We start from the raw sequence: 461373 nt of genomic DNA on the forward strand, positions 1-461373 counted from the left end.
GCACGTAGCGTTGCTGCAGATCCCGTAGGCATGGTTGGGATGGGGGCAGATAGTGCCGCAGCTGCCGCAGTGGTACCTGTTCGTGTTCAAGTTCACCTCACTGCCGCCGCAGGTGGAGATGTTGGCGTCCACCGGAGCCCCCTCGCACCCATTGGCATCATTGCCGTCCAGGTTCCTCCACCCCTCCATGCATCCGCCCAGGACGCACGTAGCGTTGCTGCAGATCCCGTAGGCATGGTTGGGATGGGGGCAGATAGTGCCGCAGCTGCCGCAGTGGTACCTGTTCGTGTTCAAGTTCACCTCACTGCCGCCGCAGGTGGAGATGTTGGCGCCCGCGGAAGAGACAACCGATGCTGCCGCGGAACTCTGCGGGACCGATGGCGCGCTCTTCGGGCTTCCTCGGCACTGCCCGCCGTTGCAGCGGTCGTCGACGGTGTTCGCATCCCCGTCATCGCAAAGCAGGGTGTTGTTAGCATGCATGCAATTGTTCCTGCCCTCCACGCAAGAGTCATTGGTGCAATCGTTCCCGTCATCGCAGTCGCGGATGCTCCCCCCGACGCACCTGCCTGCCCGCAGTGCTTCACCCACGGTGCAGTAGGAGCCGTCATCGCACGGCTGCCCGTTCTCTGGCTCCCCGTTTTCTGCGGCAGCCTGGGAAGACACGGGAGCGGCGGATGTCGCCCCGTCCCCCGGCCGTGCAAGCTTGGACCAGATGCGGTAGAGGATCACCGCCGCTTCAGCGCGGTTCAAGCGGCCTTCCGGGGCAAAGTCCCCGTTGGGATTGCCCGTCATCAGGCCGTAGCTGCTCACCATTTGGATGTCTGCGAAGAACGGATGGTTGGGCGTCACGTCATCGAACACCACGGCATCCGAGGGTTGCTGCCCGTTGCCTTCCAGCGCCGCTCGGGTGGAACGCGCCACCAGCCCGGCGGTGAAGGCGCGCGAGGAGGGGGCGTCGGGATCGAAGCGGTTCTGGGTTACGGCGGCTGCGTCCACCCAACCGTTGATTTCAAAGGCGCACAGGGGAGCGCGCGCGAAGTGATCCGCAGCCACATCGGAGAAGTTCGCTTGGGAGCAGGATTCGTAGGAGAGCCACTGGCGCGCACCCAGGAGGCGCGCGAGGAGCGTGACCATTTGAGCGCGTGTCACGGGATCGCCGGGGCCGAAGCTGCCGTTGTCGTAGCCGCGGATGATCCCCAACCTGCTCATGCGGATGATGGCTTCCTGCGCCCACCCTGGCTGTTCGTCTTGGAAAGGATTCGTGAGCCGCTCCTCGATGACGATGAAGACGGTGGCGTAGTGGTCGGAAGCATCCGCCGTCACGGCGTACCTCCCCGCCTCCTCCGCACCGTTGAAAGTGAACGAGCACGTCTTCACGTTCGTGCAACCGGGGATTTCACGCATGGACTGCCATGTGGCATGCATGTAATACCAGGAGGCGCGGATGGGCAGGGTACTCGTGCCCACATCTCCCAGCGCCGTGAGGCGGACGGGATCTTCCAATCCGTACGTGCCCCCGCCTTCGGGGATGGGGATGCTGATGCTCTGCAGGCCTTCGATAACCTGCGCGATCTGGCTGGAATCGGAGCTGAGGCTGGCCACGCCGAGCGCAGCTACAGCCAAGACCGTTCCAAGGAGAACGAGGGTCGTTTGGCGATTTGCCATAAGGAAAACGGGGGGAATTTCCCATTACGATACCGCACCGCCCCGGAAATGCACTTGCGGCACGCCGCGTCCATGACCGCGTATGAGGTGGCGGGGACGACCGGAATGACCCTATGGCTTCCGTGACGCGCGCCGCGCAAGCGCCGCCGAGCCGCCGAACATGCCCGTCATGGCGCCGATGCCGAGGAGAAGCAGTACCGCAGATGTGCCTTGGTGGAGCGGCGAAAGGAAACGGGATGTATCCTCCAATGCCCCCGTGAAGGGGCCGGCGCCCGTCTGCGGCAACTGGACGGCAACGGGGAGGACGAGGGAAGCGATGGGCGCGTCCATGTACCCTTGCGCGCGCACCGAAGCGACAATGCTTGTGCCTGCGGGAACGGAGAGCACGGTGGCATCCAGCGTGATGAGCCGTGTCTGGTCGGGCTGGACGTCGAGCGTCCATTCCACCGCGCCCGCCCCGCGGACCATTCCCCATCCCATGTTAGTGACGCTGAGCTGCAGGGGGTCGTACGTGAAGCGGACGGTGACGGAATCAGCGGTCTGCTGGGAACGGTTATGGACGAGGATCCGCACGGGAACCGTTTCGCCGGGCTGCACCATGCCGAAGCCCGCTTGGATGCTCACGCGCACGCCATGCGCTTGCGGGCGTGCGGAAGACCGGGAAGAGGACGACCGCACGGAGGAGGAAAAAGAGGAGGAAGAGGTTGTGCGGATGTACTCCCGGCCGCCGCCGATCCCGCTGCGCTGGTCGTGGCGCTCATCATCCTGATCCCGGGAGAGACAGCCGGGATCCGCCATGTCCACCAACAGGTCGTGGTCATTGTCCATGCCGTCGTCGCACTGGGGAGGGATGGGAACGCAGCGGATCCGCGTGCGTACGGGGACGGTGGTATTGCTCAGCGGGAACGCATCGGTGTACAGGCTCTCCACGGTCGATTGGAGGACGTACTCGATATCCGCGCACGCGTTCTGGTGCGCGGTGCGGAGCACGACGGGGATGGAGCGCCGCACGTCGAGCCCGAGGGATCCGTACGTGCAGAACACCTCATTCTCGTCCGCATCGAAGCTGCACGCGGCATCCGATCCCTCCCTCTCGAAGTGCAACCCCATGGGGAGCGGCGTGCGGACGATGACGCCCTGGGCGACCGCCGGCCCCTCATTCACCACGAAGACGGTGTACGTGAACGACCGTCCGCGGTCGACAGTCGGAACGGTTTGCGCATCCACCACCAGATCCACCGCGTACTCCCGGTCCGCGGCGACGGCCGCGTAGGGGAAGAGCAGCGAGAAGAGGACGGCGCAGAGTGCGGTGGCCGTGGCAAGGGTGGAGCGGCGTGCGAACATGGGCGGGGGGTAAAGGGGAATAGGATGTCCCCCCCTGCCGCCGTTGTCAATTTCGCTCCCACCCCAGCCTGTCGAGGAGCCTGCGGATGAGGGAATTGCTGGGCGCCGCCGCGTGCACCGTTTCCTCTTCGCCATACTCCTCCATCACCTTCCGCACGATGCCGAGCACATCCCGGCGCCGCAAGGGGGCTTGGGGAGAGCTGGTGAGGCGGAAGGGGACCGAGGCCATCCACCCTTCGTCATTCGCAAAGGCCAGGACTGCCTCATCGGTCATCCGTGCCGCATCCCTGCGTACGTCGAAGGCTTCCAAGATAAGGCGGAGCAGCGCGACGCGGGAAATGGGGGCGTCCACGTCCAGGGCGGGATGGGAGAACACGGGGGAACCGCGTGCTTCCAGGGTGGCCACGTACGCTTGCGACCAGTGGTCGCGCGCGGAGAGCGTGGCGGGACGGTCTTGGGATCGGAGGGGAATGTCCGCCGCCTCCACCACGATTTTCGCCGCCTCGCTGTACCGCAGGGTCTGGCTCGGCTTGAAGAGGCGAAGGAAGAATCCCTCCGCGCTGCGGAATCCCGAGATCACCCCCCGCGCCGCAAGGTAGCGCACGTCGGAGGCGACGGGAGAGGAAGCGGAAATATCCAGGAATATCATGAAGCCCCCCTGGCGCACCACAAGGGGCAGGTTTCCCGTGAAGGTGGTGCGGACGGTGGCGGCGAAGGACCGCGCCGAAGAGCTGGTTTGCTGCAGCGTACCGGCAGCCTGTTGCACCATGCCTCCTCCGATATCGAGGAAGGACTGGAGCAGGGAGGAGACCGTCCCCCTGCGTCCGCCGCCGCCTCCACCGTTGCCCCCGCCTCCGCCGCCTCCTCCCGTCTCCCCGGAAGAACCGCCCTCGGTAACCCCGTTCTCCGTGCCGCCACCCGCCGCCCCATGTTTTTCGTCGCTGCTGCTTCCTCCGGCCGTCCCTTTGCCCCCCTCCCCTTCCCCGTCCGAAGAAAGGACCGTGATGGTCACATCCCAGGGGATGTAGTGCTTCTGCGTGTCCCTTGCCGTGACGGTCACGATGTAGGTGCCGGCATCCCCCGCCTTCGTCTGCCAGGAGAAGGAGCCTTGGTTGCCCGTGCTCGTGAAGGAGGAGCCCGGAGGAAGGTCGGAGCCGGTGAGGGTGGGCGTTTCTGTCTGCGATGTCGCCGTGACGGAGAAGGCGACGCGCTCCCCCTCCCGCGTTTCCACGCGCCGCGGGGCATGGACGATGGGGGGATCGGTGAGGGTGGGGTAGGATTTGACGGCATTCCACGCGCGATCGGCCGCATAGGCCACGCCATCCAAATAGGCAAAGAACTCCTGCTCGCTCATGCCGAGCGCCGCATACTTGTAACCTTGGTAGGACCACATGTCGATGGCCGCCTTCCCGTTCATGGGGCCCCCGAGGAAGGAGATGCCCAATTGGTTGTAGAAACTCGGGGAATTGGCGATCTTCCCGGTGCGGTCATCGCCGCTGTACCACCAGTTGAGGAAGGCCATGCCGGTGGTCTTGAGCATGGTCAACGCATGCCAGGTCTTGCCGGGTATGCCTCCGTACGAGAGCTGCGCATTCTCCGTGGCTCCGGTGTGGTAGGGGCTCAGCATGTCGTCCCAGAGGAGGACGGTGGCGGCGGGCGCAAGGGCATGGATGGTGTCGAAGATCTGGTTGAAGAACCGCGCCATGAGCTCGTAGTTCGCGAGGCCGAGCTTGCGGGAACGGGAGTCCCTGTTGAATCCGCGGACCTCGTCCATGCCGATGTAGACGAAGTCCGGCAGGACGTAGGTCAACGTCGGCTTGATCACCTTCTCGCGGTAGACCTCGATCACCTTGGGGTCCGCGAAGCTCATGTACTCGTACCTGTCCTCCTGCATGCGGGGGAGGAAATCGTACTCCAGGGAGAGCGTGGAACCCGCTGCGATCCTCCCTCCTTCTTTCCTGGTGATCGTCATCTTCTTTCCGTTGATAGGATCGGAAGGACTCAGCGCTCCGGTACGGACGACCTCATAATCCTGCCCTTCCGCATATTCCACGGACTTGTCTGCACTCCACACGTGCAAGCGGGTGGCATCGGTTTCGAGGACATTCACGACGCGGTGGCTGACGTTCTTGATCGAGAGGTCATCGAGCCACAGGTTGACGGGAATCGTGCCTTGCGCGCGTGAGTAGATGTACATCTTGGTGGCGTCCAAGGTGGCGAACATCGTCGCGTACTTCCGCCATTTGTTCCCGTTGCCTTCGAATATCAGGGATTTCACGAAACCCAGGTACTGGTTTTTATCGTTGTAGAACACGCACGTCACTTGCGTTTGCCCCACGCCATCTTTCCCTTCCTTCTTTGCCCACAGGGACAGTTCATAGATGCTCTGCGGCTCCAGCTTGTAGTACGGTCCGTTCGCGCCCTGCTGCGGGTAGGGTAACGAGTTGAGTATCGCGCTGGACTTCGTGGTCCCCGAGAGGTCTTTCTGGAGCGTCAGTTTCGCGGAGCCCGGAGCGGAATGGTAATCCTGCGTATCCACGGACCAGAACGTCTCGGCGTCGCTGTTGTTCATGGACCAGCCGTCGGGGACGCCATTGCCGTCCGCATCCGCTTCCATGCCGCCGTTGACCATTTCCAGATCCGTGTAGACGGGATTCACGGTGCCGTCCGCGCCCACGGTGGCGGGGACGTCCTTCATCCAAACGCCTTCGTTCAGGTTCCGATCAATGCTGTTCACATCGTAGGGCGATGCGTTCAGCACGGTGTACATGTGACGCTTGCGCAGGAAGTCCTCCCGGTCGAGGAGCTTCTGGACCGCCGCGGCCGTGGGATTCAGGGAGAGCCTGGGGAGGGAAGACATCCACAAGTTGTACTTGTAGCGGGTGAGGACCTCGAGCCATCGGATTGTCCCCGCTTCCGTCGTAGTAGTGATTGTTTCCCCCTGCCAGGAGTAGACGCCGCCTCCGTAGAAGGCGCGGACCTTCATGTCCGGCCAGTCGGTGATCTTCGTGTGCGGCAGGGTGAGTGTGGCGCCGCTGCCGCGCTCGGGGCTGAGACCGAGGAGCCAGCTGAGCGTCACCATGCCGTAGTAGGCGCCGGCGGTGCTCTTGGCGAGGATGAGGATCTCCGGGGGACGGCCTACGGAGACGGGCTTCACGAGGAGCACGTAGCCTTCGTTGTACTTGTCACTTTGGAGGGCTTGGTCGATGTTGATGCCCAGCGCGGACGCATGGAGCGCAACGTCCGCATTCTCCTTGGGGTTGCCGATGATGATCCGCGCGCCGGAGGGTTGGGAATCCACATCGACGGCGGGATACGCGGAGGCGGGGACGGCGCTCCCCTTCCCCCACAGTTCCTTGCGCAGCTCTTGGACCGTGAAGGCTTCAAAGGGGTCGTCCAAGTCCGCGGCGATCGTCCAATCCGTCGTCACGTCCACGGTGAGGCCGGAGAGTTTCTGCACCTGCTGCGGGCGCGGAGTGACGGCGGCGGCGATGACGGGGTCGTCCCCTTCCGCGTCCGAAGGAAGGACGGTGATCATCACGTCCCACGGGATGTAATGACCTTGCGCGTCCCTCGCGTCGATCGTGACGATACGTGTGCCCGCATCCCCCGCCTGCGTCTTCCAGCTGAAGGCTCCTTGGCCTCCGGTACTGGTGAAGGTGGCGCGGGGAGGGAGGCCGGATCCCGAGAGGGTGGGCGTGTCATTCTGGGATGTCGCCGTGATGGAGAAGGAGACGAGGTCCCCTTCCTTGGCGTTGATCTTGCGGGGAGCCTGCGTGATGACGGGAGGATCCGTGAGAGTGGGATGCGACTTCACGGCGTTCCAGGAGCGGTCGGCCGCGTGCTCCACGCCGTCGATGTTTTCGTAGAACTCCTGTTCGCTCATGCCGAGCGCCGCATACTTGTAGCCCTGGTAGGACCACAGGTCGATAGCCGGCTTGGAACTCGACGGCCCCCCCAGGAAAGCGAATCCGAGCTGATTGTAGAAACTCGGGGAATTGGCGATCTTTCCGGTCCGGTCATCGTCGCTGTACCACCAATCGAGGAAGGCCATGCCCGTGTTCTTGAGCGTCGTGAGGGCGTGCCAGGTCTTGCCGGGTTGTCCACCGTACTGCACTTGGGCATTCTGGGTGCCGCCGGTGTGGTGGGGACTCACCATGTCGTCCCAGAGGAGGACGATGGCGTCGGGTGCAAGGGCGTGGATGGTGTCGAAGACCCGGTTGAAGAACTGCGCCATGAGCTCGTAGTTCTCCAAGCCGAGTTTCTTCGACCGCGAATCCCTGTTGAACCCGCGAACCTCGTCCATGCCGATGTAGACGAAGTCGGGATGGACGTGAGCGAGGGTGGGGGCGATGAGCTGATCGCGGTAGACCTCGATCACCTTGGGGTCCGCGAAGCTCATGGTTTCCGACCGGTCCTCCTGCATCCGGGGGAGGAAATCGTATTCCAGGGAGAGCGTGGAGCCCTGGGCGATCCGCCCCCCTTCTTTGCGCGTGATCGTCATCGTCTTCCCCTGGAGGGGATCCGCATTATTGAGGCCTCCGATGCGGGTGACCTCGTAGTCCGCCCCTTCCACGTACTCCATGGCCTTGTCTGCGCTTCGCACGTGGAGGCGGGTGGAGTCATTCTCTATCACATTCACGAGGCGGTGGCTCACGTCCGTTATCACGATGTCATCGAGCCACAGGGTGAGGGGGCTCGTCCCCTGTGCCCGGGAGTAGATGTACATCCTCGAAGCGCCCTGGGTAGAGAACATGACCTTGTATTTTCTCCACGTATTACCGTTATCCGCGAAGGTGAGGGATTTGGAGAAGGTTGCTTCCGCGCTTCCCTCTTTGAAGAAGACGCACGTGAGTTGCGTGTGGCTTTGGTCCCCCGTCACATCCACCTTCGCCCACACCGAAAGTTCATAGGTCTTGCCCGGTTCGACTGCGTAGTACTTCCCTGCATCCAAGCCCAGTTCGGGATGGGGCAGCGATATGAGGTTGGAGCTGGACTTCGTCGTGCCGGAGAGGTCTTGTATCTGGGCCAACTTAATGGAGCTCCCGCCCGCGTGGGAATCCTTCGTATCGAGGGTCCAGGAGGACGCAGGATCATTATTCGACGGGTAGCTCAACCAGTTGTCGGGGACGCCGTTGCCGTCCGCATCCTCCTCGAATCCGGGGTTCTCGAGGGCGATGTCTTCGTAGAGGGTATGGATGCCGCCGTCCTCACGAACGGTGGCGGGAACATCCCTCATCCATATCCCTTCGTGGAGGGTTTCATCGAAGCTCCGGACAGAATAGGGCGTGGCCGTGAGCGCCGTGTACATGTGGCGCTTGCGCAGGAAGTCCTCCCGCTCGAGGAGCTTCTGGACCGCCGCGGCCGTGGGATTTTGGGAGAGCCGGGGGAGGGAATCCATCCACAGATTATATTTGTAGCGGGTGAGGATGGTGAGCCACCGCTCTCCGCCGGAGACGGTCGAGGTATTGATGGTCTCCCCCTTCCAGGAAAAGATCCCGCCGCCGTAGAAGGCGCGGATTTTCAAATCCGGCCAGTCGGTGATCTTCGTATGGGGCAGGGTGAGGGTAGAGCCGCTGCCCTTCTCGGGGCTCAAGTTGAGGAGCCAGGAGAGAGTCACCATGCCGTAGTAGGTGCCGGCCGTGCTCTTGGCGAGAATGAGGATTTCCTTGGGACGCGCGAGGAGCACGTAGCCTTCGTTGAACGCATCGCTCGTGAGCGCCGTATCGATGTTGATCCCTGCCGCGGCCGCCGCGGCTCCCACAGCCGCATTCTCCTTGGGGTTGCCGATGATGATCCGCGCGCCGGAGGGTTGGGAGCTCACATCGACGGCGGGATACGCGGAGGCGGGGACGGCACTCCCCTTCCCCCACAGTTCCTTGCGCAACTCTTGGACGGTGAAGGCTTCAAAGGGATCGTCCAAATCCGCGGCGATCGTCCAGTCCGTCGTCACGTCAACGGTGAGGCCGGAGAGTTTCTGCACCTGCTGCGGTCGCGGGATGACGGCGGCGGCGATGGTCTCTGCGCCTTCCCCTCCCTGTCCGTCACCCACCGTGAATCCGCTCACTGCGAGCGTGTCCGTTGCGAGACCTTCGTCATCCGTCACCGTGACGGTGCAGTCGCCGTGCGCCCCGGGGGCGAGTGCGGAGAACGTGACGGTGTTGTCGCCGCTCACCGCGCGCACGGTTGCGGACGTGCACGACCCGCCGTAGGTGATGCTGCCGTCAAACGCGGAATGGAACGTGTAGGAAGGGGTCGTGGAGGAGGTGGTGGGAGGGACGGGAACTTTTTCCGTGAGCCACCGGTCGCCGCGGAGCCGAAGGATGCTTGCGGCTAATTGGCGGCGGACCGTGGTGAACGCACGGAAATCACCCGGATCTTGGGCGGGGGAAACATCTTTGAATACTTCCTCGTAATATCCGTCCTGCCGTATGGCGCTGGTATGGGAAGAGGGATCCGTGGTGATACGTGCCCGCATGCCCTCCAGCAATGCGGAGGCGACAGAGGCGGCGGGATGTTCGGGATGCTCTTGAAGCAGGCGCTGGAGGGTGGCGATATACTTGGCGTCCTTGATGCCCTCCCGTATCCCTTCCGCAGCCAAGAGAGGGAGGAGCTCACCGCTCCACGTGGGGTAAGCGAGGATGAAATCGGGATACAAGGTGAACTCCCGCAGGGGATTCACGTCAAAATCGTTGAAGGGATCGGCGACGGAATCGCTCATCGCATACGAAGAGATGATGCTGGCATCGAAGCCGAACGCCCCGAACCCGTGAAGGAAACGGTTGTACACGGGATACCGGACATTGGAGAAATAGGTGGTGTAGTAGCCTTTCCCCCCCTGAATCTGGCTGCCGTATTCCGTGTAGCGCATAGCCAGTACCGGAACATCGAGGAGTGGAAAAAGGGAAGGGACCACACCTCCAGGAACCTGGTAGACACCCAGCAAGCTGCCGCTCAAGGCACGCCCAATGGGGGGATAGGACGTGACAGTCGTCTTGCCGCCATAGGCGCGGATGATGGTGTAGAGACGGTCCGAGATGATACGCAGTTGGGGATTGATCCCCGGCTCATCCGAAACGGAGAAGTGCCACTGCACGCCCCTCGCCTCCCCGAGCTCGATGACCTTGCGGATGTACGCACCGAAGGCGGCAACGAACTCCGGTCGGCTCAGTTCTTCCCACAGCGTCGGTGTGGACAAGTCCAAACCTCTGCCATAGAGCGCCTTATAGATGGAAGCCCAGTTGTACGGTTGGAAGACGGCGCGGTCCTTGAGGAACCCTTCCGCAACCATACGGTCGAGACGCTGTTCGAGTTTCGTGGTGTCGAAGCCTGTGACCGCCCCTTGCGCGTCCTTGAGGGGGGTGATCGACATGTCGTAGAAGAAAGGATCCAAGCCGTACTCACGATAGAAGCGGAACGCCTCGCCGGTGTTCCAGGAGATCGGCTTGAGGTATGGGTCATGGTAGACCGCATTGATGGCAGAGGACCGGTCGAGCGCCAGGGGAAGGACCGTGAACCGCAGCGGAAGTGTGCGCCCGTCGCTCACGCGCACCTCGCCGCGGTACGTACCGGGGGCGGCATCGGGCGGCACATGTACGTGCATCCAGAGGAGCGTCGTGGTGCCGGCGGGGAGCGTGAGGGAGGTGAAGGGCTCCAAGCGGTCCGGCATCAGGGCAGAGCCGCGGCGGGGGTACTCCCGCGCTTGCTTCACGTCATACGTCACCCTGCGCAAGGAAAGCGCCGACGACGGGATGGCGGTGCCGTCCTCCCGCCGGAGGTCCGTGATGGTGAAGGCGAGGTTGGCGACAGTCTCCTGCGCGTACAGGCCGAAACTGAGAGGTTCGATCTCCCCCGGCGCCGAAAAAGCGGAGAGTGCATCCACGACTTCATTTTTCGAAGGCTGTGTGTGCCGGTAGACCATGGCCATCTCATCCCGCTTGAAGACGACGTACGGCTCCGTAAACGTGTCTCCGGATCGATCCGGGGGGAGGGGGACTTCGTAGAACCCCAACCGCTCCCGCGATTCCTTGAGGAAGAACTCGTGCTCTTCCGGCGTGATGGCGCGCAGCGTGATGTAATCGAGAGGAAGTTGCAGGGACGCGTCCGCGGGAATGAGGTTCGGCATGCTGATGGAGAAAGAGAACATGCCGTCACGCGCGCGCAGAAGGGAGAACGGGGATGCGGAGAACACTGTCTGTTCCACCCGCCAAACCCCGTCCCCGTTCCGTCCCAACCCGAAGGGAACGGCTACCCACGCGTTCCCATTGGCGACGAGGGGGTCATCGGGGATAAAGTCCACGCGCTTGCCCACGGTGGCACGGTGATTGGTGGCGGATGTGGAGAGCGCCTCGTCGATGGTATCCCTGTAACGCACTTCCAGGAGGAGAGGCGTTTGGGGCAGGCCTTCGCCGTCCACATTGAAAGCGGGGAACCGGACTTCGAGGCGCTTTGTGGGGAGGAGGGACCGGAAGGAGGTGCTCCCCGTACTCGCTCCCGGACCCAGCACGTCAGCCGTGTAGGAAGTACTCTCGCTCATCACGGTATCCATGCCGAAGTCGATGCTCTTGGCGTCGGCGCCGTCGAGCGGCCCCGTGGGGAGGAACACCGCATTGGGACCGTCCGGCAGCCGGACGAGGGAGACGTCATCGAACCAGGTGACACCGCCGGTCCTGTAATTCGCAGTAAGGAGCACACGGACAAAGGAAGTGCCGCTGGAGGTGCGCAGCATCGCCGCGGCGGATGTCCACTCGGTGGGCGCGAAGAGGTAGAGGGGGAACGACGGCGTGCGGATCCGCTGCATGTTGGCGTCGTACTCCCACAGGTTGATCATGGTGTACTCGTTGCCCCGGAGCCCCTTCACCCACGCCCCGCCCTTGTACCATGTGCCGGGGGTGACGGGTATTTGTTCGGAAAGGCCATACTGGGTGCCCGAAGACGTGATCTTCCACGACGCTTCGCCTCCGTGTTTCTCCGTGGTATCGCACGTCCTGCCGCCGATGGTGCCGTACCGCTCCCACGAAGGAGGCATTGCATCACCGTCGGAAAGGACGGCGCACTCCCCTTCCATGCCGCCGTTCCGGAGAAGGTTCTCTCCGTTATCCCATAATTGCGCGCGTAATATTCCTTTCCACCCCATCCATCCGCGTTCCACGCCCGCCGCAACGGCCGCGAAAACCGCGATGTAAAGAAGGACGATGAGGAAGATTTTTGTCTGTTTCATTATCTATTTATTTTAACATATTTATACTTATTTTGCAATTATTCTCTTCGCTACTGCAAGCCAAAGTTACCGCTCTCCCGGCACCACCCGGCACTCCACCATTTTCCCCTGCCGCAGCACCGTGACGGTGACGGGATCCTCGGGCGGGAGGAAGGCCAGCTGCCGCTGCAGCGCATCCATGTTCGCCATCACCTGTTCGCGGATGGAGACGATCACGTCGCCGGGGCGCAACCCCGCCGCCGCCGCCGGACTCCCCTCCTCCACCGCCACCACTTCGATGCCGCCCTCCTGCTCCAGCGAGAGAAGGCGCGCAACGTACCGCGGCAGCGGGATGCTCCTGCCGTGGAGGCCCAGGTACGCGCGCACCACCCGGCCGTGGTGCATGATCTGCGCGAGCACCTGCTTGGCGGTGTCGACGGGAATGGCGAAGCACAACCCCTGCGCCGGCACGATGATGGCGGTGTTGATGCCGATCACGCGGCCGCGGCTGTCCGTGAGCGCCCCCCCGCTGCTGCCGGGATTGAGCGACGCGTCGGTCTGGATGATGTTGTCGAGCAGATACCCCGTGGACGTGCGCATGGTGCGCCCCAGCCCGCTCACGATGCCCGCCGTGACGGTGGATTCGAACCCCAGGGGACTGCCGATGGCGCAGACCAGCTGGCCGACGCGCAGCGTCGAGGATTCCCCCAGCGCCGCGAACGGGAGAGAGGATCCTTCCGCCTGCACCACCGCGAGGTCGTTCCAGGGGTCGGTGCCCACGATGCGCCCCGGGTACTCGCGTCCGTCCGTGAGGCGCACGCGCACCGCCTCCGCATTCTCCACCACGTGATGGTTCGTGAGCAGGAACCCGTCGGGCGCGAAGAACACCCCCGAGCCATTCCCCGATCCTCTCCTCCTCTCCACCTGCACGTTGACCACGGCGGGGCGCACGCTCTCGGCTACGCCCGTGACCACTTCCGAGTACGCGTCCAGCGCCTCGCGCTCGCGCTCCTCCGCCGCGGAAGCGGAAGAACGGTCCCCGAGGTGGATGCGGGTACGGATGAAGTGCGTACGAGGCGGCATGTCGGATGCAGCGTAGGGAGGATCGCGGACGGGGGCGAGGAAATGGGAGAGTTTTTTAATGCAGAATTTGAAATGCAGAATGAGAAATGATTGCAGAAAACACTAGCTCCGAGGAACACCTTCCATCATTTTGCATTTCTCATTTAGCATTTTGCATTGTCATAAAATCATCATCCCATCCCCGAACGAGAAGAACCGGTACTCCCCCTCCAGGGCATGCCGGTAGAGATCCAGGATCTTCGAGCGGCCCCCGAAGGGAGCCCCCTTGGGGCTTGCGAAGGCGGAAACGAGCATGAGGAGGCTGGATTTGGGGACATGGAAATTCGTGATCAGCCCGTCTACAAGCCGAAATTTGTACCCCTCTTTGATGAAGAGGTTCGTGTGGCCGGAAGGTTTGACGATGTGGCCGTTGGCATCGGAAGCGGATTCCAACGTGCGGACGACCGTGGTGCCTACGGCGATCACCGGCCGCTTCTCCCGCTTCGCCTGCTCGATCAATTGGACGGTGCCGGGATGGATGGCGTACTCCTCGCGGTGGAGTGACCCTTTTTTCCACTGCTCCTCGGTGAGGGGGGCGAACGTCCCCAAGTGGACGTGCAGCGTGACGAACGCGGTGTCGTGGCCGGACTTCTGCAGCTTGCCGAGCAGCCGCTCCGTAAAGTGGAGCGACGCCGTGGGCGCGGCGATGGATCCCGTGTTCCGCGCGAAGACGGACTGGTATTCCCGCCGCTGCTCCGCGGGGCTGAGCGGCGTCTCCTTGATGTAGGGGGGCAGCGGCATCTCCCCGATTTCCTCGCAGGCGTCGATCCAGCGTTCCGCGGGGAACGTTGGCAGGAGGAGCCACTCCCTGCCGTCCGACCCGTCCACGGTAAAGGTGTGCCCGGCGGGGAGCGAGAGCTGCTCGCCGATGCGCAGCTTCTTGTCCGCGAGCGCGCGGAGCAGTTCCCCCGTGCGCCCCAGGATGAGGAGGGAGACCATGCCGCCCGTAATCCTCCACAGCGTGAGCTTGGCGGGGATCACCTTGGTCTCGTTGAAGACCAGGAGGGAGCGCGGCGGCAGCACGCCCCCGATGTCCCGGAACACCGCATCGGCGGTCCCTCCCGTCCGCCGGTCGTAGACGAGGAGCCGCGCGCTGTCCCGCGGGTCGGCCGGAGCCTGCGCAATGCGTTCGCGCGGACAGTGGAAGTCGTACAGGCCCAGGATGTCCTGGAAGGAAGCCATGGGGTGGGGGCTATTGTGACATAGGGTGAGGAAAGTGGGAACAATGTTGGGTGCATTGGAAGATTCCGAAGATCCCGAGGAGTCCGAGGAGCGGTTGCATCTGCCTCCTCGGATCTTCTTCCGGACATTCCTCGGAATCCTCGGCATCCTCTTCCCTTGACCTCCCCGCGAACTGATCTCCGTTAACCGCCTCCTCCTGATACCATGGGACCCATGCCGAACGGACCTGCCGCCTCCGCGAAAAGCCGCATGCCCAAGGGGATGGACCTCCCGGAGAACGTGGTGGGCCGGTTCTCCCCCCTCACGGTCACCAAGGCGTTCTTCGCTTCCCTCGCCGTGGTCGGTGGCGTTCTTTTGGCCTATCTGTTGCGGAAAACACTATTGCTGTTGCTCATCGGCCTCTTCATCGCCGCCGTCATCGATCCCGGCGTGCAGCGCCTGGAGGGATGGGGGATCCCGCGGAGCATCGCCGTGCTCATCCACTACGTGCTCTTCTTCGGCCTGGCCGTGTTCCTGTTCCTCTCCCTCGTCCCCATCATCGCCGAACAATTGACGGAGCTGGCCTCGCTCTCCACGGCGGAAGTGAACCGGTTCCTCCTCCGGCCCGAGGTGGAGCTGCCCATCCTCCCCGAAGACTGGAACCGCGAGCTCTCGCTCCTCCTCCAGAGCACGCTGCAGCACCTCTCGGTGGAGAAGATCCCGGACATGCTCCGGGAATTCGCCTCGTCGCTCTCCACCTTCGCGCGGGGTTCGCTGCAGTTCGCCACCGGCCTCGCCACGTCCGTGCTGTGGTTCGTCATCGACACCCTCGTGGTGCTCCTCTTCGCCTTCTTCTTCGAGATGGAACGGGACCGCACGCTCCCCTGGCTCCTGCAGTTCCTCTCGCCGGCGCAGCGGACGTACACGGAACGCAAGTTGAACCACGTCTACGTCAAGCTCTCGCAGTGGGCCAAAGGCCAGCTGGCCCTCTGCCTCATCATCGGCACGCTGGTGTTCCTTGTGCTCACCGTCCTGCGGATGCCCTACGCCCTCACGCTCGCCATGCTTGCCGGCTTCACCGAGTTCATTCCCTACGTGGGGCCCTTCCTCGCCGCCATCCCGGGCGTGCTCATCGCCGTCAGCCAGGGGGACATCGTGTGGGCGCTCATCGTCGCGCTCTGCTACTACGCCGTGCAGTGGAGCGAGAACAACCTCATCGTCCCCATCATCATGCGGCACGCCGTGGACGTCTCCCCCGTGGCCACCATCTTCGCCATGTTGGTGGGCGTCAGCTTCCCCACCGTCATCCACCCCATCCTGGGCATCCTCCTCTCCATCCCCGCAGCGAGCATCGCGGGCATTTTCCTCGATGACTTGCGGAGACCGTCAAAAACGGTGGTATAATCCCTTTTCCTCCTTTCCCCTCCCTCGTATGGCTGCACGCACCACGCCCAAGGACGTCTTCCTGCACCTGCTCGCCATCGTCATGCTCTACGTGAGCGTCACGAGCATCCTCACGCTGCTCTTCCAGTACGTCAACGAGCTGTTCCCGGACGTGCTGACCGCGGAATTCAGCTACCGCGCGGGCGCCAACCTGGAATTGATCCGCACGGCGGCCGCCGCGCTCATCATCGTCTTCCCCGTGTACCTCCTCGTCTCGTGGCTGCTGCAACGCGACAGGAAACAGGACCCGGCAAAGGGGGACCTCCCCGTGCGCCGCTGGCTCCTGAACCTCACGCTCTTCCTCGCCGCCCTCATCATCATCGTGGATCTGGTGACGCTCATGTACCACTTCCTCAGCGGGGAACTGACCATGCGCTTCCTCCTCAAGGTGGTCGCCGTACTGCTCACGGCCGCGGCGGTGTTCGGGTACTACCTGTGGGAACTGCGGCAGACCGCCTCCAAGTCCCGCGTGCCGCAGTACAGCGCCATCGCCTCGGGCATCGTGGCCCTGCTGGCGGTGGTCGCCGGATTCTTCATCATCGGCTCGCCGTTCTACCAGCGGCAACTGCGTTTCGATAACCGCCGCATCAGCGACCTCGCCACCCTCCAGAACCAGGTGGTGGAATTTTGGATCAACAAGGACCGCCTCCCTTCCACCGTCGATGAACTCCGCAACGAGCTCCAGGGCTACATCCCCCCGCGGGATCCCGTGACGGATCAACCCTACGAGTACCGATCCGTCTCCTCCCTTTCCTTTGAGTTCTGCGCCGAGTTCGCCACGGAGCAGACGAAGGAAGACGCCAACCGGACCCCCTACGGTGGCCCGTACGGCGAACCCCAGGCGGAGCTGTGGGCCCACGGCAAGGGGCGCGCCTGCTTCACCCGCACCATCGACCCGGAGATGTATACGCAGCAGCGGTTGTACCAGAAGGGGGTCCCTGCGGAGACCGTACCGCTGTAAGGGGAAGGGATGGGAGAGATGGTATACTCCCTCCCGACAGACTCCATGAATCCTCTCCCCCTCCCACAGGCTTCCAAGCGCCGCCGCATGCGGAAGAAGCGCGGTCCCAAGGCCGCAGCCGTACGGCGCGGGACGCGCAGCGTGTTCATGCTCCTCGCCTGCTACGTGCTCACAAGCTACATCGTGCTGCCGTTCGCCTGGCGGGTGGTGGAGGGAAAAGCCTTCGCGGACGCGCCCACCCTCACCGAGAACAGAATAGGCATCCCGGGCGACCCCCTCAACGTGGCCCTCATCGGCGAGCGCGAGGAAGTGATCCGCGCCCTGCTCCTGGCGGGATGGCAGCCCGCGGATCCCCTGACCCTCAAGACCGTCCTCTCCACCGCGGCGAGCATCCTCCTCAACCGCCCCTACCCCACGGCCCCCGTGAGCAACCTGTACCTGTGGGACCGCAAGCAGGACCTGGCGTTCCAGAAGATGACGGGCAAGCGCCCCACGCAGCGCCACCACGTGCGCCTGTGGCTCGCGCCCCCCGACGGCGGGGACGGCCTGCTGGCTGTGACGCCGCGGAACGGCGGGCGCCCCCTGTGGATCGGGGCGGCCACGTTCGACCGCACGGTGGGCTTCAACCGCTTCACGGGACAGCTCACCCACCACATCGACCCCGCCATCGATGCCGAACGCGACACGCTCATGGGGGACCTACGCGCCGCCAAGCAGCTCGTCGAGCTCCTGCGCGTGCACGACATGAACACGAATACGGAAGGCCGCAACGCGCAGGGGGACCGCTATGTGACGGACGGGGACTTGGCTTTGGGAATCATCCACTCCGCAAACACGCCGCAGGAGTGATCGCAGGAAGTGTGCCCCTCTTTCACTCCTCTATCCCCCAACCCCTTTCTCCTTCGGAGAAAGGGGAGTACTTCCTGTGGCTGAGGAGCTTTGAAGCGAAGACAGAAAGTTCATCATGACAAGGAGTATGCCCCTCCTCCGAAGGAGGAGGGGTTAGGGGTGGAGGAAACAAACAAAAGAGGAGGGGTTAGGGGTGGAGGAAAAACAAGGAGGAGAAAACAGGAGTGGAGGAAACAAAAACAGTGAAGAGACCGGGGGCATGAGGTAGTACAACACAAATCCTCCCCGTTCCACGCCCCCATGGAACGTCTTTCATCCCCGGGCGAACACAGGAACCTCACCCTTGACAGTTTTTCTTCCAAAAGACCTCTCCTCCACCCCCCGCAGCGGTGCTTTGATGGTGTCGTTCTTCCCCTCTCTCCCATGCCAAGCAGAAACCGCCCGCATTCATCCCCCCAAAACGGCCAAATCCCGAAAAGGAACCGCCCGCAATCCCGACGGAAGCCCTCCCTCGAAACCCTGGAGAAGCGGTACCTCATGACCGGAGCGGAAGGGGAATTTACCGGGGAAGAGCTGGAACTGATGCAGGAGAACTACGCGGATTACATCGGGAACATCCTCCTGCGGGAAGACCAATGGGATGAGGAATCCCTGGCACGGCTCATAGACGGTTCGGTGGGAGACAACGAATTCATCGGGCTGGGTAACCTCATCTCGAGTATGGAAGACAAGCGGGATCTTCTGCGGAGCATGGACACCCGCAGCGACCTGCTGGAAGAGGACCTTGCGGGCATCGAGGCGGAGATCACGCAGGATACCGAAGAGCTGGAAAGGCAGGTGGCGACGATCAGCGCCTCAACCGCGCGCATCAGCGAGCTCGCCGCGCAAGTGGAGAACGACATCAGCGAGATAAACCGCCTCACGGATGCCATCGCGGCGCTCCGGGAAGAGGACAGGGTGGGTGACGAAAACATCGCCATGCTGGAGCAGAACCTCCCGTCCTACCAAGCGAAACTGGAGGAGGTGACCGAGGATCGCGTATTCCTTGAGTACAAGGTGGAAACCATGGGTGCGAGAGTGCAACAGTATGGGGAGCGCATACCCGTACTCGAAAAGCTGGTGGAACGGTATCCCCAGAGCCGCGTCTACCAGCGGATGCTGCTGACGACGCGCATTGCCTACCGGGATGCGTCCGATGCCCACGTGCGGTACAAAGACCAACTCGCCGTCCTCACGATCATCCAACACGACCTGCAAACGACGATTACGGACACAACCGACATGCTCACCACGCTCCACGCGCGTGACGCCGCCATCCCCGAGGAGATCGACGCCGCAGAGGAGGGGAGGAATGAGGCGGCCGCGAGGAAACAGGAAGCGGAAGAGGAACACGTTGAAGTCGCCGGCATCCTCGCCTTGGCGGAGGAGGCAAGTGATGCGCTGGAGGCGGATCTTTTACGCGCCGCCGCGATGCACGAGATGGATGAGGAGATGCTCACCGACATCGCGACGGATATCGTCCAAGGGGTCGATGACCTCATGGAGATGCGCAACGTCCTGCGGACAACCATGGAAGAATTGCTCGGCGCAGAGGAGGAGCCGCTGGCCAATACGGACACCGTCTCCCAGCAAGTGGCGCTCATGGAAGGCAGTTTGCAGGAAGACGGGAGCTGGCTCATGAACCTTCCCGAGATCGGTGGCACGGCATCCTTCGGCGCCTGGCCGAAAGTCGGTGGATTGACCATGAGCTCCCTCGAAGGAGCGCTCCTCCACCGCGCGCTGGTGGGTGCGGGAATAACGCAGGAGCAGATTGATGCTTCCCCTGCGTTGGGAACCCTCCTGGGGCTGGAGGAAGGCCACCAACAGGGAACGGTACACGTAAATGAATACATCATCCTTCCGCTACGGACGAAGACGGTAGCGCTCCCGACGCTTGGGACAGCCACAATACAAACACATTTATGGAAGCCTCCAGATCAGAGAAGTAATTCGTGGGCTTTCCTGCTGAATCAACAAGGGGTCGTTTCCGGAGGATTTGTTGACTTTAACAATAATTACGCAGTGAGCAATGCACAATCAGGCCCCATTTCACTCACACTCGCAGAACCACGGTACGTGCAATGGGTGGAAATCAAGCATTTGGGAGGGGACAACCATGGAACACTCGTCGTTACCCGCGCGGACGGTAGCACGTATCCCATTTACCTTTCGTCGGGTAACGCACAGATAGCCATTGATGAACCGATCCTCGGTCTTCGCATCAATCCCTTATATTCCAATTCCTTGTATGGTTTCGATGAGATCAACACGGATGCCCCGGTGGGCATTCCGGATATCCCCGCAGGCGAGAAGTGGCTTAATAGTAACGGGTTTGTGACGGCGCTGGATCTGCACAATGCGGGGAAGATGGTGAGCGAGGTGAAGTGCTACGTCAAAGCGGACCGTCCGAATGTGCCAGTGACGGCGTACGCCTACCGCGGCGATACGCTCATCGCCACGCAGGAAGTGGGCGCGGACGGCATGGTGCATATGACGGATGAAGGGGGCATCACGAGTGTGGTATTGGCGAAGAACGACCAGACGGCAAATTTGATCGTCTCCCCCGTGGCCACCACGGGGTGGAAGGACCTCCCCCAGCCCGAAGCCGATCCCCTCTCTACGGCTAATAACGGGAAGATTGCCCTCCATGGCGCCATGCCGTGGGGGGTAGTGCCTGCGAATTATTACGCGTTAATGCAAAAACTTGGCGTGAACTTCAACTGGGGTCTCCATATTACCGATGAGCGCACCGGATATCGGATATTCCCCGGCATCACGAATACCGCGGGATATACGCTCCATCAGGTGAATACGGGCGACGCAGTGGGCATCAGGGAGGTGTTGTACTTTACGGGGGACGGACACGGCGGGAGCGATCTCTATAAACTACCTCCATCGTATTGGAGCTATGTGGACGGAAAGTACGGTAAAGCCATCATCACGTATCCCGGCTGCCCCACCCACATCGTCTTCGGTGTGGGAGGTTTGGGCACCTTCTTGCTCGATGCCAATGCGCGAACGGGAGAACGATTGACCGACGTCATGCCGGTAGAGGAGATGAAGCTGGAGGTGACTGATCTGTACAGCCGACGGGAACCCGCCGATGAGGGATGGGTGGATGTACCGATGGAGGGCACCCCCGGCACCAATTTCCACGGCGGCGGTGGTGACGAGTTCAGCATGCTCTTCGGTGTCTACAACTTAGGTATTGGGGGAGGTTCCGTCACAGCGCGCGTCCACGTGGGGCAATCCGGGAGCGCGGATGACCCCGTGGTGAAGGAGTTCACGGGTGAAATCACGTCCTTAAGCAGGCAAGCGCTGTGGATCAATACGGCACTGAGGCAGAGCGGTGACTGGGTGACTCTTGAGATCTTGGATTCCGAGGGAGTGCAGCGAGGCATCGACTCGCGTAAAATCCATCCGCCGAGGGTGGGGGAGATGACGGAGACCGAGAGGCAGGCGGAGATGGGTTCGCGGCGCATCCAAACGCTCAACGCAAAAATAGTGGATGCAGTGCATAACTCGCCGACATTGGATAACTGGAGGGAGAGTGTTTCCTCTTCCGGCCAATCAATGCCGACCATGGAAACGCTGGAGCAGTCTTTGAAGCTGACCAATATCGCCCTACAGAAGGAACATGATGCGTTCTTGGAAAGAGGTGTTTCTGCGGAAGAACTTCATGCCCTGATACTCGCAAAATTGAAAGATATTGTGATCAACAGGGGATATCTGGCGCTTGCCGGACAGGATCTGGATACAGCACTCTCGTACGACGCCATCATCGCCAATGAGGGTAACCAACATGGTTCGGCGCCGGACATGATTGACATTGATGCATGGGACGATGAGAAGACTGAAGAAGTGATGAATGAAATGTTGCTGTGGTTCCATAACCCCAATCCGCACGAACCGCTCATCATGCACGGGAAGATTGTGGAAACAAACAGCCGCATGGGAAGGATCTTCGCGGGATTCTTCCAGAAAGCGATCGCCGCCGACAGCGATGAGGACCTCCGTATGATCTGCGCAAAGGTTTCCAAAGTGATCGGCATTGACCAGCGAAAACTCTTCATCATGGCTTCCTCTTCCGACGTCAATCAGTTCTTCGACCGCCTTTCCTTCCTATTCGAAGAGGTGATGGGTTTCAACTATGTGCTCGAAGAAACACTTCCCTCCGGCTACACACCGGATAGGCCGGTGCGTGTTTCAACGGAATACTCGTACTACCGTAATGGCAACATCCGCGTGTACTTCGATCTCCCCATGGGCATCGATGGAGTAGGAATAGGCTACAACTACGTCTACCTCATCAATCAGATCACGGGGGAACAGATCAATTGGAGACCGGGGCAGCAGTACTTCGGACAAGCTTTGAACCAGCTGTACGTAGACATTCCCGTGGAATGGATCGGGGAAGCGACGGGCGGACGGTGTATGCCGATCATGGTCAAGGTTGTGAGCTGGCAGGAGGGCGCGCAAGTGGGAACAGATCCCCACATTTTCGGAATATCAGAGCGGTCCATTGAGGTCCAATGGGATGGGAGTTTTAACAAAATTCCGGAGGGGGCAACCAATCTCTTATCAATCTTACCTTCAGGACAAGATTACTATGAAGGGCATGTTGGAGGGGACTATACAATGATCAACGATAGAGCCGCGGTGCAAGGTGATGAGATTTGGTTACCACAGATACCGGGTGCAACTATTCGCGTTGTCGATGCACAGCCTGTATCAGGTTATGGCACGATGGCAGTTAAATTCGAGATCAAGTTTACAGAACCTAAAACATTCAAAACGGAAATTCAGATGGATAAAGTAATTGACATTATTGAAAACCCAGAATTTCAATCAAATGATTATAGCAATTGCATACCCGCAATCGTTGACTTACAGCATAATCCAAAACTACTTGAGGAAGTCCGATCCATCATTGTGGAATATCGACAGCCCAATGCAGACAAACCGAATCTCGAAGAGGTTATTGCAAAGAAAATTGGAATTCAAAATCACATAACGACTGATACAATTCGTCTCTTTGCTGGTCACCTCAGACCAAGTAAAGATGTGGTATGGGACGACAATGCGCAAAATAGATTTGATCAGGGAAAAGATGAACTTCCCTGGATACAAGCCTGGCAACAAACGCCAGCCGGAGAGAACTACTTTGTAAGGGGAGCTATTAGGATAGGTTACCTTGAGATGGGCGACTTGGATTGGCGAGAAGATGTTAGAGGACGAGACTACGCAGGATATTCTTACGGACCTCATCTCCACGTGGGATCTATAGCGGCCATTGACGCGGTAATGGAAACGTGGGCGGGAAATGGTGTGGGAATATTAAATCCCTACAGAATAAAGTATATTAGACCAGAAGAACTATTCTTAACTCAATAGCTGCTATGACTGTCAGATATTTATCGGCATTTGTTCTCCTTGCACTGCTTTCCGGCTGCACAAGAACTGCTATTGAAAGCGATTGCTTTCACAAGATTGCTATTAAAGACTATAAATTGATTCCTGTTCTGTGCCCTGACAAACCTGATAAGCGAACATATCGCAATTCCCTTTTTTCAATAACATTTCCTTCCAATACATTTGCCTACATTGATGGTCAGGATGAAGATCAGGTTGCATTCCAAACGACTCTCGACGCTGGTCATGCGCAATCCAATGATTTTGTTATGAATATCAGTTTCACATCCAACTCGTCCTTGAAATGTTCGGATGCTTTACGTGATGCCGCTACAGAGAAGAGGGATTTCAATGGCATGCAAGCATTCTTTGGAAAGGTGCAGACACAGACCGATAGCTTCATCAGAAACAGCATGAGCCCTGATATTGAATACCCTCTTGTATGCATGCCAATTAACAATTCCACAAACATTGCGTATGCATTCTGTACAGAAAAGGAGGGCAAACAAGCCGTAATATGCCTCACTCAAGTAACGGATAACCCCCAACTCGCGGAGGAGATATTCAAGACGTTCCGGTGGACGGAGTAATTCCAAAATACCCGGAGCGGAACACGAAGCGGCAGAGTGCAGCGTCCATCGGTATCACCCACGCACCAGTCCCTCGCAGGTTTACCCTGAGGGCTATCGGTGGCTCGGGACGGTGCGGGGTTCCGCACGAAAGGAGCCGCGAAGCGTATCAGGAGATGCCCCAACCATCAGGCCGGGGAGCTTCACTTCAACTTCCGCAAGTACTTCGACGTGTCCTCCGGCGGCCGGAAGAACTTATCCTCCACGCCGGACTGCGGGAGCGGAGCGGCGCCCGCCACAATGCGAACATCCGCCGTGGCGATGAGCGGCGCGGAGAAGGCGGGGCTGTTCACTTCCGCGATGGTGGTGACCACGTCGCCCGGCAGCACCGTGCGCGAGAGCGTTGCGCGGTACGCGAACGTGCGGCTCTGGCCTGCGCCCAGCGAGGGGAGGGTCCAGGTGATGGCGTCCTCGGCGTGCGCGCCGCCGCCTGCATTGGTCACGAGGAGGGCGGCCGGGAGCAGCGCCTCCACCGTGAGGTTGGCCACGGGCGAAGCGGACGTGTTACGCACCGTGATGCTGTAACGCACGGCGCCCCCCGCCGGCCGTTCCGCCGCATCCGTCCGGTTGGTGACGGTCACGGTGCCCGCCACCGGGACAGGTGCGGCAACGCTTGAAGACGAGGAAACGGAAGAGAGGGATGACAGAGAGGAGGAGGATCCTTCCTCGCCGAGGAAGAAGGTGTAGCCGGAATTCGTAGAGGAAGAGGAAGCGGATGAGGAGAGGACACTCCCCGAGAAGGAGGAAACCCCGCCCGCGCCGATGCGTATCTCCGCCTGCGCGGTGGCGGGGTTCGCCAGGTTCCCGGCGCGCAAGCTGACCACCGTGCGCACCACATCCCCTTGTCTCAACAGTTCCGAGAGCTCACCGCGGTAGAGGAGGTTCATCATCTCCCCGGAGGCAAGCGCGGGGATGGACCAGCTGATGCGGTCATCCACCTGCCTGCCCCCCGCCGTATCCGTGATCCGGAGCTTTTGGCCGGGGATTGTGACGTTCACTTCCGCGTCTTGGAAATCGATGGGGGTGTTGTTGCGTACGGTGATGAGGAAGGAGATCTCTTCGCCGGGATTCGCCGCATCCTTGTTGGCGCTCATGGTGAGCATTCCCTGTTCCCGTTTACCTCCGGTTGCGCCCGTTCCCCCGAGGAGGGAACCCGTCTGCGTCCCGTCCCCCGTGGAAGGGGAACACGCGACGAGGACCAGCGGAAGGAAGATCACCGCGAAGGTGATGCGAAGGGAGGAGGAGAGGGAGGCCATAAGGGGGGTATTATGGGCATAATTCCCCTTGTTGTCAAATATTCTTTTCATTCTCGCTCCTCCCTTCCGGGGGTTCCGGAAGCGGAAAACCGGCGGCCAGCAGGAGGAGCATCATCCCCGATACCAGGTAGTAGTAATTCACGAAGGCCTGCGTCCCGAAGAGGAAGGTGGTGTACAGGGTGAAGACGGAAGCGGCGAGGAACGCCGTGACCCGCGGCAAGCCGCGGAGGAAGACGGCTGAGAGGACGGAGGCGAGCGCGCTCACGAGGAGCGTCCACCACTTGGGCGGAACGATACCCGCCGTTTGGGAGAGGAACCCGAACAGGGAGAACGTGTCTTGCCGGAAGGGCGCCTGCAGCTGCAGAAGCACCCCCTCCGAAAGCAGGCTGCGCCAGTCCCACAGGAGGAAGGGGAAGAGAGTGGCCACGGCGACGGCGCCGCTGAGAAGGAGTAGTTTCCACCGCCGCTCCGCGAAGAGCCAGGGGAGGGCGAGCATCACCAGGTACTGCTTGAGGCTGAATGCGTACCCGAACGCGGCGGCGCCCAGCGCGCCTTTGCCGCGGGAGAGCGCGTACGCGGTGAGCGCGAACGAGAGGAGGATGAGCGGCTCCGTCCATGCCCCGTCCAGCACGAAGATCGCCAGGGGGTGGGAGAGGGCGAGGAGAACGATGAGTTCGGCTGCATCACGGCTCCACAGCCGCCGTGCCAGCACCCACAGGAGGAAGGCGAACCCCAGCTCCGCCGCAATGTGCGCGTACCGCGCGTCCCCCGCCAGTTCCGTCGCAACCGCCTGGGGGTAGAGGTTGGCGGGCAGGTAGACGTACCCTTTGATGTCATAGCCGTACGACTTCTTCCCCCCGTACACGTCGGTCACGGGCGTCGCGTACGGGTTCCGCCCCTCCAGGAGGTGCTGCGCCGATTCCTGGATGACGACGTAGGTGTCTATGCGGGGCGCGGGCGAAGCGACCGGCAGCCAGAGGCGCAGGAGGACGGCCATGCCGAGCGCCGCGAAGAAGAGGCCGCGTCGCACCTTCCCCGGCATGGGCGGAAGGTACGCCAGGGGGATGAGGAGCGCGAGGAGCGGCATCCACCGCACGTACGTGGTGCCGAACGGGACGGCGAGCGGCCCGTGCGTGGAGAGGCGGAGGGAGGCGAGGATGAGGGAGGCCGTGAGCGCGAGCGCCAGGGGGAGGCGCAGGGGGAGGCGCGGGAAGTCTTTGCGCCGCAAGAGGAAGAGCGCCGCCGGGAGCAGCGCGAAGCTGAGGAGCAGGCAGAGAAAACCCGCCCCGTCGTACGACGCGCTCCCCCGCAGCATGCCGAACGAGAGGAGCGCATGGGAAACGAGGAGGGCGATCGGCGCGGCCATGCGCGTCATGATACGCCCACCTTCCGCTCATGCTCCAGCAGCCACTCCTTGCGCCCCACCCCCCACGCGTATCCGCCGAGGGAATCCCCTCCCACCACCCTATGGCACGGGATGAGGATGGAGAGCGGGTTCCTCCCCACCGCACCCCCCACAGCCCGCGCCGCGCCGCGGCGCCGCAGGAGGGACGCCATGTCCCCGTACGAGAGCGTGGCGCCGTACGGGACGGATCGCAGCGCGCGCCAGACATCCACGGAGAACGCCGTACCCGTGAACGCGAGCGGCAAGCCCTCGAATGCGCGCCTCTCCCCCGCGAAGTACTCCTCCACCTGGCGCACGCACCGCCGCAAGTGCGGGAGGCGCACGTCGCTCTTCCCCGCGCGCGGAACGAACCGCACTCCGGTGATCCCCTGCTCCGTCGCGGTGATGGCGAGGGGACCCAACGGCGTGCGGACGTAAGCGTGGGATGACATGGGGAGAGAATACAAGGACTCAAGGTTCCGGGAATACAAGAAAGGAAGAAGATTTCACTTCTTTCATGTGAAGCATGAATTGGGTGAGCATCCTCTTTCTGCTAGAATCTACCGAGCAATGAAAATCTCACCTCTCAAGCAGCGGGATGAATCCGATTGCGGACCAACAAGTATTCACATGGCTGTGCGTTACTTCGGACTTCCGTACTCATTCGAACAAATCGCGACAATCTCTCAATATATAAAAAAGGATGGTCTTTCCAATGAAGATCTTGTCGAAACATTCAAAAACCTTGGCTTGGACGTCCGTGCTCAAGCAAATGCAACATGGGAGGATCTTCAGCGATCCAATACTCCTGATACCGTGATAGTCGTTTCTTGGATGAAGTTCGGTTATATCGGACATTTCAGCGTCGTGGAGAACGTTGAGAAGGATTGCATTGAATTGGCCGATCCCCAAGAAGGAAAGATAATCACAATGGAAAAGATTCCCTTCATGCGTTTGTGGATGGACTACGATGACATGTGGTACCCGTCCAAGAACACCGATATCCAGTTGCGGTGGATGTGCGTTGTTTCAACAAAACGTAGAACAAAAGCCTGAAGCGGATACCCCCTCCCCCATCCCCCTTCAACTTCTCGAATACAATCCCGTGAGTTTCGTTTCCTCCACAATGTGCCCCTCCATCGCCCGGCGCAATTCATCGGGAGCGGCGCCCGCGGGGAGGCCCAACTCCGCATCCAGCGCGAAGAGCGTGAAGACGTAGCGGTGCGTTCCGGTGGGAGGGCACGGCGACACGTACCCCTTGCCGCCCGCGGTGTTCTTCCCTTCCCGCGCCCCGGGAGGGATTTCCCCCGTCGCCACATCCTGCTCGCGGGCGGGGATGTTCCACAGTGTCCAGTGGATGAAGCTGCTGCCGGGGGCATCGGGGTCATCCAGGATGAGGGCAAGGCTCTTGGCTTCGGCCGGAATGGAATGGAAGACAAGCGGTGGGCTGATTTCGTCCCCGTCGCACGTGTATGCGGAAGGGAAGCGCTCGTTATCCACGAACGCGGGACTCGTGAGTTCCATGAGGGAAAGGGAAAGGGAGGAGGACGAAGAGGAAGAACCGTTCCCGGGCGCCGGTCCCGACTGCGCACCGCAGGAAACCAGGAGGAGTGCGGTGATGATGGGGAGAGTGGCGCCGCGCATGATTGCTCATTGTAGCAGAAAGCGGGCGCGAAACAGCAAAAATGAGCCGGATGTACCCGACCCATTCTGACCGCTGACCGCCCTGCCCTCCGTAGTCCGCCGCGGCGGACGAAGGAGGGTGACAGCTGACCGCCCTGTCCACCGTAGCTCCGCCGAAGGCGGACGAAGGTGGATGTCCCCTACCCCTGTATCGTCACCGTCGCTTCCACCTGCGATCCCAGGGTCGCGTTGCCGCTGGCATTGGAGATACGGAAGTAGAACTGGATTTCCCCCGCGTCCCCCGCATGTTCCAGGAGCGGGATGGCGATGATCTTCTTCATCTCGCCCGGCGTGAAGGAAACGGTTCCGGAGACGCGCGTGTAGTCCGCATTGTTCCGCGCCGTGCTGTCCAGCGTCTCGTAGTTCACGCTGGCGGTGCCCGTGGGGGTGCCCGCGCGCAGGATGGTGACGTAGGCGTTGCCGTCGGTGTCATTCACGGTGTAGGACGGCTGCTCCAGCCGGATGATGCCCGAACCCGTGGCCACGCTCTCGTTGTCCATGATGGTGAGCGTGGCGCGCGAGGGCAAGCCCAGCACGGCGCCGGCGGTGGGGGTGCGGAGCTCCAGGTTCAAGGCTTTGTTCCCGTCCGCCGTCGCATTGTCCGTCACGCGCACCGAGAACGTCTTACTCGTCTCCCCCGCCGCAAAGGAGAGGGTGCCGCCGTTGGTTTCGTAGTGCGTGCCAGCCGAGGCGGAGGCGTTGACGGTGGCGAATTCCACGGTCGCAGCGGCGCTCACGGTGCCCGTGCGCGTCACAGTGATGGTGGCGGTCCCCGCGTTCTCCAACACCCCGTACCCCGCCGCCGAGAAGATGAAGGTGCCGCCCGCGGCATTGGAACCGCCCGCGGCGGAAGAGCTGCTACTGCTGCTGCTCCCGGTGGAGAGCCCCTTGGAGAGGGTGACGACCGCGCCGGAGGGATCCCCCAGCACGGCGCCGCCGGTGGGGTCGCTCAACGTGAAGTTGACAGTGCGGCTGCCGGTGGCCCCCGTGTTGCGGAGGAGGCGCGCGCTCACGTTCTTCGATCCCTCCCCGTCCTTAAAGGTGAGCACCCCTTTGGTGGGCACGTAGTCCGTGCTCGCCACGGCCGTGCCGCCGGAGAGCGTGTACGCCACCGTCACCTGCCCCTTGTCCCCCCCCGTGCGCAGGATGCTGAGGGAAAGGGTGGGGGCGACGTCCGGAATGCTGAAGGTGGGAGCAGCCAGCCGGAAGGCCCCGTTGACGGAGGTGGCCGCCGCCGAGCTGCGGGAGGAGGAGGAAGAGGACCGGCGGGAGGAGGAGCGGGAGGAGACGGAACTGCCGGCGGTTGCCTCACCGGAAGAGGAGGGCGCGGGCAGCACGCCGTTGATCTCGTCGCGCAGCCGCTTGAACAGCACCGCCACCTGCCCGCGCGTCACGTAGTCCTCGGGATGGAAGGTACCGTCCTCAAAGCCCTTGATGATCCCCTCGCCGTACATCTCACCCACGGCTTCATCGTAGAACGTACCGGAGCGCACGTCGGGAAAGACGGCGGAACCCGTGAGGGCCGCGCCGGCGCCCGTGGTGAGCGCAACGCCCGCCCCGATGCCGAGGAGGAACGTCACGAGGAAGTACTTGTTCACGGAGAAACGCGGTGCCATACGAAAAGAGGGGAAAACGAGGCAAGTATACGGGAAAGGTGATGCTTCAATGCAATTGCCCCGATCCTGCTTCCTGTTTTCGTATCGCATACGTCCATTCCCACTCAACGTTCCCCCCGCTGCTGATAGGACGCAAGCTGTAGAGCTTGTGCTTCCCCCAGCGATTGGCCCAAGGCCATCGTGGAATAGTAGAGGTTTGTGGCATTCTTCCGGAGTTCCAAGAGCAGGTTCGCCAAGTTGAACAGTCTCCGCATGAGTTCCGGATGCACCGTGCCCTGTTGCCGCCCATGCCACCATTCACTCGCGAGGGACATGAATTGCATCATGGCGCACAGCAACGCTTCCTCGATGAACAACAACGCCTGCATATTCATCCGCGGCGCCGTCTGTTGCTCCTCACGTAAATCTTTTGTCACAGAGCATGATTTTTGTGTAGGAAAAGCAAACAAATGAACCCCATAATACAAAATATTCCGCCAGAGGCGAGTATGGCAGCTTGTAGTGAATAAACATCAGTAATCCATCCGATGAATGGACCAACAATTACAAATAACAATCTACCTGCCAAACTTTTGACGGAAAGGACAGTTGCTCTCATGTTAGACGTAATAATTGTATTCACATAGTCATCCAAAATTGGTCCACTAAAACCTCTCACCATATAAAACAGAAAGAAAAAGGTGATCGCATAGGGAGTCGAGGAAATTCCCAATAGCAGATATCCTAAACAAGCAATAAGAATGAGCGAAATCAATGTAAGCCTTCTGCCAATCAATTCTTCGTATTTGTGGCTGTAAAAAGAAGAGAAACCAACGAAAGCATTAAGGGCAGCCCAGATGATTCCGAAAAAAACGAGTGGTACGCTCATTTGGTTCAAAAAAGGCTGGACAAGCCAAACCGCAGTTAGGGTTGCCGCGACTGTTGTACCTGAATAGCATACAAGCCACTTTACTTCAGCATGATCGTGGATTGTGTATTTCACGATTTTGAGAATTTCCTTTCTCAAATTGCGTTTATTTTGTACCCGCTCTCTCACAGGTTCTTTGAGAAGCAATGCAAAGGGTATCGAAAGAAAGAGCAATGCGGTTTCAATATAAAACGGCTTTCGTAAACCATAGGAAGCTACAACGCTACCAAGTACACTCGCAATGCTTTCTGAAAAGTGGGATATGGATTGCATTCGGCTCTCAGAGAACTTATATCTTTCTTCTTCATCCAATTCTGCCAAACTTTCATAGAGCAATGCTGAATCAGTACCCGAAAGAAAGCTAGATCCAAATCCAATTGTTAATTCCGCAGCTACAAAACTCCAAAAATTATGTGCAAAAGAATATATCAATAATCCGAGAAATGAGAGAATACAGCTAATGAGCACCGTGAGCTTTCTTCCCAACACATCAGCGAAATATCCGGTAGGTATCTCCATCACTATTATGGAAATTGAATATATTGATTGCAGAATAAAAATATCTCTTATTGAGAGACCACTTTGTTGATAGAACAAAACAATGGTCGGCATGATCAGCAAAAACCATCTCAAAGCTTGGATAATAAAAAGATTCCGGATATTTGCTCTGATGCTTACTATCATAGCGATAGAAGTATGCCAGATTTTTGAAAAGGGCACAGGATTAGCCTGTGCCCGGTGAACTTCAAAGCAATGTACTACCGTCCTTATACATATTTCGAACGAGCCTGTGGCCTATGAGCTCTTGGGCTTTTCGATAGATGTACTCAACGCAATCAGAAGTAACCCAGTTGGGGTGAAACCATTGCCCCTCTTCAAAGAAGTGCCAAGGGGCACCTTGATTCGGCGGTTCTCGATCATACTGCAAGAGATGGTGCATCTTATTCCCTTCCCGGGTGCCCAAAGTAAGTGGGGTATTGGGATGGTATGAATAGAGGCTCATGCTCACGCAACTTAGGATTCCGAACCTGTCCAATTCTGCAACATAATCCATTGTCGCGGAAATACTGTCGGGAGTCTCTCCAGGCAAACCGAATAGAAGTGACGTTCCAAGCTTGATTCCACTGGCCTTAAGATTTGTAATCCCTCGGCAAATGGTTTCTATTCGCTGTCCCTTGGCGACCATCTTTAGCACAGATTTATCCAATTGCTCGATGGCACAGTACTGATAGACAAAACCCGTGTCTGCAAGCTTTTCGACAAAAAATGGGTCTTGAAGTGCATCAAAACGGTTCAACGAACCGTACTGAAGTGGGAATATTTTCAATATATCAACTAGATTCCCGAATTCTTCGTGGTCACCAAGAGTGCTGTCATCAAAGAACACTCCTTTTATGCCAGCTTTCGCTAATTCATCCAACTCGGCTTCAATGTGGGCATTGTTGCGTGCCGAATAACCTCCTCTCTCTGAACAGAAAAGGCAAAAACTTTTACATCCTCTATGCAGCATCGTTGAAGTTGAAGGCAAAAGCGATACTGTACCGTCACTATTATTCTGCTGGAAACAGCTGAAACCATATAAATCTAAATCATTGCTGAACATCTTGCGCGGCATAATCGGCAATTTCGAAATATCCAACGGCAAAGACGATCCAGAGATAACATGCGTCTCTCTATCTCTTCTTACATGGATTGCAAAATCCCCCGGAACAAGGGCGAATGACTCGTGCGCTTCAGGTTTAAAAAGATAACGAATCAAATCACTTGTAGATCCAATATTCGATAATTCCCGCATAAGGTGAAGGAGAACAAGTTCGCCATCACCTCTAATCAGAATATCAAATGGACAGACAGTTTCGTTAAACGGATAAATCTGAGGCATGACTTGCATCACATGAGAACTTGTCACCTCATCGATGTGAGGTCCTCCGTAAACGATAAGCATCTCTGGATTGTTCTGCTTAGCAATCGATCCCATTTGAATTGCAGAAAAATGTGAATCATATGTGCTGGAAAGCAGAAGAACATCCGGTTTTTCGTCACACACAATTGTTTGGAATCTGTCCCAGACCCCCGGCATAACTCTCAGAGGATCAAAGATTTTGGGAACGTATTCAAATCCTCGTAGATTTCCCAAATCGATTTCCTCAATAAGTGAAGCAATTGCCCACCCTAACGAGGTTGGCGTAGTGCTAAAGAAGCGATCCTTCACATCTTGTGAAGGAGCAAAAGAGGCTAGAATTTTCATTTTACAGTCCTTGATTAAGAAATTTCTTGTCGTAGTGCACTAATGCTAAGCAATAAGCAATATTAGCCATAAGCCAGTAAACTTTTTGGAGCGGGGTCAAAGAAGCTTGAAGCGCAAGGTTAGACCAGCGGAAAAACATTTCCCCCGGCGATTCCGATAGGCCTAGATGTATGCAATTCTCACGGCCTAAATTTGCTCGCAAGAATGCAATCCCTTTGGCATGCTTGATTTTCCTTCTGAGCAGACTTAAGAAAGACGTCGGATATTGAGTATAGACAATGATCGATTCATCAAAGTAGATTTTAATACCTGCTAAGCGCAATCGACATCCCAAATCAATATCTTCCGCCATATTGCGTTCATCGGCGCTAAAAGGAATCTCAGGTAGCAAGTGCCGCCAAATAGCGAAATTTGGGAATGAAATATACTTCACTTCACCAAGTTCGTTTACCGATTTCATTCTCATTTGATCGATATAAGCATCAACTTGGCTACATCTATTTTCCTGGTTATTAGCCGCTAGATTGCCAGTCACTACTCCGAAAGTTGACACTCTTTCTTCCATGCGGACAATCCAATCCGAAGCAACAGAACAATCATCATCCGTAAACACGATGATACTATGCTTCGCAAGCTTGAGAGCCTCAAGACGTGCATTTGCAGATCCTATGTGAATCTTGCTTTCTTCAAGTCGAACACATGGATTTTGTCTGGCAAATATTTTGAGAAAGTCATTACTTTCCAAAGATCTATCGGCCATGATGATAAGCTCCCCAGGACCTTTATAATTTCGCAAAGCTAAGGCTATGCTACTTAGATTCCTTGGGACTTCATCAGTTTTGCGAACAGAAGGAACAATAACTGAAATGCCATTCATACTCTTTCCCTTTCACCTGGATTCAAGAAGATCCAATATGTCATTAACTCCTACTGAAAATGCAGCGAGTAAGTCTTTTCTTTGTAACTCACTATAAACAACGGTTGTCGGTAGATAGCCGACCAATTCCACTGCACGTAGCATGGCTAATAGTAATATTTCTTCTTGTTGGCCTGGAAAACAATCCAACAAATCGGTTACTGCAATCCACTGCGCTTCAATACCAGAAATTTGTTCGAGCAGAAGATTCGCAAATCCATAGACAGGGTTGAATCCCATTGCGAATTCCCAGTCAATCAGTCCAGATAATTTTCCTTTCTCGATGAGAATGTTTCCCGAACTTAAGTCGGGATACGTAAATTGCGGCTTGTTTCCTGACAAGATGGCTGGCAATTTAGCCATGTTATCCATGATCCTGATTCTTACTCCAAGGGGAAGTAAATCGGCCTTACTGATTACATCCATTTGCTTTGTCGCCATTTTTCCCGCGTATTCGTAAAGAGTGAAGCAATCACTTGGATCATGTAAGTAACCGATGTTCTCAACTGGCACCGCTGCAACGCGCCTTAAGAGATTCTGCAAATCAGCAATCAAATTACTCGCATTCATTGTCTCCAATTGTTGCGAACAATCAGCAACAGGACTACCAATAAGCCTGGAAAGAAAAAGAACAGGCCTTTCAAAATGCGTCGAATCCGCACCTAACAGTTGCGGAATTCCGTTGCCACAGTTAGCAACAGCATTCAGTACCATAACTTCTGTTGAAAGTTTGTCGACGAAGAAAGCAGGATAAAATCTTACAACAATTTCACTTGATCCGTCGCTTACTAACCAGTTGCTGTTGATACGGCTCCTTTTGAATTTTGAAAATTTTGCCGTTTCTCCAAATTTATTTCTCAAATACTCAAGTTCTTTTTGGTCAGAGGTAATCATGGTTATTCTCCTGATGCGATGATGTTAAAGAACGGAATATGTCGCTCTGAAAGCAATGTATAAATTACCGCAAAATTAGTATTATTCAAAATACATATTTGTCAAATATTGCTTAAATTTTTGCTACATTGCCGAATTCCCATTCCTTAGAGAATTCCCGCCACCTCCCGCAGCGTCCCCCAGGGATCGTGCGCGCTCTTGAGCACAAAGCTCTCCGCCCCCGCCTGCAGGAACTCTTCGCGCGTGCCGCGCGAGGAAGAAAAGCCGATGCAGCGCGCGTCACTCCCCTTCTCCTTCAGCTCCCGCGCCACCGCCATCCCCAGCACCCCGTTCCCCAGTTCCCCGTCCAGGAGCACCACCGCGGGCTGGAACCCCATGACCAACCCCACCAGCTCCTCCTGCGTTTCGTCCGTGTGGCGGAGGAACCGCGCGCTGCCGCCGGTGGCGGCCACGAGGGGCGGGATGAACGCGGCGAACACGTCGGTGGAATCGTCCACGAGCAAGATGTCCTTGCCCTCCAGGCTTTCCAACCCTTCGGGGACTTCTGGGACGCCCGTACTCGGAACGCTCAGGTTCACGGAGCCGTACGCATGGGAGATGAGCGTGGCAAGATCCATGCCGCTCGCATCGGAGGAATCGGTCATGGGGGGAGTATACCGTTCCTCGGTTCCTCTCCCGCCTTGACAGCGGTAGTAGAGTAGTGAGCTGCCATGGAAACACCTCCCGATGCACCCGACGGCACCATGAACACCGAACAGGATCCGCTGTCGCCGGTGCGGAAGTTCTGGCTCCAAGGCGCCGGCGACGATGAATGGTACAGAGTATGGTGGAACAACGGTGCGCCGGACATCCGTTCCACCGAATCCCTGCACCTCTCACCGGTCAAAGTGGAGGAATGCCGGCAGAAGTATCGGGGGACCGTTGCGCGGTTGCTCGATCGCGAGCCGGACTTCAATGAGCTGCGCATTCCGGGAGAAGCCCGCCGCATCGCGCAACGCATCCACTCCGCACGCGACGCCCTCTTGGCGTGGTCGCGGAAGCCCGAAACACCGCTGGATCTTTCCGCGCTCGCCCGGAGCATCAAAGCCGGCAGTGATATCCGCAGCTTGCAGAATGGAATGGCGCTGGTTTTTGAGCCTGCAGTTCCACAGGATGCTGAATCTGCCGCTGCAACCGCTCCCGAAACTCCCCCTGCAGCGACCCTTCCCCAGACGGAAAACGAAAGACAAGCCGCAATGCGGGAAGTGGGCGACCGCATGATTGAAGCACTGCAGGAATATGGCACAACCGTTGCGGACCTTCGACGTGCTTTCGCATCACGCCTTTGCCTGGTCCTCAAGTGCACGCACTTTGCGCCGGGTATGGCGCCTGACTTGAGAAAGTGTCCGGAGAAATTAGCGGCTTATCTGCAACAGGAGCATGAATTGTATTTGATCCAACAGACGGTAGCTGACTGCGTGGGCATCGACCGTATGCATGTGTTCTATGAGGGGCTGTCGAGTGAGAACGGCGCGTGGGAGCGCGCATGTGAACAGCTTCAGGCGCAACCGGACAACGCGCAACTGTGTGAACAATACCGCAACAATCCTTCCGCACCCTTCGGAGTGCCTGCGGACAATCATAGAAACATCATGGCCTTTCTGCAGCAAGGAATGGACCGGCAGGCGGAAATGTCTCTATACCTGCTCAAGGGCGATGAAAACTTCGCCATCTGGCGTGCCCGAGGGGGCGATGAGTTGCGGGGGAGGGTACACGGCCTTGCGGATAGCGTTCAGAATGCGGCATTTCCTCAAGAGCTCCGGGCCTTCCAACAATCCATGCGAAAGGTCATGCGCGAAGATCCGGCAAAGTATCAAGCGCTCTTCGATCAATTTTGCCGCGAGAAGCGTCTGCAGAACCTCCATCCCTTCGTAGCCGGGCAATTACACCGGCATATCCGACAGGATGAGGTTGGGGTTCTCCCTTTCGGGGCGGATCACGTGAGAGAAGGCTACCACCAACCGCATTCCTGTGATGCTTTCAGGGGCTTCCAGCTTGAGGATTACACGGAGAAAAACCCGGAACTGAAAGACCTTCGTCTCATCGTCATCGAACCGAACGGATATCGTGCATTGAATGAGCCCGCCCTCTTCAACCGCGCCAAGTTCTTTGCCGCATTGGGAAGGCAGCCTTCGGAAATGTGACATTGGTGGGAGAGGGGAGCCGGGGGGGTGAGGTTACAAAACAGATAACAACACAAATCTTCCCCGTTCCACGCCCCCATGGAACGTCTTTCATCCCCGGGCGAACACAGGAACCTCACCCTTGACAGTTTTTCTTCCAAAAGACCTCTCCCCCATCCCCCACGGCGGTGCTTTGATGGTGTCGTTCTTCCCCTCTCTGCCCATGCCAAGCAGGAACCGCCCGCAAGTCGACCAGGATCCTTCCCTCAAAGAGCACCAGCATCCGAAGAGAAGCCTCCCGCAAACCCGGCGGCAGCTTTCCCTGGAGACACTGGAGAAGCGGTATCTCATGACAGGGGCGGAAGGGGAATTTACCGAAGCGCAGCTGAATACCATCCACGACATCGAGTACGCGCTCACGGAAGAACAACTTCTCAACGAGCAAGCGCGCGACACGCTCGCCATCTCGTCCATTACGGAGCAGACGAGGCAAGACATGATCACCTTCTCCGATCTCTGGAAGACGGAAAACGCGGAACTCGTGCAGGATACCGCGCGGTTCGACACGCTCACGGCGGAGCAGCAAGCACTGGGAATGGAGTCCCAAGATAAATTCGCTATTTTCGTGGAGAAATCCGATAGAGTCGAGGAAGCGGAGCAACGCATCCAAGACCTGTCCTCACAAGCTACAGCGATCAGACAGGCACTGGAGGGGATGCAAGCCCAACAAACACCGCTGCTGGAGGAACGGAACCAAGTGCAAGAACGGGCTGCCTATGAACGGCAGCAATTGAATGCTTCTCAAACCACGGTGGATAATCTCCTCAACCGACAAGCAGACTGGCAACAGAAACTCCCTCTCCTCCGCAGCCGCTTGGATACGTACGAACAGGGCATCGAAGAACTGCGGCAACTCCTTCAGCGGAAGGACGGCTTGGAACAGGCAATGGAGGAAACCGATGCGGACATTGAAGGGAAGGTACAGGCGAGGGCGAATGTAGATCAGCTCATCGACCGGGAGACACGAGAGAACTGGCAGCCATTGTGTGACGAAGCTACAAAGCTGGTAGATACTTTTTACGGGCTCCAGGACCGTATCGCCGCGCTGGATAAAGAGCATGCAGACTTGGAACAACACTTGCCGGAAGCCGAGGCGGCCCTTGCGGAAGCCACGGCACAGTTGGAAACGCTGTTATCCCAGTGGAATAAAACGGAGGCTGAAATCCTTTCTGTCGAAAGGAATCTGGAACAGACGCAATCGAGGATTTCTCGGCTCGAAAACATGGCCTCAAGGTTCCCCCGTGTCAGGTCATCCGGGTCGCAGCTTGACCAGCTCCTCGAGAGACGTACGGAACTGCAACGCAAGCTCACGTCACTCAAAGAGCTTCTGGAGAAGCTCGCGGACCAAATACTGGTTGCACAGCAGGTAAAATTTGATGTTTCCCAGTCGCTCGATACCCTCCGTGCGCGTGCGGATGCCGTTTCTGTGGAAAAGCATACGGCTGAAGAGACATTGCATGAAACGCATGACGCGTACCAGCAAATATGTACGCAAATCAATGTGGTCGTTGAGCGGATCGAGAAACTTACTGATGAGTCAGTCGTCTTGTACGGCGCCATCAACGGCGCCCGGAACCTCCGCCAAGCACAACAGCAGGAAAACGACGGCATCATTGCGGAAATTTCCGCGCGTACGCAATCGCTCACCGACGAACGGGAGGCCTTGCGCCTGTTCTTCGCAGACCTGACCGGCGAAACACGGGACATCAACCCCGCACAGGACCTTCCCGCATTCAAAGAGGCGCTCCAAGTCTTCGAAGGAGAGTACGGCCAATTTGCGGACGCCTTTGCCGACTTGCCGAATTGGATAGCGGAATACACGGGGCGCGTTGAAGCGTTCCAACGTTCCTTGGAACAATTGAACGCGCGCCTCGAAGAGCTCACCAACCTCATCAACGCCAACGCCCAAGCAATCGAAAGGTTGACGCAGACGCTTGAGGAAGTGCAGACGACAATGGAACAACAGACGGATATCCGTGATGCCGCAAGCGCCATCGTAAACGCCATCCGCCAAGACATCCTGCATATCATAGACCGGAAAGCGGCGAACAGATCTGTCCTGGACACCCTTGCCGCAGACGTGGCGCAACACCGGCAGAGCGTGGAAGACATCCGTGCCTCCCTGCACGCGGCGGTGGAGAAGGCGATGGAGGAATCCGAAATCATCAATCCCGTGATGGATGTGGTGACGGGAAATCGACAAGTGACCGTACAATTCCAGTCTCCCCATGATGCGAGCAACCTGGACCTTGTTCCTCCCGACCTTACGAGGTCATACACGTACCTCACCGTGGAGCATCCCGGAGGGACCAGGACGGGAACCGCCACGCTCATTCTGCCCATCGGACTGCCGGCGCGACAGGTCTTACTGAGGCTGAAAGACCCTGAGGATAACGTGATCGCCACCATGACACTCATTTGGAACGGCCAGAGGTTCACGGATATGTATAAGGAGAGCGCGGGAAGCGTTGCGAAATTCGTGGACGAGAACCCCTTTCCTCCCATCGACCTCACCGACCCCGGTGTCCGGGAGAACTTCGCCTATCATGTCGCGAGCATCTCCCATCTCTACCCAACGCTCAGCGCTCGGGATGTGGCAAAGAACGCGCAGCCGTGGTTCTTTGGCGCAACGCCGGCTGAAGACGAAGAGGCGCTGCTGGCGTATGCCCATTCGATTGTGCTGCAGAATCCCGGCCTCAATGAAGGCCGCCTGGTCGATTCCTTACGCCAGACACGGCAGGATCTTATCACGCAATCGCAGCGTACCATCAATGCCGCATGCGAGATCATCCAGGATGTGGCTGATGACACCTACTATGGCGTGCTGGCCGGCGAACAAGGCGACTTTGTCACAATGAATGCGCGCTTCGCCCATGCCGAAAATTGGTGGAATGTGCATTCGGAACGGAGGAATTTGATTGTTCCCTTGGCATATGCTTCGGCGGGTGCCATCCGCGGAGCGGTAACCAACCACTTCTACGAGCTGTACGAAGAGCAGCTGTTCTGGGAAGTGCAAGATGAGCAGTGCAAGCAGCGTATCTTGAACTTATCCACTTGGGGCCTCATCGGCACCACCATCCTCCCGGACGGAACCATCATCCGCCCGAACGGTAAGGTGTACCACCCGGACGGAAAGGAGGGCTCCATGAACCCTGAAGACGTCCCCAAACAAATCCCTCGAAGCACAGCACAGTCGCGGCAGAACGTGCTGGAGTGGATGGTGCTCCACTGGAACGACTCCATGCTCGACGGCTTCCGCGATATCGAAGACCCCGCCGAGCGCCGCCTCGCCATGCTGGAAACGCTCTATGGCGACCACAATCTGTGGACGGATACAGGAATGCCCCCGCCAGAGGATGGGAAAGCGCGAATAGCGCCGAAAGATCTGGATGTGAAGAGGGAGGTGGGGGGAGGAAGCGACGATGGCACATTGGACCTTTCTACACTCGATGCCGCGATAACAATGACAGAAGTGATGGGTTGGTACCAAGAGACTTCAAGCGGTGCCCTGGAGAATGTGGAAGGATATGACGTGCGAAAAGACACTACCATTGGCCGCATTTTTCTGGGACTTGCGCAACAAATGCCGAACAAGACTATGAAAGAATTCCGCGCAATGTGCTCTAAAGCCGAGAAAATCACCGGCATCTCCGGGGAGAGGCTGGCAAATCCGGCCGTGAGTGGCGACTATAACCGCTTCATCACCAACCTCGTAAACGTGTTCAAGGATGCTGGCCATGAGGCAATCTTCAATGGCAATCCCAACTACACCCCCAATGACCTGATGCATGTGCGCACGGAGGATGTCTACTATACCAATGGCACCATCCGCGTATTTTTTGACCTACCGCAATCCATCAACGGGAAAGCTATCGGGCACTCCGCCATTTACCTCCTCCGTGGAGACACGGGGGAGAAACTCCACAATAATCCTCTCACGGGCGAGATCCGCAACCAGCTCTACACCGATATCCCCGCTTCATACATCGGACACCTCAATTTCCCCCAGGGATTCAAGATCAAACTCGTGAGCTGGCCCGAGGGAGCCACAGATGATTCTGAGAGAATTTACTGCACTTCATCGGAACCATTCTTCCTGGAGTGGGACGGCTTATCGGAGAATCCCGTGGGGGATTATTCAACGCTGCCAGAAGGACCTGCACATGAGAGGGAAAAAATATTCCTTTCTGAGTTAACATTTCCCGTTGCTCCAGGCGATTGGAGTTTTGGTATGGGTTCAACTGAACATGATGGTTTGGGGTTGTATGCAATCGACTTCAATGTCGCGGGAGATGCTGACAAAGATAGAACAGTAAGAGCTGCATGCCGAGGAACAGTAACGCAAGTCGACCTGGAACAAGGCAAAGTCGCCATACAATATGACAATCTTGATGGTACACACTATAAAATCACGACATACCACATGACGCACATTTTCGAGGACCTAACCGGTATAACGTACCTTGGTGCTCAAGAAGCTAGGGTACAAGGTGCCGATGAAAATGCTGAGGCAGTGAAAAGGGCAAATGCTCAAGCAGCAATTAACGCACTCATTACACAGGTTTTGCATGTATCAGCCGATGCGCGTTTAGGAAAGGTTGGCGATGAAGGGTATTCATTTGGATACCACCTTGACTTCCGGATACACTTAAGTGACGGCACTCCTGTGAATACGTACCGCTGGGCAGATGCGATGCAACCCGGATTCCCCGTAAAAGGTACGGTTGGTAATAAGGAACTCACTATGCACTGGAGTGATGGTGCTATGACATTAGTGAACGATGCCGAACAAATCGCCATGAAGAGGGTAAATATTCGCAATGACGAAAATGAAGTGACTGGTGCAGAAAACCTGGCTTATGCATGGGAATCGGGTAAACAAATCGGGCAGATGACAAGAGTGATGTGGGATGAAGGGACAGGAGCGTGGTATGAAGTCGATATGAATGGTACTCTGGTTTCTAATGATGACGGTAAGAAACACATTTGGCTTAAGAACGAGTCATCCAGTAACTATCATTTTATATGGCAATGAAGAAAGCTTCCTTTATCTGTGTTAGTTGCGCGCTACTTATAAACTGTAGCGGTATTGTGCCTGACGAAAACAATGGAGGGACTAACAATCTTGCAACTCAATCGTATTACTCTTTGAATACTACAAGAACATTCAATTATCGTTATACACGATCAGATGGAAGTATCTCATATACAAATTTCTCGGCGCCCAAGTTTCAATTCTATCCTCAAGATCTTATCGTTGAAATCTATGAACTTAATTCCGTCCCCTGCTCCTCCTCCATCACTGGCGCCTCTCAGACGAAAGTAATCAGCGATGCAAACGGTTATGCGGCCTGGGGCAGGATGGATGCGTGGGATGGTCGCGGGTTGGAAGGATGGGAATACCCCGTCAATTGGGAGCAAATCATCTGCAAACAAGAAGGGACACCCTTACCGACATCGGTCTATGCTTTCTGTGCAGAAAAGGATGAGCGCACGGTAGTCATTTGCATGAATCAGATGACCGACAACCCCCAACTCGCGGAGGAGATCTTTAATACGTTTAGGTGGAGGGAGTAGAGGCATTATGGGGGTTTCTTTTTGTTGTTTTACCTCACCCCCAACCCCTCTCCCGCCTCGCCATTCTTCCCCCCAGGTGACGGTTGAAATGAATGAACGGTGCGGGGAGAGGGGCGTACTCTTTTCCTTTTCAGGCCGTGCTGTGGGAAATATGCACCGAAAGGAATGAAGTATTGTCATGTTTGTTGTACATGTTTATCGTTTGTCCATGCATGAAGAACGGGAGCGGCTGGGAAGAAAAGCCTTTGCGCGTTCCTTGCGCAAGGACATGACCGATGCAGAGTTGTACCTGTGGGCGGCATTGCGGAACCGTCGATTCCGGCAATACAAGTTTCGCCGCCAGGTCCCCATTGGCGCGTATGTCGTGGATTTTCTTTGTATGGCGCATCATCTTGCATTGGAAGTGGACGGCCCCATCCATGAGAAGCGGGAGCGTAAGGAATATGACAGGAACCGCGATGCATGCTTATGGGAATTGGGCTGCCGCACGCTGCGGTTCAAGAACGAGGAAATCATGACCGATCTGCCGTCCGTCCTCTGCCGCATTGAACAGGCAATACTGCAGCCTGCCAAACAACAAACATTCCCCCTTCTCCGCAAACCTGACGCAGTCATATCAAAGCAAACACGCATGGCTCCGATGACGAGGACGGAGAAGGGGGCAAGGGGGATGAGGTAGAACAAACAGATAACAACCTACCCCCCCGTTCCACACCCCTGTAGAACGTCTTTTTGGGCTTCCATTAGCCAAGAATTTGACTACCCCCAAACAATCCCTTCCGGACCCCCTCCCCTCCCCCCTCTCATAGTGGTTTGATAGTACCGTCTTCTTTCCTCCCCCACCCCCATGACCCGCCTCGCCGCCGCCTGCCTTACCGGCCTCCTCCTCTTCACTTCCGCCTCCACGGCCTACGCCAGCCCGCGCAGGGGCGCCGTAGGGGGAACCTCCGCAGACCCCGGAAAGCTGGACCTGCGGTGGAAGAATAACGTGCAGTCCTCCCGGCCCTCCTCTCCCTCCTCCGTAGCGCCTCTCATCATAGGGCAGCACGCCCTCCGCAATGTCACGTTCTCCGCCCCCACGGGCGGCGGATGGGTGGTGGATACTGGAGAATGGAAGCCGACGAACGGCTGGGCAACAGAGCTCCGCAAATCCACGTGGTCCCCCGAACTCCTGGCGAACGTGTATTCCACGAGCATCTCCGTGGGTGTTGCCCCCATAACGTTGAACTACACCAAGGAGCAGCTGGATGGCTACTTCACACGACTGATGACGCAGAGCCCCACGGGGGATGGATACGGCGACTACTACGTACCCAACTACGCCTCGGCAGGAGACCCCACGGACACGGAATTGCTGGGCCTCCCGGCGCGGAAGTATCGGTTCACCGTTGGAAAGACGCAGCGAGGCGAGGCGATTTTCGCCACCAAGGATAAGATGATCTACTCCGTGATCATCATCGCCAAGCTGGAACAGTACGAAGAGGCTGAGTCCGTCTACCAAGAAATCACCCGCACATTGTCCTTCTTGCCGCAAACGCCGTCCTCCTCTTCCGTCCGTTCCTCCTCCTCTTCCGCCTCCCCCTCGCGCATCCAGCGGGCACGGCAGCAGCGCCAGAGCAAGCGGCAGGAGCGGCTGCAGAAGCGGCTGATGAGGGAGAAGAGGTAGGAGATATGCATCTTTTCTAGCTCACTAATTTTCTATCCAATAGATCCATGCAATCATTACTTGCGTACTCTGCCGGCCAAACAAGAATACGAAACGTCTTCCTGCGTCTCACCATAGTCTTGTTGGGGCTAATAATACTGTTGGGTCTATTGGTTTTTGAAGAAAAGGGCATGCGTCAATCGACCTATCCTTCCAATCCTATCTTTCTCCCAAAGTCGATTCTCTTACCACTATAACTGCGAGAATTTGCATTTTAGTGGAGAATATTATTATCTCGCCTAAGCAAAAACGCAGGTCTATAGTGGAACCATGTTGATGTCCCTCCTCGCGATGGTTTTTTATTCGCTTGAGATTGCTCTCACGGATTGGAAACTGTCATCCATTTCCCCGCGCTTACTCACTTTCCTCTATTCAACCGGCGTGGCGATCTTTGCGCTCCTCACACTGATACTGGCTCGGGAAACACACTCCATGCCGGATACAAAGCAATCTGTCTTTGTTTTCTTGATGATCTTCTCGTCATTTGTAGCGGCCAGCGCACACTTTCAAGCACTCACCACGGGCACCAGCGCCGTCACCCTATCACTGACCTATGCCTTCATGCCGGTGATGGCATCGATATTTATCGCCATCTTCAAATTCCAATTCCCAAGTTTGCAGCTGATTTTCGCCTGGATCCTATCCATTGCGGCACTCTACCTCGTGGGTACCGCAAAATGATCACGCTGAAATACCGCACTGCCCCCGTGCTTCCTGTAATTTATTCGTGAATTGATGACGGATATCAATGATGGGCTGGCTGTGGTCGAAATCGTGGTAATGCTTGTGTTCTTCTTCTTCCAACCATTCACGCGTATGCGATAGGATGCGCTTACACTGCTCTTTTTCTTTTTGATTCAATGGTGCGCTGTCCAGATGGCGCAAGCAATCATCCGATTCTTCCCACATCCTGCGGAACTCAAAATCAATGGGCTGGAAGACAAACGTGAGCACATCCCCCATCACCCGCCTCGCTTTCTGTGATACTTCGGTGATTTTGGAGGACATTGCCGGTTTGTCCGCAAGCTCTTGCCGTTGATGCAAGCGTTCTTTCATTTTGCAGGAGCGGACACTGCCCCCGTGGGAGCTACGAGGGGCAACTCGATATTGAACGTCGTCCCCTTCCCTTCCTCGCTCTCAAACCAGATCTTCCCTCCTTGCGCTTCCATGGCGCCCTTGGCAACGTAAAGGCCGAAGCCGTTCCCATCCTTGTTGTTCCTCACGTTGCTCGCACGGAACATCTTGCCGAAGATTTGTCCCTGCTCGGACTTGGGTATTCCGCAACCCGTGTCCTTCACCTTCACCTTCATCTTTCCTCCGTCAACCGTCACCGTAAAGCTTACGTTGCCCTTATCCGGCGTGTATTTTACGGCGTTCGTAAGGAGGTTCTCTACGGTCATGCGGGTATAGCGCCGGTCCAGCAGTACAGTCGGCAAGTGTGCAGGGATCTTCTTCTCAAACATCAGCTTCTTCTCCAGCGCCTTTGGTTCCACAACGTCCAGAATTTCTTTGAAGAAGTCGTTCAAATCAAGCGCCACGGGTTCCATGTGAACCTTACCCAATTGAATGCGCGACACATCAAGAATCATGCTCACAAGATCCGAAAGATTCGTTGTGATCTTCTGCATGGTTCCTATGGATTCCTGTTGCTCTTTAGCTAGCGAACCAATATCCCCATCATTGAGCATTTCCAAGTACCACTTGATGGATGTAACAGGAGCGGCAAGCTGATGGCTTACGATGCTCAAGAGTTCATCTTTTTGGCGGTCGAGCTCCAGCAATAACTTGACCTGTCTTAACCACATTCTCCGCAATACCAGTGTAAGGGTAGTTAAGATACATATTAGAAATAGAACAAACAATGCAAATGGCAGTAATGCTGTGTTAACTGCTTTCCGAAAAGCTGTAACATCAACATCAACACCAAGAATGAAATTCGATGGACGGCCATCTATATCTAAAATCGGAGCTGCACCAGCTAAAATGGTACCCCATTCATCCTCGTCCAATTCTGGCTCAACATAGGGCTCATTAAACGGTATTTGCCCGTAAGGAGGAGTACCACTGATATCATAGGCATCACCCGGTAAAGATAGATCTTCAATATTCAATTCACCATCACCATTTAGGTCATCTTCTATATTACTTGGATCTAATGAATCCGCATCTGCTACAAACTCTAGTATCAGCGGATCTTTAGTCCTACGAAATATGTATGCCCATTTAACATCTTTTACTCTCTTTTTGATTTCACGTAGTGCAAGCACTGCACTTCTGTGTTCTTTAGACCCAATGCTCTCATGTCCACCAATTCGAGACAGCTCTTCTGGAGTAAAGTGCGTGGCAGCAGAGGTAATAACTGATACTATTCTATCATCCAAGCTAACACGGAAAAGCTGTTGTACCTTTATATATAGTACAACTGATGTAATAACTGTAATGCCAATAGATACAAACAGCAGTATTGCTGCCGTAAAAAGAATACTTACATTGAATTGTTTTTGTCTCTTCATGGGAAAGTAAGACTATTATAGCATAATATATTGGTTAAACACAAATAGTTTTCATTCACTTTATGGCTTCTATAACCATCAAATCGCTCCCTGATACTGAGAAACGTTCATTGTGGTAGCCACCACTAATGATTGTCTTTGTAAAATGTGCCTTTTTAAATAATGTCATCACCTCAAGAGGATAGTAATACTGCATATGCATCTTTAGCACGATCTCTTTCCCATTCGGAGTGTATACACAAGCATATTCATCAGCCTCTTGAGATTGATGATTCACATGTAGATAAAAGAGCGCCTCAGTGTTATCTTTATATGTACGCACTGCTTTCTCAATGTGGCGTGAGCGAAAATCAGTCCAAAAAGGAGAAAATATATCTGTATAGAGTTTCCCTCCTGGTTTTAAAGCCTTATTCAACTTGAGAAGGATTCTTGGGAAATGATCTCTTTGAATAAACTGAAAAAAAGAATATGGGGCAAGAATCACATCAAAAGAATTCGATGGCAATTTTGCTTTTTCAATATCCTTAAACAAAATATTGTTTGCTTTTAGATTGGGCAATTTCTTAATCAAATTTTGCAACATCTCGTGTGATTTATCTATACCAAGTACATTAGGGTTGTTTTGAAGAATAGGAATTAGTATGCGCCCTGTTCCAACGCCAAGGTATAATACTCTTCCTTGAGATCCTTTTGATTTGTAATACTCAAGATCACCCGAATACCCCGGATAAAGTTGGTCATACAGATCAGCAAAAAGAAAAGCGTCTTTGGCTTTGTTTATTGTTGCTTTAATGGCCTTCTCTTCATCTACTGAATAAACATAACTGGATCCCCATTCTGGAAGGCATTTATCGTTCGATTTAGAGTTCTTGACCATATTGATGGGATGAATAACAACAAATCAAAATACAAAGATTGTATAGGACGATAGCAAATCCTTATGTACTGGTCGAGTATATCGCTATTTCCAGTGCTACCATTGCTTTATTAGCATTAGTTTGTTATTAATAGCCATATGAAGAAGAAAGAGCCATTTGGTTATCTAATGACCTTGGATCTATATAATTGCAAAGAAGGCGCCTGCAATGATATTTCATACTGCTATGCCTTCCTTGAAATACTGGTTGATAAACTTAAGATGATTAAACAATCACCACCATTTATTTTTCAAAGTGATGAGAAGTTGTATCCTACAAAAGCTGGACTTAGTGGTTGGGTTCCTATCATTGAAAGTGGCATCCAAATTCACACCTTAACTCATACAAACTTTATTTCTATTGATGTCTATTCTTGTAAACTTTTTTCAACTGAGAATATAAAGGAGTTTGTACAGAGCTACTTTCAATGTACAGAGGTTGAAATGCATTTTATAGAAAGGGGTGTGAATTATCATGAAAAAGAATAACTTGGTCATGCTTCTCAAGACTCCTCTAACCAGATACGCATTTTTTACCTGGCTTAATTATAGTACAAGAAAGTCATAGCATTTATTGTTTTAGTATATTTTTTGAGTTAACAACTGCTCCCACAATCGCTAACATTAGAAATGATCCAATAAACCACAACGATACTTTATACCTTTGTCCTGCTGCCTGATACACATCCGCAATATCCATGTCTGCCCCCAAGATCGCCACCGAACGCGATTCTTTATTTCGTATTGGCGCGCTTGCGGAAATATATGTTCCCCACTGGTCCGTAAACACATCATCAATCAACGGCCTTTCGAGTGGCTCGAAGGAACCTAAACCTGTTGAAATCGGAGCAGAATAATATGTTCCCGGCGCCACATTCAGTTCGTCTTCGTTCATTTCACCATCTTCATTGTAATCATTCCAGTAGGGAAGGTAATAATTAGAATCGGCATCTGCAAGGAACACCCACATACCTTGTTGCTCTGTCGGCCTAAAAATGTATACCCATTGAACACCTTCAGTGTCGTCTCGTATTTCATTCAACTTTGTAAACACTCTCTGATACGCTTCTGTTTTCAGGTCGCGTGGAAGGTGAAGTTGGGCTAAATCCGCAGGATCAAATTCGGATGCTGCCATTGCCACGATTGCCAGCAACTTCTGCCCCATCTCATCCTTGATAATATTCAGCGTGTAGTAGTACAGACCCAGCGTAATGAAGAAGGCAATTTCCGCGGTGAGTGCCAGGGAAACCAATACCTTTCTTATATTGAATACTTGCCATACCTCCTGAAACAGTGACTTATTGAAGGCCGCCAGGCGAATGAAAACGAAGAACAAAAACAAACCTAGAAAATAAAGTGTAAAACTGAAAGACTGCTGTGTTAAAGTGCCGATTGTTTCTGCCAATACATCAACACTAAAAATGGCTACAGCACGACCTGAAGCGCCGTAAATGGGTGAAGAGGCACTTAAAAAAGTCCCCCATTGATCTATCCATAACTCATCCCGGCTATAGGTACTTGCCATTTCTTCTTCTATATCTGGATCAAAAACTGAATATCTTTCGCCAGGTGTATTTAATTGATCCTGTTCATCAACAACACCATCCCCATTCAAATCTTTCTGCTCAAAGGGATTTAATGAATCTGCATCTGCTGCAAACTCCCAATACCCCTTTTCTACAGACGGTCGCATGATATATGCATATCTCACCCCTTCATTCTTTTCTCGTATTCTATTCAAAATCTCAATAACCTTCGCATATTCCGGTTTCTTGATGTCATCATTCGTCCGCAACGCATCCAAATCCTTTGCATCAAACTGCATGGCGCCCGTTGCGGCAATGGACATGGCTCTCTCGCGGATACGCTGGGTGTTGAGGTAGACGTTCTGTTGATAGAGGGCATACGTGATTCCCGCAGCCACAAGCGCAAAAAGAGCGAAGATCGCAATGCTCTTCCTGCTGAGGAAGAACTCACGGAGACCGGAGAGGGTACGAGTGGCGAGAGGGATTGCCGGAGCCTTTGGCGTAGCGGGGGTAGACGCGGTGATGGTAACGCCGCTCTCCTGCTCCTGCCACAGACGCTCGAAGAGCTGCCGTTCGGTTTCCGCCAGTTCGCGGTAGTGGAGGAAGCACGCGCGCCTCTCCGCATGGTTGATGCAGGCGAGCACATCCCCCACGATCACCTTCTCGAAGCTGATGGGGTAAGTGTCCTGGGGCACGAGCAGCGTCTTGCGGTACTCGAAGGCGTCGCGGGAGGCGAAGCGGCGACCGAGGGGCGTGTTGTGGACGATGTAGCGGGCGAAGATGCCGCGGCGGCGGCGCTCGCGGAAGTACTCCACGCGGAAATCGCGGAGAGGATCGTCCTCGGCGGAGCACACCACCGGAAAGTAGTGGAGCATCTCCTTGCCATGGTTGAGGAGCTTGTCGTACGCCTTGGTGATCCCCTCTTCGCCGTCGAAGAACTCCATCTCGGGGTGCGCCTTGTCCACGTTGAGGGACGTGATGAACGCCTCGAAGTTCTGGTGGCGGCGTTTGAGCATCTCGTGCTTGGCGCGCGTATCGTCCTCCACCCATTTGACGATGGAGCGCAGCGAGATGAGGCGATACACCAGCGTGTCGTTCATGCGCTCCTTGGTGACGATGTTCCGCCGCAGGAGCTTCTTCATGGCCTGGTCCAGCACCCCGGTGCTCTTGCCCGTCTTGGCTGCGATCTGCCGCAGCGTAAGCGCTTCCTCCTCCAAGAGCTTATTGAGGACCAAGAGCTCTGTGGCGGAGAACCCCGCTTCGCGGAGGTAGTTCTCGATGCTGGTGGGGAGGGAGTTCATGGGAGGGGTTGCGTCACTTCCATTTGCGGAGAGCGAGGGCAAGACTCAAGAGCACTACGAGCGTGCCGGCGAACCACAGGGGGAAGATGAACCTCTCGCGGTGGATGCGTAACGCCTCCGAATAATCCGCGTCGATTCCCAGTATCGCAACACCCTTCCCCGAACGGTCTGTAATGGGAGCGCTTGCGGAGAGAACATTCCCCCATTGGTCATTACCCACTTCCGTCCTATCCACCAGAGGCCGGCTCAAAGCCCGTTCTTGATCTGCGATTTCCGAATATTCCTGATAATTCCGCACTCCGGGGGCGCAACACATTTCATCGGGAGTTTGAATGCCGTTATTGTCGGCATCCGTCCAGCAAGGAATGTTAAAATTGGCATCCGCATCACCAACGAACTCCCACATGTACTCCCCCTCCGCCGGACGCATGATGTACGCCCACTTAACATCAACTTCCATATTGCTATCCCGTACATCATTCAGTTTCTTGAATACCCGCTGATATGCCTCCTTTTCCATGTCACGTGGAATGCGAATTTGGTTTAGGTCATTGGCATCAAATTGGTTCGCAGCTGTAGAAGCGATGGCTACCAGTTTTTGTCCGATCTCCTCCCTTATGAAATTAAGCGTGTAGTAGTACTGGCCCAACGTAATGAAGAACGCCACCTCCGCGCACAGCGCCAGGATCACCAGTACTTTGCGCATCTGGAACACCTGCCACACTTCTTGCAGTAAGGACTTATTGAACGCGGCGAGGCGGATGATGACGAAGAGAAGGAATAAACCGACGAAGAACAGGACATAGTTCAAAGACTGCCACGTGAGAAGGGAGATCTGTTCGACCTTGATGTCGACGCTGTAGCATGCATTAGTCTTCCCCGACGCATCTCGAATGGGAGCAGTAGTGGTAAAATAGACGCCATATTGGTCGTAGTGGATTTCCGGTGTTGAAAACGGAATAGTCATTCCTTCTTTAAAATATGGATCAAATTCCTCATAAAGGAGCCCCGGATATTGGAGTTCATCATTATCATCAATGACACCATCAGCATTCGCATCAATTTTCGCAAATGGATCGAGGGAATCCGCGTCAGCAACAAATTCCCAATATCCGACTTTATTCGGAGCCGGACGCATGATGTAGGAATACGCAATACCGGGATTCGAATCCCGTATCTCATTCAACTTCTTGATGACTTTGGCATACTCCGGCTTCTTGATGTCCTCGATGGTGCGGAGTTGGTCCAAGTCCTTGGCATCGAACTGCATCGCCCCCGTTGCGGTGATGGACATGGCGCGCTCGCGCAACCGCTGGAGGTTGAGGTTGTACGTGTGCCGATAGATGCCGAAGACGATGCCCGCGGAGACCAGTGCGAAGAGAGCCAGGAGCGCAAGGCTCTTCTTACTGAGGAAGAACGCGCGGAGACTGGAAAGGGTGCGGGTGGCGAGCGGAATCTCGGGGGCTTTGGGCGCAGCGGTTTGGGCGGCGGGAATGGCCACCGCGTTCTCCTGTTCCTGCCACAGCCGCTCGAAGAGGGCGCGTTCGGTTTGGGCGAGCTGGGGGTAGCAGAGGAAGCACACCCTCTTCTCCCCATGGTTGAAGCACGCCACAATGTCCCCGGCGATCACCTTCTCGAACGCGATGGGGTAGGTCTCCTCCGGCACAAGGATCGTCTTGCGGTACTCGAAGGCATCGCGGGAGGCGAAGCGGCGGCCGAGGGGCGTGTTGTGGACGATGTAGCGCGCGAAGATGCCGCGGCGGCGGCGCTCGCGGAAGAGTTCCACGCGGAAATCGCGGAGGGGATCGTCCTCTATGGCGCACACGACGGGATAGTAATGGAGGAGCTCCGTGCCGTGGTCGAGGAGCTTGCCGTAGGCCTTGCGCATCCCCTCCTCCCCCTCAAAGTACTGCATGGCGGGGCGGTCCTTATCCGCCTTGAGCGACGTGATGAACGCCTCGAAGTTCTGGTGGCGGCGCTTGAGCATCTCCTGTTTGGCGCGCGTGTCCTCCTCCACCCACTTGGCGATGGCCTGCACGGAGATGAGGCGGTACTTGATGGTCTCGTTGATATGCTCCTTGGTGATGATGTTCCGGCGGAGGAGCTTCTTCATGGCCTGGTCCAGCACCCCGGTGCTCTTGCCCGTTTTGGCCGCGATCTGCCGCAGCGTGAGCGCGTCTTCCTCAAAGAGCTTCTTGAGCACAATGAGTTCCGTGACCGAGAAACCGGCCTCCTGAAGATACGCCTCAATACTGCTGGGCAGGGTGTTCATAGGGAAACACTGCGAGGGCTGCGCGGCGTAAGGCAAAGGGGAAGACGCAAGCACTGCACAGGCAAACCTGTACTCTATCGAATCTTCGGCACTTGTAAAGATCATTTATTGTGGTGAGATAGTATATATGGTGTAAGAGCAATTCCCCCGCGGCATTTCCCCCGCCCGTATTTCGTTTGAGCCCTTGTAGAAGCCATAAAAGACGTTCCACGGGGGTGTGGAACGGTACGCCCCTACCCCCGGAAGTAGGCTGAAGAATCACCCTTTTGCCCTCTTCCTCGCATGATCGCTGTGGTGCAGGACAGGACTCAGGGCGTATAGGCTATAGAACGAGAAGCCGCTCCCGCCCTACCTTCCTTCCCATCCACCACGCGCTCCCCCATGCAAATGCCCATAGGAAAACGACATCCAGCGACAGTGCGACCCATTGTACTTTCGTGGGATTCTCCCAGGGGGAAGCGATCGAAACGGCCCCGGGGACCGGCGGATCTCTGCCGCTCTGATCCTGCAGTATGAACGCAAAGGGATATCCAAAACGGGCATCCCTCAACTCCGTCCCGCGGGAAGGCAGGCTGAGGGATGCACCGGCTAGGAGGAACGCGATGAGCAGCGGAAGAATGTATCGTTTCATGGCCACGGATAGCTTGTGAAGAAAGAATGCGGTACTCGGATCACTTCGTCCAGTATTTACTTCCCGGTACAGGAACCTGCCAGGCAGCAATAATTCTTTCAATCTGATCCCCAAAACTGCACCAGGTACTATAACAATAGGAAGGGGAGCGATGCCCCAATTGTGCCTGTAATTTTCCCCCATCGATAGTGACGTTACCGTTCGCCGTTCGAATATAGGTGTAGTACCATCTGTTCTTCTGGATAGCTTTTGCATCGGCAGACCCTATGGTATATGCCAGTTCATTGCGGTTATCTGCAAAACGAGTGTCGAGATATGCTCGTGGTAGATCTGAGGATGCATATTGAAACTTAGGGTAACTGCCAGAAGTCTCGGCAGAATCGAGGTATGTCTTTCCATCATAGTTGTTCAGAAAGAAATCGTGCTCATACGTCGAATTTGCGGGGAATCCAGTAACAGAATCCCAATACATAGATTGATTGGTAAAACGTGATGTTGAAGATGAAACACCAACATCAGACCAGCCATATTCTGGTACCCACGTTTCGAAGCTCACAGCCGCAAGAGCACGAGTTACAGCAAACAAATGCCGAACAACTTTCACTACTTGATCGACAGCGGACTGTGATGACTGCAATTGATATTCCTGAATATTGCTTTGCTGTTGGGAAGTAGCTTGTATATCACGAGCAGTCCCTTCAACTGTCATGCGAGTAATACGTATACTCTGTGGTGACACCATTGCGGCATCAATATCTCTTGCCCTTGCCTGAAGCGAATTCCTCATCTGTCTTGATAAAAGTGTGCCTTGAGCAATCTGACGCTGCGTGCTAGCCGCCATATCTCTTAGGAAAGCCTGATGTAGATCGGGAGCTTGTTGTGTTATCACAGGACTTGCAACATTTTCAACTCCGATAAAACCGATTGCTACCGCCTGTCCCAATGTAAATTCATGCTCCAAGAGGATAGGAGAAAGATGGAGAGCCTCGGCCTCCCTTATTGCTTCTTCCACGCTCAGAGGCGTTCGAAAAATGACGTGTGCTTGTCGTGTGCTTTCTTGTCCAAGAGTTGCGACGGGTAAACCCACCGCAACAAGCGAAGTACCAATAATGATGGTACAAACTATCAGCATACTTTTCTTTGACTTGATACAAGTCATCATGGGAGAAAGGGGAAATATGCTTCCATGAAAGCAATGCTAATGCTCAGGGTGAAGACCTCGCTTACTGTTTTCTTTCAGCTATGAAGATTTTTCCGCTACCATAAGGCACGTAATCCGTTCTACACACCCATGGAACACCCCTCAGCAACCCATTGATATCTCATGATTATAGTGTTGTTATGGTGCTGTTTCAACCCAACATGCTCAAGAGGCAACTTGCCAAGTTTTTTTACTCCCATTTTCTACCCACACGAATGGATGATCTGTTTATGACAATTACATAGAACGCATCTATCCCCATCTCAATCGGATCAACCTCCAAGCCCTCCTCCCCCCTCCCCCCCTCCTCCTCCTCACCCTCATCCTCCTCCTCTGGCTCGCAGTTATCGCCCTCTTGATCCGGGCTACCGTTCGGGCGGTGCAGAAACGAAAAATCGCGGAAGCGGTGGTCCTTTCTGCGGTCGTTCTCCTTGTGCTCGCAACGACCGGTGAATATGCACTCTTCTTCGCTTGGTCCCTCTGGTGCGAGACGGGGCTGACAACGTGCAGGCTGTAGCTAGAGTTGCATCGAATCCACGGTCACCATGGAGCTGTGCAAACTGAATCAACAGCAGCTCATCGTTTTGCTTCCTCCACTTCCGGTCCCCAACCGGGCGGCAATGGCTTGTTCTGCCAACCGGGGGAAGGTTCTTTCGTCCCGATCAAAGTAGGCGGAGAGCCGGTACATTCTCTCATTTCCATCCCTTCATGCGAGCAGCTGATCATACGAAAATTATCGAAACGACAACGTACGAAGTCGACATGCTCCATGTAGATATTCTCGAATGTGGTGTTCTTGAAGGTGCAATCTTCAAAAAGGGAGCATGTCATGCTTCCTCCGGATATGGTTGCATCAATGAACGACGTCTTCCTCCAAGGATAATCCAATATTTCCGTCTTCCTCAGGAAATACTCTCCTTGAATAGTGGCATTGCCTATGACGGTATCAATGGAATCCATGAGTAACATGCTCAGGCAGCAGAGAGAAGTGTACACCGTGGCACCGGATGGGACGACCCTTTCCATAGTGGATAATGGTGAGCATAAGTATAACCGCCAGGAACTTCGCAGACACATAAGCGATGTTACAGGCATGACTTTTCCTCCATTTGATTTCCAGGAAGAGTAACAAATCGATCTACTGTTGTGAGTAGTTGTAATTAGAGTTCCATCGAATCCACGGTCACCACCCAGGCGATCTTGGGCAGGAACTGGAGGGACTTCTCGTGATCCTGTTGCGAGGCTGCGGCACAGGCATCCGCTACAACCGTGACTATAAAATCGTTGTCGTGGGCATCCCGCGCGGTGGCTTCCACCGCCAGATCCGTCGCCACTCCCGCGATGAACACGTGGGTCACACTCTTCTCGCGCAGCAGATCGGCCAACGGCGTGCCGTGAAACGCGCTCACACGCTGCCTCTCCATCACAAGGTCATTCGTGCGGAAATCGATGGAGGGATGGAACGCCGTGGACCAATCACCGGCCTTCAGTATCCCGTACTCATGCGCTTTGCCGAAAAGCGGAGAGGACTTCGGTTGGTTCGCGTAGGAAGGATCAAACGCAAGCCGCACGAATATGACAGGCAACTCTTTCTTCCGGAAGATAGCGATGGCCGTATTGAGCTTGTCGAACGTGGCAGCCTTGTTGATGAAGTCGGCATACCCCTTGGCGGCAAGTTTCCCTCTCTCATCAACCACCTCGTTGATGAAATCGATGACGAGTAATGCCTTGGTTGTTGCGGGATCCTGCATAAGAATGGAAAGTCAGATACAAGTACTATCACGAGTGGACCCTATGAGGTTTTTTTACGGGAACGAGGAGCCTTTCTCCGATCCTTGCGCTTCTTCTCATACATCACCTTGCATGCCTCCTCGGCAAGAATGTGCAAGGAACTGTAGAGAGGAACGGAGGTATATTCTTGGGAAATGACAAGGGGCAACTCCGTACAGGCAAGAATCAATGCATCGATCTCTTCTTTTTCAATCGCATGAATAATCTCCCGTAATTCCTTCTCTCTGAGCGCGGTAAACGAACCTGCGATGATCGCTTTGATGATGACATCCAGACGTTGCTGGTCTCCCACGACGGGCACTACCACTTGTACACCATTCTCCTGGAGAGAGGTTGTATACAGCCCCTTCCGAAGAGTAGTTGAAGTTCCGAGAATCCCAACGCGATGGTGTTGTTGTTCCAGGACACGCCTCTTCACGGTCTCGATCATGGAAAGAACTGGTAGACCGGCGGCTTCCCTGCATTCATCAATGTAGAGATGCATGGTGTTGCATGCAATTACGAGGAAATCGGCATCTGCTTCCGCAAGGATGCGTGCTTCTTCCGTGAGCATGCGCACTGCCTTCTTCTCATTCTGCTTATCACTGATCAGATCGGGGATGGGAAGGTTGCTCAAAAGAACATGCGGATAATCACTGTTCCGTTTTGCACCATGGACCGACTCACTAAGGCCAATGAGTAATTGATAGAACCGTATACTTGCCTGCGGTCCCATGCCGCCAAGGACACCTATCGTTTGCATTGCACGGTGAAGAAGTGAGGCTCAATCCGACACAAGAGTAGTACGGTTCACAGACAAGTGACAAACGCATTTCGCTCCTCTGACTTACTAATATAGGGGCCGTTCCATGGGGTCGTGGAACGGGTTTTTCCGTATCAGTAAGCCTAGAATTTGATCTCACCTGTTTTTTCACTTCACCTACTCATTGTACGGGCAGAGGAGATTGATAGATTGAATACGGCACTTGCCCCTTGTTTCTTCCCCCCTGTGTATGACAGAAGCCCCACGACATACATTCAATGAGAAGATGAACGCATTGGCGCGGCATACGCTGGGTGTTTCGCTCCACACTCTCAGTGCGGATGTCCGTACACTTCTCAAAGATGTCCTGTCTCTCCAGAAAGGAAGCATTTACACATCTATGCAATGGCTTAATGCGAAGAACAATGTCTTCCAAGGACACTCTCCTATCGAGCTGATCCGCCAAGGACAATGCAAAGAAGTGCAAGCCATCTGGGCCGAATGCAAGAGGCGTTATGGCTATTGATTTCTTTCCCTTTCTCTCATGTCCACATCTGGTCAGTACAACGGAATTCACTACTTCGGGGATGCTGACTCCACTCCTTCCATCCCCGCCACCCCCATCAATGCGATGTTCCTCACTTCCGTACGTGATACGGGGACGTGCGACAGGAACGGATCCATGGTTGAAACGGGGGAAGGCCTTTGTTACATGGAAGGCACCATTGAACGAACGGTGAAAGAAACCAGGGCAGGGGGAACGTTGGACGGCATTCTCCGTATCGTTGCCGTTGTGACGGATGATCTGGAAAAGGATATGCGTGGCAGTGCGTATCCTGCACGTCCGCATCCGGGGAAACCGTGGATTCATGGCCATGATCTTCGGAATGCCGATGGAGCATTGATGGCTGATGCAGAGACTACCTTCTGGATCCCTTCGGATTTTCGGGCGCTCCCGAGATGGGACACGGACACTCGAACCGAACGTAAGTTGGCCTTCGAAAGCAAGGTCGCCAAATTGATGGAAGAAAAGCAGGCTGACATCCTCATATCCGACCACTACATGGCGCGCATCGCCTTTCTCATGAATGACACATTCCACAAATTTGGACGCATCCTCAACATTCACCCGGCCGTGACCGTTGAAGGGCATCCACATTGCTTCAGGGGAAAGACGCCGACGCAGGATGCCATCGACAGGGCACGATCGGGCAAGCTGACTCTCACCGGTGCAACGTTGCACTTGGTTGATGAGATCATTGATCACGGTCCACCCCTTGCATTCATTGCACAAACTCCTGTCTGCCCCTTCGATGAGCCTCAATATTTGCGCTACCGTAATTATCAACAAGGTAAATTACCGCTCTTCATCGCAGGTATGCGACACTACGCAGAGCGTATTTATCCCCATCTCAACCGCATCAATTTAAAAGCCCTTTCCCCCCTCGACCATGTACCCTCTCCCGATCCTCGATAGGAAAACAGTCGTAGCGCCGCTTTTCGGGGACGCGTTGCGCGGACCGCCGCACGTCTTCGACTTCAGTTCCGGTAACCCGCAGGTGATGCAATACGACCCTGCCCATTTCCCGGAGTTCCAACGCAAAGTGTACGAGGTCCTACGCGAGAGCGGGAAGACGTGGGGTATTGGACGGTACTTCGAAGAACGGCGCACCATGCTGCGGCACTTTCCGCAGATGATCCAGGAAGAGAGGATTTATCACGTCGGCGTAGACATCACGAGCCTCCCCGGCACATCGCTGTTCGCCCCGCTGGACGCCGAGGTCTTTTCAGTAGGAAAGGAGGAAGGGCTCGGCAACTACGGCGGCTTCGTCATCCTGCGCCATGGCAAGGATGAAGATGTATTCTATTCATTCTACGGCCACCTCCAATCGCACCACAGCGTGCGGGAGGGACAGCGCATCGTAGCGGGCGAGAAGTTCGCCGTCATCGGGGACGGGGAAGACAGCGGCGGCTGGTTCACCCACACGCATCTGCAGATCATCACCGAAGAGGCACGGCGGCAGGGACGCATGTTCCACGGGTACGTTGGCGCGGGCGACCTCCCCCTCCTCGAAAAACTCTTCCCCTCGCCCTATCCCCTCTTCCGGTACTGAACCCCCTCACTTCAACGCCGGAACGTGGAAGTCGTAGGTTTCCTTGCTGATGAGCCCCTGCTTGAGGAGCTTCTCCGCGGACTTGGCGAAGGTGACCATCCCGATGTTCTCCGAGGTCTGCATCACGGTCACAAGCTCCTGCGTGCGCGCGTCGCGGATGGTGTTGGAAACCGCCGGCGTGTTGATGAGCACTTCGCGCAGCGCAATGCGCCCGCCGCCCGTCTTGGGCAGAAGCTTCTGCGCCACCACCATCTTGAGGGAGAGCGAAAGCTGCGAGCGGATCTGGCTCTGCTGGTGCGGAGGGAAGGCGTCGATGATGCGGTCGATGGTCTGCATGGTATTGGGCGTGTGGAGCGTGCCGAAGATCAGGTGGCCCGTCTCCGCAAGGGTGAGGGCGGCCGTGATGGTCTCCGGGTCGCGCATCTCGCCCACCAGGATGATGTTGGGGTCCTGGCGCAGCACGCGCTTGAGCGCTTCGGGGAAGGTGCGGAAGTCCTGCTCGTACTCGCGCTGGCGCACGAGACACTTCCCCTTGGGGAAGAGGAATTCAATGGGGTCTTCCAGCGTGATGATGTGGTGGGATTCCGCGGCGTTGATGGTCTGGAGGATGGCCGCGAGCGAGGTGCTCTTCCCCATGCCCGTGGGGCCGGTGAAGAGGATGAGCCCGTCGTCGAAGCGGTAGATGTGCTGCGCGATCTCCAGGAGCTGGAGTTCCTCCAGCGTAGGGATGACGGAGGGGACGATGCGCGCCACCAGGGTGACGTTGCCGCGCTCGAAGCTGCAGTTCACGCGGAGGCGCGTGCCGCCCTTGAGCGCAAACGAGACGTCGATCTCCTTCTCTTCGGTAAAGCGCTTGTACTGCTTCTCGTTCAACACGGCCTGCACCACGCCCAGCGCCTGGTCGGCCGTCATCTCCTGCTTGGTCTGCGGAATCAGGTTCCCGTCGATGCGGAAGAGGAGCGGCGCCCCCACGGCCACGTGGATATCGGAAGCCTTGGCCGTAACCGCGGATTCGAAGAGCGTTATGACTGTTTGTTTATCCACGTTGACAGTATAGCAGAAAATGGGGTTTTGCTCAACGTCATGTACGGTACAACCAGCCTGGGTAGCTGAAATTCTGATCTTGTGTGACAAGGTGTACATCTGTACACTTTCCCCTATCCATCTCTTGCTCTCTAGCTTGTGGCACATCCATCGGATAACGGCGGTTGCATCGCGTACATTGACGGCGCCAATCTGCACATGGGAATCAAGAGCCTGAAGAAAGAAATCGACTACGGGAAATTCCGCCGGTGGCTCCGTTGGAAGTATCGCATTACTGTCGCCTATCTGTTCATCGGATACATACCCGAGTACGAGAAGTTGTACGATCATCTCCGTCGATCCGGCTACACACTCATATTCAAGGAAACCGTCACACGATCAGGAGAAACCAAGGGCAATGTGGACGCTGAACTGGTGCTGCGCGCCGTCCGCGACGTGTTCGAAACCCATCCACGGCACGTCGTTCTCGTTTCCGGTGACGGAGATTTTTCTTGTTTGGTGGATTTCCTCCATGAGAGACGCCTCCTCCGGACGCTGATTGCCCCCAACCGCAAGTATTGTTCCTACTTGCTACGCAAGAAAAACCTCCCACTCGTATTCATGGATGACATTATCGCCAAATTCGAAAAGACCCCCGGCAGGCATTAGTGTCCTGCAAGGGCTCTTTTCATATTGTGCGTTCATTGTATCTCCATCATTCGCCCTCTGCAATCGCTTCTCCGCCAATATCCCTTTCCATGGCACCGAAGGCACGGCGGGCGGTTCATTCCTCCTGCTTGCACAGCTCCACGATGCCCCGCGCCATGCGGGCGGCATGGGCCGGGTTCCAGCCGTGCTCGTCGGCGGCGGCATCCCATAGGGCGGCCACTTCCGCCGCAAATTCCCCGTTCCCCACATCGGGATCCTCCTCCAGGGCTTCCTGGTAGAGCGCGATGATGGCAGCCACGGCCTCGACGGCCTCGGCATTCAGCTTCTCCAAGCTGTCGTAGGTGTTCTGCACGCTGGGCATGGCGGGTTTATTGCGTACTGGAAAGGAGAAAGCAATTGACGGGGGAAAAGAAATACCTGCAAGAGATAACCGGCGCTCGCTTCCCACGCAGGAGGGAGAAAACACACAAAAAACAAAAAAGGGTGTGCTACGATCCTCCCATGGATCGCCCCTCCGCACAGAAACGCATCGTGAAGCTGCGGGAAGAGATTTGGCGCCTCAACCGCGCGTACTTCATCGAGAACGACCCCAAGGTCTCGGAGGACGTGCGCGACGCGCTCAAGCAGGAACTCATCACGCTGGAGAAGGCGTTCCCAAATTTGGTGACGCCGGATTCCCCCACGCAGCGCGTGGGTGCCCCGCTCGACGGGCGGCTGCCCAAGGTCCCGCACCTCACGCCCAAGGAATCCCTCACCGACGCGTTCTCGGAAGAAGAGATGGACGAGTGGCTGGACCTGATGCGCCGCGCACTGGGGGACGACAAGAAGGAGTTCGAGTTCCTGTGCGAGCTGAAGATCGACGGGCTCAACATCTCCCTCCTCTACGAACGGGAGGACGGCGGTGGGAAGACGCGGTACGTCTACCGGCGCGCGCTCACCCGGGGCAACGGCATACAGGGGGAGGATGTCACACACAGTGTGCGGACGATCGAGAGCATCCCGCTGTCTTTTGACCTTTCCGCGAAGCGGATGAAGGCGCCACCGCGCATGATGGAGATCTCCGGCGAGGTATACATGACCAAGGCGGCGCTGGCGAAGCTCAACCGGGACCTGCCCGAGGCGGAGCGGTTCGCCAACCCCCGCAACGCGGCGGCGGGGAGCGTGCGGCAACTGGACCCCAAAGTGGCGGCCGCGCGGGACATGCGCATTTTCTGCTACGCGCTGGACGCCGGGAGCGCGGACGCGCTGGGCATTGTGACGCAGGAGGAGCTGATGCGGTTCTTGGAAGAGGAAGGCTTCGCCGTGGAGCGCAGCCGGAAGCTCTTGAAGAGCATGGCGGAGGTGCGCACGTTCTACGGCCGGGTGAAGAAGGGGCGCGCGGACCTCCCGTTCGACATCGACGGCACCGTGGTGAAGGTGAACGACCGCCGCACGCAGCGGGATCTGGGATCCACGGCAAAAGCGCCGCGCTGGGCGCGCGCGTACAAGTTCCCCGCCGAGCAGAAGACGGCGGTGATCACGGACATCATCCTGCAGGTGGGGAGGACCGGCGCGGTGACCCCCGTGGCGCACTTGACCCCCGTGCAGCTGGCGGGAACCGTCGTCACACGCGCCACGCTCCACAACGCGGATGAAATCGAACGGCTGGACGCGCGCATAGGCGACACGGTGGTGGTGCAGAAAGCCGGCGACATCATCCCGGAGGTGATGGAAGTGCTCGTGAACCTGCGGCCGGAGGGGAGCAAGCCGTTCCGCTTCCCTAAGCATTGCCCCAGTTGCGGCACCCTCCTCGTACGCGGGGAGGACGAGGTGGCCCTGCGCTGCCCCAACCCGGCGTGCGGCGCCGTGCGGCAGGAACGGCTGGAACACTTCGCCTCGCGCCACGCCATGAACATCGAGGGGATGGGAAAGGAGACCGTGGAGGCGCTCATCGCGGAAGGGCTCCTGGCGGATGCCGCGGACATGTACCACCTCACGTTCGAGGACCTGTTGACCCTCCCGCTCTTCAAGGAGAAGAAGGCGGAGAACCTCCTCGCCGCCATCGAGCGGAGCAAGAGGATCCCCCTGGAGCGCTTCCTCTTCGCGCTGGGCATACGCCACGTGGGGCGGGAAACGGCGGAGATCCTTGCGCGCCGTCTCGAGTGGCCGTCGCACAAACTCACCGTAAAGGAGCGGAAGCACCTCCAGCAGGCTTCCCTCTTCGCGGAGGAGGAACGCGAGACGGAGGTGCACGGCATCCGCGTGCGGGACGTGCTCAAGACGCTCCTCACGATGTCGGCGGAGGGCTATGCCGGCCTGCATGGCATCGGGGACGTGAACGCGCAGTCCCTCCACGATTGGGTGCGCGAGGAGGAGAACCAAACCCTCCTGCGGGAACTGGACGCCGCGGGCATCGTGGCGCTGCAGCCGGAAGGCGGCGCGCTCCCCCAGATGTTCGCGGGGAAGACGTTCGTGGTCACGGGGACCCTCCCCACGCTCAGCCGCGAGCAGGCGCGGCAGATGATCAAGGACCGCGGCGGCAACGTGAGCGGCTCCGTGAGCAAGAAGACGGATTACCTGCTCCTCGGCGAGAACCCCGGCAGCAAGATGGATGACGCCAAGAAGTTCGGCACGGAGGTGCTTGATGAAGAGACGTTCCTCAAGATGACTTCACGCGCATAGGGCGTCTGGGATTCTTCTGCACCGCCTCCGCGAGGCGCAGCAGGAAGATGGTGCGGTACCCCGCGGCGGCGAAGGAGAACACCTGGCGCAGCCAGTAGAGGACCAGGAGGACGCCCGAGACCGCAATCACCGCGGCAACGATATCGATGACGGTGAGGGCGAACCACAGGACGAGGAACGAGAGGAGGGAGGCGGCCGCGAGGCTCCCCACCACCTTCCACCACACCCCCTTGGTGCGATGGAAGCTGTTCTCCAGGCTCTTCACGATGCCCCCTTCCTTCACATAGTAGGCGGGTGCCAGCGCGAGGCGCGGGAGGAGGATGACGGGGCCGAGGAAGGAGAGGACGAAGAGGAAGGCGAAGTACGGGGAGTACGAGATGAGGAGGAAGCAGAGGGGGGGCAGCCAGGCGAGCCCCGCGACCAGCATGACGATGTACACCGCCGTGAGTGGCAGGAACGTCTGCGTGGCGCGCCCGATGGCGACGGGGAAGGGGGCGGGCGCCACGGCCAGGCGGAGGAAGAACGCCCGCGACCAGGCGATGAGGAGCAGGAAGAGCGGACCGAAGATGAGGAGGACGGGGAGCAATTCCCGCAGGCCTTCCTGCAGCGCCGTCATGAGGAACTCCTGCCGCTCCTCCCTGTCGAGCGCCTCGAACTTCAGGCGCACCTCATCCCCCACCCTGCGGGAGAATTCCTGCCATCGCGCGGTGGTCGCGCCTTCCTGCAATTGGAGTTCGGTCGCCAGTTCTTGGTAGCGCGCTTCCCCCACCAACCGCCGGACCTGCGTGGCGGCCGCCGTGCCCACCCGTTCCCCCACCACCACCTGCATGAGCACGCTCAGCACCGCCACCGCTGCGAGGCAGAGGAGGATGGTGCGGAAGTTCGCCCGCATCGCGGACCAACTCGCGGTGAGGAGCGTGGTGAGGGAGGAGGTATCCATGGGAGGAGTACGGAATGTGAATGCAGCATGCCCTACGCCGGCCCGGGGCTCAATTGACGCTTCGGCAAGAACGTCTCCGTACCCACGTATCCGTCCCTCCGGACGGCAGTTGCGTTATCCATAGTTTTAATGTATAATATCTATAACAAATATCCTTCCTCCTCTCCCATGGAAAAGTGTGTTCAGAGGCGCGCCACCCTGCTTGCAGGAATGTTCTGCGCCACGTCCATGCTCCTCCTCGCGATAGTGCTGGAGCAGGGAGGCACGTTGCCCATTGATACGGGCAATGTCCTCGCCTCGCTCCTTCCCGTCCTGTGAGGGATAGCACCGCATGAAGGGCAGGGGCTCCGAAGCCCCCCACTGCAGCAGTCCATGACTGGCACAACACCATGTGCCGGTCTTTTGTTGTATAGACAATGTCTATACACCATGGCGCACCCCTCCCCCACTACTCGCATGTCTCTCAACAAGGCGTATGCCCTCTCCCCCCGGGAGAGGGTTAGGGTGAGGGGGTGGAAACGAAGGAGTCCACTTCTTTCAACCACGGATTCTCCTTCCACAGTATCCGCATCCGTGCATCCTCCCTGTTCCGCCACCCTTCGGGCAGGAGCGAGATGAGGCGGCGGGCAATGGTCAGCGCGCGTTCTTCATCGCCCACGGCGCGCTCCGCCCGGAACGCCGACTCATGCGCCCGGACGGAGTGCGGCCACAGCCGCAGCGCCTCCTCCGTCGCCGCGGCCACGGCGGACGCATCGCCGCGGAGGGCGGCATGCCGCGCGGCAAGCAGGTGGACCGTGGCATCCTGCGGAGGGAGGAGCCGGCGCAGCCGCGCCATCTCCCAGTCGAACGCGCGGTTGAGGATGACGCTGTCCGCGGGATCCCGCACCGCGGGCAGGGCGGAGAGGATTGCTTCCGCTGCGCGCACAAGGATGGCGCGGTCCAGCGGGAACATCCTGCTCGCGCGCACCGTCGCTTGCACGGCCGCCATCCGATCGCCGCGGGCGGCCGCATCCTCCCCCGCCTGGAGGAGCACGCGGGCGGAGACCCACACGCAGAAGACCGCCGTCACCGCCACCGCAAAAACGGTGAGCGCGGGGAGGAAGAAAGGCCGGCGCTGCTTCCCACCTCCGGCCGCGGGAACGGCGCAACCGACGCCCATCCCCACGATGAGCCAGAAGAACGCGTGCGTGGGCAACACATCGAAACCGAAGAGCAGGGCCGCGCTCCCCCCCGCGAGCGAGAGGAAGATGACGAGGGCGAGCGGCTCCTTCCTCTTCCGCCAGAGAGGGAAGAGGAGCAGCGCGAGGAAGCCGTAGTAGGCGATGAGGCCGGGCAGCCCCAGCGTGAGGAGGAGGTCGAGGGGTTTGCTGTGCGCGCGGTCGATCTGGACCGTGAGGGATTCGTAGCGGTAGATGCTTGCGGGGAGGTACTGCGGCGATACGCTGCCGACGGTTTCCAAGCCGTACCCCAACGGCCGCGCGACGGCCATGCGGACCGCGGTTTGCCAAATGACGCCGCGGGCGCCCAATCCTCCCGTCTGCGTGGGAACCTCCAGCCGGCGGACGACCGCGGTGCCGCCCACCGCCGCGGCAAGGAGAACGCCGAGGGCGAGGATGGATGCCCCTCTCTTGCTCCACGTCGCCGTCATGGCGGCGGCGAGCGCGGCCGCCACCCCCAGCCCCAGCAGCGCCGCCCGGCTCCCCGTGGCCGCGAGGACCACGACGCCCAGGAGGAAGACCGCCGTCCACCGGAGGTTCACCGCCCTCTCCCCTCCCGTCATGCGGAGGCTGACGAACGGGAGGGTGAGGAGCAGGAACTGGCCGAGGAAGTTGGGGTGGCCGAGGGTGGAGAACACGCGGCCGAGGAACGCTTCCCCCTGCCAGGCCGCGCCCAGCGGATCCAGATGCGCCGCTTGGAGGATGCCGTAGAGGACCACGGGAACCGCGCTCCATGCGAGCGCACGGATGAGGAGGCCCCTCCCCTCCCCGCTCCGCCCGAGTGTGGCGCCGGTGACGGCAAGGGCGAGCAGGAGGACGTACGACACCGCGCCCTCGAAGCGGGGCGGATCACCCGCAAGGCTCTGGAGCGGGGCAACGGACCAGAGGGGCGAGAGGAACGAGACGAGGAAGAACGCGAGGAGCAACCGCCCCGCACCGCTGCGGAAGAGGAGGGACTGGACGCGCTCCGCTCCCTCTTCTACGGAAAGAAGTAATCCCGCCACCGCCGCAATGCCGATGAACGGCAGCTTCGGCAACGTGAATTCCAGTGCGGAGAGCGGCAGGAACGCGGCCGCGCTCCCCATCATCCCGAGAAGAAACAGCCAGGAGAGGATACCGCCGCGCACCAACGATCGCATGGATGGCAGTATACGGAAAAGCTCCATGACACACACTTATGGTGGTTCCACACCTGATCCCAACACGTTTGGTCATTGGTCCTTGGTGCTTGGTCATTCATCCTTGCTACAATCTTCCTGATGGAACGGTCGCTCCGCCACATCCTCCTCCTTGCCGCCGTTGCCGCCGGCCTCGCCGCGCTGTTCTTTCTGCCGGTGCTGTGGAACGATTTCGTGGACCTGGATGATTTCCTCCTCATCGTCAATAACCCTGCGGTGCAGGAACTCTCGCACCGGTCCATGCGCCGCATCTTCACGTCGTACGACCCGGAGCTGTACATCCCCTTCACGCTCCTCAGCTACCAGATCGAGCACGCGCTCTTCGGTTTTACGCCGGCCGTGTTCCACCTCACCAGCCTCGTCCTCCACGCCCTCAACACCGCCCTGGTGTTCGCGGCGGCGTACCTGCTCTCCGCCCGGCGCAAGTGGGCGGCGTTCGCATGCGCGCTCCTCTTCGCGCTCCATCCGCTGCAAGTGGAGGCGGTGGCGTGGGCATCCGCGCGCAAGGACGTGCTCTCCGCCTTCTTCTTCCTCCTCTCCCTCACGCTCTACCTGTGGTCGGAGGGATCCGGCAAGAAGAATGTGCGTTGGGCGAGCATCGCCACATTCGCGGGTGGCCTCCTCTCCAAGGCGAGCGTCCTCCCCCTGCCCGTGATCCTGTTCGCGTACCTATGGAAGGAACGGAAGCTCTCGCGCGCGTCCGCACAACGGCTCATCCCCTACGTCGCGCTCAGCGCCCTCTTCTTCCTCATCGCCCTCGGCGGCAAAACACGCAACATCTCCTCCCTGCCCGCATGGCAGCAACTCCTGCTCTTCTTCAAAGGCATCGCGTTCTCGCTGCAGAAAGCCTTCCTCCCCTGGCCGCTGGTTCCCCTCTACCAGCAACCGGCGGCCATGGAGCCGCTCGCGCCGGATTATTTGGTGCCCCTGCTCCTGGTGCCCGCACTGGCGCTCGCGCTCTTCTTCCTCCGGAAGAACCGCTCCCTCGTCTTCGGCGCGGCGTTCTTCTTTCTCCTTTTCCTCCCCTCCGCCGCCACCTTCATGAGGAACGGGATGGTGTTCTACTTCTCTGACCGTTACACCTACCTGGCGCTCATCGGCATCTTCTTCCCCGCGGGGCTTGCCGCGGACCGCCTGTACGCGGGTTTGCGGGGGAACGCGCGGAAGGTCGCGCTCGGCGCGGGTGTGGCGGCCATCGCCGCCCTGGGCTTCCTCACCCTGCGGCAGCAACGCGTGTGGGAATCTTCGGAAACGCTCTACCTGCATACCGTACGCATACACCCCGGCTCCATGGCGTACGCCAACCTGAGCATCCTCCTCTACAACGAAGGCAAGAAGGAGGAGGCAAAAGCCATCCTTGCGAAAGCCATCGCGTTCGCGCCGGAGGATCCCCGTTTCCTCCCCTCCATGGCGCTCGTGGCTGAGGAGGAAGGAAATGTGCCGGAGGCGCTGGAGATTTTGCGCCACGCCGCGGAGCTGCTGGATAGGCGGCCCATCTACTCCATGCAGGACCTGCGCCCGTACTACCAGTACGGGGAACTGCTGCAGCGCGAGGGGCGCGTGACGGAATCCATAGCGGTGTTCGAACACGCGGTGACGCGTGCGCCGGAGTTGGCGGAACCCCACTACAACCTGGGGCTCCAATACCAGTTGGCCTCGCAGCCAGCCAAGGCGGAACCGGAGTTCGCCCGTGCGGCGGAGCTTTACCGTTACCACCTCTCCGCCCTCTACCACCTGGCGGGCGTGCAGGCGGAGCAGGGAAAACTGGCGGAAGCCATCGCCACGCTGGAGCGCCTCACCTCCATGGATCCCGGCTTCGAGAAGGCGCAAGAGCACCTGGTGAACCTGCGGCGGATGGTGCAGCTGGGAGGATCCGCACGGTGACTTCTCCCTGGCGTTCCGTCCCCTCCCTTTGCCGATGAGGAAGAGAAATGTCTTTAGATGTATGAAATAGCATTCATTTACGTCGTTTAATCAGAAATATCACACTTCCTGACTATTGACTTTTTTCACATTGGTGATTAAATGTGTAACCCCCCTCCAAACCTATGAAGAACCTTTCCCGATTCCTCATCGTTCTGGTGGTCTGCGCCATGGTGAGCGGCTTCGGCCCCACCACCATAGGGCTTGCGGAAGCGCCGGAAGCGCCGAACCCCGATGAGCTGGAAACCCGGCTCACGGAGCTCAAGCGCCAGTGGGAAGACAACCAACAGGAGTACTTCAAGCAGCAGAAAGACCTGCACCTCACGGCGGAGCAAGTGCGCCAGCACCTCTGCGCGCTGGGGAAGAAAGACTACTGCCCCGTGGAAGGGGTGAACGTGGACATCCGCAGGCTCGCCTTCGCGGTGGCGCTGGCGGAGACGGAGAACTGCAAGACGGGAACGGGGAAGAGCAAGAACAACTGCCACGGCATCATGCAGTGCAAGGGAGGCCGCTGCGGCCCCCGCACGTTCGATTCCCCCGAGGACAGTTACCGGGAATTCGAGCGGATTTGGATCAAGAACTACGGCGACCGCTTCCCCACGCGCGAGGATGCCAAGCGGTACGTGGATAGCGAGGCGATCGACTGGTACAAGACGGTCACTGCCATCTACTACGGCAAGCGGGAAGTGGTGGTTCCGGGGATGGCGGTGGCGGAGTAGGGGGAGTGGGAACCAACGAGATGCTTCCTTGCCCTCCTTCCCCCGCAGCGCCTACACTCCGCACCCATGCCGTACCGCATCTTTTCACGACACGGTGAATCGGAATGCAACGTCGCCAATACGACGCGGAGGGTGTTTACCGGCCAGTTCGACACGCCGCTCACGCCGCATGGGGAAGAGGAAGCGAGGGAATTGGGAAGGGTGCTCGCGGCACGGGATGATATCCGCCTTTCCCTCGCCGTCAGTTCGCAGCTCATCCGGGCAAGGGAGACGGCGCGCCTGGCCCTTGAGCAACTCCCCCATCCGGTACGGCTGGCTTGCATCCCCGCCCTCAATGAGCGTTCGCTCGGGATCTTCCAGGGACGGCCCGCCGAGGAAGTGTATGCGGAATTCCCGCAGTATCGCGATGATCCCGCCTTCAACAAGTTCCCCCAGGACTTCGTGCAGAAGGCTCCCGGCGGGGAGAACCTGACGGATGTCACCAACCGGGCGTGGCCGGTGATCGAAGAGTTGGAACAGACGGAGGGGAACATCCTCATCGTCTCCCATATGATCGTGTTCCGCTGCATCTTGGCAAGGATGTTCGACCTCACCGAGGACGCCATGAATAACCTGCAGATCCCCCATGCCCAACCCATCATCGTAGAACTGAGGAAAGGAGAGTACCGCTTGAGGGAGGGGTTGGAGATGGAGAAAACCGCGTGATGATTCCGGAATAGAGGGAAAGATGGCTGCCTGAGCGTGAGCATCAAAGGACCATGGGAATATCACCCATAAACAAGCGCGAGGCGGGCGATCGGTCACCGGACGCGGACACTCTCAAGGACTTCCAGGATCAACGGCCGGCACACACCTTCGAATGGCGCCGATGGGGCGGCGAAACCGATCCCATAGTACTGCCCGTTCCCTGTGAGGAATGCATACGTTGCGGACTTCACCGTGACAGTGCCCACAGCCATGTCCCCTTCCAGGCGGGCATTCTTTTCCCCGATATCCTGCACCGTCATGCGGATGTTTGCATTACCCGTTTGCTCGCGTAGTCGGCTCTCCGTGTACTCCTTGAACGTCATTCCCTGCGGAAGAGAGTCGGTATTGATGATGAACGTGCATCCCTCGTTGGAAACCGCCACTTTCGTCCTCTCCGGTTCCGGCAATGCCGAGCGGTCCACATTCGGCCAATGCGGATACTTCACCTCAAAATCATCCGTGTTGTAGAGCAGGTACTGCTGCCCGTTGCCGAATTCGCCGGGACGGGAGGCACGGCTTCCCGTTTCCATGGGGCGGGCCTGTACGATGACCATTGTTTCGGTTGGTGCACCGCCCGCCACGTCCACCGTGGTCACGGCGACGGGTGGCACCAGGTTGGCCGGGAAACCGATGGTGTTGAAATACACGGCATACTGGCCCGGTTTGACGGAAAACGTGGCTACGCCCCGCCCATCCGTCCTTGCGACCCCTCCCACGGGCGGAGGCCCCGGCTGCCTCCCCACGTCCACTTCGATATTCCCCAACGGCTCATTGCCATCCGTCAGCACCGTCACCATCAGCTGGGCATCCCCCCGAATATCCTCAACGGGGCGCGGGAAGAGAAACCGAAGCGCGAAATATCCCATTAACACAAAGGCCGGAACCAAGGCCACCAGAATAATTTTCTTCATCCAATGCGGCATTCTATCAATGAGTTGCATGACGAACAAGCTCCGAGTTCCTGCTGAGCACAATTCACGGCCCCCCCGCGAACCGGGTGTATGCTCTCCCCCGTCTTCCCCTGCTCCCCTTATGGAAAACGCCACTGACCAATGCTGCCCCACATTCCGCCCCGAAAAGTGGGAAGGGAAAACGCACCACTGGCAGGGCGCCCGCTTCCTACGGGAAACCATCCCCACCTTCTTCCACATCCCCTTCCCTCCCATGATCGGAAAGAGGATCACCAAGATGTGGAAGGCGGCGCATGAGGCGCAAGCCGAACCGCCCCGGGAAGACTGGCTGGTGCTTTTCAACGACCCCACCCCCTTCCGCTCCGAGCTGCTCATGGGAGTCACCAAGCCCGTTGAGGGGGCGGATAACGTGCAGATCTCCGGCACCTTTGTGAGCAAGGTCTACGACGGTTCCTACAACGCCATGCCCAAGTTCATGAAGGAGATGGATGCGTACTTGCAAGGCCAAAACAGCAAAGCCTCCACGTACTACATCCACTACGCCTACTGCCCCAAGTGCGCCAAGGAAGCCGGCCACAACTACATGGTCCTGTTCGCGCAGACGGGGGTGTAGGTAAATGAAGTGAATGCACCTTTTAACAATAATTGAGCACCACTGTTGTATTGATTGAATTCACCATGAAAAAAGGAGGTTATGAACTCCCAGAATAAGTCCATCCCAAGCATTTACGAACAAATTACTCATGGTAGAAGCAAACAGTTGAAGACGCACACCCTGCTTATACTTCCACTGCATCCAAGGGGAAAAATCATGATAGTCAGTATTCAGTTTTATCTGGCGTAATGCTGAATCAATAGTAGCCAAAGGGATATCGCGAGAAGAGATACTGACAACTGACAGCGTATTCCCGCGGCTGATAAGGGCACTCAGAACATTATGACTATCGGGATTTCCTCTAACGACACGAAAAACATCAACCTGCTCATCGTAGAGCCATTCCCCGCTGGAATCTGTGAGGGAAGAGATAATTTGTCCTGGTTCATCACGGTTGATGTAATACGTTTCAATGTTCATCATCGCTGGATCAGCGGCTTCATAGGGAGAACCTAGGGGATACTTCCAAGTAATTGTATACGCGGAATCAATAGTGGCATTCCATTGCTTCAGCATTTTGTTATAAAGATTTCTATCTTTGGACAGCACTCTGCCTCCTGTAATGGAGAGAATACTCGGCAATCGAAAGCTGAAAGGAAGGCGAGGAGCAGTTACTGTTTCCCATGCCTCAGAAGGTAGTGCAGGGTTCATAAGTGCCGATTGTTCAATGCCATTCCATTCTGTCGTTTTGGTTTCTTCATCTAATGTCCGCGTTCTGATGGATTGGATCATCTTCCATACTGCCTGCACAGCTTCGGGCGATGGATTATCGGGGTACAATTGTACTAGTGTGCTTTTGTCTTTCGTCAGGATGAGGAAGTAATGTCTTTCCTCTGACTCACGTCGTATCAATCGGTGCTCAAAATACATGCCACGCCGGAGATCAATTGCATTTTCAACAGATTCTTTCACCGTTTTCTGAGGAGATTCTGTCCCAAACTGTTCGAGTATGAATACAGGGCAAGCAGGGAATCTCGTGCACGCCTCATCGAAGAATAAGCCGACATTGTTGTTGGAACTACTTGGGACAGAATCATTGAAATAGATGTCTACTGTGTGATACACATCGCCAGGTCGGACCGTGAATATAGTCGGGAGAGATAACGAAAAAGGGCGAGCAGGGACAGGTACATACTGCTGCTCTTCATCCGAAGAAAAGGAAATGACATTCTGGGAACAAGGTGGATTATCGCGAGGGTGATATCGAGGGGGATCGTAAAAATTAAAACAGTATCTACCATTGGGATGGCTGCTAATCCATGAAGCAATGGCCGGAATTTCTGAATAGGTATCTGCTAATGCGAACTCGAAACCTTGGGATAACAAAAGAACAATAATAACCAAAGGAATACTCGATACTCTGATCAGCCTCTGAAAAGGATGGGGTGCCACGAAAACGGCTAAAGGCTAGATGAAAATAGTCCTTTACTAAAGGACACTAGATCTATTATAACAGAAATCCAGAGGGCTAGGAGTTTGTGTCCATGATGAGTTCTAACCGTCCACTTCACTGGTTCGCTGTTAGAAATATATTTTGGCTTATGCATGAGCAAACAAATGCTCATTTTGAGATGGTGCCGTGGAGAGGACTCGAACCTCCACATCCTTGCGGATACTAGCCCCTCAAGCTAGCGCGTCTGCCAATTCCGCCACCACGGCACGTAGGCAACAAAGAACGGAGGGTGCCGCAGCGAAAATGCCACGACAGAAGATTGGATCTGAGACAAGTCTACCAAGAATAACCGCTCCTGCAACCTGTTCGGAAGGGTTCAAATGCGGACAAAACCCTCTTTCGCCTCCACCCCTCACTCACAATCCCCTCTCTCCACTTCTTCCATGTACGGGGCCATATCGTCGTGCGTGGGATCACCCAACTGTAGGGCATCGTCATTCAGGTCCACCCCGTCCAACAGATCCTCAATATGCGCCCTACGCAGGGCGAGATCCTTATGACAAACACTATTGGGATACACAGCCACAGGTGCATCGTCCAAAGTGGAAGGAAAGTCGGACTCAACTGTAGGGGATGTACGCATAGTGGACACAGCATGTCCTCCCTGCGCGCGCCGTCCAGGGGATACGGTGGCCTCGCCCTTCCTTGCTCATCCTCTTGCGGAAATTTGATCATGCCATCCCCTTCAGCCTCGCCTTCTCCTCTTTGGAAAGGGGCAGGCCCTCGATGAAACGCAGGAACGTTTCGCGGGTGACCTTCTCCCCCCGCGTGAGCGCCTTGAGCTTTTCGTACCCGCCGGGGACGCCGTGCTTGCGCAGGAGCGTTTGGATGGCTTCGGCGATCACCTCGGGATGGTCGGCGAGTTCCTTTTTGAGGGCGGCGCGGTCCAGCGTGAGCTTCTTCATTCCTCGCTCGATGGAACGGAGGGCAAGGAAGTGGTAGCCGAACGCCACGCCCAGGTTCCGTTGCACGGTGGAATCGGAGAGGTCGCGCTGGAGGCGGCTTATGGGGAGCTTGGAGGCGAAGTGGTCGAAGAGCGCGTTGGCGATGCCAAGGTTCCCCTCCGCGTTCTCGAAGTCTATGGGGTTCACCTTGTGCGGCATGGTGGAGGAGCCCACTTCCCCGGCCACGACCTTCTGCGTAAAGACGCCGCGGGAGACGTAAAGCCATGCGTCGCGGCAGAGGTCCAGGAGGATGGTGTCGATGCGGTGGAAGAGGTGGCTAAGCTCCGCGATGTCGTCGTGGGGGTTGATCTGCGTGGTGTGCGTGAGCGGGGTGAGCCCCAGGCCTTTCACAAACTGCGCGCGGAACCGTTCCCAGTGGACGTGGGGATACGCGGCCTTGTGCGCGGCGAAGTTCCCCACCGCCCCGCCCAGCTTGCCCTGCATCTTGAAGGCGCGCAGCTGTGCGATTTGGCGGTCGAGCCTGTCTGCAAACACCAGGAACTCCTTGCCCACGGTGGTGGGGGTGGCCGGCTGACCGTGCGTGAGGCTGAGCATGGGCACCTTGAGCGCGCTTCGCCCGAACTTCGCCAACGAGCCGTGGAGCCCTTTGAGCGCGGGGAGGAGCACCTGCTTGAGGGCGGCGTGGATGAGGAGACCGTAGGCCAGGTTGTTGACGTCCTCGCTCGTGAGGCCGAAGTGGAGGAACTCCCCGGAGCGGCGGAGGGAGGCGATCTTCTTGAACTGCTCCCGAAGGAAGTACTCCACCGCCTTCACGTCATGGCGCGTGACGGATTCGATGTCCTTGATCCTCTTGGCGTCCTGCGCGGAGAACTTCTCCGCGATGCGCAGAAGCTCCCGCGTGTCGCGCGCGTTCACCTTGGGCAGCTCGCGCACGCCGGGTTCCCGGGCGAGGGCGAGGAAGTACCGCACCTCCACTGTCACACGCGCGCGCATGAGCGCCTCTTCGGAAAAGAAGCCGCGCAGAGGCTCCACTGTGGAAGCGTAGCGGCCGTCTAACGGGGAGAGGGCTCCTTCCATGGCAGAGATGATAGCATACTTCTTGTTGGCTGTTTTGTTCTCCTCCCTCTCCCCTAACCCCTCCCCCACGGGGGGAGGGGGATGTTGTTGTTTTGTGGTTGTTTCTCACTTCGAGTATGTAAAGCGAAGAAACAAACAAATACATCCCCCTCTCCCTTCGGGAGAGGGGCTAGGGGAGAGGGAGAGGAAAAAAACATCACACAGCCACCGTCACCTCCGCCCTCTTCTTCCCTTCGAAGATCTCTCGGAATTCCTCCACGCTCATCGTCTCCTGCTGCAGGAGCACTTTGGCCAGGTCATCCATCTTCTTGCGGTGCGTGTGCAGGAATTCCCGGGCGCGCTCGTACTGCTCCTTGAGGGTGTTCTGCACGAAGGCATCAATCTTCCCCGCGATCGCCTCGCCGTAATTGCGGCTTATCCCCGGATCCGTACCCAGGAACACCGTCCCCTGTTTTTCGCCGTACGCCACCAGGCCGATCTCCTCCCCGCCCATGCCGTACCGCATGGCCATATTGCGCGCGATCTGCGAAGCGCGTTCCAGGTCGTTGCTGGCGCCCGTGGTGATTTCCTTGAAGATGATCTCCTCCGCCGCGCGCCCCCCCAGCAAGCCGCAGATGTCATCCAGGAACTTGCTACGGCTGGTGGTGTAGCGGTCCTCCTCGGGGAGGAACCACGTGACGCCCAGTGCGGAACCGCGGGAGACGATGGAGATCTTGTGGAGGGGATCGGAAGCAGGGCACAGGTGGCCGACGACGGCATGGCCCAGCTCGTGGTACGCCGTAATCTCCTTCTCGCGCTGCGTGAGCTTGCGGGATTTCTTCTCCGCGCCGATCGTGACCTTCTCCACGGAATCCGTGAGGTCCTTCTGCGTGACGCCGGGATGCCGGCGCTTGGCGGCGAAGATGGCCGCCTCGTTCATGATGTTCTCCAAGTCCGCGCCCGTGAGGCCCACCGTCTGCCGGGCGATGTCGAGCAGTTTGACGCCGCGCGCCACCTTCTTGTTGCGGCCATGGACTTCCAAAATCTTCTCGCGCGCGGCCAGGTCCGGCTTGTCGATGAAGATGCGGCGGTCGAAGCGCCCGGGACGCAGGAGCGCTATATCCAGCACGTCGGGGCGGTTGGTGGCCGCCATTACGATGACGTTGGTGCCCTGCTCGAAGCCGTCCATTTCGGTGAGGATCTGGTTGAGGGTCTGCTCCCGTTCATCGTGCCCGCCGCCGAACCCCGCGCCGCCGCGCTGGCGGCCGACGGCGTCTATCTCATCGATGAAGATGATGCACGGCGCGTTGCGCTTGGCCCGCGCGAACAGGTCCCGCACGCGGCTGGCCCCCACGCCCACGAACATCTCCACGAACTCCGAGCCCGCGATGGAGAAGAACGGCACGCCCGCCTCGCCCGCAACCGCGCGCGCAAGGAGCGTCTTCCCCGTGCCGGGCGACCCGACGAGCAGCACGCCGCGGGGGATCTTGGCGCCGATGCTCGTGTACTTCTTGGGGTTCTTGAGGAAATCCACCACCTCCACCAGGTCTTCCTTTGCTTCCTCCGCGCCCGCCACGTCCAGGAAGCGCGTCTTCACCTGCTTGGCATCCGCGATGCGCGCCTTGGACTTGCCGAACGAGAGCGCCGTGGATTGGCTCCGCGCGATGCCGCGGAAGAGCCAGATGACGCCGCTCAGCACCAGGAGGAAGAAAAGGAGGTCGGGCAAAATGGCGAAGAACAGGTTGGCCGTCTCACGGTTCTCCACTTCCACCACCGTGGGATTTTGCGGATCGTTCCAGCCGAGCTGGCTCACGGTATCGGTGTTCTCCTTATACGATTGCAGCACGCCGCCGTCCTTCTGCGTGGCGAACACCTTGTTGTCGCGCACCAAAATCTTCTCCAGCTTGCCGGACGCGTACCCCTGCGTAATCTCGCTCAGCGGCACTTGTTTGGCTTCCGCAAACTCCCGGTCACTCTCGCGCTGCGGATTGAGGAGAAACAGCAGCGACAGGAACACCAGGGTGCTGAAGAGGAAAGCGCTCAGGAGCCACTGCTGCCGGCTTCGCTGCGGGGGTCTGTAGGGGGCTGGGGACACGGGGTCATAGTATCAGGATACTGCGTTGTAGTGAAGAAAAGAGGGGCGGAAAAAGGACAGAGGACTTAGGGATTAGGACTTAGGAAAAGAACAGCCTCGCTTCATCAAACGCCCTAAGTCCTACGTCCTCTGTCCTACGTCCTTTATTTCTTCTTTCTCCTCCTCATCCACGCCCAGCCGACAGCCGCGCCGGCCGCCATCACCGCGAGGGTCGCGGGACCGGTTTGGCCTTGGACGGGACCGTAGGGGATCACGGAGCCTCCGAAGGGCAGGGTGATGACGAGCGGAGCGGTACCGGAGAGGAGGCTGCGGCAGAAGGTGTCGCAGGTGGCCGATGTTTGGCCATTGCTTGCGCCCTCATCGCACTGCTCGCCCGCGTCGGTCACGTGGTCGCCGCACCAGGGGAGAAGGCAATTGCTGCGGCAGCGGTCGGCGGAGGCGTCGCTGTTCTCGGAGCCGTCGTCGCACTGCTCGCCGATTTCCACAATCCGGTCGCCGCAGTAGGGTTCGACGCCGGGCTCCAGATCGCAAGCGGAAGAGCAGCCGTCGCCGTCCTTGGTATTGCCGTCGTCGCAGGTCTCGCTGCCGTCCAGGCGGTAGTTGCCGCAGCGGGGGTAGAACTCCGGCTCCAGCACGCAGGTGCGGGAGCATCCGTCTTGGTCGCGCAGGTTCCCGTCGTCGCACTCCTCACCCTCATCCAGCCACCAGTTGCCGCAGGGAGCGCGCAGGCGGCAATCCTCCAAGCAGGGGCTGTCGGAGAGGCCGTTCTCCTGTCCCTCATCGCACTGTTCTCCCGCCTCCAGAATGGAATCGCCGCAGGTGGGATTCCCCACGTTCACGAGGGTGCAGGAGAGGGAGCAGCCGGGGTCGAACTTCCCATTGTCCGCCCCTTCGTCACACTGCTCTCCGGAATCGATGCGCCCGTTGCCGCAGGCGGAGAGGAGGAGGCAGGCATCGGTGCAGATGCCGCCGGCGGAACCGCCTGTGGTGAGCGAAGCCGAACCATTCCCCGAACCGCGGTCGCACTGCTCGCCGGATTCCACAATGCCGTTGCCGCAGTTGCCGGCCAGGCGGCAGTTGATGCCGCAGGGGTTGTTGCGGGTGCCGTTGCGTGAGCCGTCATCGCACTGCTCCCCGTAGCTGAGCTCTATGACCCCGTTGCCGCAGAAGATGGAGCCGGGGTAGGAGCTGGCGGAACTGTAGGTGAGGTAGGGGTACCAGGAGGAGGAAGAGCTGCTGGAACTGGAACGGGAGGAACTGCTGGAGCGGGAAGAAGAAGAGGAAGAAGAGGAGCTGCTGGAACTGGAACGGGAGCTGGAGGAGGAGGGACGACTGGAACTGGAGCGGGAGGAACTGCTGGAGCGGGAGGAGGAGCTGCGGGAGCTGGAGGATGAGCGGGAGGAGGAAGAGCTGCTGGAACTGGAGCTTGAGGAGGAGGAAGACGAAGAGGAACTACTGGAACGGGAACTTGAGGAGGAAGACGAAGAGGAGCTGATTGAACTGGAAGAGGAGGAAGAGCTGCGGGGACTCGAGCTGCTGCTCGCCAACGTACAAGCGCATTGCTCGCACACCCCCGTCCCGCACCACACCATCCAGCATTCCTCCTGGTAACCGGCGGGGCATCCGCTGCTCACGGAGGAGCTCCTGCTGGTTGTACTGCTGCTGGAGGCCACGCTGCTCGAAACCGCCGCACTGCTCGAGGCTCCTGCGCTGGAAGAGGCGCCCGCGGAAGAGCTGCCGCCGGAGGACCCTGTGCTCCCCCCGCCACCTCCACCGCCGCCGTCGCCATCCGAGGAATCGCCCCCACCTCCTCCACCATCACTGGACATGCCCGTGCTTATGGTTCCGCCACCCAAGCTGCTGAACCCTCCCCCTTCGCAACCGAAAATTGGGTAACAGAAGCCCAAGTTGCACCCGCAACCGCAGGGATTCGTATCACAATCAACCATACCGGCGACCACGCCGGCGCAGTCCGCCGCCGTTTGGCAGCACATGGGATCATGCTGGCATTGGTGCTGGATGCACCGGTCATTGGTACAGGCATCGCCGTCGGCGCAATCGCTGTCTTCATCGCAACCGGCTGCACATTGGCACTGCGGATTGGCGTCGGTGCTCACATTGGCGCAGTACTGCCCTTGCGGACACTCGCCGCCGCAGTGGGCTACCGGCTCTGCCGGCGTGGAAGCGATGAGGCCGCATGGCGGAGGCGGGGGCGGGGGGGGAGGAGGGGGAGGAGCTGAGGCGACTGAGGAAGATAAGCCTGGATAACCCAGTGTACAGACACCAAAGGCCCCGGCGACTAAGCATATGCAGACTTGGCCGGGGTTGGGAAAGGGACTCAGGAGGCACTGTCCCACACAATCCGCATCCGTATGGCATCCGCTAATCGAAACCTGGCTGGAGGAATTCGGCAGTGCAAGACTTGAAGCAGGCAATTGCCCGGTAAAGAGATTCGGAATATACGGCCGCAACAGCTGTTGCAAGGACACGCCCACGGTGAGCGCAAGGAGGACGACAATCAGAAGTCGCCTGACCTGCATGCGGCTGGCACTCTATCACATTTCTGGAAGCCAAATCGAGCCTCCCCCGCTTGCCAAGGGCCCGCACGAGGTTCTGGCTCCTCATTTCCTTTTTTGTTTGCGCTTGAACCATAGCCAACCGACCGCCGCCCCCGATGCCATCACGAGGAGCGCCGCCGGGCCGGTTTGCGCCGCAAGGGGATACGCAACGGAGGGGAGAACGCTGGCGGTCCACGCGGCGGGATGCGGCGCCACCGTGCGGCAGTGGATGTCGCAAACACCGCCCGGAACGCCGTTCTGCGCACCGGCGTCACATTCCTCCCCCGTTCCCAGGCTGCCATCACCGCAGCGCGGCAGGATCCCCCGCTCCACAAGGCATAGTTCCGTGCAGGGGCTCCCTTTGGTACCGTTACGCGGGCCGTCGTCGCACGCTTCCCCCTCTTCCACCACGCCGTCCCCGCAACCCGCAACCCGCCTGCATTCCGCGGTGCAGAAGGAGCCGGGGATGGCGTTGCGCACCCCCTCGTCACACTCCTCGCGTGCATCCCGCGTCCCGTCGCCGCAGCGCCCCTCCATGGAAGGCACGGACGAGGAGGAAGGGGAGGGGAACTGCAGTTGCCAGGAAGGGACCTGTGCGGAGGAGGCGGAGGAAGGAGGGGAAGAAACGGGCATCGGGAGGATGACGCTTCCCTCGGAGGATGCCGCGGAAGCCTGCATGCTCGACGCCGAAGAACCGGTTTCCGGAGCCGGATGCCAAGTGGTGAGCGCATCCCGGGAGGAAGAGGCGCGTGAAGAGGAAGCGGGGACCACGTTCCCGCGGTAGAGCACTTCCACTGCCACGGGCGTGCCTCCGTCGGCCAGGCCGCTGTCGCAGGCGCCGTCCAAGCCGCCCTGCGCCGCATCGCAGCGTGAGCCGGCCCTGATGGACGCGTCCTTCCCGCACCGGAAGGCGTGCAAGTTGCCCGTCTCCCCGTCGATATCCGCATACACGACGAAGTACTTCGAAAGGAGCGCGCACTGGAAGGCGCATTCGGGGGAGGCAATCCCCGCGCCGGGGTACGGGTACTCCACCAGGATCGGCGTCCCCTCGCACAATGTGCGGCTTCCGCTTCCCACATCCCCCAAGAGCACCTGTCCGGAAGAGAACAGGGAAACCATGTCCCACAGCATCACCACAGCCGCAACCACCCCCAAGGTGACGAAGGCACCCCCCCAAGCTTCGTTCCGGTGGACGCGACGCCGCATCGGCATGGCCTCTAGAGTAGCAGCGGTCGTGCTTCCCCGCTACACTGCACCGCATGCCGGATGCACCACCAAAACTTTTTTCGCGGCAAACCGCCGTGTTCCTGTTCTTCATTACGCTCCTCTCGTTCCTCACGTACTTCTACCGGTACAGCGAGCCGCAGCGCGTGTACTGGGATGAGAACTACCACATCGCCAGCGCGCAGAAGTACCTGCACGGCGTGTTCTTCATGGAGCAGCATCCGCCCCTGGGCAAGCTCCTCATCGCGCTCGGGGAGAAGATGTTCCACCCCAACGCGCGCACGGACCAGTTCCTCGCCACCGACTACGGGCGCGAGTTCGGCGACGACTTCTCCTTCACCGGGTACCGCTTCTTCTCCGCCTTCCTCGCATGGTGGACCGCTCCGCTGCTCTTCCTGATCTTCCTCCTCCTCACCCGCAACACGCTCTTCTCCGTGCTCCTCAGCTTCCTCTACGTCTTCGACAACGCCCTCATCGTGCACCTGCGGGGCGCCATGCTGGAGGGGCCGCTCATCTTCTTCAGCGCGCTCACCATTTTCCTGTTCCTCCTGCTTCTGGAAAAACGGGAGAACGTCCGCCTGTCGCGCCTCCTCAGCATCGGCTTCGGCGTCTCCTTCGCGCTGGTGGCCGCCACCAAAGTGCTCGGCCTCGTGTTCATCCTGCTCCTCCCCGTATACCTGTGGACGCTCCGTTACCGGTGGAAGACGATACTGCGGCGGACGGGGTACTTCCTCCTGGGATTCGCGGTGGTGTACGCGGGCATTTGGCAGACGCACTTCGCGCTCGGCAGGCGCGTGGTCCCCGAACTGCCGGACAAGGGCTACTACCAAGCGTCCATCGCCTACAAGCAACTCATCACCGAAGGCAAGACCGGCTCCCTGTTCGCCTTCCCCCTCATGCTGCGCGACTCGATCAAGTTCATCCCCCACTACAACCGCGGTACGCCGCGTTTGGACCTGTGCAAAGCGGATGAGAACGGGAGCCCCTTCTACCTGTGGCCGTTCGGGGGGCGCTCCATCAACTTCCGGTGGGAGACCCCGGACAGCAACGAGTACCGCTACCTCTACCTCCAGTCCAACCCCGTGGTGTGGCTCGTCTCCTTCGCGGGCGTGCTGGTGGGGGCCGCGCTCCTCCTGGGCTCCGTGCTGTTCGACCTGCGCACACCCCTCCGGAACCGCTTCCTCCTCACGGTGTTCACGGGGCTCTACGCCTCGTACATGATCGCCATCGCCAGCATCGGCCGCGTGCTCTACCTGTACCACTACTTCATACCGCTCGTCCTCAGCTTCCTCATCCTCGGCATCGTAGTGATGGAACTGCAGCGCATCGGCGGCTGGAAGCTCACCGAGCACCGCAAAACGGTGGCGCTCCTCGTGTTCGCCGGCCTCATCTTCGCCTCCTACGAGTTCTACCGCCCCCTCACGTACTACGAGCCGCTCACGGACGCGCAGTTCAAGCGCCGCATGGTCCTCCCCGTGTGGGAGCTCGCCTGCGTGCACTGCGAAAAGGTGAACGGCGTGGCGGTACCGTGTAAATGATGAGGATTCCGATGATTCCGAGGATTCCGAGGACCATCTTGCAGTAACACTGAACCTCGAGATGCCTTAGTTCTTCGGCATCGTCGGAATCGTCGGACTCCTTCTCCTTTTTAAATCCCACAGCTCCCTGAACATCCGCAAAATCACGCGCGCCGAGCCGCCCGTGGGGTTGCCCGCGCGCCGCGGGTAGTGCGGCACTTCCACCTGGTACCAGGGGATGCCCCGCCGCTTGAGGTTGAGGAACATCTCCGTGTTGAAGAGCTTCTCCACCCCGTGCACCGGCCGGATCTGCGGCCAGATTTCCCTGCGGAACACCTTCATGCCGCAGTTCACGTCGCGCACCCACAGCCCGAGCACCGCGAGGTTCATCACCCCCAGGATCTTTCCGAAGACGCGCCGGATGAAGGGGTCCGCGCGCTTGCGCCGGCGCCCCGTGACGAAGGCGAAACGATCCAAGTGCGGGAGAAGGCGGGAGATGTCCTCCGCGCGGAACTGCCCGTCGCTGTCCATGAAGGCGATCGCCTCGCCCTGTGCCGCGTCGCAGCCCGTGCGCACGGAGAGCCCGTAGCCTTGGTTCTTCTCATGGCGCACGATGCGGAGACCCGGAAGGGAGGTCTGCAGGCTTTGCAGGACGCTCAAGGTGCCGTCCGTGGACCCGTCATCCACCGCCACGATCTCCGTCCCGATGCCGGACTTCACGACCCACTGCTCCACGTCACGCAGGGTCGCGGCGATGTTCCGCTCCTCATTGAAGCAGGGCAGGACGACGGAGAGGGAGGGGACGGGGGGCATGGTGGGAGAGTATAGCGCTTTTACGCGCCATCTTCCATGCTACACTGCACCCCATGTTCGCTCGTCCCGCGGCGAAGCGCGAGCGGAAGGCTGCGGTCCCTTGGCTTGCGCTGGGCTCGACCCTGGCCCTCACCCTGCTCCTCTCGGCTTTCATCCTGCGGCAGTGGCCGTCCTTCGGCAAGGTTTCCTACGTCTACCGGGGCGGGAAGATGGAAACGGCGGAACTCCCCCTCTCCGTCCCCACCCAAGGAGAAAATCTTTCCGTCCTCGTCCCACTGCGGCTGGGGCTGTTCCATCCCGCGCTCTACCGGGTGAAAGCGGATGACTGCCTGCAGGACTTGTTCATCAACGACGTGCGCGTTCCGCGGGAGCGCACGGATTTCTGCGATTACAGCAAGGGGCGGATCCTGAACTTAGCCCCGTACCTCCGCCGGGGAGAGAACCTGATGCAGTTCAACATCCGCGACCACGGGGGCATGGGAGGCGTGGACATCCGGCCTTCCCCCGGCGATCCCCTCCCCCTCGCCCTCTCCCTCACGCTCTTCATCGGCGCGGCGGCGGCGCTCTTCCTCCTCCGCCGCCCCCTCGGCCACTGGCTCCTCCCCACAGCGGTGTCGGCGGCCGCTTTCTCCGTCCACTTCCTGTACTGGATGGGCACCACGTTCACCACGCGCGGCTACGACACGGAAGGGCATGTGGAGTATGTGCAGTACGTGCTGAACAACGCCCGCATCCCCCCCGCCTCGGAAGGTTGGGAGTACTATCAACCGCCTCTCTACTACTTCTTCGCCGCACTCTGGGGAAAGGCGGGGGCGATGCTCTCTCTCCCGCTGAGCGGCAGCCTCCAGTTGCTCTCCCTCTTTCTCTCGCTCCTCAGCGCCGCATGCATCTTCTGGATAGGGACCGCCCTCTTCGACGCCCGTCGGGAACGGTGGGGCTTCTCCCTCTTCCTCGCCTCCAGCCTGCTGCTTCCGGGAATGGTGTTCTTTACGCCGCGCATCAATAACGACGTCCTCGCGCTCACCCTCTCGCTCTTGTGCCTGGGGTTGCTGCTCCGGTGGTGGCGGAAGCCGGAACGGAGGGGTGCGTGGGTGGGCGTCTCCGTCGTCCTCTCCCTCGGCATCCTCACCAAGAGCACCACGCTGCCTCTCGTGGCGGCCGCGTTGCTGCTCCTGCTCCTGAGCCCCGTTCCCTGGAAGAAGAAATGGTTCCTGGGCGGGCTCTCCCTGGCCGTCATCCTGCTCTTCACCGACTGGCTCTTCCTCTATCGCTTCATCTTCGAAGGTGCGAGGGGACTCGTGGGGAACGCGGGTAATTTGAGCAGCGGCCTCCTTCTGAAGAACACCGTCGCCGGCTTTGTCCGTTTCAATCCCCTCTTCCTGCTCGGACATCCGTACAATAACCCCTGGGACGATGCCTACGGCCGCCAGTATCTGTGGGAATACCTCTACCGCAGCGCATTCACGGGGGAATGGTCGTTCGGTAATGCGGTGCGTCCGCTGGTCTCCGCCCTCCATCTGCTCGGCCTGTATGCGCTGGCTTTGGCGCTCATCGGAATCGTCCGGCACTTCCGGCAGGAAGCCCGGCGAAGCCTCCCTCTCCTGCTTACCGTCCTCGTCCTCCTCGGGGCGTTCCTGTACAACCGCCTCAGCGTCCCCTACGCCTGCAGTCAGGATTTTCGCTTCATCGCGCCGGCCGCCGTTCCCCTCGCGTACTACGCCGTGCGGGGCGCACTCGCCCTCCCGCGCAGGCTGCGGATCGTCGCCCTCGTGATGCTCTCGGCGCTGCCGCTCGGTTCCGCCGCGTTCCTCCTCGCCCTGGTCTTCGGGATGTGATGAGCTAGGAGGAGTCTGATAAGTCGGAAGTGTCCGACGATTCCGAGGAATGTCAGGAAGAAGCTCCGTAACCTTTCGATGTATGTTCTTCGGCATCTTCGGATTCCTCGGAATCTTCTCTCCGTGGTATTCTCTATTCATATGAACATTCCCAAACCCCTCACCCCCTTCCTCTCCACCGCGCTCGAGCGCACGGACTTCGATTTCTTGGGAAAGAAGTACGAGGGGAAGGTGCGCGACGTGTACACCCCCAATGAGAGGGAAAGGATCCTCATCGCCACCGACCGCCAATCCGCCTTCGACATAAACTGGTGCACCATTCCCCTCAAGGGACAGATCCTCACGCAGACCAGCGCCTGGTGGCTCGACAAGGTGAAGGATGTGATGCCTTCGCACTATCTCTCCATGCCCGACCCCAACGTGATGGTGGTGAAGAACTTGAAGATGCTGAAAATCGAGATCGTCGTGCGCGGGTACCTCACAGGATCCACGGGGACATCCGTTTGGATGAACTACCGGAATGGTGTCCGCAATTTCTGCGGGAGCATCCTCCCGGAGGGCATGGTGAAGAACCAGAAGTTCGGCTGCCCGATCATCACGCCCACGACGAAAGGGGAAGAGGATGAATCCATCGACCCCGCCTCCATCGTCGCGCGCGGTTACGCAACCCGGGAGCAGTGGGAAGAGATCGAGGAGTGCGCCTTCGCGCTCTTCACCCAAGGGCAGGAGATCGCCGCCAGGCGGGGCTTGATCCTCGTCGACACCAAGTACGAGATGGGATACGACGAAGAAGGGGTGCTGACGGTGGCCGATGAAGTGCACACCCCCGACTGCTCCCGCTACTGGGTGGCCGACACGTACGGGGAACGGTTCGCCAAGGGGCAGGAGCCGGAAAGCCTGGATAAGGAGTTCTTCCGCTTATGGCTGCGGTCCCAGGGGTTTGAGTACGGGGGGAAGCGCCCGGTCATCACCGACGAGGTGCGCCTGATGCTGGCGGAGAAGTACGTGAGCCTGTATGAGAAAATGACGGGCACCGCTTTCGCGCTTCCGGCGGAAACGGATGTGACGGGGAGGATTGAGAAGAACCTGCGGGCATACGTATCCATGTGAGTCGTCCACGCGATGAATGCACAATGAGAAATGCAAAATGATGATGTGCAAAACATCTCTCCGTTTATTTGCTCATTTTGCATTTTGCATTGCTTCATACTTCATACTCCACCCCTCCCCGATCCCCTCTCTGTCCACAAACCCCGCCGGCATTTCCAGCGCGTACTGCGCGGGCCCCGGGGAATAGTAGGAGGGGCACAGCTCGGTGCGGCAGGGTTCCATGCGCGCGGAGCCCGTGAAGGATCCGTCGGTGGCGAAGAACAGGATATCGAGAGGCACGAGCGTGTTCTTCATCCAGAACGACAGCTCCTGCGGCTCTTCGAAGGTGAAGAGCATGCCGTTGACGACGTTCTGCCTTCCCATCATGCCCGTCGCCTGCTGCTCTGATGTGACGGCAACTTCCACCTGCAGGGAAAGCTCCGTGCCGTCGGCGTTGCGGAGGATGACGGTGCGGCCGGGGAACGTGACCGCGGAAGGGACCACGGCGGCGGGCGAGCAGGACGCCAGGAGGACGGCCATGGCGAAGAGGGGAAGGAAATGACGGATCATCATGCACGGAGGGAAGCGGCGGCGGCCTTGCGGTCTTTGGCGGAGAAGAGGTAACTGGCGGAAACCAGGCTGTTGGCGCCCGCCTCCCGGCTGAGGCGCGCGGTCGCCGCATCAATGCCCCCATCCATCTGGATCGTGAGGTTGGGGAAGCGGGAACGGAGGGCTTTGACCTTTTCCAGCACCCCGGGTATGAACGCCTGGTTGCTGAAGCCGGGATGGACGGACATGACGAGGACGAGATCGACGTCGTTGACGACGTCCTCGATGGCGGAGAGGGGCGTATCGGGATTGATGGCGATGCCCGCCGTGATACTCCCCTTCCGGATCGCCGCGATGAGCGCCTTCCGTTCCGCCGTCCCCGCGACCGCCTCCGCATGGAACGTGATGTGCGTGGCGCCGGCTTGGAGGAATTCCGCGACGCGCTCCGCGGGATTGGTGACCATGAGGTGGACGTCCACGGGCAGCGCGGCCCGGAGACACCGGAGCACGGGCGCACCGAACGTGAGGTTCTTGACGAAGTGCCCGTCCATCACGTCCACCTGTATGCCATCCACGAACGGCGTCACGGAGTCCACTTCCTCCTGCAGGCGCGCGAGATCCGCGGAGAGGATGGAGGGGAGGATGGCGAGGGGAAGGGGCATGTGGGGGTAGGATAGCAGAAAGGGGGAGGCACACCCACATGCGCTGTTCGTAAGGACGCGGCATGCCGCGTCCCTACTCGAGATCCTGGACACGCTGTGTGTGCCTCCCCCCTTCGAATTCCGTCGTGAGGAAGATATCCGCGAACCTCTTGGCATCCGCAGCCTTGGTGAGCCGGCCGCCCAGCGCCATCACGTTGGCGTCATTGTGGGCGCGGGCAAGCCGCGCCGTTTCGTCGCTGTACACCACGGCCGCGCGGATCCCCCGCACCTTGTTGGCCGCCATCGCCTCGCCGTTCCCGCTCCCGCCGAGGAGGATGCCGGGCACTTTCTGCTCCAGAACCACGGCGCATCCGCGGCGCATGAGGGCGGGATAATCCACGGGCTCCTCGCTGAACGTCCCCTCGTCGATAACGTCGATCCCCTTCTCCAGAAGGTGCTTCTTGATCTCCTCCTTTAAGGAGTAACCGGCATGGTCGGAGGCGAGGACGATTCTTGGGGGTAACGGCATGATTGGATGATAAAATGAAAAATGAGAAATGAGAAATACAAAATGACAGTTTGCATGGCACACGGAAGAAATCCGGCATTTTCCATTTTGCATTTTGCATTTCCCTCCTACTATTCTCCCATCATTCCCCCGTCCTATGTCCTTCCCCACCCTCATCACCATCGGCATCATCGTCATCGTCCTTCTCATCACCATGATCCGGCAGGTGGACCAGTACGAGCGCGGGATCCTGTTCACCATGGGGAAGTACGCACGCACGTGGGGTCCGGGATGGCATTTGCTCATCCCGGTGTTCCAGAGGCTGGCCAAGGTGGATGTGCGCATCAAGGCGGTGGACGTGCCGGACCAGGAGGCGATCACCAAGGACAACATCCCCATCCGTATCAACGCCGTCATCTACTTCAAGGTGGCAAACGCGGAGAAAGCCGTGATCGAGGTGGAGGATTTCTTCAATGCCGTGTCGCAGCTGGCGCAGACCACCATGCGCAACGCTGTGGGCGAGGTGAACTTGAACCAGCTCTTGGCCGAGAAGCAGAAGGTCAGTGAGAACATCAAGATGGCCGTGGACGCCGTCTCCGAGACGTGGGGCGTGGACGTTCAGTCCATGGAACTCAAGGACATCGTGCTACCGGATTCCCTCAAACGGACGATTGCGAAAGTCGCCGAAGCGGAACGCGAGAAGCAGGCGGTGATCATCAATTCCGAAGGTGAAGTGGGCGCAGCGGCGAATATTGCGAAGGCGGCGGAGATGCTCGCCCAGATCCCCGGCGCCCTGCACCTGCGTACCCTCCAGAGCATCAACGACATCAGCTCGGACCAGAGCAATACGACGGTCTGGATGGTGCCCGTGGAAGTCCTCAAGGCGGTGGAAGGCCTCGCGAAGCGCTGAATGGTATGGAGGGGCGGATGGCCTGCCCACCGTAGCCTTGCAGTTGCTTGCCCTGAATAGACTGGATGGGAACGAGCTGATGAACCAGGGGCGAAGGTGGGTGCCCGTGGAAGTCCTCAAGGCGGTGGAGGGATTGGTGAAGAAATGACCCCTCTCCCCTAGCCCCTCTCCCGAAGGGAGAGGGGGATGTATGTGTTTGTTTCTTCGATATTGCATACTCGAAGTGAGAAACAACCACAAAACATAAACATTCCCCTCCCCCCTTGGGGGAGGGGCTAGGGGAGAGGGAGATTGTGCTATTCTTCCTCCATGCGCACCCCCCTCATCGCGGCAAACTGGAAAATGAATCCCCCGCCCCTCGGTTGGGATGCCGCCGATTCCCCCTACCGGCCACGGCCGGATGTGGATGTGATCGTCTTCCCCACGTTCCTCGACCTTGCACAATGCGTGGATGCGGAAATGAACACAGGCGCACAGTGCGGCCACCCTGATCCTGCCGGCGCCCATACGGGGGACGTGAGCGTGGCCATGGTCAGCGACCTCGGCTGCACCTACGTGTTGTGCGGGCACAGCGAGCGGCGCCAAGGCCACGGTGAGACCGACGCCTTCGTGGCACGGGAGGCGCAGGCGGCACTCGATGCGGGGTTGGAACCGGTGGTCTGCATAGGAGAGACGCAGGAGGAGCGGGATGCGGGGAAAGAGCGAGACGTGGTGCAACGGCAGTTCGCAGCCCTGCCCTCGGACGTATCGGTCATCGCCTATGAACCCGTGTGGGCCATCGGCACGGGCAAGAATGCCACGCCCGAACAGGCGCAGGAAATGCACGCCTTCATCCGCTCCCTCATTGCGCCGGAACGGCGCGCCTCCGTCCGCATCCTGTACGGCGGCTCCATGAATGAGAAGAACGCCAAGGAGCTACTGGGCCAGCCCGACATTGACGGCGGGCTCATCGGCGGGGCTTCCCTGAAGTCCGAGTCCTTCCTGAAAATCGTGGAAGTTGCCGCCGACGTCGGCCGCGCGTGACCCGGAGAAGATCTCCGGAGCCGGTGTTGCAATCTTGATGTTCCCGTGTTCCTCGGACGTGGAGAGGAGGGGTGCGCTGAGGATGGCGAGCCCCAGTTGCACGTAGAACGCCGTGGCCACGATGAGCGTGGCCATCATCAGGAACGTTTCCACAAGGATGGCGAAGAACGCGGAAGCCGAGGGCTCGGGGAGGAAGAAGAGGAGGAGCGCCAACAGGATCCCCAGGGGAAGGAGGAAGAGCGAGATGCCGGAGGCGATACTCCAGCGGTATCCGCGGCTGCGCTCCATACTCAGGAGCAGGCTCTCCCGCGCGCCCAGCCCCTCCGCCAGGAAGAACGGGCTGAGGGCGAAGCGCGGCGCCAGCGAGAGGAAGGTGACGAACCCCACCATCTCCACCGCGATGATCAGGTCACCGTACTCCGCGAAGAGGAACTTGCCGGCGGCGATGCCGAGCAGCGGAACCCAGAGGAACGAGTGGAGAGCAAAGAGCACACACAGCCGCAGCGCGGGTAGGAACCTCTTGCCTAATCCGTCGCTCACATGCTGCATCGTTCCGCCGAACCGCAGGAGGATGATGGCGGAGAACGCGGCGCCGAGGAGGAGTACCGCGGCGGCGCACAGATAGAGCACGTTGAACGGCGCCGCCATCAGCGCCATGCGCAAGGAGAGGATGCTGGGGATATCCAATGCCGTGACCATGCGCGCGCGGAGCAGCGTGAGGGTGGCCAGGTGCAGAGCGTCGAGCACGGCGAACACCGTCCAGAACGCGAAGGTGACGGTGAGGAGCTCCCTGGGGTGCGCCGCCATGTTCCTCCAGGCGCGCTGCGCCAGGACCGGGAAGGGGGGGAGCCTGCGAGGGGGGGTTGGGAATGACAAGGTTCCCCATACTACATCGAATGACGCCCGCACGCCCACGTTTTTTGCTGTTCTCTCCGTCATCTCCCTCATCGTTATCTGCCCCTCAGCGCAACACGATGATGCTCGCAGTCAGTTCACCCCCCGGAGCCTCTACAGCCACACGGCTATTGCCTGTCGTGCGGATGAAGTAGTTTGTCCCCTCCCCTATTGCGAGCGGATCGGCGGGAATGCCTGTGAGGTAATTCTGCGTGACGAGAACGGAGAGGTCCACACCGGGGCAGCCGGGGAATTCCGGGCGGCAGATTTCCTGCGCGGTTTGCGTGATGCTCGTGGGAAGGGTATTCCCATCGATCAGGAACTGGGAGACGGCGTTGAGGATAGTGTTCACGTCCGATTGTCTGCTCGCGTCACGTGTGGCGCTCAGCTGGCGGCTGGGATTAATGGCGGCGATGGTAATGAACGTGAGGACGCCGATAATGCCCATAACAACGATGAGTTCTATGAGCGTGAACCCTTTCCGCAGGCGGTGGAAGGAGGATGGAGGCATGGAGAGGAGAGAGGCGCAGTATTTTCTCCTTGTTCCGTTCCGTTCTGCAAGGTACAGAAATGGGAGGAATGTGATGTAATGATGATCTCGGCGTAGTCCCGCGCACGCGGGACGAAGCCGGATGGAGCCGCCCTCGGGATTTGAACCCGAGACCCTCGGTTTACGATACCGATGCTCTACCACTGAGCTAGGGCGGCTTGGATGGAGGAAAGCGGGGAAAGACCGGGGGGCGTTCTACGCAGGCATGGAACGTCTGAAACCCTTCCTGCGCGGGGCTAAAGACTATCAGGTGGCGTTTGGGCTGTCGAATCCTTTTTGAATCCCCTTCCCACGGTCTTCCCGCCCTTGTTAGGCTGGTTCCATGGCACCTTCCCCCTCCTCCCTCCTCTGGTCCTCCCTCAACGTCCTCACCAAGGAACGCTACGACGCGTTGCTGCAGGTGTACGGGAGCTTGGACGATGCGACGAAGCACCTGGGGGAAGAGCTCCTGCGCGGCTTGGGGTGCCGGGAGGAAACGGTGCGCGAAGCGCTCACCCTCACGGAAGATTTCGATGCGGAACGCTATGCCTCCGCGCTGGAGGAAAAGGGGATCCGGTTCTTCACCCTCGCGGAGAACGAGTACCCCGCGCGCCTCCTGCAGGTGGAGGACCCTCCCCCCTTCCTCTACGCCAAGGGCGACCTCACCCTTCTGGAGCAACCGTGCATCGGCCTCGTGGGGACCCGCGCGATGAGCCGTTACGGGCGCCGCGTGGTGGGGCACTTCGTCCCCGATTTCGTCGCCGCGGGCGTGGTGACCGTGAGCGGGCTCGCGGAGGGCATCGATGCCGAAGTGGCGCGTGAGACGATCCGCTGCGGCGGACGGACAGTGGCGGTTCTCGGCCACGGCTTGGGGATGGTGTACCCCCGGGGGAACCGCGGGCTCGCGGACGAGATCGTGGAGGCGGGCGGGCTCCTCCTTTCCGAGTTCCCCCTCTTCAAGAACCCGGAGAAGTACACGTTCGTCGCGCGCAACCGCATCATCGCCGGGCTCTCGCTCGCCACGGTGGTGCTGGAAGCCCCCGAGGGGAGCGGCGCGTTGATCACGGCGGACCTAGCGCTCGGGTACGGCCGCGACGTGTTCGCGGTGCCGGGGGAAGTATTCGACCCCAACTACGCGGGGTGCCATGCGCTCCTCAAGAGGCGCCAAGCGATGCTCGCCGACCATCCTTCCGCCGTCCTGCGGGAACTGGGAATGGTGGCGCCGGCGCAGAGGGAATCCGCTTTCACCCCGCAGGGGAAGGACGAAGCGGCGGTGTACGCCGTCCTCACGGGGATGCCGCAGGATATCGACCAGCTCACCGAACGCCTGAAGATGGAGGCGGGACGAATCAATGCCGCACTTACCATGATGGAATTGAGCGGCGGGGCGAAGAACGCGGGAGGGGGCATGTGGGTGAGAAGTTAACTCCATTCTCCCACGCAGAAATACGCTTCGGCTTCGGAAAGAGCATTCCTGGGAGCGCGTCATACAGAACGCATCTCTATTTCCTTTTCCTTCCCACACCTTATGAAAAAAGTGGTACTTGTGGCGGCTCTGGTCGTCACCGCTGCCCTCATTCTCCCATCCGTGGCGGAACTGGGTATGGCGCAGGACCAAACGGGCTCGTCGGCTGATGCGCTCTTCTCGGCAGGTGACCAAGAAGGGGGCTTGGAAGGGTTTCTCCAGAGCCTTACGCAGGACACGTCGTCGAGCAGTGCGAGGTCCGTGAGCAGCGCGGCGGCAGTGAGCTCTGCAGCGGACGCGAGCGCATCGTCGGAAACTGTAACGGGCGATGACGGCGTCTCGTCGGACCTGACAGATGAGGACGGCACATCCTCCGGGGAAGTCCTTCCTGCGTCGGGAACCGAGACGGGCACCACGCCCGAAGGGTTGCCGGATACGGGCTTGGGCGGCATGGCGGAATGATCCGACCCCCCACCGAAAGCTCATGAAGCGCCCACCGCGTCACCGTCGGCCGGAATTCATCCTCACCCTCCTCACGCCCCTGCTCCTCGCCATGACGGTGCTCACGGGCCTGGCCATCGCGCGGGAGGATGCCCCTCCGCCCGTCACGCTTCCCGCAGCGGAGAATCCCACATCGGCGCCCCCCACCCTTCCCCTCCACGTGAGCGTGGCGTGGGAGGATTCCCGGGCGGAACGTCTCCTGGTGCCGGCGCGCCTCACCGTTCCGCGGCTCGGCATCAACGCCCCCATAGAAACCGTCGGCCTCACCGAGGAGAAGGTCATGGCCTCCCCCTCCTCCCCTTCCGCGGTTTCCTGGTACCGCTTCGGGGCGCAACCGGGGGAACCGGGAAGCGCGGTGATCGCGGGGCACTTGGATTCCGCAACGGGACCGGCCGTGTTCTGGCGCCTCAAACAACTGCGCGCGGGTGACAGCATGTTCGTGACGGATTCAAACGGAGGGAAGAAGAAGTTCCTCGTCACCGGCAGCGAACGGGTGGAGGGGACGCAAGCCCCCCTGCAACGCATCTTCGGTGATACCGGAACACGCCGTCTCAACTTGATCACGTGCGGGGGAATATGGGACACGGAGCTCCGGCAATACCGGGAGCGGCTCGTGGTGTACACGGAACTCGCGCCGTGAGACTGTGCCGGAACATCGCGAATGCGTATCACATTCTCCCCTCCGCGCAACTCCCGTACCTTGACAAGAAGCGTCCCCCCAACGAAAGTTTCTGCATCCCTTCCCCGTAGTCCAGTCCTATGGGCCATCTCGGCGAACGCACACCGTACAAGCAGGAATACCCACGCGGACTTCTCCGCGCCGGAAAGAGGATGAAAAAAGGCTTCACGCTCGTGGAGCTCCTCCTCTCCATCACCATCATCGGCTTCCTTGCCTACATCGTCATCACCGCCATCAACCCGTCCCTGCACCTCGCCAAGGCTCACGATGCCAAGCGGCAGAGCGACGTGCTGACGCTGGTGAACGCCATGAACCAGTTCATCATGGAAAACAACAACACGCTGCCCTCCACCCTTACGGATGTCCCGCAGCAGATCTGCAGCATCAACGCGACGTCCTGCACGTACATCAACCTCTCCATGCTCGTTCCCGAGTACGTCGCCGACCTCCCGTCCGACCCTTTGGCAAACGGGGAAACCGTCGGCTACACCATCCGAAAGGACTGGCGCAGCCGCATTGTGGTGGAAGCGCCCCTGGCGGAAATCATGCCGAGCATCATGGCAGTGAACTGACCTCCGCCGAAACGCCCCCGGGAGACAGTAGTACCAGATCATGAGAATGAGTTCTGCGGTAGCGCGAGTGTTTGCGGGATGGCAGGATCATTCGCGATAATGGAGACTAATTTCCCTTCCCACCTCTATGGAGTCCACACTCTGCGGGGGACTGCGTGCACATGCGCGTCTGCTGCTTTTTGCGGCTGCCGTGTTCGCCGGCTCCTTCCTCTTCTTCTCTCACGCCAACGCGGCCACCTACTATTGGGTCGGCAGCGACGGTCGCTGGGAAACGGCCGCTAACTGGTCTACGGTCGAAAAAGGCGGCACCGGCGGATCCCACGCCGTTCCGGGCGCCAGCGACACCGCCGTCCTCTCCTTCTCGGGCGCCGCATTGCGCCTCCGAACGGCGGCCTCCCTCACGAAACTGATCATCGCCCCCACGTGGTCGGGCTCACTCACCATGGGTTCCGGCACTCTCGCCGTTTCCTCCCACGTACGGGTGGGGAGCGGAAGGATTTTGGGGGGGACGGGCTCCGTGAACATCGGGGGCAGCTACACCCAAACGGGAGGTATCATCACCTTCCCGGGAGGACGCACGGGCGGCAACCTGACGCTCAGCGGCAGCCTCTCCATCACCAAAGGCGCCACATCCGCCTACTCCAACTTCACCTCCACGGGCACCATCATCTTTGACGGCGCCACCGACCAGACCATCACCACGGGCTCCACCGCCACGGTGAAGTTCCAGCGCTTCACCATCAACAATACCGGCGACACGGACGCCGATGACATCATCATCGCCACGAGCGGCGACCTCGCGCTCTCGGGCACCCTCCTCGTCACGCTCGGCAACATGGACCTTGCCACCAACAGCAAAGCCATGCGCGTGGAGAGCGGCGTCACGCTGGCCAACGCGGCGCAGGCGACGCTCACGACCAACAGCAATATCACGGCGTCGGGCAGCATCAAGGTGAACGATGCCGCAACGTGGACCATGTCCGCAGGCTCCCTCACGCTCAACGGCCACACGCAGAACCTCAACCTGGACGGGCAGAGCATCCCCAACCTGGTGATCGCCTCCTCCGTGAGCACCACCCTCACGGATAACCTGACCGTCTCCACCTCCCTGCAGATCAGTGCCGGCTCTATCCTCGCCCTCAGCACCTTCACGCTCACCGCGACGGACACGACGTTCACCAACCTCGCAACGCTCACGGAAGGGGCGGGCATGCTCTACCACGCCGCCTCCGACGTCCTGATCACGGACAGCACGTACGCCGCCGTGAATACGACTGTCCTGGGGGATTCCGCGTACTTCACGCTGACGGACGCGGATGAGAACATCGATGGCACGGTTGCGGATACCGTGACGGTCACCGTCTCGGGAGGAGGAGACTCGGAAACGGTCACGTTGACCGAAACGAGCGTCACCTCCGGACTCTTCCGCGGTTCCATTGTCACCGCCGCTGCCACCGCGGCAGCCGGTGACGGGACGCTGCAGAGCCCCGGCGCCACCGTCATCTACCTTCAGTACACCGATGCGCAAGACCTTCTCTCCTATTCGGATACCTCCACACTCTCGGAAGCTGCTACAACCGCGTCCACAGAAAGCACCGCCGGCCAGGGTTCCCGCAGGGGAAGCGGAGGGGGAGGAGGGGGAGGATCTCTCCCCGCTTCATCGGCTGCTTCTTCAGCGTCCTCCACAGCCACCGTCCAGGAGACCGCCCTCCCCAACGTGCGGGGCCTGCTGCAAGTAATGGTGGAAGGCAAGGCACTGGTCTTCAAGGACATCCCCGTGCAAGCGTGGTTCGCGAAGTTCGTTTCCACCGTCGTGGGAAAAGCCATTGCCTCGGGATACAAGGATGCGAAGGGCAACCTCACCGGCGAATACGGCCCGGGGAATCCCGTGACCTACGCCGAAATCGCAAAGATGGCTTTGGAAGCCGCCAAGAAGAACCCCGGTTCGGTTTCCGGAGCCCCCAAGAACAGCTCCGCCGCCGGCCAGTGGTCGGAACGGTACATCAAGCTTGCGGAAGACCTGAACCTCTCCGTGTACGGCCCCTCCTTGGACGTAAACCTTCCCGCGACGCGCGGAGCCGTTCTTCAGACGGTGCTCGAATCCCTTGGCTTGCAGTTGGATGAGGCGCAGGCAAACGTCTACAGCGACCTGCCCATTTCCCATCCGCATGTCCGCGCCCTTGCCACCGCCACCCGCTTAGGGATCATCAACGGCGATACGGACGCGGCAGGGATCCCCAAGGGCACCGTCCGCCCCAACGCCAACATCAACCGTGCAGAAGTGGCCAAGATCATGGCAAAGGTGGTGGAAATGAGTCTGTAACCTCTTACATCGGCATCTGTGCACAGGAAGTCCCTCGACAACGCTCGGGGCTTCCTGTTTGTTTGGGCACACTTCTCCCCCATTGCAAGGGCTCCCCTCCTCTCCGGGTCATCACCCCTTCCGTAAGAGGCTGATTTTTGGTATCATAGTCGGATTTCCCACACACAAACCCATGTCCATTGAAGCCTGTATTGCCCACGCCATCCGCAGCGACCTGGATATCGTTGCAGCCCTTCCCGAGGTGCACGAAGTGCCCGTGGAGGATTTGGAGCCCTACGTGGAGCGCTACGTGGTGCAGGTGCAGGAAGCCCTCCGGAACGTCATCCAGGAAAGGGGCGAACCGTATTTGCGCTCCAAGGACGCCGCAGGCTTGTGCGCCACGTGCTTGGAAGCGGGTGTCACCATCCCGCCCACCATGCTCCTCAAGATGTGCCAAACCATCCTCCAACTCTCCGCATTGGACGCCAAATTCATCTTGGATACGGAAGAGGGAAAGACTTTGTATTACGTGAAGCTCACAATCTGAGGTTCCGCGTCAACCGTGACGGGAAGGAACGGGGGAGTATAGTGGAACCTGATGGTTTCCCATCCGCATCTTCTCCATTCCCGGCGAAGATTCTCCCACGTGCGCAACTTCTTTCCTCCGATGCACGGGATGAGGAAGACTCTGCCCTCCATAGCCTTGGCGAAGGAGGGGTTCACCCTCATCGAGCTCCTGCTCGTGGTGGGGATCATCGGGGCTTTGGCGGGCATCGTGATGGAGGCGATCGGTCCCAGGAAGATGCTCCTCTCCGCGAAGGATGCTTCCAGAAAGCAGACCGTGCGGGAACTCCAGAATGCCCTCACGCAGTACCAGATTGAGGAGGGGACGCTTCCGAATGTGGATGACATCATTACGGCGGATGACGGGGCCAAGCCCATCTGCAAGCAGGGGGTGACGACGGATGCAACCTGCGTGAATGTGGATGCCCTCATCCCCGAGTACATCGCCGCCCTTCCGCAGGATACGTCGGAAACGAATGCCAATTACACGGGGTACAAGGTGTACAGGGAGCCTCTGGGGGGGAGGCCGCTGGTGACGTCCCCGCACTTCAATGACCGTTCGGAGGGGCTCGTGGGGTATTGGCCGTTCCACGAGGGGCAGGGGACGACGGCTGTTGACGGATCGGGGCAAGGGAATAATGGGACGCTCAACGGGACAACGGGAGCGAATAATCGCCCGCAATGGACCACGGGACAGGTGGGAATGGCGCTCGATTTTGACGGGACAGATGACTACGTGAATGTACCCGATACGAATGTGCTGGATATCGCCGGCGATTTGACCGTCTGTGCGTGGCTCTATCCGCGTACCATGACGGTATCAGCCCATCCCCTCCAAAAATACGGCGGATCCACGGCGGCAAACTTCAGGCTCTACAGGACTGCGGCCGGATCAACCTACTTCTATGCAACCCGCGGAGGGGTATGGGGATCGATTTCCAGTTCGTACACGGTGGCGGCTTCTACATGGTCGCACATCTGTCTGTCGTACGAAGCGACCAGGGGAGGGCAGCTCTACGTCAACGGGATTGCGAGAGGAAGCCGTGCAGGCGGTGGCGCATTGACAACCACGAGCAGTGCCTTGCGCATAGGAGGAAATACTTACTATAACGGCCTCATTGACGAAGTCCGTATCTACAACCGCGCCCTCTCGGCGGAGGAGGTTGCCGCCCTGGCGCAGGGGCGCGAGAATGTGATGTAGGAAAGGCGAAATCTGAATACGTTTTCTCCAATCCGCAACAGCAAATCATTCAGATTGCCTTACTCCTGTGACACGATAGTTTGGAAATGCCCCTTCCCCACGCGCTCCCACCCCGAGCGGCCTCCCGCTTTCTTTCACGGATCAAGAGGCAGGATCGTCAGAAAGGCGGCCTGCCCTGCATAGTCCGCAGGACGAAGGAGGGGTTCACCCTCATCGAGCTCCTGCTCGTGGTGGGGATCATTGGGGCTTTGGCGAGCGTGGTGATGGAAGCGATCGGCCCCAGGAAGATGCTCCTCTCCGCGAAGGATGCTTCCAGAAAGCAGACCGTGCGGGAACTGCAGAATGCCCTCACGCAGTACCAGATTGAGGAGGGGACGCTCCCCAACGCGCAGAGCATCATCATGGCGGATGACGGGGCCAAGCCCATCTGCAAGCAGGGGGTGACGACGGATGTGACCTGTGTGAACCTGGATGCCCTCATTCCGGAGTACATCGCCGCCCTTCCGCAGGATACGTCGGAAACGAATGCCAATTACACCGGGTACAAGGTGTACAGGGAGCCTCTGGGGGGGAGGCCGCAGGTGACGTCCCCGCACTTCAATGACCGTTCGGAAGGGCTCGTGGGGTACTGGCCGTTTCACGAGGGGCAGGGGACGACGGCTGTTGACGGGTCAGGGCAAGGGAATAATGGGACGCTGGTGGGGTCGCCGGCGTGGACCACGGGTAAGAGAGGACAGACAATCCTCTTCGACGGCGTGGATGATTACATCAGTGTGGGGAATCCCGTCTCCCTGCGTATTACGGGCAGCCAAACCATCTGCATGTGGCTCTATCCCACCAACCTCACAGCACGGCGTAACCCGTATGCAAAGGCATACGGCGGGGAGGGTACCATCACGCAGGAAACCAACGGGACGCTTTCCTACTACTACGGAACAAATGGCGGGAACGGCAGTCCGTACCAAGGCTTCGTAACAAACACGGCTGTGGTATCCGTCAATACATGGACGCATGTCTGCCTGGTACGGGATCTCTCCGCCATGAAACTCTTTTGGTACATCAACGGTGCCATGAACAGGCAAGCCAATGCCTCGTATCCAGCCGCCCTGGCGGGAGCCCTGAATGTGACCATCGGGAGCGGGTATGCCGGTTACTACCACGGACTCATCGACGAGTTCTTCCTCCTGAACCGCGCCCTCACGCAGGAAGAGATCCGCCTGGTGATGAATCACCAGTTTTGATCACTTTGTTTGTTCACAGTGCTCCGCTTCCATAGGGGCTCTTTATGAAATATGAGGAAAATATTTTCCAAGCGTTAACCGGAGGTTTCTCCGTCGGTCCGGCAGGACTCATCTCTTCTGCCACTACCAACCTCTCCTGTTTCTAAGAAGGACGTTTCCAGTGCGGACGAAGATCTATCACACTCTCTGACGTGTCAATGATGGTGGCACGGCCTGCCCGTGCAATCTCAATTTCCTCTCGTGCAATAGTTGCCGCCGCCTCCAGAACTTGGAAAGTGTCCAATGCCCGTGCTTCCGTGAAAGCACGGGGACCGCAACCGCCGGCTGCACCCAAGACGTGTGCCAAGCTAGCCTCTTCACTCGCAATAAAGACCTCACCGATCAACTCTCGCACGCCGCGCAGGATATTCTCCGCTACTGCCGGATCACAGTGTTGCTCGACACAACCTCTCAATGCCGAGTACTTATCGACAAATTTCTCCATATGTAAACATTAGCACTTTTAACAATATTGTCCAATGCCCTCCGAAAGCTCCTCCAGAGGGATATTCTTAACGCTTCTGCCACTGCGGCGCGCGGCGTGCCCTCTTCAAGCCCGGCTTCTTACGTTCCTTGATGCGCGCATCGCGGCGGAGGAAGCCCGCACGCTTCAGCTCCACGCGGAAATCGGGGTTACTGAGGAGAAGGCCGCGGCTGATGCCGTGGCGCAGCGCGTCGGACTGGGCGGATTTGCCTCCCCCCTCAATCTCCGCTTCCACGTCGTAGGCGTTCTTCTTCTCCACAATCGCGAAGGGCGCCAGGGCGTTCTCCATTTGGAACGGCGTGAGGAAGTACTCCTTCATCTTGCGGCCGTTCACTTTCACTTCGCCGGACCCTTCGGGGTACAGGCGCACGCGCGCAATGGCGGTCTTTCTCTTACCGACACTCCAGAAGAAGGGGCGCTTTTTGGTGGATTCGGGGGTCATAGTTCAACGTTGAAGGGGACGGGCTTTTGGGGGGCGTAGGGATGCGCATCACCCTGGAAGATGTGCACGCGCTTCATCATCTGCAAGCGGAGACGGTTCTTGGGGAGCATCCCGTACACGGCTTGGCGCACCACTTCCTCCGGCTTCTTCTCCATCATCTGTCCCAGGCTGCGAGTGCGCATGCTGCCCAAGTACCCGCTGTGCGTGCGGTAGAGCTTGTTGATGCGCTTCTTGGGATGGATCTGGAGCTTCTCCGCATGGAGGACGATCACGTGGTCCCCGCAGAGCTGGTGGGGCGAAAAACTGGGCTTGTGCTTGCCGCGCAGGACGTGCGCAACGACGGTCGCCAAGCGGCCGGGCACGGCATCCGTGGCATCGAGGATGAACCAGGTGGGGGCCGTGATTGGCACAGTGGTCGTCTTCATGATTTCTTGGAGGAGGTGGAGGATGCCGACGATTCCGACGATACCGAGGAATGCCTGACCTTCTTCGTCGGAATCCTCGGACTCTTCGGACTCTTCTCTCCCGAACTCCCAACAACCTCCACCCCCTCCGCATCAATCAACTGCAGGGTGACGACTTCCGCCCCATCGCCCGCACGGCTCCCCAGCGGGACAATGCGCGTGAAGCCGGAGGTACGGGAGGCGTAGCGCTGCTTGAGCACATCCATGGTCTTGCGGCAGGCGTTCTTGTGCGTCACCAGGGCGTTGATGGCGCGGATGGCGAGGTACGGCTGCTTGGTCTTGGAGAGGGTGATGATGCGGTCAATGATCGGCCGCACCACCTCCGCCCTCTTCTTGGTCGTCCGGATGGACTCGTAGAGGAGGAGGGACGTCACCAAGTTCCGCTGCAGCATCTTGCTGTGCGCAGGCTTATAGCGGAGCCGGAGGCGGGAATGGCGGTGTCGCATGTCGGGATGGAGAGGGTGGGGGGAGAGTGTGCAGGAGGATGGCTCAGGCGTCCAGGGATTCGTCTGCCAGCTTGAGGCCGCGTTCCCCGAGCGTCTTCTTCACCTCTTCCAGCGCCTTGGCGCTGAAGCCGCGGAAGTTGCTGAGGGTTGCCTCCGTGCATTTGGTGAGCTGCTCGATGGAACCCACGCCCGCGTTGATGAGGGCGTTAAGGGTGCGCGGTGAGAAGTTGAGGATCTCAATGGGGGTGTAGCTCTCCTTCACCGGCAGATGCGAGGAATCCTCCACCTGCTGGGCGGTGACGCGGGAAAAATCCGCCATGTACTCCGGTTCCACCACCTTCTTGTCGGAAGCGAAGTAGCCGAAGTAGCTCTGCAGGAGCTGGGAAGCGAACTGCATGGCCTCCTGGGCCGTGAGAGAGCCGTTCGTAGTCACGTCCAGCGCCAGTTTCTCCAAATCGGTGCGTTGCCCCACGCGGGCGGCCTCCACGTCGAAGCGGACCTTGATGACGGGACTGAAGATGGCATCCACGTAAATGAGGCCGGGCTCGTTCTGCTTCTTGTTTCGCTCGGAGGCGGCGACGTAGCCCACGCCCTTCTCCACCGTAATCTGCATGTCGATGGAACCGCCCTTCTCCAGGGTGAGGAGGGGGAGGTCGGGGTTGAGCACCTCGATGTCGGAACTCACCTTCAGATCCTTGGCCGTCACGGCGCCGGGCCCTTTGGCCTCCAGCGTGATGACCTCGGGCTCCTTGCTGTGCTTCTTGAGGCGCAGCGACTTGAGGTTGAGGGTGATGTCCATCACGGACTCCCGCACGCCTTTGAGCGTGGTGTACTCGTGCTGCACGCCGTTGATGCGGATGGAAGTGACTGCCGCGCCGGGCAAGCTGCTGAGGAGGACGCGTCGCATCGCGTTCCCGAGCGTCATGCCATATCCCGGGGGGAGGGGGGCGATGGCGAAGACCGCATGATGGTCATCGCCCTTCTTCACCGGCGTGGTGGTGAATGTGGGAAGCCCGATTTCTTCCTGAATGATGTGCATAACGAGGAAGGGGGAGAGAGGAAGAGTGAGGGGGGAAGGCGGAACAGACCCCCGAAATAATTAGCGTGAATAGAACTCAATAATCTGGCGTACGTCGATAGCTTGTTCGGCGTGCTCGGGTTGGGGGAGGCCCACCACTTCGGCCTTCAAGCCTGCGGCATCCACCTTGAGCCAGTTGGGGGGCATGTACTTCTCGTGCGCGGCGAGGATGGGCACGAAGACGGGGGAGGTCTGGCTGCGGGGGCGGGCCGTGATCACTTGCCCGGGCCTGAGCTGGTACGAGGGGACCGTGACACGGCGGCCGTCCACCATGAAGTGGCCGTGGCTCACCATTTGGCGCGACTGCAGGCGCGTGAGGGCGAAACCCGCGCGGTACACCAGGTTGTCCAGCCGGCGTTCCAGGAGCTGTTTGAGCGCATCGCCCGTCTGTCCGGAAACCTTGGTGGCGATGAGGTAGTAGCGGTGGAACTGCTTCTCGGAGAGCCCGTAGATGTCACGCGCCTTCTGTTTCTCCTTGAGCTGCTGCCCGAATTCGGACACCTTCCCGCGCGTGAAGTCACGGGGTCCCTTGCCCGGCCCGTACGGCTTGCGCTGGAGGATCTTGTCGTACTTGTCGCTCCCGTACAGGTTCATTCCCTGTCGGCGGCAGCGCTTTGCTTTGGGTCCTGTGTACTTCATGGAAGGGGAAGAGAGGAGAAAATGCGAAGGGGATTAAACGCGGCGGCGTCCCGTGGGACGGCAACCGCCGTGGGCAATAGGCGTGACATCGATGATCGATTCCAGGGAGAAGCCCGCTGACTGCAGGCCGCGGATGGCCTGCTCGCGCCCCGGCCCCAAGCCTTTCACCTCCACATCCACGGACTCAATGCCCATGGGCTTCACCTTGAGGGAAGCGGTCTCCGCAGCCACCTTGGCGGCGTAAGGCGTGGATTTGCGCGTACCCTTGAAGCCCGCGGCGCCCGCCGAGCTCCAGCCGAGGACATTGCCTGCGGGGTCGGTGAACGTGATGATGGTGTTGTTCTCGGACGCATGGATGCACACGCGGGCACGGGGGACGTGCCGCTTGCTCTTCTTGCGCTTCGCGGGCTTGCCCGCCGTCGCCTCGTCGGCGGAGGGGGCGGCTGCTCCGGGGAGGTCCGTCTGCGAGAGGATTTCCGCTGCCGTTGGTGCCTTCTGCGCGTCTGCCATGGGAGGGATGAGAATGAAGAATTAAGAATGAAGAATGATGAATGAGATCTGTCGGCCTTTCATGATTCGTAATTCCTAATTCATAATTCTTCTCAAGGAAAAGAATAAACACATATCATGTCTTCGTAAGAACGGTGCGCCCGGACAACCCCGTCTTCTTCTTGCCGCGCTTCGTGCGCGCGTTGCGGCGGGAGGTCTGCCCGCGGACCGGCAACTTGCGGCGGTGCCTGTAGCCGCGCCACGTGCCGATATCCTGCAGGCGTTTGATGTCCATGGAGACCTTGCGCATCAACTCGCCTTCCGTGAGTTCCTTCTCCACGCGCGAGCGGATGCGGGCGGCATCCGTTTCGGAAAGGTCGTCGGCATGGGCGTGCAGGCTGATGCTGAGTTCGTTGAGGATGCGCCGGGAGAGCGGGCGCCCGATGCCTTTGATCGCCGTGAGGGAGATCTCGATGCGCTTTCGGCCTGGGAGAACGACGCCGGAGATACGAAGCATAATGTTGGAAGAAAAGAGAAGTGACTGACCGCTGTCCGCTGACAGCTGACTGCTACCCTTGCCGCTGCTTGTGACGCGGGTTCTTGCACACGATGCGGCGGATCACCTTCCCCTTGCCGTTGCGGCGGAGGACGAGACGGCAATCTTTGCAACGCGGTTTGACGGAGGGACGGACTTTCATCGTGCGGGAGAGGGTTGGGGTGAGGGTACGGTAGGAGGGGGCGGAGTGTGCGTGCCGACCGTCTGTTGCCCGGAAGATCCGGGAAGAAAGCGGTAAACGATGCGGCCTTTCTGAAGGTCGTAGGGCGTCATCTCGATCTTCACCCTGTCGCCCGGAAGAATGCGCACTCGATGGACTCTCATGCGTCCTGCGAGATGGCAGAGCAGTGAATGATCTTTTGCTTGTTCACTGGTCACACGGACCTTGAACGTGGCATTGGGATAGGCTTCCTCCACAACGCCGAGCAATTCAATTACATCCTTGGACACAGATAAACAGAGGGTCAAGAGCCGAATGATCCTACAGACAGTTTTTTGCGTCAGCAAGCCTAATGCCGTTGATTATATGGGAAAGGGTTAAAATGGTGTTGCTACAGTTGAATATTGTTATATAGACTTATTTCATGCAATCACCTCCCCCCCGTCGGGCAAAACCAGCACGGTGTGCTCAAAATGGGCAGAAAGGGACCCGTCCGCCGTGTGCAGTGTCCATCCGTCGCTCCCTTCGCGTATTTTCCGTGTGCCCACGGAAGTGATGGGTTCAATGGCCAGCATGGTGAACGCCGGAATCCGCGGCCCCGTGCCCGCCTCGCCCAGGTTGGGAATGTCCGGGAACTGGTGCAGGTTCTCCCCCAAGCCGTGCCCCGTGAGAGCGTGCATGCAGAAGAACCCCCTCCCCTCCACCTCTTCCTGGATACGCGCGGAAATGTCCCCGACGCGGACGCCGGAACGGATCAGGCCTACGGCGTTCTTGAGAGCGGTCTGCGTGGCATCGAGCAGGCGCCTCTGCTCTTCCGTCGGCTCGCCGATGACCACCGTGACGCACGCATCGGTGCAGAGCCCCCTGTACTTCACGCCGCAATCGAGGCCGACCATATCCCCCCTCTGCAATTCCCGGCTGCCGGGGATGCCGTGCACGCATTCGTCATTGATGGAGATGCACAGGGACGCCGGATACCCGTGGTAGCCCTTGAAAACCGGTTCCCCTTTCCGGGAACGGATGTACTCCTCAGCGATGCGGTCCAGCTCGCTCGTGCGCAGGCCTTCCCGCGCCGCCTTCGACACTTCATCCAATGCGCCGCGCAGGATCTTTCCGCCCTCGCGGGCAATGCCCATCTGCGCATCCGTGAGGATCTGGAACTGGGACATGGAGAAAGTGTACCTCCCTTCCACGGAGCTGTCGTCAATATCCGAAGCCTGGGAATGCAAAATTTGAAATGTAAAATGAGAAAGGATTGCTCCACACACTCGATCTAAGGAATTACTCCCATCATTTTGCATTTCTCATTTTGCATTTTGCATTACCCCAACTTCCTCACAATCCCCTCCAACGCCCCATACACCTCATCCATGGAACGCTTCCCGTCCACTTCCACCACCCTCCCTTCCTCCTTGTACGACTCAATGACCGGCATCGTCTTTTCGACGAACGTCTTCATGCGGCGGCGGATGGTTTCCTCGTTGGCGTCGTCCGCCCGCCCCTCGATCTTCGCACGGCCAAGGATGCGCTGCACGCCTTCCTCGGGATCCAAGAGGAGATGGATGGCGCGGAAGTCGCGCCCGACCTCCTTCATGACCGCATCGAAATCCTTCTGCTGGTCCCCGTCGCGCGGGATGCCGTCGAAGAGGATCCGCTGGCCGGCGGGACGCTTCTGGATCGCCTCTTTGACCACCTGCATGATGATCCCGTGCGGCACCAGCTTTCCCTGATCGATGTAGGACTTCACCGTCTGCCCCAGTTCTGATCCATCCGCCGCGATCTTCCGCAGCTCTCCGCCGGCCTCGAAGATGTCGAAACCGAACGCTTCAGCGAGCCTCTTCGCCTGTGTGCCTTTGCCGGAGCCTTGGATGCCGAAGAGGAGGAGATCCATGTTACACGAGCTTCTCGTAATCATGCGCAAGCATTTGCGCATTGACCTGCCGGATCAGCTCCATGACCACCCCGACGATGATGATGAGCCCCGAGCCGGAGATGATGAGATCGGAGCTGGAGAGCGTGGTATAGCGCGTGAAGAGCAGCGGTATGATGGCCACCAGCCCCAAGAAGACGCCACCCCACAGGTTGAGGCGGTTGCTCGTGCGCGCCAGCAAGTGGGCCGTCTGCTGCCCGGGCCGCACGCCGGGGATGAAACCTCCCCTCTTCTGGATGTTCTCCGCCACTTCCTTTGGCTTGAAGGTGACGGACACGTAGAAGTACGTGAACGCCAGCACGAGCAGGAAATACGCGGCGATGTAGGTGTAGCTGGGGTTGTTGGAGCTGAGATAGGTGGCGATGAACTGCACCACTCCCTGGAAGCGCGGCGCCGTCTGCAGGAACTGGGCGAAGACGCTGGGGAACGTGACGAGGGAGATGGCGAAGATGATGGGGATCATGCCCGCCTGGTTGAGGCGGATGGGAATGTTGCCCTGTACACCCCGCCCCGCGCCCTGGTTGGCGTACGTGATGGGGATGAGGCGGTGGGCGTCCGTGAAGAGGACCACGGCGATGAGCATGCCCACGGAGACGATGGCGAAGAAGAGGAAAGCGCTCATCTTGGTGTCGCCGCTCATGAGGATGGCGCTCACGCGCGCGGGGATTTCGGTGACGATGCCCGTGAAGATGATGAGGGAAGAGCCGTTGCCGATCCCCTTCTCCGTGATCAGTTCGCCGAGCCACATGAGGAAAAGCGACCCCACCGTGACGAAGAGCATGGGGGCCAGCACGCCCGGGAAGCTGGTGTCCACCAGGTTGAGGCCTCCGGTCCCGCGCCCCAGGAGAATGAGGAAGCCGTAGCTCTGCACGAACGCGAGAGGAAGGGAGAGCCAGCGCGTGTAGCGGTTGAGCTCCTGCTGCCCCTGCGCCCCCTCCTTGCTCAAGGCTTCCAACTTGGGGAAGATGACCGTGGCCAGCTGCACGATGATGGACGCGTTGATGTAGGGCGAGAGCCCCAGCATAACGATGGAGAAGTTGTCGATGGCGCCTCCCGTGAGCGCCGCGAAGATGCCGATGGCGCCCCCCGCGTTGCGGTTATTGAGGAACTGTCCCAGCGCCGCGGGATCCGTGCCCGGCACGTTGATGTGCGCCGTGAGGCGGTAGAGGAACAGGAGTCCGAGCGTAATGAGGATGCGCCTGCGCAGTTCCTCGGAGTGCCAGAGTTGTTGGAGGTAGCGGAACATGTGTGGAGTGGGTGGAAGCGAAGGGTTCGTCCGGAGAGCGGACAGCTATCAGTGGTCAGCGGTCAGTGGAGTCCCCTGAAAGCGGAGAGCTGAAGGCTGAACGAAGGAAAGCATAACCGACAAAAGCCTCCAGGAGAAGCATGGCCTACGTTCTCTTCACGATCTGGAGCTTTCCGCCGGCCTGTTTCAGTGCCTCCTTGGCGCCGCTCGTGGCGGCGTGGACGGCGAGGGTGAACGCCTTCGTGAGGGAGGTTCCTTTTAGGAGCTTCACGGGACGGCTCGTGCGCACGATGCGCGCCGCCCTGAGCGCCGCCACATCGTAACTGCCGGCGGAAAGCTTCTCCTCCAGCACATCCAAATTGATGATCTCGTAGTGCACGCGGCGCGGCCGTGTGAACCCGCCCATCTTGGGCTGGCGGCGTATGAGCGGCGTCTGCCCGCCCTCGAAACCGAACTTGCGGCCTTTGCCCACGCGGGACTGCTGTCCTTTGGTGCCGCGCCCCCCCGTGGTTCCTCCGCCTGCGGAATTACCGCGCGCCACGCGCTTGCGCGGCCTCGTCGAACCCGGTGCTGGCTTCAACTCATGAAGCATGGGCTGCGATTGTAGGGGGGGATTGCCGGAAGGTCAACAAGAGAATGGGAGGTGAGGAGCCATCTGGAAAGGCTTTCTATTGCGGAAATTCTCTCTTCAATCCTCTTCCGTTTTCCCTTGCGTAGGCAGAGTGCCAGTTCTGATGCGCCAGACCATGCCACGGGAAGAATGTCGATCTCCCAAACCATAGAATGTTCTTCTGACCACTCCCCCACTCCCCCCTTTTCGGTTGTGATCATACGTTTCCGGAAGAATCTTCGCGATCACCGTTGACGCGGAGTCGCATCATGAGAAGAGTCGCCCCCTACCGGTACAAGTTGATCACGCCATCCGCCCTCGGTTGTCCGGGGACAACGTGTGTCGTGATAGCCCGCGCGGGCAACCCCTGCCCTGAACCGAACGAGCGCAGCGAGTTCTGGTTCAGGGCCTGCCCCTCTCTAGGGAGCAGCCTCGCCTCTCCATCCTCCCGCCACGCTCACGTGTACGAGCTATGTGGTGAAGGAGAGCATGGAGACGTGTCCGTTCCCTGTCATCACCGGCTCCGTCCGACATCCGAAGTCCTCACCCCTAACCCCTGCTTTATGCATGCCAAGAACTACGCGGCACTCGCCCTTGCCCTCCCCCTCTTCTGGGTGGCAAGTGCCCATTCCGCCGCACCCCTCCCCTCCTACCCTGCCAGCTGCCCCCTCACCAACCGCTCCTCGTCTCCCGCGCTTTCGCGCCCTTCTTCCGTTTCCAGCACCCCGCAGCACGGGACGACGAATGTCCTCTCAGCCAGCCTGTCCCGTTCCTCCTTGCTTGAACGCGCCCAAGCGTTGCGCGAACAGCGCCTCAACCGCTCCCTCCCCACCTCCCTCTTCCCCGCAGGCTTTTCCTTCGGGAACGGACAGAGCAGCAGCGCCTGGAGCTTGCCATCGTGGATATCCTCGCGTTCCAGTTCGTCTCTGAGCATCCCGACGATCCCCTCCTCTGCTTCTTCTGCATCCTCTGTATCTTCTGCTTCCTCTCCGTCCAGCTCCTCAACTTCTTCCATCTCCACAGCACCGGAAACCTCAAAACAACGCATACTGGAACTGGTGAACGGTGAACGGCAGAAAGCGAACCTCTCTCCCCTCGCGTGGAACGACAAGCTCGCGCTCGCCGCACAGCGGCACGCCGAAGACATGCAGGCGCAGAACTACTTCAGCCATACGGGGCTCAATGGCAGCACGCCCTCCGACCGCGTCAAAGCCGCCGGCTACGCCCCCACGTGCACGGGTTGCCAATGGAGCAGCTCCTACGGCGAGAACATCGCCCGCGGCCAGCGCACCCCGGAACAAGTGATGAATGACTGGATGAACTCCCCCGGTCATCGCGCTAACATCCTCAACCCGGATTTCCTGGAGCTCGGCGTCGGAATAGCCGGTACCTACTGGGCGCAGGAATTCGGCGCCATCCGCACGTGGTGAGGAATACATCCCGTCCACAGAACGAATGGATGAAGCCCCTTGCCCAAGGGGCTTTTCTCGAGTTCGAGTTTAGCCCTTACGTAAGCCTAAAAGTCTGTTCCTCTCTTCCAAGAAGATCTTGCGTGTCCGCGTCCCCCTCCCTATGGGGAGGAGGTAAGGGGGTGGGAGATAAACAGTATTATTCCAATTTATTCCTCTTCGCCTGGCGGTTCTTCTCCTCCAGCTCCTTGCGAGAAACCTGCTGCACCTGCACCGTATCACCCGAAGGCGTTTCCACTACCGGACCCTTCTCCACTGCCTTCTCCTCCACCGGCGCGGCCGGCACGGCACGGAGCTTCTGCAGGGCGAGCATGGTGGCTTGCGCGTTGACGAGCTTGTTGCGGGAACCGAAGCGCTTGCTCAGCACGTTCTTTACGCCCGCGTGGTCCAGGATCACGCGCAGGGCGCCGCCGGCAATGACACCCGTGCCCGGGAGCGCCGGCAGAATGCGGATGCGCGCCGCCTTGTGCTTGATTTCCACGGCATGGGGGATGGTTCCGTTGATGAGCGGCACGCGAAGCATGTCGCGCTTGGCGGAGGCTACGGCCTTCTTGATGGCGGCCTGCACCTCGCTCGCCTTCCCGGTCCCCAGCCCCACCTTCCCCTTGCGGTTGCCCACCACCACGATGGCGCGGAAGCGCATGCGGCGCCCGCCCTTAACCACGCGCGTCACGCGGTCGATGCTCAGGGTCGCTTCGGCGAACTCACTGGGCTCGCGGCGGCCGCGGCCGCGGTCACCACGCTTACGATCAGGACGGGAGGATTTAGCCATGCTGGAGATTAGGGATTAGGGACTGGGGATTGGGATAGATCAAAACGTCAGACCTCCTTCGCGGGCGGCATCGGCAAGGGCCTTGATGCGGCCGTGGTAGCGGTAGCCGCCGCGGTCGAAGACGACGGCGGTGATGCCCTTCTCCTTCGCCTTCTTGGCGAGCAGTGTGCCCAATTTCTTGGCACCGTCCAGGTTGAGCTTCGCCTTGGTCTCCTTGGTGTCCGCGGAAACCACGGTGCGCCCCGTCACGTCATCGATGATCTGCGCCGAGAGGCGCTTGAGCGAGCGGTACACCGAGAGGCGGGGGCGTGCGGACGTGCCGCGGACGCGCGCGCGGATGCGGCGGCGGCGGGCGTGCCGAAGCTGAGATTTCAACTGAGACATGTGTGAGCAAAGGAAGAATCGAAGAAGCTTTCAGCTGCCAGCTTCCAGCTTGTACTGTTCCTGACAGCTGACCGCTGGAGGCTGGAAGCTTTCCGGAGAGAAACGGAGCCGACAATGACGAAGTGGAGGATCATACTTATGCGGCGGTCTTGGCGGCAGCGGCCTTGCCCGGCTTGCGGCGCACCTGCTCCCCGAAGTAACGCACGCCCTTGCCCTTGTACGGCTCGGGGGGACGCAGGCTCCGGATCTGTGCGGCCACTTGGCCGACGAGCTGCTTGTCGATGCCTTTGATGGTGAGCATGTTCTTATTCTTCTCGTCCTGCCCGATCTCGATGCTCTGGGGTATGGCGAAGTTGATGGGATGCGAGTGGCCCAAATTGAGTACCAGCGTCTTGCCCTTCGCTTGCGCCTTGTAGCCCACGCCGATGATTTCCAATTTCCTCTCATACCCCTGGCTCACGCCCACCGCCATGCTGTGGATGAGCATGCGCGTAAGGCCGTGCCTCTCGCGTGCGGCTTTGGAATCATCCTTACGCGACACTTTCACGGCGCTCCCGTCCACCTCCACCGTCACTTCCGGAAGGAGGACGATCTGCAGTTCGCCTTTGGGTCCTTTCACCGTCACGGTTCCGGCCTTGATCTCGGCGGAAACCCCGGAGGGGAGGGCCACTGGTTTGATACCTATACGAGACATGGTTAGAAGGAAGAACGTATTGCGTATTGCGTATTGCGTATTGCGTATACGTAATACGTCATAGGTAATACGTCATACGAAGCGCCAGGAATGAAGAGAGAGACATTCATGATACGGTACAGAGAACTTCCCCGCCCACCTTGCGCTTGCGCGCTTCTTTGTCGGTGAGGAGACCGTGACTGGTGGTGACCACGGCGATGCCATACCCCTGCAGCACCGGCTTGAGTTCCTGCGCGCCGCTGTAGACCCGGCGGCCGGGCTTGCTGACGCGCTGAAGGGTGAGCTTCTTCTCGGGATCGAATACCACCTCCACCTCCTGCTTGGGGGCTTCGCCAAGGACGCGGACATCCGCCACCCACCCCTCCTTCTGGAGCAGTGTGAGCAGCTCTTGGTTGATGCGCGACCACGGCGCCTTGCACGAGGTGTGCCGCGCCTTCTGCGCGTTGCGCATGCGGGTGAGGAGATCGCCGATGGGGTCTGAGAGGATGGGCATGGGAGGGGAGATTACCAGGAAGACTTGGTGACGCCGGGAATGTCGCCGTTGGTGGCGAGCTCCCGGAAGCAAATGCGGCAAACGCCGAAGAAACGCATGTACCCATGGCGTCGGCCGCACAGTTGGCAGCGGTTGTAGGCGCGGGTGGGGAACACCGGCTTCTTGCCCGCGCGCTTGGCCTCCAAGAAGTCTTGGAGCTTGCGCTGTTGGCTGAGAACGATCGATAAGCGGGCCATATCAGAGGGAGGTGGAAGCAATGGAACAATCTGGACGTATTGCGTATTGCGTATTGCGTATTGCGCAGACGTCATACGTCATACGTAATACGTGATACGAACGCATGCCGACAATAGCAGTGAGAGCGCTCATGATGAAATATCAGATGCGGAAGAACCTGTACTATCTTTCTTCTGCTCCCGCCCGCCCGCCGTAGACTCCGAGTGACCACGAGGAGCGGAGGTGGGCTGGAACGGCATTCCGAGCGCCTTGAGGAGCGCCCTCCCCTCCTCATCGTTCTTCGCCGTGGTGGAAAGCTGGATCTGCAAGCCGAAAATCCTGCCCGCTTCCACCGACGGCACTTCCGGGAAGATGGTGTGGTCCTTGAGGCCGATGGCGTAATTCCCGTGCCCGTCGAGCTTGGTGGGGAGGCCGCGGAAGTCGCGGATGCGCGGGAGAACGTAGCTCAGGAGGCGGTCGAGGAACTCCTCCATCTTGGCACCGCGCAACGTGACCATGGCGCCCACCGTGGTGCCTTCGCGGGTCTTGAAATTGGAGATGGCCTTGCGCGTCTTGCGGAAGACGGGCTTCTGGCCCGTGATCAGGGCAAGTGTTTCACCGATGTACTGGTGCAGCTCCTTGCTGTCCATCTTGGTCTTGTTGATCCCCACGTTCACGATGACCTTCTCCATCCGCGGAAGGGCATGGATATTATCGACCCCCAACTCCTTCTGGAGCGTCTTGGCGATGGGGCCGCGGAGCCGGTGATGGAGGGATTCGTATTTCATCGGTCAGGGATTGATGGGAGCAAAGGGAATCAAGAGCCTCTCCCGCTCGTCTTGGGGGGAATATTCTGCGAGGGAATGGTGTGGTCCTGCTTGGAGCGCGCTTCATCGGGGGGGGCACCGCCTTCCCCTTCCGCCGACCCGAACTGCAGCTTCTTCCAGAACGGCTGCTTGGTGGGCTTGCCCGTCGGCGCCTCCTTCTTCACCTCCTCTTTCTTCGCAGGCGCAGCCTTCGACGCGTCGGTCTTCTTGGCTTGCCCTGAGCTTGCCGGGCGGGGCGCGGCCACCTTGCGCACCACTTCGCCGCTCCTCTTGGCGATGCGCACTTTTTTCCCTTCCTTGATGGCAAAGCCGATACGGGTGGGCTTCTTGGTCTTGGGGTCCACGAGCATCACCTTGGAAGCATTCATGCTCGCCTCGTACTTCACGATGCGCCCCGCTTCCTGGTAGGTCTTCTTGATGTGGCGCGTACGCATGTTGATGCCTCCCACCACCACGTGGTTGCGTGCGTGGATGACGCGCATGATGCTGCCCGTCTTCCCCTTATCCTTGCCGCTGATGACGACGACCGTGTCGCCCGTGTGCAATTTCATAGAACGTCGGGGGCTTGGGAAATAATCTTTTGATATCCTTTCGCGCGCAGTTCCCTGGCGACGGGGCCGAAGACGCGCGTGCCCTTGGGAATGCCGTCCTTCTGGATGATGACGCAGGCGTTGTCGTCGAAGCGGATGGCGGAACCGTCCTTACGGCGGACCACGTTGCGCGTGCGTACGACCACCGCGCGCTCCACGGTCTTCTTGCGCACCGTGCCGCGGGGAGCTGCTTCCTTGACCGCAACGATGATCACGTCGCCCAAGCCCGCGTACCGGCGGCGCGTGCCGCCGAGCACCCGGATGCACATCACCTTCTTGGCACCCGTGTTATCGGCTACGCCGAGGATGGTCTGCGGTTGGATCATTGGGGGGAATCAGGGGAATCGGACGTCTTTTGCGTGCGCTGGGTGACCGCCGTAAGGTCCTTCTCCTCCGCCAACTCGCTCACGCGGGGCGCGTGCTTCGTGACCTCGGTCACGCGGAAGTACTTGCGCTTGCTCAGCGGCCGGCACTCGGTGATGAGGACCTCATCGCCCACCGCCAGGTCAAAGCCCTTGCTGTCCGCAAGGAACTTCTTGCTGATGGAGTAGCGCTTCTTGTACTTGGAGTGGAACATCGAGCGATGGACGGTCACCGTGACGGTGTCCTGCATCTTCGCCGACGTAATGAGGCCCTTCTTGGTTCTCATGATGCGGAAGTGGAGGAAGAGACGTCAGCCTTCCCCGCCGTGGCGGAGGGGAGCTTGTCCGCTGCCGCCCCGCGGGGCGGGACGGAGGCGGACACTATACGACTTTTCGGCTTACTCTTCAACACTTTCTTAGGCTGTCGCTGCTGTGCCCCCTGCGCCGTGAGCATGCGCGAGAGTTGCCGCTTCTCGCGGCGGTAGCGGGCGGTGTCCTTCTCCTTCTTCATCTCCACGCCGAGCCGCATCTTGCGCACGAGGGTGCGCTGGGCTGCGATGTCGCGGCGCAGTTCCTCGGGCGGCATCGCCGTCAGTTCGCCGTAGCTGGAGAGGTGGGTGGCCATGGTTCAGAGGGTGTGGCGGGTGACGATCTTCGTGCGCATGGGGAGTTTGTGGCTGGCGAGGATCAACGCCTCGCGGGCGGCGATCTCGGGCAGGCCGTCGATTTCGAACAGGATGGCGCCGGGGCGGATGACGCATGCGTAGTACTCCACGCTCCCCTTCCCCGAGCCCATCGGCACTTCGGCGGCCTTCTTGGTGACGGGCGTGTGCGGGAAAACGCGGATCCAAATCTTTCCGCCGCGCTGCACGCGGTGCGTCATGGCGCGGCGTGCCGCTTCGATCTGGCGCGCTGTGAGCTCGCCGGCCGTCTGCGCCTTGAGCCCGAAACTGCCGAATGCCAGCTCAATGCCACGCGTCGCCTTCCCGTAGAAGGCGCCACGGTTCCTGTGCTGCTTGCGGTATTTGAGCTTCTTCGGTTCGAGCATGGGAGAGGGGGCGGGCATTCCTGCCCGCGGGAAGGATTATTCTGAGGGGGTATTCTTCAGGGAAGCGGACTGTACTTGCTGGATCTTCTTGAAGACCATGCCGGAGTAGACCCACACCTGCACGCCGATGGTGCCGAACTTGGTGATGGCATGGCGCTTGGCGTGGATGATGTTGGCGCGCAGCGTCTGCAGGGGGACGTTCCCCTCCTTGAACAGGTCGTCACGGGCGATCTCCGCGCCGTTCAAGCGGCCGCTCACCGTGACCTTCACCCCTATGGCGCCCGCCTGCATGGCCTTCTCGATCGCCATCTTCACGGCGCGGCGATAGGGCATGCGGCGCTCGATCTGCCCTTGGATGGTTTCGGCGATCACCGCCGCATCGGAATCGGGGCTGCGGATCTCCTTGATGTCCACCTCGAACGAGCCGCCGTATTTGCGCTCCAGCTCCTTGCGGAGCTCCTCGATGGCGGCGCCCTGCTTGCCGATGATCACGCCGGGCTTGCTGGTGTGGATGGTGACGGTGACCTTCTTCCCGCGCTCAATGTCCACGGCGCTGATCCCCGCCTCCTTGATGCGCCCCATGATGAACCGGCGGATCCGCACGTCCTGGAGGAAGAGCTCGCGGTACTTGTTCCCCTTCGCAAACCACGTGGAGGGCCACGTGTGCGTGAAGCCGAGTCGAAAGCCGTTGGGGTTCACTTTTTGACCCATAATCAGGAAGCAGAAGATGCAGAGGAAACAGAAGATATAGAGGAATCAGAGGATTTGGTGTTCTTCTTCTCCTTTGCAGAACGTACCTGTTTTACAGGTTTCTTGGCATCCTGTGAAGCAGATCCTTCGTTCTTATCCTTCCTCGGACTCTTCGGAATCCTCGGACTCTTCCCTTCGGAGGGATACCCCAGCACCAACTCGATGTGGGAGAGGAACTTGCGGAAAGGCCGTGTCTGTCCGCGCGCCTTGGGCATGCCGCGTCGGTACGCCTGGCCTTGGTTCACCACGATGGACGCGATGACCATCTGCTCCGGGTCCTGCTTCTCGTTGTGGGAAGCGTTGGCCATGGCCGAGAGGAGCAGCTTCTCCACGATGCGCGCCGCCTTCTTGTTGGTGTGCTGCAGCGCGATGACCGCCGCGGGCACCGGCATGCCGCGGACCATCCTCGCAATGAGGTTGGCTTTCTTAGGCGCGATGCGGACGGAACGGAGGTAGGCTTTCATGATGGTGAGAGCGGGCATTCCTGCCCGCGGTTATTGGTGAGGGTTATTTGGCGGGAGCGGGGGCGGCGGGAGCCGGTGTGCCGGGGACGGGAGCGACGGTGGTGGCAGCCTTGCCGCCGTGGCCTTTGAATTTTGTGGTCCAGGAAAACTCCCCCAGCTTGTGCCCCACCATCTGCTCCGTGATGTACACGGGAATGAAGTCCTTGCCGTTATGGACCGCGAAGGTGAATCCTACGAACTCGGGGGGGATGTCGCAGTCCCGCGCCCAGGTCTTCACGATCCGTTTCTCCTGCGCTTCGACCATCTTCATCACCTTGCGGAAGAGCTTGGGATCAACGTAGGGGCCTTTTTTGAGTGAGCGGGACATGGTTAGAGAGGAAGAGAACGTATACCGTATTGCGTATTTCGTATTGCGTATACGTAATACGGTATACGTAATACGTCATACGGACACGAGCCGACAATGGCGGGGGAAATTCTCATTTCTTCTTCTTACGTAAGCGTCTACGGATAATCAATGGTGAAGGCTTCCTCACGCGCCGGGTCTTCACGCCCAAGGCGGGCTTGCCCCAGGGAGTCTTGGGATGTTTGAGGCCGATGGGGCTGTGCCCCTCCCCTCCCCCATGCGGGTGATCCACCGCGTTCATGGACTTGCCGAGCACCGTGGGACGTCGGCCCTTCCAGCGGAGACGGCCGGCCTTGCCCCACGTGATGAGGTTATGTTCCGGGTTGCTCACCACGCCGATAGACGCGTAGCACTCCTTGCGCACCTTGCGGATCTCGCTCGACGGCAGTTGGATGAGGGCATAGTCCCCGTCGAACCCGAGCAGGGTGGCTGCCGTGCCGGCGGAGCGGACCACCTGCCCGCCGCGCCCGATCTGCATCTCCAGATTGTGCACGCGGTACCCCACCGGGATGTGCTGCAGTTCCATGCGGTTGCCCGTCTTCACCTTGGTGCGCGAACCCGTGACCACCGTATCGCCCACCTGCAGGCCTTCCGGCGCCAGGATGTAGGACTTGGAGCCGCTGACGTAGTAGACCAAGGCCACGCGGGCGGAGCGGTTGGGATCGTACTCCAGCGCCATCACCTTTCCCGGCACGCCGCGGTGGTCGATCTGCTTGAAATCCACGAAGCGGTACAGCCTCTTGTGCCCGCCTCCGCGGTGGCGGATGGCCACCCTCCCCCTGCTGTCGCGGCCGCAGATGCGGTTCTTGCCGGCGACGAGGCTCTTCTCCGGCCCCCGTTTGCTGAGGCCGCTGAAGTCGGCGATCGTCATCTGACGTCGTCCGGGAGTCGTTGCTTTGGGCTTCTTGAGAGGCATGGATCAGAATGAGAGAGAAGGCAAATTATGCGGCTGAACCGAAGGTGGAGAGATCGAGCGTCTTGCTCTTGGCGGAGAGGGTGACGAGCGCTTTCTTGGCGGCATGACGCTTCTCCATCACGCGCCCGTCGCCGAGTTTGCGGGTTTTCGCTTTGGTCTTGATCATGCGCACGCTCTCCACGGACACGTCATAGTAACGCTGCATGGCGTTCTTCACATCGATTTTGTTGGCATCCTGGTGCACCAGGAGCGTATGCGTGTGGCGCGGTCCGGCCGCCTTGAGGCGTTCCGATTTCTCCGTGACGACGGGGCCGAGGATGACGTGGGAGAGGTCCATTATTTGGAGGATGCAGAAGATGCAGAGGAAGCAGAGGTAGCAGAGGAAGCAGAAGATGCAGACGACGTCTTGGTCGTCTTGCTGGAAGAAGCTTTCTTTTCCGCACTCCTCTGGCTCTTCTGCTTCTTCTGCATCTTCTGATTCTTCTCCTCAGAAGCACTCTCCACCTTCACCCGCACATTCCGGCGAACGAACACCTCCACCGCCTTCTCCACCGCCCCCTTCATGAAGATCACATGGCGGGCGGTGAGGATGTCGAGGGGATTGAGATACGCGGCGAGGAGCGTTTTGACGCCCGGGATGTTGCGCGTGGAGAGGGTGAGAGCCTTGTGCGGCGCGGCCGTGACGATGAGGGTGCGGCGGCCTTGCTCCACGGGCAGCTTGCCCAGGAGGTGCATGGCCTCTTTGGTCTTGATGGTCTCGGGGTACGCCTCCAAGCCGATCACCGCCCCGCGCTTCGCCTGGAAGGAGAGGCACGCGCACAATGCGGCGCGGCGCATGGACTTGGGCATTTCCTTCGTGAAGTTCCGCTCCTTCTTGGGTCCGAACGCCTTGCCGCCGCCGCGCATCACGGGGCTGCGGATGGGACCGCGGCGGGCGCGTCCCGTGTGCTTCTGTCCGTAGACCTTGCGTGTGGAACCCACCACCTCGCTTCTGCTCTTGGCATGGGCGATGGGGGAACGCGCGTTGCTGCGCTGCATCACCATCGCCTGGTGCATGAGCCCTCTGTTCACCGGGGCTGCAAACAGCTCCGCGGGAAGCTCCATGGTTCCCGTCTTCTGGCCGGTGGCGGAGTACACATCGACGTTCATGGGGGGGGTCAGGCTTTGGCCTCGGGGGAAGATTCCTTGGTGACGAAGACGGTTGCGCCGTTGGGCCCGGGAACGGGACCCTTGACGGCGATCATGCCGTTGGGGAGGTCGGCGGCGACGATGGCGCGATGCTTGACGGTGACGTTCTCCAGCCCCATATGCCCCGCCATGGGGTGCCCCTTGAGCACGCGGCCCGGCTGGGTGCGCATGCCGATGGACCCCGGTTCGCGCTTGAAGTGCGATCCGTGGCCTCCGGGACCCCCGGAGAAGTGGTGCCGGCGCATCACGCCCTGGAATCCCTTCCCCTTGGACGTCCCCGAAATGGTGACGACGGTGTTCTCGGGCAGGATCTCGGCCGTAAGCGTCTTGCCCGCCTCCAGCCCCTCCAGCGTTTCCACTTTCCATTCCTTCTGCACGCTGTAGCGCACGTTCGCCTTGCCCTTGCGGCTCTTCCACGGCTTGGCGCCCACGCCCAGCACCACCGCCTCGTACCCGTCCTTCTCCTTGGTCTTGGTGCGCACGATCACGTTGGGATCCACTTTGAGGTACGTCACGGGAACAGCCTCCCCGCTGGGGAGGAAGACGCGCGACATGCCGACTTTTTTGGCGATGAGGCCTTGCATAGGGCTTGGAGGTTCTTGGGCTCGCTTGTTCCTTTAAAGGAAGGCGAACCGGGAACGTAAGCGATCAACACCCGATTCCCTGAGAAATCAGGTGAAGCGGGGGGAGTTTAGAAAGGTTTTGGGTGGACGTCAAACGCATTTTCACCATTCGTTCCTTCCTTACATAGGGGGACAGAACGAAAACGATCTTCAAATCATCTGCTGCTCCTCCCGCCGCTCCGCCGTGAGGAACGGGAACGCCGCAACCACGATACCGCTCAGGAGGGGCTCCGGCACCCCCAGGATGAAGAACCCGCTCACGAGAATAAGGAGGAAGAAGAGGAGAAGAAGTAAGCGACGGAGCGAAGTATTGGCATCGCCTTGCACTTCTTCCGCCGACGCACGCGTCTCGCTGCGCCACTCCCGCCACTGCTCCGTCCAGGATTCCATTTCTTCGAACGGCAGGGGAAGGAAGCGCAGAAGGGTGACCAGGTGCAATCCGGCCGCGCAGAGCGCCATGCCCGCGATGAGCGCGCTCACGCTGCCGATGCGCCGGAGCTCCTCCCCGAACAGAAAGAAGAAGAGTTGCCAGAAGCCGGAGAGCGCCACCAGGCACAGGAACCAGGCGTACAGCACGGCGCGCCAGGGACGGTTGGGCTGGAAGGAAGTAAGGCCGAAGAAGAGCGCGACCGCCGGCAGGATGAGGAGTGCGAGGAACGTGGGGAGCGGCAACGGGAGCGCCGTCTGCAGGAGCAGGAGCAGGTAGAGTGAGAGGACGGTCCACAGGAGCAGCGTCCGCTCCGTGAGCCGCGGCAGCACGCGCGTGCGGAACGAGAGGGCATACACGAGCAGGAAGCCGGCCGTGCCCCACCGGAGGCGGCTGAGGGCTTCCGCCTCCGTGGTGCCGGGGAGGAGGGCGAAGAGGAGCACGAGCGCCGCCACCCCCAGGCACGCCCACAGCGCACGGCGCTGCGGCGGCGCGGCTATGCCGGAACGCCAGGCGATGAGCGCCGCTTCGGCCGTGATGCCGAGGAAGAAAGCGAGCGAAACGGACAACCCTGCATTCATGGAGGAAAGGATACCGTCCTTCACCCTTCCGCGCACCGTCCATCTTCCGCCCCGTGCTCACGCCTGCGGATACGGCCATCGGACCCTTCAAGTCCTGTACGACTGCGGGTATTCTTCCCTCCATGGACCCCATACGTTTGGAGAAAGCCAAGAAGATCCGTGATGCCGGCGGCACTCCGTACGCCGCTACGTTCCCCCGCACGCACCGCCTCGAAAAGGCGAAGCAAGCGGCGGACGGTACACAGGTGGCCGTGGCCGGCCGGGTGGTGTTGTGGCGCGACATGGGAAAAGTGACGTTCGCGCAGCTGCAGGATTTTTCCGGCAGGATGCAGGTGGCGTTCCGTGTGGACGCCCTGGGGCAGGAGCAGTACGACCGTGCGCTGGCATTGGCGGATTTGGGCGATTTCCTCGGCGTGAAGGGCGAGACGTTCCGCACCAAAACCGGCGAGCAAACCGTCCTGGTGAAGGAATGGACGGTGCTCAGCAAAGCCTTGCGCCAACCCCCGGAAAAATGGCACGGGATCGCGGACCAGGAGACAGCATGGCGCCAGCGCTACCTGGACTTGATGAGCAACCGCGAGACCCTGGACCGCTTCGTCTTCCGCAGCGCGTTCATCCGGAAGCTGCGCGAGTTCTACTGGTCGCGGGACTTCACGGAGGTGGATACGCCCGTCCTCGTGAACGCCGCGTCGGGAGCGCTTGCCGAGCCGTTCTCCACGCACCACAACGCATATGACATGGACGTATACCTGCGCATTGCGCCGGAGACATTCCTCAAGGAGGCGCTGGTGGGCGGGTTCGAGCGCGTGTTCGAGGTGGCGCGCTGTTTCCGTAACGAAGGCTTAGACCCCAGCCACCTCCAGGATTTCACCATGGTGGAGCACTACGCCGCGTACTGGGACTACACCCACAACATGGCCTTCACGGAAGAAATGCTCTCCTCCATCCTCAAAGACCTGCTCGGGAACATGAAGGTGAAGATACCGGACCGGGACGGGAAACTTGTGGAAGTCGACTTTGCCCCCCCCTGGCCGCGCCTCTCCATACGCGAAGCCATCCTCCAACATTCCCAGATCGACTTCGGGGTTTCGGATTCGCGTTCAGCCCTAGTTGATGCCATTAAGTCGAAGGGTATCCGCTTGGATGTGAACATCGATGAGCTGGGCTTCGGAAGTCTGGTGGACCAGCTCTACAAGAAAGTAGCGCGCCCGGGACTGGTGCAGCCGACCTTCATCATCCAGCATCCCATCGAGCTTTCCCCCCTCGCGCGCAGGAACGATGAGAACCCCAAGATCACAGACCGTTTCCAGCTGGTCGTCGGCGGATGGGAAATCGTCAACGCCTATTCCGAACTGATCGATCCCGTGGATCAGGCGCAGCGCTTCGAAGCGCAAGCTTCCGCGCTTGCGCACGGTGATGCCGAAGCACACGGCAAGGACGATGAATACGTGAAAGCGTTGGAATACGGAGCTCCGCCCTGCTCCGGCTGGGGCATGGGCGTGGATAGGATCGTGGCGTTGCTCACGCAACAAGGCAACCTGCGCGACGTGATCCTCTTCCCCTTGATGAAGCCGTTGGGGCAGTCGGAGTTGGCGGACACTATGGGGATCTCGGAGGAAAAGAAACCGAGGAAGCCAAGGAATCCGAAAGAATCTGCCTCCTCGGTTTCCTCGGTTTCTTCGGTTTCCTCCTCTACTCCTATGACCCCCCCTCCTTCGCTCCCTCCCCAATCTTCCACCTACGGCCATCTCCTCCCCGCCGCCCACGGACTCCTCGGCAAGCACGCAGATAAGACCAAGGCGCATTTGATCGCCACGGGAGCGGTGATGGAGGCGCTGGCATCCCGCTTCGGCGGTGATCCGGCGACGTGGAAAGTTGCAGGCATGCTGCACGACTTGGACTGGGACCACCTGGAGAAAGATGCGGAAGCACACTGTGGTACCACGTTGGAACAGATGCTCTCGGAACTCGAATCCCCTGCCGATCTTCTGGCAGATATCCGTTCCCACTATGCGGAGAAGTACGCAGGAGAACACCCTCTCGATTCCCATCTGCGCCGCTGCCTGTATTGCGTGGATGAGCTCACCGGCTTCATCATCGCAGTAACCCTGGTACGTCCTTCCAAGAAGATCGCGGACGTGGAGGTGAAGAGCGTGACGAAGAAAATGAAGGACAAGGCGTTCGCCGCGCAGGTGAACCGCGAGCAGATCAGGAAATGCGAGGAGCTCCTCGGCATTCCCCTCGACGAATTCGTCCAAATAACGCTGGACGCAATGAAGCCTGTGGCGGGGGAAATGGGGCTGTAACCTGTCTCGTTTTGTGCCTCCTACGCCTTCTCCTGTTCCGTCTGTTCCAGGACTGCGGCAGAGTCCCTCCTCGTTTCCTGTACATTCGACTGCAGATCATCATCCCCATAGACGGCTTCCACTGCGGCTAGGTAGCGCTCGTGGGCCACGTCCGGCGAAAGGCATTCGTTGGAAGGTGATGTGGAAACCATGAGGAGGGGGGAAGAGCAAGGAAGCATTGCTCCGTCCTCGGCCATGGTCAACCACCATCCAACAAGGATTGTATAATCCGCGAACTGAAGCGGAAATATCACTGCTTGGCCTCTGCGGGGAGAGCGCCGAGCTCCACCGCCTCCCCCCGTGCGGGCATGGTGATGGGGAGCCCCTTCTGCCGCAGGCGTTCGGCAAACATTTCCATCTCTCCGCGTTCCCCGTGGACGAGGATCACCTGCTTGAGACCGAGAATGGAAGCGACGAAGGCATCCAAATCCGCCATGTCCGCGTGGCCGGAGTAGACGTCGATGGAGACCACTTCGGCCTTCTTGGCATACATCTCGTCGAAGATCTTCACAGAACCGATGGAGGGGTCTATGAGGCGCTTGCCCAGGGTGTTCTCCGCCATGTACCCCACGGCGAGAATGGTGTTGCGGGGATCCTCGATCTCATTGCGGAGATGGTGGCGGATCCGCCCCGCCTCGCACATGCCCGATGCCGCCATGATGACCATGGGGCCGGGGGTGCCGTTGAGCGCCTTGCTCTCTTCCATGCTCTCCGTGTACCGCACGAGCGAGAACTGGAAGGGATTGTGCTGCTTGCCCAGGAACTTCTCGAACATGTCCTTGTCGTAGCACTCGGGGTGCTTCATAAAGACCTCCGTGACGGCGGATGTGAGGGGGGAATCGATGATGATGGGCACGGCCGGTATCCTCTTCTCATCCCACAGAATGTGGAGGTCGTAGACGATCTCCTGCGTACGTTCCAGAGAGAAGGCCGGGATGATCACTTTGCCGCCGCGCTTCGCGGTCTTCGTGATGACGGATTCGAGATGAGCCCTTGCGTGAGCCACATCTTCGTGTTTGCGGCCCCCGTACGTGCTCTCGCAGATGAGGATATCCACTGCCGGCATGGGAGAGGGGTCGCGGAGGATGGGGAGGGCGCTGCGGCCCAGGTCCCCGGTGAATCCCAGGCGTGTCACCTTTCCGTTTTCGGTGATTTCCAGCACGATCATGGCCGCGCCGATAATGTGGCCGGCGTCCAGAAACTGCGCGCGCACGCCCTCCGTCACCTCGAACCATTCGCCGTAGTTCCTGCCCTGGAAGATGCGCATGCACTCCATGGCGTCTTCCTGCGTGTAGAGGGGCCCCTCGGAAGGAAGCATGGATTTGCTCAGCTTCTTGCGGAAGAACTCCTCATCCTTCTCCTGGATGTATCCGCCGTCTTTCAGCATCACCGCAGCCAGGTCCTTGGTGGCGAACGTGCCGATCACGGGGCCGCGGTACCCCCTCTTATAGAGTAAGGGCACGCGCCCCACGTGGTCCATGTGTGCATGCGTGATGAGGACTGCGTCAATCGTGCGCACGTCAAAACCGAACGTGGCGTTCTTCTCCACTGTTTCCCTGCGGTGGCCTTGGAAGAGGCCGCAATCCAAGAGGATCCTCTTCCCGTTGGCTTGCAGCTCATGACAAGAACCGGTGACTTCCTGAGCCGCGCCATGGGGAATGAATTTCATCTGTAGATAATGACGGAAGCTGCGTATACCGTATTTCGTATTGCGTAGTACGTATGAACAGAGACCACAGCCTTATACGTAATACGGGATACGCAATACGTTATACGTACCTATTATAGCCCAACCGAAGCCAAAAGTTGAGCCTTCTCTTGCGACGTGAGCAAGCGGATCTTCCCTTCCTTCAAGAGCGGATCCCGGAGTGTCATGATGCGGATACGCTGCAGATTCTTCACCGTACACCCCACTTTCTCACACATGCGCCTGATCTGCCTGTTTTTGCCTTCCGTCAGGGCTATTCTGAAATTCCGTTTCCCCGTCCGCTCCACCGTCGCCGGCTTGGTCTTTTCCCCCAGGATCATCAGGCCTTCGCGCATCTTCTGCAGCTGCCCGTTGGTGATTTCCTCCTCCGTCTCCACCTCATACTCCTTCTCGTGATCGAACTTGGGATGCGTGAGACGGTAGGCGAGGACCCCGTCGTTCGTGAGGAGGAGGAGCCCGGTGGAATCCTTATCCAAGCGGCCGACGGGGAAAACCTTCCCCTGCAAATTCAGGGGGAGAAGCTCGCGCACGGTGGGGGATCCCGCAGCGTTCCCTCCCGCATGTTTCTTGCCCGGTGATTTCTCAATATTGCTCGTCACAATCCCCCGGGGCTTGTGCATCACGTAGTACAACATCTCCTTGCGCGCCTCCATCACTTCGCCCTTCACCTCGATACGGTCTACTGCGGGATCCGCCTTCTGGCCAAGGATCGCCGGCTTGCCGTTCACCAGTACCAGCCCCTGCAGGATGTACTCCTCGGCCTTGCGGCGGGAAGCGATACCTCTGGCTGAAAGGATTTTCTGAAGACGTTCGAGCATGGAAGAAGAGTGTACCTTATTAGCGATGAGGACGGAGGACCGTTCACATCCACCCCGCTTCATCTTCCGGCACTTTGGTGCGCCGGAACAGCTCGCCCTCAAAGAGCTCCTCAAGCGTCTGGTAGTACGTCATCCTCACCACGTAGATATGTTGCTCCGTCGCTACGGCGATTTTCCGCTTCGTCTCTTCGGTGTCTATCTGCTCTTTCTCTTCCGTAATGATCTGCTCCTTCTCTTCTGCGAAAGACCGCGTCAACCTATCTATGTTTTGGCGTGCATAATCCGCCCATCGGCGAAGCTCGCTCTCTTGCATGGTAAGCGCCTTGTATTCCAACTGGTCGAACATGTGCCGCTCATCGCCCTTCAGAACATCAGCCAGTCCCTTCTCGAACAGGAGATCGGAATCGGCAATGGTGAAGGATTGAGACATAGTGGGATATATTAATATGTTTTGTATATTTGTCAAGTATTGATAATTGGCTTCCTTTCAACGAAAAGGGACTGACAGCATGGTGATATCAAGGACGGATAGCCAGGGGTTTTCCGTCAATTTGCGCTCGACATCTGCCTCTTGGCATCTTCCCGCAGGCGCATGTAGATGATCTTGGCCACCTCCGCGCGGTTGATGGGCGCGTTGGGACGGAATGTATCCAAATCCACGCCCTGCGCCGTGCGGTCCCCGCTCACCACGCCCAGGTACGTGGCGTAGGCAACATCGGCCTCCAGCGGATGGCCGCGTGTGTCGCGGAAACGGGAAACGTACGGAGGGATCTCGTCCCCGAATGCGTCGTGGAGGATGGAGAGCACCTCGGCGCGCTTGGCGGTGCGATTGAGGTTGAGCGCCTTCTCCCCGAAGAGGCGCATGTCTTTCTGCTCGCCGCAGGAGACGTACGCCGACGCCCAGTGCTGGGAAGCGGCGGGGAGGGAGGGGGGCGCCGCGCCGCACGTCTTCTCATCGACCTGCGCGGCCTCGAGCGACATTTTGAGCGCTTCCGCCACCGTCACCTTCTCCGCCGGCCCGAACTTGCCCGTGAGCTCGCCGCCCTTGTCCCTGTACCCCGTCACGATCCCCCACGCGCTCACGGAAGCCACGTACGAGCTGTACCAATCGCTCTCCTGCACATCGGTGAAGGAAGGGCCGGACATGTCGTCCAGCGTCTCCACGAGGTCGCTCAAATCCGCGGCGTGCGTCATCTGCCAGCTCACGAGCTCCCGCTTGAGCTCACCCAGCTCGTCGAATGTCGCCCACGCAAGAGGGACGAAAGCGGCGGAGAGAAGGATGACGGTGGAGACGGACCGGAGACGCATGGTGTGTGTTAGTATTATTATATCACTTATATGTTTTTAGGCAATTCCACTGTTTTCCGCTTGGGGAGGGGCTGCTTGGTATCGGGAGAGGGGGATGCTGTACGTGAACTTGGTTCCCTTCCCCACCAGGGACTCCACGGTGATTTCCCCTTTCTGCAACCGCATGAAGGACCGCGCGATGAAGAGGCCCAGCCCCGTGCTCTCCGTGGATGCCGTGTTGGTCCCTTTGACGCCGGCGCGGGTGAAGAGGTGCGGCAGACGCTCGGGCGGCACGCCTTCGCCCGTATCCGCCACGTCGATGTACCCGTACTGCCCGTCCTTCCGCAACCGCAGGGTGATGCTGCCGCTCTTCGTATGCTTCAGCGCGTTGCTGATGCTGTTGGCCACGGCCTCCGCCATCTTCTCCTTGTCCGCCAGCACCAGGATTTCTTCCTTCTCCCCTTCCCTCACCAGCTTCAATCCCGACCGCTCGATGGGGAGCAGGTAATCCCGCAGCGCGCGATCGGCGACGGCGGCGAGCGGGACCGTTACTGCGCGCACTTCCAGCACGCCGCGGTCCAGGCGGGAGACGTTGAGGATATCGTTGATGAGGACGCCGTTCTGGAAAGCGATATCCTTGAGTTCCTGCAGGCCTTTGCGCAGTTCGTCCCCCAGGGCGCCGTAGTCCCCGTCCAGCATGCTCTCCAGCATCCAGGACATGGATGTCACGGGGGCGCGCAGCTGGTGGGTGACGAAGGACGTGATATCCCTGAGCGTGATGTTCTTGGCGGCGAGTTCCGCATTGAGCAGGGTGATGCGGCGACTGGAACGCGCCAGCGCCAGCACCATGCCGAGCGTGAAGAGCGTGAGAATGACCCCCGCCAGGCTGATGCTCCACTTCACGCGGTTGAGCGGGGCGAAGGCCTCCTCCTTGGGCTGCTGCGCGACCACGGTCCACCGGCTTCCTCCCACGGCCAACGGTTGGAAGGTTGCCATCATCGTCTCCCAACTGATGGGATCCCGGTACTCTTGGGTGAACAGCGTGGAACCGCTGCGGGCAGCTTGGAGGGCTTCCACCCCCGCATACCCTTCCTGGAGGAATTCCCCTTCCGGCAAATCGGGATGGGCGACAACCACCCCCTCCTGGTCCAGAACATACACGTACCCCTGCATCCCCAGGCGGATGCCCTGCAGCCAGCGCTGCACTAGGTCGGTGCGGTACTCCACCACCAGTGCACCCGCCACGCCCCCCGTCTCGTCCAAAACCGGCGCGGCAATGGCAACAACGGGAGCCTTGGAATCGAAGGACTGCAGGTACACGCGGGAGATGTACGGCTTCCATTGGGCGGAGAGCCCGCGGTACCAGTCCGTTTGGGTTTGGCTCTTGCCAAACACGCCGGGCGCCTGGGGATAATCCGCCCATAGGATGCCGTTGCGGTCCGTGACGAACGCGCGGTCGATTTGGGGGTATGCGAGCACTACGGCCTTGAGGCGAGTGCGCATGGCCATGTCATCCTGCACCTGCACGGCCTCCACCGTCCCCGGAACGGAAGCGATGGCATCGGCCAAGTTCACCGTCCGTATGAAGTCCTGCGTGAGGAGCTGCGAGACGTTGGAAGCCGCGGCACGGTTGGCGCTCTCCACCAGATCCCTCACCGAACGCGAAGCAATCTGCAACGAGTAGATGCTGAGGAAAATGATGGGAAGCAGCGCCGCCGCGAAGGGCAAGCCCCACCGCAGGCGCAGCCATGCGGCTTTCGCATACTCCGCCGAACGTGACGCTGGGCGCGGCATTTGGAGTGAGTTTTCCCCTTTCTAAATTGTAATTATACCATATTTTAGTCTTTCTTGCACACTCTGTGTATTTTGGTATATAATAGTCATACAAACACATATTTATGCGTCTCAAGTACCGACAGACCCAACTCCTCATTCTTGGCATTACCCTTGCCTCCGCCGTATCCGGCGCCAGCTTGTTGCTCAAGGCGGAACTCACCGTGGATAGCTACGACACGTACATCAACGCTTCCATCCGTGTGGCTACCGAGACCGCGCAGTTTACCCCATGCCTTCTGCTCACCTTCGAGTGTCCCACGACGAACACCTACTCCCGCACGGATTCCTGCATCATCCATCCGCAGGTGGTGGAATTGGATTGCGGAGACACCCGTTGCTCACAACACACATGCCTCAAGAAGGCGGCGTACTTCCCCGATCCGGAACAACAGTACGGCACTTCCCCCTTCTGCGCCCTCTACCGGCAGTGCGGCACCCTCTCCACCGCCGACTGCACCCCCGGTTCGTATGAACCCATGCTCTGCGAGAGCGAGAGGTGCAAGGACAATAGGACGGATCTTCCCCCTTGCCTCTGGCTCACCCTCCAAAAACCGGAAACCAACGGGGACGGTGACGGTTCGGGGGAAGATGATGGAACCGGGGGTGACAATGATGAGAAGGACGCCTCCTCCCGGTCTTCCTCTTCCGAAGAGGATGGCGGATCCTCCTCTTCTCTTCGACCTCTCCCGGAAGAAAGGAATGCCTCGGGGACCGTACTGTTCCGCTCTTCTTCGTCGTCTTCCCTCCTCCGCTGCACGGCGGGGAGTGAATCTCTCGCCGATGGCACGGTCCGGTGCCTGCCGCCCGTCCTCACGTCTCCGGTGACCGCTCCCGCCCTCCTCCCCACACGCCCGTTGGGCGCCGAGGAACAGAAGGTGTTGGAAGCGGAGCTGCGCAGGAGAATTGAGGAGAAGCTGGTTCCGGAACGGCAAGTGGATGACCGGCTGGAACAGTTGCGCTCCCACGTGGAGGAAGCGACGGAACGCCTCACCCTCGTCGCCTCCTCCCCCACCCTCCCTCCGGAGGCAAAGGAGAAGATCCTCGCCACGGTCACCTGGCTGAGGGATGTACCGCTTGCCGACGACACGTCGTGGGAAGGCTTGCGCACCCAAAAGGAAGCCGTGCAGGCGCATCTGCGGGAAACGAACGCGCTCCTCAAGGAAGTGTATCACCGGACCCCGCAAACGCCTCCCCCCGCACCCAGCCGCCTCCTCACCGCTGCGGACCGCGTCTTCGCTGCCACCCCCCGCATCCTCGCGCTCCTCAAGCAGGAGAATGTGGTTGTGCCCATGACCGCGGCATCCACCTTCGCAGAGGCGAAGGCGCTCTACGCGGGCATCCGCGGGGAGTGCGTGGCAAACGCCAACGCGTGTGACCGCATCGCAGAAACCGTCCCCCGCTTGGAACAGGTGCTCAAAATGCTCAAGGAAGCACTCCGGAGCGCGGACAGGGAGGACTTGCTCCAGAAGATGCAAGAGATGATGCAGGAATGAACGGCGATGAACACACACCAAAAAGCCGCCTGTGGACAAGCGGCTTCATTATCAGAGCACAGGGTCCTGGCACCGACCTACTCTTACGGGCTGTACTGCCAGCTACCATCGGCGCGGACGGGCTTAACTGCCGAGTTCGGAATGGGATCGGGTGTGACCCCGTCGCTACAGGCACCAGGACTCTATGCTCACCCATCATCATGTTCCGGCTTCCCCCGGATCCACGCAAGAAGCGTGGTGCGGGGTTGGGAAGATGATGGGGCTCGATGACGTTGGATCGACTGATCTCTGACGGACCTATGGGTGCTCCATTGGGTCTATACCCAGGGTGTAGCACACGAATAGGACTCTGAGTTATCCGAAGACAATGCAAAAAGAAAAATGTTCAATTGCCCGTTCGTACCACTCGGCTGAACACGTTACCGTGCGTACACCTGTGGCCGATCTAGCCGGTGTTCTTCCGGCGGGCTGATGGAGAAACGCAATCTTAGGAGGGGCTTCCCACTTAGATGCTTTCAGCGGTTATCCCTTCCGAACTTAGCTACCCTGCGATGCCGCTGACGCGACAACAGGTACACCAGAGGTTCGTCCACTCCGGTCCTCTCGTACTAGGAGCAGCTTCCTTCACGTTTCTAAGTGATCACGGTGGATAGAGGCCAAACTGTCTCACGACGTTCTGAACCCAGCTCGCGTACCGCTTTAATTGGCGAACAGCCAAACCCTTGGGACCTTCTCCAGCCCCAGGATGCGATGAGCCGACATCGTACATGTATCCATACTTTCATATGGTGCAGACTATATCTTCACCCTGCTTCCAACCGAAGGTTCTGGATGGAACCATGGCCGGATGTTGATTGCAGGGGGTGGCGTCTTGGCTCGCTAAGCATGAGCGAACCCTCCCCTTTCGGGTCAGTCGTTACGGGGTCACCCCGCATGTGCGGGGGACTTCCCACGGTATTGCCGGTTGGCATGTGCATACTTGGTATGCCCACGAATGCCACTGACGGTTCCACCGTTATAAGCCACGTTGTTGGTGCAGAATTACTCCTGCAGCACCCCGTTGAGGTGCCAAACCGGTTCGTCGCTGTGGGCGCTTGGAACCGATCAGCCTGTTATCCCTAGAGTAACTTTTATCCGTTGAGCGACAACCCACCCACGTGGTAAGAGCAAGATTAATTGCTCAGGTTGCCGGATCACTATCACCGACTTTCGTCCCTGCTCGACCTGTAAGTCTCACAGTCAGGCCCACTTGTGCGATTACACGACCACGCCGATTTCCATCCGGCGCTAGTGGACCATTGCGCGCCTCCGTTACACTTTAGGAGGCAACCGCCCCAGTTAAACTACCCGACAAGCACTGTCCCCCGCTCCGTTTCAGAGACGGGGTGAGATACATCGGAACACAAGGGTGGTATCTCAAGGATGGCTCCACCCCGGCCAAAGCCGGGGCTTCAAAGCCTCCCACCTATCCTGCGCACATAAACCAATGCATCAATGCCAGTGTATAGTAAAGCTTCATAGGGTCTTTTCGTCCTACCGTGATCTACCCGGCATTTGCGCCGGGACTGAAATTTCACCGGACCTCGCGTCGAGACAGTGCCCAGACCGTTATACCATTCGTGCGGGTCGGAACTTCATGTACGGTTCCCGCCGGTGGTGAGCCGGCGACTCTGCTTGGCAGAGCGCACTACCGGAAATGTATTTCGTATTCCGTATTACGTATTACGTATAACTCATACGTAATACTTGATACGTCATACGCGATACGCAACCACGCTGTTTTTTAGTGCATCGCGATTCTGATGCGCCCTGTGTCGCCACAGGGATCGGACTATATCATGAACGAGGATTATGAATGGTGAATTGAGAAGTAAGAATGAAAGCCATTCTTAATTCTTAATTCCTAATTCTAAATTCCTAATTCCTCGTCCCGTCGCGTGTAGTCTCTGAGGAATCTTCTTGGGAAGATGCATATATTGCTTCGATGGCCCTTCTTGAGGTCATAAACATATCCTGAACCACACTAATCGCCCGCTCCAGCTCTCCTTGTTCGAAAGCCTGGCGAAGCATGACTCCTTGAGCATCAAGACTAATTGTGTAGTGTGCAACAGGATGCGGATAGCGTGGATTTCGACTCGCTATCAAACGAAGTAGTCTATCGACTTCTTCGTGACATACCTCAATTAATTCATGTAGTTCTTCTGCAAGTTGGTGAGGGCTTTTCCCAGAAGTTACCTGCTGATTGTCCGCAGAAGATGGATTTTCACCGTTTGCCATAGCGGCAGACGGTACCACTTCATACTCGGATATTCCAGCATATAGCGACGTTAGACACTGATTTTGTACGGTCTGATTCAATAGTTCGCAGAACTCGTTTGGATAAGAAAATTCTTTTGAGCCCGTCCCTCGACTTTCGTCAGGGACATCACATGGTCTCGACATGCGAGACCGCTTATCAAGAATAGAAAATTCCTCAGTGCTGCACCTTGCGATGCATTCGGGCAAGCTTGCCACGGCGTAGTCCCCCAAAGGGACGAAGCCGGGTCGACCACCCGACAAGGAATTTCGCTACCTTAGGACCGTTATAGTTACGGCCGGCGTTCGCCAGGGCTTAGTTTGGAGGCATACACCCCCTCACGTGACCTTCTGGCACTGGCCAGGCATCAGCCCCTATACGTTGCCTTGCGGCTTGGCAGGGACCTGTGTTTTTGATAAACAGTCGCCTGGGCTCTTTTGTTGCAACCCTCTTTCTTGCGAAGGAGGGTAGTCCTTATCCCGAAGTTACGGACGCTTCATTGCCGAGTTCCTTAACGCGAGTTTTCCCGTTCACCTAGGTCTACTCGACCACCCCACCGGTGTTGGTTTGCGGTACGGTCTCACGAGACTCTCAGAGCGATGGTTTTCTTGGAGACAGAATGAGTCGGACTCGACCCCTTACGGAGCCATTCGGGATCGACGCTCAGCTCAAGCGGGGGATTTGCCTCCCGCTCTCAACGCTTTACGTCTTCCACGTGCAGTCAATCACACGTTCCGGTCATCCCATCCCGTCACACCGCTCCTAGAATGCCAGCATCCGTTCTCTCAGGCGTATTCCGTACCATCCTGGATTCGAGGGAGCGATCAGCCTTCAGCTATCAGTGGCCAGTATCGCTACTGACGGCTGACCGCTGGAAGCTGACAGCTTCTCAAGTCCAAAATGGTACGGAACAGAGGTCGGAAAGACTTTCAACTAGCATCCTCTGGCGATTCTCTTGAGGTACAGGAATATTGACCTGTTATCCATCGGCTACGCCTTTCGGCCTGACCTTAGGACCGACTAACCCCACGCCGATTGCCGTTGCGTGGGAAACCTTGGGGATTCGGCGGGCAGGGTTTTCACCTGCCTAGTAGTTACTCATGCCAACATTCTCACTTCCGTCCGCTCCACAGTACCTCGCAGTACTGCTTCACTGCTGGACGGAACGCTCCTCTACTGCGCCCTGCTGCCCGAAGGCACCAGGACACTCACCGCTTCGGTGTACCGTTTAGCCCCGTTGAATATTCGGCGCATCGATGCGTCGACCAGTGAGCTGTTACGCTTTCTTTAAAGGATGGCTGCTTCTAAGCCAACCTCCTGGTTGTCGAAGCACTGACACTACCTTTACCACTGAACGGTACTTTGGGACCTTAGCGAATGATGAGGGTTGTTTCCCTTTCGACGATGGCAGTTCGCTGTCACCGTCTCACTCCCGTCGCCTTTGACGGTAGGTATTCGGAGTTTGTCAGGATTTGGCAGGTCGAGGAGACCCCCGCATCCAAACAGTCGCTCTACCCCCTACCATGCACGACGAGGCTGCCCCTAAAGGCATTTCGAGGAGAACCAGCTATCTCCGGGTTCGGTAAGCTTTTCACTCCCATCCACAAGTCATCCCAACGTCTTGCGATACGTTATGGTGCGGGCCTCCAGCCGCCTTTCGGCGACCTTCACCCTGCTCATGGATAGCTCACCCGGTTTCGGGTCTTGTGCCAGCGATAAACGCCCATTTCGGACTCGCTTTCGCTCCGGCTCCGGCTGATACTGCCTTAGCCATACCACTGGCAACAAAGTCGTTGGCTCATTATGCAAAAGGAACACTGTCACTCTGCTCCACTCTTGGCTCTGTGTAGCTGAGAGCAAACTTCTTAAAACCAAAAGTGGAGCAGAGCTCCAATTCCTTGAACGCATCACATTTCAGAGACTATTTCATCCCCCTTTCGGGGTGCTTTTCACCTTTCCCTCACGGTACTATCCGCTATAGATCTCTGCACCTGATTTAGCCTTGGATGGTGGTCCACCCGGATTCGGGCCGGATTACACGTGTCCGACCTTACTCAGGATCCTCCTACCGCCTTCCACTGTTTCGTCTACGGGGCTATCACCCTCTTTGGCCGCCCTTTCCAGGGACGTTCGCCTACAGTGAAAGTGTCGGATATCGGAGTCCTACAACCCTCGCGTATAAATACGCAAGTTTGGGCTATTCCCTTTTCGCTCGCCACTACTCAGGGAATCTCGGTGTTGATTTCTTTTCCTCCGGTACTGAGATGTTTCAGTTCCCAGAGTGACCTTCCGGCCCCGCTTCTGGCTTCGCCGAACCGTGATGGAGTATCACAGGTCTTGAGAGGGTGGGGCCGAATGAGAAATGCTAAATTGGAAATGCAAAACGATTCATTTCAAATTTTGTATTTAGCATTTCTCATTCCTTTCCCTCAGGTGAAGTCAAAAGTGGGACCGGATCCTAGAACATAACTTCTAGGGGGTTTCCCCATTCGGAGATCTCCGGCTCATAGAGCCTGCCTAGCGGCTGACCGGAGCTTATCGCAGCTGGCTACGTCCTTCGTCGGAGTGCAGAGTCGAGGCATCCATGTGATGCGATGAGTAACATTTTCCTTCCCAGCATTCCTTTCCGAAGGAAAGGGTGCTGGGGTCCTATTCATGTGCTACAACCTGAGTACAGGTTGCAAACATGCTTGCCCCGTAGCGATCCAAAGGATCTGCTATGGGGTGTCCGTGTCCTGGTCTCCAATAGGAGAAGACCGGGACTTGTCCTGTACCGGAATCCGCCGAAGGCGGACGACTGGTACAGGGTTGAAATTCAGTTGATCAAATTTCATCGAGCCGATGATTCCAAGAAACATACGGGCAGGCACCCACCAACTCCTTCCTCCGCCTCTCAAGTGAAAGGCAAGGACACTCTCCCTCTTTGATAGCCGGAATCTCCGGATAAAAAAGAGCGGGTGGCTCACGCACACCCGCAGAATATCGTCTCAAGAGACGAAAATCCTACGAGTGATCGTGCTGCACCATAGAGCGCAGGTATTCTAAAGGAGGATGAGGGGGGGTCAAGGCGAATTGGCGACATTTTCTGTACGGGATGTGCTTTTTAAGCGGAAAAGGGACGGCCGCCTCTCGGCGCCCATTCCCTTATTCCTCTTCTCCCGACCGTCAAGCGGCTTCCACCTCCACCGGGGCCTCTGCGGATTCGATCTTTCCGCCCTTCTTGGCGGAAAGGAGAACCAGGCGGTCCACCACGATTTCCGTGCGGCTCATGGACTCGCCCTGGGGGTTCTCCCAACGGCTGGTGTGGAGGCGGCCCTCCGCATAGAGCGGCGCCCCCTTGCGGATACGCTTCTGGGCAAGCGCGCCCAGCGTGCCGAAGCAGACCAGGCGGTGGTACTCGGGCTCGCTCTTGCGTTCGCCCTTGGCGTCCTTCCACACGTGGCTGGTAGCGAGGCCGATAACACTGATCTCCCGCCCGGCCTTGGTGGCGTGGACCTCGGGATCGCGCGTGGCGTTCCCGAGCAGCGTGACCCTGTTCACGTTGAACATAGAAAAATGGGGTAATGAATAGAAACACCTCCAGGCTAGGACGCACGGAGGGCTAATACAGCGGCTCCTCAAACATTCTTTTTCGTCAATAGTCGTTTTTCCTCTTCAGGAAGGGCTGAAAGAGGTTCCACGGGGGTGTGGAACGCCCCCTGGAACAGGAATTGTATGGTATTTTTGACATTCGCTGCCATCCCTCTACACTTCCCTTATGACACCGAATGCGCCTTCCAACGATCGAACGGATGCACCGAAGCAACTTCTCTCCTTAGCCCGGGGAACACAGGAACAACGGTACATCAACGCCATCCATGCAGAGATGCAATCCCTCTCACCGGAAGTCCGGCAGACGGTGCTGCATGAACTCCGGCAGGTGTTCACGATGGAGGCGGCCTCGGCAAAGAGCAACCGTCTTTCCCATATGCGGAGAATCCTGGCTCTCGTGTGCGCAAGAACGAGGGAACTTGCCGAGCTTCTCGGCGCCCCCACCGACCTGGATTGAACAAGGCAACACTATCCCTAAGCATGTTGATCCCCCCCTTACCCCTGCGTTGATGGGGATGGGAGGATGTCATAGTACGTGCGTAACGCGCTGTGTCGGATCACCGCGATCTGATCGCCCTCTTCGCAATCTTCCGCATTGTAGACAAGAATCTCGATCTCCCCGCCTTCCGGCAGACGCAACTGCATCCGCGCGCCATCGCTTCCTTCTTTCTTCACCACGGTACCTTCGATGAAACCTTCAACGGGCATGGAACGGGGGGGATAGGATGGAAACAGTGTGTCATGCCGCCGCAGCCCGTCAACGAACTCCTCTCGCAGAGGACGGCCCCTCGCGGAGCCGTCCTCTTTTTCAATTCTCATTCGCGCGAAGCGCATCATGCATTCCCCTCCTCCAATTCCTTGCCGGCTTCTTCCAGTTCCTGCTTGGAACCCTCTCCCATCGCATCCACCTCCGCCCCTTCTTCGATGCCGGCACGCACTTCGTCGGAGGTCTCGGTACCCACCTGCTCCAGCTCGGAGATCTTCTCCACATCCACAGTGAGTTCCTCCGCTTCCTCTTCCGCCTCCACGCGCGAGCTCATCTCCACCACTTCCACTTCTTCCTTTTCGATGGTCACCTTCTCCTCGGGCGGAACCTCCTCCTTGAACTTGAGGAGTTCCACCTTGAGGCCCAGCGCTTGGAGTTCCTTGACCAACACGTTGAAGGACTCGGGAATGGAGGGGCGGCGGATCGGCTCGCCTTTGACGATGGACTCGTACGCCTTGCTGCGGCCGATGACGTCGTCAGACTTGATGGTGAGCATTTCCTGCAGCGTGTACGCCGCGCCGTAGGCTTCCAGCGCCCACACTTCCATTTCCCCGAAGCGCTGTCCGCCGTGCTGCGCCTTGCCTCCGAGAGGCTGCTGCGTGACGAGGGAGTACGGCCCCACGCTGCGGGCGTGGATCTTGTCCTCCACGAGGTGGAGCAGTTTCAACATGTACACCATGCCGACCGTGGTCTCATGCGCGAACTTTTCGCCGGTGCGGCCGTCGAAGAGCTGCACCTTGCCGCCCGGGGGAAGGCCGGATGCCTCCAGGAACCCCGTGATCTGCTCGGGGGAAATGCCGTGGAGAGCGGGCGTGGCGATCTTGATGCCCATCTGCTGGCATGCCCAACCCAAGTGCGTCTCCAGGATCTGCCCGATGTTCATACGGGAGGTGACGCCGAGGGGGTTGAGGATGATGTCCACGTGCGTGCCGTCCGCGAGGAACGGCATGTCTTCGCGCGCCACGACGCGGGCGACCACGCCCTTGTTCCCATGGCGGCCGGCCATCTTGTCCCCCACTTGGATCTTGCGGGTCTGCGCCACGAAGACCTTGATTTGCTTGAGAACGCCGGTGGGGAGCTCGTCTCCCTCCGCACGGTCGAACACGTGGACGTCCACCACTTTGCCGCCGGCCCCTCCGGGGAGGCGCAGGGAGCTGTCCTTCACGTCCTTGGCCTTGTCGCCGAAGATCGCCTGCAGGAGGCGTTCCTCCGGGGTCAGTTCCGTTTCGCCCTTGGGCGTGATCTTGCCCACGAGGATATCGCCTTCATGGACGGTGGCGCCGATGCGCACGATGCCATCCGCCCCCAAGTCTTTCAGTTTGGCTTCCCCGACATTGGGGATGTCCCGCGTGACGATCTCGGGACCCAGCTTGGTGTCCCGCACGTCGGTGATGTAACTCTCGATGTGGATGGAATCGAAGTACCCTTCTTCCACCAGGCGGTCGCTGATGATCACCGCATCCTCGAAGTTGTAGCCCTCCCAAGAGAGGTACGCCACGAGCAGGTTCTGCCCCAGCGCCAGCTCCCCGTTCTCCGTCGCCGACCCGTCCGCGAGCGGCTCGCCGCGTCGGACGGTCTGCCCGCGCACCACGCGGGGCCGCATGTTGAAGCACGTCCCCTGGTTGCTGCGGGTGAAGGTGACGAGCTTGTAGGTCTGCTTGCGTCCGGAGCGGTACACCACGGAAATGGACTGGGCGTCCGCGGCCGTCACTTCGCCGTCCTCCTCCGCCAGGAGCGCCTGCCCCGCCGCACGGGCGGCAAGGCCTTCGATGCCGGTACCCACGAGCGGCGCATGCGGCTTGATGAGCGGCACGGCTTGGCGTTGCATGTTCGTTCCCATGGACGCACGGGTGTTGTCGTCATGCTCCAGGAAGGGAATGAGCGACGTGGAGATGGAGAGGATCTGCCGGGGGGAGACGTCCACGTGCGTCACGTCGCGGACGTGCGCCAGGAGCGGCTCGCCCGACTTGCGGGAGGAGACGCGGGTGGTGGGGAACTCCCCGTATTCTGCCAAATCCGTCTGCGCCTGGGCGATGGTGAGGTGGCGCTCCTGTTCCGCATCCACGAAGGTGACCTTGCTCGTGAGGTACGCGCGGACCGGGACGGCGTCCTTCCCTTCCTTCTTGAGGAGAGAGGTGACTTTGCGCGCCAGATCCTTGGTCTTCACCTGTTCCCCCTCCTTCACGATGATCTTGCGGCTCTCCTTGACGGTGATGTCGATGGTGCGGCCGACCAGCTTGTCCGGATCCAAGGGCACCGTGTGCTTGACCTCGCGGTAGGGCGTCTCCAGGAAGCCGTACTCGTTCACGCGCGCGAAGCCCGAGAGGTGAACCACGAGCCCGATGTTGGGGCCTTCCGGCGTGGCGATGGGACAGATGCGGCCATAGTGGCTGGTGTGCACGTCGCGGACGTCGAAGCTCGCGCGCTCGCGCGAGAGTCCTCCGGGGCCCATGGCGGAGAGGCGCCTCTTGTGGGCGAGCTCGGCCAGGGGGTTCGTCTGATCCATGAATTGCGAGAGCTGCGAACTTGCGAAGAACTCGCGCATGGCCGCCGTGATGGGGCGGCAGTTGATGAGCTGCGTGGGAGTGACGGTCTCCAGATCCATGACGGTCATGCGGTCCTTGACGATGCGCTCCGTGCGGACGAGGCCGACGCGGTACTTGTTCTGGACCAGTTCGCCCACGGACCGTACGCGGCGGTTCGAGAGGTGGTCGATGTCATCCGCAATCCCCTGCCCGTTGTTGAGCCGGATGAGTTCGCGGAGGATGGAGACGAAGTCCTTCACCTGGAACACGCGGTGCGTCTCGTCGCTGGGCGTGCTCAGGTCGAAGCGGCGGTTGAGCTTGTAGCGGGCGATGTTGCCCATGTCGTACTTCTTGAAGTCGAAGAAGAGGGAGTCAATGAGCTGCTTGGCGTTCTCGGGCGTGGCCAGGTCGCCGGGGCGGATCTTGCGGTACACGCTCTGGTACGCCTCCTCCACCGTGCGCACGGGATCCTTCTCCATCGTGGTGAGGATGTAATCGTGTTCCGCATCCGTCACGTCCTTGAAGATGTCCATGATCTGCGCGTCCGTGGTGTAGCCGAACACCCGCAGGAGCTGCGTGATGTGGATCTTGCGCTTGCGGTCGATCTTGCAGGTGATGATGCCGCGCCGGTCCGTCTCGATCTCCAGCCACACGCCGCGCTTGGGGATGATCTTGGCCGCGTGGAACTTGGGGTACTCCGGCATCTTGCTGAAGAACACACCAGGGGAACGGACGAGCTGGTGCACCACCACGCGCTCGATGCCGTCCACAATGAACGTGCCGCCCTCGGTCATGAGGGGAATGCTGCCGAGGAAGACATCCTGCTCCTTGATTTCACCCGTCTCCTTGTTGATGAGCTGCACGTGCCCTTTCATGGCGGCCTCGTAGGAGAGGTTCCGGCGGCGGCAGGTGTCCGGGTCGTACTTTGGGGGATCGAAGGTATGGCCCAAAATGCGGAGTTCCATTTTCTTCCCTGAGAAATCGGTGATGGGGGAGATCTCCTCCAGGAGTTCCTTGAGCCCCTCGGTGAGGAACCAGCGGTAACTCTGGATCTGCATCTCGATGAGGGAGGGCACCTCCACTTCCGAATCCTCCTCCACCAGGAACACGCGCCCGTCCTCCAGTTTCTTCGCCTGCAGGTGCTCCGGCAACCCCTGGAAAACGGAAGGGATGCGCCCCAGCATGGGACGCACGTGCGGCACGAGGAGCGGAAGCACGTCGTTCCCCACCTGCATCTGGTATCCGCGCTGCGCGGGCCCCTTCTTGGTCTCCGCAGCCTTAAGGGGGAACTTCTTCACCTCCTTCGCCTTCACGGCGGGGACAGTCTTCTTCTTGATGGAGAAGGATGCCGACTTCGTGGCTTTCTTTGGGGAAGGCTTCTTTGTCACGGCAACCTTCTTCTTCACGGATTTCTTCTGGTGATTCTTCTTCGACGGCTTCTTCTTGCTGGCCATAGCACGGAAAGGGAAAGGGTGGAATGAAGAGAGTGGACGATTGTTTCATTGTTCCATTGCTTCATTGTTCGCAAGCGTCACGTGAGGTATCGCTTCATGAACCTCTGAACATGCTTTGCAGCAATGAAACAATGTAACAAGGGAACAATGCTCTCTACAGAACGAAATACTCCGCGAGGGAGCCCAGAGCACAGCTTTCACAACTCAATCGGAAGCCGCCGTGCGATGTAGGCACAGTGTAGAGGAATGTCCAGAACGGTCAACGGATATTCACAAAGATTCTCCCGGCTTCCCCCTTGATTTTTTTGGCTTGCGCTTGCTATCTTTGAACCATGCCTCTCCTCTCTTTTCAAATTCCCGACGGATCCTCCGAACGAGAAATCACGCTCCGCAAGGCGCGCGAGATCATCGGCAAGTCTTATCCTGTCAACCCGGAACGTTATCCCAGCCATATCACCGCCACCGCCGATGTGCCGCAATCAGCCATGCTGGAAATCCGTGAGGCTCTGATCGCCATCGGCGCGGTTCCATTGGACTAAGCTGCTGACACGTTCTTCCTTACTCCGGCTCCTGCTGGGTGATGCAGTGGAACATGCCCTCACTTCCCTTCCTGCGACTTCAGAGTCCACCCGCAGAGTTTGAAGAGGACGCGCGCGCCCACGTTGGCGTCCCATTCCCCTTCCCTGCCCGGCGCCACCTCCACGAGGTCAAAACCGACGATCTGGCGCCCCGATTTGACCACAGTCTTGAGGAGAAGGAGCATCTGATTGAAGGAGAGCCCTCCCGGAACCGGCGTACCCGTGTGCGGGCAGAGGGAAGGATCCAGACCGTCGATGTCGAAGGAAATGTAGACCTTCTGCGGAAGCGCGGAGACGATTTCTTCACAGATTGCTCTCCAAGACTCTCCGGAGAGTTGCCTGCCTGCCATATCCTCATCAAAGAACACGGCGATCTTCCTCTCGTTGCTCCGGGCAAATTCCATCTCCTCCCGGCAGAAATCCCGGATGCCCACTTGGACAAGCTTGGTGACGCCGGACACCGTGTCTGCGACGTTGCGCATGATGGATCCGTGCGAGTAAGGAAAACCCTCAAAGCTCTTGCGCGTATCGAAGTGCGCATCAATGTGAAATACGCCCAGGGGACCCTTCGCTTCGGCGCATGCGCGGATGGCGCCGAGCGGCGTGGAGTGGTCGCCCCCCACCAAGCCGGGGATCTTCCCTTCTTCCAGGACTTTCTTCGTCTCATCGTACACAGAGGCATTCAAACGCTCCCCAAGGACACGCACAACCTCCGCATCTTTCCGATTGGCATCCACCACCCCGCCCCGCTCCATAACCGTCTGCGCACTGCGACGCGCTTCCCGGTTCCACTTCCGCACGTCGCCGGATTCCGGAAGCATCACGATGCCGGCCTTGTAGAAGAGGCCGAGGTCTCGGTCAAAAAAGTCCACTTGGGGACTGGCACGAAGAATCGCCGCCGGCCCTTCCGCCGTCCCCCCGCCGTAGGAGACCGTTGCCTCCCAAGGGACGGGTAACAGGACAATGCCGGATTCCTCCCGCGTGAAGGAAAGACCAAAGATGCCCCCGCCGCGCGCTGCGGCGCCGTAGCGGTCGAAGAGGACATCCTGGTCAATATCCCCGAATGAGCCTGTCGTTGTGCGCGGCGCCATGGGAGAGAGGAGTGGTGAATGAGCGACAATGATAGAGCATCGTGGCCTGCGGACAAAATACTCCAGCCGAAGCCGCATCCTGCAACGCAGACCACCCAACACTCAAGGGCATCAGGACAGCGCATTCGCCCTCTCCGTCTCCTTCACGGACGACATCATGCTCCCGGCAACATCATTCTGGCCTTCCTTCCCGCTTCCGTTGCTTCCCTTGGCGGAGACCGAGAATCCGTTCCCGCTCTTCCCGTTCTTCTTCTGGTTCCCGCGCCAGATCTTATCGATGTTCACGCGGTAGATGTTGTTGTAGCGCTCCAGCTCGTTGGGGCCGGCCAGCTTGAGCACGTCCAGTTCCGGCGCGAACATGTCCGAGTAGCGGTCGCGGCGGCGGATGGGTTTGGTGGACCCGTCCGGATAGATCATGACCACGGACGCGCGCTTGATGGTGTTGAAATTGCTCGCCATCACCTGCGCATAGGCGCCCACATCCATCACCGCAAGCAGGTCCCCGGCACGGAGCTTGGGCATCTCGATGCCCTTGGTGATCAGGTCCCACGCGTCGCACGTGTTGCCCGCAATGGTGACGGTATGAATGCGCCGGGAATTCATCTGGGAGGCCGGCAGGATGTCGTACTGGACGCCGTCCTGGATGATGGCATCGGGGACGAAGTTGTACGTGGAGCCGTCGGCTATGACCATCCGCTTGTTGAGGCCCAGGCGCTTCTTGGAGATGACCTTCATGAGCCCGATGCCCGCGTTGAGCACGATGCTCTTCCCCGGCTCGAAGATGAGGCGGAACGGCTGCACGTTATGGCGCCGAAGGAGGCGGTCGAAGTAGCGGGGAAAATCCCGCATGGCCTCGATGGGGAACGCTTCGTCATCGCCGATGGCCGCGGGGAATCCGCCGCCGAGCGAGAGCGTCTTGATGCGTATGCCCTCGTCCTGGTAGCGCTTGATGAGCTTGACGAACACGCGGGCCGCCGCCTTGAACACCCGCGGGTTGTGCACGTACCCGCCCATGAAGTGGAAGCCCTGGAAATCCACGAAGGGACTCCTGCGCGCCAATTCGACCGCGCGGTCGATGTACCCGATGGGGATGCCGTACTTGTTGTTGCGCGTGGAGTAGTGCCCAATCTGCAGCATGGGATTCACGCGGATGACGGTATCGATGTGCTTCTTGAGCTTCTTTGCCGTGCGCGCGATCTGCTCGATGTCCTCGATGGAATCCGCCGTGATGGACTGCACGCCGATCTTGGCCGCGAAGTGCAGGTCCTGCTCCGTCTTGTAGAGGTTCGTGAACGTGAGCTGCCGCGGCTTGAAATCCGCCAGGAGGCCGAGGATCAGTTCGCCCACGCTGGAGCAATCCAAGTCGAACCCCTCTTCGCGCATGAGGCGCAGGATCTCCAGGTTGGAATTGCACTTCACGGCATACTGCAGGTTGATGCCCTGTCCGAAGACCTTCTTGAAGCGCCGGGCGCGTCGGCGGATCTCGCTCTCCACCATCACATAGAGCGGAGTGCCGTACTTCTCAATGATGCGGTCCACGGCCACCCCCTCGATCATCAACATGCCCCGCGTATCCTGGGCGAGAAAATCCTTCCAGCGGTCGCGCATGTACCGGTGAGAGATGCGCTGGTGGCGGCTGGTCCGCATGGCGGTTCTCTCGGGGGCTGCGGATTCGGGGGGAGGCTTCATGTCGCGGGATGGATTGAGGAAAAACGTAAACAAGCCGCGATTATATGGAGTGATGAACTCTTGTCAATGACTTCTTCCGATGTGTTTGCGGAAGAACGACGCTCCTCAGGCCAGGAGGAAGCACTGGAATTGCCAGGGGTCGTCATCCGCAGGCGTAAAGGTGTTCACCGTCTTCGCCGCAACGGTGTCGTTGCCATGCGGCATCCAGTCGAGGGGAACGGAGGGGCATTCGCCCAGGTACGGCCCCGCGACGGAGAGGATCTCCTCGTGCGGGAGCTGGTCGGGGACCAGCACGCCCCGCCGGGGGTTCTTGATCATCCAAAAGACCGCGCCCAACACCGAAGCGGCCACCTGCATCGTCGTGGCGTTCATGTGGGGGACGAGGCGGCGGGCTTCCTCGATGGAGAGGACGGTGCCGGTCCACCAGGACTTGAAGTCGTGGCCCATGAAGAGGCATCCCAGTTCGTCCACGCCGCCCGTGATGTCATCACCCATGATGCGCATCTTCTCCTGCTTCACGTAGTGTCGGCAGCGCAGGGCATGCAACGAAGCGATGGCCGCCAAGCTGGGGCAGTAGGCGTAATGCACGGTGGGCCGGTAGACGGGCGTGCCGTCGGGGCCGTTGACCGTGAGGTAATCCGAGATCGTGAAGGCCTCGCCGTGGCGCACCACCATGCCCACGATGTCCTGGCTGGGGACGCGGGAGCGGACGAACGTGTTGATGCCGAAGCGCGCCATGCAGATCTGGTTCCGGGGACCGGACACGTGGCAACGGGCGTCCGGCGGCAGGGCGCGCTCGTGCGTGCCCCACCCCATTTCCGCAGGCGCCGTCCCCTCCTCGTAGAACCCCTCCACGCTCCACGTGTTCACGAACTCATCGAAGCCATGGGGAATGTTGGTGACCTGCGTGTCGATCTCGCTGATGTGGATCACCTTCACGTTGAGCAGCTGCGCGAGACGCGGGTACGCCCCGCCGTCCATCGCTGCTTGGATGTCCTTGGCGCGGGGATCCCCCGGCTTCTCCGCGACGAGTTTCTTGGCGATGTCCAGAAGCCCGCGCTTGGTGAAGTGCGAGACCAGCCCCGGATTGGCGCCGTGCTCTATGATCGCCGTAGGGCCCGGTTCCTGCCACCCCTTCAAAAGGGCACGGATGGCCATGTGACGCACGTAGAGCGTGCGGTCCGTGGTGAGCTTGTGTTCCCAATCCTCGTAGGGGTCCCACTGTTCGACCGATGTGTTGACATAGAGGACGCCGTGGTCGTGGCACCAAGTGAGGATATCTGTGCAGCCGATGTTCCACGCCAGGTCGATGAGGATGTCCCCTTCCCCCAGGTATGCGCCGAACTGCTTGCCCATGGTCGCACGCTCGATCTTCTCGCACACGAATTTCACCCCTTCCGCGAGCGCCGGCTGAAGGAGCGGGTTCTTCGCGTTATCGACGAAGTCCATCACCGTGATGCGGTCCCGGGGCATGTCCAGGTGCCGCAGGAGCATGGGCAAGGTGCACTGGGCAACACCGCCGTAGCCGAGGAGGAGGATCCGGCCGGGGAAGGAGACGCGCAGTCTCGCCGCGAGGGATTCGATGGACTCCATCTCAGACGGTCACCGGTGCGAAGGCCGTATTGAGGACGATGTTGCGGCCGGAGAATTCCTGCTGGTACGCCTTGGGGAACTCCGCGCAGCCGCGGAGGAGGCAGTGCGCGTTGTAGGACGTGCCGCGGAAGAAGGAGAGCGCGTAATCGATCACCGTCTGCGCCTCGTAGAACTTGCAGCTGAAGACATCCAGGTAGACGGAATTCGTCTGGTTGGCGAAGTGCGCGGAGATGAGGGACGTTTCGATGAGCTGGGTCATGGAGAAGCCCGCGACCTTTTCGTCCTCGCCGAAGTTGACCACCAGCGTATCGCCGAACCTCTTCATGTCGATCTTCACGCACAACTCCTTCACGAACAACTTGATGGCATCCGCATCACGGACAAGAGCGGGGTCGCAGCCGTGGATGTCGATGGCCATGGCCATTCCCCAGGCTTTGCTGTGTTCGTATTCGGCTTTGGTGAGAGGCGTGAAGAGCTTCGTCTGAGAGGAAAGACCGGAGGCGGCCGTGGAGGGACGCGAGGATGCGCGGGAATGCGCGGGGAGCGTCCGATGAGCCGAGGTGGTGACCATGTCAGAAAAAGGAAAGGGAAAGGATGAGAAATTTCCCCAAATATATGCGCGCACTCGCGTGTGTCAACGAATTTTTCCCCCCGCGGTATTCCCCCACCCTGCCCGCTCCCGCCTCTCGCGGGCGCATCCTCATGTTCTGCTCATCAACAAGCCACGTACGGCCAAGGGGCGGCTCTGTTTGTTCCGCATCCCCTTGCCAAATATCCCTTGCGTCACCAACGTTTTCTTTCGTCGTGATCCCCCTGCGACGGCAATGGATATTTCTCGCCTTGCTCTCTGGAGATGACCTGCCTCATTTCCCCTCCGCAAATCTCCTCCCGACCTCCTCCCAGTTCACGACATTCCACCAGGCTTTGACGTAGTCGGGACGGCGGTTCTGGTACTTGAGGTAGTACGCATGCTCCCACACATCGATGGCGAGGAGCGGGACCTTGCCGGCAGATATCGGAGAGTCTTGATTGGCAGTTTTCACGATTTCCAACTGATCGCTGTCGGCTGACGGCTGACGGCTGACGACCAGCCACGCCCACCCGGATCCGAACTGCCCCAGCGCGGCAGCCTCGAACTTCTCGCGGAAAGCGTCAAAACCGCCGAACGACTTCTCCAGCCCCGCCTTCAATTCCGCACCGGGCTCCCGGGCGTTCCCGCCCATAAAGGTCCAGAACAGGTTGTGGTTGTAAAAGCCTCCCCCATGGTTGCGAACCGCAGTGCGCTTATCCGGGGGGAGCTGCTCCAGGTTCTTGAGGACCTCCTCAATGGGCTTCTCCGCCCAGTCGGTTCCGGCCAGGGCTTTGTTGGCGTTGTCACAGTAGGCCTGGTGGTGCTTGGAGTAGTGCACCTCCATGGTCTTGGCATCGATGTGCGGCTCCAGTGCGTCGTAGGAGTACGGGAGCTTGGGGAGGGTGTAGGGCATGGTGGAAAGCAGGAAGAATGATCCATTGTAGGGGTTCCTGGGGCGGATGCCAATGACGTTCTGTCGTTATTTCGTTACCTCGTTATCTCGTCTGTGCTCAAGGAGCACTGACCTAGAAGCAAAATAACGAACTAACGAACGAACGAAATAACGATATACTCCCTCCCAATGGATATCCGCCTCCTCACGTCGGCCGAGGAACTGTCGTCATACGACCGCTGGGTGAAGGGCCACCCTCACGGGACGCTCTGGCAGTCCCTGGAATGGAAAGGGTACCGGGAAGCCCTGGGGCGCCGGGTGCGGATCTACGCGGCGCTGGAGGGTCCCCGGATCACCGCCTCGGCCCTCGTGGTTATCGACCGGACCGCCTTCGGCCTCTCCACATGGGACATCTCCCGGGGACCCCTTGGGAATGAAGAAATGCAAAATGCACAATGGGATATGGTCAATAGAATCGTCACGGACGCGAAGAATGGCGCGTGCATTTCCCTATTCTTTTCACCGCTTTCCTCATTTTGCATTTCCAATTTTGCATTTCCCATTCGTCCGTCACGACGCCATCAACAACCCGAAGCCACCCGTATCCTGGATCTCACGCCTCCTGAGGACCGGCTCCTCGCCCAAATGAAGCCCAAAGGCCGCTACAACATCTCGGTCGCCCAAAAGCATGGCGTGCGTGTGGAACGTTCGGACGATGTGGACGCCTTCTACCGCCTCTTGGAACAGACGGGGAACCGCGACGGCTTCGGCATCCTCCCCAAGCGTCATTACGAGGCGTTCTTGAGTCACCTGAAAGAGAGCTTTTTGCTTTTGGCGTATGCCCCCTCTCCCGGCAGGCAAGCGGAGGGGTGGGAGAGGGGGTTAGGGGGTGAGGTCAGAGAAGCAACTGAAGTGATAGCGAAGGAAAAGCTCCCCATTGCCGCCCTCCTCGGCGTCATCTGGAACGGAACGGGTATCTACTACTATGGAGCGTCGGACTACGAGAGCCGCGCCCTCATGGCCCCCTACCTTCTCCAATGGGAAGCGATGAGGTTCTGCAAAGCCCGGGGATGCGCAGTATATGACTTGTTAGGAGTTGCCCCCCCTCTCCCGAAGGGAGAGGGGGCTGGGGGGAGAGGGGGTTGGGGAAGTGGGCGCTGGGGGAGGGGGCGCTGGGACGGCATCTCCTCCTTCAAGGAGAAGTTCGGGGGAACGGTGGTCACCTACCCGCCGGAACGGCAGATGATCCTGCACCCGGTGATGAATGCGCTTCTGCAGTCGAAGAGGAAAATCTTTGGATGAGCACTAAACCCTCTGACGCGGAGACAAGGAGATCTTTTCGTGCATGAGTATGCCCCTCCCCCTTTGGGGGAGGGGTTAGGGGAGAGGGGGTGACTGAAGCGAAGACAGGTTGCTTTTCTTGCCCTGGAGTACGCCCCCTCCCCCCTCGGGGGAGGGGGTTGGGGGGAGAGGGAATACAAAAAGCCCCCCGCTTTCGCGGGGGGCCCTTTCGTACCTTGTTGAAGGGTAGAAGAACGCCGATTAGCTCTGGTAGCTTGTGGAGCTGATGACGGTCTCCGGATACTCAACCCATGTGAAGCCTTCACTGCCTCCGTTATCCTGGTCATCCCATACGAAGTGACTGTTGTTGTATGCGAATGACTGCTTCGTATCCGAGGAGAAGTCCTGGATGGAGACAAGGAGGTTGGATGTGTTGGCCGCAACGACATCCGGGTTTGTGATTTCCGCGCGAAGGACGAACGTGCTGTCCGTCCCTTGGTCGATCTGCGTCTGCACGTTGCTGGTCGTTGTGCGGAAGTCACAGAGGACGATGAAGGAACCGGAGAGGACGTTGGGCATGGCCGTGCCGCCCGTCGTGTAGGCTGAACAGCTCTTCGTCACGTTCTGGTTGGCAGAGTTGTACATGTAGAAGCTGCCGGAACCGATGGCCACGTTGGTGGCCGTGACATTGAAGTACACGCCGGAAAGCGTGACCTTGTTGAGACCGTTCTTGCTGTTCGTGTTAGCCGCAGCGGAGATCTTGAACTTGCCGATCTCCTTGACGCCGGCGCTCACATTGGTGCCGTTCGGGTCCGTGTTGGCGTTCGTGATGGCCGTGATCTTGGCAAGCACGCTCCTGTGCGTATTGCTGGAAATGATGGCGTTGGCTGTGGCGAGCACCGAACTGCCGATGAGCACTTCGCCGTCGCTGCCAAGGTCATTACCGTTGAGGTTGTTGGAAGAATCCGCACCGCGGGCGCGCACGGCGCCGGTACCCGTGGAGTTGTTCATGGCATCGTCCGGATCGATGAACAGTGCGATCAGCTGGTTGCTGGTGGCGCCTGCGTCATCGTTCTTCAGACGGGGCTTCACGAGGACCTTCACTTCGCCGCCCTTCGGAACAACGAGTTGCTGCGTCTGCATGGAGGCGCAGAACGTAGCGATGGAAGTGGAGTACCCGTTGGGGTTGAAGGACGGCACGTCGTCAGTGCCGCAGCTGTTCGTGGTGGCAATGGCGAAGTAGGAGGTTGCGCCTTCCTTGTACAGCTCAAGGCGTTCAATGGACGCCGCCGTGCTTCCGGAGGAAGTGAGCTGCAAGTTGGTCACGTCGATCGGCTCGTTCTCCGCGCGGAAGTTCAAGCGCAGGATCGTGTCGCCGAGCGTACCGGCAAGCAACTGGTGGTTGCGGACCGGCGTCGTGTCCTTGGTCACGTACAGCGTCCCCTGGTTCACCAGGCTGAAGAGCGTGGACGGGGTCGTGGTGACCGTCATGTCTGCGGAAGCGGCACTGAGGATGATCGTGCCGTTCACGTTCAAGCCGGAGAGGGAAGACCCGCGGTCCACCGTCTCGGCCTCAATGAATGTGGAACCCGTTGCGAAGCGCAACTGGAGGCTGGCCGTAGTCTGCAGGGAACCTGCGATGTCGCTGTGGACCTCGAAGGTGACCGTCTGCTCCTTGTTGACCACGAAACCGCCGTTGGTGATGGTGTCGAAGGTCACGGCGGAGCTCACGGAGCTCTTGCCGCTGTCGAGGATGGTATCCACGGTGCCGTCGCCGTCCGTATCCACCCAGAGGGCGTAGTTGACGCCGTTCTTAATAGTGTTGGTTCCGGCGGCGGATTCGAAGATGAACTTGGTGAGGAGGATGTTCTTGGCCTCACCTGCGCGCGCGTTGAAGCGCAGCAAGCGGACGTTCTTGGCGTTCTTCACGGCCGTCTCCGTTGTGGAGAGGGCCTGGACGCTCACTTGCAGGGAAGCATCGGCAATGCGGTGTGCGTTGCCGGAGATGGTGCCGCGGGGACGGACGTCTTCCACCTTGTCGCCGGTGGAGAGCCCCTCAATATCCATCTGATAGGAGTTTGCTGTGGTTTGATTTGCCAGCAAGCCACCGAAGTCACAGTACACTGTGTTCGCGGCGCTGCCGATTTGCGTGGGCTCGCCGCAGATCTGCACCTTGAACTGGTCGCCGTTGAGCGGGTGGTTCCCGGCGCTGTTATCTTTGAAGTCTGCTTTGATCTGCCACGTCTCCTTACCGTTCACCGTAAAGTCGTCGAAGCGGTAGATCTGGTAGGCAGCTGTGGTGGCACCGAGACCCGTCGTGCCCTTGTCCGTAGAGGCATCCCCGAGAGGCGTGCCCTCCAGGGACGTTCCCGTGGTGGCATTGCGCATGGTGACGTTCTCAAGCACTTCTTCGACCTCGTCGTAGCTCGTGCTGCTCCTGCCGGTGATCAGCGCTGCGCCGGTCACTGTCTGAGCCTGAACGGCCACGTAGAGCTCCTTGACGTTCACCGTGTCTCCGCCCGTGGTGAAGACCACGTTGCCGAGGACGGCGTCATTTTGGTCGCGCGTGTAGCTCTGCTGCGCGGGGCCGTTGATCTCGATGGTGAACTGGCCGGCCTCCACAGTGACGGAGGTTGCCGTGCCAGAAAGGATTACGGCGGAACCGTAGAGCTGCCCGTTGACGCCGTACCCGTACAGGGAACCGACGGCGAACACATCGGACGTTTCGTCAATGTCGATCTGGCTCGTGGATGCCGCGCCGCCCACGACGTCTGCCACGACCTCAAGCGTGATCTTGTCACCCTCGAGGACCGTGAAAGGCGGGTTGAACGTGACGGTCGCGTACTTGTTCTTGAATTCGGCTGCGACGTTGGTCAGGACGGTTCCGTCCGTGCGGCGCACCTTGATGTTCGTGATGTCGCCGTCGGAGACGGTGCCGTTCTGGTGGAGCGTCATGGTGTAGAGCGTCTGGTCCTCCACGGAATCCGTGGAAACCTCGAAGCGCCCTACCACAACACCCTTGTCACCAACCTCCACCTGATCGGGGGAGACGGTGCGATAGGCCACGGTGATCTGCCCGCTGTCGACGGCGCCCACCTTGAAGGTGTTGCCGCGCATGGGGAAGTTACCCGTGACGCTCTTGGCGTTGCTGAGGAAATCCGACTGCAGCTCCACCGCGAAGTTGTGCTCGGCGGAAGGGGAAGCAGTGGCGGAGATGTCGCCCACCAGGTCCACGGTCACGGTCTTGCAGGCCGGGATCACGAGGGCGCTGATGAAGCGGACGCTGGCCGTCTGGTCGCTGCTGTCGATGGAACGCTCGCGGGTGACGCGGCCTCCGTCGATGGTGGCGTAGACGCCGGTGATGTCTGCCTTGGCACCGAAGCCCTCATGGAGGACCGTGATGTTTTCCAAGGTTACGCTGTCATCACAAGAAGCCGTGAGGTCCAGCGAGAGGAAGGTGACCTGGTGCGCGCCCTGGGGAAGGGTGTCGCCCACCGGGTTCGTGGAGGAAACGGAGACCTCCAACGTGCCGTTACCCTGGGGAAGGGTGCTGTAGCCGTTGAACTTCTCGGAGTCCGAGAAGGTGTCGCCGTCCGCGGTCTTCATGTTGGAGACCGTGAGCGTGTACTCCTTGCCTGCAGTGAGGCCCTCGGAGACAACGACTTCCACGCTCTTCTCACCCACCACCGTCACGGAAGCGACCGTGGCGGCCGGGGAGAAAACGTAGTTCGCGAGCGTCTTTGCCGCAGCCTCATCCACAGCGACGTTGAACGTCACCTCCACCTTGGTGGAGGAGACGGCAGACACCGTGGAGATGGAAGGCGTGGACGCGTTGGGCGTACCGGCGCTGCAGTCCTCGCCGTAGACGAGGCCCTGGTCGACGCGGTTGAGCATGACGACCATTTCGGCGCGGTTCATGTTGTCCGTGGGGCGCACGCGACCCGTGGTGGAATCACCCTGGAGGACGCAATGGTCCGCGGCGATTTGGATCGCCTGCGTGTACCACTGGCCGGCCGGGTTATCCACGAACGTCGGGGCGTCTGCGGTGGACTCCAAGTTGAAGGCGCGGACAATGAGGGTCGCAGCCTCCGCGCGGCTGATGTTGGCAGAGGGGCGGGCGTAGCAGGGATGGGTGCCGTAGCAGTTGCCATCACCCTTTACCCAGCCCTCCTTGCCTGCCTCTTCCATGTAGTTGTAGTACCAAGCCGACGCCTTGACGTCGTCATAGCTGGGCACCGCAGGAGGAGAGGAGAGAATGCCGCCGTTGAGCTCGACGATGAGCTTCACGAACTCGGCGCGGTTGGCCGTGTCCACGGGGCGAAAATTCGGCTGAGTGGCATCGAGGTAGCCGGCGTCCACGAAGGACTGGACGGCTTCCTCAAACCACACGCCGGCAGAAACGTCTGCATAGGCCGCGAACACGCTGCTGACCTGCGTGAACATGATGGCTGCTGCCGACATCCCTGCTACGACTTTCTTCAAGCGAGAAAGTTCCATAGGAATGGGGTAGAAAAGGAAGTAAAGAGGGAAGAGAGGAGAGATGTGGTGTGGGTGTGTTGGTTGCGTAAGTTGGGAAAGAGTGGTGTTCCGCGGGCATCTTCGGCTTGTGTCGTGAGATGAGTGCCTTTCCCTTCAGAACGAGGTCTGGGGGACGCGCTCTCCTCCTTAAATATAAAGAGCACACACGAAGTGGAAGTGCCGAATGCGTTGCGTGCGAAACAGGTCTACGTCGTACGGGAAGTACAAAACGTGGACCGCACACTCAAAGTGCACGATCCTTCGCTTCTGGAGCGGGATGTGAAACTCGTCCTGCTTTGGCGGCGCGAAGGGCGCCGATTGGTACAGGGCAAGGTGCCGATATGACAAGGATCGGTGGACCACGCTCATCTTCTCTAGAGAGAGCGGATCAGCGGAGATCCTAGCGAAACCGCTCTTCCCTAAGCAAGCTTCGCGCCCTCTACAGGTGGCAATACAAGGAACGTAGGGACCCCCTGTTTGTTACGTGGGAAAGGGGTGCCCGGAAGGGGCGGTAACGGAAGTTGCTCATGTGGATGCCATTTTCTACCCCCTTCTTCGGCTAAGAATACCCACAAAAGCCGCAAAGAGGGCAGGAATAAAATCCTGTTGCATATTCGGGCTTTCCGTACGAAAACACACTTCCATGGATACAATATTTGTTCACTTTTTGTAGCTACGGTACGTGTATATACAAACATCTTTCTTCCCTCGCCCCTCAGGAGAGAGGGCGGGGTGAGGGGAAATGGGGCAAAAAAAGGCCTGTACTGCCCTACTTTTTGGCAAGCTTCTGACCTTCCGGCGTGTCTTTCACCGTGAATCCCCTCCCCTCGATCTCCCCCCGCAACCGGTCCGAAGCCGCAAAATCCTTCCGCGCCCGCGCCTCCGCACGCTCCTCCAGGAGCTTTTGGACCTCCGCGGGGACTTCCACTTCCACCTCCTTCTCCGGTTCGAAGCAACCGAAAGTATCACGAATCTTCTGTATGAAACGGCGCAAGGGCAACAATGCATCATTTGTCCATATACCTAAATTCCTTGAAGCACCCATACAATGAAAGACAGATGCTAAAGCTGCCGAAACATTCAGATCATCGTTCATCGCATCATCGAATTGTTTTTCATGCTCAGCCACAAGACGTTGATAGTCTTCAAGTGGATCAGGATACAAACCAGCATCACCAGGTTTCGCAAAGCCCACGAGTCTTCCTTCATCCACTTCTTTCATCCAAGCAAGTATTCTCTTTCGAGCATACTGAGCATCCTCCAATCCTTTCTTCGAAAATTTTAAATTGGTTCTGTAATGAACAGACAGTAGATAGTAGCGGAGATCCAAAGGACTGAACCCCATCTTCTCAATATCCGGAACCGTGAGGATGTTCCCCAAGCTCTTGCTCATCTTCACGTCGCCCATGTCGATCCTCCTTTTATGAACCCAGTACCGCGCGAATGGCGCGGGGCCGGTGGACTCGCTCTGCGCAATCTCGCTCTCGTGGTGCGGGAAGATGTTGTCCTCGCCGCCCGTGTGGATGTCGATCTGCGGGCCCAGGTGCTTGCGGGACATGGCCGAGCACTCGATGTGCCAGCCGGGAAACCCCGAGGAAGGATCCTCGCCCGTGGTGGCTGCGCGCTCTCCCGTTGCAAACTCCCAGCGGAGCAAATGCCGCGCGTTCCCCCCCACCGCCTTCTTCCACAGCGCAAAATCCGCCGGGTGTTTTTTGGCTTCCTTTACGGCAACCCTGGCACCCGCTTCCAGGTTCTCCACGGTGTTTCCGGAGAGCTTCCCGTACGCGGGGAACGTGCGCACGTCGAAGTAAATGCCGTCCTCCGTCTCGTACGCGTGGCCGTTCGCGAGGAGCTCTTTGACCATGGCGAGCATCTCCTTCACGGTCTCCGTGGCGCGGGGACGCACCTCCGGCTCGCGCATGTTGAGCGCCTTCTCGTCTTCCAAGTACTGCGTCTCGTACTTCCGCGCGATCTCCAGCGGGTCCACGTTCTCCGCCTTCGCCTGCCTCTCCACTTTGTCCTCTCCCTCATCGCGGTCCGCGACGAGATGGCCGACGTCGGTGATGTTCTTGGCGTGCGTGACCTTGTAACCCTTCACCTCCAACCACCGGCGGAGGAGATCGGCCATGAGGAAGGAGGAATAGTTCCCGATGTGAGGGCGTCCGTAGACGGTGGGGCCGCAGGTGTAGATCAAAACATTCTTATCATTGATCGGCATGAACTCCTCCTCGCGCTTGGTGAGCGTGTTGTAGAGACGGAGGACGGATGCGCCGGACATGGGAATACTATAAAGGAAAGAGTCGGAAAAAACCCCGAATCGCATGACGCGACTCGGGGCGCTGTTCCCGCACCGGGGATTATGACCCTTGCCCGGGGTTCGGCGGGTCGCCTCCCCCGGCCTTGCGGTTCTCACGCTGGATGGCGTCGTACACTTCCTTGCGATGGACGGGGGTGTCCTGGGGAGCATCGATTCCCAAACGGACTTTATCGCCGCGGATGTCCACGATAGTCACGACGATTTCATCCCCGATCATGATGGATTCGTCGCGGTGGCGTGATAGTACGAGCATGGCATGCCCTCCCTAACAAACAAGGAACGGAAACCTACACAATCCTGCGCACGGCTATGCCCACGATCGTGTAGGTTTCTCTCCCCGGTGATGCAAGAGAACAGCCCCTCCCAATAGGAGGGAAAGGGCATGGTAGTCCACATTCCTAAAAAAAGGGACCGGAACAGAGTCCCGGTCCCCGTGCCCTGGCATTCCTGCTAGGGGCTCTTTAGTCCTTCCGCAGTCTCATCCGGGACTTCCGAGGATGGAACTTCTTTGGACAGAAGTTCCGTCCTTTGTATCGGCGTGTTTGTTGGCGCTTCAAAGCCCAGCGTTACTTTTCGGCCTCTGACGGCCAACACGACCACCTTAATACCATCCCCAATGAGAATCTCCTGGTTCACTTTGCGGGAAAGAACTAACATGGGCTTCCTCCTCTTTTCGTATAAGCCCGGCTCCTTGTGCCACCAGGCAACCCTGCCTGGAATGAGAAGCTGGGATGCAGTATAGCTATTCCTTGAATGATATCAAGTAATTATTATGATCTTTTGTCAATAACCTATGAAACGCTTACCCTAGAGCTGAACTCGAATTATTGGTTAAAGAGGCCCAACCGACAAAGCGATTGGGCCTTATTCCCTCCAGGCAAAGACCTGGAGGTTTCCATGACCTTCCCTAGCCCTCCTGCTGATTGACTTCCGCATCGTTTTTATCTCGGGCCATTTCGTTGCGCTTGATGGCCTCGTAGACCTCTCGCCGATGCACGGGGACTTCCTTGGGAGCTTCCACCCCCAAGCGGACCTTATCCCCACGGATCTCCACAACCACGATCGTAATGTCATCGTTGATGACAATACTTTCGTTCTTCTTGCGGCTGAGTACCAACATGGACTCATCCCCTTTCCTCCCCATTACACGGGGTAAAAAATACTGGGTCCATCCTCTGAAACATTCCACAACGCACCCGACGTGGCATCGGGTCTGCTGTGGAATGTTTTGGCTAGGCCGGGGCTTTCATGGAGCGAAACCCCCAAGCGGACCTGGAGGCCGGGGCATTTTAGTGAGGATTGACCTGATGTCAAAAGAGATCGTCAAGGAAAGGGGGGATTTGTGCTACGATCCCATCATCTTTCCCCCCTCGTTCCCATGGCCATGGCCCTCAAGGACATCAAGAAACTGCTCGGCGAGGAGGCCCATAATCTCCTCACCCACAACTGTTCCACCATTCCCAAAGACCGGCTCCACCTCCCCGGCCCCAAGCACGTGGACAGTGTCTTCGGCATTAGTGACCGTTCCAAGAAGGTGCAGCAGAACCTCAAGGACCTCTACGGCCACGGCCGCCTGAAGAACACCGGGTACTTGAGCATCCTGCCCGTGGACCAGGGCATCGAGCACTCCGCGGGCGCTTCCTTCAGCAAGAATCCGGATTACTTCGACCCGGAGAACATCGTCCGCTTGGCCATGGAGGGCGGATGCAACGCCGTGGCCTCCACCTTCGGGGTTTTGGGGCTTGTGGCCAAGAAATACGCGGCCAAGATCCCCTTCATCGTGAAGATCAACCACAATGAGCTCCTCACGTACCCCAACAAGTTCGACCAGGTGATGTTCGGCACGGTGGACGAAGCGTTCCGCATGGGCGCCAAGGGGGTGGGGGCCACCATCTACTTCGGCTCGCCCGAGAGCACCCGCCAGATCGTGGAAGTGGGGCAGGCCTTCGCCAAAGCGCATGAATTGGGGATGTTCACCGTCCTCTGGTGCTACCTCCGCAACAACGAATTCAAGCGGGGGGACAGGGATTACCACACGGCATCGGATTTGACCGGCCAGGCCAACCACCTGGGTGTCACATTGGAGGCGGACATCATCAAGCAGAAGCTCCCGGAGAACAACGGCGGCTTCAAGGCCATGAGCCCGGAGGGCAAGTACGGCAAGTTCGACGAGAAGATGTACACGGAGCTCATCACGGACCACCCCATTGATCTCACCCGCTGGCAGGTGGCCAACTGCTACATGGGCAGGATCGGCCTCATCAACAGCGGCGGCGCCTCCGGCAAGGATGACCTGGCGCAGGCCGTGCGCACCGCCGTGATCAACAAGCGCGCGGGCGGTACGGGGCTCATCTCCGGCCGCAAGGCGTTCCAGAAGCCCATGGACCGGGGCGTGGAGCTGCTGCAAGCCATCCAGGACGTGTACCTCTGCAAGGATGTGACCATCGCATAGGCTTCCCTTCTTCCGAAGGAAGTGATTGACGGCTCTGCGCCCGGTATTACACTCCCGCTACCGGAATATATTATTCCGCGGTTCAGCCGGGAGGTTATAGAGCTTCATTCCCCCTCCCGGCTCTTTTTGGCTTACATCAGGGCTCTTTCTGAATTACACATTGGATATTCTTCGCCAATTCATCTGTTCGTTTATCCCGTTGTTCATTCACATGAATGGAATGGGGCTGTTTTACAGGAACAGGTGTACATGTCTTTTGCCGTTTCGGTTCCCCTTTCCGGCTTTACCACTCGGGAACAAATTGACTCCTGCAACAGGATCACTACATTCCGCACAATGTCTGATACGCGACGCCTCGAAACGGAAACCACTCTCCAGCAGATCACCCTCTATACGGGCGATTCCGTGTTGCCGCATATCGTGATGACCGATCCCCGACTCCCTCCGGAAGAACCTGTTACGCTTGTCGAAAACGATGTGAGAGTGCAGGTGTATAGCATGACGAAGAAGGACTATGTGAGTGCCCGCATTGATGCCATCGCCACTGCCGCCACCCCGCCGCTGTTCCACGTGATGTATGTGAATGATGGGAAGCCTGCCCGTGCGCCCCATAAGTGGATAACCCTCGAAGAACTTAGGCAATGGAATCCGGACAAATGCCTCATCATCGCCCCCTACATTCCGTCTTCCTCCCCTGCTTCCTCCCCTGCCTCCCCCTCTTCCCCCTCCTCCCGCCGCACGTTCCTGATCGCGGTCGGAACGGCGGCGGCTGCGGCGGCCATGCTGGGAGCGGCTGCGGTGCTCAAGGGGTGCGGGAAGGAGGAATGACCAAGGACCAATATCCAATGATCAATGACGAACCGATGTACGACAGGACGAAGGTACAACTACACCCTCAGGTGCTCCCTGTTGACGATCATCTGCTGCCCGATGGCGAACAGGGTGGAGATGCCCCAGTAGAGCGACACGGCGGAGGGGAACTGCAGGGCGAAGAAGCCGATCATGAGGGGAAGCGCATACTGGAAGATCTTCTGCTGCAGTTCGGTTTGCGACAGGGGATCCTTCTCCTTGTCCTTCCCCGCCCCGGGCGAAGCCGAAGGTTTCACGTCGATCACCGCCTGGCTGTTCTTCTTCTTGCGGTCCGCGATGGCGAAGGTGAGCTTCATCTGCAGGAACTGCAGGAGGACGAGGAGCGGCGGCATGATGTACACGTTGGGCTTGAGGAGGTCGAGCCCCAGGAAGAAGGTGTCGAACGTCCAGTTGAGGTTCTGGTAGAAGGGGTAGATGAGGTGGCCCGAGAGTGCGAGCACGGAGCCGTCTCGGATCACGTAGAAGAGCCCGATGAGGATGGGGAACTGGACGAGCGTGGGCAGGCAGGATTGGAAGGGGTTCACCTTGTGCTCTTTCCACAGCTTCATGGTCTCGGCCTGGATGCGCTGGGCGTCGCCGTTGAAACGCTTCTTGAGCTCATCCAGTTTCGGCTGGAGCATCTGCATCTTTTTTTGACCCTCCAGCGCGTGCTGCGTGGGAAGGAAGAGGAGGAGCTTGACCACGAGTGTGAGGAGGATGATGGCCAGCCCCAGGTTGTGGCCGGGGAGCCAGGATCCCGCGAAGATGAGGAAGTTGAGGAACGGCGCCATGATGAACGTGCGGAAGATCTTGGTGAAGAACCCCGGCTCCGTGACGCTGAAGCGCGCCGTGAGGGTCTCTTGCACCGTCGCCCCCGTCTGCGCCAGCCGGAGGGCATCCGTGGTCTCTTGCGGAAGGGTGAGCTCCGCCTCGTACGTGCCCACCTCACCCAGGAGGGAATACTTCCATGGGGAAAGATCCAGCTTCACTTCGCCCTGCGCGGGGACCGGAGGGGGAGGAGTGCAGGGGATAGCCGTGGGGGACGCGGAGTCGGCGTCGGAAGCGGACGTGAGGAGCGTCTTCCCGGACGTTCCGGCGTTGATGCGGTGGAGGTCCACGGACGGAAGCGGACAGCGGTCCGACAGCGTGAAGGCGACTGTGGAATGGTTCTTCACCGTGACGGCGGGGTTGTTCCCCGCACGGACGTTGCCCGCCGTGAGTTCCACGGGCGGGCGGGCGCCGTTCGCCCCGTCCTGCTGCGCCGGAAAGAACTGGCGCATCACGAATTGACTCCCCAGGTAGACGATGAGGAAGATGAGGGCGAACTGGAGGAAGTTACTCTTGCGCTGGGGGGCGGCCATGGGAGAGGGTTGCGAGGAATCGCTCCACGTCCTGCTGGATGTGGACGAACGGGGCTCTAAGACTAGAGGATCGCGGGGCAATCAACAACTGCACGGGGCCCAGATTCTCCCGGCTCTGGAGCGCCGTCCGCCACGCCTCACGGCACCGGCGCCGCATACGGTTGCGGCGGACGGAGGAGGCATCCAGCTTCGCGGACGTGATGATGCCCAGGTACACGCCCGTGAGTGGATCCGCCGCCGGGTGCCGCGGCGCCCCCCACACGGAACGGACCGCCATGGTCTGCCCTTTCCATACGCGCCCCTTGCGGAGGACGCGTTCGGTGATCTTGCGGCCGCGGAGACGATCGAGCTTCATAGGGACATGATAGAGGAAACCGAGGAGCCCGAGGAAACCGAAGAGTCCGAGGAATGTCAGGAACAAACTCTAAGCTTCTAGAAGCATTATTCTTCGGAATCATCGGCAACCTTGGAATCCTTTCCCATTCCCTCTATCCTCCCTCCGTCATGACCAAACTCACCGATGACCAGGTACGGCACATCGCCAAACTCGCGCGGCTGCGGCTGACGGATGAGGAAGTGAAGAAGTTTGCGCCGGAGCTCACGGCCATCTTCACGTACATCGAGAAGCTGAAGGAAGCGGATACGGAGAACGTGGAGCCCACGGCGCAGGTGGCACACGCCCCGAGCGGGAAGGAAACGGGATCCCCCAACCGCTTCCGCGACGACGTGATACGCAACGACAATCCGACGACGGATGAGATGCTCTCTACCACCCCCCTCCCCATCGTTGACCGGCAGATCCTCACGCCTTCCGCCCACGGCGAACGCTAAGCCTTCCCTCTTTCAAATTTTTCATTTCCAATTTCCAATTTTGTAATTTTCAATTCCTTTGCTCTCTTCCCTCACCATCACACAGGCCTCAGAAAAGCTCCGAAACAAGGAGATTTCCTCCGTGGAACTCACAAAGGACTGCATTGCCGCGATGGAGAAGAAAGATGCAACTCTGAATGCCGTTGTGTATCGTAATTTTGAATCAGCCCTTTCTGAAGCGAAGAAGTTCGACGCAAAAAAGAGTCCAAAGAGTCCGCTCGCCGGTATCCCCTACCTCGCAAAGGACGTGTTCTGCGAGAAAGGAGTTCCCACCACGGCCGCCTCGAATATCCTGCGTGTGAAGGATTACCTTCCCCCGTACGACTCCACCACGACCAAGAGGCTCAAGGCTGCGGGCGCCATCAGCTTGGGGAAAACGAACACCGATGAGTTCACCATGGGCAGCAGCACCGAGACGAGTTGCTACGGCGTGACCAAGTGCCCGTGGGACGTGACACGCGTGGCGGGGGGGTCTTCCGGCGGTTCGGCCGCCGCCGTTGCCGCCGACGAGTGCATCTTCGCGCTGGGGACCGACACGGGCGGCTCCATTCGCCAGCCCGCGAGCTTCTGCGGCTGCGTGGGGCTCAAGGTGACCTACGGGCGCACGAGCCGCTTTGGCGTGATGAGCATGGCGAGCTCCCTGGATACCATCGGCGCGTTCGGCAAGACCGTGGAGGATGCCGCGCTGGTGCTGCAAGCCATTGCGGGGAGGGATCCGCTGGACGGGACTACGAGTGACGTCCCCGTTCCCGACTACCATGCGGTCCTCGGCAAGGGGGTGAAGGGGCTCAAGATCGGGCTGCCGAAAGAATACTTCATCGAAGGGATGGATCCCGAAGTGGAGAAGGCGGTGCGCGCGGCGGCGCAAAGCCTGGAGCGCCTGGGCGCGACGGTCATTGATGTCAGCCTGCCGCATACCGCGTACGCCATCGCGACGTACTACGTCCTCTGCCCCAGCGAAGTGAGTTCCAACATGGCGCGGTACGATGGTGTGCGGTACGGCCGTGCGGTGCGGGATCCCAAGAACCTGATCGACTTGTACGAGCGCGTGCGGAGCGAGGGATTCGGACCGGAAGTGAAGCGCCGCATCATGGTGGGGACCTTCGCGCTCTCCGCCGGCTACTACGACGCCTATTACCGCAAGGCGCAGAAGGTGCGCACGCTGGTGAAGAAGGACTTTGAGGACGCCTTCAAGAAAGTGGATCTCCTCCTCACGCCCACGGCGCCCACGCCCGCCTTCACCATAGGCGCGCATGCGGACGATCCCGTGCAGATGTACCTGGAAGACGCCTGCACCATCCCCGCTTCGCTTGCGGGAGTACCGGGAATCTCGCTCCCGTGCGGATTCACCGGTCCGCGGGCAGGAATGCCCTCTCTGCCTCTTGGCATGCAATTGCTCGGCCCGCACTTCCGCGAAGACGTGCTCTTCCAAGTAGGCCACGCCTATCAACAACAGACTGACTGGCACACGAAAAAGCCCGGGCTCTGATGGGATATTGATGTTGACGCTATTGTACATAAATACTATATCGTAACAGTTTTTGGTTGCGTCGAGTCCCCTCTGTGCCGTACGGTCAAGCCAGGTATTTCCTTCCCTCTCCTTCGTATGTTCTACGATAACGAGAATATTGCGCCGGCCACTCCGGCTGTGCCTCCCGCTGCTCCGGCGGAACCCGTTGCTCCCGCCGCCCCCGAGGCGCCGGCTGCGTAAGGGTAATCGTGCGCAAGCACGTCGAAAGGCCGGGGTCCGCCCCGGTCTTTCGCAACCAAAATACCAACTCCTACTCCTGCTGTTCACTGGCAGCCGTCCTCTTCTCCTCAGCCGCGGCCATTCTCTCAAAGGCGCCGCGCGTGGTTTCCATCTGCAGGTCTTCGACTGTCTGCATAGCTCTGCTCCTGCCACGCTCAACCACCTCCGACTGTAAGAAATTCTCCGGATGTGAACACGTGTCCATGGGAAAGGGGGGAAGAAATTGGACGCCACTCTAGCGCCAACCACGGGAAGGTCAATGGTACGCGGACCGGTTATCCATTGTCTCAATGTCGCATTACCCCTTCGTATGGACCGCCTCTGCCAGATCCTGGGGCTTCATCTTCAATTCCCGAACCGACTTACGGTAGAAGAATCCGATGACGCCGAAGGTGATGACGGGTGACACCCACGAGGGGATGTGCATGCCGAAGGCGTCGACGAGCATGATGGCGCCCAGGAAGAGGATGGAGTACATGGCGCCGTTCTTGAGGTAGAAGTACTTCTTCACACGCTCGATGTTGCCGATGGTCATCTGGCGGACGATGACGGCACCGAGGCCGTTGCCGAGGAGGATGAGGGGCACGGAGAGCGTGAAGGCGAAGGCGCCCAGCACGCCGTCGATGCTGAAGGTGGCGTCGATGACCTCCAGATACAGGATCTTGCTGATGTCGGAGAGGCCGCCTTTCTTCATCATCTGCTCTTCCGCCTTGGCCGCGTTCTCCTTGAACCCGTGCGTGATGAAGAACGCCGTGGAGCCCACCACTGTGCCGAACGCCATGAGAGGATTCTGGCGGATGGCGAACCACACGAGTGCGGAGAGGAGGACGGAAACAACGGCGTAGAACCACACGCCCTGCCGCACGAAGAACTTCTCCGCGCCGAGGCCGAAGTGCTTGGGCTCCAGGAAGAGCCAGTGGAAGAAGAGGAAGACGAGAAAGGTGCCGCCGCCCGCCAGGAGGATGGGCGCGGACTGCTCGATGGATTCCGCCACGCGCGGGTCGTTGCTGAACGTTGCGGTGAGGGAGCCCAGGAAGCCGAGGCCGGGGTTGGTGGCCCAGATGATGAGCCACGGGAGGAAGCCGCGGATGACGAAGACGGCGAAGAGGATGCCCCAGACCAGGAACCACCGCCGCGCCTTCTTGCCCATGGTGGTGAGCACTTCCGCGTTGATGATGGCGTTATCCACGGAACTGATGGTTTCGAACAAGGCGAGGCCGGCGACGGTGAGGATGAGGGAAAACCAGGGCATGGGAGCATCCTAACACGAATGTGAGAGTAAAGGAGTGGGCGCAAAAAACCAGCCGCACGGATACAGCGGTTTACAGGAGTAATGGTGCTTGGGTCTTACATCCGGGCGGAGCCGACGGGATTCGCCTGCCCTCCGAAGCCTTGGCGAAGGAGGGAACCCGCGACCTCCACAGTGACCCACCTCCGCTAAAGCTACAGTGGGCAGGCAGTGTGGCGCACCATGTTCAGATATGTCGAGAAGGCTCTGGTTTGATGGAAATGATTCTGGCGGAGCCGACGGGATTCGAACCCGCGACCTCCACAGTGACAGTGTGGCGCTCTAACCAGCTGAGCTACGGCTCCAGAATTTTAAAAAAAATGTCACGCGGTAAGACCAAAGAGCCAGGAGACAGTACCAGTTTCCTGCCTTGCTGACAATGCGGGCAAAGGGCATTTTGCGGCTGTCTGAAGGTGAGTTCATTGTATTCCCGCTCGGACTCCTTCATATTTCCCTCCGAGCATGCCGTTCCAGCCTATCGCCTCCTACGGCTTCATCGGGAACCTGGGGTCGTGCGCGCTGGTGGGGAAGGACGGGTCCGTTGATTGGTGCTGCCTGCCCCGGCTGGATTCGCCGAGCGTCTTTGCCGCCATTTTGGACCCCGAGCGCGGGGGGTCGTTCTCCGTGGCCCCGGCGGAGAGCTGGGAGAGCGTGCAGGAATACCACCCCGACACCAATGTCCTGCGCACCGTCTTCACGTGCGGGAGCGGCACCTTGGAAGTGACGGACTGGATGCACATGAGCAGCTTCAGCTTCGAGGAGCAGGAACAGCACCGGCTCCCCGCCCTGTACCGCAAGGTCCGCTGCACGGCGGGCAACGTCCGCTGCCGCATCGTGTTCAACCCCCGTTTGGATTACGGCCGCGGCAAGACCGCGCTCTCGCCCTTCAAAGGCGGCCTCCTGGTGGAAGGGGCCAGCGACGTGCTGCGGCTCTACGCGCCCTGCGCTTTCACGTTCAGCGAGAAGGGCGCGGAAGCGCTCCCCGGCTTGGAGGAGGGCGAGGAGTTCTCCCTCCTGTGCACCTACGGCAACATGGAGCGGGAGGATATCCCGCCGCCGCAGCGCAGCCTGGAGAAAACCATCCTCTTCTGGAACCGCTGGGCTGCGGGACGCGAAACGGGGGACCTGCGGCTGCCGGAGCAGTGGAAGAAACAGGTGACGCGTTCGGCGCTGGTGCTCAAGGTGCTCGCGGGCGGCAAGGGCATCGCCGCGGCCGCAACCACGTCCCTGCCGGAGATCCCCGGCGGGAGCGACAACTGGGACTACCGCTTCAATTGGATACGGGATACCTCCTTCACGGTGCAGGCGCTCACCGCCCTGGGGCATTTGAACGATGCGCGCGAGTTCCTCGACTGGCTCACGGACCTGCTGGTGACGAGCGGCCGCCGGCCAGCCGACCTCAAGGTGCTCTACCCCCTGCACGCCGTGACGCTCGGCGGCGAGGAGGAATTGACGCACCTGCGCGGCTACATGGATTCCCGCCCCGTGCGCATCGGCAACGGCGCGGCCGAGCAGGGACAGCACGACATCTACGGGGAAATCCTGGAAACCGTGTACCGGTCGGAGCACCTGCACCCGGGCATGGACCATGCGCTCTCGGGTGTGCTGCGGGACATCGTGGATTACGTGTGCGATATCTGGCACAACCCCGACCACGGCATCTGGGAACTGCGCGCGGAGCCCTGCCACTACGTCTACTCCAAGGTGATGTGCTGGGTGGCGATGGACCGGGGGATCCGCCTCGCGGAACTGCACGGCTGGAACGTGGACCTGGACAGGTGGAAAGCGGAGCGGGCCGCCGTGCACGCGGAAGTGATGGAGAAGGGGTACGACGCGCGGCGGGGATCCTTCGTGCAGTCGTACGGGTCGGACGTGCTGGATGCCACGGCGTTGCTCCTGCCCATCCTGGAGTTCCTGCCGCCGGACCATCCGGCCGCCATCGCCACCCTGGAGACGGTGCGGCGCGAGCTGGCGGACGGGGCGCTCGTCTACCGCAGCAGCGCTCACCACCGGAAGGAGGGGGCGTTCGGATTCTGCAGCTTCTGGCTGGTGGACGCTCTGGCGTTCGCGGGGCGCGTGGGGGAAGCCCGCAAGAACTTCGAGGAACTCCTGCGCCTGGGGAACCGCCTGGGGCTGTATTCCGAAGAGATCGATCCGGCGACGGGCGCCTTCCTGGGCAACTTCCCCCAAGCCTTCACGCACGTGGGACTCATCAACAGCGCTCTCTACCTCTCGCGCTTCCTGGGGGAAGAATCCCCCGCCCAACCGCTCATGGGCGAGAAGCATTTGCCGTAGACCTCCACGGCGCCTGCGGGAACCGCGGCTCAATCGAGGTACAGCATTGGGTTCTTCTTGACGCCGTTCACGCGCACTTCGTAGTGGATGTGGATGCCCGTGGGGCCGTAAACGAGGCCGGAGTTGCCCATCCACGCGATGCTCTGCCCCCGCTCCACGGTATCCCCCTCTTTGACGTACAGTTCCTTGTTGTGCCCGTAGAGCGTGACGAGCCCGTTGCCGTGGTCGATCTCCACCACGTTCCCGTACCCGCCGTTCCACCCCTTGTCCGCGCGGATCACCGTGCCGGCTTCCGAGGCGAAGATGGGGCCGCCCCCGCGCGTTTGCGCGTCAATGGCGAAGTGGCGGGCGTTGAAGTACTGCGTGATGATGCAGTTTTCGCAGGGCATTTGGAGCACCGTCTGCGTGAGCACGGCGCCCACCGCGGGACCCACCGCCTGCGCCGGCTTTGCGCCGCCCCCGGGCGTGGGGCGCACCTGCACGTCGCTCGCGTTCACGGTATCCCCGAACCGCAGCACCCCCGCCACCGCCCCCGGCAGCGGCTTGCCGAAGGGAATGATGAGCTGCTGGCCGGCCAGGATCATGCTGCCGCGCAGCTTGTTCTGCCGCTGGATCTCATCCAGGGCGACGTCGTACAGCTGCGCGATGCGGCCGAGCGTCTGTCCCCGCCGCACCGTGTGGAGCACCCCGTCCACGGGGAGGATCACCAGCTCCTGGTTCGGCTGGATGGAGACCCCCGGCTCGATGCCGTTCGCCCACTGGATTGTTTCCGGCTTCAGATTGTAGTGCTTGGCGATGTTCTGGAGCGTTTCCCCCTGCTTCACCTTGTGGATGATCCCCTCCCCGTACGCGAGGCGGGACCCCTGCTGCCCGAGGGAGGATTGCTTCATGAGGAAGCCGTCCTCCACGAACAGGAACTGCTGCGAGGAGACGGGCATATTCTCCTGCGCCTGCGCGCTGCGGGGGACGTACGGCGGCAGCAGCGACACCAGCACGAAAACGGTGACGCAGATCAGCCGCATACGGAAGGTGAGCCAGCGAAGGAGGGGGGAGCGCATGGGGGATCAGAAGGTCATCTCCTCCATCGCCGCCAGGACGGCACGCATGTCCGCGTACCGGTTGTGGGAACCGAACAGCAAGGTGACGTACTCCCGCCCCCCCTGCCGCACGAGCGAGAACAGGCACTGCCCCGCGGCGTCCGTGGTTCCCGTTTTCCCCGCGATGATCCCGCCCTCGCCCAGCATGGCATGCGTGTGCCGGAAGGAGAGGGTACGGCTGCCGTAGGAGAGGATGGAGGCGGACGGGAGCGCCATGCGCGCGCGGAGCGGCTCTTTGCGCAGGACGAAGGCCGCCAGCCACGCGATGTCGCGGGCGGTGGAGCGCTGGCCCGGGTCATCCAAGCCCACGGCGTTGGCGAACGAGGTGTCCCGCAGCCCCAGCACCTGCGCCCGCGCGTTCATCTCCGTCACGAACGCCTCCTCGGACCCCGCATGGAAGTGCGCCAGCGCCACCGCGGCATCGTTGGCGGACGCCACGAGCAGGCTCGTGAGCAAATCCCCCACCGCGTACTGTTCCCCGGACGCCAACCCCACCGTGCTCCCCTTCACGCGCTCGATGCCATCCGGCACCGTCACCGTCTCGCCCAAATCGTGCTGCTCGACGATGAGGAGCGCCGTCATCAGCTTGGCCAAACTCCCCATCGCCCGCGGCTCCGCGGCGCGCTTCTGGAACAGCGTCTGTCCGCTCTGCAGGTCCACGATGAGCACGCCGGACGACGAAAGGCGGCGCGAAAGTTCGAGCATGGTGGAGGCGCTCCCCGTAAAGGGCAGGGGCGCCGCGATCGCCAGGTTCTGGAGCGCCGCCTGGTCCAGGGAGGGAGCACTCGACACGGGCAGCATGCCCATCAGAAGAACCGATAGGACGGGACCGAACATCTCCTCCAGTGTAGGAGGACTTTCCCGCTCCGTGAAGAGGGAAAGGGAAGATTGTGGCCACGGGGACAATGCGTGGGGAATGTGGGGAGTTGACGAGAAGCAGACATTATTGAGCGTTTAGAGTGACATGCGGAGACAATGCGGAAGATGCCGAGGACGCCTCTGCGTGCCTCTCCTCCAGCTCGTAAGGACGCCATGGCATGGCGTCCTTATCAACCGAAATCCTCGGCATCGTCACTTATACACCACTCTCCCCACCAACCTCAAATCCACATACTGCCTCGCCTCCCCCTGCGGCACGTTCTTGAGGAACACGCCGTAGCGGAAGAACTGGTCCTGCAGCGGCCCCGACGCGTCGAACCACAGGCTGTAGCGCGGCGTGCGCAAATGGAATTCCCGCGCGCGCAGGTACACGGTGCGCTCGGTGACCTTGAGGCCGTACTGCTGGCGCAGCAGCTCCTCCGCCGCCCGCATGCGTTTGAGGAAGTCGGGGGAAAGGAGGGGGGAACCCGGTGCCGGGCGCACCGCCCAATCCACGATGCGGAGGGACTGCAGGGGCGCGGAGACGGCGGCTTCGAAGGGAAGGGAGAGATAGAGGCCGTTCTCCGTGAGGTAATCGAAGCGGGGCGCGGGTTTCTTTACGGATCCGCTCCCGGAGGGAAGGGCGCTTCCCGAAGCCGTGACGGCCGCCACGCTCCCCCTCCCTTCCTCATCGATCTGCAGGCGCGCCAGGAGCGACTGGAGCGTGATGGTGATGGCGAGCGTGGAGGGGTATTGCTTGTCCACCTCGATCTTCGCGGCATCCGGCATGGCGTCCTGCACCAGCAGGCGTACGTCCTGCGCGGGAAGGAAGAACAGGTGCTTGCCGAAGAGGGGGCGCAGCGCCTTCTGGATCTTCTCGCTGTCCAGGCGGGGGTCGGTGCGTTTGACCCGCATCTCCCGCACGTGCACGAGCGGGGAGAAGAGGATGACTCCGAACGTGATGAGGAGGGCCGTTGCGAGGCTCAGCCACAACCACTGCCGCAAAAAATCCCACCCCCACGAGAACACCCGCTGCGACTTGCGGAGCCCGCGCACCCACCGCTCCCGGGTGTACTGCCTGCGCCGCACGTGCCTCCGCTTGACGAAGGCCGCCGTGCTTTTGCTCACATGGCGGTTGAACCGACGCGGAAGGCGTGTGGGACGCAACAACATCGGGCCTCATCATAGAGTGTTTTGAGGGTTTGCGGAAAGGAGAGGATAGGAGAGAAGAGTCCGATGATTCCGATGAGTCCGAGGAATGTAAGGAAGAAACGCCGAATTTCCCTCCACATCTGTTTGTCGGAATCGTCGGAATCCTCGGAATCCTCTATCATCCCCCCATGAACCTCGCCATCATCGCGGACTGGCTCACCGTCTTCGGCGGCGCCGAACACGCCATCGCGGAGTTCCATGCGTTGTGGCCGCAGGCGCCCATCTTCACCACCGTGGCGCGGCGGAGCCGCCTGGGCCCCTTGAGCGGCGCGGACATCCGTGTGACGCCGCTGCAGAAGTGGTACCGGCTCGTCGGCTTGCATCAGGTCCTCCTCCCCTGGATGCCGCGCGTGGTGGAAGATATCGACCTCCGCGGCTTCGACGTGGTGCTCAGCTCCTCCCATGCGGTGGCCAAGGGGATCATCCCGCCGCCCGGCGCCCGCCACGTGTGCTACTGCCACACGCCCATGCGCTACGCATGGGAAATGGAGGAGCAGTACCTCAAGGACTTCCGGATCCCGCAGTGGCTGCGGCCGCGCATCAAGCGTCAGCTCAAGAGGCTGCGGCGCTGGGACCTGCAGACGGCCAAGCGCGTGGACACGTTCATCGCCAACTCCACCGAGACGCAGCAGAGGATCCGGCGCATCTACGCGCGGGAGAGCACGGTCATTCCCCCGCCCGTCTCCGACCGTTTCTTCGAAGCACCGCTCCGGCCCATGGGAGAACGGAAGGAATTCCTCGCCATCGGCCGTTTGGTCCCGTACAAGCAGTTCGATCTCCTCATCGCCGTGGCGAACGCGCTCCAGCTCCCGCTCACGATTGCGGGACGCGGGCATGATGAGGGCAGGCTCCGCAAGCTCGCGGGCCCCACGGTCACCTTCCGCGGCTTCGTGCCGGAGGCGGAGCTTCCCTCGCTCTACGCGGGGACCAAAGCGCTGCTCTTCCCGCAGTACGAGGATGCGGGGATCGTGCCCGTGGAAGCGCAGGCGTGCGGCACCCCGGTGATCGCCTACGGCGCGGGCGGCGCCCTGGACAGCGTACGGGACGGGAAGACGGGGTTGTTCTTCGCCGAGCAGACGCAGGAATCGCTCGTCGACGCCCTCCGTGCGTTCTCCACCCGACGCTTCGACCCCGACGCGATTCGGGATTTTGCCCGTCCCTTCGCCGCCTCCAAGTTCAAGGAGCGGATACGGGAGGAAGTGGAAAAGGGAACGAAGGATGTATAGACATCGTATATACAACATATTCGATCATCCTAGACACTCCTCGGACTCTTCGGCATCGTCGGAATCCTCATTTCATTTCCCCCTGCATATCCCCCACCAACTCTTCCAGGATCTCGTGCAACGTCACGATGCCCACCACCTTGTGCCCGTCGTCACGGACGACGGCCAGGTGCAAGCGGCGCCCACGGAGGACCTCCAATATGGCGTCCGCGCGCATGCGGGAGGAGACCAGCACCGGCTCATGGACGATGGTCATCACGGAGTCCTCCCCCCTCCCCTCCACCAGCGCCTGCAAAATGTCGCGGCTCATCACGAACCCGCGGACCTCGTCCGGGCCCGGGCCGATGACGGGATAGCGGTGGTGCAGCGCCTTCGCCGCGATGTCCGCCGCCCCGCGCATGGTCGTCTGCGGCGCAAAGGCCACCATGCGCTCGCGGGGAATCATGATGTCGGCGGCCGTGCGGTCGTTAAGGAAGAAGGTGCGGGCGATCATGCGCTGCTCGTCTTCCTCGATGAGCCCCCGCCGCGCCCCGATTTTTACGAGCGCGCGGATCTGCTCCTCCGTGCCCACCGGCCGCTCGCCCTTGCGGAACGGCTTGACCATCCACTCGATGAGGGAGACGACGGGCGAGAAGACGAGGATCACCGCCAGGAGGATTGGCGCGCTGAAGCGTGCTACCGCCGGCGCGTGTCGCGTGCCCAGCGCCTTGGGGATGATTTCCGAGAAGAGGATGGTGAGCGCCGTGAGGACGGCGGTGAGCACGCCCAGCACCTGGTTGCCGAAGAGCAGCGTGGCGCGCACGCCGATGACCACCGGCCCCAGGATGTTGACGGCGTTGGTGAGGATGACGAGCATGATCACCGCGCGCATCTGCCGGTCCATGAGCCGCCGCAGCGCGCCCCCTCCGTACAGGTGCCGCGCTGCCACTTCTTCCACCTCCGCCTGGTGAAGGCTGATGATGGCGGCATCGAGGAGCGAGAGCAGCCCGGAGAGCGCCACGAATGTGATGACCAAGAGGATGAGTTCCGTCATAGGAAATGGGATGATAGCAGAAGAAGATGCCGAGGATTACGAGAAAACCGGCGCCGCGTGGACGCCGGTTGATCTGATAGTTGTCACAACCAACTCTCTTACTGCCCGTTACAAGAGGGAAGCCGTGCAGCCAGATTGTAGTAATACAATGCGCGCTTCGTATCCTCCGCGCCTTGGGCAAACGAGACGATGCGCTGCTGCGCCATTTCCCTCACCAGTACTTCTCGGATCACATCGGGCGGCTGCGATTGGTCATGCAATAAATCCTCCAGGAACTGCGCACATCCCACGGGATCATCCCTGAGTTGCACCACTCGCTCGTGAACTTTGGCGCGATACTTGTCCACATCCGCACTTTCATTCTTTGCTTTAAGAATAATCAGGACGAACACGACAATCATAGCCATCACCGACAACCCGATAATCACATATAAACTATTAATTCGCGATCGTATCATACTGTTGCACTCCTACTCCGGTGACAATGATCAGAAGATGAGCCGGAAGTGATGCCACGAGAGTGGCATCGCCGGTTCAATGAACATTATTCGCTGTATTTTATTTCTGTCAATCCCTCCCTCTTTTCCGCTTCTCTATCATCCATTCAATGCAACGCGATCCGCAGTCCCATAAAGGAGAGAATGGCAAAGTGGCCGTGATCGGCGGAAGCGCCACCATCCACGGCGCACCGCTGCTCTCCGCGCTGGCGGCGGAAGCGAGCGGGGTGGATTTGATCTTCGTCGCCGTGCCCAAGCTGCACCAGTTCATCTCGCGGATGACGTCCCTCAATTTCCAAGTCCATCCCTTCGCGGGGGACGAACTTGCGGCGGAGGACGTGCCCGTGCTGCTCGAGCTCCTGGCGACGATGGACGCCGCGGTCATAGGCCCCGGCCTTTCCCGCACGCCGGAGGTGCTGGATGCGCTCAAGACCCTCGTTGCGGAAGCGCCGTGCGCGCTGGTGCTGGATGCCTCCGCGCTGCAGCCGTGGACCATTGACGTTGTGCGGGGAAGGGACGCCGTGCTCACGCCGCATCTGGGGGAACTGGAGCGGATGGGGCTGGAGGAGAAGGAGATCGGCAAGGCGGCGAAGGAAGCGGAGATCACCATCCACCTCAAGGGGCCGGAGGACCGCATCGCCGCCGCGGACGGTACCGTCCATTTGGTGACGGGAGGGAACGCGGGGTTGACGGTGGGAGGCACGGGCGACGCGCTGGCGGGGCTGATCGGGGGGCTCAGGGCGCAGAAGCTGCCCGCGGAGGACGCCTGCAAGGCGGCGAGCACGGTGATCAAGCGGGCGGGAACGATGCTCTTCGAGGAAAAAGGAGCGGCGTATACGGCGGAGGAGGTGATTGATCTGATACCGGAGCTGTTGCGAACCATTGATGAACAATGAGAAATGAAAAAATGAGAAATGCAAAATGATGGGAGTATTTCCTCAGATCGAGCGTATGCAGCAATCATTTCTCATTTTGCATTTCACATTTCTCATTCATAGACGTTCTCTGATTCATCGCTACCATACCCACACATATGCCCTCTCAACCGTTCCGCATCTTCGACCAATTTAGCAACCGCCTTACTATCGCCTTCTTTGATAAGAAGGATGGCGCGCACACAGATGAATCCGTGCGGGAGAAGATGAACGCCCGCATCGTGGTGGCACTCGACCAGGTACACGGCGGCACAGCCGTGATCACACGCGAGAGAATCCGGAGGGACGTGCAAGCGGACGCGGTGGCGACGGATGCATCCCACCTCGCTCTCACCATCCGCGTTGCCGACTGCCAGTCCTTCCTCATCTATGCGCCGGAGCAACACGTTGTTGCGCTCGCCCATGCCGGATGGAAGGGCCTTTTGGCGGGCATCCTCCCCGCCACGTTCGACCTGCTTCGGGAGGAATGGAATATCCGCCCCGAGGATACGTACGTCGCCGCGGGACCCTCCCTGTGCCGGGAGTGCGCGGAGTTCACGGATCCGCGCAAGGAGCTGCCGGGTATCGACCGCCGGTTCTTCTCGGGGAGGAACGTTGACCTGCGGGCGATTGCCGAAGACCAGCTGTGGAAGCTGGGCGTGCGGGAGGAACGGTTCGAGCGTCAACCCGATTGCACGGCTTGCGGCAGCGGAACCTACTGGTCCTATAGAGGAGGCGACCGTGATGCGGTACGCAAAGGTTCAACAAATTTGCTGGCATGTTCGCTGCGGCCGTTGGTACGATGATGTCCGTCTCGACGACCCGTCATGTGGCAGCAACGTTTCTTCTCTAATAGCTTGTGAAGGGAGGCTCAATCGTTCGGCGCTGTGGCGCCGGGCTGCGGCCACCCACCTGGACACGCCAGGGACAAGCGTCACTGCCCGACGGTCGTTTGGACGTATTGCGAAAGGGCAAACCTTGTCGGTTTTCCCTTTCGGAAAACCCTTTCCCTTCAAGGTGTGCCTCCAGGCAGGCGGAGCCTGCCTTCGGCACTTGTTTCATTCGCAAACGAGATTGGACATGTTAGTAAAACGGAAGCGGCATTGCGCGAATTCATTCGCGTGATGCCGCAGCGGGATCGTTTGGTTCCCGCCAAGAGCTGCTACAATGGACGCCATGCGGTCTCCCCGGACGAAACGGCCCCGCCCTTCCCCGGGACTCCTGCGCGCCTTCGGAGGATCCTTTGCCATGACCGCGCTCCTCCTTGCAGGGGTCACGGCGGCGGCAGTATGGGGTATGCAGCCTTCTTCCCTCCGCGCTTCCCTCACCCAGCCCGTCCTCCCGCCCACCCCCCCGGCGCTCCACGACAACTACACGATGCAAGAGGATGCCACCCTGCTCATGGAGGTGCCGGGCGTGCTGCTGAATGACCTTGCGGCAAGTAAGAGGGGATTGACGGCCGTCCTGTTGAAGGCACCCGTCCACGGCGCGTTCACGCTGGGAAGGGACGGATCCTTCCTCTACGTGCCGCAGGAGGATTTCCACGGGGATGACTCCTTCGTCTACCGCACCTATGCCGGCACCACGGGCTCCTCCCCCGCCACCGTTTCCCTCACCGTCACCTCCGTCAACGACGCGCCGGTGGCGGCGCCGGATTCCTACGTCATCGAGAGGCTCTCTCCGCGCACCATCCCCGCCGCGGAGGGGCTGCTGCAAAACGACGGCGACAAGGAGAGCACCGCGCTCACCGCCATCCTCACCGTCCCGCCCTCCTCCGGCATCCTGGCCCTGGAGCCCGACGGCTCGTTCACCTTCGTCCCCGCCCCCACTACGCCGGACACGGTGACCTTCATGTACCAAGCGAGCGACGGGGAAGATGCCTCCGCACCCGTAACGGTGACGTTGACACTGCAATGACATCCTACGCCGTTCCGCCCACGGGCATGCTCGGCAGGCCGGCCGCGGAACCGGAAGACGGGACGCGCACGCCGTTCCAACGCGACCGCGACCGCATCATCCACACGCAGGCGTTCCGCAGGCTGCAGGGGAAGACGCAGGTGTTCGTGGCGGGGGAAGGCGACCACTACCGGACGAGGCTGACGCACACCATGGAAGTGGCGCAGATCGGGCGGGACATCGCGCGCACGCTGGGGCTGAATGAGGACCTTACGGAATGCATCGCGCTCGCGCACGACCTGGGCCACCCGCCCTTCGGCCACCGCGGGGAGGAGACGCTGGATACGTGGATGAAGGGGCACGGCCTCTCCTTCGAGCACAATGCGCAGTCGGTGCGCATCGTCACGCTGCTGGAGCAGCATTCCCCGCTTGCGGCGGGGCTCAACCTGAACCGGGAAGTGGTGGAAGGGATGCAGAAGCACCGTGAAGCGTTGAACCGCCCGCCCCTCGGGTTCCCCAGGGGACTCTCTCTGGAGGCGCAGGCGGTGAACTGCGCGGACGAGATCGCCTACCTCGGCCATGACTGCGACGACGGGTTGCGCGCGGGACTCTTCTCCATGGACGAGGCATCGGCCATCCCCCTCGTGCAACAGGCGAACGAGAGGAGGAAGGAGCGCAAGACCCTGCTGGGCGGCGCGCTCATCCACCTGCTCGTCACCGACCTCTACGCGGAAACGGCGCGGCGGCTGGAAACCGCGGGCATCCGCACGCTGGAGAACGCGTACGATTCCCCCGCGCCCCTCGTGTACTTCTCCGATGCGCTGGAAGGGGACTTGGCCCCGCTCCGGGCATTCCTGTGGGAACGGATGTACAGCCATCCGCGCGTGGTGGAGGCGAGCGAGGAAGGGCAGGGGATTATCCGCACCCTCTGCGACCGGTTCCTGCAGAACCCTCCGGAAAAGATCTTGGAGCTCCAAGCCGATACGCGAAGCACCCTCCCCGAAGCCGTGAAGGACTACGTGGCGGGGATGACGGATATGTATGCGAGGATGTTGGTTTCTCGGTTGTAAGTGTTTGGAGTGAGGTAGTAGGTAGTAGGTTGTAGGTTGTAGAAGAAAATAAGCATTCTACCCCCTACCCCCTACCCCCTACCCCCTACCCCCTATCCCCTACCACCTACTCTCCGATTTTCAGAACAGGAACCCCCGCTCCCTGTTGCAGAACCGCCTTGGGCACGGACGAGGAAGAGGATTGCGCGGCGGGTTTCTGCGTCCCGATGAAACTGGAGAAGGGCGGCAGTTCCCCCATGGGATCGATGGCGGCACCATCGCGGAAGACGCCGAAGTGCAGGTGCGGCCCCGTGGAGAGCCCGGCGCCGGGCGTGCCGGGGCGCCCGCCGGAAAGGCCGAGCACGTCCCCCGCCTTCACCACGGCGCCGCGCAACACCGAGAACGTGGTGAGGTGCCCGTAGAGCGTCACGGTGCCGTCGGCATGTTTGACCGTCACGTAACTGAAGCCCAGACCGTGGTCCGCCGTTTCTTCCACCGTGCCGTCCGCCGCCGCGCGCACGTCCGTGCCCTGGAGGACGGGGATGTCCACCGCGTCGTGCGCGAAGCCGAAGCGGTCTTCGTACGCGGGGTCATGGAAGCCGGCGGAAATGCCCAGCGTGGGTTGCACCGGCCACGCGAGCGCCACGCGCGCCACGCCCTGCGGGGGGTTGGCCCCCAGCGCAATGGCGTGCTGCTGCGCCTCCCAAATCTGCCCCAGGGCCGCAAGCATGAACTCGTCGGCGCGCTGCTGGTCCTGTAACAGCGATTGGAGGATGCGCGAGGCGTTCTGGAACTGGAGAGCGAGCGTGGGATCAACCTCGTCACCCATCGAAGCGCGCTCCGCATCCAACACCTTCAACTGTCCGCGGAGGATCTCCACCTTGCGCTGCAGCATTTCCTGCTCCGCGCGTCCGCGGAGCACGTCCAGCTCCGCCTGTGTGGGGGGCCGCGCACGGGAAGAGAGCGCGGAAGAGTTTTGTCCGCCCACCGCTTCGGCCACCGCGGCGCCGTAATCCGATGACGTTGCCCCCGCAGGCTCCGCCGCGTAGGGCAAGGAAGAAGCTGCGCCTCCCGTGAGGTCGGCCGCCAAGCCGCCGCCTTGCAGCGAGTTGTACAGACCCCAGCCGATGGCGCCGACGATCGCCAACGTGAGGAACGGACGTGGAACATCAATTTCTATCTTCATTTCTGATCAGTATACCAAAAATCCGCTTTCCCGACCATTGGGGAATGTTAAATTAGAAATGAGAAATGAAAAATGACAAGGCCGCTTCCTCTTCCAGGCGCCTCAATCCAAATGCCCTTTGCGCATGTCCATCATCATCGACTCCCCCGCTTTCTTCCCGCCCCGGAACACCCGCATCTGCCACGTGAGGTTGATCCCCCGCCCCACCGCGGTGTCGCTCGTGAGGGTGAGCATCAAGGCGTCGCCCGCTTGGGCATGCAGCGGCTCCGGGAGAAAGAGCGCGATCTGTTCCCAGTGCGTGGCCGCCTTGGAGGGATCGGTGGAGAGGATGATGCCGGGGGCGAGTTCCGCCTCCCACCACAGGGCGCACCCGTAGACCGAGGCGCCCTCCGCAACCTTCCACTGCCCCGTGAGCGCGCGGCGGCTCTCGTTCGGCTGCGTAAAATCCAGCGCATCAACCACCTGCGCCGCGCTCCCCCCGCCGAGGAGATCCGCGGGGAGCATGGTCCGCACGTACGCGTTGTGGAACGCCACTTCGCGCGCGGGGGTAAAGTCCAGGCCGAAGCCGACCTGCCCCCATACGTCCAACTCCCTCACCGGCCTGTCGCTGATGATGGGGCAGGCGAACTGCGTGAGGCCGCGCGGAATGAGCGTGCCGCCCGGTTTGAGGTACCGTTCCCGCGCGTCGTTCATGGTTTCCAGGATGTGCTCCTCCAGCGCGTAGTTCCCCAGCGTCTCGGAGACGACGACGTCCGCGGGCACCGGCTTCTTCACCTCCGTCGAGTGGCGGTGGACGAAGGTGCAGTTCTTGATGCCGTTGCGCTTGGCGATGTTCTTCCCCACCGCCCACACGTCCCCGCTCTCGTAGAGGTGGCACTCCTTGGCTCCCGCTTGCGACGCGATGAACCCCAGGAACCCCGTCCCCGCGCCGATGTCCGCCACGACGGAACCGGGTTTGACCGCGGCGCGCAGCGCTTTGGCGAACGCTTCGTTGCGCACGGTATCCGCCAGCATCTTGCGGTGGAAGTCGATCATGACGAAAGAGGAACGGCGCCAGTGTGGCACAACCGCCTCCGATCTTCACGCCGATTCTTCATGCCACATGCTGTTCCGATTCCCCCTGCGGTTGCTTCGTATCCTTGTTCTGCTCCTCCGCCAGGAGTGCGGACATTTTCTGCATGAGTTCATTGCGGTCGGCGAAATCAATTTCCCTTTCATCCGCATAACTCGTGAGGATGTGTTCCATACGGGTGATGTTTGCAGGGTCACCGCTCTTCACCGCACTCTCGACGTCCAGAACCAACTCTTCCGCGAAGGGTGTCAGCACATGCTCTGCCTCATGTTCAGGAGAAGACATGTTGCCGCTACGGTACACACGCCGCTGCACGGGACAAGCACAAAGAGTTGTTCTCCATCAACAATGGCTGGACAAAGCCAAAAATTGATGATGCCTCCGCTCTTCAACCCGCCCGCTATACTCCCACCGATGGATCATCCCTCCCTCCCCCGCCCCCGGACGCTGTTCCTCGTTTCGGTTCTCACGGTTACCCTCGTCTTCCTGGCATACGGCAGGTCGCTCTTCCAGGGGTTTGCGCCGGCGGACGATTCCTTCCTCATCGTGCACAACCTCGCCGCGCACGGCGTGAACGCGGAGAGCCTGCGGCTGGCCTTTACCACGTACGACCCCGAGCTCTATATCCCGCTCACCCTCGTAAGCTTCCAGGTGGACTACATGGCGGCGGGGCTGCAGCCGTGGATGTACCACCTGACGAATATTCTCCTCCACGCGGGCAACGCGCTGCTCGTGATGTGGCTCCTGTTCCTCATGACTGGGAAGAAGCTCCCCGCCCTCCTCGCGGGACTCCTCTTCGCCGTGCACCCGCTCCACACCGAAGCCGTGGCGTGGATCGCGGGTCGCAAGGATCTGCTCTCCACCTTCTTCGCGCTCCTCTCCTTCATCGCGTACGTGAAGTATCGCGGAGGATCGAGGCGCGGCTACGCCTGGAGCATCGTAACGCTCCTCCTCTCGCTCCTCGCCAAGCTGATGGCGGTCACGCTCCCCGTGCTCTTCCTCCTCTACGACCTCCTGTGGGAGCGCAGGAAATGGACGCCCCGGATGGTCGTGGAGAAACTTCCCCACTTCTTCCTCTCCATTGTCTTCGGCCTGGTGGCCATGGGCGGAAAGGAGAGGATCCTCGCCATGCTCTCCCCCGTGGAGACGCTGCTCGTGGCGGCCAAGAGCACAGCCTTCTACCTGCAGAAGCTCCTCCTGCCCTTCAACCTGGGCGTGCTCTACCCGTACCAAGGGAAGGTGAGCGTGACGGAGCCGGCGTTCTTCCTCCCGCTCCTCGCGCTGCTCATGCTCACCGTAGGAGTGATCTTCCTGTGGCGTCGCGATCCTGAGCGGAGCCGGCCCCTCGCCTTCGGGTTCCTCTTCTACCTCGTCGCCCTCTCCCCCACCCTCCTCCACGGCCGCAAGGGCGCAAGCGTCCTCTTCGCCGTGGACCGCTACGCGTACCTCCCCTCGGTGGGCATCGCTTTGCTCCTGGCACTGCTCCTCAGCCTGCTCCTGGAACGGTACCGTCCTTCCGGCGAAACACTTTGGGTGCCGGTGACCGTCGTCCTCACGGTTGCACTCGGCCTCTCCGTGCACCAGACCTTCACCTGGGATTCTGCGGAAACCATCTATGGCAACGTGCTCAAAACCTATCCCGAGTCTGTGGACGCGCGCGCGTCGCTCGCCAGCATCCGTCGCAAGCGGGGGCAGATCAAGGAAGCGTTCGATATCCTCAAGGAAGGATTGCAGTATGGGGATGACCCACGTCTGCGCCTGCACGCGGGCTTCGTGTACGCGGCGAACGGCGACGTGCCCTCCGCGCGAGAACAGTTTGAGCGGGTGATGGAGGCGGACCCCCTGAACCCCGAACCCGTGTTCTCCATCGGCTCGCTCCTGGAGCAGACGGGGGATCCGGCGGGCGCCATGGAACGGTACCGCACGGCGGTGCTCTTGGACCCCTCCTACGTTGCGGCCCGCGTTTCCCTCGCGCGGCTCCTCCTGCAGGGAGGGAACACGGACGACGCGGAGGCGGAGTTGCGCGCGGCGCTCGAGTGGAACCCCAGCTCCGCCGAGGCGCACGTGGGGATGGCGAAGCTCTTGCTCAAAAAAGGAGAGAAGGACGAAGCGGAAGCCCACCTCCGTACGGCGCTCCGCATTGACGGAGGGAACGGTGAGGCGAGGGAGTTGATGGGAAAGTGAGGAGAATGCATCAGACCTGCGCGAACAGGACATGGAAGGCGCGGCCAGCCGTTGCCTCTTGGCTATGGCCGGCCGTTCGCAGATGCAAGGAACTTCCGGGAGTTGTTGTGAGTTATTACTCTGGCAGGCGCGGCAGGGATCGAACCTGCGACCCCAGGTTTTGGAGACCTGTGCTCTACCAACTGAGCTACGCGCCTACATGAGGGAAAGAACAATCGTCATCTGTACTTATCATAGTATGTCGTGCTGCAGCCATAGGCGACCCAGGTTTTGTCCCCACTCCGCTCACTCCGTTCGCTCCGGGGGATCGCATGCTCTCGGCTTCGCGCTGCTCCCGCCGCGCGGGATTGCGCTCAGCTCGAGATCATCCGAGAGACCTGTGCTCTACCAACTGAGCTACGCGCCTACGGGAGAAAAGAAAAAGAGCAACCGGAGGAAACCAGTACTATTCTACAGGATTATCGTCACCATTTCGATATGCAAGTACTTCCCTCGAACCCGGGCTACCCCCTGCGCCGCCATCCGGCTTCGTCCGTCCGCCTCGGCGGACGGGACTACGCCGAGATGCCGTGGCGTGGTTCGAGCATAGTGAGAACGAACCCGGTCTACCCCCTCCTCCGCCATTTGCTGGGGCCGCGGAGGCGCTTCTTGCGGAGCAAATCAATGGCCTGTTCCAGAGTAAGGGTCTCCGGTGAGAGCTTCTTGCCCAGGGAAGCGTTGGTCTTGCCGTCCGTCACGTAGGGGCCGAAGCGGCCGTCCTTGAGGAGGATGGTGCCGCCCGTGTCGGGATCCTTGCCGAAGTTCCGCAGGGGCTCCGCCGCCTTGCGCTTCTGCTCCTTGGATTCCTTCATGATCTCTTCGGCGTCCTTGAGGGTGATGGCCATGATGTCGCGGTCCTTCACGCTCACCGTCGCCTCCCCGCACTTGAGGTACGGGCCGAAGCGCCCGATGGCCAGCGTGACGGGTTCGCCGTTGATCAAGCCGAGTTCCTTGGGGAAGGAGAGGAGGGAGAGCGCCTGCTCCAGCGTGACCTCCTCGGAGGGGAGGTGCTTGGGAACCGATGCGCTCTTGAGCTTGGGCTTCTTCGTCTTCTTGCCTTTCTCCTGCGGCGCATCCTCCAGGCGGCCGAGCTGCACGTACGGCCCGAACCTGCCGATGCGCACCACCACCGGGAGCCCCGTCTGCGGATCCTTGCCCAGCTCCCGCTCCGGCAGCACGTCCTTCTTCTGGATCTCCTGCGTCTTCTCCTTTACGAGTTTTGTGAAGGGTCCGTAGAAGTCGCCCAGGAAATCGGCGCTGGAAACCCCTCCCTCCGCGATGTCATCCAGTGACTGCTCCATCTTCGCCGTGAACTGCGTGTCCACGATGTCCGTAAAGTGCTCGGCCAGGAGGTCGATGACGGTGAAGGCGATGAGCTCCGGCGCGAGCTGCTTTCCTTCTTTCTTGATGTACCCGCGCTGCTGGATGGTGCTGATGGTGGGGGCGTACGTGCTGGGGCGGCCGATCCCCTCCTCCTCGAGTTTTTTGACGAGGCTCGCCTCGGTGTAGCGCGGGGGCGGCTTGGTGAAGTGCTGCTCCGGCTTGAGCTCCTGCACGTTGAGGGGATCCCCCTGCGCGAGCGGCGGCAGAAGGGCTCCGCCCTCTTCCACGTCCTCATCCTGCTTGGCGTCCCCCTCGTCCTTCCCTTCCATGTAGAGGCGGAGGAAGCCGTCGAAGAGGATGGTCTGGCCGGTGGCGCGGAACGTGTAGCGCCCGGCGGCGATGTCCGCACCCACGCGCTTGAGTTCCGCGGCGGCCATCTGCGTGGCCACGGTGCGGTTCCAGATGAGCGTGTAGAGCTTGAGCTGCTGGTGGTCGAGGACGCCGGCGAGGGATTCCGGCGTGCGGGAAATTTCGGCGGGGCGTATGGCTTCGTGCGCCTCCTGCGCGCCCTTGGACTTGGTCTTGTACTTGCGCGGTTCGCTGAGGACGTACTCGCGGCCGTAGTGCTTCTCCACCGTTTGGGCGGCGTCCTGGAGCGCCTTGTCGCTGAGGTGCACGGAGTCCGTGCGCATGTACGTGATGAGCCCCATCATGCCCTCGCCCTTGCCCAGGTTGATGCCCTCGTACAGCTGCTGCGCGATCATCATGGTCTGCTTGACGGAGTACCCCAGCTTGCGCGCGGCTTCCTGCTGGAGCGTGGAGGTGGTGAACGGCGGCGCAGGGTACTTCTTGAGTTCCTTCTCATCGGTGGAGGCAACGGCGAAGGGGGCCCCCTTCAACTCATCGAGTACTTGGTCGGTTTCCTCCTGGGACCCCGGCACGAACTTCTTGCCGTCGCGCTTGCTGAGCCCCGCCTTGAACGCTTCCTTCTTCCCCGTTTCCAGCAGGGCATCCAGCGTCCAGTACTCCTCCGCGTTGAACGCCCGGATCTCCCGCTCGCGGTCCACGATCATGCGCACGGCCACGGACTGCACGCGCCCGGCGGAGAGGCCGCGGTACACCTTCTTCCAGAGGAACGGGGAGAGCGTGTAACCGACGAGACGGTCCAGCACGCGGCGCGCCTGCTGCGCCTCCACCAGCTTCATGTCCAGGGTGCGGGGAGATTCCACGGCCGCCTTGATGGCGGTCTCGGTGATCTCGTGGAAGACAATGCGCTTTACGGTCTCGGGATCCTCCTTCAATACCTGCGTCAGGTGCCAGCCGATGGCCTCCCCCTCCCGGTCCTCATCAGTGGCGATCCACAGCTCGTCGGATTCCTTGAGCGCATCCTTGAGCTTCTTCACCACATTCTTCTTCTCCGCCGGCACCTCGTACTCCGGCTCAAAGCCGTTCTCCGTATCCACGGCGAGCGTGCTGGAAGGGAGGTCGCGGATGTGCCCCATGCTCGCTTCCACGGTGAAGTCCTTCCCCAGGAAACGCTTGATGGTCTTGGCTTTGGCGGGGCTTTCGACGATGACGAGATGGTGGGGCATGAGTGATGAGGATGCCGAAGAGTCCGAGGATACCGAGGATACGGCGCTCGAAGGGGGAGACTAGAGAAGGGGAAGGAGTGATGTCAAATGACAAGGCGCCGTTCCCCGAGCCGCGGGATGCGCTACGGACAGCCTCGGAAGCGGACCTTCGAGCACCCCAAGCCACATGGCGTTTTGGGCTCAATACTGCTATAATAGCCGGATCCATGGAGATCCACCCTTCCCCTCCTCCGGACGCGCCTGCGTTCTCCATTCGGGCGCTCGTCCTCGCGGCGGTCTTCTTCCTGTTCATGGCCATCCTGTGGCTGCTGCCGCACGTGCGCGCCACGCCCCCTCCGTTCCTCGTGGACCTGTGGCAGTACGGAACGGTGCCCACATTGCTCGCGGCGCTCCTCCTCACGCACCGGTACATGGTGCGACCCACCCTCCCGCGCTTCGTCCTTGCGATGGGGACATGGATCTCCATCGCCGCCATCGCGCCGCTCCTCCTCTTCGCCCACCAATCCGCCTCCATCCCCTGGCTGCATCCGCAGACGACCGTTCCCGCCATGCGCGCATGGCTCCCGTTCTTCGCGCACCTCTTCGCGAGCGCCACGCTCCTGGGGTACGCCCTCTCCTTCCACCGGCGTTGGAACGGCTGCACATTCCGCAAGCGGCCCATTCCCATGGCGCTCGCGCTCCTGTTGCCGCCGTTCCTCATCCTCTGCCTCTGGCTGGCCGTCCCCTTCCCGCCGCAGCTCCCTTCCCTGGGCATACTGGGAAGCGGGCCGGAGCTCCTCCCCTTCCTCCTCAACCTTGCGGCATTCGCCTTCCTTCTCTGGCGGGGGACATGGCTGCACGATTCCTTTGAGAACAGCGTCCTGTGGCTCGCGCTCCTCCAGCAGGCTGCCATCACCTACCTGCTCTTCTCCTTCGGCGCGGACACGAACGCCGCCGCGCTCAGCTCGGAGCTGTGGATGCTGGGGTCGCTCATCCTGCCGATCACCGCGGAGCTGGAGATGCTCACCCTGGAGCGCGCCGCGGAACAATACCGTGCGCACCAGCGGCTTTCGGCCGCCCACGGTTCCCCCTTCTCGCACATCGTCCCGCCCCCCGAGGCGTTCTCCTTCGCCAGCCAGCAGACGGAGGAGGCGCTGTACATCCTCAACGAGAACGGGAGGATCGCCTTCGCCAACGACGCGTTCCTCCGCCTCATGAATGACACCCCCTCGGGGCTGCTGGACCACGGCCCCGACGAATGGCTGGAGCCTCCGCGGAACGGGAAGACCTTCCAACAGCAGCTCGCCTACGTACGCAACAGCAAGAAGCCGCTCAGCTGCGCCATGGTCCAGAAGCGCAGGGACGGTTCGCGCTTCAGCGCGGCGCTCTCCCTGGCCCCTGTGCCGGGGGAGTTCGGCGAACCGCAGTGGTTCGTGGTGCGGACGTCCGACATCGGACAGGTGGATGAGCAGGTCCTCGTCCTGCGGCAGATATTGGACAACATGCCGCTCGGCATCTGCCTCGTGGAGGCGGAATCCCTGCGCCTCCTGCAGAGCAACAGTTTCGCCGAGACCCTCTTCTCGCGCCTCCAGATCCCCGCCCCCGCCACCCTGCACGACATCCACCGCCTCTTCCGCACCGCGGAGGGCACCCCGTATCCCGAAGGGGACATCCCCGCCCTCACGACCAAGCGGACGAATGAGGAATGTATGAAGGACGGCATCGTCGTCACGTCCGGGGTGGGGACGCCCATGACGTGGAGGGTCCATTCCATCCCCCTGTTCGACGCGGCAGGCGTGCTGCACACCATCCTCGTTTCGATGGATGACGTCACGGGACGGCATGTCGCCGAGCACGACATGACGGACTACGTTTCCATCGTGGCGCACCAGCTCCGCACGCCGCTCACGGCCATGAAGTGGTCCCTCCTGCAGCTGCGGAAGTATAAGGAGATGCCGCCTGCGGACGTGGACTTGCTGGTACAGACATCCGCGGAAGCGTCCGACGCCATGTTCCGCGTGGTGCAGAACATCCTGGAGCTCGTGAAGATCGAGAGCAAGCAGCTCCGGCCGACAATAGACCCGACGGATCTGGCGGCCATCATCAAGCAAACGGTGCAGGAACTCACCCCGCAGATCACCGCCAAGAAGATCACGGTGAACCAGTCCGCGATCGGTTCCGTACCGTCCGTCCCCTCCGATACCCTGCTCCTCAAGCAAGCGCTGGTGAACCTGCTGGAGAATGCGGTGAAGTACACGCCCGCCGGCGGTGTGATCCAGAGCATCCTGAGCGTGGAGAAAGGCATGGTCCATTGGATCCTGCACGACAGCGGCATCGGTGTGCCGCGCGAGGCGCTCCCCCACCTCTTCACCAAGTTCTGGCGCGCCGAGAACGCGCAGAAGACGGATGCGTACGGCCTGGGGTTGGGCCTCTTCACCGTACGCCTGATCCTCACCATCCTCGGCGGCAAGGTGGAGTGCGAATCGGAGCTGGGCAAGGGGACGGCGTTCCACGTCTACCTTCCTTTGACCGCGCCGAAAGCGTCGTACTGAAAGGAAGGGGCGGGAGAGAGAGTCAGAGCTGCGTCGGCGGGACGGTGGAGGCCGGGGATTCCGGGGGGAAGAGTTCCCTGATCCTGGCGACGATCTTATCCAGGTCGGAGGCGCCCTTCACGATGAAATCCGTCACACCCAGTTCCTTCGCTTTGCGGATGTCGGCGGGCTGGTCGAGGTTGCTGAGGACAATGATGGGGACGGCGGGCAACCCCTCCTTGCGGTAGGCGGTGAGGAACGCATAGCCGTCCATGCCCGGCATCACCAGGTCGAGGAGGATGAGTTGCGACGGGTTCTTGCGGACGCTCTCCAGCGCCTGCGCGCCGTCCGTCGCTATTTCCGACTCGAAGCCTTCCTCGCGGAAGCGCACGGAGTAGATGCGGACGAGGAGCGGGTCATCTTCTACGATCAGGATACGTCTCATGGGGAAGAGGGGGAACGGATCCATCGTACCATACCCCCGGGCGGGAAGCCCGCCTTCCGCGTTGGCCGCTTTCCCGGCACACTGCTATGCTCACGCAGACCGCCATGAACCACCCCATCGTCCACTTCGACATTCCGGCCAAGAATATAAAGCGCGCGCAGAAATTCTACGAGGCGCTCTTCGGGTGGCATTTCCACAAAATGGCTTTCGGCGTCGATTACTGGAGCATCAACGTCCTGCCCGAAAGCAAGAAGCAGACGAACGCGGGCATCAGCGTGCAGGGCGGCATGACACCGCGGTTCGAGGAGAGCCAGCGCATGGTGGTATACGTGCTGGTGGAATCCGTGGATGAGTACATCGTGAAAACCGTGAAGCTGGGGGGGAAGGTGCTCGTCCCCAGGACGAAGGTTCCCCACAAGGGATTCTTCTCCTATTGCGAAGACACCGAAGGCAACATGTTCGCCCTGTGGGAAGAGGCGGCGTAGGGCGCTATTCGTACCGCAGCGCTTCCACGGGTTCCATGTGCGCCGCACGGACCGAAGGGAAGATCCCCGCGAGCAACCCGATGGCCACCGAGACGCCGAAGGCGCTGAGGACCGAGGAGAGCGGGATGATCAGTTCCCATTCGGGGAGAAACCACCGCGCAACCAGCGCCGCCAGGAAGGAGGAACCGACCCCCAGCAGGATGCCGATGCCACCGCTCACGCCGGTGAGCAGGATTGTTTCGAAGAGGAACTGCAACAGCACATCACCGTCCTTCGCCCCCAGCGCCTTGCGCAGGCCGATTTCCCGGGTGCGGCGCTTCACCGCCGCGAACATCACGTTCATGATGCCGATGCCTCCCACCACCAGGGAGATGGACGCAACGAGCGACAGCAGGATGGAGAGCGCGTCCGTGATGGGGCCCACGATGTTCGAGGCTTCGGTGGGGGTTTGGATGAAGAAGTCGTCCTTCTCCGGGTCGTCGTCCGGGTTCTCGATGGCGTGGCGGCGGCGCAGGAGCGACTTGATGGAGGCGACGGCCGCTTCCGTCTGCCCCTGCGCCTTGAGCGCGACCATGCTGCAGGACGAACTGTTCGTGAGGATCTTGGCGGCGGGCAGGGGGATGTACACGCGCGCATCGGGGTTCTGGAAGAACTGCGTGCCCTTGGAGGCGAGGACGCCGACCACCGTGAAACTCATGTCCCGGATCTTCACTTTCTGCCCGATGGGGTCCTCCCGCCCGAAGAGCTTGTCCGCCACGTCCCACCCCAGGAGCGCCACCCGCCTGCTCCTGCGGACGTCTTCCCCGGAGAGGAGCCTGCCGAGCGCGGGCGTGCCGCTGCTGTTCTCGGGGATGTAATGCTCGTTCGTGCCCACCACGAGCGGGTCGTAGTTTTCCCTCCCCCGGCTCACCGTCTGCGGGAAGTAGATGACGGGGGCGAGCGCGGCGACCTGCGGCAAGCGCCCGATGCTCTCCACGTCCTCGAAGGTGAGGGCGTCGCCGTACTTGTCCGGGACGAGCGCGGCGTTATCCCCCGTGCCGGGGAAGATGACGATGGTCCCCACGCCGAGGCTGTTGAGCTGCGAGAGGATCACGCGCTGCGCGCTGCGGCCGATGGAGGCGAGCAGGATGATGAAGAGGACGCCCGTCACGATCCCGAACGCCGCGAGCACCGCCCTCTTCCCCTGGAGGCTGAGGGAACGCAAGCCGGTGAGCGTGGTGTCCGAGAAGTGCATGGTTCAGCGAAGGGCGTCGGAAGGTTCCAGCTGCGCCGCGGAGCGGGCGGGCAAGTAGCCGAAGAAGACGCCGCTGCCCATGGCCACGAGCAGCGCGAAGAGGAGCGGCATCCAGGAGAACGCGAAAGCCCATCCGTCCAGATAGAGCCCTATGAAGAAGGAGGAGCCGGCGGCAAGGCCGACGCCGAGCACCACGCCCATGGCGCCGCCGAAGAGGCAGAGCAGGACCGATTCCCCCAAAATTTGCCGGAGAATATCCCCCTGCTTCGCCCCCAGCGCCTGGCGCAGCCCGATCTCGAACGTCCGTTCCTCCACGGAGAGATAGACGATGTTCATCACCCCGATGCCGCCGATGAAGAGGGAGAGCGCGGCGAGCGCGATGAGGAACATCGTGAGGGTGCGGCTCACGTTGGCGACGATCTGCTGCACCTCTTCACCGGTGGCAACGAAAAAATCGTCCTTCTCGATGTCCCCCTCGGGGTTCTTGATGCCGTGTTGCCTGCGGAGGATCTGTTCCGTCTCGCGCTTGACTGCGGCGGCATCCCCGCTGACCGTGAGGAAGATGGCATCGAAGTACTGCTTCTCCCCCCGCAGGGCTTGCGCCGAGGAGAGGGGGACGTACACGCGCTTGTCCGCGTTGAGGATCACGACCATGGCTTCCGTGCCTTTGGCTTCGGCGATCCCCACCACGGTGAACGCCTGCCCTTCGATCTTCACCTTCTTCCCCAGCGGATCCTCCGTGTGGAACAGCTGGCGCGCCGTTTCGGGGCCCAGCACCGCCACGGACCTGCGGCGCTCCACGTCTTCCTGGGTGATGCCCCTGCCCCGCCGGATTTGCACGTCGTTCTCCGGAAGGTAGACGCCGTTCACCCCGCGCACCTCATGATGGACGCTGCGCCCGCGGTACAGCACCTCGTTGCGCAGGAGGACGAACGGGTAGACGGCTTCCACGGCGGGGAGTTTCGCCAGCGCCGCCTCATCGCCGTACTTGAGGCTGTCCGTGTACTTGCGCGGCCCCAGTTCCAATTTCCCGCGCCCCGGGAAAATGGCCATCTGGTCGGCGCGGATATTCCCCATGATGTCCAAGATCATCCCCTGCGCGCTGCGGCCGAGGGACGTGAGAAGAATGACCGCGGAGATGCCGACGGCGATGCCGAGGGAGGAGAAGAAGCTGCGCTGACGGTTGGTCCGGAGCGCCTGCCAGCACGTGCCGGAGAAATCGGAGAGGCGCATGGTCACTTGAGGAAGAGTTCGCTCCCGCTCAGACGATGTTCCACCGGCCGATCGGACGTCACGGTGCCGTCCCGCACTTCAATGACCCTCTGCGCATGCTGCGCGGTGTAGGTCTCGTGCGTGATGAGGACGATGGTGCGCCCCGCGTTATGGAGCTCATGGAAGAGGGCGAGCACCTGCCTCCCGGCCACGCTGTCGAGGTTGCCCGTGGGTTCGTCGGCGAAGATGATGTCCGGGTTGTTGATGATGGACCGCGCGATCGCGGCGCGCTGCTTCTCCCCGCCCGAGAGCAGCATGGCGGGATGGTCCGCGCGGTGGCGCAACCCCACCACTTCCGTGCAGCGCAACGCGCGCGACCGGCGCTCCCGCATGGGCAGCGCATCGTTGTAGATCATCGGCAGCGCCACGTTCTCCAGCACCGTGAGGTGGGGGAGCAGGTTGAAGGATTGGAAGACGAAGCCGATCTTCATGGCGCGCAATAGGGCCATCTGATCCTTGGAGAACCGCGTGACGTCATGCCCGCCGAAACGGTACGTGCCGCTGCTGGCGTGGTCGAGGAAGCCGAGGATGTTGAGCAGCGTCGATTTCCCCGATCCCGAGGGACCCATGATGGACACGAATTCGCGCGGATAGATGTTGAAGCTTACGTCCCTCAGGACGCCGGTCGTCCCGCCGCCGCCGACGTACGTTTTGGAAATGCGGTCGAGCGCGATGAGGGGAATCGCATCCGGGGGCATCAGAACGCGGGGGAGAGGACGATCTCCTCCCCTTCTTGCAGGCCGCTGATGATTTCCACCGTGTCCTGTTCGCCCGTGATTCCGGTCGTCACCTCCCGGGGCTCCGCGTTCCACTTGCTGATCGCCACTTGCACGTACGTATGCCCCTCGCGCTCCATCAGTGCGCTCTGGGGGATGTAGATCGCCTGTTCGCGCCGCTGCGTTTCAATCGTCACGTCGCCCGTCTGCCCGTTGCGGATGGTGTCTTCCAGCGTGACGAACATGAGCGTCACCTTGTACTTCGGCACCCCATCCACCACGATGGCGCTGGGTTCGATATGGGTGACACGCAGCGGGAAGGGGGTATCGGGGAACGCGTCGAGGACGAGTGCAGCCGAGTTCCCCAGCTGCACGAGGGGAATATCCACATCCGGAACCATGGACTCCACGCGGGAAGGCGCGCTCCCGGAGATGCTGATGGCGAGGACCTGCTCGGAAGCGAACTCCCCTTCTTCCACGGGAAGGTCGGTGACGGTGCCGTCCATGGGAGCATGCAACACCGTATCGTTCCACTGGCTCTGCGCGATGGTGAGCGCGGCACGGGCAGAATCCAGCCGGGCAGAGAGCGCTTGCAGCGCCCCTTCCGCCTGTTCCACCTTCGCTTCCGCCTCATGCACGGACGTGACGAGGGGAGGGGCTTTAGCCAGCGCGAGCTCCGCCTTGCGCATCTCCACGAGCCGCTCCGCCTCCTCCACGCTGCGCATGGCGGAGCGTTCCTTCTCCAGGGCGTCGCGGACGGCGTTCATGGCCTCCGTGAGTGACTCTTGCTGCCGCGCAATCTGCACGGCGTACGCTTCCTCGGTATCGCGGAGGAGGGCGATGGCTCCCACGAGCGCATTGCGGGCGGCCACCACGGCTTGCCGCTGCTCGCTCATCGAAGCCCGGAAGGCATCCAACGCGGACTGGGAGAGGGTGCTGCTGACAATGGTGTTCTGGAAGACGGCGAACGCGAGATCGGCGTACACGGAGACGGCGTCACTCGCATCAAGGGCGTCTTTCATTTCTGCGGCGGCCTGCGCGGGCGTGGTGAAATTCGGCCGGCTGGGGACGGCTCCCGCCAGCGCTTCCACGGCTGACAGGCGGCTCTGTTCCGCCTCGGCGAGGAGGGACTGCTTCTGGAAGGCAAGCGTATCCGCGGCGCCGTTGTCCTGTAGCGCGCTCTCAATGACGGACAGCGCATGGTCGAGGACGGCGTACTGGCTTGCCGTCGTCTCGTACGCGGATGCGGCCTTGCCACTGAGGTCGGTCTCCTGCTGGCGCCGGATGCCTGCCAGCGTCTCCTCCGATTTCTGCCGCGCGATATTCCCGTTGGCTTGCTGCGTCCGCGCGGCGATGAGGCTCTGACGGGCCGCTTCCAGAGTGGCTTCCGCATGGCTGACCCCCGCGACGGCAACGTCCACTTCCTCGGTGCGGGTGCCGTCCCGGACTTTCTGGAGGCTGGCTTTCGCGTCCTTCACCGCAGCTTCCCCTTTGCTCACTTCCCCCTCCGCGGTCCGTATGTCCGCTTCGGCCGCGCGCAACCGCGCCGTGAATTCCTCCGCATCGAGTTCCAGGAGCAAGTCTCCCTTCCACACCTTATCCCCCACACCCACATGGATCTTTCGGATGGTGCCGCGCGCCTTGAAACGGAGCGATGTTTCCACTTCCGCCTTCACCGTGCCCACAACATCCACCGATTGCACCACCGTTCCCCGCTGGACCGGCGCCAACACCAGGACGGCGTTTTCCGACGGAAGAAGCAGGATTGTCGCCCCGGCGCCCGCGGCAATGAGCATCAGGAACCCGATGAGCCACAAGCGCCAAGGCCGGGAGCGTGCCATCTCCAACGGCAGCATCGGCAAGGGTGCCGGCAGCGGCGAAGGGGGGGCAGGGATGAGTGCCTGCGACCCTGTTTCCACGGGAGGGGATGTGGGTGTCTCCATGGGAGTGTGTATTACTATTATTATACTATATTTTTACATGTTTAGATAGTGTTGATTTACGCTAAAGAATGAGCAGAACAGCCTATTGGACATCATTAATAAATATCGTTTTTTTGCAGTTCATTCGACGGAGAAGAGCACGGCTCCATGACGGTGATGGTGGCGAACTTGCCGGTACGGGGATCGGGGAGAAGATGCGGCACTCGCTCCACGGAAACGGTGACCGTATCCTGCATGTCCTTCTCCCGCAGGAGCTGGCGCAGTTTCTCTTCCGCGATCCGGTAGATCTCCTGCTGCCCCTCCCCGAATACCGCGCGGTACACGAGCTTGTCGCGGTAACTCGCGAACTGGAATTTCCGCACGTTGGGAACGTAGAACTCCACGAGCGTACTGGGATGGATGTAATCCATCGTGCCGTCGGACGTGCGGAACCACACAAGGTCCACGTCGCGTCCGCCGACCCCCTGCACGAGGAGGCGCTTACCGTCCTGTTGCGGACTGAGGCGAAGACGGTCCTTCATTTCGTACCGGATGAGAGGCTGGATGCGGTTGTAGAGGTTGGTGAAGGTGACGCTCCCTTCCTCCCCGGGAGCCGCAGCCGTGCCGTCGCCCTTGAGGATTTCGAACACGTGCGCCTCGTCGAACATGCGGAACCCGCGCCCGTCATGGTCAACGCCGAGGGCGAGTGATTCGCCGCAGGCGTAGAAATTGACCGGCTCCACGCCGAAGGCGCGCCGGATGAGTGCCCGCTTCTCCGCGCTCAGGGGTTCGCCGGAACAGATGACGCTGGTCGGCTGCACGTGCAAGCGCCCCGCGGCTTGCGCTTCCGCAAGCACGGCGATGCTGAGGGCGTAGCCGCTCAACTGCTGCGGCCGAAACGCTTCGAGGGCCGGCACGAGCCGGCTCAGGGGCTCGTCCACCGCGCAGTAGAGAGGGTTATAGAGGAGGGAAGGGACGTGACGGAGGAGAGTGATGCCGGGAAAATGCCCTTGGGTCGCGCCGAAGAAAGCGATGCGCAGCCGGTTTCCCGGCAAAAAGGGCGGACGGGAGACGTGCCGGATGATGAGGCTGCGTACGTAGGACCAGGCGGGCATGTCGCACAGGAACATGCCGAAGTCCCCGCTCGTCCCGGACGTGTGGACCGCGCAGTACTTGTTTTCGAACAGCGCGGAGAAGTTGTCCTTCCTCCCCAAAAAATCCTGCAGCGAGGATTTGGGCAGCGCGGGCAGCGTGAACACCTCATCCAAATGCTCCATGAGCATGCGCTTGGACACGGGAGGGATCTCGCACAGAGGGACGGTTTCCAAGTGCCTGCGGCTGATGCCGCTCCCTCCCCAGTGGCGTGCATAGAAGGGGGAACGGTCGAACGCATGGAAGAGGAGCCCGCGCAATTTGCGTTCCTGCAGTCGCCCGAGCGCGGGTCCCGAGAGTCGCTCCTCGGCAATGACGCGCAGGAGGGCGGGCGGAAGGGACACTGCCTCGCGGAGGCGCGCGCCAAAATTCACGCCGTCATCCTAGACGCGGTGTGGAGGAAACGCTACCGTTCCCCCCACATATGTCTGCGGAATCCGTACCGCTGAGGATCGGCTTGGCGTTGGGCTCCGGAGGTGCGCGCGGGTATGCGCAATGCGGCGTTATGAAAGTGCTCCAACGGGAAGGCATCGTCGCCCAAGCGGTGGCGGGGAATTCCATCGGCACCATCATGGGTGTGGGATATGCGATGAGTAACGGCAATGCCTTGGAACTCGAACATATCATCCTCGAACACTTTCAGCGCCTCAACTTCCGACGCTGCCTCCGCTTTACCGGTCAAGGCCTCCACATCGACACCGACGCATTGGAGCGCTTTTTTACCGCGAACATCCCGCCGAAACGGCTGGAAGATTTTCCCATTCCCATTCGTGTGGTGGCCACGGATCTCCGGTCGGGAAAGCCCGTCTCGCTGGATCGCGGCCCCGTGGGGAGATTGCTCGTTGCCTCCATTCTGTTGCCATACATCAGCCCCCCCATGCCCTTCGGTGATTACCTCCTCACCGACGGCGGGCTGCTGACGAACGTCCCGTTCCTGGAAGTGGAACAGATGAACGTCGACCTCATCATCGGGGTCAATAACAGGCACCGCGCGCACGCGGTACCGCCGCTCTTCCCGCTCTCCTCCCTCCTCCTCCCCCCCATCGTCCTGGGGAAGAGCCACCCCTTCCGCCGCACTTTTGACTCCATCCACGCGATCAACATGCGCCAGATCGAGAGGCTGCAACTCTCCATGCTGCGGACGCCGTACTTCCTCATTGAGCCGAGCTTGGACGATGTGAAGGGGAGTGATTATCCTCGTGCCGCCGAAATCATCCGGCGCGGGGAGGAGGCCGCGGAACACGCCTTGCCACTCCTGCGGCATTACATGGAAGAAGTGCAGCGTTGGAAGGAAAAAGTTCACCGCTATCACCTCTCGATGCCCGGCCGTATCGCCGTCCATGCTTCATCATCCTTATCGTTCTCAACAATTGCACAATGAACTACTTTTTGTAACCTTCACAAGACAAAATCCATCCACCGTAACCGTGGAAGTTTAGAATAGCGCCGTCCTTTCTCCCCCATTTGTTATGGCTACGTCTCCCTCTCATCCGCAGCCGCCTCCACCGCCGCCTCCGCCTCCGCCGCCGCCTCCACCGCCCCCTCCCCCCCCGCCTCCTCCTCCGCCTCCTCCTCCGCCTCCTCCTCCGCCACCACCTCCCCCGTACTTCGCCCCACCCCCTCCTCCTTCCGTGCACGGCGGGAAGAAAAAGTAGTGGGAGTCTCGACGCCCGTCGCCTCTCCACGTTTTCCCGCCTCCGTATACTTTTCCGCCTTTTCCATGACTTCCTCCTCTCATTCCAAGAAAGGCCACACGCCTCCGCCTCCACCACCTCCCCCTGAGGTGTGGAACCGGTGGAAGGACATGAACCGGCATGCGCAGGACAGGGTGTCGTCACTCACGAAGGAGTTGTTCGAAGACGCACAGGCTTTCGCGCGGGAATTCGGAAAGGAATTCCCCCTCCCCCTGCACCAGTACTCCGCCGTCGTCGCCTGGCAGCCCGTCACGCTCGCCCGCGACCTCCCCTGCCACTATTCCCGCAAGGTGATGAAGAAGGGGACGCAGGCAATGCTCGGCCTCTTCGAGCTCCTTCCGCCGGTCTTCGTGTCGTTCGATTCCTGGAAGAAGATCACCACGGAAAAGAAGGGCGGCGGGAAAAAGAAAAAGGAGTGAAGCTCCCTGGCCTGATCCGACTCCGCCAAGGCTTCACCGGACAAACGGCCGGGGTCTCCTGGTGCGTGGGTGACCTCCTCCGGGCTCACTTGCCCGCAGCCACCTGTTGCTCCTCTTTGCGCAAGCCGGGAGGGTTCTGCATGGATTGCAGGAAAATCTCCCGGGAATCCGTCATGGCCTGGAGGGATTGGTCCATCTCGAAGAGAAATTTGTTCCGGCGCATCTTGTGCTTCAGGTGGTACTGGTACACGGTCTGGAAGAGCGTATCCACGTGCTCGGCCCACACCCATTCCGGATCCAGCTTCTGCACGATGCCGTCCATGGCCAAGGAGGCCCGCCCCACCAGAATGAGCGGCTGCGGCACGTCGAGCCCCGCCAGGGCGGAGGAGCGAATGATGCGCAGGATGAGTTCCCCATGGGAGAAATCCTTGGTGGATTTCCCGCTGGATTCGTCGATGATCTTGCTGATTTCCCTCCGGTACCGGTGCCGGTCGTACCACGATTTGGTATGCCCGTGGGCGCAGCACTTGCTCATGAATTCCGTGCAGCCTTCCGGGTCCCCGTGCGCGAGGGCGAGGAGAAAGTAGAAATAGTTGTAGCGCAGGTAGTCATCCATGTAGCCGCAGATGCCGAAATCGATCCACTGGATTTCCCCCTTGTCCGTCACGAGGATGTTGGAGGGGTGCAGGTCGCCGTGGAAGAAGCCGCTCAGGAGCGGCTGCTGCAAGCCCGTATTCATGAGGGACGTGACGATGTCCCGCACGCGGAGCTTGCGTTCCTTCAGCCACTTCTCCAGCTTCCCCTGCCGCTTCATGTCGATGAGCTTGGAAACGGACGTGCCGTCCATCCACTGGAGAGTGAGGACGCGGCGGGTGGTATAGGCATCGAACACCTTGGGACACTGCACATCCACCGCCTCATGCTCGGCGATGAGCTGCGTGTACTTCGCTTCTTTCCGGAAATCCATCTCTTCCTTCGTGAACCGCTCGTACTCCTGCACGATGGCGCGCACATTCACGTTGGGCATGAGGCGCAGGCGATGGACGATCTTGCTGGCCAGCTTCAGGACGCGCAAGTCCGTCTTCATGAGCCGCTCCACGTTCGGCTTCATGATCTTCACCGCCACCTTCTCCCCCGAGCGCAGCACGGCCTTGTGCACCTGCGCAATGGACGCGCTGGCGACCGGCTCCTTGGCAATGGATTTGAAGATGGATTGGGGGGAACGGTGGAATTCCTGCTCGATGACCCCCGCCGCTTCCTTCCAGGTCATGCGGGGCATGTCGTGGAGGCATTTCTCCAGCTCCACGCAGAGGGAAATGGGGAGGAAATCCGGACGCATGCTGAGCGTCTGACCCAACTTGATGAAACTGGCGCCCAACTGTTCCAAATGCGTCCGCAGGAGAACGGGGAATTCAGGGTGGTTCCTGTTCCAGTACAACGTCATGGCCGAGCGTAACGTGGACGTGACGCGCTGCGTAAAGAGAAGCATACGGACAAACGGGACGGCCCTCATTATTCCTTATTCCCTCCCCATGTCCAACTGGAACGTCCCTTTGTGTTGCGGAAAAATAATCTGTGCTACGCTCGCGTCCTCCCCCCTCATCCGCCCTGTCCGCGTTTCCCTCTCCGCCCGCCGCACCCGCCGCTTCTCCCCGTACGGAGGAAGGGAACGGTTCCTCGCGCAACGGATCGCCTCTCGCCGAAGCGCTTGACAGGTGGGCGCGTCTATTGGGCAGAGAGTACGTGAAAGACGATGCGCCGACGCTCCAACGTTTCGCGCGCTCGTCCACGCCACGGGGCACGCGTCCGCAAGCCGTCATCCTTCCCGGCTCCACCGCGGACGTGCAGGAGTGTGTGCGCATCGCCGCCGCGTGCGGGGTGCCCCTCTACCCCATCAGCCACGGCAAGAACTGGGGATACGGCGACGCCTGCGCCGTCACCGATGGGCAGGTGATCCTGGACCTCTCCCGCATGAACCGCATCGTGGAAGTCCACCCCCAACTGGGATACGCGGTGTTGGAACCCGGCGTCACCCAGGGGCAGTTGCATGCCTATTTGCTGGAGCACGATTCCCCCTTCCGCATGGACATGACGGGGGCGGGGCCGGACGCAAGCATCATCGGCAATTTGCTGGAGCGGGGATTCGGCCACACTCCGTACGGCGACCATTTTCGGCACGCATGCGGCATGGAGGTGGTGCTCGCGGACGGCCGCGTGCTGGAGACGGGTTTCGGCGCGTTCGCCGGCGCACAAGCGACCCGCGTGTTCCCCTACGGCATCGGCCCCTGGCTGGACGGGCTCTTCACCCAGTCGAACTTGGGCATCGTGACGCGCTTGGGGGTATGGCTGTTCCCTCTGCCGCCCGTGTGCCAGGGTTTCGCCTTCAAAGTGAAGCGGGATGAGGACCTGGAGGCGGCGGTGGAGGCGCTGCGCGAACTTCGCCTCCATAATGTGATACGGAGCACCATCCACATCGCCAACGACCTCCGCGTCGTCTCCGCGCAGCGCGGTTACCCGTGGGAGCTTACGGGAGGCGCCACTCCCCTGCCGGACACCGTGCGGTCCGCCTTACAGGCGGAGGGAGGAGTGGGGGCGTGGAACGCGATGGGCGGGTTGTACGGGACGCGGCGGAGCGTTGCGGCGGCGCGCCACGCCGTGCGCAAGCAACTGCGCCACGTGGCCCATGTCCATTTCTTCGGGGATCGGGAGATCCGCTGGGGCAAGCGCCTGGTGCGGCTCCTCCGCTGGATCCCGCCCGTCGCGCAGCTGGGGAAGGCGGTGGAGAGCGCAGAATCCGTGTACCGGCTCCTGAAAGGGGAACCTTCCCTCGACCCGCTCCGCGGCGTCTTCTGGCGCATGCGCACGCCTCCCGACATGACCAAGCCCGACCCGGCGGAAGCGGGGTTCTTCTGGATCTCCCCCGTGCTGCCGATGACGGGGACCGCCTGCCGGGAAGTGTTGGACATCGCGGGGCCCATCTACCGCCGCTTCCAGTTCGAGCCGCTCGTGACCATGACCTCCATCACGGACCGCGCGCTGGTCTCCGTGATGAGCATCTGTTACGACAAGGAAAATCCGGAGGAGGCGGTGCGCGCCGAAGCCTGTTACGACGCGCTCTTCGTCGCCCTCCGCGACCGCGGATACATCCCGTACCGCGTGGGCATCCACTCCATGCCCAAACTCTGGCCGGAGGGCGGGACGTACGGGGATGTCCTCAGCCGGATCAAACAAACGCTGGATGCGGGCAATATCCTTGCCCCCGGCCGGTACCAACCCACTCGCACCGGGAGAGTGCAGGACAAGACGGGACGTCAAAAGTGAAAGGAGTGTCAACACGAAGGACAGTCCATGACAATGTTTTCTCTCTGCGTACTCTGAAATGATAGTGTCATGGGGAAGTATATCCAAAAATGGTGTGACATTCTCCTCCTCGTGCTTGTCACATGCGGCATCCTGTTCGGTGCCGGAGCGGCGGCGGCCTTCCCGTGGCTCATCGCGGGCGGCGGCGGCGCGTGCATCCTCGTCTCCCTCCTCGCGAAGCCCGACCATGACATCGCGGAGCGGTCCACGGTTGCCCTGCGGTACGGTGTGCTGGCGCTCGCTATTCTCGTCGGCTTCTCGCTGTACGGCTCGGCGATACGAATCGCCGGGTTGCATGACGCCGTGCTGGCCATCGGCCTTGCCCTGCTCTTCTTCTGGACCGCGGAGGGGAGGAGGCACCGCACGGAAGTGCTGCAGTGGGAGAAGAAATTCCTCAGCGTCCTGGCACATGTTGCCGTGGTCTTCTTCTTCACCCAAACGGTGTTCCTGGTCGCCGCCCGCGCACCGATGGTCCCCGGCGGGTTCCCGGCCACCTCCGTCCTTCTGCTCCTGCTGTGGCCTTCGGTTCTGTGGATGCGTAACCACGCGGCCACGCGCAAGAAGTGGGAATGGGACGCCCTGCTGGGATGCATCTTCGGCCTCCTGCTCTTCACGGGGACGTTGCTGGCATTCGCCGCCCTCACCCTCCAGTTCCTCCTCCTCTTCACCCTCTTCAAACAACCGAAACGGAACACCCGCGCCCTCTTGCGCCGGTGGGGGGTCATCGCCGGGATCGCCGTGGCGGTTGCACCGGCGTTCTTCCTCTACCTCTGGGCATGGGGGGCGGCGGCTCCCTGGGGAGGGACGGGGATCTTCGCCCATGCGGTCGCTACGCAGTACGAATGGTGGAAGGCGGCGGCGCGCCTGATCGTGGAGCGCCCTCTCTTGGGATGGGGACCGGGCACGTTCGGGTACGTCTACCCCCGCATCCAAGAGCACATTGTGCCTCCCTCCGCCCATCCCCACTCGCTCGTGCTCCGCATCGGCGTGGAGTACGGGCTCCTGCCGCTCCTCTGCCTCATGTTGCTGGGCGCCGTCATCGCCGCCATTGCGTGGCGTTCGACGGTGAAGGGAAGGAAGGAAGCGGTGGCCACGGCCGCGCTGGCGCTGGCGGGGGCGTTCCCCCTCCTTCTTCTTGATGAGGATCCCTCGGGCGTCGCGGCGCTCCTCCTCGCCGTCCTCTTCCTGGGCATCCTCGCCCGTCCCCCTTTCCGCGCGCTCCCCGCGATGCGGATGCATCCGCTCACGGGAGGATTCTTCCTCTTCCTGCTCGCCTCCCTCCTCCTCCTCGTCTCCGTCCGGGAGACGCGCTTCCTCCTGCTGCGGTCATTTGCAGCGGGCGCCATGGCGAAGGGCAATGAGCGCCAAGCGCTCTACTGGTACCAGCGCGCCGCCTCGTCGTGGGAACCCATGGAGACCCGCCTCTCCCTGGCCACGATCGCGTTCCATGCACAAGACCTGACCACGGCGGAAGCTCACCTGCGCTCCTTCGTGGAAGCGAACCCCTTCGACGCGAACGGGTGGAGGCTCCTGGGTGACCTGCTCCTCCCTCTCGATCCACCCGCCGCCCTGGCAGCGTACGAGCGCGCGCTGGAGCTCCACGGAGGCAATAATCTCCTCGCCGACCGAGGTTTCCTCCGTGCGCTCGCCACCGTCCTCCGCAGTCCCCAGGGGGAACTGCGCGCGTATTGGGCCACGCAAGCCCCGCGCATCACCACGGCCGTCAGTGAACACCTGCGCCAATGGGAAGATATCCGCGCCCCGGAGTTCACCGCGGCGCAACTGGAACGCAGTAAGAGGAATTCCGCGGCGCTGCGGGAGGACCTTCGCGCCCTCGTCGCATCGTTCAAGGGCGCGCCTCCGCAGGAAGGCGATACCGACCATGCCGCCGCTCCCGTTCCTGTGCGCTTGTGGGAGGGCAGGCAGTAGAGAAAAAAGTGTGCAATGTATTACCGCCCCTCTCCCCCCCTGCCATACTCCCCGGGATCCGCGCTGGCCGCCGGTCCGCTCCCCTTCCCCCCCGCGATGTTCGCCGCTCTCCAAGGTTGGTTGTACCGTTCCATTCTCCGCCCCCTCCTGTTCCGCGTCGATCCGGACGCCATCCACATATCCATGGTCCGGTTCGGAAGCCTGTTGGGGCACGTGGCCCCGGCACGATGGGCGATCCGCCGCCTCTTCTCCTATGGGCACCCCATGCTGCGCCACACCGTGCGCGGCATCGCTTTCCCCAACCCCGTCGGCCTCGCCGCCGGCTTTGACAAGAACGCGCAGCTCGCAGGCATCCTCCCCGCCGTGGGCTTCGGTTACGCGGAACTGGGATCGGTGACGCTGCGCCCGTGCGAAGGGAACCCCCCGCCCCGGCTCCGCCGCCTGCCCCTCTCCAAGGGCATCCTGGTGCACTACGGCTTGCGCAACAAAGGCGTGGCGCGCCTGATCGGGAACGTACGGGGGATGCGGGACCGTGGCATGCGCCTCGGCATCTCGGTCGCACGCACGAACGACGGCGGGTGCCGCGACGAGGCGGAGAGCATCGTGGATTACCGCGAGTGCCTGCGCGCACTGCTCGCGGCAGGCGTCGGTGACTACTACACCATCAATATTTCCTGTCCCAACGTGTGCGACAAGGCCATGTTCCTGCGTCCCGATTCCCTCGACCGACTGCTGGGCGCGCTGGCTTCCCTCCACCCGCGCGCGCCGCTCTTCGTCAAAATGCCGGTGGACCTCCCGTGGGAGGAATTCCACGCCCTCCTGCGCGTAGTTGTCGCGCACCGCTGTGCGGGCGTCGTCATCGCCAACCTCACGAAGGACAGGGAGAACCCGCTGATCCGGGAAGCCCTTCCCGCTTCCGCAGAGGGAGGGATAAGCGGCAAGCCCCTCGCCTCGCTCTCCGACGTGCTCATCGCGCAGACGTACGAAACGTACGGCGACCGCCTGGCCATCATCGGCGTGGGAGGGATTTTTTCCGCGGAGGACGCGTACCGCAAGATCCGCTTGGGCGCGTCGCTGGTGCAGCTCATCACCGGTATGATCTACGAGGGGCCGCAGCTCATCGGGCAGATCAACGCGGGGCTCGTGCGGCTGCTGCGGCGCGACGGGTTCTCTTCGGTGGCGGAAGCGGTGGGGACGATGCACGGGAAAGCTCGCGCGCCCTTGCCGCCTTTCTCCGGGAATCACATCACCGTCTCCGCAACACTTCCTTCACACCGTCAGGCGGCGCTGACGAAATGAGGAAAGGAGTGCGGGGGAGAGGAGGTGGCGCCGAGGAGCACCGATCTCTCCTCCGAAAAAAGGCCGCCCCGCGGGGCGGCCTCTGTTGCCGTGGATTTCCTCGGTACTCACAGTGAGAGGGCATTGTTCTTATCGAGAACCCATGTCTTCTCTTGCTGCTCATCCACGAAGAAGATGAGATCCGAGGCGCGATACACACGGCCTTCCATTGCTTCCAACGCACATACTCCGAAACCGCCGTCGCTCATTGACCGCCAAATGCCCCGCGACACGGAACAGAACAAATGGGCGGGAACACACGGATCATTCGCGCGCAGGAGCCGCACATGGGTGATGACCGTGCGCTCTCCCATCTCTACGATGAATCTTTGCCCAACGGTAAGGCCGTCCCCCCTGTAATGGGTGATACGCGGTGCAAGCACGAGGAGCTTCTTCTTCCATTCCATGGGCATATCGCTGGGAACATCACCGGCATCCCATTTCACAGCACCATCAAAACTGAATGAAACCTCGTACACGCTCGGACGTATACGTCCCGGAATGCCAAGTTTCTTCAAAGACCGTACGGAACTTTTGTACATTCCCGTATAGAACTTGAACAAAGGTATTGCGTCCATCGGACTCTCCTTTCCTCCACGGCATGTTCCTTCGCGCCATCGCATGATGATGCTGAATGAAGGAACGTGGGTGGAGGCAAGACGGTGCTGTGAACGAGCGGTTTGACAGTGTAGAGAGAGTATGGATCGGTGTAAATGTGAATGGCTCATTGAGAAGACACCAAGCCATTCCCATGATGATTTTCCTGATGCAAGCGAAAATGAGTGTCACTCGCCTTGCGGCGGCAAATGCACAGCGTAACCTGAGGTCGCCGTATTTCCTTCCCTTCCTCCGGGAATCCCATCACCGTCTCCACAACCCTTCCTGCGCACCGTCAGGCGGCGCTGACGAAATGAGGAAAAGAGCGTGGGGAAAAGGAGGTGGTGCCGCCGAGGAGCACGTTCGGAAAAAAGGCCGCCCCGCGGGGCGGCCTCTGTTGCCGTGGCAATACTCATGGGGTGAGAACCCATTTGTCCCCATGCACTTTCTCAACAACGAACACGAGGGAGGATTTCTCGAGGGATACGCAGCCTTCCAGAACATCCGGAAGTCCGTTGCCTCTCTCCATTCCACTCTCGAGCCACCATGTTCCTCGATTCGTACTGACGAACTGACTCGGTGGGAGCGCGGAACTGATGAGCCCCTTGTCGCGGATCAGATGGACATTCACCACGCGTACGCCTTCCCCAAGGCCTATGAAGATACCCTGTGGAGACGCCTTCAGATCACGACGGGGAGAATAGGTGACTCCCGTACCGCGCTTGGGGTCGTCGGACACGCGGAAGGTGATGGGCATGTCGGGGGGGATGTCCGCCGCATCAAGGGTGATCGGCTCGCAGAAATTGCAGAAATTGCAGAAGATCGAATCCACGCCGCCCTGGCGGCACTGCCTGCACTTCATTTCCCCCACCATGGAATCGATTCTCCCGTACAACTCGGACAATAGACAGAATAACGGAACGACTTGCATCATGTTCCTCCTTTCCTCCACGGCATGTTCCTTCGCGCCATCGCACGATGACGCTGAATGAAGGAACGTGGGTGGAGGCAAGACGGTGCTGTGAACGAGCGGTTTGACAGTGTAGAGAGAGTATTGACCGATGTACAGGTGCATGGTGTATTGACAATACATACCAACATGACGTTACGAGAGATTTTGGCAAGAAAAGATGGCACAACGACTATGCTTTGTATTCAATTTTTTTTGCATCTGTAAGCCATTCCCATGATGATTTCCCTACTGCAAGCGAAAAAGTAGGTGTCCCCCGCCTTGCGGAGCCAAATTCACGGCGTAAACTGAGGTCGCCGTATTTCCTTCCCTTCCTCCTTTATGTCCAAGCAGGATCTCATCGCCGCCATCGCCGATGCGGCGGGCATCACCAAGCGCGCTGCCGCGGATGCTCTCCAGGCGATCATCAACATCGTCATCAAGAACCTCAAGAAGGGTCAGCCGGTTACCGTGACGGGCTTCGGAACGTTCAAGCTCAGCCATCGCGCCGCGCGCATGGGCGTCAACCCCCGCAACCCCAGCCAGAAGATCTCCATCCCGGCCATGAAGGTCCCCTCCTTCAAGGCTGGCAAGACGCTCAAGGACGCCGTGAGATAATCCCAGCCCCCATTTCGCAAGAGAGCCTTCTGTGTAAGAAGGTTCTTTTGTGAGGAAACCAAAGAAACCAAGGAATCCAAGGGAACCAACGATGAATGATATCCTTGGTTTCTTCGGATTCTTTGGATTCCTCGGATTCCTTCCCCCAACTCCGATTTCCTCCGCTAGCCAAACACGCTATCATCCTCCCACTACCCATGGATGCCTCGATGATCAAGGACACCCTCGGCTCCCTCCTCAAGCTCCTTCCTTTCACGTTCACGGATGTGCAAGTGCTGGAGGAGAAGGACGGCGTAACCCGCGTGGAACTGGTGAGCACGGAGGCCAGCCGCATCATCGGGTGGCACGGCGAAACGCTCAACGCCATCCAGCACCTGGCCAAGTCCATCATCCGCGCCAAGGAGAACATGGAGCGCAGCCCCTTCATCGTGGTGGACATCGACGGCTACCGCAAGTCGCAGGAGGAGAAGGTATGCAAGATCGCGGAGCAGAAGGCCGATTTCGTACGCCGCACGGGGAACCGCATCGCCCTGGCCCCCATGAGCCCCTACTTCCGGCGCATCGTGCACCTGTATGTGGCCAACTCTCCCCAGTTGCAAGACCTGACGACGGAGAGTGTGGGCGAGGGCGAGTACCGGCAGATCGTGATGAAGCTGAAGGAGGAGAAAGGCAGCGAGGAACTTTCGCCCGTGATGGCGGAGGATACCGGACTCGAGAATCTTGATATTTGAGCGTTTCTCAGTTGTTCCCGAATCGGAGAAATGGAGAATGGAGAATTGAAAATGCAAAATGAGAAATGATCACTGAACATTCTCGAGCCGAGGAAATACCTCTTATCCATTTTGCATTTTGCATTTTCAATTTCTTATTTTCCATTGTGCATTCGCACGAGCGGCTTCAGCCGCGAGTACGTCTCCACTCCTCCAACAGTTTTCTCTCCTCCCGGGATAACCGCGTGGGGATCTTCACTTTGACCGTGACGTAATGGTCACCCGTGCGGCCGGCATTGACCACGGGCATCCCCTTCCCCTTGATGCGCAGGATGGAATCCGGCTGCGTGCCCTCGGGGATTTTGAGGGCGACGGCGCCGTGGACGGTTTCCACGGTGACGGTGGCGCCGAGCATGGCGTCGAGCGCGGGGATTTCGATCTGCGAGCGGATGTCGTCGCCGTCGCGCCGGAAGCGCCCGTCGCTCCGCACGTGCACGTGAACGTACAGGTCGCCCGCGGATGCCCCGCGCCTCCCCGCCTCGCCCTCACCCCGCAACCGCAGCGACTGGCCGTCATTGATGCCGGCGGGGACGTCCACGGTGACGGTGTCGGTCTGCTGCATACGCCCTTCGCCCTCGCACTTCTTGCACGCCGTCTCGGGCACCTTCCCCCCTCCGCGGCAGCGCGGGCACAAGACCGTCTGGCGCACCGTGCCGAAGAAGGACTGCACCGTGCGCGTCACCTGCCCGGAACCGCCGCACTCGCCGCACGTGACGATCTTCGAACCCGGTTCCGCCCCGTTGCCCTCGCAGCGGTCGCACGTGCGCAGGCGCTTGATCTTCAGCTCGCGCCGCGCGCCGGAGACGGCTTCGGCGAAATCGATGAGGACCTCCGTTTCCATGTCGCGCCCCTCCTGGCGCCCCGCGGCGCGCGCGCGGTTTCCTCCGAAGAAATTCTCGAAGATATCCGCAAAACCCTCCGTCCCACCCCCCTCGAAGCCCGAGAAATCGAATCCCCCGAACCCGCCCTGCCCGAACCCGCCGCCGCCCGCCGCACCGTTCACTCCGGCCTCGCCGAACTGGTCGAACATCTGCTTCTTTCGCGGATCGCTGAGCACTTCGTACGCCTCGTTCACCTCCTTGAACTTCTGCTCCGCCTCCTTCTTCGCCTGCACCGAGCCCGTCGCATGGTGCTTGTCGGGGTGCAGCTCCTTGCTCATGCGGCGGTACGCCTTCTTGATGTCTTCCGCGGAGGCGCCCTTCTGCAAGCCTAAAATAGCGTAATAATCCTTGGCCATGACCGTTGATATTGTACCGGAATTTGCGTTGTTTGTCGCTTTGCCCCGTGGGAAGAATCAGAGGAAGCAGAGGATGCAGAGGATGCAGAGGAATGGTGGATGTGCAGGTTTTGACTGCTTTCTCTTCTGCATCTTCTGTTTCTTCTGATTCCTCTGCATCCTCCTATTGGCCTCCCGAAGCCATAATCCTACACTCAGGACCCCTGGGAACAACGGGCGTTTTATGGTACAATACTTTGATGCTCCTGAACCTCCTTCCGACAAGAGCGCGCAAGCTGTTCCTGCTCTTCCTCCTCACGGCGGAAGTGGGTGTTGTGACGGGATTGCTGCGTAATAACGGAGAACTTGCCGGAACGCTCTTCCTCCCCAAGCGGCCCGTGGTCACCCAGTGGTCCATCATCGAACCCCAGGAGGTGGACGAGGGCGCCACCATCCCCGCCGACGTGAATGTGACGTTCCACCTCCCCCTCGACATCGACCCGATCCGGCGGGAAGTGCTCCTCGGGAACCGCGGAACGGTGGTGCGGTACTGGGGGTACTGTTTCCCCACCGAGGACGACCCCCAGAACCCCGTGCAGACCGTCGGTTTCCCGGGAAGGCTCTTCCTCTCGGAAGCGGAACGGACGGTGCGGGAACAGGCGAAGCGCTTGCCCGTGTACTCCATCTACAGCCCCCCCACGAAGGAGGAATGGGAACGCAATGAGATTTTGCAGAAGCAACACGGCCTCATACGGCACCAGGTGGAAATATTCACCGCGGGGCAGAACTGCTACATCATGTCCTCGGCACCTCTGCCTATCGGCACGGACCGCGACCAGGACGCGCTGAACAGCAAATTGGAAATACAGTACGGCACGGACGTGGATACGCAGGATACGGACGGAGACGGCCTCGTGGACGGCGCCGAAGTGCTGGGGATGCACACCGATCCGCTCAACCCCGATTCCGACGGGGACGGCATCAGCGACGGTACGGAAGTGCACGGACACGGCGCAGTGCTGCTGGGGGATACGAATCCCCTCCTCGCGGACTCGGACCACGACGGGCTGTGCGACGGGTACTGCTTCGTGGACCGCAACCGCCAGTACTGCACGCCGGAATCACAGCAGCGCTGCACCGGTACCGACAAGCGCCAGGCCGGGGAAGACCAGAACCTCAACGGGGTGGTGGACGACGGGGAAACGGACCCGCTCAAGACTGATACGGATGATGACGGCATCCTGGACATACAGGAGTACTACAATTGTCTCCTGGAAGGGAGCAATGATTGCTAAATATTGTTTTATCCGTTATAATAACACGATGCGCTTCCTCCTCGCCGTCCTCGCCGCCCTCCTCCTCGCACCGGGATCCCTCACGCCGGAGAAGGCGCTGGCATACGCCACGCCGGAAGATGTGCTCCTGGAACAGCTGCAGTACTACGAGTCGCAGAATTACCTGCCGCCCAACAGCCGCAGGGTGCAGGAGTTGAATGAGCTGCAGGAAGCGGCGCGCGCCGCGCAGCACCCCGGTACCTTCATGGATATGGGCAATGAGGACGCTCCCCAGCCCTCCTCCTCCTCCTCCTCCTCTTCCGCCGCCACGCATGAAGCTGCGGGGGACGCCACGGATGCGGAAGGGACGGAGGCGGAAGTCCCGTTGGACGACGCTACGGTCCGTCTCTTGCAACGCCTGGAGCGCGAGTCGCTCCATGCCAATGCCACCGCACAGCAACAGAGCAACCCCTTGGCCCCCACGGGCTTGGGGACCCTCGCCGCCATCGGCATCGCCATGGCAGGGATCGGCATGACGCTCTGGAAGGCGAAGAAGAGTTAGGGAGGGGACGATCCACGATAGGGCAGAACGTCTTTTTTGTTTTCCTGAAGCCGTGGAATGGGTCTCTGCCCTTTCTTTTTCCCCCAGACGACTGGGCGGGGTGTTGTCCTCTGCTACTCTGCATCCGTGACGGACCTCTCCCTCACAGGCAAGCGATGGGTCATCGGCGAGGATTACCGCGGACGGGAGCAAACGCTCCCGGCGAGCCTCGCGCTGTTGCGCGGCATGCCGGATGGCTGCGCCCCGCTCCCCTGCACCCATCCCGACGAAGTCTCCCCCCATCTCCCGCAAGCCGTGGAACGCATCCGGCGCGCGGTGGAGAAGCGGGAAACCGTCGGCATCTTCGGCGACTACGACTGCGACGGCATCACCGCCGCCGTGCAGCTCTTCCGCGCCTTCCGTCGCCGGGATGTGACGCCCCACGTATACCTCCCCCACCGCGAGCGGGAAGGCTACGGCCTCAAGGAGGAATCCATCCGCTTCTTCGCGGGGCACGGTGTGACCCTCCTCCTCACGGTGGATACCGGCATTTCTTCCGTGCACGAACTCGCCCTGGCCCGCGAACTGAGCATCGACGTCATTGTGGTGGACCACCACCATTTGCCCCCGGAACTGCCCCCGGCCTTCGCCCTGATCCACCCCGGCCTCGCCCCCCTCCCGGGCGTGATGCCCGCGGCCGCGGGAGTGGCGTTGAGCGTCGTTGCGGCGCTGGAGAAGGATGGGGGCAAGGATGAGTGGGAGGGGAAGGACGAAGACATGGCGCTCGCCGCCATCGGCACCGTGGCGGACCTGGTGGAACTGCGCGGCGGCAACCGGACGCTCGTGACCCAAGGGATCGCCGCGCTGGGGAGGATGGAGACGGGGCCGCTGCGCGACCTCCTGACCCAGGCCGGCATCGCGGGGGCGCCCACCAGCCGCGACATCGCCTACCGCATCGCCCCCCGCCTCAACGCCGCCGGGCGCATGGCGGACCCCCGCATCGCCCTGCGCGCCCTGCTGGGTGACCGCGAGTCCCTGGCGCTCCTCGAAAGCCTCAACCGGGACCGCCAGATGCAGACGCAGGAGATCCTGCGGGAACTGCAGCGGACGTCCCCCGCGGAGAGCGCCTTCCTCATCGCGGCGAGCCCGGATTACCCCGCGGGCATCCTGGGCCTCATCGCGGGGAAACTGACGGAAACGCACGGCCGCCCCAGCATGGTTGCGCAAATCCGCGAGGACATGTGCGTGGCCTCGCTGCGCAGCATCCCCGGCTTCCACGTGACGGAAGCCCTCCAATCCGTGAGCGACCTCCTCACCAGCTTCGGCGGGCACGCGCAGGCGGCGGGCTGCACCTTCCCTCTCGCCGCGCTCCCCGAACTCACGGCACGGCTGCAGGAACGCGCGTCATCCGCGCTCACGCCCGCCCAACTCCTCCCCCAACTGCGCATCGACGGCATCGTGGATGCCCGCAACGTCTCGCTGGAGCTCTGCCACGCCCTCGGCAGCCTGGAGCCCTTCGGACAGGGCAACCCGGAGCCGCGCTTCCTCCTCCCCGCCGTCGGCTTCTCCACCCTCAAGCGCGTTGGCAAGGACTTCATGCACCTCCAAGGCACCCTGGGCCTTCCGCAGGGCGGGAACCTGAAGGCCGTGGGTTTCGGCCTCAGCCCCCTCTTTGAAAAAATCCCCGCCACGTGCGACGTGGCGTGCAGGATCGGCGTGGATAGTTGGAATGGGAGCAGGAGACCGCAGATTTTTATTGAGGACGTGCGGGAGGCGGTTCTTGCGGCACAACTCGTATTTCGTAGTGGGTAGTACGTATCTTCGTTCTTCAGACGTAATACGTAATACGCAATACGCACTACATGATATTTATACCGGCATCAACTTCCCCTCCATGCTGAACACTTCCGTCAACGGCGCCTCCAGTGCCGCGGAAATCTTGTAGGCGAGCAACACGGAAGGGTTGGTGCGTCCGCGCTCGATGCTCATGATGGTCTGGCGACTCACTCCCGTGCGCAGCGCCAGCTCTTCCTGTGTCATATTCCGCTCGAAGCGCAGACGGCGGATGTTGTTCTTGAGGCTGACGGTGGACATGGGGATGGGAGAAGAGAACGGTACACGGATGTGTGCCCTTAGGACTCGCATTGTACTTGTGGACGGAACTTGAGCAAGGGTCTTTTTCGCCATAAGTTTCAATCATTTTCCACACCGTCTTTTTGCGTAACGGGAGGACGGGCGTCTACCATGTTTTGTCACGATGAGTCACTCTCCCTTCCACGGCATTTTCAGCGCGCTCGGATCGGGATCCTCCAAAGGGGGATTCCCGTGGGATGAAGACGACGAAACCGTCGAACCGGCGGAGTCCCCGCGCCTCCAGGCAGAACAGTCCGGTCCCAACGACGGTGTGGGACGGGTGGCCGTGGATATCTTCGAATATGAAGGCTACTACGTCATCAAGGCGCCCATCGCGGGCGTGCGGATGGCCGACTTGGACATTGAGGTGAACGAGAACACCGTCACCATCCGGGGGACGCGCCGCCAAGCCGATGCCATCGCCTCCGACCAGTACTACCTGGAGGAATGCTTCTGGGGCCCCTTCAGCAGGAGCGTGACTCTCCCCTGCCCCATCGACCCCAAGAAAGTCCGCGCCACCTTCAATAAGGAATGCATCCTCAAGGTGCTCGTCCCCAAGGAAGAGAAGGCGAAGAGTGTGCGCATCCTGGAAGCATAACAGCTTTCAGCTTGTCAGCTGTCAGCCTTCAGCGACCGGCCGTCAGTGCTTTCCGATATTCAACTACCTGAAAGCTGAAAACGGGAAGCTGACAGCTATTTTTCACTTCCTCTTCTTCCTCGTCCCCTTCTTCGGGCCCTTCTTCTGAAGCACATCCAGCCTGGCCTTCACTTCCCCGTGCAATTCCCGGAGGGAATCCAGCACATCCGGCCCCCCCATGTACCGCCAATCCGCCTGGCCCAGGAGCTTGTGGAACGTCCGGACATCGCTGATGAGCTCCGCGCGAAGCGTGGGGCTGCGCAAACCGTTATCGAGCGAGATGATGAACTTGGTCTGCAGAATATAGAGCGTATGCACTCTATCGAGAGCGACGTCCGAGGGGGTCATGGGAATGTGGGTATGGGTGTGAAATTTCAAGACATTGTAGCGTTTTATGGGATGCCCGTCAATTTCGCGGGAGAAAATATCCTTTTAACGCAAGGATTCCATAGCATTGTTTTTGGCTTCCATGAGCCTAAATATGGATACGGTAGACAAGGAGTAAAAGGGAATGCCCCGCAGGAGTACACTGAAGCCCTTTCCGGTACGTCCACACACGAGAATGAGCATTGTTACGCGAACGGGAGACAACGGCGAAACGGGGTTGGTCGGCGGCAGCCGCATCCCCAAATCGGACGTGCGTTTGCATGCGTATGGGACGGTGGATGAGCTGAATGCCGCGCTGGGGATGGCCCTCGCGTCCACCCCCCTTCTCCCAAAGGGGGAGGGGGGGAGGGGGAAAGGGGGGAGGGGGGAAGGGGAACAAATAACAAAACAACTCATTTCTCTTCAACATCTTCTCTTTCGCCTGGGTGCGGATCTGGCTTCACCCATGCACGTGAAGAAGACAAAGCGGATCGAACCGATGCACACGACGGAAGTGGAGGGATGGATCGAGGCGCTGGAGAAGAAACTGCCTCCCCTCACCTCCTTCATCCTGCCGGGAGGATCCAAGGCGGGGGGCGCGCTGCACCTTGCACGAACGATTTGCCGCCGCGCGGAGCGATGGACGGTCGCCCTTGCGGAGTTTGAGGAAGTGAACAAAGAGGCGATCGTGTTCCTCAACCGCCTGGGTGATTACCTGTTCCTCGCGGCGAGGGGGACGAACCACGACGCAACTATCAAGGAAGAGGGAGTTGAATACTGAACGGGAGCCGCACCGAACAGTTTCCGGCCTTGCTGCCCCAAAGCACTTGCATGGGGAAGGAGAGGAGTACAGCATAACAATACTTCTCCCCTCCTTTGAGTATGAAAGAATCAGGCCCCTCTTCAGAGAGAACAGAGCATCATACGATACCATGCTTGGTAGGCGCCGAGAGATTGGTTGCGCGCCTGAGGCGATACATCCTGGAACGTGGAGAACAGATTGCGCGGGACAGGCAACCTGATGATACGGATTTCACTGTGCTCTACAAAGATTACAGGCAAGCATATGAGGAACTCATTCGCTCAGGTGCTTCCCCCTCTCAACAACGGCAGTGATTATTACCCTTACCAGGCGAGGAGTGCGAATCGTGAAGTCAGCAGTAGGGATATAAGAGTGGCATACCGAGGAGGAGCTGCTGTCAGATTGGGTGGCGTCGCTCTTCAGCCTGCAAACCGCAGCGTTACGGTCACCGCGGCCAGAAGTTCAGCGCGAGCAGCAGCACGAAGAACGCCGCGAGCGGCGCCGTGACGGCGACGGCAATCATGCGGGAGTGCCCCTGCCCGGGACGGACGCTCTCGTACAGGCTCAAGCCCGCGTACAGCAAGGCGGATAATGCGAGAGGGAGATCGGCGACCTGCATCCACCACGCGGGAACATTGCCGCCCACGGTATTGCGAAGCAGGACGGCCGCCACGAAGAACGATGCCCCCAAGACGTAGAAGGCGATGGCGGCTGCCTGACGGAGAGCGTGGAGCATACGGTGATTGTACCTCACGTATTGCGTATTGCGTATTGTGTATTGTGTATTACGTATCACCCGCCCCCGTGCAGCATACGTAATACGTCATACGTACTACGGTATACGTCTCAGATCTAGATCGATCCTCGCTTCTCCCTCTTCTGCACCGTCAAACGTTTGCGGCCTTGCGTGCGCCTGCGCGCCAGCACTTTGCGGCCGTTCTTGGTCTTGCTCCGGGTCAGGAACCCGTGCTTGCGAAGACGCCGACGCCATCTGAGTTTATTGAGCATGGCCGGGAAAGGGTACCGAAGAATATGACGATGGTAAAGGGAACTTTTAGCAATGGAGAGAGAGTCTCAAGATGCCAATGTGCCAGGGATTCCAATGATAGAAAGCTTCTTGGGCATCGTTGGCATCTTTGGCATCCTCAGAAACCTCCAATCCCCTGGTTCGAAGGCCGCCTACTCCGTACACTCTCCTCCATGTTCACCGTCTCCCGCCTCCCCTCGCAGCTCCCCGTCCTCACCGCGCCTTCGGACAGCACCGCCTCGGTGACGGTGCTGGTGTTTGCGGGCGCGGGATCGCGGTACGAGACGCAGGAAGAGCGCGGCATCAGCCACTTTTTGGAACACATGTTCTTTAAGGGGGGAAAGAAGTACCGCAACACGCGGGAAGTGAGCGCGGCCATCGACGGCGTGGGCGGGGACTTCAACGCCTTCACGGGCAAGGAATACGCCGGGTACTACGTGAAGGTGGCGGCGGACCAGGTGCGGATGGCCTGCGACGTGATCAGCGACATGCTTCTCCATGCCTCCTTCCCGCCGGAGGAGATCGAGAAGGAGCGCGGCGTGATCATGGAGGAGGAACGCATGTACCAGGACACGCCCATGTACCGCTCGGGATGGGACTTCGAGGAGCTGCTCTTCGGCAACCACCCGCTGGGGTGGGATACCATCGGGACGGAGGAAGTGATCCGCGGCGTGCGGCAGGAAGATTTCCTCCGCCACCGCGAGGCGCTCTACACACCCAAGAACCTGGTGGTGACGTTCGCGGGGAAGATCGACGCCGGCTTCGGCTCGGCGCTCGCAAACGAGTTCTTCGCCCCCTTGGCGGGTGCGCAGAAGCCGCACTTCAAGCCGTTCACGAACTTCGGGGGAAAGCGCGTGTTCCTGCGCACCAAGAGCACCGAGCAGGCGCACCTGGTGATGGGTTTGCCCGGCGTCTCCGCCCTCCATGAGGACCACTTCACCCAAAAGCTCTTAGGAATCATCCTCGGCGGCAACATGAGTTCCCGCATGTTCCTCAACGTGCGCGAAGCGAAGGGGCTCTGCTACTACATCGCCACGGACGTGGACAGCTACCTGGATGCCGGCGCCCTCTCCACCCGCGCGGGCGTGGACCAATCCCGCCTGTACGAGGCGATCGAAGCCATTAAGAACGAGTACCTGTTCGCCGCGGAGAAGGGCGTGACGGAGGAGGAGCTCACACGGGCCAAATCGTACCTCAAGGGCAAGATCACGCTCTCGCTGGAAGACAGCGAGGAACGGGCGCACTTCTACGGCAAGCAGCAGCTGCTCTACCCCAAGACGCGCGACATCGGCGAATACTTCAGCGAGATCGACGCCGTCACCCTCCCCCGCGTGAACACCCTCGCCCTGCGCCTCCTGCGGCCCGAGGAATTCCGCCTCTCCGTAATCGGCAAGGAGAACAACGCGGAGAAATTGGAAAAACTCCTCACCCCATGAATCGCGGCGCAATCTCGTCCGCCTCGGCGGACGGCCGGTGCCGGGTGGAGAAACTGCTGAATGCATTCCTCTCCGTTTCGCCATACATAAAACGGGAGGTGGCGCGCCGTGGGGGGTGAAGGGGAAGGCCCTGCTTCGACATGGCCTGCCGACGAGTCAGCCCCGAAACCTTGCAGGGGCTGACGAGGAGGCACAGGGCCGGGCGGAGGGGATTTCGGCGCGCCGGCGTTTGGCGCCACCTTTTCGCCGGAAAAGGTGGCAATGCATTGTTCAATGACCTATCACTCCACTCAGATACCAGACACGGATTCTAACCAAAACTGCCTCGTGTTCTTTAACATTGACCTATAGAAAGCCTTACGAACGATAGACCTCCACGAGCCCGCCACTTCCCACACTGCGAAACTATAAGGAGTCAACTCTTTTCTGTAACCACTGCGCCTCTTTGTCGTCTGTACATGTGCGCAAGGATTGATACTCGTTCCCTCTCCTTCCCATGAAGATGAAACGCGTCCTCCCCATTGTTGCCACAGCCGGCGTTCTCGGCGGTGTTGCCGTGGGGACGATCATCACCATGAGAAAGAGGAACGGGGGAATGGCGAAGAAGCGCCCCGAGGCCCAAAGCCCCGCGGTCCAACAACGAAGTTGAATCTCCGGGATGATAGGGGAAGGAAATGGGGGGCGCAGGGGTGCGCCCCCAACGGCTTGTCCGCATACCGGGAGAGGCGGTGCCCCCGTATGAAAACACCCGGTCTTCGTAAGGAGCAAACACCCTCCGCGTCAACCCAAGCGTTCGCAAACGGCCTCCCTCGTTTCCCCTTCCCGCCATGACCCCCCGCACCGTCCGCCTGGCAGCCGTGCTCGCGGCAATGTTCTCCCTGAGCCCTCTTGCCGCGGCCGAATCCGACGTGCATTCCACGGTGACGGAGTCCGTGCGCATCGAGCAGAACGGGGAGGTGCATGAGGAGACGCGCACATGGACGAGCGATGACAACAACGCCATGCGGCCTTCGGGCGCGGTGATTGAAGCGAAGATGAACACGGAGCTTTCCACGCGCATCCGGTGCGCCACGAAACAAGGTGAAGACCGTATGGAATGCCTGCGGGAAGTGCGTTCCGTCTCCCTCCCCTCCGATGAGGCACGGGAGGTGGCGGGCTTCACGGAGACGGGCACCTCCACTCCGGCGATGCAAGATTGGATGGCGCGGTGCGAAAGCGTACTGGGCAAAGGCCACGCCTCCTGCGCCACGGACGGGGCATTGGGAAGTTTCCTGCAGCGGCGCATGCGCCTGGGCACGGAGAGGATGGCGAAAATTTTCGACCGCTGGATGAAGCGCATGGAGCGCAGGGAGGGGAAGAGCGTCGGCGCGCGAATGGAACTCCAAACCGCAGCCCCCTGCGCCGACGTATGGGGGAGAGGAAGGATCCGCTGCGTGAGGGAAGAATACCGCGCAGCGGCGGCATCGGCGGAAGCGGCGGCGGGTGTGCCGTACCCTTAAGATGACTCAGACGGGGAACGGGGTTCGCGGGGCGAAGGGGACGGAACGGAGCGGAAGGGAGGGGCGAAGGGAGGAGTGATAGCGGGTGGGGAGGGGGCGGGACGGAGAGCATTCTCTGGACCGCCCCCTTTAGTTCAGAAAGCTTGAACCGGACAAATGCAAAATGAAGAAATATGCAATGCGAAATGACGGAGGCATTTCCTCGAATTGAGCATATTCGACAACCATTTCTCATTTTGCATTTCCAATTTCGCATTTTCTTTCTATTCTCTCTCCGCTTCCACACGTTTACCTCATCTCCTATGCAACAGACGCTGATCCTCCTCAAGCCGGATACGATGACGAAGAAACTCGTCGGAACGGTGATAGCGCGGTTCGAAGAAGCCGGTTTCGCCATCCGCGGCTGCAAGATGATCCGCCTGGGAAAGGAGCTCCTCCGCGAGCACTATGCGCACATCGCCGACAAGCCCTTCTACCCCGAAGTGGAGAAGTTCATGGGCTCCACGCCCGTCATCGCTCTGGTATTGGAAGGAGAAGATATCGTCCAAAAAGTGCGGGACATGCTGGGCGTGACGGACAGCCGCAAAGCCGCGCCGGGGACGCTGCGCGCCGCACACGGCGTGGACCAGATGGTGAACGTTGCCCATGCGAGCGACAGCCCCGAGACGGCGGAGAAGGAGGTGAGGCGGTTTTTCAAAACGGAGGAATTATTCACCTATTGAATCACCGGGGGACCCTCACGGGAGCAACACCTTGAGCGCCGCCTCCAGCTGCGCATCCTTCTTGCCGATGATGTCCCCGGGTTGGCGTTCCACTTTGACGTCGGGAACCACGCCCTCCTTGGCCAGGTTCTTGCCCTTGGGCGTCAGCCAGCGGGCGACCGTGACCCGGAGGCTGCCGCCGCCGGGAAGCTCGATGATCTCCTGCACCGTCCCCTTGCCGTAACTCGTCATCCCCACGATCGTCGCCCGCCCGTTATCCTGCAGCGCACCGGGGACGATTTCCGCCGCGCTCGCCGATGCCTGGTTGATGAGCACCGCGAGGGGCAAATCCGGAAGGACCGGCTCGCCGTACGCTTTGTGCCGTTCCACTTCCCCTCCCCTGCTCTGCACCTCCACCACCTCCCCCTCCTTGAGGAACATGGAGGCCAGTTCCACCGCGCCCTCCAGGTACCCGCCGCCGTTGTTGCGCAGGTCCAGCACCAACCCTTTGAGCGGCTTGTCCTTGATCTGCCTCAGCGCCTGCCGCACCTCCTTCATGCTGTTCTCGCCGAACTGATTGAGCGCCACGTAGCCGATCTGGCTCCCGGAGGCGGAGAGGACCTTCCACTCCACGCTGGGCACCGTGACGTTGTCGCGCTGGATGGTGAGGACGATGGGCTCCGGCACGGAGGAGCGCAGGAGGGTGAGTGTGACCTTCGTCCCCTTCTCGCCGCGGATGCGGCTCACCGTCTCGTCCAGCGTCAGTCCCTCCAGGCTCTGCCCGTCCACGTGCGTCACGATGTCATCGGGGAGCAAGCCCGCGCGTTCCGCAGGCGATCCGCGAAGGGGCGACACCACCACGATCATGCCCTCTTTGAGCGTGAGCTCGGCTCCCACCCCCTGCAGGGTCCCCTGCAGCGCCTGGTGGAACTCCGAATTCTCCCGGGCCGGCATGAAGGCCGTGTAGGGATCCCCCACCCCGGCCACGAGCCCCCCCACTGCGCCCTCAATGAGCGCTTGGGAGGTGAGGGCGTCGGGGTCGATGTAGTGCCGCTGGAGCAGCCGCCACACCTCCCACATAAGCGAGAGGTCCGCTTCCTTCTCCGGGTCCGTGAGCACCGTCCCGCTGCCCGTCTCCGGATCGGCGTAGTCTTGGTATCCCGTCCCCCCCATCCAACGGTCGTAGGCGACACCCAACCGCATCCCCACCACGAGCGCGAAGAGGGGGAGGACGATGACGAGGAAGGTCTTGAGGGAGCGGGACATGGGAGGAGGATGGAAAGCGGGATGATTTATTGGAAACGTCGCCGGGAACGCTAGGATAGGGGTATGGTAACCGTGCGCAAGAAGCAGCACAATCAGGCGAAGGGGAAAACCGCCATCGGAAGCGTTGCGGCTTTCACGCGCTCCATGCGCGTCGCGGACGTGACCGCGCTTTTGCCGGATGCCGCCAAGCTGATGGCGGAGTATGGCATCCAGTGCGCGGGATGCAGCTTAGCCGGATCGGAGACGCTGGAAGAGGGGTGCCGCCTCCACGGGTTCACGGAGGAGGACATCACCGAGCTCGTTTCCGATTTGAACAGCCTCCTGGACGGCCTTCCCCCGCGGCCTCCCGTCTTGACCATTACACGCAGTGCGGCAAAAGCCTTGGAACGCGTGGCGGGCGAGGAGGGGAAGAAACCCCTGCTTCTGGTGACCGTGGACGGCCGCGGCGGCTTCTGCATGGAGTTCATGGAAGGGGCGGCGGACGGCCTACATACCTTCCGCCACGCGGATAATCCGGAAGTCCTCATCGCCGCCTCCGACCTCACGCTCCGGAGAACCGGCGGCGCGACGATTGATTATAGGGAAGGGAGGTTTAAGTTGGATTTGGCGGAATAGAGAAGATGCAGAGGAGTTAGAGGATGCAGAAGATGCAGAGGAGTGTGTATCGAAGAAGTCCGGAAGTGTCATTGGCTTCCCTGCCTCTGCATCTTCTGTTTCTTCTGCATCCTCTGCTTCTTCTGATACCTCTGCATCCGCTCCCCTCAACAAATCGCTTCCACTACAAAACGTGCTATAATCGCTCCCAACATGCTCCGCCTCCCCGCGGCTTTGGAACGGCGGCTCGAAGAGCTCTTCCCCAAAATGCGGGAACGCGAGCAGTTCGCGGCGCAGGTTTTGAAGGAGGCGCTGGAGGGGATGCCGGCAACGGAACAGGAAATGCCCGCGAGCGTGGGGGGCACCCTCCACCTCTTCTCCGACGGCGGCTCCCGCGGCAATCCCGGGCAGGCGGCCATCGGCTACATCATTGAGGATCCCGCGCGGGGAGAAATCCTCAAGCAGCACGGCGAATGCATCGGCGTAGAGACGAACAACATCGCGGAGTACCGTGCGCTCATTGAGGGGCTCAAGGCGGCGCTGCAATACCATCCCAACCGCCTCATCTGCCACCTGGATTCCGAATTGGTGGTCAAGCAGGTCGGAGGCGAGTACGCCGTCAAGATGGCCACGCTCCAGCCGCTCGTGCAGGAAGTGCGCGAGCTTTCCATGGAATTCCCCGACATCGTGTTCAAGCACATCCCCCGCAGCGACAACTACCGCGCGGACGCGCTGGTGAACAAGGCGCTGAACGACCTGGAGAAAAGCTACAAACGGGCCACGCCCACCAATCCGCAGGAGCCGCAGCAGAGGACGATGTTTGGAAAAAGTATTGAGTATTGAGGAGATGGGTACTGACATGACTGCACGTAGTACGTATTGCGTATTACGTATTACGTAGTACGTATAGAAGGAGAGAAGGCTTTCATACTGGATACGCCATACGTAATACGTAATACTCTTCCTGATGCGCCGTCTCCTGTTCCTCATCATTCCCCTCCTCCTCATTACGGGGAAGGCCTCCGCCGCGGAACCGACCCTCACCTTCCGCCACCGCCACTTCCTGTACACCGTGCGGCCGACGGCGGCTTGGAGGACGACACGCGCGGTTTGGACGGTCAACGGGAAGGAAATCTCCCCTCCTTCCTCCCTCCTCGTGGACGGGGATTCCATCCCTCCGCTCCCTCCGGGCGTGGTGTTGACGCAGCAGGATGATTGGGACCGCGGCGCCATCCGCCAAGCCCTGGCAATGCAGGTGGCGGAACCCCTCCGCCGCGACCCGGGCAGCGTGGTGATTCGGAGGACGGGAACGGGATCCGCAACGGGAAGCGGGACGATCGTGTTCGAAGGCGTGGGGCTGCCGGGGCGGGAGGTGGACCTGGATCGCGCCATGGATTTGACGGTCGCCGCGTTGGAGAACGGCGTGCGGGAGATCATGTTGCCGGTAAAGGAAACACAGCCGCAGATCCGCGTGGAGGACCCGCTGCTCCGTCAACAGGGCATCACCGAAGTGGTGACGGTGGGGGAATCGGACTACAGCAACTCCCCCGCCAACCGCCGCCACAACATCGCCGTGGGCTTGAGCAAGTTCAACGGGCACTTGGTGCCCCCGGGGAAGACCTTCTCCTTCGGGGAAACGCTGGGAAGGGTGGACGGCACCACGGGGTACCTTAAGGAACTGGTGATCAAGGGGGCGCGCACGGAACCTGATTACGGCGGCGGGCTGTGCCAAGTGAGCACCACAGCCTACCGCGGCATATGGGAGTACGGCTTCCCCATCGCCAAGCGCATCAACCACAGCTACACCGTGAGCCACTACTTCCCGCAGGGGACGGACGCCACCGTGTACCCGCCCGCCGTGGACATGCAATTCGTGAACGACTCCTCGGGCGCGCTCCTCATCCAGACGCACCGCGAGGGGAACCTCGCCTACTTCATCTACTACGGCACGCGGGATGCGCGGCGGAGCACCGTGCTCGGCCCCTTCATTTGGGACCGCAAAGCGCCCCCGCCCGACCGCACGGAGTACACCACGGAACTTCCGCCGGGCGAGCGCAAGAAGCTGGGCGAGCGCGTCCCCGGCCTCAAGGCGCTGTGGGTGCGCGTGGTCAGCCGCAACGGCGAGGTGAAGCAGGAGCCGGTGTACTCCTTCTACGAAGCCCGCCCGCTCTACACGCTCATCGGCGTGGAGAAGCTGCAGTTCGGCACGGGCACGGGCACGGAAATCCCCACGGTCTTCATGGAGGATACGGAGGTAACGTCTGCGGAATGATGGGATGCCTGCACTAGAACATCATCCTTTGACATCTCGCTACGCAGTAGTTTAGTATCAAAAGGATGGAACATCCTATGTTCGAAAAGCCACCGGATGATGGCAAGGTAGATCTGCGTGAACTCCACCGGCTGTATATCTTGTACACGGAAGAGCTCGGGAAAGAGCGCGGCCGGATCTATCCCATCAGAGAGCTTGAGAGTTTTACCGCTTGGTGGGGTGAGCTGAGCCCCCGGAGCCGACAAGTCTGCGAGAAGAACTATCGCGCTGGGTACGCAAACGTGATTGCCACTCAACGGGCACAGATTCAGTCGATGCTGGCAGCGGAAGCTGTCTAGTCCGCGGTGAGCAAGGCGAGGTGGGTGGGCGGGGGGTGGTGTGAAGCGCCAGCGTTTTGCCTGCCAGAAGAACAAAACTACAACCCCGCCGCCACCGAGGGAACCCTCAGCGCCGTGCTGAGATGATCTTCCATTAGGCGTTGGCACAGTTCTCCTCAACGGCAATTTCGCGGAGCCGATCAGTGCATGGCCTTGTACTCGTCATCGAGCGCGGCGACGACACTGGAGCGCTGCAGCCCCTTGGCCAGCCTCAAGACGTTCAAGAGCTGCAGAAGAGTTCATTCGAATTTGCGCAACCTCTTCCTCAAGCCGCGCAGCGAAGAACGGGTTGCTTCGATGGCTCGTAATATCTTGAGCCGCAAGCGACAGACATCCATCCAAGAATCGCCTTGTTTCCTCGTCCAAAGCAGAACCTCCAGATACCGGTTTCGAGGGCTGAGCGTTCATCATTGGCCCCATACTATTCAAGAATACCCGGCTCTGCAATCAGTCATTCCCTTATCCGACGAAATTCTTGAAATGAGTACGGAGAGCTGCCGGAGCCGAGAGATCCATATGCAAGAGCGCCTGCGATGCGGCGGTGCCTGCTCGCGTTAGTGCAACATCATGAAGCATCACATGGCAGGCTTGAACGTTGGTTTCCTGTTACAATCCTTAACTGGTAGAAGCACTTGGTATGGCTGGCCTTGTTGTTGAGGTATGTTATGTGTATGAGACCTCCAGAACGGATCCCTGGCGTTCTGCAAGAAGTGGAAGCTACATGGAAGCAAAATCCGCAACAGACATTCGCAGCTGTCATCTGTGATGCAGCGGGATCTGAGGAGGGCAGGCAAGAAAACCTGTGGGACATTGAGGATGATGAACTGGTACAAGGTCTCATGGCTTTTCGTCAAGCCTTGCGGGAGGTCAGCGAGCAGGGTGATAGCGAGGATATCCGCCGCATTGTACTGGGATGCGTACAGAAAATATGGTCGTTGCACCCCGATTGGCGTTTGGGGCAGACACTGTGCAATCTTGCTCATCACCTGCAGGAAGAGCAGAGAGAAATAAGGAGCATGGCCGACACAGAGGTTGTCAGCGCTGTCCGCGAGCACTTCAAATACAGAGTGGAATGAGGTAAGTGGAAAATAGAGGCGCGCTTCCTATACCCCATGACTAGAACACAGAGATTTAAGATGAACCTCACACTTTGACTGCACTCTTGTAGTGTTCACGGAAAGCCTCAATTTTGTAAGTCTCTTCGATGCTTGGCGGTGTGGTTGGAGCACACAATTCATCGAGCGCCTGCTGCTTCATGCGTAATGCCCAGGCGGCTTTCTGCGGTCCGTTTTCCTGAATCGAATTCAATGGAGGGAAGATCTCATGTGATGGCATATCGATTACAAAAAGAAAACGAGTGAGTGTTCCCCTCGGAATTTGAGCGAGCGCGGCAGCCGGATCTGGATTTTTGAGAGCCTCTCCGAAATACATGTCTGCTTGAGGATGAGCCCTAAGCACCGATACGATATGTTCGGCAAGGAGTTTTTTACCACCGAAAAGATCGCAGGCAGAACGTCCTTGGAGATCCATTTCGCACCCATCCGAGTTCAATGAATTCACTGTCATAGTAGCAACTGTAATCGCATACGGTGAAAAATCAATTGCATATTACAACCCCGCCGCCACGGAGGGGACTCGCAGCGCCGTGCTGAGATGATCTTCCATAAGGCGCTGGCATAGTTCCCGCACGCGCATGCGTGAACGGCGGTCGAGCGAAGTGACATCTTCCTCGCGCCGCGCTCTTCCCACGTACTTCTCCTCCTCTTCCGAGAGTGCCATGACGCTGCGGAGCGATTCCTGTTCGGGCAGGAACCCCAGAATGTCCAGCAGGCGGATGATGTACGGAAGCGCGACGGCGGATGCCGATGAGCCGCACGTGACGAGGAAGCGGAGCGTGGCGTCGAAGAGCGCGGGATCGGGCTCCTCGTGGGAGACGAGCGAGAGGAGCACCTCAATCCCCTCCTGCGCGCACGCGAGCACGGCGGGCCGGGCGAGGGATGGGATGCGGGGATCGGTGGGAACGGCGGAAGAGACGTAGCAGCCGCTGTTTCCTTCCTTCAGGCCCAGCTGGAGATGGGAGAACGGCAGCAGGTACCCGCCCAGGCGGCTTCCCAAGCGCCGCGCCCCGCTCGCCCGCACCGCCAGTCTCCCGCGCTCCCGCGTGAGCAGGATGCAAAAGCGGTCGGCCTCCCCTGTGTCGTAGGTGCGGAGGACGAGGGCCTGGCAGGTGAAGGCGAAGGGCACGGGTACTTTATAGAGGATGCACCGTAAGGACGCCATGTCATGGCGTCCTTTCGACGTACTGATCCCATCACTTCCTCAGGAACGGCCTCACCCCCAACCACGCGCTGAGGAGCGCGATGAAGGGGAGGCACAGGAGTTCGATGCCGAGGAGGGGGAAGACGCCCTGCGAATGCTCGGCGATGGTGAGGTTCCCCAGTAGGGAGAGGGACGGCGTAAGGGAGAGGAGGACCATGATGAGCACGCTGAGCGCGAAAGCGATGAAGAGGAGCAGGAACGCTTCCGCGGCAAAGGGGAGGAGGAGCCCCGCTTCCTGCGCGCCCGAGAGCCACCCCACCGTCACCTCCTCGCGATGGAGGAGCGCGCGCTTGCGCACCAGGGCGACGAGGGAAGAGACGAGCACGAATAGGAGGAGCAGCGACGAGAGCAGCAGCGCCCAGCGCCCCATCCCCAACAGGGAACGGACCCGCAAGAGGTTCGCGTCCTCCTCCACGGCGCGCGCCAGCGCGGTGGCGTCCACCACCTTCATCCACTCCCCATCCTGCAGGATGCGGGCAAGCGGCGCGCGGTACCCCGCCGATGCCAGTTCCACCATGAGCACGTCCCTAAAGGGGCTCTGCGCCGACGTGCGGTCCAGCGCCGCGATCCACTCCGGATGGATGTCGCGCTCATTCTCGTACGCCTGCTCGCGCGTCACGTAGTCCACCGCATCCACGCCCGGCAATGCCTGCAGGGCGCTGAAGAGGCGCTCGGCATCCGCGTGCTCCGCGTCCGCCGTCAGTTCCACGCGCAGCGAGGTTTCCTGCCCCAGCGAAACCGCCATCCCCCCAAACGCCCCCTGCAGCGCCAGCAGGAGCTGGAGCGCGAGGAGAAGGGAGAGGAGCAGCCCCAACGCGGGGAGCATATTGCGCTCACGGGGCATGTCGGTGAATCCCCTGCGCAAACTGCGCCAGAAGAGACGTAGAGACGCAGTATGCTGCGTCTTCCCGTGCGGACGCTTGTCTCGCATGGCGGTCAGTATAGAGCGGATCGGAGGGAAGTGGTAGGTGAGAGAGTGATGGGAGGAGGATTCCGACGTTGCCGACGATTCCGAGGATTCCGAGGAATGTCAGGAACAAGCGCTATGAATTTCCCATCGGTTCGTCGGAATCCTCGGACTCGTCGGAATCCTTACGTTCTCCTATTGCCGCACCACCTTCTCCTTCTCCCTCGATAACATCGCCCTCATCCTCTCCAGCGCCTGGATGCATTCACGCGCGCGGGCGTTGCCGGGGTCCAGGTCGAGCGCGCGGAGGAAGAGCGTTTTGGACTTGGCGAAGTTCTGCGCCTCCAGGTACGCGATCCCCAAATCGCAGAGCGTGAGCGTGCTCTCGGCATCCAAATTGAGCGCGCGCTCCAGCGTGACGATCCCCTGCGCACGCTGCCCCGCGTGGAACAGCGCCCAGCCGAGGCAACGGAGGATCTCGGGATTGTTGGACTGCAGCGCGTTGGACTTGCGGAGGAATTGCACGGCCTCTTCCCACTGCTCCGTGCGCGACCGGAGGAAACCCAGGATGTAGAAGCCGGTGTAGCTGTTGCGGTCCAACGCCACCGCCTGCTGCGCCGCCGCCTCCGACCGGTCGTAGTGGTGCAGGCTCAGCTCGTTGTCCGCCACCTCCTCCAGCGCGGAAATGTTCTCCGGATCCTCGAAGAGGAGATCCTCCAAAATCACGAGCGCGTCCAGGTGCTTGCCGTCCAACTTCAACTGCTCCGCCTTCTCCAGGCGGGGAAGGACATCCGAGGATGGATCGTCATTCACCATAGGGGGGAGGGAGAGGGGCGGGGGGCCACGGGGAACAGGCGGTATGACAGAGAAGTCGGTATCATACAGGGGACAAAGGGTAGTAGAAGGAGGAGAACCGCGCCACCGTTTTCTAGAAAATAACGTAGAAGATGAATTTGATGATGACGGCGGCCAGGAGAACGACCGCCATCCCGATGAGCGACCCCACCATCACCTGTTTCCCCTTCTTGGACCACTCCTCCTTGCCTGCCCCCGCCACCGTCATGAACGCCCCGATGAGGAACAGCGTGACCGTGAGGGGCACGATCCACAACGCCGCCAGCCCCACGAAATTCCCCATCACTTGGAGAATGGAGAGATCCAACCCGGGGACGTGCAGGACTCTTTCCTCTGCCTCTTGCGCCCGCACCGCCACGGGCAAAGAAGAAAGGAGGAAGAGCCACGGGGAGAGGAAGCGCTTCATTTCCGTATATTGTACCATGATTATGCCGATAATGAAGAGGCGGGAGCGAAGCGTTCATGGTGGAATACATGTCCCTTTGAACAAGAAACAACAAGCAAGTATCAAACAGGTATCAAGGAGAGAAAAAAGCATCTGGAATAGTGGCACTTGTTTGAAATTTGGCACCGGATACTTCTGATGGGAACCGTCCCACTCATTTGCTCCCACCCTCTGAGCGGCCTACACTCAAATCCCCCCTATGGATTCCCCAGAAGGATTTTCCATCCGCCCTACGCACGGTTCGGAAGGCCATGCTCCTGCCGCACGCAGGAGGAAGGGATGGGGCGCCCGGTTGTCGTCGCTCCTCGAACGTCTGGCGCACGCGCTGGCAAGCTTGGCGCGGTGGGTGCTCCGCCAACAACGAACGCTGGGGTGGCGCAAATTCCTCCTCCGCGGCTTCGGCATCCTCTTCCTCCTCACCGCGGCCTACCTGGGCTTCCTGTGGCTCACCCTCCCCGACGTCAATGATCCCACCAGCCTCCTCGCCGCGCAGAGCACGGTGATCACGGACCGCAACGGCGTGGAACTCTACCGCCTGTACGGGGAAGAGGACCGCACCTACGTGGCGGGAACCGCCATCGCCGACCCCCTCAAGAAAGCGGTGGTCGCCATTGAGGACGAGCGGTTCTTCCAGCACGGCTGCATCGAATTCCGCTCCATCGCCCGCGCGGTGTTCGCGCGCCTCATCGGCAGCAGCGTGACGGGCGGCGCTTCCACCCTCACGCAGCAGCTCGCGCGCAACTCGCTCATTTCCCCCGAGAGGACGGTGACGCGCAAGCTGCGGGAAATGATGCTCGCCTGCGAGCTGGAGCGCGTGTACGACAAGGATAAGCTGCTGGAGCTCTACCTCAACTGGATCCCCTACGGGCAGAACGCGTACGGCGTGGAACAAGCCGCGCACCGCTACTTCGGCGTGTCCGCCAAGGACCTCTCGCTCGCGCAATCCGCGGTGCTCGCCGCCATCCCCCAGCGCCCCTCGTACTTCAACCCCTACGGTTCCCACGTGCGCACCCAGGTGACGCCGGAGGCCATGGACCGTATCGTCACAGGGCGCGCCACCGAAGCGGACGACCTGGCGGACCGCGATATCCGCATCGGGCTCCTGGGAAACATGGTGGGCACCGGCAGCACCGTGTTCTATGTGGGCGGGCGCACGGACCAGGTGCTCAAGAATTTGCAGAACCAGGAGTTCATCACCGAAGAGCAGCGGATCCGGGCGCTGGACGAGCTCAAGACCATGGCCTTCAAGCCCTCGCGGGAAGACATCCGCGCCCCGCACTTCGTGCTGTGGGTCAAGGACCAAGTGGAGAGCCTGCTGGAAGAGAACGCGGAGAAGGGACTCCTGGAACAGGGCGGGCTGACGATCCGGACCACGCTCGATTGGAAGCTGCAGCAGGCCGCGGAAGCCGCGGTGGCCGCCAAGCAGGAAGACATCGAGAGGGTGTACGGCGCCCGCAACATCGCGCTCGTCGCCATGGATCCCCACACGCGGGAGGTGCTGGCCTACGTGGGGAACGTGGACTTCAAAGACGAGGGTGAGGCGAAGGTGGACATGGTCCTCGCCGCGCGCCAGCCGGGCTCCAGCTTCAAGCCGTTCGTGTACGCCACCGCGTTCCTCAAGGGGTACGCACCGGCCACCGTGCTCTACGACGTCCCCACCAAGTTCGGCACCGACGAGCCGCAGAACTTCGACGGCACCTTCTGGGGATTGATGAATGCGCGCCAGGCGTTGGGCGCCTCACGCAACATCCCCGCCATCAAGGCGTTCTTCCTCGCCGGCGGCGAGGACGCCGTCCTCAACCTCACCGAGGACATGGGCGTCCCCTCCCCCAAGGCGCGCAAGCGCGAGATCAACCGCAAGCGCGCTTTCGACTACGGCTGGCCGCTGGCCATCGGCGCCGCGGAGACGCCCCTGATTGAGATGGTGAACGGCTACAGCACCATCGCCGATGCCGGCCAAGCCCGCAATATCGTCTCCATCAGCAAGATCACGGACAAGCGTGGCGCCCTCATCCCGCTCCCCCTCCCCTCCACAGAGGATCCCGCGCGCCAGGTGCTGGACCCCCGCGTTGCCTACCAGGTGACCTCCGTACTCAGCGACGTCTCCGTGCGTCCCAACGAGTTCTGGAAATCCGTGCTCTCGGTCCCCGGCTTCCAAGCCGCCGCCAAGACCGGCACCAGCAACAAGTGCCTGGACCGCGCGTCGGAGGCGCAGGGGAACACTTGCCGCGTGCGCAAGCCGGACAACGTGTGGACGATCGGGTACACCCCCAACCTGGCCGCGGGCGTGTGGGTGGGCAACGCCAACAGCGAAGCCCTCGCCGACCGCGCCGACGGCCTCAACGTGGCCGCGCCCATCTGGAAGGACTTCATGGTGCGCGCGCACAAGATCGTGCAGGTGAACGCGACGGACTTCCCCGTGCCCCAGGGCATCGTGCAGCCGCAGATCTCCCTCCTCTCCGGCGACCTGGCCTCCGAATGCACCCCCGTTTCCCTGCGCAAGCCGGACGTGTTCCTGGCGGAGCGCGCGCCCGCGCAGGTGGATTCCGCCTGTGTGGCGATGAAGGTGGACCGCGTCACGGGCCTGCTCGCCTCCGAGATGTGCCCCGCGGAAGCGCAGGAGTTGCGCAGCTTCTTCCTGCCCACGAGCGTGCAGGCCGAACGCTGGCCGCTGTGGGACCAGGGCGTGCAGGAATGGGCGCGCTCGCCCACGGCCACGCTCCCCCTGCCCCTCCCCCCCTCCGAGAAGTGCGACACCAGCAAGACGCCGGGCCGCCTCATCAAGCCCACGGTGCGCATCCTGTCGCCGTCCGACGGAGGCTCGGCCCCCTACCCCTCCTTCCAGCCGGAAATCAGCTACACCGCCGGCTCCTCCGCGAGCGGCGTCACCTTCCTCCTGGACGGGAAGATCGTGGCGGAGGAGACGAAGGCGCCCTTCAAACCCATCATCCGCGTGCCGCGCTCCATCGAGAAGGAAGGCATCCACACGCTGGAGGTGCAGCTGCGCGACGCTTTCTTCAACCTCGCCACGGACAGCGTAACCATCCGCTTCAGCGGAGCCTCGCAATCCTCCGGCCCGGCGGTACGCATCGTGCAGCCCATCATCGGCGCCGGCGTGGTCAAGGGGCAGGACGTGACGATGGAAGTCGCCGCGGAGTCCCCCTCCGGCATCAAGTACGTGGAGTTCTACCTGGACGGGACGCTCCTCACGCGCAAGCCCAAGGAGCCTTACCTCTTCACGTATCCGCTCAACGTCCCCGCCGGCACCCATGTGATCCGCATCATCGCGGTGGACATGCTCAACAAGGCCACGCAGGACGAGGTGGAGGTGATTGTGACGGAAAAGAATTAAGAATTTTGAATTAAGAATTAGGAATTAGGAAAAAAGAATGGCGCATCTCCTGCTGCGGGATGTTTGTATATACAACGTCTATACAGATGTTTTCTACGCTCCCGGACCGAGCGCCGCCTTGTTCCGGATGATCTCCGTGAGGACTTCGTGCGCGAGGGGATCCTCCGTCCGTTCCCTTTCCCGATGCAAGGATGCGAGATCGGACGCGAACCACCGGTCAATCTCCGCCGCATGGGCCCCGCAGTATTCCCGAAGATGCTTGCGGTGCCTGGCGGACATAACGGCCTGCACCGCTCCCGGACCCGCGACCGCCGCCGTGATGATCACCATGACGGCGCGCCGCGTCATTTGTTGCCTCCCGGCGGCCGCCTCGGGATCTTCCAGCACATCTTCCACCAAGGGGTCCATTCCCTCCCATTGCTCAAGAATTTCGCTGTCTTCGATGGTAGCCATGCGCAAAGAATACGGAACGCGAGGACGAAGGCAATCAGGTGGGATGGTATTTCCAGTTTAGCCCATACGCATGCGAAAAAAAGACGCAGGCCGGAGCCGACCTGCGTCAGAATGACCCTTCCGATACCCCTTCATTCCCTCGTGCCTGGTCCCCGGGGAGGCGCCAAGAGGCACCACACAAGGCTCATACAGAGGAGGATTCCCAGGAAGATCGGAACGATGACCCAAATCCGCCCGGGTCCTTCAACCGACCACCAGGAAAAGATCCACCAACCGAGAACCAGCGCTGCGGCGAGAAACGCCGCGCAATGAAAAGATCTCTTCATGTTCCTCTCCTTCGAAAGAGCGCGAATTTTCCTTCAGCGCACTGTACACCATCTCCGTTCCCCCACAGGCATCGTTCATTGCTTCACTCCCTCCCCGCGGCTGCGAGAAGCGGAAAGATCGTTACGCTGCCACGGCAAACCAGGCTCTCATATCGGTAGATTCCTGCGCGATGTTGTCACTCTATACCTTGATCCATCACGCTCTGTATTCTTGTTCTCGCGATGGAATAGTATTGTCGGATGATCTTCATCGCAACCAACTCCGACGGCAAACCCATCTCCTGCAAACGCAAACAGATGTTCCCGGTTAGAACCTTCAGCGTCTCAACATCGTGAGCCATCTGATGCTTTTTCATGACGGAATGGCATATATCAGTCAACAGTCGCTCTACGCATACCACTGCGATCATGCGAGCTACGGATTCCGATAATTGCTCCACTCTGCGATGCATGTTGCTTCCTTGCCGTATGACACCCGTACGGATGGCATCCTCACAAATGCTATTGATCAACCCTTGTGCATCGGACATGCAACTCCCTTGCGCTACAAGATACGCCGAACGCTCATTAAAGTAGTCGAGCATAAAGGCGGGGATTCTACCTCTTCTCACGCTGCAACGGCAACCTGCACTTCGGCGTTCGTGTGCACTTCGCTCACGTCGTCATCCTCCTCGATCGCTTCGATGAAATTCGCCACCTTGTCGGCGGCGGCGGGATCGTTAACGGGCACCTTCTGCTTGGGGACGTAGGAGAGGCCGGCAGAATCGACGACGCACCCTTTCCGCTTGAGGGCGTCGCGCACCTTCGCCCAGCCCGTCATGGAGGTGACCACGCGGATCACGTTCCCCTCCACGGCGAAATCCTCCGCGCCGAGATCGATGAGCTCCAGCTCCACGTCATCCACGGGGATGCCTGCCGGCAGTTCCGCGACGATGAGGCCCTTCCGCTCGAACATCCACGCCACGGCGCCCCCCTCCGCCATGCGCCCGCCGTGCTTGCCGATGAGGAGCTTGACGTTGGCGATGGTGCGGTTGCGGTTGTCCGAGAGGCACTCGATGATATAGGCGGTGCCCGCGGGGCCGTACGCCTCGTAGACCATCTCCCGCATCGCCTCGCCCTTGAGCGCCCCCGTGCCCTTCTGGATGGCGCGCTCGATGTTGGCGTTGGGCACGCTGTCCTCCTTGGCGTTCTCTATCGCCGTCCGCAGCGTGGGGTTGGTGGCGGGATCCCCCCCGCTCGCCCGCGCCGCGATCTCCACGAGCCGCGCGTGGCGCGTGAACACCTTCCCGCGCTTGGCGTCCTGCGCGGTTTTCTTGACCCGGATGTTGGCCCATTTGGAATGTCCTGACATACGAATGAAAAATGATAAATGTGAAATGCAAAATGGAATACTACTCCAGACTACCCTCAACGGGATCATTTTGCATTTTGCATTTCAAATTTTCAATTACTTTCGATACGCCAACATCGCCATGAATCGCGCGCGTTCCACCGCCGATTTGAGCATCTTCTGGTGCTTGAGGCAAACGCCCGTGTAGTAGCGCTTGCGGATGTTCCCGAAGTAATCGATGTAGGGCTTGAGGACGGGATAATCCTTGTAATCGATGTACGCGGTGCCGTGCTCGCAGAAGGGGCACTTCTTCATGCGGGGATCGGGGCGGCGCTGCTGCTGGGTCTGCTTATGGAAGGCCATGGGGGGGTCGAGGGAACGGGGAACTAGATGTCGAGGGTGTCGTCGGAAATGAGCTTGTCGATCTGCTCGGTAATGGCCTCCTCTTCCAAGGGACGCTCGGCGGGCTTCACCGTCTTCTTGCGCTCGGCGGTGGCCTTGGCCTTCATCTTCGCCTTGCGCGCGATCTGCTCCTGCACCTTCTCCTCGCGGGCGGAGGCGCGCTGCTCCTCCACCGTCTTGCGATCCTTGAGCCACGCTTCATAGGCTTCGCTGAACTTCACCACTTGGTAGTGCTTGGGCGGCTTGACCGTGATGTGGCGGAGCACGCCCTTGGTGATGCGCAAAGCGTTATCCACCTCCTTCACCTTGGCGGGATCCATCTCGTAGTAGTACACCGTGAAGTTCCCCTCCTTGAACCCGCCGACGGCATACGCCAGGCCGCGTCGGCCCCAGGCGTCCTTGGCAACCAGCTTTGCGCCGACTTCCTCAAAGTGACCTTCCACCTCCTTGATGAGCTGCTGCTCCTCCTTTTGGGTGAGGGGATACGGATAAAGGACGCACCATTCGTAGATGCGCGTGTCTTCCGATGTGGGGACCAGTTGTGGCATGGCTGACTCGTGGGTAAACCCGGTCCCAGAAACGGGAGCGGGGAATCAGGACGGAAGTAGTTTACAGAATGAGGGAGTTGTTGCAAGAAGAAATAGTATTGGCTTGCGCCCTGTACTTCTGTCGCACCGCACGAACGTAGAGCTCTTTCAAGCTTCCACAATGCAATCGTTGCTTCAAATTCTGCACATGAATTGACGCAGTTGAGTAGCTAATGCCGAGTTGACCCGCAATATGCTTCAGTTCTATTCCTTCACCCAATGCCTGGAATATTTGGAGCAAGCGGGGGGAGAGAGTCTGCAGCGGAACATCATCCTGCCCCTCAGCTCCCACTTCTTCACTGTTGATAGAACCTGCACCTCCTCCTTCCAAGGAAACAGCTGCATCGCACTGCTGCCTCACAGCCAGCATGAACACCTTGTGACTATCCAAGATGCCGAGCTTTGCTCTGATGTGATCTTGATGGCTTTGCACGGTTTTCACGCTCAACCTGAGTAAGCCGGCCATTTCCCGCACTGTTTTCCCCTCCCCCAATGCTTGGAATACTTGGAGCTCGCGCGTGGTGAGTATCTTGTTCACTTTCTGTTCCCACTGCTCGGTAGTAGTGCGTGCTAGACCCATGGAAAAGGAAGGAATGGATGGGAAGAACTTCTTATTCCTGCAACAAGAGAAAGCATCCTAAGCCTATTCATCCCAAACCTCCAACAGAATTGCTGGAGGTTGAGAGGAGAAAGCGGGAGGCTCTCTCCACGGCTCTTTTAGACCAGATCTTTCTTCGCCCCTACAATCGTCCGCACACGCTCGGCGAGGAAGTAGGCATCAAACGGCTTCCTGAACGTTTCATGGACCGTTCGCCGATCGAAGCTCGACGGGGTATCATCGGGCAGCACGGCGATCACGATCACTCCGGAGTAGTCAGAGTGTCCCCGGATGTTTTTGCAGATAAGCGCCGCTTCGATATTCCCGATGGAGAAATCGACGACGATGCAATCTGGAAGGAAGCTGTTCACATGAGTGCCCACCTCGAAGTTATTTGCCACCACGGCAACCTTGAACGACTGCTCCGGTGTCATCTCACGCTGGAGATTCCCAATGAGAACCTCGTCTTGCGAAACGATGAGCACCTTGGCCATTGTCTCATCTTCGAGATCGTCGAAGGGCATGTTGTTCTCCTTCAGGAACCGGATCAAGTTCGCGCGCGGGATGCGCCGGTCCTGAGACCCGGGAATCCGGTATCCCTTGAGCCGACCCGAGTCGAACCATCTGCACACTACCTGAGGGCTGACCTTGCAGATCTTGGCTGCTTGGCCTGTTGTGAAGACCTTCATGTTCTGTCTCCTATACTAGAGTCTTCGAAAGAAACAGCGGGATGCTGCCAATAATGGAAAAGAGCGCGGAGCTACGCTACTCCCGGCTTCCTGTGAGTCAATGGATCTTAACATACTCATTTCGGCATTTTCCCCATCCACGCGCCGATGCCCGCCAATTTCCACGCTTTCTCCTCAAAGGTGTAGCGCAGTTCGAAGAGGAGGGCTTTCTTGTTCTCCATGGGGTAGTACCCTTGCGCCATCAGTGCGTTATCGGCATCCAAGGAGGGACGTGCGCTGAGCCGGGGGTACTCCTTTTCCACCGCGACGAGGTTGAGCCCCTTGGTGTTGAGCAGTTCCAGCGAAGAGTTCTGCAGGTCTTCCGGCGTCACCTCCTCCCGCCAGAGGGAAGAACCCTGCGCATGGAGCGCCGTGAAATCCTTCTTCTGCAACGCCTGCGCCAGCGTGACCATGGTCCCCCGCACCAGTTCCAGCGTCTCCGCTTCCGGGAGGAGGGATGCCGCCTCCGCGGTGTTGAACCTTACCTTGGAAATCTTCCAAGCGCCGCTCTCGGTTTGGAACGTAAGGCGTGCGGGGACGGTTTCGCCGGCCAGAGTGACCGTGCCGCCGATGGCGGCGGTGAAGGGAGAGAGGCCGAAGCCCCGCGGCTTCCATTGCGCCTTTTCGTATGAGGGGAAGGGAAAGTCCCGGGAGAACTTGAGGAACGTCTCCAGCGACGTCTCGGCTCGGAAGGCGCCGGCCGTGGTTCCGTACGCTTCCTCCACCCGCCCCTCTTTGAGGGAGAGAAGGAACGTCTCCGCCTCCTTCGTGAGCGACGCCGTGATCACGGATGCGGCGCCGATGGCGGCCACGGGGACCGAAAGGAGGAGGAGCAGGAGCACCATCCTCCGCTTGCGCCGCTTGGAAATGGAGAATTGGGAAGGCATGAACGGGGGCGGATTCTACACCATGAATCGCTTTCGATTCGCTTGACCCCCCTTCACGTACGAGTACAATCATTTGGCTTTGCTTCTTTGAGAGCGTTATCCGAACACTTTCAGAGGCTAGCTTTTTCAGCTCCTTCACCCATCGGCCCGCAAGAACAGCCCCGCGGGCGGATGACAAAGGTGGAGAGCCTTCTTCTATGCTCCTTCACCCTTCGACAAGCTCAGGGTGAATGGCACCAGCTCATTCACAGCATCGTGTAGTAGAGAAAGTCCCAGTTCATCTTCCTTTATCGGAAGCATGAACAATATTCCTTTTTTGAGTACTATATCGGCGATCACCCGATACAAAATAATGTGATCATCCAGTGATCATTTGATCACTAGGGTCTTTATGAAGAGTTTGATCCTAGCTCAGAGTGAACGCTGGCGGTGCGCCTAACACATGCAAGTCGAACGCTCTACGGTAGCAATATCGTAGAGAGTGGCGAACGGCTGCGTAACACGTTGGTACCTGCCCCGGACTCAGGGATAACCCCGCGAAAGCGGGGCTAATACCGGATGGTCCCGCAAGGGTAAAGCTTTTGCGGTCCGGGAGGGGCCTGCGGCCTATCAGCTTGTTGGTAAGGTAACGGCTTACCAAGGCTATGACGGGTAGCTGGTCTGAGAGGACGACCAGCCAGAATGGAACTGAGACACGGTCCATACTCCTACGGGAGGCAGCAGTGAGGAATCTTCCGCAATGGGCGAAAGCCTGACGGAGCGACACCGCGTGGAGGATGAAGCCCTTTCAGGGCGTAAACTCCTGTTCTGAGGGACGAAATTTTTGACGGTACCTCAGGAGAAAGCATCGGCTAACCCTGTGCCAGCAGCCGCGGTAAGACAGGGGATGCAAGCGTTACTCGGAATTACTGGGCGTAAAGCGTCTGCAGGCGTCCTAAAAAGTCTGGTGTAAAATTTCGGAGCTCAACTCCGGAAGCGTGCCGGAAACTCTTAGGATCGAGTCACTCAGAGGCACCTGGAATGTCGTGTGTAGGGGTAAAATCCGTTGATCCACGATGGAACGCCAAAAGCGAAGGCAGGGTGCTGGGGGTGTACTGACGCTCAGAGACGAAAGCGTGGGGAGCAAAGGGGATTAGATACCCCCGTAGTCCACGCCCTAAACGATGCGTGCTCGGTGTAGGAGTTTTCAATTGCTCCTGTGCCCAAGCTAACGCGGTAAGCACGCCGCCTGGGAAGTACGGCCGCAAGGCTAAAACCCAAAGGAATAGACGGGGACCCACACAAGCGGTGGAACATGGGGTTTAATTCGATGATAAACGAAGAACCTCACCCAGACTTGACATCCCGAGAATCTCGTCGAAAGACGGGAGTGCCGCAAGGAACTCGGAGACAGGCGATGCACGGTCGTCGTCAGCTCGTGCCTTGAGGTGTACTGTTAAGTCAGCGAACGAGCGCAACCCTCATCCTATGTTGTTCTTTCATAGGAGACTGCCGCCTCCAAGGCGGAGGAAGGTGGGGATGACGTCAGATCAGCGTGTCCTTTATGTCTGGGGCAACACCCATGTTACAATGGCCGATACAGAGGGCAGCGAACCCGCGAGGGCAAGCAAATCCCAAAAAGTCGGTCTCAGTTCGGATTGAAGGCTGCAACTCGCCTTCATGAAGTTGGAATCGCTAGTAACCGTGGGTCAGCCACACCACGGTGAATATGTTCCTGGGTCTTGTACTCACCGCCCGTCAACTCATGGGAGGCAGGGGCACCCGAAGCACCGTTACCTTCAGTGGGCGGTACCACGGTGACACTGCTGACTGGGAGTAAGTCGTAACAAGGTATCCGTAGGAGAACCTGCGGATGGAATATCTCCTTACCAGGGAGTTACCTGGACCGTCTCGGCGTAGCCTTCGGGCGAAGCCGGACGAGTCGCTTGCTCTAGATGGTGTTCATCTTCTATCAAGCACAATTATTGACCGGGGGGACACCCCCAGTGCTTCCTTCCCTCATCCTCGAGGGCATGAAGTACTGAGGCCTCGGAAGAAAGGACTTCTCTACTACACGATGCTGTGAAAACGGGTACCGGGCCTGACGGCCCTTTTTGTTGAGCACTTACGCCCTGAACCTGAGCCGCAGGCGAATGGTTCGGGGCTACACGATGGGGTGAATGGAGTTCTTTTGTGCAAATATATCCGCGAGGTCCCGCGTGTCAGATGGGGGTGAAGGAGATCATTTCTTCAACATCGCACCCCCAAATTCGAAGAACAGATCGGCCATGCCAAAAGCCAAAGCAAATACCCCGATAAATATGAACACCCCGCCCGAAACTTCAGGGATGGAAAGGTATTGCTGCTGAATTGAAATCTGAAGTCCCAATCCAAAAAGAATCAGAATGCCGCTCAACACGAATACAAAGCCTAAACGAGGAAAGTCATGTTGGTGCCCTTTGAGCAAAGTACGCGTACTCATGCTGAGCACCAAAGCCCCCAGTACAAAACTCAATTGAAATATCTCCCATAACTTTTCCGGAGTTTCCGAAATTAGAGCCGCGAAAGCAAGAAATATGAACAGAGCTAATACGAACCTCATAGAAATGCGCCCCCATGTAGTAATGGCTGAATCGAGGAAAGAAAGCGGCTTCATAAACTCCATGATACACCTCACACTTGCAGTTCATAGACCCGCGCTTCGCGACAATTATTTGAATAGTTCTCAGCTGAATGACGGGAAGGTCATCCTTCCATCCGCGAGCTTAAAGCCCGCGGTACCACCGGTTCGAAAGCCGGTGTGACGTTTTGATGGAAGACGGTCGCACGCCAGGTGGGGGTGAGGGAGAAGGCCGTGTGCTGTTATCCCCTCTTCCACGATCATTCCGAGGTTAGGCCGGAGCCGCGCGCCACGGTCGGTGGAAGAACCAGAAGTTGAGCAGAAGCATAGAGAACAAGGTAGTCTTAAACTTCCAGACGCGACGGGGCCCCGGAAGCGGGACAAGAGGACATTCACATTTCCTTTGGCGCGCGGAGCGCTTTTCTTTGCCACTTTCTTTTGTCGCCCTGACAAAAGAAAGTGGGGAACATTACTGCATTACGGGAAGGCCATCCTTCCATCCGCGAGCTCAAAGCTCGCGACAGTATCGGTTTAAAAACCGATGTCACGCCTGTGTGTGCTGTCTGTATATTTGGCTTCCCTCAGGGCTCCCTGCAATTCCCCCCTCCCCATTCTTGCCGTCCTTTGGATGATCGCTACACTCCACCTCCCATGCACATTCTTGCACCGGAACTGAGCTACATGTACGGGAAATACGTTGAACCGCAGCCGGGAAGCGAGCGGAAAGTGGCGCGTACCCTGATGGGGGAATTCCTCAAGGGACGCGTGAGGAAGATTGAACGGCAACGGAGGATCATCGGCTTCATCCGCACGCGCATCGGAGACGTGCTGCATGCCTTCCGATTCCCCACCGGCGACACCATTACGCAGATGAGCGACATCGGTTGCACGGACGTGTACCCTAACGGCAATGCCGTCTTCAAGGTATGGATCCACTGCCCCGAAGACATCGGAGAATCGCAGCGCGCCCATACGATCGTCCTGCGGGAAGTCCTGCTCCATTCCAAGCACGTCCGCGTACGAATGAAGAATGACTGACCGTTCCGCCTCTTTTCATGGAACTCTCTCCCCTCCGCCCTCCCTCCCTCCGCCGCCGTGATGCGTTACGTGCAGGGCTGGCGGGAGCGGCGTGGCTGCTGATGCCGAACGCCATGGCACAAGACCCCGTGGAGGAGGATCCCCACGGCGTCAATGCGCGCTTGAAGCATCTGTTGGAAGCACCGCTCCCCCACGTGACGCACCGCGCGCACCTCATCGTCCCGGGCGCCGCGCGCGGCGTGGTGCACCTGCCGAACATCCACCAGGGCGACGCGACGACGGAAGAACTCAAACGGCAGGTGGAACAATCGCAGCGGGAGGTCGCCGAGCTCATCGAAGCCCTCTGCCGCGACGAGCGGGTGCGGCTCACGATCATCTTCAACGAGGGGGTGCTCGCCCGGGGTGAGCCGCCACCCAACCTCCCCCGCTCCTTCAGCGTGAGCCGCCAGCTCCGCCTCTCCGACCGTGCGCTCATGGGAGCGGCGGCGTACGCCGCCGAGCGGGGCTTGGTGGAGGAACGCGGCGCGGAGAAGACGGAGACGTTTACCGCCGCATGGAACAGGAAGAATGATGCGAACTGGAACAAGGTCGTCTTGGAGGACAGGGAGGATGCCTTCCTCCGCATCGCTTCAGCCGAAGATTCCGGAAGTGTGTGCTACGTGGCCTACGGAGAAGCCCATGATTGGAACAACAACGTGGCAATATGGAACAGGGAACACCCGCGGGAGAAGTTCTCCCTCGTTACCCTCTGCACCAGAGAATCCCATACGAAATACGTCCGGCTGGGCATCCTACCGCCGCCGGATCCGACCGTAGAAGACGCACCGCGATAGGAAGTTGTCCCCAGGGGTGTGGATAACGTTCACTTGTGCCTATTTGTGTATACATCGTGCTTACATTGCCTATACGAGACGGATAACCGCAACGTATGGACGCCGTATCCACAGCGTATACACAGGTTTTCCACAATTGCGGCAGAAGGCTGTGGAAAGCCCAAATGCTTGAATAACATTAGAGAACATATGGCAAGTCGGAACCGCCGCATGCTTGCAGGACCGCAGCGAGGAGCGTACAAACCGGAATGCACCATGCGCTTTTCCGTCACCACCCAATACACGCTCATCACCATCGCCGCCGTCATTGTGGGGGCGGTGGGCTCTTCTCTGTGGACGGAGGCGAGCCTGACTGCGGAGCGTGCCGCGCCCTTCCCCCAGGGGACGCTCGTTGCGGATGACGCGGATCCCCTCTTCCTCACGGAGGGGGAAAAATGGGCGCAGATCGGCGGCGGCTTCCGCTCCGGTTCCCACACGCACCTGCGCAGGCTGGTGACGGTGGAGCAGCTGGTGAGCGCCGCTTGGACCTTTCCCTCGGTGGCGCCGGGAACCTACAAGCTCTACACCACGTGGATCCGCGGCATGACCCACGCGACGGGCGTGTCGTACCTGTTGCGCGGCCCCTCCCGTTCCCCCGACCTCACCAACCCCATCCTCTTCACCGCGCGCGTGAACCAGTCGAGAACCCCCGAGGGGAGGCAGTGGGGCGAGGGTCGCCGCACGTGGGAAGAGCTGGGGACGTTCGTGGTGGAGCAAGCGGGCCCCCTCACCCTCACCGTGCAGGGCAAATCCTCGGAGCGCTTCGACGCGGACGCGGCCATCCTGGTGCCGGTGAGCACGCCCGCGCCTGCCGCTCCATAATTGATCGAATGGGGAAGAAGGGCGCAGGTATCAGAATGCAGGTTCCCACGAGGAATCAAATTTTGGTGAACAGAAGAGAACATTTCTATGCCCTCCTGAACAATAGTCACGCCCTGTCACCCGTCACCTTAATTCCTAATTCTTCATTCTACATTCTTCCATCTCCCTCTCCAGCACGTCCCTCACTTTCTCATCCTCCACCTTCCCCAGCAATCCTCCCAGGAACCCCCGGATGTACATCCTGCGCGCTTCCTCCCGCGGGATGCCGCGCGAAGCGAAGTAGAAGAGCTCTTCCTCCGAAACCTTGGTGACGGTGGCGGTATGGCCTGCTTTGACGTCTTCCGTCTTGATGCGGAGCGCCGGCACGGCGTCCACTTTGGCGGAGGCATCCAGCATGAGCACGTGCTGCGTAAGGGACGCGGCCGTCCCTCCCCCACCCTCCCCGATCTCCATCATCCCGTCGCACCGCACTTCCGCGCGCCCCTCCGCGATCCCGCGCATGGTCACATCACCGCCGCCATCCCGCGCCAGGAACACGTTGCGCACGGAGAGCTTCTGCACATCTTCCCCCGCGGCATGGAACACCCAATCCACCGAGCTCACGCCGCCCGCGCCCTCCACCGTGGCCACCGCTTCCTGCTCCACCCCCCTCCCGCCCAACGTGACGTTGAGAAGGCGGCACACGGCTCCTTCCCCCACCCTGATACGCTGCGTGATCTTCGCACGCCCCAAGCCCGAGGCAAGGACAATGAGGGCGAGCGATGATGTTGCCGCAAGCGTGACATCGAGATTTTTCTCCCCCTCAACACCCGAGGGAAGCGTGAGGAACACTGTGGCGCGTGACCCTTCCTCCGCATGGACCGTGACGGATTGCGGGGATTCCCAGGGGAGCGTGACCGTACCGGGTATCTTCTTCCCCCGCCCGATGACCCACCGTCCATCGCCCTCACCGCGGATGCCGGAAGGCAGGCCCGTTGATGTAGAGGCAGACGTCACATCAGCAGTGTACATGCCTCCCCCGTGCGGAGTATCGTGGACACACCTTATGAGCGAATCCCAGCGCTTCTTGCCGTTTGCGGAAACCCCTCCTGCGCCCGAGGGGGAACGGCAAAATGAGACGAACGGGAACCACGATGATGGGGAAGCGATGGCGAGAATCATCAAGAGCCACCAAGCGGCGGAAGCCCTTTTCCGCAGGGTTCCAGCGGCTCAATGGACACAATGGGCCTTATCCCAAAACAAGCGCAGCCAGAGGGCGAAAAGATGATATTGACGTGTAATTTTATTAGTGTTTAATATTCATATGGCTGACAATGCTGTTAAGGAATGGGGTGGGTGGGACGCGTACTTGGAGGAAGAAGAGGAAAGGGCACGGCAGGCGCTTGCGCAGAAAGCGAAGACAGCGCAACCGTCGCCGATGGTGAGCGGCGTGCAATCGGTGACGCACGAATACCAAAAACTTCTGTTCTCCGATAGGGGAACAGAGACAGGCACGCAATAAAAAAATGAAAGAGAGTACATCACGCGCTACTGCCAACGGCACTGATGGAACGACACGTCCTTTCAGTCATTCCTCCGTACTGTTTCCACCATTTCTTCCCGCACACGGCTCATGGGCTCTTGGACGGCGGTATTGCGCGGTTGGTTCGTTTGCTCTCCCATGAGAGCCGCCACTTGTACCGGAAGCATGGCGAGAATCCGACGGTAGGCATTGTCCGTATCCTCCCGGATCCCCGGCTCTTCCACCTTCACTTCATGGTAAATGAGACACTGTTCCCATTCATGTCGCAACACTTCCTCGTATTTGGCGGAGAACTGTTCCCGGTCTCCCGCAGCCCGGCGCAGAAGAGCACTGGCATACTCCCTCGCCAAATCTCTTCGCAGATCCGCGGAGAGTTGACGGCTCCGTTCATTATTCCTCGACTTCCCCATACTCATCCTGTTTATCAAATCCTGCACCAGGATGGGGAGGTGTCGCTTGATACTGTCCATAACCGGAAACTCCAGTTGAGTGGATGGTGTGTTCTCCATATAAGTATATTATATAATACTAGTTGAGTGTATGCCAGGTGTGGATTGTTGGCTTTCCTCTGACCTAATCACCCCACGCCCCCCTCCATCTCCAGTTCTATCAATCTGTTCATCTCCACCGCATATTCCAGGGGAAGGTTCCTGATGATGGGCTCGATGAACCCGTTGACGATCATGGCGCGCGCCTGGTCCTCGGGGATGCCGCGGGAGGTGAAGTAGAAGAGGTCCTCCTCGGAGAGCTTCCCCACGCGCGCCTCATGCGCGACGGTCACGTCGTTGTTGCGGATACGGATGTCCGGGATGGTGTCCGTGCGGCTCTCGTCATCGAGCAGGAGCGCATCGCATTCCACGTTGGAGGTGATGTCGTGCGCGCGGGGCCCCACCTGGAGCAGTCCGCGGTACACGCACACGCCCCCGCCGCGGCTGATGGACTTGGAGGTGACCTTGCTGGAGGTGTGCGGCGCGAGGTGGATGACCTTTGCGCCGGTATCCTGCCACTGGCCCGTGTTGGCGAACGCCAGGGCAAGGTGGTCGCTGCGCGCGCCCTCCCCCGTGAGCATGCTGCAGGGGTAGAGCATGGTGACGCCGCTCCCCATGTTCCCGCCCACCCACTCCATCGTCGCGTCCTTTTCCACGATCGCGCGCTTGGTATTGAGGTTATACGTGTCGCGGCTCCAGTTCTCCACGCTGGAATAGCGGACCTTTGCGCCGGGTTTGACGAAGATCTCCACCAGCCCCGCGTGCAGCCCGATGGAGCCGTACTTGGGCGCGGAGCAGCCCTCAATGTAGTGCACCTCGCTCCCCTCCTCCGCGATGATGAGCGTGTGCTCGAACTGCCCCATGTTCATGGCGTTCATGCGGAAGTACGCCTGAAGGGGATCCGTGACCGTGACGCCCTTGGGGACGTAGAGGAAGGTGCCGCCAGACCATACGGCGCCGTGGAGCGCCGCAAATTTGTGATCCGCCATCGGCACGCACTTCATGAAGTACTGTTTGACGAGCTCGGGGTGCAGCCGCAGCGCATCGTCCATGTTGAGGAAGATGACGCCCAGCTTCCCCCACTCCTCGCGCAAGTTGTGATAGATGACCTCGCTCTCGTACTGCGCACCCACCCCGGCGAGGACCTTGCGCTCCGCTTCGGGAATGCCCAGCCGATCGTAGACGCGGCGGATCTCCTCCGGCACTTCCCCCCAATCGTCCGTATTCTCCGCCCCGGGGTGCGCGTAGTAGATGATCTTGTCGAAATCGAGCCCGGAAAGGTCCGCCCCCCACGTGGGCATGGGCTTTTCGTGGAAAACCTTGAGGGACGCCAACCGATGCTCCAGCATCCACTGCGGCTCATTCTTGTCCCCGCTGATCTTGCGCACCACCGCCTCGCTCAATCCCTTCGTGAGCCCCTCCGCGTAGGGGGCGGGGTTGGCCGTATCAAAGACGGAACGGTCCAGGCCGGAGAAGATGGGCTTGGGCATGAGGATAGTATGGTAGCAGATTCTCACTTTTCTGCATGCTCTTGAGGAAGTTGTATGACATGGGGATGGCCCCGCGCGCCACGGTCGGCGGAACAACATGAGGGAGAGCAGGGCTACAAGGAGAAGGTCGTCTTTCATTTCCACATGCGACGGGGCCCCGGAATTGGAACAACGGCTCAATGACATTTCCTTTGGCGCGCGGCCTGCCCACCATAGCTCCATCAGGAGCGAAGGTGGGAGCGCTTTTCTTTGCCACTTTCTTTTGTCGCCCTGACAAAAGAAAGTGGGAAGACACAAGACAAAGCCTGCGAGCTGAAGATACGCTTGCTGGCTGTTGTGTATGTATATACATCGTCCATACACTCATTTCCCATTTTGCATTTCCAATTTCTCATTTCCTCCCCATCACCGCCTTCATCCTCTTGTGGCTGAACTTCAAATGCTCCAAATGCCGCGCTTTCTCCGTCAAAAACTTCTTCAAGTCCAAACCATATTCCTCGATGAGGAGTGACGTGTGGTAGCCGCTCAGGAACTGCGGCGTGATCACGTAGCTGGCGCCCAACTGGTAGAGGTGCAGGGCTTCATCCACCTGCTGCGACACCACGATGACGATGGCGTCCTTGTTGGCGGCGCGCACGGCGCGGACGATGAGGACGGTGGTGTCGAAATCGCGCAGCGTGGAGACCACCATTTTGGCGCGGCCGAAGTCCAATTCCTCCAGCAGCTCGGCATCGCCCAAATCGCCGTACTTGCAGTCGATCCCCTCCTTGGCCAATTCCGTGATGGCTTTGGGGTTGTAATCCACCACGAGGAAGGATTTCCGCATTTTCCGCAGGGCCTCCAGGACGTTGAGGCCGATGCGCTCGTACCCCAGCAGCAGGATATCGTGATCCTTCTGCCGCATGTGCAAGTGCTCATCCACCTTCTTCCCCTGACGCTCGAAGAGGGAGAGGGGCTGCTGCAGCCAGCCGTAGAGGCGCTCCGCATGGTGGATGCCGTACGTGGAGAGGGCGATGGTGAGCAGGCCCACGAAGGTGACGAAGGAGAGGACGGAAGGCGGCACGTGGCCGAGGCGTACGCCAAGGGCGACGAGGATGAAGGAGAATTCGCTCACCTGCGCCAAGGCCATTCCCGTGCGGAAGCCCGTGCGCTTGGTGTACCGCATGCGCCCCATGAGGAACATGATGATGAGCGGGTTGCCGACCAACACGAAGAGCGAGAACACCGCCACGGCGACCAGCTGCTTGGCCACGTCATCCAGCACCAGCTGGGAACCGAGCAGCACAAAGAAGATGACGATGAAGAAGTCGCGCATTGGGCGCAGCTTGGCGCCGATCTCGAACCGGTAGGGCGAGAGGGAGAGGACGATGCCCGCCGCCAGCGCGCCGATCTCCATGGAGAGCCCGAGCGAAAAGCTGAGCGCCGCAATGGCGAAGCACCAGCCGATGGAGAAGAGGAGGAGCAGTTCCTGCGAGGCGGCCACGGCCTTGAGCAGCCAGGGAAGGAGGAAGAGCCCCGCCACCAGCAGCACCGACGCCAGCGTGAGGCCGCGCAGCGCCATGCGGCCCAGGATCATCTCCCAACCTTCCGTCCCGCCGTCCATGGAAGAGACGGCCACCAGGAGCAGCATGGCGATGACGTCCTGCACGATGAGGAACCCCGTGGAAATGCGGCCGTGGAGGGTTTCCAGTTCTCCTGCGTCCGTGAGGAGCTTCATGACGATGATGGTGCTGCTGAAGGTGAGCGCCACCGCGACATAGAGCGAGACGACGGGCGCAAACCCCAGGAGGCGGCCCAGCACGTATCCCACCGCGGCGGTGAACACCACTTGTCCCATGCCCGCCACGAGCGACACTTTGCCCACCTCTTTGACCACGCGGGGGTTGAGGTTCATGCCCACGAGGAAGAGGAGGAACGAGACACCCATCTGCGAGAAGAGTTCCAGCTCTTCCGTGGAATGGAGCAGGTTCAACCCGTAGGGGCTCACCACCAAACCCGCCAGCAAATAGCTGATGATCACGGGCTGCTTGAGCGCCCGCATGAGGAGCGCCAGCGCCACCACTGTGCACACCACGACCGTGACGGTGAGGAGGGTTTCTTGCATTTCTGGACAGTATAGCAGAAATCGGCGCTCTGATCACCTTCTTTTGGCAACCGTAAGCCATGAACATGAGTGCCAGACCGCAAGCGGTCCAGGGAAAGCCGCACGCAAGATCGTACTAGACATACATCAATAACATTATATATTGTATTTACTGGAACCCGTTGGTTCCGGATCGGTCTTTGGCAGCAGCACCTTGTTTCCGCTTTCAGTTCTCGTGCGAGAATTGGGAAGCGGAAACAAGATCCATTACTCATGTATTGCGGAGGAACTCATGGAAAACGACAACAACGTTACAGTGTCTGTGCCCTATACACGGAAGTGGGAATTGCCCTTTTTGCTGGCTGAAGGATGCCGGCGCGCAGGAACGATAGAATTGGATGAGCGATACTGGGCAGAACAACTCTACAGATCCCCGCACCGTGACTTCACGGCGATCTGTCTGTTGGGCCTTGTGAAGGTATCCTCTCACGATATTGCTTTGGAGATCTGCTTCACGTTCACGAAGAAGGAGGCTCCAGCATTCCTTCAAGTGCTCTCCGCATTATGCGACGCACAGGGCGTCGATAATGACGTAGCCCGTGCTATGCAAGAAGTCTGTGCAATCATCCTGAATGGATAATGCTGCCAAAGAATCCCCGCCGCTTCGGTGGCGGGGGTTTTTGTGTGTTGTTTCCTCCACCCCTACCCCCTCCTCCGCTGGAGGAGGGGAATGTTTGCTGTTTGTGTCCTCCCCTTCCTCCAAAGGAGGAAGGGGCCGGGGGATGGAGGAGTGAACCAAGGAGGAAGGAGCTGGAGGATAGAGGAGCAAGCTACAATCCCCCCATGCGCCCCTTGCACAGAAGCTTCTACGACCGCGACACGGTGATAGTGGCGCAGGAGTTGCTGGGAAAACTCCTCGTCCGCCGCGACGGGGAGGTGGTGCGGGTGGGCAAGATTGTGGAGACGGAGGCGTACCTCGGCCCCCATGACTTGGCCGCGCACTCCGCCCGTGGACGGACGAAGAGAACGGAAGTGATGTTCGGGCCGCCGGGACACGCGTACGTGTATTTGATCTACGGGATGCACCATTGCCTCAACGTGGTGACGGAGGGAGAGGGACACGCGTCGGCGGTGCTGATACGGGCGCTGGAGCCCGTGCAGAACCTGTTGGGACGCTCAAGCGGCCCGGGGCTCTTATGCGCGGCGATGGGAATCGATCGCACATGGAACGGCCACGATCTCCTCTCCGACGATTTCTTCATTATGAAACCGGATGATCCCGACGAGCGCATCGTGATCATCAAGCGTCCGCGCGTGGGCGTGGGTTACGCCGGACGGTGGGCGAAGAGGTTGCTCCGGTTCTCCATCAAGGGGAACCCGTACGTTTCCAAGGCATGAGCCCCCTCACTTCAACTCATACGTGAGCGTGACGTACGCCGTCACGTCCTGCTCGCCCGCGGGGAGCGGTACCGCCATTCCTGCAGCACTGTCCTCGGCGGCTGTTTCCATGGCCGCACGCGCATAGGGCATGGGGGGGATGACGCCGCCGCCTTCGTTGAACCCTTTGATCTTCCCCAGCCGCATGCCCAAATCCTTCGCCAGCGCCAGCGCCTTCTCCTTCGCCTGCGCAATGGCCTCCTCACGCGCTTCCGCCCGCAAGACCTCCGGGTCATCGATGGTGTAGCTCACGTTCCCCGCCTGGTTGGCGCCCGCCGCAGTGGCCGCGCCCAGCACCGCGGACACCTTGTCCAGGTCCCGCACCTTCACGCGCAGCGTCTCCTGCGCCTGGAACCCGCGCGGAATCTGCCTGCCCTCATCCCAATCGTATTCGGGATTGAGGTAGAACTGCTCCGTGGCGATGTCCTTCTCCTCGATGCCCGCCTTTTTCACCGCCTCCATGATGTTGTCCATATCCTCCTTGAGCAATGCCATGGCTTCCGCCGCCGTGGCTTTGCGTCCCGTCTGCACCCCGAACGTCAGCTGCGCGATATCCGGCGCGGCACTCACCTTGCCTTCCCCGGAGACGGAGATGGTGACGGGGGTGGAATCGCGTGATTCCACGTACTTGCCGGCGAGGAAGAATCCGCCGCCGATGACGACGGCAAGGATCACGGTCCAGGTGATGTTGCGCATGGGAGGAGGGGGAAAATCAGACATAACGAGACTATGGTATCGCAAAAACCCCGCAGGATTGCAGTGACGAAACGGGCAACTGCAATGCAGTGACACTCTACAGGAAATGACCATCCTCCCTCCAAATAGGCCCTTTCGTCTCCCCTCTGAACTGGTCGCGCTCGCAATCCTCGGCATTCATCCCGTATATCGGTTCCCGCTCACGGGAACGGACCGCGCCGATGCGCGAGCCTGTCTCCGCATCCGGACCGGAGGGAGGCGCAAGACAAACGTAAAACCGCACGCCATACCTCTCGAGCAGCCTGCTGATCTTTTCCGCGACCTCCGGACCAAGCGCTTCCGCGGTTTCTCGGTCCATAATACCCGATGGGCATTCGGCTGCAGGCTGGGGCATGGGCGCAGTATCCGTCGCCCGTTGCAGAAAATCAATCCAGCGCTATCTTCACGGTTCCCTCTTCGCGCACGCCGTACTTGGCATACCCGTTCTTCTCCAATTCCCGCGCCAGCGTCGCGCCGCCGCTCTCCACGATCTTCCCCTTGACCATCACATGGACGCGGTCCGGCGCAACGTACTCCAGGAGGCGCGCGTAGTGCGTGACGATGAGCGCGCTAAAGGACGACGAACGCATCCGATTGATTCCATCGGCGACGGTTTTGAGCGCATCGATATCCAAGCCCGAATCCGTCTCGTCCAAAAGCGCAAGCCGCGGCTGAAGGATGCGCATCTGCAGCACCTCCGCCTTCTTCTTCTCCCCCCCGCTGAACCCTTGGTTCAACGACCGCTCCGCGAACGCGGAATCCATCTTCAGTTCCTCCATGCGCTCCTCCAGCATCTTCTTGAACTTGATGGGGGAGATCCTCCGCGCCTTGGGATCCCGCGCGGAAAGCTGCGCATTGGCGGCGGCGAAGAGGAAGCTGCGGAGCGTGACGCCGGAAATCTCCTTGGGATACTGAAAGGCCAGGAATAACCCGGCCGCCGCCCTCTCCCACGGCTCCAGCGTGAAGAGATCCCTGTCCAAGAACGTCGCCGATCCCTTCGTGACCGTAAAGGCCGGATGCCCCATGAGCGTGCTCACGAGCGTGGACTTGCCCGAGCCGTTGGGCCCCATGATCGCATGGATCTCCCCTTCGTTGATCTCCAAGCCGACCCCCCGCACCACGTCCTTCCCTCCCACAGAGACGTGGAGATCGGGGATGGTGAGGAGGGGGGAGGGGGTCATGGGGAAAGATTGTAGCGTATTACGTATTACGTATCCCGTATGACGTATACAGGAACAATACGCGATACGTAATACGTTCTACGCAATACCCCTCCAAGGCTCCTTCCGCTACACTCTTCTCGCTATGCCCAACATCACCTTCACCTACGCCGGCCAAACCAAGACCGTCCAGGCCGACGCCGGCAAAACCCTCCTCCAGATCGCGCTCGATAACCAAATCCCCATGGAGCACGCGTGCGGCGGCAACGGCTTCTGCACCACCTGCCTGTGCAAGGTGAAGGCGGGGGCGGAGAACCTGACCCCGCACAACGACCGCGAACAGATGATGGGCGTGGAAGGAGATGACCGTCTGGGGTGCCAGGCGACGGCGAACGGCGATGTGGCGGTAGACATATCGTAAGGACGCGGCACGCCGCGACCCTCCTCACACCCGCGCCAGCGAGAGCAGCTTCGCCTTCACCTCTTCATCGTACGGCTCCAGCTTGTTGATGCGGCGGTATACCTCCTCCGCCTTGTCCGTCTGCCCCAATTGCATGTAGCACTCGGCGAGAAGATGGAGGAGCTGCGTATCGCGCGAGAGGCGCACGCTCGCCTTCTCCAGCAGCGGCGCCGCTTCCTCATACCTGCGCGCGGCGATGCAAGCGCGGCCGAGCGCGTAGGACCGTTCCGGCACCTGCGGTTCGCGGTTGAGCGCTTCCTGGTACGCCTGGCAGGCTTCCACGTACTTGGCTTGGCGGTAGTAGGCGAGGCCGAGGTTGCTGAAGAACGACACGTCCTGGCGCTGCTGGAGGAGCTCCTTGTACAACGCCTCCGCCTTGTTCTCGCGCCCCGTTTGGAGGTAGAGCTTGGCCAGTTCCGCCTGCACGTCGATCGCGTGCGGCTGCACCGTGAGGGCTTGGATGTAGAGGCGTTCCGCATCGTCGATCTTGTTCTGCGCCAGCGCCTTCTCCGCCTGGCGCGAGAGGGAGCGGACTTGCTGCAGTTCGATGGCGGACGCGCGCGGGTTGCGGTGCGGCCTAAAGATGCGCTTCTCCTCTATGAAGCTCATGCCCCTCTCCTCCGCCTGCTGCAGGCGCTGCTTCATGCCGCGCACGAAGCGCCGCACGCCGCGGTGCCGCAGGAGCATCCGCACCCCGAAGAGCAGGACAATCCCGAGGAGGGAAACGGTGAGGACGTAGATATATACCATACGGCTGTTACCGGGATCTTGAGCCTAGCACTCGCCAAAATATGAGGCAAGGGAACAATTGGGAGTGTATCGCAAGGGAAAGGCTCTTTTCAGTTGTTGGTGCCGTGGATGAGCGGTGAGCTCTCAGCTGTCAGCCTTCAGCTGCCGGCTTCCGGCAGAGTGACCATTCGGCAGCGATGAGTCTTCAGCGGTCAGCGGACAGCCTTCGTTCAAGCTGCGCCGGAAAGACCACTGACCGATGAGAGCTGGAAGCTGAAAGCTCCTCACGTACTACTCACGGCAAACACGAACTTCTGAAGAACCAACGGCCGGGAAACGTTCGTCTGCAAATCCCCCACAAGCGCGGTGAGCGCCTCCGCGCACCGGGGATCCATCCGCTCCCGCTCTTCTCTCAACGCGAGCGAGAGGTGGAGGAGCGCGCGCGAGGCCTCCTCGCCGCGGTCGCTGAGCGGCTCCAGCAGCTTGAGGCGCTCCGCCAAACTCCCCGCGCCCCAAAAGCCCTGCGCCCATGCGGCGCGCTGCCGCTCCTTGCGCAGGAGGTCGGGATCCGCCTTGAGCCGCATCACCATCCCCGGCGCCCCCTGCGCCACCCTCAGCAGGAATTGTGCGTCATCCGGCGGCATGCCGCCCGCGAGCGGCTTCATCTCCTGCGGCGAGAGGGAGGCAAAGCGCAGCACGCGCGAGCGGGAGACGAGCGTGGGAAGGAGGTGGGAGGTGGAGACGCCGGTGAGGAGGAACACCACACCCTCCGGCGGTTCCTCAAGGATCTTGAGCAGCGCGTTCACGGCTTCTTCCTGCAGGCGCTCCGCGGAGCGAATGAGGCAGCAGCGGAAGGCGCCCGTGCCCACCTCGCGCAGGCGGTCCTGCAACGCGCGGATGTCGTCAATGCCGATGGTGTCGGTCTTGGCCGTGGGCTGCTTGCTGCGGTGCGCTTGCGGCACGTTGGAACTCTTGGCAATGACGTCGAAATCCTCGCACACCTCCTCAATCCACAATTGGTCTATCACCAACAGGTCGCGGTGGAGCAGCTTGTCGATCTCCTGCTCCGCCCTCTCCCGCCCCTCCTCGGGCACGCCCTCCGTGAGCAGCTTCTTGGCGAACCACTTGGCCACGGTGAACTTGCCCAAGTGCTTCCTCCCCGTGAACAGATAAGCATGCGCCACATTCCCCGTCTCCAGGTCCGAGAGGAGGGATTGGATCTGGTCCTTGTGACCGATGATGGAGGAGGGTGAAGACAGGGAGATAGTATATGTCAAAAAGGATAGTCCGCGAGAAGGACTTAGGAATTAGGACAGAGGACTTAGGGAGTGCTCATTTTGGCCATCTTCGTAATGAGCGCATTCAACATACGATGCACCTCCTGACCCTGTTTCAAAAGGTTGTCTCGCTGTTCCAGATCAATGTACTTCACTCCATAACAATAGTAGAGGAATGAAATAATCTCCACGAGTTCTCCACGGGCTTGGACGTACTTATGCATCTTATCGGGATAGGTATACCTCCCGAATCCTTCTGCGATATTCGCTGCAACTGAAAGGCTCGCTCGCCGCATTTGCGATGTTAATTCATAGAGTTCAGTCTTAGGAAAGGACTTCGTCATCTCATGGATGCTTAGTGCGAGTTCCATCGCTTTCTTCCATGGGCCGAATTCCGTGAAGTCCTGCATTGTCATATACCCTAAGTCCTAAGTCCCCTGTCCTAAGTCCTCGCTTTATTTTCTCTTCCTCCTCTTTTCCCCGCTCACCTTGAACGGTATGCTCTTCGTCCGCACCACCTGCGTGAGGAACAGACGGACGGCGGAGCTGAGGTCGAACCCCCACTGCTCGATGACCCGCTGGGATTGGCGCTTGAGCTTTTCATCGATGCGGATGGTGAGGACGGCGGTTGCAGGCATGGTGTAGGGAAGGATGATACGTACATACATTGTCTATACGTATACACGTTGTCAATACATGATGGACGCCGTTCATCCGGAGATGCGCATCTCCTCCCGGATGAGGGCTTGCACCGCTTTTCTCACATGCAACCGATACTTCTGAAGATAAATCCTGAGGAGCGGGCGGAGGACATTCTCCAAGTCATCACGGTGGTTCTTCCGCAAGGAATCGAGATATTCACGTCGCTCCTCGTCCTTTTCCGACGGAGCCGCCAAACGGCCGATGCGATTGCGTATCATGGCAACAAGCCGCTGCGTCTCCATGCCGCGCATGGAATCGGCTTCCAGGTCGGAGAGTTGCATCATCACCTGATCGACGGCATGCACCTGCCAGCGGACTTCTTTGTCCGCCATATCCACAAGCAGTTCAAGGAATTCATCATGCATATGACAATTATACATATATTTGTATTTTGGCAACATTGAGTTTGCCGCTCACTCCTCCTTCCCGTGACATTTTTTGTACTTCTTCCCGCTTCCGCACGGGCAGGGGTCGTTGCGACCGACTTTCGCCACATGACGCTCCGTGGGCGCCGCTTGGACGCGTGCCGGGACGGGTTTCTGACCGCTGAATGCCGGAGGCTGGCCGCTCGGTTGGACCGTGGGCGGCGTGAATGCGGCGGCGGAGACGCCCGTCTGCGTCAGTTCCCCCTCGATCTGGTCGGCATTCGTCCGCATGTCCGCACGGTCTTCTTCCGCTTCCACCATCTGCACCATGCGCGGCGCGAACTGGGCGAAGTCCACCTGGAGCAGCGTGCGCACCATGGTGGTGTTGATGGTGACGAGGAGCTGCTGGAACCGGCGGAACCCCTGGTCCTTGTACTCGATCACGGGATCGCGCTGCGCGTAGCCGGAGAACGCCACCTGCTCCCGCAAGTGCGACATGTCGTCGATGTGGTTCATCCAGTGCGTGTCGATGGAACGGAGGAGGACCATGTTCTCGGCGTTGCGGACCGTTTGGGCGTCGAACTGCGCGCACTTGGCCTCGTACCCCTCGCGGATGAGCTTGGTGAGGGAAGAGAGGAGCTTCTCGCGCTCGTGAAACGTGCGGATGGATTCCTCCGTCACCACCTGGCCGAAATCGCGGTGGAGCGCGGCGAGGGATTCCACGATCTCCTTGGTGTTCCACTCCTCGGGGTCGTCCGATGCCGCCTGCGCCGTGAGGATGCTCTGTATCTCCTGCTCCATGCCTTCCAGTATTTCTGCATGCAGCGGCGAGTAGCTTTCAGCTTTCAGCGAAGAGCTATCGGCAGCGGACAACTGATCGCTGACCGCTGACGGCTGATCGCTTTCTGCTATCTTGATCAATACCTTTTGCCTCCGCTTGTAGATGATCTCGCGGTGCCTGTTCATCACGTCGTCGTACTGGAGCACGTGGCGGCGAATGTCGAAGTTGCGTCCTTCCACCTTCTTCTGCGCGCCCTCGATGCTGCGGGAGACCATGCCGCTCTCGAGCGGCATGTCATCGGGGACCTTGAGCCGCTCCATCACCCCCTTCAGGCGGTCGCCGCCGAAGAGGCGCATCAATTCATCCTCCATGGAAACGAAGAACTGGCTCTCGCCGGGGTCGCCCTGGCGGCCGGAGCGGCCGCGGAGCTGGTTATCGATGCGGCGCGCCTCGTGGCGTTCGGTGCCCAGGATGACGAGGCCGCCCAGATCCGTGACCCCTTCGCCCAGCTTGATGTCCGTGCCGCGGCCGGCCATGTTGGTGGCGATGGTGATGGCGCCCTTCCGGCCGGCTTGCGCCACGATTTCCGCTTCCTTTTCGTGCTGCTTGGCGTTGAGGACCTGGTGGGGGACGTGGAGCTCCTGGAGGAGAAGACTCATGGCCTCGGACTTCTCCACGGACGTGGTGCCGATGAGCACCGGTTGCCCGCGGTCGTACTTCTCCTTGGCGATCTTGGCCGCCGCGCGGAACTTGGCCGCCACCGACTTGTAGACCACGTCCGGCCTGTCGGTGCGGACCATGGGGCGGTGCGTGGGGATGACGATGACGCGCAGCTTGTAGATGGATTCGAATTCCTCCTCCTCCGTCTTGGCCGTGCCCGTCATGCCCGCAAGCTTCTTGAAGAGGCGGAAGTAGTTCTGGAACGTGATGGTGGCCAGTGTTTTGGACTCGCGCTGCACCTCCACGCCCTCCTTGGCCTCAATGGCCTGGTGGAGCCCGAAGCTGTAGCGGCGGCCGGGCATCAGGCGCCCCGTGAACTCGTCCACGATGATCACTTCGTTGTCCTTGATGATGTAGTCCACGTCGCGCTTATAGATGGCGTGCGCCCGCAGCGCTTGCTCGATGTGGTGCACCTCCTCGAACCCGCGCTCCGTGTAGATGTTCTCCACCCCCAGCATCTCCTCCATCTTCTTGATCCCCTCTTCCGTGAGCACGGCGGCGCGCTGCTTCTCGTCCCGGTTGTAGTGGACGTTCTCCTCCAGGCCGCCGACGAGCTGCGAGTACTGGACGTACTTGGTGGTGGATTCCTCGGCGGGCTGGCTGATGATGAGCGGCGTGCGCGCCTCGTCCACGAGAATGGAGTCCACCTCGTCCACGATGGCGTAGTGGAGCCCGCGCTGCACCTGGCGCGCGAGGGACGTGGCCATGTTGTCGCGCAGGTAATCGAACCCGAACTCGTTGTTGGTGCCGTAGGTGATGTCCGCCGCGTAGGCCTTGCGCCGCTCGTCGGTGGAAAGGCCGTGGACGATCACGCCCACCTCCAGGCCGAGAGCCTTGTAGAGCATGCCCATCCACGTGGCGTCGCGGCGGGCGAGGTAGTCGTTCACCGTGACCACATGGACGCCCTTCCCCTCCAGCGCATTGAGGTAGACCGGGAGCGTGCACACGAGCGTCTTCCCCTCCCCCGTCTTCATCTCGGCGATGTTCCCGCGGTGGAGCACGGCGCCTCCCAAAATCTGCACGTCGAACGGTACCATGTCCCACGCGAACTCCTGCTTGCCCAGCTGCGTCTTTTGCCCCGACTCCTTGAGGAGCTCGCACGCGCGCACGGCCACCGCGAACGCCTCCGGAAGGAGATCATCCGTGGTTTCGCCCTTGGCGATGCGGTCCCGGAAGGATTGCGACTTGCCGGGGAGATCCTCCAGCTTCAGCGCTTTGATCTCCGGTGCCTCTCCGGCCTTGCGTACCTCCTTGACCAGCGGCCACAGCTTGCGGAGTTCCTTCTCATTGGGATCGCCGAGGAGTTTGTTGAGGACGTCAAGAAAGGCCATGAGGATGGGATTTTACCAGAATGTTGCGGTTTATTAAGGAGAAAGTTGAATGGATGAAGATGCCGAGGTTGTCGAGGTTGCCGAGGATTCCGAAGAGTGCCAGGAAGATGCTCTGTGTTTCCAGATACAGCAGCTCGTCGGAATCCTCGGACTCTTCGGAATCCTCTTCAATCACCATTTTCGCCCATACCATCCGGCTTCGCCCCTGCGGGGCTTCGCCGCGATTGGTTGGAGACGATGATTCCCGCGGGATGATTCACTACCATTTTCGCCCATACCACGGCACGACGTTCTTCTCCCCGTACTTCAAGGACTTCAGGAATACCGGCAACACTTCCTTCACGTCCTTCATCTCCGCGCGCACCGCACCCCGGGAAGAGAGGAACCGCTCATGGTCGGAGAGGAGCTCACCCGTCCACGGTGCGCCCGAGGGGTACGCGTCTCCCAGCTTCCCCAGGTCCATCCACGCCGCTTCCGGGAATGCTTTGGCGAAGGAACCGAACCCACGGACGAAGAGCTCGATTTTCTTGGTGGAATGGAGCCATAAAAAATTTGTGTGTTTTTTCCCCTCTCCCCCTCGCTCCCCCTCCCCCGATGGGGGAGGGGGAAGGGGGGTGGGGGCGGAAACACGCACAGCACACAACTCGCTCAAATGGATGCCGGCCACCGGCACATTGAGGGAGAACGCCAGCGCGTTGGCGAACGCCGCCGCCACCCGCAGGCTGGTGAACCCGCCGGGTCCCGTGACGCACGCGACCCGTCCGATCCCCTCCTTGGACCACCGGGCTTCCGCGAGGAGCGCCTCCAGCAGAGGGAGGAGGTCGGCATCCGAGATGCGGCGGTCCACCTCCTTTAATGAGACAACCGCGTCATCCGTGACGCAGGCGACGAGCCCCGGGTTGCCGGCGAGGTCGAGGAAGAGGGTGTTCATGGGAAGAGAGGATACAACGGAATGATCCTGTTATGAAGAACCGGGGCAGAGAATGCAAAATTGTAAATTGAAAATGGATAATGAGAGAGGAGCATCGGCTTCCAGAACCACTCCCATAATTTTCAATTTTCCATTTTCCATTTATCATTCCTCCGTGCCTCCGACTCTCTCCCTCATCATCCCCACCCACAAGCGCGCGGATATCCTCCGCGAGTGCCTCAAGAGGATCGCGGCGCAGACCGTGAAGGATCAGATCGAAGTGATCGTGGTGAGCGACGGGCAGGACGACGATACAGACCGCCTCTTTGACGGGCATACGCAATACGCAATACGTCATACGCAATACTTCTCCATCCCTAAATCCCAGCAGGGCGTCGCGCGCAATCGCGGCGTGGAGAAAGCGACGGGGGAAATCGTCATGTTCATCGGGGATGATATATTCCTGGAGCCGGATGCGTGCGAAGTGCATCTTAAAGTGCATGAAAACATGCAAAATGAGAAATTTGAAATGCAAAATGATGGAAGCGATTCAAGAACAAGAACTGGTGACGGAATTTCAAATTTTTCATTTCCAATTTTGCATTCCGGTTCAGCCGTCCTGGGCTATACCGAGTGGGATCCATCAATGGAGATCACGCCAGTGATGGAATGGCTCGACCGGACCGGTTGGCAATTCGGCTATGGCTTCCTCAAACCCTACGAACACCGCGCGATCCCAAAACGCATGCAGCACCGCTTCACCTACACCAGCCACATCAGCCTGCCGCGGGAAATCGCGTTGAAGTTCCCGTTCCGCGAAGACGTGACGATGTACGGATGGGAGGACATCGAGTGGGGATGGCGATTGGCGCAGGAGAACATTCCCCTCCTCTATGAACCGGACGCGAAGGCGTTCCACCACCACCGGATGACGCCGGAGGATTCCTTGAAGAGGATGGAGACGCTGGGGAAGTCCGCCGCGCTCTTCGAGAGCATCAATCACGATCTTCATCTGATGCCCAAAGGGATGAAACGTATGGCCTACCGCTTCTTCAGCCTCTTCCCCACAATGAAGGGAAGGCATGCGCGGGCGTTCCTGAGAGGGATCCATACAGCGGAAGCCCCCCTTTCCTCTTAAAGTTTTTCGGGATGCTGAAGCCGAAAAGACGCTCTTGCGACACGCCATGCCTGGAGTACGGTATTCGTATGACGGTCTACAATCCTCAGCCCGGTGAAGAGCCCATGAATGCCGAGGAGCGTGAGGGCGTTGCGGTCAAACTGTATCAGGCGGTGGGGAAGGTGCGCAGCCTTCACATTCAGGTGGATTCGATGACCCCCGGACAAGAAGAGGCGTGGCGTGAGCTCATGGAAGCCGCATTGCAATATGAACTCGGGAAGGTGCAGAGCGGCCATCGTCACATTTCCGAATCCTATTTGGCCAATTTCGGCCTCACCGATAAAGAACTGATCAGAAAGGCGCAAGAAGATGTCCATCTCTTAGCCCTCAACAAACTCGCCGATGCCCCATCCTTATCCGCCGACCCGAGCGTCCCGCATGGCGTGATCACGGAAACATCCCGATCACAATTGAGCAATTGCCTATCCCCGGCAGACCCCTCACCGCAACGAGAAGCAGCCGACAATGGATAGGATGCGGCGGTCTCCCCACGATGAAGGGAACGCACACGAAGGCGCTATCGCATGGATTGGCATCATGCCCCGGTTGATCGCATCCACTTGCGATACTCTTCTTCAATCATATACATCGTTTTGCCCAACAGTCCCCGTGCGGTCGCCTCCCGTTCCCGCCCCACCCGGAGTGTCCGTGGCAATGCCGCGACGTATGCACGGGGCAGAGTACGGATTTGCGCCGACACCTCGCCATCGTCCGTCACGAAACGGTACGTTCTCTTCTCTTGATCGGAAAGCATAGCCACACCATAATCCACCTCCATTCGGCTTGCAAACGGCTTAAAATTGCGTATAATGTTTGTAGCATCGAGTTGTATGACAGGCTATCCCGAGTAGATCGGGATGGTCCTTTCTTCGACCGCGTAGAGCTCGTTTTCGCTCTCCATGCGGCACAGCTCCACCCCTTTCCCATCCCTATCATGCGCGCATCCTTCCTCGCCGCCATCAACCAGATCTGTTCCGAGAAGAACGTCTCGCCCGACCAGGTGATCGAGGCCGTCAAACAGGCCATCGGCACCGCGTACCGCAAGGACTTCGGCAACAAGGAGCAGGAAATCCGCGTGGACCTGGAAGAAGGGAAGGACATGCCCACCATCCTCCTCGTGAAGGAAGTGGTGGAGGACGTGGAGAATGAGAACATCGAGATCGGGCTCAAGGACGCCAGGAAGATCAAGCCGGACGCCGAGCCGGGCGACGAGATCAGCATTGACGTGACGCCTTTGGAGTACGGCCGCATCGCCACGCAGGCCGCCAAGCAGGTGATTCTGCAAAAGCTGCAGGAGGCGGAGAAGATGAGCCTGTACCAGATGTTCAAGGATCGCGAGGACGAGCTGCTCACCGCCACGGTGACGAAGGTGGACCCCAACTGGGTCACGCTGGAGATCGAAGGTATGACGGTGTCGCTCCCCTGGAGGGAGCAGATCCCCGGCGAGCACTACTACACGGGCAAGCGCATCCGCGTGTACCTGGAGACGGTGGAGATGAGCGGCAAGGGGCCGCAGCTCCGCATCTCCCGCACGCATCCCAAGCTGGTGAAGAAGCTCCTGGAATTGGAGATCCCGGAGGTGCGCAACGGCGACGTGGAGATCAAGGCCATCGCGCGCGACGCCGGCTTCCGCAGCAAGGTCGCCGTGCTCAGCCACGACCCCCGCATCGACCCCATCGGCGCGTGCGTGGGGCAGAAGGGCGTGCGCATCCAGGCCGTGATGGAGGAGATCAACGGCGAGCGCGTGGACATGATCGAGTGGTCGGAGGACCCCATCAAATTGATTTCACTCGCGCTGCAGCCAGCGGCCATCTCCGCCGTAATCATCGTGAACGACAAGGAGCACTTGGACGACCAAGGCCGCAAGATCAAGAAGCGCGCGGCGGTGTTCGTGGAGGAAGCGCAGCGCCCCATGGCCATCGGCAAGAAGGGCCAGAACATCCGCCTGGCGACGGAACTCTCCGCATTCGAGCTGGACATGTACAACTACGAGGAGCTCCCCGCCTTCAAGGCGAAGCTCGCGGAACTGCGCGGCGGACCTGTTGCCGAAGCCGCGCCTGCGGAAGCCCCCGCCGAGGGACAAGCGGAAGCAACCGTAGCGGAAGCCACCGCAGTGGAGACTCCCGCGGAAGCGTCTGAGGAACCGAAGGAGGAATCTGCCGCTCCCGAAGCCGCCGCAGTGACGGGTGCCGCCCCTGAAGATGTCCCCGCCGCCGCCGCACCGGCCGCCGAAGCGAAAGAGCCTGCCAAGAAGCCGCGGAAGAAGAAGGAAGGGGCGGCAGTGGGAGAGGCGAAGGAGGAAGCGGCGGCGTAACTTTCAGATGTATTGATAAGGAAAGACTGCGTTTATCCGCGGTCTTTTCAAAAACATCAAACAACAAACCTGGCCGGAGCCGCGCGCCGCCGGCTGGCCGCGGAACCAAGGGAAAAGAACAGGCTGTGGGATACCCCCTTTTCTCTTCCAGACGGTGCGGCGCTGGTATCAACATGTAAACCGGTCTGTGTCGTTCCCTTCGGCGCGCGGAGCGCTTTCTTTTCCCCATTTCTTTCTCGCCTTGAGAAAGAAATGGGGCTGTTCTGCTGTTTGGCATGCCGTGGCCCTACGGTCAAACCCCTGTACAATCGTCTTCGTGAAACTCCCTCCCCTCCCCCTCGTCGTCCTCGACACGGAAACGACCGGCTTCGTGCCGCGCACGCACCGCGTGATCGAATATGCCGCGGTGAGGGCGGAGGGCGGGAAGGTGACGGATACCTACGAGCAGCTGTTCGCGACGGACGAGATCCCCCCCGTGGTGGAAGTGATCACGCGCATCCGCATGGAAGACGTGCGCGGGCAACCGACGTTCGAGGAGAAGCGCGAGGAAATCCTTGCCCGCATCCCGGAAGACGCGATCATCGTCGGCCAGAATACGCCGTTCGATTTGGGCATGCTCAAGGGCGAAGGGATGGATCTCACGGGGCGGCCATGGGTGGATACCTCCATGCTCGCCTCCCTCGTTTTCCCGGAACTGGAGAGCTACTCCCTGGGGTACTTGAGCGCCGTGCTCGATTTGAACCACGAGCCCAAGCACCGCGCATTGGGTGACGTGCGCGCCACGCTCGAACTCCTCAGCCGCGTGTGGGAACGCCTCCTCGAGCTCCCGCCCGGACTGGTGAAGCAGGCGCGGGAGGTGATGGAGCGCGCGCCCGCCGGCTACCGCCTCCTCTTCGAGGCGCTGCCCGCGTCCGGGAAGAAGGAGACGCCCGCGTGGCTCCGGCACCCCGAAGAGGCGGGCTTCAAGCGCCGCACGGTCACTCCCCCGAGCCTCCCGACGCCGAAGAAAGGGGAGATCGCCCTCCGCGAGGAACCGCTCAACCCCGCCGAACTCCAAGCGATCATCGAAGCCGCACAGGAGGATACGTCCGTGCGGCATTGGATCGCCGTCAAGAATCTGGACGCCGCCGTACGCCGCCTCTCCTTTGAGAAAGGCGTGCGCATCCTGTACCCGCCCGGCCATCTGCTGGATCCCGAGGCGGTGAAGAGATGGACGAAGGCGGATTCCTTGACCGCCGATGAAGCAACGCTCCTGCTCAAGATTCACTGGTACTCGCCCTTCACCCGCAATGACCTCCCCCTGCACGGAGGGGAGGAATCCGTATGGCGCGGGACGCTGGCTTGCACCGATGCTTCCAAGGCGTACACGGACCAATTCCAAGACCTGCCGGGGGTGGTGCTCATCGACCACCAGCAGCTCCTGCGTTTTCTTCAGGATGAGGAGCATCCCGCCGCGGCGGCATTGGCGGAGCCGGCGCACATCATCATCGACGACGCCTCCATGCTGGAGGACACCGCCACCAAGGCCTACGGCTGGTATGCGGACGTCTCCGCCCTGCGCGCAGGGAGCGAGCGCAACCCGTCACTCACGCGCATCACGGACCTGCTGCAACTGTGGATCGAGAAGGTGCGCGGCGGCCTGGACGTGCGCGCACTGAATGCGTCCGACCTCACCGCGCCGGAGGCGAAAGGGCTCCGCGCGCAGATTGAGGAACTGCTGGAACAGGACGGAGACCTGCCTTCACCGGTCCGCGCCCAATGGGAAGGCATTACGCACATCCTCAACCCGGAGAACCTGGCGCGGCGCTACGCGTGGATCGAGCAGCGCATGAACGGCTCGCACACCCTGCAATCCGTTCCCGAGCATGTGTCGGATTTCCTGCAGGACTTCCTCTACTCCCGCTTCTCCACAACCCTCCTTATCCCGCCCGAAAGCACATCTGAACTCCGAGAGATCCTCCCTGTCACTGTCGTGTCTTCCCCCTCTCCTGAGGGGAGAGGGGGAGCGAGGGGGAGAGGGTATGAACTTCCCCTCTCTTTCCCCCTCACGCCCCTCCATGAAATTCTGGGGAACCCGCCCGAAGGGAAAACGATTTTGCTCATTCCCGGCAAGGGAACGATCGAGAACATGTACGTGCGGTACACGGAGATGCTCGAGGAGCGCGGCGTCACCCTCATCTGCCTCGGCGTGAGCGGCGGGCAGGGGCGCATGCGCGCGGAATTCCTGGCCGCGGAAGGGACGGTAATGTGGCTCGTGACGCCGTGGGTGTTCGAAGGGCTGGAGCTGCCGCCGGAGACCGTTGACCATTTGATCATCAGCGCGCTCCCCTTCGACTACGCTTCCCACCCCGTCCTCAGCCGCCGTGCGGCCCGCTACAAGAGCGGCTTCATGGATTACTTCCTCCCGCGCCTCAAGCACCGCCTGTTCCGCGTCCTCCGCACCTTCGCGCGGTTCAAGACGGAGGAAGCGGACGTGCAAATACTGGATGACCGCTTGCGGAGCAAGGAATACGGGAAGGAGGTGATTGCGTATTTGAATCTGTTCTCGGTACAGGGAGAACGTCATGCAAAATTAGAAATGCACAATGAAATCCCACAGCCCCCCCGCACGCGGAAAACAAACACGGCTGCGAAGAAAAAGGAATCCTCCAAAGAACAGAAAAAGGACCAGTTGAAGTTGTTTTAGAGAACTCATAAAGCCGGTAACTGCTCACTGCCCCATCTCTCTCTCAACAAACGGAGGGTTGGCGCGCCGCAGGGGGTGTAGGGGAAGGCCCTGCTTCGACATGTTCGCCGACGAGTCAGCCCCGAATCCTTGGAGGGGCTGACGAGGAGGCACAGGGCCGGGTGGAGGGGCTTCGGCGCGCCGGCGTTTTGGCGCCACCTTTGTCGCCGGACAAAGGTGGCATCAGTCCGCCCCCTTCCTGCTCAATACCGTGAACATCGTCCTCCACAGTATCCAGAGATCCAACAGCAACGACCACTCTTCGATGTAGCGCAGGTCGAGTTTCATCTCCTCCTCAAAACCCAAATCCGAGCGGCCGGAGGTCTGCGCCAGCCCCGTCATGCCCGGTTTGACGGCGAAGACGCGGCGCTGTTCCAGCGAGTACTTCTGCACCTCGGAGGGAAGGTGCGGACGAGGGCCCACGAGCGAGACCTGCCCCAGGAGGACATTGATGAGCTGCGGGAACTCATCCAGCGTCCACCGGCGGAGGAACTTGCCGAAGGGGGTGATGCGGGGGTCGTTCCTCATCTTGAACAGGGGCCCGTCGTTCCGTTCATTCTGCGCCATGAGCCGCCCCTTGAGGGCGTCGGCGTTCTTCACCATGGTGCGGAACTTGAGGATTTTGACGAGCGTTCTCCCCTGCTCCCCCACCCGCGTGGAAATGTAGAAGATGGGCCATCCACTGGTTAGCAAAATGCCCAGTGCAAAGAGGAGGAGGAATGGCAGGAGGAGCACAATGAGCACCGCGCTCACGAGCAGGTCGAAGAGGCGCTTCCACACGCGCCCCCACCCGTCCAGCGGCGTGGGCTGGAAACGTATGAGCGGCACTTGCCCCAGGCGGTCCACCGCCAGCTGGTGCGGCACATCCGCGAGCACGGGCGGCAGAAAGCCGTACCCCAAGTGGTGGCTGCGGCAGTACTCGATGAGCGCCACGGTCTCCTGGCTCCCGGGATTGGGGTCGGTCTGGATGACGAAATCGATGACCTGCTGGTGGATGACCCGCTTGAGCGCGGCCAGGTCCTGCAGGTGTCCCAGGTAGTGGTAGTGCATGTCGTGCAGGAGCACGTCGCGCGCCGGCACCGCGATGGCCTGGGACCCCAACGACACCACGAGCAGCCGCCCCACCCCCCTCCGCAGGAACGCGCGCTGCACCAGGATGAGCCAGGAACGGAACACGGCGACGAACAGGATCAGAAACGCCACGGAATGGACCAGCACCGCGCGGGAGAAGAAGAGTTCGTGCTCCACGAGGAAGAACCACGCATTGACCACCGCCACCCACAGCGCCGCCGCCAGCACCACATGCCCCATTTCCGTCCACGCGCTCATGGTGGCGCGCAGCGCGTACAGCTTGAGTGCGGCGGCGAGCGCGACGAAGAGGAGGACGGCGGGGAGGATGAATGCTGAAACGTAGTATTCCGCCGTGGGGAGCGTCTGCGCCGGCTCCAGGAGCCGGACGAAAGGAAGGAGATCAATGTTCGCCTGGCGCAGGCGGAAGCTGAGGAAGAGCGCGGCCCCTGCGGCCAACACGTCCGCCGGTATGCGCAGCAAGCCGAACAACGCTTCCGACTTCTTCATCCCCCGTAGTGTCCATCCTCGTTTGCGCTTGTGCAAGTCCCAAGCGCAATGCCCGTCATTCGCCGATCACGGGCCCCATTCCCAATTGCGCCAATGCAGGATCGGTCTGCCGCTCCACGAAATCGGGGTTGAGGGCGTAGGCGTTGCGCAAGGCATCGCGCGCATCCTGTATCCGGTTCTCCTGGAAGAAGAACAGCGCCAGCGCCAGGTGCGTTTCCGCATCGCCGAGGTCGATGTTCAGCGCCTTCTCGAACTCGGCGTACGCCTCATCCTTCATCCCCTTGCGGATGTACGCCTTGGCCAGGTTGTTGTGGAGGCGCACGCTCTCCGGTTCCACGGCGAGCGCCGCACGGTAATCGGCGATGGCGGCGTCCACATTCCCCTGCCGGATGTACGCGTTGGCACGGTTATTGAGCGCGAGCGCGGAACGGGGGTACAGGGAGAGCGCATGGGAGAAAAGTGTGATGCCATCCTTCCAAACCAGGGACTGGCGGAAGGAGAGGAATCCGAACGCCGCGAAGACGAAGATCCCCAGCACAGCTGCTCCCCGGCGAAGAGACCGAGGGGAGAGGTGGTCATACAGTCGGGCGGCGCCCAGGCCGGCGAGGAGGAACAGCCCGATGGAAGGGATGTACGCGTAGCGGTCGGAGGCAATGTACGTCACGCTCCCCTTGTACAGATTGAAGAATGTGGGGGCGAGAGTGATGAGGAAGAATGCAACGCCCACCCAGATCCGGCGCGCATGCTTCCATCCGTATGCCACAAAACCCGCCAGGAATGCGCAGATGACGAGAGCGAGCAGGTATCCCGCCCCTCCCGGCGAAGGGGGACCCGCAAGGGGGTAGATGACGCTGAGGGAGAAGGGCAGGAAGAGTTTCCAAAGAGTGAATGCTGTGCTCCCCGCGAGGAGCAGAATCCATTGCAGGAGGGAGTACGCCTTCGGGAGGGTATCCGCCCCCTTACCGAGGAAGGCGATGACCCCGAACACGATGGAGAGGAGAAAGAAGGGCGCTTTCTCCCACAGGCTCTTACGAGTGATGCCTCTCCCCTCCCATACGTCAATGAGCAGCAGAATGACCGGCAGCGTGACGACGATCACTTTGGAAAGCAGGCCGAGGAGGAAGAGCTCCAGTGACAGGACGTACGCGGTCCAGCGCGGCTTGCGCACGTGGGTGACGTACGCGATGAGGGAGGCGAGGAAGAAGAACGCGGAAAGCACGTCCTTGCGGCCCGCCACCCACGCCACCGCTTCCGCATGCAGCGGGTGGAGGAGGAACAGCAGACCCGCAACCACGCCCGCAAAGCGGCGGCGCGTGAGCAGGAACGTGAGCCAGCACACGAAGAGCGCGTTGGCGGTGTGAAGGACGAGATTTGTGGTGTGGAAGACGGCGGGATTCATCCCTCCCGCTTGGTACTCCACCTGGAACGTGAGGAACGTGAGGGGGATGTAGAGCTCCGGATCGAACATCGTGAAGGCCTTGCGGATGGAGCGCGGCGAAAGCTCCCGGATCACGGGGTTGCGCGAAACGAGGATGTCATCGTCAAAGGGGACGAAATCGTTCGTGAGCGAGCGCCCGTACACAAGGAGCGCAAGCCCCAGGAACGCCAGCACCACAAGAAACACTTGCCGCCGGGTCATGCGGGAAGTGTGCCACAAGGTGAGGATGGATGCGAAGAGTAGAGCTCCCTATGGGAGCTTATCAGGAACTGCCCTTCTTCTACGGACTATGCCGAAGCATCCGGCAATGGATTGTATGAGCGACATCTCGGCGTAGTCGCGCATGCGGGACGAAGCCGGATGGAGCCGCTTCGGGGACTCGAACCCCGGACCTACTCATTACAAGTGAGTTGCTCTACCACTGAGCTAAAGCGGCGCGGAGAGAAGTATGAATTATGAATCAGGAATTATGAAGGAGATAATTGAAGCCCTTCTTGATTCTTTATTCCTGCTTCATAATTCTTAAAAACATAGGAATATTGTTTGTCAAATACCGTCAAGGGAGGGATAATGGGGGTCTGCTCCTTCGATGATCGCTTCGGCGTAGTCCGCCAACGGCGGACGAAGCCTGAGAGGAACGTCCGGGCGCCATTGGAACGCCATGCGGGTAACACCCGTCCGCGCGCCACATATCCGGTAAAGGCGCGCGAGGACCAGTGCCACAGAGACGATACCCCGCATCCTTCCTGGCAGGGAGAGCAGCAAAACATGTTCTGAGCTGTTGCATCTCTGCCGAGAAGGGTGCGGGGGGTGAAACGCCTCCCCCAGGGAGGATCGTGCACTGCACGTGCATGCATGATCGGCAAACTCATGGTGGCGCAAGGAGGAATTGGGTTGCGGGAACCGGCGATGGTTCCGTCGCCCCCGCTACCCCTCCGCTTGAGACGGCGAACAATCGCCGTCCTAGAGAGATGATCATCCTTCCCGCGGTTGCGGGACAGACAGAACCCGGCGTATGAAGGAGCAGAACGTAGAAGAGGGCATTCCCCTCTTTTTCGTTATGTGAAGGATCTGTTTGAGGAAGCCGAGGTTTCCGACAATTCCAAGGATCAATTCCAAGCAGCTCCGACACTGCAAGAACAACCGCTCCTCTGCATCCTCTGCATCTTCTGTTTCCTCTGTCTCCCCCCTTACTTCAACGGCAGCCGGACGGTGAATGTTGTCCCCTTCCCGGGCTTGCTCTTGAACTCGATCTTCCCGTCCAGGTTCTCCACGATCATGCGCGTGAGGTAGAGGCCCAGACCGGAGCCGTCGGCATCCGTGCGCTTCACGTTCTTGGCGCGGAAGAATTTTTCGAACACGTGCTTCTGTTCCTCGGTGGGAATGCCCATGCCGTTGTCCGAGACGGTGATGATGGCCGTCCTCTTGAGCAGGCTGAGGTTGATCTTAATGTCCGTCCCGTTCGGGGAGTACTTCATGGCGTTCGTGAAGAGGTTCTGGAGTACAAGGTGCAGGAGGATGGGGTCGTTGGAGAGGCGGACTGCGCGCCTGGGCAGCGTGAAGGTGCACAGCAGGCCGCGCTCGCGCGCCAGCGGTTTCCACTCGTTCTCCAGATCTAGCATCAGCTTCCGCAAGTCGAAATCCCTCTTATCGGCATGGATTTCCCCGCCTTCCAGGTGGGTGATGCGCAAAAGGTCATCCAGGAGCGTGACCATGCGCTTGGAGGCGTATTCCATCTGCTCCACGAAGGATTTCTGCACATCCGAGAGTTTGGGTTCCTTCTCCTCTTGCATAAGCTCCAGGTACCACCGCAGAGAAGCGAGGGGAGTGCGCAGTTGGTGGGAGGCCAGGGCGATGAAATCGGACTTCATGGCGTCAATCTGGTTCTCCTCGCGGATATCCTGAAGAATCACCAGGATCCCCTCCAGCGTGCGCCCGTCCATGAGCGGCGTCACCGTGAGGGCCACCGGCAGCAGGATATGCTTGCCCACGAAGAGGGTGAGGTGGTCGTTGTGGAAGAAGTGGACCGCCTTCTTCTGGTGGAGCGCCTGCACCACCGGATGAGCCAGATCGCGCAGAGGTTCGTTCTTCCGGAAGAAGTGCAGGAGATTCGCCGCCACATTCCCCACAATCTCCTCGCGCGTCAGGCGGAGGACATGCTGGCCGGCGGGGTTCACGTTGATCACGGTGCCGTGGGGATTGACCACCAGGACGCCGTACTCGATGTGTTCCAGGATGGTGCGGTCGAGGAGGTACTGCCGGTGCAGCTCCTTCGTGCGTTCCTCCACTTTCTGTTCCAGGCTCGTGTAGGCCGTGCGGAGGCGGGAGGTGAGCTCGGCCGCCACCACGTCGAGGAGCTCCACTTCATCACCCGTCTGCACCGAGCGCTTGAAGGTCCAGCGCTTGGGGTTGAGGGCGCGCATCTTCTGCGCAAGGTCCATGATGGGGGAAGAGAGCTGCTTCGCCAGCACCAAGCCGAACACTCCCGTGAGGAAGACGAGGAAGAGATCGATGAACAGGAGCGTATACACGAAGCGTTCCCATCCCTGGAGGGCGTCGCTCGTATCCACTTTCAACACCATTCCCCACCCGGTCGCCGGGACGGATTGGTACGAAGCGAGGATATCCTCGCCCCATTCGTCCTTGCCCACGAACACGCCCCCCTTGCCCTTCACGGCATCGGGAATGACGAAAGTGCTCACCGGAACATCGCCGGAGGACCGGCGGGCTTGCTCCCCCGAATGGGCGTAGACCAGGGAGGCGACGCCGTTCACTTCGCGGATGATGAGCAGCTCTACGGTGGTGCCGATGGAGGGGTTATCCGAGAGGAGCGTGAAGAGCGGCTGAGGGTTGTAGCGGATGGCCAGCGTGCCGAGGAGTTCCCCTTGAGGATTGCGCACGGGCGCATAGGCATCCGTCGCCATCCACTTCCCATGCCGGTCGAGGACCGGGCGCAGTTGCGTGGCGGTTGGGATGGCGGTGGGGAGCGGCACGTCCTCTCCGCGGTGGTCCTGCACCACGCCTTGAAGGTTGAGGAGCGTCAGACCTTCCACGGGCACCTGTTCGCTGAGCAGCCGTTCCCACAATTCCTGGAGGGGAAGGGAGGGGGTGGGAGCCTGCAAGGACCGTACGAGCGCCTCTTCGGCGCCGAGAAGCGCCGTCCTCTCGCGGTCATACTGGAGGGAACGGGAGAGCAGGTTTTCGCGGGATGCCAGGGTGGAGGAAAGCTGCCCCAAGACGCGGTTACGGATGAGAAAGAGCGCAACCACGGAAGAGAGCAGCGACAGCACCATCACCGTGAAACACGTGAGCAGAAGGGATTGCCACAGGATCCGCTTGCGGATGGAAGTGTTCTGCTCGGGGAAGTGTCGCAGGAGCACATCTCCGCTACGGGAAGCACGGCGCTGTTTGGCGGTTGGCATAGTGTGTTTTCCTTATATTATAGCCTAAAACCCCATTTATCACAATAGCCTGCCAAGCGGCCAAATCCCCTTAGAATGCCAAGAAAAGCCTGTTACTAAACCATTCGCCGAAGGTCGCTCCATCTGCGAGCATACGACGTACTTCTTCGCATCGTTGCCGCACGGCCGGATCGGGTTCGGAGAACATCTGCCAGGGGGCGTCCAGCGGCACCGCCGTGCAACGCTCCAGTTGTACAGTCGACACAAATGTTCGTATCCTCTCCGCATCAGGCTTCGTCATCATGAAGATGACGCGGCGGCCGTTGTCCGCTGCCAACTGTTTCCACCATCGTATCGCCACCGGATCCCGGAGCCGTTCATGCAGCACGACGCTTTGTTCGGGATCACCGTAGAGCGCTTGGAAATAGTGGAAGCCCCAATCAGCGGCCACCACCATGGAATTGCGGGCGACCGTGGGATCCAGAAGCACTTTGCGGAGCACCTCCTTTGACGAGTGTCTGCTGGGAATAAGGTTTTGGCGGGGGAATACCATGAAGTAACGGACGTTGAGGGCGAGGAAGAGCAGGAGCCATAGTCCGGTTACCGATCGTACGAAAGGCCGCACCCGTCTGCCTTTTACAACCAGCAGTCCTTTCACTGCGGCACCGATGGCGAGAAGAAGGAAGGGAAAGGTAAGAATGATATGGTGCATGCAAACGGCATTCTTCGTACGGGCGACCATCGCAACGGTCAGCAGAAACGCGATGAACAGGGCGATGGACATCAAGACATACTCCCTCATCTCCTTCTCCTTCTTCCAGAGGACTAGCGAGAGGATCAGAAAAGCCGGAACGAACAGGAAGAGGAGAACGTAGTAGTACTGCCACAGCGGATCAAGCGGTGAAACGTAGTAGATACGCTGCGTCGCCTCTAGAGGATGCAAGAGGTACTCGAAAGCACGAGTGTGCCAGAGAGCGCCATGGAGAATTTCCCGAATGGAAAACATCTGGCTCTGGAGAAGTTGGGTGAGGAGAGGCCGCTCATTGCCTTGGAGAGGATGCGTGGAGAAAATGTACGAACCAGCCATCCCGGCACAGACGAGAATGGCGACTATGCTTTGGATAGCCAGTCGGGAACATGCGCCGCGACGAAGGAGAATTCGGCGATGACGAATGCAGGCAATGACGAAGAAGATGGCAATGCCCGGAGCGAACCAGAAATAGGAGAGCTTGATCCAAATGCCAAGGAACATGACTACGGCAGATCCTAGTGCATAGCGCCACCGAAGAGTGGAGCACCAGCGATCGATGAGTATGTACAGGGCATAAACGGTACAAATTTGGGGCCCGACGGGACCGGTATCCACCAAGTGCTGAAAGGCATAGGGAAAGAAGAGCGAGAAGAGCACCGCAGTCACGGCAAAAGGAAAACGGAACGCGCGTGCAAACAGCGCCGCGCCCCCCATGAGGAAGAGCCAGCTGACGAGGCGTGCGGAAAGCGGACTCTTCCACAAAAGCCACAGCGGTAAGTAGTAGAGCGCGGGTATGCTGCCGACGTACAGGAACGAGCGCAACGGCAATACCAATCCCGTACCGAGGACATTCAGGGCGTGTGGATCACAATGGCCGTTGATATCATTTCCGGGATACGCCCTGCACGCAATGATGTTGTAATAGATGAATTCATCCATGTCGTAAGGCACCACCACGGAGAAGAGCGTGACGACACAGACGCTCGCGACCACTGTCAACACGACGGTGGTCCATGGGCGCGGAAGGAGGCGGCGGAGGGTAGGGGGCATAGAGGAAAGATGCAAGAAGGATCCGCGCCGTTCTCCGTTCACCTCGTGATTTCCAAAAAGTTGCTGTTTTCCGCCATCCAAGCGGTCGCAGTGATGGAGCCGTCCGCATTCCGCCGCAGGGCGTACTGCGTTCCCGTACCCGTGGAGGGCAGCAGAGGATCGCGGGGGAGGACGGGGAGGTACGTCCCGATGAGCGGAGAGAGGTCCACGCCATTCTCCGCCGCGCATTCCCGGGAAGAGAGCGTCACGTTACATATTTCGCGCGATGTTCCCGCCTGCATGCCGGCGGGATACGATCCTTCTTCCGCCGCGAAGCGCGAGAGGGCGTCGAGGAGCGTCGTGAGGTCTTCTTGACGCCGTGCATCGCGGCGCTCACGAAGCTCCCCGGGAGGGAGGAAGAGGGAGAGGCCGAGGGAGAGGAGCAGGATGACCGCGAAAAGAACGCCTGCAATCCAGGCAACGGAGCGGAAGGAGCCGACGGTATCGTGCGGTGCAGGCATGGCGGGCGGCAACGACTGTACCACAGGCCCCCTTAAGAGGAAGAGCTGGAAGTGCTGGAACTGCTCGCGCTGCAGGGGAGATACGTCTGCGCATCGGAGCACATGAAACTCTGGCACACTTTCCACGTGTAGATCATCCCGGCGCAGCTGGGGGCGGAACACACTGCACCGCCGCACGCGGCCCCCCGCGGCTCATCGCCCGGCGGCAGTGTGAATGTTCCCTCAAACGTCCGTTCGTAGATATGGGGCGCCTGGAGGCGGATCGCCCTGCTGACGCGGAAGGAAACGCGAAAGCTTTGCAATAGGGTGGAGGCGGACGTGTTCCAGACGCGGAACTCATCCAAGGCCACTTGCGGCGAGGTGATGACCTGCTTGGTGGCGCGGCGGATGACCACCAGGGAGCCGCTGAGCGCACCGATGATGGTGGGGTTCATGGCGCCGCTCCCGGACTGGAGCGTGAGGACGATCCCTTCCTCTTGGGGAGGGGGATCCAGGATGCGTTCCGCCGCCGCAAGGCGCCCGATTTGCTGCAGCACCTGCAGGCCGTTCTGCTCCACCAGCGAAACCGTCTGTTGCAGCAGGCGGTTCTCCGTCGCCGAGAAGAGGAGCGGAAGCACCGTGAACCCCACCACCGCGAAGATGGCGACAAAGACGAGCAATTCTATGAGCGTGACACCGGGACGCGCCAGCTTTACGGGAACGCCGGTATCGCGTGGAAGCAGGGTTATCATTCGGGAGCGAGAATGCAGGGACTGCATACGGCCCCCATACCTTTGACAGCACACTTGTCCGGGAAGCTTTGGAGACCGCCGCATCCGATTGCTCCCGCTCCAGGATTCTCCATGCAGAACTCACCTCCGGTAACGCATTCGTACATGCAATCGGTACTCCGCGCGGGATTCTGCCGTGGCCAGGTGCCGAAGGGCGGATAACCGAGCTGATCCGGGCTCCACCTCGACTCACCTTCATGAGTATTGCACCAATGCTGTCCCCTGTAATCCACTACGGTTTCCGCGCTCCCGCATTCTCCACCCTGCAGCTCCGCGATGCCGGTGTACGTTCTTTCGGTCGCCGTAGCCGACGTGACATAGCGGTAAATAGCCAACCCGCCCGAAAGCGTCGCTTCTCCCAAGAGCGTTCCCCCGTCAACGTAGAGCATCGCTTGCTGGATGGGGATGGTGTTGAGGTAAGCATCCCGGCAACTCATGGTGAGGGTCACCTGTGCGCCCGGCGCCACGGGGCCGGTGAGCACTGCACCGCCCACACTCGCCTCCAGCAAGCACGTTTCGGTGACACTGGGGCAGAAGCTGCAATCGTAGACCTGCTTCGAACACATCCCTTTCTCCACACCGTTCACCGTCAGCGTATACGATTCCATCCCGGGCACGATACCCGCCGCGAATTGCCGGGTAGCCGTTTGGCCGTTCACGGTGGCGATTCCCCCCTCGATCTGTACGCTCCCTGCCAGCGCTTCCGTACAGGTGAAGGAAGCGATGACGTCCTCACTGGTGCAGACTTTATCCACGGGAGGCGCGAGCGTAGCTTCGGTGACGCCGTCGCAGGCACAAGTGAAGGAGGGGGTAGGTACTTCCGTACATCCGTCCACGCAAGCCTGATAGGTGCCGTATTCCGTTTCACCCACGCCGCAGGAAACGGAATACGGGCAACTGCCGCCGCAAGGCTGGCAACTCCCCATGGCGCAGGCACCGTTCATCCCCAAATTCGAAAGACAGGGGCCCCCTTGATTTATGTAACACGTCTGTCCGTCAGGGGCTAACACTCCCGTCCCGCATTGGCCGTCCAGCGCACCTACGTAGCAGGGAACGTAGAGTGTCGTGGGGGTGGAACACTGGTCCGTGGCGGGGTCGCAGCAGTACGCGCACTCTCCGAGTATCGTCCCGCAGCTCAGGGGGCTCCCGTCCTCCTTCTTCATGTCCACGCCGTTCACCGTGAGCACGTAGGAGTGCGTACCCGCCCCTGCGGGAGTGACATACGCCTTCACCTCGCCGTCCTGGACATAGTAAGGGTCGTTGCCGCTCACCGTAATGGTATCCGAGAGGCTAAACTCATGCGGCTCCGTTGTCCCATACCCGTCGAAGCACTCGTAATTGATGGAGAGCGTATCACCCGTACAATAGGAACCGATGTGGGGCGTCGTATCCTCCACGGTGCACCGGCACCAATCGGGCAGGGAGAGATCCGAATACGTCACGGTGGTGGTGAGGGTGATGGGCGGACCCCCGACGGGTGTCACGTTCGCCGTGTAGGTGATGGTCCCCGCCGCCGCCGAATTCACCTGCCGCGAGGCGGTATTCGCCGCGATGACCGTGGCGGCGCCGTTGATGAAGGCGGTTTGGATATCCGCCGCCACCGGGGAACCGCCGGAGCTTTTCCAGCAGGTGAGGTTGAGGATGACGGGTTGGTTGATGTAGTACGGACCGTTCGCCGGGTTCTTGGCTTCCCACTGGCAAGTATACTGCTCAGCCGTGGGCGGCAGGTAGCAGCCGGCACCCACGTTCCACCCCAGGAAATTGCAGAAGTTATCCCCCTCCGCATCCGGAATGCACTGCTGCCCCACGGGACAGTCCGCATCACTGCCGCATCCTCCCCCGCAGCCCGCCTGGGAAATCCAACCCGTGCAAAAACCGCCTTCGCAGACCGGGTAATCGCGCATCTGCCAAGCGGAGGTGTAACACACGGTAGGTGCACCGCAATCCGCATCGCACGTACACGTCCTCTGGCAGAAGCCCGAAGGATTGCACATCTCGCCGGGAGGGCAGGCGCCGCACGACCCGGCACTGCTCGCCCCCCCCTGCAACAGGCACTCCGCAGTGCACCCCGTCCCCGGCGGGTCGCACTGCTCCCCCGTTTCCACCACACCGTTGCCGCAAACGGGCGCGGGTGCGCCGCAAACAGTCGTACACGCCGTTTGGGTGCTGTAGAAATCCCCCGCGAGCGCCGTGCATTCCGTTGCGGTCTTTGCCAAACAATTGTCTTCCGAACAGCAGTACCCTCCGCAATCCATGGGGAGGGACACTTCCTGGCATGCCTGTCCTTCACATACTTCCCAGGTATAGCTGCCACCCGCGCACGCGGGGGCAGCGCAGGCAACGCCTCCGCATGCCGACCCTGCCGTCCGGTCCGAAGGCGAAAGGGTGAAGAGCCCCTCAAATGTGCGCGCGTACACCCGCGGATCCTTGAACTGGATGGTGCGTTCCACCCGGAACGACACGCGGAAACTCTGCTGGGTGGCCGAAGCGGAGGTGTTCTGGATCCGGAAATCCTTCACAACCACCTCCGATGACGTGACTTCCTGCTTCGTACGGTTGCGGATGATGATCATGGTGCCGCTCTGGACGCCGATTATGGTGGGATTCGTCGCTCCGCATCCCGTTTGGAGCGTGAGGACCGAGCCCTCCTGCTGCGGCGGAGGATCGGTGATGCGCTCCGCGTACTGGAGCCGGTAGCCGATGTTCTGAAGGACTTGCGCGCCGTTCTGCTCCACCAGCGACATGCTCTGTTGGTTCATCCTGTTTTCCGTGGCGGTGAAGAGGAGGGGGAGGACGGTGAACGCCACGATCGCGAACACCGCGACGAATACGAGCAACTCCACGAGTGTCACTCCCGGCCGCAGCCGACGGGATGCGTGCGCCGACCGCATCGGGATGACTCCGGAAGAAAGAAGAGGGGACATGGGGGAGGAGGAAATGTTACGTCGTGGGACAGTTCGTGAAGGTTTTTACCTCGTTCCAAGACCGGACCTTCACCTGCGGAAACAACTGCGTCACTTCCACTTCCAGGCGCCGCAACGCGAGGCCGCTGCGCCCTTCCGCACAGAACACGTTCTCGGCGTTTGCGTTGAAACCGATCGGGAGAATGAGGCACGAGCCCCGCGGCCAGCTGTAATACTCCTGCCCGCCGTACGCCATGTCGTTGCGCGCCTCCAGAATACCTCGTTCCACGCAGGAGCGCGCGAACTCCAACGCTTGCATGGACTGCTCCACAGAATACGCCGTATGTTCCGCGGCGCCGCCCAAGAGGAGCAGGGATGCCGCGGTGGCGGCGGCAATGACCCCCACCGCGAGGACGCTGAGGAGGAACACGAAGCCGGGGCGTGATCGGGGGTTCAGGTGCATGGCCGGGTGGAAGCGCCGCCGGGGCGCAAAATGATGACGTCGCGGGATGTGACCAGATAGAGGCGGTCCCGCACGGGGTCATAGAGGACGTCCTGTCCCACGGCAGGCGACGTGGCGTTGAAGGATTTCAGCTCCCCCGCCCCCGTAAAGTTCGCGATGCTCACCACCTGCAAGGCTTTCCTGCCGGAAACCGCAGCCAGGAACGCGTACTTCCCGTGCGGATCCAAACTCACGCCCGTAATGCTCCCGCTGCCGAGGTGCCGCAAAAAGGTTGTCACCGCTCCGTTCACAATCTCGGAATACCACGCAGGGCTTTGGGATGTTGCGGCATTCTTCTGGCACCCGATGAGGAGCCCCGAACCGCTCACGGCGACGGATTGGGAGGGTTGGTCCCCTCCCCAGGCCGTGAGATTATGGATCGAATTGGGGTTGAGGTTGGCATGCGTCGTATCCGTGATCCCCAACTCCATCCCTCCATCGGACAGCGCAAGAAAGGCGCCGGTACCGGCTACTGCAATACCCTTTACATCAAATCCCGCTTGCGGCGCCAATTGCCCCTGCTTGAGAGGCGTCACGGCGCCACTGTTGCTGATATTGAACGAGAGGATCTCCGGGTTCGCCGAATTGGTGAGGCCGACGTAGAGCGTATTCCCCTTGATGGCGAGCGACGTGGGTGTTCCCGCGATGTTCACGTTCACGACGGGATTCAGCGGCGACGGGGAGGAGAGGTTTTCCACGCTGAGGACGCGGAGTTCCGCATTCACGTCGGAAGTAAGGAGGTAGAGCCGCCTCCCCTTCGCCACTACCGCCGTGGCGGTGAGCCCCCCGTAATCGTACGTCGAGGTGGCATGGGTGGAGAGGTTGAGGATGTGGAGAGCGGGTGCGACTCCTGATACGACGTACGCCCGATCCTCCACCACGGCGATATCCTTGAGTGTGGGGTTCCCGCCGGGGGCGTACCGCCACTCCTCCGTGAGGTTGGCCCAGTCCCCTATGGCGCACGTGGATCGCCAATCCGCAAGCTCCGACGTAAGAACCAGGCTGCCGGAGCGCCCGATGCCATGCTTCCACTTCGTCTGTGCCACGATGCGCCGCACATTCAAAGCCGGCGTGGAAATCTGGACGTTCGTCTTGTACCCGTCCAACGCGTCCGTCTCGCTCCCGGCGAACTCCCACTTGCCGGATGCCCCCAACAGCACACCATGCTGCCCATCCGTGAGGCTGCTGAAATTCACCCCCCGCAAGTCCCGCGTCGCCTCCAGGGAACGCTCGGACAGGAATGTCGCGCGCACGCGGTCCCCTGCCATTTCCGTCCCCTCCTGGCCGTTCATGAGAACGAGGCCGGCGGACATGAGGAACATGGCGAAGAGCGCAATGCCCATCATCACCTCCACCAGCAGGAATCCCCCGCGGCGATGCGCTGCGGTGAGGGGAAGCCGGCGGGGAGGAGGGGCGAAGAGCACGGAAGGGATCAACTGGGGATGAATTGGAGGAGCAGCACCGTATCCGTGTAGTCCTCGCTCTCCGGCGGGGGAGCCATGACGGCGCTGAGTTCCGTAATCACCACCGCGGCGCAGGCATTGAACGGCAAGCCGGGGAACTGTACGGATAAACCGTCCACCGAGAGGAGGTTGTAGCTCTGGAGCACACCCTTGAGTTCCGTGTTGTCGAAGAACGCTGGAATGAGGTCGCCGTTGCGGAGGATAAGAGCTTTCTCCGGCTCCGTAGCGCTGTTCGTGTCGCCCGTGGAATCGTACGTCGTCCACCCTTCCTGGCTGAAGTACCCGTGCATCCGGAGCGCAACCAGGGAATTCTGCTGGATATTCGTTTCCGTCTCCACCCGTCCCGCGTACGTGGGATCGTCTTCTTGGTTGTACAGCTTCTTCCACTGTGCCCCGCCATTCTCCGTGAACTTCATGGTGACGGGGATGTCCGGTCCGGCCCCGTACGTCAGGTTCTCCGCGAGGGTCGTGACGGTCATATCCATTTTCTGCACCGCCCGTATGTTGCCGCTTGTTTCGATGGAAATCGTATCGCTGCACGAGACGCTTCCGCCGCCCCCGACGCACACTCCCAGAACATCCCCATGCGATTGGTGGTTCGGCCAACCGGCCAGCGGAAGGGTCATCGTCTGTTGGTTGTGCAGCCCCGGCTTGTGGCAGAGCGTCACGGGATCACCCAAGCTGGAGGAATTCCCGATGTACTCATCCCCCCCCATGTACAACGTGATGGAGACGGTGCGCTGCTGGTTATCCAATCCCTGGAGGACGATGGTCCCGGAGGCGCTGGCTTTCCCCTCCAGCTTCGTGAAGGCCACTTCCAGGAGCACGCCGTTGACCACGACGGAAGAAGGCATGGGGTAGACCTCGTCGTGAGCGGGGTCCCGCGTTGCGTAGGAGCTTCCTTTATAGAGCACGCCGGCCGGCACGTAGAACCCCCAGCCGGAATCCCCCTGTCCCGTTTGGGAAAGCATCTTTGCGCGCGCAAACCCTTGCACCACGTTCTCCTTGGCCATGTCCAAATCCGACCGGATTTGGGAACGGCGGAAGAACACCACGGAGAACACCATGACGATGCTCAGGATGCCGATGACCATCATCGCCTCGACGAAAGTGAAACCCCCCCTCACTCGCGGAGCTTTGGAAGAAAGGCCGCAGCGGGTTTTCAGCGTTGCCATGATTGCAGCGGATGGAGACGGCTTACCGTACTCCCGCAAAGAGAAGGGAAGGGAGAGCACTCATCGTACGATCCGCTGGAACATGCTGAAAGGTCACCCCGGCGATTGCCCTTGACCTCACGGGACACGTGTTGCATGAGCATCAGGCGGTGCCATGCTGCCGCGCTCATCCGATATCAGGGACAGGGGTTCACGGGAAAACTCTCGCAGGGGCCCAGAACATCTCCGTGCTTCTGGTGGGCCGGCCACGCGTTATCGGGAATGTGAAGCGTATGCTGGGCATGCCCCTGGCAGTGGCAGACGGTCAAACGGTCGGGGAACATGATGGGGATCCCCTCCGTGGAAATGGTGATGAGGATGCTTTCCCGTTCATTCTCCAAGCCCAGGAGGAGAATGCTTCCCGTGGCGCTCGGTTTCCCTTCCAATTGCGAGTACGTGAGCTCCGTCAGGCTGCCGGATGCCGTGATGGTGGGCGGCATGGGATAGGATTCATCGTACTGCGGATCCCGCGTTTCGTACGTACTTCCCTGAAAAAGCGTCCCTGAGGGCACATGGAATCCCCACGGAGCGGCTCCTTCACCGTTCTGGGAGAGCGTTTGCGCGCGCGCCAACGCCTGGACCACCTGTTCCGCGCTGCGCTGGACATCGCCGCGGATGAGCAGTTGGCGCAGGAAGGGAACGGAAAGACCGGAGAGCACCGCGAGGATACCCAGGGCAATAAGGATTTCCAACAGGGTGAAGCCCTCCTTCGCCCTCGCGAAGTGCACCCTGAGTGAAAACGGAGAAATCGGGGCTGCGGAGGGCAGGTCTCGGCGTCGCATGGCAGGAAGTGTAAACCATCTGCTGTCGGTTATCACCTTTACTTCTCCGGCGATCCTTCCTGCCGGTGCTCAATCCAGACTCTTCCCTCATTGATTCACGCTCCCCACGATGCTGTAGATGGGCACGATGATGGCGAAGGCGATGGTCCCCACCAGCGCGCCGATGAAGAGGAGCAACATCGGTTCCAGAATCACCGGCAGTTTTTGCGCGGTCTCGTTGGCCTTCTTCTCATAGATGTCCGCGATCTTCAGCATGATCTTCGAGAGCGATCCCGTGCGTTCCCCCGTCATCACCAGCTGCTGGACGGAGAGGGGGAGGAGTTTGTTGCTCCCGCGGATGGCGGCGAAACTCTTGCTGAAGGAATCCCCCACGAGGATGTGGTCCAGCAGGCGCTGGTAAAACCTCTGGTAGGCGATGATGGTGGTCACGTCCACCAGGGAACGCAACGAATCCACCAGCGGCACGCCGGCTTGGAGCAGGCCGCCCACTATCACGCCGAAGCGCGCAATGGTGGCTTCCCAGAGGAGGGCTCCGATGCCGGGAATGCGGAAGATGAACCACTGGAACACGATCTGCAGAGGTGTGTACTTCACCAGGATCGCAAGAAGGATGGAGATCGCGATCGTGGCGGGCAAGATGGTGGTGCCATGTTCCGCAAACATGTTGGTGAAGCCGATCAAGAGCCGCGTGACCAGGGGCAGCGGCACATTGAGAGACGAGAGCACGCTGATGAGGTTGGGCAGCACGAACATCCCCAGCCCCATGATGACGATGATCATGAGGACCAGGACGATGGCGGGATAGATCATGGCCATCTTCACCTTCCCCCGCAGCGCCTCATCCTTCTCCTGCTGGCCCGACAAGTACTGCATGTTCTCCGCCAGGTTCCCCGCCTCCTCCCCGATGCGGACCAGGGCCAAGGCATCCGGCGTGAAGAAGTGCTCCATCTGCATGGCGCGCCACAGCGGGCTTCCGCTCTCCACCCTGTCCACAATGCGCTGGATGAGGGCGCGCGCCTGTCTGTTGTGCGTCTCCATTTGGAGCGTGCGCAGGGAATCGATGAGCGGCAACCCCGCATTGAGCATGGTCGCCAGGTTCTGGATGATTTGGAACCGCTCCTTCCCCATACCCACATGGCGGAGGGTATTGGTGATACCCACGAAGATGTTTTCGCGGCTGCGGAGGGAGAGCCGCTTCTTGGGGAGAGCCGTGCTGGGGACCTGCACCTGTTGCGCCGCTTCCAGTTCTTTCTTCTTCTGTGCCTCTTCTTCTTTACGGTGCTTCTCCGCCTGCTCCCGCAAGGCTTTCTCGTCTTCTTGCTGGCGCTTGCGCATCCCCTCCAGTTGTTGCTTCTCCTCGGGTGTCAGCTCCCGGGGAGGAGCGGCGTCCGCCGCTTGCGAAAGCAGCGGGGCGGGCTGCATTCCCGGGGACGGGGGGGGCAGCATTTGCTTGCGGATGAACGTTCCTCCCTGCGGTTGCAGGAATTTTCCGCCGTCCTTTTCCTGCGCCTGCAGTACGGCATCCAAGTCCACGGGGGCGCCGGGCTGTTCCTCCGCCTTCGCCGTCTTCTCCTTCCCGGGGGCGGCCGAGTCGGCACCGAGTGGTATGTCCATGCGCACCTCTGCTGCTTTCGACCGGGAAAGAGCGGGATGCGCGCCGGGAGCGGCAGACCTGCGCCAGAAGGCGAAACGTTCCCAGAACCCCGGCTGCCTCTGTCCCGGTCGGGTGGGATGCGCTTCCACGGAAAGGATTTTCTCCCGTTCCGCGGGAGGGACTGCCGCATGAGGGGCTTCTTTGGTGAGGGGAAGGAACTCCCCTTTCCGCGGCTCTTCGGACGCGCTTCCCTCTCCCCCTTCCGCCGAGGAAAGTTCTCCTTCGCGCAGGTGCTGCGGCTTGATTTCCCCCAGGATGGCGTCCAGGTCCACTGCGCGCAGCGTGTCCTCCACCTTTTTCCCTCCGACGGGAGGAACGGGCGGGGCCGCGGGAGGCGCGGGGATGGACGGTTCCGATTCCTCATCCTCCAGGAGGGTCTGTGAAAGTTCTTCAGCCGGTGGCGGCTCGGCTTCTGCATCCGCGGGCGTGAGCGACGGAGGAAGTTCCAAATTCGCCGTTCCGAGCATCGCGTCCAAGTCCACCTGCCGCAGGAGCGCTTCCACGTCCTGCTTGGTCTTCCCTTCCGGATGGCTCACGGGTTTCCGGTGGCGCTTGTAATGGCGGCGCCTGCGGTGCGCCACTCCCCGCTTCCCTTCCCCGTCCTGTCCGGCTTCCTCCCCTTCCGTATGGCTTGCCATGCCCCTGCCTTTCGAGAGGAACGGCAGGAACGACCGTAGCAGCGAGAAGAATGCCGACTGTTTCCGCTCATTCTTTGTTGCCATGGTGAACGATGAGGTCGGGAGGCGCGGCCACGCGCAGGAGCTCTTCGATGGTGGTCATGCCCGCCTTCACCTTGGAGAAGCCGTCATCGAACATGTACTTCATCCCCTGGTCGCGGGCGACATTGTTGAGGTCGCTGCTGGAGGCGCGCGACACGATGAGCTGCTCCACTTCCTGCGTGATCATGAGGAGCTCGTAGATGCCCACGCGGCCTTTGTAGCCGGTGCCGTTGCACGTCTCGCATCCCTTCCCCCGGTAGAGCCGCGCCGTTTCGCCCTTGTCGAAATAATCCTGCGCGCCCAGGAACAGCTTGGAGGCTTCCGCATACGGCAGCGAGTAGCTGAAGCGGCACTGTGGGCAGATGCGGCGCACGAGGCGTTGCCCGATGACCACTTCCAGCGTGGAAGCGAGGAGGAACGGCTCCACGCCCATGTCCAGGAGACGGGGCACAGCCGTTGCGGCGTCGTTGGCGTGCAGGGTGGAGAAGAGCAAGTGGCCCGTGAGTGCCGCGTTCACCGCGATGGACGCCGTTTCGCCGTCACGGATTTCACCCACGAGGATGATGTTGGGGTCTTGGCGGACGAGCGCGCGCAACCCGGTGGCGAAGGTGAGGTTGGTATCCGGGTTCACCTGGATGTGGTTGATGCCCGGCACTTTGTATTCCACCGGATCCTCGATGGTGGAGATGTTCACGTCGGGCTTGTTGCGCATCTTCATCAGCGCGTACAGCGTGGTGGATTTCCCTGAGCCGGTGGGCCCCGTGGTGAGGATCATCCCGAAAGGCTTGTGCGCGACCTTCTCCAGTATTTCCCGGTACTCGTCGCTGAAGCCGAGGTCCAGCAGCGTGAGCGTGCGCACGTATTCGGAAAGCAAGCGGCAGACGATCTTCTCGCCGTCCACGATGGGCACGATGGAGACACGGATGTCCATGGTGTTGTCGTTCGGCGTGCGGTAGCGGATCGCCCCGTCCTGCGCCGCGTAGTGCTCGTCGATCTGCATGTTGGATTCGATCTTGATGCGGTTCACCACCCCCTCGTAGTACTCCCGGGGAATGCGCCCCGCCTCGTGCATCACGCCGTCCACGCGGAAGCGCACCATGACGAACTTCTCCTGCGGCTCGAAGTGGATGTCGGATGCGCGGAGCTCGATGGCGTCGTTGAAGATTTCCGTGATGATCTCCGGGGCCACCTTGCGCTGCTTGGTGATGATCGCCTGGAAGCGGGTGGCGAGCGGCTTGCGGTAGTGGACGAAGAAGCTCTCAATCGCCCCGCGGGGCGCGTAGAGGAATTGGATCCTCCCCATGAACTTCTGCCGCTTCTGTTTGGCCGCCAGTTCCGCCCCTCCCGGCTGGTCGGGGAAGATGACGGCCGCCTGCCCCAAGTTCCAACGCACGCCTTCCTCCAGCTTCACGTTGCTGGGATCGGATGTGGCCACCATGACGCCGTTCTCATCCTGTTTGATCACCACGCAGCTGTAGGCGCGGGCGATCTCTTCGGGGAGCAGCGAGACGACTTCCGGCGTGGGCTGCACCTGCTGGAGGTCCGCGAACGGGAGCTTGTAGTACTCCGCGAGCGCGCTCTCGTATAAATCCTCGGTGAGGAGCCCCATCTCCACGAGCACCACCTTCAATGTGACCGTCCGCTCCTGCGCCTGCTCCAGCGCCTGCTTGAGTTCCTCCTCGCTCACATAGCTTTGCTCCACGAGAATTTTCCCGAGATCGGCGTCGTTCAGGGGCATGGAAAGGGAACGGGGGAGGAGGGGTTCACTCGAGCGCCGCTTTGACGCGCTTCACGATGTTCGCAATGGGCGTGTTGGCTTTGACGAAGTAATCGATGACGCCGAGCCCCTTGGCCTTCTGCTTGTCCTCGTCGAGGCCCAGGTTGCTGAGCACAAGCACGGGCGTCTTGACCTTCTTCTTGGACATCTCCTGGAGAAGCGCAAACCCGTCCACCTCCGGCATGATGATGTCCAGGAGGATGATGGAGTACTTCCCCGTAATGGCTTCCTTCATGCCTTCGGGGCCGGTGAGACAAACGGTGACGTCGAACCCCTCGCGCTTGAGCTTGAGCTCCAGTGCGTGGGCGAGCGGCCGCTCGTCCTCCACGATGAGGATTTTCTGGGAACTTGATGTGCGTGTAGCCATAGGGTTTGTGTTGGAACTTTCATCTAATTGTAGCAGAAAACCCGTTTCCGGGCAACCATGCTTTTTCTCCTGATTTCCCCGCCCGTTTGCCCCTTCTCCGACCCCCTTTGTTGGGGTAGACTCCTTGCGCCTTCATGACGAAGCGCGCCCTCCTTTCCGTGTCGGACAAAGCAGGTCTCGAAGACCTGGGAAAGGGCTTACAGAAGCTTAAATTCCACATCATTTCCACGGGAGGAACCGCGCGTTTTTTGCGGGAGAAAGGGGTGGAGGTGACGGACGTTTCCGACGTGACCAAGTTCCCCGAGTGCTTCTCCGGCAGGGTGAAGACCCTGCACCCCCTCATTGCGGGCGGCATACTGTTCGAGCGCAGGAACGAGGAGCACCGCAGGCAGGCGAAAGAGTTGGGGATAGAGCCGATCGACGTGGTGGTGGTGAACCTGTATCCGTTCGCCCAAACCGTGAACGATCCGAGCAAGACGAGGGAGGAGGCTGTTGAGCAAATCGACATCGGCGGGCCCACCCTCCTGCGTGAGGCGGCGAAGAACCACAGGGACGTGACGGTCGTGTGCGACCCGGGTGATTACGGACGCGTCGTACGGGAGCTGGAAGCGAACGGAGAAACCACCGAACAGCTCCGGCGGGAACTCGCCGCGAAGGTGTTCCTCCACACCGCCGCGTACGACGAGAAGATCGCCGAGTACCTTTCGGAAGGGACCTACCGCGGCGTGATGCTCACGGGAGGAACGCCGCTGCGGTACGGGGAGAACCCGCACCAGTGGGGGAAATATTACACGTTGTTCGATTCCCTCTCCCCCCTACCCCCTCCCCCGGTGGGGGAAGGGGAGCACGCTCGAAGCATTCAAACAACAACAGAACAACACACATCCCCTTCCCCCCTTGGGGGAAGGGCTAGGGTAGAGGGATGGGGCATCCTCTTACAGGGGAAACCTCTGAGTTATCTGAACATCCTGGACGCCGACGGCGCATGGTCCGCGGTGCATGACTTTTCCGACCCCACCGCCGTCCTCGTGAAGCACGCGACCCCCTCGGGCATCGCATCCCACCCGGACATCACCGAGGCGTTCCAGCGCGCGTACGACGCCGACCGTCTTTCCGCCTTCGGCGTGATCATCGCGCTCAACAGGACGTGCACGGCCGCCATCATCCAAAAACTGATCGACCAGAAGATCTTCACGGAGGTGATCGTGGCGCCGGAGTACGAGCCGCAAGCCCTGGAACTGCTCAAGAAGAAGCCGAACCTGCGCGTGATCAAGCAGCACAACGGCGAGCGTATGAAAGGCCGGGTCCTCTACCGCTCCGTGATGGGCGGAATGCTGGTGCAGGAGAGCGATTCGCGCGTGGTGACGGAGAAGGACCTGACGACGGTGACCAAGGTGAAGCCGACCGCGGAGCAAGTGCGCGACCTCCTCTTCGCGTGGCGCGCGGTGAAGAGCGCCAAATCGAACGCCATCGTGTTCGCCAAAGACCAGGTGACGGTCGGCATCGGCTCCGGTCAGACGAGCAGGGTGGATGCGACGTGGATTGCGGCCAAGAGGGCGGGAGAGAATTGTCAGGGCGCGGTGATGGCCAGCGACGCCTTCTTCCCCTTCCCCGATTCCGTGGAGGAGGCCGCCAAGCACGGCATCGCGGCCATCATCCAACCGGGTGGCTCCGTGCGCGACGCCGAAGTGTTCGCCAAAGCGGAGGAGCTGGGAATGGTGATGGTCACCACGGGGATACGGGCATTTCGCCATTAACACTGGCGTGGGCTTCCCCGCACGCGGAACGCTCCATCGCAGGCAAGAATGCCCGCGCTCCATCACGTAGGGCGCGATGCTTCCATCTGCATTTTGCTCAACTCCCAGTCTTGTTCCCAAGCTTCCGGATCAGCCTGCTCAAAAGCCTCTATCAGATCGCCCGCTGTGACTTGCCCCGTACGGAAAGCGACCTGCCGACAATAGTTTGCCACTTCCTCTCCATGCACATCATGAATATATGTCAATATTTCCTCATTCTCAGGGGACAAATGTTGTTCGTTCTCGATCGCCATAGGAACGTGAGGGAAGGACGACCCCAATGTATGCTCACTCCAAACAGCAATCAATCGCCTTCTTCACGAGCGCTCCCAACTTGCCCATGAAGCCGCCCTTCTCTTCGTCGTGCTTGTTCAGGGCATTGTCATCGATCTTCTTCACGTCGCCCGCGGCGATGATCTTCATGTTCAATCCCCAGAAGAGCGAGTAGAGCTCGTACGCCTTGCGGAAGAGGTCGTATGCCTCCTCCTTCCTCCCCATGGACTGCGCCTTGGTGCCCACTTCCATAAGGCGCATGGATGCCGCGAGCAGGTGCTTGCTGATGCACCACACTTCGCCGTCGTACTCCTTGATGATCTTCTTGAGCAGGTTCTTGCGCATCTCGCGCACCTCCGTGATGAGGTCGAAGTACTCGGTGTTCCCCGTCTTGCCGCCGCTGAAGAAGAGGTGCTCCTCGATGGAGACCAAGTTCATGATCGCAATCGAGAGGTCCTGGTCGGAGGAGAGGTCCATCTTCTCCTGCTTCTTCATGTTGTCGATCTTCGCGATGAACTCGTTGAGCTTATCCATGGAGACGTCTTGATCCGCCATACGGGAGGGGGGAAATGCTTGTCCTGGAAGAGTTAGAGAAGGGAGGGGGGAATGACGAAGAAGAAAATGAGGGTGGTGATGGCGAGTGCGGCAAGCGGCCACACCACTTTCTGCATGGGGAACCACGCGCGTCCGCCGTTCTTCTTTTTGATGGAAAGGTACCACAGGTGCGCGGCGAGAAAGACGACGCTCCCCACGAGGGTGCCAAGGAAGAGCCGGTTGACGCCCCACACTTCGTTGAGGGGATTGGTGAGGAGATCGGTCCAGAAGTAGAGGGGCAAGTAGAGCAGAATCACGTAGTAGAAAAGCGTGGTGAGGATGATTCTTCCCTTGAAGCGGATGTTCTTCTTGTTGAACCACGTGATCGTCCAGCCGACGATCGCCACCATCATGCCGCCCACCCACAGCCCACTGATGGTGTCGTCCACCCCAAGCCACCGCGCCAACCCCACTCCCGCACCCGCGGCGATGGTGCACACGGGGCACATGGCGTGGGCGGAGGACGTGAGCACAAGGTTGAGCAGGAGCCCGAGAGGCGCAAGGCGCGTCATTCTCTTCAGCATAGAGGAAGTGAGGAAAGCCAGGAGAGTATAGAGAGGGAAAGATTATGATGGAAGGCTGAATAGGACCGTTTCTCGACCATGTCTCGTTACTCGTTTTTCGATAGAAGCAAAGAAGTGCCGTCCATGAACGAATCGAAAAACGAGAAAGGGTCGAGAAACGAGAAACGTCATAAGCTCCTCCTCCCGTCGATCGCCTCGCGGAGGGTGACTTGATCCGCAAAACCGATGTCCGCGCCCATGGGGAGCCCGTGCGCCAGGCGGGTGACCGCGGGGACGTAGGGGGCGAGCTGCGTACGGATGTACGTGGCGGTCGCCTCCCCTTCCACGTCGGGGTTCGTGGCCACGATCACTTCTTTGATCTCGCCGCTCCGCGCGCGGTCGACCAGCTCGCGGAGCTTGAGCTGCTCGGGGCCCATGCCGTCGATGGGCGAGAGCACGCCGTGGAGGACGTGGTACAGGCCGCGGTAGCCGACCTTCTCGAATGCGATGACGTCGAGGGGATCTTCCACCACCAAGACCTGCGAACGGTCGCGGCCGGACCCGCGGCACACCTCGCACTCCTCCTGCAGCGTGACCATTTGGCACGTGCGGCAGTACTTGAGTTCCTGCTTGAGATCGAGCAGCGCCTTCCCCAGCGTCTCGGGGTTCGCTTTGCCGCTGCGTAGCAGGTGGAACGTGAGCCGCTCCGCGCTCTTGGGCCCGATGCCGGGGAGCTTGGAAAATTCCTCGATCGTCCGCTGGATTTGGGGAGGCAAGAGAGCCATGTGGAAGAATTATGAATCAAGAATCGAGAATTAAGAATATGTTTTCTCTCGTAATTCATCATTCTTCATTCTTGATTCTCCTCAGATTTCCCTCCCCTCCCTCAATCTCCTCCCCGTCTCCCTCTCCTTGATCCTCTGCCTCTTGTCTATCCTCTTCCTCCCCCGCCCGATCCCCAGGAGAATTTTGATGAACCGCCCCGCCCGCACCTCCAGCGGTATCACCGCCATCCCTTTCTCCTCGGACGCCACCTCTATCTTGTGCGCCTCGTTCTTGCGGAGGAGGAGCGGACGGTCCCGCAACGGGTCGTACTCCGGGAGCGGCAGCGCGAACTTGTACGCCGCGATGCTCGCCTTCTTGAGGACGGGCTTGCCTCCGAGGAAGGAGATGTACGAGCCGGCCAGGCTGATGTTCCCCGCGCGGCAGCTCTTGGCTTCCTGCCCGGTGAGGACCACTCCGGCCTCCACGGTATCCAGGATCTCGTAGTCAAAGCGCGCCCGGCGGTTTTCCGCGACCACTTTCATGGGAGGATTATGCGTGGGAAAGCGGAGGGAATCTATGGATATTGCATTATGGTGAACGATCTGCTTCAATACGCCCCCTTGGAAAACGACTCTCGACGGACGGCCGACCATCCTCTCCCGGAGACAGTCCGGGAAATCCTGGATACCATCGGCACGCTCCCTCCCACATTCCGCGCTACGGCATTGGAAGCCCTCGAACACCATGATGTTCCAAGCGCGATGAGAATCGTCGCCACACTACGACTCATCGGGGAAACCCTTCGGAAAGCCGGTTTTTCCACCGATGTGGTCCCCACCCTGCACTCCACTCCCAGGGCAGCAGACATGGTGAATTGGCAGGAACAATCGAGAGGACCGAAGCCCACTTTTGGGCTTCCCCATGGGAATATCGGGGGGATATTGACAAATATGTGATTTTGAGAAATAATGATCCGTCGGTTTATTCCATTCTCTCCCTGTATCTCCCTGTTCTTTAGAGACCGAGAATAGAGAGATACAGGGGCGGGAAACGCAACTGCGTCACGGTTTATTCCGATTTCATTCTTGGGGCTCCGCCGATTGGCTGTGGGCCCCTTTTTTCTGTCCTCACCCCCCCCACTTCAGAGGGCATACCAATCCAGAATCGTATACCCGAACAGCATCGTAAGGAGCGTCCCCACAAAAAGGAACGGCACGAACACCATCCTGTCCTTCAGGCTCTTGATCTTGAGCAGCATGAGCGTGACCGCCACCAGGGTCCCGATGATGTAGGAGAGGAAGAGCGCCACCACGAGCAAGCGCCAATCGCGCAGGAGGAACCCCATAGCCGCCCCCACGATGATGTCCCCGCTCCCCACCCAGAACCCGCGGCTCACCCCCCACTGCACCGCAAAGACGCCCGCGCCGATGAGGGGGGCCGCCAGCTGCAGCGGCGGAGAGAAGAACGCGTACGCCACGCCCAGCGCCAGGAAGGGGAAGGAGAGGTAATCGGAGACGTAGCCGGTCTGCGCGTCCATCACGGTCACGAGGAAGAAGGACCACAGCGTGAGAGCGAGGAGTGTGGCGGGGAGGAAGGCGAAGCCTTCCAGGAACAGGGCGAGGACGAAGAGCAAACCCGAGAAGAACTCGATGAGGGGATACAGCCAGGGGATGCGCGCCGCGCAGGATCCGCACTGCCCGCGCAGGAATGCGAAACTGAGGAGGGGGATCAATTCCAGCGCTCCCAGCGTCTTGCCGCACCGCACGCAATGCGAGCGCCCCATGATGCTGCGCCCCTCCGGGATGCGTGTGACGAGCACCGTGCCGAAGCTCCCGAACGCCAGCCCCAAGATGAAGTACAGCACCGAAGTCGCTAGCGGGAAGACCTGGGGGGAGAGCATTGGGGAGAGCATAGAGCAGGGGGAGCGCTGAGTGCTAGGGGTGATGGGACGGGAAGAGTCCGAGGATTCCGAGGATTCCGAAGAAATACATGAAAAGTCCTCGGCATCGTCGGAATCCTCGGCATCCTCTCCACCGGAGAACCTTCGATACACTCCTCACTCCGACATCTCCAATCTCTCCCTTGCTCTCTCCACCACCAGTTCCACGCGGCTTTCCGTGCCGCCGTTCGCCGTGGCGGTGGCGAAGAGCGACGCCACGCGCGGCCCTCCCCATTCGTAGGCGCCATAGAGAAGGAAGGCGATGAGGGCACCGGCGGCGGCACCGCCGATCTGGCGGACAAGACGGTGCTGGAGAAGGGCAATGTGCATGTTCAGGATAGTATAGCAAACTTGACGTCTTCACGCCACCGGAACGCCTTGGCAGAAGGTTATTTCCTGGCGCGCTTCCCCCGAATCTTCCGCGTCTTGCTCCCTCTCCCGCCGCGCGGGGGAGAGGAGACTTTGCGCAGCAAACTGCTCTTGTACGTCCGCGGCTTGAACGGCTTCGCGCGCTCCACGTCAATCCCCGCCTCCCGCAGATCCCGCTCCTCCACGCCGGGCGGAAGCCGCTGGTCGTACCCCAGGAGGATAAGGTCGGGCTTCACGGTGAGGACGGGCAAGAAGTAGTCATTCACCTCCCCAATGAGCACGTGCGCCTGCGGGAACTCCCGCTCCACCTCGCGCCGCCGTTGCGCCTGGGAACGCTCCGCAGGGCGCCCCTTGAAGCGTTGCACGTTGCCGTCCCGCGCCACCACAATGAAAAGCTCCCCCCGCCCGTACTTGGCCGTGGGTACGGCGCGTTTGACGGCTTGGGAGAGGAAATACCGGTGTCCCGGATGGAGGCCGTCGAAGGTGCCGAAGACGAGGACGCGCATGGGAGACCAATCCTGAATGCAAAATGAATAAATGCAAAATGAAAAAGAGACCATTTCGCATTTCCAATTTCCCATTTTGCATTCTTTTCTACCTCAACAGGTCGATGACATAGATTCTCTTCTCATCCAACACATACAGGTGCGCTTCGTCGGGATCCACGTACAGGTCCTGCAGCTTGCCCACCTGGTCCCCCTCCAGCACGTACTGCCGCAAGTAGGAGGATTCGCCGTTCGGCCCGCCGTCCGACGTGACGCTGATGCGGCGCTTCTCGGGATCCAGGAAGTAGAAGTTGCTGTCCGACATCTTCACGATCTTCGTGGCGGTCTTGAAGGTGCCGTCCGGCGCATGGGTGATGGCGAAGGGCTTGGCCTCCCCGCGCATCATCTTCACCACGGCGCCGCCCTCCTTGAGCACGTAGATGCTGCTGTCGATGGTCATGTCCAGCGCGCCCGTAAGGTCGCCGCTCACGTTGTACTGCACGGCCGCGCCATAGCGGTTGTTGAGCCGCTCGTACTTCATGATGTTGTTGTCCACCCCCAGGATGTAGAGGTACCGCAGATACGTCTCCATGTCCTTCCCCGTCACCCAGCCGGAGAGGTCCTCCGTCTTCATGGAAACGGGCTGGCTGCCCTGGAGCTCCAGGATGGAATTGCCGGTGGTGAGGAACGCCTGCGCCTTGAACCGCGGGAACGACACGCCGTCGATGATGAGGCCGTCCTCCGTGAGGGTGCGTGGGTCATCCACGCCGTTGAGGAGGACGTGGTACCACTCCTCCCGGTCGAACACCACGAACTCCCCGTCCGCGATGCCGATCATCCCTTGGGCGGAGACGTCGGAGTTCTTGGCGGCCAGGTTGACGAGCACGCGCGGCGAGAGGCGCGTGATGTTATTGATCTCCTCCTTCTTGCTGCGGATGCGGTCGAGAAGGTCCAGCGCCTGCACGCGGAAGAGGCCGCTCTCGTTGTCCATCACCTGCTTCGCCCAGGCGTCGGCGCGCTGCAGGATGTCGTTGGCGGCGTCGGTATCGCCGGCGATGCGCCGGTTGTCCGCGGTCTTGATCTCTTCGTTGATCCGATCCACGAGCGTGGAGAGTTCCGCGCGCGTCTTGCTCCGCTGGCTGGTGATGGAGAGCTTGACCACGAGGAAGATGACCAGGAAGGCGGCCAGCGCCCCCGCGAGCAACAGGAAGTGCGCGCGCCTCTTGCGTTGCGGATGCTTGAGGTCCGCCATGAAATCGGATGCCTTCTCCCTCATGGTCTGGACGTGCGTGGAGGTCTTGCCCAGCTTCCCCAGCCCCGTGCGCGCCCACCGCGCCACCACGGGCGCCGCCAGCGCCCCCGCCCTCTTGAGGGAGGAGGAGACCTTGTGGAGCGAGGAGGGAACCGAGAGGGGGATCCTCCTCCCGGAACGGCGGCTGGGCAGCAGGCGGCCGCGGCCCGGCCCCGCGTACCCTTGCCGGGGCGGGATGACCTCCTTCGACTCCATCGGTGAACCGGATGCGACCAGCGCCAGCGCGGCCGGCTCCTCTTCCGCTTCCAGCCGCATGGCGATGTCCCGCAGCGCCCCCTCCCCCCGCTGGAACGTCATCTGCGCCAACTGCGCGGGAGTGAAGGCGCGCAGCAGCCGCTGCGTGGCGACCACCACCGTATCCTGCGCCTCCAGGGCACCGCTCGAAATGTGAACGAATGCGGAAAGAGGTTTGCCCCGCGTGTACTCCGTGATCTGTGTGGCGGCTCCGTGGCGCACCAAGTACGCCTCGCCGCGGCCGGCGTGGGAGACGTGCAGCGCCCCGTCCTTCTCCACCACCGCCACAATGGCATGCACCTCGTCCATGGTCCGCGCGAGCAGGAGCCCCTTCATGAGCCCGTTCAGTTCCTTCAGTGTCCCGTCGAGCCGGCTCCATGCATCCCCGTCGGTATCCAGCAGCGCATGGCGAATGACGTTCTCGCATTCGTCCGAGAACGCCTTGGCCTGCCGCTCTTCGGCATACACCTGCAGGAGGAGCAGCACGGTTTCTCCGCTCTTGCTCGTCAACGAGCGCGAGAGCAGCGCCTGAGCGCCATCCGCTTGCGCGATGCCTGTCTGGACAGAGAGGTCCATCAGGGGGTTAGGCTACCTTAGGGAGGATTTTCACTGCAAGGAGAGTTTTCTCCTGTGCGTCCTGGAACCACGTATTACGTATTGCGTAGTGCGTAGTACGTTGGCGCAAGAAGAACGAAGATACGCAATACGCCATACATAATACGTAATACTCTACTAATAATTTGTTTATCTGAAGCCAAAATCTATTAGGTATAACATGCTGACTCTTGCTTTATGGGCCTCCAGGGAGTACACTGTGTGCAGTTCGATACTTTTAACCCCTGCCATGAGCCGACCGAACAGAGTGAACTCTGGTCCATGGCCTACCAGACACGACAATGAACGAAATGCATGAAACGACGCAACCCGCGCCTCAGGCGCAGGGCGCTCTTCCTACAGGTCCCGCCGGAGGCTCCGAGCCTCGCCGAGGGGCCGCGCCCCCTCCCGGCGCTCCGCAAAAACAGGGAGGATTCACCCCTCCCGCTCAACAGAAATCCGGCCGGGGACGGCACCATCGGCGCTTCCGGGACGGAAGGACACCCCGCCCCGCCCTCCAGGGGAACGGTCAGCTCCCCAGAACCCAACCGCAACAGCCACAACGGTTCGATACTCGACAAGTCCCCCTCCGCGTGTACCCCCTCGGGGGATTCGAGCAGGTGGGACGCAACTGCTTCGTCATAGAGGTGGATGGCGACATCTACCTCATCGACCTCGGCCTGCAGTTCCCCGACGAGGACATGTTGGGCATCGATTACCTGATCCCGGACATCTCTTCCCTCAAGGGAAGGGAGAACCGCATCAAGGGCGTGCTCTTCACCCACGGGCACCTGGACCACATCGGCGCGGTGCAGCACCTGCTCCCCGCTCTCCACTATCCGCCGCTCTACGGCACGCGCCTCACCATGGCGTTCGTGAAGAAGCGCCTGGACGAGGAGAAGATGACATCCAAGGCGCGTATGAACGTGGTGAAGTTCCGCGAGAAGATCCGCCTGGGCAAGGTGGAAGTGGAATTCCTCCGCGTGACGCACTCCATACCGGACGCGGCGGCCATCGCCGTCCACACCCCCTACGGCACCATCATCCACACGGGCGACTTCAAGTTCGACCTTACGCCCATGAATGAGCCTCCCGCCGACTTCCCGCGCCTCGCGGAGATCGGCGACAAGGGCGTTCTCGCCATCATCGCGGACTCCACCAACGCCAACAAGCCCGGCAACTCCAAGAGCGAACGCGAGATTTCGGAAACGCTCCACGGCCTCATCCGCGACGCCAAGGGGCGCCTGATCATCTCCACCTTCAGCTCGCTCATCAACCGCATGCAGCAGATCATCGAGCACGCGCGCAGCTACAACCGCAAGATTTTCATCTCCGGACGGAGCATGGAGACCAACCTGGAGATCGCCCAGCAACTGGGCTACCTCCGCGTCCCGCGGGGGCTCATCCGCAAGGTGAACCCCGCCATGGACAGGCTTCCCGATAAGGAAGTGTTGATCCTCACCACGGGAAGCCAGGGTGAAGAGATGGCGGGCCTCGCCCGCATCGGCCTGGGCACCCACCGCCACATCAGCGTGAAGAAGGGCGACACCGTCATCCTCAGCTCCAACCCCATCATCGGCAACGAGCGGGCCGTGGCCAAGGTGGTGAACAACCTGCACATGCAGGGCGCCGTGGTAAAGACCAGCCAGGAACTTGCAATCCACACCACGGGACACGGCTATGCCAACGACCTCCTGCTCATGCACCGCCTGGTGCGTGCGCGCCACGTGATTCCCGAACACGGCGAACCGCACATGCGCGCCGCGCATGCGGACCTGGTGCGGCAGATCGGCTACCCCGAGAACCAAATCCACCAGCTCGCCAACGGCGAGATCATCGAGTTCGACGCCAAGGGTGACGCGCGCAAGAGCAAGAGCAAGCTCACGTTCCACGACGTGATCATCGACGGGCGCGGCAGCGCGGGCGAAGGCCAGCGCGTGCTGGACGACCGCAAGGTGATGAGCGAGAACGGCGTGATCATCATCCTGTTCCGCGTCTACAACGAGAGTAAGCGGCTCGTGGGCGACCCGGACATCGTCTCTCGCGGGCTGATCTACGGCTCCGAGCAGCAGGAGATCACGCGCGATCTGATCCAAGCCTCCCGCAAGGCCTACGAGGATGAACTGAACCGCGGCGAGAAGGACCGCAAGGCCCTCAAGCGCGCGGTGACGGGTGCCCTCTACCGGTACTTTGACCGGAAGCTGGACAGAGAGCCGATGGTTATTCCTCTCATGGTTGAGGTCTGATTCACCATACGTAATACGAAATACGTGATACGGTATACGTGTCCGTATTTTGTATTACGTATTACGTATTTCGCATCACATGAAATATTCCGCCATCCTCTTCGATCTCGACGGCACGCTCGTCCATTCCATCGACCTCTACGCCAGCGCCATGCGGGAGACGTTCGCGGAGGCCGGCGTGGATCTTTCGGAGGCGCAGTTCCGGAGCTCCTATGGGTCGGGATTGAAGTTGAAGGACTGGCTGGTGACGTACGGGCTCCCCGAAGCGTCCGTGGACACCATACGCACGGCGCGCGACAAGCGCTACGTGAAGCTGCTACGGGAACAGGCGGAGTGGATCCGGGGCGCGGAGGACCTCCTCACCGCGCTCAAGGGGGCACATCCGCTCGGGCTCATCACCGGCTCGTGGATGAGCTACGTGGACGCCATCGATGAGCGGCTTTCCGTGAAGCCCTACTTCCGGCACATCGTCACCGCGGAACACGTGGGCGACTTCCCCAAGCCCCATCCCCACGGCCTCCTCCTCGCGGCGGACCGCCTGGGCGTGGAACCGGAGCGGTGCCTGTACGTGGGGGACCAGCTCTTCGACGTGGATGCAGCCAAGGCGGCCGGCATGGCGAGCTGCTGCATCCGCGGCGCCTACACGCCCTCCGAGGCGCTCGAACGGGCGGATGTGGTGGTGGAGAATCTTGGCGACGTTTGGAAGGTGATCGGGTGATGCAAATACTTCCCCGGCAAAATATCTTCCTCTTCTTGGAGCCCGGAAAGCGGCGACGGGTACAATGAGCCGATGTGGGACATCATCGCTCAAATCTCCATCTCGATTTTCGGCGCCATCTCCGTGTTCCTCGTCGCACGCAATAACCGCTGGGGATGGGTCATGGGGCTGGCCATGCAGCCGTTCTGGCTGATCACCTCCTACCAGCATGAGCAGTGGGGCGTATTCTTCGTGAGCTTCCTGTACCTGGGAACCTGGGCATACGGAACGTACCGGTGGTTCTTCCTGAAGAAGGAGCCCTCACGCTAGCGGTATGCATCCCTCCGATGACCGACACGCAGGACGGTGACGGTCACGATCTCCTTCTCAACCGTATAGATGATGCGGTACGGCCAGACACGCAGGGACCACTTCCCTTCCCATTCGCCCTGGAGCTTCTTCCCCTGGAAGGGATCCGTCCCCAGAGAGCCCATCGCCGCCACCACGCGCTCCCGGTCCTTGGCAGGGAGGGATTGTAACTCCTTCCGCGCGCGCCGGGTCATGAATACCCGATACATCTTCATAGGCCGAGCTGTTTGTGGACTTCCTCCAGGCTAACCACCTCGCCCCTCTCCTTCTCCCTCATCCCCTCTTGAATGGCGGCAACCTCTTCGGGATCAGACATGATGTCCAAGGTTTCCATCCACCCCTCAAATTCATCTTCACTCATCAGGACATATCCCTTATCACCCTCGTGGATAATTTTGACGTACACGCCGGGGGTCTTTGCCATCTTGAGGAGGGCAAAGAAATTCTTCCGCGCATCCGTTGCTGTGAAGGTTTTATTCATATGTACATGATAGCGTACATATCACGATGCTGCAAGAGGATTGCCTGGAACCGCGCACAACTCACGTACCAAGCGGGGGTTCCACCGTTGCCGCAACGGCAGAATGCGCTAGAGTTGTGCCACCGGAGTACATCGTATGAATGAACGCATACCCAACATGGAGCATGGCCACACCGAAGAGGCGGCGCCGGATCGGAAGCTGCCTCAGGATTATTCAACGCCCGAGCAGAAGATCCAGGCCAGGAGACGATTAATTGAGTGGGTTCTGGATCGATCCAGAGCTGGCGAGATTAGCCTCGAGCAAAGGAGCGAGATACTTGCTAACATTTGGCCGGTTGATTTAGATCAGCCTTAGCCTCAGCCGGAAGAACGAGCGAACCCCTCCCGGTGATGGAAGGTGGCGGCTCGCGCATTCACTCCTGCGCGCGCCCGATGGCATCCAACTCCTCCAGCATCCGCCGCACGTACTCGCGCTCCCTCATGCGGCAGGGAAGGTTGTCCCATGCAACACCCAATGCCTCGTACGTATTGAACGCGAACTCTCTTCGCAATCTCCTGGCTTTGGGACCTTTGCGTCCTTCGAGCTTCAACAAGCAATTCTTGCAGGCAATACAGAGCTGGCGGGCAATCACGGCTATGCGCTGCATGCTGGCTTCCCGCAGGCAGTCTTTATCGTCTTCCGTCCTTCGCTCCGCCAACGTCTTGAGTTGGGCGAGGCGCACGCGGTAGGAAAGAAGGGATTTGCTCATGGAAGGGAACGGCATAGTACCCCCTTGTATTCGTCCTTCAAGGGAATTTTCTCCTACCCCATCACCTTCCCCCTCACCTTCCACCCTTCGTACGGGGTCCACCCGCACTTCGAGTGCAACTCCTTGCCGCGGATCACCCACTCTTCGTCGGTGTTGATGGTGAGGGCGGACGCGTCGCTCTTCCCAAGGGAAAGGATCCGATTGGGATTCTCAAAGCAGAGGCGGCGAATGTCATCCAACGAGAGGTTGTAGGGGGTAGGTTGTAGGTTGTAGCCCGGCCAGTTTCCTGCCGCAACAGTGAGCAAGAGAGGCAGCATGGTCTCCACGCCGGGGACGCCGCTGGGCGCTTGGAGCGGATCGGGGTTCTTCTTCTCCTCGAGCGTGTGCGGCGCATGGTCCGTGGCGATGCAATCGACCGTACCGTCGGCGATCCCCTCCCACAGCGCCGCTTGGTCTTCCGCCGTGCGCAGCGGCGGGTTCATCTTCCCCAGTGTGCCGAGGGAAGGATAATCATCGGCGGTGAGGAAGAGATGGTGGGGCGCAACATCGCACGTAACACGCACCTTCTCTTCCTTCGCTTCGCGGATGAGCGCGAGGGCCGCCGCGGTGGAGACATGCGTGGGGTGCACGTGCGCGCCCGTCTTGCGGGAGAGAGCGAGAAGGAACCGGACGGCGGCTTCCTCGCTCTCGGGCGGACGCATCATGGAGTGCGCTTCCACGCCTTCTTCCCCCACGCACGCCTTTGCAGCCGCAGCATTGATCTCCGCATCTTCGCAGTGGCACACCGCCACCATCCCCTGTTCCGCGCAGTACGTGAGGACCTCCTCTGCGAGCGCGGGATCGATCTTCTGGTTCCCCGTGGAGTGGTCCAGGAACAGTTTGACGCCGCAGCAACGCATACGCAGACGCATGAGCGCGGGATCGGTGCAGAGCTTCCACAGTTCCTCCAGGTGTTCCTTCGCCGTGACGCCGAAGTAGAAACGGATGTCCACGTCCTTGATCCGCGCGGCACGCTCCGCCTTCTCCTCCAGCGCCGCGACGGTGACGGTGGGAGGAACGGCATTGGGCATGTCGCAGACGGTGGTGATGCCCCCCGCGAGCGCCGCACGCGTTTCCGTCTCCATATCCCCCTTGTGCGTGAGCCCCGGCTCCCGCAGATGGACGTGCATGTCGATCAAGCCCGGCAGTACGGCTGTGTTCATCTCGGGGATCATATCGCAGATTCGTTTCTTCGTTTATTCGTTTATTGGTTCCGGTATGCTCCTGCCGTCTGATGACGGAAAGGCAGGTATCCATTGAATAGGCTTTTCCGCTGCGTAGAGCGACAGAATTGACAGGGGAAGGGCGTAGCAGGATGATTTCGCCTGTATGGTGCTCTGGCAGCCCAAGGGCGGCCAAGGACTTCCCGCAGCGCCCGCGGCGGGTGCGTTGGGAGCGGAAACAGGCTGGTACTTCAGCAAGCCTGAAACCGGCATTTGCTCTGCACCCTCCCTGGCCGTCAAGCCGCCACTCGACCGGCTTCTCGCGACATTCCGTGACGCACTGGCATGCTTGGGGAAGAAACCGCTGGATGTCACGGTACAGTCGGTTCATGATCCCAGTTCCTATCCCAAGCTGTACCAGTGCTCCATCGATCCGCGTTACCTGGATTGGGTCCTCCGTGAACACGGAAGCTTTCTCACACACGACCCTAGCGCATCCGTCATGGTCATCAAGCCGAGCCCGTTCAGCACCGTTGAACTCGCGCTGAACAAACTCATCTACATCACGGGGGAAAAACTCCGGAAGTTCAAGAGTATCTGCGTACAACAAGGGCCCCGTCCAAGCCCAACCTTGCAGATCCTTTCCCACGTCAGATCATCCATCCATGCCAGCATGGAACATATGGGGCAATTCCGTCTCTTTATCGATAAGTTGGAAGCGGAGATCGTACAGCAAACGGAGGAAGAGGACCGCCCTTACGCCCCCTTCTGAAGCAGCATGTCCAGCAAGGCCATGCGGATGAGGACGCCGTTCTTGGCCTGGCGGAAGTAGGCGGCATTGGGGAGCGCGTCCACGTCGGTGGTGATCTCGCCGATGCGGGGCAGCGGGTGCAACACGCTCACGTTTCGGCCTTTGAGCTGGTCGGCGCGCAGCACGTAGCTGTCCTTGAGCCGCTCGTACTCGGAGCGGTCCGTGAAGCGCTCCTGCTGGATGCGCGTCATGTAGAGGACGTCGCACTCCAGCGCGGCATCGAAGTTCTCGGTTTCCGTGTAGGCGATCTTCTTCTCCTGGAGGAAGTGCGTCACCTTCTCCGGCACCACCAGTTCCGAGGGCGAAACGTATGTGAACTCCACGTTGTTATAGAGCCCGAGGAGGAACGTGAGGGAGTGCACCGTCCGTCCGAACTTGAGGTCACCCACCATGGCGATCCGCAGGCCGTCGATCTTGCCGCGCTCGCGCTCGATGGTGAGGAGGTCCAGGAGCGCCTGCGTGGGATGCTGGCCGGGACCGTCGCCCGCGTTGACGAAGGGGACCTTGGAGACGGCCGCCGCGCGGTCCGCCGATCCCTGCTCGGGGTGGCGCATGGCGATGATGTCCGCGTACTGGCTGACCATGATGATGGTGTCCTCGATGCTCTCCCCCTTATAGAGGGAGCTGAACTGGAACCCGTCCGCCGTGATCACCTGGCCGCCGAGGCGGAGCATGGCCGTTTCGAAGCTGAGACGCGTGCGCGTGCTGGGTTCGTAGAAGAGCGCGGCGAGGATCTTGCCCGGCAAGCGCGGTTCCTTTGCCCCCTCCTTCAAGTACCGCTCCATGAGGCGGGCATGCTGAAGAATGGCGTCCGCATCCCTCCGTGAGAGTTGTTTAGTTGAGGTAAGGTGCTGGAAGTTCAGCGCCATTCACGGCTGAGGGTAGAGGAACGCCGGATTGCTGTCTATAGGAGTTTGACAACGGACCCATGCTCGCTATCCTGCCGCACCTGGCGGGATCTGAGCGGTCTGGCCACCTCCTAAGGCCGGACCACAAGGACGTGTATCCCTCCAGTTCTGCGTTCCGCCCTCCAGCTCGTACAAGGTAGTGATTCCTTCCCATAGGGGAGTCCTACCGTGAGCTGGAGGGCTTGTTCTTGACGCATGTCTTTGATTCTTTACACTTTCCCCGTTGTCTGAGTCCTCTGTGGCGGCTATTTCCCGATACGACGGACTTCCCTTTGGCAATCGACATGGCACGCAACTCAAGGAAGATTCCACGATGTAAACAGCCGACCACCGACTCAGCACACTCCGCCCCCGGGGCTCCTCGTTGGAGCACCTCCACCCGAGGGCGGTTTTTTACCATGCCGCAGTGCCCTTGCGTCCCGCTCCGCATGCTCCTACACTCCCCGCCTCTACTTCCCGCTGGGAAGTGAGGAGCCTCCTCTCCTGGTGCCGGGAGATGGAACATTTCCCCCCGCCGAAAGCACTGAGTGGTGCGTTTGGGGAATTGCTCCCGGGTGAGAGGGGGCTTTTTTTGCTGGTGCGGAGGGACCAGGGCTCTTCTACAATCATAGTATGACACCACGCCGCAGCAACCACACCGCAGAAGGTTACGAGGACCTCTTCCATGGTCTTCTCAATGTCCCCAACCCTTCCGTGGAATGGCAGGAAACCAAAGGCAGACGGAGCGTGCAGTACTTGCAACAGTTCCGGGAGAATGTGGGGGCGGAACCGCACAGCCCCGAATTTTCCCGGGAGAAGATCCTCGCTGCATTACACGCGGCAGAGACCGTGGCAAACTCGCTCACGGCTTCGGCTGCATCCGTGCAACAGGTGAGGGAAGAATGCGCCGCATTGATCCATACAATCATGAACGAGCTTCCCCCGCTCCCCGCCCTTTCGGAATCCTCTTCGCAAACGTCATCCCATACTCCGGCATCATGGGAGACCGCCTAGCCCCACGCACGGACGCGCAAGCCATCGCCTCCTCCACATTGTGGCAAGTGGCGAGCCAGGTGCTCATGGCCGCGCTCTCCATCGTCACCGTCAAATTCGTGGCGATGGGATTGAGTAAGGAGCTGGCGGGTCAGTACAACACCGCGTACGGGTACTTGCAGCTCTTCGGCATCCTGGCGGACTTCGGCTTGTACGCGGTGGCGGTGCGGGAAGTAAGCAAGGCAAAGGACCGTGAGCGCGTGCTGGGGGCGCTCATCGTGCTGCGGCTCCTGATCCTCGCCGTATCGCTCGGGACGGCGTTGGCCATCGCGTGGCTCATGCCACACTGGAAAGGCTCGCCGCTGCCGCTGGGGATTTCCATCGCAGCGCTCGTGCCCGCCTTCACGCTGGCGGCGGGGATGCTGCGCACCGTGTTCCAGGTGGGGCACCGGATGCAGTACGTGTTCGTGGCGGAAGTGTTCCAGCGCATCATCACCGTGGCGCTCATCGGCTCCGTGATCGCAGGCGGCGTACGCGGCACGGAGGACGCCGGCACGTACTGGCTCTTTCTCGCCTTCGGGAGCGTGGGCGCGGCGGAGCTGTTGCTCGTCTCCTTCCTCTTCGCGCGCCGGCTACAGCGGATCCGCATGCATTGGGACGCCGCCCTCCTCCGTCGCCTGTTTCTCCTCGCCGCCCCCTACGGCGTGGCGTTCCTGTGCACCGCGCTCTACCGGCAGTTCGACGTGACCCTCATCTCCATGCTGCGGCCGCAGGACTTCCAGCTGCAGAACGCCTACTACGGATTCGTGCAGCGGATGATGGACATGGCGTACCTGCTCCCCACGTTCCTCCTCAACTCCGCGCTGCCCATCCTCAGCGAGCGTGACGGCCAAGGGGAAGACACGCGGGGGCTCCTGGGCAAGACGCTCCTCGCCATCCTCATCTTGGGTTCCACCGCCGCGCTCTTCGGCGCGCTGTGGCCGCGCCCGCTCGTGGGCCTCCTCACCACGCAGGCGTACCTGAGCGCGCCCGGGCAGCCCGGCTCGGACACGGCGCTCCGGCTCCTGGCGTTCCCCATGTTCCTCAACGGCATCGTGGTGTACAGCTTCTACGTGCTCCTCACCCGGCACCGGTGGAAACCGCTCGTTGCCTCACTCACGCTCGGCGTTTTCCTCTCGCTCGCCCTCAATGTGGCGCTCATCCCTTCGCAGGGATTCGTGGGCGCGGCAATCACCTCCATCATCACCCACACGTTCCTCGCCGCGCTCCTCCTGCCCCAGGCGCTCCGGACCATGCCCGCGCGCTTCGGCAGGAAGGAACTCTCGCAGTGGCTGCTCTACGCCCTCGGCCTCGGCCTCCTTCTCTTCCTCCTCAGCCCCTTCCTGCTCACCGCGTACCACACGCTCCTCTTCGGCGCGGTAACGGCGCTCGGGATGGCGGGGCTGGTGTGGGGTCTGGGGCTGGGAAAAGCGCTGGGAGTTGGCGTTGCGGCACCGGCCATTCAGGAATAGTATGAGAACATGAATGGTACTAGTGAGCAACTTCCGCAGGATCCCCTATCCTTTGGGACGACGGAGAGCGAACGCCTTGTCTCCGCAGTCACAGAGGCGATCCGTAAAGCTACGCACGGGAGGATACAGAACGTTCGCGTGGTGATCGCTAGCGACACCTGCACCGTCTCCGGGGAATGCCTGGCGTATTATCACAGGCAATTGGCACAACAGGCGATAATGAGCCTGCTCGAAGGCAGAAAACTGATCGATGAGATCCGTGTAGGTTGAGGTGGAGGAATATTGCCGCAAGACCCTGCTTGTGATACAATATCCTGATGTACAAACTCCCGCTTCTCACGCGTGCGCTGGCCGTCTTCGCCCTTGCGCTGTGGCCGGTTGCGGCGCTCGCCCTCCCCCCACCCCACATTGAGGAAGTGCAGGCGGCCTATGAGAACGGAACGGTGAAGGTCACCTGGGAAGCGCCGGCGGAGCAGGGCATCGCCCGCTACCGGATCTACTACAGCCACGCGTCCATCCTGCAGAACGGCGGCACGTACGATGACTTCGCCACCACGGACGATGCCGGCACCGAATACGTGCTGCGGGACTTGCCTGCGGTGGAAAGCCTGTACGTGGCGGTCATCGCGGTGGGTGAAGACGGGGAAGAGGGGACGGTGTTCGGAAGCGAGGCGTTCGTGGAGATTCCGGCCGGCGCCCCCGCGGCGCAGGAGCCGCCCACGGCCGCCGCAAGCCTGCAACTCCTCTCGGCGCAGAGCGCTTCCCAGACGGGCGTGCTCCTCACGTTCTCCCGCGCGGTGACGGTGGGGCAGCAGGATGCCGCCACGGCCTTCCGCATCGTGGACGGGAGCGGCGCCCTGTTGCTCATCAGCCGGATCTACCTGCAGGGACCTGCCATCTTGCTCGTCACGGAACCGCAGGCGCCGGACACGGTGTACTCGGTTTCCGTCACGCAAGTCTGGAGCGCGGATGGCGGCGCACCGGTGCCCGTGGACCCCCGCACGAGCGTCGCCCGGTTCTCCGCCCTCCCCGCGGGAGCTGCGTCGCCTTCCCTCCCCGTTCCGCAGGGCGGCACGCCGACAGTGGCGAACGTGCAACTGCGCATCGACGGGCGCCGGCAGAATGCGTACGACGTCCTCGTGACGTTCGAGATCCCCGCGGGCGCGGAGAGCGTCTCTTCCATTGAAGTGTTCCAGAGCACGGACCGCGGCAACACGTTCGGCGCGCCGCAGGTGATTCCCGCGGAGGCGCGCTCCGTGCGCTTCGAGAGCGTCCCCGCCGGCATCTTCACCGTGATGGTCCGCGCCAAGACCGCCGCGGGCCTCGCCTCCCCCGGCATCCCGGCGAGCATCGCCGTGGGGGGAACGGGTTGGACGGGCACTGCGCCCCTCTCGGGGTCGGGAGCGGGCCTGGCGGCCGTTGTGACGCTCACGGGCGCGATGCTGGGGTGGAGGAGGATGAAGAGAAAGTGAAATGCAAAATGAAGAAATGAGAAATGTGAAATGCTGTCGCTATCCTTCGCATTGGAACTACTTCCATCATTTTGCATTTCCAATTTTGCATTCCTCTCGTACCATCTTCCTTCCCTCCCGGTTGCCTTCTTGAATAAGCCGCATCATCACCGGCTCCTCCTTCTCCTCGCCATCGCGGGCATCCTCCTGCTGGTCCTCCGCGAGCGCTCCCTGCAGGCGGATGGTCTTCTCCGCGTCTCGTTCCTCCCCGTCCCGCAGGGTTCCGCCACGCTCCTCACCACGGCGCGCGGGAAGACAGTGCTCATCGGCGGGGGGAAGGACCTGACGGCGCTCGAGGAGATGGGAGAGTTGCTCCCGTTCTTCGCGCGAACGGTGGACCTGCTCGTGCTCGCCGACCAGCGCCACGTGAGCACGGAAACGCTTGCGGAAATCGCCGGCCGCCTCACGGTCCGCCGCGCGCTGCTCCCCTCCCCGCTTCCGGAGACGCTCGCGCTCCACAGGACAATCCTTGAGGAGTACGAGATCCCCATCACGGACGTGCCGTGGGATGAGGCGGTGGTTCTGGAAGAGGCGCTCACCCTCACCGTCACGAGCAACGGGAAATCCAAGCCTTCCCAACTCACCGTGGCAACGGCGTCCCGCTCCATCACCATCCCCGGAAGAGCCGACGAGCTCCCCGGCGAGACGAAATCCTCCCTCCTCCGCGCAACGGTGTGGGAGGAAGACCGGCTTGAGGAGGTGATCGTGCGGGACCCGAAGTTCGAGGCGTGGACGGAGGATGTCCCCCTCCGGAACCTCGCGACCGAGGGGACGGTAAGCCTGGTGCTCGATTGAAATTCGTGCGTATTTGACAGATTCGTCGGAATCCTCGGTATCGTCGGAGCCGTCGGAATCCTCTATTATAGCAACGTGCACACCCTCCTCCTCGCCGCAGGCAGATCCCGCCGTTTCTGGCCCCTCGCCGAAAAGAGCCTCGTCCCCCTGTGCGGCAAGACGCTCCTGGGGCGGCAGCTGGAACGGCTCGCCGCAGGCGGATGCAAGAACATCACGCTCGTCTCGGGGAACCACAACCTGCAAGAGATCGCCCTGCGCTTCCCCACCCTCCCCACCATCGAGCAGGAGAAATTGGACTTGGGCATGCAGGGCGCGCTGCTCTCCGCTCTTCCGCACTGCGACGGCCCCGTGACGGTTGTGGGAGGGAATGATGTGATCGAACCGGAGGCGTACCGCGCACTGACCAAGGCCGCGAAGGCGAAGGGCGTGGACGGCGCCATTCTGGCGCAGCGCGTGACCCGGTATTTCCCGGGAGGGTACCTGAAGGTGAAAGGGAAGAGGGCCGCGGGCATGGTGGAAAAACCCGGCGCGGGCAAGGAGCCGAGCGACCTCGTGAACATCGTGGCGCACGTCCACAACGAGCCTTCGGAACTCCTCGCGGAACTCCTCAGGGCGAGCGCGAAGCGTGATGACGGATACGAACGCGCGCTCGCCGCGCTCTTCAAGAAGAAGAACTACGTGGTGGTCCCCTACGAGGGGACATGGCAGGCGGTCAAATACCCCTGGCATCTCCTTCCGCTGCTGGACCTGTTCCTGAAGGACATCAAGAAGCCGCGCATTTCCCCCAAGGCGAAGATCCACAAGACGGCCGTGGTGGAGGGGAACGTGGTGATCGAGGACGGGGTGCGTATCCTTCCGCACGCCACCGTCAGCGGGCCGTGCTTCATCGGGCGCGGGACGGTGATCGGCAACGGCGCGCTGGTCCGCGGATCGAGCGTGGGGGAGCACTGCGTCATCGGCTTCGGGAGCGAGGTGAAGGGCAGCGTGCTCATGGACAACGTGTGGCTGCACATGACCTATGTGGGCGACAGCATCATCGGCAGTAACGTCTCCTTCGGCGGCGGCACCGTGACGGGGAACTTCCGCCTGGACGAAGGGGAAATCCAATCCGTGGTGGACGGGAAGAAGGTGGGCACCGGCCTCGCCAAGTTCGGAACGGTGATCGGCGCGGACACGCGCCTCGGCATCCGCGTGGGCATCAACCCCGGCGTGAAGATCGGGGGCGGGAGCTTTATAGCGGGCGGCACGTTCCTCACCGAGGACGTTCCGGAGAGGAGCTTCGTCTCGATGAAGGAGGGGAAGGTCCTCACCAAACGTAATAGAATCACCCCACCGCACGCGGAGGCACGGAAGAAGTATTTGCGGTGAGCGTTTTCATCCCCGGCACGTCCTCCCGGGTGATCACTCATTCAACATGTCTTCGATATCTCCGAAGGCTTCTGCTGTCAGCGCGCACAGTGCAATAGTAACCCGCTTTCTTTCTTCCGCTTGTTGGTCAAAGGACGGTACAAATCCTTCCTTAGTCATGCTCCCAAGCACCTTCCCCACCGTCGCCCATTCACAATATTGGGCCTCTAACACTCTCCTCATCGCATTGTCATCTTGTATCTTTCCATGATGACAAACTCTTTCCGAAGCATAGAGACACTTCTGGTCTTCATCGCGGGCGCAGAACTCCGGCTTGATAGTGGGGGGAGGCATAGCGTAAGAGGAGAATAAGGAGGGGAATGGTAGCAGAGGAGCCTCCCGCCACAAGTGTACAACTCCCGCTGCTTCCATCCCCCTCCCTTCCTTCTCCACAGCGCGTGTGGATAACTGCCGGTGGAAGCGCCAGTTTACTTAGGGGGCGTTCTCCACACTCTTCCACTGCTTGTCGCTCATGGAAGCCATAAAGCGTGAATGTTTCCCTTCCTTCACTTCTCCCCCCTGTTATCCACGGGTTTTCCACATCCTTTCCACAAAATGAATGTAAAGAACTTTCCTGCCTTCCCTCTGCGGGGAAATGCCTGACGGAAAGACTATAGGGGGATGTATGGCTGTCCTGCCGCTTTTCTTCCCCCTCTCCTCTGTCAAGAATCCCTTTGGTATCGTGCCGTTTTCCACATGATTCTTTGTCTCCCTGTGGAGGGAGGGGAAGATGGTATTATTACGACGGATTATGTATAGTTCCTTTCCTTTTCTACCTATAGGTCATGAAGTTTTCTTGTTCCACTCTAGACCTTCTCCACGCCCTCCAACTTGTAAGCAGGGCGATCGGGAGCCAGCAGGCTTTGCCCATTCTGGGCAACGTCCTCGTGGAAGCGGAAGGGCAGCGCTGCAAAGTGAGCGCGACGGATTTGGAACTTTCCATCATCACCCAATTTGACGCGTCCATAGAGAACGAAGGTTCCATCACTATTCCCGCCAAGGCCATCCTCAATTTTGCGCAGTACAACTCCGATACGGAAGTTCTGTTGGAAACCTTGGAAGGAACGCAACTGCGGTGCACCTCCAAGCATGCCAAGACCATGATCGCGGGCGAGGCGGCCAGCGAGTACCCCACCATCGCCTCCATAGACCGGCAGACGTCGCTCGTGCTGGAGGCGGAGCCTCTCTTAGAAGCGCTCCACCTCGTCACCTTCTCTTCCGCAAAGACCACGCTCCGCCCCGTGCTCTCCGGCGTTCTCTTTCAGCGCGCGGGCGCCAGCCTCACACTCGTGGCCACGGACAGCTACCGGCTTTCGGAGTACACGCTCAAAACGAAGGATAAGGGGGAAGAGATCTCCTGCATCATCCCGACGAAAATATTGGATGAGTTACGTTCCATCATCGGCGCCAGCCTCAAGAAGTCGCCCCTCTCCGCTGAAGCCTCGGCGGTCGGGACGGAGGAGAAAGGAAAGAAGGATCAGGCGGGCACCATAAACGTCCCGGAAATTTCCATCTTTCTCAGTAAGCAGCAGATCGAGATGCATGTGGGGAACGTGCGCCTCCTCTCCCGCCTCATCGACGGCAAGTTCCCCGATTACCGGCAGATCCTCCCCAAGGACGGCAAGACCACTTCCCTCTTCGCCGCCCACAAATTCTCCACAACCGTAAAGCGCATGCACTACTTCGCCAAGGAGATGAACAACAACCTCACGTTCCGCATGACCAAGGGGGAAGTGAAGATGTCCACGCCGCAGACGCAGATCGGGCGGGACGAGGCGGTGCTCCCCGCGGAGGTGGCGGGCGGGGACAACAAGATCGCGCTCAGCAGCAGCTACCTTTTGGATTTCCTGGGTCACATCCATGCGGACAATGTCCTCATGAAGGTCACCGACAGTCTCCATCCGGCGGTCTTCACCCTTCCGGAGAACCCGCGGTACCTCCACCTGATCATGCCGCTGCGGATGCAGGAGGAGTGAATTGGAGGATGCCGAGGTTGCCGAGGATTCCGACGAAGAGATTCGTTTGAATAGAAAATCGGAATGAATTCCGGGGGCGCCCCCGCCGTTAGCCGGCGGTTTAAACCGCCGGCTAACGGGCGTCCTTCGTCGGAATCCTCGGTTTCCTTCAGGAGCCATCCATGGGAGAATACCCTTGCAAAATTCCAAGTTTCGTCGTATCCTATCTGTGACATCGCCCGAGAGGGAACTTCACCTTTTCGATGTTTACAGGAATCACCTCACAGAATTTTTCTGTGAGGGATGCTCGGGCGATCCATCGGCATTCGCATGAAACCTTCACTATTACTCGGGGAAACGACCCATCAGGAGCTTTCGGAGCTCCTGAGGGCGAAGCACAGGCTGGTGATTTCCGGCGCTTCGAACGAAACCGCCAAGGCGCTGCTCTTGAGCCACATCCTCTCCTTCCATCCGCAGCCCGCCCTGGTAGTGACGCAGAACCACGGCGGCGTGGAGGCGCTGCAGCACTGGCTGCAATTCTTCGAGGTGCCGTCCCATCGGCTCCTTCCCGTGCAGGATGAGGCGGGCCGCGTGCTGCCGGAGCGCATGCAGATGTACCTGCAGTTCATGGGGCGCGAAGGAGGTGAAGCAGCGGCATTCCTCTGTGACCGGGAATCGTGGGATGCGGAGTTCCCCTCTTTTCAGGAGCTCTCCCGCAGGAAAATCCGCATGAAGGAAGGCGAGAGCCTCCCCTTCACCACGTTCGTGGAAGATTTGCTGGAGCGCGGCTACGCGCACGGCGAAGACTTGTACCTCCGCGCCGGACAGTACCGGAGGATCGGCGACACGCTGGATATCTTCCCCATCCAATCGGCGCATCCGTACCGCGTCATGTTCGATTTCGACAAGGTGCAGAAGATCTACGCGGTGGATGCCGCGGACCTCTCCAACGTCACTCCGGCCGGGAAGCACTTGGATATCTTCCCCGCCACGTTCCAGCGGACGCAGAAGCTCGCGGACCAGCTACCCGAGGAATCCCTCCTCGTGCTGGACGATCAGGATGACATCGAAGCCTCGTTGGAACTCCAACCGAAAACAGCCACGCTGAGCTTTACGGCCTTCCCGGAATCCGCGGCGAACCATGCGCACCTCCGCTACCTCTCGGTCCTCAAATTCTACACGCTCGCGGACTTCCTCAACGACGTGCGCGACAAGCTGGCGCAGGAGTGGACGCTGCTCATCGTCACCAAGCGCGCGGAGGAACTGCATGGCATCCTCAAGGAAGAGCGCATCCCCGTTCTGGAAAACGGCCGCACGTCGGCTGGCCCGGAGCGCAGCCGTTCCGGCTCCATCATCCTCATTCCCGCACACGAGGATGACCTGCTCCCCCACTCCCTCCAGAACCCGGACCTTAAGGCCGCGCTCCTCACGGACCGCGAGATCTTCACGCTGCGCAAGGCCGGCAAGCAGAGGTCGGTGGCGAAGCTCGCCCTGGATTTCATCACGTCGCTGCAGCCGGGGGATTACGTGGTGCATATGGACCACGGGATCGGGCACTTTGAGGGGATGACCCAGAAGGAGATCGACGGTATTGCACGGGAGTATTTGGAATTGACCTACGCGGGCGGCGACAAGCTGTTCATCCCCGTGGACCAGGCGGATAAATTGAGCAAGTTCGTGCACGAGGAGGGGGAGGAGCCGGTCCTCAACAGGCTCGGGACCGTGGAGTGGAAGCGTGTCACCGAGAAGATGCGTACGGAAACCAAGCAGATCGCCAAGGAGCTCCTCAACCTCTACGCCAAGCGCGCGCGGAGCAAGGGGCACACCTACGCCGAGGATACGGAGCAGCAACGGAAGTTTGAGGAGGCGTTCCCCTACGAGGAGACGCCCGGCCAGCGCGCCGCCATCGCCGACCTCAAGAAGGATATGGAAGGCGAGCATCCCATGGACCGCCTCATCTGCGGGGACGTGGGTTTCGGGAAGACGGAGGTGGCCATGCGCGCCGCGTTTAAGGCGGTGGCCTCCAACAAGCAGGTGGCGCTCATCGCCCCCATCACCATCCTCGCGGACCAGCACTACCACACGTTCATGGAACGCATGGGGAAGTTCGGCGTGCGCATCGAGATGCTCAGCCGCTTCCGCACCGCCGCGGAGCAGAAGGAGATTTTGCAGAAGCTTCGGAAGGGCGACGTGGACATCGTCATCGGCACGCACCGCCTGCTGCAGGAGGACGTGAAGTTTTTCAACCTGGGCCTGCTCATCATCGACGAGGAGCAGCGGTTCGGGGTGAAGCAGAAGGAGGCGTTCAAAGCGATGCGAGCGAACATCGACATTCTCACGCTCACCGCCACACCCATCCCGCGCACGCTCAACCTGGGGCTCCACAAGCTCCGCGACATCACCACCATCACCACGCCTCCGCCCGGCCGCCTCCCCATCATCACGGAGGTGCGGAAGTATTCGGACGAGTTGGTGCGCCAGGCGATCCTCGCGGAACTCAAGCGGAAGGGGCAGGTGTTCGTCCTCCACAATCGCGTGGAGACCATCGACGCGTTCGCGGACAAGCTGCGCGCCATGATCCCCGAAGCCACATTCGTGGTCGGCCACGGCCAACTCTCCCCCGACAAGCTGGAGGAGCGCATCCTGGCCTTCAAGGAGGGAAGGTTCGACGTGCTCGTCTCCTCCACTATCATCGAGAACGGCATCGACCTGCCGCGCGCCAATACGCTCATCGTCAACGAGGCGGAGCGGTTCGGGCTGGCGCAGCTCTACCAGCTTCGCGGGCGCGTCGGTCGCAGCAGGCTGCAGGCGTACTCATACTTCCTCTATCACACGCAGCGCCTCAAGGACGACGCCAAGAAGCGCCTGAAGGCCATTGTGGAAGCCTGCGAGCTCGGCTCGGGCTTCCAGGTGGCCATGCGCGACCTGGAGATCCGCGGCGCGGGGGAAATCCTGGGCGCCAGCCAATCCGGCACCATGCAGACCGTGGGCGTCAGCCACTACCTGCGCATGCTCAAGCAGGCGGTGGAAGAGATGCGCGCGGGCGCCAAGGAAGTGGATGAGGTGGAGGAACAGGTGGAGATCCAGATCCCGGTGGAGGCGTTCATCCCCTCTTTCTACATCCCCGATGAGCAGGAGAAGATCTCGGTGTACCAGAAGCTGGCGGGGAGCGAGGAGGAGGTCGTGCTCAAGGAGTTCGAAGCCGACCTGCGCGAAGAGTACGGTGAGCCGCCCCGGCAGGTGGTGAACCTCTTCCATGTGCTCCGCCTCAAGATGGCGTGCCGCGGCAGCGGCGTGGTCCGCGTGAAGGCGGAGGAGGTCGGCAAGAACGAGCGCGACATCCTGCTCACCCTGAGCCCCCGCGTGACGGCGAAGGAAATCATGCAGCTCCTGCGCCAGCACCCCCAGTGGAAGATCAGCGGCTCCACGCTGCGGGTTCCGGAACGTGTGCTCGCCGACCGCGCGAAGCCTCGCCATTGGGTGGAAGAGCTTACGGAGGAGGTGAAGCTGCTGAGGAAGGAGAAGAAAACGAAAGTGAAGAAGGAAGCGGAGGAAGTGAAGGAGGGAGAGGAAGCGAAGATCTGAGGATTCCGAAGACTCCGACGATTCCGAAGATCGGTCATTGCTCGTTGTACGGGGGCGTTCCATGCCGTGGTAGAACGTCTTTATTGTTTTGCACAAGCCGAGAAGTTGACCATAGGGAAAAGAACTGAAAACAGGATCATTGTGGGTGGAATCTGAGGGGCATAGCGTCATGGCATGCATCAGCGACCCTATGAGAGGCTCATTGTCTGGCAGGAAGCACATCGTCTCTGCCTGTTCATATACGACCTCACCAAGACATTTCCCCCCAATGAACGGTTCCGTCTCGTTGATCAAATGTGCCGTTCGGCCTCAAGCGTTCCCACGAATATTGCAGAAGGGAACATGCGGCGTACACGGAAGGATAAACGGCATTACCTGACGATCTCCATTTCTTCGTTGGAAGAGCTGCACTACCAATCCATGCTTGCACGTGACCTCCACTATCTGGCCTCCGCGCAATACACCGGCGTCGATGATCACATCCAACGCGTCAGCTATCTCCTCACACGACTCTATGTCTCTCTGTAACGTTCGTCGGAATCCTCGGCAACGTCGGAATCCCCCCCCTCCCATGCACTACCACACCATCCTCATTCTCCCCATCATCCTCATCGCCTGTTCCTCCACTCAAGGAGTCCCCGTCACCGAAGTGATCGACGGCGACACGGTGGTGGTACAGGTCTCTGCCGACAAGGCCGAGAAGGTCCGCATCGTCGGCATCGATACGCCCGAGACGGTGGACCCCCGCAAGCCCGTGCAGTGCTTCGGCGAGGAGGCCTCCGCGCGGATGAAGGAACTGGCGGAGGGGAAGTCCGTCACGCTGGAGCGGAAACCGGATGAAGACCGCGACTACTACGGCAGGCTCCTGCGGTACGTGATCCTGGATGGAAAGGATCTCGGGGCGCAGATGATCGGCGAAGGCTACGCCTTCAGCTACAAGCGCTACCCGCATCCCCGTCTCGCCGAATACAACCGTTTGGAGCGGGAAGCACGGCAGCAGGGATTGGGTTTATGGAGTGAATGCCCGGTGGAATAGCCGTCCGCCCTTCTCGCTGTGGGTGACCACGGTGTGTACGCATAGGATCACTGGGCCCCGAAGGGGTCGTATGGGCAGAGGGCGGGGAACAAGCCCTGCGTGGCATCGTTGAGGGGATTGGTGTCATACGCGGAAGTGCGTACGCCCGCCGCCGTGCGGACGGAAGCACCGCACTTGAGCTGCTGGGCGGAAGGGGCGAGCACCGGTACGGTGAAGCGGACCGTTTGGCCTTGACCCAATTGGAAGCCCACATCCCCGCCCGCGCCGCAGATGATTTCCGTGGACGAAGGCTGGGCGCACTCCAGGGGGGCGGAAGAAGTGTCCAGGCGGAAGCCCAAAGGCACCGTGAGGGAGAGGAAGACGTCCTTGGCGATGTCGGGCCCCGCGTTCCGCACGGTGATGCCGAACTGCGACGTCTTCCCGGGGCTGGGGTAGGGGGCGGGCGGTGCGCTTTCGATGGAGAGGTCCACCGAGGCACGCCCCATTCCCTGTGCGTCGCACTTCACCGGAAGGGCGGCGGAAACCGCATTGTCTTCCCCGTCCGTTTCCGTGGAGCTCGTGAGTGCTTCCGCTTTCATGTTGATACGGGAAGCGCAGCCGAGGGCGACGGAGGTCCCGTAGGAGACGGTGAAGGTCTGCATCTCATCCTTCCGCAAGATGAAACCTTCCAGGGTTTCCCCCGTGCAGAAGACATCCGTCCCTATCTGCCGGCATCCCGCGGCGGATTGCGCCCGGTTAAAAGTGGTGCCGGCGGGGAGGGAGCTTCGCACGTTGACGTGCGCGGCGGTGTCCGGCCCGCGGTTGATGATGCGGTACGTCACGGAGAACGGCTGGCCGGGATGGACGGCGGCGGGAGATTCGCTCGTGAGCACGATATTCACGCCTTCACACAGGATGCGCACGTTGTGTGCATCGCTGTCATTCTCCGGCTTCTCATCCAACATGGGGCTCTGTATGTCCGCCTCGCTGCGCAGGCTCTTCCCGCACAGCGTGTCGGTGGACGGGACGATGGTGAGCCGTACGGAACGCGCTTCATCCACATTAAGGGTGAAGCCTTGCGTGCTCCCCCCGTTGCACGTGACCGTCCTCTCCGTTTGCTTGCAGCCTGCGTCGGATTGGGAAGGGGAGAGTGCGAGCTCCGGCGGGAGGATCAGGCGCGCACGCACGCCCTGTGCTTGCTGGGGGCCGTGGTTCATCACCGTGAGGGTGAGGGGCGTGCTCATGCCCTGCACCACGCTGGAGGAGCCCGTGAGGGAAACGGAAAGGTCCGCCGTAGGACATGACACTGTCGCCGTGAGCACTTCCTTCGGCAGCGTCTTGGCGCGCTCCGTGCGGACCTGGACGCCCATTTCCACTTCTGATTTGCATCGGATGGAAGAGGAAACGGCGAAGATGGTGTGCACGTCGCGCTTGTCCCCGGGGGGCATGGTGCCGATGTCGCAGATCATGCGTCCGGCCTCCATGTAGCACAGGTGGTCGCTCTCCTCGGGAAGGAACGTGAATCCGAGGGGGAGGAAGAATTCCATTTTCACTCCGGTCGCCTCCAGGAGCCTGCCGGGGTTCTCCACCGTGGTGACGTACCCGACGGGTTCCCCGGGGGAAACGGGAGCTTCCTCATCCCGCCGTATGCCCGTTTCCAGGGAGAGGCATTCCACGGGGGTGCGCGCTTCCGCCCAGTCGTTCGCGCTCACGGGATCCTGAGAGAGGAGGAGGCGCGCGATGGCGCGCAGCGCGAGCGGTTCCCCGCATGCATGGTCGGAGGCGACGTCGAAGGCGATGGGATAGCTCCGTTCCTCCCCCCGCCGCAGCAGTGTCCCGTGGCCAAGGTCCCCGCCGCCGCACACGATGCGGGAGTCTTGCAGGGAACAGAGTGGGCTGGTGCCTTCCTTGCGGAGGGTGAGCCCGGGGGGAAGCGGGATGCCGGCGGAAGCCCCCATGGCGTCTTCCGGCCCGTCGTTCCGCAGGGTGAGCGTGTACAGCGCCTCCTTGCCCGGCGCCGTGAGGGAGAGCGGGCTTTGCGCAAGCCCCAGCACGAGATCCGCGGCGGGGCAGGTGATGCTCTGGGTGGGCGCGACCGCGTGCGAGACGTGGTTCCCGTCCACGATGGTATCCACTGCGAGAGTAAGGGGGGCGTCGCATGCGCCCACATCGGACGCGGCGAGAGCTGCAACGTGCACGTCGGCCTTCCTGCCGGGTTTCAAGGGGGAGAGGATGCATGTCATGCCCTCCGCATCCACCCTGCAGGCATTGGAGCTCCCCTCCGTGAGGAAGGTGAGGTGCGGCGGCAGAGGGATGCGCAGGGTGATGTCGCCGGAATCCAGCGCCTCGCTGTCGTTCTTCACGGTCACGGCGTACGTGAGGCGGGAATTGCGGCGCACCGGCGTCTCCCCTTCCCTTCGGGCGCTCACGGAAATCGGCGTGGGAGGAGGGAGGGGGCACGCCACGCGCGTCATGGCCATGCTGCCGTTGTTCTCCGCATCCTCTTCCGCCTCGCCGGCGTCCTGTATGCCCGCGCGGTTGGCGATGATGCTCTCGCACTTTGCCGTGGGAGGCACGGCGAAGCTGACGCGGAAGGCTTTCTCCTCACCCGGCGGCAGCGGAAAACCGCTCTTGCGGTCCGGGCTCCGGCAGTAGACGATGTCTCCCTCCTGCACGCAGGACGGGTCCGAATCGGCCGGGACGAACGTGAGCCAGTCGGGGATGAAATCGGAGACGACCACCTTCGTCGCCTCCTTGGCCCCCACGTTCTTGGCGGTGAGCATGTACGTGACGATGCCGCCGGGAAGGACGGAAGCGCTCCCTGTCTTGATGAGGACGAGGTCGGGTCCCTGGGGCGCGCGTTCAGGGGCGGCGTGTTCCGGGAGGGAGGAGGAAGGGGTGCAGGCCACAATGTCCCGCAATTCCGTGCTGAGGAAGCTCTCCCCGCTCTGGAGGCGCGCTTCCACTTGCTGCTCCACCGCCAGGCTGCACAGGCCCCGATCCGGGACCATGAAGACAATGCGCACGTCGCGCGTCGTGCGGAGGGCGATGTCCCCCAGGGAGCAGAGGACTACATCCTTCCGTACGGCGCATTCCGGTGAACTCTTCTTCGCGTCAAACGTGAGTTTCTCGGGGCTCTTGGCATGGAGAACAACGCCGCGCGCGGGGTGCGTGCTGCTCTCATTGAAGAGCGCGATGTTGTAGACGATGTCCGTCCCGGCCTGTGCGGCCCCTTTCCCCTCCCGGGCCATGGTGATCTTGAGGGCGAGCGGCACGTCCGCCGCCCCTTCCGGGAGCAGCGCTACGGCATCGGCCACCCCGCCCTTTGTGGTGACGCGCACGTTCTTGCCCTCCACAATCTTCGCCGTCCCCACACGTTGCCAGCGCAGGGAATCCCCCCGCAGCGCGCCGCGCGGATGATGCGACATGTCCACGGATGGCAGGGGGGAATCGGCTTGCCCCTGTTCCCTCACGCGGAAGGACGCCCGCGTTTCCGCCGCTTCATTGGCGGGCCAGGTGGCGAAGATTTCGTAGGTGCCGGGATGCACGTCCCCGAATGACCAGGTTGCCTCCCCATCTTCGTTCGAGCGCTGCTCGTGCAGCACTTTGTGGCCGAAGCCGTATCCTCCGGGTTTGGATTCCCAGTACCGCGGGGCGGCCATGGAGAACGAGGGTCCGCCGTCATCCGCAACGATCGCGGAGGCGGGAGGGAAGACCGGCAGGGGCGCCTTGGGCACGAGCGCCACGGCATCCGCGGGATACGCGAATGACGTCACGTCCTGCAGGGAGGCAGGCTTCACCGGCGGCTCCAGGAGGATTTGCACCTCATCGCCTTGCCCGATGCGCACGGTCCCCATTTCCTTCCAGCGTTCCCCTTCCCACTCGGGGCCCGACGGAGCTTTGGTGAGTTCCTGCACGGGGAGGGTGAATTTCCCCAGCGTGTTCTTGATGGTTCCCTTCTCCGTTACGGTGAAGTCCAGCCCCCGCGCGAGCGCGATGCTCTTCACCACGTTCGCCGGCCAGGTGACGTGAATGGCGTACTCCCCAGGGCTCACGTCCTCGAATGTCCAGACCGTTCCGGTATCTCCGCGCACCAAGTCATACTGCCCTTCCATGCCCCCGTCCTTGCGCCCGTACTTCTGCTCGCCGCACACGAGCGCGCAGCGTTCCGGCGCGGTGCAGCGGATGGCACAGCCGCCTTCACCTTCGGGGTGGGCCCCTTCGCCCTGCAGGTACGTGCCGGAGGGAAAGAGGGAAACGGCGCGCTGCGCTCGTTCCGCGCTCACGAAGCGTACGGCGTCGGCTGCGAACTTGGTGGCGTTGGGCGCGCTCACGCAGAGCCGGACGCTCTTCCCCTTCTCCAGCGACACTTCCCCCAGGAGTTGCCAGGGCATCCATTCCCACACCTCCCCCTGCGGCTCCAATCCCTGGTCCGTTTCCCTGCTGAGGAGGACGGTCTTCCCTTCCTCCACGGTGTACGTCACGTTCCCCAGCGCCTCATTCTGCGGCCACGTTGCGTACACGCGGTACGGACCCGCCGTGAGGGCGGGCGCCGTCCAGCATGCGGAAACATTCCCCTGTGCCACGGTCACCGCATGGAGCGCGTGCGTGGTGCCGTACCCGCCCAGCGTATCCCGCTTCCAGCCTTTCCCCACGGGCTTAAATTGCGCGGATGTGTCATCCACAACGCCCGGCAGACGGTCCGTGGTGGCCACCAATGCACCGATGTAATCCCCCGCCATCCACAGCGAGAAAGCGGAGAGGAGGGCAATCCCCAAGAGTGCGAGGAGGATGTGGCGCAGTCGGTTAGGCATGTGTGTTATTGTTATTATTATACAATAAAAATATTACTCTGACAATCACTCATCTTCCCATTCCCTAAGCCAAGAAAGGCCATATATTCTCATATTTATGCATTTCTCCTAAAGAATGAAGGGCGACTCTTTGCCCGGTGCAGAGGAGAGAGGGAACGTATCCCTTGCGGACCGTTGACGGAGGGGGGAAGACATGCGATGGTTTGCCTATGCTGCAACTGAGCCTGGAACAGGAGACTTTGTGCGCGCACCTGGTTGCGTTGAATGGCAACCCCGCGAAGGCGCGAGCGGCAGTCGTTTCCATGGCGGCGATCATCCATGATCAGATAGAGCGGAACGGAGCCCCTACGGACGACGAGCGACGACAGGCATTGCAGGAAGAGGCGGAACGAAGGGCGGAGGAAAGCCTTCTGCAGCGCGAGCATTGGTTCTGCACTCCCGACCCGGCTCCCGCAGTACGCGAGACGATCCGCCAAGCGTGCATCAGCGTGCTCACAGAAGGGGCGCCGTCCATACCGGAAGAGGAAGATGACGCGGATCCGGCGGAGTTGCATGCGTACCGGTATCGCCACACGCCGGAGCAGCGGCGGCGATTGAAAGCGGGGAGGGCGCATCGGCTTCGCAGGCCGTAACCGGGGTGAGAACGATGGCGGGAAGGTTTACACTGTACTCCATGACGAAGCGTCCCATGCGCGGCAGGAAGAACAGGGAGCGGTTCCGGCCATCCTTCCGCGGCTTCACGTTGCTGGAGCTGCTTGTGGTCATGGCCATCATTTCCACCATCGCCTCCTTCGTGTTCGGCCGCATCAGCGGTGTGCTGGAGAAAGCGCGCATGTCTCGCGCGAGCGTGGAATTGACGGAAATTTCCAAGGCCACGTACCAGTACGTCATTGATGCCGGAGGGGCGTGGCCTGCGGATGTGGACCGGGCCATACCGCCGGGGGTGGAAGCGTACCTCGGCCCCGGCAATTGGCCGGACGCCCCCTGGCCGGGCACCGTGTACGATTGGGATGCCTTCGTCGGCTCCGACGGCAAACAGGTGTACCAGATCTCCATCCGCTTCTGCCCCATAGGCCATCCGGAGCTCTGCACCTTCCCCGATGAAGATTGGGCGGAGGATTTCGATTACTACAGCAGTGCCTACCACTGCATCCAGGGGAAGTGCCGCTCGCACCCCAGCATGCCGGATACGCATCCCGGCCACTGCCTCAACTGCCCGTCGTCCTGAGGGATTGACTGGGGGGAAAGGGAGAAAGGTTCCATGGACAGGGATGGGGACGGGATATTCCTTTTATGCCTTGTTGCGCCCTATACTGTCTACCGTGCACAAGAAACCTTCCCGGAAACCCGCTCTGCCCAAGGCGCATCCGACACTTCGGGGATTCACCCTGATGGAGATCATCATGGTTATCGCCATCCTTGCCACTCTTACATCCTTCATCTTCGGAAGAGTGGGCGGGGTTATGGAGAAGGCGCGCATGTCCCGCGCGAGCGCGGAACTCTCGGAGATCGCCAAGGCGACCGTTCAGATGGCCATCGACCAGCAAGGGGCGTGGCCCGGGGATGTGGACCGCAACGTGCCGCCGGGCATCCAGGAGTACCTGGGGCCGGGAAACTGGCCGTATGCCCCCTGGCCGGGAGCTGTGTATGACTGGGACAGCTTCACGGGATCCGACGGCAAGCCTGCTTATCAGATCTCCATCCGCTTCTGTCCCGTTGCACATCCGGAACTGTGCCGATTCCCCGATGAACCCTGGGTGCAGGACTTCGATTACTACAGCAGCGTCTACTACTGCATCCAGGGAAAGTGCCGTGCGCATCCAAGCATGCCGGACTCGCACCCCGGTTACTGCCTCAACTGCCCGTCCTCCTGAAGCGTTCAGGGCGAGGCGCTGTCCAATGCGTACGCAACCCCTGCGATGACGCAGATGAGGATCACGCACAACGTGGCGCCCATGTAGCCGTACCCGCTCCCCGGCGGTCCCCACAGGCAGGCGAGGTTCCACGGCCAGCCGGCGATATTCAGGGCGATGGTGAAGGCCTGCTGCACGCGCGCATCATCGGATACCGCATGGTATAGCGGAAGGCTGCGCGTGAGGAATGTGTAGCCCATCCCGACGAGGATGTAGAGAAAGAGGAAGATACCCCCCGTGCGGCTCATGGGGGGATGGTAGGCTGAAAGGGGGAAGGAGGGAAGTGGGCAGGGGGCGGAAGGAGATATACACTGGGTCCGTGCCGAGGTGGCGGAACGGCAGACGCGCCAGCCTTAGGAGCTGGTGGGAGCAATCCCATAGAGGTTCGAGTCCTCTCCTCGGCACCAGAAATACACACCTCATCCCCCCTGCCTCTTCTCCTGCATTTCCTTCTCAATCCGCTCCCGTTCCAGACGCAGCCGGAGGTCAATTTGCTGTTTCTCCTGCGAGGTCTGGCGTTCGATGTCGGCCTTCTTCTTTTGCGCGTCCGCTTCCAGCTTCTTCTTGCGCAGCGTCGATTCCGCTTCCACGGCGGAGCGCTCTTCCCCCGCCTTCCGCTCGATCTCGGCTGACTTCTGGCGCCACTCACGATCCACCGCCGCCTTGAGGGCGGAAGAGGAAGGGTCCTGATGCCGAAGCTCCAGAGGCCGCAGGCGGGAGAGCTTCTCCCCTTCCAGCTTCATCTTCGCCTGCATCTCGCGCTTGTGCACGGCCGTGCGCTTCTCCTGCATCTCCTGCATCAGCACATCGCGCTTGGCGATGAGTTCGCGGTCGACCTCCGCCTTCATCTTCATCTCCTCCTTCTCCGCCGCGATGCGCGCCGTGCGCGCCTGCACTTCCGCCGTCTCCACGAGCTGGGCATGCTCATGGTTGAGCTCCGTCTTCTCCTTCTCCTGCCGCATTTTGCGCACCGTCGCCTCCTGCAGGGAAGCGAAGTACGCCTTCCGCTTTCCCTCGTACTCCTCCTTCTTCGCCTTCTCTTCCGTCCGATGCGCCGCCTCCGCCTCCTTTCGCTTCCTCTCGGCTTCCACCGCGGCTTTCCGCTCCAGGTCCGCTTTCTTCCACACAGCCGCCTCCTTCTCCTTCTGCGCTTCCGCCTGCTGCGCGGCAGCCACGGCTTCCGTGCTCCGCTCCGCGAACTCCTCCTTCTCCGTGCGCCGCTGCGCTTGCCTCTTTTCCCGCCCCGCCTCATCCGCCTGAATCCGTTTCAGGCTCTCCTGCTGGTACTTCAGAAGCTCTTCTTTCTTCGGGTCGGATGGAGTGGTCATGGCTCCATGGTAAATGCAAAATGCAAAATGAGAAATGGCAGAAGGGAGGGGGTATGGGAGGCGTATGACGTAGTTAGTATTACGTATTTCGTATCACCGGCTCACTTGTCAGTCATACGTACTACGTACTACGGAATACGCTATACGCTTCGGTCATTGGACGATCTTCACCCCCAGCTCCTTCAGCTGCTTTTCCGGGATCATTGACGGAGCGCCGAGGAGGAGGTCCTTTCCCTTCTGGTCCTTGGGGAAGGCGATCACTTCGCGGATGTTGGGCTCGTCTGCGTAGAGCATGGCCATGCGGTCCAAGCCCCAAGCGATGCCTCCATGGGGAGGGGCGCCATACTCGAAGGCGCGGAGCATATGGCCGAAGCGCCGCTCCGCGTCCTCGTCCGTAATCTTCAGGATGTCGAAGATCCGCTTCTGCAGCGCGCGTTCATGGATGCGGATGGAGCCTCCGCCGATCTCGTAGCCGTTGAGCACCACGTCGTATGCTTCCGCCTTTACCGCGAGCGGTTCCTTCTCCAGGCGGCTGAGGTCCTCCTCTTTCGGCCGCGTGAACGGATGGTGCATGGCCTGAAGTTCCTGTGTCTCCTTCTCCGTTTCGAACATGGGGAAGTCCGTGATCCACGCGAAGGCGAAGACCTTGGGGTCCGCCAAATCCTTTCTCTTCCCGATCTCCGAGCGCACGGCTCCCAGGCTGATGCAGGAAGTCTCGAACTTGTCGGCTGTGAAGAAGAGGATGTCCCCGTCCTTCATCCCCGCCTTGTCCGCCATTTTCCCCGCTACGTCATCACCCAACTTGGCGGCGGGGATGCCTTCGAACTTCCCGTTCACCTTCTTGATCCACGCCAGCCCCTTGGCGCCGTACACTTTGGCCACTTCCCCCAAGTCATCGGTCTCCTTGCGGGAGAAGCTTCCGCCGCCCTCCACCCGCAAGCCCTTCACCACGCCGCCCGCCTTCACCGCGTCCGCGAAGACGCCGAAGCCGCAGCCCTTGGCCAATTCCGTCATGTCCGTGAACGTGAGCCCGAAGCGCAAATCCGGCTTGTCCGATCCGTACGTCGCCAGCGCCTGTTCCCAGGTGAGTCGGGGGAAGGGCGTCTGCTTGATCGCAACGTCCGGGCGCAGCTCTTTCGTAATGCTGGTGAGTGCATCCTCATTGATTGCCATCACATCCTCGGCGGTGACGAAGGACATCTCCAAGTCCATCTGCGTGAACTCCGGCTGGCGGTCGCCGCGCAGGTCTTCGTCGCGGAAGCACCGTGCGATCTGCATGTAGCGGTCCAGCCCGCCCACCATCGTGAGCTGCTTGAGCTGCTGCGGCGACTGCGGCAGCACGTAGAAGAGGCCGTGGTAGACGCGGCTCGGCACCACGTACTCGCGCGCGCCCTCCGGCGTTCCCTTGATGAGGATGGGCGTCTCCACTTCGATGAAGTCGCGGTCGTAGAAGAAGCGCCGCGTCGCCTGGAGGAGGCGGTGGCGCATCACGAGGTTCTCCTTCATGCGCTCGCGGCGCAGGTCCAGGTAGCGGTACTGCAGGCGCACCTCCTCGTTGGCATCGGCATCCACGTCGATCTCGAACGGAGGCGTCTTGGCCTCGTTGAGCACCGTCATGCCCTTCACCAATACCTCGATCTCCCCCGTGGACTTGTCCTTTCGTTCCGCGCCCTCGATCCTCTTGCTCACCGTCCCCTCCGCTTTGAGCACCCACTCCGGGCGGATCTTCTCCGCCAGGGAGAAGACTTCCTTATCCTCCGGATGGAAGACGACCTGCGTGTGGCCGTAGCGGTCGCGGAGGTCCACGAAGATCAATCCCCCGTGGTCCCGCCGCCGGTGCACCCACCCGCAGAGCGTCACCTTTTTGCCTTCGTCGGAGAGGCGGAGTTCGCCGCAAGTGTGGGAGCGCAACATGGCAGGAGTATAGGGTCAATGAGAGGGGAAAGGGAAGCGGACACATTGCACTCGTCGCCGTTTCCCGTCATCCTTATCCACTGTGGAGGCAGTTTTTCCCTACCCCGTCCTTCCCGCGGCACGGTTGCGTCTGGATGATGCCATCTGGATTGATGAAACGTTCCCGCGCGATACCATCGGGGGGATGGACGCGGAAACGTACGATGTGCGCAGCCGCACCTTCGATCTCGCGCGGGCTCTGGACCGCAGGCGGCCCCCGTTCGCCGACCCCCTCCGTGCGTTGGGGAAGGATGCGGTGATCCTGGAAGTGGCGGCGGGGCGAGCCGCCCATTCGCTGGCGCTGCTGCAGGAGGGGCACCGCGTGGTGGTGAGCGACGTCTCCCCGGGTTCCGTCCGCTGGGTGGCGGAAGCCGCCAAGCGGCTGCACATCGACGCGCGGGGCACCTTCGCTGTCCTGGATGCGCTGCACCTCCCCTTTCCCGATGCGTCCGTGGACGGGGTTTTCCTCACGGCCAGCCTCCACCACTTCTCCTCCCCGCTCCTGGCGATGTGCGAATTCCGGCGCGTGCTGCGCCCGGGGGGCATCCTCCTCGTGGGCTACGAGCCGGCCAAGTGGAGCTACCGGTTGTTCAAGCCGCTGTGGGATGCGCTCAAGAAAGTGCTGCGACGCAGGCACATGCATGCGGTCTCCTGCGCGGATGACGCCACGGAAGGGTTCTCCATGGACGACCTCCGCCGGCTCGCCTGGCAGGCGAAGTTCACGGATGCCCGCGTGGAGGCGGTGGATTTTGTGGAGAAGCTCTACGAGCACGCCGTCGTCCTGGTCCGCAAGTTCCTCCGGCTCCCCGATTCCGAGTACCGTCCCGGCTCCGCGTTCTTGCGGAAGGTGGACCGTTTTCTAGCGCATGTCCCGCTGCTCAAGAGGCTGGCGTGGAATTACGATATGAGCGCGAAGGCATGACCCCTTTCTTTGTCAGGGCGACAAAGAAAGGGGGAAAGAAAACGCTCGCGCGCCGAACTCCCCTCCGGCCTTCGCAGAAGGCCGCCCACCGTAGCCTTGGCGAAGGTGGGCGCCCTCATCCACTCCTTTTTCCAGCTCTGGGGCTTCTGCTACGGCCGGCAGGCCGCCCGGCCCTGCGCCTCCTCGTCAGCCCCTGCAAGGTTTCGGGGCTGGCTCGTCGGCAGGCCATGTCGAAGCAGGGCCTTCCCCTTCACCCCCCGCGGCGCGCGAACCCCCCATTGTATTTATGAGCTGAAGGATCCTTTGTGCACAACCCACAAAACAAAAACATTCCCTTCCCCCACCGGGGGAAGGGCTAGGGAAGGGGGAGAAGAACAGAACAACAACTATCAGCGGAATAATTTGCCGAGCTCTTCTTTAAACTCTTCCACATCCTTGAACTCGCGGTGGACGGAGGCGAAGCGGATGTAGGCGACGTGATCAAGTTTGCGCAGCTCCCGCATCACGTCGGTGCCGATGGTGGAGGAGGAGACTTCCTTCTTGTTCGATGCCCACTTCTCCTCCAGCTTGGTGAGGATCCGGTCGATCAGCTGCTGCGAAATGGAGCGCTTGGTGCACGCCAGCCACACGCCGCGCTCGATCTTGGACCGCGAGTACGGCTCCCGCGTGCCGTCACGCTTGACCACGATCAAGTTGCTCAGCTCCTGCCGTTCGAAGGTGGTGAAGCGGTGGCCGCACTTGGGGCACTCTCGCCTGCGCCGCACCGCGCGCCCTTCCTCCGCGAGGCGGGAATCCACCACGTTTGTGTCCTTCGTTTTGCAGTGGGGGCAGTACATAGGAGGGAGAGTATAACGTGATCTGGAGGGAGTGAGTATATGTAGTGAGAAGATGCCGAGGATGCCGAGGAGTCCGACGATTCCGAGCATTGTCGGGAAGAAACGCCGGGCTTTCAGATGCAACTGTTCCTCGGAATCCTCGGCAACGTCGGAATCCTTTCAAATACCCCCTTTTCTCCGGATATTCGCCTGCCCTCTCCCCTTCGTCACGTCGAGCACCGTCGAGGGTGGCACGTGCGGGAGCGTCCCCGAATCCAGTATCAAATCCGGCTGGATCGGTTGGTGCTTGAATTGCGCCACGATCTCCTCCGCGCTGTAGGGGTTGGGGAAGCCGTGGAAGTTGGCGGACGTGGTGGAAAGGGGTTTGCCGAAATCCGTGACGAGGCGTAGGGCTAAAGGACGGGAGGAGACGCGTACTCCGGCGGTCAGTGGTGAGCGGTCAGAGAGCAGTGGCGTCACGTAGAGTTGCAGTGGGGCGTCTGCACGCAGTGGGAGGATCAAGGTGAGCGGGCCGGGGAGATGTTTTTTCGCTAACGCTTCCGCTTCGTCATTCCACTCCGCGTACTTCTTCGCGTCTTCCACGGAAAGGAAGAGGACGCTCACGGGGGAGGAATACGGCCGGTTCTTCAATACGAAAAGATTCGCCACGGCGCCCAGGTCGCTCACGTCGCAGGCGAAGCCGTAACACGTCTCCGTCGCATGCGCCACGATGCCGCCTTCCCGTATGACGGTGAGCGCGCGACCAATCCCCTGCTCGTCGGCTGGGAGGATGTCCATGGTTCTATCTTAAGCCCGGGGGGCTTCGGGGGGGAGGGCTTTCTCGGCCGTCTTCTCGCGTTTGATTTCGTTGAGGAGCTGCAGGAGTTTCTCGTAGATCCGATCCACGTGCGGCACGTACTCCATCTGCATGGCGGTCCTCTCCGCGCGGATGAAGATGGAGCCGAAGCCGAGGAGCGAGGGGAGGATGCCGCGCTGGGATTTGGAGGTGTCCTGCGCTTCCATGATCTCGATGCTTGTCTGGTTGTCGGTGAAGAACAGGGATTTGTGGATCCGGCGGATACGGCGCGTGGTGACGATGGTGAGCGAGAGGTTGTACGTGAGCACTTTGACGGTAAATAGGACCTGGGTGAGGCCGAAAGCAACGGCGGCGGTGACGAGCGCGACGTGGCGCGCGTCGGGATCATCCGCGAAAGGGGCGGAGAGGAAGAGGAACAGCCCGCCGGCGATGATGACGCTTACGGTGAGCATGGCCAATGTGGCGGGCGCCAGGCGCAGCCAATGCTCGCGGAAATGAAGACGCAACTCCTCATCATGGCCGTTCTCGCTTGCAGGCGTTGCGGCAATCCCGGCGGACACGGAAGGTTCAGCCATTTACCAGAAGACGGGAAGCACGACAGCGAAGAGGACGGAGACGGCCACGGCGTGGATGAGGGTGAAGAGCCCCGCGCCACGGAGCGTTTGGGCACGGAAGAGGCCCCGGTCTTCCATGCGGGGGAATTCGATTTCCAGGATGCGCCGGCGGAAGAGCAGCCACAGGATGCCCTCCGCCCCGAGGATGGGGAGGATGCCGCTGAGGATGAGGGTGAATGCGGTCATGCTGATGGAGAACACTAGTCGTTCGCCGCGTAGGCCGCAATCGCATCCTCGATCTTCTTCTCCAGGATCGTGGACATGGTCACCGTGAGCGGCAAGGGGACGAGTTGTTCGCCGATCTTCAGCTGGATCTTCTCCTTGCCCGGGAATGTCTCGAAGATCCGCTTCAGTTCCAGGAGAAGCTGGCGGGGAGCTTTTGGAGGGAGCGGGATGGTATGTATGTGAATGGTTGTCGGAGAGGATTCCGACGTTGCCGACGATGCCGAAGAGTTGGCAGTTATTCCTGATCCTGGAGTTTTTGGATGCGATTCCTCGGAATCCTCGGCAACCTCGGAATCCTTCTCGCCTCCCCATCCCAACCGCCGCATCGGCTCCTCCGTCTTCATCCCCCCCACGATCCACTTCCCCAGCGGGCCGAAGTAATCGTCCGCTACCTCCTTCTTCCCGAGTGTCACCTGCTCGCCGGCGACCACGTTTCCCTCCTCATCCACCATCTCGATGGTCTCCTCCCCTTCCACCGCGGCCTGCTTGCGCAATACGAATCCCTGCTTGGCTTCCTCCTCATCGAAGAACTTCTCCTCCTTGGCGCGCTTGACCATGGTGGAGAGCGACGCCTTCTTGAGCGCGTGCGCGCGCATCTGCAATTGCCCCGCCCGCATGTCCAGCGTGCCGCCCACCACCAGCACGGTATCCGGCTGGCCGAAGAGCGGAGCCGCTTCCGTGTACACGCGGGGGAAGAGCGTCACCTCCATTTTCCCGGTGGGGTCCTCCAGTGTGAGGATGGCCATGGTCTCCCCTTTCTTCGTCATGATCTTCTTGATGCCCTCCTCCAATCCGGCGAGCGATACCTTCTTCCCCGCGTCCTTCGCCGTGAGATTGGCGATGAGCTGCGCCTTCTTGCCGATGTACTTCCGCAGCCCCGCCAGCGGATGGCTGCTGACGTACATGCCCAGCGTCTCCTTCTCCCACTTGAGCTTCTCGGCGGCCGTGGCCTTGGGGGTGTTGGGGAACGTGATCTTGGCGGCCTCGGTTTCCATCCCGCTGGCTCCGAAGAGGTCCGCCTGCATGTGTCCCTCATCACCCGCGGCTTTGGAGTAGTCGGAGATCAGGTCGTAGTGGTCGATGATCTGGCGGCGGTCGCCCAAACTGTCCAACGCCCCGCTCTTGGCGAGCGCCTCGATGGCTTTCTTGTTGAGGATCTTGCTGGGGATGCGTTGTGCGAAGTCTTCCACGGACGTAAACGGCCCTCCCTCCTTGCCCTGGGCTTTGCTCAAGGGTTCGCGGATGCCGATGATCTGCTGCACGGTGCTGTCCCCGATTCCCTTCACGGCCGAGAGCCCGAAGCGGATCGATCCCTTGGGCGCGCTCCCCCGCACGAGCTTCCTTGCGGCCGGAGGGATGGCCGTAAAGTGCCGCAGCGACTCGTTGATGTCCGGCGGCAGGACGGCGATCCCCATCTGCCGGCACTCTTCGATCTCGATCATGATGCGGTCGGTCTTCTGCGCGTCGCTGCTGAGGAGGGCCGCCATGAACTCCGTGGGGAAGTGCGCTTTCAAGTAGGCGGTCTCGAAGGCGATGCGCGCGTACCCCGCGGCGTGGGACTTGTTGAAACCGTAGCCGGCGAAGGGTTCGATGATCGTGAACAGCTCTTCCGCTTCCTTCTTCGTATGACCTTTCGACACGGCCCCCTCGATGAAGAGTTTCTTCTGCTCATTGAGCAGTTTGGGGATCTTCTTCGCAACAGCCTTGATGAGCATGTAGCCCTGTCCCAGCGTGAATCCTGCGAAGCTCTGCGCGATCTGCTGCACTTGTTCTTGGTAGACGGCCACGCCGTAGGTGTCCTTCAGGTGTTCTTTGAGGACCGGGTGCGGATAGTCGATGGCATCCGGATGCTCCTTATTATCGATGTACGTCGGGATGTACTCCATCGGGCCCGGCCGGTAGAGCGCGACCATAGCCACAAGGTCCTCGAAGCGCGTCGGTTTGAGTTTCTTGAGGTACCGTTTCATGCCGCCGGATTCGAACTGGAAGACGCCGGTCGTGTCCCCTTCCCGCAGCAATGCATACGTCGCCTTGTCGTTCAGCGGGAGCTCCGTCATGTTCAGCTTGAGCCCGTAGAGACGCTCGATGATTTCCAGCGTCGTCTGGATCACGGTGAGGTTCGTCAATCCTAGGAAGTCCATCTTCAGCAGCCCCAGCGCTTCCAGGGGCTTGGCGGAATACTGCGTGATGATGATGTCCTCGTCCTTGGGGGCGCGCTGAAGAGGCGTATACGCCGTGGCCGGCTCCTGCGTGATGACCACGCCGCAGGCGTGGACGGAGACGTGGCGCGCCTTGCCTTCCAACTGGGAGGCGATGTCGATGATGCGTCGGTAGGTCTCGTTGCTGTCGTAGGCTGCCTTGAGTTCCGTGGTCCCCATGGCGTCCTTGAGCTTGGTGCCCGGCCGTTCGGGGATCAGTTTCGCCAGGCTGTTCATCTCCAAAAACGGAACGCCGTAGGCGCGGCCCACGTCCTTCACCGCGGCGCGGGCGGCCAACGTCCCGAAGGTGCAGATCTGCACCACTTTGTCCTTGCCGTACTTGTCGCGCACGTAGTCCAGCACCTCGTCGCGGCGCGTGTCCGCGAAGTCCAAATCAATATCGGGCATGGAGATGCGCTCGGGGTTGAGGAAGCGCTCGAAGAGCAGCCCGTGCTCCATGGGGTCGATGCCCGTCACTCCCAGGCAGTAGCTCACCATGGAGCCAGCGGCGGAGCCGCGCCCCGGCCCCACCGTGATGCCCCGCCGCTTCGCCTCGTTCACAAAATCCGCCACGATGAGGAAGTACCCGGAGAAGCCCACTTGTTTGATGATCTGCAGCTCGTACTCCAGGCGCCGCTTCAGCTCATCCGTGGGTTGCGGGTAGAGGCGCGCAAAGCCCTCGCGCGCGAGGCGCGTGAGTTCCTCCTCCTCCGTCTTCCCCCCGGGCACGGGGAACCGCGGGATCTGGTACTTGCCGAAGGTGAACGACACGTTGCAGCGGTCGGCGATCGCGCGGGTGTTTTCCAGCGCCTCCGGCACGTGCGCGAACGCCTTCTCCATCTCCTCGAACGGGCGCATGGAATAGTCGCTGTCGCGCATGGTGAAGCGGCCGGGATCGTTCACGTTCGCGTTCTTCTGGATGCACAGCAGCACATCGTGCGCCTCCACGTCCTCCGGGCGGCAGTAGTGGCTGTAGCACGTGGCCACGAGCGGCACCCCCAGCTCCTTCCCCCATTTGACGAGCTGCTGGTTCGCCTCCGCCTGCCCCGCCACGTTCGGCAGGTCCATCAATTCGAAGTACAGGTTGTCCTTGCCGAAGTACTCCCGGTACTCCTCCGTGAGCTTGGCGATCCTCTCCCCGTCCTCCTGGAGCGCCGCCTGGGGGAGGGCGCCGCCCAAGGGGCCGCTGAGCGCAATCAACCCCTTCCCGTACTTCGCGAGCAGCTCCTTATCCACCCGCGGTTTGTAGTACATGCCCTCGAGCGCGGCGAGCGTGGCCAGTTGCAGCAGGTTCTCGTACCCCTCCTGTGTTTCCGCGAAGAGCGTGAGCGGCCAGCGCTTGGTATCCGTCCCGCTCTCCTTATCCTTCCGCGTCCGCGCCGCGACGTACACGCCCATCCCCAGGATGGGCTTGATCCCCTCCTTCTGCGCCTCCTTATAGAACTCGATCAGCCCGTACCCGTACCCCTTGTCCGCCAGCCCCACCGCCGTCTGTCCCAGCTCCTTGGCCCGCGCAACGATCTCCGCCGTAAAGGGCAGCGCCTCCAGGAGGGAGTACGTGGAGTGGCAGTGTAAGTGGACGAAGTCGGATGATTTCACGTGGTCATCATATCGTATTACGTAGTGCGTATCTCGTATTTCGTATTACCTACAAAAGCCCTTGAACCATGTGAACAGGCCAAATGGACAAAACATACGTGATACGTCATACGAAATACGTACTACGGTTCTCACAAACTCCCCTCTTCCACCCCCGCCTCCTCCGCACACTCGCGCTGCAGTTCCCGCGCCTTCGCTTCCTTCTCCTCCGCCGTGGCGTCCGGCGGCAGGTCGGCTTCGCCGGAGGTGTAGGGGAAGCAGGAATCCGCCGTGGTGATCTTCATCACGCGCTCCAGTGTGGCGTTGCAGGAGCGGTTCATGCAGGAGCGGCGCAGGAAGAAGGCCATGTCCCGCACAAAGTCGCGCAGCGAGCGCGCGGAGCTCACCCGATCCCCTTCGACGGGATCGATGTCTTGCACCAGCCGTGCCAGATCCCCGATGGTGTCGGTGAGGGGGGAGAACGCCTCCTCGATGCCCTGCGATTCCACCACGCCGATCCGTAGCAGGGAATCGTCCTTCGCCTGTTGCGTGCTGAAGACTTGTGTCTCGTAGGCGAGGAGGGGGTTGAGGACGGCCTTCCCCACGTTCCACGTGAGCGGGTTATCCGGCAGGTAGGCGGAAGGGCGCAGCAGCTCGATGTGCCAAATGAGCTTGAGGAGGGTGAGGTACCTTCCGCCGGGGATTTCCTGGAAGCGCCCCGAGGACCAGGTGCGGTATTCTTCCGGCCACTCCGTCACACATCCCTCCACCTGTGCGGCTGCGGAGGCGGATGAGCCGGGGAGGGTCTCCAGCTTGGCGAGCAAGGCGGCAAGGGCGTCGCGCTCCGCTTCCGTGGAGGTCATGGTCCCGTAGGAAACGTCGGATTGGTACAGCGCGGCGAGCGCCTCGTCCATCACTTCCACGGTGCAGCCGTAGCGCCGGTCCACGCTCACATCCGCGTACTTGGTGCTGAAGGGGCAGAGCCGTTCCTCCGCGATCCGCTCCCGCTCACCCGGCGGGTCGAAGCTGTGGGCGGCGCTCCACTCGGTATCCTCCGCGCCCGGCAGCGTGCCGCCCCATTCCACCACCTGCAGGCGTTCGTTGAGGAATTCATACAGGCTCGAGAGCCGCAGGACGGAGAGGGTCTTCTTCGCGTCGCGCGCCTGCTTGAGGAGCCCGCGCACCTTCTCCATCTCCTGCAGGATGAGGGAGATGTCCGCGAACTGGCACGCCGTCATCTGCGAGAGGCGCAATTGCTCCGCCGTGCGCGTGATGGCGGTATCGCGGGTGCCGAACACGGCCGACATCCCCGTCTGCAGCCAGCTCCACATATCATCCGCGTTCCAGGCGGCGGTGCCGCCGGTGGCGGTGAGGGCTTCTTCCGCAATGTGCGCCCGCTCCAATACGCGGCGGGTGTAGGCGGAGACGCCGTATTCCTGTGCGTGCAGGGAGGGGGGAAGGAGGAGAAAAGAGGCGGTTCCCACGGCGAAGCACCAAGCACCAATGACCAATGACCAATGATGGAATAATTTGGCACTTGGCACTTGGCACTTGGTCATTGGTGCTTTCGCCGGTGCTAGGAGTGTGGAGAAGCGCATGCGGTTGTCATTGGGAACAGACCATCAGGTCCTCCTGGGGATTAAGGGGGCACATCGCCGTGGGGAACGTGTTCATGGCCATCTGCCGGAGCACGTCCACCGTGGTGCGCAGCGTGCCGTTGATGGCGGCGCTCACGAGGCGCAGGTACTCGCGTTCGAGCGTCGTTCCCCGGTCCAGACCCTGCGCCTCCGCCGCTTCCAAGTATTCCTCCTGCGCATGCGTGTCCCACTCGCGGGTGAGGGAGAGGCCGGTGAAGGCGGCCATCACGTTGGTGAGGGCGAGGGAGGCGGAGGGGGAGGTTTGGCAGAGCACGGGGGGGAGGGTGGGGGGACGGCCGCGGCTTTGGCAGTATTGGAGCAGCAGTTCCTTGGCCCGCGCTTCCGGATTGTAGGCGGGGAAGACGGGGAGGGCTGCTGCGGCGGGGATCTTGAGCGGTTCCGGTTCGGGATCCGGTTCCCGACAGTGGTCCCAGGGGGAAGTGTCTTCCTGCGCCACCAGCGGATCCCTCTTGGGGATCACCGTGTGGCCGTACGTACGCTCGGCGCACTCGCGCACGAAGCATGCGTGCCCGATGACGGTGTAGGGGTACGACGCCTCTCCTCCCGGTTGGCAGGGTTGCGCGGAGGAGGCGGAAGAAGAGGAGCGCAGTTGCTTGCAGATATCCCGCAGGGCGTTCGCGCCCGTGGAAGAGGAGGGCGGGGAGCACGGCGAGAGGATGATGGTGTTGTCCTTGGGGGGAGGCGGCGGTTCCAGACAGCTCCCCGTCCCCATGGTCCGCCGCGTGCGCGTACTGCACAGGAAGCCTTGCCTTCCGCTCAAGCTGTCGCACAGGCCGCTGCCGCCCGCGGCGAGCGCATCGCCTTCCGGTGAACGCACGGGCGGGGGCGGGTACGTGCCGCCGACGATGGCGGTGTTCTCGTCCGCGAGCAGGGAAGGCAGGACGGGGTTGAGGGCGGTATCCCACCGCAGGCCGACGTCTTGCAGGGGGAGCGCGTCCTCTCCCGGCACATCCTTGCTCCCGTCCCGGACGTACGCCCAGGCGAACACGTTCTCCCGCAGGGGCAGGAGTGCCATGGCGATTTCCCCCGCGAGCAAAGGAGGGTCCACCTTCCGCACCACGGCGTTGCGCAAATCCCTGAGGGAGCGCTCCACGTCGGGGGGGCGTGCGAAGAGGTATTGGCGTTCCGTGCCGGGGCCGCTCTGCCGGTCCGGATCCGTGGCGGCGCTCTTCTGCTCCACGAAGGAGAGGCCGTACTGGTAACGCCAGACGGCGGCGGTGCGCTGCTCTTCCCGCGGGAGCGATTGCAGCGTCCCGTCCAGCGACTGCAGCAGCATCATGGTCTCCTCGTCATTCCCCAGCGAGAGGAGCCGCAGTTGCGGCAGGGAGGTGGAAGAGGCGTTGAGCGGAATGCCCCACACCTGCAGCACTTCCAGGTAGGCGGCCGAGAGTTCGCTGGGCTGCACGCTGAAGGAACTGATGGGTTCCTCGTAGTGCGTCGCGGTCACTTGGAGGCGGCGGCCGAGGCGGAGGGTTGCCGTTTCCCGCTCCGCGATCTTCCGGATGGCGTCGTAAGCCGATTGGCAGCGGCCGGAGTAGTTGATCCCCAGCTTGGCGCAGAGCGGGTGCGGCGGGGCGAGGGATTCCAGCACGGCGCGCACGTCTTCCGGCGTCAGCGGCGTAAGGCCGGGGTCGTTGGCGGCCGCCCAGGCGTTGAAGGCGTGCGCGGCGAAGGCCGCCACGTCATCGGGGATGCGCTGCTCTTCCAGCACCATCCGGCTCACCTGTTCGAACAGCCCCTCCTTGGCTGCGGCCGTGCCCGCTGCAAGCGGCAGGAGCACGGAGAGCGCGCCGATGAGGGCAAAGGTTTTCCTCACGGGGACAAAGGGGAACGGTCGGCGTCGGCGGGGAAGTGCCGCAGGGTGCCGCGCACATCCCAGGTGCGGACGGGAATGCAGGCGCTCGCCTCTCCCAGGAGGCCGAACAGGTTGCGCAAGTCCTTGGACGCGCGGTTGAGACAGAGGAAGGACCGTTCGAGGGGCGCAAGCTTTTCGCTCCCCAACGTGATGAGGAGGGTGCGGCGCAGGGATTCGCGCAGGGCGGCGAGCCGGTTGTCTCCCAGCCGGAACCACTCGAAGGTCGCCATGGCGTTCGTGGCGGGTTGCGCGGTGGCGGAATTCCGTTGGAGGTCGAGCGGGAGCAGGATGCCTTTCTCCTTCAGTGCGCAGCCGTAGGCTTCCAAGTAATCCAGCAGCACCGGATGCACGTCCGACGCGAAGAGCGGCTGCTTGTCTTGCCACTGGGGGAGGCGGGAGGCCAGCCTCTGCAGCGCGGGGGAGGCGAGGGTTTTGGCGTCGTCGGTGCAGGAGAGGGGGCTCTCGTCTTCCATTTCATCCAGGATGTCCGTCACCGTGCGGGAGAAATCCTCATCCCATCCCCTCCCCTCCGGATCGTTCCTGTTCTCCGGGAAGAGCGCGGGAATGCGCCGGCAGGGCGGGAGGCCGGCGATGGCGGAAGCGGAGCTCCCCTCCTCCCCCGTGAGCTGCGCGCGGAAACGGGGCCCGCGGGAAACCACGGTGAGCGTGGCTCCCAGCAGCAGGGCTGCCAGCAGCAGGGCGGAGAGCCGGGGGAAGGGCTTACTCTTCTTGTGCACAATGGGAGAGGAAACAGGAAATGCCGCTCCACTGCCCCACGAAGGAGGTCACCTGGCGGAACGGTTGGACGAAGGGGAAGCGCACGATGTTGAGGAACGGTTCCAGGTAGCCGGCGAACTGGCGCAGGGTACGGTGCGAAGCGTCCTCGTGCGCCAGGAAGAGGAGCTTGGATTCCTGGAAGAGGATCAGGTCTTCCGCGACGGGCCCGCAGTAGTGGGGGAGGGTGGCCTGGTCGTTGAGGATGAAGGTGACGGGATTGGGGACGCAACGGTTGAGGACAGGCAGTTCCATCTCACGGCATCCGGGGACGGTTACCTTCACGGTGGCGCTGTTCCCATCCGCCCTCTTCATAAGCGCCAGTTCCGCAGCTTTGCACACGCTCTCCACGCGGCACAGGAAGGCGCGGAAGCTCTGCGTGAGGTGCGGGAGAAGGTCCGAAGTGAGCGCCTTGCGCGTTTCCAGGATGCCGGGGAAAGGGACGGCGGGCGAGCCGGTCCCGGGCGCGGGGAGCAGGTCGTACGCGGTGGCGCCGTCCATGTCCGCGTTGCTCATGGTGGCGCCGCTCGATGCCCACGTGTCCTCCTCCGTTTTCAAGTAGAGGGTACCGTCGAACGCCGTCCGCGTGGCGCCCTCCGGCTCATCCGCGGCGCGCTTGGTCCCGAAGAGTCGGGCATCGAACACGGCGCTCTCCCGCTTGAGGAACGCGTTGATCTGCGATCGGCAGAGCGCGGCGCCGTCGGGCGCCGCTTGCGCCAGCGCCGTGCCCGGCAGGGAGAGGGCGAGGAGAAAGGAAGCCGCGAGGAGCGCGGGGAATGCCTTTGTTGTCAGGCTGGGGTGCTTCACCTGCGGGAGGAAGAAGAGGAAGAAGCGGAAGCGGCGGGGTTCAGTTCCAGGCGCACGTTCCCGGGGACGGGGTACGACTCGTAGAGGTCGGAGGGGGAGACGATATCGAACGGCGGGGCCGCGGGGCCCATGGGAACCAGCGACCCGTCGCGGTTGAGCGTCTCGTCCCGCATGTCCCTCCGCAGGTCCGCGAGGGAGGAGGCGGTCCCTTCCGTGGTGCCCGCCGGGAGCGTGATGCGCAAACCCTGACGGATCAGCTTCTCCTGCAGCAGGCACTGGTCCACATCCTCCCATCCGGGGTAGGGGCAGGAGGGCGCCGAGGAGAGCGAGGAGGCCGTGCCTGCGGGGTCCGTTCCGTTGTCCAGGAACGCGCCGACGGGGGACCAGATACGCATGAAGATGCGCCAGAGCATGGTCTCCGGGAAGACGCAGCCGTCCGTTCCCATCACGGGGCAGGCGAGGTCCGGATGCTTCTCCTCCACCCAGATGAGGTCATCGTAGCGGTCGCGGACCGCGCGCAAATCACCGGCGAGCTGCCGGAACTTCTCCGTGAGTTCTCGGTAGGACACGGTGGTGCCGGCAGGTTCCGCCCCGTACCGCGCCTCGATGCTCACCGCCGGAGGGGCGGACACGCCCGGCAGGGGCGGCACGGTGGGCAGGTCCGGGAGTGAGGGAGGAAGGCCCGTGGCTTGGGGGGAGGGCGGGAGGGGGAGGTTGATGGCCACTTGCACCGGCTTGAGGACGGGGATGCGGAGGGCGGCGGCGTCCTCCATGCCTTCGTAGAAGATGTCGCTGAAGTCGAAAACGAGGTGGCGGGGGGAAGGCGGGATGGCGGGTAGGGGGAACTCCTTCTCCAGTTCGATCCAGTCGATGGCCGGCACCGCATCCTCCGCGCGCAGCGGCGGCGTGGTGCGGTCGGCTTTGCAGTAGGTGGCGTTCACCTGGCCCGCGCGGACGGCGGCTTCCTTCAGTTCCCTCCACGCGTCGAAGAGTTCCCGCTTTTCCCCCTCCTGTCCCATCAGCGCTTGGTACGGCGCCATGCGCGAAGCCACCCAGGCGTCGATGGCGTCACTCAGGCTCTCGCGGCGGTTCAGGACGGTGGCGAGGGCGTTGGGCAGCGCGGCGCGGAGCGCCCTGAACTCCGTGATCTGCTCGCGGTACCGCCCGAGTTTCGCAAGGAGCGCATCCACTTCTTCCCCCACCGGAAGGTTGAGGAGACGGCGCTGCTCCTTCCATCCCTGCCACGCTTCCGTCACCGTCTGGATTTCCGATTCCGAGAGCAGGGGGACCACCACGGGCACCACGTCTTCTTCGGCGCGCGCGAACACGGCCTGCCGCAGGATCTCGCGCACGGCGTCCAACAGCCCCGCCTGCAGCGGCACCGTGACGCTCGTGATGTCGCGCGCGGCGGCGGAGGTGCGGGGGCCGAAAAGGCGCGCGAGCTCGTCCTCCGAACTCACGAGGGGGAGGATGAGTTCCACGGTGGGGGGGAACCCCTCCATCTGCCGCTCGAGCCGCTGCAGCACCGTGACGTACTTGGACGTCTCGCCGAAGGGAGGGACGGGGTCCGTGGGAGGGAGCGCGGGGGCGTTGAAGCGACTCACGCCCTTCGCTTTCCGTGGATCCGTCGTCAACCCTTCCGGATCCAGCGTGAATCCCCCCGCATTCTCCCCGGAGGGAAGCGCGTCGTCGGCGTTCCATTCCACGTCATCCTCCACTGTGCGCGTCCGCAACTTCTCCAGCTGCAGGTCGTCGGCGATGCAGGTGCGGTGGCTCGGGTCGTCGGGGTTGAGGGTCTTCTCCCGGTACCAGTTGTAACAGGCGAGCTGCACTCGGATATCGTCCCTTTCTTCTTCCTCCGGCGCCTGCGTCCGGGGAATTTCCGCCAGGTCATGCGTGGCCGTGTAGCGTCGGTACAAAGAATCATACAGGCGGATGTCGCCGTACAGGTCCTTGGGCGGGTCGAATTCCGGGCGCAGGGAGCGCCCCTCCAGCGACCGGCATTGGTCCCCCGTGCAGGGCATGCAGTTGCGGTGTTCATGGTCTTCCCCTTTGGTCCAGAAGGCGGCGCACTCCTCGCGCGGGAAGCGCACGTCCGGCTTCCCGTCCGTCCATACCCATCCGAAGTCGGCGTGCAGTATGGAACCGGTTTCCGATCCCATCCACTGGGCGTCATGTTCCTCGTCCCAGTCGCCCGTGCACTGGTACTTCTCGCCCACGTACGCGTACGCGATGGGCTTGGTGGGGGCGCACTCCGGGCTGCTCCCGGGGCACGAATGGCAGTCAGCCGAGACCACGGCGTTGTCCGTGGAATGGATTTCCGTGTGGCATCCGACGAAGACGGAGTTCCCCGCCTCGTCCTCCGCGAAGTCCGCGATGTGCACTTCGCACGCCGTGGCGCGGTACACCTTGTAGCGCATCGCGTCGTTCACTCCTTGGCAGTAATTCACGCACCCTTGGGGGTCGCTGCAGGGCGGATTCGATTCCCGTTGCAGGCGGCACGCGTCGTGCCACCAGTACGCGCTGAACACCAAGCCTTCGGCCGTTTCGGGGTACGGGTTGCTCGCCGTATCTTCCCCGGTGGGGCGGTCGCGCCAGGTCGCGGGACGCAGCGGCACGCCGTACACCTTCGTCATGTAGTCATCCTCCTGCTCTCCGGGAACGCGGAAGCCGCAGTTGGCTTTCTCCAATTCCCGCGGGATCCCCTGCTCCACCACTCCCATCATTCCCCCCTTCTCCCGTTCCCCCGGCACCTCGTAGAGCGCGCTGGAACTCCCCGGCAGGAGCATGGCGAAGAGGAAGGCCAGTACAGTCGGCTTCACATATCTCCGGCGCGGAAAGGATGGAAGGAGAGGCAAGGGTTGCCCCTCATCATAGTCCGTGGGTTTACCGCTTCAGATAGCCACGTTATCTACATATTGTACGCTGTTCGTCGAGCCCTCACGCTCCTCTCCGGATTTTGTAGGGGGAACGGTGATACAGAGGAAGTATCAGGCAATAATCCGGAAGAGAATCTAGGGAAAAGAATTGAAGGGATATAACCGTGGGGTGTACCTTTGTCCACGTCACGCTTTTCAGTGACCTCCTCTACTTCCATTCCCCCTCAGCAACATGTTCTCCTTCAACCGCGTGTCCATCATCGGCTACCAAACACAACCGCTCACCGTCCGCCAAACGCCTTCCGGCACCAGCGTGACGGATTTGAACTTGGTCGTTCCCTACACGTTCCGCGCCGAGAGCGGAGAAATTCTGGAGGGGAAGGGTTTCCACACCGTCACTCTCTGGGGTCCCATGGCCGACGTGGCGGGGCGCTACCTCAAGGCCGGCAGCCAGGTCTTCATTTCCGGCCGGTTGCAGACCGACAGCTGGGACGATGAGAAGACGGGCGAGAAGCGCTCCAAGACCAAGATCATCGGCCTCGACATGATCATGCTGGACCCCAAGGACGGCTTGCATCCGCACGATGGCCCCGCCTCCCTTCGCGCCGCGCTCAACCGCGCCGAAGTGATCGGCAATGTGACGCGCGATCCCGAGATCCGCACCACCACCGGCGGCCAGCAGGTGCTCACGCTGGGCGTGGCCACCAACGAGAAGTGGAAGGACAAGGGATCCGGGGAAATGCGCGAGCGCACGGAGTTCCACAACGTGGTCATCTGGGGAGCGCTGGCGCAGGAAGTCGCCAAGATGCTCAAGAAAGGGAATAAGGCGTACGTGTGCGGCCGCGTGCAGACGCGCAGTTGGGAGACGAAGGACGGGCAGAAGCGCTACACCACCGAGATCGTCGCCGACCAAGTGAACATGCTCGGCACGCGCCACCCGCTGGCGGATACCTCCATTTCCACGGAAGTGGCGGCGGGAGGGGTCCGTGCCGCGGCTCCCGCTTCCGCAGCGGCAGCAGCAGACTCCCCCTCCGTTGACGTTCCCGAAGTGGCGTATGCGTCCGAGATCAAGGTGGAGGATCTTCCTTTCTAGTAGAGCGTCCGATCTCATGAAGTCTAACGAGCGGTGCTTGAATCTTTGCCACCTTTTCCGGCGAAAAGGTGGCGCCAAACGCCGGCGCGCCGAACTCCCCTCCGCCCGGCCCTGTGCCTCCTCGTCAGCCCCTCCAAGGTTTCGGGGCTGACTCGTCGGTTGCCATGTCGAAACAGGGCCTTCCCCTACACCCCCCGCGGCGCGCCACCCCCTGTCCAAACAGGGAGTAGATGAGCCCTTTTGCCGCTTGTATCTGTTCTACAGATGCATATTGAAGATCGAACTCTACGGAGCGTTATTCTCTTCCATTGACAGGTCATCACGAAGTCATAGCATAGGCAGCCTATGTCGCACGAAACGGATGGTCCCTTCGGCAGAGGATTCAACGGGGATTACCATAATCGTTTTCCATCCCGTTCCCTTCCGCCGGAGTCGTTGGACGAAACCGCTGCTCCAACCGTCATCGAAATAACAAACGCCATTGCCTCCAAAATCATGTCAGCAGCCAATTGCAGCAAGAGTCCTCTCCATGTACTTCTCTTGGTGAAAGGGGGGCAAGGTCATGTCTACGCTTACGATGACGCGCATTGTACTGCTGCGGTCAAGATAGTCGGATTGCATCTATCCAATCCAGAGTTGGGTCTCGAGTGGTCCGATGCAGCGATCCTTTCAGAAAAAATCCGGCAAGCGCAGAAGGAGGGAAAAGCAACACAACTGCCGCCGGATGATTCTCAAAGTTGAACGATCCCCCCGTCCTCTCCAATCAACCGCATCTCGATCCCCTGCAGCGCGGGGACTTTCCCGCGGACCGTCTTGATCAGCGCCGTGAGGTCCGTGAACGTCCCGCCGCCCGCGTTGATGAGGAAGTTGGCGTGCTTGTCGCTGATCTGCACGCCGCCGACCTTCAATCCTTTCAAAGCCGCCTTGTCGATCAGCTGCCAGGCGGGCGTCCCCTCCACGGCCTTGAAGCACGAGCCGGCGGTGAGGCGGTGCGGCTGGGTTTCGATGCGTTTTTTGAGGAGCGCGTTGATATCCGCCTTGATTTCCGCGGCGGGACGCGAAGGAAGGGTGAGTGTTGATTCCCAGAGGATGGGACTTCGGACTTCGGACTTCGGACTTCGGGATTCCCAGTGCTTGAAAACGCTCTCGCGGTATGCGAATTGGCATTCTGCTTTGGCGAGCGTCTTCCACTCGCCATCGAAGACCGTCACGGACTCTACGAAGGAATCGAGCCAGATGCCCTTGGGCCCCTGCCCCGCGTTGCCCACCAGCGCGCCGCCGAGCGTCCCCGGTATTCCCGTAAGTGCGGAGAGGTCCAAGTTATGATCGGCCAATCGGTTGATGAGCGTCGCCAGACTTATTCCCGTTTCCGCATGAATAGCTGGTATCTGGTTCCTGGTATCTGGTTCCTGTATGACGAGGTTGTCCGCGGTGATGCGGACGATGAGTGCGTTGATCGTTCCATCTGCGAACACGGTGTTGGCGCCGGCGCCCAGCACGATGAGCGGCACGTTCTTCTCCCGGGAGAACTTCCACGCCTCCTCTACGTCGTCCTTGGTCTTGAGCTCCGCGTAGTAGCGCGCAGAGCCGCCGATCTTCATCGTCGTCTTGGGGCCGAGGGGGATGAGTTCCTGGATGGTCATTGAACCTTCGGCGGAGACCTACCCGAGTGTGCTGTTTCCTGGAATGCGGGAAGCTTCTTGAAGTTTCGCCCTCTCTTCCTCCTGTACTTCGTTGAGAACGGGAAAGACGTTTCGGTAATCCTCCTCGGCAGGCACGCCGCCGTGCTGACGCGCAGATGCTTGACGGCTCAAAAAGTCAGCATGTTTTCTCCTTGATTCCGCAAGCAATGTTCTCCTCTGCTCCATAGAGAGATGGTAGCACGGCTGGCACTAGGAGGCGAGAATGGAGGCTGCCTTTCGTATCCTCTCCAACACCGCCTTCCTCCCCCGCTCCTCCGCGATCGCCGCGGCCACTTCCGTAGCGCCGGGACTGTAGGCGCGGCCTGTGAGCGCCACACGCAGCGGCCAGAGCAGCTGCCCCAGCTTCATGCCCGTTTCCTTCGCCTTCCCCTGGAATGCGGCGAGCAAGCGCTCGTGCGTCCATTCCTTTTCGGGGACGTCTTTCAGTGTCTCTTCGATGATCTCGAATGCGCGCGGGAGGATCTCCCTCGTCACCTTCTGCTTCTCATTCGCGAGCAGCTCCATCGTCACCTCCGGTTCCGCGTAAAAGAAGCCGAGCATCTCCGGCGCCTCCGCGAAGAAGGTGATGCGTTCCCGGATGAGCGCGGCTTTCTTCATGAACGTCTTGTCCTCCGCCGCGTCCGGGTACTTCTCCGCCACCGGGGGGCGTACCCTCTCCGCGAATTCCTCGAGCGGGATCTTGCGCATCCACTGCCCTTGCAGCCAATCGAGCTTTTCGGTGTCGAACACCGCCCCCGCCTTCTGCACGCGCTCCAGCGAGAACGCGGCGGTGAGTTCCGGGAGCGAGAATATTTCCTGCGTGGTCCCGGGGTTCCACCCCAGGAGCGCGAGGAAGTTGAGGAGCGCTTCCGGCAGGTAGCCCTTTTGGATGTACTCCTCCACGGCCACTGCGTTCTGGCGCTTGCTCAGTTTGGTGCGGTCCTTATTAAGGAGGAGCGGCACGTGCGCGTAGGCGGGCGGCTGCCACCCCAGGAACTCGAAGAGGAGGAGGTGCTTGGGGAGGGAACTCAGCCATTCCTCGCCGCGCACCACCATGTCGATCCCCATCAAATGGTCATCCACGGCGTGTGCCAGGTGGTAGGTGGGGAAGCCGTCGCTCTTGAGGAGCACCTGGTCATCCACCGTGTGCCCCTGGAAACGCACCGTGCCGCGAATCTTGTCCTCGAAGGCGATGAGCCGCTCGCGCGGCACCTTCATACGGATCACATGCGGCTCGCCGGCGTCCAGCCTCCTCTTTACTTCCTCCGGTGCCAGCGCCAAACAGGTGCGGTCGTACATGGGCGCCTGCTTGGCGGCTTCCTGCCGCTTGCGCATCTGTTCCAGCCTCTCGGACGTGCAGAAGCAGGGATAGGCGTGGCCGTTTTGCACGAGCTCCTCGGCATACTTCTTGTAGAGCCCTTGCGCCATCCGCTCGGACTGCACGTACGGCCCCTTCTCCCCCTCCTGCACCACCTTCCCCTCCGCCATCATCACGCCTTCGTCGGGTTCCAAGCCCGCCCAGCGGAGGGCGCGGAGGATATTCTCCACGGCGCCGGGAACGGAGCGCTCTTGGTCGGTGTCCTCTATGCGCAGCAGGAACGTCCCCTTCGTTTGCCGGGCAAGCAGCCAGGAAAAGAGACAGGTGCGCAGCCCTCCCACATGGAGGAAGCCTGTAGGGGAGGGCGCAAATCTGGTTCGCATGGGGAAAGGATAGCAGGGAACAGGACATCCCGCTTCCCTTCCCACGAAGAAGGATGCGCAGCAGACGGCGTCGCCGGGGAAGATCGATGATGTTCTCTCCTTATAACGCCGGGGCGGCGGAGGCGGCCGGCGAGGAAGCGGCGCCGGAAACTTCCACCGTAAAGGTCACGGGCTCCAGGGGCGCATCACTCCCGTCACGCGGCACGGCCGTAATGGCGTCCACCACGTCCATGCCCTTCGTCACCTTGCCGAACACCGTGTGCTGGCCGTTGAGCCAGGGCGTCTCGGCGGCGTGCACGATGAAGAACTGGCTCCCGTTGGTGTTGGGGCCGGCGTTCGCCATGGCGATGGAACCGCGCACGAGCGGGATGGAGGTGAGCTTGTCGTTGTACACGTACCCCTTCTGCTCGTAGAGCTGCTTGAGCGTGAGGTCCGCGATGGCGGGGTCGAGGGTGGGGTCGTCCACGGCGTCCTTCACCTTGCGCTTGTCGAGGCCGTAGCTGTTCGCGTTGATCTCATCCTCGAACTTTTCACCGAAGATGCTGCGTCCGCCGGAGCCGTTGCCGTTGGGGTCGCCTCCTTGGATCATGAAGTCCGGAATCACGCGGTGGAAGGTGAGGTTGTCGTAGAAGCCGTTCTTGGCGAGCGTGATGAAGTTCGTCACGGTCTTGGGGGCGGCGTCCGCATCCAGTTCCAAGGTGATATCCCCCTGCGACGTCTTGAGCACGACGGTGTGCTTGCCGGAGAGGATGGTGCCGTCAAACTGGAACAGCGCCGCATCGAGCGACGAGGCGGAGGAGACGCTTCCCTCTCCGTTCTGTTGGCCCGGATCGGCCGGTGGTGTGGAGGGAGTGCAACTCACGAGTAGAAAAGCCAGCGCAAAAAGCGGGATGAGGAATTTATACATACGCGGGGCAGCCTACTGAAGGAACGAGGCTCACGCAAGCCATCAGGACATATTTGTATATACTGTATATATACGTCTGGAGAGAGGATCTTTTTTACGCAGATGTCTTCATCGCCGCTTCGACGAGGATGGCCGCGATGTCCTTCGCCGCGTCCTGCCTATACAACGTCTTCATCTTCTCTCCCATCACAGCGAGCAGTGTCCGATCACCGAGCAATTTGGCAGTCGCGGGCACGAGGGCGGCAGGCAGATCATCCTGTTCGACCACGACGCATCCACCGCTCTGTTCCGCGGCACGGGCGTTCGCTTCCTGGTGGTCCTGCGCCACGCCGCGGAGGGGAACAAGGATGGCGGGGATGCTGTTGGCAGCCAGTTCGGTGACGACGTTTGCTCCCGCGCGGCTGAGCGCAAGCTCCGCGAGCGCGTAGAGATGCGGGAGCTCCGTATGCGCGAAGGGAGCTTGCCAGTATCCCGCGCGCGGCGCCGCCCCGTGCTTCCCGGGTCCGGTGAGGTGGATGACGTCGCAGTGCACGAGGAGTTCATCGAGATGCGCGGCGACGATGTCGTTGAGCGCCCGCGCGCCCTGGCTTCCGCCGATGACGAGGAGGACGGGCTTGTTCCCCGACAAGCCGGTGATCTTCCTTCCCTCCTCCTTGTTCCCACGCGTCACTTCGGGACGGATGGGATTGCCTGCGTATTGCGTATGACGTATGGCGTATTGCGTATGCGGAAAACCCGTGCAGATTGTGGTTGCCCAGCGCATGATCATCCGGTTCGCACGGCCGCTTACCATGTCCGACTCGTGGAGGACGATGGGGATCTTCCTCCGCCTCGCCGCCAGGGCGACCGGCACGCTTACGGCGCCTCCTTTACAGAACACCGCGTCGGGACGGAAGGAATCCAGAATGGTACCTGCTTGCCGTAATGCTTTAAGGAAGGCGACAGGGAACGTCCACGAGCGCCGCGGAAGCGTGATGGCCGTTGGTGAGAAGCCCTCGTGCCGGAGGAACGCACTCTCCTCCTCACGCCGGGCGCAGACCATGTGCAGCGCGGCTTCGGGCGCCGCATCCTTCAGCGCCCGCGCCACCGCCACGCAGGGGGCGAGATGCCCCAGGGAGCCGCCGCCGGCGAGGAGGATGTGCATGGGAGTATCGTAGCGTGTTCTGGGCTGAAGATGTATCGGAGACGAGGTGGTAGGGGGTAGGTAGTAGAAGACTATCTTCTCTATGAGAAAATTCCCGTTCTACAACCTACCACCTACAACCTACCACCTCCTCCCTCACCTCAGAGACAACCTCCATTCCCAGCCGTGCCTCTCCTTTCGCGATGCGCGCGCCGTCACATGTTCGGTGGAATGCATGGAGATGTTCAGCAAAATGCCGACGCCCGCCAGCAGAGAGATGAGCGAAGAGCCGCCGGCGCTGATGAAGGGGAGCGTGAGGCCGGTGATGGGGAAGAGGCCCACGTTGACGGCGATGTTGATGCCCGTCTGCACGCCGATCCAGGAGGAGATGCCGGTCGCCACCAAAAATCCGAAACGGTCGGGCGCGTTCTGCGCGATGCGGAATCCCCGGTAGATCAGGATGCCGTACATCCCCAGCACGATGAGCAGCCGCAGGAAACCCAGTTCCTCGGCCATGGCGGCGAAGATCATGTCCGCCTGCACTTCCGGGAGGTAGCCGAACTTCTGGATGGACTTGCCGTAGCCCACGCCGAACAGTCCCCCGCTCCCGATGGCGATGAGCGCCTGCTTGATTTGGAACCCGATGGATTCCGTGATGGTCGGGTCATTGGGGAAGAGGAAGGCGACGAAGCGGTTGCGGATGTATTCCTTCTGCAGGATCACGGGCAACCCCATCACTCCCGCCAGGCCGCCGCCAAGGAAGAGGTGGAAGACGTTCCCGCCGGCGATGAAGAACATCACCGTGGCGATCCCGCTGATGATGAGGAACGTGCCGAAGTCCGGTTCCAGCGCGATGATGAACGTGCTTACCACGAGGAGCGTGGCGAAGGGGATGAAGCCTTCCTTGAACGTGCCGATGAGCTGCTCCCGCTTCTGCAGCCACACCGCCAGGTAGAAGATGAAAGCCAGCTTGAAGAGTTCCGAAGGCTGCAGGGAGAACATCCCCAAGCGCAGCCAGCTGCTCGAAGTCCCCCATCCCGCGCTCAGCCACGGCACGAACACCGCCAGCAGCAGCGCCAAGGCCATGAAGTAGAGCGTGCGCGCATGGCGTTCCCAGAACCGGTAGGGAACCACCGTGAAGAAGCCCATCACCCCCATTCCCACGATGAGGTGCATGAAGCTGCGGGTGAGGTAGAAGGAGTTGGTGGGCGCGGAGAGCGCGCCGGTCTGCGTGAGGTGCAGGGTGAGCTGGTAGCTCTCGAACACGCTCACGCTGGCGATCATGGCGAGGCCGAAAAGCGTGAGCACCGCCGTGATGCCGAGGAGCAGAAGGTCCAGGCGCTTGAACATGGGAGTCCAGTATACGAGCTGGAACGGTACTTCTCTACTGTCCTTTTTGCGGGGGAGGACGTAGGGCTTAGGACTTCGGCATTCGGACTTCGGGATTCGTTTGGGGTTTCTTGGAGGCAATCTTTGGCCATGGTTCCGAGGTCCGATGTCCGAAGTCCGTTTCCTGTACACTTCTTGCGTGCTCCCCTTTCTCCTCTCCTCCCTCGTCGCGTTCCTCTTGAGCGTCCTGGGGACCTTCCTCGTGAACGGCTTCCTCCATGCGCGCATTCCTCTCGTGGGCTCCTTCGTCGGTTTCGAGCGTTCCGTGAACCCCGGCATCGCGTTCGGCGTGCGCCTGCCCACCCTCCTGCAGGCCGCGCTCACGGCGGCCGCGCTCCTCGTTGTTTTCCTGCTGGCCTGGAAGGGGAAACAATCGCGTTTCCAGCAGGCGGCGTACGGGCTCATTGCGGGAGGCGCGTTGGCGAACATCGTGGACCGCATCCCCGACGGCGTGGTGACGGATTTCATCCAGGTGGGGAGTTTCCCCGTCTTCAATGTGGCGGATAGTTGTATAACGGTGGGGGTGGTGTTGTTGCTTGTCGAGAGCGTGTGGAGGAGAGGGGAGGAGTAAGGAAGCCGAGGAGTCCGAGAATTCCGACGAACATCGCTTATTCGGTGTTTAGAGCTTCTGTATGGCAATCCTCGGATTCCTCGGACTCTTCGGATTCCTCGGCTTCCTCCCGAGAAAACCAAGAACCATGCATGAGCCTCAAAACAACGCTATACTCCAACCCCCTATGGGAATCAGTTACCACGTACGGGGGGGTAAACCCCTTTCGGGCGAAGTGAGCGTGGGCGGCGCCAAGAACGCCGCTCTTCCCCTGATCGCGGGGGCGCTCTTGGCGGAGGGCGAGACGGTGCTCACCAACGTCCCCAAACTGCGTGATACGCTGGCCATGCTCGCGATCCTGGAGTTCCTGGGCGCGGAGACCTCTTTTGCGGACGGCACGCTCCGCATCCGCACCCACAAGGTCCGCAACAAACCCATTCCCGCCCAGTACGTCTCCACGCTGCGCGGCTCCATCGTGCTGCTCGGCCCCCTCTTGGCGCGGTTCGGCGTTGTGGAAATGTCGTATCCGGGCGGATGTGTCCTGGGCAAGCGCCCCGTGGGGGCCCATATCGAGGCGTTCGTCCAGCTGGGCGCCAAGGACATGAGCAGCGAGGAGGTCCTTCATCTGCAGGGGGCGCTGCGCCCCGGGCGGGTGATCCTTCCGGAGTTCTCCGTCACCGCCACGGAGAACGTGGTCCTCGCCGCCGCCCTCCTCCCCGGTATAACCACCGTCGAGCTGGCCGCCGCGGAGCCGCACGTGCGCGATGTGGAAGATTTCGTGGCGGAGATGGGGGCGGAGGTGCGGGGCAAGGGGACGCATACCGTCACCGTTTGCGGACGCAAGGACCTGCAGCCGGTTACGCACCACGTGATTCCCGATTACCTGGAGGCGGGGGCGCTGGCGCTCACGGGCCTCGTGACGCGGGGCAAGGTGTCCGTGCGGGGCGTGGATGATTCCCACCTCACCTCGTTCCTGGATGTGCTGCGGCGCGGCGGGTGCGTGTGGGAGTACAAACCCGAAGGCGGCGTGCTCACCGTGGACGGCGAGGCGTCGCAGTGCCGCGCCATGAACGTCCGCACCAACATCTTCCCCGGCTTCCCCACCGACCTCCAGGCTCCCCTGGGCGTCGCCCTCACGCAGGCATCCGGCGTCAGCCGCATCTTCGAACGCTTGTACGAAGGCCGGCTGGGCTACCTCTACGAGTTGGAGAAGATGGGGGCGCACGTCGAAATCCTCAACGCGCACCAGGCGCTCATCATCGGGCCCACTCCCCTCAAGGGACGCATCGTGGCGAGCAACGACATCCGCGCGGGGGCCGCCATGGTGCTGGCTGCGCTCTGCGCCGACGGCGAAACGACCATCACGGACGTGCGCTACATCGAGCGCGGCTACGACAGGCTGGATGAGAAGCTGGAGAAGTTGGGAGCGCGGATTGAGAGGGTGGAAGCGAAGGAGTGAGGATTCCTTCAAAAAGACCCTTTGCTCTCTCACGGAATTTCACTACCATGAACATCTGATGGCCCTCACCCTCACCACCCTCGGCGGTTCCTCCCTGCGCATCAGCGGCGCGGAACGTCCCGTTCTCGTCTTCCCGGATTCTTCGAAGATCGACGGCAAAGAGGTGCTCGCCCTCCTTGCCAACCCGGAGGAGGAGATCCGTGAAGGGGTGATTTCCTGGCCGGGTGAGTACAACGCCGCCGGCGTGTCGATGCGCGGCATCGGGCACGGCGAAGGGCAGCAGGTTTCCTACGTGGTGGAACTCGAGGGTATCCGCTTCGGCTTCCTCTCCTCTCCCCTGCAGGACTGGACCGACAAGCAGCTGGAGATGGTGGGCGACATCGACGTGCTGGTGATTCCGGCCGAAGCCCAGAAGGTGGCGCAGAAGCTCATCGATGAGTTCGACCCGCGCATCCTCGTCCTCATCCCCACGAACGACAAGGAGGCGTACGCCGCCATCGCCAAGCTGGTGGGCGTCAAACCGGAATCCACGATGTCCGAGTACAAGATGAAGAGCACCCTGCCCGCCGAAGGCAGGGAGGTGGTGGTCCTCCGGAAGTAGCGGCTGTTCCCGGCCGCGGCAGTGCGTATTCCGTTTTACCGAACCTTTTGCGTTTGGGTCCATTCATGCTGGATACGGGCTGCAAAATGCGGGATACTTTCCCCGGAGCCTCGTTGTTCAACGCAGCACTTCTTTCGTCCCTGTAGTTCAACGGATAGAACGATCCTCTCCTAAGGGATAAATGCAGGTTCGATTCCTGCCAGGGACACCATTCGACTCGCTACGCTCGCTCATGGTCCTTGGCTGCGGCCTCGGGCCATTCTTTCTTTTGAGCGAGTCGAATGACAATGAGCGGAGCGAAGTGGGGCTTGGGTCACCACTTTGGATGGGGGCGAGGGCTGTCCGCTGCGATACGGAGTATTGATTTTCATTCTTTCCTGCGATATAGAGTGGAGGTATGCATAACGAAGAGTACGAAATTGCCTGGGAAGAGTTTGTCAAAGCATATGATCTCCATGTGGGACATGGAGAAGAGGGAAAGGGCAGTCCGATAACTGACATCGCGTATCGTTTCCGTGGAGCAATAGTTGAACAAATAATTATGCGTAACGAATTGGAGAAGGGGGGTGTCGACACATCATCTGCGGAATGATGCTGCGCGTTCGGTTCTGGCCAAAATCACCATTCCGTTTCGCGGGGTGAAACCTCCCGATAAGCCGCGGGCTTCGATGGGAACTGAAAAAGAGGCTGCACGGTGTGGCACGGAGTGTGTCACGGTGCGCAGCCTCGTTCCCTATGCGCGGGGCAGCGTTGGATCGTAGAGGTTGATTTTCGGGATGCGCCCGATGACGCGGTCGCTCCCGTTGTTCTTGCGAAGGGTGACTTCACCATTCGCCCAAATCCACACTTGCGTCTCCATGAGCTCCCATGTGCGGCGAAGCGCCCTGGGCAGACGGACGAGCCATGGCCCGTACGTCCACGGGCCCCGCTGCGTGCGCGGAAGGGGGACATGGAACCCGATCCATACCACGAGTTTCTGTTCCATCGTGAACGGAGGAGGAGGGGGAACGCAGAACATGCGCTTCGGGTTTCCGAGGTTCTTGAGAGAAGGCATAGTCGTTCCTTTCGAAAAAAGTGTTGTACGCTGCTCCCAACAGGGAGGAGTACGGACGCAGGAGCATCGGCACGCCACCCGGCTGCAGGAATGGGATACTGTGAAGGAACTACAAAAATCGCCCCCTTCCGGAGAGGGAGCTGCGTGGGAGCAATCACGTACGTCAGCGGGTCCGCCTCTTCGGGAGGGATGCGTAGGGAGCCCGCTTCATAGTGAAGGAATATCGCACCGCAATGATTCTACCCGATGCGTGCGCATGGTCAATGATGGCGCCGGGCGTACTCCCGTCGGGATCCCGAAAAACCCCCGAGCAACTTGTTGCTCGGGGTGGAACCTTGTTGGCTGGCTATCCCGCTTTTGTCTCTTGATGTGATGGATCAGTGCACTCTCTGTATCCATCTTTTCCCTTTGCAGCACGGACAAGGCTCCCAGGATCTTCCAGACCCATGGCATGCGCCGCAGTTGCTGCGCACTTCATTGGAGTCGTAGCAGACGTCGCACCCCACCGATGCGCCTATACCGTTCGGCGTACTGCCATGGCATGCATGGCACTCCGTCATCCCTGATCCACTTCCTCCGCACGCCGAGCACGACGTGACGGAGCCTCCCTCTCCCTTGCACTCACGGCATTGCCGTTCCTGCTTTCCGCACCGTCTGCATGTGCGCATTTTTCTTTCTGCATCAATGATGTCCCATCTATGGAACAGGACACAGAGGACCTGTGACAAACCCATGGAACATTCTCCTTTCCGATAGTCGTGATCGAGCCGACAAAAACAAGGAACGTAGACAGTATAGGAATGTCAAGAATCGTCGGCATCCCTATCTTCCGGATTTATTTCCATTCACTGCCCGTTCGTCAATTTGAGGCATTTTAGGCAATTGACGGCGGAAATAGGACGAGGAGAATAGCGCGGATGTCCACCCTTGCCCTGCATCCCCTCTTCGGGGGGGAGTCGGCGGAAGAAGAGAGAGGCGCCACACAACAGGAGGTACAAGATCCGCGGTGCGGTGACGCACTCGCAGTCTTGCTGGAGAAGTTTCACCGGGCGGCCATGGCGTCATCGCCCTCCGCTCCGTTGCCCGAACCCGTCAGCCGCATCGAAAATATCGCGAGGATCTACGGTTCACGGCTTGGATTGATGGAGCGGTGGCCGCGGCGTTGGTAGCGCGACCGGGAACGGCATGACACAATGCTCCCATGACGTTCCTCCATGCAGTCGTCCTGGGCATCGTGGAAGGGGTGACGGAATTCCTCCCCGTCTCTTCCACCGCGCACCTCATTCTCACGTCCCACCTCCTCCGCCTGGAACAGACCGAATTCCAGAAGACCTTCGACATCGCCATCCAGCTCGGTGCCATCCTGGCGGTGGTCGTCCTCTACGCGCGCTCGCTGCTCCGCCGCTTCGACGTGTGGCTCCGCGTGATCGTCGCTTTCGCGCCGACGGCGGTGCTGGGGGCGCTCTTCTACCGCGTCATCAAGCAGAACCTGATGGAAAGCATCCCCGTGGTCCTGTGGGCGCTCCTCCTCGGAGGCATCGCGCTCATCCTCTTCGAGTACTTCCATCGCGAGAAGGGCAATGCGGTGGAGGACCCGGGTGCCATTTCCTTCCGGCAGGCGTTCACTATCGGCCTCTGCCAGTCCCTCGCCTTCGTCCCCGGCGTCTCCCGCGCCGCGGCCACCATCGTGGGCGGGCTGCTCCTGGGCATCCGCCGGAAGACGATCGTGGAGTTCTCGTTCCTCCTCGCTGTTCCCACCATGGCCGCAGCCGCGGGTCTCGACCTCCTCCAAACGGCGCCCTCCTTTTCCGGACGCGAGTTCGGCCTCCTCGCGGCGGGGTTCCTTACATCCTTCGTCGTGGCGCTGCTGAGCATCCTCTGGCTGCTCCGTTTCGTTCAGCGGCGCTCCTTCACGCTGTTCGGCATCTATCGCATCCTCTTGGCAGTCCTCCTCTGGACGGTCTTGGTGTGATGCGTTTGTATAGACAATGTCCATACACGATCCCCTTTCCCATCACCATATCAAGGCGAGCGTGAGGATCCCCCACAAGCCCGCATACACGGCGATGGCGATGCCCGTCACCAGGAGTGTCGTCCGGCGTTCCATACGGTCATGGTGACGCCCCGGAGACCCCTTTCTTTCAGCCCAAAAGCAATTCCTCATCCTTCCGGATATTTCCACAAGGTCTTCCTGTAAGGATTTCGGAGGTCTCTCGTCACGGTATTTGCAACCCCATCGCTCGTCTTCAACCTCGACACCTTCCGCAAGGAAGAATCGACAAGTGACTCGGACGGGCAGGGGTTTTTTCTGTCATGGAAGGGAGCCGTCCCCTGACAGTTTCCGTGTCCCATGACCGTCACAGATGGTGTCTCGATATTCCCTCCCGTCCCCATGCGCGCTGTCTGGACCGGCACCCTCTCCTTCGGCCTCGTGAACATTCCCGTCAAACTCTTCTCCGCCTCGGAAGAGAGGGGCGGTCTGACTTTTGAGCTCCTGCACCAGAAAGACCTTTCACCCGTCCGCAGCATTCGCGTCTGCGCGGAAGAAGACCACGAAGTGCCCTTCGGGGAGGTGGTGCGCGGCTACCAATACCGCAGGGGGAAGTACGTGGTGCTGGAGGAAGAGGATTTCCGGCGCGTACGGGCGGTGCAAACGCGCTCCCTCTCCGTCGTCGGCTTCTGCGACGCGGAAGAGATCGGTCCCGCGTACTATGAGAAGCCGTACTTCCTGGAACCGGAACGGGGGGCGGAGCGTCTGTACGCGCTCCTGCGGGAAGCTCTCCGGCGCTCCGGCAAGGCGGCGCTCGCCACCTTCGTGCTGCGCGGGAAGGAACACCTGGCGGCGGTGATGCCCGAGGGGCGGGCGCTCATGGCATACCAATTGCGCTTCCATTCGGAGTTGCGCGGGACGGATGACCTCCGCTTTCCCCCGGAGCGCGCGGCGGACGGGGAGGAGATGGAGGCGACGCTGCAGTTCATCGGCATCCTCTCCGACCCGTTCCGTCCGCAGGACTACCGGGACCGGTACACGGAGGAGCTGCGGGGGGTGCTCATGGACAAGGTGCGGGGGCAAGTGCCGGCCGTGCAAGCGGAAGAGTTGGAGATGACCCGCATGAAGGATGTGTTGCTGCGGTTGCGCCAGAGCCTGGAGCAGGTGGCGCGTCGGTCCCCCAAAAGCCATGCGCGGCGCAAGGGGTCGGCAGCCCGACGCATGCAATCGACCATCCCTCATGAGGAAGGGGCAAGGAAGCCCAAATTGAAAAGGAAGGAACAGGAAGAGCACAGCGAGTGAGGAGAACCACACAACCCCCTGGCGCCGCCGCAAGTTCACCTTGGGTCCGCGTGCGGTACAATACTTTGCTCGTACCCCCCTGAGCGGGGGATATCCCGTTCCCCTCCCGGTTATGCGCCGCACGTTCTTCATCGCCGCCGCCATCCTGCTCCCCCTCACCGCCCTCGCGTTGGATTATACGGACAGGAGTACGCAGTACACGGATGCGCCGTTCTCCAAACCGGAAGCTGTGGCGATCAGCGTGCTCACGAACTTGGGCGTGGTGAAAGGGAACCCGGACGGCACCTTTGCCGCGAAGCGCTCGTTGAACCGGGCGGAATTCCTCAAAATCGCCATCCTCAGCGCCCCCACCTCCACCGGTGAAGGGGAAGGGGGATGTTTTCCGGACGTGCCGGTGGCGGAGTGGTTCGCGACGTACGTGTGCGGGGCGAAGGCCTCGGGCATCGTGCAGGGGAACCCCGACGGCAAGTTCCATCCCGAGCGCGCCGTGAACTACGCGGAAGCGCTCAAGATGCTGAGCAAACTCTTCCGCTACACGCTCACGGCGCAATCCTCCGACACGTGGTACGCCCCCTTCGTCCGCGCCGCGCAAGAACACGGCACGCTGTTGCCGGTGAGCATCACCATGGATACTCCCCTCACGCGCGGCCAGATGGCGCGCCTCACGGCCGCATTCGCGGCTGAAGCGCGCGGCGAGCTGGCGCAGTACCGCGCCGCCGAGCAAGGGAAGACGCTCTCGTCCTCGTCGGCGACGTCTTCGTCGAGCACGAGCAGCGGGACGTCCGGTTCATCCGTTTCCAGCAGTTCTTCTTCCGTTTCCTCATCGGTTGCATCGGCATCCTCGGCATCGTCCGTTTCCTCCTCTTCCAGCAGTAGTTACGCCATCGACCTCCCCGCAAAGAGCCACTTTCTCCAGGTGGGGAGCTGGAGCGAGCCCATCGCGAGCGCAACCTTCAATTCCACGCTGGAACCCGCGCTCATCCGCAGCGTGACGGTAAAATTGAAGACGAAAATCAGTTCCATCAGCAGCATGGAGGTGCTGGACCGCGACGGCGTGCGCGTGGGGCTGCTCATTCTGGACTACTTGGATGAGAACGACCTCACCTGGACGGGGACGTTCACGGCGAGCGGGGCGTACGAGCTGCCGAAGAACACGGAGCGCACGCTTGCGGTGCGCGTGCTCCTCAAGGCGAAGGATTCCGGCGGTGTTTCCGAGCAGCTGGTGCAAGTGGATACGTTCACCATCGTGGCGGAGGGGACCTGGAGCCACAATTCCTTCGGTTCGGCGCCGCAGACCTTCGCATTCCCCAAGCACCAGACCACCATGGCGCGCGTCACATCGGTGATGAACATGCTCCCCTCGCAAGGCGTGCTGCAAGTGGGATCCCGTCAACTGTTGGCGGAATTCTCGTTCGCTGGCTCGGGCGTGGCCACCATCTCCCCTCGCATCCAGAACATCGAGTTCACGGTGAATAAGAGCACCACCATCGCCGTGTCCAATTGGCAGATCCAGGCGGCCGAAGGCGGGGAGACCCTCCCCTGCTCCGTTTCCGACGGGACGGTGAGCTGTCTCCTCCTACCCGCGGAAATGGGGACCCTGAGCGCAACCCCGCGTTCCCTGCGGCTCTTCGGCGACGTGGCGGTGGACCAGGGCGCGCAGTATCCCTTCCTCCAGGTGCAACTCCAGAAATCGGGCACCGTAGGCGAAGGCGGCTCCATCCATTGGACCGACAGCGTGGGACGCTTCACGTGGACGGAGCTCGGCACCCCCATTGCGACGGGGACGAAGTGGCAGGGGTAAAGCTGATGATTCCGATGAGTCCGAGGATTCCGAGGAACATCGCTTCATCCATGTTCGGAGTGTTTCACAACACTCGTCGGAATCCTCGGAAACCTCGGCATCTCTCACGAGAACCCTTAGTTTCACTTACGCAGTGCACCGCCAATCTCCCCCGCCATCTTTTCCGCTGAGGCTTTCGCCGCCTCCCGCCAGTCGTCCTTGTTCGAAGCGAAGATGATGGAGCGGGCTGCATTGACGATGGCTCCCGTGCCGTCTGGCACGAAGCCATGAAGCACGTCCGCTGCTCCCCCGCCTTGGGCACCATATCCCGGAATCAAGAAAGGGATATGCGGCATGAGGGTGCGGAGGTATTTCACTTCTTCGGGATAAGTCGCTCCGACAACGGCGCCTACACATGAGAGGTTCGTCTCTTTTCCCAAGTGGCGCATCCCCCAACTTTCTACAAGTTGAGCGATATGCTCGTGAACCACTTCGTCTCCTACGGGTAGATCCTGAATTTCCCCGGAGCTTGGGTTGCTGTTCTTCACCTGCACGAAAATCCCTTTTTCGTTTTCGGTGCATCGCTTGATGAACGGGTTGATTCCATCGGATCCCATGAAGGGTGTCACCGTGAGGGCGTCGATGGGTGAGCCCGCGCTGAGGTACGCATCCGCGTACGCCTCGCACGTGGAGCCGATGTCGTTCCGCTTGCCGTCCGCGATGACCACCATCCCCTGCCCCTTGGCGTACGCGCACGTCTCCCAGAACACCTTCATCCCCTGCCAGCCGAGCACTTCGAAGTACGCCATCTGCGGCTTCACCGCCGCAGCCACGTCCTTCGTGGCGTCCACAATACCCTTGCAGAACGCGAGCACGCCCTCGGGCGTCTTGGGGAGGCTCGCGGGGAGCTTGGCCAATTGCGGGTCGAGACCGACGCACACGGGGGATTTCTCCTTCGTGGCGCGCGTGAGGGAGTCGGCGAAGTGCATCGAAGGGATTGTAAATGACCAAGAACCAATATCCAATGACCAAATTCTAGGAGTCATTCGCTTGTCTGTACTGCAAAGCCTCTGCCACATGGGGCGCAGCGATATCCCTCTCTCCCGCCAAGTCCGCAATGGTGCGGGCCACCTTGATGGTGCGGTGGTAGGCGCGCGCGGAGAGGCCCAGGCGCTGGGTCGCTTGGTTGAGCAGCTTCTGCGACGGGGCGTCCAGCGGGCACAACTCATCAATGTGCCGCACGCTCATCTCCTTATTCGTGGAAATGGAGAGCCCCTTGAACCGCACGCGCTGCCGCTCCCGGGCCGCCGCGACACATGCACATATCTCGCCGGAGCTTCTGCCATTCTGCGATGCTCGCTTCCCCAAGTCTTCAATAGGCACGGCACGCACGTCGATCTTGAGGTCGATGCGGTCGAGGAGTGGGACGGAAATGCGGCGCTGGATCTTGAGGGCACTGCCGCCGCCGCTCTCCGGCGGATTCATGGCTGCCACCATAATGAAGTCTGCCGGGAATGTGACGCTTCCCTGTGCGCGGGTGATGGTAATGGTGCGGTCTTCGAGGGGCTGGCGAAGCACCTCCAGCACCTGCGCGGGGAATTCCGCGAGTTCATCCAAAAAGAGCACGCCGCGGTGGGCCAGCGAGATTTCACCCGGCTTCGGTATTTGCCCTCCCCCCACAATGCTCACACCGCTGGCGGTATGGTGGACCGTGCGAAAAGGACGGCAAGTGAGAAGCGGAGAACCCTGGGGAAGAAGGTTCGCCACCGAATAGATTTGCATCACTTCGATGGATTCCTCCTGTGAGAGCGGCGGCAAAATGCCCCGGAAGGCGCGGGCGAGGAGCGTCTTGCCCGAGCCCGGCGCACCGCAGAGCAGGATATTATGGCCTCCCGCTGCGGCAATCTCCATAGCGCGTTTCGCCTGTTCCTGCCCGCGGATATCCCGAAAATCAATGGCGTTCTCCTCTTGTTTCCCGGTACGGGCGCCGCTTGCCGGCGGATCCACGCGCGGGGGATCTTGTTCCCCTTTCAGGATTGCGAGGAGCTCAGGGAGACTCTTCGCCCCAATCACTTCAATGTCGGGAATGAGAGCCGCTTCCGGCGCGTTCACGGACGGCACCACGAGCGTGCGTATGCCGCGCTTGCGGCAGGCGATGGCCGCCGGCAACACGCCCGAAACATGCCGCAGGCTTCCGTCGAAGGCCAGTTCTCCCAGGAAGGCCATCGTCCGCAGGCGTTCTTCGTCGAGGGAGAGCAGTTCGAGGGAAAGGAGAAGACCGATGGCGATGGGGAGATCGTAGCGCGGGCCGATCTTGCGCAGGTCGCCGGGCGCAAGGTTCACGGAGATCACGCAGCCGCCGGGAATCCGCTCGCCGCTGGAGCGCAAGGCCATGCGTACCCTCTGCTTGCTCTCCTGTACCGCGGTATCCCCCAGACCCACAATGAAGAAGCAGGAGTCCTCGCCGCGTGCCACTCCCACTTCCACGGTGATGCGTCCGCAATGGAGACCGACGTTGGCGAAGGACGTGAGGGAGGTGAGCATATGCAGTGGGAGTACAGGAGGCTGCTGCCGTGCAGTGTACTTTCGTCCACCTATCTTCTGGCAAGTGAAAAGAGGTAGACGAACGTACACCTTTAGGATGTAACTTTCATCGCATGCCATGCGTTCCATGGGGATGTAGAACGTCTTTGATGGCTTGGGGAAGGGCTATATTCAGAAGGGGTCAAAGAAACCGAAGAAACCGAGGCATCCGAAGAAACCGAAGGGGAATAGGGTTATGGCATGAGTCACAAGCGCCCCTTTGAGAACATCATCGCTTGGCAGGAAGCACATAAACTCTGTCTTTCTATCTACAAATGCACGAAATCATTTCCTCCGGACGAGCGGTTCGGTCTCACCAGTCAGATGCGACGGTCGAGCTATAGCGTTCCAATGAATATCGCCGAAGGGAATGGCAAGCGATCATGGAAAGAGAAAGCGCATTATTACGAAACTTCCCATTGCTCGCTTGAGGAGCTCCATTATCAATGCAGGCTTGCACGTGACTTGTGCTACCTATCCCCGGAACAATTCACGGCAGAAGATAATCATATTCAACGTGTGAGTTTTCTCCTCACCCGTCTCCGATCTTCTCTTGTTACGTAAGCCTTCGGTTTCCTTGGTTTCTTCGGATTCCCTCTCGTATGGAACCTTCTTCCCCTCCTTCATCGGCCTCCCACCTCCTCCTCGGGCGCGAGGGCGAAGACATTGTGGAACACCACCTCCACTGTCTCGGCTGGGACATCCAAGCCCGGAATGTCCGTGTGGGGCGCAGGGATGAGATTGATCTCATTGCCCGAGAACCGGTGGATGATGTCCTCGTCTTCGTGGAGGTGAAGACGCGCCGGGAGCCGAGTGACGTATTCCCCGCGCGGCTCGGGGCGCATTATCGCAAGCGCCAAAACATGCTTCGCGCGGCGCGGCGGTGGGTGGCGCAGGAGGATTACCAGGGCGGGTATCGTGTTGATCTGGTATGCGTGGAAGGCGGCCGCGTCACGCAGCATACTAAAGGCATCAACGCGCGTGGGCGGAGGGAACGATGAGTGTCATGTTCCTTCCTCTGCCGAGGCCCACCCCGCAACCACCACCGCCCTCTCCGTGGCCATTACGGCGTGCGCCGGCCATTCGCGCGTGTTCAGGCCGCTCTCCAGCACCTTGGCCCACGTGCGCTTCTTCAATCTTCCCTCCAACAGGAAGAGGGGCATGGCCGCGCTCGTGAGCACGGGGATGGTCACGCTGATGCGGTCGGGGACGGCGTCGTTCCCGTTGTGCGTGGCGATGGCGAGCCGCGAGGGTTCGAAGGCTTCCGGCGGAAGCGGCGGGAAGAGCGAAGCGATGTGGCCGTCCTCCCCCATCCCCAGTGTGATGATGTCGGGCTGGCCTTTGGCGAAGAGCTCCTTGAGCGCGTTCTCGTACCCGTTCACGCACTCCGGGAGCGCCTTCCACGTGTCGGGCGCCAGGAATTGCTCCGTGGGGTGCCCCACCTTCTTGAGGAGCGATTCCTCGATGGCGCGCCGATTGCTCTCCTCGCGGTCGGGGGAGACGTACCGCTCATCCACCAAGAACACCCACACGTTCTGCCATTCCAGCGGGCGCTCCGCGAGGGCGGCGTACACGGGGAGGGGCGTCTTCCCTCCGGAGAGGCCCATGACACAGCGGCCCGCCTTGGCGAGCACGCTTCCGATCTGCTTTTCCAGCACATCGGCGGCCTGCTTGACGAACTTGTCGTGCGTCTCTGCTTCCAGGAGTTCGCATTGCATAGGGACGGAGGATGGTAGCACGGGGAAACCCGGATGTCACTGATGGGATAGGGTGGGAGGATTCCGACGTTGCCGAGGATTCCGAGGAATGTTTTCCAGGAGCGTAGAGCGAAGAAAAGCCGCATTTTCTCGGCATCGTCGGAATCACGGCATCCTTCCCAAAGGATCGATACACGGAAAAAACGCCGAGCCTTTCACAGCCACCCCACCCCATCCTTCCCTATCCACGCATCCGCTTCCACGGGGCCGTGGGAACCGGCAGGGTAGAAGTACAGCGGCGTGTCCGGATGGTCAAAATGTGATTGCAGAGGATCGGTGAGCTGCCAGGCGGCGCGGATCTCCTCCGGCGAGAGGAACCAGGTCTTGATGCCGTTGATGGCTTCCAGCAAGAGGAGGCCGTACTCGGGGAGGCAATCGCCCGTGCACACGAGAGGGTCCGTCAAGACGAGTGGACGGAAGCTCACGTCGGAGCCGCCCACCTTGGTCTGCAGGTGGATGCGCATGCCCGCCTCCCCCTGCGCGATGATGTCCAAGCGGTTGGGCGCCTCCCCCCGCGGCGCGGCGCGGTCCCCGCGGGGCCGTCCGCCCTCCCCCGACTCCTGATGCCCCCGGAACACCAGGGAGATGCGCGTCTCCTTCTTGCGGAGCCTCTTCCCCGAGCGCACGTAGAACGGCACTCCCTGCCAGCGCGGATCGCGGCTGAGGAGCTTGACCGCCGCGTACGTGTTCGTGCGGGATTGCGGGTCCGCCCCTTCCTCCTCCCGGTACCCTTTGGCGCGCTCTTCGCCGATGGATCCCGCCGCGTACTGCCCCTGCAGCGCGATGTCCTCCAGCTTCTTCGCGGGTGGGAGGTACAGCTCCCGCAGCGCTTGGAGGCGGACGGAAGGGATCTCCGCGTCGCTCTCGTGCAGCGACATGGTGAGGAGCGAGCACATCTCCAGCAGGTGGCTTTGGAACATATCGCGAAAGGCGCCCGTGTGTTCGAAGTATCCCGCACGCCCTTCGATGCCCAGCGTCTCCGACGCCGTCACCTCCACGAACTTGATGAGCATGTTCTTGAAGAGGCGCTCGAGGAGGGGGTTGGCGTAGCGCAGGTAGTAGATGTTGCGCACGGCCTCCTTCCCCAGGTAGTGGTCCAGGAAGTACACGTCATCGGCCGGGAAGCAGCGGGTGAGGAGCTTCTCGATTTCCTCAAAGCTCTCGCGGTCATGCCCCACAGGCTTCTCCACGATGCAGCGGAACTTCCCCGGCGTGGGAATTTCCGCGGCGCACAGGTTTCGGGCGATGGCGGGAATCACCTGCGGCGGTACAGAGAGGTACGCAAGGCGCACGGGGGCTTGCCAACCCTCCTCCAATTCCGTGAGCGTTCCCCGGAGCTTCCGCATATCCTCCTCGCCGTCGTACTGCCCCGCGACGTAGTGGCAGTGGGTGAGGAACTCCCGCACGGCTTCCTCCTTCACCTCCGGCATGTCGCGCACGATGGATTCCCCTACCATCGTCCGGAAGGAGGCGCTCTCCATCGCCGTCCGCGCGTACCCCACGATCGCGTATTCCTTCGGCAGCCTCTTGCGCAGCGCGAGCGTGAAGAGCGAGGGGTACAGCTTGAGCTTGGCCAGGTTCCCCGAGGCGCCGAAGAGGATGAGGGAGAAGGGATGCGTGACGGCGAGCATGCTCCCCCATTGTAGAGCACGAAGCACGAAGGCCTAAGGAAGAAGGACGGAAAGAGGAGCGGCAATACGTTCGAACTTTCGTTCCGCTGATGTCATTCCTGATGGCCTTCCCGATGCGGGCAATGGAGGCAGCGCTCCAGCTGTTCTGCGATCACATCGCGACGATCAAGAATAGCCCGAAGGCGTTGTTTTTGATCCGGCGATCCCACTTGCTCACATGGACCGCTTAAAAGAATCTTCCCATCCTTCGCCAGCTCGTTCTGCAGCACGCGGATATGCTCATCCATGTACGCAAGGTCCGCTTGCTGCAGGGTGGCATGCGGATCCGACAATTCTTGCAAGCGTTCACTGACAAGGTGAAGGTGATAATCGATCGTCATGCCGTCCGTGATTTGCTGTCCATCGATACCGGAATCCAGGGCGAACAGCGGAAAATCCGGGCAATCGAGGTCGTCGCTGCCCAGTGCAATGGCTGCCAGGATATCTTCTTCGTGGGATGAACGAGGGGTGTTGGGCATAGGAGGGCATTGTTCTCTTGGATGCGGAGGCGGTCAAGAACGTAGGAATGCAGCCGTTCGCTGCCTTTTCCCTTAGCCGAAAAGAGGGTGACAACCGCCCCTTGCACCCCCAAAAAATGATGCTAGGATCCTCTTACATCACCGCCTATCCAGAGAGATGCAGAGGGAACTGGCCCGTTGACGCATCCGCCAACCGTTCACAGCGTGAAAAAGGTGGCAACTCCAGCCCCGGAAGGGGGAAGATAGCATCAGCTCTACGCTTCCTCTTCCACGGGGAGGCGGGTTCTGTAAGCGGTGTCTGGTCCTTGTTCTTTCCCTTTCTGCGGCCTTCGGCCGCGACTGCGCAACAGGTTACGTCGGCCTTTGCCTCCTACCTTCAGACCTGTTTCTCTTCCTTCTCGCGGCCTGCGGCCGCGTCCGCGCAACATGTTGCGCGGTTACCCTTCGCTTCCTGTTTTCTTTCTCCATCATTGTATGTCTCACTACATTACGTCGGAATCGGTGACCGAGGGTCACCCGGACAAGCTCTGCGACCAGATCAGCGACGCCATCCTGGACGACGCCATCCGCAAGGACCCCCAGGCGCACGTGGCGTGCGAGTGCCTTGCCACCACCGGCCTCGTGGTCGTGGCGGGCGAGATGCGCACCAAGGGGTACATTCCCATCGCGGAAATCGCGCGCAAGACCATCGAGGAGATCGGCTACGACGACGCCGTCTACGGTTTCGACCACAAGGCGTGCGCCGTCATCGTCTCCGTGGGCGAGCAGAGCTCGGACATCCAGATGGGCGTGGACTGCGACAAGAACAAGGAGCATGAGCAGGGCGCGGGCGACCAAGGCCTGATGTTCGGGTTCGCGTGCGACGAGACGAAGGAGCTCATGCCGCTGCCCATCTCGCTCGCGCACAAGCTCACCAAGAAGCTGGCGCAAGTCCGCAAGCGCAACGGTTTGAAGTATCTGCGCCCGGACGGCAAGAGCCAGGTCACGGTCCAGTACGGCGATGACGGCCGCCCCGAGAGGATCGAGTGCATCGTGGTCTCCACCCAACATGCGGAGGACGTGAGCCACAAGCAGATCTGCAAGGACATCCGCAAGCACGTCATTGAGCCCGTGTGCGGCGACCTGATGGACAAGAAGACCAAGGTTCACATCAACCCCACGGGCCGCTTCGTCATCGGCGGCCCCCCCGGGGACTGCGGGCTCACGGGACGCAAGATCATCGTGGACACCTACGGCGGGTACAGCCGGCACGGGGGAGGCGCCTTCTCCGGCAAGGATCCGAGCAAGGTGGATCGCTCCGCCGCCTACGCGGCGCGCTGGATCGCGAAGCACGTGGTCAAGGCCAAGCTGGCGCGCAAGTGCGAAGTGCAGGTGGCGTACGCCATCGGCATCGCGGCGCCGGTCTCCATCCACGTCGAAACTTTCGGTACAGGGAAGGTCAGCGACCGCAAGCTGGAGAAGGCCATCGGCCAAGTGTTCGACCTGCGCCCCGCGGCCATCATCCGCGACCTCGACCTCCTCAAGCCGCAGTACCGCAAGCTCGCCACGTACGGTCACATGGGGAGGGAAGACCTGGGCGTGAAGTGGGAGGTGTGTGACAGGGTGGAGAAGTTGTTGAAGGCGGTGAAGTGACCGAGGAAACCGAGGAAACCGAAGAAACCGAAGAAACCGAGGAAACCGATGGGCAGCATGCCGCTCCCTTCGGTTTCATCGGAGCCTTCCAGCGCCCTTCTGAAACAGCACAATTCTTCTCTATTCCCGGGAAGCAGGAATTTTGAGAATGGGCTAGAAGAAAAGCGCATCAGGAAGCCCAAAGGTACGAGTTGAGAAAAACCTTAAAATATTGTATAATTAAATAGAACACACACATGGATTTTACGCAATTCTCCACGGGCTTGCTGGAGTGCCTCTTTGTCCCCGATGCGCAGCGGCAGCGTTCGCTTGCGGTGGCCAAAGTCCTCTCCGATGCGGACCGCCTGGAGTTCCTGCGGCATCTGCAGGAGATGGACAGGGAATTGCGGCAAACGGAGGAGGAGCGCGGGGATTTTTTGGAGCATGCGGAACGGGTGGTGGTGCGCGTGGAACATGCGATGGCCCGGCTGGGGCGCGAGGGGGAGGAGCATGCGGAACGCGAACAAGAGATGAAAAACATGGAAGCGCAGCTTTCCCCTCCCCCCCATGTCTCCTGAAATCCCGCACAAACCGGCTGCTCCGGAGACGTCCGTGAAACCGGAGAAGGCCGAGGGCAAGGAGAAAAAGGCGAGACTTCCGCAGGGGGAGGTGCAACGGAGGGCGGCGGCGCTGGATGCGAGGCGCAGGGCGATCACGGAGACGCTCAAGCAGCAAATCCGAGGGAAGAAGGAGGAACTCCTGCAGGCGGAGCCGCGTTTTCAAAAAGATCCGGATCACGTGATACACACCCTCCTCGTTGCCCGCGAGAAGAAAGAAGAGTTGCATCCCATCGCAAAGGAACTGCTGCAGAGGTACGACCTCGCGCGTGAACTGAAAGCGGCGTACGAGGCGAGCAGCGACGCGTATAAGAGCGACACGCGGGACCTTGAGGCATCCGTTGTTCCCGACGGTTCCGGCGCGGTGTGGGCGACACTCGAAGAGTATCGTGCAAGGGAGCAAGCGATCCTCGACCGGGTTGATGTGATGTTGGCGAAGTATGAGGAACAGTGCGGCATCACGCCGCCGCAGCCTGCAACGGCCCCCTTGCCGGAGGCTGCGCATTCCGCCTTCGATGTTCCCCCGTCCCCGCTATCCGCTCCACCCGAGGCGGTTGCCATACCGGCGGCTTCGGACGTTGTCGCGGCTCCGGTGATGGCGGCGGCCGATGCGCAACCCGTGCCGGTCTCCGCCGTCCCCGACGCATTCGGTTATCGCGTGGGGCAGACGCGCACGCGGTTCGAGAAGGAGTCACATCCGGGGGCCAAAGACGGGTTCCGTTACATCCAGACGTACGAAGGCGGCGGCAACTGGAGGCTCGTTTCCACCGAGGCGCCCCCGCATCGCGTGGCTGAGATCCCCTTACGCGAAAAATCCCCTCCCCGCACGGGTCCCGGCGCCCCCGTGGGTCCCGACGGGTCTCCCGATTACTCCACGCCGGAACGCACGCTCCGCACCATCGCGCGGCTCGTGGCGCCCTCCATGCCCATCGGCAGACTGCGCGGGTTGGAAACCAAGTCCCGCTGGACCGCCGGGGATTGGGAGGAGATCCATGCGCTCGATGCGCAGGTGCGGGACGCCGCCCGCCGGGCGGGTGTCCCCGATTCCATGCTCAATCAAGCGGCGCCGCGCACCCCGCATGAAACGCGGCGCTTTATCCATCTCGTGGTTCGGGCGGCGGATTATCCCGCGCAGGTGGTGATGCCGGAGCCGCAACCGGCGCCGGAACAAGCGCCGGCCAAGGAACATTTCGCAGCTCCTCCGGGCGAAGGAATGCCGACGGATCGTCCCTCCCGTCCCGAGAGCGCGAGCCCAGCAGCGATGCTGGATGAATTCCAACAGATGAAGGAACAAGGTATCGCCGAAGCTCCATCGAAGGGCATTGGGGAATCACTGGCGACGTTCCTGGAGAAGTTGGGGACGTGGTGGAATGGGTTGTGGGGAGAGAAGAACACAGAGGCTGCGGTATCTCCCGATGTCTCTGCGGAAGCAACACCGGAGCAGCAGACACCCGTCCTCCATGAGCTCACAGAGGCCGAAAAACGGGAACTTATTCAGGGGTACTCCAAAGCTTACGAAGATATTGATAAGTACCAACAGGGGAAGATCAATCCCACTGATATGACTGGGTTGATCAGTTCCTGGGAAGTGATGTCCGCCAAAGAGGCTCAACACCTCATGCAAGGTTTGTCACCCGAAGAAATTCAAAAGGTTGAGGAAAGCGGAATGCTTCGGCTGCCCTTACAGAAGATAACGGTGGGAATAGTTGCGCTCATGGGACCGCAAGATTACGAGGCTCTCAGGGCAGAGGTTGGGGCGCATATCAAGAGGCTGGGCGGTACCGTGCCGGAGCAGGAAGAGGAGACACAAGACGAAACAAAAGAGGAGGAGAAAGTGACGAGCGCGACGGAGCGTTCGACGGAGGCACAGAAGGTATACGAAAGCGATCCGAGCGGCCTGGCGAGAGATGTGCTGATGATGGCGCTGCGAAAAGAGATGAAAGTGATCGATAGTGCGCTTCTGGCAACGAAGGCATCGCTCAACGAATCCTCCCCGCTCCTTGCCTGGTGGCAGGATAGGCGGAAAACAGTGCAAGCAATCCTCAACGAACACGAACAATTTGCAGGATGATCATTCCCGCGCGATGACGGGATGAATAATGCTGCTATCCTTCCAACGTATGCCCTCCTCCATCGAACTTCCATCGGACTACCAACAGAAAGTGCGTGAGCTCAACATCCGTCCCGAGGATGTGGAGGAGAACTTCATACGCGGCTCAGGGCACGGCGGCCAGAAAGTGAACAAGACCGAGAGCACCGTGCAGCTGGTCCATCATCCGTCCGGCATCGTGGTGCGGAGCCAGCGGTTCCGCGAACAGCACTTGAACCGCATCGATGCGTGGAAGCTCCTCATCCTCAAGCTGGAGGAGAAGGTGAAGGGGAAGGAATCGGCGCTGCAGCAGGAAATCTACAAAATTCGGAAGCAGAAGGCGCGGAGGTCGAAGAAGGCGAAGGAGAAGATGCTGAAGGAGAAGAAGCTCAGGGGTGGATTGAAAGAGTTGAGGAAGGATGTGGGGGATCGTATCTCGTAGTACGTATTACGTATGCGAGTAGTCCGCATTTTTCCATACGTAATACGTAATACTTCATACGTAATACGTACTATTTAATACGCAATACTCGTTATGGTGGTACTCGGATAGTAATACTCCAAAATCTCCAGATACTTCTTTCCCTCATACGCTTGTCCCCTCGCCCCGCAGCCGGACATCCCCACGCCATGGCCGCGGTTCTCCATGCCGCTGCACCAGGGATCGGGTTTGCCGGCGAAGACTTCCGGGAAAGGGAAGCTCGCCCATCCCGCCTCGGCGGGGGAGCGCGTCCTGCCGTCATCCGAGGAGAAGTACGGCGCGCGGAGCACCTGGCCGTTCTTCATGAGCACGTCCCCCTTGGTCTCGTGCACGGCCTGCACCCAGCGCGGGTTGGCCTGCTCGAACACGACGCCGCCGTACACCTGGAACTCCGCGGGGCTATCCGACCCGTCGAAGGGTTTGCCGGGGAATTTGCGGTGCGCGGCATCCATGTAGTACGCGGCGTACGTGCGCGCGGCGACGGCGAAAGCTTTCTGCTTCTCGTAGGGTTCGGTATCCGGCTCCTCCGAAAGCCCCGCCATGTAGTCCTCCAGCGGCAGCTCGTTGATCAAGGTGAGGGTGCCGTCCACCACGCGGCACTCCAGCACGCCGCGGTAGCGGTTCTGCGCCTTGGCCATGCTCGTCACGGTGTGGATGCCGCCTTGCAGGTCCAGGCGCACCACGCCCGAGGTGATAGCTGAGCCGTAGCGGGAAGCAGTGCAGCTCTCCCCGTTCTTCGTGAGCGTGATTACGCCGCCGTTCACGGAGGCGCCGTTCACGAGGCCCACGCCCGGGAACTCCACGGTCATGGTGTCCAAGGGGGTCTCGCGCTTGTCGGTCAAACGGATGCGGATGAAGTCACCCCCACCCCCGGCTCCTCCCCCGAGGGGAGAGGGGGGTGTTTGTGTTTGTGGTTGTTGTGGCACGGGATAATCGGTCCCCACCACGGAACTGCTGCTGGAGCGCGTGGGGCGGACGGGCCCCGTGCGCGTTGTCGAGGTCTGCTGCGGAGCCGTGTTCCCGCGCGTCGCGGCCGGCAAGCGCCGCCCTTCCGTGGTGATGGCGTAGGACACATTCCCGATCTTGAGGGAGTGCACGCCGCGGTCGCGGGGGATTTGGATCTTGACGCGGATGATGGCGGTTTGGTTGGAGCCGATGGCGTCGGGGGCGAGCAGGCCGGTGCGCGCACGCACGTAGCTCTCCCCTTTGGCCACCCATACGCCGATGCTCGGGGAGGACCGCTTGATGGCGCCCAGGTTCGCTCCCCTGCGGACGGGCTTTGCCCCCGCCTGGTAGCGCAAGGCCACCACGATCTCACCTCCCGGCCGTCCCGTAACGGTGGTGTTTCCCATGGCTGTAAGTCCGGCCACGGGAGTCGCCTTCTTGGTGAACGACGGCGTGGAACTGCGCGAAGCCGATGAGGGGGGCGAGGGGAAACGGACGGCTGCTTCCAGGTCACCGGTACGCACGTGCAGGCGCACCTGGTCCATGGTCCCGTTGAGGTAGTACCCCGGGCAACTGGTGGCGAGGAGGTCGCGGTGGCCCGTGATGCCGGGGAGGGTTTTTCCGTGGAACATCACGTTACGGTTGAGATCGATGTCGTACTGGCGCGCCAGCGAATCCGCCAGCCATTGCAGGCTCTGGACCTGGGCTTGGCGCGGCTGCTCCACGTCAAAATTCCCCATGAGCGCAATGCTCACAGTGTTGATGTTGTTGCAGTAGGCGTGCCCGCCGATCACCGCTTCCCCTCCCGCGCGCCCCTGGTAGATCTGCCCGGCTTCGTCAATCACGTAGTGGTACCCGATGTCCCCCCAGCCGCGGTTCTTGGCATGGTACGTGTAGATGGCGCGCATCCGCTCCACGGCCGGCCTGCTATCCGGACCCACGGCTCCCGCGGTGTGGTGCACCACGATCAACCGCACGGAGGGCGAATACTCCTGCGGCCACAGGAACGTGCGGCCGGCGCCGTCCTTGGTTACGCGCTCCGCGATGCGGAACTCCTCCGGGTACAGCCGCTGCGCATCCTGGCAATCGCGTACGCGGTTGGAGACGGCGGCCGAGGAGCCGTTGCCGTTGTCCGCTTCGCGGCTGTCCGAGTTCCCGTTGGAAGGAGTGGCGACGGGTTGGGCATCGTAGAGGAGGGATTCGTCCGCGCCCCAGTTCTCGCGGGAGAGAACCCTGGGCTCCGCCACGTTCGCCCTTGCCGCCACGGTGTAGTGGGAAGGCTCGTGCGAGACGCTGATGGGATGGAATTCCACATTCGTGTTCCCGCGCAGGCGGACCTTGGAGACGGGTGCGGGGAACACCACCAGGTTCGATTCCCGAGAGAGCGGATCCTGCTCGTCATCCCGTTGCAGGGTCTCCCACGCCGTCCATTCCTTTCCATCGAACCCGCTCACCTCCGCCGCGATACGGTCACCGCTCACGCTCAGCGCATCAACGGGGTTCGCGAAGGATTCTTCCCTGAGGGCGGCGCTTTCGCGCATCTGCGGGTCGAAGACCCGCTCTCGTGCGCCGTGGAAGAGCGCGAGCAGCACCAATGCCGCAGGAATGAGGAGGGAACGACGCATAGCGGGAGGAGGAGTATACGTCGAAGAAGAGAGATTGGGCTGGGGTTGCTTGGCTTTGGCTAGCTCAAAATGTCACCGCAAGAGATTTTCGTACCGTTCCACCATTCTATGAACAGAAAATTCACTTGTCGCAAAGGTTTTTCCTTTTTCGGCGATCATTTTCCGTTTCTCCGGATCAAGAAGTGATGTGATCCCCTGCCGCAGCGCCCGCACGTCACCCGCTTGGACGATGACGGCGTTCTCTCCATTGGTAAGGGAGGAAGCGATGCCGCACGCGTCGGTCACCACCACCGGAACGCCCAGGCTCATTGCTTCCGCCGCCACCAGACCGAAGGGGTCGTTGGTGCGCGAGGGGAGGACGAAGAGGGAGAGGGAGCGGTAGAAGGAGGCGAGATTCTCGACATTGGGGAAGATTTGGATTCGCTGTGTCTCGTTCTGCGATTGCCTCTTGTGCCGCTCCCTTCTTTTCTTTGTCAGCCCGACAAAGAAAAGAAGCAAAAGAAAGCGCACCGCGCGCCAAAGCCCCTCCGCCCAGCCCCGTGCCTCCTCGTCAGCCCCTGCAAGGTTTCGGGGCTGACTCGTCGGCAAGCTTTTCGAAGCAGGGCCTTCCCCTTCACCCGCCCGAACGTACCCGTTCGGTACGGGCGGGCCCCCCATGGCGCACGGAGTCCCCCCAATGAGTGTTTGAAGGTGTTGCTGTTCCTTTCCCTGTCCGACAATGGTGAGGGAGACGTTCGGGAGATCTCGTATGGCAGTGATGAGGAGGTCGAGGCCTTTTTCGCGGTCGAGGCGGGCGATGGTGCCGATGCGCAGCGCCTTGTCTGTATGTTCCACTCTTCCCCCCTCCCCTAGCCCCTCCCCCTTCCCACCTTCGCCAAGGCTTCGGTGGGCAGGCGGGAGAGGGGAATGTGTGTTGTTTGTAGTTGTTTGTTCCCTTTCAAATCTCTTCAAATCAATCCCGTTCGGGATCGCCACCACGCGCTGCGGATCGAATCCCATCGTGAGGTACACCCCCCTGCTCATCTCCGATACCGTCACGATCGTCGCGTGTCGGCTCATCCGCTTGAGCAGTGGGAGCCACGGGTTGGCCGTGAGCCACCGTCCCACGGGATCGTGCTCGATCCATAGAACGCGTATCCCCTTCTTTGCCGCTTCTTCCGTGAGGAGGAGTTTTTCGCTCAAGCTCAGCATCACCACAGCATCGAGATCATGGAAATTTTCCAGGAGGGAGAGGAGTGTGCGCTGCATGCTCTTGCGGCGCCACGCGAAGCTCACGGCGTCCCACTTGGTTACCGGCGGCGGTCCGATCATGAGCTCCGTGGAAGGGATGCCTCTCTCTCGGCACAGCGTGAGGAGCGCCTTGCAGCTCCCGGCGAACGCCGCGGCATTATTGCGTGCAATGAGGCCTTCCATCAGGGTGATCACCTGCCGTTCCGCACCACCGTTCAGGCGGCTTTCGAAGGGGAATCTGGTGAAGAGGATTTTCATCGAGGGAGCAAGCATAGCATCCTTTCCGCTGCATTGTTCAGGCTGCGAGGGTGGTTTGGAGTTCGCTCTCGAAGGAGGTTGCGGAGGTGAAGGTTGCGTTCGCCCCGGCATCCAACGCACGGGCGCTCGCCTCTTCGTAGGCTTCCTCGTCCCGCGCGGTCACCAGCGCGATCGCCGCTTGCGCATTTTTTCCCCTCAGCGTCCGGATGATGTCTGCGCCGTTCTCTGCCTCGCCGAGGAAATCGAAGTCGATGGCGGCGGCATCGAATTCCACGGCATCCGTGAGCGCCAGGGCTTCCCGCACGGAGCGTGCGATGTGGATTTCCGCCATGGGGTCGGCACATTCGATGGAGGAGCGGATGCGTCCGATTTTCACTTCATCCACGTCGTCGGCGATGAGGTAGTGGTGTTGTTGCATGGCTCCAGTATCCAAGAATGGAACAACGGATGCCCTCTGATGGTCATGTGAAATGAGGTGACATCTTGTTTGGCGCAAGTGACAGGCAAAAAATGGATACATGTGATGGTACACAGAAAACACATACATCCCTTCTCCCTCCCAGGGAGAAGGTTAGGATGAGGGTTTCACAAGAACAGAAAACATTCACCTCTTCTCTATCCTTTCTTGCCCCCCCATATACGGTCGCAGAACCTCCGGAACCGTCACCGATCCATCCTCATTCTGGTAGATCTCGAGGAGGGGGATCAGGATGCGCGGGGATGCGATGCAGGTGTTGTTGAGGGTGTGGACGAACTTCTTCTTCCCATCGCCATCAATGTATTTGATGTTCAGGCGGCGCGCTTGGAAATCTCCCAAGTAGGAACAGCTGTGCGTTTCGCCGTACGATTTTCTGCTCGGCATCCACGTCTCGATATCCTGCTGGAAGAGCTTCCCCTTCCCCAGGTCGCCCGTGCAGATGGAGAGGATGCGGTAGGGAAGTTTGAGCGCCTGAAGCACTTCCTCCGCGTTCGTGCGGATCTCCTCGAACATCTTCATCCCCTTCTCCACATCCGCCTCGCAGAGAACGACTTGCTCGATCTTCTGGAACTGGTGGATGCGGTAGAGGCCTTTGGTGTCCTTGCCGTACGTGCCGGCTTCCCTGCGGAAGCACGGGGAGAATCCCGCGTAGCGCTTGGGGAGCTTCTCCGCTTCCAGCGTCTCCCCCATGTGGTAGCTGGCCACCGTCACTTCCGATGTGCCGATGAGGTAGAGGTTGTCCGGCGTTATGGCAGCACCTTTCTCCGCTTGCTCGCCCACCGCGTAAATGTTCGATTGGTCGGCGCCCGGAAAGAATCCCGTCCCCATGAAGCACTCGTAGGTTGCCAAGTAAGGGGGCGTGAACTGTGTCCACCCTTTCTTCCGCAAGTGGTCCAAGGTGAACTGCAGTACGGCCATCTCCAGCCGCGCGCCGTCCCCCTTGAGGTAATAACTGCGCGCACCGGCCACTTTTGCGCCGCGGGGAATATCCAGTATGTCCAACTCTTCGCCCAGCGTCACATGGTCCTTGGGATTCTTTACCTTGAGTGCCGCCGCCGGGTCGCCCCACTTGTGCGCCTCCACATTCTCCGATTCATCCTTCCCCACGGGAACCTGCGGGAGCGGGATCACGGGGAGCTGGAGTTGCAGGTTGTTCCACTGCGCTTCGACGTTCTTCAATTGCTCCTCCTGCTCCTTGAGCGTCACGTCCAGCTCCTTCATCTCCTTAATCGTTTTCTTCTTCTCGTCCCCTTTCATCGTCGGCACTTTACCGCTCACGGCGTTCTTCTTGGCGCGCATCTCTTCCACCTCTTTCAAGAGAGAGCGCCGCTCCTCGTCCAGCGCGAGGAACGCATCGATGTCCACCTTGATGCGCTTCTTCCCGGCGGCGTCCTTGTAGGCGTCGGGGTGTTGCCGAAGGTCAGCCAGGTCGATCATGGGGGGGATTGTACCCTTGGGGTACGGCTCAGCAACAGAAGGAAAGCCGTCGGCCGCTATTATTTTGGCTTATGGAAATGCTACTCACGCACGCTTCCCCTTTTTTATTGTGCCGGAGGAAGGGGGATGTAGCATGTGCGCATGCCTGAATCCATACCTGAGTCTGGAGACATTGAACAACAAAGAGAGGCCACGCCGGAGGAACGCCAAGAGCTCCTGGAGCACATCATGAATGCGGCTCGTTTGCAGGGGGTTCCGTTAGATGACAAGTATTGGGCGAACATCATTAATGTTATGTCTTCGGATGATGTGCGTTCCTGGACTCGTGCGCTCTATGCGGAGCCCGTGAAGACCATTCGTGGCATGGAACAGGGGGAGGGACTCTTCAATGAGAAGGAGGGGTTGACGATGACGGTCGAGATACCTCCGGAACTGGAAGAGGCCGTACGAAAGATGCAGACATGCCTGCGTGCCATGGAAACAACGACGGACGGAGAGGGGTGATCATCGGGTGTCTTGAAGAAGGGAAGAGGTTAGGATGTACGCATGCCCCGGTTGATCATTACGGCCGATGACCTCGGTGTGAACGCACAGCGTTCCCACGGGATTTTTCTGTGCGCGGAGTTCGGGGCGGTGACGGCCGCTTCTCTGTGGCCGAACGGGAGCGACAGTGATGCGGCGGCAAAGCGCTCGCGGGAGCGCGGGCTCCCCGTGGGGCTGCATGTGAATCTGACGGAGGAGTATCCCCTCAGTAAGCCCGGGGACGTGGCATCTCTCTTGGACATGACCGGCAGGTTCCATCCCGTGCAGCGTCTGTTCACGCTGCTCGACGAAGGGAAGGTGCAGCAGGAACATCTGGAGCGTGAGATCCGGGCGCAGATCTCGTGGGCGCTGGAGAGCGGCCTCACCCTCACGCACGTCTCCGGCAATTGGGACGCCCACGTGCATCCCGCCGTGGCAGCCGCGCTCATCCCCGCCATGGAGCGCTACGGGCTCCGCTTGGTCCGCATCCCCTGCGAGGAGCCGCTCCCTCCGTTCGGCTTCAACGTCCCCGAGGAACAACTGGCGGCGACGCGCGCCATCAACGCCATGGCGAAGAAAGCGAGAAAACTCTTCGAAGCGGCAGGCATCGCCTCCACCGACCACTTCCGCGGCCACACCCTGCTCGACAACGCGTCGGCCAAGAACCTGCGCCACGTCATCAGCCGCCTGCCGGAAGGGACGACGGAATTGATGGTTCATCCGGGGAGTCCTTGCGCCTACGGCACGCCGTTCGACCTCGACCCCCAGCGCCAGACGGAGCTGCGGATGCTCACGGACGAATCGTTCAAGGCCTTCCTCGTGGAGCGGAAGGTGGAGCTGATCGGGTGGGGGGATCTGTGAGGAAGGATCCAAGGAAACAAGAGCCCGGACATACCCGCAAGATTGAGGATTCCAGGACAGGAAGGAAGAAGGGAAACGTTTGATCGTTCCGCCGCTTGCGCTATCATGCTCGGACTTCCCTGCACCACTCGCGGAGTTTACCCCGAGGAAATCCGAGGGGCTCCGGTACAGGGCAAGTCAACCTTCCCTCCCATGAACACCATTCCTTTCAAGTTAGTCTCCCCCTTTCAGCCCACAGGCGATCAGCCCGCGGCGATCGCGAAGCTGGTGGAAGGGTTGCAGAAGGGCGAAAAGCACCAGACGCTCCTGGGGGCTACGGGCACGGGGAAGACCTTCACCATGGCCAACATCGTGCAACAGGTGCAGCGCCCCACTTTGGTCCTCGCGCACAACAAGACCCTGGCCGCGCAGCTCTGCAGCGAGTTCCAATTGTTCTTCCCGGAGAACGCCGTCTCGTACTTCGTCTCCTACTACGACTACTACCAGCCGGAAGCGTACCTCCCCACCACCGACACCTACATCGAGAAGGACGCCAGCATCAACGCGGAGATCGAGAAGTTCCGCCACGCCGCCACCTACAACCTCCTCATGCGCCGCGACGTGCTCATCGTCGCTTCCGTCAGCTGCATCTACGGCCTGGGCAACGTGGAGGACTACGAGGCGCTGGCCATGAAGCTGGAGCGCGGGCAGAAGATCAAGCGCGACCAGCTCCTCCGCCGCCTTACGGACATCCAGTACCGCCGCTCCGGCATGGACTTCAAGCAGGGGATGTTCCACGTGCTGGGGGACACCGTGGAGATTTTTCCCCCGAGCGGCGACACGGCCATCCGCATGGAACTGCCCTTCGACGAGATCGAGGTGATCCAGGAGGTGGACAGCTTCACGGGCGAGGTCCTCAAGGAGTTGCAGGAAGTCACCATCTTCCCCGCTGCGCACAACGTGACCACCAAGGAGAAGATCGACAATGCCATCGAGGGCATCAAGCGCGATTTGGACATCCGCGAGAAGGAGCTGCACGACAAGAATGAGCTCGTCAAAGCGGAGCGCATCCGCACCCGCACCGAGTACGACATCGAGATGCTCAAGGAGACGGGCTACTGCACCGGGATCGAGAACTACGTCCGCTACCTCAACGATTCCGTGCCGGGCTCCCCTCCCTCCACCCTCCTCGATTACTTCCCCAAGGACTTCCTCCTCATCGTGGACGAATCGCACATCACCATCCCGCAGGTGGGTGGCATGCACGAGGGGAACCACAGCCGCAAGCAGACGCTGGTGGACTACGGCTTCCGCCTCCCCAGCGCGCACGACAACCGCCCCCTCAAGTTCGCGGAGTTCGAGCAGCGCGTGGGGCAGCGCGTCTACGTTTCCGCCACGCCGGGCAAGTACGAGTTCGCGCAGACGCCCAAGGAGCGGCTCGTGGAGCAGATCATCCGGCCCACGGGGCTCCTGGACCCCCAGGTGACGGTGAAGCCCAGCAAACACCAGCTCGACGACATCTTCGAAGAGGTGCAGAAGACGCTCAAGAACAAGGAACGCGTCCTCATCACCACGCTCACCAAGAAGATGGCCGAAGACCTTACGCAGTACATGAAGGATGCGGGGCAGAAGGTCCGCTACCTCCACAGCGATGTGGAAACACTGGAGCGCATCGAGATCCTGCGGCAGCTGCGCACGGGAGAGATCGACATCCTGGTGGGCATCAACCTGCTGCGCGAAGGGCTGGACCTCCCCGAGGTGAGCTTCATCGCCATCCTGGACGCGGACAAGCAGGGCTTCCTCCGCTCCCGCGATGCGCTCATCCAGACCATCGGCCGCGCGGCGCGCAATGTGAACGGGCACGTCACTCTCTACGCGGACAAGATGACGGACGCCATGAAGGCCGCCCTGGCGGAGACGGAGCGCCGGCGTTCCATCCAGGAAGCCTACAATACAAAGCACGGCATCACGCCGCAGACCATCGTTAAAGCGGTGCGTAACATCGCGGAGGAGGGCAAGAGGCTGGAGCTGCGCCGCCCCAAGTACGACCACACCAAGATCCCCAAGGACGAGAAGAAGAGGCTCATGGAGGAGCTGGAGCAGCAGATGGAGCTGGCGGCGCAGAATTTGGAGTTTGAGAAAGCTGCGGATTTGAGGGATGAGATTGAATTGCTGCGGAGGGAATTGTGAGTTGAGATTGCTCTTCAGCCGATTATTGATTTGTTTCCACCTTTCCCATCTCTGTAGCAAGTTCTGGTAGGATGAATGCCATGCGCCGCTCCCTGGTCCTCCTCGCCGTCTTCCTCGCGTTCGCGGGCGTCGTGACGGTTTCGGCGAAGACGATGCAAGAGAGACGGGCGGAACGACTGGCGCGCCGGTTATCCCATACCGCCGCTCCATCGCGATCGTCGGCTTCTTCGGTTTCCTCGGTTTCTTCCTCCCTTGCTCCATTCATCAACAAGCAAGACATTAGCTTCTCCATACCGCTTCTCGTTTATCATCATCTCCGTCCCGCCCAGCCCTATCCAAAGACAACCTGGAGCTGGAAGATGTCCGTTTCCCCCGCGGTGTTCGCGCGGCAGATGCAGTGGCTGGAGGACCATGAGTACACGCCGGTGGACCTGGATACGTTCGTCAGCATCGCGCGGGGGGAGATCCTCGGCCCGGTGAAGCCGGTGGTGATCACTTTCGACGACAGCCACCGCAGCCAGTACGGCCTCGCCTATCCCGTCCTCAAGGAGCACGGCTTTACGGCGGTGTTCTATCTCATCACCAAAACACTGGATGCGGGAGCCAACCTCACGCGCGCGCAGGTGAAAGAAATGAGTGAGGCAGGGATGGACATCCAGTCCCATACCGTCAACCACCTGCAGCTCACGCGGTTGGGTCAAACGGAGCTCGATTGGGAATTGGCGGAGAGCAGGAAGATCCTCCGGGAACTCACGGGCAAGCCGGTGCGGCACATCGCCTACCCCGCCACCATGCAGAACGCGTTGGTGCGGGAGCGGACGGCGGCGGCCGGCTACGTGACCGGCACGCTCATGGATCCCCGCCGCGCCACCGAGAAGGACGACTTCCTCCGTGTCCCCCGCATCATGATAACGGATGAGACGGATCTGGCGAGGGTATTGCCGTAGAGGCCTCCTATTGCCGTATCTCTCTCCGACCGACTTTGCTGTAGCCGTCGCGGTATCCCCGGTGTTCCCAGCGATCGCCGATTTCCGTACTCCGGTCTCCAAGATACTCATCCACATCGCGGCGGCCCTTGTCGTATCCTTTGTCATAACGGGCTTGCAGCGATACGGGCGGATCCAGCCGTCGTTGCATATCCCTCTCTTCCCGGTGGTGCTGTTCCGCCGTCTTCCGGTTGAGCACTTGGGTGACGCGCCGCCGGTGTGTACGCATGCCGCGGGAAAGCCCGCCATTCACCGCTTCTTGCTCCAGGCTTCGTGCCACCAGTTGAAGGTGGGTGAGGGCTTGTTGTTCGAGAGTATGGAACGCCTGCCGCTCTTTGTTCATGGGGAGATCAGGGGAAAAGGAGGGCATTCTCCTCCAAAGGAATGGCTCTGTCAAAATGGGCTGACAGGGCTTTCCGTTCAAGAAAGGGGGCTTTCGCCCCCTTTGTTGGCAACGGTGTTGTCACATTTCTTTACGAGGATTGGTTGGAGGCGGCGGTGAGGACTGCCGTCACGGCGGCGTGCGCCTTCTGCGCCTCCTCCTCCGTCAAGGTCCGGTCCGCCGTCCTGTACGTGAAGCGCAGCGTGAGGTTGAACTGCCGCTCTTCCAGTCCCTTGCCGCTGAAGAGATCCACCACTTCCACCTTCTCCAGCAGCGGTGAGGCGCCGCGGAGCTTGGCGAGGAGCGTTTCCGTCCGCTGCTCTTGCATGCGTGTTACCGTGACGTCGTACGTGACGGCGGGGAAGGCGGGGAGCGGGAGCGGGACGACGGTCTTCCCCTTGAGGGAGAGGAGGCGGGCGAGGTCCACAACGGCCGCTGCGGCGCGGTGGGGAAGATCGAAGTTCTTGCGGATCCGGGGATGGACTTCGAACAACCGCCCTACCGTTTCGCCATCCACCGAGAGCAGGGCGGAGCGGCCGGGGTGCATCCACGGCGCCGGCGCATCATCACGCTTCCATTCCGCCTTGAAGCCGGGGGCGGAGAGGGCGAGGGAGAGTTCCCGCTTGAGGAGGAGGAAGGGATCGCTTTTCAGGTCCGCGTTACCCTTCCCTTCCAGGTCGGCGAAGAGGACGGAGAGCTCGGAGTGCTCCTTCGCGCCCTCCCGGTTGTGCCCGGCATCCGTGGTCCGCGTGAAGACGCGGGAGAACGTGAACGTGCGCAGGAGCGTGCCCGCCGCGAGGATGTTCCGCTGGGCGTGCTCGAGGAGCGAAGGCAGGGTGCCGGTGTGGAGGAGGCTCGTCTCTTCGCCCAAAGGGTTCCGGATGACGACCGCTTCTCCGGGGTCCATTCCCGCCTTCCGCAGGAGCGCGCCGCCTACGAGGGAGAGCGGGCGTGTTTCGATGCAGCCCGCCTCCTTGAGCGCGTCACGCAGGGCGTGCAAGCGATGGTCGCGGGGCGGCGGCGTGAGCACGGCGGCGGGCATCACGGGCTCGATGGCGTCGTAGCCCACGATCCTCCCCACCTCCTCCATGAGGTCATGCTCGCCGCGGATATCCCCCAGCCGCCACGGCGGCGGCGTCACCTTGAGCGTCTTCCCCTTCTCCTCCACGGAGAAGCCGAGATCGGTGAGGGCTTTGGTAGCGCGGGACGCGGGAACCGACGTGCCGAGCACATTCTCCACCCGGGCGAGCCGGAGCGTAATGGGCTTGGCCTCCCTCCGTTCGTCCCCCCACGCCAGCGGCGCGGAAGCGAGGCGGGCGCCGGGGATGAGTTCCAGGAAGAGCTGCGCCGCCCGCAGGAGCCCGAACTCCGCCGCCACGGGAGGGACGCCCTTCTCGTACACCGTCGCGGCGTCCGTGCGGTGCCCCATGGCGATCACCGTCTGGCGCGTGTTCACGGGGTCCACCACGGCGCTGTGCAGCCAAATCTTCCTCGTGGCTTCCTTGGTGGATCCCCGCAGGCCTCCCATGATCCCGAGGAGATCGAAAATCCCCTCCGCATCCTCCATGACGAGCGCCCCCTTGGAGAGCTCGCGCTCCTCCCCGTCGAGTGTTCGGATCTTCTCCCCTTTCTTCGCGCGGCGCATGCGCACGTCCCCCTTGATGTCCGCCGCGTCGAAGCTGTGGAGCGGCATGCCCGTCTCCATCATCACGTAGTTCGTAATGTCGATGGGCAGGTTGATGCTGCGCCAGCCCGTGGCTTCCAGGCGCCGCTTCATCCATGCGGGCGTCTGCCCCAGGCCGGGGATCTCCAGCATCACCGCGTGGTAGCGCGGGACGAGCTTCTTCTGTTCCGCCGTGATGGAGAACGGGAAGGGGGTTTGCGGGAAGGCGAGGGAGGGGAGGGAAGGTTCCTTCTTCCATTCCGCCAAGCCCGCCGCCACAAACTCCCGCGCCATCCCTACGTGCGAAAACAGGTCCGCGCGGTGCGTGATGGCGTGATTGTCGATGTGCAGCACCGCATCGTCCTGGTCGAGGTATTCCTTCAGCGGCTTCCCCACGTCCTCCTCTCCGTCGCCGAGGTCGATGATGGTGCGCTCCGTCTCCTGCGGGAACCGTGCGGCGAGGTCCAATTCCTCCGCCGAGCAGATCATCCCCTCGCTCTCCTCGCCGCGCACCTTGGCCTTTTCCAGCGTCGCCATCTCCGTCCCGTGCCAGCGCACCCGCGCACCCACGTGCGCGAAGGCCACGCGCATGCCCTTCCGCAAGTTCGTCCCCCCGCACACCACCTTCTTCACGCCGCGGTCCGTCCGCACATCCGCGAGCGTGAGCTTGTCGGCGTTGGGATGCTTGGCCAAGGTGAGCACTTGCCCCACCACCACGTCCCGCAGGAGCGCCCCCATCTCTTCCACTTCATCCACTTCCGCGATCCGCTCCGTCACCGTCTGCGCAATCGCCTGCGGATCGGTTTCCGTGAGCGTGATGAAATCCTTGAGCCAGCTGAGGGAGATCTTCATAGGAGGAGTATGACTGAAGGAAGGAGTCTTTTAAAGGCTTCGCTGATGCGTATTCCGTATACCGTATCGAGTATTGCGTATAATGAGGGCTCCGTATACGTACGACGTAATACGCAATACGAAATACGAGATATGTACTCATGTCGAGGCGACTCTCGTGCCGTTTCTTGTAGAGGATATCCCTCACCCTGTAGTCTCATTGCCACATCTCCCCCGTTTTCCCATGGCCATGAAGCCATCCTCGAAATCCGATGCCGCCTCTCCCCTCATCGGGAATATGTTCGCTGCGGCGTTCCTTCTCCTCACCACCGTCGTTGCCGCCGTGGATATGGTGAAAGCCCACGTGTACAGCGACGGCTTCGTCTTCGGCACGTCCGGCGGCTCGCTCTCCGTGATCGCCTTCGTGCTCAGCTTCATCTTCTTCTACAAGTACCTGAAGAGAAGCCTGGGAGGCGGATGCTGCGGCGGGTGCTGCAAGTGAGGGAGCGCATGGCCGGATCTTGGTCTCAGAGAGGGTTTCCCTCCCGTCAAGTTTGTGGCACAGTAAAGCTCCACGGAGAGGTCGCATAGTGGTCTAGTGCGCACGCTTGGAAAGCGTGTAGACCCGCAAGGGTCTCGAGGGTTCGAATCCCTCCCTCTCCGCCATCCGGCTTCGTCCCTCGGCAGCGCTCGGGACTACGCCGCGACGGCTTCCTACCTATCTTCGGTGACCGTATCAATACGCCGGTTTCCCCTCCTGCATCCTCTTCGCCAACGTCCTCAAGTAGCTCGCCGCCACCTTGATGGTCTTGTACTCTCCCGTCTTGGGGTCGAACACGCGCTTCTTCTGGATGTTCGCCTTCCACGTCCTGCGGGTGTGGCGCAGCGAGTGGCTGCGGGTGTTCCCGAAACCCGTGTGCTTGCCGGTGCGGACGCAACGTCTGGCCATGAGCGGGGGGAGTGTATGGATGTTTTGGCTTACCGTCAATCTACCATGAAGGACCGTTGCCTGATGCAAAATGCAAAATGCTGAATGGAAAATGAATTTATCATGCATTTTGCATTTTGCATTTCCCATTTTCCATTCTTCCCGGTTCACTTTATGGGGAGAAACCGATAGGATATTCCAACACATGACCCCCTTCCTCAACCCCACCTTCATCATCGCCATCCTCATCGCCCTCAGTGTGCACGAGGCGGCGCACGCCTACATAGCCAAGCGCCTGGGCGACCCCACGGCGGATATGGCCGGCCGGGTGACACTCAACCCCGTCGCCCACCTGGACCCCATCGGGTCCCTCCTCTTCCTCTTCGTAGGGTTCGGCTGGGGCAAGCCCGTTCCGGTGAATCCCGCAAATTTCCGCCACCCCGTGCGGGACAACGCACTGGTCTCCCTGGCGGGGCCCCTGAGCAACCTGCTCATGGCGGCGGTCTCCTTCGCGGGGCTCGCGCTCCTTGCGCGCGCCGTCCCCGGATCCGTCACAGGCCTCCTCTCGCCCATGCCCGAGGCCTCGGTGGGCGTGCAGTTCGCGGGTTCGCTCCTGGGGGGCCTCCTCTTCATCAACCTGGCCCTCATGGCGTTCAACCTGCTCCCCATCGCCCCGCTGGACGGATCGCACGTGCTGGAGGCGCTCATCCCCTACCGCTACCAGGATGCATACGCCGAATTCATGCGGCGCGGGCCGTTCGTTCTCCTCTTCCTCCTGGTTGCGGAACGCCTGATCGGCTTCCCTTTCCTCTCCACGTGGATAGAGGGAATCATGGGCGCGGCGTTCTCGCTGCTGCAGGTTTTATTTGGATGGATGTGAAGGGGATGAGGGATGGAGCCGCGAAGCGTATCAGGAGATGCCCCGACCGCTTGTCCGGTGAAGTCTTGACGGAGTCGGATCAGACCGGGGAGCTTCACTCCCGTCATCGCTCTTCCGGATACAGGAAATTCCTCAGTGCCCTTGCGAGAATGCGCGACGCACCCACCACTCTTATAGGCAGCTTTTTCTCGTCGGGGTATGCATATCCGGTCTCCCGAGCCGTAGCGTCAGCGCTGTTCCGCACATCTGCGAAGAAGTCCGCCGCCCACCGTTCCCTCTCCGACGGGTCGAGTTCAGGGTGTCTTACCCCAAGCTCCTCTGCCAGCTCTTGCACATCCACATCCTCGGCAATTCCCAGGGCTTCCACAAGGCGCTTCTGTTCATCAGGTGACAAGTGTCGGAGGTAATCCATTGCGATGGATTCCGTGAACATCCAGAACACATTCATGACGCATTCCCGGCTCTTCCGAGGATCGTTCGTGACGTGATCGACGGACGATGCAAGGTCTGCGAGGAGCGTGGGCCAGTGCTCCACGCGCACGGGTGTCAACTTTTCGCCGGATAACGTGATGAGCGTGCGGACCAGATGTTCCTGGGCGGCGCCCTTCACTCGCACATTGTCGAGGAGGCAATCCGCGTCTTCCCTGCGGAACCATGCCTTTGCTATCCCCTCACGCACGGCTTCCCCCCAGCGGATCTCCTCGATCAGCGCGGGAAGCGAGACTTCCGTGATGAGCATCTCCTGGAGTATGGGGAGGCCGGTGCGCTGCTCGGCTGCATGGAGCACGGGATCCTGTTCGCAGGGAATAGCTTTGAGAATGCCGTCGAAATGCCCCGCGATGTCCTTGATCAATTCCCTCGGCAGCGCGCTCTCCCGGAATAAACGGATCAAATTCTCGATCGTTTGTACAAGAGCACGCGCCTGTTCCTCGCGCAGATCGCTCCGGGCTATCACCCCCAGCTCCCCGCACACCTCCCGGATTTCCTCGCGCACCCGTTCGAGTTGTTCATGAGGAACTGACGGAGCGGTGAGGACGTCCTGCAACCGCTTTTCGGCATGATTCAACCGTGAAGGCGTTTCGCTCATATTATGATTATATTTTATTATTTAACTATGTCAATTACACATAAATGGGCTGTGGCAGGCCATTTCGTTTCTTCTTTGCCCCTATCATAAGGTTGCGCATTATTTAAACACATATCGGGCATTGTGAAACATCATACGGCTTCGCATTATACAGAACATGTATCGAGCATTGTGGAACATCACGAATAGCAGCGCCTGTTGCGATTCATAAAGCGGATCCGTCTCAGAAGTGTTTCTTGGTAAACGCTCGGCCTGAATGAGTTTTCAGATATCGCTCGAATGCTTCGGCGCGTGCACGTTCAAGGAACGCGGTATACGATTTCACTTTCCATGGCTTGTGCTTCTTCGTGTACATCGATCGACCTTCGTTATGCTCAGCCAAGCGCCGCTGGACATCATCGGTAATGCCAACGTACCAATGAAAGCCATCAAGGGATTCGAGGACGTAGACGAAAAACATAAGGCACGAGTATGCCCGGCTCCGCTAGCGCTCCGCCGTGACTCCGCCGCGGCATCCGGCTTCGATTCCCTGTCCACAGCCACATCGCGGCGTAGTCTCGTCCGCCTCAGCGGACGGACGAAGCCGGATGGAGCTCCTGGATAGAGGAAGTTAGGACTGTGATGATGGCCGGAAGCTGCGCATAGGGAGACGCCTAACCTGTCGGTTACAGCGGTTACTCCGCCTTGATGTTGTGTTGCGGCAGCGTAGAAAACGGTAACCGTCATAGCGGTCCATCAGTTCTGCTGTCTTGCAGCTAGCTGTTTGCCTTGTTGAGCGTGGCGCTTTACCACCCGGCACGCTTGCCCCGGAGCTCGCGCGACAAGGCGCGTCCGCAGACGCGCAATCCTTTCTCTTCAGGCAATCCCAAATGACACTCCTTTTCCACATCCCGGCTTCCAGATTTTCGTTTCGATTCCGCTGGGTTCCTCTGACGGGGTGTTTCCATTTTATGGGTACCATGCTCATACAAATTGCCTTTGAAAAAAATCGGCGACAATCTCGAAAAAAAATCGGGGAGACAAATGAAGGGATGCAGTGTCCTTGCCGTCAGTCCTACTTGGGTTATGTACTTAATCCGTCAGTATAATTTGGCCACAGGGGGTGCACTTGATTTTACCGCTTACCGAAAACAAAGACTCAAATGCCATCGCAACCGTCTCAGCCGTGCTAAGATACGTTTCAATCTCCCATCATCATGTCTCCTCAAGTCGTCACTGTTCGGGTCCAGCCGGAACTTCTGGAATGGGCGCGCACGACTAGCGGCGTAGATATAGATGATGCCGCAAGATCCATTCATGTAGGAGAAGAGGTTATGCAACGATGGGAGAAACAAGAGAGCGAGATTAGTGTGCCTCGTCTTCGGAATCTGGCCAGCCTCTATAGGAGACCCTTAGCAATCTTCTTCCTGACGTCACCGCCGAATGAGCCGCCGTTGCCTGAGGATTTCCGGACTCTTCCTGTTGAGGGAAAAGACGGCAGCATCGAGTATTCAAAGAAAACCCTCCTTGCTATCCGGAGAGCCACAAGGATTCAAGAGCTATCTGTGGGGCTACGAGAGGAGTTGGGCCATGATGCTCCGGTTCGCATCAAAGGGATAAATTTGAATGTTCCGCCTGAGGCACTGGCTGGAACCCTGAGGGAGGAGTTGGGTATTACGGTGGAGGAGCAACAGAAATGGAAGGATGACAACATGGCATTGGCGAAATGGAAGAATGCTATTGAAGAGAAAGGAGTGTTAGTTCTGGAGCAGAAGATGGATATCAAAGAAGCACGGGGGTTCTCACTGTTTGGTGATGGCAAGATGCCCCCCGTCATTGTCATCAACTATAGCGATGCCCTCTCTGCGAAGATCTTTTCACTCTTTCATGAGTATGCCCATCTGGTCCTTAATGAGAGCGGCATCCAGAGTATTCATGGCAGGCAATTACGATTCGATGCACGCGTCGGCGCCATTGAGAAATTCTGCAATCGCTTTGCGGCGGCTTTCCTTGTCCCGAAGGACGACCTTCTTCAAGAACGAATTGTAAGAGACAATCTTCCACATAAGGTGTGGGGAAACGATGTGCTCATCACGCTCGCCAAGATGTATAAGGTGAGCCGGGAGACGATACTGCGACGGCTCCTCACGTTTGAACTCACCACAGAGAGTTTCTATAGGCAAATGAGGGAAGAGTGGAACAATCAGGTTCCCAAGAAAACCCAGAAGGGAGGGCAGAGAAATATGTCCAAGGAAGCATTCCGAGAAAATGGAGCAACTTTTTCCTCTCTCGTTCTTGAGGGTAGCAGCAAAGGGAAGCTCACCTATGGCGAGGCCGCCGATTACTTGCAGCTGAAGCTGAAATATCTGCCAAAGCTCTCCGAGATGGTGCGAAATACTCTTCCATGACGCAGCAAGCCCTTTTCACGTCGGCGGGCTACTGTATGGATAGCAACTGCATCATCTACATGTGGAGCAAGGATTATGGATGGTATTCCTTTGATATTTTTCCTTCCCTCAAAACGAACATCGAGAAAATGATTCAGGGGGGCGAAATCGTTTCCCCCAAGGAGGTGCTCCTTGAACTCAACAAGAAGGACGATGGTGCATACGATTGGGCGAAGAAATGCGGGTTGGAACACCCCATCGATGCCGATCAAACGCGCATCGTTTCTGAGATCATGCGTGATTCTCCAGAATTGGTTGATACGAAGAGGATGGGAGAACAGGCCGACCCCTTCGTCATTGCCATGGCGGAGGCGAAGAAGTGGACGGTGATCACGGCTGAAAAGAACAGCTCGAGACGCAATCGGCCACAAATTCCTGATGTCTGTGCGGCAAGGAAGGTGAAATGCATCTCCATTCTGGATTTCTTCAGAGAACAGGGATGGAAGTTTTGAGTGATACGCTTGTTGACGGAAACCTTGGAGGCGGCCTCGGCGCATTCACATGCACATCCTGGAGAAGCTTCCCCGATGCCACTACGCGCGCGCCAGTGGCGGGGATAGAATAGAGCCATGGGACAGAAAAGCAGAGCAGCGGCCAACAACGAGCCCGATCAGAGCGATAGGCTCAAGCTCTGGGGACCGGAACAGGAACGGATCTATCGAGAACACTTTATGGGTCCCGAACCCGCCGAACAGCAGTTCTGCGACCCTGCCATTAATTCCGGCATCAAGCGCTTCGGACGACCCACGAAGTACCGGGAGGAGTTCTGCGCTATGGCCTACCACATGTTGGCTGATCCTCGGATGATCTTCACCCTGAGGAGTGTTGCCGCACGCCTTGGCGTGAGCTACGACACCCTCGACTACTGGCGCCGGCGCTATCCCGACTTTTGCCATGCCCTCGCGCAGGGGAAAGCAGTGCAAGAGGAGTGGCTGGCCACCTGCCTCGTCAACGGCTGGGGCAACCCCCAGGGCATTCTGATCCTGCTTTATTGCCTCCATAAATGGCGCAAGGACGGTAGACGGTCGGAAGACGCACCAGACGGCCTCCAGGAGGCTTTGGCAGCGCAAACGGCCAGTACTAGGCATGTGGTGTGGGAAAAGGCACGGCCAGCTTAACTACTTCCCAAATTATCCGACGCCATCGCGCAGGGAGTACGTCGATGTGTCGGCTGCCATCGCGCAGGGAAACAAGATCTGCTTGCGCTGTCAGATGGAAAAAGACGGACAGAATCAGTTCGCATACCATGAGCTTTCGGCGGCCCTCACGCAGGGGATTGCCTGAATTAAGTCAAGCCATCGCGCAGGGGAAGGCGGAGCAGGAGCCACATTCCTCTTGAACGGCTGGGGCAATCCCCAAGGCATCCTGATGATCCTCTATTGCCTCCATGGATGGCGTAGGAACGGCAGGCGGTCAGAGAAGCGTGATAGCACTCCAGGACGCGCTCAGGGCGCAGGCAGGCAATGCGAAGCCCGTGGTGTGGGATAGGGCTCGTCCGGCTTCCATACCGGCATAATCGTGTTTGGCTCCTTACCAGTGTTTCTTTCTGATACGTCTCCAAAGGAACAGAATGATGACGAGTGGGATTATTGAAACTCCAATCAAGGCCGGAACAGTGCCGAAAGTGTCTCCAGAGAGCCTAATCACCTCGTACATTTCCTTTATCCACCATAGTACTGCAAGAATGAGGAGAAGAATGAAAACGTATTCTCGGAGCGGTGAATGCGCACGAGACTTCTTGTTGGTGGGTTCGGTCTGCATAGGGATGTTGGGAATGGATTACAAACAGTTAGGGTAAGAAAGGCCACGATCTACGCGATCAAGCATGACGATCATTTCCGCGCGGTTCATGTTCGCAGCCGGCCGGACCAGTCTCCTCCCGCCATCGCCCTGCAAAATACACCGGCTTGCAGCAGTACGAATGGCATCCGCGTACCACGCCCCGTCAGGAATATCTTCGAATGTCGGAGCCTCGCCTCCTTCAAGTGCAAATGACCTGATGATAATGGCTGTAGCTTCAGCTCGGCTAATCGGAATGTACGGTTGCGCCGAACAGAGATCCTTGCCATAGCAATTTCCCTTTCCCGCAATCCATCCTTCCTTTGCCGCTTCCTCCATGTACGCAAACTCTGGGGAACCCACCGGGACATCCCAAAAGCTGGCCTTGGCGGGGGGCGAGGATAAGACACCTCCATTCATATCTACGATGAGCCGTATGAATTCGGCACGGGTAGCGAGGGCGTCAGGACGAAACAACTCTTTATTGCTGACAAAACCCGCGTCGATGAAATCGGAGACTGTCTGGGAATACCATGTGTCAGCCGCGACATCCGGCGGTAGAGAACCCCCCCGCTGGGTTGTGGCCGGGAAGTTTGTCGGGGTATCACTGCCGTTGCGGATGCAGGCAGACTTACTGCTGCTTGCAACCCAGCCATCATCACATTGGCAAGAACCCGTATTCGCGATTATGCGTTCATTTCGAACATCCTGAAGATCAAGCAGTTCCGTAAAGGCATCACCCCAAGCTTCTGCCTTTTCCGAATATGACATGCGTTCAAAACCAGCGACAATCTCAGGAGACAGGCGCTCCTTAATTTCCGGCGTGCACACAGCATTTGCACATTTCATGATATCGCTCAATTCTTGTTCCCGGAGGATGATATCACTCAGGAGCTCATTTAGTTCCGGTGCCCGTGAGTGAGTGGGGCACTGTGCTGCTGCATCTTGGTATAGTTGCGCGAGAGCATTGGAATATGCTCCCCTCCGTGCGGCTGCTCCCATGGCAGCATTATCCATGTCGCGCTGCATTTGATTCATGCGCTGCTGAAGGATTTCATTGCTGAGAGAATTGATCGTGTTCTGCAGATCTATAACCTCCTTATTGAGCTTCTGCATATTTCCTACATCGGTTCTGTATAGCGTTGCTTGTGCTTGAGGTGTGATCAGAAGGATCCCGGCCAATACCGCAGAACGAGTGAACAAGGATAATTTCATACGAATGGTGGGAAGAAGGTAATATAAAAGAGACAGCCTAGTCGGCTGTCCTAATTTTTTGCCGCCGTTTCTTCTTTATGCTCCTCCAAAGGATGAACAGAAAGAATAGTGTGGGCAACAATGGAATCACAAGACCTCCAATGAAACGAGCAATCGGCAACTCCCCCTGAGTCAACTCAAGATCAGAAGGATTGAGTGTGGAGGGTAGTTCCTCAATGACATAAGAAAGAAGCCAGTATGCACACACGATCAACAAGGCAATGGTCAGAATGTCGCTGAACGAAAGCTTTAGAGGAGTAGAATTAAGGTATTGAGTGTTCTGTATTCTCGGCACACCGGCGGGAATTGCTTTCCCTTTGCTGTTCACTACAACACCAGTTTCGTCCATGTCGCTGATCGCGTCTTTGCCGAAGAAATCGAGGATGCCCATAGTGAGGAGAGGAAAGAATTATGGGAAGAAAGTAATATCGAAAGGAGGCACCCGACTAGGCCGTCCTTTTTTTTCGGAATACATACCCTCCAAGCACTGATGCGATGGTCGCACCTATCATCCATGCGATTCCCTCTTCTGCGGTGAGAAAGAATAAATTGAGAACTGTGAGAATGATAAACAGGATACATACGAATATTGCGATAGGCCGCAGAAACTTGTTGGCCAGTACAAATGCAATGAATTTATGTCTTAGGCTCCGGTAGTTGATTTGCCGAATTTTCATAACGAGAGGGGAAACACCAAGAAGGGACGCCAACTTGGAGTTGCCAGCAATGCCGGAGGTTTCCCTCACAACACGCTGTCCAGAGGCTGGCGCCCCTTTCTGCGTTGTGAGGAAATAAACGGGCATGAAAGCCCACGACATTGCTGGCAACGTAAGTATTGTAGCAGCGTCCATCCCTGTAACAAATCCCTTACTTTGGCTACAATGCAGCCAATATGAGTATGAATCAGGAACCTTGGAGCACAGAACTTGTTGTGCTGCTCTATCTCCTCTCCGACATGCAGGGGGATGACACTGCGGCGGATCAACAGCTGGTGCACGACCTGCTCTGGGGGCGAGTAGCCGCGCAGAAGGGGCATGGATCGAGGGGCGTACTTGATGAGCTGGTATCACTCTGTAACAAGGAGAGCATCGCCCTGCCGATGCAACTTGATACGGGCGATGTGAAGCGTCTATTTGGTAAGAGAGATCCCTTCCTTTCTGAATTGCAGTCGAAGCAAACGAAAGAGCTCTGGAAACAAGCAAAAAAACGGAAGCTTTCGTTGGTTGCATCGGAGAACAAAGACATCATTCTTGATGTGTTAGCAGGATGTCGCGCGACCGTTGAGCAGTCACACGACTATCTTTGTCCTGGCGTTGCCGAGTCCGAGGTGATGACTAAGGATGGACCAGAGATGCGCAGAGTGCCCAATGAAGATGCCCGGATTGTCTTGAACCTTGCATCCATTCGTCCGCTTGCAATTGATTTCACAAAACTATCACCGTCACTTCAGGCTCTGCGGCAGCTGTTGGAAAATTATCTCAACGCCCTCAAGTCCGATCGGGTGCTATGGGATACAGAGAAAAGAGATCAGGCGAAATATCGCTGGAGTGACCAGAAAAAAGTGATCGACAAAATCTTCTCTCATTTGGATTCCTATTCTCGGCATTGGATCAACCATGACGAATTTGCCTCATTCCTGAGGGCGTTCAAGAAAGATGTACGCCGTTTCCATCCAATCGAAGACCTTCTGATCCTTGAGAAGGATGGGGCTTGTCACATTCATGAAATCCGAACCCGAGACGGGGTGCTGGATTTTTGGATGGAAATACCAAACTTCGTTGCCCGGGAGACGGGCACTCCTTCCATATCAATTAGAGAGCCGGAAGTACCGAAGGGCGAGGCGTCTGCATTTGCGGGAAAGGTTCGTGCTGATGTCGCAGGTCATGTTTGGTTGAAAGAGAATTTACAAACCCTGGATGGACGCTATGCAAAGGCACTATATGCCTTATTCAAAAACTCAGGCAAATTGACGACCTATCACGATCTCGCCCGTGCCGAATGGGGTGATAATGCGCGAGATCCAAAGAAGCCACAGTGTACGAATCTGAGAAAATATGTGTCAATAGTTCGAGTGTGGTTAAAGGGTCATCGTCTGGGAAAGTTCGAAATCCGCAATGTACGGTCACAAGGATGGATCTTCGTGGAACAAGAGTGACGCTTGAGTGACTCTTCGCGGGGCAACATAGTGACAGTTGATTCATATCATTCGCGGGCGCAATAACTCGCGCCCCTATGAATCATGAGTATCCCACTAGTGACCTCGCTAGTGCATCCTACGCCATAGCAGTTGGGCAGCAGTTGCTCCGCATGGATTTCCGTAACCCGAAGAGGGTTGTGTTCTGTTTCCGAGATACACCTGAGCTCCGCAGGGTCATCGAGGATTTCTGGAACGGGAGGGCGCGCGTTGAGCCGCTGCATCTCATGCAAACCCAAAAGCTCCTCAAGCAGAGGATATACGCCCATCAGCAGCCATGAGTCTCTCTCCAGCCAGCAGAGGCTCATTCAAGAAGCTCTGGAAGAAGCATTTCGGGCAAGAGATCTCCGACGAGCAGGCGGCTGAGTATGGCGAGCGGCTCATCCGCGTGGTGGGTGTGCTTGCAGATCCCGCCATGTACCAAAGAGAAAGAGAGCCGCCTTGAGAGGAGTGATCCTTTTCAAGACTTCATCTCTTTCCCCTTTTCTATGACATATTCTCTTCCAACAACGGCTATCGCACAACGCTCTCGGGGAGATTCTTCCCAAGACCTCACTCTTGCGGTTATCCGCCTCGCCGAAGCGTGGGGGGCGACACTGGAGCTGGGCAATCCCGGCTGTTCAGTTCCTTCCCATCAAGCACATGCCTCGGCGTGATATTGCGGAACTCCGGCGCATCTCCATCCTGCAGGCCGCTCAAGCCCTTGGCATTGAACTGAAGCGTACTGGCTGCGGCTCATGGCATGTGAAGGATGCCAACGATCCAATCGGCTACACATCCCTTTCGATTTCTGAGAGCAAGAACTTCTGGAAGCGATGGAGCGGCAAGACATCCGGAGGAGTTTCGAAGGGTGGCGTGATCGATTTCGTGATGCACATACGAGATTGTGACTTTAAGACCGCTGTTGACATCCTTTCCTCCCGTTTCCCATGAGTAGCAAACTTACTCCTAACGATATCCAGACTGACCATGAAGCACTGCTTGCGGATGAAGCCCGGCTCAAGCATCTCACCGATGTGCGTGGCTTCACTCTTGATACGATCAAACAGTACAAGATCGGTCTCGCCTCGCATTACAGTTGGTTGTGGTACTCCTTCCCCGTTAACGACGTACACGGCACCTGTGTCTTCAAGAAGCTCAAGAAGTTACCTGACGGGTCGGGCGCACAATCGAAAGGAATGGTGTATCCCGGAGGTAGGAACGCCCAGCTCTACCCGCTCCAATCCCTTGATCTCAAGAATTGCCCGGTGGTGTTCTGTGAGGGCGAACCGGATACGCTCATCGCCCGCCAGCTTGGTTTCAACGCATACTGCGGGACAGCCGGGGCAGAGACCTTTGACGAGGAGTGGCTGGGTATCCTCCAGCGTTTTCCAGAAGCTATTGATGTTTATTTCCTCTATGACAATGACGAGGCTGGCGGGAAGGGTATGGAAGCGGCTTGCCTCCTCCTTGCCACACGCCTTCCCAAATGGAGATTGCATCGTATTGAGTGGCCGGACCACTTCAAGAAGGAAAAGGGTGACGTGACCGATTTCGTGCATTTGCACCACAGTGACGATGCCGCCGGTGAGCTCCTCGCGCTATGCAAGCGCTACGTCCCGCCGTCACAGGAGGACGTTCTCAAGGAATCGCTCCGACGCGATGGCAATCAGCGGACGATCATGCCGCTCCAAGCTTTCGCCGACGATACGGCCTATTACACTGTCACGCTTTTCCAGGACGGTAATTTGCAGCTCTTCACGGTGACATCGAAGCGCGAATGCTTCCACTGCGCCCCGGAGGAATTCGCACGGCGGGGATTTCGGATCGCACGCATGCCCGTTCCCAGTGAGCAGATCCGGTGGGACCAGCAACAACTCCTCGATTACCTCGACGGAGCCGAAGCGCTGTCCCTTGGCGATGTGTTTCAACTTATCGTCGATAAATTGGCGTACTACGTAGATCTTCCCGATCAGCGGCTCTACGAGTGCATCGCGCTTTGGATCCTCGGCACGTACTTCTATCTCATCTTCCACGCCTTCCCATACCTGCATATTTTTGGCCTTTTCCAGAGCGGCAAGACGAAGATTGTCCAGATTGCGGTTCTACTCGGGTTCAACGGCATCATGACGACGAATACGACCGCGCCCGCCCTCTTCCGTCTCGTCCACAGCAACGGTGCTGTCTGCGGGCTCGACGAAGCCGACCAGCTCAACAGGGCGAAGGATGACGTAAGCGCGGCCATCCTCCAGATCTTACGGACCGGCTACAAGCGCGGGGGAAGCATTCCCCGGTGTGAGACAATCAAGGAACAAATTGTCGTCGTGGGGTATGACCCCTACTCGCCCAAGGCGATTGCGGGGACGAAGCCGTTGGAAATCGCATTGCACTCCCGCTGCATCCCGCTGACCATGTTGCGTTCGAAGAACGCGCAGATAGCCAACAGGGAAGTGAATGTCGACTCGCGCGAATGGGCGGATCTCCGCAGCCTCATTTACCCCGCGGCGCTGCAAGTTTTCGGAACGATCCAGAGAACGCTGTTGGAGTTTCAAACCAACGATCTCAGCGCACGACAAGCGGAGATCTGGCGTCCGATCCTCGTTCTTGCAAAAATAGCCGATCCCAGCGGCTCGCTTTCCGACAGGATGCTTACCTTGGCGCGGGAGATTGAACAGCAGAGGCAGCTGGAGAGCGACGATGAAACGCAATCGGAATTCTTGCTGTGTCTTTTCCATCTACTTCAAGGCGAGAAAGAGGCATTCATTACCGCGACGGATATCTACGACGCGCTCTATAACCAGGCGGACGAGTTCCAGTGGCTGAACGATGAGCGTAACAAGGGGAAGCGCGGGAAGTGGCTGAGCACCATGCTCAAGCGCCTGGACCTGTGGCATGGCGGCGGAAAGGTAAAAAGTATTGATGGAACCAACAGGCGAGGATACCTGATCAAGCAGTCCAAGATTACGGAGATAGCGGAACGCCTCGGCGTCACACTGGCGGGGGCCGCTGATCCCTTGGCATCGGTGCGTCCAGTTAGTGATGGTCCCACGTCTCCATCCTGAGCCAACAACCGCCTAACCGATGATACGCAAATACTGTTAGGCCTCCTGCCGCAGAGCCAAGCCCCATTTCCCCTTCTCTAACCATTGAACCGTTTCCAAGCACCCCTCCAAGCTTATGTTCCTCCACCCTGCCAAATTCGGTTGGGATCCGATGCACGTCATCCATGCCGATGAACAGGATCACGATGTTGCCCTGCGTCTCCCCGCACGCGGCTACGGCCGCGCCTACATAGAGACAGTCGATTCTATGCAACAGGGCATCCTGATCTTATCTCAGGCAGATGTGGACCGCATGGCGGATGATCTTTTCGCCGACGAGACACCGGAATTCCAGAGATTTGTGTGGGCGATCCTCGATTCCACATCAACGCATCCTGCGTCCGCACGGGGGGAATATACGTTCGTTCTCTCGTACTGATTCTGTTCCCTTTTCCTCCCTCTGTTGATATACTGCCCTCGTACCCCACATCACCGCTGACAAGCCAGTGTTTCAGTGCGCTCAAAGGGGCGATCCTGCCACAAAGGTCTTGTCACCGATGTGGGGTACCAGGGTCGCCCCTTTGGGCCATTTCTCCCCACCATCGCCATGAAAGCTTTCAACTACTGCCGGAAGAGCACCAAGGACAAGGAGGACCAGCAGGTCCTCTCCCTCCAAGGCCAGCGCGAGGAAAACGAGAAGGTTGCCGGCCGCGGGGGCTTTGAGATCATCACAACATTTCAAGAGGAAGCATCCGCGAAGGAGCCGGGTCGCAAGAAGTTCAAGGACATGCTCGACCGGATCGAGAAGGGCGAGGCGGACGTGCTGGTCTGCTGGCGGCTCAACCGACTTGCCCGAAACCCCGTCGACGGCGGCCGCGTCCAGTGGCTTTTGCAGAAGGGAACCATCAAAGCCATCGTGACGTCCGAGAAGACGTACCTGCCATCCGATAACGTGATCCAGATGAGTGTCGAACTGGGAATGGCAACGCAGTACAGTATCGATCTCGGAAAGGACGTGATGCGCGGCATGAGGCAGAAAGTGCAAGCAGGCTGGAAACCGCATGCTGCGCCCATTGGCTACCTGAATGACTACGGCGGTATCAAGGGGCAGAAAGTGATCCACACGGATCCGGAACGCTTCCCGCTTGTGCGCCGCTGCTGGGACTATCTTCTCTCCGGTGCACATACTGTTCAGGAGATCCACAAACTCGCGGCGGAGTGGGGACTCACGCTCCAGTTTGGCAGGACGGGGAAGACCCGCCCCTTCGCCCTTACGAGCATGTATCGCATGTTCAATGATCCGTTCTACTACGGCGAATTCCGTTGGTGCGGCAAATTGTGGCCGGGGTTGCACGAGCCGATGGTCACACGCGAGGAGTTCGATCATGTGCAGGAAATTCTCGGTTCCAGAGGGCGCCCCCGTTCACAGTGCCATAAGAATCCCTTTCCGGGTCTCATCCAATGCGCCCATTGCAGCGGGAAGATCGTCATGGAGGTGAAGCGGAAATATTGCAAGAAAGAGAATCGTGAGAAGACGTATCAGTATTTCCGCTGTAGCAAGCGAAAGAAGGACTCGCATTGCATTGATACCACGCGCATCGATCTCGATGAACTTGAGAAGCAGCTCTATCCGCGCGTCATGCGGGCGCAGTTGCCCCGCTCATTCATTGAGTGGGCACTCGACGAGCTCCGGCTCTCGCAGGATGACCGCCGCAGAGCCCATGAGGATGGACTCAGACACTTACAGATTGAACAGGTTAAAGCGGAAGGGAGGATCGACGATCTCGTGGATCTTCGCCTCGAAAAAGCCTCTATTCCGGAGGAGGCGTTCAAGCGGAAGATGCAATCGCTCGAAGAGGAACAGCACCGGATCGAGCGGCTCATTGCCGATCACAAGCAGCACGTGAAGACGTGGCGGGACGACGTGGTTGATGCGCTCCTCAAGATCAAGAACCTCCGGGAGAAGTTCGCCAGCCTAAACCCGGAAGGTCGCCTCCGCCTCCTCCGGGACATCGGCCAGCGGATTGAACTGAACGACGGAGTGCTCTCTTTCTTCTTCACAGAGCCATTCTTCACGTTCTCCCGGTGGAACGGGAGGATGGAAGAGGCTTTCGGCGGGTTAGGAACGCTCGATTGTGGCTTCGCAGAGCTGAAAGAGCCCGTTCTGACACAGGCTGTTTCATTGTGGAGCCGCCGACCGGAATTGAACCGGTGACCCTCTCCTTACCATGGAGATGCTCTACCTCTGAGCTACGGCGGCTTGGGGGAAAGATCATTGTTATATTGTTTCATTGTTCCATTGTTCGCAAGCGTGACTTGGGATGATTCTCACTCAACCCGCCACATGCCATGCAAACAATGAAGCAATGCAGCAATGAAACAATCGGGAGGAACAATAGCATACGTCTCACGCTGTTCCATCCCCCAGCGTTTCCCTCCATCCCTGCGGCGGCCGGCCCTTCATCTTGCGCAGCGCGTTCTTCAAGGCGTGCAGCGGCAGGAGGGCGCACTTGATCCGCTGGGGCCCCACGTCGATCCCCAGCAGCTCGCGGATCATTCCCGGTCCCGCGTTGCCGAGTTCGTCTTCCGTCATGCCGATCAATTCCTCCGAGAGCAGGGACATGGATGCCTGCGAGATGGCGCAGCCGTTCCCCTCCCATCCCGCGTCTTTCACCTTTCCCTCCTTTATAGTGAGCTGCAGCGTGATGCGGTCTCCGCAGCTGGCGTTCACTTCCTCATGCGTGACCGTGGGCGAGGCGAGCGCGCCTTTGCGGTGGGGATGCCGGTAGTGCTCGAGGATGTTCTCGGCGTAGAGGGTGTGGGACATGGAGCGTTATAAGGGAAGTGTCGGTAGAGACGCGGCATGCCGCGTCTGTACAAACGTCAGGCGGCGAGGAGCCGCTGTGCGTCGCGGATGGCGGGGGCCACCGCGCGGATCTCCTCCTCCGTGTTGTAGAGGGCCACGGAGAGGCGCGTGGTGGCGGGTAGGGAGAACTGCTTGTGGAGCGGCTGGGCGCAGTGGTGGCCGGCGCGCATGCAGATGCCCCGCTTCCCCAGGAGTTCCGTGAGGTCGTGGGGGTGGATGCCTTCCACGGTGAAGCAGAGGGCGCCGTAGCGTTCTCCCGGGTCCTTGGGCCCGTAGAACCGGAGGCCGGGGATGGCGGAGAGTTCCTGCTGCGCGAGGGCGAGGAGGGAGCGCTCGTGCGCTTCGATATCCTCCCATGCGAACTGCCGGAACCACGCGATGGCCGCGGCCAAGCCCACGGCTTCCGCCACGGGGGGCGTGCCACCCTCGAAGCGCGCGGGGATATCCGCCTGCGTAAAGGCCTCCCGCGTCACGTGCTGGATCATCATGCCGCCGCCGAGGAGCGGAGGAAGCGCGGAGAGCGCAGCTTCTTTTCCATAGAGCACGCCGATGCCGGTGGGGCCGTAGAGCTTGTGTCCCGAGAAGACCAGGAAGTCGCAATCGAGCGCGGCGACGTCCACGGGGAAGTGCGCGATTGCCTGGGCGGCGTCGACCAGCACCAGCGCGCCCGCGGCGTGCGCCCGTGTGATGATCTCTTCCAGCGGCGGCCTGCTTCCGAACACATTGCTCAAGGCCGTGAGGCCCACGAGCTTCACGCGGCGCGTCTTGAGGATGCGGTCGAGCGAGGCGAGGTCCGGGTTCCCTTCATCGTCAATGTCCATCCATGCGATGTCGATGCCTCGTTCCTCCTTCAGCAGCAGCCAGGGCACGATGTTGCTGTGGTGCTCCAGCGGGCTGAGAACCACGGTGTCCCCCTTCCCCCAGTCTCTCCGGAACCCGTGCATGACGATGTTGATGCCTTCCGTTGCGTTCTTGGTGAAGACGATCTCCCAGGGGTGCGCGGCATGCAGGAACGACGCCGTCGTTTCCCGCGCATGTTCCATGGCGGCCGTGGCCCGCGCGGCGAGCGGGTGCATGCTGCGATGGGGGTTGGCGTTGTCCCGAGTGTAGTACACCTGCATGGCCTCCAGGACGGCGAGGGGCTTCTGGGCCGTGGCGGCGTTATCCAGGTATACGAGCGGATGGCCTTCCACGTGTTGCGAGAGGATGGGGAACTGTCGGCGGAGGGAAGATATGGGCAGTGGCATTACGCTCACATGATAGCATTCCTTGACGGATTGCTTCATTGTTAAATTGTTATATTGTTCGCCATCCTTCGCTCCGCTCCGCGGAGCTACGGCTGGCAGGCAAGCGTGCCCTGGGTGCTACCCAGCAATGAGGCAATGGAATAATGAAACAATGCAGCAATCGGGTCGGTCTGCTAACCTCTCTTCCGATCCCCCCCTCTTTTCCCATGAAGCAACGTACGGTGCAGATCCTCTCCATGATCCTCTTCCTCGCACTCCTCCTCTGGGGAGGGTACGGCCTCCTCTCGTACCTCGGCGTGGAGGTGCACGGCATGGTCCTCTTCTCCGATGCGGCGCAGAAGGATGTTGCCGCCGCATGCCCCGGCGGGGGATTCATCTGCCGCGGCATCAACGGGTTCTTCCCCTATCTCCTTCACACCTTCGGCCGCGCCTCCCCCTTCCTGGCGTACGCCATCCTTTCCATCATCGGCTACCTGCTCTTCGTCGGGTGGCAGGGCGTGAAGACGGGGCAATTCCGTCTGCAAATGCGCTGGAGCCAGTGGCAGATACCGGTGTTTTTCACGGCGTGCGTCTGGCTCCTCTTCACCACCTTGAGCATGGGGGTGTCCGACAACGTCTCTGCGCTGCAGCTCGTGGAACCCACGGCGCAGGCATACGGGGACATCGGGGAACGCGCGCTCAACGCGCTCAAGGAAAACTTCGATCGGCTCGAGAACCGGGGATGCCTCTCCCTGCTCGGCGAGAGCGGTGAAGGGATCAAGATCTACCGGATGAAGGGCGTGTGCGCCCAGGGCGGGTTCCTCACACTGGTCCTTCCGCAGATCCTCTTCATCATCGTCCTCCTGTTCGAGTTCCTCGTCCTGGGGCGCTTCCTCCTCCGGCTCCTCCGGGCTCCCGTGAAGGACGACCTGCAGGACTTTGCGCTCAGCGCCGGGTTGGGGGCGTGCGGCTGGATCACGATGCTCTGGTTCCTGGCGGCCTTCGGTATCTTCCGTTACCAGCCGGGATGGGCGCTGGCAATCTTCCTGCCCATCCTCCTGTACCGGCAGAGCCTGCACTGGATCCGCACGTTCTTCACCAAGACGTACGAGATGGACCGCCCGTGGCATACCGCCGGCGTGCTGCTCCTGTGGCTGCTCCTCAGTTACCTCGCCCTCAACTTCCTCACCGTGGTCCGCCCCTTCCCCATCGGATGGGACGACCTGGGGAGTTACCTCAACCGCCCCCGCCTGCTCGTGAGCTACGGGCACCTGATCCACTCCATGGCGCCGTTCCAGTGGGAGTACCTTACATCCCTCGGGTTCCTGCTCTTCGGGTACGACAGCATCTTCGGCGCCATCGCTTCCATGATGGTCAACTGGACGGCGGGAGTGTTGGCCGTGCTTTCCGTCATCCTGTTCGCCCGCACGTACCTGGGGAAGGGCGCGGGCCTCCTCGCTGCACTCCTCTACTATAGTCTGCCTCTTGTAGGCCACTTCTCGTTCGCCGACATGAAGGTGGATAACGCCGTGTTCGCGTTCGGCGCGCTCGCCATGTACGCGGCCTTCATCAGGTTCTTCCCCGCCCCCGCAGAAGAGGAAGAGGCACCGCCGCCCGCAACTACATGGCGCGCCGCCCTCACGCAGGGATGGCAGTGGATGGTCCTGGCCGGCGTGTTCGTGGGATTCGCATTCGCCACCAAGGCGACGGCGGTGATGGTCATCATGGCCATCCTCGTTCTTCTCGTCGGGCTCTCGCACTGGTCTGCATTCATCGGAGGGCTGTTCCTAGCTCTGTTTATTCTCGACTTCCGCGGCCCTTTCGACATCGGACGTATCCTGGCACGTGGAGGTATGTCGATGCCATGGCTGGCGGCTTCGTTCACTGGCCTGCTTCTTGTATGCGTCGCTTTCTTCTTCGCCGTGGCAGGGATACGGAGGCGTGGAGCACTGTTGCCGTACATCGGTGCTACGATTGTTTTTCTCCTGGCCGTGGCCGGGAGCGTGGCACCGTGGATTCTGAATAACAATATCCAGAGAGGGAATATCATTCCACGTCTCGAGCTGGGCATGCAGAACACCCTTTCGCCTGTTATAGATATCAAAGGCTATGGAGGGGGTCTGCCCGGCCAGGTGGTGAAGTCGCTCCCACCGGAACTCAAGCTCGACCGTGACAATCCCGCTTGTACCCCTACGGGGGGTGTGGAGGAGCTGGATCGGTACTGGGGGTTCCGCGAGGGATGGAGCCACTACATCACGCTCCCGTGGCGTACGGTGATGAACATCGATTCCGCGGGGTACTACGTCACCACCATTCCCGCGCTCCTCCTCTTCCCACTTCTCCTCCTCCTTCCCGCTTTCTGGCAGCGAAAAGGGCGCTGGCTCCGTTGGCTCTGGATCGCCACTGCCGTCCTCATCGTTGAATGGATGTTCCTCGCCAACGGTATCCCGTGGTACGGCATCGGCATGTTCCTGGGGCTCGTGATCGCGTTGGAGGCGTTGGTTGCCCGGGCGCCGGACGCTCTCAACCGGGGGGCGGTCGCGACACTCATCACCTTCTCGCTCATCATTGCGTTCGGCATGCGCTTCTGGCAGTTCGAACAGCAGAAGAACCTGCTGGAGTATCCCTTCGGCAAAGTGACCGCGGACACGCTGCGGATCCGCACCATCCCCTACTACGACCAGATCCGCGATATCGTGGTGCAGCGGCATGAGACCATGCCCGACCGTCCGTACTTGTATCGCGTGGGGACCTTCATCACGTACTTCATCCCCAAGAACCTGGAAATCATCGGCACCACCGACCACCAGCTGGATACCTTCAACTGCCTCTACCAGGAGCGCGATCCGCAACTCACGCTCAAGCGCCTCAAGGCTTTGGGCTTCAACAGCATCATCTTCGACACGAACACGGCCACCATCGAGAAGGATTCCGAGGGATCGCTGCACAAGAAGGCGCAGGCGTTCGTGGACTTCCTCAATAACCCAAGCCTCGGCCTGCAGGTGGTCATCAGCGACGCGAACCAGGGCGTGGCGTTCATTCTCCTGCCGTAAGTACCGGTTCCTCTTCCCATCCCATGCTCATCGCCGTCATTCCGGCATACAACGAAGCCAAGCGCATCACACAGGTGGTGGCCGATGCGCGGAAAGTGACGGATGTAGTGCTGGTGGTGGATGACGGTTCGGGTGATGACACGGCGGCGATGGCGAGGGCGGCGGGCGCGCGTGTTCTCCAGCATCACCAGAACTGCGGGGCGGGAGCGGCCACCATGACGGGCATTGAGGCGGCGCGGAAATTGGGGGCGGATGCCGTGGTCACGCTGGACGCCGACGGCCAGCACGACCCGCGGGACATTCCCCTTCTCCTGCAACCCCTCCGCGACGGTACGGCCGACATTGTCTTCTCCAACCGGTTCGGCCCCTTCATCTTCGCCCAGGGCAAGCGGCGCAACCGCATCCCGTTCATCCGCCGTCTCTTCAATGCCATCGGGAACGTTCTCACGCTCCTGGCGGCGGGCAAGTGGGTGAGTGACAGCCAGTCGGGCTTCAAGGCGCTGGGCAAGAAGGCGCTGGAGGAGATCGACCTGCGCATGAACGGCTTCGAGTTCTGCACGGAGATCGTGCGGGAGGCGGCCATGCGCCATTGGCGCGTAGCGGAGGTGCCCACCAAGGTGATCTATTCGGAGTACACCATGGCCAAAGGCCAGTCGTTCGCGAACGGTGTGAAGACGGCTTTGAAGATCCTCTTGAGGTCATTCTTGAGATAGTCGTGTGGGAAGAGGAAACCGATGAAACCGAGGAAGCCGAAGAATCCGAAGAGAATGGGATATTCCCTTGGTTTCCTCGGTTTCGTCGGCTTCTTTGGATTCTTTGTTTCTTCCCCTTATTTTTCGCTACCATATCCCCGTGCGTCTCACCCCGTACCAAATCATCACGCCCCTCATTTCCGCCGTCGCCATCTTCTACGCGTGGAATTTGGTGCTGCGTCGCAAGAAGAGCGTACTGGAGGCGGGGTTATGGACCATCTTCTGGGGCGCGATAACCCTTATGGCGCTGTACCCCAACCTTCTCTCGTACCTCTCCGCCATCACGGGCATCGAGAACCAGGAGAACGCCGTGATCGTCACGTTCCTGGGCATTCTCTTCTTCATGGTGTTCTACCTGGTGGTCCGTCTGGAGGAACTGGAGCAGAAGCATGCGAAGCTGGTGAGGCATCTGGCCCTTCGGGAAGCTGGACTGGAGAGGAATATGGAAACCGAAGAAACCGATGAATCCAAAGAAACCAAGGTGTGAAATCCTTTTTTACGGTTTCTTCGGTTTCCTTGGATTCCTCGGATTCTTCTCATGAAAACGATTCTCCTCATCTCCCCGTACTGGAAGGAACAGCATCGCTGGATGGTGAGCTCGTTCAAGCTCGCGGAGCTCTGGCAGAGGATCGGGTATAAAGTTGTTGTTGTTTGTATGGGATCAAATGAGCGGTCAGCGGTCAGCGGCCAGCGGCCAGTCTCCGAGGAGCGTACCTCTGTTGAGCACATCTCTGACACGTTAACGATCTACCGGATGCGGGATATCTTTTTCAGGGACCCGTGGAACTACGGCATCGCCTTCGGCTTCGCGCGTTTTGTGGGGAAGGTCGTGAAGGAGGAGAAGCCCGACGTGATCGTCATCAACAAGCTCCTCTTCTGGACGTCGCTCGCGGGCATCCGCCTCCGCCTCACCGGCCGCAGGTTCCTCCTCCTCACCGACGCGCTCGTGGGCATGACGTGGTGGCCGCGCGGGCTTCTCCCCAAGGCCGGCGCCTTCCTGTATGCGTGGACGCTGGGGTGGCTGCTCCTGCTGCTTGCGGATCGCGTGGTCACATTCCATCCGCAGCCCGCTCCGTTGCTGCGGAAGCTCCTCATCGCGAAGAAGACGGAGGTGATACCCACGGGGGTTGATCCGGAGCCCTTCGGGAAGCACCACGGACCAATGACCAATGACCAAGTGACGGTGACATACGTCGGCCGCTTGGAATCCGTGAAAGGTGTGGATGATTTTCTCGCGGCGGCGGTCCCCATCACCAAGGAAGTACCCTCTTTGCGCGTCCAGGTGGTCGGGTGGCATTGGAACGATCATCCCCTGGTGACGCGGTACAACGATCAGGTGACGTTCACCGGCCTGCGCGACGATGTCCCCGCCATCCTTTCGCAGACGGATATCTTCGTCCTCCCGAGTCACAGCGAAGGGCTCTCCAATGCCCTCATGGAAGCCATGGCATCCGGCTGCGCCTGCGTGGCGAGCGACGTGGGGGGGAACAGCTTCCTCATCCAAAACGGCGTCTCCGGCTTCCTCTACCCTGCGGGCGACCGGCGGGCGTTGGCTGCGCATATCCGACGCCTGCTCGATGATCCCACAAAACGGAAAGCTTTGGGGGAAGCGGCACGGAAGAGGATTGAGGAGGAGTTCAGTTGGAGGGTAGTGGGGGAGCGGTATCGGCAATTATTTGAAGGGACAATGAGAAATGCAAAATATGAAATGCACAATGGTAGCAAGGCTTCCGTTCTCCAATCGCCACCATAATTTTGCATTCTGCATTTCTCATTTCCTCATTCATGCATCCTCGCATCGTCATCCTCTCGGCTTTCGCATCCCCTTTTCGCAGCGGGGCGGAGGCGTGCGCGGAGGAGGTACCCCAGGCGCTTTGCGGCCGGTTCGACTTCACCATCGTCACGGCGAGGTTGCGGCGGGACCTTCCGCGGAACGACGTGCTCAACGGTATCCCCGTCGTCCGCGTGGGTTTCGGTTCGCCACGGGATAAGTGGCTCTTCCCCTTCCTCGCCCCTTTTGCCGTCCGCAAACTCCGGCCGCACATCGTCCATGCCGTGCTGGAATCCTACGCGGGGCTGGCGTTGGTCTTCTGCCGCTTCCTCGCCCCTTCGGCCAAGCGCATGCTTACGCAGCAGAGCACCAACACCTCCTTCTTGCTCTCGCTGATGTACCGTTCCAGCCACGTGCTCACGGCGATCAGCAGTGCGCTCGTCGCGCGTTCCGAACGGTACGGCCGCACGGACGTCCGCCACATACCCAACGGGGTACCCTATGCTTCCATCCGCGAAACATGCGGAAGGGTCCCCAAAGTCCCGCGGCGCATCCTCTTCGCGGGGCGCCTGGAACCGATGAAGGGTGTGGATGTATTGTTGGGGGCTCTTTCTTCCCTCTCCGGTGGAGAGGGGGGAGAGCCGCTCGACGTGCATATCGTAGGGGACGGGAGTTTGCGAAAGCTGCTGGAGATGCAATCCCGTTCCTTCCTTCCCGAGGGGACGTTCCGCGGCTACATTCCCTTCCCGGTTATCCATGAGGAGTATGCGGAAGCCGAGATCTTCGTCGGCCTCTCACGCAGCGAAGCGCTGGGGAACGTATTCTTGGAAGCGCAGGCGGCGGGGTGTGCGGTGGTTGCCACGGACGTGGGCGGCATTCCCGATGTCGTCCAAAACGGCGTCACGGGCATCCTCGTCCCGCCGGATGATCCCGAGGCCGCCGCGGAGGCGCTGAAAAATCTGCTGCGGGATCCCTCCCTGCGCCTGCGGTTGGCTACTGCGGGAGTGGAGAACGCGAAGCGGTACGATTGGGGTGAGATTGCGGAGCGGTATGCGGAGCTCTATGGGCAACTGAACCGCTCGATATGAGGACTCGTGCGTCGTTCCTCCTCTCCCTCACTTTCTCGCTTGCACGGAACAGGCTCTCGAACGTTCCCGCGTCGATCCATTCCTCCTTGAGGATGGTGGCGCGCAGAGCTCCTTTCTCCATGTACGCCCTGCTGACGTCCGTAATCTCGAACTCGCCGCGCGCGGAAGGCTTCAACATGCGGATGATGTCGAAGCAGGTGTTGTCGTAGAGGTAGCAGCCCGTCACGGCCAGATCCGATTTGGGGAAGGCAGGCTTTTCCTCGATGCCCGTCACCCGGAAGGCGCCGTCCTCCATTCCGCTGATCTCCGCCACGCCGAAGCGCTCGCGGTCCGGCACCTCCTTGAGGAACAGGTGGCCGCCGCCCTTGAACGACGTGATGGCCGTCGTGATGTCGTCGAAGAAGATGTTGTCCCCGAGCATGGCGCAGACGCTGTCGCCCTCCACGAATTCCTCCGCCAACGAGAGGGCCTGTGCGATCCCTCCCGGCTTCTCCTGCACCCGGAACGTGAAATCGCACCCGAACCGCGACCCCGATCCCAGGTAAGCGGCGATCTGGTCCAAGTGTTCCGTGCCCGTCACCACCACGATGCGCTTGATGCCCGCGCGCAGCATGACGTTCAGCGGCTCGTGGATGAGGGGCCGGTCGTAGACGGGGAGGAGGCTCTTGTTCGTCACCTCGGTGAGGGGACGCAAGCGCGAACCGGTGCCGCCGCAAATAAGGACACCTTTCATAAGGGTATGGAGTATAGCGTATTACGTATCTAGTATGAAGAAGCCATTACGTCTCACTATTTCATACGTAATACGCAATACGGGATACTGTATACTTATTCTATGAATCTCTTAGTCACAGGGGGGGCGGGCTTCATCGGCTCGCACTTCGTCCTGCGGCACATCGAGCGGTATCCCGAGGATACGGTGATCGTCCTCGACAAGCTCACGTACGCGGCGGACAAATCCTTCCTGGATCCCGTCCTCAACCGCATCCGCTTCGTGCAGGGGGATATCGTGGACTTCGAACTCGTGGCGCAGCTCTTCCAACGGTACGGGATCGATGTCGTGGTCAATTTCGCGGCGGAGACGCATGTGGACCGCAGCATCAAGAGCGCCGTTCCCTTCCTCCACACCAACGTCCTCGGCGTCCAGAGTTTGGTGGAAGCCTGCAAGCTCCATCCGAACGTCCTTCTCTTCCACATTTCCACCGACGAGGTGTACGGGGACCTGCGGGATGAGGACAAACCCAAGAGGCCGGAGGATTCCCTGCGCCCCAGTTCCCCTTACGCGGCCAGCAAGGCTTCGGGCGATCTGCTTCTCCTGGCCGCCGCGCGTACCTACGGCATCCGTGTCCGCATCTCGCGCTGTACCAACAACTACGGGCCCCATCAGGCGGGGGAGAAGTTCATTCCCACGATCATCCGCCATGCGCTCAAGGATGAGGCTGTCCCCCTGTACGCCGAGGGGAAGAACAAGCGCGATTGGCTCTTCGTATGGGACCACTGCGACGCGCTGGAGATGATCCTCCAACAGCCCGAGAGCCCGGAGCCTATCACCCACATATCCGCAAACGAGGAGCGCCGGAACATCGACGTGGCGAAGGGTATCCTCAAGATCCTCGGTAAGCCCGAGAGCCTGATCTCCTTCGTCGCGGACCGTCCCGGACATGACTGGCGCTACGCGCTGGATTCCACGCCGCTGCGCAAGTTGGGGTGGAAGCCGGCCGTGGATTTTGAGGAGGGGTTGAGGAGGACGGTGGAGTGGTACGCGGAGAAGATGCAGAGGAATCAGACGATGCAGAAGAATCAGAGGAATGGGAATAAAGTTCCTCCGGAGTTTTCGTAATGACCTTCCTCTGATTCTTCTGCTTCCTCGGCATCTTCTGCTTCCTCCACTATGAAGATCATCCTTGCCACCGGCGTCTACCCCCCGACCATCGGCGGTCCCGCCACGTACGTGAAGAACATCGCCCAGCGGCTTACGGAGATGGGCGAGCAGGTCACCGTGGTCGCGTACGCGCCGCGCGGCCCCGTGGAGGAGGCGCCCTGGAAAGTGGTCACCGTTTCCCGCAGCGGGCCCTTTGTCCGTTGGTGGCGATTCGCCCGCGCACTCAAACGGGAAGCGAAGGATGCGGATATCGTGTACGGCTTCTCCGCAGTGAGCGTGGGGGTGCCGCTCATGATGGCGCGGCTCAAGAAACCCAAAAAGATCCTGCGGCTGGGGGGAGACTTTCTGTGGGAACGGTACACCGATATGCGCGGCAAGAAGACGCTGAGCCAGTGGTATGCGGCGCGCCCCCCCGCCATGGTTATCCTGGGGCGCATCCTCCGGAGCTTCGACCACGTCATCTTCTCCACATGGTTCCAGGAGCAGCTCTACAAGCGCGTGTATCCCCGTCTGCCGCGCCACTCGGTGGTGGAGAACGCGCTGCCGCAGGGGGAGTTGCTGCTCCACATCCGCCACGAGCCGTTCCGCCTTCTCTTCCTGGGGCGCTTCGTGCGGTTCAAGAACTTGCGTCCCCTCCTCCACGCCGTCGCCAACCTGCCGCACGTTACGCTCACTCTGCAGGGGGAAGGGCCGGCATCACGCGAGCTTTCGCAGCTGGCGCAGAAGCTGCGCCTCAAGGGGCGGCTCACCTTTTTGCCGCCGGTGCATGGCGAGGAGAAGGAGAAGGTGCTGCGCGAACACGACCTCCTTATCATCCCGTCCCTCACGGAGATCAGCCCGCACGCCGCGTTGGAATCACGGTCGCACGGCCTCCCCGTCCTCCTCACGGAGGAAACGGGGCTGGGGGATGAGTTGCGCGAGGGCATGATGGTCTCCCCGCTCCGCACGACGGAGGAAATCACGCGGGCGGTGTTGGAAGCGGAGCACAATTACGAGATCATCGCACAGAAATCAGCTTCGCCGTTCCAGAAGCGCTCGTGGGAAGATGTGGCGAGGGAACATCGGGCGTTGTTTCAGGCTTTACTATGAAACTCTTGATGATCTCAGGTGACCGGTCTCTCTCCCAAGGGAAGAAGAGCGCGTTCTGGTACACGCTGGAAATTCTGCGAGAGCATTTCGAGCGCATCGACATCATCTGTCCGCGGTCGGTCGGCCGTCCCATCACACTTGCACCGTTCCCCCATACGTTCCTCCACCCTTCGCCGTGGTCCCTGCTTCTGCAGCCGCGGTGGATCTTGCGGAAGGGGCGCGAGCTCATCGGCCTCTACGGGCATGACGCGATGACGGTGCATGAGTATCCCCCCTTCTACAACGGCGTCGGCGCCCTGCTGCTCCACCGCGCCACGCGCGTGCCGTACGCGCTGGAGATCCACCACGTGGTGGGCTACCCCGCGCCCTCTTCCCCCGCGGAATGGGCCGGCCGCATCCTCTCCCGCCTGTTCCTCCCGCTCGATACCCGTTCCGCCGCCGCGGTGCGCGTGGTGAGCGGGGAAGCGCGCAGCCTCCTCAACCGGTGGGGGGTGCCGCGGGAGAAGGTGCACCTCGTCCCCTCCTTCTACATTGAAACGGCGCTCTGGCGGCCGGATCCGCGCGTCGCCAAGCGGTACGACCTCGCCTTCTGCGGGCGCCTGGTGGCGAACAAGGGCTTGCCGGAACTCCTCTCCGTGCTCCGTTCCCTGCCGGGCGTTTCCCTTCTCGTCGTAGGGGACGGCCCCCTGCGCAGAGCGTGCGAGCGGCGTGTGCAAGCATGGGGCCTTTCGTCGCGCGTCACCTTCACGGGATGGCTCCCCTCACAGGAGGACGTGGCGCGCGCGCTGCAATCGGCGCGGGTCTTCATCATGAATTCCCGCAGCGAGGGCGGTCCCCGCGTCGCACTGGAAGCGATGGCCGCCGGGCTTCCCGTGGTGGCGACGCGCGTGGGAGTGATGCCGGACGTGATCCGCGATGCTTCGGCTTCGCTCAGCACGGGCTCCGAGAACGGCTTCCTCGTCTCCATGGAACCGCAGTCCCTCATCCGCGCCATCAACCTTCTCCTCAAGGATCCCTCGCTGTGCGGCAGGGTGGGGGCGGAGGCCGCGAAGATAGGGGAACGGTTTGAGAGAAAAGCGGCGCTGGAACAGTATGCGAAGTTTTTACAATCCCTCACCCCCCGCCGGGACGGGGAAACGCATCCCGCATGAAGCTTCTCATCGTTACGCAGCGGGTGGATCGCGGGGACCCCATCCTGGGGTTCTTCCACCGGTGGCTGGAGGAGTTCGCGAGGCACTGCGAGAGCCTTACGGTCATCGGCCAAGCGGTGGGCGATCATCAACTTCCATCGAACGTCCGGGTCCTTTCCCTGAGGAAGGAGAGCGGCGCGTTTAAGGCGTCGCAGGTCTGCCGCTTCCTCTCCCTCCTCCGGAAGCACCGCAGGGAGTATGACGCGGTGCTCGTCCACATGACGCCCGTCTGGGTCGTGATCGGATGGCCGCTCCTCCCCCTCCTCCGTAAGCCGCTCTACCTCTGGTACGAGATCCGGCGCGGCGGATGGGTCCTCCGTTGCGCGCTGCGCCACGTGCGCAAGGTCTTCAGCGCCACCACGGACGGTTTGCCTTTCCCCTCCTCCAAGAACGTCGTCCTCGGCCACGGCATCGATACGACTGTCTTCTCCCCCGGTACAACGGCGGATCGCGACCCCCATTCCCTTGTCACGGTGGGGCGCCTGACGCGCATCAAGCGGCACGAGCTTTTCCTCCAAGCATTGGCTTCCCTCCCCCCGCCGTACCGCCTTTCCATCGCCGGCGGCACCATCACGACGGCGGATGAGCGCTACCGCGCGGAACTGGAAGCATTCATCGGCGCCCGCAATTTGCAGGATCGCGTTTCCATACGCTTCCTCCGCCATGAGGAACTTCCCGCTCTCCTGCGTCGTGCGGGGCTGTATCTCCATGCGGGGGGAGGGGGGTTGGATAAGGCGCTCTTGGAGGCGATGGCGTGCGGGTGCGCCGTTGTGTCCGCTTCGGAAGCGTCGGCATCTCTCCTCCCTCCGCAATGCCGGGCGACACCCGAGGATTTCACACAGAAGGTCCGTGCGGCGCTGGATACTCCACTCGAGGAGAGGGAGCGACTGGGGAAGGCGTTGCGACAGGAGGTTTTGGATCACCACGATCTCGCGGGATTGATCAGGAGATTGGCGGAGGAGATGCGAGGGTGAAATCAGCTTGTTTCTTCGCATTCCTCCGTGACGGCTTCACCATCACCAGCTACTCTAGCCGCCATGGACCGCCCCCGGCTCTCCATCGTCGTGCCCGTCTACAATGAAGAGAGGACTCTCCCCGCCATCATGGAGCGCCTGCAGAAGGCGTGCGGTTTCGCGCAGGTCATTTACGTGGACGACGGTTCGCGGGACGGTTCCCTGCAAATCCTCCATGAGCGCGCCTTGCCGCAGGATACGGTGCTCACCAAGCCCAACGGCGGCAAAGGCTCCGCCGTGCGGATGGGCTACGAGCACGCCGTAGGGCGGTACACCATCGTGCAGGATGCGGATTTGGAGTACAGCCCGGAGGAAATCCCTTCGCTCCTCTCGTTCGCCGAGGAACGCAGCCTTCCGGCGGTGTTCGGCTCGCGGCGTCTCAAGACGCAGAAGCAATTCGTGCACATTCTCTTCTTCATCGGAGGCTCCATGCTCACGTACCTCTGCAACGCGCTCTACCGCACGCGGCTCACCGACCAACCCACGTGCTACAAAATGGTCCAAACGGACATCCTCAAGATGATTCCCCTCCGGGAGAACGATTTCCGCTTCGATCCGGAACTCACGGCGCTCCTCGCGCGCTTCGAGGTTCCCATTGCGGAGTACCCCGTTTCCTACACGCCGCGCAGCGTGGCCGAAGGGAAGAAGATTAATTGGACGGATTGGTTCAAGTGGGTGTGGGTGTTCCTCAAGCTCCGCGTCGTGCCCCTCCACCCCGTCGCGTATGAAGTCCCCGCTCCCGTTCCCGAAAGGGCATAATGTCTTCCTGGGCTTGGCGGGGTTTTGCCTCCTCCTTGTCCTGTTGGTGTGGCCCGCCTTCCAGTACCCTATCATCAGTGACACGGTGCTGTATGCCATGCTGGGGAAATCCGTATGGTTGGATCACACGTACATGTTCGAGGGTGTGCCGTTCGCCAAGCATCTTCCTCTCCATGCCATGCTCTCATTTCCGCTTACGGCACTTTTTGGCATGCATGGAGGGATGAAAATAAGCAGCCTTCTGGCGGGATGGGGCGTACTCCTGGCGACGTTTCTTCTCGTACGAAGGGCTTTCTCGTCGGAGCTCCTCGCCCTGCTTGCATCCGCATTTGTTCTGCTCCACCCGGGGTTCATCTTCATGGCCATGGTGGGATCTGCCGACCTGCTCTTCACCATGCTCTTCCTCCTCTCACTCTGGGCATACCTGGAGGCGGCGGAAGACAGGCGGTGGTACGTCGCCTGTGGCGTGTTCACCGGCCTTGCCTGTCTCACACGGTACAATGGATTCCCGCTCTTTCCTCTCTTTTTCCTCTCTGTGCTGGCGGCGAGGAGGACGGACCTGCGTTCCCCTTGGTTCTGGGGAGGGATGGCAGCGGGTGCAGCACTCCTTTCCCTGTGGTTCCTCCGGAACGCCCTCACGTTCGGCAGCCCTTTTGCTACCGGGTATGTCGGGGAACTGCAGAAAGCGTCGCCCAATCTGTGGCGCCAGTTCTGGAGCAATCTCCTGTACTACGCCAATCCCATCCATAACGTCTTCCCGTTTCTCTTCCCCTTCGCGTTGTACGGCCTCTTCCGCTACGGGCGGCGGTATCCCTTCCTGGTGGCGGCCATGTTGGCTGCTTGGCCGTTGACGGCCATATGGTGGGTGCAGGCGATCCGCTTCGCTTTTCCCGGGTACGTGATCCTCCTGGGGTTTACGGCTCTTGCACTGCGTGACTTGTGGCGCCTCATCCGTCCCTACCCGCTCGCGGTTGCCGTCCTCCTCTTCCTCGCCCTCCCGCTCCAAGGCACCGCCCTGTGCCTCTACACGTACGGGCAGTGCAATGCCGCGTTCGACCGCACCTTCGGGTTTCTTCCCCGTGATATGGGGCTGAGCACGGAGGGATTTGCCGCGTGGGACGAGGCGAGAATATACATCAATGCGCATGTCGGGAACGGTGCCGTGGTGGTGATACCGGAGAGCCCAACCAACGGGGAGTCATGGACAGCCAGAACGTTCCGCGCCGATCTCCGTGTCATCGCCGAGAGCACTGAGCCTTGCGTGCCATCGTACCGCATCACGCAGAAGCCGTTTCCCACAGAGGAGGTGGTCTTCACGTCATCCTCTGCGCCGGAACATCGGGTGGTCCTACAACGCTGCCCGTAGTTTTTCGCTCACCTCGTCCACCCAGCGGTAAGAATGGCCTTCACGCAGGAGCGGCTCATGTTCACGGCGGATCTTCTCCAACACGTCTCGTGAAGGGAGGGAGCGGAGGAAGTAAGGCTTCCCTTTGAGGCGTTCGTAGCATTCCTGGATGCTCGTGATGGCAAGGAGGCCCGCCAGGATTCCGTAGAGCACGTTCCCTTTCCACCTGTCCTTGGGAGGGGTGAGCAGGTATTCCTCCATCTGCTCCGGCTTGCGGAAGTACCAGAGGAGCATCACGGCGCCGCTCATGCCGCTGAAGCCCGTGACGTACTTCTCCCGCTCCTCTTCGGGCACAATGGCGCAGCGGTAGCCTTTGCGCAGCAAAATCTCATTGGACTTGTCCCCCGTGTCGTACCGGCGTTCCTTCTTGCCGATGTGCGAGGGATGGGTATTGCCGTCGGCGGGCTTGAGGGAGAGGTGTTCCTTGGAAACGACGATGTCCCGGTTGAAGGCGATGGAGTAACTGCTGCTCACGGGGTAGGGTTTTCCATCAATCTCGAAGTGCCACCATGTCCGGGGACGGAAACTCACGCTCGCTGTGTTCGGCACGCCCAGTTCCCGCCCCACCACGTCCACGGCCTCCGGGCGGATGATGAACATGTCATCGTCACAGATCCATCCGATGCGCCGGTGGCGCGCGATGTGGTAGAGGAACTCGTCGCTCTTCGTCGCGGCGTAGAGGTTGAGGTACTTCTGCACGCGTGCACCGGGGAATTCCTCCGGCTTCAGCCTCCCGGAGCAATCGAAGATCACCGTGTCCACGCGGTCCCCCAAGTTCTTCCGCACCAGGTGGTGCCACACCGTCATCATCGGCGGCAGGATGTTCATGGTGAAGAGCGCGGGCTTATCGCCCGGCGGCAGCGGCCTGCGCGCAAGGTGGTACCCCACCGTCGGCAATGCCGTGCGCGCGGCGCTGAGTACCGAGAAGCGCTTGAAGACGTACCGGAGGAGTTTGGAATAATCCATCAGATGTTGCCAGCATAGCGTGTTCATGATGAGCGGTCAGCTCCCAGTGGTCAGTATTCCTGGAAAGCTGTCCTGTCGGGCATACCCGCAGGTGATAGCTGAAGGCTGGCAGCTCATTGTTATCGTCCTACACTTCTCCCATGTCTTCCCGCCTCCGTTGGGGCATTATCCGCGGGACGGGGAGGACGATCACGAGAGCCACTTCAAGATTCGTATCACCCCCATCTTCGCCGCCTGCTTGTGGGCGCTCACGTTCGTGCGGCCTTCGATCTCCTTCCGATGGTCATGGTAGTAGCGGAAGGACTTGGCGAGCATGTCCTCGTTCTTCAGCGTCGGCTTCCATCCCAGCCTCTCCTTGATCCTGCCCGTGTCGAACACGAAGTCTTCCGCGATCATCTTGTACTGGTAGGGACCGAGCGGCGAGAGGCCGAGGGAGTAGGCAAGCTTCATCAGCGGTAGGGCGATCCAGCGTGGGAAGGCGGCCACCCGTGCGCCCGTCGCCGCCAGGCGGATCACGTGATCGTACACTTCCCGGAAGGTCTTCACGTTGTCCGAACCGATGTTGAACACGTCCGAGCGCCCATACGATGCCGCTTTGATGCACGCATCAATGAGGTCCTGCGCGTAGATGAACTGGTAACGGTTCCCGCCTCCCCCCACCACCCACACCTTTCTTCCTTCATCGATGAACTCAAAGAGGATGGCGAGCAAGCCCAGCCTCCCCTCATCCACGATCGTGGGGCACCGGATGATCACCGCGTGGAAGTCGCGCGCGTACTCCTGCAAAATTTTCTCCCCTTCCCACTTGGACTTCCCGTAGATCTCCACGGGTTGGGGTGCGTCCTCCTCCCGCACCGGCCGCCCCACGTTCCGGGCCCACAGGCAGTTGCTGGACGTGAACACCAAGGAGGGGATGCGGTACTTCTTCGTCATCGCCGCCACATTCCGCGTGCCGTCCACGTTGGAGGTCCAGAGGAAATCCCGGTCCTTCACCGCGTGGGCGAGGATGGAGGCGAGATGGAAGACCGTGTGGAACGGGCCTTGCGCGAACGTCCGCTCCAGCGTGGGCAGATCGCGGATGTCGCCTTTCACGGCCGTGAGGTTCGGGTGCGAGAGCGCGTGGTCTTCCAGGTCGATGCTCACGCAGCGCCATCCCTCGTCCAGCAGGCGCTTGAGGAGGAGCTCGCCGAAGAAGCCCGCGCCGCCGGTCACAAGCGCGCTCCGGGGCGGGAGGGAAGAAGAAGGGAAAGCCTCAAGAGGAGGGGGATCCATTGTCGGCATGATGCAGGAGGAAAGCGCTCTGTCCGTCGGTCTCGGTTCCATGGCTCTGGCGCACGATCTGCAAACCCGCTCCCCGCACCAGCGCCGCGAAGAAGCCCGATTCGAAACGCACGCAATGCAGTGCGCCCTTCCACTGCAGGTTGCCGTAGCCTTGGGGGTTCTCCTCCATCGAAGGCACCGCCTCCTCCACGAAGGCCGTAAGGAACACTGATCCGTCGGGCGCAAGCAGCCGCGCGTACTCGCGCAGGTACCGCTGCACGTCTTCCGTGCCCATGTGCGAGAACACCGAGTAAAGGTAGATGATGTCGAAGGAGCCGGAGGGGAACGGGAGACGGAACCGGTCGTTGAGGGATTCCCCGGAAGGGTTGTAGCGGTCGTTCCGCACGTTGATGTGGAGGAACTGGAAAGAAGGGTGTGCCAGCTGGATGTGGCGGCTGCACCATTCAATGGGTGTCCGGGACACATCGATGCCGCGGTAGGCGGCAATGTCACCCGCCGTACGCAGGATCCCGATAGGAAGCCTTCCCGGCCCGCAGCCGACATCGAGCACCCTGCTTTGGGCCCCGAGGCCGCACCACACCGTCAGCCGTTTCGCTTCCTCTTCCCCCGAATGGACGAAATCCTCGTCCCGGGCAAAATGCGCCCCCCCGAAGCGGAGCCGCCGCGCGGGAATCGTTTGTCCCCCGAAAGACACGGTTTCTGGGGAGAATAGGCCAAGGATTCTCCGTGCAAGGGAGGTGAGGAGAGGCATGCGGGTAGTGTACCATTGTTCCCACCATGCAGTTCACGGGAGAATGCTACGTGCCGGGGCAGACCTCCGATCGCATCCGCGAAGACACCCTCGCGCGGTACCGTTTTGCGCAGGCTTTCGTCCGGGGAAAGGATGTACTCGACATTGCCTGCGCCACGGGGACGGGAACGCTGTCCCTGTGGGAGGCGGGGGCCCGTTCCGTCGTGGGGATGGATGTCTCCGATGAGGCATTGGCGTATGCGAACGCGCATTGTTCCGCGCCCGGCGTGCAGTACCGCAAGGGGGACCTTCAGGAACTCCCCTATGAATTCGCCTTTGACGTCATCGCGTGCTTCGAAACCATCGAACACGTTCCCCGTTACCGGGAAGCGCTCCGCCGCCTCCACCGGGCGCTGCGGCCGGAAGGCGTTCTTCTCCTCTCCACGCCCCATCGGCGCATGACCTCCCCCGCTGCGCGCCGCCTCGCGGACCCTCCCCTCAATCCTTTCCACGCGCGGGAGTTCACGCCGCCCGAAATGCGAGATCTCCTCTGCGAGAGCGGGTTCCGTCCCGAGACCCTCTCCCTCTTCGGGCAGCGCCAGCAACTCTACATCCCTTCAAAGCTCCTGCGCTATTTGTACAAGAGATTCCGTGATCCGGATCATCGCAGGAGCGCGGCGTTCGAGCCGCTCAAGCCGTTCCTCTACCCGCGGGATATCCTCTTCGTCGCCCGGCGTTCCGCGTCCCCGGCGTGATGGACATCCCCCTCCCCGTCCCATGATCAAAGTTTTCATCAAACTTCTGCCCCCCTATCCCCACGTCCCCCTGCTGTATCCCAACCTGGGGAAGCAGGAACGGCAGTCCATCCTCTTCCTCAACAACGCCTTCGCGCACCTGGAGGAACCCATCGTGCACGTGACGGAGAACCCCCGAGACGCCGATTTCTTCCTCCTCCCCCACAACTACTCGGGCGTCCGCAGGGAAACGGCGTACCTCAAGGGGTTCGCGGACTTGGCGCGGCGGCACGGCAAGAAGACCATCGTCATCGCGCACGGGGATTCCAGCGCGCCCATCCCCTTCCCCGATGCCGTCATCTTCCGCACCTCGCAATACGCGTACGAAAAGAGGGGCAACGAGATCACCATGCCCGCGTACGCGGAAGACCTGCTGGGCGGAAATCCGCTTATGCCCCGTCCCTTGAGGCAGGAACCACCCGTGGTGGGGTTCTGCGGATGGACGGAGTACAAAGACCTCAAGAACCGTGCGGGGACGCTGGCGAGGGACGCATGGGTTACCGCGCGCAGCATCCTCACGCGACGTCCGGAACTCCTCGCCGAGACCAAGGGCATCACCCTGCGCCGGCGGGCGCTGGCCGTGCTGGAATGCAGCGGAGCCGTGCGCCCCAACATCATACGGCGCGGCAGTTACTCCGGCCACGCGAGCACCATCAAGATGGATCCCTCCCGGGCGCGCTGGGAATACGTCGACAACATGCTGCAGTCGGATTTCAGCCTGGTGGTGAAGGGGGACGGCAACTACTCCTACCGCTTCTACGAGACCCTCAGCCTCGGCCGGGTGCCGCTCTTCCTCAATACCGCGTGCCGGTTGCCGCTGGAAGACGTGGTCGATTACGGCGCGTTCACCGTCTTCGTGGAACAGGGGCAGATGCACCGGTTGGCCGACGTGGCGGCGGAGCGGTACCGCGGGTTCACGCCGGAGGGTTTTCTGCAGATGCAGCGCCGCGCGCGCGAGGCGTTCGAGAAGTACCTCCGGGTTGATTCCTTCTTCCGGTACGCCGTGGAGCATCTCCTCTGAACAAGTCCCGCAGTGCTCGAATGGGAATGAATGTATAGACAATGTCTATACGTTAACTCCTCATGTACTTTGTCTATACGTTGTTCATACATCATGCGCCGGGTCCTGCAGCAGGGCGGCTCAACGCTTTCTTCCTGCGTTTACGGTACCGGTCCCGCAGCTTCCAGATCGCGTATTTGATGTCCCGGAGCAACATCATGCCGCGATTGGCGAAGGGGAAGGGTTTGCCTTTCACGGCGTATGTAATGCCGTGCAGAAAGCGGATGCGCTTAAAATCCTTTCCCAAGAACAGCTCCCGGTCGATCACCGGCCAGACGCCGGGGTCCGTGGAATCGTGGAAGGCGATCACGCCGCCGGGAACCAGGTGCGGTGACCAGAGACGGAAATCGAGATCCACCCATTCAAACTCGTGTGCGCCGTCAACCCACAGGAGTTCCACGGGCTGATTCCATCCTTCATGCGCCGCCTCTGAGGTCTTGGGGACGGGCACCACCCATTCCTCCACTCCCCCCCGCCGGATGTTCTCCCGGAACTCCGGGAAGGTGTATACCTGTCCGTGTTCCGAAGATCCCGTGAAGGGGTCTATGGCATGCACTTTCCCCCCGGTGCCGTCACGCGATCCTTGCGCGAGGCAGACGGTGGATTTCCCCTTCCAGGAACCGATTTCCACGATGGCGCCCTTGCCCTTACAGCGTTGGGCGAGGGTGTAGAGAAGGAAAGATTCTTTCCCTGTCAGCCATCCGGGCAGTGTGGAAACGAAGACTCGGTCGAAGCTCATCCGTAAGGGGGGGGGGGGGGGGGATCGCGGGATATCAGATGTACACGAGGAACTTGTAGAGGAAGAAGTTCCACGACACCGTGAGGCCGATGCCTAAAATCTTTGCCACGGTCTTGTCTTCCCCCATCACGTCCACCACCAGCCAAATGACGGCGATCTGTGCGATGCCGTTCCAAGCCTGCAAAATCATGTAACGGGCGAACTGCTTCGGAGCCATCCGCTTCTCCCTGAAGACGAGGAATTTGTGGAGGAAGAAAGCGCTGAGCAGCCCCGTGATGTTTCCAGCCGGGGAGGCGATGAACTTGTCCACTCCCAATTGCACCAATATCACGTACGTGGAAAGGTCAATGAAAGCAGCCAAGCCTCCGCTGAAGAGGTAGCGGGTGAATTGGAGGATGAGGGGCTTGTGGGCGCGGGCAAAGGCGATGGCGCGGCGGATGGGCATCGGCGAGGGAGGGAATCAGAACATGCGGTCCTTCCAGGTCCGCGGCGTCTTTGCGTTCACGATCTCCAGGTCGAACGTGTACTTGAATTTCTTGGGGCCGCGCGCCGCGATCCATTCGGCCATTTCCTCCAGCCCCTTCCGCAGGGTGTACTGCGTCTTATAACCGAGGAGCCTGCGCGCCTTCTCCGCGGAACAGGTGGCGAGTTTCACTTCTTGAGGGCGGTCCGCAACATAGACGGGGTCCAACCGGAACTGCAGGATATCCGCGATGACGCGGGCGAGCTCGTTGATCGTCACGAATTCCTCATCGGGGCCTATGTTGATCACTTCGCCCGCCACCCGGGGCGCATCGATGAGCTTCTCCAGGATCTGGATGTCATCTTTGACGAAGCTGAAGCAGCGTTTCTGTTCCCCGTCCCCGTACATGATGGGCTGGCGCCCCTGCAGCATGAGGTTGATCATGATGCTCGCCACGTTGCGGTAGGGATCGTCGTACTTCTGGCGCGGTCCGATGATATTGTGCGGCACGGCGATGACATACTCCATCCCGTGCACCTGTGCGAGGTTCCTGAGGAGCAGTTCACCGCCGAGTTTTGCGATGCCGTACGGGTCCTGCGGTTTGCAGTCCATGTCTTCCGTGAACGGCACGCGGTCCTGCGCGCCGTAGCGCGCCATGCTGGAACAGTAGACGAACCGCCGCACGCCGGAACTAATGGCGGCCGTGATGACGGAAGCGGTGATCTGCATGGTGTTCTGCACGATCAGGTTGGGGGCGAAGACGCTCAGGCCTTCGTAGGCGGTCGCGGCGCAGTGGTACACGGTGTCCACGCCCTGCATCACCTTCTTCATGGAGTTGAGGTACTTGCAGTCGTACTGGTAGAACTCCACTTCGTCCGACACATTATCCAGATATCCGCCGATGAGGTTATCGCATCCCACAACGTGGTCACCCTTCTGGAGGAACCGGTCCGCCAAGTGGCTGCCCAGGAAACCCGCGACGCCCGTGATGAAGACTTTACGTGCCATGACGCCGCAGCCAGTGTAGCAAGGGAGCGGTGATCGCGCCCGGCGAGAATGCGGTTTCCGCGAGTTTCCGCCCGTTTTCCGCGATGCGGCTGCGGAGCCCCGTGTCCCTCTTGAGCCGGAGAAGGGCTTCCGCCAGCGCATGCCCGTCCCCCGGTGGCACGAGCAAGGCCTGTTCCCCGTCCTCCAGGACGCGTTCGGATGCCGGCGTAGCCGCCGTCACGAGCGGCTTGCCGCAGAGGAGGATTTCATAGGCTTTGGTGGGGATGATGCGCAGGGCTTTCGAGGTGGTCCCGAAGACTCCCAGGCACACGTCGGCGTCCGCGATGATGCGCGGGAGTTCCGCCATGTCCCGGTGGCCGGCCAAGGTGACATTCATCAGTCCCCATTCCCGGACAAGGCTCTCGGCATGGGGATAGGTCTGGCCTTTGCCAATGAGCAGGAAGCGGACGTCCTCCTCCCGCGCCTGCAGTTCTTTCGCCGCGGCCAGGATGGTCTCGATCCCCTGGAGGGGGATGAACGTCCCGTGGAATTCCACAATAAAGCCCCCTCCCCCATCCCTCATCCCTAACCCTTCCCCCTGAGGGGGAAGGGAATGTGTGTTGTTTGTGGTTGTAACTCCTGCTTCGTGGGATTTCTCGAGAGGGCGGAAGATGTCGGTGCGCGAACCGATGGGGAGGACGAGGAACTTCTCACGCGGGATGCGGAAGGTGCGGACGAAATAATCCACGTGCTCCTCCGTATCAAGGAGGACGACGTCCGCGAGGCGGCAGGTGAGCCAATCGACGAACCAGAGGATCCACGCCCGGGGATGGAAGCGGGAGACGCGCCGCCGGTCGAAGACTTCGGTGTCGTAGAGGGAGAGGAACGCGTCGGCGATGAAGGGAATGTTCCTTCGTTTCGCAAGGAACCAGGCGAGTGGCGAGAGGTAGTGTCCCAGGAATACGAGATAGAGAACGTCGACCCGGACCGCGAGTGCGTGCCACCGGCGCCAGAGATCCCGATATTTACGCAGAAATCCCTTGGCCTCCGTCCGGCACAGGACCACGTTGCAGCCGTGCTCCAGGAGGCCGGTCCGGATCACCCAGCTCCGCCCTCCCTCAAGGTCAAAATGGCCGAATGCGCAGACGGTGCATCCCATAGCCGGGACAGTGTACCCTTGTTATTCCTGTTATGATATTCGCGTGATCCCGTCTTCGCTTGCAGCTCCGCCGCGGCTTCGTATCCTCTACCTCAACCATGCCCGGTTCCCTTCCGAGAAGGCGCACAGCCGCCAGATGGCCGAGGTGTGTGCCGCGATGGTACGTCTGGGGCATGACGTCACCATGACGGTCCCCACGGCGGGGCGGGACGTTCCCCTGGATCCCCGCGACGCGTACGGCGTGTTCCCCACCTTTCCCGTCGAACGCCTGCGGCACTTCGATCCCTGGACGACACTTCTTGTTCCGGGCGCTTTCAAAATGCTTGTGGGGACGTGGTTCTACAGGCTCGCGCTCCGCCGGTACCTGCGGGCGCATCCCGCGGACCTCCTCTACTTGCGCTCCCCGCTCCTCCTCCGCACCGCAGTCCGCTCGGGTGCCCCCGTCATCCTGGAGCTCCACACGCTCCCGCGCCGGGGAAGGACGAGGTTCGTCGGCCTGTGCAATGAATGCAGGAAGGTGGTGTGCCTCACGAGCCCCATGCGGGGGGAGCTGGCTTCCTGGGGGGTGGCCCCGTCACGCCTGGCCGTGGAAGGCGACGCCGTGGATCTGGCTCCTTTCGTTTCAACTCCCTCCCTCCATGAAGCGAAGCTGATGTGGCGATTGGATCCCGTCCATCCCGTGATCGGCTACGTGGGTTCCCTCGTGACGCAGGACACCATCCAGAAAGGGGTGGGCGAACTGTTGCAGGCGTTCAAGCTCCTTTCACAGCGGGGCGTGTTGTTCCGAGGTTGGATCGTGGGAGGGCCTGCGGGGTGGGCGGAGCGGTACAAGCGGATGGCGTTGGAGTTGGGCATCGCCTCCCTCGTCCGCTTCGAGGGCCGCATCGGCGCGGACGAAGTGCCGTCCGCACTGGCAGCCTGTGACGCGCTTGCGTATCCCGCACCGCGCTCCGACCATCCCTACTTTCGCCGGGACACGTCCCCCCTCAAGATCTTCGAGTACCTGGCTGCCCGTCGCCCCATCGTGGCCGCCGACCTGCCGCCCCTGCGGGATGTTCTCGATGGAAGCGTGGCAAGATTATGCGCGCCGGGTGATCCCGCATCCCTTGCCCAGGCTTTGGAAGACGTGCTGAAACATCCTCAGGAAGCGCAAACCCGCGTGCAGGAAGGATGGCAGCGCGTGCAGACGCACACATGGGAGGAGCGGATGAAGAGGATCCTTATACTCTCATGAGACCACCGCAGGCGGCGATTCCTTCCCGGTGTGCAGATCCACCGTGCGTTCCAGGCAGATACTATTCTTCCCGTTGAGGATTTCCAACTGCTCCCCCGTGAGAAGGTGGGGGCGAGCGTCGAATTCCTGGGATTGGAAGTAACAGGATTGCGGCACATAGCGCACGAAGAATTCGTCACTGATCTGGAGGGATGCGAAACGGAGATTACCTTCGAGAGTGATTTTGTCGCGGACGCGGAGAACATCCTCTTCCAGCCGCACGTCCCTCCGGAAAAGCGCAGGCACCTCCTTCTTACTGAAGACGAGAACACGCCGGATCAACCCCTTGATGTGGTACGCGAGAGCCGTGTTCCAGCCGAATGCCAACATGAACAGGACGAAGACGATGCGTTTGAGAGGAGTGAACATCTGGCTCATAGGCACCATCTGCAGACGGCCAGACACTGCAAAGCCGTCACTGGACGGCTCGAAGGTGTAGGTGGGGGAAACCCACTGTGAAGTGAGGGTCTTCCCTTTCGTCGTCCGCCCGATGATGCCGCAGTCGTTGAGGAGGAGCTTCTTGGTATCCGTCGTGAAGAGTTTGACGACCCCGCCTTTAGCGGCATTGCCCAGAAGGTAGATGTTACCCCGCTTGCGGATGTAGAAGCGGCTCTCGGGGAAGACGGTCTGGAAATCCTTCCGCTCATAGGGGAGGAGTTCCGTTCCCTTCCTCTCCCCCGCATCGATGTAGGATTCCAGGTGCTCGGGAATGCGGTAGAGGAAGTATCGGTCACCCTGGATTTCCGCCGGAACGATCTTACCCGCCGCGAGGCTCTCCAGCATGGCGTCCGCGACGCGTGCAGCGAGCGGCATTTCCGGCGCCAGGATTTCGCAGCCGTGGGAGTAGAAGTGGAGGGTCTGCCGGCTGCCCATGCTTCCGGCGTAGAAACCGTTGGGATAGACGAAGTGGGAGAGGAACCGCACGGATTCTTCCATCACCTTCCTGAGGCGCTCATCACGATTGAGCTTGTACACTTTTCCGAGGAAGCTCACAGTGGCAGAGAGGTAGCCGATGTCGGCGCCGTCGTACTCCAGGCTCCATCCTTCCGCCGGATGGTGATAGGAGAGAAAGACGGCGAGCTTCTTCTCGTAGCCTTCGAGGAGGGACGGATCCCGTAATGCATGGTAGGCGTAGTACACCGGCAACACGCCCATGGCATGGTGGTTGGCGAGGACACCATGCTCATCCCAGCGGATGATGAAATCGGCGGATTTGCGGCATGCCATGAAGAACTCGTCCTTAAAATCCTCCGGGAACTCATTCCGTTCTTCCAAAAGCATATAACTTTTCAGCATGGCGTAGAGCAGGAAGCCCGTGGGTCCCGTCCAGCCGTGTTCATTGGGATAGAACTCGTCATAGGAACCGTCGCGGTGCTGGACCTTTGCCCAGTAGCGCATGCCGGCAAGCGCCCAGGCGCGGATTTTTTCCTGGCGGTAGAAGATGTTCCCCGGCATGTCATGGGTGTAGGCCAGGATTAACGAGGACACGCCGTACTGGGGGAGTCCGTCGATGTAGTCCACGGTCTTATCCATCCAGTACGTTCTCTTGAAGCTGCCGTACGTGGGGGAGAAAGCGTTACGGTCTTCCAAACTCAGGAGCCGTGGAATCTGCGAGAGGGCTTTTTCCGCATACACATGGCGAAGAGTGTTTGGCATGGACGAATGGTACTCATTCCCCTTCTCTCTGTATAGGAGGGGCGTCGAATTCGGGGCCCAGTTCCCGTCGCCAGCGCTCCAGCGCCTCCGGGGATTTGAGCGGCTTACGGCGCACATCTCCCATGACGCGTGCGGGCACACCCGCCACGATGGCAAAGGGGGGCACGTCCTTGGTGACCACGGCATTCGCCCCAACGATCACCCCCGTGCCGATGGTCACGCCCGGGAGGATCACCGCTCCTGCGCCCACCCAGCAACCCCGTCCCACCGTGATGGGCGCGCGCTTCGACACGTCCCAGATTTCCGCCACGAAGGACGTGTTGGGATGCGAGCTGGGTACGAGCACGACGTTGGGGGCGAGGACGCTGAAATCCTCCAGCGTCACAAGGTCGGGACGGTATCCATCGGCGACGTAGACGCCGGGGCTGATGTGGACATGTTTCCCCACGCGCAGCCCCGACCGTCCATAGAGGAAGGACTTGAGGGGAGAGGGCGGGAGGTGACTCGCCACAGTCCGCACGATGAGGTTCCAGATGCGCCGGATCATCGGAGAAAGGATAGAAGCTGCTCTTCAGGCTCGCAATGCCTCTCGCAGGGTTTGCGCCAGCCCCGTCATGCTCTGGAAGCGGTAGCCCCTCTCCCGCAGCACGTCCAGCAGCCATTCGAGGAGCGCAAAGCCCTTCGTGCGGTTGCGCGCATAGGCGAGGCGCAGAGTCCAGGGCAGTCCCGCAGCGGAGGAGGGAGGGAAGAAGTCGTGGAGGTGTGAATCGACGATGAGGATCGGGGGAAGGGCATCCTGCCGCAGGATGGATTGCCAGAGTGTCTTGCCTCGCAGTTTGAGGTGGCTGAGAGTGAGCAGGCGTCGTCGTGCCGTTGCCGCGAGCGGCAATTCCAGCACTCCGCTTCGCCATTCCCATGGGGTGAGAGGAAGCGTACGGCAATCGAAGAGTCCCGGACGCCGTCCCGGGAAGACGGAGGAATCGAAGAGGAAGCCGTTCTGTGCCAGTGCAGTATCGTCGCCGGGAAGCAGAATGCCCTGGGGCGCACGGTACCCCGTCGCCGACGCACCGAAGAACGCCGTGAATGCTTCCTGTGATCGCGCAATTTCCTCCCGTGAATGTTGGAAGTACGTTCGCACGTTGTGCGTGTGCGCGTGACAGTGCACGTCAATTCCTCCGTCACGGAGGGCGTCAACGGCGGGGAGGCGTTCCCCGAGGAGCGACGTGACCACGAAGGCGCTGAGGGGGAGGGAGCGGTCGCCGCACCAGCGCATGAGTTCCGCCGTGAAGCGCTTCTCCCGGAGGAGCTCGGCAGTCCCCGTTCTGCCGCCGTAATCAGGTTCGATGTCGCAGGTGAGGACGGCGGTGCGGGGAAGTGACGCGTCCTCCAGAGTGTGGCCGATGGAGGGCAACAGGTCAGTGCCGTTGAGGAGCGGCATGAGTCGGAGGGGAATACGGTCGACGCAACCAGTAGTAGGCGCCGATGAGCGAGCCGACGATGGTGAGCAGGAAGATGGAGAAGGAGAAGGCAATCGTCCGCTCGGGAGTGACGCCGTACGGGGTGAAGAAGACGAGGAGTGCGGCTTCGCGTGTTCCCAGGCCGGCCGGGGCGATGGGAACGAGGCTCAAGATCCCCGTCATTGTCATGATGGCAAGGAAGGGAATCATCGGCACCGCGAGGTCGAATCCTTTTGCGAGCACGAGAAGTTGTAGGAAGTAGAGAGACCAACTGAGGAGTGTGAGCAGGAGCACCTGCGGCATGTGCCGCAGCCAATGCCGGACGGCTGCGCTTTCCCTCGCGGCACGAGTGCGGACGGTGAAGCCGGCGAGGATGCCGAAGAGTATCGTGCAGATACCCAGGGCGGCGGTCGTCTTCCACGAGAAGAGGATGCCTGCTGCGAGGATACCGAGCGTTCCGATACAGGCGATATCGAGCAGGCGGTCCAGGACGGTGAGCAGAACGCTCGTTTTGGCGGAGAGCCCTTTGGCGACGAGCACGGGAATCTTGAAGGTTTCTCCCATCTTGCCCGGCGTCACGATGCCCAGAAACAGGCTGGCGCAGTAGACGCGCACCGACTCGTTGAAAGGAATGGGTTCCGGAGCGATGTTCGACAGGATGTGCCACCGTAGGGAACGGAGCAGGTACATCGCGGGGAATAATCCCAAGGCGGCGAGGAGGACGGCGGACGGGACGGACGCGAGGACGGCGGCCGCCTGCGCGGCGTCCAAGCGGAGGAGGATGACGCCGAACAGCAGAACGCCGATGCCCTTGGCGGCGCCGACGAGGATCGCCGATGTTCGGAGGCGTGAAGGCATGTCAGGAAGCCTGTCTCAGATGTTCGCGGCGGATGGCGGCAATTTGATCGGCGAGCAGGCCGAAGAAGAATGTGAGGCTAGCCAGGGACACCAGCGCGACGGCGCTCTGATTCGCGATGCTCTTGGTCATGGCGTACTCCAGGGCGATGTCCGCCACCGTGAGGAGTGCGAAGAAAAAGCAGGCGGGCAGGAAGATGCGGAGCGGCGAGAACAACATAATGATGCGCAGCACCAGCATGAGCGTCTTCCCGAAGTCGCGGGGACGCACGGTGCTCTTGCCCACCCTCTCGCGTATCCTGATGGGCACGTAGACCACGTTCAGGTTCTCCTTGAAGAAGCACACGGTACTCGTGGTGGAGAGGGAGAAGCCGTTGGGAAAGAGGTGCATGTAGCGCAGGAAGGCGGCACGTCGGAAGGCGCGCAGTCCGGAGTTCAGATCGGGGATCTTCCGCTCCGTCACATAATTGGCGACGAAGGAGATGAGTTTCTTGCCGGGCTGTCGAATCCAGGGGCCGCGGTATCCCTCGCGCTTTCCCACTACCATGTCGTTCCCGTCCGTGAGGAACGGGAGAAACAGAGAAATCAGGTCGGGCGTGTGCTGGCGGTCGGCGTCATAGGTGATGCACCACTCCGTCTGCGCGGCTTGTATGCCCGTCTTGAGTGCCGCGCCGTATCCCTTGTTGTACGGATGGCGGATGAGCCGCACACCGGGTACGGCCAGCGCTTCCTCCGCCGTTCGGTCCGAAGAACCGTCATCGACCACGATCACTTGTGCGGCAATGCGCTGCTGCCCGAGGTACGTCACCAGCTCCTCCAGAACGCCCCGCAGGGCTGCCGCTTCGTTGAAGGCCGGAATGACGATGGCACATTCCATGTGTCCATAGTAGGCGGGAAGGAGGTTTGTCCACAACAGATAAAAACAACTTGCAGATGCGGAAAAAACCGATTCCAGGGCATCAGGAGACCCGTTCCGCCACCACGATGTTCGCCACGCCCAACGGCAGCGGTCTCTCCAGCGCGGCGAACAGCGGCAGGAGGAGCTGCGCGAAAGGCATGCGATTCGGCGTGAGCGCCCCCCAGGAACAGGAGTAGATCACACGGAGTCCTGCCTGCTCCAGGAGGGAGCATGTGTAGGAGCGGGAGAAAGCCAGGCCTCCCCTCTCCTCCTTCTTCAAAAGGCTGAATGCCAGCATGAGGGGGTTGTAGCGGTTGGGTTCGATGACGGCGACGTATTGTTTGCTGACCCGCGCCATTTCGCGCACCACGGTGACGCGGTCCTGACGGGGGATGTGGTGGAGGACTGCATGGCAGAAGGACAAATCGAAGGATCCCGCCGGGAACCGGAGATTGCGCGCGTCCATCACCATTTTCTTTGCCACAGGATTCCCCTCGAGGATCACGGGCGAGTAGTCCACGGCCGTCACGTTCCCCTCCTTCCCCCACCACGCGCTGAAGTAACCGTTGCCCGCACCCACGTCCAGGATAGAAGGCCGCGCGGGCAGGTCTACGACGGAACGGATGGCTTTGATCTTGGGAAGGACGAATGCGCGGACCACGGGATGGTCCGGATCTCGGCGCTTGCGGTGCTTCTGGTTGCGCCAGTAGTCCTGTTGCACCTGGTCGAACGATGCCGGCGCTGGAAGATCTTCTGGCACGTGTTGGAGGATACTCTGACTATCATGGTACACTCAAAACAATGCAGGAAGCCGCAATGCGAAAGGATTGGGACAACCGTGCGCAGGACAATGCGCTCTTTTGGGTGATGAGCAAGAAGGACGCCTGGAACAAGGAGGAATACTACGAGAGCGGGCGCGAGGACATCGAGAAGTACGTACTGCCGTATTTCGCCAAGCATGGTATCACGCGGGAGATATACGGACGGTATACGGTCCTCGATATCGGATGTGGCACGGGTCGTCTGGTACGAGCGCTCGCCGCGCAGTGCGGCAGGGTGATGGGGATCGACATTTCGGAGGAAATGATCCGCAGGGCGAAGGAGGACAACGCCCACCTCACGAATGTGGAGTGGGTCGTGGGCGACGGCAAGGGGCTGCAGCCGTGCGCGGATGGGAGCGTGGACTTCTGTTTCAGCTTCATCGTGCTCCAGCACATCCCCAGTAAGCGCGTCATCACATCCTACTTTCGTGAGATCTACCGCGTCCTCAAGCCGGGCGGGCGGGCCAAGTTCCAGTTGCGCGGCACGCCGGGAAACCCTCCCGGGAAGGTTCTGTGGTACAGGGGGTTCGGCACGTTCTACGTTGCTTTCACCCTCTGGCGGAACATCCTTCCCCTCCCGTGGCTGCGGCGCTACGGCACGGTCTACGGCGCGTGCTTCACAAAGCGGGAAGTCCAAAAAGCCCTTGAGGCCGTTGGTTTTACGGAGGTTTCCACGTACCATGAGACGGATCGGTACCTCTGGGCGGAAGTGTGCAAGCCCCTCTGACGGTCCGCCGTTCCCGCCCCATGAAGAGCGTCAATATCCTCCTCAAAGGTTTCAATGACTCCTGCAGCAAACGGATGCTCGAGCGGGCGTTCCGTGACATTGAGGTGGGCATCTGCGTCTCCATCGTAGAGGACTACGCCACGGCGGAGCTGCCGGAACTCGGCACGAATCGCGTGCGCGTGTCTTCCACGCAGCTGCGTGAACGGCCGTACGCCGACGTGGATTGGAACACCGTGACGCCGCTGGACGAGGAACTCATCGAGCGCATGCGGCATTGCGAAGCCGTCTACCTGCTGATGCTTGGTCGGTATGGACTGCATGCGGACATTCCCTACGAGGAGCGCAAGCGCCAGTACATGTGGCACCTGCGCTACTGGAACCATGTCATCGAGACGAAGAAGATCACGCTCTCCTTCCACTTCACGCTCCCGCACCAGGGTTACGACTATGTGATCTACGAACTCTGCAAACTCAAGGGCATTCCCATGTTCTACATCGACCGGTGCTACATCATGGATGCATTCTTCCTCGTGGACGAGATTGAGGAGCCGGGCAAGGAACTCGAAGGGAAGATGGGGGAACTGCGCTTGCACTACCCCGATCCCTCCTGCCCCGTACCCCTCACACCGAAGTTCGAGGAGTATTTCGCAGCCCAGACGCAGAGGAACGAGGAGCCCTGGAATCTGTTCATATGCGGTAAGCCGGAATTGCAGCGGAGCTTCCTGCACAAGTGGGCGGGCGTTGCGGCGAAGATGATGCTTCGCAAGCCACGCAGCTTCCTCTCCTTTGTACTCTCGCCGCAGTTCTGGGTGAGGAAGTGGGCACAACACAAGACTGCCCTTTTGTATGACCGCTTAACCAAAGAGGCTGACCTTTCAAAGCCGTACATCTATTTCCCCCTCCACCAGCAACCGGAAGCGACCACGTGCCCCATGGGCGGGGTGTTCGTCGACCAGGAACTCGCTGTCCAACTTCTCGCCTCACATCTCCCTCCCGGCATACGTCTGTACGTTAAAGAGCATCCCGCACAGGGGGAGATGTGCCGCAGTTCCGCGTTCTACCGTTCCCTTCAGGAGATTCCTTCCGTCACCCTGGTCCCTCGTAGCCAGGATACATTCGGGCTCATGAAAAATGCCGTGGCCGTGGCTACCATCACGGGCACGGCGGCGTACGAAGGGCTCTTCCGGGGCACGCCTGCCCTGGTTTTTGGCCACCGCTTCATCCAGTACGCTCCTGGCATGCAACGCATCCATACCTCCGAGGATTGCGCGCGTGCCGTACGCTGCATCCTGGAGGGACGGGAAAAGCCCTCGTTGCATGACATGCGGCTGTTCCTCAAGGCCGTGGAGGATTGCTCGTTGCCGTACGTCGGCGGGCCACCGAGCCCGCACGAGTCCCGTTCCTTCGAGGAGAAGGCGGACATCATGGGGGACAAGATCGCGGAGAAGGTGCGGCAGATCCTGGGCGTTTCTGGTACGCTCCCCTCGTGATCCGTGCTCCCGGTCCACGTTGGCAGGCGGCGCTCATGGTCGTGTGCTGCCTTGCGCTCGTGTTGTTTTGGATGTTGCCCGCCATCCTCGCGGGGTATCCGCCCTTTTTGCCCGGCATCGAGATGGCGAGGGATTTTTCGGAAACAGGAATGTTCTCCGCCAACATCGCCCGCCTCATGACGCTCTTCCTCAGCGCCATGCACGCCGCCGGTATCGGGTGGCGCGACAGTATGGGGTGGACGTGGCTCAATGCCTCCCTCATGTCCGCCTCGGTTGTGGCGTTCTGGCTGCTTGTGCGCAGGCTCTTCGGCGCGGGGACGGCGTGGGTCGCTACCCTCATCTACGCGCTCATGCCCATGTACTGGCTCGAGGCGGTGAAGATGGACGGCTACGCGCTGGGGCTGCTCCTCACATTCCTCAGTGCCCTGGTGTTCCTCACCCTCTCCAAGCGGCACTTCTGGGTGGCGGTGATCCTTTCCGGTCTTCTCCTCGGTTTCGCCGTCTCCGCACGAGACGCCCTTGTTACCTTCGTGCCGTGGGTATGCCTCACGTTCCTCTGGATCTACAGGCGCTCCTGGAAGAAGGGCGTGCTGGCGGCATTCCTCTTCGGGTCCCTGAGCGTAGCGGGGTACCTTTCGCCGCTGCTCGTGCCGGTGCTCAACGCGGATGGCGGTCTGCGGGAACGCACATCCTTGTTCCTTTCCTCCATCGGCACGCGCGACGCCGGCCTCAACCACCTCTACCCCGATGACTACACATACGAGTTCAACCGCGCGGACTACGACGCCATGTTGCGCCAGAAGGCGGCGAGCGGGTCCTTCCTCGACCGGCGGAACAACGAGAGCTATCGGCTGCTCTTCGGCGTGGAACCCGCCACGTCGCTTGCCCGGCTCAAGGCCGGCCTCTGGGTGTTCCTCAACCAGTTCCCGTCCCTCATCTTCCCGCAGACGGTGGGCGGCGCCTTCCTCTGGCTCTTCATTATCCCCGGCATCGTGGTTCTCTGGCGGCGGCACCGTCCGCTGATGCTCTTCTACTTGGGCATGATCCTGTGGATGGAGCTCGTGGTGCGGTTCGCGCTCCTCTACACCCGCAGCCATCTCATGGACGTGGGGTGGGGCCTGGCAATCTTCGCGGGGGCGGGGGTGATGGCGGTCGCGCCCGTCCTGCAACGCGAATGGAAGAGGTGGAGCACGGGAGCGCTTGTGGCGCTTCTGACTGCCATCATCGCTTTGCAGCTTGTGCAGGCGAACCGCAAGGAATTCGCCACCTACTACGTCAAATCACCGGTACTCGAGACGTATGCCGCAACAGCCGCTCTCGATGTCCTTCCTCTTGGTGCTGTAGTGGCACACCCGAACAGATGGACGCTGTTCACGTTCAAGGGGTACAAGAATGCGGCCATGATCCATGCGGACACCATCGCGCGCCTGGCGCCGCAGGGAAAGATCGCGGAGCCGTTCGAGTATTACAAAGTGTCGCACCTCATCGGGTATACGGACGAGGATATTGCTCTCATCAAGAAGGCGCTGCCGAACCTGCAGGTGGTGAAGTATGAGGTCAACAGTTCCGCGGTGAAGGTTACGCCGTTGTTGCAGTATCTCCTTCACCTTTTCCGTTAGCAGCACGGGTTCGTGGTTCGACTTTGCTCACCACAGACGAACCCGCGTTTCGGTTCATGAAACAAATCGAGGTATGCCGTTGTCTGTGCGTCTATGGAGAAATTGTCCTGGACGCGCTGCCTTCCTCGCTCCCCCATTTCCCGCGCCTTTCCGCGGTCCTGCAACAGGGTGATGAGGTGTTTGGCGAATCCCGTCGTATCCCGCGGATTGATGACGAAGCCGGTTTCGCCATCCACAATGATTTCCGGCGTCCCCCCGAAGCACGTGCCCACCACCGGTACCCCTTCCGCCATTGCCTCGATGTTCATCAGGTTGAAGGGGTCGAGGTAGAGGGACGGCGTCGTTGCCACGGTTGACGCCGCATAGGCCAAGCGCATCTGCTCCCTCGTGAGCCATCCGGCGGGGACCATCCCTTCCCTCTCTTCCGTCGGAAGACGTTCCAGGAGCGGAGTGATGCGCTCCGGGTCGCCGGCGAGGAGGAGCTGGGCTTGGGGGCAGCGTTTCCGGACCTGGCAGAAGGCCGCCAGGAGCGCGGCGCTGCCCTTGTCTTCACTCATGCGTCCGCCGTAGAGGATCACCATGTCGTTCAGTTTCTTTTCTTTCCTGAAAGCAGCCACCTCTGTATCGGGAACAGGCGGGAGCACCTCCGTCCCGTTATGGATGGTCACCGTCTCCGGTATGCCATTGGCATTGAGGAAGTCCCGAAGCGCGTCGCTGATCGATATCACCTGCGTCCCGGTCTCATGGAGGATCTTCCGGATGAGGTAGTTCCGAAGCGGCCAGTAGCGCCTTCCTGCCGCTTCGAAGTGTTCCCGGAGGCGCATGCGGTGCGGACGGCCTGCGAGCGTGTCTCCTTCAAATGCCGGTCCGCGCACGCGCCCGAACGAGACGAGGAACGTGTCATGCGCCGTGAGGATGAGACGCTCCGTATGCGCCCGCGCAGCGCGCAATGCGCCGTACGTCAGGAACTCGTGCAGGTTGTGCGCATGGACGGCGTCCGGCTTGCACTCCCGCAGCACCGCAGCAATGCGGCCGAGAACGGGCGCGGACGGCGACACGCAGTGGCGGTGCCTCCTGCGCCGGTCGTACCGCGCCGGCACCGCGAAGATGCGTCCTATCCCGTCATTCTCTTCCCGTATCCCTCCCTCTTCCCCGTGCACAGTGACGAGCGTAACTTCATGCCCCAGCTTCCTGTAGGAGCGACGCAGGTGCTCCACCACCACGGCTGCCCCTCCGCGAGCGGAGGGGAGCGCATCATCGTTGAGGAGGACGATATGCATGGGCATGACCATTGTCGCGGTGGCGAGGCCTGTTGTTAAGGGGGAAATCACTCCGGGAGGCATGGACATTCGTGGCTTGTGGTATTAGCGTTGCCGGGATGGCTAACCCCTCGAGGGAACGTTCGAACGTGGCGCGGATTTTCCAGCTCATGCGGTGGATGCACATCCACCCGGCTTACATGGCCCTTCCGATAGCCCTGGCCATAGGGTCCGCCCTGTTCGAAGGGGTAGGGATGGGGCTCCTCATTCCCCTCCTCAACGGGTTCCTCCAGAAGAGCTTCTCCTTCATCACCGAAGCGCCGTACATCGGGCCGGTCATGCACCTTCTCCCGGCGTTTATCCTGGAGAACGACCGCCTCCTCTTCGGCGTGCTCCTCGCGGGCTTCATCGTCATCCAGGTCCTCAAGAACGCGTTCCGGTACCTCTCCATTATCAGCGTCGCCTACTTCTCGGAGCGGGTGCAGCACCACCTGCGCAAGGTGCTCTTCACGCGGTACCTGAGCTTCGGAAAGCTTTTCTTCGACACCACCAACATCGGCCACCACAACACGCTGCTTTTGGATTTCTCCCGCCGCGCCCTGCTGCCGCTCACGATGGCGGACCGCTACATCAACTCCATCTTTTCGCTCACGGCCTACTTCGTGATGATGCTGGCCATCTCCTGGAAGATGACAATCTTCGCAGTGCCGCTCTTCTTCCTGTTGCACATCATCGTGCGGGGAATGATCATGAGCATCCGGTCCCTTTCCCGCGCCATTGCGCAGCGCGGGTCGGAACTGGGTAAGAAGTCGGTGGAGATCCTTTCCACCATAGCCCTCGTCAAATCCTACCGCACGGAGCGCGAGGAGCAGGGGCAGTACACGCGGATCAGCGATGACATGGCGCGCATGAATTACCGGGCGTCGGTTTTCCATGCGCTCATCCTCCCGCTCCAGGAGACCATCACGCTCCTCGTGGCGGCCGGGGTCTTTGTGGGCGCACTCGCGTTCTTTGGCCGCGACCAGATCGCCTCGGGTTCCGCGCTGGTCGTGTACTTCTACATCGTCGTGAACGCGGCGAGCAAGTTCGGGGGCCTCTCGGGGTTCCGCGGCACACTCGCAGCCTCTTCCGGGCCTCTCGATGAGGTCTTCAAGATTTTCGATGAGGAGGGGAAGTACTTCGTGAAGGGGGGCGATAAGAAGTTCATCGGACTCAAGGATTCCATCGTCTGCCGCCGCCTGACGTTCTCGTACGGGGAAGGGCGGGAGGTGCTGCAGGACGTTTCCCTTACGTTCGAGCGGGGCAAGATGACGGCCGTTGTGGGGCCGACGGGCTCGGGCAAGAGCACGCTCATCAGCCTTCTCATGCGGTTCTACGATTGCCCGCCGGGATCCATTCTCATCGACGGCGAGGACCTCCGCAGCTTTACGCTCGATTCCTACCTTGCCCGTGTCGCCCTCGTGAGCCAAGAGACGCTTCTCCTGCACGATTCGCTTCGCAACAATATCACGTACGGGCTGGAGAATGTGCCGGAGGAGGCGTTGCAGGACGCCGTACGGCGCGCGCGCCTCTTACAGTTCATCGAACTGTTACCGCAAGGGCTGGAAACGCCCATCGGGGACCGCGGGGTCAAACTGAGCGGCGGCGAAAAACAGCGCGTCTCCATCGCCCGTGCGCTCCTCAAGGGAGCGGATATCCTCATCCTCGACGAGGCGACGAGCTCCCTCGACAGCCAGACGGAGAAGCTCATCCAGGAAGCGATAGACGAGGCGGTACAGGGACGTACCTCCATCGTCATCGCGCACCGGCTCTCCACCATCCGTAACGCAGACAAGATCGTGGTGATCAAGGACAGCCGCCTCGTGGAGGAAGGGGCGCTCCAGGAACTCCTCGAGAAGCAGGGCGCCTTCCACGAGCTGTGGGAGCAGCAGAAGTTCTAAATCATCCGGAAGTGGTACACGCCCACCGCGCCGCTTTGCTTTTCCTCTTTTTGGAATGGGAGGGCACGTTGCTCCAGCCACCTGATAAACCCGTCGATCTGTTCCTGCGTCACGGCCATGTGGGCGTCCCGCGCAACGTTGGGGAGTCTTCGTTTGAAGTCCTCCACCATTTTCTTCCCCTGGCCCCAGTCGCTATCCACTGTGGACCATTCCAGCCGCATGCCCAATTGTTTTCCCCATTCCTCAAAATCGCCCGGCGTGAGGTAGTGCAAATCCGCGAGCGTGATGGGGGCGCGGAAAAGGTGCCAGAGCGTCTGAAGAACGTAACCGCGCAGGTTGAGCCAGTTGGGGCATGTGACGATGAGCGATCCTCCCGGTTTCAGTAATCCTTTGAGGTGCCGCAGGGTCCTGAGGGGGTCATCCATGTGTTCCAGTGTCCCCAGGGAGATCACTGCATCGAATTCCCCTTCCATCTCATCGATGGATTTCTGCAGGAAGATGGCCCCTGTCTCTCCGTACTTTTTCTTTGCTTCCGTGATGGCGCTTTCGGCATAGTCGATGCCCGTTACGTGCGCAGCCCCCGCAGCGGCGATGAGGGCGCACATGTCCCCCGTGCCGCAACCCGCGTCCAGCACCTCCTTCCCTTCCCATGGCAGGAGTCCGAGAACCGCCCTGAACTCCTCCGGCATGTCCCCTTTTTGCAGGCGGAACTGGGTGTAGTGCGTCCTCTCCCCTTTCTTATAGACGCAGTTGTAAAACTTCTGGAGCGTATTGTTGGTTGGCATGGCGGCCAGTGTACCATTGCAAAGGGGAGAAAACATGATGCTTGCGCTCCTTTTTCAAAGTATGATGAGGCCATGGCTGGTGTCCTCGCCCTGATTCCCGCCCGGTCCGGTTCAAAGACCGTTCTGGACAAGAATCTCCGGTGTATCGCAGGCAAGCCGCTCCTCGTGCATGCCATCGAGCAAGCGAAGCATGCCGCGTCCGTGGGGCGTGTCATCGTGAGCACCGACAGTGAGCGCTATGCGGATATCGCACGGCAGGCCGGGGCGGAAGTCCCCTTCCTGCGACCGGCGGAATTCGCGGGGGACCTTTCGACGGACCTGGAGGTATTCACGCACGCCATGCAATGGCTCCAGGAACATGAAGGTACTGTCCCGGATATCTGTGTGCATCTGCGTCCCACCTTTCCCCTGCGCCGGAGCGAGGATATCGATGCCGTCGTGCGCATTCTCCTCGCCGACCCTACGCTCGACTCCGTGCGTTCGGTTGCCCCCGCGCGCCAGATTCCATTCAAAATGTGGACGATGCGGGAAGACAAGACGCTCGTTCCCGCTGCAATATGTGACCGTAAAGAGGCGCACAACCTGCCTCGTCAACTCCTTCCCACTGCCTACGCCCAGAACGCCTGCATCGATGCGGTCCGTTCTTCCGTCATCCTCGAAAAGCAGTCCATGACCGGCCGCCGTATCTTCGGTTACCTGATGGAGGAGAATAGTGACATCGATACGGAGGAGGATCTGTTCCGGGCCGAATGGAAACTCCTCTCACGCTCCTGGCGCTCCGGGGGGAAGCCACTGGTTATCTGCTTCGACATTGACGGCGTGGTCGCAGAATTCCTTCCGGACATCAACTACGAACGTGCACAACCCAACAAGGGGATGGTCGCCCTCATCCGCCGTCTCCATGCAGCCGGGCACCGCATTATCCTCTACACCGCGCGCGGTTCGGAGACCGGTAGAGACTGGAAAGCGCTGACCGAGCGGCAGATGACAGAATGGGGCGTCCCTTACCATGCATTGCACTTCGGCAAACCGGCGGCGGATGTCTACGTGGACGACCGCGCCCTGCCTCCCTACCTTTCCGCTTCCCTCCTCCACTCCCATGGCGACACCCTTTGACGGTCTCTTCATCTTCGAAATGGCGAACAACCACCAGGGCGATCCCGAACACGGGAAGCGCATTATTGATGCCATGGCGGACATCACGAAGCGGCACGGCATCCGGGGGGCGATCAAATTCCAGTTCCGCCACCTCGATACCTTCATCCATAAGGATTTCCGCACGCGGAAGGATGCCAAGCACATCGGGCGCTTCCTCGCCACGCGGCTCACCGAAAAGCAATTCTCCAGCCTGGCCGCGCACGCCCGCAAGCGGAAACTGCTCGTCATCGCCACGCCGTTCGACGAGGCGTCCGTGCAGCAGTGCCTTGCCCTGGATGTGGATGTCATCAAAGTGGCCAGTTGCAGTGCCCTGGATTGGCCCCTCCTGGAGAGGATCGCGGCTGCGAAGAAGCCGGTCATCGTGTCCACGGCCGGCGTGCAGTTTGCGGACATGGACAAGATCGTCAGTTTCTTCGAACACCATTCCCTTCCCTTCGCCCTCATGCACTGCGTCGGGATGTATCCCGCGCCGGACCGCCTGCTCAATCTCGCGGTCATTCCCCGGCTCCTCCGGCGATACCCGGGCGTCCCCATCGGGTATTCCGGACACGAGGCTCCCGACGACGTCCTCCCCGCCGTCACCGCCGTCGGCGCAGGGGCGGGCTTCCTGGAACGCCATGTCGGTATAGGGACGCTCAATGCTTACTCGATGGATCCCACGCAGACGGAACGCTGGGTGGAAGCTGCCTGCCGCGCCCGTACGGCCCGCGGCGTTTCCGACAAGCCTGTCCACCGCGACGAGCAGTCCTCCCTCCGGTCCCTCATGCGGGGGACGTACGCCAAACGTCCCATCCGGAAGGGGCAGGTAATCCGCAGGGAAGACGTGTCCTTCGCCATGCCGCTGCAGGAAGGCCAGCTCTCCAGCGGGTCGTTCGGCAGCTACCGTTCCACATACGCGGCGTCGCGGAACTACGCGGCGGGGAAGCCTATCATGGAGGAGAAGCATGCCGACCAGGCGCTCTTTGCGCGGGAACTCGTGCACGAGGCGCGGGGCATGCTCAGCGAGGCAGGTATCCCCATCGGGAGCGATGGGGCCATCGAGCTCTCCCACCACCTGGGCCTGGAACGCATACGGGAAGTGGGAGCAGTCATCATCACCAACGTGAACCGCGAGTATTGCAAGAAGCTCATCGTCATGGTGCCCGGACAACGCCATCCCCGACACAGCCACGAGCGCAAGGAGGAGACATTCGCGCTCCTGTGGGGCGACCTGACCGTAGAGCTCGATGGCGAGACGCTGCGGCTGCGACCGGGCGACTACGTCCTGGTAAAGCGCAATTCCGTGCACAGTTTCTCCACGGAGAACGGCGCCATTTTCGAGGAGATCTCCACGACGCACTACCAGGGTGATTCTTTCTACGAGGATCCGGGCATCCGGTCGCTCGATCCCATGCAGCGCAAGACCCTCATCATGGGCGACGAGTGAGATCCCTTTCTTTCGCAACCGTTGTATTTTGGCCATGGCTTCCGCTCCCTTCCGTGCCATCATTGGCCGCTTCTCCTACGCCGTTTCCCAGCGCGTGATCGATCAGGTGCTCCGTGCTCAGCCGTTTGAATTCGGCGCTTTCATTGCCCCCGAGGGCGCGCCGCCGTACTTCCCTCCTCTTCCGGAAGGTCACCAGGAGTGGTTCCTCTCCGGCGAGATCCGCGGTTGTCACTACAGAGGAGTCGACTGGGACGCTCTCCAGCCCCTCGATGAAGCGCTCGTGGAGCGGATGCGCGAGTGTGAGTGCATCTTTATGGACATGGTCATGCGGTTGGAGTGGAAACGCAGCATTCCGTACGTGACCCGCAAGCGCTGGTACCTGCGTCATCTCCGTTTCTGGAATGATTACCTCTCGCGGCGACGCATCAACCTTTACCTCGCGGCGTGGATGCCCCATGAAATTCCCGATATCATCATCTATTACCTGTGCAAGGACAGGGGCATTTCCGTGCTGTATCTCGATGCCGGGCCGGTGCGGGATACCTCGTTTGCGGAGAGCGATTGGCAGCGATCGGCCGTCCAGCTCGAAGAACGTTACGGGCAGTTGTCGCAGGAATACGGCCGTGTGACGGATCCGGAGGCGATTCCGCTCGGTGACCGCTTCGCGCGGCGCTATCGGGCGCTTACTACTCCTGGAGGTGAAACTCCGCCCATCGAGGCCGTTTGGCGTTCCACCTACTGGCAGGCCGTGCGCGAGATGCTCCTCCGCCGGCCCGTGCAGGCGCTCCGGCATCTCGCCCGTTTCGCCACTCCCGCGGGGATAGGCAGCCTTCTGCACATGAGGGAACGGCGCAAGGTCATTCACGATCGCAATGCCTTCTACAACGCCCATGCGATTGAGCCGGATTTCAGCCGCCCCTACGTGTACCTGACTCTGCATTTCCAACCGGAGGCCTCAACCGTTCCCATGGCCGGTGCGTACGTCGACCAAGCACTCATCGCTCAGCTCTTGAATGCGCACCTGCCCGACGATGTGCTCATCTATGTCAAGGAACATCCTCGCGAGAGCGGCTGGCTTGCCCGCGATGTCGATTCCTACCGGGATTTTCTGGAATTGAAGAAGGTGCGGTTCATCGCGCGCCACACCGATACCTTTGCCCTCCGGGAGCATTGTTCGGCGGTGGCAACCGCCACGGGGACGGTCGGGTTCGAGGCGATTTTCCGAGGGAAGCCCGTGCTGCTCTTCGGTCATCGTTTCTTCCAGTACGCCCCGGGCGTCTTTCCCATCCACACGTCGGAGGACTGCGCCAAGGCAATCGATGCGGTGTTCCGCGACGGGGCTGCCCCCACACTCATACAGGCACGTTTGTTTTTAAAGGCCATGGAGGAGACGAGTATCCACGGGGTCATCAATCTTTGGCATCACATGGTGACGGAAATCCCCGATGATGAGCATGTCCGTGCTTGTACGGAGGGGATCATCCACCAGCTGGAAGGGCTCAAACGGCAGGAAGATGAGCCAAGGGCGGCGTGAGCAGTGTCCTGTTCCCGGTAACCCCTATTCCTTGGGCCGTGTTATCATCCCCCTATGTTCGGAAGCTTCTTCGCGCTGCGGAAACAGTATCCCTACCTGTCCTTCAGGGGGTTCTTCGGATGGTGCCAGTACCTTATCCTCTTCATGTCCCCGTCCATGGCGTTCCGCACGATGAGCATCGTGCCGCACGTGCGGCACGCGTACGGACTTCGTTCCAAGCAAGAGTTCCAGGATCGGTACGAGGCGTCGCGCATCGGGTTTGAGGAGGCGTGGAAGTCGAGGCCGCGAGAGACGCGTGCGGACGTGGAGCACTTCTACCTGGAGCACGACAAGGACATCTGGCGACAGGCTGCCCTCAGCGACGGAGCGTACAATTTCAAGAAAAAAATCCTGCGGGCGTACCACCTCATCCAGGCGGAACGCCTCCCCAAAGACAGTCCCATCCTGGATTACGGCGGAGGCGCAGGAGTCCTTGTGCACTACCTGGCGCGCAAAGGATGGACGGCCGTAGACATTGCGGACATTCCTTCCAAAACCATCCAATTCGTCGAACAGGAAATGTCCGGCCTGCTCCGGCGCGTGATTGTCGCGGACGGATCAGCCACCCTCCCGCAGGGGCACTATGCGGTGATCTCCTGCCTGGACGTGCTCGAGCATGCGTTCGAGCCGCTCACCATCGCGCGGAATCTCCTCGAGGCGCTGCGGCCGGGCGGGCTCCTCATCCTTTCCTTCCCCAAGGAGACGGACTTCTCCACCACGCACATCAGGAAGGCGCAGGACGAACGCGACGCAGTCTTCGCGCTCCTCAACGGGTCGTGTGATGTCCTCGTGCCGGGGCACGTGTTCCGGAAGCGCGGTTAGGAACTTATCAATATCAACAAGTCTCTTCTCTAGCGGTGATAACGTGCTAGAATGGCGCCGTCTCCATCGTTGTAGGCGCAAGCTTACGACACGTTAAAACCCGCAAATCAGAGCAGAAAGAGGCATCCTGCCTCTGGTCATCGCTCTGATAGGCGGGTAACCGCTTACAACGATGGAGACACCATGCAGGGTGCCTCTTCTTGAGTGCCTTGCTCATTTACTTCCATCATGAGCATGAGCGGTTCTTCCTATCATTTCCGCACGCTGGTTGTGCACATGCGTGACAGCATGTTGCTTTTCGTAATTGCTATCACTCTCACCATCATCGCCGTTCCTACGGCTTTCGCAATTTCACAGCGCCGGTTAACCGTGGGGACTCAGCCGCAACTCTTCGTTGATGATGCCCTCATAAGCGAAATGTCAGGAGCGGAGTTGATACTCCATCATCCAGTACCAGCTGAAGTTGCTATCAAGTTCGATGCGCCTTGGGAAGGCGATCTCAGTACATTTGTCACTGTCATGTACGACCAAGGAATTTATCGAATGTATTACAATGGAGACGACGATAGTCATGAGCCAGTAACCTGCTATGCAGAGAGCAAGGATGGCATCCATTGGGTGAAGCTGCAACTTGGCTTGTTTGCCTTCAATGGGTCATCCAAGAACAACATCATTTGGATGGGTAACGATCAAACGCTTGAGACGAGGAAAATCTCCCGCTATCCAACCTTCAACAATACCCGACCGAAGAACAAGCAATATTGGATACTGCAGAACGGCGACAAGGTAAACGTACCAGCCAATTTCTCCCCATTCCGTGATACGAATCCCCGCGCAAAGAGCAGTGAAATATATAAGGCGATCGGCGGCATGCCCCCCATGGCTCTTGGATCACCTGATGGTATCCACTGGCATTTCCTGAAGGACACTCGCGTGATGGAAGGCGAGGACTATGACTCCATGAACACCGCCCTCTACGATCCGCGTATCAAACGGTATGTTGCCTACGTACGCTCAAACAAGTATCCCGGTCGCGCAGGAATCCGCTCCATTGTCAGGCGTACCTCTTCTGATTTCCTGCATTGGGGAAGCGGAACAGTCATTGATGAGCAAGGATCGCCGGTGGAACAGCTCTACACAAACGCAATCACGCCGTATTTTCGATTGCCAGCTATTTTCATTGGACTACCGATGCGGATTGTGGAAGAGAGAAAAGCTGTCCAAGACGCTCGTTTCGGCGGTATTACTGATGCAGTATTTATGAGCAGTAGGGACGGTATCCATTTCAACCGACAATTCCTCGATGCGTTCATACGACCGGGAACTGACATCGAGAATTGGATGCACGGCTCTATCATGCCTGCTAAGGGAATTGTTCCTACCGGACCTGACGAAATTTCCATCTATTACACAGAGCATTTTGGGTATTCAACAAATCGCCTCCGTCGTGCGACACTCCGAACAGACGGGTTTGTTTCAGTACATGCCTCTTACATGGTGGGATCAATGACGACAAAGACTTTTGTGTTTACGGGAAGCAATCTGGTCATTAATGCATCCACCTCCGTTGCTGGCAGCATTAGGGTTGAGGTGATAGATGTATCGGTTGAGCCGCAGAAAGCAAACTCTCTGCTACAGAGCAAGCCATTCTATGGTGATGCCATTGATCACACCGTATTGTGGACTGGCTCTGGAGTGAACTTGGGTGCTCTGGCCGGACGTCCAATTCGCCTGAAGTTCGTTCTTCGCGATGCGGATCTATATTCCTTCCACTTTGAACAGTAATTTGTGAGCCGATCACTTCGGCTGCCAGATCAGAGTGATCATCTGGCTTCCAGCAACTCCTCCGACAGCGGTGTTCCGCGGGTGACAGCATTCCGTGCTTTGCGGCCGAGGATGCGCTCCAGGTTCATGGGCGGAAGGCCGTACCCGGGACGGATGATACGCACATTCCGTTCCGTGAATGTTTCGCCTGCCTCCACGTCCTCCACGACGAACAGTGACGGGCGGAATACGAGGCTCTTGCGGTCACTTTCCGTGGGGCCGTAGCGCACGTACCCCAGCGCCTGTTCCTCAATTGGCGCGGAAGGCGGGTCCCGCTCTGCCGCGCGCACCGCGTCCACCATCACCCTATATTCCAGTGGTTCCAGGGAGAAGGAGCTGTCCGGCCCCGCGTCCCGCTTGCGGTCGAGAGTGAAGTGCTTCTCCACGATGCAGGCCCCTAGTGTGACGGCCGCCACGGGCACTGCATTCCCGAGCGAATGGTCCGATACCCCCACGGGCAACCGGAATTCTTCGGCCATCGCGGGTATGGTGCGGAGGTTTGCGTCCTCTATCCTGGCCGGGTACGCGCTGGTGCACTTGAGCAGCGCAATTTCCGTTGCACCCGCTTCTCGTGCCGCTGCAATTGCCTCTGCAATCTCCTCCCGCGTCGCCATGCCAGTGGAGAGAATGAGGGGCTTCCCCGTTGCCGCGATGCGTCGAATGAGGGGCAGATGGACCAGCTCGAAGGACGCAATCTTGTACGCTGGAACATTCATCCGTTCCAGAAAGTCCACGGAGGTCGCGTCGAACGCCGTGGAGAAGCACTGCATTCCTAGGCTCTCTGCATACGCCTTAAGCTCCGGTTGCCACTCCCATGGCATGGAGGCTTCCGCGTAGAGGTCGTGGAGGGTCCGCCCTTCCCACACGGTTCCTCGGAGGCAGTCCGTAAAGAAAGGATTATTGCAATCAATGGTGATGGTGTCGGGGGTGTAGGTCTGGAACTTGACCGCATCCGCCCCCGCCTCCTTCATGCGGGCGATGATCTCCATCGCCCTCCCCTTGCTCCCCCCATGGTTGCCGGACATCTCCGCGACGATGCAGGCGGGCTGCCCCTTCCCTATCACCCGGCCGCCGATGGCGATCGTTCCGTTCATGCGCCCAGTGTACCGCGTTGTGCCGTAAAGTGCCGTCGGGGATCCTCTTTTCGTGCATCCAGTGGATGCTCGGTGAATCCTCCTTTTAGGAACAAGGCGGCAGAAGCCTCATTCCCTTCCTTCACGTAGGCATGGACAGTCGCATTCGGATTCCCCTGGAAGAAAGACCGTAATCCTTCCCTGAGGATATGCGTGCCGTGCCGTTGCCCCCTTCGATCCGGCGCGACGGCGATGGAGAGGAATGTTTCTTCCTTCGTTTCGAAACGGACGTACCCAACGGGATCATCCTCCTTGTCGAATGCCAGCAGCAGCATTGTTCCCGGATCCCGCAGGCGTTCCGCGAACCATGCCTGATGTCGTTCCCAGGAGATGGAGTCCGTGGAGAACGAAGCGGAACGTGTCTGGGGATCGTTCGCCCATTTCCAGAGGAGCTTTGCGTCCTCCGGCCGTGCGCGGCGCAGGCGCAAGGGGTTCCCGAGGAGATGCATCAGCACGCGGTCCGCGCCGTAGCCGTCCACGAGCGCCCGTCCTGTTTCCGCCATGAGCTCACGGCGTTGTTGATCCTTCGCCAGGGACTGAACCTGTGTCCGTAACTTCTCTTGGGTGATCTTGTCATGCCATCCCAGGCTGACGCTGCACCCGGCCGCGGCCATTCCCTCCGCAACGGCCACCTGGTTATCCGCGAGGATGATGCTGAGTGTAGGGACGCCCAGGTACGCGAGTTCATAGCTCGTTGTTCCTCCTGCGGAGACAGCCATGTCCGCTTGTTCCATCAACTCACGCATCCGAGGGGCATTGATGATGCATTTCATCCCGGATTCACGGCACAGGGAGAGGATTTCCTCCGCGTGCGGGTTCGCGCCTCCGACCACGACGGTGGGTTCAAGGCCTTTCATCCCGCGCAGCGCAGCCACTACTTTGCAGGTCACATTCGCAGGATCGCCGCCCCCCAGCGTGACGAGCAGGCGCGATGCAACATCGGGAGTTTGCCGCTCTCCACGAGGCGGTTCCCGGAACTGCCGCTGGAGCAGCGCGTATTGCGTACCAAGGAGGAGCGCCGTAGATTCACCTCGCTTTGTATAGAGGTCCGACTTCGCTCCGACGTTCTGGTTGAGGACGGCGTCGGCGGCGTAACTCTTCGCATGGCCGTAGTCATCCACGAACAGGACACGGAGCCCTTCGCGCTTCAAAGCATCCTGGTAAGTGCCGTCGAAGCGGTAGCCGTCCACAACCACCCAGGCGGCACCCAGGCGCTTCGCGTGCTCCGCCGTTTCGTGGGCGTCCTCTTCCCCGTAGGACTCTGCGGTAAGCCGGATCACCTCTGCCTTCTCCTCCGCCAGCCGTCCTTGGAGCGCGGGCGTAAGGTCTGCGGCCACGAAGGCCGTGGAACAGCCGTTCTCCTTCATTGCCTGTGCAAGGGCAAGGCACCGCATCAAGTGCCCCGTCCCGACGGACGGATTGGCGTTCACGCGGAAGACGAACGTCGGAGACATGGGGATAGGATGGTAGCATGGACATAAATACTCTGCTCCTCCTTTCATTTGGTGTTCCGTGCCAGACATGTCGGTTTGGCAGCAGTTTCTTGTGTTGGCAAGACATGGTTTATGATGCCTGCAATTATTATTATGAAGAATCAATACTATTATTCTCTTTTCCCCTTCCCTTCTTCTTATGCGGCATCCACTTCGTAGGATCTCTGTCTTTTTGATGATCACTACTCTCTGCATTCTCATTCCTTCGCCACCACGTACCCAGGCAGCTGTTGCCACCTTTTGGAACAGGGAAGTAGCCATAATCATTCAGGAATCAAAAATCGACGCTACGCTTACAAACTTCCCCGTACTTCTTACGGAAGAGAATTTACCTTCCGAGCCCTGCGATGCAGACGGGAGCTATCCTGCCCAGGATGGCGGAGGTGATATTCGTTTCACCACAGACGCAGATGGTAACAATCAAATTCCCCTTGAGATTGTCACATTCGCAACGAACAACAATCCAGCTCTCTGTGATGTGGAAATGTATGTGAAAGTCCCCTCCATCTCCAGTTCCACCGGAACATATCTTTATATGTGGTATAATACAGGTGAGACAAATGAGCAGCCAGCAGCCAGCAGTACTTATGGCAGCGAATATGTGTGGAGCAGCTACGCTGCTGTATGGCACATGAACGAAGCATCAGGAACCCGCTACGATTCAACGGCGAATAACAATGATCTTACCGATGTGAATACAGTAACCGCAACGGGCGGAAAGATCGGCGCGAATGCAGCATCATTTGACGATGCCAACAGCGAGTATTTGTACATATCAGATAATGCCTCGCTTTCCATGGGGGCTGATGTGAATATGAATATGAGTGCTTGGACGCGGATGCATGACAAAAGTACGTATCATACAATAGCGTCAAAATATGCAACGACCAGCGGTGCAAGAGAATATGTGCTTAGCTACAGTTCAAGTGATGATCGGTTTTATGCTATGACCATGCTTGATGCCGGAGGCTCATCAGCTGGTTCATTGCTTGCCAATAACTTTGGATCGCCCTCTGTAGGTACTTGGACTCACGTTGCTATGAGGTTTGATGCGCCCTCCAATCAGATGGATATCGGTATTAACAATGGAACTCGTAATTCCCAAAATGCTACTGGAGATATCTATAATGGTACGGCTCGTTTCGTGGTTGGCGCAGGGAATACTGAAGGATCCATTTTGGATCTCATGGATGGAGATATTGATGAAGTGCGCGTCATCAAGCAGAGTATTTCTGATGCTTGGTGGAAGGCTGAATATGAAAATCTTTATGATCCAGCCGCCTTCGCTGTCGAGCAGGTGCCAGAAGATGGCTCAATTGCACCTCTGGAATCGACCGTTCGTAAAAGTGCAGATCAAAGCGTGACAAGTAGTACGACATTACAAAACGATACTCACTTCTTGTTCACACTTGAGGCAAATAAATCGTATGTTCTCACGGGTGGTATCTTCGCGACCTCAACAAGTGCAACGCCGGATATCAAAATCGGTTTCAGTCTTCCTCTTGGAACGACAATGGATATTGGTTACATCGCGCAGGGGGGTAATAACCGTGTTGCAGATCTTCTGCAAACAAGTGACACCGCCAGCTCTCTCATTCCCATTCCTGCCAACGGACATACCATCATCCAGTCATTTGGCACCATTGTCACAGGAGGCACTGGAGGCACGTTGCGGTTCAAGTGGTCACAAAATACGTCAAATGCAACAGCGACGACGGTCAAAGAAGGATCATTCATTTCAATCTCAGAAATTACGGAGTAGCTCAGATTGTACGAATTGGGGTGTCTTCATTGAGGGCACCCCCTTTGTTTATGTTCCACACTTCTTTGTGTTTAGTTGTCTCTTCGTGATCAGGCCGTTGCGGTAGTAGGTATCTAGGTACCCGAGGAGGTAGTCGAAATCGAGATCAAGTTCATCGGCGATGTCGAAGACGCTGCAGCGGCCTTCCAGGCGCAGCATCACCTGCTCCATTTTCCGGTTGAGTTCGCGGTTTTCCTCCAGCTTGACCCAGAGGCCGTAACCGGAGAGGAACACCGGCCCCTTGAAGGTCCGTGTCGGCACGTAATCATTGTCGAGGATGTGCAACATCGTCATAACCAGTTCCTTGGATTCCCGCAGCCTCTCGGCGGAAATGATGGCCGGTGTGTCATCACTTGTATGGTATTCGGGGTAGGGGAACCTGCTGATGGAAATGGTAGGGATGTCCACACCCGGGCCGTTCCAGACCATCTCGTCGTTCCCTACGACCATGCGGAACGGTCCCTCCCGGAACTCGGTGCCCTTCCTCCGCAGCACGTAACGCGCGATGCGGTCCCATCGCGTATTGCCCTGCCGTGTCAGCTGCAGCGCGTGGATGTTGTCGTTCCCCAGCATCTCGAGGAAGATGCCGTAGGAGACGCGCGGGATGATTTCCTCGTGCGTGCTGAGGTAGGCGATGGAACCGATGGTTTCCGGAAGGAAGAATATCTTGTAGGTGTAGCGGTTCTTGCGCTGCGCCAACTCCTGCGCGAGCTTGGCACCCACCGCCACGCCGCACAAGTCGTCATTCACCATGGCCGGATGGCAGAGGTGTGCGATGAGCGCGACCGTCTCTTCCGTCTCTCCCGGAATAGTACAGCAGCCGACTTTGAGTGTTCCCTTCTCAAACGAGGAGCGTATGACCGCCCGGTACCGGTCCTTCGTGAATTCCCCTAACCGGTCGTGCTGCAGGCAGAATCCCCAATCCCGCTCGTAGTACTTGTAGCCGAACGGGATGGCATGAGGCCGCGCGGGATTGGTAATGATGTGCCGGAGCAGTTCTTCCCTCGGGAGCTCCTTGTCCACGGGCAGGGAGTAGGAGACCACGTGGAGGGGATGATCCGCAACATCCAGTACGCGTCGTCCGCTCCCCGCCTCCTCGATGTATGCCTCGCCCACGCTCCACTTCTCGGGGACGGTCCAGGTCCAGCACTGTGTCCCGGAGGGCACGGCGTGGATCTCCAGGGGGATGAGTTTCCCCAGGTAGTCGAGCGAAGCGTCGAAACCATCGGAGACGAGGTCCCGGCGCTGGAACCAGAGGTCTTCGATGCACTGCATCATGTCGAAATCAGGGTTTGCGGGCAAAGCACTCGAGGGAATTGCGGTAAAATGCGAAGTGTACTCCCTTTCCACCGATTCCTAGCAGCTTGAGGAGGAAGGATGCGAGGTCGAGCGCGGGACGGGCATACGGCGTCCCACGGTACGGGTAGGCGAAGCCGAGCATCTCGAAACCGAAGTTCTCAAGGATTTGCCGAAGCATCACATCGGAAGGGAGCAGGAAATTGAGGTCACTGCGGATCATGGGGAGGGACCCGAAGAGCCGGTAGCACAGGCTGTTCGTGTTGGGCGTAGCGAGGAAGGCGATGACTCCTCCCGGCTTGAGCCAGTAGAAGCATTCTCCTATCCGCGCGATGGGATCCGGGATGTGCTGGATGGTCCCCCGGAAGATAATGAGGTCGAAGAAGCCGTCCTTAAGCTCGAAGTCCGTCACCACGTCCCTGCGCTCCGCAGCTTCCCGCGCCACATCCGAAACCTCGATTCCGTACTTCTTCCACGTGGGCCCCAGGCGCTCGAGGAAACCGCCCGTGCCGCATCCCATATCCAGTGCGTTGCCGCCGCGGGTCATATCCACGAACTGCCGCAGTCTCCCCATTTCCTGATCCTGCATTGCGTCGCGCTTCCTCCCGCTCTCGTCTTTCCTTTCCTCAAAGTACGCAGCGCCGTAGAGGTTCTTCAACCGTTCGATCGTATCTTTCCTCGCGCCGAAATACTTCTTGCAGTACGCATCGTCCCGGATGTCTGCCATGCAGCTACTCTAACCATCCGCTTCTCCCGGATCAACCTTCTTTTTGATGGACAATCTTCCGTTCCTCCCCCTCACCACGCGGTGAACCCCCCATCCACGACCATGCACGACCCCGTGACGTATGAGGCGTCTTCGGATGCCAAGAAGGCCGCGGCCGAAGCGATCTCCTCCGGCGACGCCATGCGCCCAAGCATCGTCCGCTCCGTGAATCGCTGGACGAATTCCTCGGACTGCCGCGCTGCGGACCGCACGCCGCCCGCGACTATCGCGTTCACGCGGACGTTACGGCCGCCCCATTCCGCTGCGAGGCATCGGACGAGGGCCAGAAGCGCTGCCTTCGCAGCTGCGTAGTGCGGCGGCGAAGGGCGCATGCCCTCCGGGTAGAGCGAGAGATCCACGCCGGCGACGGCGTAGATGGAGGAGAGGAAGACGAAGCTGGCCGCCTGCGTCTTCTGGAGGCCCTTCACCAGTTTTCGCGCTAGCGATGCGTGTCCAGTGACGTCGGCATCGATGAGCCGGTGCAGGTCTTCAAAGGTGAATCCATCCGGTCCGGTCTGGAGTCCCTCGCGCGACCGGGCGCAACCGATGAGGACCGTTGGTTGCTCTTCACTACCGATGCCTTTGATGAAAGCGGTAATGGAGTCTTCCGACGCCAAATCCAGTTCCTGGAGCTTCAGGTTATCCTTTTTTTCCATCTTCTCCCGCGACGCCCACTCCTCCGCGTCCTTGGAAGACCGGGAAGTGGCGATGATCGTGGCGCCTTCTTGCAGCAGGCGGCGCACCACGGCCGTGCCGATGAGCCCCGTGGCTCCCGTAACGATGGCGGTGCTACCGCTGAGTCCGTTCATGGCTGGTGTTGGAAAGGAGATATTCACAGATGTTCCAGTCGAATGTCGTACCGATGTGCACCGAGCGCTCCTCCGGCGTTTCCACGGTGCCCAGTTTCTCCCCGAAGAAATTTCCCTGTTCCTTGAGGGCGGCCAGCCGCGCGATCTTGATCGACCCGTTCGGCCGGTATGCGGGTGGGAGCAGCGGCCGCTCGATGAGCCACTCCTTGTCGAAGTACATCTTCCACTCCCCTGCGGGACGGGATTTCTCCCTGGGGACGAGCGCCCAGTGAAAATAGTGGGGGTCGATGGGTGTGACGCTCAGGAGGAAATCGATGTCGCCGCGCCGGAATCGCTCCACGCCGCGTTTGATGTCCTCCGGGGAACGCAGCGGGGAAGTGGGCTGGAGGCAGAGGAGAGACTCGGCGGCCCTGCCTTCCTTGGCCAGCAGCGTCGCCAGGTGCTGGCACGGCGCATACGAGGGGGAAAGGTCGCCGCAGAGCTCCGGCGGCATGAGTGACGGGACGTTCGCGCCGAATTCTTTGGCAACGGCGGCAATCTCCTCGTCATCTGTGCAGACGTACACGTCATTAAATAAACCGGAAGCCAGTGCAGCTTCGATGGTGTAGGCAATGAGCGGCTTTCCCCCGAGCAGCTTGAGGTTCTTGCGGGGAATCCGCTTGCTTCCGGCCCGTGCGGGGATCATGCACAGCATGGTGTCAGGCATGGTCGCGGGAGAAGGGGTTGCGGTCAACCGGCTCGAGGGGGGAACTCCCGTCACGCACTTCCAGCCCCCGTACGATCGTCTCCGCCAGATCCAGGTCTTCGGGGGTATCGATATCGATGCCGCGGTCGGCATCCATAGGCGCCATGTGGAATGGCTCGCCATAGAACACCTTCTGCCGGCGGAATGCTTCCACCCGCGTCCACCAAACCGCGCCCGTGGGGCAGCAGGCCGATTGCAGCTCTTGGCTCGGTGCCATCGTTCCTTCCGAGAAGAGCCATCTGCCTCGCCCTTCCCCGTCGCACCCGAGTGCCCAGTGCGGATACACGCCGCGGTACGGCACCGCGGAAATCTGGAAGTCCCTTTCCCTCTCTGTGAACGTGCGTTGGAGGTCCATGATGTCTTCGCTCCGCCGCAAGGGGCAGTTGACCATCAGTTGGCAGAGGCATTCGGGCAGTTTACCCCGTGCTTCGAGCATATCCAGCACATGGAGAGCGACGTCCTGGGTGGGGACGGAGCCTCCGGAGAGTTCCGCGGGGCGGGGGAGATACGTGGCCCCGTACCACTCCGCGATGCGACCTGTGAGCGGGTCATCCGTAGAAACGATGATGTCGGAAAAGAGCCCGGTGTTCTTTGCGGCCGCAATCGCATAGGCGATCATGGGATGCCCGAAGAACGGGAGAATGTTCTTCCCGGGGATGCGCTTGGAATTGCCGCGTGCGGGGATGAGGGCGAGGTTCGTCATGGGCGGGGCGGGGCGGAGCGCGCGGTAAGGGCAATCGTGAGCGTTTCCGCGGCTTCGGCTACCGGATTGTACACTTTTTCCCGCTTTCCGACCCCGGCAAGGAAGTGCCGCATCTCCTCCAGGTACATCCGGTTCATGTCATATCCCTCCGGCTCAGGATGCGAGGCGACCACGTTCCCCTTCCGGTCCCGCACCTCCACGCACTTGCGGTTGATGTCCCACTCCAGCGAACCCCCGGTTCCCTTGATGGTGCAAAAGCGCCGGTACTCCGGTTCCATGAAGCTGAGGTGCACCCGGCTTCGCACGCCGCTTTGATGTCGGAGGAACAAGTCTGCTGTGCCGTCCACCGTGAGGTCGAGCGGCGTTGCGGTCTGCACCTCCGCGCGTTCGAGCGCCGCAGGGCCGAAGTACCACAGCGCCAGGTCAATCTCGTGGATGCAGTCCAGGATGGCGCCGCCCTGCACGGGATCCGCGCTGTAGCTTTTGCGGTAGTCCTGTAGCGGGCGCCATTGCGGGAGGGAGGAGCCGGTGTAGACGACGGCTTCGTGGGGCTTTCCGATAGCCCCCTCCGTGAGGAGTTTGCGGACGGTGGCGGGGCCGTGATGAAAGCGCATGTTGCAACCGACCATGGAGACGAGGTTACGTTCATCAATTTCCTTCCGGAGTCCTTCGATGCCTTCCGGAGAATACGAGAGCGGCTTCTCGATGAAGATGTGCGCTCCCGCTCCGGCTGCCGCAATCGCCTGGGGGAGATGTTCCTTCGTAGGGCTGCAGATGAGGACGGTGTTCGGATGGAACTGATCGAGGGCTTCGGGGAGGGAAGCGAACGGTTCACAGGGGATCTCCTCCTCCGCGGATCGCCTGCGTTGGTCGTCCGGCTCACTCACGGCCAGCCGGCTGATACCGAGTGTCGTGAGGTTGCGCAGGTGGCGCAGGCCGATGGAACCCGCGCCGCAGACGAGCACGGACGGGTGTGCCGTTTGCGTGGCGGGCTCAGCGCGCATAGAAGGCTGTGGTCTTGTTGACCGCCGTGATCACGTCCTGCGCGTCCACGTCGTTCATGCCGGCGAAGAGCGGCAGCGTGATCATCTTTTCAAATGCTTCTTCCGCCACGGGATACATCCCTTCCTTCGTGCCGAAGCGCTTGCGGTAGTAGGGGTGCAAGTGGACGGGGATGTAATGGACATTGACGCCGATGTTCTCTGCGCGCAATGCCTTGAAGATCTCGTCGCGCGATGCCGTGAGCGTTTCGGGATTGAGGAGGATCACGTAGAGGTGATAAGCATGAATGAGGCCCTTACGGACAGCCAGGGGATGCAGGGTATCCATTCCCGCGAAGGATTCGCTGTAGAGGCTGGCGATGCGTTGCCGCCGCTCCGTCCAGGCGGGCACCTTCTTCAATTGGCTGAGGCCGAGGGCGCACTGGAAGTCCGTGAGGCGGTAGTTGTAGCCCAGTTCCTGCACCTCGTACGCGTAGGATCCCTTCTCGTGCCTTTCCCGGTGGTCGGTGGTGAGGCAGTGGTTCCGGAACCGCCGCATGCGCTGCGCGAGCGCAGCGTCGTCCGTGGTCACCATCCCTCCCTCCCCCGTCGTCATCGGCTTGACCGGATGGAAGCTGAAGGTGCTCAGGTCCGCGAGCGAGCCGACGGGGCGCCCGTCAAGCATCCCGCCCAGTGCATGGCACGCGTCCGCGAGGATCGGGAGCTTTCGCTTGTCCGCAATCGCTCGGAGCGCCGCGTAGTCGCAGGGTTGTCCGCCGTAATCCATGGCGATGACCGCCTTGGTGCGGGGTGTGAGGGCGCGCTCCACCTGTTTGGGATCAATGCAGAGCGTGTCCGGGCTGCTGTCGACGAAGACGGGTGTGCCGCCCTGGAACAGGACGGCGTTCACCGTAGCGGCAAAGGTCATCGTCGGAACGATCACTTCATCCCCTTCGCCTATCCCCAGCGCCTGCACGGCCGTATGGAGCGCGGCGGTGCCGTTAGAAACGGCCACGGCGTGTTGCGTCCCGGTGAAGGCGGCGAAGGCCTTTTCGAACTCCTCCACCTTGGGCCCCGTCGTCAGCCAGTCGGAGCGCAGGATGGCGTCCACGGCCGCCACGTCGTCCCCATCCACGCACTGGCGCCCGTACGGAAGGAGCGTCGGGCGGACGGGAGTGCCTCCATGGACTGCGAGGGGGGCGGGCATCAATGTCACATTACACCATTTGCTTGAGCTGCTCGAGCGTGAGCCATTCCGTGTTGGTGTCGCTGGCGTAGCGAAAACCGTTCGGCACGTTGGCTTGAGGCCTGGGCTTATCTGACCAGGACACCGTTTCCGGGAAGATCACATAGGAGTCCTTACGCTCCACGGCATGCCGCCCCTCGTCCTCGGAGAGGAGCACCTCGTGCAGCTTTTCGCCGGGGCGGATGCCCACCACCTTTCGCTTGCACTCGGGCGCAATGGCCTGGGCGAGATCGGTGAGCTTCATACTCGGGATCTTGGGGACGAACACTTCCCCTCCCTCCATTTCATCGATGCAGTTGATGACGAAGCGCACCGCATGGTCCAGCGTGATCCAGAAGCGCGTCATGCGTTCGTCCGTGAGGGTGATGGTGCCCGTCGCGCGCTGCTTAAGGAATAGGGGGATAACGCTTCCCCGGCTGCCCACTACGTTGCCGTAGCGCACGCATGAGAAGCGCGAAGACGCCCCGCCGCTGTAGGCATTTCCCTGTGTGAAGATCTTCTCCGCCACAAGCTTGGTGGCGCCGTAGAGGTTGACGGGGTTCACCGCCTTGTCGGTGCTGAGGGCAAGCACCTTCTTCACTCCGGCGTCCAGCGCTGCCTCGATGATGTTACCCGCTCCCCCAATATTTGTTTGCACAGCCTCCAGCGGGTTGTACTCGCATGCCGGGACGTGCTTGAGCGCTGCGGCATGCACCACGATGTCCACACCCTCCATGGCCCGGCGCAGGCGCCTGGTGTCACGCACATCTCCGATAAAGTAGCGCATGCAGGACGCGTCAAAGCCGTCCGTGCGCATGTCGTGCTGCTTCAGCTCATCACGGCTGAAGACGATCAATCGCTTGGGAGCGTACTCGCGGAGGAGGACCTCGCAGAATTTCCTCCCGAACGAACCCGTCCCGCCGGTGACGAGGATGGAGTGATTTTCCAAGGACTTCATACGAGCCTACCATAGCTCTTACGCACCTCCTTGTGAAGGTTCATCAAGGGATTTGTAGACCGCTTCCACCTCTCGCACCTGTGTATCCAGGTTGTGCTCCTGCGCCCACGCGACGCAATGGGAGGGGTCGATCGCACCTTCGTCGAGGATCTGATGTATGCGTTGCGCGATTTTCTGGGGATTTGTGGGATCCACGCGGAAGCCGCTCACCCCTTCGTCGATCGCTTCCGCCGCGCCGCTCTCTCGCGGGCCGATGCAGGGAACGCCGCGCGAGTTTGCTTCCAGGAACACGATACCGAAGCCCTCGAACGTCGTGGGCGTCGTCTTCGCGGGCATGAGGAATAGGTCCGCTTCGCTGTAGAGCCGCTCCAGTTCCTCGTGGGAAACGGGACCGGTGAGAGTGACGTGCTCTTGCAAGCCCTCTTCCGCCATGCACGTCCGCACCTCCCGTACGTAGTTTTCATCGCCCAGCTTTCCCACGGCGAGGAAACGGAAGGACGTGCCGTACGTTCGTTTGTAAGCGGAGCACGCCTTCACCGCTTCCAGAATTCCCTTGCGCGGTTTGATGCCGCCTACGCAGAGGATGATTTTCATCTCCTTTGGAGCTTTCGGCGGGAGCGGAGCGGGCAGTGGTACGGCATTGTGGATCACGGTCGTCCTGCCCGCGAACGTCTCTCCGTCGGTGTCCCGTCCTCTTCTCCTCAATTCCGCGGTGACGATCTCCTTCGTGTACCGGCTCACCGTGATGAATCGGTGAATGGCGCGATAGGAACGGAGGGCGAGGAAGCGGGTCCGCCGCTCCTGCAGCGGACGTATGCCGTAGCTTCCGTGGATCGTGAGGATCATCCTCTCCCGCAGATTCTGTGGCAGAAAGGATGACATGAGGGCGTACGGTTCCACGGTGACGTGAAGAACGTCCGGTTTCCATGTTCGACACAATGCCGCCACCGACCGCGCGAGGAACAGCGCCTTCCAAGGCCTCGAGAGCATCTGTAACGGGGGAGGCAGACGAAGATCTCCCGTTTGTGCTTGGGTGGTGCAAATCCTCACCTCATGACCACGCCGTCGCATACCATCCGCCAATTGCTTGGTGTAAGTCGCCCAACCATCCATGCCGTCCACGCTCTGACAGAAATACAGCACGCGCATGCCTTCAGCATACTGCTTATGGCAGCACTTCACTATTGCGCACCGGTGTCGCTCCCCCCGCGCCGATGTAGGAAAGGAACGCATCCAATTGCTCCCACATCCCGTAACGCTCAATCTCCCTGCTGTGGCCGTAGAGATGGAAAAAGGGACGGTCGTGTTCCCGTGCGGCCGTGAAGAGCGCGCGCGCAAGGGACTGCCATGATGTCATGGCGGAAAGCGGCACGCCGACGGTCCGCAGACGCGTGAACCGCGCCCGGAGCGGGCCCAGCGGATCCAGGATCTTCCATGCGGGGCGGAAACGGCGCCGCCAGGGGAAGGGCATCACTTGCAGCGTCACGGGCAGGGCGAAAGGATCATCGGCGGAAAAGCGGAGATCATCGGTGGCCCTCGCGCCGGCGAAGCCCGCTTCCCGCACGAGAGTCTGGACATCCTCATTCGCGTCTCCGTAGGGATAACAGAACATGGTGCAGGGCTTGCCCGAGACTCGCTCCACCCATTCTTTGCTGCCGGAGATTTCCCGCCGCGCCTCGTCGGATATGAGCTGCGTCAGCTTGGGATGCGTGAGCGTGTGCGCGCCCACTTCATGGCGCGCCGCCAGCGTCCGGATTTCCTCCTCCGTGAGCATCTGCTCCTTGTGCTGCGGCTGCGGGCTCACGTAGAACGTCCCCGTGCAGCCGTGGCGCTCGAGGAGTTCCGCGAGGCGCAGATCCAGCGCGTAGCCGTCGTCCCAGGAAGTGGTGAAGAGCATATGCCGATTACAGTGCGAGGAGCTTCTTCCCCGCCTTTTCGAATGTCTCCCTCGGGAAGACGGATTTGAGGTCGAAGAGCACGCCGCCGTCCACGAGCGCGTTCACGAAGGAGACGGGGGCGAGGTCGCGGTACTGCTTGTGCGTCACGAGCAGGAGGATGGCGTCGTAGCCTCCTTCCTCCAGCGTGCCGGGTTTGAAGCCGAGCGTCGCCACCGTCTCCGCGTTCAGGAAGGTGTCATGCACGCGTACGTCGGCTCCCATTTTCAACAGCACCCGCACCACGTCGTGCGCCTTGCTGTTGCGCGTATCGGGGATGTCCTCCTTGAAGGTGAGGCCGAGGACGAGCGCCTTCTTTCCCTTCGGGTCCCCCAAAGCTTCCGCCACGCGCTCCGCCACGTAGGTGCTCATGTTGTCGTTGATGGAGCGTCCCGCCGCGATCACGTGCGTGCGCATGCCCAGCTGCTTCGCCTTCTCCACCAGGTAGTACGGGTCCACGCCGATGCAGTGGCCACCCACGAGACCCGGCGCGAACTTGAGGAAGTTCCACTTCGTCCCCGCCGCTTCCAGTACGTCCTTCGTGGGGATGCCGATCTTGTTACAGAGCATGGCGATCTCGTTCACGAAGGCGATGTTGATGTCCCGCTGCGCGTTCTCGATCGCCTTGGCCATCTCCGCCACTTTAATGGAGGGCGCGCGATGGATGCCCGCTACGATCACGTCTTCGTAGAGTCCCGCGAGAGTCTCCAGCGTCTTCGCATCCTGCCCCGCCACGATCTTCTTGATCTTGGTCACCGTGTGCTCCTTGTCTCCCGGATTGATCCGCTCAGGCGAGTAGCCCAGCGTGAAGTCCTTCCCGCATTCCATCCCGGAGTGCTTCGCCAGCACGGCGCCGCACAATTCCTCCGTCACGCCGGGGTAGACCGTGGATTCATACACGACGATCGCCCCCTTCTTCAGGTTCTTCCCCACCGTCTCCGATGCCTGCAGCAGGATGGTCATGTCCGGGTTGTTGGCGTCGTCGATCGGCGTGGGGAGCGCCATCACCACCACGTCCGCGTTCTTGATCACCGCGGGGTCGGTGCTGTAGGCGATGTCCACCTCCTTCAGCTGTTGCGGCGAGAGTTCCAGCGTGGAGTCCGTTCCGGATGTCAGCTCATCCACCCGGCGCCTGGAGATGTCGTATCCGTACACGGGGTATCCTTTCTTGGCGAACGCGTGGGCGAGAGGAAGGCCGACGTAGCCGAGCCCCACTACACAAATCGTGAGCTGTTGCATGAGAGGATTGTAGCAGACCGGAGGATGCCGAGGAGTCCGACGATGCCGACGATTCCGATGAATCTGAAACAGAGCGCTCCGGGCATCAATGATGGCTTATCCTCGGAATCTTCGGCATCCTTAGCATCGTTGGAATCTTTGCCAGTACTTCCAATAACAGGCACACTGTCCGTGTGGAAAAAAGCCCCGTCCAATTAGGCGTCGGTACCTTTGCGGCCAGTGCGCATGCGGAGAGATATGTGCTGGAAGCGCTCCGGAGCGGCCGCCTCTCCTACGGCCCCTTCAGCCGCAAGTTCGAGCGGGCATTCGCCGCCCTCCACGATTCCTCCTACGCCGTCTTCGTGAACAGCGGCACATCGGCACTCTCCATTGCCGTGGCATGCCTCAAGGAGACGGAAGGGTGGAAGGAGGGGGATGAAGTGATCATTCCGGCGCTCACGTTCGTCGCCACCGCGAATGTGGTGCTGGAGCACGGGCTCAAGCCCGTATTCGTGGATTGCGATCCGCGCACGTACAACATCGATCCCGCTTTGATCGAAGAGAAAATCACGCCGAGGACGCGGGCCATCATCCCCGTACACCTCTTCGGGCTGGTCGCGGATATGGATCCCGTCCTGGAAATTGCGCGCAAGCATCAACTCAAGGTCATCGAGGACAGCTGTGAAACGCTGGGGGTGACGTACAAGGGAAGGAAGACGGGGTCCTTGGGTGACATCAGTTGCTTCTCCACCTATGTGGCGCATCTGATCGTTACGGGAGTGGGAGGCCTTGCCGTCACCAAGGATGCGCGGTACGCAGAGATCCTGCGGAGCTTGGCCAACCACGGCCGCGACAGCATCTACATGAATATCGATGATGACCGTGACATCGACGGATCACATTTTCGGGAAGTCATCCGGCGCCGGTTCAGCTTCATTCGCCGCGGGTACAGCTTCCGCGCCACGGAACTGGAAGCAGCTTTGGGCGTGGCACAACTGGAGGACTTGCCGCAGACGCTTCAAGCGCGCCGGCAGAATGCGGCCTTCCTCATCGGTGGGTTGAAGAAGTACGAGGAGTGGCTGCAGCTCCCTTTATTCGATCCTGCGACGCACGAGCATGCCTTCATGATGTTCCCCCTGGTGATCCGCAAGGACGCGCCGTTCACCAAGGAGGATTTGGTCTTCCACCTGGAGCAGTGGAACGTGGAGACCCGCGACATGCTTCCGCTCATCAACCAGCCCGTCTACAAGTCGTTCGGCATCCGGCCCCGGGACTATCCCGTCGCCAACTGGGTCAACACCCATGGCTTCTACATCGGTTGCCATCAAGGGTTGGGGGAGAAGGAACTGAAGTACGTACTAGAAGTGTTTGGCTGTTTCTTCGCAGCGTCGGACAGCGCTGCATCCGCAAAGACGAGGACAGTACGGCCCCAATAGGCGATCGTAGGACTTGCGACTTTTTCTGTCCCATCGCCGCCAATCAGACTATGATATTCACGATGAAACGCGCCCTTGTAACGGGTATTACCGGCCAGGACGGGTCGTACCTCGCCGAGCTCCTGCTGGAGAAAGGGTATGAGGTGCACGGCCTGGTGCGGCGCGCCTCCACATTCAACCGCGGGCGCATCGAACACCTCTTCATGGATCCGCATGAGGGGAAAGTCCCCCTCACGCTCCACTATGGTGACTTGGGCGATTCCAGTTCACTGTTGCGCATCCTCCTGGAAACCCGTCCGGACGAGATCTACAACCTGGCTGCACAGAGCCACGTGGGCGTGAGCTTCGAGATGCCGGAGTACACGGGCGACGTGACGGCCATGGGGGCAGCCCGTCTCCTGGAAGCGCTGCGCATCAGCAAGATGCCCGCACGGTTCTACCAGGCGAGCAGCAGCGAGCTCTTCGGCATGGTGAAGGAGTCGCCGCAGAACGAGGAGACGCCGTTCCATCCCCGCAGCCCGTACGGGTGCGCCAAGGCGTTCGCGTTCCACATGACGCGCAATTACCGCGAGGCGTATGGCATGTACGCCGTCAACGGCATCCTCTTCAACCACGAATCACCGCGCCGCGGCGAGAACTTCGTCACGCGCAAGATCACCATGACGCTGGCGCGCATTCTGGCGGGGCAGCAGGATTGCCTGTATCTGGGGAACCTGGACGCCAAGCGCGACTGGGGATACGCCCCCGAGTACGTGGAGGGGATGTGGCGCATGCTGCAGCAGGAGACGCCGGACGATTACGTGCTGGCCACGGGCACCACCGCCTCCGTGCGGGAGTTCCTAGAGTTGTGTTTGCAGCACCTCGATGTCCCGTTTGTGCGGGAGGGCGAGGGGGAGAAGGAACTCTACCGCGACGCGCGCTCGAAGAAGGCCATCGTCGCCGTGGACCCGCGCTACCGCCGGCCTGCGGAAGTGGATCTCCTTATCGGAGACGCCTCCAAGGCGAAGCGGATCCTGGGATGGGAGGCCAAGACCACGCTCTCGGAACTCGCAGCCGTCATGCTGGAGGCGGATTGCGCACGTCTCGGCGTGCCATTCCCCGCGGCGGTCTCCGCTTCCGTCCGCGTGCAGAGGGAATCTCCCCGCCATTCTTCCGCTTTCTGAACCATGTTCAGCGGTGCCCACATTGTCATCACGGGCGGTTCCGGGTTCATAGGGAGTTTTCTCGCGGAGGAGCTGCTCCGCCGCGGCGCAACCGTGCGCGTTCCCCTGCACGGGGGGGACAAAGGCTTCCTCAAGGAGACCGGCGGCATCGAATGGATGGAGGGGGACCTGCGTGATGATGCGTTCTGCATCAGTCTTCTCGAGGGCGCACACCGCTTGTTCCACTTCGCCTCGCGCCGGAAGAACGTGGCCGTGCACCGGCAGCGTGCCGGAGAGATCGCCGCAGACAACATCCGCATGTCCCTCGCCCTCGCGAAGGCGGTCTCCACACATCCGGTTCCCGTCACCTTCATGAGCAGCGCGACGGTTCCCGAGCCATTGTCGCTCCTTTCGGTTTCCGCAGCGTCCGAGACGGACGGCTATGCTTTGGGGAAGGCGGCGAGCGAGATGGTATGGATCGCCGCGTCGCGGCAATACGGGTTCCTGCTGGCCATCCCCCGTCCTGTCGGCATTTACGGTCCCCGCGATACGTTCTCGCAGGAGGGGAATATCATCCCCTCCCTCATGGTCAAGGCGGAGTCCGCAACGGACGCGTTGGACGTGTGGGGGAGCGGCGATGCCGTGCGGTCCTTCCTGTTCGTAGAGGACGTCATTCGCGCCCTGTTCATCCTGGCGGAAGCGGATGTAACGGGAATCCAGTTCATCGTCCCTCCGGAGACAGTGACGGTCCGCGCGCTCGCCGAACGGATCCGGGACTTGGTGCGGCCGGGTCTCCCCCTCCGTTTCGACAGCGCGAAACCCGAAGGGGCGCTATCCCCCGTCTTCCCTCCTCCCCACCCCCTCCTGCAAGGGTTCGCATGGACACCTCTCGCGGCGGGTTTGCAGCGAACGCTCGACTGGTGGAAAGGCGCCCGCTAGCATTCTCCCGATGGACATACCCCGCACCCTCGTCATTATCCCCAGCTTCAACGAGCGCGAAAACATCGGTGCGCTCGTCGAAGAGGTGCTGGCCGTTGCGCCGGGCATTGAAGTGCTGGTGGTGGATGATTCCTCCCCGGACGGGACGGCGGAGACGGTGAGACAGGCGCAAGGCAGGCATCCGGACCGCCTCCATTTGATCGTACGTCAGGGCAAAGGCGGCAGAGGATCGGCGGTACTGGAAGGGTTCGCGTTCGCCCTGAAAGGTCCGTATCTGAGAATCTTGGAGATGGATGCGGACTTCTCCCACCGCCCCTCGGAAATCCCGACGCTCATAGAGGCTGCCGAACACGCAGACTGCGTGGTGGGCTCACGCTATCTTCCGGGAAGCGAAATCCATCACTGGGGATGGAAGCGCACGTTCTTCAGCGCGTTCGCCAACCGCTACGCACGCGTCGTGCTGGGCATTCCCCTCTCGGATTACACGAACGGGTTCCGCTGCTACCGCCGGGAGGCCGTGGAAGGGTTGGAGCCGGAGCGCATCGATGCCAAGGGATACGTGGTGCTCTCGGAAGTGGCGTACCAGCTCCATAGAAAGGGATTCCGTTTCGCCCAGGTTCCCACCGTGTTCGTGAACCGCCGCCGCGGCATTTCCAATCTTTCTTTCCGGGAAATTCGCGAAGCGTTCCTCTCCGTCCTGCGCATCCGGTTCAGGGGCGCGCAGCATTGACCTTTCCGTTCCGTATGCGACGTCTCGTCCTCCTCTTCCGTTCTCCCGCGTTCCATCTCCTCCTCCTCACGGCGGCGGTGGGGATCGTCCTGCTGCGCACCCACATCCATCCGCAAGACGACCATTTCCATTACCAACGTTTCATAGAGACCCTGGCGCAAGGGCGCTTGGATCTTTCCATCCCCGGCTTCCAGGGCGCCTCATTCCTTGCCCTGCCCTTGTACCTCGCCACCCGCTCCCCCCTGGCGAACATCCACTTCCAGATGCTGTGCGCCCTCCTCCTTCCCGCGGCGGGGTATGCGGCGGCGCTCTCGTTGCTTCGTGATCGCTTCCAGGCCGTGCTCTTTGCGTATGCCATCGTCCTCTCGCCCTTCCTCTTCTTCATTGCCTTCCGGGGTTTCACCTTTCCTTCCTTCACGTTCCTTGTCCTCCTCACGTTATGGCTGCGCGGCCGGGGATCCCGCTTCGCCTTTCTTCCCTGGAGCTTCTCGCTTATCACCAAACCGTTTTCGGTGGCGCTGTTCCCGCTCTTCCTCCTCTGGAAACCCGGCGGGGAACAATCCCTGTGGCGGCGGGGGTGGGTGCAGCTGCTCCTGGCCCTTCCTCTGCCCGTCCTGTATGTGGCGATCCAGTACTTCCAGGTAGGCCATATCATCGTGGGTTCCCACTCCAATATTGACCAGACGAATGTGTTCCTGTGGTGGCGCGTGCCGCTTAATGCTGCGCATGGTCTCCAGATGCTCTTCTCGGTACATAACTACTACTTTCCCGATCCCGCCCATACCGGCCACGGGAACCTGATGCATTCCTCGCCGCTCCTCATGGTGTTCGGCGTCCTTTCCTTCATCATCCCTGGCGGCACATGGAAGGACGTGCGGCTCGCACGGGTGCTGGCACTCTGTTTTGTACTTGCCTTCGGATTGGCCGCGTCGCTGGATCACATGGATCATTTTTATATGGAAACGTCCGTGCTGCTCCTTGCCCTCGCGTCGATCCCGTTCCTGGCACGCCGCCTCCTTCTCCTCCCCGTCGTGCTCGCCCTATTCCACTTTCCCTTCTTCTATCTCTACTTGTGGGGGAAAGGATTTTATTTCACGGACTTCTCGCCCTTCCTCATCCCGATCACCGTCGATGTGCTGGCACTCCTTTCCTGGGCGGTTCTCGTCATGCCCCGGTCCCGGCGCGCTTGGGGAACCGCGCTGCGCGAGGTCTTGTGGGTACCCCGGGACGCCGCGTGAGCGCCGCGCACTCTCCAGGTATACTTCCCGCCATGCCCCTCCCCTCCCTCCGGGAGCGCCTCCTTCCCTGGCTGCTCCCCGTTACTCTCACCGTAGCCGTCTTCTTCTCCTTCCTCTTCACCGTGCCGCGTCCGCACCAGGAGTTCTACTCCATGCAGGCGTTCATCGAATCGCTTGCGCGCGGCAGGCTGGACTTCAGCATCCTGGGTTTCCACGGCGCCGATTTCCTCGCCGTTCCCTGGTACCTGCTCACCCGCTCGCCTTTTACGGCCATCGAAGTGCAGATCTTCACAGCGCTCTTCCTGCCCCTCGCGGCGTTCGCCGCAGGCCGCGCGATCTACAAGCAGACCTGGCACGGTCTCATGCTCGCCGCGATCATCTCCCTCATGCCGTTCGTCACCTACGCGGGGCTGCGGGGCTGGACGGAACCGACCCACATGTTGCTCCTTCTCCTCACCATCACCTTCGCCGCGCGCGGCAAGCTGACCGCAGCCGGGCTCATGTGGGGCTTGGCGCTCCTCACCAAGCCGTTCGCTCTGGGGCTCGTCCCGCTCCTCTTCCACTACCGTTCCAAGGAGGGCGGTTTCCTGGTGCGTAACCGCGCGTTCCTCGTCGCAGGGGAAATGGTGGTGATGTACCTTCTCCTCCAGTTCCTGCAGGCGCGGTATCTTCTCATGGGGATGGCGCCCGGGACAATCTCCACCGTGCTCACCGAAGGGCTGATGCGCATGCCCGCCAATGGGATGCACGCCCTGCAGATCCTCTTCTCCGTCCACAACTACTACTTCCCCGACCCCGCCCTCACGGGCGCCGGGAACCTGATGCACACAACGCCCCTCCTCGTTTTTCTGGGCCTCTTCGGCCTCCTGGCGCAGCGCCAGTATTACGCCACCCCCGCGCTCGGCCATGCCCTCCTGTGGGGCATCCTCATCGCCATCGGGCTCAACGTGCCCCTGGACCACATGGACCACATCTACATGGAGGCGGGCATCCTCCTCTTCGTCATTGCCGCCCTGCCCGTTCTGCGGAGCTT

Annotated in this window: 411 protein-coding genes, 9 tRNA genes, 3 rRNA genes, 1 other RNA gene, 1 pseudogene and 1 riboswitch (1 of these 426 running past the window's edge); of the genes and pseudogenes, 172 read left to right on the top strand and 253 right to left on the bottom strand. The window is 60.4% G+C overall.

What is annotated here, in order from left to right; genetic code table 11:
• The 5 genes from WC698_03925 to queA form a co-directional block, all read right to left on the bottom strand.
• Window positions 1-1665, bottom strand: a 1665-nt coding sequence (locus WC698_03925) for an S-layer homology domain-containing protein (GenBank protein ID MFA6039383.1), incomplete at its 3' end; no start/stop codon positions are given.
• A 111-nt stretch (window positions 1666-1776) separates the two neighbouring features.
• Complete coding sequence (locus tag WC698_03930) at window positions 1777-3009, bottom strand: hypothetical protein (GenBank protein MFA6039384.1); 1233 nt, start codon at window positions 3007-3009, stop codon at window positions 1777-1779.
• Window positions 3010-3055: 46 nt separating this feature from the next.
• The gene (locus WC698_03935; protein ID MFA6039385.1) at window positions 3056-12229 is read right to left on the bottom strand and encodes a glycoside hydrolase family 20 zincin-like fold domain-containing protein; all 9174 of its coding nucleotides are present in this window, start codon (window positions 12227-12229) and stop codon (window positions 3056-3058) included.
• 66 nt (window positions 12230-12295) lie between these two features.
• Window positions 12296-13291, bottom strand: coding sequence for a trypsin-like peptidase domain-containing protein (locus WC698_03940; protein ID MFA6039386.1), 996 nt, complete (start codon window positions 13289-13291; stop codon window positions 12296-12298).
• Between the two features lie 159 nt (window positions 13292-13450).
• Window positions 13451-14512, bottom strand: a complete 1062-nt coding sequence (gene queA / locus WC698_03945; GenBank protein MFA6039387.1) for a tRNA preQ1(34) S-adenosylmethionine ribosyltransferase-isomerase QueA — start codon at window positions 14510-14512, stop codon at window positions 13451-13453.
• A 213-nt stretch (window positions 14513-14725) separates the two neighbouring features.
• On the opposite strand from queA, the gene WC698_03950 reads away from it, so the two are divergent.
• From WC698_03950 to WC698_03970, 5 genes are all read left to right on the top strand, one after another.
• Window positions 14726-15895 (top strand): AI-2E family transporter, encoded by a 1170-nt coding sequence (locus WC698_03950; GenBank protein MFA6039388.1) that lies wholly within the window; start codon window positions 14726-14728, stop codon window positions 15893-15895.
• 28 nt (window positions 15896-15923) lie between these two features.
• A complete protein-coding gene (locus WC698_03955; protein ID MFA6039389.1) occupies window positions 15924-16895 on the top strand; it encodes a DUF5671 domain-containing protein in 972 nt (323 codons plus the stop codon).
• A 45-nt stretch (window positions 16896-16940) separates the two neighbouring features.
• Window positions 16941-17744 (top strand): LssY C-terminal domain-containing protein, encoded by an 804-nt coding sequence (locus WC698_03960; GenBank protein MFA6039390.1) that lies wholly within the window; start codon window positions 16941-16943, stop codon window positions 17742-17744.
• Window positions 17745-18167: 423 nt separating this feature from the next.
• The gene (locus WC698_03965) at window positions 18168-23177 is read left to right on the top strand and encodes a hypothetical protein (protein MFA6039391.1); all 5010 of its coding nucleotides are present in this window, start codon (window positions 18168-18170) and stop codon (window positions 23175-23177) included.
• Window positions 23178-23182: 5 nt separating this feature from the next.
• Window positions 23183-23785, top strand: a complete 603-nt coding sequence (locus WC698_03970) for a hypothetical protein (GenBank protein MFA6039392.1) — start codon at window positions 23183-23185, stop codon at window positions 23783-23785.
• Window positions 23786-23967: 182 nt separating this feature from the next.
• Here the strand turns inward: WC698_03970 and WC698_03975 are convergent, their stop codons facing one another.
• The 3 genes from WC698_03975 to WC698_03985 are packed head-to-tail and all read right to left on the bottom strand — an operon-like array spanning window position 23968 to window position 26916.
• Window positions 23968-25080: a hypothetical protein gene (locus WC698_03975; GenBank protein MFA6039393.1), complete on the bottom strand. Its 1113-nt coding sequence runs from the start codon at window positions 25078-25080 to the stop codon at window positions 23968-23970.
• A gap of 34 nt (window positions 25081-25114) precedes the next feature.
• On the bottom strand, window positions 25115-26446 hold the full coding sequence (locus tag WC698_03980; protein MFA6039394.1) for a hypothetical protein: 1332 nt from the start codon (window positions 26444-26446) through the stop codon (window positions 25115-25117).
• Between the two features lie 5 nt (window positions 26447-26451).
• Window positions 26452-26916, bottom strand: coding sequence for a methylated-DNA--[protein]-cysteine S-methyltransferase (locus tag WC698_03985; GenBank protein ID MFA6039395.1), 465 nt, complete (start codon window positions 26914-26916; stop codon window positions 26452-26454).
• Between the two features lie 67 nt (window positions 26917-26983).
• Between WC698_03985 and WC698_03990 the strand changes: the two genes are divergently transcribed.
• Window positions 26984-27520, top strand: a complete 537-nt coding sequence (locus tag WC698_03990) for a cysteine peptidase family C39 domain-containing protein (GenBank protein MFA6039396.1) — start codon at window positions 26984-26986, stop codon at window positions 27518-27520.
• A gap of 27 nt (window positions 27521-27547) precedes the next feature.
• Here the strand turns inward: WC698_03990 and WC698_03995 are convergent, their stop codons facing one another.
• The 8 genes from WC698_03995 to WC698_04030 form a co-directional block, all read right to left on the bottom strand.
• On the bottom strand, window positions 27548-28108 hold the full coding sequence (locus WC698_03995; GenBank protein MFA6039397.1) for a YbhB/YbcL family Raf kinase inhibitor-like protein: 561 nt from the start codon (window positions 28106-28108) through the stop codon (window positions 27548-27550).
• Between the two features lie 179 nt (window positions 28109-28287).
• The gene (locus WC698_04000; protein MFA6039398.1) at window positions 28288-29763 is read right to left on the bottom strand and encodes a Calx-beta domain-containing protein; all 1476 of its coding nucleotides are present in this window, start codon (window positions 29761-29763) and stop codon (window positions 28288-28290) included.
• 104 nt (window positions 29764-29867) lie between these two features.
• Complete coding sequence (locus tag WC698_04005; GenBank protein MFA6039399.1) at window positions 29868-30179, bottom strand: hypothetical protein; 312 nt, start codon at window positions 30177-30179, stop codon at window positions 29868-29870.
• The gene (locus WC698_04010; protein MFA6039400.1) at window positions 30176-31354 is read right to left on the bottom strand and encodes an MFS transporter; all 1179 of its coding nucleotides are present in this window, start codon (window positions 31352-31354) and stop codon (window positions 30176-30178) included. Before WC698_04010 ends, WC698_04005 begins: the two co-directional genes overlap by 4 nt.
• A gap of 61 nt (window positions 31355-31415) precedes the next feature.
• A complete protein-coding gene (locus tag WC698_04015; GenBank protein ID MFA6039401.1) occupies window positions 31416-32918 on the bottom strand; it encodes a B12-binding domain-containing radical SAM protein in 1503 nt (500 codons plus the stop codon).
• A 1-nt stretch (window position 32919) separates the two neighbouring features.
• Window positions 32920-33795, bottom strand: coding sequence for a glycosyltransferase (locus WC698_04020; protein ID MFA6039402.1), 876 nt, complete (start codon window positions 33793-33795; stop codon window positions 32920-32922).
• Between the two features lie 12 nt (window positions 33796-33807).
• Entirely contained in the window at window positions 33808-34728 is a 921-nt protein-coding gene (locus WC698_04025; GenBank protein ID MFA6039403.1) for an aminoglycoside phosphotransferase family protein, read from the bottom strand.
• A 146-nt stretch (window positions 34729-34874) separates the two neighbouring features.
• Window positions 34875-35372, bottom strand: a complete 498-nt coding sequence (locus tag WC698_04030) for a hypothetical protein (GenBank protein MFA6039404.1) — start codon at window positions 35370-35372, stop codon at window positions 34875-34877.
• A gap of 66 nt (window positions 35373-35438) precedes the next feature.
• Between WC698_04030 and WC698_04035 the strand changes: the two genes are divergently transcribed.
• The 6 genes from WC698_04035 to WC698_04060 all read left to right on the top strand — a co-directional run bounded on the left by WC698_04035 (window position 35439) and on the right by WC698_04060 (window position 44913).
• Window positions 35439-36911, top strand: a complete 1473-nt coding sequence (locus WC698_04035; protein MFA6039405.1) for a hypothetical protein — start codon at window positions 35439-35441, stop codon at window positions 36909-36911.
• 328 nt (window positions 36912-37239) lie between these two features.
• Window positions 37240-41985, top strand: a complete 4746-nt coding sequence (locus WC698_04040) for a hypothetical protein (GenBank protein MFA6039406.1) — start codon at window positions 37240-37242, stop codon at window positions 41983-41985.
• A complete protein-coding gene (locus tag WC698_04045) occupies window positions 41982-42527 on the top strand; it encodes a hypothetical protein (protein ID MFA6039407.1) in 546 nt (181 codons plus the stop codon). Before WC698_04040 ends, WC698_04045 begins: the two co-directional genes overlap by 4 nt.
• A gap of 208 nt (window positions 42528-42735) precedes the next feature.
• Window positions 42736-43206, top strand: a complete 471-nt coding sequence (locus WC698_04050; GenBank protein MFA6039408.1) for an endonuclease domain-containing protein — start codon at window positions 42736-42738, stop codon at window positions 43204-43206.
• Window positions 43207-43374: 168 nt separating this feature from the next.
• Complete coding sequence (locus WC698_04055; protein MFA6039409.1) at window positions 43375-44193, top strand: hypothetical protein; 819 nt, start codon at window positions 43375-43377, stop codon at window positions 44191-44193.
• A gap of 309 nt (window positions 44194-44502) precedes the next feature.
• Window positions 44503-44913, top strand: coding sequence for an EamA family transporter (locus WC698_04060; protein MFA6039410.1), 411 nt, complete (start codon window positions 44503-44505; stop codon window positions 44911-44913).
• Here the strand turns inward: WC698_04060 and WC698_04065 are convergent, their stop codons facing one another.
• The 3 genes from WC698_04065 to WC698_04075 are packed head-to-tail and all read right to left on the bottom strand — an operon-like array spanning window position 44914 to window position 47622.
• Window positions 44914-45288: a hypothetical protein gene (locus WC698_04065; protein MFA6039411.1), complete on the bottom strand. Its 375-nt coding sequence runs from the start codon at window positions 45286-45288 to the stop codon at window positions 44914-44916.
• Complete coding sequence (locus WC698_04070; protein ID MFA6039412.1) at window positions 45285-46745, bottom strand: HAMP domain-containing sensor histidine kinase; 1461 nt, start codon at window positions 46743-46745, stop codon at window positions 45285-45287. The genes WC698_04065 and WC698_04070 overlap by 4 nt, the downstream gene beginning before the upstream one ends.
• Window positions 46746-46800: 55 nt before the next feature.
• Window positions 46801-47622, bottom strand: coding sequence for a class I SAM-dependent methyltransferase (locus WC698_04075; GenBank protein MFA6039413.1), 822 nt, complete (start codon window positions 47620-47622; stop codon window positions 46801-46803).
• 138 nt (window positions 47623-47760) lie between these two features.
• Here WC698_04075 and WC698_04080 point away from each other — a divergent pair, with 138 nt between their 5' ends.
• The gene (locus tag WC698_04080) at window positions 47761-48150 is read left to right on the top strand and encodes an S-adenosylmethionine decarboxylase (GenBank protein MFA6039414.1); all 390 of its coding nucleotides are present in this window, start codon (window positions 47761-47763) and stop codon (window positions 48148-48150) included.
• 82 nt (window positions 48151-48232) lie between these two features.
• On the opposite strand, the gene WC698_04085 is transcribed toward WC698_04080, so the two are convergent.
• The 6 genes from WC698_04085 to WC698_04110 form a co-directional block, all read right to left on the bottom strand.
• A complete protein-coding gene (locus WC698_04085) occupies window positions 48233-50488 on the bottom strand; it encodes a winged helix-turn-helix domain-containing protein (protein ID MFA6039415.1) in 2256 nt (751 codons plus the stop codon).
• Window positions 50489-50501: 13 nt separating this feature from the next.
• The gene (locus tag WC698_04090) at window positions 50502-52760 is read right to left on the bottom strand and encodes a MarR family winged helix-turn-helix transcriptional regulator (protein ID MFA6039416.1); all 2259 of its coding nucleotides are present in this window, start codon (window positions 52758-52760) and stop codon (window positions 50502-50504) included.
• A 671-nt stretch (window positions 52761-53431) separates the two neighbouring features.
• Window positions 53432-54553, bottom strand: a complete 1122-nt coding sequence (locus WC698_04095; protein ID MFA6039417.1) for a hypothetical protein — start codon at window positions 54551-54553, stop codon at window positions 53432-53434.
• 615 nt (window positions 54554-55168) lie between these two features.
• Entirely contained in the window at window positions 55169-55552 is a 384-nt protein-coding gene (locus tag WC698_04100) for a hypothetical protein (GenBank protein MFA6039418.1), read from the bottom strand.
• Between the two features lie 200 nt (window positions 55553-55752).
• Window positions 55753-56343 (bottom strand): isochorismatase family cysteine hydrolase, encoded by a 591-nt coding sequence (locus WC698_04105; GenBank protein MFA6039419.1) that lies wholly within the window; start codon window positions 56341-56343, stop codon window positions 55753-55755.
• Between the two features lie 41 nt (window positions 56344-56384).
• Window positions 56385-57125: an amino acid racemase gene (locus tag WC698_04110; GenBank protein ID MFA6039420.1), complete on the bottom strand. Its 741-nt coding sequence runs from the start codon at window positions 57123-57125 to the stop codon at window positions 56385-56387.
• Between the two features lie 250 nt (window positions 57126-57375).
• Between WC698_04110 and WC698_04115 the strand changes: the two genes are divergently transcribed.
• From WC698_04115 to WC698_04125, 3 genes are read left to right on the top strand one after another with little or no spacing between them, the layout of a single operon-like run.
• On the top strand, window positions 57376-57651 hold the full coding sequence (locus tag WC698_04115; GenBank protein ID MFA6039421.1) for a hypothetical protein: 276 nt from the start codon (window positions 57376-57378) through the stop codon (window positions 57649-57651).
• 18 nt (window positions 57652-57669) lie between these two features.
• On the top strand, window positions 57670-58602 hold the full coding sequence (locus WC698_04120; GenBank protein MFA6039422.1) for a formyltransferase family protein: 933 nt from the start codon (window positions 57670-57672) through the stop codon (window positions 58600-58602).
• Window positions 58577-59239, top strand: a complete 663-nt coding sequence (locus tag WC698_04125) for a peptidoglycan DD-metalloendopeptidase family protein (protein ID MFA6039423.1) — start codon at window positions 58577-58579, stop codon at window positions 59237-59239. Before WC698_04120 ends, WC698_04125 begins: the two co-directional genes overlap by 26 nt.
• 6 nt (window positions 59240-59245) lie before the next feature.
• On the opposite strand, the gene WC698_04130 is transcribed toward WC698_04125, so the two are convergent.
• A complete protein-coding gene (locus WC698_04130; protein MFA6039424.1) occupies window positions 59246-60283 on the bottom strand; it encodes a PilT/PilU family type 4a pilus ATPase in 1038 nt (345 codons plus the stop codon).
• 138 nt (window positions 60284-60421) lie between these two features.
• Here WC698_04130 and WC698_04135 point away from each other — a divergent pair, with 138 nt between their 5' ends.
• Complete coding sequence (locus WC698_04135) at window positions 60422-60931, top strand: NYN domain-containing protein (GenBank protein MFA6039425.1); 510 nt, start codon at window positions 60422-60424, stop codon at window positions 60929-60931.
• Between the two features lie 115 nt (window positions 60932-61046).
• Here WC698_04135 and WC698_04140 read toward each other — a convergent pair whose 3' ends face one another.
• Window positions 61047-61292, bottom strand: coding sequence for a hypothetical protein (locus WC698_04140; GenBank protein MFA6039426.1), 246 nt, complete (start codon window positions 61290-61292; stop codon window positions 61047-61049).
• Window positions 61293-61432: 140 nt separating this feature from the next.
• Between WC698_04140 and ligA the strand changes: the two genes are divergently transcribed.
• Window positions 61433-63592 (top strand): NAD-dependent DNA ligase LigA, encoded by a 2160-nt coding sequence (ligA, locus tag WC698_04145; GenBank protein ID MFA6039427.1) that lies wholly within the window; start codon window positions 61433-61435, stop codon window positions 63590-63592.
• Here the strand turns inward: ligA and WC698_04150 are convergent.
• Window positions 63570-64532: a hypothetical protein gene (locus WC698_04150; protein MFA6039428.1), complete on the bottom strand. Its 963-nt coding sequence runs from the start codon at window positions 64530-64532 to the stop codon at window positions 63570-63572. The two genes, ligA and WC698_04150, sit on opposite strands and share 23 nt — an antisense overlap.
• Before the next feature lie 168 nt (window positions 64533-64700).
• Here WC698_04150 and WC698_04155 point away from each other — a divergent pair, with 168 nt between their 5' ends.
• On the top strand, window positions 64701-64850 hold the full coding sequence (locus WC698_04155) for a hypothetical protein (protein ID MFA6039429.1): 150 nt from the start codon (window positions 64701-64703) through the stop codon (window positions 64848-64850).
• Between the two features lie 181 nt (window positions 64851-65031).
• Here WC698_04155 and WC698_04160 read toward each other — a convergent pair whose 3' ends face one another.
• The gene (locus WC698_04160) at window positions 65032-66888 is read right to left on the bottom strand and encodes an O-antigen ligase family protein (GenBank protein MFA6039430.1); all 1857 of its coding nucleotides are present in this window, start codon (window positions 66886-66888) and stop codon (window positions 65032-65034) included.
• A gap of 120 nt (window positions 66889-67008) precedes the next feature.
• On the opposite strand from WC698_04160, the gene WC698_04165 reads away from it, so the two are divergent.
• The 3 genes from WC698_04165 (at window position 67009) to WC698_04175 (ending at window position 70274) form a co-directional block, all read left to right on the top strand.
• Window positions 67009-68811: a tetratricopeptide repeat protein gene (locus tag WC698_04165; protein MFA6039431.1), complete on the top strand. Its 1803-nt coding sequence runs from the start codon at window positions 67009-67011 to the stop codon at window positions 68809-68811.
• Between the two features lie 164 nt (window positions 68812-68975).
• Window positions 68976-69569, top strand: coding sequence for a hypothetical protein (locus tag WC698_04170; protein ID MFA6039432.1), 594 nt, complete (start codon window positions 68976-68978; stop codon window positions 69567-69569).
• 66 nt (window positions 69570-69635) lie between these two features.
• A complete protein-coding gene (locus tag WC698_04175; protein ID MFA6039433.1) occupies window positions 69636-70274 on the top strand; it encodes a histidine phosphatase family protein in 639 nt (212 codons plus the stop codon).
• Between the two features lie 95 nt (window positions 70275-70369).
• Here WC698_04175 and WC698_04180 read toward each other — a convergent pair whose 3' ends face one another.
• Entirely contained in the window at window positions 70370-71227 is an 858-nt protein-coding gene (locus WC698_04180; GenBank protein MFA6039434.1) for a hypothetical protein, read from the bottom strand.
• A gap of 121 nt (window positions 71228-71348) precedes the next feature.
• Between WC698_04180 and WC698_04185 the strand changes: the two genes are divergently transcribed.
• Window positions 71349-71840: a hydrolase gene (locus WC698_04185; protein ID MFA6039435.1), complete on the top strand. Its 492-nt coding sequence runs from the start codon at window positions 71349-71351 to the stop codon at window positions 71838-71840.
• 60 nt (window positions 71841-71900) lie between these two features.
• Here the strand turns inward: WC698_04185 and WC698_04190 are convergent, their stop codons facing one another.
• The 7 genes from WC698_04190 to WC698_04220 form a co-directional block, all read right to left on the bottom strand.
• Window positions 71901-73274: a hypothetical protein gene (locus tag WC698_04190; protein MFA6039436.1), complete on the bottom strand. Its 1374-nt coding sequence runs from the start codon at window positions 73272-73274 to the stop codon at window positions 71901-71903.
• 180 nt (window positions 73275-73454) lie between these two features.
• Window positions 73455-73541: transfer RNA gene (locus WC698_04195), tRNA-Leu, on the bottom strand.
• Between the two features lie 146 nt (window positions 73542-73687).
• Window positions 73688-73876: a hypothetical protein gene (locus tag WC698_04200; GenBank protein ID MFA6039437.1), complete on the bottom strand. Its 189-nt coding sequence runs from the start codon at window positions 73874-73876 to the stop codon at window positions 73688-73690.
• 130 nt (window positions 73877-74006) lie between these two features.
• Window positions 74007-75317 carry an adenylosuccinate lyase gene (purB, locus tag WC698_04205; protein MFA6039438.1) on the bottom strand — a complete coding sequence of 437 codons (1311 nt, stop codon included), beginning with the start codon at window positions 75315-75317 and terminating at the stop codon, window positions 74007-74009.
• A 196-nt stretch (window positions 75318-75513) separates the two neighbouring features.
• Window positions 75514-77391 carry an ATP-dependent zinc metalloprotease FtsH gene (gene ftsH, locus WC698_04210; GenBank protein MFA6039439.1) on the bottom strand — a complete coding sequence of 626 codons (1878 nt, stop codon included), beginning with the start codon at window positions 77389-77391 and terminating at the stop codon, window positions 75514-75516.
• Window positions 77392-77534: 143 nt separating this feature from the next.
• Complete coding sequence (locus WC698_04215) at window positions 77535-79508, bottom strand: DUF4215 domain-containing protein (protein ID MFA6039440.1); 1974 nt, start codon at window positions 79506-79508, stop codon at window positions 77535-77537.
• A 504-nt stretch (window positions 79509-80012) separates the two neighbouring features.
• Window positions 80013-81161, bottom strand: coding sequence for a hypothetical protein (locus tag WC698_04220; GenBank protein MFA6039441.1), 1149 nt, complete (start codon window positions 81159-81161; stop codon window positions 80013-80015).
• A gap of 47 nt (window positions 81162-81208) precedes the next feature.
• Here WC698_04220 and WC698_04225 point away from each other — a divergent pair, with 47 nt between their 5' ends.
• The gene (locus WC698_04225) at window positions 81209-82711 is read left to right on the top strand and encodes a phospholipid carrier-dependent glycosyltransferase (GenBank protein MFA6039442.1); all 1503 of its coding nucleotides are present in this window, start codon (window positions 81209-81211) and stop codon (window positions 82709-82711) included.
• Between the two features lie 66 nt (window positions 82712-82777).
• Here the strand turns inward: WC698_04225 and WC698_04230 are convergent, their stop codons facing one another.
• Window positions 82778-83503: a glycosyltransferase family 2 protein gene (locus tag WC698_04230; protein ID MFA6039443.1), complete on the bottom strand. Its 726-nt coding sequence runs from the start codon at window positions 83501-83503 to the stop codon at window positions 82778-82780.
• 53 nt (window positions 83504-83556) lie between these two features.
• Here WC698_04230 and WC698_04235 point away from each other — a divergent pair, with 53 nt between their 5' ends.
• Both WC698_04235 and WC698_04240 read left to right on the top strand, forming a co-directional pair.
• The gene (locus WC698_04235; protein ID MFA6039444.1) at window positions 83557-85338 is read left to right on the top strand and encodes a glycosyltransferase family 39 protein; all 1782 of its coding nucleotides are present in this window, start codon (window positions 83557-83559) and stop codon (window positions 85336-85338) included.
• A 141-nt stretch (window positions 85339-85479) separates the two neighbouring features.
• Entirely contained in the window at window positions 85480-86448 is a 969-nt protein-coding gene (locus WC698_04240; GenBank protein ID MFA6039445.1) for a phosphoribosylaminoimidazolesuccinocarboxamide synthase, read from the top strand.
• 72 nt (window positions 86449-86520) lie between these two features.
• Here the strand turns inward: WC698_04240 and WC698_04245 are convergent, their stop codons facing one another.
• The 3 genes from WC698_04245 to rpiB form a co-directional block, all read right to left on the bottom strand.
• Window positions 86521-87000: a DUF192 domain-containing protein gene (locus WC698_04245; protein ID MFA6039446.1), complete on the bottom strand. Its 480-nt coding sequence runs from the start codon at window positions 86998-87000 to the stop codon at window positions 86521-86523.
• A complete protein-coding gene (gene rpe, locus WC698_04250; GenBank protein MFA6039447.1) occupies window positions 86997-87638 on the bottom strand; it encodes a ribulose-phosphate 3-epimerase in 642 nt (213 codons plus the stop codon). Before rpe ends, WC698_04245 begins: the two co-directional genes overlap by 4 nt.
• Before the next feature lie 73 nt (window positions 87639-87711).
• On the bottom strand, window positions 87712-88146 hold the full coding sequence (gene rpiB / locus WC698_04255; GenBank protein MFA6039448.1) for a ribose 5-phosphate isomerase B: 435 nt from the start codon (window positions 88144-88146) through the stop codon (window positions 87712-87714).
• A gap of 136 nt (window positions 88147-88282) precedes the next feature.
• On the opposite strand from rpiB, the gene WC698_04260 reads away from it, so the two are divergent.
• Window positions 88283-89035 (top strand): SPFH domain-containing protein, encoded by a 753-nt coding sequence (locus WC698_04260; protein ID MFA6039449.1) that lies wholly within the window; start codon window positions 88283-88285, stop codon window positions 89033-89035.
• A 309-nt stretch (window positions 89036-89344) separates the two neighbouring features.
• The gene (gene tpiA, locus WC698_04265; GenBank protein ID MFA6039450.1) at window positions 89345-90058 is read left to right on the top strand and encodes a triose-phosphate isomerase; all 714 of its coding nucleotides are present in this window, start codon (window positions 89345-89347) and stop codon (window positions 90056-90058) included.
• Here tpiA and WC698_04270 read toward each other — a convergent pair.
• The 3 genes from WC698_04270 to WC698_04280 form a co-directional block, all read right to left on the bottom strand.
• Entirely contained in the window at window positions 89951-90934 is a 984-nt protein-coding gene (locus WC698_04270) for a hypothetical protein (GenBank protein ID MFA6039451.1), read from the bottom strand. The genes tpiA and WC698_04270 overlap by 108 nt on opposite strands.
• Before the next feature lie 85 nt (window positions 90935-91019).
• A complete protein-coding gene (locus WC698_04275; protein MFA6039452.1) occupies window positions 91020-91463 on the bottom strand; it encodes a prepilin-type N-terminal cleavage/methylation domain-containing protein in 444 nt (147 codons plus the stop codon).
• Window positions 91464-91585: 122 nt separating this feature from the next.
• Window positions 91586-91660 (bottom strand) — tRNA-Thr (locus WC698_04280).
• Between the two features lie 164 nt (window positions 91661-91824).
• Between WC698_04280 and dprA the strand changes: the two genes are divergently transcribed.
• From dprA to WC698_04320, 8 genes are all read left to right on the top strand, one after another.
• Window positions 91825-92907 (top strand): DNA-processing protein DprA, encoded by a 1083-nt coding sequence (gene dprA, locus WC698_04285; protein ID MFA6039453.1) that lies wholly within the window; start codon window positions 91825-91827, stop codon window positions 92905-92907.
• Between the two features lie 102 nt (window positions 92908-93009).
• Window positions 93010-93408 (top strand): hypothetical protein, encoded by a 399-nt coding sequence (locus tag WC698_04290; GenBank protein MFA6039454.1) that lies wholly within the window; start codon window positions 93010-93012, stop codon window positions 93406-93408.
• Between the two features lie 22 nt (window positions 93409-93430).
• The gene (locus WC698_04295) at window positions 93431-94087 is read left to right on the top strand and encodes a class F sortase (GenBank protein ID MFA6039455.1); all 657 of its coding nucleotides are present in this window, start codon (window positions 93431-93433) and stop codon (window positions 94085-94087) included.
• Window positions 94088-94206: 119 nt separating this feature from the next.
• Window positions 94207-94698 carry a type II secretion system protein gene (locus tag WC698_04300; protein MFA6039456.1) on the top strand — a complete coding sequence of 164 codons (492 nt, stop codon included), beginning with the start codon at window positions 94207-94209 and terminating at the stop codon, window positions 94696-94698.
• 127 nt (window positions 94699-94825) lie between these two features.
• The gene (locus tag WC698_04305; protein ID MFA6039457.1) at window positions 94826-97021 is read left to right on the top strand and encodes an S-layer homology domain-containing protein; all 2196 of its coding nucleotides are present in this window, start codon (window positions 94826-94828) and stop codon (window positions 97019-97021) included.
• A 172-nt stretch (window positions 97022-97193) separates the two neighbouring features.
• Window positions 97194-97547 carry a hypothetical protein gene (locus tag WC698_04310; protein MFA6039458.1) on the top strand — a complete coding sequence of 118 codons (354 nt, stop codon included), beginning with the start codon at window positions 97194-97196 and terminating at the stop codon, window positions 97545-97547.
• 129 nt (window positions 97548-97676) lie between these two features.
• Window positions 97677-98765 (top strand): LamG-like jellyroll fold domain-containing protein, encoded by a 1089-nt coding sequence (locus WC698_04315; GenBank protein MFA6039459.1) that lies wholly within the window; start codon window positions 97677-97679, stop codon window positions 98763-98765.
• 86 nt (window positions 98766-98851) lie between these two features.
• Window positions 98852-100006, top strand: coding sequence for a LamG-like jellyroll fold domain-containing protein (locus WC698_04320; GenBank protein ID MFA6039460.1), 1155 nt, complete (start codon window positions 98852-98854; stop codon window positions 100004-100006).
• A 142-nt stretch (window positions 100007-100148) separates the two neighbouring features.
• On the opposite strand, the gene WC698_04325 is transcribed toward WC698_04320, so the two are convergent.
• From WC698_04325 to rplO, 14 genes and pseudogenes are all read right to left on the bottom strand, one after another.
• Entirely contained in the window at window positions 100149-100490 is a 342-nt protein-coding gene (locus WC698_04325) for a hypothetical protein (protein ID MFA6039461.1), read from the bottom strand.
• Between the two features lie 67 nt (window positions 100491-100557).
• On the bottom strand, window positions 100558-100971 hold the full coding sequence (rpsI, locus tag WC698_04330; GenBank protein MFA6039462.1) for a 30S ribosomal protein S9: 414 nt from the start codon (window positions 100969-100971) through the stop codon (window positions 100558-100560).
• On the bottom strand, window positions 100968-101396 hold the full coding sequence (rplM, locus tag WC698_04335) for a 50S ribosomal protein L13 (GenBank protein MFA6039463.1): 429 nt from the start codon (window positions 101394-101396) through the stop codon (window positions 100968-100970). The genes rpsI and rplM overlap by 4 nt, the downstream gene beginning before the upstream one ends.
• The gene (gene rplQ / locus WC698_04340; protein ID MFA6039464.1) at window positions 101393-101881 is read right to left on the bottom strand and encodes a 50S ribosomal protein L17; all 489 of its coding nucleotides are present in this window, start codon (window positions 101879-101881) and stop codon (window positions 101393-101395) included. Before rplQ ends, rplM begins: the two co-directional genes overlap by 4 nt.
• A 43-nt stretch (window positions 101882-101924) precedes the next feature.
• Window positions 101925-102920, bottom strand: coding sequence for a DNA-directed RNA polymerase subunit alpha (locus tag WC698_04345; protein ID MFA6039465.1), 996 nt, complete (start codon window positions 102918-102920; stop codon window positions 101925-101927).
• Window positions 102921-102980: 60 nt separating this feature from the next.
• Window positions 102981-103598, bottom strand: a complete 618-nt coding sequence (gene rpsD / locus WC698_04350; GenBank protein MFA6039466.1) for a 30S ribosomal protein S4 — start codon at window positions 103596-103598, stop codon at window positions 102981-102983.
• Between the two features lie 33 nt (window positions 103599-103631).
• Entirely contained in the window at window positions 103632-104108 is a 477-nt protein-coding gene (gene rpsK / locus WC698_04355) for a 30S ribosomal protein S11 (GenBank protein ID MFA6039467.1), read from the bottom strand.
• A gap of 115 nt (window positions 104109-104223) precedes the next feature.
• On the bottom strand, window positions 104224-104604 hold the full coding sequence (rpsM, locus tag WC698_04360; protein MFA6039468.1) for a 30S ribosomal protein S13: 381 nt from the start codon (window positions 104602-104604) through the stop codon (window positions 104224-104226).
• A gap of 52 nt (window positions 104605-104656) precedes the next feature.
• On the bottom strand, window positions 104657-104785 hold the full coding sequence (gene rpmJ, locus WC698_04365; GenBank protein ID MFA6039469.1) for a 50S ribosomal protein L36: 129 nt from the start codon (window positions 104783-104785) through the stop codon (window positions 104657-104659).
• An 86-nt stretch (window positions 104786-104871) separates the two neighbouring features.
• Window positions 104872-105093 (bottom strand): annotated as a pseudogene (gene infA / locus WC698_04370) (translation initiation factor IF-1).
• A gap of 132 nt (window positions 105094-105225) precedes the next feature.
• A complete protein-coding gene (gene map, locus WC698_04375; GenBank protein MFA6039470.1) occupies window positions 105226-105972 on the bottom strand; it encodes a type I methionyl aminopeptidase in 747 nt (248 codons plus the stop codon).
• Window positions 105973-106124: 152 nt separating this feature from the next.
• Window positions 106125-106694 carry a nucleoside monophosphate kinase gene (locus tag WC698_04380; protein MFA6039471.1) on the bottom strand — a complete coding sequence of 190 codons (570 nt, stop codon included), beginning with the start codon at window positions 106692-106694 and terminating at the stop codon, window positions 106125-106127.
• A gap of 1 nt (window position 106695) precedes the next feature.
• Window positions 106696-107979, bottom strand: coding sequence for a preprotein translocase subunit SecY (secY, locus tag WC698_04385; protein MFA6039472.1), 1284 nt, complete (start codon window positions 107977-107979; stop codon window positions 106696-106698).
• Between the two features lie 145 nt (window positions 107980-108124).
• The gene (gene rplO / locus WC698_04390) at window positions 108125-108571 is read right to left on the bottom strand and encodes a 50S ribosomal protein L15 (GenBank protein ID MFA6039473.1); all 447 of its coding nucleotides are present in this window, start codon (window positions 108569-108571) and stop codon (window positions 108125-108127) included.
• A 581-nt stretch (window positions 108572-109152) separates the two neighbouring features.
• On the opposite strand from rplO, the gene WC698_04395 reads away from it, so the two are divergent.
• Window positions 109153-110019 (top strand): CAP domain-containing protein, encoded by an 867-nt coding sequence (locus tag WC698_04395; GenBank protein ID MFA6039474.1) that lies wholly within the window; start codon window positions 109153-109155, stop codon window positions 110017-110019.
• Between the two features lie 178 nt (window positions 110020-110197).
• On the opposite strand, the gene rpsE is transcribed toward WC698_04395, so the two are convergent.
• The 19 genes from rpsE to WC698_04490 all read right to left on the bottom strand — a co-directional run bounded on the left by rpsE (window position 110198) and on the right by WC698_04490 (window position 120799).
• Window positions 110198-110830 carry a 30S ribosomal protein S5 gene (gene rpsE / locus WC698_04400; protein ID MFA6039475.1) on the bottom strand — a complete coding sequence of 211 codons (633 nt, stop codon included), beginning with the start codon at window positions 110828-110830 and terminating at the stop codon, window positions 110198-110200.
• A 39-nt stretch (window positions 110831-110869) separates the two neighbouring features.
• Window positions 110870-111214, bottom strand: a complete 345-nt coding sequence (gene rplR / locus WC698_04405; protein MFA6039476.1) for a 50S ribosomal protein L18 — start codon at window positions 111212-111214, stop codon at window positions 110870-110872.
• A gap of 136 nt (window positions 111215-111350) precedes the next feature.
• Entirely contained in the window at window positions 111351-111908 is a 558-nt protein-coding gene (rplF, locus tag WC698_04410) for a 50S ribosomal protein L6 (GenBank protein MFA6039477.1), read from the bottom strand.
• A gap of 106 nt (window positions 111909-112014) precedes the next feature.
• A complete protein-coding gene (gene rpsH / locus WC698_04415; GenBank protein MFA6039478.1) occupies window positions 112015-112401 on the bottom strand; it encodes a 30S ribosomal protein S8 in 387 nt (128 codons plus the stop codon).
• Window positions 112402-112412: 11 nt separating this feature from the next.
• Window positions 112413-112637, bottom strand: a complete 225-nt coding sequence (locus tag WC698_04420) for a type Z 30S ribosomal protein S14 (protein ID MFA6039479.1) — start codon at window positions 112635-112637, stop codon at window positions 112413-112415.
• A gap of 129 nt (window positions 112638-112766) precedes the next feature.
• Complete coding sequence (gene rplE / locus WC698_04425; protein MFA6039480.1) at window positions 112767-113405, bottom strand: 50S ribosomal protein L5; 639 nt, start codon at window positions 113403-113405, stop codon at window positions 112767-112769.
• 29 nt (window positions 113406-113434) lie between these two features.
• Window positions 113435-113995, bottom strand: coding sequence for a 50S ribosomal protein L24 (gene rplX, locus WC698_04430; GenBank protein MFA6039481.1), 561 nt, complete (start codon window positions 113993-113995; stop codon window positions 113435-113437).
• Entirely contained in the window at window positions 113992-114360 is a 369-nt protein-coding gene (rplN, locus tag WC698_04435) for a 50S ribosomal protein L14 (GenBank protein MFA6039482.1), read from the bottom strand. Before rplN ends, rplX begins: the two co-directional genes overlap by 4 nt.
• Window positions 114357-114683: an uS17 family ribosomal protein gene (locus WC698_04440; GenBank protein MFA6039483.1), complete on the bottom strand. Its 327-nt coding sequence runs from the start codon at window positions 114681-114683 to the stop codon at window positions 114357-114359. The genes rplN and WC698_04440 overlap by 4 nt, the downstream gene beginning before the upstream one ends.
• On the bottom strand, window positions 114680-115021 hold the full coding sequence (locus tag WC698_04445) for a hypothetical protein (protein MFA6039484.1): 342 nt from the start codon (window positions 115019-115021) through the stop codon (window positions 114680-114682). Before WC698_04445 ends, WC698_04440 begins: the two co-directional genes overlap by 4 nt.
• 3 nt (window positions 115022-115024) lie before the next feature.
• Window positions 115025-115444, bottom strand: coding sequence for a 50S ribosomal protein L16 (gene rplP / locus WC698_04450; protein ID MFA6039485.1), 420 nt, complete (start codon window positions 115442-115444; stop codon window positions 115025-115027).
• A 36-nt stretch (window positions 115445-115480) separates the two neighbouring features.
• Window positions 115481-116155: a 30S ribosomal protein S3 gene (gene rpsC / locus WC698_04455; protein MFA6039486.1), complete on the bottom strand. Its 675-nt coding sequence runs from the start codon at window positions 116153-116155 to the stop codon at window positions 115481-115483.
• A gap of 2 nt (window positions 116156-116157) precedes the next feature.
• Window positions 116158-116658, bottom strand: coding sequence for a 50S ribosomal protein L22 (rplV, locus tag WC698_04460; GenBank protein ID MFA6039487.1), 501 nt, complete (start codon window positions 116656-116658; stop codon window positions 116158-116160).
• 43 nt (window positions 116659-116701) lie between these two features.
• Window positions 116702-117025 (bottom strand): 30S ribosomal protein S19, encoded by a 324-nt coding sequence (gene rpsS, locus WC698_04465; GenBank protein ID MFA6039488.1) that lies wholly within the window; start codon window positions 117023-117025, stop codon window positions 116702-116704.
• 112 nt (window positions 117026-117137) lie between these two features.
• Window positions 117138-117980 carry a 50S ribosomal protein L2 gene (gene rplB / locus WC698_04470; protein ID MFA6039489.1) on the bottom strand — a complete coding sequence of 281 codons (843 nt, stop codon included), beginning with the start codon at window positions 117978-117980 and terminating at the stop codon, window positions 117138-117140.
• Between the two features lie 25 nt (window positions 117981-118005).
• Window positions 118006-118317, bottom strand: coding sequence for a 50S ribosomal protein L23 (locus tag WC698_04475; GenBank protein MFA6039490.1), 312 nt, complete (start codon window positions 118315-118317; stop codon window positions 118006-118008).
• A complete protein-coding gene (rplD, locus tag WC698_04480; GenBank protein MFA6039491.1) occupies window positions 118317-119129 on the bottom strand; it encodes a 50S ribosomal protein L4 in 813 nt (270 codons plus the stop codon). The genes WC698_04475 and rplD overlap by 1 nt, the downstream gene beginning before the upstream one ends.
• Window positions 119130-119137: 8 nt before the next feature.
• Window positions 119138-119752, bottom strand: a complete 615-nt coding sequence (rplC, locus tag WC698_04485) for a 50S ribosomal protein L3 (GenBank protein MFA6039492.1) — start codon at window positions 119750-119752, stop codon at window positions 119138-119140.
• 189 nt (window positions 119753-119941) lie between these two features.
• Window positions 119942-120799, bottom strand: coding sequence for a hypothetical protein (locus WC698_04490; GenBank protein MFA6039493.1), 858 nt, complete (start codon window positions 120797-120799; stop codon window positions 119942-119944).
• Between the two features lie 122 nt (window positions 120800-120921).
• On the opposite strand from WC698_04490, the gene lysS reads away from it, so the two are divergent.
• The gene (gene lysS / locus WC698_04495) at window positions 120922-123105 is read left to right on the top strand and encodes a lysine--tRNA ligase (protein MFA6039494.1); all 2184 of its coding nucleotides are present in this window, start codon (window positions 120922-120924) and stop codon (window positions 123103-123105) included.
• Window positions 123106-123125: 20 nt separating this feature from the next.
• Here lysS and WC698_04500 read toward each other — a convergent pair whose 3' ends face one another.
• From WC698_04500 to WC698_04525, 6 genes are all read right to left on the bottom strand, one after another.
• Window positions 123126-123296, bottom strand: a complete 171-nt coding sequence (locus WC698_04500) for a hypothetical protein (GenBank protein MFA6039495.1) — start codon at window positions 123294-123296, stop codon at window positions 123126-123128.
• A gap of 98 nt (window positions 123297-123394) precedes the next feature.
• Window positions 123395-124813 carry an MBL fold metallo-hydrolase gene (locus WC698_04505; GenBank protein ID MFA6039496.1) on the bottom strand — a complete coding sequence of 473 codons (1419 nt, stop codon included), beginning with the start codon at window positions 124811-124813 and terminating at the stop codon, window positions 123395-123397.
• A 113-nt stretch (window positions 124814-124926) separates the two neighbouring features.
• Entirely contained in the window at window positions 124927-125670 is a 744-nt protein-coding gene (locus WC698_04510) for a pseudouridine synthase (protein ID MFA6039497.1), read from the bottom strand.
• Window positions 125671-125713: 43 nt separating this feature from the next.
• Window positions 125714-126100, bottom strand: a complete 387-nt coding sequence (locus WC698_04515) for a hypothetical protein (protein ID MFA6039498.1) — start codon at window positions 126098-126100, stop codon at window positions 125714-125716.
• 116 nt (window positions 126101-126216) lie between these two features.
• Window positions 126217-126978, bottom strand: coding sequence for an S-layer homology domain-containing protein (locus WC698_04520; GenBank protein ID MFA6039499.1), 762 nt, complete (start codon window positions 126976-126978; stop codon window positions 126217-126219).
• 36 nt (window positions 126979-127014) lie between these two features.
• Window positions 127015-128751 (bottom strand): sensor histidine kinase, encoded by a 1737-nt coding sequence (locus WC698_04525; protein ID MFA6039500.1) that lies wholly within the window; start codon window positions 128749-128751, stop codon window positions 127015-127017.
• Window positions 128752-128855: 104 nt separating this feature from the next.
• Between WC698_04525 and WC698_04530 the strand changes: the two genes are divergently transcribed.
• Window positions 128856-130286 (top strand): hypothetical protein, encoded by a 1431-nt coding sequence (locus tag WC698_04530; protein ID MFA6039501.1) that lies wholly within the window; start codon window positions 128856-128858, stop codon window positions 130284-130286.
• Between the two features lie 64 nt (window positions 130287-130350).
• Here the strand turns inward: WC698_04530 and rrf are convergent.
• The 3 genes from rrf to ssb (WC698_04545) form a co-directional block, all read right to left on the bottom strand.
• A 5S ribosomal RNA gene (rrf, locus tag WC698_04535) occupies window positions 130351-130465 on the bottom strand.
• A gap of 196 nt (window positions 130466-130661) precedes the next feature.
• Window positions 130662-135191 (bottom strand): 23S ribosomal RNA (locus WC698_04540).
• A gap of 556 nt (window positions 135192-135747) precedes the next feature.
• Window positions 135748-136131 carry a single-stranded DNA-binding protein gene (gene ssb / locus WC698_04545; GenBank protein MFA6039502.1) on the bottom strand — a complete coding sequence of 128 codons (384 nt, stop codon included), beginning with the start codon at window positions 136129-136131 and terminating at the stop codon, window positions 135748-135750.
• Between the two features lie 208 nt (window positions 136132-136339).
• Between ssb (WC698_04545) and WC698_04550 the strand changes: the two genes are divergently transcribed.
• On the top strand, window positions 136340-136630 hold the full coding sequence (locus WC698_04550; GenBank protein ID MFA6039503.1) for a hypothetical protein: 291 nt from the start codon (window positions 136340-136342) through the stop codon (window positions 136628-136630).
• Between the two features lie 38 nt (window positions 136631-136668).
• Here the strand turns inward: WC698_04550 and WC698_04555 are convergent, their stop codons facing one another.
• Both WC698_04555 and WC698_04560 read right to left on the bottom strand, forming a co-directional pair.
• Window positions 136669-136881: a hypothetical protein gene (locus WC698_04555; GenBank protein MFA6039504.1), complete on the bottom strand. Its 213-nt coding sequence runs from the start codon at window positions 136879-136881 to the stop codon at window positions 136669-136671.
• A 125-nt stretch (window positions 136882-137006) separates the two neighbouring features.
• Entirely contained in the window at window positions 137007-140918 is a 3912-nt protein-coding gene (locus WC698_04560; GenBank protein MFA6039505.1) for a DNA-directed RNA polymerase subunit beta, read from the bottom strand.
• 332 nt (window positions 140919-141250) lie between these two features.
• On the opposite strand from WC698_04560, the gene WC698_04565 reads away from it, so the two are divergent.
• Entirely contained in the window at window positions 141251-141457 is a 207-nt protein-coding gene (locus WC698_04565; GenBank protein MFA6039506.1) for a hypothetical protein, read from the top strand.
• Between the two features lie 59 nt (window positions 141458-141516).
• On the opposite strand, the gene WC698_04570 is transcribed toward WC698_04565, so the two are convergent.
• From WC698_04570 to WC698_04590, 5 genes are all read right to left on the bottom strand, one after another.
• Window positions 141517-142587 (bottom strand): agmatinase family protein, encoded by a 1071-nt coding sequence (locus tag WC698_04570; GenBank protein ID MFA6039507.1) that lies wholly within the window; start codon window positions 142585-142587, stop codon window positions 141517-141519.
• A gap of 111 nt (window positions 142588-142698) precedes the next feature.
• Window positions 142699-144276: a hypothetical protein gene (locus WC698_04575; protein MFA6039508.1), complete on the bottom strand. Its 1578-nt coding sequence runs from the start codon at window positions 144274-144276 to the stop codon at window positions 142699-142701.
• Between the two features lie 105 nt (window positions 144277-144381).
• Entirely contained in the window at window positions 144382-145869 is a 1488-nt protein-coding gene (locus WC698_04580; GenBank protein MFA6039509.1) for a saccharopine dehydrogenase NADP-binding domain-containing protein, read from the bottom strand.
• A 1-nt stretch (window position 145870) separates the two neighbouring features.
• On the bottom strand, window positions 145871-146440 hold the full coding sequence (locus tag WC698_04585; GenBank protein MFA6039510.1) for an S-adenosylmethionine decarboxylase: 570 nt from the start codon (window positions 146438-146440) through the stop codon (window positions 145871-145873).
• 292 nt (window positions 146441-146732) lie between these two features.
• Window positions 146733-147353, bottom strand: a complete 621-nt coding sequence (locus WC698_04590; protein ID MFA6039511.1) for a superoxide dismutase — start codon at window positions 147351-147353, stop codon at window positions 146733-146735.
• Between the two features lie 168 nt (window positions 147354-147521).
• Here WC698_04590 and WC698_04595 point away from each other — a divergent pair, with 168 nt between their 5' ends.
• Window positions 147522-148634, top strand: a complete 1113-nt coding sequence (locus WC698_04595) for a peptidoglycan bridge formation glycyltransferase FemA/FemB family protein (GenBank protein ID MFA6039512.1) — start codon at window positions 147522-147524, stop codon at window positions 148632-148634.
• A gap of 240 nt (window positions 148635-148874) precedes the next feature.
• Here WC698_04595 and WC698_04600 read toward each other — a convergent pair whose 3' ends face one another.
• The 4 genes from WC698_04600 to csrA (WC698_04615) form a co-directional block, all read right to left on the bottom strand.
• On the bottom strand, window positions 148875-153110 hold the full coding sequence (locus tag WC698_04600) for an S-layer homology domain-containing protein (GenBank protein MFA6039513.1): 4236 nt from the start codon (window positions 153108-153110) through the stop codon (window positions 148875-148877).
• A 790-nt stretch (window positions 153111-153900) separates the two neighbouring features.
• Complete coding sequence (gene cysS / locus WC698_04605; GenBank protein ID MFA6039514.1) at window positions 153901-155409, bottom strand: cysteine--tRNA ligase; 1509 nt, start codon at window positions 155407-155409, stop codon at window positions 153901-153903.
• A 79-nt stretch (window positions 155410-155488) separates the two neighbouring features.
• On the bottom strand, window positions 155489-155701 hold the full coding sequence (gene csrA, locus WC698_04610; GenBank protein MFA6039515.1) for a carbon storage regulator CsrA: 213 nt from the start codon (window positions 155699-155701) through the stop codon (window positions 155489-155491).
• A 654-nt stretch (window positions 155702-156355) separates the two neighbouring features.
• Window positions 156356-156568 (bottom strand): carbon storage regulator CsrA, encoded by a 213-nt coding sequence (gene csrA / locus WC698_04615; protein ID MFA6039516.1) that lies wholly within the window; start codon window positions 156566-156568, stop codon window positions 156356-156358.
• Window positions 156569-156826: 258 nt separating this feature from the next.
• On the opposite strand from csrA (WC698_04615), the gene WC698_04620 reads away from it, so the two are divergent.
• Window positions 156827-157900 (top strand): class I fructose-bisphosphate aldolase, encoded by a 1074-nt coding sequence (locus tag WC698_04620; GenBank protein MFA6039517.1) that lies wholly within the window; start codon window positions 156827-156829, stop codon window positions 157898-157900.
• 336 nt (window positions 157901-158236) lie between these two features.
• Window positions 158237-158728, top strand: coding sequence for a hypothetical protein (locus WC698_04625; protein MFA6039518.1), 492 nt, complete (start codon window positions 158237-158239; stop codon window positions 158726-158728).
• A 59-nt stretch (window positions 158729-158787) separates the two neighbouring features.
• On the opposite strand, the gene WC698_04630 is transcribed toward WC698_04625, so the two are convergent.
• Window positions 158788-160110, bottom strand: a complete 1323-nt coding sequence (locus tag WC698_04630; protein ID MFA6039519.1) for a YidC/Oxa1 family membrane protein insertase — start codon at window positions 160108-160110, stop codon at window positions 158788-158790.
• Window positions 160085-160465, bottom strand: a complete 381-nt coding sequence (locus WC698_04635; protein ID MFA6039520.1) for a ribonuclease P protein component — start codon at window positions 160463-160465, stop codon at window positions 160085-160087. The genes WC698_04630 and WC698_04635 overlap by 26 nt, the downstream gene beginning before the upstream one ends.
• Window positions 160466-160614: 149 nt before the next feature.
• Between WC698_04635 and gatC the strand changes: the two genes are divergently transcribed.
• Together gatC and gatA are read left to right on the top strand one after the other, a co-directional pair.
• The gene (gene gatC, locus WC698_04640) at window positions 160615-160941 is read left to right on the top strand and encodes an Asp-tRNA(Asn)/Glu-tRNA(Gln) amidotransferase subunit GatC (protein MFA6039521.1); all 327 of its coding nucleotides are present in this window, start codon (window positions 160615-160617) and stop codon (window positions 160939-160941) included.
• A gap of 58 nt (window positions 160942-160999) precedes the next feature.
• The gene (gatA, locus tag WC698_04645) at window positions 161000-162469 is read left to right on the top strand and encodes an Asp-tRNA(Asn)/Glu-tRNA(Gln) amidotransferase subunit GatA (protein ID MFA6039522.1); all 1470 of its coding nucleotides are present in this window, start codon (window positions 161000-161002) and stop codon (window positions 162467-162469) included.
• Window positions 162470-163028: 559 nt separating this feature from the next.
• On the opposite strand, the gene WC698_04650 is transcribed toward gatA, so the two are convergent.
• Together WC698_04650 and WC698_04655 are read right to left on the bottom strand one after the other, a co-directional pair.
• Window positions 163029-163982 carry a DUF475 domain-containing protein gene (locus WC698_04650; GenBank protein ID MFA6039523.1) on the bottom strand — a complete coding sequence of 318 codons (954 nt, stop codon included), beginning with the start codon at window positions 163980-163982 and terminating at the stop codon, window positions 163029-163031.
• A gap of 264 nt (window positions 163983-164246) precedes the next feature.
• Window positions 164247-164323 (bottom strand) — tRNA-Asp (locus WC698_04655).
• 157 nt (window positions 164324-164480) lie between these two features.
• Between WC698_04655 and WC698_04660 the strand changes: the two genes are divergently transcribed.
• The gene (locus WC698_04660; protein MFA6039524.1) at window positions 164481-166313 is read left to right on the top strand and encodes a glycoside hydrolase family 15 protein; all 1833 of its coding nucleotides are present in this window, start codon (window positions 164481-164483) and stop codon (window positions 166311-166313) included.
• A gap of 29 nt (window positions 166314-166342) precedes the next feature.
• On the opposite strand, the gene WC698_04665 is transcribed toward WC698_04660, so the two are convergent.
• The 3 genes from WC698_04665 to WC698_04675 all read right to left on the bottom strand — a co-directional run bounded on the left by WC698_04665 (window position 166343) and on the right by WC698_04675 (window position 169396).
• A complete protein-coding gene (locus WC698_04665; GenBank protein ID MFA6039525.1) occupies window positions 166343-167371 on the bottom strand; it encodes a peptidoglycan DD-metalloendopeptidase family protein in 1029 nt (342 codons plus the stop codon).
• Window positions 167372-167377: 6 nt separating this feature from the next.
• Window positions 167378-168247, bottom strand: a complete 870-nt coding sequence (locus WC698_04670) for a serine hydrolase (protein ID MFA6039526.1) — start codon at window positions 168245-168247, stop codon at window positions 167378-167380.
• 234 nt (window positions 168248-168481) lie between these two features.
• Complete coding sequence (locus WC698_04675) at window positions 168482-169396, bottom strand: FtsQ-type POTRA domain-containing protein (GenBank protein ID MFA6039527.1); 915 nt, start codon at window positions 169394-169396, stop codon at window positions 168482-168484.
• 212 nt (window positions 169397-169608) lie between these two features.
• Here WC698_04675 and WC698_04680 point away from each other — a divergent pair, with 212 nt between their 5' ends.
• On the top strand, window positions 169609-170706 hold the full coding sequence (locus tag WC698_04680) for a glycosyltransferase (protein ID MFA6039528.1): 1098 nt from the start codon (window positions 169609-169611) through the stop codon (window positions 170704-170706).
• A gap of 67 nt (window positions 170707-170773) precedes the next feature.
• On the opposite strand, the gene WC698_04685 is transcribed toward WC698_04680, so the two are convergent.
• A complete protein-coding gene (locus WC698_04685) occupies window positions 170774-171739 on the bottom strand; it encodes a CNNM domain-containing protein (protein ID MFA6039529.1) in 966 nt (321 codons plus the stop codon).
• Window positions 171740-171837: 98 nt separating this feature from the next.
• Window positions 171838-172146: a hypothetical protein gene (locus WC698_04690; GenBank protein ID MFA6039530.1), complete on the bottom strand. Its 309-nt coding sequence runs from the start codon at window positions 172144-172146 to the stop codon at window positions 171838-171840.
• A gap of 200 nt (window positions 172147-172346) precedes the next feature.
• On the opposite strand from WC698_04690, the gene WC698_04695 reads away from it, so the two are divergent.
• The 4 genes from WC698_04695 to dgt all read left to right on the top strand — a co-directional run bounded on the left by WC698_04695 (window position 172347) and on the right by dgt (window position 176116).
• Entirely contained in the window at window positions 172347-173132 is a 786-nt protein-coding gene (locus WC698_04695) for an NAD(P)H-hydrate dehydratase (GenBank protein MFA6039531.1), read from the top strand.
• 137 nt (window positions 173133-173269) lie between these two features.
• Window positions 173270-173956: a polyphenol oxidase family protein gene (locus WC698_04700; protein ID MFA6039532.1), complete on the top strand. Its 687-nt coding sequence runs from the start codon at window positions 173270-173272 to the stop codon at window positions 173954-173956.
• Window positions 173957-174326: 370 nt separating this feature from the next.
• Window positions 174327-175067: a cadherin-like domain-containing protein gene (locus WC698_04705; protein MFA6039533.1), complete on the top strand. Its 741-nt coding sequence runs from the start codon at window positions 174327-174329 to the stop codon at window positions 175065-175067.
• A complete protein-coding gene (dgt, locus tag WC698_04710; protein ID MFA6039534.1) occupies window positions 175064-176116 on the top strand; it encodes a dNTP triphosphohydrolase in 1053 nt (350 codons plus the stop codon). Before WC698_04705 ends, dgt begins: the two co-directional genes overlap by 4 nt.
• 106 nt (window positions 176117-176222) lie before the next feature.
• Here dgt and WC698_04715 read toward each other — a convergent pair whose 3' ends face one another.
• The 3 genes from WC698_04715 to WC698_04725 form a co-directional block, all read right to left on the bottom strand.
• On the bottom strand, window positions 176223-177281 hold the full coding sequence (locus WC698_04715) for a M23 family metallopeptidase (protein MFA6039535.1): 1059 nt from the start codon (window positions 177279-177281) through the stop codon (window positions 176223-176225).
• A 102-nt stretch (window positions 177282-177383) separates the two neighbouring features.
• On the bottom strand, window positions 177384-178316 hold the full coding sequence (locus tag WC698_04720) for a 50S ribosomal protein L11 methyltransferase (protein ID MFA6039536.1): 933 nt from the start codon (window positions 178314-178316) through the stop codon (window positions 177384-177386).
• A gap of 58 nt (window positions 178317-178374) precedes the next feature.
• A complete protein-coding gene (locus WC698_04725) occupies window positions 178375-178638 on the bottom strand; it encodes a hypothetical protein (protein ID MFA6039537.1) in 264 nt (87 codons plus the stop codon).
• A gap of 129 nt (window positions 178639-178767) precedes the next feature.
• Here WC698_04725 and WC698_04730 point away from each other — a divergent pair, with 129 nt between their 5' ends.
• On the top strand, window positions 178768-180537 hold the full coding sequence (locus WC698_04730; GenBank protein ID MFA6039538.1) for a tetratricopeptide repeat protein: 1770 nt from the start codon (window positions 178768-178770) through the stop codon (window positions 180535-180537).
• A 121-nt stretch (window positions 180538-180658) separates the two neighbouring features.
• On the opposite strand, the gene WC698_04735 is transcribed toward WC698_04730, so the two are convergent.
• A tRNA-Trp gene (locus WC698_04735) sits at window positions 180659-180734 on the bottom strand.
• A gap of 408 nt (window positions 180735-181142) precedes the next feature.
• A complete protein-coding gene (topA, locus tag WC698_04740; protein MFA6039539.1) occupies window positions 181143-183491 on the bottom strand; it encodes a type I DNA topoisomerase in 2349 nt (782 codons plus the stop codon).
• A gap of 206 nt (window positions 183492-183697) precedes the next feature.
• On the opposite strand from topA, the gene WC698_04745 reads away from it, so the two are divergent.
• Window positions 183698-186022, top strand: a complete 2325-nt coding sequence (locus tag WC698_04745) for a PAS domain-containing sensor histidine kinase (protein ID MFA6039540.1) — start codon at window positions 183698-183700, stop codon at window positions 186020-186022.
• Window positions 186023-186044: 22 nt separating this feature from the next.
• Here WC698_04745 and WC698_04750 read toward each other — a convergent pair whose 3' ends face one another.
• Window positions 186045-186446: a response regulator gene (locus WC698_04750; GenBank protein MFA6039541.1), complete on the bottom strand. Its 402-nt coding sequence runs from the start codon at window positions 186444-186446 to the stop codon at window positions 186045-186047.
• A 104-nt stretch (window positions 186447-186550) separates the two neighbouring features.
• On the opposite strand from WC698_04750, the gene WC698_04755 reads away from it, so the two are divergent.
• Window positions 186551-186931, top strand: a complete 381-nt coding sequence (locus tag WC698_04755; GenBank protein ID MFA6039542.1) for a VOC family protein — start codon at window positions 186551-186553, stop codon at window positions 186929-186931.
• Between the two features lie 4 nt (window positions 186932-186935).
• Here WC698_04755 and WC698_04760 read toward each other — a convergent pair whose 3' ends face one another.
• The 5 genes from WC698_04760 to WC698_04780 all read right to left on the bottom strand — a co-directional run bounded on the left by WC698_04760 (window position 186936) and on the right by WC698_04780 (window position 193601).
• Window positions 186936-188165 carry an ABC transporter permease gene (locus tag WC698_04760; GenBank protein MFA6039543.1) on the bottom strand — a complete coding sequence of 410 codons (1230 nt, stop codon included), beginning with the start codon at window positions 188163-188165 and terminating at the stop codon, window positions 186936-186938.
• A 3-nt stretch (window positions 188166-188168) separates the two neighbouring features.
• Window positions 188169-189398 (bottom strand): ABC transporter permease, encoded by a 1230-nt coding sequence (locus tag WC698_04765; GenBank protein MFA6039544.1) that lies wholly within the window; start codon window positions 189396-189398, stop codon window positions 188169-188171.
• A gap of 2 nt (window positions 189399-189400) precedes the next feature.
• Window positions 189401-190135, bottom strand: coding sequence for an ABC transporter ATP-binding protein (locus tag WC698_04770; protein MFA6039545.1), 735 nt, complete (start codon window positions 190133-190135; stop codon window positions 189401-189403).
• Window positions 190135-192096, bottom strand: a complete 1962-nt coding sequence (locus WC698_04775; GenBank protein MFA6039546.1) for an efflux RND transporter periplasmic adaptor subunit — start codon at window positions 192094-192096, stop codon at window positions 190135-190137. The genes WC698_04770 and WC698_04775 overlap by 1 nt, the downstream gene beginning before the upstream one ends.
• A 95-nt stretch (window positions 192097-192191) precedes the next feature.
• A complete protein-coding gene (locus tag WC698_04780) occupies window positions 192192-193601 on the bottom strand; it encodes a hypothetical protein (protein ID MFA6039547.1) in 1410 nt (469 codons plus the stop codon).
• Between the two features lie 50 nt (window positions 193602-193651).
• On the opposite strand from WC698_04780, the gene WC698_04785 reads away from it, so the two are divergent.
• A complete protein-coding gene (locus tag WC698_04785) occupies window positions 193652-194608 on the top strand; it encodes a patatin-like phospholipase family protein (GenBank protein ID MFA6039548.1) in 957 nt (318 codons plus the stop codon).
• Window positions 194609-194700: 92 nt separating this feature from the next.
• Here WC698_04785 and WC698_04790 read toward each other — a convergent pair whose 3' ends face one another.
• Window positions 194701-194949, bottom strand: coding sequence for a hypothetical protein (locus WC698_04790; protein MFA6039549.1), 249 nt, complete (start codon window positions 194947-194949; stop codon window positions 194701-194703).
• On the opposite strand from WC698_04790, the gene WC698_04795 reads away from it, so the two are divergent.
• On the top strand, window positions 194948-195340 hold the full coding sequence (locus WC698_04795; GenBank protein ID MFA6039550.1) for a hypothetical protein: 393 nt from the start codon (window positions 194948-194950) through the stop codon (window positions 195338-195340). The genes WC698_04790 and WC698_04795 overlap by 2 nt on opposite strands.
• 85 nt (window positions 195341-195425) lie before the next feature.
• On the opposite strand, the gene WC698_04800 is transcribed toward WC698_04795, so the two are convergent.
• Entirely contained in the window at window positions 195426-196829 is a 1404-nt protein-coding gene (locus WC698_04800; GenBank protein MFA6039551.1) for an AarF/UbiB family protein, read from the bottom strand.
• A 254-nt stretch (window positions 196830-197083) separates the two neighbouring features.
• Between WC698_04800 and WC698_04805 the strand changes: the two genes are divergently transcribed.
• The 3 genes from WC698_04805 (at window position 197084) to WC698_04815 (ending at window position 201928) form a co-directional block, all read left to right on the top strand.
• Window positions 197084-198661 (top strand): FAD-binding oxidoreductase, encoded by a 1578-nt coding sequence (locus WC698_04805; protein MFA6039552.1) that lies wholly within the window; start codon window positions 197084-197086, stop codon window positions 198659-198661.
• Between the two features lie 69 nt (window positions 198662-198730).
• Window positions 198731-200629, top strand: coding sequence for an O-antigen ligase family protein (locus tag WC698_04810; protein MFA6039553.1), 1899 nt, complete (start codon window positions 198731-198733; stop codon window positions 200627-200629).
• A gap of 96 nt (window positions 200630-200725) precedes the next feature.
• The gene (locus tag WC698_04815; GenBank protein MFA6039554.1) at window positions 200726-201928 is read left to right on the top strand and encodes a quinone-dependent dihydroorotate dehydrogenase; all 1203 of its coding nucleotides are present in this window, start codon (window positions 200726-200728) and stop codon (window positions 201926-201928) included.
• A 107-nt stretch (window positions 201929-202035) separates the two neighbouring features.
• Here WC698_04815 and WC698_04820 read toward each other — a convergent pair whose 3' ends face one another.
• Together WC698_04820 and WC698_04825 are read right to left on the bottom strand one after the other, a co-directional pair.
• Window positions 202036-202413 carry a hypothetical protein gene (locus WC698_04820; protein MFA6039555.1) on the bottom strand — a complete coding sequence of 126 codons (378 nt, stop codon included), beginning with the start codon at window positions 202411-202413 and terminating at the stop codon, window positions 202036-202038.
• Window positions 202414-202976: 563 nt separating this feature from the next.
• Complete coding sequence (locus tag WC698_04825) at window positions 202977-203426, bottom strand: hypothetical protein (GenBank protein ID MFA6039556.1); 450 nt, start codon at window positions 203424-203426, stop codon at window positions 202977-202979.
• 429 nt (window positions 203427-203855) lie between these two features.
• Here WC698_04825 and WC698_04830 point away from each other — a divergent pair, with 429 nt between their 5' ends.
• Window positions 203856-204131, top strand: a complete 276-nt coding sequence (locus WC698_04830) for an HU family DNA-binding protein (GenBank protein MFA6039557.1) — start codon at window positions 203856-203858, stop codon at window positions 204129-204131.
• Window positions 204132-204328: 197 nt separating this feature from the next.
• Window positions 204329-204862 (top strand): R3H domain-containing nucleic acid-binding protein, encoded by a 534-nt coding sequence (locus tag WC698_04835; protein MFA6039558.1) that lies wholly within the window; start codon window positions 204329-204331, stop codon window positions 204860-204862.
• 166 nt (window positions 204863-205028) lie between these two features.
• Here WC698_04835 and dnaJ read toward each other — a convergent pair whose 3' ends face one another.
• Window positions 205029-206138, bottom strand: coding sequence for a molecular chaperone DnaJ (gene dnaJ, locus WC698_04840; GenBank protein MFA6039559.1), 1110 nt, complete (start codon window positions 206136-206138; stop codon window positions 205029-205031).
• A gap of 239 nt (window positions 206139-206377) precedes the next feature.
• Here dnaJ and WC698_04845 point away from each other — a divergent pair, with 239 nt between their 5' ends.
• The 3 genes from WC698_04845 to WC698_04855 all read left to right on the top strand — a co-directional run bounded on the left by WC698_04845 (window position 206378) and on the right by WC698_04855 (window position 209744).
• Complete coding sequence (locus WC698_04845) at window positions 206378-207412, top strand: hypothetical protein (protein MFA6039560.1); 1035 nt, start codon at window positions 206378-206380, stop codon at window positions 207410-207412.
• 28 nt (window positions 207413-207440) lie between these two features.
• A complete protein-coding gene (locus WC698_04850; protein ID MFA6039561.1) occupies window positions 207441-207953 on the top strand; it encodes a hypothetical protein in 513 nt (170 codons plus the stop codon).
• Between the two features lie 126 nt (window positions 207954-208079).
• Complete coding sequence (locus tag WC698_04855) at window positions 208080-209744, top strand: DHH family phosphoesterase (GenBank protein MFA6039562.1); 1665 nt, start codon at window positions 208080-208082, stop codon at window positions 209742-209744.
• A gap of 57 nt (window positions 209745-209801) precedes the next feature.
• Here WC698_04855 and WC698_04860 read toward each other — a convergent pair whose 3' ends face one another.
• Window positions 209802-210026: a helix-turn-helix transcriptional regulator gene (locus WC698_04860; GenBank protein ID MFA6039563.1), complete on the bottom strand. Its 225-nt coding sequence runs from the start codon at window positions 210024-210026 to the stop codon at window positions 209802-209804.
• 163 nt (window positions 210027-210189) lie between these two features.
• Here WC698_04860 and WC698_04865 point away from each other — a divergent pair, with 163 nt between their 5' ends.
• Window positions 210190-210663: an Hsp20/alpha crystallin family protein gene (locus tag WC698_04865; protein ID MFA6039564.1), complete on the top strand. Its 474-nt coding sequence runs from the start codon at window positions 210190-210192 to the stop codon at window positions 210661-210663.
• Window positions 210664-210765: 102 nt separating this feature from the next.
• Here the strand turns inward: WC698_04865 and WC698_04870 are convergent, their stop codons facing one another.
• Window positions 210766-211050: a hypothetical protein gene (locus WC698_04870; GenBank protein ID MFA6039565.1), complete on the bottom strand. Its 285-nt coding sequence runs from the start codon at window positions 211048-211050 to the stop codon at window positions 210766-210768.
• 214 nt (window positions 211051-211264) lie between these two features.
• Here WC698_04870 and WC698_04875 point away from each other — a divergent pair, with 214 nt between their 5' ends.
• Entirely contained in the window at window positions 211265-211849 is a 585-nt protein-coding gene (locus WC698_04875; protein MFA6039566.1) for a cob(I)yrinic acid a,c-diamide adenosyltransferase, read from the top strand.
• A gap of 466 nt (window positions 211850-212315) precedes the next feature.
• Here WC698_04875 and WC698_04880 read toward each other — a convergent pair whose 3' ends face one another.
• Together WC698_04880 and rpmH are read right to left on the bottom strand one after the other, a co-directional pair.
• Window positions 212316-212606: a hypothetical protein gene (locus WC698_04880; protein ID MFA6039567.1), complete on the bottom strand. Its 291-nt coding sequence runs from the start codon at window positions 212604-212606 to the stop codon at window positions 212316-212318.
• A gap of 116 nt (window positions 212607-212722) precedes the next feature.
• Window positions 212723-212878 carry a 50S ribosomal protein L34 gene (gene rpmH / locus WC698_04885; GenBank protein ID MFA6039568.1) on the bottom strand — a complete coding sequence of 52 codons (156 nt, stop codon included), beginning with the start codon at window positions 212876-212878 and terminating at the stop codon, window positions 212723-212725.
• Window positions 212879-213070: 192 nt separating this feature from the next.
• Here rpmH and WC698_04890 point away from each other — a divergent pair, with 192 nt between their 5' ends.
• The 4 genes from WC698_04890 to ndk all read left to right on the top strand — a co-directional run bounded on the left by WC698_04890 (window position 213071) and on the right by ndk (window position 216554).
• The gene (locus tag WC698_04890; GenBank protein ID MFA6039569.1) at window positions 213071-214333 is read left to right on the top strand and encodes a pitrilysin family protein; all 1263 of its coding nucleotides are present in this window, start codon (window positions 213071-213073) and stop codon (window positions 214331-214333) included.
• Window positions 214334-214829: 496 nt separating this feature from the next.
• A complete protein-coding gene (locus WC698_04895; GenBank protein MFA6039570.1) occupies window positions 214830-214982 on the top strand; it encodes a hypothetical protein in 153 nt (50 codons plus the stop codon).
• Between the two features lie 178 nt (window positions 214983-215160).
• On the top strand, window positions 215161-215832 hold the full coding sequence (locus WC698_04900) for a hypothetical protein (GenBank protein MFA6039571.1): 672 nt from the start codon (window positions 215161-215163) through the stop codon (window positions 215830-215832).
• A gap of 302 nt (window positions 215833-216134) precedes the next feature.
• A complete protein-coding gene (gene ndk, locus WC698_04905; protein MFA6039572.1) occupies window positions 216135-216554 on the top strand; it encodes a nucleoside-diphosphate kinase in 420 nt (139 codons plus the stop codon).
• 15 nt (window positions 216555-216569) lie between these two features.
• Here ndk and WC698_04910 read toward each other — a convergent pair whose 3' ends face one another.
• A complete protein-coding gene (locus tag WC698_04910) occupies window positions 216570-217799 on the bottom strand; it encodes a S41 family peptidase (GenBank protein ID MFA6039573.1) in 1230 nt (409 codons plus the stop codon).
• Between the two features lie 63 nt (window positions 217800-217862).
• On the opposite strand from WC698_04910, the gene WC698_04915 reads away from it, so the two are divergent.
• The 4 genes from WC698_04915 (at window position 217863) to WC698_04930 (ending at window position 222118) form a co-directional block, all read left to right on the top strand.
• On the top strand, window positions 217863-218414 hold the full coding sequence (locus tag WC698_04915) for a hypothetical protein (GenBank protein ID MFA6039574.1): 552 nt from the start codon (window positions 217863-217865) through the stop codon (window positions 218412-218414).
• A 192-nt stretch (window positions 218415-218606) separates the two neighbouring features.
• A complete protein-coding gene (locus WC698_04920; GenBank protein MFA6039575.1) occupies window positions 218607-219236 on the top strand; it encodes a ribonuclease HI family protein in 630 nt (209 codons plus the stop codon).
• A gap of 124 nt (window positions 219237-219360) precedes the next feature.
• Window positions 219361-220665, top strand: coding sequence for a VanW family protein (locus WC698_04925; GenBank protein ID MFA6039576.1), 1305 nt, complete (start codon window positions 219361-219363; stop codon window positions 220663-220665).
• 1048 nt (window positions 220666-221713) lie between these two features.
• Complete coding sequence (locus tag WC698_04930) at window positions 221714-222118, top strand: hypothetical protein (protein ID MFA6039577.1); 405 nt, start codon at window positions 221714-221716, stop codon at window positions 222116-222118.
• Between the two features lie 67 nt (window positions 222119-222185).
• Here the strand turns inward: WC698_04930 and WC698_04935 are convergent, their stop codons facing one another.
• The 5 genes from WC698_04935 to WC698_04955 all read right to left on the bottom strand — a co-directional run bounded on the left by WC698_04935 (window position 222186) and on the right by WC698_04955 (window position 225529).
• Window positions 222186-222572: a hypothetical protein gene (locus WC698_04935; GenBank protein MFA6039578.1), complete on the bottom strand. Its 387-nt coding sequence runs from the start codon at window positions 222570-222572 to the stop codon at window positions 222186-222188.
• A 78-nt stretch (window positions 222573-222650) separates the two neighbouring features.
• Window positions 222651-223322 carry a recombination protein O N-terminal domain-containing protein gene (locus WC698_04940; protein ID MFA6039579.1) on the bottom strand — a complete coding sequence of 224 codons (672 nt, stop codon included), beginning with the start codon at window positions 223320-223322 and terminating at the stop codon, window positions 222651-222653.
• A 31-nt stretch (window positions 223323-223353) separates the two neighbouring features.
• Window positions 223354-224292, bottom strand: coding sequence for a permease-like cell division protein FtsX (locus WC698_04945; protein ID MFA6039580.1), 939 nt, complete (start codon window positions 224290-224292; stop codon window positions 223354-223356).
• A 171-nt stretch (window positions 224293-224463) separates the two neighbouring features.
• Window positions 224464-225084: a tetratricopeptide repeat protein gene (locus WC698_04950; GenBank protein ID MFA6039581.1), complete on the bottom strand. Its 621-nt coding sequence runs from the start codon at window positions 225082-225084 to the stop codon at window positions 224464-224466.
• A gap of 112 nt (window positions 225085-225196) precedes the next feature.
• On the bottom strand, window positions 225197-225529 hold the full coding sequence (locus WC698_04955) for a hypothetical protein (protein ID MFA6039582.1): 333 nt from the start codon (window positions 225527-225529) through the stop codon (window positions 225197-225199).
• A 238-nt stretch (window positions 225530-225767) separates the two neighbouring features.
• On the opposite strand from WC698_04955, the gene WC698_04960 reads away from it, so the two are divergent.
• Window positions 225768-228920, top strand: coding sequence for a penicillin-binding protein (locus tag WC698_04960; protein MFA6039583.1), 3153 nt, complete (start codon window positions 225768-225770; stop codon window positions 228918-228920).
• Between the two features lie 93 nt (window positions 228921-229013).
• On the opposite strand, the gene WC698_04965 is transcribed toward WC698_04960, so the two are convergent.
• From WC698_04965 to WC698_05000, 8 genes are all read right to left on the bottom strand, one after another.
• On the bottom strand, window positions 229014-229373 hold the full coding sequence (locus WC698_04965; protein ID MFA6039584.1) for a hypothetical protein: 360 nt from the start codon (window positions 229371-229373) through the stop codon (window positions 229014-229016).
• 502 nt (window positions 229374-229875) lie between these two features.
• Window positions 229876-230283 (bottom strand): hypothetical protein, encoded by a 408-nt coding sequence (locus WC698_04970; protein MFA6039585.1) that lies wholly within the window; start codon window positions 230281-230283, stop codon window positions 229876-229878.
• 23 nt (window positions 230284-230306) lie between these two features.
• A complete protein-coding gene (locus WC698_04975; protein MFA6039586.1) occupies window positions 230307-231050 on the bottom strand; it encodes a YebC/PmpR family DNA-binding transcriptional regulator in 744 nt (247 codons plus the stop codon).
• A 96-nt stretch (window positions 231051-231146) separates the two neighbouring features.
• Entirely contained in the window at window positions 231147-231392 is a 246-nt protein-coding gene (rpsR, locus tag WC698_04980) for a 30S ribosomal protein S18 (protein ID MFA6039587.1), read from the bottom strand.
• Window positions 231393-231415: 23 nt separating this feature from the next.
• A complete protein-coding gene (gene rpsF, locus WC698_04985; protein MFA6039588.1) occupies window positions 231416-231979 on the bottom strand; it encodes a 30S ribosomal protein S6 in 564 nt (187 codons plus the stop codon).
• A 61-nt stretch (window positions 231980-232040) separates the two neighbouring features.
• The gene (locus WC698_04990; GenBank protein ID MFA6039589.1) at window positions 232041-232598 is read right to left on the bottom strand and encodes a LuxR C-terminal-related transcriptional regulator; all 558 of its coding nucleotides are present in this window, start codon (window positions 232596-232598) and stop codon (window positions 232041-232043) included.
• A 137-nt stretch (window positions 232599-232735) separates the two neighbouring features.
• Window positions 232736-233305 (bottom strand): helix-turn-helix domain-containing protein, encoded by a 570-nt coding sequence (locus tag WC698_04995; protein ID MFA6039590.1) that lies wholly within the window; start codon window positions 233303-233305, stop codon window positions 232736-232738.
• Window positions 233306-233421: 116 nt separating this feature from the next.
• Window positions 233422-234231: a hypothetical protein gene (locus WC698_05000; GenBank protein ID MFA6039591.1), complete on the bottom strand. Its 810-nt coding sequence runs from the start codon at window positions 234229-234231 to the stop codon at window positions 233422-233424.
• 388 nt (window positions 234232-234619) lie between these two features.
• Between WC698_05000 and WC698_05005 the strand changes: the two genes are divergently transcribed.
• Window positions 234620-236099: ribosomal RNA gene (locus tag WC698_05005) — 16S ribosomal RNA — on the top strand.
• A gap of 353 nt (window positions 236100-236452) precedes the next feature.
• On the opposite strand, the gene WC698_05010 is transcribed toward WC698_05005, so the two are convergent.
• Window positions 236453-236866: a hypothetical protein gene (locus tag WC698_05010; protein MFA6039592.1), complete on the bottom strand. Its 414-nt coding sequence runs from the start codon at window positions 236864-236866 to the stop codon at window positions 236453-236455.
• Window positions 236867-237481: 615 nt separating this feature from the next.
• Between WC698_05010 and WC698_05015 the strand changes: the two genes are divergently transcribed.
• The 3 genes from WC698_05015 to WC698_05025 all read left to right on the top strand — a co-directional run bounded on the left by WC698_05015 (window position 237482) and on the right by WC698_05025 (window position 239562).
• A complete protein-coding gene (locus WC698_05015; protein MFA6039593.1) occupies window positions 237482-237868 on the top strand; it encodes a hypothetical protein in 387 nt (128 codons plus the stop codon).
• A 17-nt stretch (window positions 237869-237885) separates the two neighbouring features.
• Window positions 237886-238701, top strand: a complete 816-nt coding sequence (locus tag WC698_05020; protein MFA6039594.1) for a hypothetical protein — start codon at window positions 237886-237888, stop codon at window positions 238699-238701.
• Window positions 238702-238890: 189 nt separating this feature from the next.
• Window positions 238891-239562 carry a hypothetical protein gene (locus WC698_05025; GenBank protein ID MFA6039595.1) on the top strand — a complete coding sequence of 224 codons (672 nt, stop codon included), beginning with the start codon at window positions 238891-238893 and terminating at the stop codon, window positions 239560-239562.
• A gap of 135 nt (window positions 239563-239697) precedes the next feature.
• On the opposite strand, the gene WC698_05030 is transcribed toward WC698_05025, so the two are convergent.
• On the bottom strand, window positions 239698-240558 hold the full coding sequence (locus WC698_05030) for a SufD family Fe-S cluster assembly protein (protein MFA6039596.1): 861 nt from the start codon (window positions 240556-240558) through the stop codon (window positions 239698-239700).
• 49 nt (window positions 240559-240607) lie between these two features.
• Here WC698_05030 and WC698_05035 point away from each other — a divergent pair, with 49 nt between their 5' ends.
• Window positions 240608-240829, top strand: a complete 222-nt coding sequence (locus WC698_05035; protein MFA6039597.1) for a hypothetical protein — start codon at window positions 240608-240610, stop codon at window positions 240827-240829.
• A 36-nt stretch (window positions 240830-240865) separates the two neighbouring features.
• Window positions 240866-241063, top strand: a complete 198-nt coding sequence (locus WC698_05040) for a hypothetical protein (protein MFA6039598.1) — start codon at window positions 240866-240868, stop codon at window positions 241061-241063.
• 62 nt (window positions 241064-241125) lie between these two features.
• On the opposite strand, the gene WC698_05045 is transcribed toward WC698_05040, so the two are convergent.
• The 3 genes from WC698_05045 to WC698_05055 form a co-directional block, all read right to left on the bottom strand.
• Entirely contained in the window at window positions 241126-241593 is a 468-nt protein-coding gene (locus WC698_05045) for a hypothetical protein (GenBank protein MFA6039599.1), read from the bottom strand.
• Between the two features lie 68 nt (window positions 241594-241661).
• On the bottom strand, window positions 241662-243062 hold the full coding sequence (gene sufB / locus WC698_05050; protein ID MFA6039600.1) for a Fe-S cluster assembly protein SufB: 1401 nt from the start codon (window positions 243060-243062) through the stop codon (window positions 241662-241664).
• 391 nt (window positions 243063-243453) lie between these two features.
• Window positions 243454-245166 carry a cation:proton antiporter gene (locus WC698_05055; GenBank protein ID MFA6039601.1) on the bottom strand — a complete coding sequence of 571 codons (1713 nt, stop codon included), beginning with the start codon at window positions 245164-245166 and terminating at the stop codon, window positions 243454-243456.
• Window positions 245167-245988: 822 nt separating this feature from the next.
• On the opposite strand from WC698_05055, the gene WC698_05060 reads away from it, so the two are divergent.
• The gene (locus tag WC698_05060) at window positions 245989-246543 is read left to right on the top strand and encodes a DNA-3-methyladenine glycosylase (GenBank protein ID MFA6039602.1); all 555 of its coding nucleotides are present in this window, start codon (window positions 245989-245991) and stop codon (window positions 246541-246543) included.
• Between the two features lie 6 nt (window positions 246544-246549).
• On the opposite strand, the gene WC698_05065 is transcribed toward WC698_05060, so the two are convergent.
• From WC698_05065 to sufC, 3 genes are all read right to left on the bottom strand, one after another.
• Window positions 246550-247302, bottom strand: coding sequence for an SIMPL domain-containing protein (locus WC698_05065; GenBank protein MFA6039603.1), 753 nt, complete (start codon window positions 247300-247302; stop codon window positions 246550-246552).
• Between the two features lie 73 nt (window positions 247303-247375).
• Window positions 247376-247636 (bottom strand): hypothetical protein, encoded by a 261-nt coding sequence (locus WC698_05070; GenBank protein MFA6039604.1) that lies wholly within the window; start codon window positions 247634-247636, stop codon window positions 247376-247378.
• A gap of 67 nt (window positions 247637-247703) precedes the next feature.
• Window positions 247704-248498, bottom strand: coding sequence for a Fe-S cluster assembly ATPase SufC (sufC, locus tag WC698_05075; protein MFA6039605.1), 795 nt, complete (start codon window positions 248496-248498; stop codon window positions 247704-247706).
• A 124-nt stretch (window positions 248499-248622) separates the two neighbouring features.
• Here sufC and WC698_05080 point away from each other — a divergent pair, with 124 nt between their 5' ends.
• Window positions 248623-248898: a 2Fe-2S iron-sulfur cluster-binding protein gene (locus WC698_05080; protein ID MFA6039606.1), complete on the top strand. Its 276-nt coding sequence runs from the start codon at window positions 248623-248625 to the stop codon at window positions 248896-248898.
• 24 nt (window positions 248899-248922) lie between these two features.
• Here the strand turns inward: WC698_05080 and WC698_05085 are convergent, their stop codons facing one another.
• The 6 genes from WC698_05085 to tsaB form a co-directional block, all read right to left on the bottom strand.
• Entirely contained in the window at window positions 248923-249687 is a 765-nt protein-coding gene (locus WC698_05085) for a tetratricopeptide repeat protein (GenBank protein ID MFA6039607.1), read from the bottom strand.
• Window positions 249688-249950: 263 nt separating this feature from the next.
• Window positions 249951-250943: a hypothetical protein gene (locus WC698_05090; GenBank protein MFA6039608.1), complete on the bottom strand. Its 993-nt coding sequence runs from the start codon at window positions 250941-250943 to the stop codon at window positions 249951-249953.
• A gap of 455 nt (window positions 250944-251398) precedes the next feature.
• Window positions 251399-251581, bottom strand: coding sequence for a type II toxin-antitoxin system RelB/DinJ family antitoxin (locus WC698_05095; protein MFA6039609.1), 183 nt, complete (start codon window positions 251579-251581; stop codon window positions 251399-251401).
• 72 nt (window positions 251582-251653) lie between these two features.
• Window positions 251654-252010 (bottom strand): hypothetical protein, encoded by a 357-nt coding sequence (locus WC698_05100; protein MFA6039610.1) that lies wholly within the window; start codon window positions 252008-252010, stop codon window positions 251654-251656.
• Window positions 252011-252058: 48 nt separating this feature from the next.
• Window positions 252059-254842, bottom strand: coding sequence for a preprotein translocase subunit SecA (secA, locus tag WC698_05105; protein ID MFA6039611.1), 2784 nt, complete (start codon window positions 254840-254842; stop codon window positions 252059-252061).
• Between the two features lie 259 nt (window positions 254843-255101).
• On the bottom strand, window positions 255102-255773 hold the full coding sequence (tsaB, locus tag WC698_05110; protein MFA6039612.1) for a tRNA (adenosine(37)-N6)-threonylcarbamoyltransferase complex dimerization subunit type 1 TsaB: 672 nt from the start codon (window positions 255771-255773) through the stop codon (window positions 255102-255104).
• Window positions 255774-255927: 154 nt separating this feature from the next.
• Between tsaB and WC698_05115 the strand changes: the two genes are divergently transcribed.
• The 4 genes from WC698_05115 (at window position 255928) to WC698_05130 (ending at window position 261929) form a co-directional block, all read left to right on the top strand.
• Window positions 255928-256890, top strand: a complete 963-nt coding sequence (locus tag WC698_05115; GenBank protein ID MFA6039613.1) for a glycosyltransferase — start codon at window positions 255928-255930, stop codon at window positions 256888-256890.
• Between the two features lie 68 nt (window positions 256891-256958).
• Entirely contained in the window at window positions 256959-257402 is a 444-nt protein-coding gene (locus WC698_05120; protein ID MFA6039614.1) for a hypothetical protein, read from the top strand.
• Window positions 257403-257863: 461 nt separating this feature from the next.
• The gene (nusA, locus tag WC698_05125) at window positions 257864-259243 is read left to right on the top strand and encodes a transcription termination factor NusA (protein ID MFA6039615.1); all 1380 of its coding nucleotides are present in this window, start codon (window positions 257864-257866) and stop codon (window positions 259241-259243) included.
• Between the two features lie 316 nt (window positions 259244-259559).
• Complete coding sequence (locus WC698_05130) at window positions 259560-261929, top strand: exonuclease domain-containing protein (GenBank protein ID MFA6039616.1); 2370 nt, start codon at window positions 259560-259562, stop codon at window positions 261927-261929.
• Between the two features lie 222 nt (window positions 261930-262151).
• Here WC698_05130 and WC698_05135 read toward each other — a convergent pair whose 3' ends face one another.
• The 3 genes from WC698_05135 to WC698_05145 all read right to left on the bottom strand — a co-directional run bounded on the left by WC698_05135 (window position 262152) and on the right by WC698_05145 (window position 265420).
• Entirely contained in the window at window positions 262152-263546 is a 1395-nt protein-coding gene (locus WC698_05135) for an exopolysaccharide biosynthesis polyprenyl glycosylphosphotransferase (protein ID MFA6039617.1), read from the bottom strand.
• 55 nt (window positions 263547-263601) lie between these two features.
• Window positions 263602-265185: a tetratricopeptide repeat protein gene (locus tag WC698_05140; GenBank protein ID MFA6039618.1), complete on the bottom strand. Its 1584-nt coding sequence runs from the start codon at window positions 265183-265185 to the stop codon at window positions 263602-263604.
• A gap of 160 nt (window positions 265186-265345) precedes the next feature.
• A tRNA-Thr gene (locus tag WC698_05145) sits at window positions 265346-265420 on the bottom strand.
• A gap of 141 nt (window positions 265421-265561) precedes the next feature.
• Between WC698_05145 and rnpB the strand changes: the two genes are divergently transcribed.
• An RNA gene (gene rnpB, locus WC698_05150) (RNase P RNA component class A) lies at window positions 265562-266016 on the top strand.
• Between the two features lie 158 nt (window positions 266017-266174).
• On the opposite strand, the gene WC698_05155 is transcribed toward rnpB, so the two are convergent.
• The 12 genes from WC698_05155 to WC698_05210 form a co-directional block, all read right to left on the bottom strand.
• Window positions 266175-268406, bottom strand: a complete 2232-nt coding sequence (locus WC698_05155; protein ID MFA6039619.1) for an ATP-binding protein — start codon at window positions 268404-268406, stop codon at window positions 266175-266177.
• A gap of 70 nt (window positions 268407-268476) precedes the next feature.
• Complete coding sequence (locus tag WC698_05160; GenBank protein MFA6039620.1) at window positions 268477-270186, bottom strand: hypothetical protein; 1710 nt, start codon at window positions 270184-270186, stop codon at window positions 268477-268479.
• Window positions 270187-270224: 38 nt separating this feature from the next.
• Window positions 270225-270686, bottom strand: a complete 462-nt coding sequence (locus WC698_05165) for a hypothetical protein (protein ID MFA6039621.1) — start codon at window positions 270684-270686, stop codon at window positions 270225-270227.
• Between the two features lie 32 nt (window positions 270687-270718).
• Window positions 270719-271417, bottom strand: a complete 699-nt coding sequence (locus tag WC698_05170; GenBank protein ID MFA6039622.1) for a type II secretion system protein — start codon at window positions 271415-271417, stop codon at window positions 270719-270721.
• Window positions 271414-274380 carry a hypothetical protein gene (locus tag WC698_05175; protein MFA6039623.1) on the bottom strand — a complete coding sequence of 989 codons (2967 nt, stop codon included), beginning with the start codon at window positions 274378-274380 and terminating at the stop codon, window positions 271414-271416. The genes WC698_05170 and WC698_05175 overlap by 4 nt, the downstream gene beginning before the upstream one ends.
• A gap of 16 nt (window positions 274381-274396) precedes the next feature.
• Window positions 274397-274822 carry a hypothetical protein gene (locus WC698_05180; GenBank protein MFA6039624.1) on the bottom strand — a complete coding sequence of 142 codons (426 nt, stop codon included), beginning with the start codon at window positions 274820-274822 and terminating at the stop codon, window positions 274397-274399.
• Window positions 274813-276297: a hypothetical protein gene (locus WC698_05185; protein MFA6039625.1), complete on the bottom strand. Its 1485-nt coding sequence runs from the start codon at window positions 276295-276297 to the stop codon at window positions 274813-274815. Before WC698_05185 ends, WC698_05180 begins: the two co-directional genes overlap by 10 nt.
• Window positions 276294-277499, bottom strand: a complete 1206-nt coding sequence (locus WC698_05190; protein MFA6039626.1) for a hypothetical protein — start codon at window positions 277497-277499, stop codon at window positions 276294-276296. Before WC698_05190 ends, WC698_05185 begins: the two co-directional genes overlap by 4 nt.
• Before the next feature lie 176 nt (window positions 277500-277675).
• A complete protein-coding gene (locus tag WC698_05195; protein ID MFA6039627.1) occupies window positions 277676-278320 on the bottom strand; it encodes a prepilin-type N-terminal cleavage/methylation domain-containing protein in 645 nt (214 codons plus the stop codon).
• Window positions 278321-278407: 87 nt separating this feature from the next.
• Window positions 278408-280696, bottom strand: coding sequence for a type II secretion system F family protein (locus WC698_05200; protein ID MFA6039628.1), 2289 nt, complete (start codon window positions 280694-280696; stop codon window positions 278408-278410).
• Entirely contained in the window at window positions 280680-282431 is a 1752-nt protein-coding gene (locus tag WC698_05205; protein ID MFA6039629.1) for an ATPase, T2SS/T4P/T4SS family, read from the bottom strand. The genes WC698_05200 and WC698_05205 overlap by 17 nt, the downstream gene beginning before the upstream one ends.
• A gap of 25 nt (window positions 282432-282456) precedes the next feature.
• Complete coding sequence (locus WC698_05210) at window positions 282457-282837, bottom strand: response regulator (protein MFA6039630.1); 381 nt, start codon at window positions 282835-282837, stop codon at window positions 282457-282459.
• A gap of 134 nt (window positions 282838-282971) precedes the next feature.
• Between WC698_05210 and WC698_05215 the strand changes: the two genes are divergently transcribed.
• Window positions 282972-284594, top strand: a complete 1623-nt coding sequence (locus WC698_05215; GenBank protein MFA6039631.1) for a bifunctional phosphoribosylaminoimidazolecarboxamide formyltransferase/inosine monophosphate cyclohydrolase — start codon at window positions 282972-282974, stop codon at window positions 284592-284594.
• Between the two features lie 62 nt (window positions 284595-284656).
• On the opposite strand, the gene WC698_05220 is transcribed toward WC698_05215, so the two are convergent.
• From WC698_05220 to WC698_05260, 9 genes are all read right to left on the bottom strand, one after another.
• A complete protein-coding gene (locus tag WC698_05220; GenBank protein ID MFA6039632.1) occupies window positions 284657-284887 on the bottom strand; it encodes a hypothetical protein in 231 nt (76 codons plus the stop codon).
• A gap of 34 nt (window positions 284888-284921) precedes the next feature.
• Window positions 284922-285461 (bottom strand): hypothetical protein, encoded by a 540-nt coding sequence (locus WC698_05225; GenBank protein ID MFA6039633.1) that lies wholly within the window; start codon window positions 285459-285461, stop codon window positions 284922-284924.
• A gap of 32 nt (window positions 285462-285493) precedes the next feature.
• Entirely contained in the window at window positions 285494-286012 is a 519-nt protein-coding gene (locus WC698_05230) for a hypothetical protein (protein MFA6039634.1), read from the bottom strand.
• A gap of 179 nt (window positions 286013-286191) precedes the next feature.
• Entirely contained in the window at window positions 286192-286788 is a 597-nt protein-coding gene (gene recR, locus WC698_05235) for a recombination mediator RecR (GenBank protein MFA6039635.1), read from the bottom strand.
• Window positions 286789-286869: 81 nt separating this feature from the next.
• Window positions 286870-287310 (bottom strand): SsrA-binding protein SmpB, encoded by a 441-nt coding sequence (gene smpB, locus WC698_05240; protein ID MFA6039636.1) that lies wholly within the window; start codon window positions 287308-287310, stop codon window positions 286870-286872.
• 599 nt (window positions 287311-287909) lie between these two features.
• On the bottom strand, window positions 287910-288668 hold the full coding sequence (locus WC698_05245; GenBank protein MFA6039637.1) for a prepilin peptidase: 759 nt from the start codon (window positions 288666-288668) through the stop codon (window positions 287910-287912).
• Between the two features lie 156 nt (window positions 288669-288824).
• Window positions 288825-289037, bottom strand: a complete 213-nt coding sequence (locus WC698_05250) for a hypothetical protein (protein ID MFA6039638.1) — start codon at window positions 289035-289037, stop codon at window positions 288825-288827.
• A gap of 59 nt (window positions 289038-289096) precedes the next feature.
• Window positions 289097-289582, bottom strand: a complete 486-nt coding sequence (locus WC698_05255) for an adenylyltransferase/cytidyltransferase family protein (GenBank protein ID MFA6039639.1) — start codon at window positions 289580-289582, stop codon at window positions 289097-289099.
• Window positions 289583-289670: 88 nt separating this feature from the next.
• On the bottom strand, window positions 289671-291683 hold the full coding sequence (locus tag WC698_05260) for a hypothetical protein (GenBank protein MFA6039640.1): 2013 nt from the start codon (window positions 291681-291683) through the stop codon (window positions 289671-289673).
• A gap of 333 nt (window positions 291684-292016) precedes the next feature.
• Between WC698_05260 and WC698_05265 the strand changes: the two genes are divergently transcribed.
• The 4 genes from WC698_05265 (at window position 292017) to WC698_05280 (ending at window position 294974) form a co-directional block, all read left to right on the top strand.
• The gene (locus WC698_05265; GenBank protein MFA6039641.1) at window positions 292017-292346 is read left to right on the top strand and encodes a hypothetical protein; all 330 of its coding nucleotides are present in this window, start codon (window positions 292017-292019) and stop codon (window positions 292344-292346) included.
• Window positions 292295-293947, top strand: coding sequence for a ribonuclease J (locus WC698_05270; protein ID MFA6039642.1), 1653 nt, complete (start codon window positions 292295-292297; stop codon window positions 293945-293947). The genes WC698_05265 and WC698_05270 overlap by 52 nt, the downstream gene beginning before the upstream one ends.
• 79 nt (window positions 293948-294026) lie before the next feature.
• Window positions 294027-294665, top strand: coding sequence for an HAD family phosphatase (locus WC698_05275; protein ID MFA6039643.1), 639 nt, complete (start codon window positions 294027-294029; stop codon window positions 294663-294665).
• 72 nt (window positions 294666-294737) lie between these two features.
• Window positions 294738-294974 (top strand): nicotinamide mononucleotide transporter, encoded by a 237-nt coding sequence (locus WC698_05280; protein ID MFA6039644.1) that lies wholly within the window; start codon window positions 294738-294740, stop codon window positions 294972-294974.
• On the opposite strand, the gene WC698_05285 is transcribed toward WC698_05280, so the two are convergent.
• The 4 genes from WC698_05285 to pyrC form a co-directional block, all read right to left on the bottom strand.
• Window positions 294971-295207, bottom strand: coding sequence for a type II toxin-antitoxin system RelE/ParE family toxin (locus WC698_05285; GenBank protein MFA6039645.1), 237 nt, complete (start codon window positions 295205-295207; stop codon window positions 294971-294973). The two genes, WC698_05280 and WC698_05285, sit on opposite strands and share 4 nt — an antisense overlap.
• 17 nt (window positions 295208-295224) lie before the next feature.
• Window positions 295225-295494 carry a type II toxin-antitoxin system Phd/YefM family antitoxin gene (locus WC698_05290; GenBank protein ID MFA6039646.1) on the bottom strand — a complete coding sequence of 90 codons (270 nt, stop codon included), beginning with the start codon at window positions 295492-295494 and terminating at the stop codon, window positions 295225-295227.
• A 413-nt stretch (window positions 295495-295907) separates the two neighbouring features.
• Entirely contained in the window at window positions 295908-296243 is a 336-nt protein-coding gene (locus tag WC698_05295) for a hypothetical protein (protein ID MFA6039647.1), read from the bottom strand.
• A 53-nt stretch (window positions 296244-296296) separates the two neighbouring features.
• Window positions 296297-297457 carry a dihydroorotase gene (gene pyrC, locus WC698_05300; GenBank protein MFA6039648.1) on the bottom strand — a complete coding sequence of 387 codons (1161 nt, stop codon included), beginning with the start codon at window positions 297455-297457 and terminating at the stop codon, window positions 296297-296299.
• A gap of 154 nt (window positions 297458-297611) precedes the next feature.
• Between pyrC and WC698_05305 the strand changes: the two genes are divergently transcribed.
• Window positions 297612-298217: a hypothetical protein gene (locus WC698_05305; GenBank protein MFA6039649.1), complete on the top strand. Its 606-nt coding sequence runs from the start codon at window positions 297612-297614 to the stop codon at window positions 298215-298217.
• Here WC698_05305 and pyrB read toward each other — a convergent pair.
• On the bottom strand, window positions 298202-299125 hold the full coding sequence (pyrB, locus tag WC698_05310; GenBank protein MFA6039650.1) for an aspartate carbamoyltransferase: 924 nt from the start codon (window positions 299123-299125) through the stop codon (window positions 298202-298204). The genes WC698_05305 and pyrB overlap by 16 nt on opposite strands.
• Before the next feature lie 651 nt (window positions 299126-299776).
• Between pyrB and WC698_05315 the strand changes: the two genes are divergently transcribed.
• The 6 genes from WC698_05315 (at window position 299777) to WC698_05340 (ending at window position 305321) form a co-directional block, all read left to right on the top strand.
• Complete coding sequence (locus tag WC698_05315; GenBank protein MFA6039651.1) at window positions 299777-300157, top strand: hypothetical protein; 381 nt, start codon at window positions 299777-299779, stop codon at window positions 300155-300157.
• Complete coding sequence (locus WC698_05320; GenBank protein ID MFA6039652.1) at window positions 300142-301647, top strand: oligosaccharide flippase family protein; 1506 nt, start codon at window positions 300142-300144, stop codon at window positions 301645-301647. Before WC698_05315 ends, WC698_05320 begins: the two co-directional genes overlap by 16 nt.
• 9 nt (window positions 301648-301656) lie before the next feature.
• Entirely contained in the window at window positions 301657-301917 is a 261-nt protein-coding gene (locus WC698_05325; GenBank protein MFA6039653.1) for a hypothetical protein, read from the top strand.
• 47 nt (window positions 301918-301964) lie between these two features.
• Window positions 301965-303119 carry a fibronectin type III domain-containing protein gene (locus WC698_05330; protein MFA6039654.1) on the top strand — a complete coding sequence of 385 codons (1155 nt, stop codon included), beginning with the start codon at window positions 301965-301967 and terminating at the stop codon, window positions 303117-303119.
• Between the two features lie 129 nt (window positions 303120-303248).
• Window positions 303249-303953: a hypothetical protein gene (locus WC698_05335; protein ID MFA6039655.1), complete on the top strand. Its 705-nt coding sequence runs from the start codon at window positions 303249-303251 to the stop codon at window positions 303951-303953.
• Window positions 303954-304028: 75 nt separating this feature from the next.
• The gene (locus tag WC698_05340) at window positions 304029-305321 is read left to right on the top strand and encodes an NTP transferase domain-containing protein (GenBank protein MFA6039656.1); all 1293 of its coding nucleotides are present in this window, start codon (window positions 304029-304031) and stop codon (window positions 305319-305321) included.
• Between the two features lie 33 nt (window positions 305322-305354).
• On the opposite strand, the gene WC698_05345 is transcribed toward WC698_05340, so the two are convergent.
• Window positions 305355-305654, bottom strand: a complete 300-nt coding sequence (locus tag WC698_05345) for a hypothetical protein (protein ID MFA6039657.1) — start codon at window positions 305652-305654, stop codon at window positions 305355-305357.
• A gap of 491 nt (window positions 305655-306145) precedes the next feature.
• Between WC698_05345 and dnaN the strand changes: the two genes are divergently transcribed.
• From dnaN to WC698_05365, 4 genes are all read left to right on the top strand, one after another.
• Entirely contained in the window at window positions 306146-307336 is a 1191-nt protein-coding gene (dnaN, locus tag WC698_05350; protein ID MFA6039658.1) for a DNA polymerase III subunit beta, read from the top strand.
• Between the two features lie 282 nt (window positions 307337-307618).
• Window positions 307619-310900 (top strand): transcription-repair coupling factor, encoded by a 3282-nt coding sequence (mfd, locus tag WC698_05355; protein ID MFA6039659.1) that lies wholly within the window; start codon window positions 307619-307621, stop codon window positions 310898-310900.
• A 174-nt stretch (window positions 310901-311074) separates the two neighbouring features.
• Window positions 311075-311428: a four helix bundle protein gene (locus WC698_05360; GenBank protein ID MFA6039660.1), complete on the top strand. Its 354-nt coding sequence runs from the start codon at window positions 311075-311077 to the stop codon at window positions 311426-311428.
• A 43-nt stretch (window positions 311429-311471) separates the two neighbouring features.
• Window positions 311472-311936 carry a thermonuclease family protein gene (locus WC698_05365; protein MFA6039661.1) on the top strand — a complete coding sequence of 155 codons (465 nt, stop codon included), beginning with the start codon at window positions 311472-311474 and terminating at the stop codon, window positions 311934-311936.
• Between the two features lie 47 nt (window positions 311937-311983).
• On the opposite strand, the gene WC698_05370 is transcribed toward WC698_05365, so the two are convergent.
• Entirely contained in the window at window positions 311984-316729 is a 4746-nt protein-coding gene (locus WC698_05370; protein MFA6039662.1) for a hypothetical protein, read from the bottom strand.
• A gap of 209 nt (window positions 316730-316938) precedes the next feature.
• On the opposite strand from WC698_05370, the gene WC698_05375 reads away from it, so the two are divergent.
• The 3 genes from WC698_05375 to WC698_05385 all read left to right on the top strand — a co-directional run bounded on the left by WC698_05375 (window position 316939) and on the right by WC698_05385 (window position 318603).
• A complete protein-coding gene (locus WC698_05375) occupies window positions 316939-317361 on the top strand; it encodes a hypothetical protein (GenBank protein ID MFA6039663.1) in 423 nt (140 codons plus the stop codon).
• A 41-nt stretch (window positions 317362-317402) separates the two neighbouring features.
• Window positions 317403-317957, top strand: a complete 555-nt coding sequence (locus WC698_05380; GenBank protein ID MFA6039664.1) for a type II secretion system protein — start codon at window positions 317403-317405, stop codon at window positions 317955-317957.
• A 94-nt stretch (window positions 317958-318051) separates the two neighbouring features.
• Entirely contained in the window at window positions 318052-318603 is a 552-nt protein-coding gene (locus WC698_05385) for a prepilin-type N-terminal cleavage/methylation domain-containing protein (GenBank protein ID MFA6039665.1), read from the top strand.
• Between the two features lie 5 nt (window positions 318604-318608).
• Here the strand turns inward: WC698_05385 and WC698_05390 are convergent, their stop codons facing one another.
• A complete protein-coding gene (locus WC698_05390; protein MFA6039666.1) occupies window positions 318609-318890 on the bottom strand; it encodes a hypothetical protein in 282 nt (93 codons plus the stop codon).
• A gap of 73 nt (window positions 318891-318963) precedes the next feature.
• On the opposite strand from WC698_05390, the gene WC698_05395 reads away from it, so the two are divergent.
• Window positions 318964-319049: transfer RNA gene (locus WC698_05395), tRNA-Leu, on the top strand.
• 12 nt (window positions 319050-319061) lie between these two features.
• Here WC698_05395 and WC698_05400 read toward each other — a convergent pair.
• A complete protein-coding gene (locus tag WC698_05400; protein MFA6039667.1) occupies window positions 319062-319970 on the bottom strand; it encodes a hypothetical protein in 909 nt (302 codons plus the stop codon).
• Window positions 319971-320123: 153 nt separating this feature from the next.
• A complete protein-coding gene (aspS, locus tag WC698_05405; GenBank protein MFA6039668.1) occupies window positions 320124-321884 on the bottom strand; it encodes an aspartate--tRNA ligase in 1761 nt (586 codons plus the stop codon).
• 82 nt (window positions 321885-321966) lie between these two features.
• On the opposite strand from aspS, the gene WC698_05410 reads away from it, so the two are divergent.
• Window positions 321967-322845: a class I SAM-dependent methyltransferase gene (locus WC698_05410; protein MFA6039669.1), complete on the top strand. Its 879-nt coding sequence runs from the start codon at window positions 321967-321969 to the stop codon at window positions 322843-322845.
• A 389-nt stretch (window positions 322846-323234) separates the two neighbouring features.
• Here WC698_05410 and nrdR read toward each other — a convergent pair whose 3' ends face one another.
• From nrdR to WC698_05460, 10 genes are all read right to left on the bottom strand, one after another.
• Complete coding sequence (gene nrdR, locus WC698_05415; protein ID MFA6039670.1) at window positions 323235-323681, bottom strand: transcriptional regulator NrdR; 447 nt, start codon at window positions 323679-323681, stop codon at window positions 323235-323237.
• Window positions 323682-323840: 159 nt separating this feature from the next.
• Window positions 323841-324458, bottom strand: a complete 618-nt coding sequence (locus WC698_05420) for an L-threonylcarbamoyladenylate synthase (GenBank protein ID MFA6039671.1) — start codon at window positions 324456-324458, stop codon at window positions 323841-323843.
• Window positions 324459-324467: 9 nt separating this feature from the next.
• Window positions 324468-325052 (bottom strand): hypothetical protein, encoded by a 585-nt coding sequence (locus WC698_05425; GenBank protein ID MFA6039672.1) that lies wholly within the window; start codon window positions 325050-325052, stop codon window positions 324468-324470.
• The gene (locus WC698_05430) at window positions 325053-325277 is read right to left on the bottom strand and encodes a hypothetical protein (protein MFA6039673.1); all 225 of its coding nucleotides are present in this window, start codon (window positions 325275-325277) and stop codon (window positions 325053-325055) included. It abuts the gene before it with no gap.
• Window positions 325278-325291: 14 nt separating this feature from the next.
• Complete coding sequence (gene dnaE / locus WC698_05435) at window positions 325292-329113, bottom strand: DNA polymerase III subunit alpha (protein ID MFA6039674.1); 3822 nt, start codon at window positions 329111-329113, stop codon at window positions 325292-325294.
• A gap of 131 nt (window positions 329114-329244) precedes the next feature.
• Complete coding sequence (locus WC698_05440; GenBank protein ID MFA6039675.1) at window positions 329245-330603, bottom strand: hypothetical protein; 1359 nt, start codon at window positions 330601-330603, stop codon at window positions 329245-329247.
• A gap of 94 nt (window positions 330604-330697) precedes the next feature.
• The gene (locus WC698_05445) at window positions 330698-332566 is read right to left on the bottom strand and encodes a hypothetical protein (GenBank protein MFA6039676.1); all 1869 of its coding nucleotides are present in this window, start codon (window positions 332564-332566) and stop codon (window positions 330698-330700) included.
• Entirely contained in the window at window positions 332563-333342 is a 780-nt protein-coding gene (locus WC698_05450) for a hypothetical protein (protein MFA6039677.1), read from the bottom strand. Before WC698_05450 ends, WC698_05445 begins: the two co-directional genes overlap by 4 nt.
• Window positions 333326-334186, bottom strand: coding sequence for a hypothetical protein (locus WC698_05455; GenBank protein MFA6039678.1), 861 nt, complete (start codon window positions 334184-334186; stop codon window positions 333326-333328). Before WC698_05455 ends, WC698_05450 begins: the two co-directional genes overlap by 17 nt.
• On the bottom strand, window positions 334183-337008 hold the full coding sequence (locus WC698_05460) for a hypothetical protein (protein ID MFA6039679.1): 2826 nt from the start codon (window positions 337006-337008) through the stop codon (window positions 334183-334185). The genes WC698_05455 and WC698_05460 overlap by 4 nt, the downstream gene beginning before the upstream one ends.
• A 289-nt stretch (window positions 337009-337297) precedes the next feature.
• On the opposite strand from WC698_05460, the gene ssb (WC698_05465) reads away from it, so the two are divergent.
• Together ssb (WC698_05465) and WC698_05470 are read left to right on the top strand one after the other, a co-directional pair.
• On the top strand, window positions 337298-338158 hold the full coding sequence (gene ssb / locus WC698_05465; GenBank protein ID MFA6039680.1) for a single-stranded DNA-binding protein: 861 nt from the start codon (window positions 337298-337300) through the stop codon (window positions 338156-338158).
• Between the two features lie 345 nt (window positions 338159-338503).
• The gene (locus WC698_05470; GenBank protein MFA6039681.1) at window positions 338504-338899 is read left to right on the top strand and encodes a hypothetical protein; all 396 of its coding nucleotides are present in this window, start codon (window positions 338504-338506) and stop codon (window positions 338897-338899) included.
• Here WC698_05470 and murB read toward each other — a convergent pair.
• From murB to WC698_05500, 6 genes are all read right to left on the bottom strand, one after another.
• Window positions 338890-339801: a UDP-N-acetylmuramate dehydrogenase gene (gene murB, locus WC698_05475; protein MFA6039682.1), complete on the bottom strand. Its 912-nt coding sequence runs from the start codon at window positions 339799-339801 to the stop codon at window positions 338890-338892. The genes WC698_05470 and murB overlap by 10 nt on opposite strands.
• An 18-nt stretch (window positions 339802-339819) precedes the next feature.
• Window positions 339820-340026 (bottom strand): hypothetical protein, encoded by a 207-nt coding sequence (locus WC698_05480; GenBank protein MFA6039683.1) that lies wholly within the window; start codon window positions 340024-340026, stop codon window positions 339820-339822.
• A gap of 24 nt (window positions 340027-340050) precedes the next feature.
• Window positions 340051-341541, bottom strand: a complete 1491-nt coding sequence (gene gltX, locus WC698_05485) for a glutamate--tRNA ligase (protein ID MFA6039684.1) — start codon at window positions 341539-341541, stop codon at window positions 340051-340053.
• Between the two features lie 100 nt (window positions 341542-341641).
• A complete protein-coding gene (locus WC698_05490; protein ID MFA6039685.1) occupies window positions 341642-342448 on the bottom strand; it encodes a peptidylprolyl isomerase in 807 nt (268 codons plus the stop codon).
• Window positions 342449-342542: 94 nt separating this feature from the next.
• Window positions 342543-343592 (bottom strand): UDP-N-acetylglucosamine--N-acetylmuramyl-(pentapeptide) pyrophosphoryl-undecaprenol N-acetylglucosamine transferase, encoded by a 1050-nt coding sequence (locus WC698_05495; protein MFA6039686.1) that lies wholly within the window; start codon window positions 343590-343592, stop codon window positions 342543-342545.
• A 135-nt stretch (window positions 343593-343727) separates the two neighbouring features.
• Window positions 343728-344921: a putative peptidoglycan glycosyltransferase FtsW gene (locus WC698_05500; protein ID MFA6039687.1), complete on the bottom strand. Its 1194-nt coding sequence runs from the start codon at window positions 344919-344921 to the stop codon at window positions 343728-343730.
• A 178-nt stretch (window positions 344922-345099) separates the two neighbouring features.
• On the opposite strand from WC698_05500, the gene lspA reads away from it, so the two are divergent.
• The 4 genes from lspA to WC698_05520 all read left to right on the top strand — a co-directional run bounded on the left by lspA (window position 345100) and on the right by WC698_05520 (window position 347781).
• On the top strand, window positions 345100-345531 hold the full coding sequence (lspA, locus tag WC698_05505; GenBank protein ID MFA6039688.1) for a signal peptidase II: 432 nt from the start codon (window positions 345100-345102) through the stop codon (window positions 345529-345531).
• A 166-nt stretch (window positions 345532-345697) separates the two neighbouring features.
• Window positions 345698-346969, top strand: a complete 1272-nt coding sequence (gene murA / locus WC698_05510; GenBank protein ID MFA6039689.1) for a UDP-N-acetylglucosamine 1-carboxyvinyltransferase — start codon at window positions 345698-345700, stop codon at window positions 346967-346969.
• A gap of 58 nt (window positions 346970-347027) precedes the next feature.
• Window positions 347028-347570, top strand: coding sequence for a hypothetical protein (locus WC698_05515; protein ID MFA6039690.1), 543 nt, complete (start codon window positions 347028-347030; stop codon window positions 347568-347570).
• Between the two features lie 136 nt (window positions 347571-347706).
• Window positions 347707-347781, top strand: a tRNA-Arg gene (locus WC698_05520).
• Window positions 347782-348303: 522 nt separating this feature from the next.
• Here the strand turns inward: WC698_05520 and WC698_05525 are convergent.
• Window positions 348304-348555 carry a hypothetical protein gene (locus tag WC698_05525; protein MFA6039691.1) on the bottom strand — a complete coding sequence of 84 codons (252 nt, stop codon included), beginning with the start codon at window positions 348553-348555 and terminating at the stop codon, window positions 348304-348306.
• A 986-nt stretch (window positions 348556-349541) separates the two neighbouring features.
• On the opposite strand from WC698_05525, the gene WC698_05530 reads away from it, so the two are divergent.
• From WC698_05530 to WC698_05545, 4 genes are all read left to right on the top strand, one after another.
• Entirely contained in the window at window positions 349542-349793 is a 252-nt protein-coding gene (locus tag WC698_05530) for a hypothetical protein (GenBank protein MFA6039692.1), read from the top strand.
• Window positions 349794-349825: 32 nt separating this feature from the next.
• Complete coding sequence (uppP, locus tag WC698_05535) at window positions 349826-350596, top strand: undecaprenyl-diphosphatase UppP (GenBank protein ID MFA6039693.1); 771 nt, start codon at window positions 349826-349828, stop codon at window positions 350594-350596.
• A 420-nt stretch (window positions 350597-351016) separates the two neighbouring features.
• The gene (locus tag WC698_05540) at window positions 351017-351916 is read left to right on the top strand and encodes a Ku protein (GenBank protein MFA6039694.1); all 900 of its coding nucleotides are present in this window, start codon (window positions 351017-351019) and stop codon (window positions 351914-351916) included.
• Between the two features lie 112 nt (window positions 351917-352028).
• Entirely contained in the window at window positions 352029-353717 is a 1689-nt protein-coding gene (locus WC698_05545; GenBank protein ID MFA6039695.1) for an S-layer homology domain-containing protein, read from the top strand.
• A gap of 122 nt (window positions 353718-353839) precedes the next feature.
• Here WC698_05545 and pyrF read toward each other — a convergent pair whose 3' ends face one another.
• Both pyrF and WC698_05555 read right to left on the bottom strand, forming a co-directional pair.
• Window positions 353840-354685, bottom strand: a complete 846-nt coding sequence (gene pyrF / locus WC698_05550; GenBank protein ID MFA6039696.1) for an orotidine-5'-phosphate decarboxylase — start codon at window positions 354683-354685, stop codon at window positions 353840-353842.
• Between the two features lie 46 nt (window positions 354686-354731).
• On the bottom strand, window positions 354732-356240 hold the full coding sequence (locus tag WC698_05555) for a YifB family Mg chelatase-like AAA ATPase (protein MFA6039697.1): 1509 nt from the start codon (window positions 356238-356240) through the stop codon (window positions 354732-354734).
• 641 nt (window positions 356241-356881) lie between these two features.
• On the opposite strand from WC698_05555, the gene WC698_05560 reads away from it, so the two are divergent.
• Complete coding sequence (locus tag WC698_05560) at window positions 356882-357280, top strand: YraN family protein (protein ID MFA6039698.1); 399 nt, start codon at window positions 356882-356884, stop codon at window positions 357278-357280.
• Between the two features lie 3 nt (window positions 357281-357283).
• Here the strand turns inward: WC698_05560 and pgl are convergent, their stop codons facing one another.
• From pgl to WC698_05575, 3 genes are all read right to left on the bottom strand, one after another.
• Complete coding sequence (gene pgl / locus WC698_05565; GenBank protein ID MFA6039699.1) at window positions 357284-357997, bottom strand: 6-phosphogluconolactonase; 714 nt, start codon at window positions 357995-357997, stop codon at window positions 357284-357286.
• Window positions 357998-358191: 194 nt separating this feature from the next.
• Entirely contained in the window at window positions 358192-359667 is a 1476-nt protein-coding gene (locus WC698_05570) for a glucose-6-phosphate dehydrogenase (GenBank protein MFA6039700.1), read from the bottom strand.
• 92 nt (window positions 359668-359759) lie between these two features.
• The gene (locus WC698_05575; protein ID MFA6039701.1) at window positions 359760-360185 is read right to left on the bottom strand and encodes a hypothetical protein; all 426 of its coding nucleotides are present in this window, start codon (window positions 360183-360185) and stop codon (window positions 359760-359762) included.
• A 142-nt stretch (window positions 360186-360327) separates the two neighbouring features.
• A riboswitch (SAM riboswitch) is annotated at window positions 360328-360433 on the top strand.
• Window positions 360434-360659: 226 nt separating this feature from the next.
• Between WC698_05575 and metK the strand changes: the two genes are divergently transcribed.
• The 5 genes from metK to WC698_05600 all read left to right on the top strand — a co-directional run bounded on the left by metK (window position 360660) and on the right by WC698_05600 (window position 364944).
• The gene (gene metK, locus WC698_05580) at window positions 360660-361817 is read left to right on the top strand and encodes a methionine adenosyltransferase (protein MFA6039702.1); all 1158 of its coding nucleotides are present in this window, start codon (window positions 360660-360662) and stop codon (window positions 361815-361817) included.
• Window positions 361814-361963 (top strand): hypothetical protein, encoded by a 150-nt coding sequence (locus tag WC698_05585; GenBank protein ID MFA6039703.1) that lies wholly within the window; start codon window positions 361814-361816, stop codon window positions 361961-361963. The genes metK and WC698_05585 overlap by 4 nt, the downstream gene beginning before the upstream one ends.
• A 90-nt stretch (window positions 361964-362053) precedes the next feature.
• Window positions 362054-362374 carry a hypothetical protein gene (locus tag WC698_05590; protein ID MFA6039704.1) on the top strand — a complete coding sequence of 107 codons (321 nt, stop codon included), beginning with the start codon at window positions 362054-362056 and terminating at the stop codon, window positions 362372-362374.
• Window positions 362364-364484: a hypothetical protein gene (locus WC698_05595; protein ID MFA6039705.1), complete on the top strand. Its 2121-nt coding sequence runs from the start codon at window positions 362364-362366 to the stop codon at window positions 364482-364484. The genes WC698_05590 and WC698_05595 overlap by 11 nt, the downstream gene beginning before the upstream one ends.
• Before the next feature lie 49 nt (window positions 364485-364533).
• Window positions 364534-364944, top strand: a complete 411-nt coding sequence (locus WC698_05600; GenBank protein MFA6039706.1) for a peptide chain release factor-like protein — start codon at window positions 364534-364536, stop codon at window positions 364942-364944.
• A gap of 74 nt (window positions 364945-365018) precedes the next feature.
• Here WC698_05600 and WC698_05605 read toward each other — a convergent pair whose 3' ends face one another.
• From WC698_05605 to serS, 4 genes are all read right to left on the bottom strand, one after another.
• The gene (locus WC698_05605) at window positions 365019-367553 is read right to left on the bottom strand and encodes an N-acetylmuramoyl-L-alanine amidase (protein ID MFA6039707.1); all 2535 of its coding nucleotides are present in this window, start codon (window positions 367551-367553) and stop codon (window positions 365019-365021) included.
• Between the two features lie 72 nt (window positions 367554-367625).
• On the bottom strand, window positions 367626-369041 hold the full coding sequence (locus WC698_05610) for a glycosyltransferase family 4 protein (protein ID MFA6039708.1): 1416 nt from the start codon (window positions 369039-369041) through the stop codon (window positions 367626-367628).
• Window positions 369042-369078: 37 nt separating this feature from the next.
• On the bottom strand, window positions 369079-369459 hold the full coding sequence (locus WC698_05615; GenBank protein ID MFA6039709.1) for a hypothetical protein: 381 nt from the start codon (window positions 369457-369459) through the stop codon (window positions 369079-369081).
• Window positions 369460-369645: 186 nt separating this feature from the next.
• Window positions 369646-370956, bottom strand: a complete 1311-nt coding sequence (serS, locus tag WC698_05620; protein MFA6039710.1) for a serine--tRNA ligase — start codon at window positions 370954-370956, stop codon at window positions 369646-369648.
• Between the two features lie 141 nt (window positions 370957-371097).
• Between serS and WC698_05625 the strand changes: the two genes are divergently transcribed.
• The 4 genes from WC698_05625 (at window position 371098) to WC698_05640 (ending at window position 375455) form a co-directional block, all read left to right on the top strand.
• Window positions 371098-371460: a hypothetical protein gene (locus WC698_05625; GenBank protein ID MFA6039711.1), complete on the top strand. Its 363-nt coding sequence runs from the start codon at window positions 371098-371100 to the stop codon at window positions 371458-371460.
• A 42-nt stretch (window positions 371461-371502) separates the two neighbouring features.
• A complete protein-coding gene (locus tag WC698_05630) occupies window positions 371503-372339 on the top strand; it encodes a ChbG/HpnK family deacetylase (protein ID MFA6039712.1) in 837 nt (278 codons plus the stop codon).
• 192 nt (window positions 372340-372531) lie between these two features.
• Window positions 372532-374508, top strand: coding sequence for an excinuclease ABC subunit UvrB (uvrB, locus tag WC698_05635; protein MFA6039713.1), 1977 nt, complete (start codon window positions 372532-372534; stop codon window positions 374506-374508).
• 80 nt (window positions 374509-374588) lie between these two features.
• Complete coding sequence (locus WC698_05640) at window positions 374589-375455, top strand: polysaccharide deacetylase family protein (GenBank protein MFA6039714.1); 867 nt, start codon at window positions 374589-374591, stop codon at window positions 375453-375455.
• Between the two features lie 7 nt (window positions 375456-375462).
• Here the strand turns inward: WC698_05640 and WC698_05645 are convergent, their stop codons facing one another.
• On the bottom strand, window positions 375463-375837 hold the full coding sequence (locus WC698_05645) for a hypothetical protein (protein ID MFA6039715.1): 375 nt from the start codon (window positions 375835-375837) through the stop codon (window positions 375463-375465).
• Window positions 375838-375967: 130 nt separating this feature from the next.
• Complete coding sequence (gene pheT, locus WC698_05650) at window positions 375968-378391, bottom strand: phenylalanine--tRNA ligase subunit beta (GenBank protein ID MFA6039716.1); 2424 nt, start codon at window positions 378389-378391, stop codon at window positions 375968-375970.
• A 229-nt stretch (window positions 378392-378620) separates the two neighbouring features.
• Between pheT and WC698_05655 the strand changes: the two genes are divergently transcribed.
• Together WC698_05655 and WC698_05660 are read left to right on the top strand one after the other, a co-directional pair.
• The gene (locus WC698_05655) at window positions 378621-378872 is read left to right on the top strand and encodes a hypothetical protein (GenBank protein ID MFA6039717.1); all 252 of its coding nucleotides are present in this window, start codon (window positions 378621-378623) and stop codon (window positions 378870-378872) included.
• Between the two features lie 74 nt (window positions 378873-378946).
• Window positions 378947-379036 (top strand) — tRNA-Ser (locus tag WC698_05660).
• Between the two features lie 70 nt (window positions 379037-379106).
• Here the strand turns inward: WC698_05660 and rpmB are convergent.
• Complete coding sequence (gene rpmB, locus WC698_05665) at window positions 379107-379319, bottom strand: 50S ribosomal protein L28 (protein MFA6039718.1); 213 nt, start codon at window positions 379317-379319, stop codon at window positions 379107-379109.
• 184 nt (window positions 379320-379503) lie between these two features.
• Here rpmB and WC698_05670 point away from each other — a divergent pair, with 184 nt between their 5' ends.
• Window positions 379504-380178, top strand: a complete 675-nt coding sequence (locus WC698_05670) for a site-2 protease family protein (protein ID MFA6039719.1) — start codon at window positions 379504-379506, stop codon at window positions 380176-380178.
• A gap of 103 nt (window positions 380179-380281) precedes the next feature.
• Here WC698_05670 and WC698_05675 read toward each other — a convergent pair whose 3' ends face one another.
• A complete protein-coding gene (locus tag WC698_05675; protein MFA6039720.1) occupies window positions 380282-381265 on the bottom strand; it encodes a hypothetical protein in 984 nt (327 codons plus the stop codon).
• A gap of 223 nt (window positions 381266-381488) precedes the next feature.
• Window positions 381489-381725: a GIY-YIG nuclease family protein gene (locus WC698_05680; protein MFA6039721.1), complete on the bottom strand. Its 237-nt coding sequence runs from the start codon at window positions 381723-381725 to the stop codon at window positions 381489-381491.
• A gap of 736 nt (window positions 381726-382461) precedes the next feature.
• Between WC698_05680 and WC698_05685 the strand changes: the two genes are divergently transcribed.
• From WC698_05685 to WC698_05695, 3 genes are all read left to right on the top strand, one after another.
• Window positions 382462-383652, top strand: a complete 1191-nt coding sequence (locus WC698_05685; GenBank protein MFA6039722.1) for an ImmA/IrrE family metallo-endopeptidase — start codon at window positions 382462-382464, stop codon at window positions 383650-383652.
• Window positions 383649-384143 carry a DUF4411 family protein gene (locus WC698_05690; protein ID MFA6039723.1) on the top strand — a complete coding sequence of 165 codons (495 nt, stop codon included), beginning with the start codon at window positions 383649-383651 and terminating at the stop codon, window positions 384141-384143. The genes WC698_05685 and WC698_05690 overlap by 4 nt, the downstream gene beginning before the upstream one ends.
• 117 nt (window positions 384144-384260) lie before the next feature.
• Window positions 384261-384809, top strand: a complete 549-nt coding sequence (locus tag WC698_05695; GenBank protein ID MFA6039724.1) for a hypothetical protein — start codon at window positions 384261-384263, stop codon at window positions 384807-384809.
• 661 nt (window positions 384810-385470) lie between these two features.
• Here the strand turns inward: WC698_05695 and WC698_05700 are convergent.
• Window positions 385471-386685, bottom strand: coding sequence for an S-layer homology domain-containing protein (locus WC698_05700; protein MFA6039725.1), 1215 nt, complete (start codon window positions 386683-386685; stop codon window positions 385471-385473).
• Window positions 386686-386722: 37 nt separating this feature from the next.
• Window positions 386723-387115: a hypothetical protein gene (locus tag WC698_05705; GenBank protein MFA6039726.1), complete on the bottom strand. Its 393-nt coding sequence runs from the start codon at window positions 387113-387115 to the stop codon at window positions 386723-386725.
• A gap of 501 nt (window positions 387116-387616) precedes the next feature.
• On the opposite strand from WC698_05705, the gene WC698_05710 reads away from it, so the two are divergent.
• The 6 genes from WC698_05710 (at window position 387617) to WC698_05735 (ending at window position 394153) form a co-directional block, all read left to right on the top strand.
• On the top strand, window positions 387617-388879 hold the full coding sequence (locus WC698_05710; protein ID MFA6039727.1) for a hypothetical protein: 1263 nt from the start codon (window positions 387617-387619) through the stop codon (window positions 388877-388879).
• Between the two features lie 316 nt (window positions 388880-389195).
• Window positions 389196-389363: a hypothetical protein gene (locus WC698_05715; GenBank protein ID MFA6039728.1), complete on the top strand. Its 168-nt coding sequence runs from the start codon at window positions 389196-389198 to the stop codon at window positions 389361-389363.
• 197 nt (window positions 389364-389560) lie between these two features.
• Window positions 389561-389851 (top strand): hypothetical protein, encoded by a 291-nt coding sequence (locus WC698_05720; GenBank protein ID MFA6039729.1) that lies wholly within the window; start codon window positions 389561-389563, stop codon window positions 389849-389851.
• A complete protein-coding gene (locus WC698_05725) occupies window positions 389848-391959 on the top strand; it encodes a DUF3631 domain-containing protein (GenBank protein ID MFA6039730.1) in 2112 nt (703 codons plus the stop codon). The genes WC698_05720 and WC698_05725 overlap by 4 nt, the downstream gene beginning before the upstream one ends.
• 115 nt (window positions 391960-392074) lie before the next feature.
• The gene (locus WC698_05730) at window positions 392075-392377 is read left to right on the top strand and encodes a hypothetical protein (protein ID MFA6039731.1); all 303 of its coding nucleotides are present in this window, start codon (window positions 392075-392077) and stop codon (window positions 392375-392377) included.
• Between the two features lie 168 nt (window positions 392378-392545).
• Entirely contained in the window at window positions 392546-394153 is a 1608-nt protein-coding gene (locus WC698_05735) for a recombinase family protein (protein ID MFA6039732.1), read from the top strand.
• Here WC698_05735 and WC698_05740 read toward each other — a convergent pair.
• The 3 genes from WC698_05740 to WC698_05750 all read right to left on the bottom strand — a co-directional run bounded on the left by WC698_05740 (window position 394124) and on the right by WC698_05750 (window position 396051).
• A tRNA-Thr gene (locus WC698_05740) sits at window positions 394124-394198 on the bottom strand. The genes WC698_05735 and WC698_05740 overlap by 30 nt on opposite strands.
• A 147-nt stretch (window positions 394199-394345) precedes the next feature.
• Window positions 394346-394765: an iron-sulfur cluster assembly scaffold protein gene (locus tag WC698_05745; protein MFA6039733.1), complete on the bottom strand. Its 420-nt coding sequence runs from the start codon at window positions 394763-394765 to the stop codon at window positions 394346-394348.
• A gap of 56 nt (window positions 394766-394821) precedes the next feature.
• Window positions 394822-396051, bottom strand: coding sequence for a cysteine desulfurase (locus WC698_05750; protein ID MFA6039734.1), 1230 nt, complete (start codon window positions 396049-396051; stop codon window positions 394822-394824).
• A 206-nt stretch (window positions 396052-396257) separates the two neighbouring features.
• Here WC698_05750 and WC698_05755 point away from each other — a divergent pair, with 206 nt between their 5' ends.
• The 5 genes from WC698_05755 (at window position 396258) to WC698_05775 (ending at window position 402694) form a co-directional block, all read left to right on the top strand.
• Window positions 396258-399083, top strand: a complete 2826-nt coding sequence (locus WC698_05755; GenBank protein ID MFA6039735.1) for a hypothetical protein — start codon at window positions 396258-396260, stop codon at window positions 399081-399083.
• A gap of 23 nt (window positions 399084-399106) precedes the next feature.
• Window positions 399107-399796 carry a glycosyltransferase family 2 protein gene (locus WC698_05760; GenBank protein ID MFA6039736.1) on the top strand — a complete coding sequence of 230 codons (690 nt, stop codon included), beginning with the start codon at window positions 399107-399109 and terminating at the stop codon, window positions 399794-399796.
• A gap of 139 nt (window positions 399797-399935) precedes the next feature.
• Window positions 399936-400322: a DUF2304 domain-containing protein gene (locus tag WC698_05765; GenBank protein ID MFA6039737.1), complete on the top strand. Its 387-nt coding sequence runs from the start codon at window positions 399936-399938 to the stop codon at window positions 400320-400322.
• A gap of 51 nt (window positions 400323-400373) precedes the next feature.
• Window positions 400374-401588: a glycosyltransferase family 4 protein gene (locus WC698_05770; protein MFA6039738.1), complete on the top strand. Its 1215-nt coding sequence runs from the start codon at window positions 400374-400376 to the stop codon at window positions 401586-401588.
• 32 nt (window positions 401589-401620) lie between these two features.
• Complete coding sequence (locus WC698_05775) at window positions 401621-402694, top strand: glycosyltransferase family 4 protein (protein MFA6039739.1); 1074 nt, start codon at window positions 401621-401623, stop codon at window positions 402692-402694.
• Here the strand turns inward: WC698_05775 and WC698_05780 are convergent.
• Complete coding sequence (locus tag WC698_05780) at window positions 402600-403427, bottom strand: sugar phosphate nucleotidyltransferase (protein MFA6039740.1); 828 nt, start codon at window positions 403425-403427, stop codon at window positions 402600-402602. The genes WC698_05775 and WC698_05780 overlap by 95 nt on opposite strands.
• Window positions 403428-403529: 102 nt before the next feature.
• Between WC698_05780 and rfbB the strand changes: the two genes are divergently transcribed.
• The 6 genes from rfbB (at window position 403530) to WC698_05810 (ending at window position 409993) form a co-directional block, all read left to right on the top strand.
• Window positions 403530-404534, top strand: a complete 1005-nt coding sequence (gene rfbB, locus WC698_05785) for a dTDP-glucose 4,6-dehydratase (protein ID MFA6039741.1) — start codon at window positions 403530-403532, stop codon at window positions 404532-404534.
• Window positions 404535-404585: 51 nt separating this feature from the next.
• The gene (locus WC698_05790; protein MFA6039742.1) at window positions 404586-405665 is read left to right on the top strand and encodes a glycosyltransferase family 4 protein; all 1080 of its coding nucleotides are present in this window, start codon (window positions 404586-404588) and stop codon (window positions 405663-405665) included.
• An 8-nt stretch (window positions 405666-405673) separates the two neighbouring features.
• Entirely contained in the window at window positions 405674-406816 is a 1143-nt protein-coding gene (locus tag WC698_05795; protein MFA6039743.1) for a glycosyltransferase family 4 protein, read from the top strand.
• The gene (locus tag WC698_05800) at window positions 406813-407829 is read left to right on the top strand and encodes a glycosyltransferase family 4 protein (protein ID MFA6039744.1); all 1017 of its coding nucleotides are present in this window, start codon (window positions 406813-406815) and stop codon (window positions 407827-407829) included. Before WC698_05795 ends, WC698_05800 begins: the two co-directional genes overlap by 4 nt.
• A 63-nt stretch (window positions 407830-407892) precedes the next feature.
• Window positions 407893-408627, top strand: coding sequence for a glycosyltransferase family 2 protein (locus WC698_05805; protein MFA6039745.1), 735 nt, complete (start codon window positions 407893-407895; stop codon window positions 408625-408627).
• Complete coding sequence (locus WC698_05810) at window positions 408593-409993, top strand: glycosyltransferase family 39 protein (protein MFA6039746.1); 1401 nt, start codon at window positions 408593-408595, stop codon at window positions 409991-409993. Before WC698_05805 ends, WC698_05810 begins: the two co-directional genes overlap by 35 nt.
• On the opposite strand, the gene WC698_05815 is transcribed toward WC698_05810, so the two are convergent.
• From WC698_05815 to WC698_05825, 3 genes are all read right to left on the bottom strand, one after another.
• Entirely contained in the window at window positions 409976-410998 is a 1023-nt protein-coding gene (locus WC698_05815; GenBank protein ID MFA6039747.1) for a hypothetical protein, read from the bottom strand. The genes WC698_05810 and WC698_05815 overlap by 18 nt on opposite strands.
• A 189-nt stretch (window positions 410999-411187) precedes the next feature.
• Window positions 411188-412279 carry an NAD(P)-dependent oxidoreductase gene (locus tag WC698_05820; protein ID MFA6039748.1) on the bottom strand — a complete coding sequence of 364 codons (1092 nt, stop codon included), beginning with the start codon at window positions 412277-412279 and terminating at the stop codon, window positions 411188-411190.
• Window positions 412251-413030 carry a class I SAM-dependent methyltransferase gene (locus tag WC698_05825; GenBank protein ID MFA6039749.1) on the bottom strand — a complete coding sequence of 260 codons (780 nt, stop codon included), beginning with the start codon at window positions 413028-413030 and terminating at the stop codon, window positions 412251-412253. Before WC698_05825 ends, WC698_05820 begins: the two co-directional genes overlap by 29 nt.
• 26 nt (window positions 413031-413056) lie before the next feature.
• Here WC698_05825 and WC698_05830 point away from each other — a divergent pair, with 26 nt between their 5' ends.
• The gene (locus WC698_05830; GenBank protein MFA6039750.1) at window positions 413057-413764 is read left to right on the top strand and encodes a class I SAM-dependent methyltransferase; all 708 of its coding nucleotides are present in this window, start codon (window positions 413057-413059) and stop codon (window positions 413762-413764) included.
• Between the two features lie 22 nt (window positions 413765-413786).
• Window positions 413787-414824, top strand: a complete 1038-nt coding sequence (locus tag WC698_05835; GenBank protein ID MFA6039751.1) for an exostosin family protein — start codon at window positions 413787-413789, stop codon at window positions 414822-414824.
• Window positions 414825-414915: 91 nt separating this feature from the next.
• Here the strand turns inward: WC698_05835 and WC698_05840 are convergent, their stop codons facing one another.
• From WC698_05840 to WC698_05855, 4 genes are read right to left on the bottom strand one after another with little or no spacing between them, the layout of a single operon-like run.
• Window positions 414916-415602 carry a class I SAM-dependent methyltransferase gene (locus tag WC698_05840; protein MFA6039752.1) on the bottom strand — a complete coding sequence of 229 codons (687 nt, stop codon included), beginning with the start codon at window positions 415600-415602 and terminating at the stop codon, window positions 414916-414918.
• A 34-nt stretch (window positions 415603-415636) separates the two neighbouring features.
• Complete coding sequence (locus WC698_05845; protein ID MFA6039753.1) at window positions 415637-416047, bottom strand: GtrA family protein; 411 nt, start codon at window positions 416045-416047, stop codon at window positions 415637-415639.
• Window positions 416048-416062: 15 nt separating this feature from the next.
• Complete coding sequence (locus WC698_05850) at window positions 416063-417073, bottom strand: NAD-dependent epimerase/dehydratase family protein (GenBank protein MFA6039754.1); 1011 nt, start codon at window positions 417071-417073, stop codon at window positions 416063-416065.
• Window positions 417063-418211 carry a glycosyltransferase family 4 protein gene (locus tag WC698_05855; GenBank protein ID MFA6039755.1) on the bottom strand — a complete coding sequence of 383 codons (1149 nt, stop codon included), beginning with the start codon at window positions 418209-418211 and terminating at the stop codon, window positions 417063-417065. The genes WC698_05850 and WC698_05855 overlap by 11 nt, the downstream gene beginning before the upstream one ends.
• 43 nt (window positions 418212-418254) lie before the next feature.
• Between WC698_05855 and WC698_05860 the strand changes: the two genes are divergently transcribed.
• A complete protein-coding gene (locus WC698_05860; GenBank protein ID MFA6039756.1) occupies window positions 418255-419445 on the top strand; it encodes a glycosyltransferase family 4 protein in 1191 nt (396 codons plus the stop codon).
• Here the strand turns inward: WC698_05860 and WC698_05865 are convergent.
• The 6 genes from WC698_05865 to WC698_05890 form a co-directional block, all read right to left on the bottom strand.
• Window positions 419440-421140, bottom strand: a complete 1701-nt coding sequence (locus tag WC698_05865) for a hypothetical protein (protein ID MFA6039757.1) — start codon at window positions 421138-421140, stop codon at window positions 419440-419442. The genes WC698_05860 and WC698_05865 overlap by 6 nt on opposite strands.
• Before the next feature lie 13 nt (window positions 421141-421153).
• A complete protein-coding gene (locus tag WC698_05870) occupies window positions 421154-421687 on the bottom strand; it encodes an acyltransferase (protein ID MFA6039758.1) in 534 nt (177 codons plus the stop codon).
• 24 nt (window positions 421688-421711) lie between these two features.
• A complete protein-coding gene (locus WC698_05875) occupies window positions 421712-422578 on the bottom strand; it encodes a polysaccharide deacetylase family protein (protein MFA6039759.1) in 867 nt (288 codons plus the stop codon).
• Window positions 422556-423455: a lysylphosphatidylglycerol synthase transmembrane domain-containing protein gene (locus WC698_05880; GenBank protein ID MFA6039760.1), complete on the bottom strand. Its 900-nt coding sequence runs from the start codon at window positions 423453-423455 to the stop codon at window positions 422556-422558. Before WC698_05880 ends, WC698_05875 begins: the two co-directional genes overlap by 23 nt.
• A 1-nt stretch (window position 423456) precedes the next feature.
• Window positions 423457-424329, bottom strand: a complete 873-nt coding sequence (locus WC698_05885) for a glycosyltransferase family 2 protein (protein MFA6039761.1) — start codon at window positions 424327-424329, stop codon at window positions 423457-423459.
• A gap of 82 nt (window positions 424330-424411) precedes the next feature.
• Window positions 424412-425110 (bottom strand): class I SAM-dependent methyltransferase, encoded by a 699-nt coding sequence (locus tag WC698_05890; protein MFA6039762.1) that lies wholly within the window; start codon window positions 425108-425110, stop codon window positions 424412-424414.
• Window positions 425111-425151: 41 nt separating this feature from the next.
• Between WC698_05890 and WC698_05895 the strand changes: the two genes are divergently transcribed.
• Genes WC698_05895 through WC698_05905 form a run of 3 tightly spaced genes read left to right on the top strand, consistent with a single transcriptional unit; the run spans window position 425152 to window position 429007 of the window.
• A complete protein-coding gene (locus tag WC698_05895; GenBank protein ID MFA6039763.1) occupies window positions 425152-425898 on the top strand; it encodes a class I SAM-dependent methyltransferase in 747 nt (248 codons plus the stop codon).
• A 20-nt stretch (window positions 425899-425918) separates the two neighbouring features.
• On the top strand, window positions 425919-427388 hold the full coding sequence (locus WC698_05900) for a hypothetical protein (GenBank protein ID MFA6039764.1): 1470 nt from the start codon (window positions 425919-425921) through the stop codon (window positions 427386-427388).
• A complete protein-coding gene (locus tag WC698_05905) occupies window positions 427385-429007 on the top strand; it encodes a glycosyltransferase family 39 protein (GenBank protein ID MFA6039765.1) in 1623 nt (540 codons plus the stop codon). Before WC698_05900 ends, WC698_05905 begins: the two co-directional genes overlap by 4 nt.
• Here the strand turns inward: WC698_05905 and WC698_05910 are convergent.
• On the bottom strand, window positions 429004-430356 hold the full coding sequence (locus tag WC698_05910) for a glycosyltransferase family 4 protein (GenBank protein MFA6039766.1): 1353 nt from the start codon (window positions 430354-430356) through the stop codon (window positions 429004-429006). The genes WC698_05905 and WC698_05910 overlap by 4 nt on opposite strands.
• Before the next feature lie 29 nt (window positions 430357-430385).
• Between WC698_05910 and WC698_05915 the strand changes: the two genes are divergently transcribed.
• Window positions 430386-432206, top strand: coding sequence for an ABC transporter ATP-binding protein (locus tag WC698_05915; GenBank protein MFA6039767.1), 1821 nt, complete (start codon window positions 430386-430388; stop codon window positions 432204-432206).
• Here WC698_05915 and WC698_05920 read toward each other — a convergent pair.
• Window positions 432203-432991, bottom strand: coding sequence for a class I SAM-dependent methyltransferase (locus WC698_05920; GenBank protein MFA6039768.1), 789 nt, complete (start codon window positions 432989-432991; stop codon window positions 432203-432205). The genes WC698_05915 and WC698_05920 overlap by 4 nt on opposite strands.
• A 72-nt stretch (window positions 432992-433063) precedes the next feature.
• On the opposite strand from WC698_05920, the gene WC698_05925 reads away from it, so the two are divergent.
• From WC698_05925 to WC698_05945, 5 genes are all read left to right on the top strand, one after another.
• Window positions 433064-434107 (top strand): hypothetical protein, encoded by a 1044-nt coding sequence (locus tag WC698_05925; GenBank protein ID MFA6039769.1) that lies wholly within the window; start codon window positions 433064-433066, stop codon window positions 434105-434107.
• Window positions 434091-435575, top strand: a complete 1485-nt coding sequence (locus tag WC698_05930; GenBank protein ID MFA6039770.1) for an N-acetylneuraminate synthase family protein — start codon at window positions 434091-434093, stop codon at window positions 435573-435575. The genes WC698_05925 and WC698_05930 overlap by 17 nt, the downstream gene beginning before the upstream one ends.
• Window positions 435576-435609: 34 nt before the next feature.
• Window positions 435610-437109, top strand: a complete 1500-nt coding sequence (locus tag WC698_05935) for a hypothetical protein (protein ID MFA6039771.1) — start codon at window positions 435610-435612, stop codon at window positions 437107-437109.
• A gap of 54 nt (window positions 437110-437163) precedes the next feature.
• The gene (locus tag WC698_05940; GenBank protein MFA6039772.1) at window positions 437164-437970 is read left to right on the top strand and encodes a methyltransferase domain-containing protein; all 807 of its coding nucleotides are present in this window, start codon (window positions 437164-437166) and stop codon (window positions 437968-437970) included.
• Window positions 437971-438198: 228 nt separating this feature from the next.
• Complete coding sequence (locus tag WC698_05945) at window positions 438199-439755, top strand: hypothetical protein (GenBank protein ID MFA6039773.1); 1557 nt, start codon at window positions 438199-438201, stop codon at window positions 439753-439755.
• A 38-nt stretch (window positions 439756-439793) separates the two neighbouring features.
• Here the strand turns inward: WC698_05945 and pseI are convergent, their stop codons facing one another.
• Window positions 439794-440888 carry a pseudaminic acid synthase gene (gene pseI, locus WC698_05950; protein ID MFA6039774.1) on the bottom strand — a complete coding sequence of 365 codons (1095 nt, stop codon included), beginning with the start codon at window positions 440886-440888 and terminating at the stop codon, window positions 439794-439796.
• Window positions 440885-442381, bottom strand: a complete 1497-nt coding sequence (gene pseG / locus WC698_05955; GenBank protein ID MFA6039775.1) for a UDP-2,4-diacetamido-2,4,6-trideoxy-beta-L-altropyranose hydrolase — start codon at window positions 442379-442381, stop codon at window positions 440885-440887. Before pseG ends, pseI begins: the two co-directional genes overlap by 4 nt.
• A 214-nt stretch (window positions 442382-442595) precedes the next feature.
• Here pseG and WC698_05960 point away from each other — a divergent pair, with 214 nt between their 5' ends.
• On the top strand, window positions 442596-444182 hold the full coding sequence (locus WC698_05960) for a hypothetical protein (protein ID MFA6039776.1): 1587 nt from the start codon (window positions 442596-442598) through the stop codon (window positions 444180-444182).
• 48 nt (window positions 444183-444230) lie between these two features.
• Here the strand turns inward: WC698_05960 and WC698_05965 are convergent, their stop codons facing one another.
• The 11 genes from WC698_05965 to WC698_06015 all read right to left on the bottom strand — a co-directional run bounded on the left by WC698_05965 (window position 444231) and on the right by WC698_06015 (window position 454876).
• Entirely contained in the window at window positions 444231-445523 is a 1293-nt protein-coding gene (locus WC698_05965) for a DUF4910 domain-containing protein (protein MFA6039777.1), read from the bottom strand.
• Entirely contained in the window at window positions 445507-446244 is a 738-nt protein-coding gene (locus WC698_05970) for a class I SAM-dependent methyltransferase (GenBank protein ID MFA6039778.1), read from the bottom strand. Before WC698_05970 ends, WC698_05965 begins: the two co-directional genes overlap by 17 nt.
• 71 nt (window positions 446245-446315) lie before the next feature.
• Window positions 446316-447092 (bottom strand): SDR family oxidoreductase, encoded by a 777-nt coding sequence (locus tag WC698_05975; GenBank protein ID MFA6039779.1) that lies wholly within the window; start codon window positions 447090-447092, stop codon window positions 446316-446318.
• Window positions 447073-447798, bottom strand: coding sequence for an acylneuraminate cytidylyltransferase family protein (locus WC698_05980; protein MFA6039780.1), 726 nt, complete (start codon window positions 447796-447798; stop codon window positions 447073-447075). The genes WC698_05975 and WC698_05980 overlap by 20 nt, the downstream gene beginning before the upstream one ends.
• Window positions 447791-448540 (bottom strand): acylneuraminate cytidylyltransferase family protein, encoded by a 750-nt coding sequence (locus WC698_05985; GenBank protein MFA6039781.1) that lies wholly within the window; start codon window positions 448538-448540, stop codon window positions 447791-447793. The genes WC698_05980 and WC698_05985 overlap by 8 nt, the downstream gene beginning before the upstream one ends.
• Complete coding sequence (locus WC698_05990; protein ID MFA6039782.1) at window positions 448537-449544, bottom strand: Gfo/Idh/MocA family oxidoreductase; 1008 nt, start codon at window positions 449542-449544, stop codon at window positions 448537-448539. The genes WC698_05985 and WC698_05990 overlap by 4 nt, the downstream gene beginning before the upstream one ends.
• Entirely contained in the window at window positions 449534-450727 is a 1194-nt protein-coding gene (gene pseC / locus WC698_05995) for a UDP-4-amino-4,6-dideoxy-N-acetyl-beta-L-altrosamine transaminase (GenBank protein MFA6039783.1), read from the bottom strand. Before pseC ends, WC698_05990 begins: the two co-directional genes overlap by 11 nt.
• A 10-nt stretch (window positions 450728-450737) precedes the next feature.
• Window positions 450738-451703, bottom strand: a complete 966-nt coding sequence (pseB, locus tag WC698_06000; GenBank protein ID MFA6039784.1) for a UDP-N-acetylglucosamine 4,6-dehydratase (inverting) — start codon at window positions 451701-451703, stop codon at window positions 450738-450740.
• An 18-nt stretch (window positions 451704-451721) separates the two neighbouring features.
• Window positions 451722-452852, bottom strand: coding sequence for a glycosyltransferase family 4 protein (locus WC698_06005; protein ID MFA6039785.1), 1131 nt, complete (start codon window positions 452850-452852; stop codon window positions 451722-451724).
• 16 nt (window positions 452853-452868) lie between these two features.
• Window positions 452869-453600: a polysaccharide deacetylase family protein gene (locus WC698_06010; protein ID MFA6039786.1), complete on the bottom strand. Its 732-nt coding sequence runs from the start codon at window positions 453598-453600 to the stop codon at window positions 452869-452871.
• A gap of 7 nt (window positions 453601-453607) precedes the next feature.
• Window positions 453608-454876 carry a nucleotide sugar dehydrogenase gene (locus WC698_06015; protein MFA6039787.1) on the bottom strand — a complete coding sequence of 423 codons (1269 nt, stop codon included), beginning with the start codon at window positions 454874-454876 and terminating at the stop codon, window positions 453608-453610.
• A 173-nt stretch (window positions 454877-455049) separates the two neighbouring features.
• On the opposite strand from WC698_06015, the gene WC698_06020 reads away from it, so the two are divergent.
• The 6 genes from WC698_06020 to WC698_06045 form a co-directional block, all read left to right on the top strand.
• On the top strand, window positions 455050-456291 hold the full coding sequence (locus WC698_06020) for a DegT/DnrJ/EryC1/StrS family aminotransferase (GenBank protein MFA6039788.1): 1242 nt from the start codon (window positions 455050-455052) through the stop codon (window positions 456289-456291).
• Window positions 456292-456353: 62 nt separating this feature from the next.
• Complete coding sequence (gene gmd, locus WC698_06025) at window positions 456354-457454, top strand: GDP-mannose 4,6-dehydratase (GenBank protein ID MFA6039789.1); 1101 nt, start codon at window positions 456354-456356, stop codon at window positions 457452-457454.
• A gap of 3 nt (window positions 457455-457457) precedes the next feature.
• The gene (locus WC698_06030; protein ID MFA6039790.1) at window positions 457458-458372 is read left to right on the top strand and encodes an NAD(P)-dependent oxidoreductase; all 915 of its coding nucleotides are present in this window, start codon (window positions 457458-457460) and stop codon (window positions 458370-458372) included.
• Window positions 458373-458382: 10 nt separating this feature from the next.
• Window positions 458383-459102: a polyprenol monophosphomannose synthase gene (locus WC698_06035; protein MFA6039791.1), complete on the top strand. Its 720-nt coding sequence runs from the start codon at window positions 458383-458385 to the stop codon at window positions 459100-459102.
• Window positions 459103-459116: 14 nt separating this feature from the next.
• Window positions 459117-460340 (top strand): hypothetical protein, encoded by a 1224-nt coding sequence (locus WC698_06040; protein MFA6039792.1) that lies wholly within the window; start codon window positions 459117-459119, stop codon window positions 460338-460340.
• Window positions 460341-460372: 32 nt separating this feature from the next.
• Window positions 460373-461373, top strand: partial view of a hypothetical protein gene (locus tag WC698_06045; protein ID MFA6039793.1) — the 5' portion only. It continues 229 nt past the right edge of the window; the window shows 1001 of its 1230 coding nt (coding positions 1-1001); the start codon lies at window positions 460373-460375; its stop codon lies beyond the right edge, outside the window.

Source organism: Candidatus Peribacteraceae bacterium, assembly GCA_041661065.1.
Classification (GTDB): Bacteria; Patescibacteriota; Gracilibacteria; order Peribacterales; family Peribacteraceae; genus CAIKAD01.

Excerpts from the sequence above, each read along its gene's own strand:
- WC698_04865 (MFA6039564.1), top strand. The coding sequence starts at position 210,190 with ATGAGTCACTCTCCCTTCCACGGCATTTTCAGCGCGCTCGGATCGGGA.
- WC698_04730 (MFA6039538.1), top strand. The coding sequence starts at position 178,768 with ATGGATCATCCCTCCCTCCCCCGCCCCCGGACGCTGTTCCTCGTTTCG.
- gatC (MFA6039521.1), top strand. The coding sequence starts at position 160,615 with ATGACCAAACTCACCGATGACCAGGTACGGCACATCGCCAAACTCGCG.
- WC698_05625 (MFA6039711.1), top strand. The coding sequence starts at position 371,098 with ATGCCTGAATCCATACCTGAGTCTGGAGACATTGAACAACAAAGAGAG.
- rfbB (MFA6039741.1), top strand. The coding sequence starts at position 403,530 with ATGAATCTCTTAGTCACAGGGGGGGCGGGCTTCATCGGCTCGCACTTC.
- WC698_04380 (MFA6039471.1), bottom strand. The coding sequence starts at position 106,694 with ATGGATCTCCTCCTCTTCGGCATCCAAGGCTCCGGCAAAGGCACACAG.
- WC698_04835 (MFA6039558.1), top strand. The coding sequence starts at position 204,329 with ATGGATGCCTCGATGATCAAGGACACCCTCGGCTCCCTCCTCAAGCTC.
- WC698_05490 (MFA6039685.1), bottom strand. The coding sequence starts at position 342,448 with ATGTATAAATTCCTCATCCCGCTTTTTGCGCTGGCTTTTCTACTCGTG.
- WC698_05700 (MFA6039725.1), bottom strand. The coding sequence starts at position 386,685 with ATGAAATTATCCTTGTTCACTCGTTCTGCGGTATTGGCCGGGATCCTT.
- WC698_05935 (MFA6039771.1), top strand. The coding sequence starts at position 435,610 with ATGGCTTCCGCTCCCTTCCGTGCCATCATTGGCCGCTTCTCCTACGCC.
- WC698_05080 (MFA6039606.1), top strand. The coding sequence starts at position 248,623 with ATGCCCAACATCACCTTCACCTACGCCGGCCAAACCAAGACCGTCCAG.
- WC698_04315 (MFA6039459.1), top strand. The coding sequence starts at position 97,677 with ATGAGGAAGACTCTGCCCTCCATAGCCTTGGCGAAGGAGGGGTTCACC.
- WC698_04290 (MFA6039454.1), top strand. The coding sequence starts at position 93,010 with ATGAAAAAAGTGGTACTTGTGGCGGCTCTGGTCGTCACCGCTGCCCTC.
- WC698_04550 (MFA6039503.1), top strand. The coding sequence starts at position 136,340 with ATGACACCGAATGCGCCTTCCAACGATCGAACGGATGCACCGAAGCAA.
- WC698_05710 (MFA6039727.1), top strand. The coding sequence starts at position 387,617 with ATGAGTATGAATCAGGAACCTTGGAGCACAGAACTTGTTGTGCTGCTC.
- WC698_05290 (MFA6039646.1), bottom strand. The coding sequence starts at position 295,494 with ATGAATAAAACCTTCACAGCAACGGATGCGCGGAAGAATTTCTTTGCC.
- WC698_05165 (MFA6039621.1), bottom strand. The coding sequence starts at position 270,686 with ATGCCTGCACCGCACGATACCGTCGGCTCCTTCCGCTCCGTTGCCTGG.
- pyrB (MFA6039650.1), bottom strand. The coding sequence starts at position 299,125 with ATGGCGCTGAACTTCCAGCACCTTACCTCAACTAAACAACTCTCACGG.
- WC698_05245 (MFA6039637.1), bottom strand. The coding sequence starts at position 288,668 with ATGCTCTCCCCCCAGGTCTTCCCGCTAGCGACTTCGGTGCTGTACTTC.
- WC698_04625 (MFA6039518.1), top strand. The coding sequence starts at position 158,237 with ATGTCTGATACGCGACGCCTCGAAACGGAAACCACTCTCCAGCAGATC.
- WC698_05560 (MFA6039698.1), top strand. The coding sequence starts at position 356,882 with ATGGAACCTTCTTCCCCTCCTTCATCGGCCTCCCACCTCCTCCTCGGG.
- dnaN (MFA6039658.1), top strand. The coding sequence starts at position 306,146 with ATGAAGTTTTCTTGTTCCACTCTAGACCTTCTCCACGCCCTCCAACTT.
- WC698_04300 (MFA6039456.1), top strand. The coding sequence starts at position 94,207 with ATGGGCCATCTCGGCGAACGCACACCGTACAAGCAGGAATACCCACGC.
- WC698_04420 (MFA6039479.1), bottom strand. The coding sequence starts at position 112,637 with ATGGCCCGCTTATCGATCGTTCTCAGCCAACAGCGCAAGCTCCAAGAC.
- WC698_04025 (MFA6039403.1), bottom strand. The coding sequence starts at position 34,728 with ATGATTACCTCTGACCAAAAAGAACTTGAGTATTTGAGAAATAAATTT.
- WC698_05575 (MFA6039701.1), bottom strand. The coding sequence starts at position 360,185 with ATGCCCAACACCCCTCGTTCATCCCACGAAGAAGATATCCTGGCAGCC.
- WC698_05195 (MFA6039627.1), bottom strand. The coding sequence starts at position 278,320 with ATGCGACGCCGAGACCTGCCCTCCGCAGCCCCGATTTCTCCGTTTTCA.
- WC698_04500 (MFA6039495.1), bottom strand. The coding sequence starts at position 123,296 with ATGGTTTCCACATCACCTTCCAACGAATGCCTTTCGCCGGACGTGGCC.
- pseC (MFA6039783.1), bottom strand. The coding sequence starts at position 450,727 with ATGCCCGCCCCCCTCGCAGTCCATGGAGGCACTCCCGTCCGCCCGACG.
- WC698_04225 (MFA6039442.1), top strand. The coding sequence starts at position 81,209 with ATGCCGGATGCACCACCAAAACTTTTTTCGCGGCAAACCGCCGTGTTC.
- WC698_05370 (MFA6039662.1), bottom strand. The coding sequence starts at position 316,729 with ATGCCTAACCGACTGCGCCACATCCTCCTCGCACTCTTGGGGATTGCC.
- WC698_04095 (MFA6039417.1), bottom strand. The coding sequence starts at position 54,553 with ATGATGACTTGTATCAAGTCAAAGAAAAGTATGCTGATAGTTTGTACC.
- WC698_05525 (MFA6039691.1), bottom strand. The coding sequence starts at position 348,555 with ATGGAACAGAAACTCGTGGTATGGATCGGGTTCCATGTCCCCCTTCCG.
- WC698_05805 (MFA6039745.1), top strand. The coding sequence starts at position 407,893 with ATGGACCGCCCCCGGCTCTCCATCGTCGTGCCCGTCTACAATGAAGAG.
- WC698_05595 (MFA6039705.1), top strand. The coding sequence starts at position 362,364 with ATGTCTCCTGAAATCCCGCACAAACCGGCTGCTCCGGAGACGTCCGTG.
- WC698_05795 (MFA6039743.1), top strand. The coding sequence starts at position 405,674 with ATGATCTCAGGTGACCGGTCTCTCTCCCAAGGGAAGAAGAGCGCGTTC.
- WC698_05605 (MFA6039707.1), bottom strand. The coding sequence starts at position 367,553 with ATGCGTCGTTCCCTCCTCATTCCTGCGGCATTGGTGCTGCTCGCGCTC.
- WC698_05380 (MFA6039664.1), top strand. The coding sequence starts at position 317,403 with ATGACGAAGCGTCCCATGCGCGGCAGGAAGAACAGGGAGCGGTTCCGG.
- WC698_04745 (MFA6039540.1), top strand. The coding sequence starts at position 183,698 with ATGGAGATCCACCCTTCCCCTCCTCCGGACGCGCCTGCGTTCTCCATT.
- WC698_05190 (MFA6039626.1), bottom strand. The coding sequence starts at position 277,499 with ATGGCAACGCTGAAAACCCGCTGCGGCCTTTCTTCCAAAGCTCCGCGA.
- rpsE (MFA6039475.1), bottom strand. The coding sequence starts at position 110,830 with ATGGCTAAATCCTCCCGTCCTGATCGTAAGCGTGGTGACCGCGGCCGC.
- pyrC (MFA6039648.1), bottom strand. The coding sequence starts at position 297,457 with ATGATCCCCGAGATGAACACAGCCGTACTGCCGGGCTTGATCGACATG.
- cysS (MFA6039514.1), bottom strand. The coding sequence starts at position 155,409 with ATGTCCGGCGCATCCGTCCTCCGTCTCTACAACACGCTCACCAAGCGC.
- WC698_04900 (MFA6039571.1), top strand. The coding sequence starts at position 215,161 with ATGACCCCCCGCACCGTCCGCCTGGCAGCCGTGCTCGCGGCAATGTTC.
- WC698_05940 (MFA6039772.1), top strand. The coding sequence starts at position 437,164 with ATGTTCGGAAGCTTCTTCGCGCTGCGGAAACAGTATCCCTACCTGTCC.
- WC698_04635 (MFA6039520.1), bottom strand. The coding sequence starts at position 160,465 with ATGAAGCTCGATCGTCTCCGCGGCCGCAAGATCACCGAACGCGTCCTC.
- WC698_04720 (MFA6039536.1), bottom strand. The coding sequence starts at position 178,316 with ATGATCGACTTCCACCGCAAGATGCTGGCGGATACCGTGCGCAACGAA.
- WC698_05880 (MFA6039760.1), bottom strand. The coding sequence starts at position 423,455 with ATGCCTTCACGCCTCCGAACATCGGCGATCCTCGTCGGCGCCGCCAAG.
- rpsI (MFA6039462.1), bottom strand. The coding sequence starts at position 100,971 with ATGACCCCCGAATCCACCAAAAAGCGCCCCTTCTTCTGGAGTGTCGGT.
- WC698_05865 (MFA6039757.1), bottom strand. The coding sequence starts at position 421,140 with ATGCCAAACACTCTTCGCCATGTGTATGCGGAAAAAGCCCTCTCGCAG.
- WC698_04075 (MFA6039413.1), bottom strand. The coding sequence starts at position 47,622 with ATGGTCAAGAACTCTAAATCGAACGATAAATGCCTTCCAGAATGGGGA.
- dprA (MFA6039453.1), top strand. The coding sequence starts at position 91,825 with ATGGCACCTTCCCCCTCCTCCCTCCTCTGGTCCTCCCTCAACGTCCTC.
- WC698_04590 (MFA6039511.1), bottom strand. The coding sequence starts at position 147,353 with ATGCCCTACACCCTCCCCAAGCTCCCGTACTCCTACGACGCACTGGAG.
- WC698_04890 (MFA6039569.1), top strand. The coding sequence starts at position 213,071 with ATGTTCACCGTCTCCCGCCTCCCCTCGCAGCTCCCCGTCCTCACCGCG.
- WC698_05845 (MFA6039753.1), bottom strand. The coding sequence starts at position 416,047 with ATGCCCATCCGCCGCGCCATCGCCTTTGCCCGCGCCCACAAGCCCCTC.
- pheT (MFA6039716.1), bottom strand. The coding sequence starts at position 378,391 with ATGAAGATCTCCCTCAGCTGGCTCAAGGATTTCATCACGCTCACGGAA.
- WC698_04565 (MFA6039506.1), top strand. The coding sequence starts at position 141,251 with ATGCCTCTCCTCTCTTTTCAAATTCCCGACGGATCCTCCGAACGAGAA.
- WC698_04620 (MFA6039517.1), top strand. The coding sequence starts at position 156,827 with ATGGCCATGGCCCTCAAGGACATCAAGAAACTGCTCGGCGAGGAGGCC.
- WC698_03930 (MFA6039384.1), bottom strand. The coding sequence starts at position 3,009 with ATGTTCGCACGCCGCTCCACCCTTGCCACGGCCACCGCACTCTGCGCC.
- WC698_03955 (MFA6039389.1), top strand. The coding sequence starts at position 15,924 with ATGGCTGCACGCACCACGCCCAAGGACGTCTTCCTGCACCTGCTCGCC.
- WC698_05600 (MFA6039706.1), top strand. The coding sequence starts at position 364,534 with ATGCCCTCCTCCATCGAACTTCCATCGGACTACCAACAGAAAGTGCGT.
- WC698_05035 (MFA6039597.1), top strand. The coding sequence starts at position 240,608 with ATGAGCGAATCCCAGCGCTTCTTGCCGTTTGCGGAAACCCCTCCTGCG.
- WC698_03980 (MFA6039394.1), bottom strand. The coding sequence starts at position 26,446 with ATGGCCGCGCCGATCGCCCTCCTCGTTTCCCATGCGCTCCTCTCGTTC.
- WC698_04815 (MFA6039554.1), top strand. The coding sequence starts at position 200,726 with ATGTTCGCCGCTCTCCAAGGTTGGTTGTACCGTTCCATTCTCCGCCCC.
- WC698_05615 (MFA6039709.1), bottom strand. The coding sequence starts at position 369,459 with ATGCAACAACACCACTACCTCATCGCCGACGACGTGGATGAAGTGAAA.
- WC698_04325 (MFA6039461.1), bottom strand. The coding sequence starts at position 100,490 with ATGGAGAAATTTGTCGATAAGTACTCGGCATTGAGAGGTTGTGTCGAG.
- WC698_03965 (MFA6039391.1), top strand. The coding sequence starts at position 18,168 with ATGCCAAGCAGAAACCGCCCGCATTCATCCCCCCAAAACGGCCAAATC.
- rpsR (MFA6039587.1), bottom strand. The coding sequence starts at position 231,392 with ATGGCCTTCCATAAGCAGACCCAGCAGCAGCGCCGCCCCGATCCCCGC.
- WC698_04120 (MFA6039422.1), top strand. The coding sequence starts at position 57,670 with ATGTCCACATCTGGTCAGTACAACGGAATTCACTACTTCGGGGATGCT.
- WC698_04175 (MFA6039433.1), top strand. The coding sequence starts at position 69,636 with ATGCCGTACCGCATCTTTTCACGACACGGTGAATCGGAATGCAACGTC.
- smpB (MFA6039636.1), bottom strand. The coding sequence starts at position 287,310 with ATGAAAGTGGTCGCGGAAAACCGCCGGGCGCGCTTTGACTACGAGATC.
- WC698_05670 (MFA6039719.1), top strand. The coding sequence starts at position 379,504 with ATGACCCCCTTCCTCAACCCCACCTTCATCATCGCCATCCTCATCGCC.
- WC698_05180 (MFA6039624.1), bottom strand. The coding sequence starts at position 274,822 with ATGCACCTGAACCCCCGATCACGCCCCGGCTTCGTGTTCCTCCTCAGC.
- WC698_05205 (MFA6039629.1), bottom strand. The coding sequence starts at position 282,431 with ATGCCCCTGAACGACGCCGATCTCGGGAAAATTCTCGTGGAGCAAAGC.
- rpsM (MFA6039468.1), bottom strand. The coding sequence starts at position 104,604 with ATGCTTCGTATCTCCGGCGTCGTTCTCCCAGGCCGAAAGCGCATCGAG.
- WC698_04060 (MFA6039410.1), top strand. The coding sequence starts at position 44,503 with ATGTTGATGTCCCTCCTCGCGATGGTTTTTTATTCGCTTGAGATTGCT.
- WC698_04950 (MFA6039581.1), bottom strand. The coding sequence starts at position 225,084 with ATGGTGAATGACGATCCATCCTCGGATGTCCTTCCCCGCCTGGAGAAG.
- WC698_06030 (MFA6039790.1), top strand. The coding sequence starts at position 457,458 with ATGTTCAGCGGTGCCCACATTGTCATCACGGGCGGTTCCGGGTTCATA.
- WC698_04630 (MFA6039519.1), bottom strand. The coding sequence starts at position 160,110 with ATGGCCGCCCCCCAGCGCAAGAGTAACTTCCTCCAGTTCGCCCTCATC.
- WC698_04670 (MFA6039526.1), bottom strand. The coding sequence starts at position 168,247 with ATGTTCGGTCCCGTCCTATCGGTTCTTCTGATGGGCATGCTGCCCGTG.
- WC698_03985 (MFA6039395.1), bottom strand. The coding sequence starts at position 26,916 with ATGTCATCCCACGCTTACGTCCGCACGCCGTTGGGTCCCCTCGCCATC.
- WC698_05315 (MFA6039651.1), top strand. The coding sequence starts at position 299,777 with ATGACACCACGCCGCAGCAACCACACCGCAGAAGGTTACGAGGACCTC.
- WC698_05830 (MFA6039750.1), top strand. The coding sequence starts at position 413,057 with ATGCAGTTCACGGGAGAATGCTACGTGCCGGGGCAGACCTCCGATCGC.
- WC698_04150 (MFA6039428.1), bottom strand. The coding sequence starts at position 64,532 with ATGGATACCTCCTCCCTCACCACGCTCCTCACCGCGAGTTGGTCCGCG.
- tsaB (MFA6039612.1), bottom strand. The coding sequence starts at position 255,773 with ATGAACACCCTCTTCCTCGACCTCGCCGGCAACCCGGGGCTCGTCGCC.
- WC698_04715 (MFA6039535.1), bottom strand. The coding sequence starts at position 177,281 with ATGAAGATAGAAATTGATGTTCCACGTCCGTTCCTCACGTTGGCGATC.
- WC698_05920 (MFA6039768.1), bottom strand. The coding sequence starts at position 432,991 with ATGCCAACCAACAATACGCTCCAGAAGTTTTACAACTGCGTCTATAAG.
- WC698_05685 (MFA6039722.1), top strand. The coding sequence starts at position 382,462 with ATGTCTCCTCAAGTCGTCACTGTTCGGGTCCAGCCGGAACTTCTGGAA.
- WC698_05225 (MFA6039633.1), bottom strand. The coding sequence starts at position 285,461 with ATGGCGGATCAAGACGTCTCCATGGATAAGCTCAACGAGTTCATCGCG.
- WC698_04525 (MFA6039500.1), bottom strand. The coding sequence starts at position 128,751 with ATGCCGCGCCCAGCGTCACGTTCGGCGGAGTATGCGAAAGCCGCATGG.
- WC698_05250 (MFA6039638.1), bottom strand. The coding sequence starts at position 289,037 with ATGCACATTGCCCTTCTCCAGCACCGTCTTGTCCGCCAGATCGGCGGT.
- ndk (MFA6039572.1), top strand. The coding sequence starts at position 216,135 with ATGCAACAGACGCTGATCCTCCTCAAGCCGGATACGATGACGAAGAAA.
- WC698_04920 (MFA6039575.1), top strand. The coding sequence starts at position 218,607 with ATGCTCCGCCTCCCCGCGGCTTTGGAACGGCGGCTCGAAGAGCTCTTC.
- WC698_04510 (MFA6039497.1), bottom strand. The coding sequence starts at position 125,670 with ATGCTCGAACGTCTTCAGAAAATCCTTTCAGCCAGAGGTATCGCTTCC.
- csrA (MFA6039516.1), bottom strand. The coding sequence starts at position 156,568 with ATGTTGGTACTCAGCCGCAAGAAGAACGAAAGTATTGTCATCAACGAT.
- WC698_05640 (MFA6039714.1), top strand. The coding sequence starts at position 374,589 with ATGCGCCGCTCCCTGGTCCTCCTCGCCGTCTTCCTCGCGTTCGCGGGC.
- WC698_05215 (MFA6039631.1), top strand. The coding sequence starts at position 282,972 with ATGACGAAGCGCGCCCTCCTTTCCGTGTCGGACAAAGCAGGTCTCGAA.
- WC698_04850 (MFA6039561.1), top strand. The coding sequence starts at position 207,441 with ATGCGCTTCCTCCTCGCCGTCCTCGCCGCCCTCCTCCTCGCACCGGGA.
- WC698_05610 (MFA6039708.1), bottom strand. The coding sequence starts at position 369,041 with ATGAAAATCCTCTTCACCAGATTCCCCTTCGAAAGCCGCCTGAACGGT.
- WC698_05085 (MFA6039607.1), bottom strand. The coding sequence starts at position 249,687 with ATGGTATATATCTACGTCCTCACCGTTTCCCTCCTCGGGATTGTCCTG.
- WC698_04245 (MFA6039446.1), bottom strand. The coding sequence starts at position 87,000 with ATGATGATCCGTCATTTCCTTCCCCTCTTCGCCATGGCCGTCCTCCTG.
- WC698_05280 (MFA6039644.1), top strand. The coding sequence starts at position 294,738 with ATGTGGGACATCATCGCTCAAATCTCCATCTCGATTTTCGGCGCCATC.
- WC698_04695 (MFA6039531.1), top strand. The coding sequence starts at position 172,347 with ATGCAACGCGATCCGCAGTCCCATAAAGGAGAGAATGGCAAAGTGGCC.
- WC698_05070 (MFA6039604.1), bottom strand. The coding sequence starts at position 247,636 with ATGGACCGAGAAACCGCGGAAGCGCTTGGTCCGGAGGTCGCGGAAAAG.
- WC698_05175 (MFA6039623.1), bottom strand. The coding sequence starts at position 274,380 with ATGTCCCCTCTTCTTTCTTCCGGAGTCATCCCGATGCGGTCGGCGCAC.
- WC698_03940 (MFA6039386.1), bottom strand. The coding sequence starts at position 13,291 with ATGCCGCCTCGTACGCACTTCATCCGTACCCGCATCCACCTCGGGGAC.
- WC698_05960 (MFA6039776.1), top strand. The coding sequence starts at position 442,596 with ATGATCACTACTCTCTGCATTCTCATTCCTTCGCCACCACGTACCCAG.
- WC698_04760 (MFA6039543.1), bottom strand. The coding sequence starts at position 188,165 with ATGCACTTCTCGGACACCACGCTCACCGGCTTGCGTTCCCTCAGCCTC.
- WC698_05000 (MFA6039591.1), bottom strand. The coding sequence starts at position 234,231 with ATGCCTTCCCAATTCTCCATTTCCAAGCGGCGCAAGCGGAGGATGGTG.
- WC698_04180 (MFA6039434.1), bottom strand. The coding sequence starts at position 71,227 with ATGAAGAAAATTATTCTGGTGGCCTTGGTTCCGGCCTTTGTGTTAATG.
- WC698_04845 (MFA6039560.1), top strand. The coding sequence starts at position 206,378 with ATGCTCCTGAACCTCCTTCCGACAAGAGCGCGCAAGCTGTTCCTGCTC.
- WC698_05840 (MFA6039752.1), bottom strand. The coding sequence starts at position 415,602 with ATGAGCTTCGACCGAGTCTTCGTTTCCACACTGCCCGGATGGCTGACA.
- WC698_05680 (MFA6039721.1), bottom strand. The coding sequence starts at position 381,725 with ATGTTTTTCGTCTACGTCCTCGAATCCCTTGATGGCTTTCATTGGTAC.
- WC698_05850 (MFA6039754.1), bottom strand. The coding sequence starts at position 417,073 with ATGGCACGTAAAGTCTTCATCACGGGCGTCGCGGGTTTCCTGGGCAGC.
- WC698_04725 (MFA6039537.1), bottom strand. The coding sequence starts at position 178,638 with ATGTCTTCTCCTGAACATGAGGCAGAGCATGTGCTGACACCCTTCGCG.
- rplB (MFA6039489.1), bottom strand. The coding sequence starts at position 117,980 with ATGCCTCTCAAGAAGCCCAAAGCAACGACTCCCGGACGACGTCAGATG.
- WC698_05160 (MFA6039620.1), bottom strand. The coding sequence starts at position 270,186 with ATGCCCCCTACCCTCCGCCGCCTCCTTCCGCGCCCATGGACCACCGTC.
- WC698_05980 (MFA6039780.1), bottom strand. The coding sequence starts at position 447,798 with ATGCCTGACACCATGCTGTGCATGATCCCCGCACGGGCCGGAAGCAAG.
- WC698_04295 (MFA6039455.1), top strand. The coding sequence starts at position 93,431 with ATGAAGCGCCCACCGCGTCACCGTCGGCCGGAATTCATCCTCACCCTC.
- WC698_05915 (MFA6039767.1), top strand. The coding sequence starts at position 430,386 with ATGGCTAACCCCTCGAGGGAACGTTCGAACGTGGCGCGGATTTTCCAG.
- WC698_04870 (MFA6039565.1), bottom strand. The coding sequence starts at position 211,050 with ATGACCCCCTCGGACGTCGCTCTCGATAGAGTGCATACGCTCTATATT.
- WC698_05360 (MFA6039660.1), top strand. The coding sequence starts at position 311,075 with ATGCATCAGCGACCCTATGAGAGGCTCATTGTCTGGCAGGAAGCACAT.
- uvrB (MFA6039713.1), top strand. The coding sequence starts at position 372,532 with ATGAACACCATTCCTTTCAAGTTAGTCTCCCCCTTTCAGCCCACAGGC.
- WC698_04770 (MFA6039545.1), bottom strand. The coding sequence starts at position 190,135 with ATGCCCCCGGATGCGATTCCCCTCATCGCGCTCGACCGCATTTCCAAA.
- WC698_06010 (MFA6039786.1), bottom strand. The coding sequence starts at position 453,600 with ATGCTCTTCACCACTTCCTGGGACGACGGCTACGCGCTGGATCTGCGC.
- rpsF (MFA6039588.1), bottom strand. The coding sequence starts at position 231,979 with ATGCCACAACTGGTCCCCACATCGGAAGACACGCGCATCTACGAATGG.
- WC698_05735 (MFA6039732.1), top strand. The coding sequence starts at position 392,546 with ATGAAAGCTTTCAACTACTGCCGGAAGAGCACCAAGGACAAGGAGGAC.
- WC698_04165 (MFA6039431.1), top strand. The coding sequence starts at position 67,009 with ATGGAACGGTCGCTCCGCCACATCCTCCTCCTTGCCGCCGTTGCCGCC.
- WC698_04940 (MFA6039579.1), bottom strand. The coding sequence starts at position 223,322 with ATGGCGTCCTTACGGTGCATCCTCTATAAAGTACCCGTGCCCTTCGCC.
- pseG (MFA6039775.1), bottom strand. The coding sequence starts at position 442,381 with ATGTCTCCGACGTTCGTCTTCCGCGTGAACGCCAATCCGTCCGTCGGG.
- tpiA (MFA6039450.1), top strand. The coding sequence starts at position 89,345 with ATGCGCACCCCCCTCATCGCGGCAAACTGGAAAATGAATCCCCCGCCC.
- ssb (MFA6039502.1), bottom strand. The coding sequence starts at position 136,131 with ATGTTCAACGTGAACAGGGTCACGCTGCTCGGGAACGCCACGCGCGAT.
- WC698_04185 (MFA6039435.1), top strand. The coding sequence starts at position 71,349 with ATGGAAAACGCCACTGACCAATGCTGCCCCACATTCCGCCCCGAAAAG.
- WC698_03960 (MFA6039390.1), top strand. The coding sequence starts at position 16,941 with ATGAATCCTCTCCCCCTCCCACAGGCTTCCAAGCGCCGCCGCATGCGG.
- WC698_04115 (MFA6039421.1), top strand. The coding sequence starts at position 57,376 with ATGACAGAAGCCCCACGACATACATTCAATGAGAAGATGAACGCATTG.
- WC698_04915 (MFA6039574.1), top strand. The coding sequence starts at position 217,863 with ATGGTAACCGTGCGCAAGAAGCAGCACAATCAGGCGAAGGGGAAAACC.
- csrA (MFA6039515.1), bottom strand. The coding sequence starts at position 155,701 with ATGCTCGTACTATCACGCCACCGCGACGAATCCATCATGATCGGGGAT.
- mfd (MFA6039659.1), top strand. The coding sequence starts at position 307,619 with ATGCTCGGGCGATCCATCGGCATTCGCATGAAACCTTCACTATTACTC.
- rplD (MFA6039491.1), bottom strand. The coding sequence starts at position 119,129 with ATGAACGTCGATGTGTACTCCGCCACCGGCCAGAAGACGGGAACCATG.
- WC698_04080 (MFA6039414.1), top strand. The coding sequence starts at position 47,761 with ATGAAGAAGAAAGAGCCATTTGGTTATCTAATGACCTTGGATCTATAT.
- WC698_04660 (MFA6039524.1), top strand. The coding sequence starts at position 164,481 with ATGCCGTTCCAGCCTATCGCCTCCTACGGCTTCATCGGGAACCTGGGG.
- WC698_05570 (MFA6039700.1), bottom strand. The coding sequence starts at position 359,667 with ATGCTCGCCGTCACGCATCCCTTCTCCCTCATCCTCTTCGGCGCCTCG.
- WC698_05375 (MFA6039663.1), top strand. The coding sequence starts at position 316,939 with ATGCTGCAACTGAGCCTGGAACAGGAGACTTTGTGCGCGCACCTGGTT.
- WC698_04965 (MFA6039584.1), bottom strand. The coding sequence starts at position 229,373 with ATGGCTACCATCGAAGACAGCGAAATTCTTGAGCAATGGGAGGGAATG.
- WC698_05305 (MFA6039649.1), top strand. The coding sequence starts at position 297,612 with ATGGTGCTCTGGCAGCCCAAGGGCGGCCAAGGACTTCCCGCAGCGCCC.
- WC698_04505 (MFA6039496.1), bottom strand. The coding sequence starts at position 124,813 with ATGAAATTCATTCCCCATGGCGCGGCTCAGGAAGTCACCGGTTCTTGT.
- WC698_05045 (MFA6039599.1), bottom strand. The coding sequence starts at position 241,593 with ATGGAGAACACACCATCCACTCAACTGGAGTTTCCGGTTATGGACAGT.
- nrdR (MFA6039670.1), bottom strand. The coding sequence starts at position 323,681 with ATGTACTGCCCCCACTGCAAAACGAAGGACACAAACGTGGTGGATTCC.
- WC698_04085 (MFA6039415.1), bottom strand. The coding sequence starts at position 50,488 with ATGAACTCCCTCCCCACCAGCATCGAGAACTACCTCCGCGAAGCGGGG.
- WC698_04170 (MFA6039432.1), top strand. The coding sequence starts at position 68,976 with ATGAAGAACCTTTCCCGATTCCTCATCGTTCTGGTGGTCTGCGCCATG.
- WC698_04990 (MFA6039589.1), bottom strand. The coding sequence starts at position 232,598 with ATGGGTCTAGCACGCACTACTACCGAGCAGTGGGAACAGAAAGTGAAC.
- lysS (MFA6039494.1), top strand. The coding sequence starts at position 120,922 with ATGGACCCCATACGTTTGGAGAAAGCCAAGAAGATCCGTGATGCCGGC.
- serS (MFA6039710.1), bottom strand. The coding sequence starts at position 370,956 with ATGATCGACCTGGCTGACCTTCGGCAACACCCCGACGCCTACAAGGAC.
- WC698_04825 (MFA6039556.1), bottom strand. The coding sequence starts at position 203,426 with ATGAAGTGCAGGCAGTGCCGCCAGGGCGGCGTGGATTCGATCTTCTGC.
- WC698_05645 (MFA6039715.1), bottom strand. The coding sequence starts at position 375,837 with ATGAACAAAGAGCGGCAGGCGTTCCATACTCTCGAACAACAAGCCCTC.
- WC698_04015 (MFA6039401.1), bottom strand. The coding sequence starts at position 32,918 with ATGAAAATTCTAGCCTCTTTTGCTCCTTCACAAGATGTGAAGGATCGC.
- WC698_05900 (MFA6039764.1), top strand. The coding sequence starts at position 425,919 with ATGAAGAGCGTCAATATCCTCCTCAAAGGTTTCAATGACTCCTGCAGC.
- WC698_04810 (MFA6039553.1), top strand. The coding sequence starts at position 198,731 with ATGGGGAAGTATATCCAAAAATGGTGTGACATTCTCCTCCTCGTGCTT.
- WC698_05020 (MFA6039594.1), top strand. The coding sequence starts at position 237,886 with ATGGAACTCTCTCCCCTCCGCCCTCCCTCCCTCCGCCGCCGTGATGCG.
- WC698_05200 (MFA6039628.1), bottom strand. The coding sequence starts at position 280,696 with ATGGCAACAAAGAATGAGCGGAAACAGTCGGCATTCTTCTCGCTGCTA.
- WC698_04800 (MFA6039551.1), bottom strand. The coding sequence starts at position 196,829 with ATGCTTCTCTTTACGCAGCGCGTCACGTCCACGTTACGCTCGGCCATG.
- WC698_03935 (MFA6039385.1), bottom strand. The coding sequence starts at position 12,229 with ATGAAACAGACAAAAATCTTCCTCATCGTCCTTCTTTACATCGCGGTT.
- WC698_05040 (MFA6039598.1), top strand. The coding sequence starts at position 240,866 with ATGGCTGACAATGCTGTTAAGGAATGGGGTGGGTGGGACGCGTACTTG.
- WC698_04475 (MFA6039490.1), bottom strand. The coding sequence starts at position 118,317 with ATGGACCTCTCCCACGTCATCCTCGGCCCCGTCGTCACGGAGAAATCG.
- WC698_05750 (MFA6039734.1), bottom strand. The coding sequence starts at position 396,051 with ATGCCACTGCCCATATCTTCCCTCCGCCGACAGTTCCCCATCCTCTCG.
- WC698_04555 (MFA6039504.1), bottom strand. The coding sequence starts at position 136,881 with ATGCCCGTTGAAGGTTTCATCGAAGGTACCGTGGTGAAGAAAGAAGGA.
- WC698_05530 (MFA6039692.1), top strand. The coding sequence starts at position 349,542 with ATGTCCACCCTTGCCCTGCATCCCCTCTTCGGGGGGGAGTCGGCGGAA.
- WC698_04945 (MFA6039580.1), bottom strand. The coding sequence starts at position 224,292 with ATGCGAGACAAGCGTCCGCACGGGAAGACGCAGCATACTGCGTCTCTA.
- WC698_05140 (MFA6039618.1), bottom strand. The coding sequence starts at position 265,185 with ATGACCCGGCGGCAAGTGTTTCTTGTGGTGCTGGCGTTCCTGGGGCTT.
- WC698_04035 (MFA6039405.1), top strand. The coding sequence starts at position 35,439 with ATGGAAACACCTCCCGATGCACCCGACGGCACCATGAACACCGAACAG.
- WC698_05990 (MFA6039782.1), bottom strand. The coding sequence starts at position 449,544 with ATGCGCGCTGAGCCCGCCACGCAAACGGCACACCCGTCCGTGCTCGTC.
- WC698_04765 (MFA6039544.1), bottom strand. The coding sequence starts at position 189,398 with ATGCGCCTCTCCGATTTCTCCGGCACGTGCTGGCAGGCGCTCCGGACC.
- rpsK (MFA6039467.1), bottom strand. The coding sequence starts at position 104,108 with ATGGCAGACGCGCAGAAGGCACCAACGGCAGCGGAAATCCTCTCGCAG.
- WC698_04230 (MFA6039443.1), bottom strand. The coding sequence starts at position 83,503 with ATGCCCCCCGTCCCCTCCCTCTCCGTCGTCCTGCCCTGCTTCAATGAG.
- map (MFA6039470.1), bottom strand. The coding sequence starts at position 105,972 with ATGTCCCAGTTCCAGATCCTCACGGATGCGCAGATGGGCATTGCCCGC.
- WC698_04320 (MFA6039460.1), top strand. The coding sequence starts at position 98,852 with ATGCCCCTTCCCCACGCGCTCCCACCCCGAGCGGCCTCCCGCTTTCTT.
- WC698_03950 (MFA6039388.1), top strand. The coding sequence starts at position 14,726 with ATGCCGAACGGACCTGCCGCCTCCGCGAAAAGCCGCATGCCCAAGGGG.
- WC698_04930 (MFA6039577.1), top strand. The coding sequence starts at position 221,714 with ATGAGACCTCCAGAACGGATCCCTGGCGTTCTGCAAGAAGTGGAAGCT.
- WC698_04775 (MFA6039546.1), bottom strand. The coding sequence starts at position 192,096 with ATGGAGACACCCACATCCCCTCCCGTGGAAACAGGGTCGCAGGCACTC.
- rplO (MFA6039473.1), bottom strand. The coding sequence starts at position 108,571 with ATGCTTCATGAGTTGAAGCCAGCACCGGGTTCGACGAGGCCGCGCAAG.
- WC698_05170 (MFA6039622.1), bottom strand. The coding sequence starts at position 271,417 with ATGATAACCCTGCTTCCACGCGATACCGGCGTTCCCGTAAAGCTGGCG.
- WC698_05330 (MFA6039654.1), top strand. The coding sequence starts at position 301,965 with ATGTACAAACTCCCGCTTCTCACGCGTGCGCTGGCCGTCTTCGCCCTT.
- WC698_04875 (MFA6039566.1), top strand. The coding sequence starts at position 211,265 with ATGAGCATTGTTACGCGAACGGGAGACAACGGCGAAACGGGGTTGGTC.
- WC698_05495 (MFA6039686.1), bottom strand. The coding sequence starts at position 343,592 with ATGCACATCCTCCTCGCCGGCGGCGGCTCCCTGGGGCATCTCGCCCCC.
- WC698_04880 (MFA6039567.1), bottom strand. The coding sequence starts at position 212,606 with ATGCTCCACGCTCTCCGTCAGGCAGCCGCCATCGCCTTCTACGTCTTG.
- WC698_04560 (MFA6039505.1), bottom strand. The coding sequence starts at position 140,918 with ATGGCCAGCAAGAAGAAGCCGTCGAAGAAGAATCACCAGAAGAAATCC.
- WC698_05265 (MFA6039641.1), top strand. The coding sequence starts at position 292,017 with ATGAAACGACGCAACCCGCGCCTCAGGCGCAGGGCGCTCTTCCTACAG.
- rpe (MFA6039447.1), bottom strand. The coding sequence starts at position 87,638 with ATGCCCCTTCCCCTCGCCATCCTCCCCTCCATCCTCTCCGCGGATCTC.
- WC698_05255 (MFA6039639.1), bottom strand. The coding sequence starts at position 289,582 with ATGCGCGTCCTCGTCTTCGGCACCTTCGACGGCCTCCATCCGGGACAC.
- WC698_05325 (MFA6039653.1), top strand. The coding sequence starts at position 301,657 with ATGAATGGTACTAGTGAGCAACTTCCGCAGGATCCCCTATCCTTTGGG.
- WC698_05540 (MFA6039694.1), top strand. The coding sequence starts at position 351,017 with ATGCGCGCTGTCTGGACCGGCACCCTCTCCTTCGGCCTCGTGAACATT.
- WC698_05260 (MFA6039640.1), bottom strand. The coding sequence starts at position 291,683 with ATGGACCTCTCTGTCCAGACAGGCATCGCGCAAGCGGATGGCGCTCAG.
- WC698_05720 (MFA6039729.1), top strand. The coding sequence starts at position 389,561 with ATGCCTCGGCGTGATATTGCGGAACTCCGGCGCATCTCCATCCTGCAG.
- murB (MFA6039682.1), bottom strand. The coding sequence starts at position 339,801 with ATGACCATCCAGGAACTCATCCCCCTCGGCCCCAAGACGACGATGAAG.
- WC698_05480 (MFA6039683.1), bottom strand. The coding sequence starts at position 340,026 with ATGGAGCAGAGGAGAACATTGCTTGCGGAATCAAGGAGAAAACATGCT.
- WC698_05500 (MFA6039687.1), bottom strand. The coding sequence starts at position 344,921 with ATGTTCAAGCGCCTGGACCTTCTGCTCCTCGGCATCACGGCGGTGCTC.
- rpsC (MFA6039486.1), bottom strand. The coding sequence starts at position 116,155 with ATGGGTCAAAAAGTGAACCCCAACGGCTTTCGACTCGGCTTCACGCAC.
- WC698_04040 (MFA6039406.1), top strand. The coding sequence starts at position 37,240 with ATGACAGGGGCGGAAGGGGAATTTACCGAAGCGCAGCTGAATACCATC.
- purB (MFA6039438.1), bottom strand. The coding sequence starts at position 75,317 with ATGGAAGGAGCCCTCTCCCCGTTAGACGGCCGCTACGCTTCCACAGTG.
- sufB (MFA6039600.1), bottom strand. The coding sequence starts at position 243,062 with ATGCCCAAGCCCATCTTCTCCGGCCTGGACCGTTCCGTCTTTGATACG.
- dnaJ (MFA6039559.1), bottom strand. The coding sequence starts at position 206,138 with ATGGCCAAGGATTATTACGCTATTTTAGGCTTGCAGAAGGGCGCCTCC.
- rpsD (MFA6039466.1), bottom strand. The coding sequence starts at position 103,598 with ATGAAGTACACAGGACCCAAAGCAAAGCGCTGCCGCCGACAGGGAATG.
- WC698_04345 (MFA6039465.1), bottom strand. The coding sequence starts at position 102,920 with ATGCACATCATTCAGGAAGAAATCGGGCTTCCCACATTCACCACCACG.
- WC698_05100 (MFA6039610.1), bottom strand. The coding sequence starts at position 252,010 with ATGCATGATGAATTCCTTGAACTGCTTGTGGATATGGCGGACAAAGAA.
- WC698_03995 (MFA6039397.1), bottom strand. The coding sequence starts at position 28,108 with ATGCGCGGCGCCACTCTCCCCATCATCACCGCACTCCTCCTGGTTTCC.
- WC698_04575 (MFA6039508.1), bottom strand. The coding sequence starts at position 144,276 with ATGAAGCCTCCCCCCGAATCCGCAGCCCCCGAGAGAACCGCCATGCGG.
- WC698_04050 (MFA6039408.1), top strand. The coding sequence starts at position 42,736 with ATGCATGAAGAACGGGAGCGGCTGGGAAGAAAAGCCTTTGCGCGTTCC.
- WC698_05790 (MFA6039742.1), top strand. The coding sequence starts at position 404,586 with ATGAAGATCATCCTTGCCACCGGCGTCTACCCCCCGACCATCGGCGGT.
- WC698_05390 (MFA6039666.1), bottom strand. The coding sequence starts at position 318,890 with ATGAGCCGCACGGGGGGTATCTTCCTCTTTCTCTACATCCTCGTCGGG.
- aspS (MFA6039668.1), bottom strand. The coding sequence starts at position 321,884 with ATGTTGCGCTCCCACACTTGCGGCGAACTCCGCCTCTCCGACGAAGGC.
- WC698_04160 (MFA6039430.1), bottom strand. The coding sequence starts at position 66,888 with ATGCGATCGTTGGTGCGCGGCGGTATCCTCTCCTGGCTGTTTCTTCTC.
- WC698_05655 (MFA6039717.1), top strand. The coding sequence starts at position 378,621 with ATGAAGCCATCCTCGAAATCCGATGCCGCCTCTCCCCTCATCGGGAAT.
- WC698_05895 (MFA6039763.1), top strand. The coding sequence starts at position 425,152 with ATGCAGGAAGCCGCAATGCGAAAGGATTGGGACAACCGTGCGCAGGAC.
- WC698_04995 (MFA6039590.1), bottom strand. The coding sequence starts at position 233,305 with ATGAAGGTCTTCACAACAGGCCAAGCAGCCAAGATCTGCAAGGTCAGC.
- rpsH (MFA6039478.1), bottom strand. The coding sequence starts at position 112,401 with ATGCCCATCCTCTCAGACCCCATCGGCGATCTCCTCACCCGCATGCGC.
- WC698_04020 (MFA6039402.1), bottom strand. The coding sequence starts at position 33,795 with ATGAATGGCATTTCAGTTATTGTTCCTTCTGTTCGCAAAACTGATGAA.
- WC698_06005 (MFA6039785.1), bottom strand. The coding sequence starts at position 452,852 with ATGCGCGTGCTGTATTTCTGTCAGAGCGTGGACGGCATGGATGGTTGG.
- WC698_05425 (MFA6039672.1), bottom strand. The coding sequence starts at position 325,052 with ATGGCTGAACCTTCCGTGTCCGCCGGGATTGCCGCAACGCCTGCAAGC.
- WC698_04600 (MFA6039513.1), bottom strand. The coding sequence starts at position 153,110 with ATGGAACTTTCTCGCTTGAAGAAAGTCGTAGCAGGGATGTCGGCAGCA.
- WC698_04125 (MFA6039423.1), top strand. The coding sequence starts at position 58,577 with ATGTACCCTCTCCCGATCCTCGATAGGAAAACAGTCGTAGCGCCGCTT.
- WC698_04955 (MFA6039582.1), bottom strand. The coding sequence starts at position 225,529 with ATGAAGCGCTTCCTCTCCCCGTGGCTCTTCCTCCTTTCTTCTTTGCCC.
- WC698_05320 (MFA6039652.1), top strand. The coding sequence starts at position 300,142 with ATGGGAGACCGCCTAGCCCCACGCACGGACGCGCAAGCCATCGCCTCC.
- WC698_04960 (MFA6039583.1), top strand. The coding sequence starts at position 225,768 with ATGGATTCCCCAGAAGGATTTTCCATCCGCCCTACGCACGGTTCGGAA.
- metK (MFA6039702.1), top strand. The coding sequence starts at position 360,660 with ATGTCTCACTACATTACGTCGGAATCGGTGACCGAGGGTCACCCGGAC.
- WC698_04785 (MFA6039548.1), top strand. The coding sequence starts at position 193,652 with ATGTCTGCGGAATCCGTACCGCTGAGGATCGGCTTGGCGTTGGGCTCC.
- WC698_05015 (MFA6039593.1), top strand. The coding sequence starts at position 237,482 with ATGCACATTCTTGCACCGGAACTGAGCTACATGTACGGGAAATACGTT.
- WC698_05730 (MFA6039731.1), top strand. The coding sequence starts at position 392,075 with ATGTTCCTCCACCCTGCCAAATTCGGTTGGGATCCGATGCACGTCATC.
- WC698_05815 (MFA6039747.1), bottom strand. The coding sequence starts at position 410,998 with ATGGATTATTCCAAACTCCTCCGGTACGTCTTCAAGCGCTTCTCGGTA.
- WC698_04515 (MFA6039498.1), bottom strand. The coding sequence starts at position 126,100 with ATGTCTCAATCCTTCACCATTGCCGATTCCGATCTCCTGTTCGAGAAG.
- nusA (MFA6039615.1), top strand. The coding sequence starts at position 257,864 with ATGCGCGCATCCTTCCTCGCCGCCATCAACCAGATCTGTTCCGAGAAG.
- WC698_05365 (MFA6039661.1), top strand. The coding sequence starts at position 311,472 with ATGCACTACCACACCATCCTCATTCTCCCCATCATCCTCATCGCCTGT.
- WC698_04070 (MFA6039412.1), bottom strand. The coding sequence starts at position 46,745 with ATGAAGAGACAAAAACAATTCAATGTAAGTATTCTTTTTACGGCAGCA.
- WC698_05675 (MFA6039720.1), bottom strand. The coding sequence starts at position 381,265 with ATGAGCGAAACGCCTTCACGGTTGAATCATGCCGAAAAGCGGTTGCAG.
- WC698_04030 (MFA6039404.1), bottom strand. The coding sequence starts at position 35,372 with ATGACCGATTCCTCCGATGCGAGCGGCATGGATCTTGCCACGCTCATC.
- WC698_03975 (MFA6039393.1), bottom strand. The coding sequence starts at position 25,080 with ATGGCCTCCCTCTCCTCCTCCCTTCGCATCACCTTCGCGGTGATCTTC.
- WC698_04830 (MFA6039557.1), top strand. The coding sequence starts at position 203,856 with ATGTCCAAGCAGGATCTCATCGCCGCCATCGCCGATGCGGCGGGCATC.
- WC698_04140 (MFA6039426.1), bottom strand. The coding sequence starts at position 61,292 with ATGCCCAGCGTGCAGAACACCTACGACAGCTTGGAGAAGCTGAATGCC.
- WC698_05275 (MFA6039643.1), top strand. The coding sequence starts at position 294,027 with ATGAAATATTCCGCCATCCTCTTCGATCTCGACGGCACGCTCGTCCAT.
- WC698_04700 (MFA6039532.1), top strand. The coding sequence starts at position 173,270 with ATGCCCTCTCAACCGTTCCGCATCTTCGACCAATTTAGCAACCGCCTT.
- WC698_05835 (MFA6039751.1), top strand. The coding sequence starts at position 413,787 with ATGATCAAAGTTTTCATCAAACTTCTGCCCCCCTATCCCCACGTCCCC.
- WC698_04680 (MFA6039528.1), top strand. The coding sequence starts at position 169,609 with ATGAACCTCGCCATCATCGCGGACTGGCTCACCGTCTTCGGCGGCGCC.
- WC698_05970 (MFA6039778.1), bottom strand. The coding sequence starts at position 446,244 with ATGGCAGACATCCGGGACGATGCGTACTGCAAGAAGTATTTCGGCGCG.
- WC698_04970 (MFA6039585.1), bottom strand. The coding sequence starts at position 230,283 with ATGCTCGACTACTTTAATGAGCGTTCGGCGTATCTTGTAGCGCAAGGG.
- WC698_05220 (MFA6039632.1), bottom strand. The coding sequence starts at position 284,887 with ATGGCGATCGAGAACGAACAACATTTGTCCCCTGAGAATGAGGAAATA.
- WC698_05210 (MFA6039630.1), bottom strand. The coding sequence starts at position 282,837 with ATGGCTACACGCACATCAAGTTCCCAGAAAATCCTCATCGTGGAGGAC.
- WC698_04110 (MFA6039420.1), bottom strand. The coding sequence starts at position 57,125 with ATGCAAACGATAGGTGTCCTTGGCGGCATGGGACCGCAGGCAAGTATA.
- WC698_05285 (MFA6039645.1), bottom strand. The coding sequence starts at position 295,207 with ATGACCCGGCGCGCGCGGAAGGAGTTACAATCCCTCCCTGCCAAGGAC.
- rplF (MFA6039477.1), bottom strand. The coding sequence starts at position 111,908 with ATGTCTCGTATAGGTATCAAACCAGTGGCCCTCCCCTCCGGGGTTTCC.
- WC698_04155 (MFA6039429.1), top strand. The coding sequence starts at position 64,701 with ATGGAAAAGTGTGTTCAGAGGCGCGCCACCCTGCTTGCAGGAATGTTC.
- WC698_05775 (MFA6039739.1), top strand. The coding sequence starts at position 401,621 with ATGCATCCTCGCATCGTCATCCTCTCGGCTTTCGCATCCCCTTTTCGC.
- WC698_05855 (MFA6039755.1), bottom strand. The coding sequence starts at position 418,211 with ATGGGATGCACCGTCTGCGCATTCGGCCATTTTGACCTTGAGGGAGGG.
- WC698_05060 (MFA6039602.1), top strand. The coding sequence starts at position 245,989 with ATGCGCCCCTTGCACAGAAGCTTCTACGACCGCGACACGGTGATAGTG.
- WC698_06015 (MFA6039787.1), bottom strand. The coding sequence starts at position 454,876 with ATGCAACAGCTCACGATTTGTGTAGTGGGGCTCGGCTACGTCGGCCTT.
- WC698_04570 (MFA6039507.1), bottom strand. The coding sequence starts at position 142,587 with ATGGCGCCGCGCACAACGACAGGCTCATTCGGGGATATTGACCAGGAT.
- queA (MFA6039387.1), bottom strand. The coding sequence starts at position 14,512 with ATGGCTTCCTTCCAGGACATCCTGGGCCTGTACGACTTCCACTGTCCG.
- WC698_05065 (MFA6039603.1), bottom strand. The coding sequence starts at position 247,302 with ATGTCTGATTTTCCCCCTCCTCCCATGCGCAACATCACCTGGACCGTG.
- WC698_04105 (MFA6039419.1), bottom strand. The coding sequence starts at position 56,343 with ATGCAGGATCCCGCAACAACCAAGGCATTACTCGTCATCGATTTCATC.
- WC698_04235 (MFA6039444.1), top strand. The coding sequence starts at position 83,557 with ATGTTCGCTCGTCCCGCGGCGAAGCGCGAGCGGAAGGCTGCGGTCCCT.
- WC698_05725 (MFA6039730.1), top strand. The coding sequence starts at position 389,848 with ATGAGTAGCAAACTTACTCCTAACGATATCCAGACTGACCATGAAGCA.
- WC698_05345 (MFA6039657.1), bottom strand. The coding sequence starts at position 305,654 with ATGCCTCCCCCCACTATCAAGCCGGAGTTCTGCGCCCGCGATGAAGAC.
- WC698_04585 (MFA6039510.1), bottom strand. The coding sequence starts at position 146,440 with ATGGTCACCACCTCGGCTCATCGGACGCTCCCCGCGCATTCCCGCGCA.
- rpmB (MFA6039718.1), bottom strand. The coding sequence starts at position 379,319 with ATGGCCAGACGTTGCGTCCGCACCGGCAAGCACACGGGTTTCGGGAAC.
- rplC (MFA6039492.1), bottom strand. The coding sequence starts at position 119,752 with ATGCAAGGCCTCATCGCCAAAAAAGTCGGCATGTCGCGCGTCTTCCTC.
- WC698_04395 (MFA6039474.1), top strand. The coding sequence starts at position 109,153 with ATGCATGCCAAGAACTACGCGGCACTCGCCCTTGCCCTCCCCCTCTTC.
- WC698_04275 (MFA6039452.1), bottom strand. The coding sequence starts at position 91,463 with ATGCCTCCATCCTCCTTCCACCGCCTGCGGAAAGGGTTCACGCTCATA.
- gmd (MFA6039789.1), top strand. The coding sequence starts at position 456,354 with ATGAAACGCGCCCTTGTAACGGGTATTACCGGCCAGGACGGGTCGTAC.
- WC698_05630 (MFA6039712.1), top strand. The coding sequence starts at position 371,503 with ATGCCCCGGTTGATCATTACGGCCGATGACCTCGGTGTGAACGCACAG.
- pseI (MFA6039774.1), bottom strand. The coding sequence starts at position 440,888 with ATGAACGGAACGATCGCCATCGGCGGCCGGGTGATAGGGAAGGGGCAG.
- WC698_04100 (MFA6039418.1), bottom strand. The coding sequence starts at position 55,552 with ATGGATTCCATTGATACCGTCATAGGCAATGCCACTATTCAAGGAGAG.
- WC698_05985 (MFA6039781.1), bottom strand. The coding sequence starts at position 448,540 with ATGACGAACCTCGCCCTCATCCCCGCACGCGGCAATTCCAAGCGCATC.
- rplM (MFA6039463.1), bottom strand. The coding sequence starts at position 101,396 with ATGAAGACGACCACTGTGCCAATCACGGCCCCCACCTGGTTCATCCTC.
- WC698_04750 (MFA6039541.1), bottom strand. The coding sequence starts at position 186,446 with ATGAGACGTATCCTGATCGTAGAAGATGACCCGCTCCTCGTCCGCATC.
- rplR (MFA6039476.1), bottom strand. The coding sequence starts at position 111,214 with ATGTCTCAGTTGAAATCTCAGCTTCGGCACGCCCGCCGCCGCCGCATC.
- WC698_05010 (MFA6039592.1), bottom strand. The coding sequence starts at position 236,866 with ATGAAGCCGCTTTCTTTCCTCGATTCAGCCATTACTACATGGGGGCGC.
- pgl (MFA6039699.1), bottom strand. The coding sequence starts at position 357,997 with ATGCAATGCGAACTCCTGGAAGCAGAGACGCACGACAAGTTCGTCAAG.
- WC698_05400 (MFA6039667.1), bottom strand. The coding sequence starts at position 319,970 with ATGACCACTCCATCCGACCCGAAGAAAGAAGAGCTTCTGAAGTACCAG.
- WC698_05555 (MFA6039697.1), bottom strand. The coding sequence starts at position 356,240 with ATGCTCACCTCCCTCACGTCCTTCGCCAACGTCGGTCTCCATTGCGGA.
- rplE (MFA6039480.1), bottom strand. The coding sequence starts at position 113,405 with ATGAAATACGAATCCCTCCATCACCGGCTCCGCGGCCCCATCGCCAAG.
- WC698_05420 (MFA6039671.1), bottom strand. The coding sequence starts at position 324,458 with ATGGACATCCTCCCAGCCGACGAGCAGGGGATTGGTCGCGCGCTCACC.
- WC698_05470 (MFA6039681.1), top strand. The coding sequence starts at position 338,504 with ATGTCGCACGAAACGGATGGTCCCTTCGGCAGAGGATTCAACGGGGAT.
- rpiB (MFA6039448.1), bottom strand. The coding sequence starts at position 88,146 with ATGCCGTTACCCCCAAGAATCGTCCTCGCCTCCGACCATGCCGGTTAC.
- WC698_05515 (MFA6039690.1), top strand. The coding sequence starts at position 347,028 with ATGGCCCTCACCCTCACCACCCTCGGCGGTTCCTCCCTGCGCATCAGC.
- WC698_05910 (MFA6039766.1), bottom strand. The coding sequence starts at position 430,356 with ATGTCCATGCCTCCCGGAGTGATTTCCCCCTTAACAACAGGCCTCGCC.
- WC698_04530 (MFA6039501.1), top strand. The coding sequence starts at position 128,856 with ATGCGTCTCAAGTACCGACAGACCCAACTCCTCATTCTTGGCATTACC.
- WC698_04490 (MFA6039493.1), bottom strand. The coding sequence starts at position 120,799 with ATGAATGCAGGGTTGTCCGTTTCGCTCGCTTTCTTCCTCGGCATCACG.
- WC698_05230 (MFA6039634.1), bottom strand. The coding sequence starts at position 286,012 with ATGACGCGCCTTGCGCCTCTCGGGCTCCTGCTCAACCTTGTGCTCACG.
- WC698_04220 (MFA6039441.1), bottom strand. The coding sequence starts at position 81,161 with ATGCCGATGCGGCGTCGCGTCCACCGGAACGAAGCTTGGGGGGGTGCC.
- WC698_04790 (MFA6039549.1), bottom strand. The coding sequence starts at position 194,949 with ATGGAAAAGGCGGAAAAGTATACGGAGGCGGGAAAACGTGGAGAGGCG.
- WC698_05690 (MFA6039723.1), top strand. The coding sequence starts at position 383,649 with ATGACGCAGCAAGCCCTTTTCACGTCGGCGGGCTACTGTATGGATAGC.
- WC698_04305 (MFA6039457.1), top strand. The coding sequence starts at position 94,826 with ATGGAGTCCACACTCTGCGGGGGACTGCGTGCACATGCGCGTCTGCTG.
- secY (MFA6039472.1), bottom strand. The coding sequence starts at position 107,979 with ATGTTCCGCTACCTCCAACAACTCTGGCACTCCGAGGAACTGCGCAGG.
- WC698_05770 (MFA6039738.1), top strand. The coding sequence starts at position 400,374 with ATGAAAACGATTCTCCTCATCTCCCCGTACTGGAAGGAACAGCATCGC.
- rplQ (MFA6039464.1), bottom strand. The coding sequence starts at position 101,881 with ATGCGACACCGCCATTCCCGCCTCCGGCTCCGCTATAAGCCTGCGCAC.
- topA (MFA6039539.1), bottom strand. The coding sequence starts at position 183,491 with ATGCCCCACCATCTCGTCATCGTCGAAAGCCCCGCCAAAGCCAAGACC.
- WC698_05745 (MFA6039733.1), bottom strand. The coding sequence starts at position 394,765 with ATGTCCCACACCCTCTACGCCGAGAACATCCTCGAGCACTACCGGCAT.
- WC698_05875 (MFA6039759.1), bottom strand. The coding sequence starts at position 422,578 with ATGCCGCTCCTCAACGGCACTGACCTGTTGCCCTCCATCGGCCACACT.
- WC698_05945 (MFA6039773.1), top strand. The coding sequence starts at position 438,199 with ATGAGCATGAGCGGTTCTTCCTATCATTTCCGCACGCTGGTTGTGCAC.
- WC698_05155 (MFA6039619.1), bottom strand. The coding sequence starts at position 268,406 with ATGCCAACCGCCAAACAGCGCCGTGCTTCCCGTAGCGGAGATGTGCTC.
- WC698_04310 (MFA6039458.1), top strand. The coding sequence starts at position 97,194 with ATGTCCATTGAAGCCTGTATTGCCCACGCCATCCGCAGCGACCTGGAT.
- WC698_04045 (MFA6039407.1), top strand. The coding sequence starts at position 41,982 with ATGAAGAAAGCTTCCTTTATCTGTGTTAGTTGCGCGCTACTTATAAAC.
- rpmJ (MFA6039469.1), bottom strand. The coding sequence starts at position 104,785 with ATGAAAGTCCGTCCCTCCGTCAAACCGCGTTGCAAAGATTGCCGTCTC.
- WC698_05120 (MFA6039614.1), top strand. The coding sequence starts at position 256,959 with ATGACGGTCTACAATCCTCAGCCCGGTGAAGAGCCCATGAATGCCGAG.
- WC698_04595 (MFA6039512.1), top strand. The coding sequence starts at position 147,522 with ATGGATATCCGCCTCCTCACGTCGGCCGAGGAACTGTCGTCATACGAC.
- WC698_04935 (MFA6039578.1), bottom strand. The coding sequence starts at position 222,572 with ATGGATCTCCAAGGACGTTCTGCCTGCGATCTTTTCGGTGGTAAAAAA.
- WC698_05810 (MFA6039746.1), top strand. The coding sequence starts at position 408,593 with ATGAAGTCCCCGCTCCCGTTCCCGAAAGGGCATAATGTCTTCCTGGGC.
- WC698_05755 (MFA6039735.1), top strand. The coding sequence starts at position 396,258 with ATGAAGCAACGTACGGTGCAGATCCTCTCCATGATCCTCTTCCTCGCA.
- uppP (MFA6039693.1), top strand. The coding sequence starts at position 349,826 with ATGACGTTCCTCCATGCAGTCGTCCTGGGCATCGTGGAAGGGGTGACG.
- WC698_04705 (MFA6039533.1), top strand. The coding sequence starts at position 174,327 with ATGCGGTCTCCCCGGACGAAACGGCCCCGCCCTTCCCCGGGACTCCTG.
- secA (MFA6039611.1), bottom strand. The coding sequence starts at position 254,842 with ATGGCCTTTCTTGACGTCCTCAACAAACTCCTCGGCGATCCCAATGAG.
- rpsS (MFA6039488.1), bottom strand. The coding sequence starts at position 117,025 with ATGTCCCGCTCACTCAAAAAAGGCCCCTACGTTGATCCCAAGCTCTTC.
- WC698_04240 (MFA6039445.1), top strand. The coding sequence starts at position 85,480 with ATGAACATTCCCAAACCCCTCACCCCCTTCCTCTCCACCGCGCTCGAG.
- WC698_05885 (MFA6039761.1), bottom strand. The coding sequence starts at position 424,329 with ATGGAATGTGCCATCGTCATTCCGGCCTTCAACGAAGCGGCAGCCCTG.
- WC698_04580 (MFA6039509.1), bottom strand. The coding sequence starts at position 145,869 with ATGGAGTCCATCGAATCCCTCGCGGCGAGACTGCGCGTCTCCTTCCCC.
- WC698_05590 (MFA6039704.1), top strand. The coding sequence starts at position 362,054 with ATGGATTTTACGCAATTCTCCACGGGCTTGCTGGAGTGCCTCTTTGTC.
- gltX (MFA6039684.1), bottom strand. The coding sequence starts at position 341,541 with ATGCGAACCAGATTTGCGCCCTCCCCTACAGGCTTCCTCCATGTGGGA.
- WC698_05430 (MFA6039673.1), bottom strand. The coding sequence starts at position 325,277 with ATGACCGCATTCACCCTCATCCTCAGCGGCATCCTCCCCATCCTCGGG.
- WC698_05825 (MFA6039749.1), bottom strand. The coding sequence starts at position 413,030 with ATGCCTCTCCTCACCTCCCTTGCACGGAGAATCCTTGGCCTATTCTCC.
- WC698_05095 (MFA6039609.1), bottom strand. The coding sequence starts at position 251,581 with ATGCCTGCAACCGCCGTCCTCACCATCCGCATCGATGAAAAGCTCAAG.
- WC698_04925 (MFA6039576.1), top strand. The coding sequence starts at position 219,361 with ATGCGCCGTCTCCTGTTCCTCATCATTCCCCTCCTCCTCATTACGGGG.
- pyrF (MFA6039696.1), bottom strand. The coding sequence starts at position 354,685 with ATGCACTTCGCCGACTCCCTCACGCGCGCCACGAAGGAGAAATCCCCC.
- WC698_04010 (MFA6039400.1), bottom strand. The coding sequence starts at position 31,354 with ATGATAGTAAGCATCAGAGCAAATATCCGGAATCTTTTTATTATCCAA.
- rpmH (MFA6039568.1), bottom strand. The coding sequence starts at position 212,878 with ATGCTCAATAAACTCAGATGGCGTCGGCGTCTTCGCAAGCACGGGTTC.
- WC698_04690 (MFA6039530.1), bottom strand. The coding sequence starts at position 172,146 with ATGGCTATGATTGTCGTGTTCGTCCTGATTATTCTTAAAGCAAAGAAT.
- WC698_04090 (MFA6039416.1), bottom strand. The coding sequence starts at position 52,760 with ATGAACACCCTGCCCAGCAGTATTGAGGCGTATCTTCAGGAGGCCGGT.
- WC698_05025 (MFA6039595.1), top strand. The coding sequence starts at position 238,891 with ATGGCAAGTCGGAACCGCCGCATGCTTGCAGGACCGCAGCGAGGAGCG.
- ligA (MFA6039427.1), top strand. The coding sequence starts at position 61,433 with ATGGATCGCCCCTCCGCACAGAAACGCATCGTGAAGCTGCGGGAAGAG.
- rplN (MFA6039482.1), bottom strand. The coding sequence starts at position 114,360 with ATGATCCAACCGCAGACCATCCTCGGCGTAGCCGATAACACGGGTGCC.
- WC698_04910 (MFA6039573.1), bottom strand. The coding sequence starts at position 217,799 with ATGTCCCGCTCCCTCAAGACCTTCCTCGTCATCGTCCTCCCCCTCTTC.
- WC698_06035 (MFA6039791.1), top strand. The coding sequence starts at position 458,383 with ATGGACATACCCCGCACCCTCGTCATTATCCCCAGCTTCAACGAGCGC.
- WC698_05925 (MFA6039769.1), top strand. The coding sequence starts at position 433,064 with ATGGCTGGTGTCCTCGCCCTGATTCCCGCCCGGTCCGGTTCAAAGACC.
- WC698_05295 (MFA6039647.1), bottom strand. The coding sequence starts at position 296,243 with ATGAGCAAATCCCTTCTTTCCTACCGCGTGCGCCTCGCCCAACTCAAG.
- rplV (MFA6039487.1), bottom strand. The coding sequence starts at position 116,658 with ATGAAAGCCTACCTCCGTTCCGTCCGCATCGCGCCTAAGAAAGCCAAC.
- WC698_05930 (MFA6039770.1), top strand. The coding sequence starts at position 434,091 with ATGGCGACACCCTTTGACGGTCTCTTCATCTTCGAAATGGCGAACAAC.
- recR (MFA6039635.1), bottom strand. The coding sequence starts at position 286,788 with ATGGCTCTCTTGCCTCCCCAAATCCAGCGGACGATCGAGGAATTTTCC.
- WC698_05705 (MFA6039726.1), bottom strand. The coding sequence starts at position 387,115 with ATGGGCATCCTCGATTTCTTCGGCAAAGACGCGATCAGCGACATGGAC.
- WC698_04445 (MFA6039484.1), bottom strand. The coding sequence starts at position 115,021 with ATGGCCACCCACCTCTCCAGCTACGGCGAACTGACGGCGATGCCGCCC.
- rplX (MFA6039481.1), bottom strand. The coding sequence starts at position 113,995 with ATGAAATTGCACACGGGCGACACGGTCGTCGTCATCAGCGGCAAGGAT.
- sufC (MFA6039605.1), bottom strand. The coding sequence starts at position 248,498 with ATGACCCCCTCCCCCCTCCTCACCATCCCCGATCTCCACGTCTCTGTG.
- WC698_04000 (MFA6039398.1), bottom strand. The coding sequence starts at position 29,763 with ATGGCACCGCGTTTCTCCGTGAACAAGTACTTCCTCGTGACGTTCCTC.
- WC698_03970 (MFA6039392.1), top strand. The coding sequence starts at position 23,183 with ATGACTGTCAGATATTTATCGGCATTTGTTCTCCTTGCACTGCTTTCC.
- WC698_05870 (MFA6039758.1), bottom strand. The coding sequence starts at position 421,687 with ATGATCCGGCGCATCTGGAACCTCATCGTGCGGACTGTGGCGAGTCAC.
- WC698_05715 (MFA6039728.1), top strand. The coding sequence starts at position 389,196 with ATGAGTCTCTCTCCAGCCAGCAGAGGCTCATTCAAGAAGCTCTGGAAG.
- WC698_04650 (MFA6039523.1), bottom strand. The coding sequence starts at position 163,982 with ATGCCCTGGTTTTCCCTCATCCTCACCGTCGCCGGCCTCGCCTTGTTC.
- WC698_04795 (MFA6039550.1), top strand. The coding sequence starts at position 194,948 with ATGACTTCCTCCTCTCATTCCAAGAAAGGCCACACGCCTCCGCCTCCA.
- murA (MFA6039689.1), top strand. The coding sequence starts at position 345,698 with ATGGGAATCAGTTACCACGTACGGGGGGGTAAACCCCTTTCGGGCGAA.
- WC698_05760 (MFA6039736.1), top strand. The coding sequence starts at position 399,107 with ATGCTCATCGCCGTCATTCCGGCATACAACGAAGCCAAGCGCATCACA.
- WC698_04520 (MFA6039499.1), bottom strand. The coding sequence starts at position 126,978 with ATGCGTCTCCGGTCCGTCTCCACCGTCATCCTTCTCTCCGCCGCTTTC.
- WC698_04895 (MFA6039570.1), top strand. The coding sequence starts at position 214,830 with ATGAAGATGAAACGCGTCCTCCCCATTGTTGCCACAGCCGGCGTTCTC.
- WC698_05820 (MFA6039748.1), bottom strand. The coding sequence starts at position 412,279 with ATGCCGACAATGGATCCCCCTCCTCTTGAGGCTTTCCCTTCTTCTTCC.
- ssb (MFA6039680.1), top strand. The coding sequence starts at position 337,298 with ATGTTCTCCTTCAACCGCGTGTCCATCATCGGCTACCAAACACAACCG.
- WC698_04685 (MFA6039529.1), bottom strand. The coding sequence starts at position 171,739 with ATGACGGAACTCATCCTCTTGGTCATCACATTCGTGGCGCTCTCCGGG.
- WC698_04975 (MFA6039586.1), bottom strand. The coding sequence starts at position 231,050 with ATGTCAGGACATTCCAAATGGGCCAACATCCGGGTCAAGAAAACCGCG.
- WC698_04665 (MFA6039525.1), bottom strand. The coding sequence starts at position 167,371 with ATGCGCTCCCCCCTCCTTCGCTGGCTCACCTTCCGTATGCGGCTGATC.
- dgt (MFA6039534.1), top strand. The coding sequence starts at position 175,064 with ATGACATCCTACGCCGTTCCGCCCACGGGCATGCTCGGCAGGCCGGCC.
- rplP (MFA6039485.1), bottom strand. The coding sequence starts at position 115,444 with ATGCTCGAACCGAAGAAGCTCAAATACCGCAAGCAGCACAGGAACCGT.
- WC698_05975 (MFA6039779.1), bottom strand. The coding sequence starts at position 447,092 with ATGAACGGACTCAGCGGTAGCACCGCCATCGTTACGGGAGCCACGGGG.
- WC698_05800 (MFA6039744.1), top strand. The coding sequence starts at position 406,813 with ATGAAGCTTCTCATCGTTACGCAGCGGGTGGATCGCGGGGACCCCATC.
- WC698_05055 (MFA6039601.1), bottom strand. The coding sequence starts at position 245,166 with ATGCAAGAAACCCTCCTCACCGTCACGGTCGTGGTGTGCACAGTGGTG.
- WC698_06040 (MFA6039792.1), top strand. The coding sequence starts at position 459,117 with ATGCGACGTCTCGTCCTCCTCTTCCGTTCTCCCGCGTTCCATCTCCTC.
- WC698_05545 (MFA6039695.1), top strand. The coding sequence starts at position 352,029 with ATGCGCCGCACGTTCTTCATCGCCGCCGCCATCCTGCTCCCCCTCACC.
- pseB (MFA6039784.1), bottom strand. The coding sequence starts at position 451,703 with ATGAAGTCCTTGGAAAATCACTCCATCCTCGTCACCGGCGGGACGGGT.
- WC698_04755 (MFA6039542.1), top strand. The coding sequence starts at position 186,551 with ATGAACCACCCCATCGTCCACTTCGACATTCCGGCCAAGAATATAAAG.
- WC698_05695 (MFA6039724.1), top strand. The coding sequence starts at position 384,261 with ATGGGACAGAAAAGCAGAGCAGCGGCCAACAACGAGCCCGATCAGAGC.
- WC698_04260 (MFA6039449.1), top strand. The coding sequence starts at position 88,283 with ATGTCCTTCCCCACCCTCATCACCATCGGCATCATCGTCATCGTCCTT.
- WC698_04860 (MFA6039563.1), bottom strand. The coding sequence starts at position 210,026 with ATGTCCACCGTCAGCCTCAAGAACAACATCCGCCGTCTGCGCTTCGAG.
- WC698_04055 (MFA6039409.1), top strand. The coding sequence starts at position 43,375 with ATGACCCGCCTCGCCGCCGCCTGCCTTACCGGCCTCCTCCTCTTCACT.
- WC698_04440 (MFA6039483.1), bottom strand. The coding sequence starts at position 114,683 with ATGAGAACCAAGAAGGGCCTCATTACGTCGGCGAAGATGCAGGACACC.
- WC698_04065 (MFA6039411.1), bottom strand. The coding sequence starts at position 45,288 with ATGAAAGAACGCTTGCATCAACGGCAAGAGCTTGCGGACAAACCGGCA.
- WC698_05135 (MFA6039617.1), bottom strand. The coding sequence starts at position 263,546 with ATGAAGAAGTCGGAAGCGTTGTTCGGCTTGCTGCGCATACCGGCGGAC.
- WC698_05780 (MFA6039740.1), bottom strand. The coding sequence starts at position 403,427 with ATGAAAGGTGTCCTTATTTGCGGCGGCACCGGTTCGCGCTTGCGTCCC.